This is a genomic window from Halapricum desulfuricans (assembly GCF_017094525.1).
GTDB lineage: Archaea > Halobacteriota > Halobacteria > Halobacteriales > Haloarculaceae > Halapricum > Halapricum desulfuricans.
Window position 1 is genome coordinate 2175985 of sequence record NZ_CP064788.1, and the last position, 448036, is coordinate 2624020.

445 protein-coding genes, 4 tRNA genes and 13 pseudogenes (2 of these 462 running past the window's edge) are annotated in these 448036 nt (G+C 64.8%); 232 read left to right on the forward strand and 230 right to left on the reverse strand.

Annotation, left to right across the window (positions count from 1 at the left end; all coding sequences use genetic code 11):
- The 3 genes from HSR122_RS11160 to HSR122_RS11170 all read right to left on the reverse strand — a co-directional run.
- Positions 1-174: the 5' end (the start) of a thiamine pyrophosphate-dependent enzyme gene (locus HSR122_RS11160; RefSeq protein ID WP_229109889.1), read on the reverse strand. The gene continues 762 nt to the left of window position 1, outside the view; only the first 174 of its 936 coding nucleotides appear in the window; the start codon lies at positions 172-174; the stop codon falls past the left edge of the window.
- 3 nt (positions 175-177) lie between these two features.
- On the reverse strand, positions 178-2085 hold the full coding sequence (locus HSR122_RS11165; protein ID WP_229109890.1) for a 2-oxoacid:acceptor oxidoreductase subunit alpha: 1908 nt from the start codon (positions 2083-2085) through the stop codon (positions 178-180).
- A gap of 217 nt (positions 2086-2302) precedes the next feature.
- Positions 2303-3226, reverse strand: coding sequence for a sulfide-dependent adenosine diphosphate thiazole synthase (locus HSR122_RS11170; RefSeq protein ID WP_229109891.1), 924 nt, complete (start codon positions 3224-3226; stop codon positions 2303-2305).
- Positions 3227-3368: 142 nt separating this feature from the next.
- On the opposite strand from HSR122_RS11170, the gene HSR122_RS11175 reads away from it, so the two are divergent.
- Positions 3369-4193, forward strand: a complete 825-nt coding sequence (locus tag HSR122_RS11175) for a CBS domain-containing ParB/RepB/Spo0J family partition protein (protein ID WP_229109892.1) — start codon at positions 3369-3371, stop codon at positions 4191-4193.
- Between the two features lie 19 nt (positions 4194-4212).
- On the opposite strand, the gene HSR122_RS11180 is transcribed toward HSR122_RS11175, so the two are convergent.
- The 6 genes from HSR122_RS11180 to HSR122_RS11205 all read right to left on the reverse strand — a co-directional run bounded on the left by HSR122_RS11180 (position 4213) and on the right by HSR122_RS11205 (position 11315).
- On the reverse strand, positions 4213-4470 hold the full coding sequence (locus HSR122_RS11180; RefSeq protein ID WP_229109893.1) for a DUF7520 family protein: 258 nt from the start codon (positions 4468-4470) through the stop codon (positions 4213-4215).
- 142 nt (positions 4471-4612) lie between these two features.
- Positions 4613-5632, reverse strand: a complete 1020-nt coding sequence (locus tag HSR122_RS11185; RefSeq protein WP_229109894.1) for a hypothetical protein — start codon at positions 5630-5632, stop codon at positions 4613-4615.
- 51 nt (positions 5633-5683) lie between these two features.
- Positions 5684-7438 (reverse strand): cytochrome c oxidase subunit I, encoded by a 1755-nt coding sequence (ctaD, locus tag HSR122_RS11190; protein ID WP_229109895.1) that lies wholly within the window; start codon positions 7436-7438, stop codon positions 5684-5686.
- Positions 7439-7658: 220 nt separating this feature from the next.
- The gene (locus tag HSR122_RS11195) at positions 7659-8624 is read right to left on the reverse strand and encodes a beta-ribofuranosylaminobenzene 5'-phosphate synthase family protein (protein ID WP_229109896.1); all 966 of its coding nucleotides are present in this window, start codon (positions 8622-8624) and stop codon (positions 7659-7661) included.
- Between the two features lie 45 nt (positions 8625-8669).
- Positions 8670-9524: a phosphatase PAP2 family protein gene (locus HSR122_RS11200; protein WP_229109897.1), complete on the reverse strand. Its 855-nt coding sequence runs from the start codon at positions 9522-9524 to the stop codon at positions 8670-8672.
- A 27-nt stretch (positions 9525-9551) separates the two neighbouring features.
- Positions 9552-11315 (reverse strand): ABC transporter substrate-binding protein, encoded by a 1764-nt coding sequence (locus tag HSR122_RS11205; protein WP_229109898.1) that lies wholly within the window; start codon positions 11313-11315, stop codon positions 9552-9554.
- A gap of 165 nt (positions 11316-11480) precedes the next feature.
- Here HSR122_RS11205 and HSR122_RS11210 point away from each other — a divergent pair, with 165 nt between their 5' ends.
- Positions 11481-12929: an RtcB family protein gene (locus tag HSR122_RS11210; RefSeq protein WP_229109899.1), complete on the forward strand. Its 1449-nt coding sequence runs from the start codon at positions 11481-11483 to the stop codon at positions 12927-12929.
- A gap of 170 nt (positions 12930-13099) precedes the next feature.
- Here HSR122_RS11210 and nikR read toward each other — a convergent pair.
- Both nikR and HSR122_RS11220 read right to left on the reverse strand, forming a co-directional pair.
- Positions 13100-13504 (reverse strand): annotated as a pseudogene (gene nikR / locus HSR122_RS14910) (nickel-responsive transcriptional regulator NikR); the annotation flags it as partial.
- A gap of 52 nt (positions 13505-13556) precedes the next feature.
- Positions 13557-13871 (reverse strand): hypothetical protein, encoded by a 315-nt coding sequence (locus HSR122_RS11220; protein ID WP_229109900.1) that lies wholly within the window; start codon positions 13869-13871, stop codon positions 13557-13559.
- Between the two features lie 786 nt (positions 13872-14657).
- Here HSR122_RS11220 and HSR122_RS11225 point away from each other — a divergent pair.
- The 3 genes from HSR122_RS11225 (at position 14658) to moaC (ending at position 16948) form a co-directional block, all read left to right on the forward strand.
- Positions 14658-14936, forward strand: coding sequence for an acylphosphatase (locus HSR122_RS11225; RefSeq protein ID WP_229109901.1), 279 nt, complete (start codon positions 14658-14660; stop codon positions 14934-14936).
- A 70-nt stretch (positions 14937-15006) separates the two neighbouring features.
- The gene (locus HSR122_RS11230; RefSeq protein ID WP_229109902.1) at positions 15007-16461 is read left to right on the forward strand and encodes an NAD(P)H-hydrate dehydratase; all 1455 of its coding nucleotides are present in this window, start codon (positions 15007-15009) and stop codon (positions 16459-16461) included.
- On the forward strand, positions 16454-16948 hold the full coding sequence (gene moaC, locus HSR122_RS11235) for a cyclic pyranopterin monophosphate synthase MoaC (RefSeq protein WP_229109903.1): 495 nt from the start codon (positions 16454-16456) through the stop codon (positions 16946-16948). The genes HSR122_RS11230 and moaC overlap by 8 nt, the downstream gene beginning before the upstream one ends.
- 148 nt (positions 16949-17096) lie before the next feature.
- Here moaC and HSR122_RS11240 read toward each other — a convergent pair.
- The 11 genes from HSR122_RS11240 to HSR122_RS11290 form a co-directional block, all read right to left on the reverse strand.
- A tRNA-Leu gene (locus tag HSR122_RS11240) sits at positions 17097-17180 on the reverse strand.
- Between the two features lie 224 nt (positions 17181-17404).
- The gene (locus tag HSR122_RS11245; RefSeq protein WP_229109904.1) at positions 17405-18901 is read right to left on the reverse strand and encodes a cobyric acid synthase; all 1497 of its coding nucleotides are present in this window, start codon (positions 18899-18901) and stop codon (positions 17405-17407) included.
- A 21-nt stretch (positions 18902-18922) separates the two neighbouring features.
- Positions 18923-19639 (reverse strand): cob(I)yrinic acid a,c-diamide adenosyltransferase, encoded by a 717-nt coding sequence (locus HSR122_RS11250; protein WP_229109905.1) that lies wholly within the window; start codon positions 19637-19639, stop codon positions 18923-18925.
- Complete coding sequence (locus HSR122_RS11255; RefSeq protein WP_229109906.1) at positions 19636-20352, reverse strand: adenosylcobinamide amidohydrolase; 717 nt, start codon at positions 20350-20352, stop codon at positions 19636-19638. Before HSR122_RS11255 ends, HSR122_RS11250 begins: the two co-directional genes overlap by 4 nt.
- Positions 20345-21355, reverse strand: coding sequence for an aminotransferase class I/II-fold pyridoxal phosphate-dependent enzyme (locus tag HSR122_RS11260; protein WP_229109907.1), 1011 nt, complete (start codon positions 21353-21355; stop codon positions 20345-20347). The genes HSR122_RS11255 and HSR122_RS11260 overlap by 8 nt, the downstream gene beginning before the upstream one ends.
- Entirely contained in the window at positions 21352-22347 is a 996-nt protein-coding gene (cobT, locus tag HSR122_RS11265; RefSeq protein ID WP_229109908.1) for a nicotinate mononucleotide-dependent phosphoribosyltransferase CobT, read from the reverse strand. The genes HSR122_RS11260 and cobT overlap by 4 nt, the downstream gene beginning before the upstream one ends.
- Positions 22348-22396: 49 nt before the next feature.
- Complete coding sequence (locus HSR122_RS11270) at positions 22397-22927, reverse strand: NTP transferase domain-containing protein (protein ID WP_229112207.1); 531 nt, start codon at positions 22925-22927, stop codon at positions 22397-22399.
- Entirely contained in the window at positions 22927-23685 is a 759-nt protein-coding gene (gene cobS, locus HSR122_RS11275; protein ID WP_229109909.1) for an adenosylcobinamide-GDP ribazoletransferase, read from the reverse strand. The genes HSR122_RS11270 and cobS overlap by 1 nt, the downstream gene beginning before the upstream one ends.
- Positions 23676-24602: an adenosylcobinamide-phosphate synthase CbiB gene (cbiB, locus tag HSR122_RS11280; RefSeq protein ID WP_229109910.1), complete on the reverse strand. Its 927-nt coding sequence runs from the start codon at positions 24600-24602 to the stop codon at positions 23676-23678. Before cbiB ends, cobS begins: the two co-directional genes overlap by 10 nt.
- On the reverse strand, positions 24599-25222 hold the full coding sequence (locus tag HSR122_RS11285) for an HAD family hydrolase (protein ID WP_229109911.1): 624 nt from the start codon (positions 25220-25222) through the stop codon (positions 24599-24601). The genes cbiB and HSR122_RS11285 overlap by 4 nt, the downstream gene beginning before the upstream one ends.
- A 5-nt stretch (positions 25223-25227) precedes the next feature.
- Positions 25228-26400 carry a PGF-CTERM-anchored ABC transporter substrate-binding protein gene (locus HSR122_RS11290; protein WP_229109912.1) on the reverse strand — a complete coding sequence of 391 codons (1173 nt, stop codon included), beginning with the start codon at positions 26398-26400 and terminating at the stop codon, positions 25228-25230.
- A gap of 61 nt (positions 26401-26461) precedes the next feature.
- Between HSR122_RS11290 and btuC the strand changes: the two genes are divergently transcribed.
- Together btuC and HSR122_RS11300 are read left to right on the forward strand one after the other, a co-directional pair.
- A complete protein-coding gene (btuC, locus tag HSR122_RS11295; RefSeq protein WP_229109913.1) occupies positions 26462-27562 on the forward strand; it encodes a vitamin B12 ABC transporter permease BtuC in 1101 nt (366 codons plus the stop codon).
- Positions 27559-28815, forward strand: coding sequence for an ATP-binding cassette domain-containing protein (locus HSR122_RS11300; RefSeq protein ID WP_229109914.1), 1257 nt, complete (start codon positions 27559-27561; stop codon positions 28813-28815). Before btuC ends, HSR122_RS11300 begins: the two co-directional genes overlap by 4 nt.
- Before the next feature lie 56 nt (positions 28816-28871).
- Here the strand turns inward: HSR122_RS11300 and HSR122_RS11305 are convergent, their stop codons facing one another.
- Both HSR122_RS11305 and trxA read right to left on the reverse strand, forming a co-directional pair.
- On the reverse strand, positions 28872-29309 hold the full coding sequence (locus tag HSR122_RS11305; RefSeq protein ID WP_229109915.1) for a MaoC family dehydratase: 438 nt from the start codon (positions 29307-29309) through the stop codon (positions 28872-28874).
- An 80-nt stretch (positions 29310-29389) separates the two neighbouring features.
- Positions 29390-29794 (reverse strand): thioredoxin, encoded by a 405-nt coding sequence (gene trxA / locus HSR122_RS11310; RefSeq protein ID WP_229109916.1) that lies wholly within the window; start codon positions 29792-29794, stop codon positions 29390-29392.
- Between the two features lie 403 nt (positions 29795-30197).
- Between trxA and HSR122_RS11315 the strand changes: the two genes are divergently transcribed.
- The gene (locus HSR122_RS11315) at positions 30198-30590 is read left to right on the forward strand and encodes a helix-turn-helix domain-containing protein (protein ID WP_229109917.1); all 393 of its coding nucleotides are present in this window, start codon (positions 30198-30200) and stop codon (positions 30588-30590) included.
- A 36-nt stretch (positions 30591-30626) separates the two neighbouring features.
- Here HSR122_RS11315 and HSR122_RS11320 read toward each other — a convergent pair whose 3' ends face one another.
- Complete coding sequence (locus HSR122_RS11320; RefSeq protein ID WP_229109918.1) at positions 30627-30824, reverse strand: DUF7550 family protein; 198 nt, start codon at positions 30822-30824, stop codon at positions 30627-30629.
- 92 nt (positions 30825-30916) lie between these two features.
- On the opposite strand from HSR122_RS11320, the gene HSR122_RS11325 reads away from it, so the two are divergent.
- Genes HSR122_RS11325 through HSR122_RS11335 form a run of 3 tightly spaced genes read left to right on the forward strand, consistent with a single transcriptional unit; the run spans position 30917 to position 33165 of the window.
- Positions 30917-31486 carry a hypothetical protein gene (locus tag HSR122_RS11325; protein ID WP_229109919.1) on the forward strand — a complete coding sequence of 190 codons (570 nt, stop codon included), beginning with the start codon at positions 30917-30919 and terminating at the stop codon, positions 31484-31486.
- 51 nt (positions 31487-31537) lie between these two features.
- The gene (gene hisF / locus HSR122_RS11330; protein ID WP_229109920.1) at positions 31538-32350 is read left to right on the forward strand and encodes an imidazole glycerol phosphate synthase subunit HisF; all 813 of its coding nucleotides are present in this window, start codon (positions 31538-31540) and stop codon (positions 32348-32350) included.
- A complete protein-coding gene (locus tag HSR122_RS11335) occupies positions 32347-33165 on the forward strand; it encodes a hypothetical protein (protein ID WP_229109921.1) in 819 nt (272 codons plus the stop codon). The genes hisF and HSR122_RS11335 overlap by 4 nt, the downstream gene beginning before the upstream one ends.
- Here the strand turns inward: HSR122_RS11335 and HSR122_RS11340 are convergent.
- Both HSR122_RS11340 and HSR122_RS11345 read right to left on the reverse strand, forming a co-directional pair.
- On the reverse strand, positions 33147-33431 hold the full coding sequence (locus HSR122_RS11340) for a DNA-directed RNA polymerase subunit L (RefSeq protein WP_229109922.1): 285 nt from the start codon (positions 33429-33431) through the stop codon (positions 33147-33149). The two genes, HSR122_RS11335 and HSR122_RS11340, sit on opposite strands and share 19 nt — an antisense overlap.
- A 60-nt stretch (positions 33432-33491) precedes the next feature.
- The gene (locus tag HSR122_RS11345) at positions 33492-34652 is read right to left on the reverse strand and encodes an NAD(P)/FAD-dependent oxidoreductase (RefSeq protein WP_229109923.1); all 1161 of its coding nucleotides are present in this window, start codon (positions 34650-34652) and stop codon (positions 33492-33494) included.
- Between the two features lie 244 nt (positions 34653-34896).
- Here HSR122_RS11345 and HSR122_RS11350 point away from each other — a divergent pair, with 244 nt between their 5' ends.
- Positions 34897-35808 (forward strand): DUF7139 domain-containing protein, encoded by a 912-nt coding sequence (locus tag HSR122_RS11350; RefSeq protein WP_229109924.1) that lies wholly within the window; start codon positions 34897-34899, stop codon positions 35806-35808.
- A gap of 122 nt (positions 35809-35930) precedes the next feature.
- Entirely contained in the window at positions 35931-36959 is a 1029-nt protein-coding gene (locus HSR122_RS11355) for a cell division protein FtsA (protein ID WP_229109925.1), read from the forward strand.
- 53 nt (positions 36960-37012) lie between these two features.
- Here HSR122_RS11355 and HSR122_RS11360 read toward each other — a convergent pair whose 3' ends face one another.
- From HSR122_RS11360 to HSR122_RS11370, 3 genes are all read right to left on the reverse strand, one after another.
- On the reverse strand, positions 37013-37375 hold the full coding sequence (locus HSR122_RS11360) for a hypothetical protein (protein WP_229109926.1): 363 nt from the start codon (positions 37373-37375) through the stop codon (positions 37013-37015).
- Positions 37376-37569: 194 nt separating this feature from the next.
- On the reverse strand, positions 37570-38037 hold the full coding sequence (locus tag HSR122_RS11365; protein ID WP_229109927.1) for a DUF1641 domain-containing protein: 468 nt from the start codon (positions 38035-38037) through the stop codon (positions 37570-37572).
- Between the two features lie 11 nt (positions 38038-38048).
- Entirely contained in the window at positions 38049-39194 is a 1146-nt protein-coding gene (locus HSR122_RS11370) for an NAD(P)/FAD-dependent oxidoreductase (RefSeq protein ID WP_229109928.1), read from the reverse strand.
- A gap of 420 nt (positions 39195-39614) precedes the next feature.
- Here HSR122_RS11370 and ubaA point away from each other — a divergent pair, with 420 nt between their 5' ends.
- Both ubaA and HSR122_RS11380 read left to right on the forward strand, forming a co-directional pair.
- The gene (gene ubaA, locus HSR122_RS11375; RefSeq protein ID WP_229109929.1) at positions 39615-40436 is read left to right on the forward strand and encodes an SAMP-activating enzyme E1; all 822 of its coding nucleotides are present in this window, start codon (positions 39615-39617) and stop codon (positions 40434-40436) included.
- A 108-nt stretch (positions 40437-40544) separates the two neighbouring features.
- Positions 40545-40910, forward strand: a complete 366-nt coding sequence (locus tag HSR122_RS11380) for a DUF5658 family protein (protein ID WP_229109930.1) — start codon at positions 40545-40547, stop codon at positions 40908-40910.
- A gap of 30 nt (positions 40911-40940) precedes the next feature.
- Here HSR122_RS11380 and HSR122_RS11385 read toward each other — a convergent pair whose 3' ends face one another.
- Both HSR122_RS11385 and HSR122_RS11390 read right to left on the reverse strand, forming a co-directional pair.
- A complete protein-coding gene (locus tag HSR122_RS11385; protein ID WP_229112208.1) occupies positions 40941-41840 on the reverse strand; it encodes a cobalamin-binding protein in 900 nt (299 codons plus the stop codon).
- A 5-nt stretch (positions 41841-41845) separates the two neighbouring features.
- Positions 41846-42136 carry a DUF6432 family protein gene (locus HSR122_RS11390; protein ID WP_229109931.1) on the reverse strand — a complete coding sequence of 97 codons (291 nt, stop codon included), beginning with the start codon at positions 42134-42136 and terminating at the stop codon, positions 41846-41848.
- Positions 42137-42233: 97 nt separating this feature from the next.
- Here HSR122_RS11390 and HSR122_RS11395 point away from each other — a divergent pair, with 97 nt between their 5' ends.
- Complete coding sequence (locus tag HSR122_RS11395) at positions 42234-42989, forward strand: DUF7093 family protein (RefSeq protein WP_229109932.1); 756 nt, start codon at positions 42234-42236, stop codon at positions 42987-42989.
- 41 nt (positions 42990-43030) lie between these two features.
- Complete coding sequence (locus tag HSR122_RS11400; protein WP_229109933.1) at positions 43031-43426, forward strand: DUF5611 family protein; 396 nt, start codon at positions 43031-43033, stop codon at positions 43424-43426.
- Positions 43427-43440: 14 nt separating this feature from the next.
- Here HSR122_RS11400 and HSR122_RS11405 read toward each other — a convergent pair whose 3' ends face one another.
- The 4 genes from HSR122_RS11405 to HSR122_RS11420 form a co-directional block, all read right to left on the reverse strand.
- Positions 43441-44316: a CheF family chemotaxis protein gene (locus HSR122_RS11405; protein ID WP_229109934.1), complete on the reverse strand. Its 876-nt coding sequence runs from the start codon at positions 44314-44316 to the stop codon at positions 43441-43443.
- 73 nt (positions 44317-44389) lie between these two features.
- Positions 44390-44815 carry a DUF7112 family protein gene (locus HSR122_RS11410; RefSeq protein ID WP_229109935.1) on the reverse strand — a complete coding sequence of 142 codons (426 nt, stop codon included), beginning with the start codon at positions 44813-44815 and terminating at the stop codon, positions 44390-44392.
- 4 nt (positions 44816-44819) lie between these two features.
- Positions 44820-45209, reverse strand: coding sequence for a 30S ribosomal protein S6e (locus HSR122_RS11415; RefSeq protein ID WP_229109936.1), 390 nt, complete (start codon positions 45207-45209; stop codon positions 44820-44822).
- Between the two features lie 61 nt (positions 45210-45270).
- Positions 45271-45699 carry a dCTP deaminase/dUTPase family protein gene (locus HSR122_RS11420; protein WP_229109937.1) on the reverse strand — a complete coding sequence of 143 codons (429 nt, stop codon included), beginning with the start codon at positions 45697-45699 and terminating at the stop codon, positions 45271-45273.
- Between the two features lie 102 nt (positions 45700-45801).
- On the opposite strand from HSR122_RS11420, the gene HSR122_RS11425 reads away from it, so the two are divergent.
- From HSR122_RS11425 to HSR122_RS11435, 3 genes are read left to right on the forward strand one after another with little or no spacing between them, the layout of a single operon-like run.
- The gene (locus HSR122_RS11425) at positions 45802-46476 is read left to right on the forward strand and encodes a helix-turn-helix domain-containing protein (RefSeq protein ID WP_229109938.1); all 675 of its coding nucleotides are present in this window, start codon (positions 45802-45804) and stop codon (positions 46474-46476) included.
- Between the two features lie 58 nt (positions 46477-46534).
- On the forward strand, positions 46535-47437 hold the full coding sequence (gene cysK / locus HSR122_RS11430; RefSeq protein WP_229109939.1) for a cysteine synthase A: 903 nt from the start codon (positions 46535-46537) through the stop codon (positions 47435-47437).
- Positions 47438-47482: 45 nt separating this feature from the next.
- Positions 47483-48361 (forward strand): inositol monophosphatase family protein, encoded by an 879-nt coding sequence (locus tag HSR122_RS11435; RefSeq protein ID WP_229109940.1) that lies wholly within the window; start codon positions 47483-47485, stop codon positions 48359-48361.
- A gap of 15 nt (positions 48362-48376) precedes the next feature.
- Here HSR122_RS11435 and HSR122_RS11440 read toward each other — a convergent pair whose 3' ends face one another.
- Entirely contained in the window at positions 48377-49672 is a 1296-nt protein-coding gene (locus HSR122_RS11440) for an alpha-amylase domain-containing protein (RefSeq protein WP_229109941.1), read from the reverse strand.
- Between the two features lie 363 nt (positions 49673-50035).
- Here HSR122_RS11440 and HSR122_RS11445 point away from each other — a divergent pair, with 363 nt between their 5' ends.
- A complete protein-coding gene (locus HSR122_RS11445; RefSeq protein ID WP_229109942.1) occupies positions 50036-51928 on the forward strand; it encodes an NAD-binding protein in 1893 nt (630 codons plus the stop codon).
- A gap of 52 nt (positions 51929-51980) precedes the next feature.
- Here HSR122_RS11445 and HSR122_RS11450 read toward each other — a convergent pair whose 3' ends face one another.
- Positions 51981-53327 (reverse strand): RNA-guided endonuclease InsQ/TnpB family protein, encoded by a 1347-nt coding sequence (locus HSR122_RS11450; RefSeq protein WP_229109943.1) that lies wholly within the window; start codon positions 53325-53327, stop codon positions 51981-51983.
- Positions 53328-53366: 39 nt separating this feature from the next.
- Here HSR122_RS11450 and HSR122_RS11455 point away from each other — a divergent pair, with 39 nt between their 5' ends.
- Entirely contained in the window at positions 53367-53510 is a 144-nt protein-coding gene (locus HSR122_RS11455; protein WP_229109944.1) for a hypothetical protein, read from the forward strand.
- A 233-nt stretch (positions 53511-53743) separates the two neighbouring features.
- On the opposite strand, the pseudogene HSR122_RS11460 reads toward HSR122_RS11455, so the two are convergent.
- Positions 53744-54274 (reverse strand): annotated as a pseudogene (locus HSR122_RS11460) (IS110 family RNA-guided transposase); the annotation flags it as partial.
- A gap of 71 nt (positions 54275-54345) precedes the next feature.
- Between HSR122_RS11460 and HSR122_RS14915 the strand changes: the two are divergent.
- Entirely contained in the window at positions 54346-54870 is a 525-nt protein-coding gene (locus HSR122_RS14915) for an IS630 family transposase (protein WP_267491203.1), read from the forward strand.
- Positions 54839-55369, forward strand: a complete 531-nt coding sequence (locus HSR122_RS14920) for an IS630 family transposase (protein WP_267491204.1) — start codon at positions 54839-54841, stop codon at positions 55367-55369. The genes HSR122_RS14915 and HSR122_RS14920 overlap by 32 nt, the downstream gene beginning before the upstream one ends.
- A gap of 6 nt (positions 55370-55375) precedes the next feature.
- Here HSR122_RS14920 and HSR122_RS11470 read toward each other — a convergent pair.
- Positions 55376-55855 (reverse strand): annotated as a pseudogene (locus tag HSR122_RS11470) (IS110 family transposase); the annotation flags it as partial.
- A gap of 656 nt (positions 55856-56511) precedes the next feature.
- Here HSR122_RS11470 and HSR122_RS11475 point away from each other — a divergent pair.
- Genes HSR122_RS11475 through HSR122_RS11485 form a run of 3 tightly spaced genes read left to right on the forward strand, consistent with a single transcriptional unit; the run spans position 56512 to position 58686 of the window.
- The gene (locus tag HSR122_RS11475; RefSeq protein WP_229109945.1) at positions 56512-57849 is read left to right on the forward strand and encodes an ammonium transporter; all 1338 of its coding nucleotides are present in this window, start codon (positions 56512-56514) and stop codon (positions 57847-57849) included.
- Positions 57846-58199: a P-II family nitrogen regulator gene (locus HSR122_RS11480; protein ID WP_324254639.1), complete on the forward strand. Its 354-nt coding sequence runs from the start codon at positions 57846-57848 to the stop codon at positions 58197-58199. Before HSR122_RS11475 ends, HSR122_RS11480 begins: the two co-directional genes overlap by 4 nt.
- A gap of 13 nt (positions 58200-58212) precedes the next feature.
- Entirely contained in the window at positions 58213-58686 is a 474-nt protein-coding gene (locus HSR122_RS11485; protein WP_229109946.1) for an Lrp/AsnC family transcriptional regulator, read from the forward strand.
- Positions 58687-59244: 558 nt separating this feature from the next.
- On the opposite strand, the gene HSR122_RS11490 is transcribed toward HSR122_RS11485, so the two are convergent.
- Both HSR122_RS11490 and HSR122_RS11495 read right to left on the reverse strand, forming a co-directional pair.
- Complete coding sequence (locus HSR122_RS11490) at positions 59245-59379, reverse strand: 30S ribosomal protein S27ae (RefSeq protein ID WP_229109947.1); 135 nt, start codon at positions 59377-59379, stop codon at positions 59245-59247.
- Positions 59380-59691, reverse strand: a complete 312-nt coding sequence (locus HSR122_RS11495; RefSeq protein ID WP_229109948.1) for a 30S ribosomal protein S24e — start codon at positions 59689-59691, stop codon at positions 59380-59382.
- Between the two features lie 107 nt (positions 59692-59798).
- Here HSR122_RS11495 and HSR122_RS11500 point away from each other — a divergent pair, with 107 nt between their 5' ends.
- Positions 59799-60071: a DUF7577 domain-containing protein gene (locus tag HSR122_RS11500; RefSeq protein ID WP_229109949.1), complete on the forward strand. Its 273-nt coding sequence runs from the start codon at positions 59799-59801 to the stop codon at positions 60069-60071.
- 59 nt (positions 60072-60130) lie between these two features.
- Here HSR122_RS11500 and HSR122_RS11505 read toward each other — a convergent pair whose 3' ends face one another.
- Complete coding sequence (locus HSR122_RS11505; protein ID WP_229109950.1) at positions 60131-61318, reverse strand: threonine synthase; 1188 nt, start codon at positions 61316-61318, stop codon at positions 60131-60133.
- A 106-nt stretch (positions 61319-61424) separates the two neighbouring features.
- On the opposite strand from HSR122_RS11505, the gene HSR122_RS11510 reads away from it, so the two are divergent.
- From HSR122_RS11510 to HSR122_RS11525, 4 genes and pseudogenes are all read left to right on the forward strand, one after another.
- Positions 61425-62687, forward strand: coding sequence for an NAD(P)/FAD-dependent oxidoreductase (locus tag HSR122_RS11510; protein ID WP_229109951.1), 1263 nt, complete (start codon positions 61425-61427; stop codon positions 62685-62687).
- A 23-nt stretch (positions 62688-62710) separates the two neighbouring features.
- A pseudogene (locus HSR122_RS14925) lies at positions 62711-63055 on the forward strand (DapH/DapD/GlmU-related protein); the annotation flags it as partial.
- 24 nt (positions 63056-63079) lie between these two features.
- Positions 63080-63439, forward strand: coding sequence for a helix-turn-helix domain-containing protein (locus HSR122_RS11520; RefSeq protein WP_229109952.1), 360 nt, complete (start codon positions 63080-63082; stop codon positions 63437-63439).
- Positions 63423-63770 carry a hypothetical protein gene (locus HSR122_RS11525; protein ID WP_229109953.1) on the forward strand — a complete coding sequence of 116 codons (348 nt, stop codon included), beginning with the start codon at positions 63423-63425 and terminating at the stop codon, positions 63768-63770. Before HSR122_RS11520 ends, HSR122_RS11525 begins: the two co-directional genes overlap by 17 nt.
- 34 nt (positions 63771-63804) lie before the next feature.
- Here the strand turns inward: HSR122_RS11525 and HSR122_RS11530 are convergent, their stop codons facing one another.
- On the reverse strand, positions 63805-64806 hold the full coding sequence (locus tag HSR122_RS11530; protein ID WP_229109954.1) for a DUF5784 family protein: 1002 nt from the start codon (positions 64804-64806) through the stop codon (positions 63805-63807).
- A gap of 155 nt (positions 64807-64961) precedes the next feature.
- Here HSR122_RS11530 and HSR122_RS11535 point away from each other — a divergent pair, with 155 nt between their 5' ends.
- Positions 64962-65675 (forward strand): TMEM165/GDT1 family protein, encoded by a 714-nt coding sequence (locus HSR122_RS11535; protein WP_229109955.1) that lies wholly within the window; start codon positions 64962-64964, stop codon positions 65673-65675.
- 51 nt (positions 65676-65726) lie between these two features.
- Here the strand turns inward: HSR122_RS11535 and HSR122_RS11540 are convergent, their stop codons facing one another.
- Positions 65727-66020 carry a DUF5779 family protein gene (locus tag HSR122_RS11540; protein ID WP_229109956.1) on the reverse strand — a complete coding sequence of 98 codons (294 nt, stop codon included), beginning with the start codon at positions 66018-66020 and terminating at the stop codon, positions 65727-65729.
- 236 nt (positions 66021-66256) lie between these two features.
- On the opposite strand from HSR122_RS11540, the gene HSR122_RS11545 reads away from it, so the two are divergent.
- From HSR122_RS11545 to HSR122_RS11570, 6 genes are all read left to right on the forward strand, one after another.
- Positions 66257-67444: a LeuA family protein gene (locus tag HSR122_RS11545; protein ID WP_229112210.1), complete on the forward strand. Its 1188-nt coding sequence runs from the start codon at positions 66257-66259 to the stop codon at positions 67442-67444.
- A gap of 358 nt (positions 67445-67802) precedes the next feature.
- Entirely contained in the window at positions 67803-69566 is a 1764-nt protein-coding gene (ilvB, locus tag HSR122_RS11550) for a biosynthetic-type acetolactate synthase large subunit (protein WP_229109957.1), read from the forward strand.
- A gap of 13 nt (positions 69567-69579) precedes the next feature.
- Positions 69580-70182, forward strand: coding sequence for an acetolactate synthase small subunit (ilvN, locus tag HSR122_RS11555; RefSeq protein ID WP_229112211.1), 603 nt, complete (start codon positions 69580-69582; stop codon positions 70180-70182).
- Between the two features lie 21 nt (positions 70183-70203).
- Entirely contained in the window at positions 70204-71217 is a 1014-nt protein-coding gene (gene ilvC, locus HSR122_RS11560; protein WP_229109958.1) for a ketol-acid reductoisomerase, read from the forward strand.
- A gap of 43 nt (positions 71218-71260) precedes the next feature.
- Positions 71261-72727, forward strand: coding sequence for a 3-isopropylmalate dehydratase large subunit (leuC, locus tag HSR122_RS11565; protein ID WP_229109959.1), 1467 nt, complete (start codon positions 71261-71263; stop codon positions 72725-72727).
- The gene (locus HSR122_RS11570) at positions 72727-73332 is read left to right on the forward strand and encodes a 3-isopropylmalate dehydratase small subunit (protein WP_229109960.1); all 606 of its coding nucleotides are present in this window, start codon (positions 72727-72729) and stop codon (positions 73330-73332) included. Before leuC ends, HSR122_RS11570 begins: the two co-directional genes overlap by 1 nt.
- 6 nt (positions 73333-73338) lie before the next feature.
- Here the strand turns inward: HSR122_RS11570 and HSR122_RS11575 are convergent, their stop codons facing one another.
- A complete protein-coding gene (locus HSR122_RS11575; protein ID WP_229109961.1) occupies positions 73339-73878 on the reverse strand; it encodes a DUF7504 family protein in 540 nt (179 codons plus the stop codon).
- A 190-nt stretch (positions 73879-74068) separates the two neighbouring features.
- Between HSR122_RS11575 and HSR122_RS15110 the strand changes: the two genes are divergently transcribed.
- Positions 74069-74209 (forward strand): DUF7503 family protein, encoded by a 141-nt coding sequence (locus tag HSR122_RS15110; RefSeq protein WP_449404331.1) that lies wholly within the window; start codon positions 74069-74071, stop codon positions 74207-74209.
- A 2-nt stretch (positions 74210-74211) separates the two neighbouring features.
- Here the strand turns inward: HSR122_RS15110 and HSR122_RS11580 are convergent, their stop codons facing one another.
- The 3 genes from HSR122_RS11580 to HSR122_RS11590 form a co-directional block, all read right to left on the reverse strand.
- Positions 74212-76359, reverse strand: a complete 2148-nt coding sequence (locus HSR122_RS11580) for a hypothetical protein (RefSeq protein WP_229109962.1) — start codon at positions 76357-76359, stop codon at positions 74212-74214.
- Between the two features lie 902 nt (positions 76360-77261).
- The gene (gene tsaA, locus HSR122_RS11585; protein WP_229109963.1) at positions 77262-77720 is read right to left on the reverse strand and encodes a tRNA (N6-threonylcarbamoyladenosine(37)-N6)-methyltransferase TrmO; all 459 of its coding nucleotides are present in this window, start codon (positions 77718-77720) and stop codon (positions 77262-77264) included.
- Positions 77721-77959: 239 nt separating this feature from the next.
- Positions 77960-78265, reverse strand: a complete 306-nt coding sequence (locus HSR122_RS11590) for a hypothetical protein (RefSeq protein ID WP_229109964.1) — start codon at positions 78263-78265, stop codon at positions 77960-77962.
- Positions 78266-78330: 65 nt separating this feature from the next.
- On the opposite strand from HSR122_RS11590, the gene HSR122_RS11595 reads away from it, so the two are divergent.
- Positions 78331-79137, forward strand: coding sequence for a phosphatase PAP2 family protein (locus tag HSR122_RS11595; protein ID WP_229109721.1), 807 nt, complete (start codon positions 78331-78333; stop codon positions 79135-79137).
- 130 nt (positions 79138-79267) lie between these two features.
- A complete protein-coding gene (locus tag HSR122_RS11600; RefSeq protein ID WP_229109965.1) occupies positions 79268-80257 on the forward strand; it encodes a hypothetical protein in 990 nt (329 codons plus the stop codon).
- A 266-nt stretch (positions 80258-80523) separates the two neighbouring features.
- On the opposite strand, the gene HSR122_RS15115 is transcribed toward HSR122_RS11600, so the two are convergent.
- Together HSR122_RS15115 and HSR122_RS11605 are read right to left on the reverse strand one after the other, a co-directional pair.
- Positions 80524-80760 carry a hypothetical protein gene (locus tag HSR122_RS15115; protein WP_455428711.1) on the reverse strand — a complete coding sequence of 79 codons (237 nt, stop codon included), beginning with the start codon at positions 80758-80760 and terminating at the stop codon, positions 80524-80526.
- A 276-nt stretch (positions 80761-81036) separates the two neighbouring features.
- The gene (locus HSR122_RS11605) at positions 81037-82119 is read right to left on the reverse strand and encodes an aminopeptidase (RefSeq protein WP_229109966.1); all 1083 of its coding nucleotides are present in this window, start codon (positions 82117-82119) and stop codon (positions 81037-81039) included.
- A 127-nt stretch (positions 82120-82246) separates the two neighbouring features.
- Between HSR122_RS11605 and HSR122_RS11610 the strand changes: the two genes are divergently transcribed.
- Both HSR122_RS11610 and HSR122_RS11615 read left to right on the forward strand, forming a co-directional pair.
- Entirely contained in the window at positions 82247-82696 is a 450-nt protein-coding gene (locus HSR122_RS11610; RefSeq protein WP_229109967.1) for a GNAT family N-acetyltransferase, read from the forward strand.
- A 31-nt stretch (positions 82697-82727) separates the two neighbouring features.
- Complete coding sequence (locus HSR122_RS11615) at positions 82728-83435, forward strand: hypothetical protein (RefSeq protein WP_229109968.1); 708 nt, start codon at positions 82728-82730, stop codon at positions 83433-83435.
- Between the two features lie 40 nt (positions 83436-83475).
- Here HSR122_RS11615 and lysW read toward each other — a convergent pair whose 3' ends face one another.
- A complete protein-coding gene (gene lysW, locus HSR122_RS11620) occupies positions 83476-83640 on the reverse strand; it encodes a lysine biosynthesis protein LysW (RefSeq protein ID WP_229109969.1) in 165 nt (54 codons plus the stop codon).
- An 89-nt stretch (positions 83641-83729) separates the two neighbouring features.
- Between lysW and HSR122_RS11625 the strand changes: the two genes are divergently transcribed.
- The 3 genes from HSR122_RS11625 (at position 83730) to HSR122_RS11635 (ending at position 85942) form a co-directional block, all read left to right on the forward strand.
- The gene (locus tag HSR122_RS11625) at positions 83730-84332 is read left to right on the forward strand and encodes a hypothetical protein (protein WP_229109970.1); all 603 of its coding nucleotides are present in this window, start codon (positions 83730-83732) and stop codon (positions 84330-84332) included.
- A gap of 40 nt (positions 84333-84372) precedes the next feature.
- Positions 84373-84540, forward strand: a complete 168-nt coding sequence (locus HSR122_RS11630) for a hypothetical protein (RefSeq protein ID WP_229109971.1) — start codon at positions 84373-84375, stop codon at positions 84538-84540.
- 247 nt (positions 84541-84787) lie between these two features.
- Positions 84788-85942, forward strand: a complete 1155-nt coding sequence (locus tag HSR122_RS11635) for an SPFH domain-containing protein (protein ID WP_229109972.1) — start codon at positions 84788-84790, stop codon at positions 85940-85942.
- 71 nt (positions 85943-86013) lie between these two features.
- On the opposite strand, the gene HSR122_RS11640 is transcribed toward HSR122_RS11635, so the two are convergent.
- Positions 86014-86637 carry a ribonuclease H family protein gene (locus tag HSR122_RS11640; protein WP_229109973.1) on the reverse strand — a complete coding sequence of 208 codons (624 nt, stop codon included), beginning with the start codon at positions 86635-86637 and terminating at the stop codon, positions 86014-86016.
- 145 nt (positions 86638-86782) lie between these two features.
- Here HSR122_RS11640 and HSR122_RS11645 point away from each other — a divergent pair, with 145 nt between their 5' ends.
- The 4 genes from HSR122_RS11645 (at position 86783) to HSR122_RS11660 (ending at position 89839) form a co-directional block, all read left to right on the forward strand.
- A complete protein-coding gene (locus tag HSR122_RS11645; protein ID WP_229109974.1) occupies positions 86783-87277 on the forward strand; it encodes a CBS domain-containing protein in 495 nt (164 codons plus the stop codon).
- A 2-nt stretch (positions 87278-87279) separates the two neighbouring features.
- The gene (locus HSR122_RS11650; RefSeq protein ID WP_229109975.1) at positions 87280-88200 is read left to right on the forward strand and encodes a DMT family transporter; all 921 of its coding nucleotides are present in this window, start codon (positions 87280-87282) and stop codon (positions 88198-88200) included.
- Positions 88201-88274: 74 nt separating this feature from the next.
- Positions 88275-89228, forward strand: coding sequence for a M48 family metallopeptidase (locus HSR122_RS11655; RefSeq protein ID WP_229109976.1), 954 nt, complete (start codon positions 88275-88277; stop codon positions 89226-89228).
- A 110-nt stretch (positions 89229-89338) separates the two neighbouring features.
- The gene (locus HSR122_RS11660) at positions 89339-89839 is read left to right on the forward strand and encodes a universal stress protein (protein WP_229109977.1); all 501 of its coding nucleotides are present in this window, start codon (positions 89339-89341) and stop codon (positions 89837-89839) included.
- Positions 89840-89944: 105 nt separating this feature from the next.
- Here the strand turns inward: HSR122_RS11660 and HSR122_RS11665 are convergent, their stop codons facing one another.
- Positions 89945-90496, reverse strand: a complete 552-nt coding sequence (locus HSR122_RS11665) for a thermonuclease family protein (protein ID WP_229109978.1) — start codon at positions 90494-90496, stop codon at positions 89945-89947.
- A gap of 378 nt (positions 90497-90874) precedes the next feature.
- Between HSR122_RS11665 and HSR122_RS11670 the strand changes: the two genes are divergently transcribed.
- Positions 90875-92269, forward strand: coding sequence for an ATP-binding protein (locus HSR122_RS11670; RefSeq protein ID WP_229109979.1), 1395 nt, complete (start codon positions 90875-90877; stop codon positions 92267-92269).
- A gap of 226 nt (positions 92270-92495) precedes the next feature.
- Positions 92496-93227 carry a ZIP family metal transporter gene (locus HSR122_RS11675; RefSeq protein ID WP_229109980.1) on the forward strand — a complete coding sequence of 244 codons (732 nt, stop codon included), beginning with the start codon at positions 92496-92498 and terminating at the stop codon, positions 93225-93227.
- 88 nt (positions 93228-93315) lie between these two features.
- Here the strand turns inward: HSR122_RS11675 and HSR122_RS11680 are convergent, their stop codons facing one another.
- Both HSR122_RS11680 and HSR122_RS11685 read right to left on the reverse strand, forming a co-directional pair.
- A complete protein-coding gene (locus HSR122_RS11680; protein WP_229109981.1) occupies positions 93316-95712 on the reverse strand; it encodes a DUF2309 domain-containing protein in 2397 nt (798 codons plus the stop codon).
- Positions 95702-97183 carry a proton-conducting transporter transmembrane domain-containing protein gene (locus HSR122_RS11685; RefSeq protein WP_229109982.1) on the reverse strand — a complete coding sequence of 494 codons (1482 nt, stop codon included), beginning with the start codon at positions 97181-97183 and terminating at the stop codon, positions 95702-95704. Before HSR122_RS11685 ends, HSR122_RS11680 begins: the two co-directional genes overlap by 11 nt.
- 331 nt (positions 97184-97514) lie before the next feature.
- On the opposite strand from HSR122_RS11685, the gene HSR122_RS11690 reads away from it, so the two are divergent.
- The gene (locus tag HSR122_RS11690; RefSeq protein ID WP_229109983.1) at positions 97515-98531 is read left to right on the forward strand and encodes an amidohydrolase family protein; all 1017 of its coding nucleotides are present in this window, start codon (positions 97515-97517) and stop codon (positions 98529-98531) included.
- A gap of 117 nt (positions 98532-98648) precedes the next feature.
- Here the strand turns inward: HSR122_RS11690 and HSR122_RS11695 are convergent, their stop codons facing one another.
- Both HSR122_RS11695 and proS read right to left on the reverse strand, forming a co-directional pair.
- Positions 98649-99116, reverse strand: a complete 468-nt coding sequence (locus HSR122_RS11695; protein WP_229109984.1) for an Lrp/AsnC family transcriptional regulator — start codon at positions 99114-99116, stop codon at positions 98649-98651.
- Positions 99117-99382: 266 nt separating this feature from the next.
- Positions 99383-100834, reverse strand: a complete 1452-nt coding sequence (proS, locus tag HSR122_RS11700) for a proline--tRNA ligase (protein ID WP_229109985.1) — start codon at positions 100832-100834, stop codon at positions 99383-99385.
- 169 nt (positions 100835-101003) lie between these two features.
- Here proS and HSR122_RS11705 point away from each other — a divergent pair, with 169 nt between their 5' ends.
- The 3 genes from HSR122_RS11705 (at position 101004) to idsA3 (ending at position 104213) form a co-directional block, all read left to right on the forward strand.
- Positions 101004-101567: a hypothetical protein gene (locus HSR122_RS11705; protein WP_229109986.1), complete on the forward strand. Its 564-nt coding sequence runs from the start codon at positions 101004-101006 to the stop codon at positions 101565-101567.
- A 254-nt stretch (positions 101568-101821) separates the two neighbouring features.
- On the forward strand, positions 101822-103162 hold the full coding sequence (locus HSR122_RS11710; protein ID WP_229109987.1) for a ribonuclease J: 1341 nt from the start codon (positions 101822-101824) through the stop codon (positions 103160-103162).
- Between the two features lie 7 nt (positions 103163-103169).
- A complete protein-coding gene (gene idsA3 / locus HSR122_RS11715) occupies positions 103170-104213 on the forward strand; it encodes a geranylfarnesyl diphosphate synthase (protein WP_229109988.1) in 1044 nt (347 codons plus the stop codon).
- Positions 104214-104522: 309 nt separating this feature from the next.
- On the opposite strand, the gene HSR122_RS11720 is transcribed toward idsA3, so the two are convergent.
- The gene (locus tag HSR122_RS11720; RefSeq protein ID WP_229109989.1) at positions 104523-105692 is read right to left on the reverse strand and encodes a M24 family metallopeptidase; all 1170 of its coding nucleotides are present in this window, start codon (positions 105690-105692) and stop codon (positions 104523-104525) included.
- A gap of 100 nt (positions 105693-105792) precedes the next feature.
- Between HSR122_RS11720 and HSR122_RS11725 the strand changes: the two genes are divergently transcribed.
- Entirely contained in the window at positions 105793-106029 is a 237-nt protein-coding gene (locus tag HSR122_RS11725; protein WP_229109990.1) for a hypothetical protein, read from the forward strand.
- A gap of 21 nt (positions 106030-106050) precedes the next feature.
- On the opposite strand, the gene HSR122_RS11730 is transcribed toward HSR122_RS11725, so the two are convergent.
- Together HSR122_RS11730 and HSR122_RS11735 are read right to left on the reverse strand one after the other, a co-directional pair.
- Positions 106051-106656: a TetR/AcrR family transcriptional regulator gene (locus HSR122_RS11730; protein WP_229109991.1), complete on the reverse strand. Its 606-nt coding sequence runs from the start codon at positions 106654-106656 to the stop codon at positions 106051-106053.
- Between the two features lie 12 nt (positions 106657-106668).
- Positions 106669-107046, reverse strand: a complete 378-nt coding sequence (locus tag HSR122_RS11735) for an NAD(P)H-binding protein (protein WP_229109992.1) — start codon at positions 107044-107046, stop codon at positions 106669-106671.
- A gap of 89 nt (positions 107047-107135) precedes the next feature.
- On the opposite strand from HSR122_RS11735, the gene HSR122_RS11740 reads away from it, so the two are divergent.
- Both HSR122_RS11740 and HSR122_RS11745 read left to right on the forward strand, forming a co-directional pair.
- Complete coding sequence (locus HSR122_RS11740; protein WP_229109993.1) at positions 107136-108176, forward strand: ATP-binding cassette domain-containing protein; 1041 nt, start codon at positions 107136-107138, stop codon at positions 108174-108176.
- The gene (locus HSR122_RS11745; protein ID WP_229109994.1) at positions 108173-109030 is read left to right on the forward strand and encodes an ABC transporter permease; all 858 of its coding nucleotides are present in this window, start codon (positions 108173-108175) and stop codon (positions 109028-109030) included. The genes HSR122_RS11740 and HSR122_RS11745 overlap by 4 nt, the downstream gene beginning before the upstream one ends.
- On the opposite strand, the gene HSR122_RS11750 is transcribed toward HSR122_RS11745, so the two are convergent.
- Entirely contained in the window at positions 109031-109465 is a 435-nt protein-coding gene (locus HSR122_RS11750) for a VanZ family protein (RefSeq protein ID WP_229109995.1), read from the reverse strand.
- Between the two features lie 119 nt (positions 109466-109584).
- Between HSR122_RS11750 and glmM the strand changes: the two genes are divergently transcribed.
- Complete coding sequence (gene glmM / locus HSR122_RS11755; protein ID WP_229109996.1) at positions 109585-110919, forward strand: phosphoglucosamine mutase; 1335 nt, start codon at positions 109585-109587, stop codon at positions 110917-110919.
- 11 nt (positions 110920-110930) lie between these two features.
- Here the strand turns inward: glmM and HSR122_RS15120 are convergent, their stop codons facing one another.
- The 4 genes from HSR122_RS15120 to HSR122_RS11770 all read right to left on the reverse strand — a co-directional run bounded on the left by HSR122_RS15120 (position 110931) and on the right by HSR122_RS11770 (position 113389).
- On the reverse strand, positions 110931-111089 hold the full coding sequence (locus HSR122_RS15120) for a DUF7563 family protein (RefSeq protein WP_418886509.1): 159 nt from the start codon (positions 111087-111089) through the stop codon (positions 110931-110933).
- Positions 111090-111186: 97 nt separating this feature from the next.
- Positions 111187-111765 (reverse strand): DUF7090 family protein, encoded by a 579-nt coding sequence (locus tag HSR122_RS11760; RefSeq protein ID WP_229109997.1) that lies wholly within the window; start codon positions 111763-111765, stop codon positions 111187-111189.
- 58 nt (positions 111766-111823) lie between these two features.
- Positions 111824-112786 (reverse strand): transcriptional regulator, encoded by a 963-nt coding sequence (locus HSR122_RS11765; protein ID WP_229109998.1) that lies wholly within the window; start codon positions 112784-112786, stop codon positions 111824-111826.
- A gap of 150 nt (positions 112787-112936) precedes the next feature.
- The gene (locus HSR122_RS11770) at positions 112937-113389 is read right to left on the reverse strand and encodes a phosphate-starvation-inducible PsiE family protein (protein ID WP_229109999.1); all 453 of its coding nucleotides are present in this window, start codon (positions 113387-113389) and stop codon (positions 112937-112939) included.
- 105 nt (positions 113390-113494) lie between these two features.
- Here HSR122_RS11770 and HSR122_RS11775 point away from each other — a divergent pair, with 105 nt between their 5' ends.
- Together HSR122_RS11775 and HSR122_RS11780 are read left to right on the forward strand one after the other, a co-directional pair.
- The gene (locus HSR122_RS11775) at positions 113495-114760 is read left to right on the forward strand and encodes a tRNA(Ile)(2)-agmatinylcytidine synthase (RefSeq protein WP_229110000.1); all 1266 of its coding nucleotides are present in this window, start codon (positions 113495-113497) and stop codon (positions 114758-114760) included.
- 131 nt (positions 114761-114891) lie between these two features.
- Positions 114892-114962: transfer RNA gene (locus HSR122_RS11780), tRNA-Gly, on the forward strand.
- Between the two features lie 79 nt (positions 114963-115041).
- On the opposite strand, the gene HSR122_RS11785 is transcribed toward HSR122_RS11780, so the two are convergent.
- On the reverse strand, positions 115042-115260 hold the full coding sequence (locus HSR122_RS11785; protein WP_229110001.1) for a hypothetical protein: 219 nt from the start codon (positions 115258-115260) through the stop codon (positions 115042-115044).
- A 92-nt stretch (positions 115261-115352) separates the two neighbouring features.
- On the opposite strand from HSR122_RS11785, the gene glmU reads away from it, so the two are divergent.
- A complete protein-coding gene (gene glmU, locus HSR122_RS11790) occupies positions 115353-116543 on the forward strand; it encodes a bifunctional sugar-1-phosphate nucleotidylyltransferase/acetyltransferase (RefSeq protein WP_229110002.1) in 1191 nt (396 codons plus the stop codon).
- A complete protein-coding gene (glmS, locus tag HSR122_RS11795; protein WP_229110003.1) occupies positions 116543-118369 on the forward strand; it encodes a glutamine--fructose-6-phosphate transaminase (isomerizing) in 1827 nt (608 codons plus the stop codon). Before glmU ends, glmS begins: the two co-directional genes overlap by 1 nt.
- A gap of 13 nt (positions 118370-118382) precedes the next feature.
- Here the strand turns inward: glmS and HSR122_RS11800 are convergent.
- A pseudogene (locus tag HSR122_RS11800) lies at positions 118383-118547 on the reverse strand (aminopeptidase); the annotation flags it as partial.
- A gap of 302 nt (positions 118548-118849) precedes the next feature.
- On the opposite strand from HSR122_RS11800, the gene HSR122_RS11805 reads away from it, so the two are divergent.
- Complete coding sequence (locus HSR122_RS11805) at positions 118850-120232, forward strand: hemolysin family protein (protein WP_229110004.1); 1383 nt, start codon at positions 118850-118852, stop codon at positions 120230-120232.
- 37 nt (positions 120233-120269) lie between these two features.
- Here the strand turns inward: HSR122_RS11805 and HSR122_RS11810 are convergent, their stop codons facing one another.
- The 3 genes from HSR122_RS11810 to HSR122_RS11820 all read right to left on the reverse strand — a co-directional run bounded on the left by HSR122_RS11810 (position 120270) and on the right by HSR122_RS11820 (position 121760).
- Positions 120270-120665, reverse strand: a complete 396-nt coding sequence (locus tag HSR122_RS11810) for a TRAM domain-containing protein (RefSeq protein WP_229110005.1) — start codon at positions 120663-120665, stop codon at positions 120270-120272.
- A gap of 63 nt (positions 120666-120728) precedes the next feature.
- Positions 120729-121433 (reverse strand): YkgJ family cysteine cluster protein, encoded by a 705-nt coding sequence (locus HSR122_RS11815; protein ID WP_229110006.1) that lies wholly within the window; start codon positions 121431-121433, stop codon positions 120729-120731.
- A 48-nt stretch (positions 121434-121481) separates the two neighbouring features.
- Positions 121482-121760, reverse strand: a complete 279-nt coding sequence (locus HSR122_RS11820) for a helix-turn-helix domain-containing protein (protein ID WP_229110007.1) — start codon at positions 121758-121760, stop codon at positions 121482-121484.
- 232 nt (positions 121761-121992) lie between these two features.
- On the opposite strand from HSR122_RS11820, the gene HSR122_RS11825 reads away from it, so the two are divergent.
- Complete coding sequence (locus HSR122_RS11825; RefSeq protein WP_229110008.1) at positions 121993-122697, forward strand: class I SAM-dependent methyltransferase; 705 nt, start codon at positions 121993-121995, stop codon at positions 122695-122697.
- A 146-nt stretch (positions 122698-122843) separates the two neighbouring features.
- Here HSR122_RS11825 and HSR122_RS11830 read toward each other — a convergent pair whose 3' ends face one another.
- Positions 122844-124109, reverse strand: coding sequence for a Fic family protein (locus tag HSR122_RS11830; protein WP_229110009.1), 1266 nt, complete (start codon positions 124107-124109; stop codon positions 122844-122846).
- A 342-nt stretch (positions 124110-124451) separates the two neighbouring features.
- Here HSR122_RS11830 and HSR122_RS11835 point away from each other — a divergent pair, with 342 nt between their 5' ends.
- The 3 genes from HSR122_RS11835 (at position 124452) to HSR122_RS11845 (ending at position 126618) form a co-directional block, all read left to right on the forward strand.
- Entirely contained in the window at positions 124452-125630 is a 1179-nt protein-coding gene (locus HSR122_RS11835) for a hypothetical protein (protein ID WP_229110010.1), read from the forward strand.
- A gap of 71 nt (positions 125631-125701) precedes the next feature.
- Positions 125702-126139, forward strand: coding sequence for a TRAM domain-containing protein (locus HSR122_RS11840; RefSeq protein WP_229110011.1), 438 nt, complete (start codon positions 125702-125704; stop codon positions 126137-126139).
- A gap of 8 nt (positions 126140-126147) precedes the next feature.
- Entirely contained in the window at positions 126148-126618 is a 471-nt protein-coding gene (locus HSR122_RS11845; RefSeq protein ID WP_229110012.1) for a Tfx family DNA-binding protein, read from the forward strand.
- A gap of 6 nt (positions 126619-126624) precedes the next feature.
- Here HSR122_RS11845 and HSR122_RS11850 read toward each other — a convergent pair whose 3' ends face one another.
- Both HSR122_RS11850 and HSR122_RS11855 read right to left on the reverse strand, forming a co-directional pair.
- The gene (locus HSR122_RS11850; RefSeq protein ID WP_229110013.1) at positions 126625-127422 is read right to left on the reverse strand and encodes a hypothetical protein; all 798 of its coding nucleotides are present in this window, start codon (positions 127420-127422) and stop codon (positions 126625-126627) included.
- Between the two features lie 6 nt (positions 127423-127428).
- Positions 127429-127854: a hypothetical protein gene (locus tag HSR122_RS11855; RefSeq protein ID WP_229110014.1), complete on the reverse strand. Its 426-nt coding sequence runs from the start codon at positions 127852-127854 to the stop codon at positions 127429-127431.
- Between the two features lie 304 nt (positions 127855-128158).
- Between HSR122_RS11855 and HSR122_RS11860 the strand changes: the two genes are divergently transcribed.
- From HSR122_RS11860 to HSR122_RS11880, 5 genes are all read left to right on the forward strand, one after another.
- Positions 128159-129610 (forward strand): extracellular solute-binding protein, encoded by a 1452-nt coding sequence (locus tag HSR122_RS11860; RefSeq protein ID WP_229110015.1) that lies wholly within the window; start codon positions 128159-128161, stop codon positions 129608-129610.
- A gap of 56 nt (positions 129611-129666) precedes the next feature.
- Positions 129667-130605, forward strand: coding sequence for a carbohydrate ABC transporter permease (locus HSR122_RS11865; RefSeq protein ID WP_394355567.1), 939 nt, complete (start codon positions 129667-129669; stop codon positions 130603-130605).
- Positions 130602-131591, forward strand: a complete 990-nt coding sequence (locus tag HSR122_RS11870; RefSeq protein WP_229110017.1) for a carbohydrate ABC transporter permease — start codon at positions 130602-130604, stop codon at positions 131589-131591. Before HSR122_RS11865 ends, HSR122_RS11870 begins: the two co-directional genes overlap by 4 nt.
- Positions 131592-131597: 6 nt before the next feature.
- Positions 131598-132725: an ABC transporter ATP-binding protein gene (locus tag HSR122_RS11875; RefSeq protein ID WP_229110018.1), complete on the forward strand. Its 1128-nt coding sequence runs from the start codon at positions 131598-131600 to the stop codon at positions 132723-132725.
- Between the two features lie 221 nt (positions 132726-132946).
- The gene (locus HSR122_RS11880) at positions 132947-133993 is read left to right on the forward strand and encodes a TrmB family transcriptional regulator (RefSeq protein ID WP_229110019.1); all 1047 of its coding nucleotides are present in this window, start codon (positions 132947-132949) and stop codon (positions 133991-133993) included.
- Positions 133994-134137: 144 nt separating this feature from the next.
- Here HSR122_RS11880 and HSR122_RS11885 read toward each other — a convergent pair whose 3' ends face one another.
- Entirely contained in the window at positions 134138-134671 is a 534-nt protein-coding gene (locus HSR122_RS11885) for an Rrf2 family transcriptional regulator (protein ID WP_229110020.1), read from the reverse strand.
- Between the two features lie 453 nt (positions 134672-135124).
- On the opposite strand from HSR122_RS11885, the gene HSR122_RS11890 reads away from it, so the two are divergent.
- The 5 genes from HSR122_RS11890 (at position 135125) to hemG (ending at position 139216) form a co-directional block, all read left to right on the forward strand.
- Positions 135125-135670: a CDP-2,3-bis-(O-geranylgeranyl)-sn-glycerol synthase gene (locus tag HSR122_RS11890; protein WP_229110021.1), complete on the forward strand. Its 546-nt coding sequence runs from the start codon at positions 135125-135127 to the stop codon at positions 135668-135670.
- Between the two features lie 122 nt (positions 135671-135792).
- Positions 135793-136896, forward strand: coding sequence for a hydroxymethylbilane synthase (gene hemC, locus HSR122_RS11895; protein ID WP_229110022.1), 1104 nt, complete (start codon positions 135793-135795; stop codon positions 136894-136896).
- Entirely contained in the window at positions 136893-137630 is a 738-nt protein-coding gene (locus tag HSR122_RS11900) for a uroporphyrinogen-III synthase (RefSeq protein ID WP_229110023.1), read from the forward strand. Before hemC ends, HSR122_RS11900 begins: the two co-directional genes overlap by 4 nt.
- Before the next feature lie 42 nt (positions 137631-137672).
- The gene (locus tag HSR122_RS11905) at positions 137673-137873 is read left to right on the forward strand and encodes a hypothetical protein (protein ID WP_229110024.1); all 201 of its coding nucleotides are present in this window, start codon (positions 137673-137675) and stop codon (positions 137871-137873) included.
- Positions 137874-137950: 77 nt separating this feature from the next.
- Entirely contained in the window at positions 137951-139216 is a 1266-nt protein-coding gene (hemG, locus tag HSR122_RS11910) for a protoporphyrinogen oxidase (protein ID WP_229110025.1), read from the forward strand.
- A 39-nt stretch (positions 139217-139255) separates the two neighbouring features.
- Here the strand turns inward: hemG and HSR122_RS11915 are convergent, their stop codons facing one another.
- From HSR122_RS11915 to HSR122_RS11925, 3 genes are all read right to left on the reverse strand, one after another.
- Positions 139256-139729 (reverse strand): type IV pilin, encoded by a 474-nt coding sequence (locus HSR122_RS11915; RefSeq protein ID WP_229110026.1) that lies wholly within the window; start codon positions 139727-139729, stop codon positions 139256-139258.
- 153 nt (positions 139730-139882) lie between these two features.
- Positions 139883-141253 (reverse strand): geranylgeranyl reductase family protein, encoded by a 1371-nt coding sequence (locus tag HSR122_RS11920; protein ID WP_229110027.1) that lies wholly within the window; start codon positions 141251-141253, stop codon positions 139883-139885.
- A gap of 306 nt (positions 141254-141559) precedes the next feature.
- Positions 141560-142564 (reverse strand): phosphate uptake regulator PhoU, encoded by a 1005-nt coding sequence (locus HSR122_RS11925; protein ID WP_229110028.1) that lies wholly within the window; start codon positions 142562-142564, stop codon positions 141560-141562.
- A gap of 367 nt (positions 142565-142931) precedes the next feature.
- On the opposite strand from HSR122_RS11925, the gene HSR122_RS11930 reads away from it, so the two are divergent.
- The 10 genes from HSR122_RS11930 to phoU (HSR122_RS11975) all read left to right on the forward strand — a co-directional run bounded on the left by HSR122_RS11930 (position 142932) and on the right by phoU (HSR122_RS11975) (position 154666).
- On the forward strand, positions 142932-144053 hold the full coding sequence (locus HSR122_RS11930) for a PstS family phosphate ABC transporter substrate-binding protein (protein ID WP_229110029.1): 1122 nt from the start codon (positions 142932-142934) through the stop codon (positions 144051-144053).
- 64 nt (positions 144054-144117) lie between these two features.
- Positions 144118-145236: a phosphate ABC transporter permease subunit PstC gene (gene pstC, locus HSR122_RS11935; RefSeq protein ID WP_229110030.1), complete on the forward strand. Its 1119-nt coding sequence runs from the start codon at positions 144118-144120 to the stop codon at positions 145234-145236.
- Positions 145233-147395, forward strand: coding sequence for a phosphate ABC transporter permease PstA (gene pstA / locus HSR122_RS15125; protein ID WP_229110031.1), 2163 nt, complete (start codon positions 145233-145235; stop codon positions 147393-147395). The genes pstC (HSR122_RS11935) and pstA (HSR122_RS15125) overlap by 4 nt, the downstream gene beginning before the upstream one ends.
- A complete protein-coding gene (gene pstB / locus HSR122_RS11945) occupies positions 147388-148293 on the forward strand; it encodes a phosphate ABC transporter ATP-binding protein PstB (protein ID WP_229110032.1) in 906 nt (301 codons plus the stop codon). The genes pstA (HSR122_RS15125) and pstB (HSR122_RS11945) overlap by 8 nt, the downstream gene beginning before the upstream one ends.
- A 2-nt stretch (positions 148294-148295) precedes the next feature.
- The gene (phoU, locus tag HSR122_RS11950; protein ID WP_229110033.1) at positions 148296-148976 is read left to right on the forward strand and encodes a phosphate signaling complex protein PhoU; all 681 of its coding nucleotides are present in this window, start codon (positions 148296-148298) and stop codon (positions 148974-148976) included.
- Between the two features lie 267 nt (positions 148977-149243).
- Positions 149244-150329: a PstS family phosphate ABC transporter substrate-binding protein gene (locus HSR122_RS11955; protein ID WP_229110034.1), complete on the forward strand. Its 1086-nt coding sequence runs from the start codon at positions 149244-149246 to the stop codon at positions 150327-150329.
- Positions 150326-151369, forward strand: a complete 1044-nt coding sequence (gene pstC, locus HSR122_RS11960) for a phosphate ABC transporter permease subunit PstC (RefSeq protein ID WP_229110035.1) — start codon at positions 150326-150328, stop codon at positions 151367-151369. The genes HSR122_RS11955 and pstC (HSR122_RS11960) overlap by 4 nt, the downstream gene beginning before the upstream one ends.
- On the forward strand, positions 151366-152994 hold the full coding sequence (pstA, locus tag HSR122_RS11965; protein WP_229110036.1) for a phosphate ABC transporter permease PstA: 1629 nt from the start codon (positions 151366-151368) through the stop codon (positions 152992-152994). The genes pstC (HSR122_RS11960) and pstA (HSR122_RS11965) overlap by 4 nt, the downstream gene beginning before the upstream one ends.
- Entirely contained in the window at positions 152991-153911 is a 921-nt protein-coding gene (pstB, locus tag HSR122_RS11970) for a phosphate ABC transporter ATP-binding protein PstB (protein ID WP_229110037.1), read from the forward strand. Before pstA (HSR122_RS11965) ends, pstB (HSR122_RS11970) begins: the two co-directional genes overlap by 4 nt.
- 74 nt (positions 153912-153985) lie before the next feature.
- Positions 153986-154666, forward strand: a complete 681-nt coding sequence (gene phoU, locus HSR122_RS11975) for a phosphate signaling complex protein PhoU (protein WP_229110038.1) — start codon at positions 153986-153988, stop codon at positions 154664-154666.
- 53 nt (positions 154667-154719) lie between these two features.
- On the opposite strand, the gene HSR122_RS11980 is transcribed toward phoU (HSR122_RS11975), so the two are convergent.
- The 7 genes from HSR122_RS11980 to HSR122_RS12010 all read right to left on the reverse strand — a co-directional run bounded on the left by HSR122_RS11980 (position 154720) and on the right by HSR122_RS12010 (position 160399).
- Positions 154720-156546 carry a flippase-like domain-containing protein gene (locus tag HSR122_RS11980; RefSeq protein ID WP_229110039.1) on the reverse strand — a complete coding sequence of 609 codons (1827 nt, stop codon included), beginning with the start codon at positions 156544-156546 and terminating at the stop codon, positions 154720-154722.
- 60 nt (positions 156547-156606) lie between these two features.
- A complete protein-coding gene (locus HSR122_RS11985; RefSeq protein WP_229110040.1) occupies positions 156607-156996 on the reverse strand; it encodes a methylglyoxal synthase in 390 nt (129 codons plus the stop codon).
- 51 nt (positions 156997-157047) lie between these two features.
- Positions 157048-157329 carry a HalOD1 output domain-containing protein gene (locus HSR122_RS11990; RefSeq protein WP_229110041.1) on the reverse strand — a complete coding sequence of 94 codons (282 nt, stop codon included), beginning with the start codon at positions 157327-157329 and terminating at the stop codon, positions 157048-157050.
- A gap of 171 nt (positions 157330-157500) precedes the next feature.
- On the reverse strand, positions 157501-157794 hold the full coding sequence (locus HSR122_RS11995) for a FeoC-like transcriptional regulator (RefSeq protein WP_229110042.1): 294 nt from the start codon (positions 157792-157794) through the stop codon (positions 157501-157503).
- Positions 157791-158285 carry a hypothetical protein gene (locus HSR122_RS12000; RefSeq protein WP_229110043.1) on the reverse strand — a complete coding sequence of 165 codons (495 nt, stop codon included), beginning with the start codon at positions 158283-158285 and terminating at the stop codon, positions 157791-157793. The genes HSR122_RS11995 and HSR122_RS12000 overlap by 4 nt, the downstream gene beginning before the upstream one ends.
- Positions 158286-160100 (reverse strand): ferrous iron transporter B, encoded by a 1815-nt coding sequence (locus HSR122_RS12005; protein ID WP_229110044.1) that lies wholly within the window; start codon positions 160098-160100, stop codon positions 158286-158288.
- The gene (locus tag HSR122_RS12010; RefSeq protein ID WP_229110045.1) at positions 160097-160399 is read right to left on the reverse strand and encodes a FeoA family protein; all 303 of its coding nucleotides are present in this window, start codon (positions 160397-160399) and stop codon (positions 160097-160099) included. The genes HSR122_RS12005 and HSR122_RS12010 overlap by 4 nt, the downstream gene beginning before the upstream one ends.
- 212 nt (positions 160400-160611) lie before the next feature.
- Here HSR122_RS12010 and HSR122_RS12015 point away from each other — a divergent pair, with 212 nt between their 5' ends.
- Together HSR122_RS12015 and HSR122_RS12020 are read left to right on the forward strand one after the other, a co-directional pair.
- Positions 160612-161661, forward strand: a complete 1050-nt coding sequence (locus HSR122_RS12015) for a phosphate signaling complex PhoU family protein (protein ID WP_229110046.1) — start codon at positions 160612-160614, stop codon at positions 161659-161661.
- Between the two features lie 41 nt (positions 161662-161702).
- Positions 161703-162434: a DUF502 domain-containing protein gene (locus HSR122_RS12020; protein WP_229110047.1), complete on the forward strand. Its 732-nt coding sequence runs from the start codon at positions 161703-161705 to the stop codon at positions 162432-162434.
- Positions 162435-162470: 36 nt separating this feature from the next.
- Here HSR122_RS12020 and surE read toward each other — a convergent pair whose 3' ends face one another.
- The 4 genes and pseudogenes from surE to HSR122_RS12040 form a co-directional block, all read right to left on the reverse strand.
- Complete coding sequence (gene surE / locus HSR122_RS12025) at positions 162471-163286, reverse strand: 5'/3'-nucleotidase SurE (protein ID WP_229110048.1); 816 nt, start codon at positions 163284-163286, stop codon at positions 162471-162473.
- Between the two features lie 111 nt (positions 163287-163397).
- Complete coding sequence (locus tag HSR122_RS12030; protein WP_229110049.1) at positions 163398-164168, reverse strand: hypothetical protein; 771 nt, start codon at positions 164166-164168, stop codon at positions 163398-163400.
- Between the two features lie 99 nt (positions 164169-164267).
- Complete coding sequence (locus HSR122_RS12035; protein WP_229110050.1) at positions 164268-165509, reverse strand: RNA-guided endonuclease InsQ/TnpB family protein; 1242 nt, start codon at positions 165507-165509, stop codon at positions 164268-164270.
- A 162-nt stretch (positions 165510-165671) separates the two neighbouring features.
- Positions 165672-166100 (reverse strand): annotated as a pseudogene (locus tag HSR122_RS12040) (hypothetical protein); the annotation flags it as partial.
- A gap of 167 nt (positions 166101-166267) precedes the next feature.
- Here HSR122_RS12040 and HSR122_RS12045 point away from each other — a divergent pair.
- The 5 genes from HSR122_RS12045 to ilvB (HSR122_RS12065) all read left to right on the forward strand — a co-directional run bounded on the left by HSR122_RS12045 (position 166268) and on the right by ilvB (HSR122_RS12065) (position 172802).
- Positions 166268-167320 carry a tyrosine--tRNA ligase gene (locus HSR122_RS12045; protein WP_229110051.1) on the forward strand — a complete coding sequence of 351 codons (1053 nt, stop codon included), beginning with the start codon at positions 166268-166270 and terminating at the stop codon, positions 167318-167320.
- Between the two features lie 302 nt (positions 167321-167622).
- A complete protein-coding gene (gene proC, locus HSR122_RS12050; protein WP_229112212.1) occupies positions 167623-168399 on the forward strand; it encodes a pyrroline-5-carboxylate reductase in 777 nt (258 codons plus the stop codon).
- Positions 168392-169252: a glutamate 5-kinase gene (proB, locus tag HSR122_RS12055; protein ID WP_229110052.1), complete on the forward strand. Its 861-nt coding sequence runs from the start codon at positions 168392-168394 to the stop codon at positions 169250-169252. The genes proC and proB overlap by 8 nt, the downstream gene beginning before the upstream one ends.
- Entirely contained in the window at positions 169245-170588 is a 1344-nt protein-coding gene (locus HSR122_RS12060) for a glutamate-5-semialdehyde dehydrogenase (RefSeq protein WP_229110053.1), read from the forward strand. Before proB ends, HSR122_RS12060 begins: the two co-directional genes overlap by 8 nt.
- Before the next feature lie 471 nt (positions 170589-171059).
- Positions 171060-172802, forward strand: a complete 1743-nt coding sequence (gene ilvB, locus HSR122_RS12065) for a biosynthetic-type acetolactate synthase large subunit (RefSeq protein WP_229110054.1) — start codon at positions 171060-171062, stop codon at positions 172800-172802.
- Between the two features lie 139 nt (positions 172803-172941).
- On the opposite strand, the pseudogene HSR122_RS12070 reads toward ilvB (HSR122_RS12065), so the two are convergent.
- The 4 genes and pseudogenes from HSR122_RS12070 to HSR122_RS12085 all read right to left on the reverse strand — a co-directional run.
- Positions 172942-173087: pseudogene (locus HSR122_RS12070) on the reverse strand (dCTP deaminase domain-containing protein); the annotation flags it as partial.
- 203 nt (positions 173088-173290) lie between these two features.
- Entirely contained in the window at positions 173291-173704 is a 414-nt protein-coding gene (locus HSR122_RS12075) for a type II toxin-antitoxin system VapC family toxin (RefSeq protein WP_229110055.1), read from the reverse strand.
- Position 173705: 1 nt separating this feature from the next.
- A complete protein-coding gene (locus tag HSR122_RS12080; RefSeq protein ID WP_229110056.1) occupies positions 173706-173930 on the reverse strand; it encodes an antitoxin VapB family protein in 225 nt (74 codons plus the stop codon).
- A 126-nt stretch (positions 173931-174056) separates the two neighbouring features.
- Positions 174057-174521 carry a deoxyuridine 5'-triphosphate nucleotidohydrolase gene (locus HSR122_RS12085; RefSeq protein WP_229110057.1) on the reverse strand — a complete coding sequence of 155 codons (465 nt, stop codon included), beginning with the start codon at positions 174519-174521 and terminating at the stop codon, positions 174057-174059.
- A gap of 215 nt (positions 174522-174736) precedes the next feature.
- On the opposite strand from HSR122_RS12085, the gene HSR122_RS12090 reads away from it, so the two are divergent.
- Positions 174737-176710, forward strand: coding sequence for an aconitate hydratase (locus tag HSR122_RS12090; protein WP_229110058.1), 1974 nt, complete (start codon positions 174737-174739; stop codon positions 176708-176710).
- A gap of 196 nt (positions 176711-176906) precedes the next feature.
- The gene (locus HSR122_RS12095) at positions 176907-177503 is read left to right on the forward strand and encodes a DUF7110 family protein (RefSeq protein ID WP_229110059.1); all 597 of its coding nucleotides are present in this window, start codon (positions 176907-176909) and stop codon (positions 177501-177503) included.
- On the opposite strand, the gene HSR122_RS12100 is transcribed toward HSR122_RS12095, so the two are convergent.
- Positions 177500-179395, reverse strand: coding sequence for a bacterio-opsin activator domain-containing protein (locus HSR122_RS12100; protein ID WP_229110060.1), 1896 nt, complete (start codon positions 179393-179395; stop codon positions 177500-177502). The two genes, HSR122_RS12095 and HSR122_RS12100, sit on opposite strands and share 4 nt — an antisense overlap.
- 274 nt (positions 179396-179669) lie before the next feature.
- On the opposite strand from HSR122_RS12100, the gene HSR122_RS12105 reads away from it, so the two are divergent.
- From HSR122_RS12105 to HSR122_RS12120, 4 genes are read left to right on the forward strand one after another with little or no spacing between them, the layout of a single operon-like run.
- Positions 179670-180662: a 4Fe-4S dicluster domain-containing protein gene (locus HSR122_RS12105; RefSeq protein ID WP_394355568.1), complete on the forward strand. Its 993-nt coding sequence runs from the start codon at positions 179670-179672 to the stop codon at positions 180660-180662.
- 2 nt (positions 180663-180664) lie between these two features.
- Complete coding sequence (gene nrfD / locus HSR122_RS12110; RefSeq protein ID WP_229110062.1) at positions 180665-181939, forward strand: NrfD/PsrC family molybdoenzyme membrane anchor subunit; 1275 nt, start codon at positions 180665-180667, stop codon at positions 181937-181939.
- Positions 181936-185325 carry a molybdopterin-dependent oxidoreductase gene (locus HSR122_RS12115; protein WP_229110063.1) on the forward strand — a complete coding sequence of 1130 codons (3390 nt, stop codon included), beginning with the start codon at positions 181936-181938 and terminating at the stop codon, positions 185323-185325. Before nrfD (HSR122_RS12110) ends, HSR122_RS12115 begins: the two co-directional genes overlap by 4 nt.
- 1 nt (position 185326) lies before the next feature.
- Positions 185327-186037 (forward strand): TorD/DmsD family molecular chaperone, encoded by a 711-nt coding sequence (locus HSR122_RS12120; RefSeq protein WP_229110064.1) that lies wholly within the window; start codon positions 185327-185329, stop codon positions 186035-186037.
- A 3-nt stretch (positions 186038-186040) separates the two neighbouring features.
- Here HSR122_RS12120 and HSR122_RS12125 read toward each other — a convergent pair whose 3' ends face one another.
- The 7 genes from HSR122_RS12125 to HSR122_RS12160 all read right to left on the reverse strand — a co-directional run bounded on the left by HSR122_RS12125 (position 186041) and on the right by HSR122_RS12160 (position 191954).
- Positions 186041-186733: a TorD/DmsD family molecular chaperone gene (locus tag HSR122_RS12125; protein WP_229110065.1), complete on the reverse strand. Its 693-nt coding sequence runs from the start codon at positions 186731-186733 to the stop codon at positions 186041-186043.
- 20 nt (positions 186734-186753) lie between these two features.
- Entirely contained in the window at positions 186754-187710 is a 957-nt protein-coding gene (locus tag HSR122_RS12130) for a cytochrome b/b6 domain-containing protein (RefSeq protein ID WP_229110066.1), read from the reverse strand.
- On the reverse strand, positions 187707-188024 hold the full coding sequence (locus HSR122_RS12135; protein WP_229110067.1) for a hypothetical protein: 318 nt from the start codon (positions 188022-188024) through the stop codon (positions 187707-187709). The genes HSR122_RS12130 and HSR122_RS12135 overlap by 4 nt, the downstream gene beginning before the upstream one ends.
- A gap of 5 nt (positions 188025-188029) precedes the next feature.
- Positions 188030-188620, reverse strand: coding sequence for a 4Fe-4S dicluster domain-containing protein (locus HSR122_RS12140; RefSeq protein ID WP_267491205.1), 591 nt, complete (start codon positions 188618-188620; stop codon positions 188030-188032).
- The gene (locus HSR122_RS12150; RefSeq protein WP_229110068.1) at positions 188620-190941 is read right to left on the reverse strand and encodes a molybdopterin-containing oxidoreductase family protein; all 2322 of its coding nucleotides are present in this window, start codon (positions 190939-190941) and stop codon (positions 188620-188622) included. Before HSR122_RS12150 ends, HSR122_RS12140 begins: the two co-directional genes overlap by 1 nt.
- The gene (locus HSR122_RS12155; RefSeq protein ID WP_229110069.1) at positions 190934-191149 is read right to left on the reverse strand and encodes a 4Fe-4S ferredoxin N-terminal domain-containing protein; all 216 of its coding nucleotides are present in this window, start codon (positions 191147-191149) and stop codon (positions 190934-190936) included. The genes HSR122_RS12150 and HSR122_RS12155 overlap by 8 nt, the downstream gene beginning before the upstream one ends.
- 196 nt (positions 191150-191345) lie before the next feature.
- On the reverse strand, positions 191346-191954 hold the full coding sequence (locus HSR122_RS12160; RefSeq protein WP_229110070.1) for a helix-turn-helix domain-containing protein: 609 nt from the start codon (positions 191952-191954) through the stop codon (positions 191346-191348).
- Between the two features lie 305 nt (positions 191955-192259).
- Here HSR122_RS12160 and HSR122_RS12165 point away from each other — a divergent pair, with 305 nt between their 5' ends.
- The gene (locus HSR122_RS12165) at positions 192260-192484 is read left to right on the forward strand and encodes a hypothetical protein (RefSeq protein WP_394355569.1); all 225 of its coding nucleotides are present in this window, start codon (positions 192260-192262) and stop codon (positions 192482-192484) included.
- A gap of 57 nt (positions 192485-192541) precedes the next feature.
- On the opposite strand, the gene HSR122_RS12170 is transcribed toward HSR122_RS12165, so the two are convergent.
- Positions 192542-192787: a hypothetical protein gene (locus tag HSR122_RS12170; RefSeq protein ID WP_229110072.1), complete on the reverse strand. Its 246-nt coding sequence runs from the start codon at positions 192785-192787 to the stop codon at positions 192542-192544.
- A 121-nt stretch (positions 192788-192908) separates the two neighbouring features.
- Between HSR122_RS12170 and HSR122_RS12175 the strand changes: the two genes are divergently transcribed.
- Together HSR122_RS12175 and HSR122_RS12180 are read left to right on the forward strand one after the other, a co-directional pair.
- Positions 192909-193412 (forward strand): hypothetical protein, encoded by a 504-nt coding sequence (locus HSR122_RS12175; RefSeq protein WP_229110073.1) that lies wholly within the window; start codon positions 192909-192911, stop codon positions 193410-193412.
- The gene (locus tag HSR122_RS12180; RefSeq protein ID WP_229110074.1) at positions 193413-194018 is read left to right on the forward strand and encodes a hypothetical protein; all 606 of its coding nucleotides are present in this window, start codon (positions 193413-193415) and stop codon (positions 194016-194018) included.
- Here HSR122_RS12180 and HSR122_RS12185 read toward each other — a convergent pair.
- Positions 194015-195043: a lysylphosphatidylglycerol synthase transmembrane domain-containing protein gene (locus HSR122_RS12185; RefSeq protein WP_229110075.1), complete on the reverse strand. Its 1029-nt coding sequence runs from the start codon at positions 195041-195043 to the stop codon at positions 194015-194017. The genes HSR122_RS12180 and HSR122_RS12185 overlap by 4 nt on opposite strands.
- 91 nt (positions 195044-195134) lie before the next feature.
- Here HSR122_RS12185 and thiL point away from each other — a divergent pair, with 91 nt between their 5' ends.
- Entirely contained in the window at positions 195135-196001 is an 867-nt protein-coding gene (gene thiL, locus HSR122_RS12190; protein ID WP_229110076.1) for a thiamine-phosphate kinase, read from the forward strand.
- 74 nt (positions 196002-196075) lie between these two features.
- On the opposite strand, the gene HSR122_RS12195 is transcribed toward thiL, so the two are convergent.
- The 4 genes from HSR122_RS12195 to heR all read right to left on the reverse strand — a co-directional run bounded on the left by HSR122_RS12195 (position 196076) and on the right by heR (position 199662).
- Positions 196076-197200, reverse strand: a complete 1125-nt coding sequence (locus HSR122_RS12195) for a site-2 protease family protein (protein WP_229110077.1) — start codon at positions 197198-197200, stop codon at positions 196076-196078.
- A 118-nt stretch (positions 197201-197318) separates the two neighbouring features.
- Positions 197319-197585, reverse strand: coding sequence for a DUF7123 family protein (locus tag HSR122_RS12200; protein WP_229110078.1), 267 nt, complete (start codon positions 197583-197585; stop codon positions 197319-197321).
- Between the two features lie 263 nt (positions 197586-197848).
- Complete coding sequence (locus tag HSR122_RS12205) at positions 197849-198673, reverse strand: molybdopterin synthase (RefSeq protein ID WP_229110079.1); 825 nt, start codon at positions 198671-198673, stop codon at positions 197849-197851.
- Between the two features lie 179 nt (positions 198674-198852).
- Positions 198853-199662: a heliorhodopsin HeR gene (heR, locus tag HSR122_RS12210; protein WP_229110080.1), complete on the reverse strand. Its 810-nt coding sequence runs from the start codon at positions 199660-199662 to the stop codon at positions 198853-198855.
- Between the two features lie 317 nt (positions 199663-199979).
- Between heR and pyrH the strand changes: the two genes are divergently transcribed.
- Complete coding sequence (pyrH, locus tag HSR122_RS12215; RefSeq protein WP_229110081.1) at positions 199980-200678, forward strand: UMP kinase; 699 nt, start codon at positions 199980-199982, stop codon at positions 200676-200678.
- Positions 200671-202335, forward strand: coding sequence for a lysine--tRNA ligase (gene lysS, locus HSR122_RS12220; protein ID WP_229110082.1), 1665 nt, complete (start codon positions 200671-200673; stop codon positions 202333-202335). The genes pyrH and lysS overlap by 8 nt, the downstream gene beginning before the upstream one ends.
- Before the next feature lie 7 nt (positions 202336-202342).
- Here lysS and HSR122_RS12225 read toward each other — a convergent pair whose 3' ends face one another.
- Complete coding sequence (locus HSR122_RS12225) at positions 202343-203380, reverse strand: Mrp/NBP35 family ATP-binding protein (protein WP_229110083.1); 1038 nt, start codon at positions 203378-203380, stop codon at positions 202343-202345.
- A 136-nt stretch (positions 203381-203516) separates the two neighbouring features.
- Between HSR122_RS12225 and moaA the strand changes: the two genes are divergently transcribed.
- From moaA to HSR122_RS12260, 7 genes are all read left to right on the forward strand, one after another.
- On the forward strand, positions 203517-204524 hold the full coding sequence (gene moaA, locus HSR122_RS12230; RefSeq protein ID WP_229110084.1) for a GTP 3',8-cyclase MoaA: 1008 nt from the start codon (positions 203517-203519) through the stop codon (positions 204522-204524).
- A gap of 203 nt (positions 204525-204727) precedes the next feature.
- Complete coding sequence (locus HSR122_RS12235) at positions 204728-205375, forward strand: helix-turn-helix domain-containing protein (RefSeq protein WP_229110085.1); 648 nt, start codon at positions 204728-204730, stop codon at positions 205373-205375.
- Between the two features lie 143 nt (positions 205376-205518).
- A complete protein-coding gene (locus HSR122_RS12240) occupies positions 205519-205743 on the forward strand; it encodes a 4Fe-4S ferredoxin N-terminal domain-containing protein (RefSeq protein WP_394355570.1) in 225 nt (74 codons plus the stop codon).
- Positions 205736-208201, forward strand: a complete 2466-nt coding sequence (locus HSR122_RS12245) for a molybdopterin-dependent oxidoreductase (RefSeq protein WP_229110087.1) — start codon at positions 205736-205738, stop codon at positions 208199-208201. Before HSR122_RS12240 ends, HSR122_RS12245 begins: the two co-directional genes overlap by 8 nt.
- Complete coding sequence (gene dsrO, locus HSR122_RS12250) at positions 208201-208929, forward strand: sulfate reduction electron transfer complex DsrMKJOP subunit DsrO (RefSeq protein ID WP_229110088.1); 729 nt, start codon at positions 208201-208203, stop codon at positions 208927-208929. The genes HSR122_RS12245 and dsrO overlap by 1 nt, the downstream gene beginning before the upstream one ends.
- Complete coding sequence (gene nrfD, locus HSR122_RS12255; protein WP_229110089.1) at positions 208926-210254, forward strand: NrfD/PsrC family molybdoenzyme membrane anchor subunit; 1329 nt, start codon at positions 208926-208928, stop codon at positions 210252-210254. The genes dsrO and nrfD (HSR122_RS12255) overlap by 4 nt, the downstream gene beginning before the upstream one ends.
- A complete protein-coding gene (locus tag HSR122_RS12260) occupies positions 210251-210790 on the forward strand; it encodes a TorD/DmsD family molecular chaperone (RefSeq protein ID WP_229110090.1) in 540 nt (179 codons plus the stop codon). Before nrfD (HSR122_RS12255) ends, HSR122_RS12260 begins: the two co-directional genes overlap by 4 nt.
- Positions 210791-210793: 3 nt before the next feature.
- On the opposite strand, the gene HSR122_RS12265 is transcribed toward HSR122_RS12260, so the two are convergent.
- From HSR122_RS12265 to HSR122_RS12275, 3 genes are all read right to left on the reverse strand, one after another.
- The gene (locus tag HSR122_RS12265; protein ID WP_229110091.1) at positions 210794-211435 is read right to left on the reverse strand and encodes a helix-turn-helix domain-containing protein; all 642 of its coding nucleotides are present in this window, start codon (positions 211433-211435) and stop codon (positions 210794-210796) included.
- Between the two features lie 329 nt (positions 211436-211764).
- Positions 211765-213210 (reverse strand): single-stranded-DNA-specific exonuclease RecJ, encoded by a 1446-nt coding sequence (locus HSR122_RS12270; protein WP_229110092.1) that lies wholly within the window; start codon positions 213208-213210, stop codon positions 211765-211767.
- Positions 213211-213285: 75 nt separating this feature from the next.
- A complete protein-coding gene (locus tag HSR122_RS12275) occupies positions 213286-214668 on the reverse strand; it encodes an MFS transporter (protein WP_229110093.1) in 1383 nt (460 codons plus the stop codon).
- A gap of 204 nt (positions 214669-214872) precedes the next feature.
- Between HSR122_RS12275 and HSR122_RS12280 the strand changes: the two genes are divergently transcribed.
- Positions 214873-215859: a Gfo/Idh/MocA family protein gene (locus HSR122_RS12280; RefSeq protein ID WP_229110094.1), complete on the forward strand. Its 987-nt coding sequence runs from the start codon at positions 214873-214875 to the stop codon at positions 215857-215859.
- Between the two features lie 408 nt (positions 215860-216267).
- Here HSR122_RS12280 and HSR122_RS12285 read toward each other — a convergent pair whose 3' ends face one another.
- The 6 genes from HSR122_RS12285 to HSR122_RS12310 all read right to left on the reverse strand — a co-directional run bounded on the left by HSR122_RS12285 (position 216268) and on the right by HSR122_RS12310 (position 223259).
- On the reverse strand, positions 216268-216690 hold the full coding sequence (locus tag HSR122_RS12285; RefSeq protein WP_229110095.1) for a hypothetical protein: 423 nt from the start codon (positions 216688-216690) through the stop codon (positions 216268-216270).
- A gap of 124 nt (positions 216691-216814) precedes the next feature.
- On the reverse strand, positions 216815-217735 hold the full coding sequence (locus HSR122_RS12290; protein WP_229110096.1) for a carbohydrate ABC transporter permease: 921 nt from the start codon (positions 217733-217735) through the stop codon (positions 216815-216817).
- Position 217736: 1 nt separating this feature from the next.
- Positions 217737-218696, reverse strand: coding sequence for a carbohydrate ABC transporter permease (locus HSR122_RS12295; RefSeq protein WP_229110097.1), 960 nt, complete (start codon positions 218694-218696; stop codon positions 217737-217739).
- Positions 218697-218731: 35 nt separating this feature from the next.
- Entirely contained in the window at positions 218732-220027 is a 1296-nt protein-coding gene (locus HSR122_RS12300; protein ID WP_229110098.1) for an ABC transporter substrate-binding protein, read from the reverse strand.
- A 284-nt stretch (positions 220028-220311) separates the two neighbouring features.
- Entirely contained in the window at positions 220312-221472 is a 1161-nt protein-coding gene (locus HSR122_RS12305; protein WP_229110099.1) for an ABC transporter ATP-binding protein, read from the reverse strand.
- A gap of 44 nt (positions 221473-221516) precedes the next feature.
- Positions 221517-223259 carry a HAMP domain-containing protein gene (locus tag HSR122_RS12310; RefSeq protein ID WP_229110100.1) on the reverse strand — a complete coding sequence of 581 codons (1743 nt, stop codon included), beginning with the start codon at positions 223257-223259 and terminating at the stop codon, positions 221517-221519.
- Positions 223260-223857: 598 nt separating this feature from the next.
- Here HSR122_RS12310 and HSR122_RS12315 point away from each other — a divergent pair.
- The gene (locus HSR122_RS12315) at positions 223858-224610 is read left to right on the forward strand and encodes an IclR family transcriptional regulator (protein WP_229110101.1); all 753 of its coding nucleotides are present in this window, start codon (positions 223858-223860) and stop codon (positions 224608-224610) included.
- 122 nt (positions 224611-224732) lie between these two features.
- On the opposite strand, the gene HSR122_RS12320 is transcribed toward HSR122_RS12315, so the two are convergent.
- From HSR122_RS12320 to HSR122_RS12335, 4 genes are all read right to left on the reverse strand, one after another.
- The gene (locus HSR122_RS12320) at positions 224733-226070 is read right to left on the reverse strand and encodes a sulfatase-like hydrolase/transferase (RefSeq protein ID WP_229110102.1); all 1338 of its coding nucleotides are present in this window, start codon (positions 226068-226070) and stop codon (positions 224733-224735) included.
- A gap of 75 nt (positions 226071-226145) precedes the next feature.
- The gene (locus HSR122_RS12325; protein ID WP_229110103.1) at positions 226146-226931 is read right to left on the reverse strand and encodes an IclR family transcriptional regulator; all 786 of its coding nucleotides are present in this window, start codon (positions 226929-226931) and stop codon (positions 226146-226148) included.
- Between the two features lie 282 nt (positions 226932-227213).
- A complete protein-coding gene (gene melA, locus HSR122_RS12330) occupies positions 227214-228563 on the reverse strand; it encodes an alpha-galactosidase (protein ID WP_229110104.1) in 1350 nt (449 codons plus the stop codon).
- Between the two features lie 72 nt (positions 228564-228635).
- Positions 228636-229817, reverse strand: coding sequence for a glycoside hydrolase family 27 protein (locus HSR122_RS12335; RefSeq protein WP_229110105.1), 1182 nt, complete (start codon positions 229815-229817; stop codon positions 228636-228638).
- Positions 229818-229924: 107 nt separating this feature from the next.
- Between HSR122_RS12335 and HSR122_RS12340 the strand changes: the two genes are divergently transcribed.
- From HSR122_RS12340 to HSR122_RS12360, 5 genes are all read left to right on the forward strand, one after another.
- A complete protein-coding gene (locus tag HSR122_RS12340) occupies positions 229925-231106 on the forward strand; it encodes an ABC transporter ATP-binding protein (RefSeq protein WP_229110106.1) in 1182 nt (393 codons plus the stop codon).
- 129 nt (positions 231107-231235) lie between these two features.
- Positions 231236-232543: an ABC transporter substrate-binding protein gene (locus HSR122_RS12345; RefSeq protein ID WP_229110107.1), complete on the forward strand. Its 1308-nt coding sequence runs from the start codon at positions 231236-231238 to the stop codon at positions 232541-232543.
- Between the two features lie 9 nt (positions 232544-232552).
- Entirely contained in the window at positions 232553-233467 is a 915-nt protein-coding gene (locus HSR122_RS12350; RefSeq protein ID WP_229110108.1) for a carbohydrate ABC transporter permease, read from the forward strand.
- Position 233468: 1 nt separating this feature from the next.
- Complete coding sequence (locus HSR122_RS12355) at positions 233469-234365, forward strand: carbohydrate ABC transporter permease (RefSeq protein WP_229110109.1); 897 nt, start codon at positions 233469-233471, stop codon at positions 234363-234365.
- Between the two features lie 68 nt (positions 234366-234433).
- Positions 234434-236440, forward strand: a complete 2007-nt coding sequence (locus HSR122_RS12360; RefSeq protein WP_229110110.1) for a beta-galactosidase — start codon at positions 234434-234436, stop codon at positions 236438-236440.
- A gap of 77 nt (positions 236441-236517) precedes the next feature.
- Here HSR122_RS12360 and HSR122_RS12365 read toward each other — a convergent pair whose 3' ends face one another.
- The gene (locus tag HSR122_RS12365) at positions 236518-237597 is read right to left on the reverse strand and encodes a galactokinase (protein ID WP_229110111.1); all 1080 of its coding nucleotides are present in this window, start codon (positions 237595-237597) and stop codon (positions 236518-236520) included.
- A 122-nt stretch (positions 237598-237719) separates the two neighbouring features.
- Positions 237720-238706: a galactose-1-phosphate uridylyltransferase gene (gene galT, locus HSR122_RS12370; RefSeq protein WP_229110112.1), complete on the reverse strand. Its 987-nt coding sequence runs from the start codon at positions 238704-238706 to the stop codon at positions 237720-237722.
- Between the two features lie 356 nt (positions 238707-239062).
- Between galT and HSR122_RS12375 the strand changes: the two genes are divergently transcribed.
- The 3 genes from HSR122_RS12375 (at position 239063) to HSR122_RS12385 (ending at position 242802) form a co-directional block, all read left to right on the forward strand.
- The gene (locus HSR122_RS12375) at positions 239063-240010 is read left to right on the forward strand and encodes an NAD-dependent epimerase/dehydratase family protein (protein WP_229110113.1); all 948 of its coding nucleotides are present in this window, start codon (positions 239063-239065) and stop codon (positions 240008-240010) included.
- A gap of 188 nt (positions 240011-240198) precedes the next feature.
- Entirely contained in the window at positions 240199-240813 is a 615-nt protein-coding gene (rdfA, locus tag HSR122_RS12380; protein ID WP_229110114.1) for a rod-determining factor RdfA, read from the forward strand.
- Positions 240814-240864: 51 nt separating this feature from the next.
- Positions 240865-242802, forward strand: a complete 1938-nt coding sequence (locus tag HSR122_RS12385) for an archaea-specific SMC-related protein (RefSeq protein ID WP_229110115.1) — start codon at positions 240865-240867, stop codon at positions 242800-242802.
- A 95-nt stretch (positions 242803-242897) separates the two neighbouring features.
- Here HSR122_RS12385 and HSR122_RS12390 read toward each other — a convergent pair whose 3' ends face one another.
- The 3 genes from HSR122_RS12390 to dgoD form a co-directional block, all read right to left on the reverse strand.
- Positions 242898-243971: a 2-hydroxyacid dehydrogenase gene (locus tag HSR122_RS12390; RefSeq protein ID WP_229110116.1), complete on the reverse strand. Its 1074-nt coding sequence runs from the start codon at positions 243969-243971 to the stop codon at positions 242898-242900.
- Between the two features lie 344 nt (positions 243972-244315).
- Entirely contained in the window at positions 244316-245071 is a 756-nt protein-coding gene (locus HSR122_RS12395) for an IclR family transcriptional regulator (RefSeq protein WP_229110117.1), read from the reverse strand.
- A gap of 62 nt (positions 245072-245133) precedes the next feature.
- A complete protein-coding gene (gene dgoD, locus HSR122_RS12400) occupies positions 245134-246285 on the reverse strand; it encodes a galactonate dehydratase (RefSeq protein WP_229112213.1) in 1152 nt (383 codons plus the stop codon).
- 127 nt (positions 246286-246412) lie between these two features.
- Between dgoD and HSR122_RS12405 the strand changes: the two genes are divergently transcribed.
- The 3 genes from HSR122_RS12405 (at position 246413) to glpA (ending at position 250439) form a co-directional block, all read left to right on the forward strand.
- Entirely contained in the window at positions 246413-247960 is a 1548-nt protein-coding gene (locus HSR122_RS12405) for an FGGY-family carbohydrate kinase (RefSeq protein ID WP_229110118.1), read from the forward strand.
- 112 nt (positions 247961-248072) lie between these two features.
- A complete protein-coding gene (locus HSR122_RS12410) occupies positions 248073-248726 on the forward strand; it encodes a class II aldolase/adducin family protein (protein WP_229110119.1) in 654 nt (217 codons plus the stop codon).
- Positions 248727-248762: 36 nt separating this feature from the next.
- Positions 248763-250439, forward strand: a complete 1677-nt coding sequence (gene glpA / locus HSR122_RS12415; RefSeq protein ID WP_267491206.1) for an anaerobic glycerol-3-phosphate dehydrogenase subunit GlpA — start codon at positions 248763-248765, stop codon at positions 250437-250439.
- A 913-nt stretch (positions 250440-251352) separates the two neighbouring features.
- Here glpA and hemB read toward each other — a convergent pair.
- From hemB to HSR122_RS12440, 5 genes are all read right to left on the reverse strand, one after another.
- Complete coding sequence (gene hemB / locus HSR122_RS12420; RefSeq protein WP_229110120.1) at positions 251353-252333, reverse strand: porphobilinogen synthase; 981 nt, start codon at positions 252331-252333, stop codon at positions 251353-251355.
- Positions 252334-252413: 80 nt separating this feature from the next.
- Positions 252414-253862, reverse strand: a complete 1449-nt coding sequence (locus tag HSR122_RS12425) for an NAD(P)(+) transhydrogenase (Re/Si-specific) subunit beta (protein ID WP_229110121.1) — start codon at positions 253860-253862, stop codon at positions 252414-252416.
- A 1-nt stretch (position 253863) separates the two neighbouring features.
- The gene (locus HSR122_RS12430; protein WP_229110122.1) at positions 253864-254145 is read right to left on the reverse strand and encodes an NAD(P) transhydrogenase subunit alpha; all 282 of its coding nucleotides are present in this window, start codon (positions 254143-254145) and stop codon (positions 253864-253866) included.
- Positions 254142-255416 (reverse strand): NAD(P) transhydrogenase subunit alpha, encoded by a 1275-nt coding sequence (locus HSR122_RS12435; protein WP_229110123.1) that lies wholly within the window; start codon positions 255414-255416, stop codon positions 254142-254144. Before HSR122_RS12435 ends, HSR122_RS12430 begins: the two co-directional genes overlap by 4 nt.
- Before the next feature lie 217 nt (positions 255417-255633).
- Positions 255634-256476, reverse strand: a complete 843-nt coding sequence (locus tag HSR122_RS12440; protein WP_229110124.1) for a TrmB family transcriptional regulator — start codon at positions 256474-256476, stop codon at positions 255634-255636.
- A 354-nt stretch (positions 256477-256830) separates the two neighbouring features.
- Between HSR122_RS12440 and serA the strand changes: the two genes are divergently transcribed.
- Positions 256831-258399 (forward strand): phosphoglycerate dehydrogenase, encoded by a 1569-nt coding sequence (gene serA / locus HSR122_RS12445; RefSeq protein ID WP_229110125.1) that lies wholly within the window; start codon positions 256831-256833, stop codon positions 258397-258399.
- A 30-nt stretch (positions 258400-258429) separates the two neighbouring features.
- On the opposite strand, the gene HSR122_RS12450 is transcribed toward serA, so the two are convergent.
- The 12 genes and pseudogenes from HSR122_RS12450 to ahaH all read right to left on the reverse strand — a co-directional run bounded on the left by HSR122_RS12450 (position 258430) and on the right by ahaH (position 271113).
- Positions 258430-259491 (reverse strand): Brp/Blh family beta-carotene 15,15'-dioxygenase, encoded by a 1062-nt coding sequence (locus HSR122_RS12450; protein ID WP_229110126.1) that lies wholly within the window; start codon positions 259489-259491, stop codon positions 258430-258432.
- Positions 259482-260213: a lycopene cyclase domain-containing protein gene (locus HSR122_RS12455; protein ID WP_229110127.1), complete on the reverse strand. Its 732-nt coding sequence runs from the start codon at positions 260211-260213 to the stop codon at positions 259482-259484. Before HSR122_RS12455 ends, HSR122_RS12450 begins: the two co-directional genes overlap by 10 nt.
- A gap of 67 nt (positions 260214-260280) precedes the next feature.
- On the reverse strand, positions 260281-261096 hold the full coding sequence (locus tag HSR122_RS12460; RefSeq protein ID WP_394355526.1) for a bacteriorhodopsin: 816 nt from the start codon (positions 261094-261096) through the stop codon (positions 260281-260283).
- A 338-nt stretch (positions 261097-261434) separates the two neighbouring features.
- Positions 261435-262844: a V-type ATP synthase subunit B gene (locus tag HSR122_RS12465; RefSeq protein WP_229110128.1), complete on the reverse strand. Its 1410-nt coding sequence runs from the start codon at positions 262842-262844 to the stop codon at positions 261435-261437.
- Positions 262845-262846: 2 nt separating this feature from the next.
- Positions 262847-263878: pseudogene (locus tag HSR122_RS15130) on the reverse strand (V-type ATP synthase subunit A); the annotation flags it as partial.
- Positions 263879-266161 (reverse strand): annotated as a pseudogene (locus tag HSR122_RS15135) (LAGLIDADG family homing endonuclease); the annotation flags it as partial.
- Positions 266158-266493: a V-type ATP synthase subunit F gene (locus HSR122_RS12475; RefSeq protein WP_229110130.1), complete on the reverse strand. Its 336-nt coding sequence runs from the start codon at positions 266491-266493 to the stop codon at positions 266158-266160. The gene HSR122_RS12475 and the pseudogene HSR122_RS15135, both read right to left, overlap by 4 nt.
- Positions 266490-267566, reverse strand: a complete 1077-nt coding sequence (locus tag HSR122_RS12480) for a V-type ATP synthase subunit C (RefSeq protein ID WP_229110131.1) — start codon at positions 267564-267566, stop codon at positions 266490-266492. The genes HSR122_RS12475 and HSR122_RS12480 overlap by 4 nt, the downstream gene beginning before the upstream one ends.
- Positions 267563-268147, reverse strand: a complete 585-nt coding sequence (locus tag HSR122_RS12485; RefSeq protein ID WP_229110132.1) for a V-type ATP synthase subunit E — start codon at positions 268145-268147, stop codon at positions 267563-267565. Before HSR122_RS12485 ends, HSR122_RS12480 begins: the two co-directional genes overlap by 4 nt.
- Before the next feature lie 23 nt (positions 268148-268170).
- On the reverse strand, positions 268171-268413 hold the full coding sequence (locus HSR122_RS12490) for a F0F1 ATP synthase subunit C (protein WP_229112216.1): 243 nt from the start codon (positions 268411-268413) through the stop codon (positions 268171-268173).
- 131 nt (positions 268414-268544) lie between these two features.
- Complete coding sequence (locus HSR122_RS12495) at positions 268545-270794, reverse strand: V-type ATP synthase subunit I (RefSeq protein ID WP_229110133.1); 2250 nt, start codon at positions 270792-270794, stop codon at positions 268545-268547.
- Positions 270781-271113: an ATP synthase archaeal subunit H gene (gene ahaH, locus HSR122_RS12500; protein ID WP_229110134.1), complete on the reverse strand. Its 333-nt coding sequence runs from the start codon at positions 271111-271113 to the stop codon at positions 270781-270783. The genes HSR122_RS12495 and ahaH overlap by 14 nt, the downstream gene beginning before the upstream one ends.
- Before the next feature lie 100 nt (positions 271114-271213).
- On the opposite strand from ahaH, the gene HSR122_RS12505 reads away from it, so the two are divergent.
- Positions 271214-271837, forward strand: a complete 624-nt coding sequence (locus HSR122_RS12505; protein ID WP_229110135.1) for a methyltransferase domain-containing protein — start codon at positions 271214-271216, stop codon at positions 271835-271837.
- Positions 271838-272099: 262 nt separating this feature from the next.
- On the opposite strand, the gene HSR122_RS12510 is transcribed toward HSR122_RS12505, so the two are convergent.
- Both HSR122_RS12510 and HSR122_RS12515 read right to left on the reverse strand, forming a co-directional pair.
- Positions 272100-272558 carry a type IV pilin N-terminal domain-containing protein gene (locus HSR122_RS12510; protein ID WP_229110136.1) on the reverse strand — a complete coding sequence of 153 codons (459 nt, stop codon included), beginning with the start codon at positions 272556-272558 and terminating at the stop codon, positions 272100-272102.
- A gap of 45 nt (positions 272559-272603) precedes the next feature.
- Positions 272604-273851 carry a DUF7094 domain-containing protein gene (locus HSR122_RS12515; protein WP_229110137.1) on the reverse strand — a complete coding sequence of 416 codons (1248 nt, stop codon included), beginning with the start codon at positions 273849-273851 and terminating at the stop codon, positions 272604-272606.
- A gap of 191 nt (positions 273852-274042) precedes the next feature.
- Here HSR122_RS12515 and HSR122_RS12520 point away from each other — a divergent pair, with 191 nt between their 5' ends.
- The 3 genes from HSR122_RS12520 (at position 274043) to HSR122_RS12530 (ending at position 277061) form a co-directional block, all read left to right on the forward strand.
- Entirely contained in the window at positions 274043-275257 is a 1215-nt protein-coding gene (locus tag HSR122_RS12520; protein WP_229110138.1) for a helix-turn-helix transcriptional regulator, read from the forward strand.
- Between the two features lie 74 nt (positions 275258-275331).
- On the forward strand, positions 275332-276114 hold the full coding sequence (locus tag HSR122_RS12525) for an electron transfer flavoprotein subunit beta/FixA family protein (protein ID WP_229110139.1): 783 nt from the start codon (positions 275332-275334) through the stop codon (positions 276112-276114).
- On the forward strand, positions 276111-277061 hold the full coding sequence (locus tag HSR122_RS12530; RefSeq protein ID WP_229110140.1) for an electron transfer flavoprotein subunit alpha/FixB family protein: 951 nt from the start codon (positions 276111-276113) through the stop codon (positions 277059-277061). The genes HSR122_RS12525 and HSR122_RS12530 overlap by 4 nt, the downstream gene beginning before the upstream one ends.
- A 5-nt stretch (positions 277062-277066) precedes the next feature.
- Here the strand turns inward: HSR122_RS12530 and HSR122_RS12535 are convergent, their stop codons facing one another.
- Positions 277067-278377: an MFS transporter gene (locus HSR122_RS12535; RefSeq protein ID WP_229110141.1), complete on the reverse strand. Its 1311-nt coding sequence runs from the start codon at positions 278375-278377 to the stop codon at positions 277067-277069.
- A 165-nt stretch (positions 278378-278542) separates the two neighbouring features.
- Between HSR122_RS12535 and HSR122_RS12540 the strand changes: the two genes are divergently transcribed.
- Together HSR122_RS12540 and HSR122_RS12545 are read left to right on the forward strand one after the other, a co-directional pair.
- Positions 278543-279247: a type I 3-dehydroquinate dehydratase gene (locus HSR122_RS12540; RefSeq protein ID WP_229110142.1), complete on the forward strand. Its 705-nt coding sequence runs from the start codon at positions 278543-278545 to the stop codon at positions 279245-279247.
- Positions 279248-279261: 14 nt separating this feature from the next.
- Positions 279262-279801 (forward strand): DUF7575 domain-containing protein, encoded by a 540-nt coding sequence (locus HSR122_RS12545; protein ID WP_229110143.1) that lies wholly within the window; start codon positions 279262-279264, stop codon positions 279799-279801.
- Here the strand turns inward: HSR122_RS12545 and HSR122_RS12550 are convergent, their stop codons facing one another.
- Both HSR122_RS12550 and HSR122_RS12555 read right to left on the reverse strand, forming a co-directional pair.
- Positions 279802-281022 (reverse strand): cation:proton antiporter, encoded by a 1221-nt coding sequence (locus HSR122_RS12550; RefSeq protein WP_394355572.1) that lies wholly within the window; start codon positions 281020-281022, stop codon positions 279802-279804.
- A gap of 89 nt (positions 281023-281111) precedes the next feature.
- Complete coding sequence (locus HSR122_RS12555; RefSeq protein ID WP_229110145.1) at positions 281112-281597, reverse strand: cation:proton antiporter regulatory subunit; 486 nt, start codon at positions 281595-281597, stop codon at positions 281112-281114.
- Between the two features lie 138 nt (positions 281598-281735).
- Here HSR122_RS12555 and HSR122_RS12560 point away from each other — a divergent pair, with 138 nt between their 5' ends.
- Positions 281736-283925 (forward strand): PAS domain-containing protein, encoded by a 2190-nt coding sequence (locus HSR122_RS12560; protein ID WP_229110146.1) that lies wholly within the window; start codon positions 281736-281738, stop codon positions 283923-283925.
- Positions 283926-283959: 34 nt separating this feature from the next.
- On the opposite strand, the gene HSR122_RS12565 is transcribed toward HSR122_RS12560, so the two are convergent.
- A complete protein-coding gene (locus HSR122_RS12565; RefSeq protein WP_229110147.1) occupies positions 283960-285135 on the reverse strand; it encodes a 3-dehydroquinate synthase II in 1176 nt (391 codons plus the stop codon).
- 131 nt (positions 285136-285266) lie between these two features.
- On the opposite strand from HSR122_RS12565, the gene HSR122_RS12570 reads away from it, so the two are divergent.
- On the forward strand, positions 285267-285911 hold the full coding sequence (locus HSR122_RS12570) for a flavin reductase family protein (RefSeq protein WP_229110148.1): 645 nt from the start codon (positions 285267-285269) through the stop codon (positions 285909-285911).
- An 88-nt stretch (positions 285912-285999) separates the two neighbouring features.
- On the forward strand, positions 286000-286278 hold the full coding sequence (locus HSR122_RS12575) for a hypothetical protein (protein ID WP_229110149.1): 279 nt from the start codon (positions 286000-286002) through the stop codon (positions 286276-286278).
- Between the two features lie 73 nt (positions 286279-286351).
- Here the strand turns inward: HSR122_RS12575 and HSR122_RS12580 are convergent, their stop codons facing one another.
- Positions 286352-286549, reverse strand: coding sequence for a heavy-metal-associated domain-containing protein (locus HSR122_RS12580; protein WP_229110150.1), 198 nt, complete (start codon positions 286547-286549; stop codon positions 286352-286354).
- 129 nt (positions 286550-286678) lie between these two features.
- Here HSR122_RS12580 and HSR122_RS12585 point away from each other — a divergent pair, with 129 nt between their 5' ends.
- Positions 286679-287260: an AsnC family transcriptional regulator gene (locus HSR122_RS12585; protein WP_229110151.1), complete on the forward strand. Its 582-nt coding sequence runs from the start codon at positions 286679-286681 to the stop codon at positions 287258-287260.
- A 105-nt stretch (positions 287261-287365) separates the two neighbouring features.
- Positions 287366-289999, forward strand: a complete 2634-nt coding sequence (locus tag HSR122_RS12590; protein WP_229110152.1) for a heavy metal translocating P-type ATPase — start codon at positions 287366-287368, stop codon at positions 289997-289999.
- 26 nt (positions 290000-290025) lie between these two features.
- Here the strand turns inward: HSR122_RS12590 and HSR122_RS12595 are convergent, their stop codons facing one another.
- The gene (locus tag HSR122_RS12595) at positions 290026-290412 is read right to left on the reverse strand and encodes a GNAT family N-acetyltransferase (RefSeq protein WP_229110153.1); all 387 of its coding nucleotides are present in this window, start codon (positions 290410-290412) and stop codon (positions 290026-290028) included.
- A 164-nt stretch (positions 290413-290576) separates the two neighbouring features.
- Here HSR122_RS12595 and HSR122_RS12600 point away from each other — a divergent pair, with 164 nt between their 5' ends.
- From HSR122_RS12600 to HSR122_RS12635, 8 genes are all read left to right on the forward strand, one after another.
- Complete coding sequence (locus HSR122_RS12600; RefSeq protein WP_229110154.1) at positions 290577-291755, forward strand: aspartate kinase; 1179 nt, start codon at positions 290577-290579, stop codon at positions 291753-291755.
- A 77-nt stretch (positions 291756-291832) separates the two neighbouring features.
- Positions 291833-293077, forward strand: coding sequence for a DUF7125 family protein (locus HSR122_RS12605; protein WP_229110155.1), 1245 nt, complete (start codon positions 291833-291835; stop codon positions 293075-293077).
- Positions 293078-293209: 132 nt separating this feature from the next.
- Complete coding sequence (locus tag HSR122_RS12610; protein WP_229110156.1) at positions 293210-294187, forward strand: aldo/keto reductase; 978 nt, start codon at positions 293210-293212, stop codon at positions 294185-294187.
- Between the two features lie 66 nt (positions 294188-294253).
- Positions 294254-294475 carry a hypothetical protein gene (locus HSR122_RS12615; RefSeq protein ID WP_229110157.1) on the forward strand — a complete coding sequence of 74 codons (222 nt, stop codon included), beginning with the start codon at positions 294254-294256 and terminating at the stop codon, positions 294473-294475.
- A gap of 69 nt (positions 294476-294544) precedes the next feature.
- Positions 294545-295261, forward strand: coding sequence for a YqjF family protein (locus HSR122_RS12620; protein ID WP_229110158.1), 717 nt, complete (start codon positions 294545-294547; stop codon positions 295259-295261).
- A gap of 95 nt (positions 295262-295356) precedes the next feature.
- Complete coding sequence (locus tag HSR122_RS12625; protein ID WP_229112217.1) at positions 295357-295818, forward strand: PH domain-containing protein; 462 nt, start codon at positions 295357-295359, stop codon at positions 295816-295818.
- Between the two features lie 2 nt (positions 295819-295820).
- Entirely contained in the window at positions 295821-297341 is a 1521-nt protein-coding gene (locus tag HSR122_RS12630) for a PH domain-containing protein (RefSeq protein ID WP_229110159.1), read from the forward strand.
- Between the two features lie 32 nt (positions 297342-297373).
- Entirely contained in the window at positions 297374-297802 is a 429-nt protein-coding gene (locus HSR122_RS12635; RefSeq protein WP_229110160.1) for a CBS domain-containing protein, read from the forward strand.
- Between the two features lie 10 nt (positions 297803-297812).
- Here the strand turns inward: HSR122_RS12635 and HSR122_RS12640 are convergent, their stop codons facing one another.
- From HSR122_RS12640 to HSR122_RS12655, 4 genes are all read right to left on the reverse strand, one after another.
- Positions 297813-298487, reverse strand: a complete 675-nt coding sequence (locus HSR122_RS12640) for an HAD family hydrolase (protein ID WP_229110161.1) — start codon at positions 298485-298487, stop codon at positions 297813-297815.
- A gap of 73 nt (positions 298488-298560) precedes the next feature.
- Positions 298561-299457, reverse strand: a complete 897-nt coding sequence (gene cruF, locus HSR122_RS12645) for a bisanhydrobacterioruberin hydratase (protein WP_229110162.1) — start codon at positions 299455-299457, stop codon at positions 298561-298563.
- Positions 299450-300334 carry a prenyltransferase gene (locus HSR122_RS12650; RefSeq protein ID WP_229110163.1) on the reverse strand — a complete coding sequence of 295 codons (885 nt, stop codon included), beginning with the start codon at positions 300332-300334 and terminating at the stop codon, positions 299450-299452. The genes cruF and HSR122_RS12650 overlap by 8 nt, the downstream gene beginning before the upstream one ends.
- Before the next feature lie 8 nt (positions 300335-300342).
- Positions 300343-301905, reverse strand: a complete 1563-nt coding sequence (locus HSR122_RS12655; RefSeq protein ID WP_229110164.1) for a phytoene desaturase family protein — start codon at positions 301903-301905, stop codon at positions 300343-300345.
- A gap of 129 nt (positions 301906-302034) precedes the next feature.
- Between HSR122_RS12655 and HSR122_RS12660 the strand changes: the two genes are divergently transcribed.
- The gene (locus HSR122_RS12660) at positions 302035-302895 is read left to right on the forward strand and encodes a ZIP family metal transporter (protein WP_229110165.1); all 861 of its coding nucleotides are present in this window, start codon (positions 302035-302037) and stop codon (positions 302893-302895) included.
- A gap of 8 nt (positions 302896-302903) precedes the next feature.
- Here the strand turns inward: HSR122_RS12660 and HSR122_RS12665 are convergent, their stop codons facing one another.
- A complete protein-coding gene (locus HSR122_RS12665; RefSeq protein WP_229110166.1) occupies positions 302904-303584 on the reverse strand; it encodes a hypothetical protein in 681 nt (226 codons plus the stop codon).
- A gap of 385 nt (positions 303585-303969) precedes the next feature.
- On the opposite strand from HSR122_RS12665, the gene HSR122_RS12670 reads away from it, so the two are divergent.
- Together HSR122_RS12670 and HSR122_RS12675 are read left to right on the forward strand one after the other, a co-directional pair.
- On the forward strand, positions 303970-304185 hold the full coding sequence (locus HSR122_RS12670; protein ID WP_229110167.1) for a ribbon-helix-helix domain-containing protein: 216 nt from the start codon (positions 303970-303972) through the stop codon (positions 304183-304185).
- A 128-nt stretch (positions 304186-304313) separates the two neighbouring features.
- Positions 304314-304592 carry a UPF0058 family protein gene (locus HSR122_RS12675; RefSeq protein WP_229110168.1) on the forward strand — a complete coding sequence of 93 codons (279 nt, stop codon included), beginning with the start codon at positions 304314-304316 and terminating at the stop codon, positions 304590-304592.
- Here the strand turns inward: HSR122_RS12675 and HSR122_RS12680 are convergent.
- Complete coding sequence (locus HSR122_RS12680; RefSeq protein WP_229110169.1) at positions 304589-305359, reverse strand: enoyl-CoA hydratase/isomerase family protein; 771 nt, start codon at positions 305357-305359, stop codon at positions 304589-304591. The genes HSR122_RS12675 and HSR122_RS12680 overlap by 4 nt on opposite strands.
- A gap of 128 nt (positions 305360-305487) precedes the next feature.
- Between HSR122_RS12680 and HSR122_RS12685 the strand changes: the two genes are divergently transcribed.
- A complete protein-coding gene (locus HSR122_RS12685; RefSeq protein ID WP_229110170.1) occupies positions 305488-306888 on the forward strand; it encodes a cryptochrome/photolyase family protein in 1401 nt (466 codons plus the stop codon).
- On the opposite strand, the gene HSR122_RS12690 is transcribed toward HSR122_RS12685, so the two are convergent.
- Together HSR122_RS12690 and HSR122_RS12695 are read right to left on the reverse strand one after the other, a co-directional pair.
- Positions 306885-307340 carry a DUF7313 family protein gene (locus HSR122_RS12690; RefSeq protein WP_229110171.1) on the reverse strand — a complete coding sequence of 152 codons (456 nt, stop codon included), beginning with the start codon at positions 307338-307340 and terminating at the stop codon, positions 306885-306887. The two genes, HSR122_RS12685 and HSR122_RS12690, sit on opposite strands and share 4 nt — an antisense overlap.
- 26 nt (positions 307341-307366) lie before the next feature.
- Complete coding sequence (locus HSR122_RS12695; RefSeq protein WP_229110172.1) at positions 307367-308140, reverse strand: NAD(+)/NADH kinase; 774 nt, start codon at positions 308138-308140, stop codon at positions 307367-307369.
- Positions 308141-308323: 183 nt separating this feature from the next.
- Between HSR122_RS12695 and HSR122_RS12700 the strand changes: the two genes are divergently transcribed.
- Positions 308324-308653 (forward strand): hypothetical protein, encoded by a 330-nt coding sequence (locus HSR122_RS12700; RefSeq protein ID WP_229110173.1) that lies wholly within the window; start codon positions 308324-308326, stop codon positions 308651-308653.
- Between the two features lie 68 nt (positions 308654-308721).
- Here the strand turns inward: HSR122_RS12700 and HSR122_RS12705 are convergent, their stop codons facing one another.
- The 4 genes from HSR122_RS12705 to HSR122_RS12720 all read right to left on the reverse strand — a co-directional run bounded on the left by HSR122_RS12705 (position 308722) and on the right by HSR122_RS12720 (position 313639).
- Entirely contained in the window at positions 308722-309930 is a 1209-nt protein-coding gene (locus HSR122_RS12705) for an inorganic phosphate transporter (RefSeq protein ID WP_229110174.1), read from the reverse strand.
- 222 nt (positions 309931-310152) lie between these two features.
- A complete protein-coding gene (gene menE / locus HSR122_RS12710; protein ID WP_229110175.1) occupies positions 310153-311649 on the reverse strand; it encodes an o-succinylbenzoate--CoA ligase in 1497 nt (498 codons plus the stop codon).
- Positions 311646-312701 (reverse strand): mandelate racemase/muconate lactonizing enzyme family protein, encoded by a 1056-nt coding sequence (locus tag HSR122_RS12715; RefSeq protein ID WP_229110176.1) that lies wholly within the window; start codon positions 312699-312701, stop codon positions 311646-311648. The genes menE and HSR122_RS12715 overlap by 4 nt, the downstream gene beginning before the upstream one ends.
- Positions 312698-313639, reverse strand: coding sequence for a 1,4-dihydroxy-2-naphthoate polyprenyltransferase (locus HSR122_RS12720; RefSeq protein WP_229110177.1), 942 nt, complete (start codon positions 313637-313639; stop codon positions 312698-312700). Before HSR122_RS12720 ends, HSR122_RS12715 begins: the two co-directional genes overlap by 4 nt.
- Positions 313640-313725: 86 nt before the next feature.
- On the opposite strand from HSR122_RS12720, the gene HSR122_RS12725 reads away from it, so the two are divergent.
- The gene (locus HSR122_RS12725) at positions 313726-314244 is read left to right on the forward strand and encodes a hypothetical protein (RefSeq protein WP_229110178.1); all 519 of its coding nucleotides are present in this window, start codon (positions 313726-313728) and stop codon (positions 314242-314244) included.
- A gap of 287 nt (positions 314245-314531) precedes the next feature.
- Here HSR122_RS12725 and HSR122_RS12730 read toward each other — a convergent pair whose 3' ends face one another.
- Positions 314532-315482, reverse strand: a complete 951-nt coding sequence (locus HSR122_RS12730) for a 1,4-dihydroxy-2-naphthoyl-CoA synthase (protein WP_229110179.1) — start codon at positions 315480-315482, stop codon at positions 314532-314534.
- A gap of 94 nt (positions 315483-315576) precedes the next feature.
- Here HSR122_RS12730 and HSR122_RS12735 point away from each other — a divergent pair, with 94 nt between their 5' ends.
- Positions 315577-316557: a J domain-containing protein gene (locus tag HSR122_RS12735; RefSeq protein WP_229110180.1), complete on the forward strand. Its 981-nt coding sequence runs from the start codon at positions 315577-315579 to the stop codon at positions 316555-316557.
- Between the two features lie 20 nt (positions 316558-316577).
- Here the strand turns inward: HSR122_RS12735 and menD are convergent, their stop codons facing one another.
- Together menD and HSR122_RS12745 are read right to left on the reverse strand one after the other, a co-directional pair.
- Entirely contained in the window at positions 316578-318353 is a 1776-nt protein-coding gene (gene menD, locus HSR122_RS12740) for a 2-succinyl-5-enolpyruvyl-6-hydroxy-3-cyclohexene-1-carboxylic-acid synthase (RefSeq protein ID WP_229110181.1), read from the reverse strand.
- A gap of 31 nt (positions 318354-318384) precedes the next feature.
- Positions 318385-319710 (reverse strand): isochorismate synthase, encoded by a 1326-nt coding sequence (locus HSR122_RS12745; RefSeq protein WP_229110182.1) that lies wholly within the window; start codon positions 319708-319710, stop codon positions 318385-318387.
- Positions 319711-319821: 111 nt separating this feature from the next.
- Here HSR122_RS12745 and HSR122_RS12750 point away from each other — a divergent pair, with 111 nt between their 5' ends.
- Positions 319822-321039 (forward strand): potassium channel family protein, encoded by a 1218-nt coding sequence (locus HSR122_RS12750; RefSeq protein ID WP_229110183.1) that lies wholly within the window; start codon positions 319822-319824, stop codon positions 321037-321039.
- Positions 321040-321130: 91 nt separating this feature from the next.
- Here HSR122_RS12750 and HSR122_RS12755 read toward each other — a convergent pair whose 3' ends face one another.
- The 14 genes from HSR122_RS12755 to HSR122_RS12820 form a co-directional block, all read right to left on the reverse strand.
- Positions 321131-321388 (reverse strand): DUF7536 family protein, encoded by a 258-nt coding sequence (locus HSR122_RS12755; protein ID WP_229110184.1) that lies wholly within the window; start codon positions 321386-321388, stop codon positions 321131-321133.
- 71 nt (positions 321389-321459) lie between these two features.
- Positions 321460-322257 carry a 30S ribosomal protein S2 gene (rpsB, locus tag HSR122_RS12760; RefSeq protein ID WP_229110185.1) on the reverse strand — a complete coding sequence of 266 codons (798 nt, stop codon included), beginning with the start codon at positions 322255-322257 and terminating at the stop codon, positions 321460-321462.
- Complete coding sequence (gene eno, locus HSR122_RS12765; protein WP_229110186.1) at positions 322254-323453, reverse strand: phosphopyruvate hydratase; 1200 nt, start codon at positions 323451-323453, stop codon at positions 322254-322256. Before eno ends, rpsB begins: the two co-directional genes overlap by 4 nt.
- A complete protein-coding gene (locus tag HSR122_RS12770; protein ID WP_229110187.1) occupies positions 323450-323632 on the reverse strand; it encodes a DNA-directed RNA polymerase subunit K in 183 nt (60 codons plus the stop codon). Before HSR122_RS12770 ends, eno begins: the two co-directional genes overlap by 4 nt.
- Positions 323632-323826 (reverse strand): DNA-directed RNA polymerase subunit N, encoded by a 195-nt coding sequence (locus tag HSR122_RS12775; RefSeq protein ID WP_229110188.1) that lies wholly within the window; start codon positions 323824-323826, stop codon positions 323632-323634. Before HSR122_RS12775 ends, HSR122_RS12770 begins: the two co-directional genes overlap by 1 nt.
- A gap of 12 nt (positions 323827-323838) precedes the next feature.
- Positions 323839-324237: a 30S ribosomal protein S9 gene (locus tag HSR122_RS12780; RefSeq protein ID WP_229110189.1), complete on the reverse strand. Its 399-nt coding sequence runs from the start codon at positions 324235-324237 to the stop codon at positions 323839-323841.
- Complete coding sequence (locus HSR122_RS12785; protein WP_229110190.1) at positions 324231-324668, reverse strand: 50S ribosomal protein L13; 438 nt, start codon at positions 324666-324668, stop codon at positions 324231-324233. The genes HSR122_RS12780 and HSR122_RS12785 overlap by 7 nt, the downstream gene beginning before the upstream one ends.
- Entirely contained in the window at positions 324665-325015 is a 351-nt protein-coding gene (locus HSR122_RS12790; protein ID WP_229110191.1) for a 50S ribosomal protein L18e, read from the reverse strand. Before HSR122_RS12790 ends, HSR122_RS12785 begins: the two co-directional genes overlap by 4 nt.
- A gap of 18 nt (positions 325016-325033) precedes the next feature.
- Positions 325034-325118: transfer RNA gene (locus HSR122_RS12795), tRNA-Leu, on the reverse strand.
- Between the two features lie 117 nt (positions 325119-325235).
- A complete protein-coding gene (locus HSR122_RS12800; RefSeq protein ID WP_229110192.1) occupies positions 325236-325985 on the reverse strand; it encodes a DNA-directed RNA polymerase subunit D in 750 nt (249 codons plus the stop codon).
- A 5-nt stretch (positions 325986-325990) separates the two neighbouring features.
- Positions 325991-326377 carry a 30S ribosomal protein S11 gene (locus tag HSR122_RS12805; RefSeq protein ID WP_229110193.1) on the reverse strand — a complete coding sequence of 129 codons (387 nt, stop codon included), beginning with the start codon at positions 326375-326377 and terminating at the stop codon, positions 325991-325993.
- A 1-nt stretch (position 326378) separates the two neighbouring features.
- Positions 326379-326891, reverse strand: coding sequence for a 30S ribosomal protein S4 (locus tag HSR122_RS12810; RefSeq protein WP_229110194.1), 513 nt, complete (start codon positions 326889-326891; stop codon positions 326379-326381).
- On the reverse strand, positions 326891-327412 hold the full coding sequence (locus HSR122_RS12815) for a 30S ribosomal protein S13 (RefSeq protein WP_229110195.1): 522 nt from the start codon (positions 327410-327412) through the stop codon (positions 326891-326893). The genes HSR122_RS12810 and HSR122_RS12815 overlap by 1 nt, the downstream gene beginning before the upstream one ends.
- 17 nt (positions 327413-327429) lie before the next feature.
- Positions 327430-327512 (reverse strand) — tRNA-Ser (locus HSR122_RS12820).
- 514 nt (positions 327513-328026) lie between these two features.
- On the opposite strand from HSR122_RS12820, the pseudogene HSR122_RS15055 reads away from it, so the two are divergent.
- The 7 genes and pseudogenes from HSR122_RS15055 to HSR122_RS12845 all read left to right on the forward strand — a co-directional run.
- Positions 328027-329550 (forward strand): annotated as a pseudogene (locus tag HSR122_RS15055) (DNA gyrase subunit B); the annotation flags it as partial.
- Between the two features lie 18 nt (positions 329551-329568).
- Positions 329569-331218: pseudogene (locus HSR122_RS15060) on the forward strand (LAGLIDADG family homing endonuclease); the annotation flags it as partial.
- A 6-nt stretch (positions 331219-331224) separates the two neighbouring features.
- Positions 331225-331644: pseudogene (locus tag HSR122_RS15065) on the forward strand (DNA topoisomerase IV subunit B); the annotation flags it as partial.
- The gene (gene gyrA / locus HSR122_RS12830; protein WP_229110197.1) at positions 331641-334109 is read left to right on the forward strand and encodes a DNA gyrase subunit A; all 2469 of its coding nucleotides are present in this window, start codon (positions 331641-331643) and stop codon (positions 334107-334109) included. The pseudogene HSR122_RS15065 and the gene gyrA, both read left to right, overlap by 4 nt.
- A gap of 523 nt (positions 334110-334632) precedes the next feature.
- Positions 334633-335874 (forward strand): RNA-guided endonuclease InsQ/TnpB family protein, encoded by a 1242-nt coding sequence (locus HSR122_RS12835; protein WP_229110198.1) that lies wholly within the window; start codon positions 334633-334635, stop codon positions 335872-335874.
- Between the two features lie 41 nt (positions 335875-335915).
- Positions 335916-336344 carry a hypothetical protein gene (locus HSR122_RS12840; protein ID WP_229110199.1) on the forward strand — a complete coding sequence of 143 codons (429 nt, stop codon included), beginning with the start codon at positions 335916-335918 and terminating at the stop codon, positions 336342-336344.
- Between the two features lie 59 nt (positions 336345-336403).
- Positions 336404-337399 (forward strand): radical SAM protein, encoded by a 996-nt coding sequence (locus HSR122_RS12845; RefSeq protein ID WP_229110200.1) that lies wholly within the window; start codon positions 336404-336406, stop codon positions 337397-337399.
- 217 nt (positions 337400-337616) lie between these two features.
- Here HSR122_RS12845 and sugE read toward each other — a convergent pair whose 3' ends face one another.
- The 17 genes from sugE to HSR122_RS12930 form a co-directional block, all read right to left on the reverse strand.
- Entirely contained in the window at positions 337617-337940 is a 324-nt protein-coding gene (gene sugE / locus HSR122_RS12850; protein ID WP_229110201.1) for a quaternary ammonium compound efflux SMR transporter SugE, read from the reverse strand.
- Positions 337941-337949: 9 nt separating this feature from the next.
- Positions 337950-338384 carry a DUF5807 family protein gene (locus tag HSR122_RS12855; protein WP_229110202.1) on the reverse strand — a complete coding sequence of 145 codons (435 nt, stop codon included), beginning with the start codon at positions 338382-338384 and terminating at the stop codon, positions 337950-337952.
- Between the two features lie 66 nt (positions 338385-338450).
- Entirely contained in the window at positions 338451-340196 is a 1746-nt protein-coding gene (gene flaJ / locus HSR122_RS12860) for an archaellar assembly protein FlaJ (RefSeq protein WP_229110203.1), read from the reverse strand.
- Complete coding sequence (locus tag HSR122_RS12865; protein ID WP_229110204.1) at positions 340196-341872, reverse strand: type II/IV secretion system ATPase subunit; 1677 nt, start codon at positions 341870-341872, stop codon at positions 340196-340198. The genes flaJ and HSR122_RS12865 overlap by 1 nt, the downstream gene beginning before the upstream one ends.
- 4 nt (positions 341873-341876) lie before the next feature.
- Positions 341877-342638, reverse strand: a complete 762-nt coding sequence (locus HSR122_RS12870) for an ATPase domain-containing protein (protein WP_229110205.1) — start codon at positions 342636-342638, stop codon at positions 341877-341879.
- On the reverse strand, positions 342635-343093 hold the full coding sequence (locus HSR122_RS12875; protein WP_229110206.1) for a flagellar protein G: 459 nt from the start codon (positions 343091-343093) through the stop codon (positions 342635-342637). Before HSR122_RS12875 ends, HSR122_RS12870 begins: the two co-directional genes overlap by 4 nt.
- Entirely contained in the window at positions 343086-343526 is a 441-nt protein-coding gene (locus tag HSR122_RS12880) for a flagellin (protein ID WP_229110207.1), read from the reverse strand. Before HSR122_RS12880 ends, HSR122_RS12875 begins: the two co-directional genes overlap by 8 nt.
- Positions 343510-345264: a FlaD/FlaE family flagellar protein gene (locus HSR122_RS12885; protein WP_229110208.1), complete on the reverse strand. Its 1755-nt coding sequence runs from the start codon at positions 345262-345264 to the stop codon at positions 343510-343512. Before HSR122_RS12885 ends, HSR122_RS12880 begins: the two co-directional genes overlap by 17 nt.
- Before the next feature lie 257 nt (positions 345265-345521).
- Positions 345522-346034, reverse strand: a complete 513-nt coding sequence (locus tag HSR122_RS12890) for a chemotaxis protein CheD (protein ID WP_229110209.1) — start codon at positions 346032-346034, stop codon at positions 345522-345524.
- Positions 346031-347248, reverse strand: a complete 1218-nt coding sequence (locus HSR122_RS12895) for a chemotaxis protein CheC (protein ID WP_229110210.1) — start codon at positions 347246-347248, stop codon at positions 346031-346033. The genes HSR122_RS12890 and HSR122_RS12895 overlap by 4 nt, the downstream gene beginning before the upstream one ends.
- Complete coding sequence (cheY, locus tag HSR122_RS12900) at positions 347249-347608, reverse strand: chemotaxis protein CheY (protein WP_394355527.1); 360 nt, start codon at positions 347606-347608, stop codon at positions 347249-347251. It abuts the gene before it with no gap.
- 87 nt (positions 347609-347695) lie between these two features.
- Positions 347696-348337 carry a DUF7500 family protein gene (locus HSR122_RS12905; protein WP_229110211.1) on the reverse strand — a complete coding sequence of 214 codons (642 nt, stop codon included), beginning with the start codon at positions 348335-348337 and terminating at the stop codon, positions 347696-347698.
- An 84-nt stretch (positions 348338-348421) separates the two neighbouring features.
- Entirely contained in the window at positions 348422-349075 is a 654-nt protein-coding gene (locus tag HSR122_RS12910; RefSeq protein WP_229110212.1) for an archaellin/type IV pilin N-terminal domain-containing protein, read from the reverse strand.
- Positions 349076-349247: 172 nt separating this feature from the next.
- On the reverse strand, positions 349248-349541 hold the full coding sequence (locus HSR122_RS12915) for a DUF7521 family protein (RefSeq protein WP_229110213.1): 294 nt from the start codon (positions 349539-349541) through the stop codon (positions 349248-349250).
- 139 nt (positions 349542-349680) lie between these two features.
- Positions 349681-350016: a winged helix-turn-helix domain-containing protein gene (locus HSR122_RS12920; RefSeq protein ID WP_229110214.1), complete on the reverse strand. Its 336-nt coding sequence runs from the start codon at positions 350014-350016 to the stop codon at positions 349681-349683.
- 121 nt (positions 350017-350137) lie between these two features.
- A complete protein-coding gene (locus tag HSR122_RS12925) occupies positions 350138-350866 on the reverse strand; it encodes an RAD55 family ATPase (RefSeq protein ID WP_229110215.1) in 729 nt (242 codons plus the stop codon).
- A gap of 71 nt (positions 350867-350937) precedes the next feature.
- Positions 350938-351363 (reverse strand): chemotaxis protein CheW, encoded by a 426-nt coding sequence (locus HSR122_RS12930; RefSeq protein ID WP_229110216.1) that lies wholly within the window; start codon positions 351361-351363, stop codon positions 350938-350940.
- A gap of 209 nt (positions 351364-351572) precedes the next feature.
- On the opposite strand from HSR122_RS12930, the gene HSR122_RS12935 reads away from it, so the two are divergent.
- The 7 genes from HSR122_RS12935 (at position 351573) to HSR122_RS12965 (ending at position 360384) form a co-directional block, all read left to right on the forward strand.
- Positions 351573-352628, forward strand: a complete 1056-nt coding sequence (locus HSR122_RS12935; RefSeq protein WP_229110217.1) for a protein-glutamate methylesterase/protein-glutamine glutaminase — start codon at positions 351573-351575, stop codon at positions 352626-352628.
- A 1-nt stretch (position 352629) separates the two neighbouring features.
- Positions 352630-354672, forward strand: coding sequence for a chemotaxis protein CheA (gene cheA / locus HSR122_RS12940; protein WP_229110218.1), 2043 nt, complete (start codon positions 352630-352632; stop codon positions 354670-354672).
- 33 nt (positions 354673-354705) lie between these two features.
- Positions 354706-355521 carry a CheR family methyltransferase gene (locus HSR122_RS12945; RefSeq protein ID WP_229110219.1) on the forward strand — a complete coding sequence of 272 codons (816 nt, stop codon included), beginning with the start codon at positions 354706-354708 and terminating at the stop codon, positions 355519-355521.
- 1 nt (position 355522) lies between these two features.
- A complete protein-coding gene (locus HSR122_RS12950) occupies positions 355523-356758 on the forward strand; it encodes a HEAT repeat domain-containing protein (RefSeq protein WP_229110220.1) in 1236 nt (411 codons plus the stop codon).
- A gap of 153 nt (positions 356759-356911) precedes the next feature.
- Positions 356912-357766 carry a CheF family chemotaxis protein gene (locus HSR122_RS12955; RefSeq protein ID WP_229110221.1) on the forward strand — a complete coding sequence of 285 codons (855 nt, stop codon included), beginning with the start codon at positions 356912-356914 and terminating at the stop codon, positions 357764-357766.
- 101 nt (positions 357767-357867) lie between these two features.
- Positions 357868-359058 (forward strand): MFS transporter, encoded by a 1191-nt coding sequence (locus tag HSR122_RS12960; RefSeq protein ID WP_229110222.1) that lies wholly within the window; start codon positions 357868-357870, stop codon positions 359056-359058.
- 69 nt (positions 359059-359127) lie between these two features.
- Positions 359128-360384, forward strand: a complete 1257-nt coding sequence (locus HSR122_RS12965; RefSeq protein WP_229110223.1) for a DNA double-strand break repair nuclease NurA — start codon at positions 359128-359130, stop codon at positions 360382-360384.
- Between the two features lie 4 nt (positions 360385-360388).
- Here HSR122_RS12965 and HSR122_RS12970 read toward each other — a convergent pair whose 3' ends face one another.
- Positions 360389-361159, reverse strand: coding sequence for an SDR family oxidoreductase (locus tag HSR122_RS12970; RefSeq protein WP_229110224.1), 771 nt, complete (start codon positions 361157-361159; stop codon positions 360389-360391).
- A 161-nt stretch (positions 361160-361320) separates the two neighbouring features.
- Between HSR122_RS12970 and tgtA the strand changes: the two genes are divergently transcribed.
- Both tgtA and HSR122_RS12980 read left to right on the forward strand, forming a co-directional pair.
- Positions 361321-362796 (forward strand): tRNA guanosine(15) transglycosylase TgtA, encoded by a 1476-nt coding sequence (gene tgtA / locus HSR122_RS12975; protein WP_229110225.1) that lies wholly within the window; start codon positions 361321-361323, stop codon positions 362794-362796.
- 80 nt (positions 362797-362876) lie between these two features.
- Positions 362877-364784: a cation:proton antiporter domain-containing protein gene (locus HSR122_RS12980; protein ID WP_229110226.1), complete on the forward strand. Its 1908-nt coding sequence runs from the start codon at positions 362877-362879 to the stop codon at positions 364782-364784.
- 45 nt (positions 364785-364829) lie between these two features.
- Here the strand turns inward: HSR122_RS12980 and alaS are convergent, their stop codons facing one another.
- Both alaS and HSR122_RS12990 read right to left on the reverse strand, forming a co-directional pair.
- Entirely contained in the window at positions 364830-367616 is a 2787-nt protein-coding gene (gene alaS, locus HSR122_RS12985; protein WP_229110227.1) for an alanine--tRNA ligase, read from the reverse strand.
- Positions 367617-367740: 124 nt separating this feature from the next.
- The gene (locus HSR122_RS12990) at positions 367741-368385 is read right to left on the reverse strand and encodes an FAD-dependent oxidoreductase (RefSeq protein ID WP_229110228.1); all 645 of its coding nucleotides are present in this window, start codon (positions 368383-368385) and stop codon (positions 367741-367743) included.
- Positions 368386-368519: 134 nt separating this feature from the next.
- Between HSR122_RS12990 and HSR122_RS12995 the strand changes: the two genes are divergently transcribed.
- A complete protein-coding gene (locus HSR122_RS12995; RefSeq protein ID WP_229110229.1) occupies positions 368520-370274 on the forward strand; it encodes a 2-oxoacid:acceptor oxidoreductase subunit alpha in 1755 nt (584 codons plus the stop codon).
- On the forward strand, positions 370271-371134 hold the full coding sequence (locus HSR122_RS13000; RefSeq protein ID WP_229110230.1) for a 2-oxoacid:ferredoxin oxidoreductase subunit beta: 864 nt from the start codon (positions 370271-370273) through the stop codon (positions 371132-371134). The genes HSR122_RS12995 and HSR122_RS13000 overlap by 4 nt, the downstream gene beginning before the upstream one ends.
- Here HSR122_RS13000 and truA read toward each other — a convergent pair.
- A complete protein-coding gene (gene truA, locus HSR122_RS13005) occupies positions 371128-371946 on the reverse strand; it encodes a tRNA pseudouridine(38-40) synthase TruA (RefSeq protein WP_229110231.1) in 819 nt (272 codons plus the stop codon). The genes HSR122_RS13000 and truA overlap by 7 nt on opposite strands.
- A gap of 113 nt (positions 371947-372059) precedes the next feature.
- Here truA and HSR122_RS13010 point away from each other — a divergent pair, with 113 nt between their 5' ends.
- The 4 genes from HSR122_RS13010 to HSR122_RS13025 all read left to right on the forward strand — a co-directional run bounded on the left by HSR122_RS13010 (position 372060) and on the right by HSR122_RS13025 (position 375200).
- Complete coding sequence (locus tag HSR122_RS13010; RefSeq protein ID WP_229110232.1) at positions 372060-372509, forward strand: hypothetical protein; 450 nt, start codon at positions 372060-372062, stop codon at positions 372507-372509.
- A 73-nt stretch (positions 372510-372582) separates the two neighbouring features.
- On the forward strand, positions 372583-373305 hold the full coding sequence (hisA, locus tag HSR122_RS13015; RefSeq protein WP_229110233.1) for a 1-(5-phosphoribosyl)-5-[(5-phosphoribosylamino)methylideneamino]imidazole-4-carboxamide isomerase: 723 nt from the start codon (positions 372583-372585) through the stop codon (positions 373303-373305).
- A gap of 54 nt (positions 373306-373359) precedes the next feature.
- The gene (locus HSR122_RS13020; RefSeq protein ID WP_229110234.1) at positions 373360-373869 is read left to right on the forward strand and encodes a macro domain-containing protein; all 510 of its coding nucleotides are present in this window, start codon (positions 373360-373362) and stop codon (positions 373867-373869) included.
- Positions 373870-373940: 71 nt separating this feature from the next.
- Positions 373941-375200: an MgtC/SapB family protein gene (locus tag HSR122_RS13025; RefSeq protein ID WP_229110235.1), complete on the forward strand. Its 1260-nt coding sequence runs from the start codon at positions 373941-373943 to the stop codon at positions 375198-375200.
- A gap of 25 nt (positions 375201-375225) precedes the next feature.
- On the opposite strand, the gene HSR122_RS13030 is transcribed toward HSR122_RS13025, so the two are convergent.
- Positions 375226-376296, reverse strand: coding sequence for a TrmB family transcriptional regulator (locus tag HSR122_RS13030; RefSeq protein ID WP_229110236.1), 1071 nt, complete (start codon positions 376294-376296; stop codon positions 375226-375228).
- 61 nt (positions 376297-376357) lie between these two features.
- Here HSR122_RS13030 and HSR122_RS13035 point away from each other — a divergent pair, with 61 nt between their 5' ends.
- The 5 genes from HSR122_RS13035 to rqcH all read left to right on the forward strand — a co-directional run bounded on the left by HSR122_RS13035 (position 376358) and on the right by rqcH (position 382167).
- The gene (locus HSR122_RS13035; protein WP_229110237.1) at positions 376358-377545 is read left to right on the forward strand and encodes an MFS transporter; all 1188 of its coding nucleotides are present in this window, start codon (positions 376358-376360) and stop codon (positions 377543-377545) included.
- 46 nt (positions 377546-377591) lie between these two features.
- The gene (gene hisB / locus HSR122_RS13040) at positions 377592-378179 is read left to right on the forward strand and encodes an imidazoleglycerol-phosphate dehydratase HisB (RefSeq protein ID WP_229110238.1); all 588 of its coding nucleotides are present in this window, start codon (positions 377592-377594) and stop codon (positions 378177-378179) included.
- Positions 378180-378256: 77 nt separating this feature from the next.
- On the forward strand, positions 378257-379189 hold the full coding sequence (mch, locus tag HSR122_RS13045; protein WP_229110239.1) for a methenyltetrahydromethanopterin cyclohydrolase: 933 nt from the start codon (positions 378257-378259) through the stop codon (positions 379187-379189).
- Positions 379190-379297: 108 nt separating this feature from the next.
- Positions 379298-379984, forward strand: a complete 687-nt coding sequence (locus HSR122_RS13050) for an MBL fold metallo-hydrolase (protein WP_229110240.1) — start codon at positions 379298-379300, stop codon at positions 379982-379984.
- Positions 379985-380052: 68 nt separating this feature from the next.
- Complete coding sequence (gene rqcH, locus HSR122_RS13055) at positions 380053-382167, forward strand: ribosome rescue protein RqcH (protein ID WP_229110241.1); 2115 nt, start codon at positions 380053-380055, stop codon at positions 382165-382167.
- Positions 382168-382200: 33 nt separating this feature from the next.
- Here the strand turns inward: rqcH and HSR122_RS13060 are convergent, their stop codons facing one another.
- A complete protein-coding gene (locus HSR122_RS13060) occupies positions 382201-382965 on the reverse strand; it encodes an aldo/keto reductase (RefSeq protein WP_229110242.1) in 765 nt (254 codons plus the stop codon).
- A 101-nt stretch (positions 382966-383066) separates the two neighbouring features.
- On the opposite strand from HSR122_RS13060, the gene HSR122_RS13065 reads away from it, so the two are divergent.
- Both HSR122_RS13065 and HSR122_RS13070 read left to right on the forward strand, forming a co-directional pair.
- Positions 383067-384875 (forward strand): ArnT family glycosyltransferase, encoded by a 1809-nt coding sequence (locus tag HSR122_RS13065; RefSeq protein WP_229110243.1) that lies wholly within the window; start codon positions 383067-383069, stop codon positions 384873-384875.
- Positions 384876-385014: 139 nt separating this feature from the next.
- Positions 385015-385437, forward strand: a complete 423-nt coding sequence (locus HSR122_RS13070; protein WP_229110244.1) for a PaaI family thioesterase — start codon at positions 385015-385017, stop codon at positions 385435-385437.
- A gap of 21 nt (positions 385438-385458) precedes the next feature.
- On the opposite strand, the gene HSR122_RS13075 is transcribed toward HSR122_RS13070, so the two are convergent.
- The 3 genes from HSR122_RS13075 to HSR122_RS13085 form a co-directional block, all read right to left on the reverse strand.
- Entirely contained in the window at positions 385459-385980 is a 522-nt protein-coding gene (locus HSR122_RS13075; protein WP_229110245.1) for a hypothetical protein, read from the reverse strand.
- A 444-nt stretch (positions 385981-386424) separates the two neighbouring features.
- Entirely contained in the window at positions 386425-386844 is a 420-nt protein-coding gene (locus HSR122_RS13080; protein WP_394355573.1) for an HVO_A0114 family putative DNA-binding protein, read from the reverse strand.
- A 19-nt stretch (positions 386845-386863) separates the two neighbouring features.
- Positions 386864-387232 carry a toxin-antitoxin system TumE family protein gene (locus HSR122_RS13085; protein WP_229110247.1) on the reverse strand — a complete coding sequence of 123 codons (369 nt, stop codon included), beginning with the start codon at positions 387230-387232 and terminating at the stop codon, positions 386864-386866.
- Between the two features lie 385 nt (positions 387233-387617).
- Here HSR122_RS13085 and HSR122_RS13090 point away from each other — a divergent pair, with 385 nt between their 5' ends.
- From HSR122_RS13090 to hpt, 3 genes are all read left to right on the forward strand, one after another.
- Positions 387618-388841 carry an HD domain-containing protein gene (locus tag HSR122_RS13090; RefSeq protein ID WP_229110248.1) on the forward strand — a complete coding sequence of 408 codons (1224 nt, stop codon included), beginning with the start codon at positions 387618-387620 and terminating at the stop codon, positions 388839-388841.
- 32 nt (positions 388842-388873) lie between these two features.
- A complete protein-coding gene (locus tag HSR122_RS13095; protein WP_229110249.1) occupies positions 388874-389896 on the forward strand; it encodes an amidohydrolase family protein in 1023 nt (340 codons plus the stop codon).
- A gap of 62 nt (positions 389897-389958) precedes the next feature.
- Complete coding sequence (gene hpt / locus HSR122_RS13100) at positions 389959-390528, forward strand: hypoxanthine/guanine phosphoribosyltransferase (protein ID WP_229110250.1); 570 nt, start codon at positions 389959-389961, stop codon at positions 390526-390528.
- A 46-nt stretch (positions 390529-390574) separates the two neighbouring features.
- Here the strand turns inward: hpt and gatD are convergent, their stop codons facing one another.
- Complete coding sequence (gene gatD, locus HSR122_RS13105) at positions 390575-391819, reverse strand: Glu-tRNA(Gln) amidotransferase subunit GatD (RefSeq protein ID WP_229110251.1); 1245 nt, start codon at positions 391817-391819, stop codon at positions 390575-390577.
- 119 nt (positions 391820-391938) lie between these two features.
- Between gatD and HSR122_RS13110 the strand changes: the two genes are divergently transcribed.
- Entirely contained in the window at positions 391939-392436 is a 498-nt protein-coding gene (locus tag HSR122_RS13110; protein WP_229110252.1) for a hypothetical protein, read from the forward strand.
- 10 nt (positions 392437-392446) lie between these two features.
- On the opposite strand, the gene HSR122_RS13115 is transcribed toward HSR122_RS13110, so the two are convergent.
- On the reverse strand, positions 392447-393100 hold the full coding sequence (locus HSR122_RS13115) for an ArsR family transcriptional regulator (protein ID WP_229110253.1): 654 nt from the start codon (positions 393098-393100) through the stop codon (positions 392447-392449).
- Positions 393101-393457: 357 nt separating this feature from the next.
- Between HSR122_RS13115 and HSR122_RS13120 the strand changes: the two genes are divergently transcribed.
- Complete coding sequence (locus HSR122_RS13120) at positions 393458-393814, forward strand: OB-fold nucleic acid binding domain-containing protein (protein ID WP_229110254.1); 357 nt, start codon at positions 393458-393460, stop codon at positions 393812-393814.
- A 58-nt stretch (positions 393815-393872) separates the two neighbouring features.
- Here HSR122_RS13120 and HSR122_RS13125 read toward each other — a convergent pair whose 3' ends face one another.
- Complete coding sequence (locus tag HSR122_RS13125; RefSeq protein WP_229110255.1) at positions 393873-395582, reverse strand: radical SAM protein; 1710 nt, start codon at positions 395580-395582, stop codon at positions 393873-393875.
- 152 nt (positions 395583-395734) lie between these two features.
- Entirely contained in the window at positions 395735-397057 is a 1323-nt protein-coding gene (locus HSR122_RS13130) for an ATP-binding protein (RefSeq protein ID WP_229110256.1), read from the reverse strand.
- A gap of 92 nt (positions 397058-397149) precedes the next feature.
- Here HSR122_RS13130 and HSR122_RS13135 point away from each other — a divergent pair, with 92 nt between their 5' ends.
- Positions 397150-399231 (forward strand): DEAD/DEAH box helicase, encoded by a 2082-nt coding sequence (locus HSR122_RS13135; RefSeq protein WP_229110257.1) that lies wholly within the window; start codon positions 397150-397152, stop codon positions 399229-399231.
- A 12-nt stretch (positions 399232-399243) separates the two neighbouring features.
- Here HSR122_RS13135 and HSR122_RS13140 read toward each other — a convergent pair whose 3' ends face one another.
- From HSR122_RS13140 to HSR122_RS13150, 3 genes are all read right to left on the reverse strand, one after another.
- Positions 399244-399510, reverse strand: a complete 267-nt coding sequence (locus HSR122_RS13140; RefSeq protein ID WP_229110258.1) for a thioredoxin family protein — start codon at positions 399508-399510, stop codon at positions 399244-399246.
- A gap of 105 nt (positions 399511-399615) precedes the next feature.
- Positions 399616-400335 carry a diphthine--ammonia ligase gene (locus HSR122_RS13145; RefSeq protein WP_229110259.1) on the reverse strand — a complete coding sequence of 240 codons (720 nt, stop codon included), beginning with the start codon at positions 400333-400335 and terminating at the stop codon, positions 399616-399618.
- Positions 400336-400395: 60 nt separating this feature from the next.
- Positions 400396-400839, reverse strand: coding sequence for a redoxin family protein (locus tag HSR122_RS13150; protein WP_229110260.1), 444 nt, complete (start codon positions 400837-400839; stop codon positions 400396-400398).
- A 106-nt stretch (positions 400840-400945) separates the two neighbouring features.
- Here HSR122_RS13150 and HSR122_RS13155 point away from each other — a divergent pair, with 106 nt between their 5' ends.
- The 9 genes from HSR122_RS13155 (at position 400946) to HSR122_RS13195 (ending at position 409740) form a co-directional block, all read left to right on the forward strand.
- Positions 400946-401470, forward strand: a complete 525-nt coding sequence (locus HSR122_RS13155; RefSeq protein ID WP_229110261.1) for a GNAT family N-acetyltransferase — start codon at positions 400946-400948, stop codon at positions 401468-401470.
- Between the two features lie 55 nt (positions 401471-401525).
- On the forward strand, positions 401526-402350 hold the full coding sequence (locus HSR122_RS13160; protein WP_229110262.1) for an RIO1 family regulatory kinase/ATPase domain-containing protein: 825 nt from the start codon (positions 401526-401528) through the stop codon (positions 402348-402350).
- Between the two features lie 198 nt (positions 402351-402548).
- Entirely contained in the window at positions 402549-403061 is a 513-nt protein-coding gene (gene rimI, locus HSR122_RS13165; RefSeq protein WP_229110263.1) for a ribosomal protein S18-alanine N-acetyltransferase, read from the forward strand.
- A gap of 31 nt (positions 403062-403092) precedes the next feature.
- A complete protein-coding gene (gene gatB, locus HSR122_RS13170) occupies positions 403093-404607 on the forward strand; it encodes an Asp-tRNA(Asn)/Glu-tRNA(Gln) amidotransferase subunit GatB (protein WP_229110264.1) in 1515 nt (504 codons plus the stop codon).
- Positions 404608-404735: 128 nt separating this feature from the next.
- The gene (locus tag HSR122_RS13175; RefSeq protein ID WP_267491090.1) at positions 404736-404939 is read left to right on the forward strand and encodes a ferredoxin; all 204 of its coding nucleotides are present in this window, start codon (positions 404736-404738) and stop codon (positions 404937-404939) included.
- A 172-nt stretch (positions 404940-405111) separates the two neighbouring features.
- A complete protein-coding gene (locus HSR122_RS13180) occupies positions 405112-407601 on the forward strand; it encodes a DNA topoisomerase I (protein ID WP_229110266.1) in 2490 nt (829 codons plus the stop codon).
- Positions 407602-407767: 166 nt separating this feature from the next.
- Positions 407768-408256, forward strand: a complete 489-nt coding sequence (locus HSR122_RS13185; protein WP_229110267.1) for an Lrp/AsnC family transcriptional regulator — start codon at positions 407768-407770, stop codon at positions 408254-408256.
- Positions 408253-409398: a pyridoxal phosphate-dependent aminotransferase gene (locus tag HSR122_RS13190; protein WP_229110268.1), complete on the forward strand. Its 1146-nt coding sequence runs from the start codon at positions 408253-408255 to the stop codon at positions 409396-409398. The genes HSR122_RS13185 and HSR122_RS13190 overlap by 4 nt, the downstream gene beginning before the upstream one ends.
- Before the next feature lie 27 nt (positions 409399-409425).
- The gene (locus tag HSR122_RS13195) at positions 409426-409740 is read left to right on the forward strand and encodes an MTH1187 family thiamine-binding protein (protein WP_229110269.1); all 315 of its coding nucleotides are present in this window, start codon (positions 409426-409428) and stop codon (positions 409738-409740) included.
- A 14-nt stretch (positions 409741-409754) separates the two neighbouring features.
- Here the strand turns inward: HSR122_RS13195 and HSR122_RS13200 are convergent, their stop codons facing one another.
- Positions 409755-410216, reverse strand: a complete 462-nt coding sequence (locus HSR122_RS13200) for a DUF3592 domain-containing protein (RefSeq protein ID WP_229110270.1) — start codon at positions 410214-410216, stop codon at positions 409755-409757.
- An 84-nt stretch (positions 410217-410300) separates the two neighbouring features.
- On the opposite strand from HSR122_RS13200, the gene HSR122_RS13205 reads away from it, so the two are divergent.
- The 5 genes from HSR122_RS13205 to HSR122_RS13225 all read left to right on the forward strand — a co-directional run bounded on the left by HSR122_RS13205 (position 410301) and on the right by HSR122_RS13225 (position 414408).
- Positions 410301-410618: a DUF7126 family protein gene (locus HSR122_RS13205; protein WP_229110271.1), complete on the forward strand. Its 318-nt coding sequence runs from the start codon at positions 410301-410303 to the stop codon at positions 410616-410618.
- 87 nt (positions 410619-410705) lie between these two features.
- Positions 410706-411263 (forward strand): class IV adenylate cyclase, encoded by a 558-nt coding sequence (gene cyaB, locus HSR122_RS13210; protein WP_229110272.1) that lies wholly within the window; start codon positions 410706-410708, stop codon positions 411261-411263.
- A 59-nt stretch (positions 411264-411322) separates the two neighbouring features.
- Positions 411323-412525 (forward strand): methionine adenosyltransferase, encoded by a 1203-nt coding sequence (locus HSR122_RS13215; RefSeq protein WP_229110273.1) that lies wholly within the window; start codon positions 411323-411325, stop codon positions 412523-412525.
- 96 nt (positions 412526-412621) lie between these two features.
- Positions 412622-413812 carry a tRNA sulfurtransferase gene (locus HSR122_RS13220; protein ID WP_229110274.1) on the forward strand — a complete coding sequence of 397 codons (1191 nt, stop codon included), beginning with the start codon at positions 412622-412624 and terminating at the stop codon, positions 413810-413812.
- A 62-nt stretch (positions 413813-413874) separates the two neighbouring features.
- A complete protein-coding gene (locus tag HSR122_RS13225; protein ID WP_229110275.1) occupies positions 413875-414408 on the forward strand; it encodes a DUF5804 family protein in 534 nt (177 codons plus the stop codon).
- A 42-nt stretch (positions 414409-414450) separates the two neighbouring features.
- Here the strand turns inward: HSR122_RS13225 and HSR122_RS13230 are convergent, their stop codons facing one another.
- Together HSR122_RS13230 and HSR122_RS13235 are read right to left on the reverse strand one after the other, a co-directional pair.
- Positions 414451-415500: a saccharopine dehydrogenase family protein gene (locus HSR122_RS13230; RefSeq protein WP_229110276.1), complete on the reverse strand. Its 1050-nt coding sequence runs from the start codon at positions 415498-415500 to the stop codon at positions 414451-414453.
- Between the two features lie 84 nt (positions 415501-415584).
- Positions 415585-415875, reverse strand: coding sequence for a transcriptional regulator (locus HSR122_RS13235; protein ID WP_229110277.1), 291 nt, complete (start codon positions 415873-415875; stop codon positions 415585-415587).
- A gap of 61 nt (positions 415876-415936) precedes the next feature.
- Here HSR122_RS13235 and HSR122_RS13240 point away from each other — a divergent pair.
- From HSR122_RS13240 to purQ, 6 genes and pseudogenes are all read left to right on the forward strand, one after another.
- A pseudogene (locus HSR122_RS13240) lies at positions 415937-416107 on the forward strand (sugar phosphate nucleotidyltransferase); the annotation flags it as partial.
- Positions 416108-416292: 185 nt separating this feature from the next.
- A complete protein-coding gene (locus HSR122_RS13245) occupies positions 416293-416439 on the forward strand; it encodes a hypothetical protein (RefSeq protein ID WP_229110278.1) in 147 nt (48 codons plus the stop codon).
- Between the two features lie 62 nt (positions 416440-416501).
- Positions 416502-417383, forward strand: coding sequence for a PspA/IM30 family protein (locus HSR122_RS13250; protein ID WP_229110279.1), 882 nt, complete (start codon positions 416502-416504; stop codon positions 417381-417383).
- A gap of 113 nt (positions 417384-417496) precedes the next feature.
- Complete coding sequence (locus HSR122_RS13255) at positions 417497-417934, forward strand: universal stress protein (protein WP_229110280.1); 438 nt, start codon at positions 417497-417499, stop codon at positions 417932-417934.
- A gap of 46 nt (positions 417935-417980) precedes the next feature.
- Positions 417981-418232, forward strand: coding sequence for a phosphoribosylformylglycinamidine synthase subunit PurS (gene purS, locus HSR122_RS13260; protein ID WP_229110281.1), 252 nt, complete (start codon positions 417981-417983; stop codon positions 418230-418232).
- 34 nt (positions 418233-418266) lie between these two features.
- The gene (gene purQ / locus HSR122_RS13265) at positions 418267-418950 is read left to right on the forward strand and encodes a phosphoribosylformylglycinamidine synthase I (RefSeq protein WP_229110282.1); all 684 of its coding nucleotides are present in this window, start codon (positions 418267-418269) and stop codon (positions 418948-418950) included.
- Positions 418951-419255: 305 nt separating this feature from the next.
- Here the strand turns inward: purQ and HSR122_RS13270 are convergent, their stop codons facing one another.
- A complete protein-coding gene (locus HSR122_RS13270) occupies positions 419256-420161 on the reverse strand; it encodes a DMT family transporter (protein ID WP_229110283.1) in 906 nt (301 codons plus the stop codon).
- 229 nt (positions 420162-420390) lie between these two features.
- Here HSR122_RS13270 and HSR122_RS13275 point away from each other — a divergent pair, with 229 nt between their 5' ends.
- On the forward strand, positions 420391-420876 hold the full coding sequence (locus tag HSR122_RS13275; protein WP_229110284.1) for an Lrp/AsnC family transcriptional regulator: 486 nt from the start codon (positions 420391-420393) through the stop codon (positions 420874-420876).
- A gap of 9 nt (positions 420877-420885) precedes the next feature.
- Here HSR122_RS13275 and HSR122_RS13280 read toward each other — a convergent pair whose 3' ends face one another.
- Complete coding sequence (locus HSR122_RS13280) at positions 420886-421479, reverse strand: hypothetical protein (RefSeq protein ID WP_229110285.1); 594 nt, start codon at positions 421477-421479, stop codon at positions 420886-420888.
- Between the two features lie 70 nt (positions 421480-421549).
- Entirely contained in the window at positions 421550-421792 is a 243-nt protein-coding gene (locus HSR122_RS13285) for a ferredoxin (RefSeq protein ID WP_229110286.1), read from the reverse strand.
- Positions 421793-421872: 80 nt separating this feature from the next.
- Here HSR122_RS13285 and HSR122_RS13290 point away from each other — a divergent pair, with 80 nt between their 5' ends.
- From HSR122_RS13290 to HSR122_RS13315, 6 genes are all read left to right on the forward strand, one after another.
- Positions 421873-424167 carry an ATP-dependent DNA helicase gene (locus HSR122_RS13290; RefSeq protein ID WP_229110287.1) on the forward strand — a complete coding sequence of 765 codons (2295 nt, stop codon included), beginning with the start codon at positions 421873-421875 and terminating at the stop codon, positions 424165-424167.
- Positions 424167-424688, forward strand: a complete 522-nt coding sequence (cgi121, locus tag HSR122_RS13295) for a KEOPS complex subunit Cgi121 (protein ID WP_229110288.1) — start codon at positions 424167-424169, stop codon at positions 424686-424688. The genes HSR122_RS13290 and cgi121 overlap by 1 nt, the downstream gene beginning before the upstream one ends.
- A gap of 277 nt (positions 424689-424965) precedes the next feature.
- Positions 424966-426948, forward strand: a complete 1983-nt coding sequence (gene cooS, locus HSR122_RS13300) for an anaerobic carbon-monoxide dehydrogenase catalytic subunit (protein WP_229110289.1) — start codon at positions 424966-424968, stop codon at positions 426946-426948.
- A 6-nt stretch (positions 426949-426954) separates the two neighbouring features.
- Positions 426955-427686: an ATP-binding protein gene (locus HSR122_RS13305; RefSeq protein WP_229110290.1), complete on the forward strand. Its 732-nt coding sequence runs from the start codon at positions 426955-426957 to the stop codon at positions 427684-427686.
- Between the two features lie 66 nt (positions 427687-427752).
- Positions 427753-428730: a type IV pilin N-terminal domain-containing protein gene (locus tag HSR122_RS13310; protein WP_229110291.1), complete on the forward strand. Its 978-nt coding sequence runs from the start codon at positions 427753-427755 to the stop codon at positions 428728-428730.
- A 104-nt stretch (positions 428731-428834) separates the two neighbouring features.
- Positions 428835-429806 carry an FKBP-type peptidyl-prolyl cis-trans isomerase gene (locus tag HSR122_RS13315; RefSeq protein WP_229110292.1) on the forward strand — a complete coding sequence of 324 codons (972 nt, stop codon included), beginning with the start codon at positions 428835-428837 and terminating at the stop codon, positions 429804-429806.
- 69 nt (positions 429807-429875) lie between these two features.
- On the opposite strand, the gene HSR122_RS13320 is transcribed toward HSR122_RS13315, so the two are convergent.
- Both HSR122_RS13320 and HSR122_RS13325 read right to left on the reverse strand, forming a co-directional pair.
- Positions 429876-430244 (reverse strand): DUF2237 family protein, encoded by a 369-nt coding sequence (locus HSR122_RS13320; RefSeq protein WP_229110293.1) that lies wholly within the window; start codon positions 430242-430244, stop codon positions 429876-429878.
- Between the two features lie 22 nt (positions 430245-430266).
- Positions 430267-430983, reverse strand: coding sequence for a hypothetical protein (locus tag HSR122_RS13325; protein WP_229110294.1), 717 nt, complete (start codon positions 430981-430983; stop codon positions 430267-430269).
- 114 nt (positions 430984-431097) lie between these two features.
- Between HSR122_RS13325 and HSR122_RS13330 the strand changes: the two genes are divergently transcribed.
- The gene (locus HSR122_RS13330) at positions 431098-431280 is read left to right on the forward strand and encodes a hypothetical protein (protein ID WP_229110295.1); all 183 of its coding nucleotides are present in this window, start codon (positions 431098-431100) and stop codon (positions 431278-431280) included.
- Here the strand turns inward: HSR122_RS13330 and HSR122_RS13335 are convergent, their stop codons facing one another.
- Positions 431281-431958, reverse strand: coding sequence for a metal-dependent hydrolase (locus tag HSR122_RS13335; RefSeq protein ID WP_229110296.1), 678 nt, complete (start codon positions 431956-431958; stop codon positions 431281-431283).
- Between the two features lie 145 nt (positions 431959-432103).
- Between HSR122_RS13335 and HSR122_RS13340 the strand changes: the two genes are divergently transcribed.
- On the forward strand, positions 432104-432817 hold the full coding sequence (locus tag HSR122_RS13340; RefSeq protein ID WP_229110297.1) for a helix-turn-helix domain-containing protein: 714 nt from the start codon (positions 432104-432106) through the stop codon (positions 432815-432817).
- 59 nt (positions 432818-432876) lie between these two features.
- Here the strand turns inward: HSR122_RS13340 and HSR122_RS13345 are convergent, their stop codons facing one another.
- On the reverse strand, positions 432877-433905 hold the full coding sequence (locus HSR122_RS13345) for a sulfite exporter TauE/SafE family protein (protein WP_229110298.1): 1029 nt from the start codon (positions 433903-433905) through the stop codon (positions 432877-432879).
- A gap of 2 nt (positions 433906-433907) precedes the next feature.
- Entirely contained in the window at positions 433908-434057 is a 150-nt protein-coding gene (locus HSR122_RS13350; RefSeq protein ID WP_229110299.1) for a DUF7512 family protein, read from the reverse strand.
- A 324-nt stretch (positions 434058-434381) separates the two neighbouring features.
- Here HSR122_RS13350 and HSR122_RS13355 point away from each other — a divergent pair, with 324 nt between their 5' ends.
- Positions 434382-435572 (forward strand): MBL fold metallo-hydrolase, encoded by a 1191-nt coding sequence (locus HSR122_RS13355; RefSeq protein WP_229110300.1) that lies wholly within the window; start codon positions 434382-434384, stop codon positions 435570-435572.
- 34 nt (positions 435573-435606) lie between these two features.
- Positions 435607-436788, forward strand: coding sequence for an inorganic phosphate transporter (locus HSR122_RS13360; RefSeq protein ID WP_229110301.1), 1182 nt, complete (start codon positions 435607-435609; stop codon positions 436786-436788).
- Here HSR122_RS13360 and HSR122_RS13365 read toward each other — a convergent pair.
- Positions 436785-438329, reverse strand: a complete 1545-nt coding sequence (locus tag HSR122_RS13365) for a DUF790 family protein (RefSeq protein WP_229110302.1) — start codon at positions 438327-438329, stop codon at positions 436785-436787. The two genes, HSR122_RS13360 and HSR122_RS13365, sit on opposite strands and share 4 nt — an antisense overlap.
- Positions 438330-438361: 32 nt before the next feature.
- Between HSR122_RS13365 and HSR122_RS13370 the strand changes: the two genes are divergently transcribed.
- The gene (locus HSR122_RS13370) at positions 438362-438640 is read left to right on the forward strand and encodes a hypothetical protein (protein ID WP_229110303.1); all 279 of its coding nucleotides are present in this window, start codon (positions 438362-438364) and stop codon (positions 438638-438640) included.
- Here HSR122_RS13370 and HSR122_RS13375 read toward each other — a convergent pair.
- The gene (locus HSR122_RS13375) at positions 438632-439021 is read right to left on the reverse strand and encodes a hypothetical protein (RefSeq protein ID WP_229110304.1); all 390 of its coding nucleotides are present in this window, start codon (positions 439019-439021) and stop codon (positions 438632-438634) included. The two genes, HSR122_RS13370 and HSR122_RS13375, sit on opposite strands and share 9 nt — an antisense overlap.
- Positions 439021-439461, reverse strand: coding sequence for a DUF2240 family protein (locus tag HSR122_RS13380; protein WP_229110305.1), 441 nt, complete (start codon positions 439459-439461; stop codon positions 439021-439023). Before HSR122_RS13380 ends, HSR122_RS13375 begins: the two co-directional genes overlap by 1 nt.
- An 86-nt stretch (positions 439462-439547) precedes the next feature.
- On the opposite strand from HSR122_RS13380, the gene HSR122_RS13385 reads away from it, so the two are divergent.
- Together HSR122_RS13385 and HSR122_RS13390 are read left to right on the forward strand one after the other, a co-directional pair.
- Positions 439548-439919, forward strand: coding sequence for a 30S ribosomal protein S8e (locus tag HSR122_RS13385; RefSeq protein WP_229110306.1), 372 nt, complete (start codon positions 439548-439550; stop codon positions 439917-439919).
- Between the two features lie 93 nt (positions 439920-440012).
- Positions 440013-440348, forward strand: coding sequence for a 2Fe-2S iron-sulfur cluster-binding protein (locus tag HSR122_RS13390; protein WP_229110307.1), 336 nt, complete (start codon positions 440013-440015; stop codon positions 440346-440348).
- On the opposite strand, the gene HSR122_RS13395 is transcribed toward HSR122_RS13390, so the two are convergent.
- Together HSR122_RS13395 and HSR122_RS13400 are read right to left on the reverse strand one after the other, a co-directional pair.
- Positions 440349-440993, reverse strand: a complete 645-nt coding sequence (locus HSR122_RS13395) for a hypothetical protein (RefSeq protein ID WP_229110308.1) — start codon at positions 440991-440993, stop codon at positions 440349-440351. It abuts the gene before it with no gap.
- 1 nt (position 440994) lies between these two features.
- Positions 440995-441645 (reverse strand): DUF7344 domain-containing protein, encoded by a 651-nt coding sequence (locus HSR122_RS13400; protein ID WP_229110309.1) that lies wholly within the window; start codon positions 441643-441645, stop codon positions 440995-440997.
- 406 nt (positions 441646-442051) lie between these two features.
- Between HSR122_RS13400 and HSR122_RS13405 the strand changes: the two genes are divergently transcribed.
- Together HSR122_RS13405 and HSR122_RS13410 are read left to right on the forward strand one after the other, a co-directional pair.
- Positions 442052-442696, forward strand: coding sequence for a hypothetical protein (locus HSR122_RS13405; protein WP_229110310.1), 645 nt, complete (start codon positions 442052-442054; stop codon positions 442694-442696).
- Positions 442697-442818: 122 nt separating this feature from the next.
- Positions 442819-443982: a hypothetical protein gene (locus tag HSR122_RS13410; RefSeq protein WP_229110311.1), complete on the forward strand. Its 1164-nt coding sequence runs from the start codon at positions 442819-442821 to the stop codon at positions 443980-443982.
- Positions 443983-443998: 16 nt separating this feature from the next.
- Here the strand turns inward: HSR122_RS13410 and HSR122_RS13415 are convergent, their stop codons facing one another.
- Positions 443999-444205: a hypothetical protein gene (locus HSR122_RS13415; protein ID WP_229110312.1), complete on the reverse strand. Its 207-nt coding sequence runs from the start codon at positions 444203-444205 to the stop codon at positions 443999-444001.
- Between the two features lie 180 nt (positions 444206-444385).
- On the opposite strand from HSR122_RS13415, the gene HSR122_RS13420 reads away from it, so the two are divergent.
- The 4 genes in view from HSR122_RS13420 to HSR122_RS13435 are tightly spaced (at most 51 nt apart) and all read left to right on the forward strand, a layout consistent with a single transcriptional unit that may run on beyond the window.
- A complete protein-coding gene (locus HSR122_RS13420) occupies positions 444386-445225 on the forward strand; it encodes a hypothetical protein (RefSeq protein ID WP_229110313.1) in 840 nt (279 codons plus the stop codon).
- Positions 445226-445273: 48 nt separating this feature from the next.
- A complete protein-coding gene (locus tag HSR122_RS13425; RefSeq protein WP_229110314.1) occupies positions 445274-446188 on the forward strand; it encodes a hypothetical protein in 915 nt (304 codons plus the stop codon).
- A 51-nt stretch (positions 446189-446239) separates the two neighbouring features.
- Positions 446240-447385, forward strand: coding sequence for a signal peptidase I (locus HSR122_RS13430; protein WP_229110315.1), 1146 nt, complete (start codon positions 446240-446242; stop codon positions 447383-447385).
- Positions 447386-447432: 47 nt separating this feature from the next.
- On the forward strand, positions 447433-448036 hold the 5' end (the start) of the coding sequence (locus tag HSR122_RS13435; protein ID WP_229110316.1) for a DUF5305 family protein. The gene runs 674 nt beyond the window's last position; only the first 604 of its 1278 coding nucleotides appear in the window; it begins with the start codon at positions 447433-447435; the stop codon falls past the right edge of the window.

Here is a 448036-nt window from a genome sequence, read left to right on the forward strand (position 1 = left end):
AAACACGGCGACCTCATCGGGGTTGCGGCCGACTTCCGGCATCGCCTTTTTCAGTGCGTTGAGCACGCCGAAGTCGCCACAGCCCGGACACCACGTGGGCTGGGGCTCGATACCCGGCGTGAACGCTTCGTCGTCTGTCTCGCTGTCCGCTCCGATTGCGCTGAATGCACTCATTGGTTAGTCACCTGCCGCTGGGACGTAGGTCATTCGCTGATGGGGCAGTTCCCCGTCTCCGTTGCTCGTTTCGAACCCTTCGACGACGTCGCGCGGTTCGAAGGGATTGCCGTTGTACTTCAGAAGGCTGGAGAGCTTGTCGCCGTACTTGCCCAGCTCCTTCTGAATGTGACCGCGGAGCTGGCCGCTGGCGTTCATCTCCACCACGACAGCGTGCTCGACCGACTCGAGGAACTCCGTCATCTCCGTTTCCGGGAACGGCATCAGGTCCGAGACGCCGACAGCCTTCACCGAGTGGCCGGCCTCGTTGAGTTCGTCGACGGCCTCGAAGACCGTGTCCTGCTGGCTGCCCCAGGTGATGATGCCGTACTCGGCGTCTTCCGGACCGTGGTAGGTCTGGTGGGATTGCTCGGTGGCGTCAAGCTCCTCGCGGATGTCATCGAGCTTGCCCATCCGGCGGTTCATCTGGATCACCCGGTTCTCGGGGTCCTCGCTGATGTGGCCGACTTCGTTGTGCTCGTTGCCGGTCGCGAGGAAGCGTCCGCCCTCCTGGCCGGGCACCGAGCGCGGACTGACGTTCGAGCCGTCCTCGGGTTCGTGGAGGAACCGCTTGAACTTGTCCGACGCGTGGTGGGCGGCCTCGGCGATCTCTTCCTCGGTCAGCACCGAACCGGGGTCGGCGTTGGGCTCCTCGTCGAAGAAGCTCTCGGGGACGTTGCGGAGTTCGCCCTGGAGCTTCTGGTCGTAGGCGACGATCGCCGGGATCTGGTACTCGTAGGCCAGCTCGAAGGCCTTGCGGGTCTGAGTGTAACACTCCTCGACGTTGGCCGGCGCGAACACGACGCGCGTCGAGTCGCCCTGGCTCGTATAGAGGATGTGTTCGAGGTCGCCCTGCTCGGGCTTGGTCGGCATCCCGGTCGAGGGACCGGCACGCATCGCCTCGACGAGCACGAGCGGCGTCTCGGTCATCTCCGCGAGTCCGAGCGGCTCGGACATCAGCGCGAAGCCGCCGCCCGACGAGCCGGACATGGCCTTCACGCCGGCGTGGGAAGCACCGATCGCCAGCGCCGCGGCGGCGATCTCGTCCTCGACCTGCTCGGAGATCCCGCCGAACTTCGGCAGGTTCTGGGACATGATCGTGAACACGTCGGTCCACGGGGTCATCGGATAACCCGAGATGAACCGACAGCCCTCGTCGATCGCGCCGTACGAGATCGCGTCACTGCCCGACAGCAGGACCTGCTCCTCGTCGTGGCCCTCGCCTTCCGGCGCGGTCCAGCCGTGGGTGTGCTCGACTTCCTGGCCGAGTTCGTAGGCGTCTTCGAGGACCTTGAGGTTCGCCTCCTTCATCTCCCCGGACATGCCGTTGGAGATGATCTCCTCGAAGTACGCCGGATCGATGTCCATCAGTGCCGCCGTGAACCCGACACCGGCGGTGTTTCGCATCACGTCGCGACCGTGCTCGCGGGCGATGCCCCGAAGGTCGACGGGATAGACGTGCCAGCCGTTCTCCTCGGCACGCTCCTCGAGGTTGATCGCCTCGACGTCTTCCTCGTCGAGCAGCCCCTCGTCGTAGACGATGACGCCGCCCTCGTTGAGTTCGTCGAGGTTCTCCGTCAGCGGCTTGGCCTCCTCGTTGCCGTAATAGGCGTCCTCGCTCGGGTTCCGAGCGAAGCTGTCTCCGAGCGTGAGGAGGAAGTTGTATCCGTCGCCACGCGAGTTGACCGGGCCGTTGCCGGCACGTACCTCGACGTACGTGTGGCCGCCCCGGATCCGCGACGGATAATGTCGATGTGTGAATACGTTAAGTCCCGAACGCATCAAGGCCTTCGCGAAGTTCTGGCTCGTCGAGTCGATCCCGTCGCCGGAACCGCCTGCGATTCGCCACATGAGGTCGTCTGGCTCTGGCATGGGTAAATCATCGGCCCCCTGCGGGCGCCGTGTACGAACCAGGTTTCGCCCGGACAAAAGCGTTGTCACTGACTTATACGATAATAATTGTTATGATTCAGATGTGTCTGGTTAGGAAATTTATCGGAATTTATTGCTGCTACCGGCCTATTATGGTTGTTAATGGCAAGTCAGACCGTGTCGAGGTGGACAGTGGTGGTAACTGTACGAGTGACTTCTAGTCGTCGGCGGGCGCGACGTTCTGGCCGGTCAGATCGACCGGCCGGGCGTCGACCTCGAGTTCCTCGAGCGCGACCTGTGCCGCGCGCTTGCCCGAGACCAGCATCGCGCCGAAGGTCGGACCCATCCGCGGGAGGCCGTAGGTCGTCGCGGTCGCCATCCCGGTGACGATCAGACCGTCATGGGTCAGGCCCGTGTGCTCGACGACCGCGTCCTCGCTCTCGCCGACCCACATCGAGTCGTGCCCCGGCGAGTCGTGCCCCGGCGCGCCGTAACTGTCTTCGTCTGTCTGGTCCATGCCCGCGTTACCGTCTTCGATCCCCGGTGCGTCGAGGACGCCCCGCTCGTCGAGTTTCGTGACCGCCATGGCGTCGTGGCCAGTCGCGTCGATAACGAGGTCGGCCTCGACGGCGATCGGATCGACGCAGGTGATCTCCCGGGGCAGCGAGTGGACCGGCGTCCAGTTCATCACGATCCCCCCGACCCGGTGGTCCTCGCGGACGACGACGTCCGTGAACTCGGTCATGTTCTGTATCTTCGCGCCGGCGTCACAGGTGGCCTTGATCAATCCCGAGGTCGCTTCGGGTCCGCTTGCGACGTACAGCCCCTCGCTGTCGCGAGACTGCTCGTACTCGACGTCCAGTTCCTCGAGGATCTGCTGGGCCGGGTCCCGGACGGTGACCTTGTTCATCAGGAAGCCACCGAGCCAGAACCCCCCACCGAGGTAATTGTTCTTCTCGACGACCATCGTCTGCACACCGCGTTCCGAGAGCTCTTTCGCGGCGATCAACCCCGACGGACCCCCGCCGACGACGATCACGTCCGAATCCGAGAACTGCATAAACTCGTCGGTCCACTCCTGACCGATCGCGCGTGTCACTTCCACTTCGCCGACGTCGCTGAACTGGTCGAACCCGCTCATACAACTCAGTGATATTAGTCGGTAGTTAATAGGCGTTGTGAAACCGGGCATCGAGCGAGCGGTGACGGGCCGACGGCCACCGGGGCGACCGATGCCGGTCCGTCTGACGTGGGGTTTTTCAATCACGGCGCCGTCACTCTCGATGATGGACAGTTCCGATGGGTCGCTGACGGTCGAAGAGTACATGACCCGGGAGGTCTCGACAGTCACGCCGACGTCGACGGTCGGCGAGGTCGCCAGACGGATCGCAGACAGCGACGATCACAGCGGACTTCCGGTCACCGACGACAGCCACGTCGAGGGGTTCGTCAGCGCGAGCGACCTCCTGCTGGCCGACGACGACACGGAGATCAGCGAGGTCATGAGCACGGACCTGCTCGTCGCCCATCCCGAGATGGATCTGGACGACGCCGCACGGGTCATCCTGCGGTCGGGCATCCAGCGGCTGCCGGTCGTCGACGACGACGGCGATCTGGTCGGGATCATCTCCAACACCGACGTCATCCGCAGTCAGATCGAGCGCGCGACTCCGGACAAGGTCGCGGAACTCCAGGAGACGATCGAGGAGGTCCACGGTGTCGAGGCCGACCAGGAGCGCCGCCAGGTCTCGCTCGCCGCGCTCCGGCCGACTCAGACCCGCGTCTATGCCGACGAGCTCGAGGGACGGAGTTACGAACTGGAGCGCGGGCTGGCCGAACCGCTGGTCGTCGTCGACAACGACGGCGAACTCCTGCTCGTCGACGGCCACCACCGGACGACCGCGGCCAGCGAACTCGGCATCGAGGAGATGGAGGCGTACGTCATCCGCGTCGACCGCGCCGTCGAACTCGAGATGGCCAAGACCGCCGAAGAAGAGGACCTGCAGTCGGTCGACGACATCACCATCGTCGATTACGCCCGCCACCCGCTCGTCGAGACGACCGAGCGGATGGGCGAAAACGACGCGGACGAGGCCGACAGCTCGTGATAGTGGCCGTGTGACGCTGTCAAACCGCAGCGTCGTCGTACCGGTCCGCGACGAACGCGACGAGCAACAGCAACACGCCCAGGCCAACGCCGACCGTCGAGACGCCGAAGATCACCATCCCGACCGGCGTCGCCGGCAGATCGACGACGAAAAACAGCGTCGGGTCCATCCCCTCGGGGTTGATCGCCCCGAGGACGAACCCCATGAGCGCGGCGATCGAGACGATAGCGGCGTAGACGGCGTATATCACCTGCCGCCCGGACAGACGTCGTGGCACAACCCTCGATTGGTGCCGGGAGCGATTAGGCTTTTCACTTCCGGCGATAACGTCGGGCAATGTCAGAGAAGGAACTGCTATTGGTCGTGCTGGCGGCGGTCGCGATCATGATGTTCGCCGCCGGGTTCGCGCTCGTGATCGGCTAGGTCCGTTCGGAGATATCCCCGGACCGGTCCGTCTCCCGGAGGATGAACGGCCCGATCGAGAGCGTCCGTTTCGTGACTGTCACGATGCGGAGCACGTACGCCAGCAAAATCGTGAACGGCACCAGCGAGACCGTCGTCGTCGCGGCGACGAGAACGAGCGCGTGGGGGACGCCGGCGGTCGCGCCGTCGATCGCCGACGGATCGAGAAACAGCAACGAGGAGACGGCGACCGCCAGTGCCGGAACAGCGGTGTACAGCAACGTTCGCGAGAGGTTCGACAGCTCCCACTGGAAGTACAGCGTCTTGAAGTGCTCTCGAGCCGAACCGAACAGTTCCAGGAGATCGAGTAACGATTCCAGTTCCGCTACAGCAGCCTCGGGGAGGTCGATGTCGTCCGTCTCGCGGATCGACCGCCCCTCGTAGAGCTTCCAGGAGTAGTTGTAGTTCAGTGCCGCCCGGACGACGTCGAACTCGCCGAAAGTAGCGCCGTCGAGTTGCTCGATTACGCCGTCGGCGTTCTCGATCACGGCGTCAAGATACGACGTCACGCGGTTGCGTGCGTCAGGTTCGAGATCGGTGAGCGCGCCGTCGATCGCCTCGGCACGGTCACGCGTCGCCCCCACGAGCGCACGGAGAAACGCCGACGGCTCGGCCGGACTAACCGCGGTATCGACCGCGTCGGCCACGTCCCGACGAAACGAGAGCGCGCCCCGCATCCGCTCGCGCTGGTCGCCGGCCGACCCGAGTTCCTGTGAGAGCACCAGCTGGCTCAGCGTCAGCACGAGCGTCACGCCAGTCACCGTCGACGTTATCAGCGCCTGATAGAGCGTCTCGATCGGGTCGCCGGCCCGGAACCCCGGTTCGGAAACGAGGAGCCCGACGACGACGATCGAACAGAACAGGATCGCCGAGAGGAGAGCGGTAACGAGCCAGCGGTCGGCGTTCAGTAACAGCCAGAGAACCCGCGAGCTCTCGTCGGCCCGCTCGCGCATCGTGTCCCCCGGTTCACCGGACATGGTCCGTGTTTACAGTCGTCGGCCGGAAAAAACCACGTCCACAGCGGTCCGCTACGTTCGCTCGGAGCTGTCCTCGGATTCGCCGCCGTCCGCGAGCACGAGGTCGTCGTCCATCCGGCGTTCGTTCCAGCGGAACTCCCGGCTGTAGAGGTCGTCGTCCTTGAGATCCCAGGGGTCGCCGTCAGTGACGCGCTGTCCGTACAGCCACGAGGAGACGACGTTCCAGACGAAGATGATCTGGCCGGCGAGCAGGATGAACGCCCCGAGCGTGGCGAGCTGGTGGAGGACCGTGAACAGGTCAATCGGGCCGACCGAGACCAGGTTGTAGGTCGCGTATCGACGGGGCATCCCCAGATACCCGAGAATCAGCATGCCGAAAAACGTCAGGTTCGTGCCGATCATCGTCAGCCAGAAGTGCCACTTCCCGAGGGCCTTCTGGTACATCTTGCCGGTGTAGATGGGGAACCAGTAGTAGATCCCGGCGAAGACCGCGAACGCGATCGCGCCCATGATCACGTAGTGGAAGTGCCCGACGACGTAGTAGGTGTCGTGCAGCAGGTAGTCGACGGGGATCGTCGCCAGGAACACCCCGGTGACGCCGCCGATGATGAAGTTCGCGACGAAGCCGATCGAGAACAGCATCGGCGTCGTCAGCCTGACCTTGCCGTTCCACATCGTCGTGATCCAGTTGAAGGTCTTGACGGCGCTCGGTATCGCGATCGCTAAAGAGACCGCCATGAACGAGACCTGCAGGCGCGGGTCGATCCCCGTCGAGAACATGTGATGTGCCCACACGCCAAACGAGAGGACGCCGATGGCCAGCGTCGAGTAGACGACGAACTTGAACCCGAACAGTTTCCGCCCCGAAAAGCGCGGGATGATGTAGCTGATCAGCCCCATCGGCGGCAACACGAGGATGTACACCTCGGGATGGCCGAAGAACCAGAACAGGTGCTGCCAGAGGATCGCCCCACCGCCTTCAGTCGCAAAGAAAGTCGTCCCGACGTTGCGATCCAGCAGCAACATCACGAGCGCGCTGCCAAGAAGCGGGAACGCGAACAGGATCAGCCCGGACTGGGTGAGCATCGTCCAGGAGAAGATATCGAGGTTCGCCCAGGTGACCTCCTCGTCGCGCTCGGTGAAGATGGTCGCGATGAAGTTGATCGCACCCATCGTTGCGGAGACGCCGGTGAGATGAAGCCCGAGGATCATCAGGTCCGCGCCGATCATCGGCTGTTCCGCCGACAGCGGCGTGTACATCGTCCAGGAGGTCTGTGCGGCCTCGATCCCCGGGATGAAAAAGCCGCCCCAGATCAGCAGCGCCCCGGGCGGCAACAGCCAGAAGGCGATGGCGTTGATCCGCGGAAACGCCATGTCGTCGGCCCCGATCAAAAGCGGGACGAAGTAGTTCCCGAACGCCGCGATAATAGGCGTCCCGAACAGGAACAACATCGTGATACCGTGACTGGTCAGAAGCGAGTTGTACATCGACGTGGACATGATGTCCTCGGCGGGCCACAGCAGCTCGGTGCGCATCAGGACGACCATGATCCCGCCGACCGCGAACGCGACGAGCGCGTACGCGCCGTAGAGGATCCCAATGTCCTTGTGATCGACCGTCGTGAGCCAGCGGACGACCCCGCTCGGCTTCTCGCTGTGGCCGTAACTGGTCTCCTCGCCGGCGAGACTGCTCGCACCCGCCGTCGGCGCGTACGACCGCCAGTTCTCGATGCGGGTGAGCAGCGACGCGACGACGACGAGCAGCACCCCCATCAGCACAGTGATTGCGATCTGTCCGCTTGCCATGTGCGCCAATCGGGCCCGGGGGGTAAAGAAACGTTAGGGTCATTTGGCGATTTGATATGAATGGTAACCCACGATATATGGGGTTATTTAAGATAGTACGGGGTAGAAGGTATCCTCATCCGGAAGTGCCTCATACGGTCGGTTGTAACGATTTGCCGGTACGATTGCATAACGGATGCGATCGATCTGGAACAGACTTACAACCGACCGTATCACACGATCACGGGTCGGCGGACGCGCCGGCCGCCGCGGCCTCGACGAGGCGGACTGTCCCCTCCAGCCCGAGGTCGTCGAGCGCGTCGCGGGCCGCTCGCGTCGCGGTTTCGGCCACCGACGCGTGGGTGACGCCGTAGACGGTCGGTCCCCACGAGGACTGCCCGGCCCCCGAGACGCCGGGAATCGAGTCGAGCGCGTCGATCAGCCGGCCGGCCGGCGGTCGGTAGACGCCGCCCTGTTCGTCGGCGTACCACGCCCCGTTGAGCCGGCTCAGCCGGGCGACGGCGTGCCCGAACGTCTCGTGGTCGCCGGTCGCGACCGCCGGGAGCAACTGCCGAGTGAGAACGAGCGCGATGTCGTCGGCGATCCCGGGATCGGCCCGCTCGACGACCGACCTGATACTCGCGTCTTCGGGGTCGCCGCTCCGGCCGCGTTCGACCTCGGGTGTCACCAGCAGGAAGCGCCAGTCGTCGGGCACGTCGTGGCGGGCGACCACCGGCGGGACGGTCCACTCGCCCTCGTCGGGGGGCGCGCTCGTGAACAGCTCCGTCGGGTGGCCGGCGTCGACCACGAACCCGCCCGCCTCGAAGGTCGCGACGCCGACGCCGCTCCGGCCGCCCCGACCGAGGTCGGGGGCCACCTCCCGGAGGTCGACCGGGCGGCCGTGTGCACGTGCGACGGCCACCAGACTCGCCAGTGCGAGTCGGGTGCCACTGCCGAGACCGACGTGACGCGGGAGCCGCCGTTCGACCGTCACGTTCGCCCCCGGAACACCGATGACCTCGACGGCGCGCTCGACGTACGAGGTCGCGGCCGGCCAGTCGCAGGCGACGTCCTCGGCCGGTTCGGCCGAGAGCACCAGCCGCGGCTCTGACAGCCCGACACCGACGCCGCCGTACAGCCGATCGTGTGCCAGCGAGAGGTTCTGGAACCCGAAGTGGATCCGTCCCCCGACCGTGACTCGTACCATTACCTGCCCTGGGAGATCCGCCACCAAGAACCTGTGGTCACGCGATCACGACCGCAGATCCCGATACGCGTCGCGCGTGCGGGCTCTGGCCCGCTCGATGAACGCGGTGAACCGGTCGTGATACCGTTCGGCGAACGTGACGGCGACGACCGCCAGCGCGATCCCGGCGACGACGTCGGTCGCCCAGTGGATCGCGAGGTACATCGTCGAGAGACAGACCGAGACGGCGAGCGGAACCGCGATCAGCGTCCACAGCGGATAGCGATCGCGGGTCTTGACCGCGAGGATCGCGATCGTCGTCGAGACCGACGAGTGCAGCGAGGGGAAGACGTTCGTGTTGACGTTCACCTCCGAGGTAAGCAGCTGTGACTGTGGCCAGGTGTCATACAGCAGCTGCTCGACGCCGATCGGGTAGTTTCGTGGCCCGTACGCGATGAAGGTGACGTACAACAGAATGCCGACGACGTAATTGAACGCGTACGCCACCGTCAACGTCCGAAACGGCTGGAGATCGTCAGCGAGGAGATACGCGAGAAACGGGAAAATCAGCAGGTACACGTACCCGTAGATGTACACGCCGGAGAAATACGACGTCGCGAGCGGCGACTCGAACGACTGCAGCCAGCGGATGACTGTTCCGCCCTCGAGATCGAGGATGTAGGAACTGATTTCGACGCCGACGATCCACGAGAGATCGGCACCGATATTCCGAAACGTCCCCATGACCCCGAGCACGATTCCCAGAAAGACGAAATACGGGAGTACGTCCGCGATGCGCTTTCTGATCCCGTATCGATAGATCGAGCGGAGGCGGCCGAGTCCGACGGTCGGTGGGAGAGACAGCGCCAGCAGTGTCGCTGTCACCGTCGTCACGCGCAACAGGACATCGAGCAATGGCATGGTTGTCTCATGTAGCGCCCGCAGTTATCAATATACCAGTTGTCCGCCGTCCGCGTAGTAGTAGCCTGCCGATCGGAAGTGTTCGCGGGCACGTTCGATATCGAGTTCGTCTTCGATACCCGCAAACGGCACTTCGGGATCGCCTCCGTCCCACCTGAGGTCGTCCGGGACCCACGACCGGTCGTGTACCGGCACCGTTCGGGGCCGGGCGTAGCCATCGAAGACCGTCTCGACGATGCGTGCCTTGTTGAGCAGGTGGGCAACGGCGCGACGGAAACCCGGTGTGTGGAGCGGCCGACGCCGCGCGTTGAAACCGACGTGGTACAGCGTCCGGGACGAACTGGTAGCCAGCGACAGCGATTCCTTCGACTCGATCCGCGAGACGAGTTCGTTGTCGAGGCGTGGTACCGTGACGTCGGCCTCTCCGCCCTCGAGGAACTCGACCATGTTCAGGTCCGACGGCGTTACCAGCATCTCGAGCTCGGAGAACGCGAGTGGCCCGAACCGATCCGCCAACTCGGAGCCGTCGTCGCGGTTGATGGGGTGGTGATCGAACCGCCGGAGTCGCAGCGTGTGCCCGCCTCGACGACTCTCGAGCGCCATCGGCCCCGATCCGACGGGGTTCGTATTGGCGTGTGTAATCGCTCGCGTCAGTCCGGCGCGCATTTCGACAACGTCTGTCCGCGATTGCCAGACGTGTTCGGGCAACAGCGGGAGCGTGAGAGCCATCGGCGTGACTGGGGGGGACGCATCGATGGACATCCGGACCCGGCGTTGCCCGAGCACCTCGACAGTATCGACGAGACTCGCCTGTCGCCTGAAACGGGGCACGGGATAGTCGGCGTCCGAGGACCCGAGTGACGTGTCCGAGATGAACTCGTAAGTGAACCGAATGTCTTCGGCTGTCAGTGGTTCGCCGTCGTGCCAGCGCAGATCCGACCGCAAGGTGAGCGTCAGTTCGGCCCCGTCGACCGACCACTCGCGGGCCAGCCAGGGCCGGATCGAGCCGTCGTACCGGCGGGCCAGCGGGTCGTACAACAGGGATGTCGTCGGGTCGAACTCGCTGATCCAGGGGACGAGCGGGTTCAACTGTTCGGTCGGCAGATCGTTTTTAGTCGTCACCCGAAACGTCTGCCGAGGTTCGGCCCCCTCAACCGGATCGATCCCGAGCAACCAGATCGGCTCCCTGAGCGGGACCCGTTGCCAGCCGTCGAACGCGTCGGCGACGTCCGATCGAACGGCCGCGATCGCGTTGTCGGTCGCAATCGGGACGAACGGCTGTTCGTTCGCGATCGTCCGCAGGATATCGTGGATCGTCCCGGTCCGCTGGCTACCGGACTGTCTGCGCTGGTCGTCGAACCGTTCGTCGAGCGTCTTGTCCGTGAATCCGAAGGGGTTCTGCCAGCCGAGGTCGTTGGTGTGTGTCGAGTGGAGTAGCGACCGCAGGAAGTCCGGGTCCCGTCCAACGGGCATCGTCCCGACGTACATGTCGAAGTCCCGCCGGTAGAGCACCTGTTCGCGGAACTGCTTCGGCGGGAGTAACGGAAATCGCGCATCGATCCCCACTTGTTCGAGCCGGCTGACGAGCCGGCCCGCGATCGCGTTCGCCCGCCGATCCCAGTCGACCGGCGGTGCGACGACCCGGAGGGACACCTGACTGGCCGACGCGAGACCGAGAACGTTCTGAATCGGCCCCAGACAACCGCCAGAGAGACCGGCCAGGCCGACAGCCCCACCCGCGACTACCTGTCGTCGTGTGAGTGTGTTCTGACTGTCGTTCGTATCGTCCATCTATATCCACCACTGCTTTCCGCTAACCCGGGGACCAACCGGACAGCAGTCTACGTTTGCGTATATAAAACATCCGCTCGATAAGATATGAAAGTGTCGACTCGTTTCACGCAATCGACGCGACCGGTGTCCTCTTAGGGACCGATAGCCAAGCGGCGATTGGCGATGCCAATCGATCTCGACGGTGCACACACGACTGCGACGGTGATGGTCGACGACGAATCGCTGCTCGAGGCGTCCGCACGCGAGCAGATCCAGACGCTGATCGATCACGAGGCGTTCACCGAACCGGTCGTGATCATGCCGGACACCCACTGGGGGGCCGGCGCGCCCGTCGGTTTCACGATGCCGTTGCCCGATCGGATCGTCCCGAACGTCGTCGGCGTCGACGTCGGCTGCGGGATGGCCGCGACGAACCTGGGCGACACGCTGCCGCTCTCGGACCCGGAGCGCGAACGACGAGTCCGCGAGACCGTGCCGATGGGGCGGGATGTCCACGCGTACGACGACGCCCCGCACCTCGTCGAACAGTTCCCCTTCGAGCGCGCCAACGAGGTATTCCGACGGTTCGAGGAAACCTATCGCGAGCGGTTCGGCCGGCCGATCGATCCCGTCTCGTTCGACTTCTCGGGATACGACGAACAGTACTTCACGGACCTGTGTGATCGCGTCCTCTCGCGCAAGCCCCAGGGAATCGGCCACGTCATCAAAAGCGCCGGGACGCTCGGCGGCGGCAACCACTTCGTCGAGTTCGCCCGCGCCCGCGAGTCCGGCGAGCACTGGCTGGTGATCCACAGCGGTTCGCGCTATCTGGGGCTTGCCGTCGCCGAATACTGGCAGGAGCGCGCGACCGACCTCCGCAACGCCGACGCGATCCGCGCGGCGATCCCCGAGACTGACTATCGGTATCTCGAATTCGATCCGGAGACAGTCAGCGACGCCGACCTGTACGCCTGGGTGACCGGCGGGAAGGGTCAGTCTCACATCGACCGCGAGGCCGTCCTCGGGGACAAGGACGGCGAGGCCATCGAGCGGACGTTCGACCGGCTGAACGACGTCGAACCGGAACCGCAAGCCCGCAACACGGACCTGGATTATCTCGACGGCCGTGAGGCGCACGGCTACTACGTGGACATGCTGTTCGCCCAGCAGTACGCCCGCTGGAACCGCGAGCTGATGAGCGACGCTATCTGTGAGGCGCTCGGGGTCGATCCCGTCGACCGGTTCCAGTCGATCCACAACTACGTGGACTTCCGCGATCTGACGATCAGGAAGGGTGCGACTCCGGCCCGCGAAGGGCAGCGACTGGTCGTCCCGTTCAACATGGCCGACGGGTCGATTCTGGCTCGCGGCAAGGGCAACGAGACCTGGAACCGGACGGCGCCCCACGGCGCGGGCCGGACGATGAGTCGCCGCGAGGCCAGCGAACGCGCCTCCGTCGAAGACCTCCGCGAGCGAATGGACGGCGTCTACTCGGAGTCGCTCGTCGACTCGGTGCTGGACGAAGCGCCGATCGCGTACAAGGACGCGGAACGGATCGCCGCGACGATCGAACCGACCGCCGAAATCGTCGACTGGCTGGACCCGGTTCACAACATCAAGGCCCTCGAATAGCGTCAGCGATCGTCAGCAGCCGAGTCGTGATCGTGACCGGGCTGGCTGTGATCGTCGTGGCCGTCGTCGCCGGAGTGGCTGTGGCCGTCGCCGCCGGGATGGCTGTGATCGCCGTGGACCGACCCGTGCTCGTGACCGTGTTCGTGGCCGTGCCCCGGGTCGGCACCGCCGACGACCACGACCTTCACCTGTCGGACGCCGCCGAGCGCACGGATCTGGTTGGCCAGCGCGTCGATCTCGCCGGCCGTCCCGTCGACGACGAGCGTTTCCATGCACCGGTCGTGTGAGAGGTGGATGTGCTGGACGGACGTGACGACGTCGGCGTGGTCGTGCTGGATCGCCTGCAACTGGCCCGGTAGATCGCTGTCGTGTTCGTGTTCGTGGACCACGACGATCGTACCGTGGTGGCGACCCCGATCGCCCGCTTCCCAGTCGTAGGTCGTAAAGAAATCCCGGAGCGCGTCGCGCACGGCTTCCGACCGACTCGAATACTCCCAGTCGCGCACGATCTCGTCGAGGCGGTCGGTCATCTCCGGCGGTAGCGTCAGACTCACCCGGTCCAGCTCGTCGGCCATACCTGACAGTTGCACGCTGGCCTACAAGAGCGTTGATACTGCCAGCCCGCAACTACGGCGGTGGGGGACGCCGTCCGCCTGTCTGATCTGGTTTCGCCGGTTCGGTCTCGGTTTCCATCGACGGACAGTCGCCGGGCCAATCGACCCACGACTTGAGCACGAGCGCGCCCGGAACGTCCGGGAGTTCGCTGACGTCCTCGCTCCCGCAGCGCGGACAGTAGCGATCCGGTCTCGGATGGCGACCGTCGGGAGCGGCCTCTTCGAAGCCGTACCAGATAGCCTGACAGGAACCGCAACCGAACGCTGCCTGTCGTTCGGGTAACGGACCGACGAGTCGTCCGAGTTGCTCGAAGTACTCCTCGTTCATCTACGGGCAGGTACGACACTGCAGGCCCAAAACCGTCCGAGGATTTCCACCTCGTGAGAACTGCGTTCGGCACCTCGGGTGCCGAAAACCGTCACGAACGTGTAGCCGACAATACAAAGGAGAACCGTCGCGATCCGGCTATCGGCTTCCCGCGCTGGTTTCTCGGGCAGTCTCCTTGTCGGTTTTCGACCAGAAGAACAGAACTTTCTCTTCGGACTCGGTACGCGACGTGGCGCTTGACCGGGACGTCGTTTTGGAACTCATCGTACATGCAGCCGCGTCCGTCTACCGTATATACTTTACCCTATCTCTGTCGGGAGGTATAAGTTCTCATAGTAAGTGTTTAAGGCCATTCCGTACACCCTCTATCCGGGTGGAAAAACATTATAGAACGGTGCATCCATGAACTAATTCTGAATTGGGAGGTTCGAATACAAGGAGTTTTTCACGGTGGAAATCGTGGAGACAGATATGCCTGTGACCGATCAGTTACGTGCCCACGAAGACCGAAACGAGGTCCCTGACGGCGTGTCCCCGACAACAGTATCGACAGACAGAGAGCGCGAGGCCAGTGGGCGAGCCCCTCCGTTCGACGCGTTCGCCTTGCCGCATATGCGGGCTGTCGACAGCCCGGAGTGACGGCCGTAGGGGAATCGACGATTCCGACCGCTGATACGGTCGGTTGTAACGATTTACCGGTACGATCGCATAACGGATGCGATCGATCTGGAACAGACTTACAACCGACCGCTGAACGTTTTGTGTCTGGACGTTCGACGTGAAGACATGAGCGAACGCACTCGCGCACACGTGTTCGTCACGGGTCGCGTCCAGGGCGTGTTCTTCCGTGCGACCACCCGCGATACCGCTCGCCAGCGGGACGTCGACGGATGGGTGAAGAACCTCGACGACGGTCGCGTCGAAGCCGTCTTCGAAGGGGCCGAGGCTGACGTCGAGTCGATGATCGAGTTCTGCCACGAGGGGAGTCCGCAGGCCCGCGTCGAAGACGTCGGGGTCGAGTACGAACAGCCGCGGGGACTGGACGGCTTCGAGATCAGATACTGATCGACGAGAGCGGGCAGTCGCCGACGCGGATCCCCGGAGGCTTTTGCGTCGTCCGGGCGAAGGCGAGAGTATGAGTCTCGGAGAAACGATCACGGGATCACAGATGGCTGTGATCGACGCCAACAGCGCCGCACTGGGGGTCCCACCGAAGCAACTGATGGAATCGGCGGGCAACGCCGTCGCCCGTACCGTCCGTTCGATCGTCGAACCCGGCAGTTCGGTCACGGTCGTCGCCGGACGCGGCAACAACGGCGGCGACGCGTTCGCCGCGGCCCGGTTTCTCGACGACTACGACGTTCGCGTCCGGTTGCTCGGTCACGCGGAGACGATCGGGACCGACATCGCTCGCGAGAACTGGGCGGCGCTCGAGCGCGCGGCACTCGACGTCGCGGCGTGGCGCGACTCCTCGGCGATCGCGTTCGACGATCCGGACCTGTTCGTCGACGCGATGCTCGGGACGGGCATCAGCGGTCGGCTCCGCGAACCCGTCGCCACGGCGGCAAAGCGCCTGAACGACAGCGAGACGCCGGTCCTCTCGGTCGACGTCCCCTCGGGACTCGACGGGGAAACGGGCGCGCTCGCCGACAACGCCGTCGAACCCGACCACGTCGTCACGTTCCACAAACCAAAGCCCGGACTGGACGCCCTCGAAGCACCCGTCACGGTCGCGGACATCGGGGTCCCGCAGGCGGCAGAACGGTTCGTCGAACGCGGCGATCTGCTCCGACTCTCCCGGCCGGCCGACAGTCACAAGGGGGACTTCGGCGAGGTGCTGGTGATCGGGGGCGGCCCCTACACCGGCGCGCCGGCGCTTGCCGCACAGGCGGCGCTGCGGGCCGGTGCCGACCTCGTCCGGGTCGCCTGTCCCCGCTCGGTCGCCGACGAGATACAGAGTTACAGCGAGAACCTGATCGTCAGACCGTTCGACGGCGATCGGTTCACTCCCGACTCGGTCGAACGAGTGCTATCACTCGCGGGAGAACACGACAGCGTCGTCCTGGGGCCCGGTCTCGGCGCGGCCGAGAACACGCTCGTTGCCGTCCGGGAGTTCCTAGAGCGGTACGACGGCTTCGCGGTCGTCGACGCCGACGCGCTGGGGGTCGTCCCCGGCGTCGAGACCGACGCGACGCTCGTCTGCACGCCCCATCAGGGGGAACTCGAAGCGATGGGCGGCGAGACGGCCGACGACTGGCGCGAGCGCGCCGAACTGGTCGAGTCGTTCGCGGCCGAGCTCGGACAGACGCTGCTGGTCAAAGGCCCGTACGACGTGCTCTCGGACGGCGAACGGACCCGGGTCAACCGAACCGGCAATCCCGGGATGACCGTCGGCGGGACCGGCGACGTGCTGGCGGGCACGGTAGGCGCGCTCACGGCGACACAGGAGCCGATGGCCGCGGCCGCGATCGGCGCGTACGTCACCGGCGCAGCGGGCGATCGCGTCGTCGAACGACAGGGCTACGGTCTCGTGGCGACCGACCTGCTCGGGTCGATTCCGTCGGTGATATGGAGGGACGAAGATGGGTGACACGGACGAGCAGGGCGGGGAGTTGACACATACCGACGAGTCGGGCGAGGCACAGATGGTCGACGTCGGTGACAAGCCCGACAGCGAGCGCCGGGCGGTCGCCCGCGGGACGATCCACCTGCAGGCGTCGACGGTCGCCGCGATCCGGTCGAACGAACTCGAGAAGGGTGACGTGCTTGCGACCGCTCGGGTGGGCGCGATTCAGGCCGTCAAACACACCTGGGAGACGATCCCGATGTGCCATCAGATCCCGATCACGAACGTCGAGACGGACTTCGAACTCGACGAGACCGAGGTGACGCTGACCGTCACCGTCGAAACGACCGGCAAGACCGGCTGCGAGATGGAAGCGCTGGAGGGCGTCACGACCGGGCTGAACGTCGTCTGGGACATGGTCAAAGCCGCCGAGAAAGACGGGGCCGGCCAGTACCCCGACACCGCGATCGACGACGTGCGCGTCATCGCGAAGGAAAAACAGACTCGGTAGTGTTGAGACTACTCGAAACGTCTCACCGAAGAACGTTTGCGAGGGAAGACCGCTCCGTGCGGACTTCCGCGCACTGTTTTGCGAGGGGCCGTAGTGGCCAACAGTGCGAGCGTGCATCTCGTTCGGCGCGTGTCGCGCCTCACATCGATGCGAGGGAAGGGATTTGAACCCTTGGACCCCTACGGGAGCGGATCTTGAGTCCGCCGCCGTTTCCAGGCTTGGCTACCCTCGCACGTCGCCGGCGCGATTACCGTTCACAGCCAATAACGCGCCCGATTTCCGTTGTCTGATTCGGCAGTTCCCTGTTGGCTCTTGGCTGGTTTAAATCTTACCAGATGGAAGACACCATCTACCCGACGTATCGGCCCTGTCCGGCAAATTCCCCACGGGAAACCTCGTTCTTCCGAGTGTCTCCGGCCGGTGACGTTGCCGAGCATGGGTAGACTGGCCTGGCTGCTAGCAACCCGTTCGATCGATTGCCTGCGTCAGATCGATTTCCCCGGCGAGTTCGGCCGCGCGGTCGAACGGTGACACCGACCGTCCGTCGCCGCCCGGCCGTTCTCGACCGGCGTGCTCGAAAACTGCGTCGACAAACGCCTCCCTGACGGACGCGGTGTGAAACAGGCCGTGGAGATACGTGCCGAGCACCCGGTCGGTCGCGACGCTGTTCGGGCCGATCGGTGCCGGAAGCGATCGCGCGACGCGCGTCTCGCCGGCGTGGATCTCGTAGCCACGCGCGGTCCCGCTCGCACCGTCGATCGGCCCGGCCCCCGCGACTGTCCGGGAGACCTGCCGGATGGTCTTCTCGTCGTCGAACCGCGTCACCACGGGAACCAGCCCGAACCCGTCGAGACTGTCGCGCTCGCCGGTGCTTTCGCGGCTCGCGCCGAGCAGTGTCCGGCCGAGCAGTTGGTATCCGCCGCAGATGCCGACGATCGGGCCGTCGAACGCCCGCAGGCGCTCGCCGAAGCCGGCCTCCCGGAGCGCGAGCAGGTCGTCGGCGGTGTTTTTGGTCCCCGGAAGGACGACCGCGTCGGCGTCGGAAAGCGTCGCGTCCGGGGGCCGGATCGCCACTCGAACGCCCGGAACACGGGAAAGCGGATCGAGGTCGGTCGCGTTCGAGAGCCGCGGCAGTCGCACCGCGGCGATTGTGACCGCCCGCGACTCTGCCACGCCGTCGTTCCCACCGCGCACTGTCGACGCCGTGTTGTCCGGCAACGAGAGGCTGTCCTCCTCGGGCAGTCCCGGGTCCTCGTGGGGGAGCACGCCCAGCACGGGCACGCCCGTTCGCGCTTCGAGTTCGTCGAGCCCGTCGGTCAACAGGGACCGATCGCCGCGGAACTTGTTGATGACCAGCCCGGCGACCCGGTCGCGGACGTCCTCGGGCATCAACTCGAGCGTCCCGTAGAGGCTCGCGAAGACGCCGCCGCGCTCGATGTCGCCCACGAGCAGGATCTCGGCGTCGGCGAAGCGCGCGGTCTCGACGTTCGCCAGGTCCCGGTGCCGGAGGTTGAGCTCCGCGATCGAACCAGCACCCTCCGCGACGATCAGCTCGTTGTCGGCCGCCAGTCGCTCGTAGGCCGCGACGGCCGCCTCGCGGGCGCGCCCCCAGTGGCGCTCGTAGTACTCCCCGGCCGGGACGTGCCCGACCGGGCGGCCGTCGATCAGCACCTGACTCTCGGCGTCGCCCCGGGGTTTGAGCAGGACGGGGTTGTGATCTGTCGTCGGGACGACGCCGGCCGCGCGGGCCTGGACGTACTGGGCGACGCCGATCTCACCGTAAGACGTGTCGCTGCCGACGGACACTGCAGCGTGGGCGTTGTTGCTCATCGTCTGGGCCTTGAAGGGGACGACATCGATACCGCTCTCCGCGAGCCGACGGCAGAGTCCGGCGACGACGGTGCTCTTGCCGACGTGGCTGGCCGTCCCGGCGATCAAAAGCGTCGTCGTCATTCCAGGGTCATCGTCTCCCCATCAGTACTCCGTCCCCTTCCGGGCGCGCTGGCCGTCCGCCTCGAAGGGGTGGCGATCGGCGCTGACGTGGCTCAGCAGATCGACGTACCCTTCCAGGTACGCGGGCCGTTCGTGCCCGCCGGTCAACACGAGTTCGAGGTCGTCTGGCCGGTCCTTGATCAGCGCCTGCAGGTCCCCGGGATCGACGAGACCACGATTGGCCGCGTACAGCACCTCGTCAAGCACGAGCATGTGGACGCCAGCCTCGGGCTCGCCGTCCAGTTCCAGCGGACCGGACAGGTCCGCTTCGCCCGCGGCCTCGACGAGCTGGCGCGTCCGATCGAAGGCCGCCTCGGCCGTCGCGGCGTGTTCGCCGTCGCTGGAGCCGTCGAGCAGCCCGTGCCAGCCGTAGTGGCCGCTGTTCTCGTAGCTCAGGCCCGGCATCTGCGCGATGGCATTGTACTCGCCACGAGTGGCCTCGACGCTGTCGGCCCCGCCTTTCATGAACTGCAGGACGTGGACGCGATAGCCGTGGCCGGCCGCCCTGAGGGCCATCCCGAGCGCGGCCGTGGTCTTGCCCTTGCCGTCGCCGTACCAGGCCTGCACGAGGCCGAACGCCTCCGGCGCGGCCGGTTCGATCGGCTCCGCCGTGGGCCTGACGCCGCGGCCCGGCGTCGCCGCGCGCTTTTCTGTCTGTCGTGGCTGTGCTCCCGATCGTCGATCAGTCTCGTCTGTCATAGCTCGAAAACCTCCGCTGTCGTGGTCGTAGCGATCCCGTGCTCTGCTTCAGCGACGCTCGCCGGCGGCCGCTCGTCGGTATAGCGCGACCGGAGGCTGGCCGTGATGGCGTCGCGAACGCAGGCGCGGACGGCGTCACCGACCGGCGTCGCACTGCCGGAGAAGGCGGCCGGCTCGCCTGCTGGATCGCAGGCCGCGACGACCGCGTCGCTGGTCGTACCGGTGAACCCGACCGAGGACAGCAGCGTCGCCGTCTTCGCCTCGGCCGCGACGGTCAGCAGGTTCGCCAGCGCCCCGGGGTCGAGATCGCGAGTCGTCCCGGCGAAGAGATTGCACGTTCCCGGCGGGCGCTCGTGTGTGGCCGCGTCGTCTTCCCGAGTTCCGCCGACAGACTCGCCCTCGGGGTCGGGCGGCAGCGTCGCCGGGTTCGAGAGGCCGACCGTGGCGATCACGGCGACCGACCCGGTGCGAGCGACCCTGGCATGTTCCTGAGAGACGCCGGTCAACAGCACGGGCGCCTCTGGCTCGAAACCGGCCGCCTCCAGTCGGTCCGTCACGTAGCGGTCGAGGTCCGTCCGCTCCCAGCCGCTGGGGACGGTCACGTTGTACGCCGCATCGCCGCGCGAGTGACCCCCGTCCCAGCCGGTCGAGAGCCAGCGCGTCTCGGGTCGGCCCACCCGCAAGACGCCGTCGCGGACCGTGGTCTCAAACATCCGTTAGCACCTCCAGCAGCCGGTCGTTCGCCTCGGGTTCGCGGACCGCGACCCGGACGTGCGAGTCGAGCCCCCGGAACGTGGTGGCGTCCCTGATCGCGACGGCTCGCTCGCGAACGGCCGCGACGAACCGACCGACCGGCCGATCACCCACCTCGAGCAGCAGGAACGGCCCCTCCGACTCGTGCACGTCGAAGCGTGTCGCAAGCGCCTCGCGCATGCGCTCGCGCTCCCGGGCGACCCGCTCCCGCGTCGCCTCGACGAACGCCCCCTGGCGCATGCAGTGGCTCCCGACGGCGAGCGCCGGCGCGCCGAGGTTCCACGGTCGCCGGGCGTTTCGCATCGCCTCGCCGAACGGGCCGGTCGCGACGGCAAACCCGGCCCGGATCCCCGGCAGCCCGAACAGTTTCGTCAGCGACCGGGCGACGACGACGCCCTCGGTGCCGGCCATCGACGGGCGGTCGGTGTAGCCGAGGAAGGCCTCGTCGATCAGTAGCGTGGTGTCGCTCTCGCGACAGCGGCGGGCGAACGTGCGGAGGTCGTCCTGCGCGATCGCCTCGCCCGTTGGGTTGTTCGGGTTGCAGACGACCGCGAGCGCGTGGTCGGCCGGGTCGGCCTCGACAATCGCCTCCGGTGAGACGAACGACGGCGTTCCGCCCTGCAGCCGTATCTCGCGAGCGTATTCCCCGAAACTCGGTGCCGGGACGAGCGCGCTGTCGCCCGGATCGACCGCGAGTGCGATCGCCAGCCGGATCGCGGCCAGCCCGCCCGGCGTCGGCACGACCGACTCGGGCGTGACATCGACGTACTCGGCCGCAGTCTCGCGGTACTCGTTCGGTGGCTCGGGCGGGTACGACCCCGCCCGATCCAGTGCGTCCTCGTAGACGTCGGCGACGCCGGGTGGTGTCCGCGGGTTGGTGTTCGCGCTGAAATCCAGCAGTTCGGGGTCGTCGCTGGACCCGTGGGCGACCGGTCCGACGCCGCGTGCTCGTTCGTCGTTCATGCGTGTGTCGTTGCTCCATTCAGCCTCTCGTACAGCGTCGTGATCCGATCGCGAACGCTCGACATCGAGACGTTCTCTCGGGTCGCCGCCGCGAGCGCGCCGCCCATCCCGGCCCCTTCCTTGGCTTCGCCCGCGAGATAGCGCTCGAAGACGGGGCCGGACGCTTCCTCGAACCCGGGGTCGGTCACGACGAGGTCGACCCCCAGCCGCTCGGCCGCCTCGCGGACGTCGGCGGACGGGTCGTCGACGACGAAGGGCGTCGTCGCGACCGAGATCGGGCGGTCGATACCGTCTGCCCGGAGCAGGCCGGCGACGGCGAGTTGCTGGGTGCCGCCGGCCAGCAGCAGGGCAGTCCCGCTCTCCAGCGCGCCGGCCGCGACGCCGGCGAGGACGGCCAGCACGGGGTCGCCGACCGCCGCGAGCGCCTCGCGGGGCCGGCCCTCGAGCTCGCCCGGCGAGTAGCCGCTCGTCGCGAGCGCTGCAGTCACGACCCGCCGCTTGCGATCGACCGGGTTCTCCGGCAGCGACGAGGAGACCGACAGGTCGATCCCCAGCGCGTCGCCGACCGCGAGCGCCGTCGTCGTGCCGCCGGGGACGCTCTCGGCGAGGGTGAGTTGCTCGACCGGAAGCCGTCGGCCGTAGCGCCGTCCGCGCTCCCACAGCGAGGCCGCCTCGGGGACCGCCGTGGGTTTGCGGATGTCCCTGCCCGGTTCGCTCCCGAGAGCGACCGTCGGCGCGGCCGTCTCAACGCCGAGGCCGGCGTCGATCGCGACGAGGTCGAACCCGGTCAGTTCGCGGACGGCACGGGTAATCAGCGCCGGCGTCGGGCACCCGCTCGGGCTGACCGGGACGGCCGGCGCTTCCAGCACGTCGCCGTAGGCGAGCAGTTCCGCGTCGGCGGCGGGCGTGTGCCACATCGCCTCCGGATCGGCCCCGGCGGCGCTGAGTCCCTCGATCGTCGCCGTCTCGGTCGTTCCGACGACCAGTCCCATCATCGCGATACCTCCGCGTTCTGTCTCCACGTGTCGTTCGATCGTACGTTCACAGTCGTTCCTCCGCGATTCTCGCGTCGGCGGGTCGATTGACGTTGACCGCCAGCCGTTCGTCCTCCAGAACGAGCCGCCGTTCGGGCCCCTCGCCGACGACGTTGAGTCCCGTCGGCGCGAGGTCCCCGTCCGCGGTCTCGACGGTCGTGTCGACGCTGACGCCGAGGTCCCGCTTCAGGCCCGCCGGGACGGACACCGACAGCGACCCGCGCTCGTGGGCGTCGAGTACGGCCGAGACGACCGAGTCGATCAAAAGCGGCAGGTCGGCGGCGACCGTCAGTACCGGCTGCTCGACGGCCGACAGCGCCGTCTCCAGATCGGCGACGTAGCCCTCACCGGCGGTTTCGATCGTCGGGACGTCCACGTAAGCGGCCGTCTCGGGCGCGTGCGGCGAGACGACGGCGTGGGTCGTCTCCGCCGGTTCGGCGAGCGCCTCGAGGACGCGATCGATCATCGGTCGGCCGCCGATCTCGTAGAGCGGCTTCTCGACGGGCGCGTCGAGGCGGGTCCCGCGACCGCCGCACATCACCAGTGCGTCCACGCGATCACCCCCGAATGGAGCGCGACGAGGCGCGCGAGTTCGTTCGTCGCGCCGAAGACGTCGCCGCTGACGCCTTCGACCGTCGAGCGGGCGAGCCACAGGACCGCCCCGCCCGTCACGAGCGCGCCAACCGTCGCGACCGGGGCCGCGGGCGTCACTACGGCGAGCGCGACGGTCGGGACGACCGCTCCGGCCACCGGGAGCAGCGACGCCGACCCGGCGTGTTCGGTGAGAGCGGAGCCGAGTCCCTCGTGGGTCGCCTCGCCCAGGCAGACCAGGACTGCGACCGCTCCCTTCGCGCCGACCTCGCTCGCGACGACGATCGACGCGACCGCGGCCCGGTCGCTCCCGCGGCCCGCCTCGGCCAGTCCGAACGCCGCGAGCGCCAGTCCGACCGTCACGACCGACAGCGCCAGCGCGCCGCCGACGCCGATCGTCGTGTCCCGCATGACCTCGCGCCGTCTGACGGCGTCGCCGTGGACCGCCAGCGCGTCGCCCAGGTCCGTCAGGCCGTCGGCGTGGGCGACCCCGGTGAGCAGATACACCCACCCCAGGAACGCGGCCGCGGCCGTCGCGGGCGGCGCGAGCGCGACGAGCGGTATCGCCGCGAGCGCCCCGATCACGTACCCGGCGATCGGGAACGACGCAGGCCCCCGACGGAAGGCGTCCCAGGCGTCGTCGTCCTGCCCGACGGGCAGTCGCGTGAGGAAGCCGACCGCCCCGCGAACGGCGTCTACGGCCACGCCATCACCCCGCCAGCGAGCATCGACAGGACGCCCGCGCCGGCGACGGTCCGGACCGCGCGCGCTCCGGTCTCGCGGTCCGGAACCGGCGCGCCCGGATTGAGGTCGTAGACGCCGGGCTTGGTCAGCCGGACCCCGAGCGCGACCGCGAGCGTCGCCATCGGCCACCCCGAGTTCGGCGACGGCGGCTCGCGGGCCCACGACCGCGCGTCCGGGACTGCGCCGGGCCGGCGTGCGGCGATCGCGATCGCCACGGCGGCCACGCGGGCGGGGACAGCCATCACGAGGTCATCCAGGCGCGCGCTCGCCCAGCCGACCGGCTTCGACCGGTAGCCGAGCATCGAATCCAGCGTGTTGACGCCCTTGACCCACGCGGCCGCCGCGGCCCCGAACGCGAGCGCGGGCGTCGCTCCGAACGCCGTCGCGAACCGTGTGGCGACGACGAAGGCCAGCAGCGGCGCGAGCAGCCCGTCGGCGAGGTTCTCGGCGGCGCTCTCGACCGCGCCGCTCCGGAGTTCCCCCGGTGAGAGCGTCTCGGGATCGCGACCGACGAGCGCCGGGATCCGCTCGCGTGCCCGGTCGGGATCGGCGTCCGCGACCTCGACGACCTCGCGCGCGGTCTCGACCAGCGCGCGGAGACTCGTCGTCGAGAAGAGGACGAGCCCGGCCGCGAGCGCACCCGCGAGCCAGCCGGCACGGAGCGCACCCGCGACGACCAGCCAGGCCAGCGACCCCGCGAGTACGGGGATCACGGCGGCTGCGAGCGCCCCGACGAGCCGGGGACGGGACCACGCTCGATCGACTGGGCCGACGAGCCGGCCGAGATACGCGACCGGGTGGAGTCGGTTCGGCGGTTCGCCGACGAGGACGTCGAGTCCGCCCGCGAGCGCGATCGCCAGCACGGCGGCTTCGCTCACTGCTGGTCCCTCCAGCGAGCGGCCAGTTCCGGAAGCGACCGCTCCGAGAGGAGGGTCGCCTCGGGCGCGGCCCCGTCGGTTTCGGGATCGTCGCCGACGTGCAGCAGATCGGTCGGAGTCGTGTCGAGCGCGTCGGCGACGGCCTCGAACGCCCGGCGGTCGGGCTTGCGCCAGCCGCAGTCGACGCTCGTGACGACAGCGTCGAAGTGCTCGTCGTCCAGTGTGGATCGTTCCAGCGACCGTTCGACCAGTCCGGGGACGCTGCAGTTCGAGCAGACGCCGACCGGGCCGACGCTCGCGGCCGCATCGACGGCCGCGACAGCACCATCGCGTGTCCGGACCGGCGACTCGAACGCCGCCAGCACGGCCGCCCGGACGGTCGGCGTCGCCGGGTCGCGTCCGCGACTCCGGAGCGCGGCGACGACGTGTGCGACCAGCGAGCCCTCCCGACCGGGCTCGACCTGCCGGTGCGGCTCCGCGTAGACGCGCGCCCAATCGTCCGGAATGTCGACCCCTCGCCGATCGAGCGCGTCGGAGACGGCAGCGGCCGGATCGTCGGGCCGTTCGACCGACAGCAACGTTCCGAAGCAGTCGAACGAGATTGGCTGGGAGGCGTGCACGTGTCTCAGCGACGCCGCGCGAGCAGTCCCGAGGCGACCAGCGCGAGCAGTGCCGCGACGGGGCCGAAGCCGGGTCCGAACCCGCTTCCGGAGTCGGTTGTCGGCGCTTCCGTTGTGGGTGCGTCGGTCGCCCCGCCGTCGGATTCAGTCGTGACAGCGTCTCGTTCGGTCTCCGTGACCGTCTGTGTCTCGCTCGCACCGTCCGGGTTGAACGCCGCCGAGAGCTCCTGCAACGGCTCGGTCACCCGCGGCCCGGGCTGGCTGATGAAGTTCGCGTTCACCCTGACGATCTGGTCGTTCCGGACGGCAGTCGTGGCGTTGATCGCGGGGCTCTTGGGGAGTTCCCGTCCCTCCGGCACGACGATCCAGTCAGGATTCTCTGCGGCGATCACCTCCTCGCTGATCTCACCGTACGTCCGGATGTCTGCCGCGGCCGCGACGTTGTCGCCGCCCGCCGTCGCGATCACGTCGCCGATGAACGTGTCCGGGCCGGCCGTCCAGCCGCCGCCCATCGCGTAGTAGACGGTCGGGTTCTCGCCGTCGGTCGCGCTCGCACGCACTTCCTCGACTGTCGCGTTCATCGCGTCGGCGACTGTGGCGGCCCCCTCACAGGCGCCGACGAGCTGTCCAGTCAGGCGGGTCTTTTCGGTCACGTCCGAGATCGAACTCGCTCCTTCGAAGTGGACGACGGTAAACCCGTTATCGCGAAGCGTCTCTATGTCGTCCTCGTCGATGATGTTCGCCGCGAGCACCACGTCGGGCTCGAGGTCGACGATGTTCTCGACGATCGCGTTCTGATTCGCACCGAGGACGTTCGTCCGATTCTGGGAGCCGTTCAGGTACGCCGTCGTGTACCCGGTCGGGAGTCCGACGACCGTCTCTTCGGCGTCGATCGCCCACATCGTCTGGGCGACGCTCGCGCCGAGCGCGACCACGCGGTCAGGTTCCTCCTCGATCGTGACCGGCTCCCCGGTCGCGTCTGTCACCTCGACCGGGAACGAACAGTTTTCGCTCTGTAGCGCGGCCGACTGCCCGGGACCGAGTGACGCCGTGTCGTTCTGAAGGCCCTGTCGTTCCGTCGGTGCAACTGTCTGTGCCGGTGCGCTCGCCGCGACCCCGCCGGTCGAGACGACCACCAGCAGCATTACCGCGACGACTGCAAGTCGTAATCGTGCCATCACCTCCCCCGTTGCGGACAGTCCAATAAATATTTACCTAATGCAAATCGACTTGGGGTAGATGCGAGTCAGACGTCGAACCACGCTCTGGTCGAGCGGGCTGCTCGCGGCGCTGGTCGCGGTCGTACTCACGAGTGCGACGATCGGGCCGGTCGAGCTGAGCCTGCCGGTCGTCGCGAAGGCGACGCTGAACGCCGTCGGCGTCCCGGCCGGCGTCTCGCTTTCGACCGAGACGGCGTCGCTCGCCGGCCTGTCGGTACCGTGGCCGGGGATCGACGTCCGGTACGCCTACCCCTTCGCGTTCGGCGTGCCCGAGACGAGCGAACTCATCGTCCGGCAGGTGCGCCTGCCGCGGATCGTCCTCGGGGCGGTCGTGGGCTTCTCGCTCGGCACCGCCGGAGCGGTCATGCAGGGCTTCTTCCGGAACCCGATGGCCGACCCGTCGATCATCGGCGTCTCGACCGGCGCGGCCGTCGGTGCGGTCGCGACCATCGCGCTCCCGGCGCTGCTCCCGTTCGGGCTCCAGACGGCGGCCTTTGTCGGCGCGGTCGTGACGGCCTTCGTCGTCTATCTGCTCGCGACCGAAGACGGTCGGACGCCGGTCGCGACGCTGTTGCTCGCCGGCGTGGCCGTCCAGACGTTTCTCGGCGCCGTCGTCTCGTTTCTGCTGCTCCAGAGCGGCGAGAGCCTCGAGGAGGCCGTCTACTGGCTGATGGGCAACCTCCACGGCGTCGGCTGGGACGAGGTCGCCACGACGCTGCCGGCGACTGTCGTCCTGTTCGGTGCGCTGGTTCCGTTCGCGCGCGACCTCAACGTCCTCATGCTCGGCGAGGCGGACGCGCGGACGCTGGGTATCCCCGTCGAGTGGACCAAGCGCCTGCTGCTGGCGCTGTCAAGTCTACTGACGGCCGCCGCGGTCGCCGTCGCCGGCGTCATCGGCTTCGTCGGGCTGATCGTCCCACACATGATGCGGCTGGTCGTCGGCCCGGACCACCGCGTGCTGTTGCCGACCAGCGCGCTCGCCGGGGCGGTCTTTCTGGTCGTGACCGACACGCTCGCCCGCGCGAACCCCCAGGAGCTGCCAGTCGGGATCGTCACCGCCGCGCTCGGCGCGCCGTTCTTCCTGTTCCTGCTTCGTCGCCGGGAGGTGCACGAGCTGTGAGCGATCTGCTCGAAATCTCGGACGTCTCGGTCGCGTTCGGTGACGCTCGCGTGCTCGACTCGGTCTCGCTCTCGGTCGGGCGCGGGGAGTTCGTCGGCCTCGTCGGCCCGAACGGCGCCGGCAAGACGACGCTGCTGCGGGCGATCAACGGCGTCCGCGCACCCGACGACGGAACCGTCCGCGTCGACGGTGATCGACTGACCGATCGCTCGACGAAAGCCTGGAGTCGGCGGGTCGCAACCGTCCCCCAGGACACCGGCGTCTCCTTCGCCTTCGACGTCGAAGCCGTCGTCGAGATGGGGCGCGCTCCACACCGGCGGCGCACCCAGTTCGGCACCTCCGAGCGCGACCGCCGCCGGGTCGAGGACGCCCTGGAACTGACGAACACCGCCGATCTGCGGGACCGCCCGATCGACGAACTCTCCGGCGGCGAGCGCCAGCGCGTGTTCGTCGCCCGCGCGCTGGCTCAGGACACGCCGCTGCTGGCGCTGGACGAACCGACCGCGAGCCTCGACGTCAACCATCAGGTCGAGATCCTCCGGCTCGTGAGCGACCTCGTCGGCGACGGCCGGGCGGCCCTGGCGGCGATCCACGACCTCGAACTCGCCGCGCGCTTCTGTGACCGGCTCGCGCTGCTGTCGAACGGACGGATACGGGCGGTCGGCCCGCCGGAGTCGGTGCTCCGGTCGGACGCGTTGGATCCCGCTTTCGAGACGACCACGGCGGTCGCGACGAACCCAGTCACCGGAACGCCGGCCGTGACCGCCGGGGCCGACCGGTCCGGCGACGACGGTCGACGCGTGCACGTCGTCGGCGGCGGGCGCGTCGGCTCGCGGGCGATCGCGAGCCTGCAACGGGCGGGCCACGAACCGAGCGCGGGCGTCCTCCGGAGCGGCGATCTGGCGCTCGAGACGGCGGCGTCGCTCGACGTTCCAGTGGCAACGACCCCCGCCGCAGGCCCGGTCGATCCCGACGCCGTCGCGGCCGCACACGAACTGACCGCCGACGCGTCGGTCGTCGTTCTCGCTGACGTCGAGGTCGGCCCCCGCCAGTGGGCGCTCGATCTCGCGGACGGTGCGCCGGCGGTCGTCCTGCTGGAGGAACGGCCCCTCGCGGACCGACTGCACGGGGGCGAGCGCGCGCGAGAGCGATACGAAACCCTCCGACATCGGGCGACGACCGCCGACCCGGAGGCGCTCCCCTCGGCGGTCGAGTCGGCTGTCGGAACGATCGAACGGCCGGCCGACGATTGAGGACTGTCAAGGCGATCGAACGGACGGCCAGCGATCGACCGGGACACCAGCGCTGTCTACGGTTCCCGTCTCGCGAACAGGATCAATCCGACCATCGAGCAAACGACCTCACCGTCGACATGGGTCTCGACGCGGACGTCGACTTTCCCGTAGGCGTCGCTCCAGGGTTCAGTCGCGACGACTTCGGTCCGGGCCGACAGCGTGTCGCCCGGCCGGACGGGGTCGTACCATCGGAGTTCGTCGACGCCGAGCGCGCCGCGCGTGGCGGCCCGTTCGAGGAACCCGTCGACCAGCACCCGCATCGTCATCGCGGCGGTGTGCCAGCCGCTGGCGACCAGCCCGCCGAACGGCGACTCGGCAGCGGCCTCGCCGTCGACGTGAAACGGCTGGGGGTCGTACTGGCGGGCGAACTCGACGATCTCATCCCGGGAGACCGTGTACGAACCGAACGTCTCCGTCTCGCCAACGGAGATGTCTTCGAAATAGATCGGCATACGGCCGCTACGGCTAGTTCGGGCAAAAAACGACCGGTGCCGGAACCAGCACCTCGAAAAGCGGACCGACGCGACCGGCCCTAGTTGAGGTGCTGCTCGATCTGGGAGACGTAGTGGGACTTGTCGCGGACCCCGACCATCTGCTCGGCCGTCTCGCCGTCGACCGCGAGCACGACGGTCGGCACGCCGCGGACGCCGTACTGCGCCGCGAGCTGCTGGTGGGCGTCGACGTCGACCTTGGCGACGGCGGCGTCGGTCTCTTCGGCGATGTCTTCGGTGATCGGCTCGAGCATCTGGCATGGACCACACCAGTCCGCGTAGAAGTCCACGAGCACGACGTCGTAGTCCCCGAGAATCTCCTGATAGTGGTCGGAACTCTCGACGTGGATTGGCTCGTCCGGCGTCTCCGCACCGGCCGAATCGTCGGACTGCAACTCCTGCATCTTCTGTTGCTTGATTTCTTCGAGGTCGTCTGCTTCACTCATTGTATCGTCCCGTAGTCGGTCACCCTTCTTAATAGTTTTGACCTTATCATACAATATTATCTGGGGAGAATAGGCTGGACAGACCTCGGACGCCAGCACGGATGCCTGTAGCGCGGAAACAGGCGGATAGCGGTTCGCTACGCGCACAATATCAGTCTCGCACGATCCGGATTTCGACGCGTGTTCGCGGTTCACTCTCGACGGTCCGCCGGATCGGTCTGTCACGGCGTTTCGATCCGGGGACGTACAGACGCGTCTCCGTTCGCGTTCGTACATCGGAACGGTCCACGGTCCTCGATTTGGATCGCTATTTCCCGCCCGAGCGGACGTATACGTCAGGTTTAGCGGTAGTGTACATTACTCACAAGGCTTTTACGCAGGCTCTGCCAATAGTCTAGCACCAATGTCACAGCCGATGACGGAGTACCTCTCGCAGGACATGCACTGTGAGGGGCTTCTCGAATGCATTCACGGGCTCAAAGAGCTCGACAAGGAGGTGTTTCGGACGCTGTCCGACGCCGACGATCCGATGACGGTCGACGAGATCGCCGAGGAAGTCGAGCGCGAGCGCTCGACGGCCTACCGATCGGTCCAGCGGCTCCTCTCGTCGGGATTCATCCAGAAAGAGCAGGTGAACTACGATCAGGGCGGGTACTACCACGTCTATCACCCGACCGATCCGGACCAGATCGCGGACGATATGCAGCGGGTACTCAACGACTGGTACGCCAAGATGGGGCAACTCATCAGCGAGTTCCGCGAACAGTACCGCGACTCAACGCCCGTCGAGCAGTGAAAACGGACGCCGGTGTCCCGGCGGGCACCCCGTCCGTCACGCCAGCGCTATCGGAAGCCCGAACGTCACGACGAGTCCGACCGCGAGTACGGCCGCACCGATCGCGATCTGTCGGTTTGTGAACTCGCTCTGGGGGGCGGTGCTCCGCAGCGGCGGAGCCCGTGCCGGTAGCGAGACGTTCTCGGGGTCGTACGCTTTCGCTCGTTCGTCGTCGTGGGTCGTCTCCTCGTCCATGTCCCGGCGTTCGACCGCGAGCGTCTTCTAGATGTCGGACGACCACGCGCACACCGATGGGCTCTTCTGGGACGGTCGTCCTCTCTATATGTATGTGGAGAGACCGGCTGGCGGCCACCTCGCACCCGGGTGACTCCCTGCGTCACGGATTTCTGGCCGGGGTCGGAGCCGGCGCGCTCGCGTTCGCCCTCACGGCGCTCGTCCGGCTGTTCGAAATCGCACGTAGCACAGCCGGGTTTCGCCTCTACCTGCGACCGGACGGCCTTGACGGCACGCTCGTAGTACTCGGCGGTACCTTCTACGGGGCGCATCCAGGGGCCTACGATGCGCCGGTATGGCTCCGGGTGGTGCTACAGCGCTACGATACCCTCCCGGAGGTCGTGTACGTCGCGACCGTCGCGAGCGTGCTCGCGGCCACTGGCTGGTGGCTCGCGGCGAGGTTCGAGAGCGAGACGATCGACGGCGCCGTCCGTGGCGCGACCGTCACGGTCGGATACGCGCCCGCGGTCGTGCTCGGCGCGTTCGTCTTCGAGATGCTCGTCGATCTCGGACCGATGACGGTCTTTCTGGACCAACTTCTCCCGATCGCGCTTGCGAGCGCGCTCGTTCCCGCCGTCGCCGGCGCAGTCGGCGGCCTCCTCGCAGCGTGGTTGCACCGCTGATCGGCCGGCCGAGCGAAACCGTCATACCTGTCTCTGCCGAACAGATCGCACATGCTCACGAAACGGATCATCCCCTGCATCGACGTGGATCTCGACGAGGAGGGGAACGCGGCGGTGTACACGGGGGTCAACTTCGAGGACCTGGAGTACACGGGCGATCCGGTCGAGATGGCCAAACGCTACAACGAGGCCGGAGCCGACGAGTTCGTCTTTCTGGACATCACGGCCTCCGCCGAGGGGCGGGCGACGATGCTCGAAACCGTCGAGCGGGTCGCCGACGAGGTGTTCATCCCGCTGACCGTAGGTGGGGGGATCCGCACCCGGGGGGACATCAAAGAGACCCTGCGCGCCGGCGCGGACAAGGTCTCGATCAACTCGGGTGCGATCGCGAACCCCGACCTGATCGAGGAGGGTGCGACGGCCTTCGGCAACCAGTGTATCGTCATCAGCGTCGACGCCCGACGTCGGTTCGACGAACAGGGCGAACACTACGTCGACATCGACGGCGAGTCGGCCTGGTTCGAGTGCACCGTCAAGGGCGGCCGTGAAGGCACCGGCATGGACGTCGTCGAGTGGGTCCAGGAAGCCGAACAGCGCGGTGCGGGCGAGCTGTTCGTCAACTCGATCGACGCCGACGGCACCAAGGAGGGGTACGACATCCCGCTGACGAAAGCCGTCACCGACGTCGTCTCGACGCCCGTGATCGCCTCCTCCGGGTGTGGCGGCCCCGAGGACATGTACGAGGTGTTCACCGAGGCCGACGCCGACGCCGGACTCGCGGCGTCGATCTTCCACTTCGGCGAGTACTCGATCCAGGAAACCAAGGAGTACCTGGACGAGCGCGGCGTGCCCGTCCGGTTATGAAATGGCGCTGTCCACAGTGTGGCAAGCCACACGAGCGCAACGATCCCCCGTGTGACAACTGTGGACATCACCGCTTCGAACGCGCTGTCGTCCCGCAGGCGACCGCCGAAGACGACCGCGAACAGTTCGTCTGGGCGTGTGCGGACTGCGGTCGTCACCACCAGCGCAACAACCCGCCGTGCAGTCGCTGCGGCGGGACGACCTTCGAGAAGAAACCGCTGGCGTACGACGACTTCGAGACCGGCGACACGCCGGGGTACTTCGAACTCGCCGGTCGGGTCGAAGCGGCGGCGGCACTGGTCGTCGTCGCGCTCGTGGCCGTCGGCGCGCTCGGCTTTCTCGGCGTCATCGATATCCCCGGGCTCACCCCACAGGGGCCGCCCAGCGTCGAGGCCGTGCCCGGCAACGAAACTGCAGTCGGGGACCTCTCGATGGCCGAGGTCGAAACGTCGGTCTTCGCCGAGTTGAACGTGGATCGCACGCCGAGACTCGAGCGGTCCGGCGACCTCGATTCGATGGCGACGTACGTCAACCAGCGACTCGTGAAAAACGCCTACACGGACGACGACCGCGAGATCACCCGCAACCAGCTCCGCCGGTTCGACGTCCGGTGCTCGGGTACGATCTCCGTCGAACAGGAGTGGACGATGACAGCCGTCGCCGACGGTACCGATGCGGAGACGACTGCGAGAAGACTTCTGGAACAGCTCGGTCCGACGCCGGATTCGGTCGAACGCGTCGGAATCGACGCCCACGCAGGTCCCGACGACCGCGTGTTCGTCACCGTCGCGTACTGTCAGGCTGCCGATTCGTAGGCCTCGGTCAGCGCGTCGGCCTTCTCGATGACGCGGTCGGTCCCCGTCTCCAGCGCGTCGAGCGCGTCGGTGCCGTCTTCGGTCTTGATCGTCAATACCGGGTCGGTCTGGCCGCCGGACTGTTCGGGATTCATGTCGTAGGTCGCGGCGGCGACGCCGTCGGTCTCCAGCAGTGCCCCCTTGAGTACGTTCATGAACGTGTGATCCTCGCCCGCGATCTCGATAGAGAGCGCGTTGTCCTCTTTCTCGATGACCCGCAGATCCATATCCACACCTACGTGCCGGGCGGAATAAGTCTCACGACCTGTGGCGCACAGCGCCGGCGGTCACATGTCACCCCAGGCGGCGATCGCCCGCGACGGCGACGTGATGTCAGCGATCCACCGAGCGGCGATCGCCTTCTTCAGCAGGCGAGCGGGGAGGCCGCCGAACGTCGAGATCGGGAGGTTCATCACGTCGTGAGCGACGGCGTCCTCGCCGATCGAGACCGCCGTCCCCTTGTCCTCGTAGGTCCAGGTTTCGAGCGGCTGACCCCGGATCGCGCGAGCGACGTTCTCGCCGGCGACTTCGGCGGCGTCCCACGCGGCCTGGGCGTTCGGGGGGACCGGCTCGCCGGACGGCTGATCGACGAGCGCGGCGTCCCCGACGGCGAACACGCGCTCGTCATCGGTCCGGAACGTCGTCTCGGTCTTGATCCGGTTCGAGTCGCGGTCTTTCTCGACACCGACGCCCGCCATCTCCTTTCGGCCGGTGATGCCCCCGGTCCAGACGAGCACGTCGTAGCCGACTCGTTGCTCGCCGACCGTCACCGAGTCCTCGTCGGCCGCACGAATGAACTCGCCAGTCTTGATCCGGATGTCCCGTGCTTCCAGACGGCGACGCAGTGCCTCCTGAAGCTCGCTGTCGCTGTTGGGGAGTACCGAGTCGAGCGCCTCGACGAGCACGATATCCAGCGGAGCGTCGACCTCGTCGCGGAACCGCGCCACTTCGCCAGCGGTCTGAATGCCCGAGAGTCCGGCCCCACCGACGACCACACGTGCCGGGTCGTCGCTGCTTGCCTCCCGTGCCGCGTCCCGGATCGCGTCGTGGATCCCGAGCGCGTCGTCGAGGCTCTTCAGGGTATGGGCGTGTTCTTTCAGCCCGTCCAGCCCGAAAAACGCCGTTTCGCTCCCGACCGCGACGAGCAGGTAGTCGTACTCGATCGCCCGCTCGTCGTCCAGCTGTACCTGCCGGGCGTCGACGTCCACGTTCTCGACGTGTCCCTCCACGAAGCGCGTGCTCGGCGATTTGATCTCCTCGATCGGGATCGTGATCTTCTCCTGGACGGCCGGATCGCTGATACAGCGGTGCACCTCGTGCAAGACGAGGTGATAATCGACATCCGAGATCCACGTGATATCCGCCGCCCCGCGTAACTCGTCTTCGAGGCGCTTGATAGCGCCAGCGCCGGCATAGCCCGAGCCCAGAACGACGACGTGCGCAGTCATACCCGTGGTTCGGACGGGGGCCGATACAAAGCTGTTGGAAACGTCCGAGAACACGCGCCGCAGGTCCGCTTGCGAACGATTTGACGCCTCAATATTTGCCGCAATACGCCCCCGGGCCAGCGGTCCGATACTGTCGTTCCCGTGGCCAGGTATAATCGATATCAAACGCATACGTAATATTTTACTACTGGAACGGCCACATTTGGGGGAACAATAATTACACAGGGGCCGGAAACACAGTTTAATGGCAGACGACGACCCATCTGATGAGGACCTCCCGGACAACGTTCTCTTCGAGTTGTACCGGCACTACATCGGCGAGCCCGACGATCAGATCGACGTGTATCTCGGGTTCGGACTGTTCTTCGGCGGCATCGCGTTCGCGGCCGTCGGACTCGTGTTCTTCGTGGCGGCGTACCTGTTTACCCACGGCAGCGACCCGTTCTGGTTGCTCCGCGAGATCTCGTTCGCGATGGGGATGCTGTCGGTCCCGACGCTGTTGCTCGGGGTACTGGTGCTGCTGCCCGTCGACGTTCGGGCGACCTATACGGGCGTGCTCGGGACCGCGATCACCGTCGTCGCCGTCGCCGGGTTCGCGTACCTCTACCCCTGGGAGTTCAACGTCGAAGGCGCGGAGTACACGATCCACGTCGTCCTCGGGTACGCCATCGGGATGGGGCTCGTGGTCGTCTCGACCGGGACGGCGCTTGTCGCCCACCAGATCGAACGGGCGAAACCGAGCCCGGCCGACATCGAGCCGATGGAAGAGCCCGAACCCGAGGAGTCCTACAGCGACGAGGAGATCCGCCAGGACATCGAAGCGGCGATGGAAGACGTCGACATCACCTGGGGCGGGGTCGAACGTCACGAGGGGCAGTCGCTCACGCTCAACCTCGAGGGTGACTACGATCTCTCGGGCATGGACGTCGAAGCCGAACGGATCACCAGTTCCTCCTCGACCGACGCCCAGGTTCAGGGCCTGAAAGCGCTGAAGGGCGGCGAAACGAAGACTGCGACCTCGGAATCGACGGTGGACGACCAGACCACGAAACTCAACGAACTCAGACAGCGACGCAAGGAGGACCAGCAGGCGAAGGCGGCCACCGCATCCAGCGAAGGACTGCTCGCGAGAATCAGAAGGTTTTTCGGCGGGTAGCTTGAGAGGATCCGCCAGTAGATACCCTCAGGACTGCGATTTCAGACAGGAAAAAATTACACTCATAATCTATTTAGCCCGTTTCACATAGTTTTATTAGACCGCGCCAAGTTGTCCAGAACATGGCGAAAGGACTAGACGTCGGCACGATGAACATCATTTCGGCACAACAGGAAGGTAACGAGACGGTCTTCGTTCAGCAGCGGAACTCGTTCGTCGAGATCGAATACTCCGACATGGCGGAGCAGATGCTCAGTCGGTCGGACGTCCTCCACATCCGCAAGGACGACAAGGTGTACGTCGTCGGGGACGACGCGCTGAACTTCGCGAACATCTTCAACAAGGAGACGCGCCGGCCGATGCAACACGGCATCCTCTCCAGCGACGAGAAGTCCGCGATCCCGATGATGAAACTCATCATCGAGCAGGTCGTCGGCTCGCCGGACCATCCGAACGAGAAAATCTATTTCTCGACACCGGCCGATCCGATCGACTCGGATCTCTCGACGCTGTATCACCAGAAGACCATCGAGAGCTTCCTCGACGAGATGGGCTACGACGCCGAGCCGATCAACGAGGGGATGGCCGTCATCTACTCCGAGTTGGCGGACAACGACTTCACCGGGCTGGGGATCAGCTTCGGTGCCGGGATGACCAACGTCACGCTGGCGTACTACGCGGTTCCGGTCATGAAGTTCTCGGTCGCCCGCGGTGGCGACTGGATCGACGAGCAGGCCGCTCAGGCGACTGGCACGCCCGTCGACAAGGTCACCTCGATCAAAGAGGAGGACTTCGAACTGGACTTCACGACCGACGTCGGCGGCGTCGAGGGCGCGCTGTCGATCTACTACGAGAACCTGCTGGACTACGTCATCGACCTCATCCAGCGTGAGGTCGATGAGGAAGACGTCGAGGAAGGGCTGGACGTGCCGGTCGTCGTCACTGGCGGGACTTCGACGCCCGACGGCTTCACGAAACTCTTCGAGCGCCACCTCGAAGAAGCCAACATCCCGTTCTCGATCAGCGGCGTCTCTCACGTCGACGAGCCGATGTACTCGGTCGCCCGCGGTGGGCTCGTCGCAGCTCGGTCCGACGAGGAACAGCCCGCAGAAGAAGAACCCGAACAGGAACCCGAAGCCGCCGAAGACTGATCGGCCGGTCTTCGGAGCCTCACTCGCTAGTTTTCGATCGACGCCTACCGTGGCTACTCAGCTGCCGGCTCGTCGTCGGTTTCGGCTTCCTCGCCGTCGGTCGGTTCGTCGTCGGGTTCGGTTTTTACGTCGGCAGCCGTCTCGGCTGCTGTACTAGCCTCGACAGCCGAGTCGTCGCTGTCCGGTTCGACCTCAACCAGCGCCGCGGTTTCACCGGATCCGACGATCGCCGCTTCGGTGTCGACGTGTTTCCGGTAGAACCGCTCCAGAGCGCGCTCCCACGGCTCCGGTTCCGGTCGAGTTTTCACCTCGTGTTCGACGGTCGTATCGACGAACCCACAGTCGGCGCACACGTAGGCCTCCTGTTCGCCCAGCGAGTAGACCTCCAGATCGCCCCCGCACCGGGAACAGTCCATACCGGTGGGTACAATTGTGAGGAATATAATTCTCCCGCTGTCGATTCACTCTCTTTGCGAACACGTACTTCAAATCGACGCTCCGTCGACGGCAGTGTCGGACGGATTCTTGATGTCTGTCCCGTATCAGTCACCCGGAGCAGGGCAATCGAAACAGTAAATCGGCACGAGAATTCGCATCAGAAATTATTAATTTAGTCAGTCGATTCCATGCCGAGATCAGCGGTCGTTTCGGCGTCAGGATAGCGGTCAGCCCGCGCTTCCAGTTGGTCGCCGAGTTCACCGAGCAGCGTCAGCGCGAATCCGAGTCCACGCTGGACGCTGGGATCGTTCAGCTTGCGGAGCAAGGTGACGATGCCAGCGCCGTCCGGTGGATCAGTCGGATCGGACCCAGTTTCGCTCAGCGCCGCGGTCAGGACTTCGAGGTTGCGTAGCGCCGCCGGCTCGCCGGCCGCCGTATCGAACAGTTCGCCCGCTCTGACGGTCGCCCTCGTGGTCGATTTGATCATGTCGTCGTCGATCGCCTCCGACGCCAGCGAAATCGTCTGTGCGACCTGCGCGAGGTCGTCGATCGTGCCCGTCTCTTCGAGTTCAGTCAGCGTGTCGACGATGTTTTCGATCGATTCGTCTTCCGTGTGGCTTTGTGGATTCGTTTCACTCATCGAGACACACCTCAGGCAAGCCCCCGTGCAGTCAGCCAGTACATTTCGTTGTACGCCATCTTCGCCCAGTGGATGAACTCCGTCTGGTCACGGACCACCGGATCCGTGTCGTAGTCGAATTTGATGTGCGATCCCTCCTCCATCCCGGCTTCGAGGAAACAGATCGCGTCGCCGTCGAACTCGGTCGTCGGCGCGTACCCGCGAACGTACGCAGCGATGCGATCGACGACCGTGCCCGCCGCGTAGTGGGCGACGCTTCCGGCCTTGCTCGTCGGCAGGTTCGTGACGTCACCGACCCCAAAGACGTTCTCGGCGTGGTCGGATTCGAGGGTCCGTTTGTCGATTTCCATCCAGCTGTCGCCCAGCCCGGACTTCGCGATGAGCGACGACGGACTGAATTCGGGGATGCCGACCAACAGGTCGTACTCGAGGGTTTCCCCGTCCGCTGTTTCGATCACCTCCGCGTCGCTGTCAACCTCTGCTGGCATGAAGTCGACGTGCGTCTCGATATTTCGTTCCTCAAACCGGGGGACCATCCAGTCGTGGACTGCATCGAGGGCGTGCAGCTGTGGCTGTGGATACGTGTAGACGATCTCGACATCGTCTCTGTGGCCGTGCTCGCGGAGTCGAGCGTCGGCCAGCATCGTGAACTCGACCGGAGCGGCCGGACAGACGTGTGGCTGTCCAATGACTGACAGAACCAGCCGTCCAGATTCGAAGTCAGTGAGTGTGTCCCGCAGTTCCGTCGCGGCCCCTCCGTCATAGAAGTGATATCCGTCTTGCTGTGGACCAAGTCCCGGTGTGGCTTCCGGCCTCGGATTCGCACCGGTTGCAACTACCAGATAGTCGTAGTCGATTGCTTCTCCGTCGGCGAGTCCGATTGACATCTCGTCGGTATCGATCGCAGTGGCGCGGTCGTAAACGAGCCTGATACGGCGATCGACCAGATCCGCCAGCGGTCGCGACGCGTCTTCCGGCTCGCTGTCCCCGAACGGTACGTAAAAGAACGTCGGCTTGTACACGTGGTACGGGTTGTCACTGACGATCGTTATTTCGACCGCGTCTGCGGCGATCTCGCGGGAGAGTTTCTTTACAAGCCGGTTTGCTGTGACCGTTCCGCCGACGCCGCCGCCGACGATGACGACGTGTTCAGTCATCTCTGTCTCCTCTCAAAGAGGACGGTGAGTGTCCCTGAATCCTGTTCTGTCGAGTGTCGGTTGGTTTATTTTTCTTTGACATTTTTGATGGAGGTCGGCTGGCGGCGGGTCCGACGGTGGGTTTTCGCGTTTCAGATGCCCGTGACTTTGGCCGGACAGCGAGACCGCCAATTGCGCTGCTTTCTCCCTGTTCACGCTATGTCTCTGCGTACCGTCCCAGCCATACGCCGTGCGTTATGACGCCATATGCATATCGATCTATATTCGTATATATCTTCGGTCATATATCGGCTTAGCCCCTACGGCGGCCACGGTTCAGGTCGTCGCATGATTGCGTTCGTCCGGACGTCAGCGACTGAACGACACACCCCGACCGTTTCCAACCTCGTCGTTTATTTTCATCGGCGGACAACGGAGGGTATGAGACCTGACCTCGATCAGACCCAGCTCGATCGATACTCCCGGCACATCATTCTCGACGGCGTCGGTCCGGAGGGACAGGCCGCACTGCTCGACAGTTCGGTCCTCGTGGTCGGTGCGGGCGGGCTCGGATCGCCGATCGTCCAGTATCTCGCTGCCGCCGGGGTCGGACGGCTCGGGATCGCCGACGACGACCGCGTCGAGCGGAGCAACCTCCAGCGCCAGGTCGTTCACGGCGACGCCGACGTCGGCAGGCCGAAAGTCGAGAGCGCCGCCGAGTTCGTCGCCGGACTGAACCCGGACGTGACCGTCGAGACCCACGACCTGCGAGTCGCTCCGGACAACGTCATGGCGTTGATCGAGAGATACGACGTCGTCGTCGACGCGACCGACAACTTCCCGACGCGATACCTGCTCAACGACGCGTGCGTGCTGACCGGGACGCCGCTGTCACACGGTGCCGTCTACCGCTTCGAGGGACAGGTCACGACCTTCGAGCGCGAGGGTGACTCGCCGTGCTATCGTTGTCTGTTCCCCGAAGCCCCACCCGAGGGCGCCGTCCCGGACTGTGCGACCGCCGGCGTCCTCGGCGTCGTCCCCGGCCTGATCGGCACCGTTCAGGCCACCGAAGTCATCAAGCTCCTGATCGGGTACGGCGAGACGCTCGACGGGCGGCTCTGGAACGTCGACGCCGGCGGCATGGACGTCGAGACGGTCCCGATCCGTCCGAACCCCGACTGCCCGGTCTGTGGCGACGACCCCGCGATTACGTCTCTCGAAGACGTCGAATACGCCGACCGGTGCCGGATCCCCTCCGAGTGACCGGTGCTGACTCGTCTCGATCCCGTCGTTTCCATCCTTGATATCAAGATCAATAATAGAGGGGCGGAATTTATAAGCGATTTACTCGATCTTCTATGCGTATTACCGATGTTAGTCCGGCGCTTATCACGACCGAAACTCAGCGTTCACGTTTCCGAGTACGTCGGACTGGTCGCTGCGCTCGTCGCCGTCTGGGGAGTCGGTGACGCGCTGTCGACGCTGTGGGCGATCGAGGCCACGGGCTCGATCGGCGGCGAGGCGAACCCGTGGATCCGGGCCGTGCTGGCGCACGACCCAGCCCTGTTGCTCGTCGTGAAAACTGCCGTCGTCGCGGTCGTCGGCGGACTCCTGCTCTCCCAGCGGGAGTTCGTTCAGAGCGTGCCGGGCTGGCGGCTCTGGTTCGGGTCGTTGCTCGCGGTCGGGTCGATCATCGTCGCCGGGAACGTCTCCGTCGGCCTCGCCGCCGTGCTGTGATTTGCCGGACGTTCCCGCGTGCTCGTAGCGCTACTGTCCGAGCCGTCTCGCTACGTCTCCCGGCGGTTGCGGGAACGCGTCGGGATGGAGCAGTCCGGCCAGGTGTTCGGCCGTGTCGATCAGTCTCGGTCCCGGTCGGTTGACGAAGTCGTGCCCGTCGAGCGCGTACACTCGCCGCTCTCGGACCGCCGTCAGTTCGTCCCAGCCCGGGCGATCCGCGAGTTCGCGTCGGGCCTGCAGCGTCTGTTCGAGGTGGTAGCCACACGGCGCGGCCACCAGCACGTCCGGGTCCGTCCCGCGGATCTCGCTCCACTCGCGCGGCCGCGAGCGCTCGCCGACGGCCGCCAGCGGATACGTGCCGCCCGCCGCCTCGACGAGGTCCGGGACCCAGTGGCCCGCGACCATGACCGGTTCCATCCAGTCCAGGACGGCGACCGACGGCGTTTCGAGCGCGCTCGTCCGCTCCCGAAGCGTCGCGATTCGATCCCGCCACGCCGAGACGAGGTCGATGGCCGTTCCCTCGCGGTCTGTCGCTCGCCCGATCCGGCGCGTCTCCTCGTACAGATCCGACAGCGAGTGGGGATCGGTCGTCAGGATCTCCGTCTCCAGCCCGAGATCGTCGACGACGGCCGCGACGGCCACCCGATCGACCGCACAGACGTCACAGATCCCCTGCGTGATGACGAGGTCGGGGTCGAGGTCGGCCAGCAGTTCCGCGTCGATCTCGTAGAGGCCGCCGTCTTCCTCGGCGGCCGCGACCTGCTCGTTGATCGCGACGCTGTCCGCCGTCTCGTCGATGCGGGTACGTTCGACAGCCGGGATCGACCGGGCCGCCGGGGGGTAATCACACTCACTGGAGACGCCGACGGGCTCGATGCCGAGGGCGAAACAGATCTCCGTCGCGGCGGGTAGTAGTGACACAACGCGCATAGTCATCAGAACGGGAGCCGATCACGGAGCCAGGAGAGCGTCGAGTTCTCCTCGTGTTGATCGGGCCCGATGACGTTCTCGTCGGGAACGACGACCGTCCGCTCGTCCCCGTCGTCGGCGGAGATCAGGCCGTCGGCTTTCAGCTCGGCCAGCGCGTCCTCCAGATCGTCGATGTCGAGATCGACGTGCGACCGCAACTCGAAGACAGTCATCCCCTCGTCTGCCCTGTCGGCGAGGGCATCGAGCACCGCGACTTCGTCGTCGTCGCGGTCGCGGTACTCCGGCTTGGCTTGCATACCCGCCCCTTCGACCGCGACTCTCTTACGCTTGTTCCCCGGGCGCGCTGCTGTCCAAGCAGTACGCTTATAGTCCGAAGGCAGCCACGTATTGACAATGAGTCTCAAGTGTTCGATCTTCGGGCACGCTTTCGAGGAGTCCACCGTCGAGCGCGAGCGAGAAGAACAGGGCAGCGAGGTGGTCATCACGATCCGCGAGATCCAGACCTGCACGCGCTGTGGCGAGACGCGCGTCGTCTCCGAGAACAAGGAGGTCACGACGCTCGAAACGCCCAACGAGGTCGGGGCGGAGCCCGAGTCCGCTGACGCCGGAACCGACACGGCAGCCGACTCTGATACCGCCGACGTCGACACCGAGCAGACGGCCGACGAGTCCCCGAGCCCTTCGACCGCCGGGGGTTCGACAGACTCGGAGTCAGGCGGCGGGTTCGCAAGCGAGGAGCCGCCGGTCACCGACGACGCGGAGATCCTCGACGACGACTCGGAGACGCCCGAACGCGATCCGGGTCAGTGGCCACAGGAGGCCGGAGACGACTCGTCAACACCCGACGCTGGACCTGATATCGAGGAGGCCGAATCCGAGGGGGTCGACCAGAGCAAGACCGACGCCGAACTCCTCGACGACGATGTGACGGAGTCGTCCCCGCAGACCAACGAATGGCCCTCGGAAGACGAGATCGACGCCGCGAGCGATCCCGACACGGCCGGTCCCGGTGCGGTCACTGTCCCCGAGGGATCGTACGTCTGTCGGGAGTGCGGGTTCTCGACGCCGGCCGAGGAGTCGTCGCTTCGAGAGGGCGACTTCTGTCCGGAGTGTCACCGTGGGACGCTCGTCCATACCCAGGGGACCTAGAACGCGAAAAGAGTATACCATCGCCCGGCTAACGACCGCGCATGCGAGAGTACAAGATGCGGAGGGGCGAATATCTCTCCGACCGCATCCCGGACATGGAAGCGACCGTCGAGGAGTACTTCGGATCGATCTCCGGAACGGAGGAGTACAATGGCAACGACCTCTACGTCGTCGAGGACCCCGAGAACGCTGTCTTCGAGCGCGTCGTCGTCGGGACTGTCGAATACGGCAGCAAGAAGGACAAACTCGCGCTAGATATCATCGAGCGCCCCGCTGAGGAGGTCATCGCCTCGGGCGACGTCGAGGACGCCGAAGAAGCCGTCTCGCTCAAAAACGAGTTCCTGCTCGAAGCGACCGGCCGCGACGCAAAGGCTCGCCGCGAATCGATGAAGCGCGCTGTCGAGGACGAACCCGACAGCGTCGACGACGTCAGCTGATCCTGTCGTCCCCGCTAGTCGTTGACGTCCTCGAGGTGATTGTTGACGACAACGCGACCGGCGGGCGTCAACTGGAGTCCGTCCTCGCTGTCGGTCAGCAGTCCTTTCTGTTCGAGCCGACTGCGCAGCAGTTCGACCTCGCTCGCCTCCGCATCGAGGACGCCCGCCAGCGGAATCCCATCCATGTCACCGGTCGAGTAGACAGTCACCAGCAGTTCTTTCTCCACGTCCGAGATATCGACATCCCGGATTCCCTCCATGACCTCGCGGTACTCGCGCCGGAGGTACCGTCCGAGAATGTTCATTTTCCGGGGAGAGGGTAGTGCGGCGAGGGTAACGACTGCCTGCCCGTTTCGGTTGTGCGTCGTCGACAGGACCGGCCGCGTCGCGCCGGCGATCTCACGGTTGAGGCGTTCGAACCCGGTGACCGTCGCGAGTCGGATCGTGAACTCCCCGTCCTGTCTCTTGAATCGGATATAGCGTGGGTTCACGAACAGTTTCGCCGGCGTGAACGCCGCGTCGGTGACGCGACCGCCGATCCGGGCGGGGTGTTTGACCGTCGCCTCGGTCCCGTTGAGCAGCGCCTTGTACAGCACCGAATTGAACTTCTCGATCGTCTCGTCGTCGGCCTCGATGGCGGCGACGAACTGCCGGTCGTTGCGTTCGAACGCGATTGTCACCGTGGAGTTGAAGAAATCGCCCAGTTCGTCGGGCACCTGACCGACGGCGACGTCGACGATCGACGAGAGCGGGATCTGCGTCTTGCCCTCCTCGGCGACCAGCACCAGCCGCTTGCGGCTGAGGAGGACCCGGCCCTTGACGGGCTCGGACCGCGCGGACTTCTGGGAGTTGAACGACGCGACGAAGTCCGCGATAATCGATTCCGACATCCCTTGCTATCGAGTTCTTGTACCGGACGAATCTTGAGCGTTTCCATCGGTCGAGAAATACCGGTCGGCCGACCTAGCCGAACGAGTCGGCGATGTCCGACAGTGACCCCTGCGGAGGCTCGTGAACCGTGTACACGGCTCGTTGTCCGGGTTCGCGCAGCCCGTAGTGATAGCCCGCCGAAAGCACGTCCAGGAGCAGCGAGCGGCCCGGCTCGACCCCGGTGTCGTCGATCCAGTCGAGGAGGCGGTTCTCGTCGTCGCCCTCGCGAGCGAGGCGGGCGTTCTCGAAGGCACCGCGGAGATGCGCCGTCCCGTCCAGTCCCGCCTCGACGAGCGCATAATAGGCCCGCCCGTCGAGGGTGAGCCGCACGATATCGCCGTCACTGGCGTCGATCGACTCGGGGAGTGCGAGTTCCGGGCGCGAGGTCCGACCGGCGGTCCCCAGCGTGACTCGGTGGGTCTGGACCGTCTCGTGGTCGCTGGCGATCCGGTCGGCCATGTGCCTACTCGTCGGCCTTGCCCAGCAGTTCGGCGACGTCGCCGCTCCCGGCCTCGGCGATCGCCGCGTTGATCTGGCGGACCTCGTCGCTGATCTCGCGTCCGCGGACGGTCACGCGCTTGCGCTCGCCGTCGCGGGACGGTTCGTAGCCCACGCCACCCTTCAGCAGGACGGACTTGAGGTTCGGGCCGCGAACGTCACCGCGGAGCGGCCGGCCAGCCGTATCGGAGCCACCGGTAATCTCCAGGGAGTAGCCATCGAGCCCGACGGCACTGCCTGCGACCTCGTCGCCGATCTCTCGGCCCACGAATCGGTTTGCGTCCTGTCCGTCGACGTCGATCTGGTACGTTTCGCCGCTGTCGGGATCCGCAACGGCGACGGTGAAATCTGCCATGCCTGTATCCTGCCAGTCGTGCTTAAAAAGCCCGTCGAACCGCAACGACACCCCTGTCCAGTCACCGACGGTCGATGCCGACGATCGTCGAGACGCGGGCGTTCTCCTTTATGTTGATCCCGGCACCGCCGATCGACAGCGGCACGCGACCGAGCGACTGGACCGACAGCGTCGGGTGGAAGGCCCCGCGTTCGCGAACCGCCTCGCGGGTCTGGATTTCCGCGACCAGATCCGGCGGCAGGTCGAGCGACTCGTTGTATTCGATGAGGTACTGGCCCGAATCGAGGTGCCACCACTCGTAGTCGTCGTCGGGATTGCGTCGCGTCCGCTCGCAGGCCGTCAGCGCCGGAGCCTCGAGTTCGCCGCCGCCGAAATCGACACGGCCCGGCGCGTCGACCTCGTACGCCGCCGCGACGGTCAGATCGAACCCGCGTCCCTCCGCCTGAGTCGGTCCGTGAACGATGTCTTCGAGGAACTGCGTCGGATCCATGTCCGGGTCGACGACCGCCAGCGTGAAAAATTCCGGTCACGACCCCGGATCCGAACGATAATCCCTGCTAGTTTTCAGTCGATGGGAACGCACGCGAGGGTTATGGCCGGAACGCACCGATTGAAGGATACGATGTCCGGGATGCGCGCCGAACTCGAGATACCGGCGACCGAGGCCTGTCCCGTCGCCCGGTTCACCGAACGCACAGACGGGTCGGTCACCTCGGTTCGCCGCGCCAGAAACGGGGACGGGGAGTACACCGAGGAGTTCACCGCGACCGGGAACGTCGATCCGGACGCGTTCGACCAGGACCTTGAGTCCCTCTTCGAGTACCAGTCCGCGCAGGTCTTTCAGTTCACTCACGACCTGCGGGACTGCGTCTGTGAGTACGTCGAACAGCACGAACACCCCATCGCCGACGTCCGTGCGCAGGACGGCTCGCTCGTGTTGACGCTTCACCTGACGAACATCACCGATCTGCGCGATCTCGTGACCGATCTCCGCGAGCAGTTCGGGTCAGTACGCATCCGCTATCTGCTGCAGGTCGACAGCGACGAGGAAGGGACCGACGACGTCGTCCCGATCAACCGCGCCCGCCTGACCGACCGCCAGCTCGAAGTGCTGGAAACCGCCCACGAGATGGGCTATTTCTCCTACCCGCGCTCGGCTAACGCCACCGACGTCGCCAACGCACTCGGTATCGACGCCTCGACGTTCACCGAACACCTCGCGGCCGCCCAGTCGAAGCTCATGGACGAGATCCTGGCGACGCCATAAAAAGCCCGCTATATTTTAGGGAAACCTAATACAGCGGCTGATCCCGACTGTCTCGACGATGAACGTCGCAGCTGACGTGACGGAACTGATCGGAGAGACGCCGCTGGTTCGGGTCGAGTCGATCGCGCCGAACCTGCTTGTGAAGCTGGAATCGTTCAATCCCTATTCGGTCAAAGACCGGATCGCCCGCGAGATGCTCGATTCGGCCGCCGAGGCGGGCGAGTTGACAGACGAGACAGTTGTCATCGAGCCCACGAGCGGGAACACGGGGATCGGGCTGGCAGCGGTCTGTGCCGCCCGGGACCAGGAGTTGATTCTGACAATGCCCGAATCGATGAGCGAGGAGCGGCGCAAGCTCCTCCGCGCGCTTGGAGCCGAGCTGGAGCTGACCGACTCTGATAGCGGGATGAGCGGCGCGATAGAGCGTGCCGACGAACTCGCCACGGAATACGGGGACACCTTCGTCCCCCAGCAGTTCGACAATCCCGCCAACCCGAAGACCCACCGGCGGACGACGGGGCCGGAACTGGACGAGGCGACCGACGGCGATCTGGACGTGTTCGTCGCCGGCGTCGGGACCGGCGGGACGATCACGGGTGTCGGGACCTATTTCGAGCAAGCCGATACTGACATCGACCTGATCGCCGTCGAACCGGAAGACTCGGCGGTGCTGTCCGGCGGCGAGGCGGGCAGTCACGGCATCCAGGGGATCGGAGCCGGATTCGTGCCCGAGGTTCTGGAGCGCGATCTGCTGGACGAGGTCCGTACGGTCGGCAGGGACGACGCGATCGAGACGGCCCGACGACTCGCCAGCGAGGAGGGGATCGCCGGCGGGATCTCGACGGGCGCGAACGTCCACGTCGCCGCGGAGGTTGCGCGTGAACGACCGGACGAGCTCGTCGCGACAATCGTCTGTGATCCCGGCGAGCGGTATCTCTCGACGGACCTGTACGATGTCTAGTCCGCGTATCGATGGGCTTTCGCCCGCAAGCCGATAACGGGCAGTATGGACTACGAGAGAGAACTCGACGCGGCGATCCGGGCCGCGAGTGCCGGGATGGCAGCGATAGCAGACTGGCGCGGGGACGGGACCGAGGCCGGCGGGACCGACCTCCGCGACGCCGGCGAAACCGAGACCAAGACGAGTGTCAACGACATGGTCACGGCCGCCGATCAGGCCAGTCAGGACGCGATCCTCGAAATACTGACGTCCGCGTTCCCCGACGATAGCGTCGTCGGCGAGGAAGGAACGGGTGAACACTACAGCGGCCACGGCCGGGAGTGGGTCGTCGATCCGATCGACGGGACGGCTAACTTCGCCGTCGGCCTCCCGTATTACTGTGTCTCGATCGCGCTGGTCGTCGATGGCACCCCGCAGGTCGGGGTCGTCGCCTCGCCCCCGCGAGCGCTCGACCGGCTCTGGTACGGCGTCCGCGGAGAGGGTGCGTTCGTCCACCACGGAGTCGACGACGTGACCGACGCAGCCGACCTCGACGGGACTCCCCTCGCGGTCAGCGATCGGGACGAACTCGCCGGTGCAGTCGTGTTCGGCCGACTGAGCGAGCGCGACGCCGACGTCCGGGCGGTCGACGAGATCACGGTCAGGGAGGTCCTCGATCGGGAGGGGCAGTTCCGGCGGCCGGGCAGCGCCGCGATCAACCTCGCGCAGGTCGCGGCGGGCCACGCCGACGGCTATCTGATCCTCTCGATCCAGGAGTGGGACGTCGCGGCCGGTCTCCTGCTGGTCGAGGAGGCCGGCGGCACGGTCCGGCGACGCCCCTCCCGCATCGAAGACAGCTCTATCGAGGTGATCGTCTCGAACGGCTACATCCAGGCTGATCTCGAAGCGATCGCTGCCGAGGCGATCGAACAGGCCGAAACGTAGCAGACGCAGGTGCGATCAGGCCGGCGCGTAACAGACCCAGCCTTTCGCGGGGACGGTCAACTCGACCCAGCCGTCCTCGTCGGCCTCGATCACGTCACCGCTCCCGGTGTAATCCCGAAGCGTCGTCTCCTCCCAGCCGGTGTAAACCCACTCGGTGCGGGGACAGTCGGCCTTGTTGATCCCCGTCAGGAGATTCCGATAGCGCTCGTGGACAAACAGATCGCGATCGGCGTGGCGGACGAACTGCTCACCGTCCGCGAGTGTGCGCTTGATCCAGACGAGGTTCGACAGCCACTCGGCGTCGTAGTCGACGCCCTCGGCCGTGGCGTAGTTGGTGTACACGAACGGGTAGCCCGGGGCCGTGAGGATAAAGGCGTAGGCCAGCCGCGAGAGCTGTGGCGGCCCCTCGTCGTGGTTGGCGACGAAGGTTGCGGCACTGTCAGGGTCGCGCCCGAGCAGCGAGTCCTCGTGCTGGAGAGCCCCCTCCAGCCAGCGGAGGTCCCCGCCCTCGTGGAAGGCGTCGTGCATCGTGAAAAAGAGGGGGTAGTCGAAGGTACGCATCCCCGTGTCGGCGTAGGCCTCCAGGAAGTCGGTATCGCCGTCGAAGACCTCGCCGACCCGGAAGAAGTCGTGTTGGTCGGCCCAGTCGTTGAGGAACTCCTCGAAGTACCACATCGGGACATGCTTTGCGGCGTCCCAGCGGACCCCGGCACAGCCCGTCTGGGCGATCTTCTCGACGTACGCCCGGAGGTGACGGGTGACCTCCGGGTTGGTCTGATCGAGGTCCCACAGGTCGAACAGCTGCATCGTCGTCCGACCGCCCTCGTGGGGGTGGTGGTAGTGGTCCGGGTCGTCGAGGTGCGCGTAGGTTCCGTCGCCCGGATCGTCCGTCGCGGTGTGGTTGACGATCGCGTCGATGTAGACCTCGACCTCGCCAGCCTGTGCGTTGGCGAGGCGATCAACCATCGCCTCGAACTCGGACTCGGTGCCGAGCGGCGAGTCCCACGTGAGGTGGTCGCGAGGATTGTAGCCGTTGCTATCGGGCGTGTTCGGCTCCATCGGCGGCTGGACCCAGACAGCGCTGTACCCCGCCCGGGCGATCCGGTCGGCCTCACGGGCAATCCGCGTCCAGTGGTCCCCTTCAGGCCCCAAGTCGTCGTCGTAGTCGAAATACTGCAGTCCGACTGGCTCGCCCGTGGCCGGCGTCCGCTCGTCGGGGAGCGATACGCCGGTTGAGAACCCCGCGACGTCGCTTGCGTTCCAGTCAGTCGCCTCGTCCGACACTGCCGTGCCCCGTCTGTCCCTGTGCATGAGTATCGATCCCCGATCCCATGGATCGGGGCATGACACCAACCTACGTGCCAGGGGGCATATATGTCTTTCATCAATTATCTATACTGATAGGAGTGGAAAAACCTGCCAACCCACGCTGACGCCGTCGTACTGACATCTGGCAGATACTATGTTCATTTCGCGTGTGTTCCAGAAGCGAGAAAGACGATAGGTCAGGGGAACGAACACGAAGGGGCAGGGGGTGGTCTCATACTGCCGGCTGTAACAAACTGAAGGAATTCGCCACCCCAGGGTGGCGAATATCTTTACGAACGTACAGCAGGCAATATCACTCCGTTTTTTGCCCTGGGGTAGCGAACAAGCAACCATGGAGCGTGCTCGATGAGTGCCGGATCGGCGACGCTGATCGCACTCGTTGCAGGGATCATCGCGCTGGGCGTGCTCGCACAGTTGCTCTCTGCCCGGCTGCAGCTCCCGAGTATCATCTTTTATATTTTCGCCGGGCTCGCGCTCGGACCGGCCGCGGAGCTGGCGCTCGACACCAGAATCGTGTCGCTATCGACGTTCGGCGGGGAGACGACGCTGTCGGCGGTCGTCGGGCTCGCGGTCGCCATCATCGTCTTCGAGGGGGCTTTTCACCTGCAGGTCGACCGGATTCGCGAGGCACCGACGGCGTCGTTTCGACTGGTCACGGTCGGTGCGGCGATCGCGCTGATCGGAACGGCGGTGGCCGTTCACCTCGTGTATCCCGAAGTCGGCTGGGGGATCGCGTTTCTGATCGGCGCGCTGCTCGTCGCGACCGGCCCGACCGTGGTCACGCCCATCCTGCAGGTCGTTCCCGTCCGCGATCGGGTGTCGGCCACGCTCGAAACCGAGGGCATCATCAACGACGTGACCGCGGCGATCCTCGCCGTCGTCGTTTTCAAGGTGATCGTCATTCAGGGCGAGACGCCGGCGGACATCCTCACCGAGTTCATGGCCCGTCTCGGTCAGGGGCTGCTCGTCGGGGTAGCCGTCGCTGGCGTCGTCTACTACCTGCTTCGGTACGTCGATCTCTCGCCCGGCGACGCGCCGCGAAACGCCCGACTGCTCGTGCTCGCCGGTGCGCTCGTCGCGTACGCGGGCGCGAACTTTCTGGCCGGCGAAGCCGGCGTGGCCGCCGCCGCGACCGCCGGCTTCCTGCTCGGCAACGCAGACGTCCCATACGAGGGGGACATCGTCGACTTCAAAGGCGATATCACGCTGCTGGTCCTGTCGTTCGTGTTCATCATTCTCGCTGCGCTGCTGGAACTGGACGCGCTGGCCGACGTCGGGTGGGACGGGTTGCTGGTCGTGGTCGCGATTGCGCTCGTGCTTCGGCCTCTGCTGGTGTTCGTCTCGCTGGCGGGCGACCGGTTCACCGTCAGCGAGAAGCTGTTCGTCGGGTTTGTCGGTCCACGCGGTATCATTCCTGCATCCGTGGCAACGCTCTTTGCCCTCCGGTTGCAGGAACTGGGGGCCGTCCATGAGGCGAACGTGCTGCTCGGCGTCGTGTTTCTCGCTATCTTGCTGACTGCCGTCTTCGAAGGCGGACTGGCGCGGTACATCGCGGAATACCTGGACGTGATACCAATGCGAGTCATCATCGTCGGAGGCGGGAGAGTGGGCCGTGCGCTCGCCGACCGCCTCCAAGAACGCGGAGAGAACGTCGTCTTGATCGAAGACGACGAAACAGTCGTCGAACAGGCACGCAACGAGGGCTACACCGTCGAACACGGTGACGGCACCGACACGGACGTCCTCCGGTCGGCCGGGGCAGACGCTGCGAAGATCGTCGTCGCTGCGACCGGTGACGACGACGCGAACCTGCTGGTCTCCCAGCTCGCGTCCACGAAGTTCGACGTCGAAAACGTCATCGCGCGAGCGAACAACCCCGACAACGTCGAACCGTTCGAGCAACTGGGCGTGCAGACGATCTCCTCGTCGTTGGCGACCGCCTGGGCGATCGACAACCAGATCGAGCGTCCTGCGCTCTCTCACTGGATGACCGATCTCGATCGGGTCGGCGACGTTCAGGAGGTCGAACTCAGGAACCCGGCGCTCTGCGATCGCCCTGTCCGGGAGGTCGGACCGGAACTGCCGGACACCTGCCTGATCGCGCTGGTCTGTCGCGACGGCGAGGCCGTCGTCCCGACGGCAGACTACACGGTCCACGATGGCGATCGACTCACGCTTCTGGGCCGGACCGAGGCGGTCCGCGAGGGAATGGCTCTCTGTCGCGGCGAGGACGAATGACATCCTCCGCGCCGTAAACGGCGCGGTTTCCTCTCCGACGTGGGAGTCTCGGCTATGCCGATTCCCCGGAGGCAATATTCCCGTCAACGTGGACGGTACTCGGGTCTGTGCGCTGTTCTTTGGGATTTGAAGAAGCGTCTGTGGTTGAACGCCATTGATGATTGTCCCACTCGAACCGCACGGGCCGTGCCATCGGCCTGACTGCCTGTTCTGTCTGCCGCTTCAGGAACGTTTCTGAGGCTGTGAGGTCGGCGTGACCCTCGAATCCACACGGACAGGTGAGTGTATCCTGATGCCGTGTCGTTCGGTCTGTACCGCCGCACTGCGGGCACTCTTGGCTGGTCCACGCCTCTGACCGCACTTCGACCGAGATGCCGTATTCTTCGGCGGTACACGCCAGTCGTTCGGTGAATTGCTTGAACGCCCAGAAGTTGTGTGTCTTGGCGTTCACCCTGACCGACCAGTGCGTCTCCAGCACGTCGGTCAAGCCACCGATATACACTGTGTCCACGCCCTCGGCGTACAGCCGTTCCAGTAGGTCACGACACAGTGCTTCTTGGGCGTGGTCGCGGCGACGAGTCCGTTTCCGGTACAACCGCCGGATACGCTTGCTACTGTACCTGCCTTCTTCGAGTTTCGACTGCAACCGGGCAATTTCTCGCGTCGTCTCACGGAAGCGGTCGAACAACTCCCGGCCTTCGTACAGATATTGCTCGCCGGTCGTGGTGGTACAAGCGACGAGATTGTTCGCACCAATATCCAGAGCGGCTGTTTCGGAAGCCAGTGGAGTGTCCCGTGCATCATCAGAAACAGTCACGGGCTGCGAAGCTCGGAAGGTGCTGTCTGTCTCGTCGTACCACAGTTCTAGTCGGCCTTGGTCTTCGTAGTCGGGCCAGTTCGGGTCGCCAACGATTTCCAGCCGGAGACGACTTTTCGGGCTGTTGTGCCTGTCACGGAGTTGTTTGCCGACAACCATCTCCAGCCGGGAACGGTCGCCCCATTCAACGGTGTAGGCGTCCTTTCGGACGACGCCTTTGAGAACACGTCCGTCGTCCTTGTTCCCACGGAAGCCCGGCGGTTCCGGGTGTTCCGTGACCGATGTGTTCGATTCGTCGTGGTACGCCTTCTTGTTCTCGAAGAACGACCGCCACGCTTCGGTGTTTGCTCGCCGGACAGTTTGAGCGGTGGACGCGCCGAGAACGGCTTTGTATTTGCCTTCGAGAGCGCCAGTGTCGGCGTCCCATACGTCGCCCTCGAAGCCGTCCTCGTCGTTGTAGCGCATGAGGCGCTGGTAATTGATCTCGTTCCAGAGAGCGGCAGACGCATCCAACAGGTCGCGTAGGACCTGCTCACCGTCGTCGGTGAGCGGTCGCACGGCGAACGTGTTGGTGCGCTTCATCCAAAGTATAATTAGTCCCAATATCTAATAAGTCCACCGATGAGGCCAAACATCGACATTGACTGGGCAATCCACGGACGAATCAAAGACTACGCAGAAGCGAACGACCTGACCCTCTCGGAAGCCTATGCAAAAGTGTTAGAAGCTGGTCTGGAAGCGTTGGAGACGCAAGACCAGCAGTGACGTGGTGGTTTCTTACCGGAGCTTACGCGATTCACCTATGGAAACGCTGCTATCTACACAAACCACCGTTTTCGGTAAAATGATTACGCCGTCTTGGAATCTGCTACTGCCACAGCCGACAGGCGGTCCATATCGTGATGCGGTGCGGTCGCTGTCTGGGGAGAGCAGTCGCTCACGGAGGGCCCCGGCCGGCCACTGAGGGCCGCCCGCCCGGCGGCCCTCAGCTCCCTCGTCTACGCGCTCACACCAGGTGGATCGTATACTTCGCCTCGGTCAAGCATGTGGTACATCGACACCAGCATCTTTCGAGCTGTCGCCACGATTGCTTTCTGTGAGTTCTTCCGGCTAGCTAACCGCTCGTAGAACCGACTCAGATACTCGTCGTTACAGGTGTGGACAGCAGTATGAGCGGCCTGAACGAGCAGCCACCGAGCTCTTCCTGAACCACGTTTCGAGAGTTCACCTTCGATCCGCGAGTCGCCTGACTCGCGGATCACTGGATTCAACCCGACGTAGCTGACGACTTCTTTGTCACCATCGAACCGCCCAATCTCGCCTAATTCGGCGTAAATCGTCAACGCCGTATAGTAACTCACACCAGGAATCGTCATCAGCAGCTGGGTCTCCTCCAGAGACCCAGCGCGTTCTTCGATTGTCTCTTCGAGATTCTGTATTTCGTCGGTGAGCGTCTCTATCACTTCGAGGTATGACTCCAGCACCGATTCCCACGGCATCGGGAGCGAGAGTTCCCGGAGTGGTCTGCGAAAGAGTTGACTCTTCTGGAAGCGTATAGCTCTCGATGAACACAAGCCAACGCGGAGAGTTAGTGCGGCATTTGTCGGAAGAAGAGCTCGAGCAGGCTATCGAAGATGCACAGTCGGCGGACGAGACCCGTCTCGTCCGGCGGCTGTGTTTCATCAAGAATCTCTATCAGGGCGATACCCGCAAGCAGGCGGGCCGACGCGTCGGAATCTCCCGATCTACGACGCGTCGATGGGCTCGCGCGTGGAATGATGACGGTGTAGAGGGACTCCGCCCGCGCTTCGGCGGCGGCCGGCCGCCGAAGCTCACTCCCACGCAGTTCGATGAACTCTGTGGTATCCTCGAAGAGGATCAACCCTGGACACCGCAAGCCATTCACGCCCTAATCGAAGACCGCTACGATGTCACCTACCACCCGGCGCATCTCAGCCGGAAACTTCGTGCCGCGGGCATGAACTACGCCAAGCCGCGGCCGATGGATCCGCGTAGTCCGGCTGACGCAGATGAGATTCTCGCCGAGCGCCTGACTGAGGCGCTCGGCGAGGACGACCACGATACCGAGGAGGATGATCCCGTCGTGTTGGGGTTTTTTCGATGAAGCGTGGCCTCAACCGTTCGAGAATTCACAGCGACTCTGGTCGTTTGATCGGACGGTCACGATCGCAAAACCGCTAGTGACGTTTCCATGGCGGTCGATCGGTTTCTACGCGCTGACTGGTCAAAGTGTGATTACGTTCAAAAAGCGGTTAGTCAAAGAGACGATCGTTGAGGCGTTAGAGGAGATCCGCGAGCAGAATCCGCGGGGCCGGATTCTGCTCGTGGCCGATAACTACGGCTCTCACCATGCGAAACTCACACAGCAACGGGCCGACGAACTCGGCATCGAGTTCGTCTTCATTCCGCCGTATTCACCGACATTGAACGCAATCGAACCGCTCTGGAAAGACCTCAAACGAGACATCTCTCCTGAAATCTTCGATGACAAAGACAACTTTCGAGAGTTCCTCACCGAGACATTCCACCGGTTGAGTCAGCAGGTCAGCTTCGCTAGTGATTGGATCGAGACGTTCCTCCCAGATGTCCAGAAGTTACGCTGACCACTCCAGGAACTCTCGTCCCTCTTGGGTCAACGGCTTCACATCTTCGCTGATGCCGTGATCAGAGAGGAGGCCGTGGACCTTGTTGGCATACTCCGTCCGGTGTTCGACTAACGACTGTCGCCCGCGCACGAGTGCGCGGGCTTCCCTGATCTCGTCGGTCGGAACATAACTCTCAGGCACCGAGTTCAACCGCACCATCCGCGCGAGTTCTTTGGCGTCGACGCGATCAGTCTTCTTGTCGGTGTCAGCGATCTGGTTCAGTTCCTTCGGGTGGGCAACAGTCACGTCCAAATGTTCCGACAGCGTATCGTGGATGTGGTAGTAATTGCTGGTCGCCTCTATCGCGGCTTGTGCGCCAGCGTACCGCTGGGCGAGATCGTCGAGGTTCGCGTTCTCGACGCGAACCTCTTCGACAATCTCTCCAGCCTCGTCCATCACTGCCACCTGTGCGTACCGTTTGTGGACATCGATTCCGAGGTACATGGTTTGTTCACCCGGGACGCCAGTGCGTGAAGCAGAGATTCACCTATTCGGGCTTTCCCGGGTGCCGCGCCGCGCGGCACCCGGGCTGTAACGCCCATGACTCGGCTTCTTTCGCACACGGACCAGTCACTCCCACGTGCTCTGAGGCACGGAATCGCGTTCGGTCTCTTGCGCCCCATATCTTGTTTCACGCTCTCATGGAGTAGCAGCGTTTCCATCGAGTCACGCCCGCCCTGTTCGCTCCTCGGTTCCGACTAAGCGTCGGAACGCTCGTCACTCACGGGAAGGGCGGGATTCTCTCGCTGAATCAAGATAGCGACCCACGGGCAGTTCCTGCGACACCGTCCCTTTCGAGGCGAGCGCGCGCGCGCCGAATTTTCCCCCGATATCCGCGATCGAGGCCCGACGTCGGTTGACAAACGTCCACATTCCGCTGTGAAGAGGCCAGTGAATATTGATGTCCGATGCCCTTAAACACATATTAGTCTACCCAATATTGAACGATCGTATAGAAATCCGACCCAATTTTATCGATCCTGTAGCCAATCCTTATGTACCAGTCTTTCTTGGCCTCTCCCGTGAGACAAACGACGAACGTAGGCTTGAACGACGAGAAGTTGGATGAAGAACAATCAAAAACCGATATAGATTGAAATATGATCGAAGCAATACCACTGCAGGTCGAACCGAGCGCGATCACCGACGCCGTCAACAACACGTGGATCCTGACGGTGTCGTTCCTGATCTTCTTCATGCACGCCGGCTTCGCGATGCTGGAGGCAGGTCAGGTGCGGGCGAAGAACGTCGCCAACCAGCTGACGAAGAACTTGCTGACCTGGAGCGTCGGCGTCACGGTGTTTTTCTTCATCGGGGCCGGCATCTCCGGGCTCGTCGGCGGCGATCCGTTCACGTCGTCGCTACCGTACCTCGCCGACGACGCCAGCGGATACATCGGCTGGCTGTACGGCGCGGTCTTCGCCATGACGGCAGCGACCATCGTGTCGGGCGCGGTCGCCGGCCGGGCGCGACTCCGCGCGTACATCACCTACACGTTCCTGCTGGCGGCGATCATCTACCCCGTCGTCACGGGAATCACCTGGGCGGGCGCGTACATCCAGATCGGCGAGGCCGGGTTCCACGACTTCGCCGGCGGGATGATCGTCCACGGGGTGGGCGGCATCGCTGGCCTCACTGCGGCGTGGATCCTCGGACCGCGCATGGATCGTTACAACGCTGACGGGTCGGCAAACGTCATCCCCGGCCACTCGCTGACCTTCGCCGTCCTCGGGACGCTGATGCTGGCCTTCGGCTGGTACGGGTTCAACGTCGGGACGGCCGCGGCGATGTACGAGACCGAAGCGGGGCTGATGGCGTACAACGGCGCAGTACTTGGACGAGTCGCGATGGGAACGACGATCGCCATGGCCGCCGGCGCGATGGGTGCCGGACTGGCCGCCTGGTACCGGACCGGCAAAGTCGACACGCTATACGTCGCGAACGGCCTGCTTGCCGGCCTCGTCGGCATCACGGCCATTCCCGACACGACCCACTACCTCGGTGCGCTGGCGATCGGCGGACTGGCGGGCGCACAGCTCCCGATCGTCTTCAGCTTCGTCGAGAAGCGCATGAAGATCGACGACGTCTGTGCGGTCTTCCCCGTCCACGGGAGTGCGGGAGTTCTCGGGACGCTGGCGTTCCCGTTCGTCCACTACGATCTGGGCGTCCCGCTCGCGGAAGCCGCGCTCACCCAGTTCGTCGGTGTCGTCGTGATCGCCGCCTGGACGGTCGGCGCGACGGCGGTCGTCTGGTACGCGCTGAAAGCTCTCGGACAGGCCCGTGTCACGCCCGAGCACGAACGCGAAGGGCTCGACATCTCCGAACACGGCGTCGATACCTACCCCGAGTTCGGTGACGAGGAAGGTGTCGTCGCCGACGGCGGCCGCGTCCGGACCGACGGCGGCGTCTGCTGCACCACGCGAGGTGATGACAAATGAGCGATACCGGGATCAAGATGGTCGTCGCGGTGATCCGCCCCGACAAACTCGGGGACGTGAAACAGGCGCTGGTCGAGGCCGACGCGCCCTCGCTAACGGTCACGAACGTGTCGGGCCGCGGCTCCCAGCCGGCAAAGAAGGGGCAGTGGCGCGGCGAGGAATACGTCGTCGACCTCCATCAGAAGGTCAAAATCGAGTGTGTCGTCGCCGACACGCCCGTCGACGACGTCGTCGAGGCGATCAAAGACGGCGCACACACCGGCGAGAAAGGCGACGGCAAAATCTTCGTCCTGCCGGTCGAGGACGCCGTCCAGATCCGAACCGGCGAGGAAGGTCCCAAAGCCGTCTGACCGATCGCGTGAGATGACACTGACTGACACTGACGAGCCGTTGAGCGATGACGACCGGGCAGTGCTCGACGCACGGATCCGGGACGCCCAGGCGGACGCCGAGGCCATCGCCGTCGAGACGGGCATCGCGGCCGACCGCGTCGAGGCGAAACTCGACCGCTTCGAAGACGCCGGCGTGATCGACGGCTACACGGCCCGTCTCGATTACGGCGCGCTGGGGTACGACGTGACGGCCCTGTTCCGGGTATCGGTCGCCGACGAGTCGGCGCTTGATCGGCTCCGCGACCAGTCCCGAGTCGTCGCACTCTATGCGGTGACCGGCGGTGACGACGCCGTCGCGATCGGGAAGTTCGAGGACACCGACGCGCTCAACGCGGTCGCCACCGAACTGCTGACCGACGACGCCGTCCGCTCGCTGACCGTCACCGTCGTGCGGGACGTCCTCCGGGAGTTCGAACCGACGATCCCCGACGACGGACCGTCCTGACACTGCCGGCGATACCATTTGATTCGGCACGACTCTGTGCCGAATGCCTTTCCCGGCGTGCAGCCGACAGTATGACTTCACGAGTCGGCTGTTGTCACCGCATGACCCTGGGCTGGACTGTTCGCGGATAACACCGCTCACGAGTCCACTGTTGTCACCGCATGACTCCTGGCTGGACTGTTCGCGCATGAACGCGCTCGTGAGTCGGCCGTCGTCACCGCATGACTCCCGGCTGGACTGTTCGCGGATAAAACCGCTCGCGAGTCGGCCGTCGTCACCACATGACTCCCGGCTGGACTGTTCGCGGATAAAACCGCTCGCGAGTCGGCCGTCGTCACCACATGACTCCCGGCTGGACTGTTCGCGGATAAAACCGCTCGCGAGTCGGCCGTCGTCACCACATGACTCCTGGCTGGACGACTCGCGCATGAACGCGCTCGTGAGTCGGCCGTCGTCACCACATGACTCCTGGCTGGACTGTTCGCGGATAAAACCGCTCACGAGTCGGCCGTCGTCACGGATGCCGAAAAAACACTCCCGCCTATCGGCGGAACGGCGTCACTGCCATTCAGTATACCCGCACTTCCCACAGTGGAGCCGGTCGCCGTGATCGGCCAGGAACGCGTCGCCACACCGGGGACACTGTTCGCGGTCGGTCGTCCCGTCCTCGCCGTACAGTTCGTAGTGCGCCATCTATGCCTCCTCCGCGGCGGTTTCCTCGCCATCGGTGGCGATTTTGTTCCGTTCGAGCATGTGCTCCTGTTCGACATCGAGGGCGGCCTCGGGGTCGTCGTAGACCTTGGCGTAGCCGACGGTCTTTCGCATCCCGAACTTCGTGTCGAGCTTGTGGACGACGACCTCTTCGGCATCCTTGTTCAGCTTGGCCGCGAGCGAGTCCCGGACCGACAGCCGCGAGGGCGTCGCGTCCTCGTGGGTCATCTCGAACCGGATGTCCGTCCTGTGCAACATGGGGTTTTCCGTCTCTTCGATAATGTCGACGTCCATAGTTCGTTGCCCGTAACTTCCCTCCGAAATACCTAAAAGGATTTCGAAGCGGCAGACGACCGACGCGCGCCCAAACACCCAAGTGTCGTGGCAACGAATAACAATATATGCCGGGAGCCTGGGTCTGGATCCTGGTGTACGTGCTGGCGTTCGCCCTGTTCCAGCTGTTGCTGTATCGCTATCTGCAGGGCCAAGAGCGGCCGCCGTTCGAGCAGGCGACGCCGGACTACGGTGACACCGAACGAGCGCGCCCCCGGACTGCCGTCGCCGGCGTTGAGACCGACGACGGGGAGATGATTCGCTGTCCCCGGTGTGGGACCTACAACGAGCGCGATCCGGCCTACACCTACTGCAAGGAGTGCGTCCAGCGACTGCAGTGACGGGGCCTCGCCTCGGGCTGTCCGGGGCCAGTATGGAGCGCGTGCTGGGTCGACTCCCCTCAGATTCCCTTGCTCATCAGGTGGCTCCGGAGCACGTCCGACTCCCGGTTTCCCGCCGCGGGGTTGACGAGCACGACCGTCTCGTCCTCGTCGAAGACGCCCCGCTCGGCCAGTTCGATCGCGCCGCTCGCGGCCGCTCCGCCGGCCGTTCCGACCTCGACGCCCGCCGTCTGTGCGACCTCGACGGCCGCTTCCAGGATCGACGAATCCGGTCTCGCGAGAGCCGAGCCGCCGCTCTCGCGGACGGCCTCGAGCACGAGTCGACTCGCGGGCGGGTCCGCGATTTCGAGCCCCCCGCAGATCGTATCGGGGTGTTCGACCGGTTCGTGCTCGGTACGGTCGTTCTCGAACGCCTCGGCGATCGGCCCACAGCCGTCCGGCTGGACGGCGTGGAGTGCCGGTACGGCGTCGATCCAGCCCAGGTCGTCGAGTTCGCTGGCGGCCCGGGCCAGTCCGACGAGGCCGACGCCGCTCCCGGTCGGATGGACGACGTGATCGGGACCGCCCCAGTCCAGCCGTTCGGCGATTTCGTAGAGAGTCGTCTTCGCGCCTTCCTGTCGGTAGGGCGTCTCGAACGCCGCGAGCGAGTACCACGACGTTCCGGATCTGGCGTCCTCGAACGCGGTGACGGCGTCGTCGAACCGCCCGCCGACGACGGACAGCTCGCCGCCGTGGACGTTGGTCATCGCCTTGGCGTCGAAGCCCGCTCGCGACGGGACGAACACCTCGGCGTCGAGGCCGGCGCGGGCGGCGTAAGCGCTGGTGGCCTGTGCGGCGTTGCCGGTGGAGGGCAGCGCGACCGTCGTCGCGCCGTGCTGTTTCGCGGCGGTCACCGCGAGTGCCGCACCGCGGTCGGCGATCGACCCCGTCGGGTTCGCGCCCTCGTCTTTGATCAGGACGCGCTCGACGCCCAGTCGCCGTGCCCAGCCGGGCGCGTCCACAAGCGGCGTCGTTCCCTCTCCCAACGTGACGAGCGTCTCCCGGGGGAACGGCAAGACGCCGGCGTAGCGGGCAAGTCCGTCGAGGGGTTGTGCCGGCAGTGCCTCGCGGTCGAGGTCGACCGTCGAGTGGTCGTAGGTGACCTCGAGCACGCCGCCACAGTCGGGACAGCGACGTGTGGTCTCGAGGTCGTGTCTCGCCCCGCAGTCCGTACAGCGCAGGCCGCGGCAGGCCGCCGTCGTCTCCATGCCCGGCTCTCGGGGTGCTACCGACAAAGCCCTGTCCGTCCCCGATCGGGTGCCGCAGGGACAGTCCGTCGCAGTCGTTTTGTGCCCGCCGCCCGCAGATAATGGCATGACTGACGTCGCCGTGGCTGGCGGTGGACTGGCCGGGCTGGTCGCCGCGCGCCGCCTCGCAGACGACGGCCACGACGTGGTGCTGTTCGAGCGCGAAGAGACCGTCGGCGGTCGCGTGCGGACGACCCGCACCGAGGGGCTGACCCTCGACCGGGGGTTTCAGGTGCTCTTTACCGCCTACCCCGCGGTCAAGCGGGAGCTGAACCTGGACGCGCTCGACCTCCGGTCGTTCACGCCCGGCGCGACGATCGCGCGATCGGGCCACCGGTCAGTGCTGTCCGACCCGTTGCGCAACCCCCGCGACGGGCTGGAGACGCTGTTCAACCGCGAGGTCCGGACGGCCGACAAGCTCCGGACTTTCAGACTCCAGCGCGAACTCGCCCGGACCGAGCCGGGGGAGCTCCTCGATCCGAACCGCCCGGCGACGACGATCCGCGAGTTCCTCGCCGACCGCGGGTTCTCGAAGGCATACGTCGAACGGTTCGCCGCGCCCTTCTACGGCGGGATCACGCTGGATCGGTCGCTCGCGACCGATTCGCGGGTGTTCGAGTACACGTTCAAGATGCTCTCGGAGGGGTCGATCGCGATCCCGGCCGGCGGCATGGGCGAGATATCCCGACAGCTGGCCCGGCGCGCCGAGGCGGCCGGCGCACGGATCGAGACCGGTCGGGAGATCACGGCTGTCGACGGCGACGGCACGGTCGAACTCCCCGGGGAAGCGATCGAGGCGGACACCGTCGTCGTCGCGACCGACCCGCACACTGCCCGGGAGTTGACCGGCGTCGACTCGATTCCGACGGGTGCGAAAGGCTGTGTCACGCAGTACTACACGCTCGACAGCTACGCGGAACTGGACACCGGGAAGAAGCTGCTGCTCAACGCCGCGGACGGGCGACCGAACCAGATCGCGCCGCTGTCTGCCGTCGCGCCCGAGTACGCGCCGGAGGGGACGCAACTGCTGAGCGCCACCTTCCTCGGCGAGCAGGACGCCAGCGACGAGCGACTGGCCGAGGAGACGCGCGAGGCGCTCGCCGCGTGGTACCCCGAGCGCGACCTCGGTGGAGTGGAACTGCGCCACACCGCCCGCATCGAGTTCGCGCAGTTCCCCCAGCCACCGGGCTTTCTGTCGTCGCTTCCCGATCCGGATGCCCCCGACGGACCGGTCGTCCTCGCCGGCGACTACACGCGCTGGTGTTCGATCCAGGGCGCGCTCGAGAGCGGTCGGCGTGCGGCCGACCGCGCCCGAGGGAAGCTGCGATGACCAGCGAGAAAGCGAAGATGCTCGTCGGCGAGGACTTCTTCGCGAACTTCGGCTGTGTCTTTCTGGACGTCTGTGAGATCCGATTCGGCGACCAGTGCATGCTCGGTCCCGGCGTGCACGTCTACACGGCAACCCATCCACTCGACGCGGCCGCTCGCACCAGCGGCACGGAGCTCGGCGACCCCGTAGAGATCGGTGATCGCGCCTGGATCGGCGGGCAGGCCGTGATCAATCCGGGCGTGACGATCGGCGACGACGCCGTCGTGGCGGCAGGGGCGGTCGTCGTCGATGACGTGCCGGACGGCGTGGTCGTGGGCGGGAATCCGGCCCGCGTGATCCGGGAGATCGACGAGCAGCGAAGAAATTAATACATCCAGTACGCATCAGTACATATGCCGATCAGTGCCGACCGGTTCGACGAGATCGACGACGACAGTACCCCGACTCCGGGGACGAACGCTCACGAGATTCTCTCGTTTCTCGAAGCCAATGCCGATCAAGCGTTCACCCGAAGCGAGATCGCAGAATCAACCGGGGTCGCTGATGGGTCCGTGGGACCGACGCTCGTTCGCCTCCGCGAGGCCGGGCGGGTCGACCACCGGGGTCACTACTGGCGCGTCAGCGACCACGTTCGAAGCGTCACCGCTGCTACGGGCCATGCAGACGCGGTCGCAACAAGCCACGAAGACGAACCGATAGCATACGACGAATGGCAGGACTACGCGGTCGATCCGCGTGAAGATCGTGACTAGTCGCTATCGACAAGGCGATGTCTTCTGGGCGCCGGATCCCTTTCGAGAGGGGACGAACCCGCGACTCTGGTTGGTCCTTGCCACAGACAGCCTCCCGTTCCCGGACGAAAAATACCTCTGTGCTGCGCTCACGACGAGCGACCTCCCGGCAAATCACGAAGTCGGAGACGACTGGATCGCAGGCCGCCATCCCGACAAAACGTCGTACTGTTCACCGTGGGTTGTCGGGACGGTCAAACACCGCGCGATCGCAAATCCGCAGGGGAAGATAACGACCGAGTTCACTGAGCACATGATCGATCGTTGTGAAGACTTCTTGCGCGGGACGTAGCCCCGACCAGCAACAGCTCGTCGGATCGAGAGCCCTATGCGATCCCGTCGGGCAGGTCGATCGGGACGGAGCCGTGGGTGTAGCCGTCGAGTCGGCCGTCGGGACGGGCGCGGAAGACGACGGCCGGGCGATGGCCGACGTCCGGCCGGTTTCGGGCGATCTCGGCCCACTCCTCGTCGGTGAACGACGAACAGTCGACGAACAGCGTCACGCCGCCGCCGTGTTCCTGCAACTGTCCGGTGGTCTTGTTGGCGGCGGTCTGGCGGATCGCCGCGACGGCCGAATCGGCCGTCCGGTGGTCGGGCGGGACCGGACGGGTCACCTCGACCAGCGTGGTCTGGGCGCCTTCCCGATCGATCCGGAAGTCGATCGAGTGGCCCGTCGAGATCTCGATCTCCGGCGTGACCTCGTAGCCCTGCTCGAACAGGAGCTTCGCGACGGTAAACTCGCTCATCGCCGCGGCCATCCGCGAGTGGTGAACGGATTCGGAAGTCCCCAGTTTCGAGGCCATCACGTACCGGGACTCGTCGAGTGCCCCCGTCTCGAGGAACTCCTCGTAGAAGGCAAGCGCGGTTTCGCGGTCGGCATCGGGAAAGCCCGCCGCGTGTTCGCGGAAGAACACCCGCGTGCTCTCGCGGCCGTCCTTCGAGAGGAAGACCGGCAGGAAAAACCACGCCAGTTTCGGGGTCGATTCGAGCCACGGGTCCTCCTCGTAGAGCTGGGCGAGCAACTCGCGCTGTGCCCACTCCGAGACCGGGTCCGGGGCCTCGTCGAAGGTCTCCTTGTCCGTTCCCCACAGCGTCTTCGGCGTCTCCGTGTTGCCGAGCCAGTAGCCGCCGTCGTCGTTCCAGCAGAACAGCGCCACGTCGCCGTTGTCCATCTCGAACCGCCGGGCGTCGTACCCGTCAGGGGGTTTGTACCACGGCGTCGACATTTCGGCCCCCAGATTCTGATCGAGCGCCCGATAGATCTCCGCGCGGACGCGCCCCTCCGTCCAGTGGGCTTTCGACCGGCGGAACCGAAGCGGTGTCGCCACGATAGCCGGTAGGCCACGGCCCCGTATATGTGTTCCGCGAGACGGCCGAGGGGAGGAGTCCGGACGCTCAATGGCGGATTTTGCTCCAAAACACTTACGTATTAGACGCATCTAAATCTCTCCAATGAGTTGCAGTCGGACGGGAGGGAACTGACGTGTCCGAGTTCCTGACAGTCGTGTTCGTCGCTGCGGCGGCGCAACTGGCGGTCCTGCCCGGTGAGAAGGTGCAGTTCATCATCGCGGGGCTCTCGACGCGGTATCACCCGCTGATCGTCGTGTCGGCCGCCGGGGCGGCCTTTGCCGGCTGGACGGCGCTGGAGATCCTCTTCGGTAACGCCCTGAAGGGAGCGCTTCCGGGGGTCTATCTGGACCTGTTCACCGCGATCCTGTTCGCGGTGTTTGCGGTCTTACTCCTGCGGTCGGCCCCGGCGAAGCAGGCGCAGCCGACCGCGACCGACGGCGGCGCGTTCGGCACCGACGGGAAGCTGGACGTCGAGATATTCGGTCGCGAGGTCCCGAACGCGCTCGGGGGCTGGCTGCCGATCTTCGCGATGATGACCGCCGGCGAGTTCGGCGACAAGACCCAGCTGGTGACGATCTCGCTTGCGGCCCAGTACGGCGCACATCCCGGCATCTGGGTCGGCGAGATGCTCGCGATCATCCCCGTGAGCCTCGCGAACGCGTACTTCTTCCACACGTTCTCGCACAGCTTCGACGTCCGGAAGGCCCACTTCGTCGGCGGGGCGATCTTCGCGTTCTTCGCGGCCGACACCGTGCTGGCGATTACGACCGGGTTCTCCGTCTGGGAGACGGTCGTGAACGCCGTCGGATCGACGCTGGCTGACGTGGGTCCCGCACTCGGACTGTGACCGAACGGCCAGCGAAACTAGTTCAACCGAACGGTCCCGACGCCAGCGACGCTAGTTCAGCCGATCCGTCTCGACGGACACGCCGGGCGGCGCGACGATCAGAAACCCACGGAAGTGGACGAGTTCGCCGCCCATGTCCCGCACCTCGCGTGCGAACCCGGCCGCGCGCTCGTTGACGTCACCCTCGACAGAGAGCACGAGGACCGCGTCGTCCTCGACCAACTCGATCCACTCCGAGTCGGCCGTCGAACCGTCGAGAATGTCCAGTACGATCCGGGTGTCGGTCTCCTCGCCCCCTTCGAGCTTGTCCTCGACGGCCTGCAGATCGAGATCGAACTCGGCCATACCTCGACTCTCGACGGCCACCACCAAAAATTGTGCCTGTCGCGGCGAACCTGACGCCCGTCCAGCGCTGCGGCGACAGAGAACAGCAGGGCTGACAAACGTCCACTGATACTTGATCACAATGACAGACCTAGAGGCATACCGATCCCGGGAGAACAACCTTTTTATATCGCGAGCGACCTTGATTCGGATGCAAATGACCCAACACACCGAGGGCACGTCGGAGTCTCCGGCGGATCGAGTTCTTCCAGGGCACACTCGATAGCACCTCTGAAATCGACGAGGCACGAATTTTCGACACGACGCTCCGCGACGGGGAGCAGTCGCCCGGTACGTCGTTCAGTTACGAAGACAAACGCGAGATAGCCGCGCTGCTCGACGAGATGGGAACCCACGTCATCGAGGCCGGGTTCCCCGTCAACTCGGACGCGGAGTTCGAGGCGGTCCGTGACATCGCCGCCTCGACGTCCACGACCGTCTGTGGGCTGGCCCGCGTCGTCGAGGCCGACGTCGAGGCGGCGCTCGAGTCGGGCGTCGAACTGGTCCACGTGTTCGTCTCGACCAGCGACGTCCAGTTACAGGACAGCATGCACGCCACCCGCGAGGACGCGCTGGAGCGGGCCGTCACGTCGGTCGAGCGCGTCAAAGAGGCGGGCGTCGAGGTCATGTTCTCGCCGATGGACGCGACCCGAACGGACGAGTCGTTCCTGATCGAGGTCGTCGAGGCCGTCTCCGAGGCGGGCACCGACTGGATCAACATCCCGGACACGACCGGCGTCGCGACGCCCGGCCGCTTCCAGCAGCTGGTCGGGACGGTCGTCGAGCACACGGACGCCCGCGTGGACGTCCACACCCACGACGACTTCGGGCTGGCGACGGCAAACGCCCTGTCGGGCTACGAGGCCGGGGCCGCCCAGTCGCAGGTGTCAGTCAACGGTATCGGCGAACGGGCCGGTAACGCCGCCTACGAGGAAGTCGCGATGGCGCTTGAGAGCCTCTACGACGTCGATACCGGCATCGACACGACGAGAATCACCGAGCTGTCGCGGCTCATCGAGGAGAAGAGTTCGATCGCCATTCCCGGTAACAAGCCGGTCGTCGGCGGGAACGCCTTCGCCCACGAGAGCGGCATCCACGCCGCCGGTGTCATCGAGAACGCCGACACCTTCGAGCCGGGCGTGATGACTCCCGAGATGGTGGGAGCCGAACGCGAGCTGGTGCTGGGCAAACACACCGGCACCCACTCCGTTCGCGAGCGGCTGGCCGAGGCCGGATACGACCCGACCGACGAGGAGGTCCGGCAGGTGACCCGACGCGTCAAGGACTACGGCGCCGAGAAGCGACAGGTCACGCTGGACGTCCTCGAGCGGTTCGCCGACGAGGTCGGCGTCGATCGCACGCGACTCGAGGAGGTCAGCGCGTGACCATGTCGGCGACCGCGTTCGCAGCCACCGGTCAGCAGCGGCTGGCACAGCCGGGTTCCGAAATGGGGACGGGCCTGTCGCCCCAGAACGTCGGGACGGGAACGCGACGATCAGTCCCTCGCCAGCCACTCCCACGGAACCTTTATTACCCAGGACGGACAGAATCACGTACTGATGGCACAGCCCGCTGGCACCCGGGGCCGCCCCGCCACCAGCGGCGCGCTCGTCCTTCTCGGCGGTATTGTAGGGGCCCGTTAGGCCCCACCACACCACATTTTCGTCCCGGTCGGTACCGCTCTCGAACACCAACCCAGCAACCAGCAATGCAGACACGACACCCAACACACAGTGATCGATCATGAGTGAACGCGCATCGATTCCCAAACGCGACCCGGAAGAAGTTCCCGAACGAGAGAACGGCATCGAGGAGGTCACGACCGGTTCCCAGTCGGTGATCGCCGCGCTCGAACAGGCCGGCGTCGAGCACGCCTTCGGCGTCCAGGGCGGCGCGATCATGCCCGTCTACGACGCCCTGTACGACTCCTCGATTAACCACATCACAATGGCTCACGAGCAGGGTGCGGCTCACGCGGCCGACGCCTACGGGATCGTCACCGGCGAGCCCGGTCTGGCGATGGCCACCTCCGGTCCCGGCGCGACGAACCTGGTGACGGGCATCGCCGACGCGGCGATGGACTCCGATCCGCTGATCGCGCTGACCGGGCAGGTCGCGACCGATTTCGTCGGTAACGACGCGTTCCAGGAGACCGACACGACCGGCATCACGATGCCGATCACCAAGCAGAACTACTTCGCCGATCACTCGGATACAGTCGGCGACGACGTCAGCGAGGCGTTCGCGCTGGCCGAAAAGGGGCGGCAGGGGCCGACGCTGGTCGACCTCCCGAAAGACATCACAAAAGGCGAGACCGACCAGTGGCCGAACCCACCGAAGACGCCCGAAACCCACGACGAACCGGTCGAGGCCGACGAGTCGGCGGTCGAGGCCGCCGTGACAGCCCTCGAAGACGCCGAGCGTCCGCTGATCCTCTCCGGTGGCGGCGTCGTGAAAAGCGAGGCCAGCGAAGAGTTGCGGTCGTTCGCTCACGAGCAAGAGATACCAGTTATCACGACGATGCCCGGACTGGGGACGTTCCCGGAGACCGACGATCTGTCGCTGGGGATGGCCGGGATGCACGGAACCGGCGCGGCGAACATGGCCGTCACGAACTGTGACGTGCTGCTGGGCGTCGGCACCCGATTCGACGACCGACTGACCGGCGGCGTCGACACGTTCGCGCCTGACGCCGACATCATCCACGTCGAGATCGATCCCGCCGAGATTTCCAAGAACATCGAAGCGGACTACCCGCTGGTCGGCGACGCCAAGCGCGTACTCGAACAGATCGACGACGCGATGACGGACGCTCCCGAGGCGGACCAGTGGCGCGAGCAGTGTCAGATCTGGACCGAGGAGTATCCGCTGACCTACGAGACCCCCGACGACGAGCCGCTCAAACCCCAGTACGTCGTCGAGACGTTCGACGAACTGGCCGACGACGACGCGATCGTCACGACCGGCGTCGGGCAACACCAGATGTGGGCGGCCCAGTTCTGGACCTACGAGTACCCGCGGACGTGGGTCTCTAGCAACGGGCTGGGGACGATGGGGTATGGCGTCCCCTCGGCCATCGGCGCGAAGATCGGCGCGCCGGACACGGAGGTCGTCGCCTTCGACGGGGACGGCTCCTTCCTGATGACGATACAGGAGCTGTCGGTCGCGGTCCGGGAGAACCTCGATATCACCTACGTCGTCCTCAACAACGAGGCGATCGGGATGGTCCGCCAGTGGCAGGACGGCTTCTACGAGGGTCGCCGGATGGCCTCCGAGTACCCCTGGGTGCCGGAGTTCGACAAACTCGCGGAAGCGTTCGGCGCACGCGGGTTCCGGCTAGAAGAGCCCGAAGACGTCGAGGAGACGATCCAGGCCGCCCGCGAGTACGACGGGCCGGCCGTGATCGACGCGATCATCGATCCCGCGGAGAACGTCTTCCCGATGGTCCCCAGCGGCGGCGACAACGGACTGTTCGCTCTGAACGAGCAGCACCTGGAGATGATCTGAGATGCCTGGAGAAATGCCCGGTCCGGCCCCGGACCAGCGGATGCGGCCCGAGGGCCGGCGCAACACGCAAGGTATTCGTATCGATCCGGAAGCAGAGGCGACTCACGAGCCGCGGATGGCCGTGCTGTCGGCGCTGGTCAAACACGAGCCCGGCGTCCTGTCGGAGGTTTCGAGCCTGTTCAGCCGCCGGCAGTTCAACATCGAGAGTCTCACTGTCGGGCCGACGCAGGACGGTGACACCGCCCGGATGACGATCGTCATCGAGGAGCCCGAGCCGGGTGTCCAGCAGGCCAAAAAGCAACTCCGCAAGCTCATCCCCGTCATCGACGTCGAGGAGCTGGAGTCGGCCGCCATGCGCCGTGAGCTGGCGCTGATAAAGGTCGCCGGCGACAGGCCCGGCGACGTGCAGGCGGTCGCAGAGATGTACGGCGGTGACGCCGTCGACGCCTCGAAAGACGCCGTGACCGTCGAGATAACCGGTAGCAAGCAGAAGATCGACGCCGCGATCGAGGCGTTCGAACAGTTCGACGTGCTCGAGATCGTCCGCACCGGCGCGGCCGCCCTCGAGCGCGGTTCGAAGACGATGGACTCGACGACAATGGAAAGCGATAACTGAGCGATCCCCGACCAGTTAGTTATGGTAGACGAATTTAGTACGGACGTATACTACGACGCCGACGCCGACGAATCGATACTTGACGACCAGACCGTCGCGGTGCTGGGCTACGGAAGCCAGGGCCATGCTCACGCGCAGAACCTCGCCGACAGCGGGGTCGACGTGGTCGTCGGCCTTCGCGAGGGGTCGTCCTCGCGCGAGGAGGCCGAGACCGACGGGATGGCGATCGCGACCCAGTCCGAAGCAGCCGCCCAGGGTGACATCGTAGTCATGCTGGTCCCCGATACGGTCCAGCCTGACGTCTACGAGAACGCGGTTGAGCCGAACCTGGAAGAAGGCGACACGCTGCAGTTCGCTCACGGGTTCAACATCCACTACGGACAGATCGAGCCTCCCGAGGACGTCGACGTGACGATGGTCGCGCCCAAGTCGCCGGGCCACCTCGTCCGGCGGACGTACAAGCGCGGCGAGGGGACGCCCGGGCTGGTCGCGGTCTATCAGGACGCTACCGGAGCGGCCAAAGACGAGGCGCTGGCCTACGCGAAGGCCATCGGCTGCACGCGAGCGGGCGTCATCGAGACGACGTTCCGCGAGGAAACCGAGACCGACCTGTTCGGCGAGCAGGCCGTCCTCTGTGGCGGCGTGACCGAGATGATGAAAGTCGGTTACGAGACGCTCGTCGATGCTGGCTACAGCCCGGAGATGGCCTACTTCGAGGTCATGAACGAGATGAAACTCATCGTCGATCTCATCTACGAAGGCGGGCTGATGGAGATGTGGGACTCGGTCTCCGATACGGCCGAGTACGGTGGCCTGACCCGCGGCGAGTACGTCATCGACGAGTCGGCCCGCGAGGGAATGGAACAGATTCTGCAGGAGGTTCAGGACGGCGAATTCGCGAAGGAGTGGATCTCCGAGAACCAGACGAACCGACCCAGCTACAAGCAGCTGCGAGAGGCCGAGCAGAACCACGACATCGAAGACGTAGGTGGTCGCCTGCGCGAGCTGTTCGACTGGGACGAGAGTGCGGAATGAGGGCGCAGACGATGAACACGAAGACGAGACACGGAGACGGACAATGAGTGACGGAACGCTGTACGACAAGGTATGGGACAGACACAAGGTAACCGAACTGCCGAACGGACAGGACCAGCTGTTCATCGGGCTCCACCTCGTCCACGAGGTCACCAGCCCGCAGGCGTTCGGCATGCTCCGGGAGCGCGATCTGGACGTCGCCTATCCCGAGCGGACCTTCGCGACGACCGATCACATCGCGCCCACGACCGAGGAGAAGCGCAAGCGACCGCTCGAGGACGATCAGGCCGAGAAGATGCTGGACGCGCTGGACACGAACACGGCCGAGAACGGGATCACGTTCTTCGACTTCGAGTCCGGCAAGCAGGGAATCACCCACGTCGTCGCGCCGGAACTGGGCCTGACCCAGCCGGGGATGACCGTCGCCTGCGGCGACAGTCACACGGCGACTCACGGTGCCTTCGGCTCGATCGGCGTCGGCGTCGGCACCTCCCAGATCCGGGACATCCTCTCGACGGGCTGTATCGCGGCCGAGAAACAGGACGTCCGCCGGATCGAAGTCGAGGGGAGCCTCGGCGAGGGCGTCTACGCGAAGGACATCATCCTGAAGATCATCCAGCAGCTGGGCGTCGACGGCGGTGTGGGTCACGTCTACGAGTACGGCGGTCCCGCGATCGAAAATCTGGGCATGGAAGGCCGGCTGGCGGTCTGTAACATGTCCATCGAGGGCGGCGCTCGCGCCGGGTACGTCAACCCCGACGAGACCACCTACGAGTATCTGGAAGGCCGAGAGTACGTCCCCGAGGGCGAGGCGTTCGAGGAACTGAAAGAGTACTGGGGGTCGATCGCGAGCGACGCGGACGCCGAGTACGACGACGTGGTCACGATCGACGTCGACGACATGGACCCGATGGTCACGTGGGGCATCAACCCCGGACAGGTCGTCGAAGTCTCCGAACCGGTTCCCGCGCCCGCGGACTTCGAGACCGAGACCGACCGGGAGGCCGCCCAGAAGGCGCTGGATCACATGGACCTCGAACCCGGCCAGTCGATGCTGGGCTACGACATCGACGTCGCGTTCCTCGGCACCTGTACGAACGGGCGGGTGAGCGACTTCCGGCGCGCCGCCGAGATCCTCGAGGGCCACACGGTCGACGAGGACGTTCGCGCGCTGGCGGTTCCCGGTTCCGAGACCGTCCGCCGGCAGTGCGAGGCCGAGGGCATCGACGAGACGTTCATCGAGGCCGGCTTCCAGTGGCGACGCGCCGGCTGTTCGATGTGTCTGGCGATGAACGAGGACTCCCTGGAGGGCGACGAGGCGGCCGCCTCGTCGTCGAACCGGAACTTCATCGGCCGACAGGGAAGCAAGGACGGGCGGACCGTCCTGATGAGCCCCGTGATGGTCGCCGCCGCGGCCATCGAGGGTGAAGTGACCGACGTTCGCCGATTCTACGATGACGATCAGGCCGATGCACTGACCGCTGACGATGTCTCGGAGGTGGCTGACTGATGGTCGACAAACCTCAGCACATCACAGACGTATCGGGTTCGGGCGTACCGATCTACGGCGACGACATCGACACCGACCAGATTCTACCGGCGCGGTTCATGAAAGAGGTCACCTTCGAGAACATGGCCGATTACCTCTTCTACGACGCGCGCCGCGACGAGGACGGCGAGTTCAACGATCACTCGCTCAACCGGTTCGAGGGGGCGAACGTCGCCGTCGTCAACAAGAACTTCGGGATGGGATCCTCGCGCGAACACGCCCCGCAAGCGATGATGCGGTGGGGCATTGACGGGATCGTCGGCGAGTCCTACGCCGAGATCTTCCGCGACAACTGCAAGTCACTGGGGATCCCCGCGGCGACTGCGGACCACGAAACGGTCACCGAACTCCAGGAGTGGATCGAGGACAACCCCGACGGCGACATCGAGATCGACGTCGAGACGGAGACGGTCACCTACGGCGACACGACCGTCGACGTCGAGATCGACGACGCGATGCAGGAGGCGCTCGTCGAGGGCATCTGGGACACGACCTCACTGATGTACTCCAACATGAGCAAAGTCGAGGAGACCGTCGCGGACCTGCCCTACGTCGAGGCCGAGTAGCGATCGTCAATCAGCGCTGGCACTCGCTGTGGCGTATTTTCCGGCCGAGAGGTCGAACGCCTCGCCGTCGAAGGTGGCGACGGATTCACAGAGATTCGAGAAGAGTACCCGCAGTTCGGTCCCGGAGGTGGCACTGTCGAGGTGGTACGCACCCAGTGCGTCCGCACGACGGACCCGCTCGCTCAGCAGGTGCAGGAACTTGAACAGCGGTTCTCGTTCGACGAACTGTAACAGCGCCGAGATCGAGTGCAGACAGACGCCGACCCGTTCGTCGTCTCCCTGCAGCAGGGCGTCCATCGCCGTCCCCAGCGCCGTCAGATCTTCCGGATCGGCGACTGTCGTAACAGACGACGATCGGTCGCCGGCGGGACTGGCGCTCGTCGACCGGGCGAACGTCTCGACGTCGACGTACTCGACGGACGGTACCTGTCGGGACAACTGACGCAGCTGTCGGTCCCACTCCGCTGGCGTGTGTTCGACAGTAACGACCCCGATCCGATCGAGATCCGCTTCGAGAGTCCGCTCATCGTGGGCACCTCTGTCCACCCGGGCTCATGTTACAGGAACAAATACCCTGCAATATCAAGAATGTTATGCCGGCACACGCGAATCGCCAGCAGTGCGTGCGACCAGAAGCCGCATCCAGAACCCGATCCGGGACCATTATATCAGCAATTTACTATAATAATTATTTAGAAAAATTCAATCCAACGCGCGTCGAAGCCGTTCACGCACCATGAGTCAAAGTGCGTCGTCGGTACGAAACTTCGTGGAAGAACACCCCAAATGGATCGGTGTCCTGTTCTGGATGGCCGTGCTGCTTACGCAGGCCGGGACGGCTGTGGGCGGTCACGCTAGCTCGACAGTTGGTCCATAACCTCAGTCAAACGGATAATTTTCGCTCCAATGTATTGATCCGCCAATTTCTACAGGGAATCCATGTTTATTGAAGAAAGCGTTGACATCCCCCGTGAGCAGCCAGTCTTTCGTTTCACTTCCTGCAAGATATTGTTTTGTCATCTTATCTAATTTTGGAGATATGAGTGTTCCCATCGCATAGTTTTTTGATGGATAGAATTGGAGTTTTATATATAATTCTCCATCTTTATTCGAGGCTTTTGCTAAGTACGGGGATCCAGTCTGGCTCTCTACAATTTGTGTATTCCCATCACCGACAATCAAATAATGGTTTCCGACTATGCTCTTCCGCTCCAACAGTTCTAGCGCTGAAAAGAGAGAAAAGCCACCATCAAGCAGGTGGGCCAACGTCTTCCCGAGATCCGTCGCTGTCTTGTTCAACAGGTCCGCGACAGTTACAATCCCGCCGATCGATCCTTTCTTGACGAGCGCCCGGCCCTGTTCGTAGGACTTGCACGCGTTCAAAAGGAACGCACTGACGTTGACTTCCTCCAGCGTCCGGGTATCGAGCCAGCCGTCGGTACACCGGATCCCTTCCTCGTCGACGTGGCCGATGTAGTGGAAGAAATCGGCGTCGGTCGCCAGCACGTCCTCCATTTCGTCGGTCGTGAGCTCGTGGCGGATCGTGATGTCGAAATCGAGCCATTCCCGGGTTCCATAGATATCGGAAACGACGTTCTCATCGGCCATCTCTTCTTCGTTGGAGACGACGATAACGCTCGTTCGCGCGTCCTCCGAAGGCTGATATCGAAGCCGACGCATAAACGCCTCGGTGGTGAGCTTGCTGGCCCGGATCGGGATCCCGTCGCCGACGTACGCCTGTTCGATGCTGTCGGACTCCGGGGGCCGAAACACGTGCTCTTCGAACGGTCCGCTAGAGTCGGACCGTGACGCCCGCGTCGAACGGGTCGGCGTCGAGCGCGAGCGCTTCGAACTCGGGCCGAAGAAGTCCTCGACTGTCGCCACTCCGTCATGAACTGAACGCGATTGGATCTCCGACTCGGCCAGAGTTCGGATCTTCGCCAGGTCGTTCGCCAGGAAAGGCAGCGCTTCAGCGTGTTCCGGTTTCGGGACGATATCGGCGGTTAGTTTCCACCGCGGCATGGCGTCCGCGATGTCCTCGAAGGGGATCGACAGGTAGGTCCGGACCTGCGCTGCAGTCGACTGGTCGTACAGCGCCTCGAAGTCGAGATCGACGGCATCCTCGACGACCTTTCGCTCGTGCAGGTCGACCGTGTAGTAGCCCTCGGTTCGTGTGACACAGTCCATGAGAAAGGCCTGTTCGAGCACCCGTGCGACGGTCGACTCGAAGTCCCCGTCGGCCGTCAACGAAAACGTCTCGCCGTCTGCACGTAGTCGCGGTCGCTCGCCCGGGACGACCGTCGCTCCCAGGTAGTAAGCCAGCGACGCGACCGGATAGACGTAGTCTCGCTCCCGCGGGACTTCGATTCGGATTCCAGTTTCGGGCACGTCAAGTACGTCCGGCACGTCGAGTTCCTCTCCGCGTTCGAGCAAGGGCGGATGCCCTCGCAGCGTCGGGAACGATCGCTCACAGGAGGTGGTCTTCAGTGCCGATCCGAACGCTGATATCGCGGCCATCAGGTCCTCGGGGTCGTCCGTCGTCGTGATCGTCGCCGCCGGCTGTTCGTGCAGCGATCGAGCGCCGATAGACACGCACTCTGACTCCGCGAAGTCGAGTCGCACGCGGTCTTCGCCCGTCGTAACGCGTACGCTTCCCTCGACTGCGATGTAGAGTTTCATCTGGGCGGACGATACTTCCAGATTGTACCGTCCCGGTGGGACCGCTATCGATCCCTCGTCGGTGCTCTCCGCGACCAACTCCCCCTCCCCGTCCCGGATCCAGATGTCGACGAGGTACGGCGTCTCGAGTGCTGGCGTACAGATAGACGCTGCAGTGTCGACAGGGAAATAGAACTCATCAGGATTGCCCGACGTCGGCTCGACGGAAGCAGGTGTCAACAGCGAGAACTGCGACCCTTCGATCGGATCGACGATTCTGACGCCGTCGAACAGCGGGTGGGGCTGCACTCGCGGGTGCGTGCTGTCCGTACGCGTCTGCCCGCCGTGTTCCGACCGGTTCGTAGTCACGTTGGTCGTTCCCCTGTCATCCGCTCACCGGTGACGCCGTCCGTCCGTCGGTCCCAGCGATCCGCTCCCGACAGTGCCTATGGCCGGGTTCCGTCGAAAGTACACGACTCATCGTCTCGTGGAGGGTTCCATCGTACATCTTGTATGTACATACGCGAGTCAAAAACGCTGCCGGTAGCCGTTCCGATTTTCAGTAATACACCGGTTGGCTTCCTCACCGCGCTGAAGCGCGAGGAGTCCTCCGTGGGTAATCCAGTCGGGCGATCACCCCGGCTGTGAACTTCCGGGTTTGCTGAGGCTGGGTTGGTCGAACGACCGCGGCTGTTCCCACAATCGACGGGTGTCCAATTGTGGTCGTTCCACTGCCAGTACGCCCCATCCGTGGGTGCGTCGCTGCCGCGTTCAGCAGACAGGGCAGCAGCCGACCAGTACGCCGGTCAAATCACCGACGTACACCGCGACGTTACGTTCGAGGAGCCACTCAGCAGCGTGTTTCACCGCGGCATCGCGGCTATGATCACGCCGCCGTGACCGCTCGTCGTACAGGCGTCGAATCTGGTCTGCCGCTGTTCACGGAGATCGTCTGACTGATAGTGACCGTTGGTCGTCCCTTCCGGATCGACCGCACGAAGCCGTGCGGTCGCACCGGTAAATCGTTACAACGGTTACTATGGATGCGGACAGGGTACTGGGCGCGAAGCCTCTCGTTGCGGAGGAGGTCGTGCAACTCGTAGCTCTCGTCACAGTTGCCCCAGTAGCCGGGCGGTGACCTCGTTATCGCGGGTGTGGTCGTGCTGGGACTGCCCCCGTCTCCTGTTCGCCCGTCTCGGCGGGTGGCTGACGGACAGCGTCACCACGTGACAACCATCCGATTCCCGCTCCGGGTGCCCCCAGAAATACGGTCAGTATTCCTGATCGAGGTGCTCCCCGATCCAGCCCGTTTCCAACTCCTCCAGCAGCGACGGCTTCGGCGCGAACGGCTTGAGATCGAGCACGGGCGTTCCGTCAAGCAGATCCAGTCCGTCGACGTGCAGCGTCGATCCCTCGATCGCCTCGAGTCGGACGACAGTCTGGGCGATCGGGTTCGGGCGGTTCGGGCTAGCGGTGGCGAACACCCCCACCTCGAGTCCCTCGGCAAAGGGCGGGTGCGCCCGCAGCGCATCGGCCGGGCTCCGGTGAAGGTGAGCGAGGATCGTGACGTGTGAAAAGCCGTCCAGCCCGTCGAGCCCGGGTTCGTACTCGGGCTCGAGTTCGACGCGTCCGGCCGCGCCCGACGGCTCGTCCGGATCGACTGGCACCTCTGAGGGGTCCTCGAACGGCGAACGGATCTCGCCGATCGGTTCGTAGGTGATCGGTTCCATACCGTCGCTTGCACAAGCGGCGCCATAGAGGCGACGATAGAGACGCCGCGACCTCACTCCGCTCGCGGGACTCCTCCTCGATATCGTCTTTGCGGCTCCTGCCTGAGCTAGTGAAACAACTATTCGGTGTGTGACATGGGCCAATACTGACTGCTGAATATAGAGGTTGGATGCACCACGACGGACTCGTTTATTCCGAGTAGGTTGTCTGCATTGTCTGGTAAGATTGTATAGCAAATCTATGGTATCAGCTGTTTTTCCATCTCGACAAGCGTGAGTTCGATACCGTCCTGATACTCGTGATTATGCTCCATCACACGTTCGTGCCCCTGGGCCTCGTAGAATGACACCGCGTTACGTGAGGCCCACAATCCCAACGAATTGGAGCCATCCACTCCGGAGCCGCCGCCAGCGCCGCTATCGTCCGTCTTCATATCTTCAAGTTTGTCGGTGTCCACGCCGAGTTGTTCCACGAGTTGCTGTAATTCGGTGGTGTTCGTGGTCTTATAGGACCGTTCTGGACTAGAGAGTTCAACATCCTCCATTTCGTGCCGACCGAGTGGGACATCGACGGATACGTGTAAGCCCAATGTGAACAGCCAGACTGGCAATGCCATTTCTGACTGTCACAGCCACTGTTGGAGCCGCCGTTGCTGTTGCCCTTACGCTTACTGGTATCGTGTGTCTTGATCGCGAGGGCGTCCGGCGGACAACCCACTCAATATGGGGGCAGATCATCGAACTAGGACCGTATCTCGGCCTGGCCGGGGCGATATTCTTGCTAAAACAGCTTACTGGCGACGCCAGCCTCCGATTATCGAAGGCGATCGGCCTGAACATCACGGCCGCGATATACAGCATCGAGGGAGAAGCAGTCGCACACATTCAGCAGTTGACGCCATCAGTCTTGATTCCCGTTTTCTCCGGCGTTTACCTCTTAGGATTCGCATATCTGGTTGCAACGCCGGTCGTGCTGTACTTTTTCTCCTCGTCAATGGAGACACTGAAACAGCTGATCGTGGCGTATATTATCAACTACATCGGTGGAATCGTATTTTACACACTGTTTATCGCCTACGGACCCCGGAAATACGTGAGCGAACACGTCGACGGTCTGCTGTTCGATCTGTTCCCGCAGACGCGACACTTGACCGGCGCTGTCTCGGTCAGTTCAAACGTCTTTCCGTCACTGCATACGTCACTTTCGGTGACCGTTCTGCTGTTTGCCTTGCGGACTCAGCGGACGTACCCTGCCTGGGCTGTGATCGCAACTGTCGTCGCTGGGGCAGTTGTGCTCTCAACGATGGTCCTGGGAATCCACTGGCTTACCGACGTCGTTGCCGGCGTCGCTCTGGCATTTGTCGCCGTCTGGAGTGCAGAACGAGCGCTGTCCGCTCCAAAAGAGACTGCCTCGTGATGGAATGCCATTCGACACGATGCTGTGCTGACACCGGTGGCTATTGAACCCCGTGCTCATCCTGAAATACGCCGAGATATCAGTGTGACAAAGACCCATTATTTTGGTGTGCGCACAGCTAGTCTCTCGTATGCCGTTCACGACAACTTGGCACAACCTCCTCGAAAATCTCGACGAACTCCCGCCTGATGCCACACTCGTGACACCGCTGTCGAACAAGGCGTTCCAGATTACCGAGACCCAGCAACATCGCATCCTGATACAGTACCGTGATGACGACCAGACGATCCCGCTCCAGCAAGACCAGTTCGAGACGCTCTACCATCGGATTCAGGACACGCATGGCACATTCAATCTCGATCGACTCCCGCCAGACGCCGAACCCTATGCCACCGTCCTCTCGTTGCATCCACGCTACGAGATTGACGACCGTGAAGGCACGATTACCGAAAGCGAGCAGTCTACAGGCTCGCCACTCGTGAAAGCCCAAGAGACGACTGACGAGACCGACCAGCAACGCGAAGAACCTGATGTCGATGTCTACGCTGACGCGCTCCTCCTCATTGACGCCCTCGAACGCCACGATCTCACGACGCTCGAAGACACTGAGACGCCCGCGTTGGTCAATCTCTATACGCTCCTGTCGGACGTCCAGCGCAACGCCAACGAGTTGCGCAAAGAGATTCGGAGTCTCCTTCTTGATCGGCTCCACCACGATCAGCCCGTTAGCGGGCAGTTTGGCTCCGTCCAGCGCGCCACTCGCCGGAATCGGTCGCTCAAAGACGACGAACTCGTGTTGAATGCTTTCGAATCGGCTGGGATTGAGCGCGAACAACTCACCACCGTCGATTCGAGCAAGGTGGACGACGCGCTCGATGTGACCGAACTTGCCGAATCGGATATCTATGACATCGAAGAAAGCGAGTATATCCGCAAGGCGGAGGTAGACGAAGCAGAGAAGGAGACGCGTCTGCAGGGGCTTAAGGATCAACTCGCGGCCACAGAGGGTGAGGAAGCTGACGAACTCCGCTCCGAAATCGCCGAACTCGAAGACCGCATCGAAGAACTCACCGAGTTCCGTTCTGGGCGCTCCTTCCATAAGCCAACAACCGGCGAGTGATGGGAGTGCTGTTTGACACCGTGTCATAAAACCCGTCTCACAGCTGTGAGGGGTGGCCTGAACAGGCTGGAAGATAATCGGGGGTATTTGCTAGTGCCGGTGAAATCTGTCACAAGCGGCGTGCAAGACTTATACTGCCGGCTGTAAGTTCGTAAAGATATTCGCCACCCCGGGGTGGCGAATTCCTTCAGTTTGTTACAGCCGGCAGTATTAGAGGTTGAAGTCAGCACAGGTGAGTCGATTTGCCTGGGCTAGATAACGTTAGATTACCAGTCGTACAGGATTGATAAGATGTGACCGTTGACACATGATGTCTGGTGTTCCCGAGGCCGTTCAATTGCCGTTCTGTCGATATCGTGCTCTTTAGTCTGAGGCTGGACGATAATAGATACAATATTCGCAGACCATGGTAGAGTGACGTCAACATTGTCCGAACACTCTGGACATTCAACGCTCGTTATACCCCCATCTTCTGTTGTCATTTTCGTCAATACAGTTGCCATATGTATATACCTGGTGTACCAGGTGATAGAATCGAATAATTGGGCGTTTCTTGAATGTCTCGATGACCCACCAGAAGTTGCTGCATACGCGCCCTGTATTCATCACAGGCGGTCTTGACAAGTCCCAGTCAAATACCTCTGTTTCACTGTATTCGGCAAGAGCCTCTTCAAACCAGAACGTGCCAGTTCGAACGTTTTCCGCTCGGGTCGCACCGGCGACCGCTCGCGCAAAAACGTCGATGAAAAAGCGCAACCTCGCTCCGCTCGCTCGCGGGATTACTCTTCAAACCAAAACGTACCGTTTCGCTGGACGACCTCACCGTCCAGTTCGATGTAGCTGTCCTCGCTCATGTCCAGGATCATGTCGACGTGGACGGCTGACTCGTTCTGGACGTTGTTCTCGCCGACAGTCTCGGGGTAGGCACGGCCGACAGCCATGTGGACGGTGTCGCCCATCTTCTCGTCGAAGAGGATGTTGCGGGTGAACCGGTCGATGTCGCGGTTCATCCCGATTCCGAGTTCGCCCAGGTATCGTGCGCCCTCGTCGGTCTCCAGGACGTCCGTCAGCAGTTCCTCGTTCTTCTCGGCGCTGTGCTCGATGACTTTCCCGTCCTCGAAGACCAGACGCGCGCCGTCGATCTCCCGTCCCTGGTGGTAGATCGGGATGTCGAAGTAGGCCTCGCCGTCCACACTGTCCTTGACGGGCGCGGTGAAGACCTCGCCGCCGGGAAGGTTGTTCTCGCCGTAGTCGTTCAGCGTCTCGTTGCCCGCGACGGACATCGTGAGGTCCGTGGTCTCCCCCGAGACGATCCGAACCTCATCGGCGTCGGTCAGTCGGTCCGCCATCTCCTGCTGGTGGTCCCGGACGGCGTCCCAGTCCTTGACGATGGCGTCGTAGACGAAGTTTTCGTACTCCTCGGTGGCCATCTCGGCCTGCTGGGCGTTGGCAGCCGCCGGATACAGCGTCAGGTTCCAGGTCTTGTTCAGGCGGGTCTCCCGGACCGGTTCGTAGGCCTTCTCGTAGGCTGACTGGGTCTCCGTGTCGACGTCGCCCAGTTCGGTCTCGTTGTCGCCGCCCTTGATCGCGATGTAGGCGTCCATCGCCTCGTAGAGCGCGTGGGTGTGCTCTGGCGCTTCGAACTCCCCGTCGTAGTGTTTGAGATACGCCCGCCGGAAGCGCTTGCCGAGTCGCTCCTGGATCACGAGCGGATGACCGCCGACTTCGGCGACGGCCTCGACGATGGCCGTGACGAGGCCCTCCGCGACCGGATGCGCGTCGATGACGACGTTGTCGCCCTCGCTGCAGTCGATCGAGTGATTGACGATGATCTCTGCGTGTTCGCGAATGCGCGGGTCCATACACGTCGCCTCGGAACGGCAGCGGCTAACCGCTTTCGACCGAGCGGCGCAGCCACCTCCGCGCACGACGGAAGTGGTCGCAAAGGGATAGTCAGCCTCTTGGGTCGATCGGGGCCTAACGACACCCATGGATATCGAGATACGGACCGTCGACGCGCCCGCGGAAGACGATCCGATCTACCGGGACGCGCTCTCGGTGCGAACGGACGTGTTCGTCGAGGAGCAAGGCGTCCCGGCGGAGATTGAAGTCGACGAGCACGAGTCGACGGCGACCCACTTCGTGGCTTACGACGACGGCGCGGCGATCGGAACGGCGCGACTCCGCGAACCCGAGGAATCGACGGGGAAGGTCGAGCGCCTCGCGGTGCGGGCGGAGTACCGGGACGACGGGGTCGGGACGACCCTGATGGAGCGAGTCGAAGCGGCCGCTCGCGAGCGCGAGTTCGAGCGGTTGCGCCTGCACTCGCAGGTCGGAGCCGCCCCCTTCTACGCCAGCCTGGGCTACGAGCGCGTCGGCGACCAGTTCGAGGAAGCCGGCATCCCCCACGTCGAGATGCGAAAGTCGCTCGGCGGATGACTTTTCACCGTCGCCGCTCCACTAGTAGGCGATGGAGTCAGCCGAACCGCCGAGCGAGGAGATCGACTCCGAGTTCGAACCCCTCGAAACCGGCGGAACGACGGGACGACCGCTATTCCGGGGGACACACCACTACGACCGCGCGACCGTCGAGCGCACCTACTACGTCGAAGACGGAGTACTCAACGTCGAGACGGCCTACCTCGACGGTGGGACGGAAGTGACGACCGTCACCGAAAGCTGGCTGCTCGACGGCGACCGGCTCCGGCACACGGGCGAACCGGTTGCGCAGTTCTGTCGCAACCATCACTTCGAAGCGCCGGCGACGGACGTTCGGTTCTGTCTGGACGGTGCGGCCGAGGAGAGCGATCCGCTCCCCGAGACCGACGTGCGATCGACATTCCAGCCAGCGACGGCGGTCACGGTCGAAGAAGGGGCTGCCCTCCGCTACGAGGGGGTACACCGTGCGGGCGGGGCGCGCGTCAAACGGTCGTTTTTCGTCAACGACACCGACTCGTGCTTGCGCGTGCGGACGACGTATTTCTGGGGCGAGGAACGACTCGGCAGTCTCGAACAGCGACGGGAGTTACTCGAGGACGGGTTCGTCGCCGCGACCGGCGAACCGGTCGAGGCGTTCTGTCGGCGGACCCACCTCGTCGATCCCGAAAGCGACGTCCGCTACTGTGCGCGTCTCGGAACTGCCGGGGCAGACACCGGGGACGAGCGAGCCGGTCGGTGAGAGCGTCGTCGGACAACCGCCGACAGAACAGGAATCGTCGTTACTCGCCCCAGTCCTCTTCGAGTTCCGGGGCGAGTTCCAGTTCGACGGGATCGACCGCGACGACCTCCAGTTCCGCGCCGCAGGTCGAGCAGTCGACGATCTCTCCGATCTCGATGTCATCGTGCAGCGCCACGTCGGCACCGCATTCGGGGCAAGTTGCCATAGCACTCGAACAGTCGGGTCGGTCCCCTATCAAACGGTCGAAACACGATCGGCGAACAGGTTTTTGTGACTGGTCGCCCCTGTGAGCATATGACACTCGCGTTCGACGCGATCCTGATCGCGGTGGGACTCGTACTGGCGACGACGGGGATCTTCGTCTACCGGAAGGCGCTGTACGGGTTCGGCGGACTGCTCGGGGCGGCCGGCGGCCTCCTGATCGGGACGAACCTCACCGGAGGGTGGTTACTCGTCCTCGGCTCGGCGGTCGTCGGCGCAATCGTCGGGATCTGGCTCGTGCTCTCGGCCTACCGGATGGCGATCCTCGCGGCCGGTGCCGTCAGCGGACTGGCGATCGGACTGTACGCGTCCGGCGGATCGCTCGCTCGGCCGGCGACGCTCGCCGACCCGCTGGTACTCGTGGGACTGCTCGCCGGGGCAGTCGCCGGGTGGCTGCTCAGGAGAGTCATCGTGCTCGTCGTCTCCGCGGCGTGGGGCGCAGCGCTGGTTTCGCTGGCGTTCGCACCGCCGATCGGCGACGTGGCCGACGCCGCCGAACTCGTCGATGCGTTCGTTTCGCCGTGGCTGTACGGCGTCTTCGTCGCCGGGATCGCGGTCCAGATCGGCCTGTACGCGTATCTTCAGTATTCCGACGGCGACGACCCCGAACCCGGACTCCTCGGTCGATTCCGGTGACTCACAAAACTATTTTTCCACCGACAGCGTAGTATTGGGTATGTCGAACACTATCGCACGAGAGAGCGGCGCGAAACAGGTACTTCAGATGGGGATCATAGGGTGCGTCATCGCGCTCGGCGTCGCACTGTTGCTGTTACCGTTGCTTCCGCTACTTGCCGCGCTCAAACTCGTGGACATGCTGCGGCGCTCGCCGGGACAGACCTGACCAGACAGTGGGACGCGAGGAAGAGAGGACTTCTCGGGTCAAGATAGGATTGTGTTCGGATTAAAACCCAATGTGCGCTCTGATCTCCGTGGCGTCTCCGTACATATTACGGGGTGGCCCAATTCGACCGATTGCGTCGCTGAAGCGTGCGTTTTTGTCGTGTTGTCGTCCATCATTGTCCGCTCTGAGCCACACGCCGTGACTCTCACCGAACACTTTTTATCGGGTCGACCCAAGCCCTGAACGCATGTTCGAACTGGTCCCGCTACAGTTGATTGGCCCTTTGCCACTGATCGGTCTGGTTGTCCTATCCATCGCCGTTGCCGTCGTCTGGCAGATGGTCGTCATTGTACAGGCATACGAGAAGAAAGCCCTCACCGTGCTGGGGGAGTATCGAAAGCTGCTGGAGCCGGGGATCAACTTCGTCCCGCCGTTCGTCTCCAAGACCTACGCCTTCGACATGCGTACCCAGACGCTGGATGTCCCGCGCCAGGAGGCGATCACCCGTGACAACTCGCCGGTGACCGCCGACGCCGTCGTCTACATCAAGGTCATGGACGCCAAGAAGGCATTTCTGCAGGTCGACGATTACAAGCGCGCGGTGTCGAATCTGGCCCAGACGACGCTGCGAGCGGTGCTGGGTGACATGGAACTGGACGATACGCTCAACAAGCGCCAGCAGATCAACTCGAAGATCCGCGAGGAACTGGACGAGCCGACAGACGAGTGGGGGATCCGCGTCGAGAGCGTCGAGGTCCGGGAGGTCAACCCGAGCAAGGACGTCCAGCAGGCGATGGAACAGCAGACCTCCGCCGAGCGTCGCCGCCGCGCGATGATCCTCGAAGCCCAGGGTGAACGGCGTTCGGCCGTCGAGGAAGCCCAGGGTGAGAAACAGTCGAACATCATCCGCGCGCAGGGTGAAAAGCAGAGCCAGATCCTCGAAGCACAGGGTGACGCCATCTCGACGGTCCTGCGGGCCAAATCCGCCGAGGCGATGGGCGAACGCGCTGTCATCGAACGCGGCATGGAGACCCTCGAGGAGATCGGCAAGGGCGAGTCGACGAAATTCGTCCTGCCGCAGGAACTGACCTCGCTGGTCGGCCGCTACGGCAAACACCTCACCGGATCCGACGCCCGGACCGACGGCGAGATACTCGAAGGACTCGAGTTCGACGCCGAGACCCGCGAGATGCTCGGCCTGGACGACATCGAAGAGATCCTCGGACAGATCGATCAGGAGGCCGAAGTCGACGTCGAACAGATGGAGGACCAGGCCGAGGCCGTCAAGCACGGCGCCGACGACGCCGATATCAAAGACCCTGACGAGGTAATCGACGAGATGGACGCCGAGATGCCGGAAGCCGAAGAGTTCAACGAGACCACCGACGGCTCGGACAACTGATCGACGGCTCGACGCGACGTTTTTCCGTTATTTCCGTTGAGAGCGCCTGCTCCGCCCTCGGCGAACGCCGATCAGTCGCTCGCGCCGCGGTCCGAACGCGAGGGTGGCGGCACGGACCGATCACCGGACGAAAGCGGTTCGGGCCGGACGCATCGGGCGGGGCTATCGTTGACGTGTGCGTACTCGTCAGGTGTGTTCGCGAGGGGATGAGCGGGGTTGTCGCCGCTTGCGATCCGTGCCGCCCTGATCTCGCCGAACCCGTTGATGCGGGCCCGAATGCCACGCCAGTGGTGAGTCGTCGCCGGCGGAACGACGAGCCGGTGCGGGGACGTGGCGGTCGGTCGGCAGGCGTCGAGGACAGCGGCGTTGACGTTGCTGGCCAGCTGGTCGTGATCGATCAGGACGCCGACGCGGGCGTCGGGTGGCGTCCGTTCCGCGAGCACGTCCAGCCCGAGATGCAGCGCCCGGTACTCGGCGACGTTGTTGTCGGGGACGGACTGGTCGAGCGCGAGGCGGGCGACACCCTCCCCGTCGCGCGTCTCGATGACAACGCCGAGGCCGCCGCTGTCCCCACGGAAGGAGCCGTCGGTCGCGACGTAGAAGTCTCGGTGGTGAGTGCGAGGCGGGTGGGCGATGTGCGGCGTCGGCGACTCGTCGAACAGGTCTCGAAGTGACGGCCGGCCGTATGCGGCCATATCGGTCGTTCGTCACCCAGTTACCTAAATCTGTGGCTCGACGCAGCCCCTGCACGCACCTGATCGATCCGGACGCGTTTGCGTGCGGCCGGCTGGTCCGACACCCACCGGAACGCATACGGGCCGGCCGGTCGTTGGCCGACGTATGGTTACCGCCCGAGAGATCATGACCCGCCCGGTCGAGACGGTCGCTCCCGACGACGACGTCAGCGACGTGCTGACACGACTCGCGAAAGCCGACTTCAGCGGCTTCCCGGTCGTCGAAGACGGGACAGTCGTCGGAATCGTCACCGAGACGGACCTGGTCGATCTCTTCCAGCCGTCGGATCGGCGGCTGTGGATCCCGGTCGGGTTCCCGCCGTTCATCGAGACGATGACCTACGGCGTCGATCTCTCCTGGAGCGACCTCGACGTCGGCGTCGACCTCGTGAAAAGCGCCGGCAAGCCGATCCGCGAGGTGATGGTCACCGACGTCGTGACGGTCTCGCCCGATGACACCGTCGAGACGGTCATCGACCACCTGGCGGACCCGGGCCGGGACATCAATCGCCTCCCGGTCATCGAGGACGGCGAACTCGTCGGGATCATCTCCCGCGAGGACGTGCTCCGGACGCTCAGCGAACACGACGTCGCCGTCTAGCTGTGCGATACCGAAACGCCCTGCTGTTCGTCGTGCTGTCGGTCGTCTGGGGGAGCGCCTTCGTCGCGATCAAGGCCGGACTGGCGGACATCCCGCCGGTGCTGTTCGCGGCGATTCGCTACGACGTTGCGGGCGCGCTCGTGCTTGGGTACGCAGTCCTGACCGTCGAGCGATGGCGACCACGGACGCGCCACGAGTGGGCCGCCGTCGCGGTCGGATCCGTGTTTCTCATCGCGGGCTATCACGCGCTGTTATTCGTCGGCGAACAGGGAACGACCAGCGCTGCCGCCGCCGTCGTGGTGAGTCTCTCGCCCGTGCTCACCACCGGGTTCGCCCGGCTACTGCTCCCCGAGGAGCGCCTGACCGGAGTCGGAATCGCCGGTCTCTTGCTCGGGCTGGTCGGCGTGGCCGTCCTCGTGCGTCCCGATCCGGCGAACCTCTTCGGCCGGGATGTCGTCTCGGTCGGCCTCGTCTTCGGTGCCGCGCTCTCGTTCGCGTTCGGGAGCGTCCTCCTCCGGTGGCTCGACGCCGGTCTGCCGATCGAGACGCTGGAAGCGTGGTCAATGGTCGGCGGCGCGATCCTCATGCACGTACTGTCGGTTGCCCTGCTCGGGGAGTCGCCCGCAGCGATCGACTGGACGCCGCGGGCGATCGTCGCGCTGGGGTATCTCTCGCTGATCGCCAGTGCGGTCGGGTTTCTGGTGTATTTCGACCTGCTGGATCGGCTCGGCCCCGTCGAGATCAACCTCGTCTCCTATCTCGCGCCGGTCGTGGCAGCGGTAGTCGGATTTGCCTTCCTCGGGGAGGTCATCGACGCCGCGACCGGCGTCGGCTTCCTGTTTATCTTCGCCGGGTTCGTCCTGCTGAAACGGCGGGCACTGGCCCGGGAGCTCGATCGCTGGCGCGAGGCCGCACCGCTGTAACCGGAGCGTCGCTTCCGGGATCCGTCCGCGAACCTGCCGCGGAATATAAGCGCTTGCCGAACCGAGATATCGGCATGAACCGGTCGGCGTTGCGGACGGCGATGATCGCGATCGGCGTGTCGCTGCTGATCGTCTACGTCGCGGCGGCGCTCCTCGTCTACGAGCTGGTGGTCTTTCTGGTCCGTTCCCCGCCGAACCTCGCGACGGCACTGGTGACGGTCGGCGCGATGACCGTGCTCGGGGCCTACTTCAGTTACCGGTTCGGGACGCGACAGTTGCTCGCCGGACTCGACGCAGTCGAGATCGATCGCCGCCACGCACCGGAACTGTTCCGTCGGCTCGAACGGCTCCAGTCGTCGATGGACGTCGACCGGCCACGGGTCGTCGTCGCCCGACTGGGCGTGCCGAACGCCTTCGCACTCAGCGGGATCGGCTCGGGGGTGATCGTGTTCGACCTGTCGCTGTTTCGCATGCTCACGTCCGACGAGCAGGAGGCAATCCTCGCACACGAACTCGCCCATCTCGAGCGCTACGACGCCCTCGTGCAGACGGTCGCATACAGCGCACTCCGGACGCTCGTCGGGCTGGTGATGATTCCGCTGTTGCCGCTGTTGCTCGCGGTGACCGGGATAGCGCGTGGGTGGGCGTGGATCCGCGGCCGGCCTGACGTCTGGAACCGGAACCCGCTCATGCTCGTTTACCAGTGGGTGAGTCTGGGCGTGACAGTGCTGGTGGTGGGACTGACGATGCTGGTCCGTGCTCACTCTCGTCGGCGGGAACTCGCTGCCGACGACCGGGCCATTGAAGTGACCGGCAGGCCGCTGGCGCTCGCACGCGCGCTCCGGAAGATCCAGCGCGCCGGCGAACGCGAACGGGGGCTGCTGGCGACGCTGTACGTCCGGGGCGACGAGGACGGCCCCCTGACGCGGCTGCTCTCGACGCATCCGCCGATGGACGACCGGATCGACCGACTGCTCGACCGCGCCGGAACCGACCCGCTTTCCGGACATCGGATCCCGGTCGAGTGATCGCACTCGGCGACGGACGACATATGAAATATAATATATGATAGTTATAATAAGATAATGATAACTTCATCGGGGTTGTACTTTCAGCCCCGGAAACCCGGGGAGATACAATGTACGACGATATCCTCTATCCGACGGACGGAAGTCCCGGAGCGATGGCGGCGCTCGAGCACGTCCGCGATCTGGCCGAGCAGTACGACGCGACGGTACACGTGCTGTCAGTGCTCGACACGACCCAGCCTGCGCTGGGGCTCGGCGACGACCCGGACAAGGGACAGACACCAGGGATGGTCGGTCATCAGGAAGGCGGCGGGGAAGGGATGATCGGTCATCGAGAAACGGCCGAGGACATGCACGAACACGAGCGGGAACGCGCAGAAGCCATCGTCGAGGAAGTCACCAGCCAACTCGGGTCGGTAGACACTCGGGCTGTCGTACAGGAAGGTGCACCTCACGAGGTCATCCTCGACCACGCTGAGGACGCGGACATGATCGTGATGGGGACGCACGGCTACTCCGGGATCGAACGGTATCTGCTGGGCAGTATCGCCGAGAAAGTCGTCCGGATGGCCGACGTGCCTGTTGTGACAGTCCGTGCCGACGAAGCGTAGCCGCGAGGACACATCGCAGCCGTCGGCTGGACGTGTCCGCCCCGGTGAGCGATCGGGTACTTCCCGGCCGGGCGCTACAACGAATTCGATATATCAGCATATGATTTACGCCCTGACACGGCACGTCCAGAGCCCGCGGTTCTCGTCTCTCGCAGCGTCTTCCGCGGCGGCGTAGCGATCACGGGCCGAAAAGTCGGTGTCGTACAGTCGTGCGTGCCCCTCGCGCACGAGCTGGTGGTTGATCGACTGGTTCTCGTGGACGACGATTGCCAGCAATCGCCCGTACCCACCCCGGGTATCCGCTTCGGAGTCCAGCCGGAGTGTTACGTGTTCGCCCCAGAGCCGATCTTCGACGGCGCGACTCGCGTTTTCCCCGGCGGTCCGGAGACACGCTCGCCCGGCCACTGTGTCCGGTATCCCCTCGTACTCGTCCGGCTGGGTCGCGACGTGGACCTCCGGCGTGTCGATCCCGAGCAGTCGGACCCGTTCGACGGTACCGTTCGACAGTCGCACGTCGATCGTATCGCCGTCGACGACCTCGACGACAGTTCCGTCGAGAGTATCTCCCTCGAGCCGATTGCTGTCGGTGAACGAACAGCCGCCGAGGACCGCGAGAGCGACCAGGCCGGCGACCAGGAGCCACGTCCGTTCGTCCATGTCGATGCTTCTACCTGCGGACCCCTGACGCTGTCGACTCTATCTCCTGGTAAACTAATATGGACTATATCAAACTCCCCAGGTTCAGTTGCGAATGCCCCGCTAAGCGTTCACGGATTCACCCAGTTTAGACGGCCTACCTCGGAATCTTATCCTAATCTATCCGCCGAAACCTATCAGAAAGATCGACTACCGGCGAAGAACTGAGAAATCACCCGAAAAATAGCTGCGCTGCCTACTGATGGGTCTCCTGAAACGCAATACTCAGGATCGAGATGATAGCTCAAATTATGCAAATCGTGTTCAGACATATTGTGTTCAGACATATTGTGTTCAGCCGTCGGAATATTTATGAAATAGGAGAGTGGATACCCGTGCATGCCACCCTCGTTCGTCAACCGTTCGGAAGAGCTGTCGCGGATTCAGCGGGCTTACGGGAGCGAGTCCGCTGAGTTCATCGTCGTCCTGGGACGCCGGCGAATTGGAAAGTCGGCGCTTGTCCGCGAATCAATCCCCGACGAGAATACCGTCTACTACCAGGCCACACGGGATACTGCCGCGGTTCAGATCTCTGACTTCATTCAGGAAGCTCAAGGGGCGTATCCAGGAATTGAGCGGATTCGGGAAGACTGGGAATCACTGCTCGGGTATCTCGGCGATCAGAACGCCACGGTCATCATCGATGAGTGGCCGTTCCTCGTTGAGGCGGATAGTAGCGTTCCCACGAACTTCCAGCGCGTGTGGGACACGGAACTCGAAGAGACGGAGATGACGCTTGTCTTAGTCGGGTCGGCAATCAGCATCATGACGAACAAAATCACGGAGCAAGATGCCCCGCTGTACAACCGGGACACGGTTCGATTGGATCTCGCACCGCTCTCGCTCGGTGATGCAGCCCCGTACTACCCTGCCACGACGGACGACCCGATTGGGGTTCTCGAAAGCTGGAGTATCTTTGGCGGGACACCATTCTATCTCCAGCTCATCTCGCCGGACGAGTCGCTTGCGACGAACGTAAACCAGCATATTATCAGCCAGCACGGCCGCCTGCACGGTGAGCCAGAAACCATTCTTCAGACTGAAAGTGTGCGGAAACCGGAGCGATACATGAGTATTCTCCGGGCGCTCGCTGATGGAAACCGCGAAACGGGCGAGATCGCCGACTACGCTGGGTTCGATGACTCGCGTGGGGTGTGGCGGTACGCTGAACGACTGAAACAACTCCGGGTGATCGAAGAAGACCAACCGGTTACAGAGGAGACATCGAGCCCGAAGCGATATCGGATTCAGGAACCGCTGTTCCGGTTCTGGTTCCGTTTCCTCTACGGGAAGAACCCGCAGCACATCACTGCTGACGATCCGTTCACGGAGCAGATTCGCCCGGACTTTCCGGCCTACGTTGGCCGCGTCTTCGAGGGAGTGTGCCGTGACGCGCTCCCGGTGCTGTTCCCGGAGGCGTCGTTCAGTCGGATCGGTGGGTGGTGGGACTCGGAGGGGGAACTGGATGTCGTTGGGCTCGATCACACTGGGCGCATCATCGGTGGCGAGTCAAAGTTCACCGCGAGTCCGATGCATCCGGGACACCTGGACGATGTCGAAACCAGAATGGAACGTATTGAGTGGACAGCACCGAACGAGTCGGAAGCAGCCCGACAGTACTGTCTGTTTAGTCGGTCTGGATTCACCGATGCACTGGAAGAAACCGCGCAAACCCGAGACGACGTGCATCTGTTTTCGGTAGCGGACGTTGTGACTGCTCTCACAGACTCATAGCAGGTTATTTCTCCGAGAGCTACTGCGAACGTATCCCGTGAACGTTTGGTGTCGTTCGCAACTCGACCTCCAAGCTCCCCCACCGCAGATGACGAATGGTGGGCGCTGGTTTTACCGCCTTAAAAGTAGTAGTCTCAGACATGAGACGGCCAACGCAATCCGAAGCAGCCGGTCATCCGTCCCCGCTCGAAGGTCACCTGTCGAGGCCACTCACGGAATGTTCACTATGGTAGCGTTCTCGGAGGCGTTCTACTGGATCGCGGCGTTCGCCGTCGTCGCGGCGCTGGTCAACAGCGCGGGTATCGTCGCGATAGTTCGACACCGAGAACGGGCCGAACGCTCGCTCCCGTATCTGATGTGCTTTGCCGCGGGCATTCTCATCACGACGCCGCTGGTTCACGCCCTGCCGAACGCGGTCGCGAACAACGCCGATGCAGGCATCACCGCTCTGGGCGGGTTCCTCTTCATGTTTCTCTCAAATCGGGTCATCAAGCACTACACCAGCGAGGAAACGCTCGCGTTCGGCGTAACGGCGGCTGAGGGCATCGGAATCCACTCACTGGTCGACGGCGTCGTCTACACCGTCACGTTCAACGTGTCGCTGCTGACTGGTGTGCTTGCCGGCACCGGACTGGTCGTCCACGAGTTCGCGGAGGGAGCGATTACCTATCTCGTCTTGCTGAAAGGCGAGGTGAGCGACCGGACCGCGGCAACGTACGCGTTCTTCATCGCGGCGCTTACGACGCCGATCGGCGCGTTCGTCGCCTATCCGCTGGTGAGTGGACTGGGGTCGGACGAGCTGGGCCTGCTCCTCGGATTCGTCTCCGGCGTGTTGATCTACGTCTCGGCGGCACATCTCCTCCCCGAGGCCCAGACATACGAGACGGAGCACTCGATGGTCGCGCTCCTCGCCGGCGTGGGTCTAGCGCTGTTCGTCGTCTTCGCCCGGGCGGCGTGAACGTCTCGTAGCGATCACTGTACCGATGTACCGCTGCGGTCGCCTGCAATCGGGCGATCGATCCGGAAGGGACGGACAGCAGTCACGATCAGTCGTCCGCGACCGCGGGCGCGTTCGGTACGTCCGCAGTCTGTTCGGTCGCCGGCGACCACGCCAGTTCCGCCTCGTAGTGGAACGCGCGGTGGTCCTGAGTGGGATCGACGACAGTCAGCGAGAGCCAGTCGTTGTCCAGCAGTTCGATCACGTCCTCGTGGTCGGCCAGCGCGTCAGTGACGCGCTCGACCGGCGCGTGGACGACCGTCGAGAGGCGCAGCGGCTGGTGGTGTGGCCGATCGGCAGCGGCCAGCAACGACTGCAGCGGGAGGCCGGTCATCAGGTCGCCGCCGTTGCCCTGATAGACGCCGACGTTGCCGACGGGGTTGTGGGTCACTTTCGACCCGCTGCCGTAGACGGCGTTGTCGACCGTCGAGAAGTAATACTGAGCGTTGATCCACTGAGTGACGACCATCGGACCCGTGAGGATTTCCTCAAGCGCCTCGCCATCGGGATCGATCGAGTAGTCATAGGAGTGGAGGAACACGCGACCGTCGAGATCGAGATCGCTCGTCAACTCGCGGGGGCCGACGACGAAGCCGGCGTTGCCGGCCAGCCCCCATTCGGGGCGCGTCTCCGCCCAGTCGGCGGTGCGGCGTTCCGTCTCGCTAACGGCCCTTGAGGCGTCGGCGTCCATCGATTCGGCTCGCTCGGCGGCCGCGCGCTCGCGGGCGGTCGCGAGGTCCGCACGCAGTCGGTCGAGGTCGTCCGCGTGACTCTCCGGGGCGTCCCCGTCGTAGAGTTCGATCTCGTCGGTGGTCGTGTTGTGTTGGGCAGCGAGGAAGACGGTGTCCTCGGGGATATCGAAGCCGCGCTCGCGGAGCGCCGTCCTGACGTCCGGGTCCGAACAGATCGACGCGAGCACGCGGGCGTTCGGGCCGCCGGGGTTGCCGGCACAGGCTCCGCAATCCAGACTCGAATCGTAGGGGTTGTTGGCCGTCTCGCCGGCGTGGCCGGTGAACACGACGAGGCGAGCGAACGTCTCCCAGCCCATCAGCTCGAAGGCCGTCTCGGCGTATTCGACCTTCCGCTCGTGGGTCATCCCGACCGGCAGGTCGCCGGCGTAGGTGTGCTGGTGATCGACCAGCGGCTCGCAGAACTCGTGGTCGTCGGGCACCGCATCGTCGACCGTATCGAACAGTTCGGCGACCCGACCGGGGACGAGCGTGCGGGCGGCGAGCGCCAGCCCGTACCCGCTGGCGGCGTTCTCGACGAAGCCGAACGCCGTCGCGGGGTTCGCCTTCAGCGTCTCGACGACCTCGCCCGCGGCCTCGCGGAGACGCGACCACCGGTCGTAGCTCGTTCGCGTGTCCGTCTCGGCCGGCATCTCGGTGATGCGGTGCTCGGCCTCGACGATCGGTGGGCTGGCGGCGACCGAGACGTCGCTGTCGTATCCCTGATACTCCATGGGGACGCCGAAAAAGCCCGCGTAGCCGTGTGTCTCGTAGTCGCCCTCGGCCTCGACGTGACGGCGGATGATCTCCGAACGGGTGTCGATGCAGAAGACCAGTTGCGCGTCCGGGCGTCCCGACGGCCCGCCGTGAGCTAGCGACTCGCTCTCGGCAGCGACCTGATCGACGAGTTCGGCACGGTAGCTCGCCTCCCACGCGCTCAGGAACGCCTCGGCGAGTTCGTCGGTCGCGTCGGGTTCGGTGGTGTCGAGTCCCGTCGACGGCTCGATGTCGACGCCGAAGGCAGCCGAAAGTGACAGGCGGGCCGCGAGATAACCCGCGAGAGTGATCGGGTGCGTCGCCTGCCAGGCGCTCCCGTCGCCGACGCGCTGCTTGATGAAGCCCGTCCAGCCGGGCAGGGCCGCCAGCTGTTCCTCGAAGATCGGCACCCACTGACTTTCGGGGTACGGCTCCAGCACGGCCGCGATAGCGTCGGTCGGCGTCTCGGGCAGGTCGCCGACGACGCCCTCGTCGGGAACGTCGCCATCGTGTTCGACGACCGTGCGGAACGCCGCGTAGAAGCCCGCCTCGCGGTTCGGCATCGGCCACTTCGCACGGCCCTGATCGAGGAACGCCGACAGCCACTTCGTCAGGACGTGATCAACCCGCTCGGCGTCGGTATCCGGGGGCTCCGAATCGACGGCGGTGTCCATGCGATCGAGCAGCCGCTCCGGGTCGGCCTCGCGACCCCGGTCCGCGAGTTCCGATTCGAGGACATCACGGTCGATCCGACCGTCCGCAAGCGCGGCCCGGAACGTCTCGGGGCTCGGATAGCCCCGGCCGCCGAGCAGATCGGCCGCCTGGGCTACCGCTTCCTCGAAGGGGAGATCCTCGAACCCCGAGAGCGGGTTGGCCGTCACGAACGAGTGGATCGGCCAGACCGGGGCGACGGTGGTCGCTGCCTTGTCGATGCGTTCTCCGATCGCGCGTTCAGTACTCATTGTATTCCTCCGTGGCGGTCAGCACCGTGCTTTCGGGGGGTTGACTGGCGTTTACCAGCGCCACGTACAGGCGATGGCTGCGTTCGTGGACGCCGGCCTCGATTGCGACGTAGACCGCGAGGAACGCGGCCGCGACGGCGACGTGGAGCGCGCTCAGCTCGACCGGGGCCGTGACGACGGGAAGGCCGGCGAGCAGTCCAGAAATCGCCGTGTAGACGAGGGCGTAGACGCCGATGGCCGGCAGGAAGAGCAGCGGGGCTGCCCCGTAGCGAACCGTCGAGGGGAGCGACGTGGACTGGACGGCACTGCGTGTCGCCCCCAGCGTCGTCAGCGTCACGAACAGCGCGAGCAGGAGACCGCTGTCGAGGCTCGTTCCCTTCCCGGTCAGGGCCGCGAACAGCGCGCCACCGGCCAGTCCCGTCAGGAGTGTCATGGCCGTTCCGAGCGCACTCGTCGCGTGCTCGGTCGCCGCTTTCGGGCCAGTGTGTTCGATCCGGCCGGTGGAGCCGAGAAACTGGTAGGCCTTGTAGAAGCCGTGCAGAATCAGGTGAGTGATCGCGGCCCCGAAAAAGCCCAGTCCGGCCTGCATGATCATAAAGCCCATCTGCCCGACCGTCGAGCCGGCCAGCTTGCTCTTGACGTCAGGCTGGACGGACTTGAGCAGCTTTCCGAGCAACGCGCTGGCCGCACCGATCGCGACGACCGCGAGCATGAGCGCCGGTTCGACCGTGACGACGGGGGCGAACCGCAGGAGCAGGATCCCGCCCGCGTTGACGAAGCCAGCGTGCATCAGCGCCGACGCCGGCGTCGGTGCGGTCATCGACGCGAAGAGCCAGCCGTGGAACGGCACCAGCGCGGACTGTACCATCGCCGCGAGGACGAGCGCCGACGCGGCGACGATCCACGCCGGCCCGCCGAGCGTTCCGGACGCCGCGGCGATCCCCGAGACTGTCGTCGCGCCGGTCGCCCACCACAGCGTCGTCAGCGCGACGCCGAGCAGCGCGCTGCTAGCGAGGAAGTACCTCCGAGCGACCGCCTCGGCCGCCCGCGCCTGTCGCCATCCGTCGACGATCCCGATCAGCTTCGCCATCACCAGCCCCATCGCCAGCCACAGCAGGCCGAACAGCGCGAGGTGGTCAGCCGCGACCAGCGCCATCACGAGAGCTGTGAAACCGAACACGGCGACAAAAAAGCGCGTCTCGTGGGCGTTCCCCGCCATGTACCGACGCGAGTAGCTGTGGACGATCCCGCTGAAGAACGTAGCGACCACCCATAGCAGGACGGTCAGTCCATCGACGGCCACCACGCCGGCGAACTCCCGGCCGCCGAACCGGACCAGGCCGACGAGGGCCACGACGCTCATGGCGAACAGCGACCACACGAGCCACGTCAATGCAGCGGGCACGAACGGCGACTCAGCCGCCGTGTCCGGGAGCGATCCGACCGTCGTCTGTGAACTATGTCCTGACATCCTTCGGTCCAGTTGCGACCACCAGCCCCGGAGACCGACGACACCGGGCGACCAGTTCTGGTCGCTCTCAACTCGTTTGAGAACGGTATGGTTATTAAATTCTTCTATAGTCACAATCTGTTCGAAAAAGGAGTATTATAGAACGTTATGGTTCCATCAGTGTCCGAACCGGAATGCACTGAAACGAGCGTGCAGACCGCGACCGGACGGGTTTGCCTGTGACAACCAGGACGAGATGGAACAGACTCCGCTACTACACGCCCTTTCACTACCGGAACGTTCGATATGCTGGATTGGGAAACTATATCGGTATCCACGGTCGAGTGCGGGCATGGAAACACTCAGGGGCACCGTCCTCGCCGGGCGGTCGTTCGATCCGGTTCAGGGGCGAGTGCACGTCGAAGACGGTCGGATCGAGGCGATCGAGGAGACGGCGACGGACTCGACCGACATCATCCTGCCGGCGTTCGTCAACGCGCACACGCATCTCGGTGATTCAGTCGCCAAGGAGGCGGCCGTCGGGCTGGGGCTCGATGAAGCAGTGGCGCCGCCTGACAGCCTGAAACATCGACGGCTGGCCGCCGTCGACCACGCCGAGCTCGTCTCGGCGATGAGCCGGACGCTCCGGTTCATGCGCCGCACGGGCACGGTCTCGACGCTGGATTTCCGGGAATCGGGCATCCCCGGCGCACGCGCGCTCTACGAGGCGGCCGAACCACTCGATTTCGAGCCGTTCGTCTTCGGGAGCGACACGTCCGACGTCCTCGAGATCGCCGACGGGTACGGCGCGTCGGGCGCGAACGACGCCGACTTCGACGAACAGCGGGCCGCCTGTGAGGAACGCGGCGTTCCGTTCGCCATCCACGCCGGCGAACCCGACGCGACCGACATCCATCCGGCGCTCGATCTCGAGCCCGATCTCCTCGTCCACATGGTCCACGCCCGCGAGGAGCATCTCGAGCGGGTCACAGACCAGTCCGTCCCGATCGCAGTGTGTCCACGCGCGAACGCCGTCCTCGACGTCGGGAAAGCCCCGCTACGGGAACTGCTGGATCACACGACGGTCGCACTCGGGACGGACAACGTCATGCTGAACCCACCGTCGATGTTCCGCGAGATGGCCTACACCGCCAAGCACTTCGACGTGACCAGCCGGGACGTCTTGCGGATGGCCACGACCGCCGGCGCGGAGGTCGCTGGGCTCGACGCTGGTGTCGTCGCCCCCGGCCAGCGGGCGGCCCTGCTCGTCCTCGACGGCAACTCGGACAACCTCGCTGGAACTGACGATCCGGTACGCGCTGTCGTCCGGCGAGCGACCGCACTCGACGTCAAACGCGTCGTCTGCTAGTGACCGTTGTACGTCTGTTCCGGGTCGACCGCACGACTGCGTGTGGTCGCACTGGTAAATCGGTACGACGGTCACTATGACCGTTTGCGAACTCACCATCAAACGCCTCGATGTCACCTACTCGTTTTCGACCTCGAACTTGCCGAACGGCGTCGTCTCGTGCGTGCGAACGAGTACCTCATCGGCGACGGTAAGTCCCATGTCGAGCAGTTCCTGTGCGACGGGCGTGATGTCGCTGTCGTCCTCGCCGACGGCGGTCACGAGGAGGTTCTGTTCGCCCGTGACCAGTTCCTGGACGGAGACGACGCCGTCGATCGCCAGGATCTCTGGGACGAGTTCGCCGCGTTCGGGTATCGACGCCGTACAGTAGAGCAACATCCGGAGGGGATACCCCGACTGCTGGTAGTCGACGCTGGCGCTATACCCCTTGATGATCCCTTCGGACTCGAGGCGCCGGATGCGCTTGCGGACCGTGCTGTCCGAGGTCCCGGTTCGCTCCGCGATGTCACCGGACGACATGTTTCGGGCGTCCTCCTGCAGTGCGTGCAAGATCGCCCTGTCGACATCGTCGATCTCCCTGGCCATACCCCCGTGTCCGCGACAGAGACACTTTACTGTTGTATGTCGTCCAGATGGTCGTCGAGGGCGAAGCAGACAGCCCAAACCCAGCGAACGCAAGCAGAACCGCCCGTCGGAAACCGTCGATGAAAAGGCCCGCGACCCGCAGCCTCGTCGCGGCGAAACTGCGCTCCTGTCAGTCGCGCAGTACGTCATACTGGTGGCTGTACGTTCGGAGAGATATCTGGCACGACGACGTGCCAGATCATTTCGAAATGGTATAGCCACCAGTATCAGTACGTCTTGGCGAAGTAAGCCGTCTCCTCGGCGTCGTCACCGCAGATCGCGCATTCGTCGTGGATCGGCTCTTCGTCTTCCGCAAGCGGGACCATCACAATCTCGGCGGCGATGGCGTCCTTGATCGGCACCTCGCAGGCCTCGTCGCCACACCAGCCACACTTGACGTAGCCGCCGTGCTGGCCGATCGTCCCGAGGATCTCCTCGCGGCTCTCGGCCTCGCGGATCTCCCCCTCGAGGGTCTGCTCGGCCTCGGCGTAGAGTTTGGCGTAGATCGTATCGAGGTGGTCCTCGACGGTCTCGACGGCCCCCTCCCGATCGACGGTCGCCTCCTCGCCGTCGGGGCGATGTACCAGCGTCAGTTCGTCGTCCTCGACCTCGTAGGGCCCAATCTCGATCCGGAGGGGGACGCCGTTGAGCTCGTGTTCGTTGTACTTGAACCCCGGATTGCGGTTGTCGCGGTCGTCGAGTTCCACCCGAACGCCTGCCTCGTCGAGTTCGGCCGCGACGTCGGCGGCGTACTCGAGCACCGCGTCTTTGCTGTCCTCGTTCCAGATAGGGACGATCACGACCTGCGTGGGCGCGAGCGTGGGCGGGAGAACCAGCCCCTGATCGTCGCTGTGGGTCATGAACAGCGCCCCGAGCGCCCGCCAGGACAGTCCCCAGGACGTCGTGTGTGCGAGCTGCTCTTCCTCGTCTTCGTCGACGTAGGTCACGTCGTAGGCCTCCGCGAAGGAAGTCCCGAGGTAGTGGGAGGTGGCGGCCTGGACGGACTTGCCGTCGGGCATCAGCGTCTCGACGGTCGTGGTCGTGTCGGCCCCGGGGAACTTGTCGTGGTCGGGCTTGCGACCGGTCAGGGCGGGCATCGCGAGCACGTCCTCGTAGAGGCGCTCGTACTGCTCGAGCCGGGTCATCGTCTCCTCGGAGGCGTCTTCGGCGTCGCGGTGGGCGGTGTGGCCCTCCTGCCAGAGGAACTCCTTGGTGCGGAAGAACGGTTTCGTCTCGGTCGCCTCCCAGCGGACGACCGAACACCACTGGTTGACCCGCATCGGCAGGTCCCGGTGGCTGCGGATCCACTGGGCGAGAAACGGTGTGATGATGCTCTCGCTGGTCGGACGGACGGCCAGTCGCTCTTCGAGTTCCTCGTAGCCGCCGTGAGTCACCCAGGCGACCTCCGGATCGAACCCCTCGACGACGTCTTTCTCCTTTTCGAGGTAGCTCTCGGGGATGAACATCGGGAAGTAGGCGTTCCGGACGCCCGTGTCCTTGAACCACGTGTCGAGGTGGTTCTGCAGGCGCTCCCAGATGGCGTACCCCCGTGGCCGGGTGACGATGAACCCGCCCATCGGCGCGTAGTCGGCCAGGCCGGCCTTCTGGACCAGTTCAGCGTACCACTCGCCCGTTTCGTGCTCTTTGCTCGTCGTGATGCCGAGTTCTTGCTCTGACATGGTTTCGGATAGTCGCGTCGATGCGACCGGGCCGCGCACGGAGACGCGAGATCGCTCGCCGTTGTTCGAGGTGTGGCCGAGCGCACTCCTAAACGTATCGAAAGGCTGGGAACGCCTGTCACCGTATGACGACCACAAGACACTTTTCGCTCACTTTCGAGGGGAACGTATGGTCTCCCGTTCCGCGAGAGACGTGTTCGCATACGGCGTTCGGCTGTTCGGCTACCTCCTCGTGGCAGTCGTGCTCGGCGGGGCGCTGATCACCGGCGGCATCGGAGTCGTGGCGTCGCTGGAACCAGGCGTCGTCTTCGGCGACGCCTCGCCGGACAGGTACGCGCCGGTAGTCGCCGGCGGAGCGCTGGTAGTGCTCGGCGCACTCGTGCTGGCTGCGGGCGCGTTCGCGACGGCGTTCGCGGTACTCGCGGACGCGGTCGCCGTCGGGTTCGAAACCGCTTCCACGCCAGCGGGAGGTGACGAGGGACCCACGGAGCGGGACGCGGTGTCGACAGACGCCGGCGGCGAGCGAACGGGAGACGCGACAGGCACGTCTGTCGACGGTTCGCCGGCCGAACGCGGTGACGACCCGTTGAGCGGGCCAGCGGGGACCGGCGACGCACTGACCGGCGGATCGGACGGAGGAGATCCGCTCGCGGGTTCGAGCGAGTCGGACGAGGAAGCCTGGCGGCGCGAGATCGAGTCGAAACTGGACGACGACGAATCGCCCGGCGAGTAGCCGAACGCTCGGCCGCAACCCGCACTGTTTTTAACGGCTCGCATACAATAGAGAGACAACCGAGCAGACGGCCGCGCGAGCGCGGCCGAGGGACGCGCCGACGTGTCGTATGGAGACGAGCCGGTTCGACGGCGACGGCCCACCCGGGCCCGCCTATCCGGACCACGCCGGTCATCGGTGCGAGCGAGCCTTGTGCTCCAGTGGCCGTGTCGGTCCCCTGGCCCCCTCTGGCGGCCGTTCTCGGAGGGTAAACTATGGAAATCGAAATCGCAACTATCGGCGGCTACGAGGAAGTCGGCCGCCAGATGACCGCCGTTCGCGCCGGAGACGACGTCGTCGTGTTCGACATGGGGCTGAACCTCTCGAAGGTCCTCATCCACGACAACGTCGAAACCGAGCGGATGCACAGTCTCGACCTGATCGACATGGGCGCGATCCCGGACGACCGGGTGATGTCCGAACTCGAGGGCGACGTGAAGGCCATCGTGCCGACCCACGGTCACCTCGATCACATCGGTGCCATCTCGAAACTCGCGCATCGATACGACGCGCCGATCGTCGCCACCCCCTTTACGATCGAACTGGTCAAACAGCAGATCAAGGGCGAGGAGAAGTTCGGCGTCCAGAACGACCTCGTGAAGATGGAAGCAGGTGGCCGGATGGCCATCGGCGACGAGAACGAACTCGAGTTCGTCAACGTCACCCACTCGATCATCGACGCGATCAACCCGGTCCTGCACACGCCGGAGGGGGCGATCGTCTACGGGCTGGACAAGCGCATGGACCACGACCCGGTACTGGGCGACCCGATCGACATGGAGCGGTTTCGCGAGATCGGTCGCGAAGGCGTGCTCTGCTACATCGAGGACTGTACCAACGCCGGCAAGAAGGGGCGCACGCCCTCCGAGTCGGTCGCGCGGCGTCACCTCAAGGACGTCATGTACAGTCTGGAGGACTACGACGGCGGGATCGTCGCGACGACGTTTAGCTCTCACATCGCGCGCGTCAAGTCGCTCGTGGAGTTCGCCGACGACATCGGCCGCCAGCCGGTGCTGCTGGGACGCTCGATGGAGAAGTACTCCGGCACGGCCGAACGCCTGGACTTCGTGGACTTCCCGGACGATCTGGGGATGTACGGACACCGCAAGTCCGTCGATCGGACGTTCAAGCGGATCATGAACGAGGGCAAGGAGAACTTCCTGCCGATCGTCACGGGCCATCAGGGCGAACCGCGGGCGATGCTGACGCGCATGGGCCGCGGCGAGACGCCCTACGACATCGAGGATGGCGACAAGGTCATCTTCTCGGCGCGGGTGATCCCCGAGCCGACCAACGAGGGCCAGCGCTACCAGTCCGAGAAATTGCTCCGGATGCAGGGGGCCCGGATCTACGACGAGATCCACGTCTCGGGCCACCTCCGGGAGGAGGGCCACTACGAGATGCTCGACGCGCTCCAGCCGGAGAACGTCATCCCGGCCCACCAGGACATGCAGGGGTTCGCCCCGTACGTCGATCTGGCCGAGCAGTTCGGACTCGAGGTCGGCGAGACGCTGCACGTCACGCGCAACGGGAACATGATCCAGCTGGTCGAGTGAGATGAGCATGAGCGAGGGATCCGACACCGCGGCGGCGGTCACGCAGGCGATCGCGGCTCGGCGGGAACTCGTCAACGAAGCGATCCCCCACCAGCTTCCGGTCCAGGAGCCCGAACGACTCTACGAGGCGTCGCGGTACCTGCTGGACGCCGGCGGGAAGCGACTGCGGCCGACGGTACTGTTGCTCGCGGCGGAAGCGATCGCGGACGTGGAACCCCTGCAGGCGGATTACCGGGAGTTTCCCGCACCCGAAGGCACAGTCGATATGATGGCCGCCGCGATCAGCATCGAGACGATCCAGTCGTTCACGCTGATCCACGACGACATCATGGACGACGACGACATGCGTCGGGGCGTCCCGGCCGTCCACCGGGAGTACGACCTCTCGACGGCGATCCTCGCGGGCGACACCCTCTACGCGAAGGCCTTCGAGCACATGCTCGAGACGGGGGCCGACCCCGAGCGGTCGGTCCGGGCGCTGTCGGAGCTGGCGACGACGTGTACGAAGATCTGCGAGGGCCAGTCCTGCGATATCCAGTTCGAGGCGCGGACCGACGTGACGACCGACGAGTACCTCGGTATGGTCGAGCTGAAGACCGCGGTCCTGTACGCGGCCGCGGCGTCGATCCCGGCGATCTTGCTGGGTGCGGACGACGCCGTGGACCCGCTCTATCAGTACGGGCTCAACGTCGGCCGGGCGTTCCAGATCCAGGACGACCTGCTGGATCTGACCACCCCCTCCGAGAAACTGGGCAAACAGCGCGGGTCGGATCTCGTCGAGAACAAGCAGACGATCATCACGCTGCACGCCCGCCAGCAGGGCGTCGACGTGGACGACCTCGTGCCCGAAGACGAGGTGGAGGCGGTCGACGAGGCGACGATCGAACAGGCTGTCGAACGCCTCGAAGAAGCTGGCAGTATCGACTTCGCCCGCGAGCTGGCACACGACCTCATCGAAGACGGAAAGGACAGCCTTCGGGTCTTGCCCGCCAACGAGGCGCGCGGCCGACTGGACGACATCGCTGACTACCTGGTCGAACGCGAGTACTGATCAGCGATCCCCGTTGTCGGTCTCGATCTCGAACATCGGCGGGAGGTCGCTGGTGTTCGTCGGCTCGAACGTCCTGGGTGCCCCTTTCCAGGCGGGACGCTGTCGAGTTGGCAGCTCCGCGCTAGATGCCGTGGGTGTGGTGCGATACTGGGTCGATTGCGGGTTCGTACTCATTGTGACGTGGTGGAACGCGACGGTTCGAAGGCGATGCTGGCCGGTCAAACAGGGCGTGCACCACGTACGAGAAGCGACTGCATCGTAGAACCGACAACGAGAGATGGGGTCATAAATATAACGGTTTTTAATTAACTATTCGACGACCAGCGACACCGGATAGTCGGTCAGGTTCTCGTAGCCGTCGTCGGTGACGACGATCAGGTCCTCGATGCGGACGCCGCCGACCGCCGGGTCGTAGAGGCCGGGTTCGATCGTGATGACGTGGCCGGGTTCGAGTTCGCCGCCGTCGGGGCCGACGGAGGGTAGTTCGTGGACGTCGAGTCCGACCCCGTGGCCCGTGCTGTGGATGAATCCGGTTTCCGTGCCGGGGTCGTCTCGGAGCGTCGGCAGACCGGCGTCCTCGTAGACGTCACAGGCGGCGTCGTGGACGTCCGCGCCCGTCGCGCCCGGCTCGACCGCCGCCAGCGCTTCGCGGTAGGCCCGCTCGGTCAGGTCGTACCACTCCCGGACCTGTTCGTCGGGTTCGCCGACACAGAACGTCCGGGTCATGTCGCCGTGGTACTTCGTGGTCTTGTCCTGGGGAAAGATGTCAATGATGATCGGCTCGTGCGGTCGGAGCGGTCCACTCCCACGGTCGTGCGGATCGGCCGCGTCGGCCCCGCAGGCGACGATCGTCTCGTCGAGCGCACAGCCGCGGCGCAGCAGCGTCACCTCGATCTCCTCTTTGAGTCGCTCGCTGGTCAGGACCTCGCCGTCGACGAGCAGTCGATCGCCATCGATCTCTGCCTGCCCGAGGAGGTCCTCGGCGGCCGCCATCGCGGCCTCGTTGGCGCGCTGTGCCGCCCGGACGTGGTCGATTTCCTCGTCGGTCTTGCTGGCGCGGACGGCGGTGACCGTCTGCTCGGCGTCGGCGACGACCTCGATTCCCTGCTTGCGGAGGCCGTCGGCCGTCTGGAGGGGAAAGCGCGGCGGGACGGCGACGGCCTCGACGTCGTAGGCGTCGAGAAACGCTGCGCGCGTCCGGTGAGCCGCCTCCCGGCGGCCGTCGGCCTCGAGGCGGTCGTCGTAACCGTAGTCGGTGAAGCGCTCGACGCTTGCGGCGCGGCTCTCGCGTTTCGCGCGGCCGAACTCCAGACTCCGGACGAAAAGCAGGTGCGTCGAACCGTCGTACAACGTGAGAAACGGGTCGGGCGCGTCGAACCCCGAGAGGTAGTACTGGTCGGCGTCGGTCGAGTCCGCGTCGATGAGGTAGCCGTCGGCGTCGAGCGCGTCGAGTCGCGCGTCCAGTTTCGAGAGGTCCATGCGGTCGAATGCGGCCGGCGCGAGTAAAGGAGTACCGACAACCGCCGGTCCCAAACGGTAACCGTCTCCCGTTCGTCCTTACTCTTGAGGGACAGTTCTCATGGCAATCCTCGACTCGTTCGGCGCGTTAGTCAGTAGTATCGTCGCGGCACTGGTCATGCTGGTGTTCGCCATCCTCAGTTTCTTCGTGACGGTGTTCATCGTCGATGTCGGCGCGAGTCTCGCTGGCTACTCACCCAGTGGGGACTTCGTCGTACTGTCGGCGGCGCTTCTGTCGACGGGTGCGATCGTCGCCGGCGCGACGCCGATGTCGAGTCTTGGCGACGCTCAAGCGTAGCTCCGGTCCGTTCGCTCGCGGTCAATCCACGAGCAGTCGCGCCTCGACGTAGGCGTCGAGTTCGGCACGGACGGCCGCGACCTGCGGGTCGTCGCTGGTCGCCCGCTCGGTCATGATACCGCCGGCGATCGTGTGGATCGTCGCGGCCACCTGCTCGGGATCGACTCCCCGGAAGACCCCTTCCTCGATGCCGTCGGCGATGATATCGGCGAGCACTCCCCGGAAGAAGCGATCGCTTCTCGTGAAGTGTTCGCGGTAGCGCTCGTCGTGGGCGGCCTGCGCGCGGAGTTCGACCAGCGCGCCGACGAAGCCCCGGTCCTGCTCGGCGAGGTCGGGCGCGGCGATCGCGTCGAGCCACCGGTCGAGCCGCTCGCGGGCGTCGCCGGACGCCTCGCGGTCCATCTCGGTCTCGTGGTCGTCGATCATCCGGGAGAGGAAGTCCACGAGCAGATCGTCTTTCCCGTCGTAGTGGTGATACAGCAGCGACTTGCTCTTGGGGAAGAACTCGTCGATTCGGTCGATCGTCAGCCCGGCGTAGCCGTACTCGACGAGCGCGTCGAACGTCGCCCGCATGATCGCAGTTCGGGTGTCCTCGGCGTCTTCGGGGAACGGGTTTCCGGCCGACATGGTTGTCTGTTCTTACTCGCCCCCGTGAAGGTTGGTATCTTTCGGATCAGGCGTGGCACGTTCGAACGCGTCCGCGTTTCGCGCGGTCCATTCGTCCAGAGACAGCGGCGATCGATCGAGTACCCGCCCGGCGTCTATCGCCGGCAGTATCGAGTCGCCGACTCTGGCGATCGCGAGCGGTCTGACGAGAAACATCGAATCGACGCCCTCGAAGGCCACCCCCCACGTCTCTGGTTTCTCGAAGTCGAACGCGACTGCCTCGACGCCGTCCCGGAACGGCCTATCAGGATCGCGCGTGGCCGCCCTGACAGCCGCGTCGCGATCGGCGAGCCGCTCGACGACTCGCGAGCCGACCGTGCCCGTCGCTCCCGTGACCAGAACCGTCTCCATAGCCGGACCAAGGGGTGCCGAGCACATAAGGGTATTGAATGAATGTTCAATCAATGACTTTATCCGAATGGCAGTCATGTCTTCGGGACATGAGCCACGAGACGGATCGCGCGATCGAGATGGACGGAGTCGAAGTCGTCTACGGCGACGGGACGAGAGCGGTCGACGGCGTCTCGCTGTCGGTTCCTCGCGGGGAGTTTTTCGGGTTTCTGGGACCCAACGGGGCCGGGAAGACGACAACGATCAAGACGCTGGCGACGCTGTTGCGGCCGACGTCGGGATCGATCCGGGTCAACGGGTTCGACGTCGAGGCCGACCCACAGCAGGTCCGGGAGACGATCGGGTACATGGCCCAGGAGACGAGCGTCATCACCGAGATGACGGCCCGCGAGAACCTGCGGTTCGCCTGCGACGCCTACGGCGTGCCCAGCGGCGAGCGCGACGACCGGATCGCGGAGTTGCTCGAGCTGGTCGATCTGGCCGACGTCGCGGACAAGCGAGCCGAGGGGTTCTCGGGCGGGATGAAGAAACGGCTCGACGCCGCGATGTCGCTGGTCCACCGCCCGTCGCTGGTCTTCCTGGACGAGCCGACCACCGGGCTGGACCCCAAAGCGCGCAACCGGCTGTGGGAGTACTTCGAGGCGATCAACGATCGGGGGACGACGATCTTCCTGACCACGCAGTACCTCGAAGAGGCCGATCAGCTCTGTGGCCGACTCTCGGTCATTCTGGACGGCGAGATCGTCGCGGAGGGGTCGCCCGCGGATCTCAAGCGCGAGGTCGGCGGCGAGATCCTCGACGTCGAGCTCGACGACGGCCCGGGCGCGAGAGAACGCGCCGCCGACCTCGTCCGCGAAGACGGGCTGTTCCCGGACGAGCCGGCCGTCGAGCGCACCGGTGACGGAATCTCGGTCACCTCGCGGGCGGCCCGCCAGCACGGTCCAGATCTGCTGGTCGCGCTCAGGGACGCGGGGATCACCGTCACCGGGTTCAACGTCCGCTCGCCCACGCTCGACGACGTGTTCCTCGCGATCACCGGCCAGCACGTCGAGGACGAGTCGTCGGACGCTCAGGCCAGCGAGGAGACACCACCGGAAGCGACCGCAGCGACGGACGGGGGGAGCCGATGAGTACCGAGACGACCGACGCCGAGGTCGCTCGAACCTCGAACACGTTTCTCAGTGACGTCTGGACGAACTTCATGCGGTGGAACATCAACGCCGTTCGCAACCCCTTCGTCGTGGTCTCCTCGCTGTTGCAGCCGATCATCTTCCTGTTTCTGTTCACGCAGGTGTTCGGCAACGTCGCCGGCGAGGCCCTGTCGGGTCCGATCAGCTACGAGACCTACCTCGTGCCGGCGATCGTCGTCCAGATCGCGCTGATCGTCGCCTCGTCGTCCGGGATCGGGCTGGTCGACGACATCGAGAGCGGCGTCTTCCAGAAGACGCTGGTCACGCCGATGAGCCGGACCGCGGTCTTCGTGGGCAAGACCCTCTCGGAGCTGATCCGGATCGTCGTCCAGGTCGTGATCGTGCTCGGGTTGGGCGTGCTCCTCGGCGCGGAGATCTCGTCCGGACTGGGCGGCGCGCTGGCGATCGTCGGCGTCGCGGTCCTGTTCTCGCTGTGGTTTCTGGCGTTTTCGAACGTCGTCGCGCTGCTCACCCGCGATCAGGAGTCGACGATCATCGCCGCGAACATGATCCAGTTGCCGCTGCTTTTCGTCTCCAGTGCCTTCCTGCCGGTGGACTCGATGCCCGAGTGGGTGCAGGTCGTCGCGACCTACAACCCGATCACCTACGGCGTCGACGCAGCGCGCGCCATCATGCTCGACGCCGACGTCATGACCGTCTGGAACGTCACGGCCTTCAGCGGGATCTGGAACACGCTCGTTCCCGCTCTCGGCGTGCTGCTCGTGCTCGATCTGGTCTTCGGCGCCGCCGCCGTGTACACGATCACTCGCGCGACGAGCGCGGACGTGAAGTAGCTACTCCGTCTCGCGGCTCGTGTATTGCCGGAGCGGAACGAACTCGAGCCGACGACTCAACAGATACCACGGCAACACGAGCGCCGCGCCGAACACGTTGGCGTAGGCGTCGAGCACCGAAAAGTGCCGATCCGGCGTCAGCGACTGGCCGAACTCGATGCCGATGCCGTACAGCACCGTCGCGGCGACGACCGGAGCGGCCAGCCGGCCGGCGCGTCGCTCCCAGTCGGCGGTCGCGTATGCCAGCGCATACGCGAGCGCGCCGTACGCCAGGAAGTGGCGCCACTTGTCCAGCGGGACGATCGCGAGTCGTGCCCGGTCGAGCGCCGTCTCGGGCGGGATCGCAAGAACCGACCCGTAAAAGATGACTCCGGCCACGACGAGGACGGCCGCCCACCGGATCGGTGTCGGCAACAGCGGAACGCGAACTGACATGTCCGTTCGAGGACGGCCCGACGACAAATGTCGTCCGGTTTCCGGAGACGAGGTGGGTCCCGTCCCGGGCTCGAACCGTTAAGAGTAGCTTTTTCTCGCTGGCTCGCCGCGCCTCTGGCATGTTCGGAACGAGCGGCGTCCGCGGCCCTGTCGGCGAGACGATCACTGCGGAGCTGGCGCTGTCGGTCGGTCGGGCCCTGGCGCTGGACAGCGAGCGAGTCGTCGTCGGGCGCGACCCGCGCGGGAGCGGGGAACTGCTGGCCGATGCGCTCGCTGCGGGGCTTCGAGAGTCGGGGACGGACGTGATCGACCTCGGCGTGGCCGCGACGCCGACCATCGCCCGTGCGGTCGCGTGGCTGGATGCCGATGCCGGCGTCGCAATTACCGCCAGTCACAACCCCGCCACCGACAACGGGATCAAACTCTGGCAACCCACGGGCCAGGCGTTCGACGACGCCATGCAGGCGACGATCGCCGACCGCGTCGAGGCCGGCGAGACGGACCTTCGCCCGTGGGACGACCTCGGGACGATCGAGACGGCCGACCTGCGACGGCGACACGTCGACGCGATCGCCGACGCCGTCGAGATCGACGATCCGCCGTCGGTCGTGGTGGACCTGGGCAACGGGGCCGGCGCAGTCAGCGTCGAGGCGCTACAGGCGCTTGGCTGTGACGTCCAGACGCTCAACGCCCAGCCCGACGGCTCGTTCCCGGGCCGTCCGAGCGAGCCGACCGCCGAGAACTGCGACGCCCTGACTCGACTCCTCGAGGCGAGTGACGCCGACCTCGGGATCGCACACGACGGCGACGCCGACCGAATGCGGGCGGTGACCGGCGACGGCGAGTTTATCCCTGGCGACGTACTCCTGGCGCTGCTCGCCCGCGAGGCGGCCGAACCAGGCCAGCGCGTCGCCGTCCCCGTCGACACGAGCATCGCCGTCGACGACCATCTGGCCGAGATCGACGTCTCGGTCACCCGAACGCGAGTGGGTGACGTCTACGTCGCCGAGCGAGTCACCGAGTCCGAGGTAGCCTTCGGCGGCGAACCGTCGGGCGCATGGATCTGGCCGGAAGCGACGCTGTGTCCCGACGGGCCGCTGGCGGCCGCGAAACTCGCCGCGCTGGCCGCCGAGCGTCCGCTCGAGGCGCGCGTCGCTGACGTCGATACCTACCCGATCAGACGCGAGAGCATCGAGGTCGCACAGAAGCGGGCAGTGATGGATCGCGTCGAAGCGACCGTCACGGAATCGTACGACGACGTGACGACGCTCGACGGCGTCCGGGTCTCGTTCGACGACGGGTGGTTTCTGATCAGGGCCAGCGGCACGCAGCCGCTCGTCCGGGTGACCGCGGAGGCCCGCGACGCCGAGCAGACCCGGGCGTATCTCTCGAGTGCGACCTCGCTGGTCGGGGATGCCAGAGACGAGACGACAGGCGAAAAGAGCCGCAGGTGATCGGCGAGCGGTTATCCGCGACGCGTCGAGCGGGCTTCGCGAACGTCCGCACCGTCACGGATCTTGTCCTCACATTGCGGGCACACTCTCGGATTTTCGATCCCGTTCGGCGTGAAAACACGCGCGTAGGCTGCCGTTACAAATGAGCCACAGTTCTGGCATTCCGGCATACACCCTCTTGTTGGACTCGTCCACCTTAATTATTGGTGATGTGCCACCGCAAGGCACGGATTGCCGGTTTGTTCTCGATTTCCGCTGCTATTCGGATCAGAATGACGTATAAACAGTACCGTCCTGTGTAAGGTCAATCGTACCGTCGAACAGGTCGCGGTAGCCTTTGAGTACCTCCTCGTCGTGGACTCCCTCGGCGAGGTGGAACAGCCCCACGGCGTCGTATTCGACGAGCAGAGCGAGCAGGTCCTCGACGGCCTCGCGGGCGCTGTCCTCGTCGGCGTAGTAGGCCATCTCGGTGACCGAATCGACCGAGATCCGGCGCTTGCCCTCGGTCTCTTCGAGGAACTGTCGGGTCTTTTCGACGACCTCCTCGAGGTTGTCCGGCGCAGTGACGTACCTGATGTGGTCGGCCTGGCGACGGGTGTAGCCTCGCTCGACCGACAGCGTGTCGAGGATCGTCGCCTTCGATTCGTCGACGGCGTAGTGTTCGAGTTTCTGCTCGACTTCCCGGGCGCTCGTCCGCGTCGAGACGATCAGCATGTGGTCGGTGTCGGTGCCGAGAAACTCCGTGTCGATCCGATCGGTCTCGCCGGTGCTCGGGTGGACGAGCAAAATCCCGGTCCCGCCCGGGATCGTCTCCGGCGCGTTCTCGATCGCCAGCGTGTACTCCATGTGGCTGTGAAAGTGGTGCAAGCAGTCTTAATGCTGTCGGGAACGATCGAACGCGGAACTAGTCGGCCGGCTCTTCCCCGCGTTCGCGGATGAGATCGCGGAGCTCGTCGGCGTCCTCGATCTCCTCCAGCTCCGATTCCTCGATCAGGGCCGTCCCGTCGACTGACGCGCGGGTCGCGCGCTCGACGACGTAGACCGGAGTCGTCCGGGTCACTTTCCCGACCGAGGACATGATCCGGGCGCGCTTCTCGGCGGTCTCGGTAAACTCCGAGTGGCCGGTCAGCATCTGCCGGCGACGGCGTTCGTCCTCGCTGATCGTCTTGAACGGCGCGCGCTCGGTGGGGTGGACGTCGAACCCGACGCGCGTGAGCACGGTGACGATCGGTTCGTCTTCGGGATCGACGTCCGGGTCTTCCGGCGTCGGTTCGTCGTCGCGGACCTCGTCGGCCCCGTCGAGCACCTCGACCGGCGCGGTCAGCGGCGCGTCGAACAGCTCTTCGAGTTTGGCCGCGACATCGACGCTGGCGTCCATGCCGTCCTCGTATTTCGAGACGGTCCGCCGCGAGACCCCGAGTTCCTTGGCGAGTTTGCCGAGGCTCCACTCGCGGTCCTGACGGGCGTCTTCGAGGATCTCGCTGTCGATATTGACGTACAGTCCGCCCGGGGCGGCGTAGATCAGCGGCGGCACGTCTTCGAGGAACAGGTCCATCGCGGTGTCCGGCGAGAGAACGGGGACGCCGTGACGGAAGTAGACCACGCCGGGCTTGAGGTCCTCGTCGCGGGTGCGCAACCCGATGACGAGCGGCGTCGCCTCGAGGTACTCCCCGAGCCGACGCATCTCCGCGCCGGTCCGGCCGTCGAAGGCGTCGATGTTCCCCAGGATCTTCACCAGTACGGTATCCCGCCCGCGCCGGCCGGCGATGTCGAAACTCTTCGGACGGATCGCACACCGGTCGCTGACGAGGAATCCCGCGTCCTCTAACATCGCAATAACGTTCTCGACCAGTGCGGATCTGGACATCTCTTGCTCGACCTAGACGTAAGTAGTTCACCGCATATATGGTTTGCGGCGGGCGTACAAGCGACGTATTGCGGTTTTGGCTATGCGTGCCCCCATGATTGATATAGAAGTGCACCTCGATCGAAACACGGCCGAACGGGCAGGCCGTGATCACTGGCGATCGATGACGAGCAGCACGCCAAGACCGAGCAGGAGCACGGTGTAGGCGACCGCGGCGGCGAGTGCGTCGCCGGTCGTCGGGTACTCGCTGGCCCGGAAGACGATCGCTTTCCGGACCATCGCGATCACGCCGGTGTAGATGACAAGCCGGACGATTTCGGCCGTGTCGCTCTTTCTCGTGTACGCGATCACCGTCTGGTAGACTTCGACGATAATGAGCAACAGCAGTCCCGTGTCGATGAAGCTGATGACGACGCGCGGATCGGTGATCGATCCCGACAGGACGGCCTCGCCGATCTGGAGGATGAGATCGCCGACCCCGATGGCGAACAGGCCGGCGAACACGGCCGCGGCGACCAGTTCGACGTACGTGACGAACTGTTCGGTGACGCGGGCGACGGGGTTGTCGGAACGGATTTCCTCGGGGTCGTCCGCGTCTACCATGTACACGCACCGATTAGGAATGGATCTGTAAATAACTAGGGACGACACGAAATCGGTTGGTGGCACAGCGATCAGTATTAGTGCCACAGTCGAGTACGACCGACCGTGACTGTCGTCGGTCTGGACGATACCGACTCCCGAACGCGGGGAATGTGTACGACGTACGTCGCCGCCCGGCTCGCCGAGCGACTGCGATCGGGCGGCGACGCCGTCGAGCGGACGGTACTCGTTCGGCTGAACCCCGCGATCGAGCACAAGACGCGGGGTAACGCCGCGCTGGCGGTCCATACCGACGCTGACCCGGATCGCGCACTCGAAGCTGTCAATGCGGAGATCGGACTGGCCGAAACCGACGATCCGCGGACCAATCCGGGCGCCGTCGTCGCCGGGACCAATCCGGACGCCGTGCCCGGGGCTGTAGCCGAGTTTGCCCGCGCAGCGATCCGGACGCGTCACGACATCGCGGACGCCCGCGAACTGATCGAGCGCCACGACTTCGCCACGCTGTCGCGCGGGAACGGTCGCGGGCTGATCGGCGCGCTGGCGGTGGTCGGGGCCTGGCGCGCGTTCGGAGAGTGGACCTACGAGTCGATCAGCTACCGCGAGCGCGACCGGTGGGGGACCGAACGCGAGGTCGACCGTGAGTCGGTGTTCGCGGCCGCCGACGACGCCTACCCCGACGCCTGGGACACCGTCGATCGAGTCGAGGGACAGGCTGTCTGTGTCCCGCATACGCCGTGTCCGATCCTCTACGGAATCCGGGGCGACGACCCGAAGGTCGTCGAGTCGGTGGCCGACCGTATCGAGAGCGAACCGGTCGCACGCCGTCGGCTGTTCGTGACCAACCAGGGGACCGATGCCCATCTCGCGCCGGCGACGATCGAAGAAGCGACAGACGGACGCGCCTACTGTGTCGACGGGACGGTCGTCGACGGGCCGGAGACCCGTCCCGGCGGGCACGTGTTCCTGACGATCGGTGACGGCGAACAGCGACTGGAGTGTGCCGCCTTCGAGCCGACCAAGCGTTTCCGCGACCGGGTGCGCGCGCTCAGAACCGGCGACGAACTGACGGTCTGTGGTGAAGTCAGCGACGGGACGCTCAAACTCGAGAAGTTCGCTGTGCGCGATCTCCGCAAGACCGAACTGACGACGCCGGACTGTCCGGAGTGTGGTCGATCGATGGAGAGCGCCGGTCGGGGACAGGGCTATCGGTGTCGAGAATGCGGGACGAGCGCCGACGGGAAAGTCCGGCGGCCGATCGACCGCGATCTTGAGGTCGGGTGGTACGAGGTCCCGCCGGTTGCGAGACGACACATTGCGAAGCCGCTGGTCCGAGGCGGATTCGACGGGCCCGTCCATCCTGAGCGGTGAGCATACGTGCCGACGGCGCGTTTCAGTATCGGGACCGCCAGCCTGCGACCGATTCGGAAGCCTTTTATTCCTCTCGGCGGTTTCTCCAAACGCGAACTGACGAACGCCCGACCGACGGGCAACCGATATGCGCGCTGGTGGTGTAGTGGTATCACAGGACCCTGCCACGGTCCTAACCCGAGTTCAAATCTCGGCCAGCGCACTTCTGTCGCTCGCAAACTCGCGAGCGACGCATGCGGCATCGAGATTTGAGCAGACGAGTCACAGCCGAGACTTCCTAGTCACTCCCCGGGGCGGCTGGGGTCGTTCGGGCCGACGATGTCCAGTGGACGGAGCCACAGCGCCCAGACGAGCAGGACGCCAGCGCCGTAGCCCCCGTACCAGATCACCGTGCCGAGCGTCCCGTAGCCGATCTGGGTCAGCGCGTACTTGGCGAGCCCGGGGACGAGGACGATCGCGACCAGGAGCAACCCACCTGTCACGAGCTGTGATCGGTCCATCGACTTCCGTTCGGACCCGGACGAACTTGTATCTTCGTCACGGTCACCCGACAGTCCGGAATGTTAAGGGGACGCGTCTCTGTTGGACCAGTATGGTCGATACCGCCGTCGTGCTGGCCGCCGGCGAAGGGACGCGGTTGCGGCCGCTCACGCGCAACCGCCCCAAGCCGATGCTGCCCGCTGCGAACCGTCCGATCCTCGAGCACGTACTCGACGCGCTCGTCGATGCGGGAGCGAGACAGATCGTCATCGTCGTCGGGTACAAGCGCGACCGCGTGCAGGATCACTTCGGGCCGACGTATCGTGACGTTCCGATCACCTACGCCCGCCAGGACAAGCAACTCGGGACGGGTCACGCGCTGTTGCAGGCACGCGAACACGTCGAGGGATCGATGCTCGTCGTCAACGGGGACGGTCTCATCGACGCGACGCTCGTTGAGGACGTCTGTGCCGCCTTCGATCGCGGGGACGGCGAGCCGACGCTGGCGGTACTGGAGGGGCCGGACGCCCGCCAGTACGGGGCAGTCACTCTCCAGGGGGAGTTCATTCAGGAGATCATCGAGAAACCGCAGACCGACGAGTACCGGTTGATCAACGCCGGTATCTACGCCTTCGACGACGACATCTTCGAGGCAGTCGACGAGACGCCCCGAACGGACGGCGAACTCGCACTGACGGACACGCTGGCGCGCGAACTCGAACGGCGACGAGTCCGGGGCGTCGAGACCGACGGCCTGTGGGTCGACGCCTCCTATCCGTGGGACCTGCTCGTCGTCGCGTCGGAGACTCTCAGGCACGGACTGGCTGACGAACCCGAACGCGACGATCGCGTCTGGGTCGACGAGACGGCGATCGTCCACGAGGACGCGACGCTCCAGCCGCCGGTCGTGATCGGCCCGGACTGTGAGATCGGTCCCGGTGCCGTCGTCGGCCCCCACAGCGCGCTCGGGCGCAACGTCACGATCGGTGCGAACGCGACAGTCTCGAACACCGTGCTGGACGTGGACACGCGCGTCGAAGTCGGCTCGACGCTGCTGGATACGGTCACCGGCCAGAACGTCCGACTCGGTCCGGGGTCCGTCGTCTCCGGCGGCCCGGCCGACGTCCGGGTCGGCAACGAAATCTTCGAGGACGAGACACTGGGGGCCGTGATCGCGGACCGGGTCAGAGCCGAGGGTAACGTCGGGTTCGCGCCCGGATCACTCGTCGGACCGAACGCCCATCTCGACACCGGCGTGACGGTCGACGGACAGGTTCGCGAGAGCGTGGAGGTGCGTCGCTGATGTGCGGGATCATCGGTGCCGTCGGTCGCGACGACGACACGCTTGACGTGCTCGTCCACGGGCTCTCGAAACTCGAATACCGCGGGTACGACTCCGCAGGCGTGGCGCTGGCCGACGAGTCGGTCGACATCTGCAAGCAGGCCGGCGAGATCGACGAGCTTCGGGCTGCACTGGAGGGGCGATCGATCGGCGGCAGCGTCGGGATCGGGCACACGCGCTGGAGTACGCACGGCCCGCCGACCGACGAGAACGCCCATCCCCATCAGGACTGCTCGGGCGACGTCGCAGTCGTCCACAACGGGATCATCGAGAACTACCAGCAACTCCGCGACGAACTGGTCTCGGCGGGCCACACGTTCCGGTCAGATACGGACACCGAAGTGGTTCCACACCTCGTCGAGGAACAGCTTCGGGGCGGTGCCGACCCCGAGGCCGCGGTCAGAGCGGCCCTCGACCGACTCGAGGGGAGCTACGCCGTCGCGGTCGTGATCGCCGGCGTCGAGCGGATCTTCGCGGCGCGCAACGACTCGCCGCTGGTACTCGGTCTCGACGACGAGGCGGCCGCCTCGGACGGTGGCGAGCAGCGAGGCAGTGCCTACTACCTGGCGAGCGACGTGCCCGCGTTCCGCGACCACACGGACCGGGTCGTCTACCTCGACGACGGCGAGTTCGCGGTGCTCGGGGCCGACGGCTGGCGCGTCACGACGCTCGCGGGCGAACCCGTCGAGAAGCGGGTCGACACCGTCGACTGGGATCCCGAGGAGACGGGCAAGAGCGGCTACGACCACTACATGCTCAAGGAGATTCACGAACAGCCTCGGTCGCTCCGGCAGAGCCTCTCCGAACGGGTCGACGAACTCGGCGGCTCGGTCGACGTCGGCGAGCTTGCGGACCTCAACCCGCGGGGCGTCCAGTTTGTCGCCTGTGGAACCTCCTACCACGCGGCACTGTACGGTGCAGAGCTGTTCCGACAGGCCGGGATCCCCGCACAGGCGTTCAGGGCCAGCGAATTCGCCACCTCGCCGCCGCCGATCGGCGACGCGCTCGTGATCGGCGTCACCCAGAGCGGGGAGACCGCCGACACGCTCTCGGCGCTCCGGGAGGCACAGCGTCGTGGCGCGCGCACGCTGGGCGTGACCAACGTCGTCGGCTCGACCGTGGCCCGGGAGTCCGACCACGTCTTCTACATCCGTGCCGGCCCGGAGATCGGAGTCGCCGCGACCAAGACGTTCGCCTCGCAGCTGGCCTCGCTGAACCTGCTCGCGCTGGGCATGACCAGCACCGACGGCGCTCGCGAGATTATCAGCGCGCTGCGGGACCTCCCGGGTCAGGTACAGGAAGTGCTCGACGCATCGGCCGCCCGCGAAGTCGCCGAGACCTACGTGGAATCGGACGCGTACTTCTTCATCGGGCGCGAGCTGAACTACCCGGTCGCGCTGGAAGGCGCGCTGAAGCTGAAAGAGATCACGTACAAACACGCCGAGGGCTTCGCCGCGGGCGAACTCAAACACGGCCCGCTCGCGCTGGTGACCGACCAGACGCCCGTGTTCGCGATGGTCACCGGTGACGGCGAACTGGCCCAAAAGACCATCGGCAACGTCAAAGAGATCGAAGCCCGCAACGCGCCGGTGGTCGCGGTCACTGACGGCCAGAGCGACGTCGAACGATACGCCGACCACGTCCTGCGAATTCCCGAGACTCATCCGCGGACAGCGGCGGTCCTTTCGAACGTCCAGTTGCAACTCGTCGCCTACCACACGGCGGCACTGCTGAACCGATCGATCGACAAGCCGCGCAACCTGGCAAAGAGCGTCACTGTCGAGTAGGCAGTTCGCCGCGTCACACCTCAAAGACGAACGTCCCGTTTCGCTGGACGGGTTCGCCGTCGACTTCGATCCGGGACGCCTCGCTCATGTCGACGATCATGTCCATGTGAATGGCCGAGTCGTTGCGCTCGCTGTCCTCGCCGACGGTCTCCTCGTAGGCCCGTCCGAGCGCGAGATGGGCCGCGCGGGTCGATGAACACCGGCACGTCGTCGGGGATGGTCATGAAAGGGCGGGCGGGGACGATCCGTGCGAGACCGCCGCGTTTCTTGTGTCTAGGAGACCAACGACGCCGGCGATGACCGAGCCAGTGATGTGTCCCGAGTGTGGATGGACAGGCACCGAGGCCGAGCTCGAACACGCCGACGGCGTCGAACAGTGTCCGGTCTGCGATACGAATATCGAGTTCGTCGAGTGAAATATTCTGGTGAAATCGCTCCGTTATCACGACATACTTTCTTCTTCACGCAATAGGCATGGGTATGTGGTCACCCCTGCTCACAGCGGCATCGGAAGCTACCTTCCTGCAGTACACCGTACCAGTCGTCGGCGTCGAACTGGGACAGACGACAGTCACCGTGATCGGTATCGGTCTGATCCTGCTGCTCCTGATGGGGTCGGGGTTCTTCTCGTCGTCGGAGATCGCGCTGTTCTCCCTGCCGTCCCATCAGATCGACGCGATGGTCGAACAGGGGCTGCTCGGGGCGAATGCGGTCAAAACCCTCAAAGAAGACCCGCACCGCTTGCTCGTGACGATCCTCGTGGGGAACAACATGGTCAACATCACGATGTCCTCGGTCTCGACGACCATCGTCGGCTTCTACTTCGACGCTGGAACCGCGGTCATCGTCTCGTCGCTCGGGATTACGTCGATGGTCCTCGTCTTCGGCGAGACCGCGCCGAAGTCCTACGCCGTCGAGAACACCGAATTGCACGCACGGCGCGTCGCCCGGGGACTGAAGGTCGTCGAGAAAGTACTGTGGCCGCTCATCACCCTGTTCTACCATCTGACGTCGGTCGTGAACAGGATCGTCGGTGGCAGTAGTCCATCCATCGAATCGACGTACGTCAGCCGTGAGGAGATCCGTAATATGATCAAGACGGGCGAACGCGATGGAGTCCTCGACGAGGAGGAACGTCAGATACTCCAGCGGACGCTGCGATTCACCGACGCCACCGCCAAAGAAGTGATGACGCCCCGCCTCGACATGGCCACGGTCGCCAAAGACGCGAGCGTCGAGGAGGCGATCAAAAGCTGTATCCAGTCCGGTCACGCCCGGCTGCCGGTCTACGCGGACTCGCTGGACAACGTGGTCGGCATCTTCGACATTCGCGACCTCGATGCGTCCGACTACGACGACTTCGCGGACCTCGAGGTGGCGGACGTCCTCAACCCGACGCTCCACGTCCCCGAATCCAAGAACGTCGACGACCTCCTCACGGAGATGCGCGAAAACCGGATGCACATGGTCGTCGTCATCGACGAGTTCGGCGCCACCGAGGGCCTCGTCACGCTGGAGGACGTGCTCGAAGAGATCGTCGGCGAGATACTGACCGGTGACGAGGAGCACCCGATCGAGTTCGTCGACGACGATGCCGTCCTGGTGGACGGTTCGGTCAACATCCACGAGGTCAACGAGGCCCTCGACATCGTCCTCCCGGAAGGCGAGGAGTTCGAGACCATCGCGGGCTTCATGTTCAACCGGGTGGGCCGCCTCGTCGAGCAAGGCGAGGAGTTCGACTACGAGAACGTGACGCTGCGGGCCGAAGAGGTGGAGGACACGCGCATCCGGAAAGTCCGGATACTCGTCGACCGCGACACCGTCGAGCCGGAATCACCGACCGACGAAGGCGAACTCGAGTGATCGACCAGGCTACACCAACGGGTGCGAAACCGATCGTTCAGATGTCTTCTTCGATAATCTCGCCGACAGCGAAGTTGGACTTGACTTCCGAGATCTCGACCTTGACGCGGTCGCCGACCTCGGCACCGGGTACGATGATGACGTAGCCGCGCTCGACGCGGGCGATCCCGTCGCCCTGTTTGCCGAGGTCCTCGATCTCGACGTACCGGATCTCTCCGTTCTCGACCGGCGGCTGGGGCTCCGAGGGAGTGCTACCGCTCGCCGACTCGGTTTCCTCGTCGTCTTCGCCGGCGATCAACGCGACGCGGTAGGTCCCGTCCGGGTCGACCGAACCGGTCTCGATCTCGCGACGCGGTACTTCGATCACGTATCGGTCGTCCTCGGCTGATACGTCCGCACTGAACAGACACAGGAGTTTATCTGAGATCTCCAAGGGTAAACCACCGTTCGGGTGATTGGCCCCCTTGATTAAGAAACTGCCGGCAGATACGAACCGTCACTGTCGCGTGTCAGTCGCTCGGTCGCCGGGTTCGTAGGCCGTCCCGTCGATCCGCTTCGGCCCTTCCGAGTCGTAGACGACGACGTCGTCGCTGTCGACCGGGACGTACCGGTCTCTGACGGCGATGGCCTCCTCGAGCTCCCGGATCGCTCGTTCCTTGAGCGTCTCCGCGAGCGCCTCGGCGTCCGCCCGGGGGATGTCGCGTCCGAGCCCCTCACACTCGTGTGCCTGAACCGGTCCGCGACTGTCGACGACGTCGCCCATCGGCTGGTTCGTGCCGCCGAGTGCAACGCTGAACGGGTAGGTCTGACAGATCAGTGGTCGGTCCTCGTGGACGGTGCACGTCCCGGTCCCGTTTTCCTCCCGGTAGAAGGTGCAGTCGCCGCAGTCGTCGGTCTGTAGGGCCCACTCGAACGTTTCGCCCTCGAGGCCGTCCTCGCCGTCGGTCAGGCCGTACGGCATCGGTCGGGCGACGTCCCGGAAGTCGTACGCGCCTGCCTGCAGCCGGCGGATCTCGTCGGGAAACACCGTCGCCGTATGTGGCTCGACCGATTCGGGGTCTGTCCGTTCGCCATCGGGCACTTCCGCCGTACAGCAGCCGCCACAGCGCGTACACTCGAAGCCGATCGACTCGATCGCGTCGGCCAGCACGTCCACGTCGAGCTCCCGCGCGCGGGCCAGTTCGGCCTCGAGACTCTCCATGTCGAAAGCGAGCGCATCGGCGCACAAAAGCATCGCGCTGGACGCCGCCTACCGCTGATCGGAGAGGAAGTACACCTGCTTGCGGGCGTCCCGGAAGCTGTACCGCGAGCCGACGAGGTCGGCCTCGTCGAGGCGGTTCAGCGCGTATCGAACCGTGCGGTCTGGCAACAGCGACTGCTCGGCGAGTTCGCCCTGCGAGAGCGGGCGGCTCCCCTCCAGTACCTTCGCGACGAGCTTCGCGCTCGGCGGGAGCTCCTTGAGTCGGTCGCGGACGGCGCTGTCGGCAAAACTCAGTTCGGGCTGGACCCCTTCGGTAGTCGTACTCATACCCGCCACTCGGCGACCACCGGTGGTAAAACTTGTCTATATGTGTGTGGAAAGAATACTATCTATATAAGGTATATTAGTGTCATGGCCCGGAACGGACGCAGGCTGCTGCGAGGTGGGTCGTCCGGGTGGCCATGGCAGTCGCGGGATCGGCCGCGGCAGAGGGGAGCCGTCGACACGGCAGTCCGTATCAGTATCGTTTTATTCCTACGCCGAGGACAATCCGGATACCGTGAAAGGACAGGAGTGGTACCAGGCCGACGACATCGCCGAGGAGTACGAGGAGAAGCGCTTCTCGCGCGGTGGCCGCCTGATCGACCGGCGGGAGAAACAGGCCGTGCTGGACGCGATCGGACCGGTCGAGGACAGCGAGATCCTGGAGATCGCCTGCGGGACCGGCCGGTTCACCGTCATGCTGGCCGAGCGCGGGGCGGACATCGTCGGACTGGACATCTCGGGGCCGATGTTGAAGCAGGGCCGCAAGAAGGCCCGGGCCGCCGGCGTCGCCGATCACCTGGAGTTCATGCGCGGCGACGCGGGTCGCCTGCCGTTCCCCGACGATCACTTCGACGCCGTCATCGCGATGCGGTTTTTCCACCTCGCCGACACGCCTGCGGCGTTTCTGCGAGAGATGCGCCGTGTCTCGCGTGATGTGGTCTTTTTCGATACGTTCAACCGGTTCTCGACGCGGTCGATCTACAACTGGGCGCTCCCGATGGGATCGCGACTGTACTCGCGGTGGGAAGTCGATCGACTGCTCGAGGAGGTCGGACTGGAACTGGTCGGCGACGAACACGATTTCGTCCTGCCATACGGCTTCTACCGGCAGATCCCCAACAGTACCGCGTCGGCGTTCCGCAAGATCGACACCACGCTGGGCTCGCTGCCGTTCGGCGATCGGCTTGCCTCCGTCTCTTACTGGACGTGTGACGTCTAGGCGCGATCGTCGCCCCGCGTCGGAACGGATCCCTTTTGAGCCGCGGCGCGAAGGACGTCATGTCGTGCTTGTGGCGATAACGAACGGTTTCGCCCACTGAGAGTGAGTACTGTAACGATTTCTGGTGAAAAACTGCGTTTGAGTACCTATCGTTCGGGAAGCTTCCACGCTTGCTCAAGATCGACGAGTTCGTCGGGATCCGGAAGCGTATTCGCGGGTTGCTCGACGATATCCATGATTTCTGCCGCTCGGAACACGCGGTTTTGTTCGTTACCGGTAATCTCTTCGACGACGCCATCGGCTTCGAGTTCGCCTACGGCATTGTTGGCAGTCTGGTAAACGACGCCGATCCGCTCACTCGCCTCTCGGACCGTGAAGTAAGGGTCTTCGAACAGTGCGAGCGACAACCGACGGACTGACTTCGCTGTGTCGGTGTAGCGCCGCTCGTACTCCTGACGCGTGTCTACGAGCAGTCTCGCCCGGACAAATGCCTCTTCGGCCTGCTCACGGATGCCCCGTAAAAAGAACTGTAGCCACTCGTCCCACGCGCCCTCTTCACTGACGGCCAGCAGTCGGTCGGCGTACTCCGTCCGATAGCGTTCGATGTACGAACTCAGATAGAGCATCGGATAGTGAAGCAGTCCACTCGAGACGAGCATGAGGACGACGAGCAGTCGACCGACTCGTCCGTTGCCGTCCTTGAAAGGGTGTATCGTCTCGAATTGGTAGTGTGCGACCGCGATATCGATCAGGGTTGGCCAGTGGGAACCCCGCTGGATGAATCGTTCGAGATCGTCCATCAACCGCGGTACTGAATCCGGCTTCGGCGGGACGAATCGGATCTGTTTCCCGAGAGTCTGGGAGGCTTGCTCCTCGATGACAGCGTACCCCGGACGGAACTCACCTGGGAGTGGGTCTTCGCCTTTCGAACGACCTCTGATCAGTAGTTGTTCGTGGAGGGACGTGACGAGTTCCGTCGTGATACTTTCCCGTTCGACACCTGCGGTCTGGAGGAACGAAATCGCATCGTCGAGCGCTCTGATGTAGTTCCGCGCCTCCCTGACATCGGCCTCGTGATCGCTTTCGACCGTCTGTCGGATCTCCAGTTCGTCCACATCGTAGCGATAGAGATCGGAGACGGTGACGGCAGTGCCCTCGACTTGCGAGGACTGTTCGGCCTCCTTGTACACGAACGAACTGAACACGGCACCGGGGTTGTCGACTTCACTTCCGAGCCCTTCGAGCCGTCCGAGCGCCCACATCGCTCTCGATACCTCATCGATGACGGCATCTGTAAGTTCCAACGACGGCGGAAGCTTGTCCGGGAAATATGCCTTCGGGAGCGGTTCGTCAGCCCGGAGTGGCATGTACTGGCCGGGCGCGTCTGCGGGAAGGTCCGATCCGTCTCTCATTACCAGTCAGTAGTCGACCCTCGATTAAAAAACTCAGCAAAAATATTGAATTGGATGGGAGAGAAACTGCTACAATAGGAGAATTCAATCGAGTAGTATAATTGAATAGCGATCAGCCAATCGCACTGCTTTTGGCTTCGACACGGCAGAAGACTGTGCACTCCAACAAACGAGTTTTTACACGACGACCGTCTTACTCGAAGACGGTGGCGATGACGAGCAGTTACCCCCACCGAGCCCCGTGTGACGACCCCTTCTCACCGAGCCACCTTCGATCTGTCACCGATTCGACGCCGAACGGCGGACAGAGTTATTACCGACTCACCGAAATAGCCGTGGCACATGCCGCGACCGGATCGGAGGACTGTCGCGACGGTCGTCGTGGCCGTGCTCGTGATGACACTCTCGGGAACGCCCTTTCGGCTCCTCGGCGCGGCCGGCGAGTTCGTCGGGGCACAGTGGCACGGGGTGCGCCTCGAAGCGCCCGAGTGGCTGCTTCTCGGGGCGGCCCTCGCGGTCTTTGCCCTCGTATCGCTGTTGCTTCTGGCCGGACTCGTTCGCCTGCTCACCTCGGTCGGTGTCGTCGGCTCCCGGGTCGCGAGCGCGGTCAAGCGGCTCCGACCCGATTCGCCTTCGACGGCGGGGCTGGCGTTCATGATCGCGTCCGTCGCGGTGCTGTTCGTCGGACTCGCGGTCGTGCTGCCGTGGTTCGGCGCGGCACTGACCGAGGACACGGGCATGGCGGGCATCGTCGAGGACATCCGAGAAGGCGAGGTCAACACCGAGATCGAAGACCGCTTCGTGGGAGACACGGTCGAGCGTGGCAACGGGACCGAGAGTCCTCGCGGTCAGTCGCTGGCAGACACAGACGGTGACGGACTCGCGGACGAGTGGGAGCGGGCCGGACGGACGCCGGACGGGGCCCCGCTCCAGGACGCCGACCCCGAACGGCTGGACCTGTACGTCCAACTCGAGTACGGCGACGGGGTCTCGCGACTCAGCGACGCCGAACGGGAGCAACTACGGTCTGTCTGGGCATCCATGCCGATCGAGAACCCCGACGGATCGAGCGGGATCTCGCTTCACATCGTCGATAGCGGCGACCACGGCGGGGACCTCGATCGGTCTGTGTCGATCACCGACGACACCGACGTCGGGCAGTTCTACACGAGAGAGCGGCTGGGCGATCGCTCCTGCACGTACCGGCAGGTCACGCTGGGCACCGCCGGCGAGGAAGGACCGATCGGCTACGCCGAGACGCCCGGCTACGCGTCAGTCGTCGACGGGACCCGATTCGCGGACTACGAGGGGAACGTCTCGCTGCGCGTCGCGACGATCACGCACGTCCTCTTGCACAACGTCGTCGGCGAGATAGAGGGGCGAGCCCACAGCGACGGTGGCTGGCTTGATTACCCCGCGCCGGAGCACGAACGACTTACCGACCCCGTCGCTGAGCGGCTCGAGACCGACGGTTTCGTCGTCTTGTCCGCGGACGCCAAGCGGTGCGGCGAAAAGCCGTAGTCGAAACCGGCACGTAACGGGCGGCGTGAAGCCGCAAGCGTTTACTTCTGTCCCGCGTAACCGCAGATACGATGCCGGACTGTCCACTCGCGGACGACTGCCCCGAATTCACCGAGCGTATCTCCGGGATGGGGTGTCAACACTACGGTGACCGCGGCGGCGCCGAGTGGTGCAACCACTACAACCAGCCGATCGAAGACCTGCAGTCCAAGCCAGTCACCGTCGGCGAAGAGGTCGTCGTCGACGTCGAAGACATCCACGAGAGCGGTGCCGGCGTCGGCCGGACCGACGACGGGTTCATCGTCCTCGTCGACGGTATCCTGCCCGACGCCCGCGCTCGCGTGAAGATCACGAACGTCCATTCGAACCACGCGAAGGCCAGAGAACTCGAGCGGCTGCCGATGGACGACCAGCCCGACTCGGACACAGACGCGGAGAGCGACAGTCCGGAATCCGAACAGGACGAGGGACCGCGACTGGGCAGTCGAGACAACTTCTGGGGGAGCTAGGCCCAACCGTGACCGAGCCCGACGCAGACGCGATCCTCGACCGTGCGGGATTCGACCCCGAAGAGTCGATTCTGACCCGCCGGCAGGCCGAGGTACTGGCGCTGCGCGAGCGGGGGCTCACCCAGTCGGAGATCGCCGACCGGTTCGGGACCTCGCGAGCGAACGTCGCGAGCATCGAATCGAGCGCACGCGAGAACGTCCGCAAGGCCCGGGACACGGTTGCCGTTGCGGAAGCGCTCACCTCGCCCGTTCAGGTTGAGGTCGGAGCCGGAGCCGACCTCTACGACGTCCCCACAGACGTGTTCGACGCCTGTGACGACGCCGATGTCAAGGTCCCGCACACGGCTCCCGAACTGCTCAACACGATCGCGGAGGAGGCCGGCGACGCCGTGGTCGGTCGACAGGTCCGGACAGACTTGCTCGTCTGTGTCGGGGCCGACGGATCGGTTCGGGTCCGGCGTCAGACGACAGACGAGTGAAAACAGCTACAACTCAGCGACGGCCGCCCCGCAGTCTTCACAGGCCAGGACGGGTTGGTCCGGGCTTTCGTGGACGGACCCCGACCCGCCACAGCAGTCCCGGCACGTCGTCTCGCTCACGGGGCCGCCACAGACTGGACAGGTCCGCAGGAAGGTTCGAAGGGGCTGGGTGGCGAGCGGCCGCGTTTCTGCGGGCAAGTCCCACTCCGCGAGCGTCTCGACCGCGGCGGTTTCGGCGATCGCGACGCTGGGACGCAGCCAGACGTCCCGACCGCCGGCCAGGAGCACGTGGTCGTTGTGGAGTTGCGCTTCGATATCCGCCGGAGACGCGGCTTCGATCCGGTCGAGAAACGCCGACTCGTCGGCGCTCCGCAACGTCGCCATGCGATCGGTCCAGGCCTCACGGAAGGCGTCGTTCAGGAACAGCTGTTCGCCGTCGTCCTCGACGACGCCCGCGACGACGAGCGATTCGAGGACCGCCTGCGGATCCGCCTCCGCAGCGTCGTCGCCCGCGTCGGAAAGCGTGTCGGTTTCGCGCAGCGGATCAGTGTGTCCGAAATCGAACGGGAGCGGTTCGACGAGACGCGGAGCGAACCGCGGCGTTCCGGGTACGACATAGCCACGGAGCGCGAGCGCGACGAGCCCGACGGCGACGACGACGGCGGCCGCGAGTGCGCTCCAGACCGCGACCGCAACTCCGGCCACGGCGATGATGCCGAGATTAACGACGGTACACGGTCGACAGCGGTTCTCGCCGGTGTACTCGGGCTGCCGTAGTCTATCGAGAAGCGTGAATTCACTCATATGTAATCACAGCCGTTGTGCGGGTTTATTTACTGGTTCGCCGTGCACGGCGTGGTAGACGGTGGGAAACGCCGCCAGACCGACGACCTGAACGACGCCGCCAAGGGGCGTGAGCAGGAGCATGTCGGTAGCGTTGGCCACGTAACCGACGCCCATCGACGCGAGGAAGAACACCACGCTGAAATACGCCACGCGCAGCGGTGCTGAGAACAACTCCGAGCGCCGCGGCCACTCGCCGACCGACGGTGAGCCCTCTCTGAACGCCCCGAGAGCGACGCTCCCCGCGGCGATCGCGGTCAACCCGGCCAGCGGGACCGCGTCGGGATACAGCGCCTGGGCGAAGACGACGACGGCGAAGCTCGGCGTCGAGAGGACTGAAAGCTCCGCGCCGCCGAAAAAAGTTCGTTCGAGCCACTCGCGAGTACCTGCCATGCTACCACGCGCTCCACGGAGCGCGTACGACTGCTGTCTCTGTCACGGTTGCCAGCCCCTTGACGAGCCAGTGGTTTAACTCTTGCAGGGTCGGCCCAGACAGCGCGTGCCCGTCCCGCGCGACGCGTCACGCCACACGAAATTATATGGTATTGGATGAAAAATAGTTAAATTGGAGCGTCGTCACGGCGATCGGCCGTTCGTTCGTGGGCCGCACCAGCTGTTGCTGGGCCGGTATCGACCCCACGTATAACTATGATTAACAAAACAACTATATAGGAGGTACTCAATAACAACACCTGTAATGAACGGTAGTTCAGACAGCGGTGAGCGATCCGGAGTATCGCGACGGCGGTTCATCGAAGCGACCGGCGCGGCAGGCGTCGCAATGACGCTCGCGGGCTGTGGCGGTGGCGGCGGCGGCGAGAACGAGGTCGTGATCACTGCCGATCAGGAGTACAAAGACGCGGAAGACTCGGTCGTTGACGCGCTGTACGACGCCGGACTCAGCGAGGATATCGACGTCACGATCCGGGCGGGTGACTTCGAGTCGGGCGAGCGCCAGACCCAGTTCGTCTCGGCGCTGGACGCCGGTCGGGGCGATCCGGACGTGTTCATGATGGACTCGGGGTGGACGATCCCGTTCATCGTCCGCGACCAGCTGGTCAACCTGAGCGACGAGATGTCTCAGGACACGCTTGATTACGTCCAGAACGACTACCTGAGCTCGGCGGTCCAGACGGCGAGCGACCCCGAGACGGGGGACCTCTACGGCCTCCCGCTGTTCCCCGACTACCCGGTGATGCACTACCGGAAGGACCTCGTCGAGGATGCGGGCTACGATCCCGAGGGTGAGAACTGGGCGACCGAGCCGATGACCTGGCAGCGCTTCTCGGAGATCGCCGCCGACGTCTGGGACCAGAACGAGGACGAACTCGAGTACGGCTTCACCACACAGGCCGACGAGTACGTCGGGCTGGCCTGCTGTACGTTCAGCGAGACCATGACCTCGTGGGGCGGCGCGTACTTCGGTGACCACGACAACCTCTTCGGCCCGATCGGCGACCGACCGATCACGGTCAACGAGGAACCGGTCCACAACACGATCCGGATGATGCGGTCGTTCGCCGAGGGCCCGGACGCCACGAACGCCCACCCGGATTACCAGAAGATCACGAACACGGACATCTTCGGGATGACCGAAGAGGACGCACGTAGTCCGTTCACGGGCGGCGATGCCGCCTTCATGCGCAACTGGCCGTACGCGATCGCGTCAACGTTCGGTGACGACGAATCCCCGGTCGACGAGAGCATGTACGGGACGATGCCGCTGCCCTACGCCGTCGAAGAGGGCGAGGGCAACTACGAGGGCACCGGCGGATCGAGCCACGCGCTCGGCGGCTGGCACCTCACGATCAACCCCAACACCGAGCAGCAGGATCAGGCCGTTCAGGTACTGGAGGCCTTTGCCAACGAGGACGTGATGCTGACCATTCTGGAGGACGTCGGCAACCTGCCGCCGGACCCGGCCGTCACCGAGAGTGCGAACCCCGACAACGTCGGTCCGATCGGGAACTTCCTCGATACGATGGCCGTCGCAGCCGAGAACACGGTCGCGCGCCCGGTGACGGCAGTGTACCCCGACCAGGAACCGCTCATCGCCGAAGAGGTCCACGCCGGGTACCGCAACGAGAAGTCCCCCGAGAAGGCCATGTCAGATCTTGAGGGACGTCTCGAAGGCACCGAAGAGTACTAAACCAGGGTGTCTGAACTGTGAGTTCAGAGACTGAAGAGGCGAGCACACCGCTGCTCATGCGGCCGCTCAACTGGCTCGAGACCAGGGGCGACGCGGTGTTCGCGTACGTGCTGTTAGCCCCTGCGTTCCTCCTGCTGGCGGTCGTCGCGTTCTTCCCGCTGGTACGGACGTTCCAGTTCTCGCTGCGGGCGGACGCGATTCGCTCCGCCGAACCGTTCGGGGAGTTCATCGGGTTCGGCCACTACCAGGATCTGCTGACCGGCAATGCGTCGTTACCACAGCAGTTCCTGGACCTCTCGATGGAGACGCCGATCCTCCAGCAGGCGCTGTTCGTCACGCTCGCGTTTGCGATCATCAGCGTGCTGTTCGAGACGCTGATCGGGTTCGGGCAGGCGCTGATCCTCGATCAGGAGTTCCGCGGTCGACGCTGGGTTCGCGTCGCGATCATCATCCCCTACGCGATCCCGATCGTCATCCAGGCGATGATCTTCTACCTGATATTCAGCCCGCAGATCGGGTTCGGGACGGAGTTCTTGAATTCGATCGGCGTGTTTGAATCGAATCCGCTGCAGAACACGAGCAATTCGTTCATCATTGTGCTCGTCGCAGACATCTGGAAGACCTCGGCGTTCATGGCCCTGCTCATCCTGGCAGGGCTGCAGAGTATCGACCGCCAGCTGTACGACGTCGCGAAAGTCACGGGCGCGTCGCCGTGGCAGCGGTTCAAGTACATCACGATGCCGCTGATCGCGTCGCCGCTGCTGGTCGCAATGTTGTTCCGTACGATGGACGCGATGCGCATTTACGGGCTGATCGACGCGACAGCCGGCTGTCAGACCGTTCCATCGATGAGTTGTCTGGTCATCACGGCACTCAATCAAACCCGACGGTGGGGCTCTGCCTCGGCCGTCGCGTTCCTGACGGCGATCACGATCGGGCTGGTCGTGATCGTCTATCTGATCGGCTTGCGTGACTCGGAGGCTGGTGTGACATGAGCGAGGAAGAACCCGAACATCCGGACATCGCAGCACAGGAGCAGTCCGAAGAGCCCGACCTCGACCGCGGCGTCGTCGAGGCCTGGGCCGCCAAGATGATCTCCAACCCGGACCGCGCCTACAAGGCAGCGTTCTACATCGCGACGATTTTCTTCCTCGTGACGACGCTGTACCCGTTCTTCTGGCTGCTCATGGTGGCGATCACCCCGGCCGGAAGTCTCGGCGACGTCGGCGCGTTCACGCCGGGCGGATTCGATCCGAGCTCGTTCATCGAAATATTCGGGCCACTGTCCGACCAGTACAACATCAACTTCCACCGGTACGTCTTCAACAGCTTCCTGATCGCGTCGGTCGCGACAGTGCTCACGCTGTTCGTCGCGAGCCTGGCCGGGTACGTGTTCGGTCGGCTCCGGTTCCGCGGGAAGACGCCGCTGCTGTTGATTGTGCTGATCGTGTCGTTCTTCCCGCCGGCGGCCTTCTTCGTGCCGCTGAACCGGCTGTTCAACACGAACTTCGACGTGCTGCGCCCGCTGCTCGCGGACGGGTCGCTGTTCAACACACCCTTCGCGATCATCATCCCGGTGTCAGCGCTGTATCTGCCGCTGTCGATTTTCATCCTGATGACGTTCTACTCCCAGATCCCGGACGGGCTCGAGGACGCAGCCAGAGTCGAGGGGACGACCCGCCTCGGCGCGCTCTTCCGGGTCATCGTGCCCCTGTCGGCTCCAGGTGTCGCGACCGCTGGCGTGTTGACGTTCATCACCGTCTACAACGAGTATTTCTTCTCGTCGCTGATGACGGACGGCAGGCCGGAGATGTGGGCCCCGATGCTCGAAGGTGTCCTCGCATTCCGGGGACAGTACGAGATCCTGTACAACCTCATGGCGGCAGCGAGCATCGTGGCCGTGTTGCCAGTGGCGATACTGGTCATCGTCGCACAGGAAAAGATCGTCAGCGGACTCACCCAAGGAGCACTCAAGGAGTGATATCGAATGGCATCAGTCACACTAGATAGCATCACGAAGGCGTACGGAGACGAGATCGCAGTCGAAGACATGAATCTCGAAGTACGGGACGGCGAGTTTCTGACGCTCGTCGGCCCGTCGGGTTGCGGGAAGTCGACAACGATGGAGACGATTGCCGGACTGACCCAGCCGACGGAAGGAACAGTCTACATCGGCGACCGTGACGTCACTAATCTGCCGCCGAAGAACCGCGGGGTCGCGATGGTCTTCCAGAACATCGCGCTGTTCCCGCACATGGACGTCTACGACAACATCTCCTTCGGGCTCCGGCTGCGCAAGTACGATCAGGACGAGATCGAGAAGCGCGTCGATCGCGCCGCGGAAATCGTCCAGCTGGAGGGAATGCTGGACCGAATGCCCGAAGAGATGTCCGGCGGACAGCGACAGCGTGTCGCGATCGCCCGTGCAATCGTTCGACAGCCGGACGTGTTCCTGATGGACGAGCCGCTGGCGAATCTGGACGCCGAACTGCGCATCCACATGCGCACCCAACTCCAGCGGCTGCATCGCGAACTGGACACGACGGTGATCTACGTCACCCACGACCAGGCCCAGGCGATGACGATGTCCGACCGCATTGCGGTCATCGACAACGGCCACTTACAGCAGGTCGATCCACCGCTGACCTGTTACAACGCGCCGGACAACCTGTTCGTCGCCAGCTTCATCGGGTCACCCTCGATGAATTTCTTCCACGGCTCGGTGACCGACGACGGGTTCGATTCAGAGTTCATCGACCTCGGGTTCGACCCGGAAGAGGTCGGAGCGACACCCGGGAAAGATGCGACGCTCGGGATCCGGCCCGAAGACGTGTATCTGAAGCGTGATAGCGAAGAGGCGACCGTCCCTTCGGACACGATCAAGGCACACATAGACGTTCTCGAGCCGATGGGTGACGAAGTGTTCACCTATCTGCTGCTGGAGGAGGACGTCGAAACTAGCGCCGAAGGCCGCGGTGAAGGCCAGTTGCTACTCAGCCTCGATCCGCAGACCGACGTCGAAGAAGGTCAGGACGTTGAGGTCGTCTTCGATCGTCACGAGGCCCACCTCTTCGACTCGGCGTCCGAAGAGGCGATCGCCCACAGTCTCGCCTGATCGCCGGACCGATTTTCCGGTGCGGTCGGCCAACGTGGCCGATTCGGAGCGGGCTACAGCAGCTGTCTCCGCTCCCGCCTTCCGCACGAACGCCCGAGCGGAGCGAGCGATCGGTATCTGCCTGCTGTCACTGCAGTCTCGGGAGAGGTGCGCCCCGCCTGTCGTCGCTTGCGGGCCGTCGGACCGCCACATTCCGATATCAAACCGAGCGTGATCGACACGTGAACGAATCAGAACTCGAAGCCAGCCTCGAGACCGCGGGATTCGCCCCATATCAGGCCAGCGCGTACGTCGCGCTGCTGGAACTGGGAGCAGCGACAGTGCCGGAAATCGCGGAAAAAAGCGGTGTCCCCGACTCCCGGATATACGACGTGTTGCGCTCGCTCGAGTCAGAGGGATACGTCGAGGTATACGAACAGGAGTCGCTGCAGGCACGGGTGTACGACCACGAGCGGCTGCAAGAACAACTCCGGGAGCGAGCCGAACTGTTCTCCGACGCACGCGAAGAGATCGAGCGACGCTGGGAAGAGCCACCGATGGAGGAGACCGTCGTCAACGCCGTGACGCGTTTCGAGACGGTAGTCGAGAGCGCGGCCGACGCCATCGCAACGGCCGACACGCAGGTACAGCTCTCAGTGGGTCTCGAGCAGTATCGCGAACTCCGACCGGCACTGCGGACTGCCCGGGAGAACGGAGCAAGCGTCTATCTCGTAATCTCGACGCCGGACAGCGAGGCGCTTCCGGACCCGGAATCGGTCGCGGCCGTCTGTACGGAGGCGCGGCATCGAGAACTGCCGTCGCCGTTCGTGGCGATCGTCGACCGATCAAAGGTGTACTTCGCCCCGCATACCGATTCGGCGAACGAGTATGGACTGATCGTCGACGACCGAACGCACGCCTACGTCCTGCACTGGTTTTTCCTGACGAACCAGTGGACCGTCTGGGATTCGATCGCCTCGAGCGGGCAGGCGAACGGAGAGTACATCGACGTTCGATATCTCGTCGATGACCTCGAACCGCTGCTCGAGAACGGCAAAAGGGTCCGCGTACACGTCGACGGGGCCGATACCGACTCCGGCCAGCGACGATCTGTCGAAGGGGTCGTCCGCGACGTCGTCTACGAGAACGACGGTGCCGGCCCGACCGCGCGCGGCGGCCGCGTCACGCTCGAACTGGACACGGACGCCGGGACGGTCGAGGTCGGCGGATGGGGGGCGCTGGTCGAAGACATCGAGGCGCACCGGCTCCGAGTGGAGTCGGTCACGTGAGCACGACGCCGGCTACGGTTCGCCGACCGGCACGCGCTCGCCGCGTTTGTCGCGGACCCAGACGTAGTCACACGACTCGAGGCGGAACGTGGTCTCGCCGTCGAAAGACGCCCTCCGGTATCGAGCACTGCCGGAGTCGCGCCGCTAGTGTTCCGGCTCTTCGGCAGGGGCGAGCATGTCGTCGATCGTCAGAATGAGGCTGTTGCCCGTGTCGTCCTTTCCGTCGATCGTCCCGACGATCTGGAGTTTCGACAGTGGCGTCGGCCCGACGGTGACCGTGTCCCCTTCATTGAACTCGCTGATCGAGCCCCGGAGCTTGATCTCCGCGCGACACTTTTCGGGGTGGTGGACGCTGGTCAGGTTGATCGCCTCGACGTTCGAGTGTTCGACTCGTTCGCCCATGTGGAACAGGGGTACCTCGGCCGGTTGGTCCATCTCCTGGATCTGCAACGCGTCGTAGGCGTTGGCCGTCGGCTTGTACCCCCCTTTCGGCCCCGGTACCCCCTCGACCAGCTGGAGCGCTTTGAGACTCTGCATCTGGTTTCGGATCGTCCCCGGGTTCCGGTCGACCTTCTCCGCGATCTCCTCCCCTTTGACCGCGCTCTCGCGCTCGCGGTAGAGATTGACGAGCTCCTGAAGGATGTTCTTTTGACTCGGTGTCAGTTCAATTGATGACATTACCGGTTTTTCGTTATAATACGACTTAAATTCCCCGGTGGAGCGGCCGTCTCCCGGCTTTGAATGGTCCCCTGACTCTCCAGTTCGGCCGTTTGCTGATCGCTGGACTCGCCGCTGTCGCTGCCCTGCTGGGCTTCGGATCCGACACCCGCCGACGATGAGACACAGGCCGGTCAGTATCGGGAACCTCCTCGGGGAGCTCATACTGGTGGCGATACGTTCGTAACGATATCCGGCACACCGGCGTACCAGATCAGTTCGAAATGGTATCGCCACCAGTATCACGACCGAAATGAAACTATCCGGCGACGCCGTCCCGCGTGCGAACGTATCGCCGTCCGCGACGGCAGTCAGGGTGACAGGTCCCGCCGCTGGCAGAACAGGTACGGCCGGCGACGTGCCATCGACGACAATCCACACCCGTTAAGTTCGGTCGCCACGACGCCGCCGCTAATGGACGTCATCGAGACAGTCGTCGTCGCGTTCTGGGCGATGCTACCCGCGTACGTGCCGAACAACGCGGCCGTCCTGTTCGGCGGCGGTCGACCGATCGACGGCGGGCGGACGTGGGGTGACAGTCGCCTGCTCGGGGACGGCAAGACCTGGCGCGGGACCGCCGGCGGGACCGCGACCGGCGTCGCGCTGGCGCTCGGATTGAACGCCGTCCGACCGACGGCGACGGACGCGCTCGCCGTCTCCGTTCCCGAGTTCCCGATCGTCGCGGCCGTCACGCTCGCGGCCGGGGCAATGGTCGGCGACGTCACCGCCTCGTTCGTCAAGCGCCGCAGCGGCCGCGAACGCGGTGCGGCCTTCCCGGGGCTCGACCAGCTGGACTTCGTCGTCGGCGCGCTTGTCCCGACCGCAATCCTCGCACCCAGTTGGTTCGGAAAGACGTTCACTGTGCCCGTGCTCGCGGTCGTGCTCGTGATCACGCCGCTGTTGCACGTCGGGACGAACGTCGTCGCCTACTATCTGGGGCTGAAAGACGAGCCGTGGTGATACTGGTGGCGATACGTTCGTGAAGATATTCGGCACGTCGTCGTGCCAACTGGTTTTGAAATGGTATCGCCACCGGTATGAGACTGGAGGGCTTTTCACCCCCGACCGCCGAGAGACAGACAATGAGCTCTCGCGACAGTACGCTCCGGCTTGCGACACGTGGTTCTGATCTCGCGCTTCGACAGGCGGCCACGGTGGCAGAGACGCTGGAAGGGCGGCGACAGTCAGTCGAACTGATCGAGGTCGAGACGACCGGCGACCAGATCCGCGACGAATTGATCCACCGGCTGGGCAAGACGGGCGCGTTCGTCCGCGCGCTCGACGAGCGGGTGCTCGACGGCGAGGCCGACGCCGCCGTCCACTCGCTGAAGGACGTCCCGACCGAGGGCGGCGAGGAGACGGTCGTCGCGGGCGTCCCCGAGCGCGGTCCGGCGGGCGACGTGCTGGTGACGCCCGGCGGGAAGGCCCTCGAGGAACTCCCCGAGAGCGCGACTGTCGGCACGTCCAGCCTCCGGCGCGAAGCGCAGTTGCACGCCGAGCGACCGGACCTGAACGTGGAACCGCTCCGCGGGAACGTCGACACGCGGATCGAGAAGTTGCTGGCCCCGACGCTCCAGCGCGAACACGCCGACCGGAGCGACGCCGAAAGCGAGCGCAAGGAGCGAGCGGACGACGAGGACTACGAACACCCCTACGATCGGACGGTCGAGGAGTGGTTCGACGACCTGGCCGAGATCGAGCGTCGCGCGCTCGAACGCGACGTGGAAGTCGAGTACGACGCGATCGTGCTGGCGGCCGCGGGGCTGGAGCGACTCGGTCTGGATCACCACGTCTCGACGGTCGAACTCGATACCGACCGGTTCGTTCCCGCGCCCGGACAGGGAGCCATCGCGGTCACCGCGCCGGACGGCGAGACCGCCGAGCGGATCAACGGGGCGATCGACCATCCGCCGACGCGAGTCGCGACGACCGTCGAGCGGACCGTGCTGGCGACGCTGGGTGGCGGCTGTATCGCGCCGATCGGCGTCCACGCGAGGGTCCAGGGCAGTACCGTCCGGACCACGGCGCGGGTACTGGCACGGGACGGAAACGAGGAAGTCGCGGCCACGCGCGACCTGCCGATCCACCGCCATCCCGACGCCGCCCGGGAGTTCGCCGAGGACCTCCGCGAGCAGGGAGCGGCCGAACTGATAGAGCGGGCCGTCGCGGAGGCAACGGACGAATGACGGCGAGCCCGCGCGTGGCCGTCTTCCGCCCCGACGATCAGCGCCTCGAGACGGCTGTCGAGTTGCTGGAATCGCTCGGCGCGACGCCGGTCGCGGATCCGATGCTCGCGGTCGAGCCCGCCGGGTCGACGCCGCGCTTGGACGCCGACGCCGTCGTCTTCACGAGCACGACCGGCGTCGATCTCGTCGCCGACGCCGGCTGGACGCCCGGCGACGCGACCGTCTGTGCGATCGGCGAGACGACGGCCGACGCGCTCCGGGACGCGGGGTTCGACGTCGATGTCGTCCCCGAGACCTACACGTCGGCGGGTCTCGTCGAGGCACTCGCCGGCGAGGTCGAGGGCGCGCGCGTCGAACTCGCGCGCAGCGACCACGGGAGTGCCGTGCTCGTCGACGGGCTGTTCGATGCCGGCGCGTACGTCCACGAGACCGTCCTCTACCGGCTGGTCCGGCCGGACGACGCCGGTGACTCGATCGAGTTGGCGGCCGCGGGAGACCTCGACGCCGCGCTGTTTACCTCGTCGCTGACGGTCGAACACTTCCTGGAGGCAGCGACCGAGCGGGGCGTCCGTGAGGCGGCGATCGACGGGCTGAACGAGGCCGTCATCGGGGCGATCGGCCCGCCGACCGAGCGGACCGCCGAGTCGAACGGGATCGGCGTCGATGTCGTGCCCGAGACGGCGGACTTCGACCGACTGAGTCGCGCGACCCTTGCGCGGCTCCGGTCGAAATAGCTGGGGACGGTATTTTTGTTCCGGAGGGGACTCAAGGACGGTATGGGACGTTTGCGAACGGTACGCGATCGGCTCGCCGGTTCGCCGGTCGCGCTGGCCGCGACAGTGATCGTCGTGCTGGGGGCGCTTGCGGCGCTGCTCGTCAGCCAGATCGGCCTGCCGCCGCGAGAGGCGCTCTTCCCGACGGGAGTCGCCGTGGCTGTGCTTGCACTGGCTGTATACGACTGGTACGCGCGCCGGTAGGATCTCGACAGACCGATATGTGTCGCCCACGCAATGTCGATACGAACACGGCGACCGACCACGGTCGCACCTGAACTATGCATGTCGGTGTAATCGGCGCAGGGATCTCCGGTCTGGCAACGGCACACGAACTCCGCGAGCGCGGCGTGACCGTCGATGTCTTCGAGGCGGACGACGAGCCGGGCGGAATCGTCCGGTCGCGCCGGGTTGACGGACACGTCCTCGATCTCGGCCCGCAGCGGTTGCGCGGCTCGAAACTGATCGAGGAGTGGATCGACGAGTTCGGCCTCCGCGAGCAGCGCTTCGAGGGCCACGATGACCAGCCGCTGTTCGTCCTCCGGGACGGGAAATTGCGGGTCGCACCGCTGTCGATCCACGAGGCGATCACAACCGATCTCATCTCCTGGCCCGGAAAGGCCCGGATCCTGGCCGAACCGCTGACCGGCCCGCCGCGACCGGACGAAACTGTCGCGGACTTCTTCGCCCGGAAGTTCGGCAACGAGGCCGAGCGGACGCTGTTTTCACCGCTGTATACGGGACTATACGGCGCGCACGCCGACGAGATGCTCGTCCGGCACTCGGTCGGCAAGGCGCTGCGAAAGCGCGGGATCGACCGCTCGATCCTGCTCGCGGTCGCCCGGAAACTCCTCGAGGGCGTCGACATCCCGCCGATCGTCTCGCTGGAAGACGGGCTCCAGACGCTCCCGAAAGCGATCGCCGACCGCTACGCCGAGTCGATCCACCTCGAGACGCCCGTCGAAGCCGTCTATGAGGACGGCAACGACTTCGATATCGTGACCGCCGACGGGTCGACGGCCGTCGACCGGGTTGTCGTCACGACGCCCGCGCCGATCACGGCCGACCTGCTCGAACCGCTGGACGGGGACCTCGCGGACGTCCTCAGCGGGCTGACGTACAACCCGCTTGCTATCGTCCACCTCGAATCGAACTACGGCCGGGAGGGACACGGCTGTCAGATCCTCGACGGCGAGGGCTACGAGACGCTCGGGCTGACCTGGAACGCGAGCATGCTCGACCGGGACGGCGTGTTCACGGTGTATCTCGGCGGGTCGCGCTCGCCCGAACTCCTCGAGGAAAGCGACGACCGGCTCGGCGAGCTGGCCGCCGAGGAGTTCGAGTCGATAACCGGCTTCTCGGCGCGGCCGTCGCACGTCGCGCGCTGGCGGCCGGGAATGCCCGCCTACGACGCGAGCTGGAACGATCTCGATCACGTTTCGTTCCCGGACGGCGTCCACGTCTGTGCGACCTACACTGAACGGGCCGGGATTCCGGGACGGCTCCGGGACGCGAAACGGACGGCAGAAGCGATCGCCGGCGAGTGACCGACGAAAGAGCTGACTCGACGACGCGACTCGCGCCGATCAGGCGTCCGGGCCGGTCCACTCCGCCAGCGTCGTGCTGCTGGTCGCCGCGGACCCTTCCCAGGTGAGTTTGATCGTCGCTTCGCTGAAGTCGACGTTGACGCTTGAGCCAACTGGTAGCGTACTATTCGACACCTCGATGACGCTACCGGCGCTCAGCTCCGATTGGGTCACGATGGTCGATACCTTGTGGCGTTCGTTGGCGTCTGATACATTCGCGCCGTTGACGACGATCGTCAGCTTCGAGGTATCGAGGCTGTCGCCCGACTCGTGGGTGAACGTGACCGTATCCGAACTGCCGTCCGAGTAATCCGTCTCGAAGGCGGCCGTCGGCGGCGTAGATGTTCCCGTCTCGTCTCCGAACTGGAGGAAAAAGACAGCCGCCGTCGACGCGAGTAAGACCGTGATTGCGACCATCAGGATGACCCCGATGACTGGCGATACTGCCGTGTCGTCCGTCCGAAATTCGTGCATGGTTGCTCCCCCTGTGGTTGCACGAACCCGGTGTCGCACGGTGCCGACGGATCGCCACACCGGTCCATCGTCGTGCGAACCCCACCTGGTGCGTGCGTACCTATATCTTTCAGATGGTTATACTTAAATCCATCTAAAAACTGTTACGCCGAGCTAGTACTTCGGCTCCGCCCCGGTCGTCTCGTAGACCCGATCGAGGAGCGCGTCCCGGTCCTGTTGCCAGGTCTCGAACCCGTCCGGATTCGAGGGATAGGACTCGTAGTGGTCGAGCACGTCGTCGGCGAGGCGTTTCGTCCGGTAGAGGTCGTAAATCGTGCCCCAGTGGCCCGCGCTTTTGAGCAGGGTCTTGATCTTCAGCCAGAGGCCGAGGTCGGCCGATCCGGAGTACAGCGCCTCGGAGAGTTTCTCCATCGGAATAGACGCGAGCAGGGCCGTGAGGTCATCGACGTCGTACGCCGTGACGAAGATGTTGTAGACGTCCAGCGCGGCGTAGCGCCCGCCGAAGTGATCCATCACGCGCTCGTTGTACTCCCACAGCGCCGACTCGGAGACGTCGTCTCTCCCGATCGCTTCGATCGCCTGATCGGCGGCGTACTTGCCGGCGTAGGCCGCTCCGGCGATGCCGCCGCCGGTCGTCGGGTTGACGTGCCCGGCGGCGTCGCCGACGGCGATATATCCCGGTGCGACCGCCGAATCGTACGGTCGCCGGGTCGGCAGCGCCGCGCCGAGTTTGTCCTCGACGGTCGCGTTCTCGAACTCGGGCCGGGTGCGAATGTCCTCACGGAGTGACTCGACCAGTTGCATCGGCTCCTCGTTCATCTGGAACCCCAGCCCGACGTTGATCTCCGTCGGCGTGCGCGGGAAGTACCACAGGTAGCCGGCGGCCCGCTCGGTCGGCTTGAACACCAGCGCGTCGTCGTACTCGACGGGTTCGTCGACGTGGATGATCTCCCGATAGGCCGAACAGAACTGCGAGTACCGGACGTTCGTGTCGAAGGTCGCATCGCCGAAGTCGGCCTTGTCCTGCAACAGCGAGAGCGCGCCCGCGGCGTCGACGACGACCTCGCTCTCGTAGGTGACCTCCCTGCCGTTGCGTTTCGCCTCGAGGCCGGTTATCCGACCCGTCTCGTCCTGGCGAACGTCGTTGATGACCGTCTCGTAGTGGAACTCCGCCCCGGCGTGCTCGGCTCCCTCGATGATCCGCTTGCCGTACTCAAGGCGATCGATGACGGCCAGTTCGCCGGGCACGGGGATGTCGACGGCCGTGTTCTGGGTCGGCAACTCGAAGCGGCCGTGATCGACGGCTGTGTTCGTGAACGCGGGTTCGATCCGGGACTTCGGGATCGGCTCCGGGAACGCGCTGGCCCCCTTCAGTGCGTCACCGCAGGCGATATGACCCGCTTCTTCCTCGTCCTTTCGCTCGACGACGACGACGTCGAGCCCCTCGTTGGCCACCGTCGCGGCCGCGTAACAGCCGGCCGTCCCGGCACCCGCGACGACGACGTCGTACTCGTGGGTGGGCATGGGTGTCCTCACGGCCGGACGAACAAAACACTTTACTCACTGGACGACTCCCGTCATCCCGGATCTCGGGCACCTCGATACTGTCGGCTGTGCGTTTGTGGAGATTTTCGGCGAGCCGAGAGTTCGCCGAACTGATGGGGATTAGCGTAGAAACCCATAGATTTCGCCCGGGAACGATGATCCGGTCACCCGATCGGAGTGAGAGTCGCTCCGATCGGCGCCACTGATCCCTATGAGTCAGCCGATGGTACGACACCGGGTCATGTACTGCCACGGGGTAGACCCCGGTCGATTCGTGACCTCGCCCTAGCTCGGCCGCGGAGCCGCTTTCTGCAGCGCGCTCTCGGCGATATTGGACCCGTAGTCGGCCGTCCGGGACAGCGAGTCGACGACCAGCCCGAGCAGCTGGGCGCTCTGTGGGTCGTCCTGCTCGCGAATGAGGTTGTCCACCTCGCGGCTCCGGTCGTCGACCTCCCGGACCATCGCCCTGGCCTCGTTGGCCATGCGCGTCGCCTCGTCAGGGTCGTCCTCGAACACGGCGTCCATCGCCAGTTTCGGGACTTCGATGGCCCCCTCTTTGAGACCGAGCAGTGCGTCCGCTTCCTCGTCGGTGACATCGCCGACTTCGCCGGCGATCCGGGCGATCTTCGTCGCGTGGTCCGCGATCCGCTCGAGCTGGCGGGCCGCCGACTGGTAATCAAAGACCGTCTCGCGAGGGAAGCCGATGTCGTTCGCCGCAGTCGGGTTCCGGAGTACCGTCCGGAACACCCGAGAAACCATGTACCACAATCGGTCGACGTCGTCGTCGCGTTCCATCACGTCGTCGGCGAGTTCGTCGTCGTTCTCGACCAGCGCCTCGACGGCGTCGGACAGCATCGTCAGCGAGACGAGTCGCATGCGCGTGATCGCGTTGTGCACCGACAGTTCCGAGGAGTCGAGCAGGTCCTGCAGGACGACCCGTTCGCCGGTCTCCTCGATGACTTCCAGCCCCACCAGTCCCTGCGTGGCGTCGCGGATGACCCGACGCTGTGCGGCGGTGATGCGCTGGGCCTCCAGCGTGATAATATCGAACCCGCTGACGTACATCGTCATCACCGCCCGCGTGAGGTCGTGATCTTCCTCCAGACCGGTGATGTCGAGGGTCCCCTCTGTCCGATCGACGTCGTCTTTCGGCGAGAGCAACAGCAGGTCCTTCTCGGAGTGAAACTCCACGATGGATCCCGCGCTGACGTCGTTGTCGGTCGCCCACTCCTTGGGGAGCGAGACGGTGTAGGTCGAACCGCCCGTCACCTGGACTTTTCGGGTCTCCATATCCTGACTGGGAATCCGTCGAACTAATAGATTGTGGAATATCTATGTAGTATTTCCGTCTACTATGTATATAGTGATTAGTTCGGATAGTTTCACATCCCTCGACTGCTATAGTGTAACATAGCACTACGTTTATATACGTAGAACGCGGTGGCCCGGCTATCAGGAACAGCACGGTCCGGGCTTTCGCTTTCCGTTCGCAAGCCACCGGCTGTCGCAGATCTCCGCGCGGAGAAACCCGACTGATCATACCGGTATTGCCAGATATGTACGTTACTGTATCCCATACGGGCCCTACTATATAGAATTGAACTATCTATATTACTCATAGCAGGGTATTTGCCTATTTCAGGATTTGACTCACGTGATGTCACGCAAAGACGCGGGCGACGTGACGCGGCGCAAGTTCCTGATCGGTTCCGGCGCGGCCGGCGCGATCGCGCTCGCCGGGTGTTCGTCGGGTTCCAGTGACGGCAATGGCAACGGTAACGGAAACGGCAATGGCAACGGAAACGGCAACGGCAACGGCAATGGCGGCGGAAGCGATATGGACACCTCGACGCTGAAGGCCGACGGGTCCTCGACGGTGTACCCAATCGCGAACGACGCGAGCCGGCTGTGGAACGGCAATCCGCCGGCCGACGACGAGGAGTACTGGGGTCCCGGTCAGTACGACATCGACACGGACATGCACCTCGCCGATTACTGGGCGAGCAAGTTCGGGTACGAACCGACCGGCGAGCGCAGCGTCCCGCCGTTCGGAACCCAGATCGCGCTCAGTCACTCCGGGACCGGCGTCGAAGCGGTCATCAACGAGCGCGTCGACATCGGCGATGCCAGCTCGACCGCCGAATCGATTCTGGGCAGCGACGCCGAGGAACTCGATTCCATCGTCGATCACGTGGTCGGCGTCGACGGCCAGCCGATCGTCGTCAGCCGGGAGATCGCCGACGCGGGCGTCGAGCAGATCACCGGCGACGAACTCCGCGCGATCTACAAACAGGAGATCACCAACTGGAGCGAGGTCGGTGGCCCGGACAAGGAGATCTACGCCATCGGTCGCTCCGAGGACTCCGGTACCGACACCGCGTTCCGCGCGAACCTCTACGGCGACCCCGACGCGCCGATCGATCCCGATACCCGGAAAGGGCAGAACCAGCAGGTCAGGACGCTCGTCGAGCAGAACGACAACGCGATCGCGTACATCGCACTCGCCTTCGTCGAACCCGACGGCGCGACACCGCCGATCGACCTCGAACTCGACGGCACCGTCTACAGTTACGGCGAGAACCTCGGTGCCAAGGGCTACCCGCTCAGCCGTGACCTACACATGTACACCTGGGAGGGGACCTCGGAGAAGGAAGCCGCGTTCCTCAATATGATCCTCTCGGAGTTCGGCCAGACCCGGTTCGTCGAGCCGAACAACTACTTCAAGATCCCGCCCGCGCGCCGCGAAGAGGAACGCGCGAAGCTCCCTGATCAGGTCTAAGAGGGTATTCTTCGGGATTTATGCAGGATTCGAAATCTGAGCGCGTTGCTTCGGGCACACAACGATGACAGCCGACTATCGATCGCCGAATGCAGTGGTCGCCGTCCTCCGGTGGATCGACGAGCGTGGCCGCTCGCTTCACCGGTCGTGGGAGGGGCTGGACTGGTTCAGTCGCCTGCTGGCCGTCGGACAGCTGGTGCTGGTCGTCGCTTCTTTCGTCGGGTTTCTCCTCCAGTCGGTCTGGACGCCGCTTTTCGTGGTGGCGTTTCTGCTCGCGTTCGGCCTCGGATGGGCCGTCCGACAGGCACTGACCGCCAAGGTCGTGACGTTCCTGATGACGGTCTCGGCGCTGGTCACGCTTGGACTGATAGCGGTGTTTCTCGTGCTGGAGTCGATCCCGGCCTTCCGGACGGCCGGGCTGGACCTCGTCAATCCCTTCGGTGAGAACGCGTGGGCCGCGAGCCAGAGCCAGTACTCGCTCGTTCCGATGATCTGGGGGACCGTCCTCACGACGATCGTCGCGGTCGCGGTCGCCGGACCGCTCGGGATCGCGGGCGCACTGTTCATCAGCGAGATCGCCCCCGGATGGCTCCGCGACGTCGTCAAGCCGGCCGTCGAGATCCTCGCCGGCATCCCGTCGATCGTCTACGGGTTCATCGGGTTCACGATCATCAACCCCTACATCACGGATCGCCTCTCGGTCAATCCCGGCGCGCTGTTCGCGATCGGCGTCGTCATCGGGTTCATGGCGCTGCCGACGGTCATCTCGGTCGCGGAGGACGCGCTGGACGCAGTGCCGTCATCGATGAAAGACGGGGCGCTCGCCGTCGGTGCGACCGACTGGCAGACGATGCAGAGCGTGACCGTTCCGGCGGCGTTCTCCGGCGTGTCAGCGGCGGTCTTGCTTGGCATCGGTCGGGCGATGGGCGAGACGATGGCCGCGACGGTGATGATCTCACACAGCCGTCGGCTCCCCGAACCGACCGGCTACAACGTCTTCGACAGCACGGAGACACTGACGACGTTCATCGCCAGCAGCTACGGCCACGTCACGCCCGGTGAGACGTTCTGGAGCGCGCTGTTCGCCGCCGGTGTCGTCCTGCTGGTCATCGTCACCGGACTCGGTATCGCCTCACAACTGGTCGAGATGCGAATGCAACGGAAACTACAGGGCAACCAATGAGCGACGCATATCGGAGACGACTCGTCGATACGGGTTCGACGGGGTACGACCGCATCGCCGCCGGAACTGTCGGAGCCGCGTTTCTCCTCTTCGCCGCGGCCGTGGGCACGTTCTTCGGCTGGGTTCCGACCGGCGAAGCGGGGCTGACGTCGTTCGGCATCGCCCTGCTCGGTCTCGGACTGGTCACCGCCGCGCTCGGGGTCGCGTCGTACCGGCTTGACGTTGCGACGACGCCCAGCGAGTCGCCAGGGCTCGTCGCCGGGGCCGTTCTCGCGCTGCTCTGGCTGTCGACGGCGGGCGCTGTCGCCGGCGGGACGCTCGGGACGGTCGGCTGGGTGCCGGCGATAGTCGTCGGTGTCGGGATCGGATACGCGACGCTCGCGTCGCCAGAGGACCTCGGCTCGACGCTTCCCGTCGGGGCCTTCCTCGTGTTGGTCGGGGCACTCGTCGCTGCCGGCGTGCTCGGTCCCGAATGGGCGTGGGAATCGTCGGCGTTCGCAGCGACGTTCCCAGCCGACGTCGTCGTCCCGCTGTTGGCGCTTCTGGGCAGTCTGCTCGCGGGCTGGACCGCCGGGAAGGCGTACGGCGGCTTCGGCGCGCGCGGCCGGCAGCACGGCGCGTTTCTGCTCGTCTCGCTGGTCGTCTTCCTCGTCATGGGCGTGCTCGCGTTCCTGCTGCTCTACGTGGCCGAACGCGGTATCGGTACGGCCGTCGAGAACCTCACAGTCAGCGCCGGAACGTTGCTTCTCTTGGTCGCGCTCCCGCTGTTCGTCTCGGTCCGGCGGGGGCGTCGTGGCCTCGGATCCGCGTCCGGAGTCACGCTCGTCGCGGTGTACCTGTGGCTCGCACTCGCGGGAACGTTCACGCTCGTGGCCGGGGCCCTCGGGTACGCCGTCGTAACCGGGGACGCGGTCACGACGGGGACGACGACGATCCAGCCGACGGCGGCCGTCGGCGCGCTACCGGCCGCCCTGGTTAGCGGACTCGCGCTGCTGGCCGTCAGGCAGGTGAAGCCGTGGCGTCCGTCCGACCGGCGGGCGCGGACGCTCAAGCGCGCCGGCGTTGTTCTCACAGTCGCGCTTGCGGCGGGCGTCCTCGTCGAGCTCTTCGTTGCGCCCATTGCCGTAGCAGGGGTCTCAGTGTTTGGGACGTTCGCCGTCGCCGTCTGCGCTCTGAGCGGCGCGGCCATCGCCGCGAGACTAGGCACGCGGCTTCGGGACAGTCCCTCGCCGGCCTCGCTCCCGCCGCTCGAAGCGAGCACGAAGCTGTTCCTCTGGGGAGTGCTGGCCGTGTCTCTGCACGTGCTCGTCACTGGCACCTCGATCGGAACCCAGACCGCGGGACTGGTCGCCAGCGGGACCATCGACTGGCCGTTCGTCATGAACCCGACCCAGGGGCTCGGGATCCAGCGCGGGGTCATGCCGGCGCTGATCGGGACCGTCTGGATCGTCATCGGCGCGGTCGTCTTCGCCGTCCCGATCGCGGTCGGCGCCGCCGTGTTCCTGACCGAGTACGCCGAGGACAGCCTCTTCACCAAGGGGGTCGACGTGGCCACGAACGGCCTCTGGAGCACGCCGAGCATCGTCTTCGGGCTGTTCGGGCTGGCGTTTATCGTCCCCCGCTTTGGCAACAGCGGGTCGATCTTCGCCTCGCAGCTCGTTCTCGGGTTCATGCTGCTCCCGCTCGTGCTGGTCACGAGCCGGGAAGCGATGCAGAGCGTGCCCGACGAGTACCGCGACGCCAGCGCCGCGCTGGGCGTCAGCAAGTGGGACACGATCAGAGAGGTCGTCATCCCCGCCTCGATGCCGGGGATCATCACCGGCGTCATCCTGGGGGTCGGCCGAATCGCCGGCGAAACGGCACCGCTGTTGCTCGTGTTGAACGGTCCGGTCGCCCCGACGGACACGCCGGCCGTCCTCTCGAGTTTCGAGGTCGGCCTGACGGCCCAGCCACCGTTCGTGCACGTGACCAATCCCGCGCTGCTCGAGTCGGCGAGCGCGCTCCCTTATCAGCTGTACGCGATCATCACGGCCGGCGTGCTCGACGACATGGCGTTCGGCTGGGCGACGGCGTTCGTGTTGCTCGGCGTCGTCCTGTCGTTTTTTGCCGTAGCCGTCGCGTCGCGGCGCTACTTCCGGAGGAAACTACACCATGACTGAGACGACGATCGCATCCGAACGCGGCACAGACACCGAAATCGAGACGACGAAAGGCGAGAGCACCGAACGCACGCGCGAGGAGTGGACCGACTACGAGTCCGCCGGCGAGACCGTCCTGTCGGTCTCCGACCTGAACGTCTACTACGGGGACGAACACGCACTGAAAGACGTCTCGATGGATATCCCCGAGCAGAGTGTCACGGCGCTGATCGGCCCCTCAGGCTGTGGGAAATCGACGTTCCTGCGGTCGCTCAATCGGATGAACGACCGCATCAAGAGCGCTCGTGTCGAAGGAACCGTCGAGTTCGATGGGCAGGACATCTATCAGGACGGCGCCGACCTCGTCGAGCTTCGCAAGCGGATCGGGATGGTGTTTCAGTCACCGAACCCGTTCCCCAAGTCGATTCGCGAGAACGTCGCGTACGGTCCTCGAAAACACGGGGACATCAACCGCGGACTGACGGCCCGCCTGCTCGGCCGCGACGAAAAGGACGCGGAAGACCGGCTCGTCGAGCGCACGCTGAAACAGGCGGCCCTGTGGGATGAGGTCAGCGATCGGCTGAAAGACAACGCGCTCGGGCTCTCGGGCGGCCAGCAACAACGGCTCTGTATCGCCCGGTGTCTGGCCGTCGATCCCGAAGTGATCCTGATGGACGAACCGGCGAGCGCACTCGACCCGATCGCAACCTCGAAGATCGAGGACCTCATCGAGGAGCTCGCTGAGGAGTACACCGTCGTCGTCGTCACGCACAACATGCAACAGGCTGCCCGAATCTCCGATCAGACTGCCGTGTTCCTCACCGGCGGCGAACTCGTCGAGTACGACGACACCGAGAAGATCTTCGAGAGCCCCGAGAGCCAGCGCGTCGAGGACTACATCACCGGCAAGTTCGGGTAGGGATGTCCGAGCCGTCGCTTTCCGAGCGACCGGCGTCGCTCAGAGACGACGTCGTCGCGTTCGGGGACTCCGTCCACAACCAGCTCCGGCGAGCGCTGTCGGCGCTGGACACGCTCGATCCGGAACTCGCCCGGACGGTCGTCGACGGCGACAGGCTCGTCAACGAGCGATACCTCGACCTCGAACGCGACTGCATCGAGGTGCTCGCGCTGCACCAGCCCGTCGCCAGCGACCTCCGGACGGTCGTCGCCGCGTTCAAGATCCTCACCGATCTCGAGCGGATCGCCGATCTGGCGGCGAACCTCGCGTCGCTGGTCGAGCCGCTGATGGCCGAGATCCGGGACGACGCGTTCGCCGCCGTCCGACTGGTCAAGATCGGTGAACTGGCCTCCGAGATGGTCATCGACGCGCTGTACGCCTTTGAGACCGGAGACGCCGAGCTCTGTCGGACTGTCGTCGACCGCGATGGATCGCTCAACGATCGCTGTCAGGACGCGATGGACACGGTCGTTCGACAGCTGCTGGATCCGACCGAGACGGCCCCGTTCGCTAGCGTCGCGCCCGACGTCCTCCAGCGGGTGCTCGTCCTCGTGCGCGATCTCGAACGGATCGGCGACCATGCCGCCAACGTCGCGGCCAGGTCCTACTACGCCTTCGAGGCCGACGACGCGCTGCTGCGGTGACTGCGGGGAGACGACGTCGCACTGTCGGCTGCAATTTCGTGGAGATCGTTCGGCACTTCGGGCACCGAGATGGGAGAGTTGACTACGTACTATTGGGTAGTATGCAGCCCTCCGGAGACGGGTTCTCCCGGAAGCGAGCGTTCATCGGGCGTCTCGGCGTCGCCAGCCTGAACGCCGTGATACTGCCGCTGTGGCAGGGGGTATATATCCCTATATAGACAACATAGTAATCATAGTAGGATATTTAGCCGGTGTCGGGGTTAGCAGATGGTAATGTGGGATTCCTCTGTAAGCCGGCGTGCCGTACTGGCAGGGTCTGCCGGAGTCGCAGCATCGTTTGTGAGCGGTTGTATCACGACGAGTGCAACGCCCCCGGGGCAGGACCGTCAGCAGGGAGCCGGACAATCGGATACGCTCCTGAAAACCGGCGGGTCGTCGACAGTGTATCCCATCGTGAAGCTGGCGGCGTCACACTGGAACGGCAATTATCCGGCGTCGGATCTCGAATACTGGGGTCCGAGCCAGTACGATATTACGACGAGCAAGCGCCTCGCAAACTACTGGGCGAGCTATTACGGGCTCGACAAAGAGGATCAAAGGACGCCGCCGTTCAACGTTTCCGTCAGTCTGAGCCACTCCGGAACAGGGCTGGAGAACCTGAAGGCGGGCCGGATTTCGATCGGTAACGCAAGCGCCTCCGTCTCGGCGGAGTTCCCGGAGATGTCCCAGGAGGAGCTCGACAAGTTCGAGAACCACGTGGTCGGCGTCGACGCCCAGCCGATCGTCGTCAGCAAGGAGATCTACGAGTCCGGTGTCACCCGGCTGAGTGCCGAACAGCTGAGGCAGATCTACACCGGCGAGATCGACGACTGGAGACAGATCGACGGGTACAGCGGCGAGAGCAAATCCATTCAGGCGATCGGCCGGACGCCCGGATCCGGGACGGACACGTCGTTCCGGAAGAACCTCTTCGGGGATCCGGATACGCCGATTCCGGGAGCCGACCAGCGGAAGGGACAGAACCAGCAGGTGAAAAACATCATCTCGAACTCCGACAACGCGATCGGCTACATGGCGCTCGGGTTCGTCGATGACTCCATCGAGACGCTTTCGCTCGCGTTCGACGGGAAAGAGTTCGTCCCGGGTGAGAACCTGTCAGACCCGGACTACCCGCTGTCGCGCGACCTCCACTGTTACACCTACGACGGAACCTCGAAAACGGAAGCCGCGTTCCTCAGGATGATCATCAGCGACTTCGGTCAGGAGAAGTTCGTCAGGGCCTCGAACTACTCGGCGCTGACCGACGAACGACAGCAAAACCAGATGGACGTGTTACCCGATCCAGAACAATGACATCGCTGCAGAGGTTTGCCTCGGTCGACCCGGGGGAGCAAGCGATCAGCGCGGTCGCTGGGAGCCTCGTCTTTCTGGCGTTCGTATCAGTGTTTGCGCTTCCGCAGGCGACGATTTACCTTCTCGGCGGCTTCGTCGCCGTGACCGCGTACGGGTGGGTCACTGACCGCGAACAGACGGCGAAGTTCCTGTTTCTGTTGATGACAGTCTCGACGGTTCTCATCCTGGGACTGATCACGATCTATCTGCTCGTCGAGTCGGTCCCCGCGTTCAGTACGGTCGGGCTCGACCTCTTCGTTCAGACCCAGTGGTCGTCCGGCGAACAGGTGTACACGCTCGTGCCGATGATCTGGGGGACGTTCGTCACGACGATCATCGCGATGTTCGTGGCCGGGCCGCTGGGCCTCGCTGGCGCGATATTCCTCAGCGAAATCGCGCCGGGCTGGGCGCGTGAGATAACCAAGCCGGCGATCGAGGTCATGGCGGGGATCCCGTCGATCGTCTACGGCTTTCTCGGCTACATCGTCTTCAGCAAGTTTCTCACGCGTGAGGCGACCCTCCAGTTACCGCAACTGGGAAGCCTCTTCGCCGTCGGAATCGTCATCGGACTGATGGCGCTGCCGACGGTCGTCTCGGTCGCTGAAGACGCGTTGACGGCCGTTCCCGATTCGATGCGGGACGGCTCGCACGCGCTGGGCGTGACCGACTGGCAGACGACGAACTCGGTCACGCTCCCCGCGGCGTTCTCCGGCGTCTCGGCGGCTGTCATCCTCGGCGTCGGGCGGGTCGTCGGGGAGACGATGGCCGCCACGGTGATCCTTGCGAACGTGACGCGGCTCCCGGATCCGCTGACTGACGTCTTCGGAAACACGATCACGCTCACCAGCCTCATCGCGAACCAGCACGGGACCGCCAGCGGACTCCAGCTGTCGGTGCTGTTCGCGGCCGGTGTCGTCCTGTTCATCACCGTCATCTCGCTGAGTATCGGCTCGCAGTATATCGAGGCGCGCATGCAGCGCAAGCTCGGAGGGAAACAATGAGCACGGACGTCAGAACGACCTCGCTCGTCGAAGTCGGATCGTCCTCGCGAGAACTGATCGGTGGTGCAGTCGTCGGAGCGGCAGTGCTGACCGTCGTCGTCGGGTTTCTCAGCGCTGCGATGGTCGTCCCGGCCACGTCGTCGCTGCTCGGGCTCGAAGTCAGCACGTTGATCGGGGCGCTGCTGGTCGCGTCCGGCCTCGGACTCCTCGCGGCCGGCATCGGATCGGTTCAGGGGACCATCGAGGCCGACCCGACGTACACGCCCGGTATCCCGACGGCTGTCACCTACGGATTCGTGTGGGCGATCGCGGCCGGAATCGTCTCGCTCGTCGTGTTCGATTTCGGCGCGCTCTGGCCGCTGGCCGCACTCTCTGTCGCCGTCGCAGTCGGGATCGGGACGGTGCTCACCCGCGAGGATCTCGGGGTCACGGTCCCGGCGAGCGCGTTCCTCCTCGCGTCCGGCGGAAGCGTTCTCCTCGGGGTGCTCACCCCCGGCGTCCAGTGGCAGCCCCCGGGCCTGTCGGCGACAGTCACCGGAACCGTGTCGATCCCGGTCGTCGCGATCGTCGGCGGACTGCTCGCAGTCTGGTCCGGTGCCAGAGCGTACGGCGGCTTCGGCGCTCGCGGCAGGCAAAACGGCGCGCACGCACTGATCGGGGCCAACGCCATCGCGATGATCTCGTTGCTCGTGGTGATCGTGGCGTTCATCGCGGTCAAGGGGTTCGGACCGCTGACAGAGGGAATCAAGTACGGGTTCTACCCCGGGTTCTATCACTGGTTCCATTTCCACGTCCCGATCGTCGATACGTACGTCATCGTCCGCGGGCCCGAGATCTGGTTCTACTGGCCGTTCGTCATGGAGCCGTTCCATCAGCTGGGCTCGCTGCAGAGCGGCGTGCTGCCGGCGATCGTCGGGACCTTCTGGCTCGTGCTCGGGGCAGTGGTGTTCGCGGTCCCGCTCGGCATCGGTGCCGCCGTGTTCCTCACGGAGTACGCCGAGCAAGGCCGGTTCACGCAGCTCGTCGAGGTCTCTACGAACGGCCTGTGGAGCACGCCGAGTATCGTCTACGGGCTGTTCGGGCTCGCGTTCCTGGTACCGCGTATCGGCAACGGCCGCTCGATCGTCGCCGGCCAGCTGGTTCTCGGGTTCATGCTCCTGCCGCTGGTCGTTATCACGAGTCGGGAAGCGCTACAGAGCGTCCCTGACGAGTACCGCGATGCCAGCGCCGCGCTCGGTGTCAGCAAGTGGCAGACGATCAGAAGCGTCGTCGTTCCCGCCGCGATGCCCGGCGTCATCACCGGGGTCATCCTCGGCGTCGGCCGGATCGCCGGCGAAACGGCACCGATCCTGCTCGTCACCTCGAGCGACCCGTTCGAAGACACCGTACCGGACGTCCTCGGCTCGTTCGAACTCACTATGGCGCCGCCCTTCGTGACGAACGAGGCGCTAATGGAAGCATCGAGCGCGCTCCCCTACCAGCTGTACGGGCTTATTTCGGCCGGCCTCGGCGACAACCTCGACTTCGCGTGGGGGACCGCACTGGTCCTGCTGATCGTCGTTCTTGGGTTCTACGCGATCGGTATCGCATCGCGAGTGTACTTCCGACGGAAACTCAACCAATGAGCGATTCACAAGCCACACACGAAACAGAGAGCACAGGCATCGAGACGAGCACATCCAGTACGACGACGGCTGGCGAAACCGACGAACGGATCGACGACAGCTGGCTCGAGTACGAGTTCGAGGGAGAGCCGAAGCTCTCGGTGCAGAACCTCGATGTTTACTACGGCGACGAACACGCGCTGAAGGACGTCTCGATGGACATCCCCGAGCAGAGCGTGACGGCGCTCATTGGCCCTTCGGGCTGTGGGAAATCGACATTCCTGCGGTCGCTCAACCGGATGAACGACCGGATCAAGAGCGCTCGCGTCGAGGGGACCGTCGAACTCGACGGCCGGGATATCTACCAGGACGGGACGAACCTCGTCGAATTGCGCAAGCGCGTCGGAATGGTGTTTCAGTCGCCGAATCCCTTCCCGAAGTCGATCAAGGACAACGTCTCTTACGGTCCACGCAAACACGGGGACATCAACACCGGGTTGCTCGCCAGTCTGCTGGGCAAAGACGAATCGGACAAGGAAGCGGAACTCGTCGAACGCTCGCTCACGCAGGCAGCGCTGTGGGACGAAGTCAGCGATCGGCTAGACGACAACGCGCTCGGACTCTCGGGCGGTCAGCAACAGCGGCTCTGCATCGCCCGGGCGCTGGCGACCGATCCGGAGGTGCTGCTGATGGACGAACCGGCGAGCGCGCTCGACCCCATCGCCACCTCGAAGATCGAGGACCTCATCGAGGAACTCGCCGAGGAGTACACCGTCGTCGTCGTCACCCACAACATGCAGCAGGCCGCTCGCATCTCCGATCAGACCGCCGTCTTCCTCACCGGCGGCGAACTCGTCGAGTACGACGACACCGAGAAGATCTTCGAGAGCCCCGAGAGCCAGCGCGTCGAGGACTACATCACCGGCAAGTTCGGCTAGTCGTTTCCGCGCGGGCCACGCAGGTTCGACAGTAAGACTAACGTAGCCCAATCTACCACACAGCATACGAACAAATGCCACGAGAATCCTATCAAGAGAAACTCGACGCCCTCCGCGAGGACGTCCTCTACATGAGCGAGGTCGTCCTCGATCGCGTCCGGATGGGCCAGGAAGCGCTCCAGCAGAAAGACGAACAGCTCGCACAGGACGTCATCGACAACGACTACGAGATCAACCAGCTGTATCTCGATCTCGAACAGGACTGCGTGAACCTCCTCGCGCTCCAGCAGCCGGTCGCCGGCGACCTGCGCTTCATCGCCGCCTCGTTCAAGATCATCACCGACCTCGAACGGATCGCCGACCTCGCGACGAACCTCGGCGAGTACACGCTCGAAGCCGACCGTGACGTCTTCCCTGAGGTCGACGCCCAGGAGATCGGCGATGCGGTCGTCGAGATGGTTGAAGACGCGATGGACGCCTACGCCGAAGAGGACGTCGACGCCTGTTTCGAGATCGCCGAGCGCGACGACGAGGTCGACGCGATGTGTGCCGACGCCTCCGATACCGTCATGCGCGATCTGATCGAGCGCGAGGCGACCACGGCGGCCGACGACGAGGACATCGAGCAACTGATGACCGACGTTTCGCGACTGCTGTTGACGATCCGCGACCTCGAACGGATCGGCGATCACGCGGTCAACATCGCCGCCCGGACGCTGTACATGGTCGAGAACGACGACGAACTCATCTACTGACGCCGTCCGGTCCTCCACTCGCCCGATAACGGCACCCGCAAGTCACGTGTCTGTTACTCGCGAGTCGCGCGTGTGCGTTCGTCGTCGGCGATGGCCTCGGTCTCCTCGACGGCGGTCGTCAGCGAGACGTTGAGCCAGGCCATCGAGACCAGGCCGCCGGCGAGCGTCACCAGGTTCTTGACGGCGTGATCGACGACAGCGATGCTGATCGCGAGCGGTCCCGAGAGCGGCGTCAGGCCGACGACGATGATCGCGAAGGCCCCCTCGTAGAGGCCAAGACCGGCCGGCGTCAGCGGCAACACCTTCGCGAGGTTACCGACGCTGACCGCGAAAAAGGCGACGCCGACCAGAAACGGCGTGAGTTCGACGCCGAAGGCCGCCAGCACGACCACCGCTGTGAGCACGTCGATCGTCCAGACGAGCAGGCTGGTCGTGCCGACCAGCGCGAACGCGCGCCGGTCGCTGGCGACCGTCTGGACGTCCCCCGCGAACCGCTCGATCACGCCGGCGACGTAGTCGGCGTAGCTGTCGTTGCTGAGCCGCGAGACGGCCCCACGGACGTAGTTGCGGTCGCTTCGGGCGCTGAGAACGATCCCGAGCGTCACGGCGATCGCGGCCGCGCCGACGCCCGCGGCGACGACCATCGCCGTCCGACCGGCCTGCTCCTGACCGCCGGCCAGTTCCGTCCCGGCGATGGCCGTCTGGAGTTCCGCCGGCGACATCGTGACGACCATCCCCAGCACGACGACACCGGCCAGGAAGGCGATCGTCAGCAGGTCGAAGACGCGCTCGATCGCCAGCGAGGCGAACCCCGACGGGTACGGCACCGACCGGCGGGCCTTCATCACGTAGGCGCGGACGGCGTCGCCCAGTCTGGCGGGAAAGACCAGATTGCCGGTCTGACTGATGAAGATCGCCCCCGTCAGAAACGCCGGGTCCGACCGATAGCCCAGCCGTTCGAGGATGTCACGATAGCGCGTCCCCCGAAGCGGCCAAGAGCAGAGGTACACGAGCACCGATGCGCCGACCACAAGCAGGTCGGCCTGTCGCATGTTGGCCCACACCTCGCCGGGGTCGAGATACGTCGTCATTAACACCAGCGCGAGCGCGACCAGTCCCGTCCCGACGGCGACGTTCACCCGGCGGTCGAGGCGCGGACTGACCGACACCTGCCAGAAGGTGCGGACGATCTGGCTACCCATTCCGAAGACGTCCCGGACGAGGTCGACCTTTGAATCGCCTTTCGGCGTCCACTCGACGGGGAACTCCCTGACCTCGTAGCCGGCGCGCTGGGCGTGGACCAGCACCTCGGTGTCCCAGAACCAGTGGCTGTCCTCGACGTCTTCCAGCACGTCGAACAGCACCTCCCGGTCGAAGGCCTTGAAGCCACACTGGTGGTCTTGCAGTTCCGAGCGCAACAGCAGTTGCACGAGCACGTTGAACCCCCGGCTCGGGATCCCGCGCTTGGCGGGCCGATCCGCCGTGTTGCCGGGGATCCACCGCGATCCGGTCGCGAACTCGTAGCCCTCGCTGCGGACGCTCTCGATCAACTCCTCAAGATGGGACATGTCCGTCGCGAGATCCGTATCGAAGTACGCCAGCGTCTCGCCGCGGGCCTGCCGGAAGGCGTACTCCAGCGCGCCGCCCCGGCCGAGGCGCTGGTCGCTGTGGACGTGGCGCACGCGCTCGTCTTCGTCGGCCAGCCGGGACGCGATCTCGGGCGTGCGGTCCGCACAGCCGTCCTCGGCGACGATCACCTCGAACGCGCCGGCAGGCAGAAACTCCTCCAGCGTCGCGAGCGTGACCTCGACGGTCCGCTCGATCGTGTCCGCCTCGTTGTAGGCGGGCAGGACGACGCTCACTTCGACCGCACGATTCATTATGCGTCTCTATCGGTCACGGCCGACAAGAACCTTCTGGTGGCCGCCGAGATGGCCGCGCTAGCCGAGTTCGTGGCCGTCCTCGCGTGCCAGCCCTTCGAGGACGTACTCCGCGGCGGTCCGGGTGGTCGCGAGCGGCGTGTCGTGGACGTCACAGATCCGCAGCAGCGCCGAGATATCGGGTTCGTGGGGCTGGGCGGTCAGCGGGTCCCGCAGGAAAACGATGCCGTCGATCCGGTCGTTGGCGGCCTCGGCCCCGATCTCCATATCGCCGCCGAGCGGGCCGGACTGCTTGCGCTCGACCTCCAGTCCCGTCGCCTCGGCGATCCGCTGGCCCGTCGTACCGGTACAGACGATGTCCACGGTCGAAAGATACGACTGATAGCTCTCGGCGAAGTCGATCATTTCGGGCTTCTCGTCGTCGTGTGCGATCAGCGCGATGCGCGTCATAGTTCTCCCTCTCGGCGCATCGTGAAACAACTTTCGCGGATCGCCGGTGCGCTATTCGTCAGTGATCTCGACCGCCCCGTCCCGGTCGACGGTGACGCTCCAGCCGCCGATCGAGAACGTCACCGGAGACTGTCGGTCGCCGGTCAGCACGGCCCGCAGCGTCTCGAAGTCGACGTGTTCTTCGAGCGGTTCGACCTCGTCGACCTCGAGGTCGCTCTCGGCGACAATCGCGTCGGTGATCACGTCCGAAGCCGGTTCCGGAGCGACCCACGCCGCTGCGTCGTCCGCGTCGCCGTCTTCCTCGCGAACGATGTACGGCTCGTCTGCGCTCATACCTGTCCCTACCCCGTGCTCGATATATAGTGTCCCCGAGCGGTTTCAGTCTCAGAAAGAGCCTACTCAGAGGGATTATCGTAGCCGGTCGGAGGCATTCTCACTCCGACCGGGTGGCAGAGTTCGATTCCACGGGAGAACTCTACGGGTTTCTACGATAATCCCTCTCAATCATTCGTCGCCGGTCGCTTCGGACGGCGTCTCGCCGTCGGCCGCGAGCAGCGACTGCCCGTCTCTCGAGACGACGTACTGGGCCGGCACGTCGCCGGCCATCGAACACGATCCGCCGACCGGACAGCGATCACAGGCGGTCCCCGAGCAGTCGATCCGCGTCAGGTGACCGCGCCGGCGCATCTCCTCGATCATCGCCTCGATCGCGTCGGGCCGGCGGTCGACGGCGTCGGCGATCCGCTCGGGCGTCTCGCCGCTCTCGAGGCGAGCGAGGACGTCCTCGTAGAGGCTCATGGCTGATCCCGGTCGCCGCCGGCGTGCGGTTCGTCGTCCTGTCCGTTGGCCGTCCGACGGTCGGCGCTCTCGCCGTCGAGATACCGCAGCGCGATCGCGGTGAACGGCACCGCGAGCAGCGACGGTCGGTAGGGGGGTTCGAACGCCGCCGCGACGTCGCCGGGAGGGGCGATCCAGACCCCCGATCCGCCCGCGATCGCGCCGAGGAGCGTCCCCAGCAGGTCCGTCCCGGCGACGATCCACAGCATCGCGCTCGCCATGACGACGAGCGCCTGATTGGGCCGGGCCGCGAGCCCGCCGCGCGCGGCGGCGAGGTAGAACCCGCCGGCCGAGAGCAACACGATCGACCGCCAGAGGACGTATGTTCCCGTCAGCGTCACGAACGGTATCGACTCGCCGATCTCGAGCCCGAACGCGCCGCCGAGTGCGCCGACGCCGGCCAGTCCGACTGCGATACCGAGGATCGCGACGTAGAGTTCGTCCCGGCGCATTCAGGCCACCCCCAGTACGGTCCCGATCACGCGCAACAGTCCGCCCCAGACGAACAGGACGGTCACCAGCGTCGCCAGCGCGCCGCCGAGCACGCGCACGACGCCGCCGCCGGTCCGTCCCTCCTTGATCAGCATCGCGAAGGTCGCCACGCAGGGGAAGTAGATGCTCACCATCACGACCGACGTGACGAGCTGGAAGGAACTCATCGAGACGGCGCTCAGCTGTGCGACCGCCAGGTCCTTGCGCATGAACCCCGCGATCAGCGCCGGGACGGTGTCGGCTGGCACGCCGAACCACCCGACGAGCAACGGTTCCAGCATCCCCGAGAGCCAGCCGATCGCACCGCCCAGATACAGCACGTTGACGACCGCGACGCCCAGCAACACGAACGGGATCGCGGTCGTCATGAACCCGCGCAGACGAAGCGAGAGCTTGGTCGCGACGTTGTCCAGACGCGGCCGTCGCATCGGCGGGATGTCGATAGCGATATCGGGCGTCTCGCCCGGGACGATACGGTTCAGCACGGCCCCGAACACGAAGAAGCCGGCCAGCAGATACAGCAGGATGTAGCCGGTGTACTGGGGGAGCAACGACAGCATCACGCCCAGTTGCGCCCCGCAGGGGATGAACACCGAGAGCAGCGTCATGGCGATGAACCGCTGTTTCTCCGTCTGAAGGGTTCGGGTCGCGGCGACGCCGGGGACGTTACAGCCGAAGGACAGCACCATCGGGACGATGGCGAACCCGCTGAGGCCGATCCGGTCGAACAGCGCGTCGACCAGCACCGCGAGCCGGGCCATGTAGCCTGAATCCTCAAGTATCGCGAGCAGGAAGTACAGCGCGAGGATCGCCGGGAGGACGACCCCGATCGCGACGAACAGTCCGCTCGTGAGCATCCCCCACGAGGAGACCGCGCGCTGAGCGCCGGGATCGCCGACCAGCAGGAAGTACACCCACGACCCCTCCATCGGGAACGCCTCCTGAATCCACGGGAGCCAGTAGTTGTCGAACAGCGGGACGAAATACCCGTCAGTGAAGAAACCGGCCACGGCAGTGAAAAACGACCACATGCCGTACAGCACCGCGACCGCGAACGGCAGTCCGGTCAGCGGCGAGACCGCCAGCCGCCCGATGTGCTCCGAGAGCGACGGCTCGCTGTCCCGATAGGTGACCGCGCGCTCGACGATCGCGTCGACGAGGTCCCACCGGCGTGCGGACGCGTCGGTCTGCGGTCCCGTCTCCGATCGGACGAGGTCGGCCGACGAGTCGGCCTGACGGATATCGGTCCGCGCTCGGCCGGAGACCGATTCCAGCGAGGTCTCGCGCGGTTCGGTGAGCGCGCTCCGAAGCGAGTCGAGGCCGACGCCTTCGGTCGCGACCGTCGGTACGACCGGGACGCCGAGCAGCGATTCGAGCGTCTCGACGTCGATGTCGACGCCCTGGCTCGCGGCCTCGTCCCACATGTTCAGCGCGACGACGGCCGGATGGCCCCGATCGAGCACCGAAAGCAGCAGGTTCAGTCCGCGCTCGATCCGCGTCGAATCGAGCACACAGACGACCGGCGCGTCCGGGTACTCCTCGAGCAACTCCACGGCGACGGCCTCGGCCTCGTCGGTCGGGCTCAGCGAAAAGGTCCCCGGCACGTCGAGCACGTCGACGGTCCGGTCCCCCAGATTGAGTTCGCTTTCGGTGTACTCGACGGTCGTTCCGGGGTAGTTCGACTCGCTGATGTTCGTTCCGGCGAGCCGATTGAACAGTGCGCTCTTGCCGACGTTCGGGTGACCGACCAGCAGGACTGGCGACCGCTTGGTCATTCTTCAGTGGCGACTTCGAGGTCCCGGGCCTGGGACCGACTCAGCGAGACAGTCGACCGACCGACCGAGACGACGACGGGACCACCGAAGGGGTGTTTCGTGTGGACTTCAATGGTCTTGCCCGGTCGAACGCCCATCGACCGGAGGCACTCCCTGTCGACGTCCTCGATCATGGCACACTCGCCGCATTCGAGATCGTCCAGCCGACAGCGCTTGCACCGTCGCTTGCGGCGACGCTTGCGCCGTCGCTTTCCCTGCCGGTTCGATCGACCGCCGCCAGCGTCCGATTGTCCCGTCATCAGTTAGGCACACCTAATTTCGGCGTGCCAAAACCTCCGTCGCAGATACAGGTAAATGTTGCGGATTCGTCCCACGCTCATCACGGAAATCTTCTATTTCCGTACGACCCCGAGGCACTCGGCCTGCTCCGCCTGTAGACATGGATTGACGAATGCCCAAATATGGTGATGTATGCACAAGGTTAAGGTACGCTGCAAATCATAAAGGGGATATGGAAACCCGAAAAGTGCAGCGACTGGGGCCATCGACGCTGGCGATGACCCTGCCGGCGGAGTGGACCACCAATCAGGGCGTCGAGAAGGGCGACGAGGTCTCGTTGCGGATCGGTGACAAGGGGACACTGACGGTGCTGCCGGAGTCGGTCCAGTCGGAGGAATCGGAGGCCGTCATCCACGCGGCCGATCTGGACGCCGACAGTCTGGAACGTGCGATCGTCGCTCAGTACGTGCTGGGGAGGCGGATCATCCACGTCGACGCCGGGGAGGGAGAGACGCTGGCCAGCGAGCACATCAACGCCGTCTACAACGCCGAGACGCAACTGATGGGGCTGGGCGTCATCGAAGAGACCCCGGATCGGATCGCGATCCGGTGTTCGGTCGACGCGGAGGACTTCACGCTCGACAACCTCATCGAGCGCCTCGAATCGACCGGATCGACGATGCGAAACGAGGGGATCAAAGCGCTGGCACACAGCAATCCCGACCTCGCACAGCGTGCGCTGAACCGGGAGCGGCAGGCGAACAAGATCTTCGTGCTCATGCTTCGGCTGATCTTCACCGCCTACCAGAACCCGAATCTCGCGCGAGCCGTCGGACTGGAGGACGGATTCCCGCTGATCGGGTACCGGTCGATCGCGAAGAACCTCGAGTTGACGGCCGACAACGCCGAGGACATCGCCGAGATCGCGATGGAAGCCGAAGACCACACGCTGCAGGTCGACTCCTCGACCATGAAGCGGATCCGGGATTTCACCGACCAGGTCAACGAGATGACCGAACAGGCCGCCCACGCGGCGGTCGAACGCGACTACAACGCCGCCATCGAGGTCCGAAAGCAGTACGCCGAAGTCGAGGACTGCGTGCAGGACATCCTCGCCGACCTGCCGGAGATGAGCAATACGGATCTCCTCGAAATACGAGAAGTGCTCGTCAGCCTCCAGCAGACAGCCGAATACGCCGTACGGAACGCCGAGATCGCGACGAACCTCGCGCTCAACGAGGAGAGCGAACACACGACGATCAGGACGCCAACCGATGAGTAGTCGGGAGGAGCTTTTTTGATGTTGCCACAGGACACTCGGACGTGAACTGGAAGTACTGGATCCGAAATAGCTTCGTCACCGGCCTGATACTGGTCGCGCCGCTGGTCGTTACGATCGTCGCGTTGCGGTTCTCGTTCGGGTGGCTGACCGGCTTCGTGGAACCGTTCGTCACCACGATGGACCTCACGCGGTTCACCGGCGAGAGCGAGTTCCTGGCGAAATTACTTGCGGTAATGCTGATGCTCGTGTTAATCTGGCTCGCCGGGTTTCTGGCCCAGTGGGGTATCACCGGTAGTTTCTTCGGCGGTCTCGACCGGGCGATCGGCCTCATTCCGATGGTACGGGTCATCTACACCGGCGTTCAGGGGGTGGCAAACTCGCTGGTCGAGCCGACCGATCGCTACAAGAGCGTCGTGCTCGTCGAATACCCCCGCGACGGCGTCTACGCGCTCGGGTTCATCACGTCCGAGAGCCCGGATCCGGTACAGACCGCGATCGGGACCGCCTATAACGTCTATCTCCCGAACAGTCCGAACCCGACGAACGGCCATCTCGCGCTCGTCCCGGCGTCGGAAGTCCACGAACTCGACATCTCGGTCCGGCGCGGCATCCGCCTGATGGTCACGACCGGCATCGCGGAGACGAGAGACGAACTGGAAGAACTCGATGTGGACATCAGCGACGCCGTCGAGACAGCGACCGCGCCGAGTCACGTGCCCGGCGAGGACGACGCGTCCGGCGAAAACAACACACCCGACCGAAACGACGCGTAGCGCGAACCAGCAGTCACAGACGGGACGTCACGGCGGTCACACTGGATACGTCTCCGCCAGTGCGTCCAGCGCCTCGTGGTGCTCGCTCGTGTGGGGGGCAGTCAGCGGCGAGACACTGACCTTGCCGTCGACGACGGCTTGTCGATCGGTCCCGTTCTCGTGAGGCAGATCCCCGTCGGCCATCCGCTCCCAGATCCGGTCGTACAGCTGGATCTCGGCCCCGTCGCGAACGGCGTCCATCTGATAGACGCGTGACGGCTCCGTGATCGCGAGCGGCGCGTGCTCGCCGTCGTCGAGCGGCCCGTACTCCCCGCTGGCCATCGGCGCGTTGACGTTCAGGTAATCGGCAGATTCGAAGACACCGGCCCCGAGCGCGTGGTCCGCGAGGTATGCGGCTGCTCTCGTCGCCTCACCGTAGGCGTCGTACTCCGATCTCACCGCCTCGGAGGAGACGTCCTCTCGGACGGGGACATACATTGAGACGGCGATCGCCGGCACGTCGAAGAAGGCTGCCTCGACGGCCGCGCTGACCGTCCCGGATCGGCCGAGGACGTACGCGCCGAGGTTCGCGCCGTCGTTACAGCCGGATACCACGAGATCGACATCCGGCACCAGCGATTCCACACCGGCGACGACGCAATCCGCTGGCGTGCCCGTGACTGCGTACCCGAGTTCGTGGTCGGTGACCGTGACCGAGTTCGATAGCGCACGCCCGACGGCGCTCTGGTCGCTGTCAGGTGCGACCGCGATTACCTCCCCGACATCCGTCAGCGCGTCGTAGAGAGCCCGGAACCCGGTAGTTTCGATCCCGTCGTCGTTCGTCAGCAAGATCGTCGGCTCGCCGTCGTCCATGGCTACACTCCGGGCGGATTCAGCAAAAGCCCACCGCTCGACGAAGTCGATGCCCCGCCGTTATTGTCGTGCCGAGTGCGATCACACGACACGCGGATCAGACCCGCTCCATCACCGGCCGAGCGACGCTCGGAGGGACATCTCTCTGTCGCGCCAGAACCCGATCAGGTACCCACCGACGAGCCCACACAGGAGACTGTACGCCAGCGCAAACACGACCGTCTGGACGAGACTCGGGGCGACCATAATTGCGCCGTCCGCCAGTTCGCGACCGACGAGGACGGTTCCGGCCATTGCGGCCGCGGTGTAGCCGGCCGAGAGCCCGATCGCCGGCAGTACGGCCTCGTGTATCGAAGCGGTCTCACCGAGCGTGAGAGCGGCAAGCACTGCGCCGGCGGCGACGAGCGCGACAACCGGAAGGAGATAGTACAGCAGTTCCGGTTTCTCCTGGGCGTGCTGGATCGGCTGCTGGATCCGACCGAGATCGATCTGGTAGATCAGGTCGGGGTTGACTTCGCCGGGGATCGACAGGACCTGCGGGCGCTCCGTGTCGATGATCACCGTCTCGTTTTCCCGCATATTCGAAAAGTCGATCGTCCCGTTGACCTCGGACAGGTAGTCCCCATCGATGATCGAGACGCTGTTCGTGAGCGTGCGGACGTCCAGCGCCACGTTGTGGGCGGCGTAGAAGACCCGACCGATCTCCGAGAGGACGTCCTGAACCGCCGCGCCTTCCGGGGGACCGTCGGGAACCAGTACGACGACGACCATCGCGAGATAGCCCGCGACGAACGTCAGCGCGCCGCCCAGAACACCGGCCAGCCAGTTGTAGCTCGTGATCCGGGGGTCGAACAACGGCTCGTCTTCCGACGGGTCGTCCATGGGTGTCTCAACACACCTCGAACGGGACAAAAAACGTTCCGGTGGGGCGGATACTGCGCCGTTGACGACACGTCCGAGAATCAGTAAGCTAACCCACGGCTAAAGCCGTGGGCTTTCAGCGTGGACTCCCGCTCTGGCCGACTCGTCGGCAGGAGAATAACCTCCATTCGCGTTCAGCGTCCCGCTGTTCAAGCGCACGCCTACGGGTGCGCCTCCACCAGAGCCAGTTTGGTTCCGGCGGAGATACCGCAAACCGATGTTCTTCGCCGCGTTGTAATCCGCGTGGTTCTCATAGCCGCATTTCAAGCACTCGAAGGCCTCACCATCGCGGTTATCTGGATGCGTGAACCCACAGTGTGAGCACCGACGCGACGTGTTCTCTGGGTCAACCTGTTCCACGTCGATACCGTACTCGGCGGCCTTGTACTCGACGTACTCGACAAGCCGACGAAACGCCCACTTGTGGCCCCACGATGCACCAGTGCGTTCCCGAATGTCGGTCAGGTCTTCAAACGCTATCACCGAACACTCGTTCTCGCGGGCTTCAGCCACCAACTCGTTCGAGAGACGGTGAAGCGTTATCTTGAACCGACCGTCTTCTTTGCGACCGACAGCCTGCATATTTTCGTGTGCCCACCGCGTGCCGTGTTCCTGCAAGTCCCCACGGCGTTTCTCGTACTCACGTCGCCAGTGGTCAAATTCGTCGCCTGTCCAGAACGTGCCCGTCGAGGCAACTGCAAGATTGTTCACGCCGAGGTCTACCCCGAGAACTGTGCTGTTCTCGGTGGCATCCTGTGCCGACGTGTCAGGCTCCACGTCCGTCTTTGTGTGGATGTGAAGCATCCAGTTGCCGTTGCTGTAGTGTAGTTCCGCCCCCGTGGTTTCGTACTCGTCCGAGAAAAGGTATTCTGCATGGGGCGTGTTTCGCTTTTCGTCAGGGAGCACGTAGTCGGCTTCGATGCGACCATCAACTGTTGCCAGCGACACGTACTCGTCGCGGAAGGTGGCGGTGCGGTGGTCGTAGACGAGGTGGGGGCTGGTGAAGTGGGGCATCGACGCTTTCTTGCCCTGTTTCCACTTTTTGACCACGCTTTTGCAGGCGTCGGCGGCCTTGTTTCGGGCGGCTTGGACGTGGTTGCTGTGTAGACGAGTTTCCGCACGCACGTCGTCGTAGGTGTCGTCGTTGAGCGTGGTCTTGCTTGTGGTGACGTATTCGCCGTCGAACGCGTGGCGCGTCACATAGTTAGCGGCCCACAGAAACTCGTCTATGGTCTCTTCGAGGAGGGCGGCGTCGTCACTGTCCACGTCGAGTTTCACGGGGACAGTCCGCCGCTTCTCCATACATCATATGTATACTTGATGGTTCAAAAACGTTAGGGAGTCGGCCTTGTCGTCGTCGGTGGGTTGTCGCACAGACCGTACGCGCTTCCTCCCACCCGTGCACGGGTGGGTTTCCGCGCTGTATCCGCTATGATCGCGGTCGCTCGCTCCGGTCCGGTCGGCGTCGAGGTCGTCGAGCGCCCACCGGACGATCCGGGCCTGGACGAGTCGCTGTGGGCCGACAGCCTCACCGCGCTGGACGGCGTCGATCGCGGCGGCGGCGTCGGCACGCATCTCCGTCTCAAGGGGCCGGTGGTCGGGTTCGTCCCGAACGTCGTTCAGCAGGGCTTCGAAGTCCTCCCGGAGGTCGAAACTCGCCCGCGCAGCGTTGCACCGCGAGAGCGGGAGCACGCCGACCTCCAAGACGAGTTCTTCGACGAGTTCCCAGTCGTTCTCACAGAGATACAGCGAGACTTCACCGACGATATCCTGCCAGGCGATGGGGTCGCTGTGCTTGCACAGCTGGAGCGCCCGCGGCGGGATGTCGATCCGGGCGGTCGTCTCCGGCTCCCCGCACAGACAGCAGGGCTTCTCCCTCTTGCCGGTGTACATTCGTCGGTTTTCGGGACTGGAACGGCTTGTATTGTTCGCCCGGGATCTCGAGACGGTTGACGGCCGAAACAAGGGTATCGTCGCCGACGGGACGAGGGCCGTCGCCGAACCGTGATCGCTCGGACCGAGTAACAACGGTTTTGTCGCCCCCGGCGGCTACCACCTGTATGAACGTCGACGAGCGACTCGAGTTGGCGACCCGCCACACCCAGGAGGTCGTCACCGAAGAGGAGTTGCGGACGCTGCTGGACGAACGCGACGAACCGCGGGCCTACATCGGCTACGCCCCGACCGGCGAGATGCACATCGGACACTTCACGACGATGCGCAAACTCGCCGACTTCCTCGATGCGGGGCTGGACGTGACGGTCCTGATCGCCGATCTGCACGCCCACCTCGACGACGAGAAGAGCCCGTTCGATCTGCTCGAGGCGCGCGCGGCGTACTACGAGGAGACGATCCGAGCGATGATCGACGCCGCCGGAGCCGATCCCGAGGGCGTTGCGTTCGTCCGCGGCCGCGAGTTCGAACTCGACGAGGAGTACTCGCTGGAGCTGCTTCGGATGGCCGCCGAGACGACGATCTCGCGCGCCCAGCGCGCCGCAAGCGAGGTCGTCCGCGAGTCCGACTCGCCGAAACTCGGCGGGCTGCTGTACCCGCTGATGCAGACGCTCGACGTGGACGCGCTGGACGCCGACATCGCCTACGGCGGGGTCGACCAGCGCGGCATCTACATGCTCTCCCGCGAGATCCTGCCCGACCACGGCGGCGACGCGCCGATCTGTCTGTTCGCCCCGCTGCTGTCGGGGCTCTCGGGCGGGAAGATGAGCGCCTCCGAGGAGGCCTCGAAGGTCAACCTCAACGACTCGCCCGAGGCGGTCGCCGAGAAACTGAACGACGCCTACTGCCCGATGGGCGAACGCGAGGACAACGGCGTCCTGGAGTACGTCCAGCACCTCGTGTTCCCGATTCTCGACGAACACGACGAGTCGTTCGTCGTCGAGCGTCCCGAGAAGTACGGCGGCGATCTGGTCTACGACAGCTACGAGCAACTGGAATCGGATTTCCTCGAGGAGGAACTGCACCCACAGGATCTGAAAAACGCTGCAGGCGAATACATCTCGGACGTGATCGACCCGATCCGAACCCGGCTGAACGACAACCCGCAGTTGCTGGCGGACGCATATCCCGAGAAATACGGCGACGAAACGAGCGCGTAGCGGTCGCCTGACAGAGCCGACCCGACCGTCTGGCCCAAGCGCCCAGATCGAAGAGACAGCGTGGTATCAGAAAGACGGCCCTATCGGCAATACGAGATTTGGTGGCCAATATGAGATGTTTGATATATCGAGGGCTCCCGCACTGATAGTGACCGTTGTAACGATGTACCGGTGCGACCGCACGACGGCGTGTGATCGAGCCGGACCAGACGTACAACGGTCACTATGACAGACGACAGCGGGCGATTGTCTCAGGAGAAATCGCAGTTGGTATGTCGCCCAATACACTCTACTCGGGCAAGATGGTAGACGTCAGCGTCATCGGCTGTGGAAACATGGGCGGCGCTTTAGTGAAAGGGTTCGCCCGGAGCGGCCAACACCGGGTGACGGCGATCGACGCCGACCCCGACGCGCTCGAAGCGGTCGAAGCGTACAGCACGACAACGACGACGGACCTTGCGGCCGCGGGAGAGAGCGACGTGGTTGTCCTCGCGGTCAAGCCGGACGTGGTTGCGACAGTACTCGACGAGCTGGAGCTGTCGACCGACCAGACGCTCGTCACGGTCGCGGCGGGCGTCTCGCGGTCGTTCGTCGCCGACCGCACGGACGCGACGGTTGTCCGGGTCATGCCGAACCTCGCCGCCGAGACCGGCGACATGGCGGCCGCTGTCACCCGCGATGGACTCTCCGAGGACGTCCGCGAACTGCTGGAGACTGTCGGGGAGTACGCCGTGATCGACGAAGCGTTGATGGACGTCTCGACGGCCGTCAACGGGAGCGGGCCGGCCTTCGTCTTCTACCTCATCGGCGCGATGAAAGAAGCCGGTATCGAGGGGGGTCTCGAACCCGAGCAGGCCGAGACGCTGGCCGCACAGACGTTCAAAGGCGCGGCCGAGACCGTCCTCCGGGACGAGCGCAGCGTCGACGAACTGATCGATGCCGTCTGTTCGCCCAACGGGACGACGATCGAGGGCATGGAAGTCCTGTGGGACAGCGACGTCGAAGACCGGATCGTCGAGGCCGTCGGGGCGGCCGAGCGACGCTCCGCCGAGATCGCGGAGGCGTTCGACGATGAGTGAGGAAATCGACCGACCCGGGGAGATCGAACAGGTCGACGCCGAGGAAGTCAAGCATGCCCGCCAGCTGGCCGCGGACGCACAGCGCGTCGTCGTCAAGGCCGGGACGAACTCCCTGACCGACGAAGATTCGCGGCTCGATCGCGTAAAACTCGACAAGCTCGTCAGCGACATCATGGACCTGCGCCGGCGGGGGAAGGACGTCCTGCTGGTTTCCTCCGGTGCGATCGGCGCGGGGACGGGCCTACTGAGCAAGGACGGCGACACGGTCGAGGAGGGACAGGCGCTGTCGACGGTCGGCCAGAGCCATCTGATGCACCACTACACCCAGAGCTTCGATCGATACGACCAGCAGGTCGCGCAACTGCTGTTGACCGAGCACGACCTGAAAAACCCCGAGCGGTTCACCAACTTCCGCAACACCGTCGAGACGCTGTTCGAGTGGGGCGTCGTCCCGATCGTCAACGAGAACGACGCGGTCGCGACCGAGGAGATCCAGATCGGCGACAACGATATGATTTCGTCGTCGATCGCAGTCGGGATCGGCGTCGACCTGCTGGTCACGCTGACCGACGTCGGCGGCGTCTACACCGGCAACCCGAAGGACGATCCCGACGCCGAGCTGATCGAAGCGGTCGGGGACAACTACGACGCCGTCCAGGAGATCGTCGACGAGTCGACGACGGCGGAGTTCGGCGGCATCCAGACCAAGGTCCAGGGCGCCCGCGACGCCAGCGAGTACGGCATTCCGGCGATCATCGCCAAATCGACTGAACGGGACGTCCTGAAAAAAATCGCCACAGCCAAACCAGTCGGGACGCTATTCGTCCCCATAAACGGTGTCCACGATGAGTGAATACGACACAGACGCCCAAGTGACCGAGGCACAGCAGGCGGCGCTCCGGCTGGCGAACGTCGACGAGGCGACGCGCAACGCCGCGCTCAACTCGATCGCCGACGCGATCCGAGACAACGAAGACGACATCCTCGAAGCCAACGCCGCGGATGTCGAGGAGGCCGAGGCGATGCTCGAACGCGGCGAGTACACGCAGGCGCTGGTCGACCGGCTGAAGCTCGATTCGGGCAAACTCGAGTCCATCGCGGAGATGGTCGAGAGCGTCGCCGAGCAGGACGACCCGCTCGGTGAGACGCTGCAAGCCCGGGTACTCGACGACGACCTCGAGCTGTACAAGGTCGCGGTCCCGATCGGCGTCGTCGGGACGATCTTCGAGTCCCGGCCCGACGCGTTAGTCCAGATCGCCGCGCTCTCGCTGAAGTCCGGCAACAGCGTTATCCTCAAGGGCGGCAGCGAGGCTGCCGAGTCCAACCGAGTCCTCTATGAGACGATCGTCGAGGCCACGGCCGAGGCCATCGACGCGATCCCGGAGGGGTGGGCCCAGCTCATCGAGGCCCACGAGGAGGTCGACCGACTGCTGGAGATGGACGACAAGGTCGACCTGCTCATGCCGCGTGGCTCCTCGGAATTCGTCTCCTACATCCAGGACAACACCCAGATCCCCGTTCTCGGTCACACCGAGGGGATCTGTCACGTCTACGTCGACGAGGCGGCCGACCTGGAGATGGCCGAGGAGATCGCCTTCGACGCGAAAGTCCAGTACCCCGCGGTCTGCAACGCCGTCGAGACGCTGCTGGTCAGCGAGGCCGTCGCCGACCAGTTCCTGCCCGACATGGTCGAGCGCTACGAGGGGGCGGGCGTCGAGTTGCGCGGCGACGAGCACACCCGCGATATCGTCGATATCGACCCCGCGACCGAGGCCGACTGGGACACCGAGTACGGCGACCTCGAACTGTCGATCAAGGTCGTCGAGGACGTCTACGAGGCCGTCGAACACGTCAACACGCACGGCTCGAAACACACCGAGTCGATCGTCACCGAGGACAGCGAGGCGGCCGAGGCGTTCATGACCGGGATCGACGCCGCCAGCGTCTTCCACAACGCCTCGACCCGCTTCGCGGACGGCTACCGCTACGGGCTGGGCGCGGAAGTCGGCATCTCGACGGGCAAGATCCACGCCCGCGGTCCGGTCGGGCTTGCTGGATTGACGACCTACAAGTACTACCTGGAGGGCGACGGACAGCTCGTGGCCACCTACGCCGGCGACGACGCCGCGCCGTTCACGCACGTCGATTTCGACGGCGAATGGACGCCCGGTCATCGCAGCGACGAGTGACGGTGACTGCTGTGACGAACTACCGGGCCAACCGCACGGAATCGTGCAGTTGATACTGCCGGCTGTAACAAACTGAAGGAATTCGCCACCCCGGGGTGGCAAATATCTTTACGAACTTACAGCCGGCAGTATGAGCCGGAACAGACCGACAGCGATAGCACTGCGGTACGTGGCATCGACGTCACGGCCGAACGGCCGGTTTCCACTGCAGGTGTCCGGTATACTTATTAAGGGCGAGCGAAATGCTAACAGACGAATGCGGCCGATTCCAGTGTCTGGATCGCAGTTCGATGGCGTCGCGCCCAGCCCTGTTTTCGTAGGGGCCGCGTAGGCCCCGTATTCTCCCTTTGTCGAAGTTCGTCCGGTTTCGATGGCACAGGAGTCGAACAGTCGATCCGCGACGCGAGGACCGACGACACTCACGTGGGACGCCCCCATCCACGAACGGGACCCATACAGCGGGGGAGAAAAATGAGTGAGCGAACGAAAGTGAGAGACAGCGAGCAAGCACAGCGCGAACGACAGCGACAGATAACGACAGGTGCGGAAGCCGTGGTGGCCGCGCTCGAACAGGCCGGCGTCGAGGATATGTTCGGCGTCGCCGGTGGCGCGATCATGCCCTTCTACGACGCCCTGTACGATTCCGAGATCAGCCACTTCACGATGGTTCACGAACAGGGCGCGGCTCACGCGGCGGACGCCTACGGAATCGTCTCGGGCGAGCCCGGCGTGGCCTCCGCGACGTCCGGTCCCGGCGCGACCAACCTCATAACGGGCATCGCCGACGCCTCGATGGACTCGGACCCGATCATCGCGCTGACCGGCCAGGTCGAGACGGACTTCGTCGGCAACGACGCCTTTCAGGAGACGGATACGACCGGGATCACCCGACCGATCACCAAGGAGAACTACTTCGCCGGCGACAGCGACAGCGTCGGCGATACCGTCAGCGAGGCGTTCGCGCTCTCGAGGGCGGGCCGCCAGGGCCCGACGCTGGTCGACCTCCCGAAAGACACCACGGTCGGTGAGACCGATTCTCAGCCGGCCAAGCCCGAGACACCAACGACGTACGATCCGCCCGAGACTGCCGACGACGGGACCGTGACGGCCGCCGCTGACGCGCTTGAACGTGCGGATCGGCCCGTGATTCTCGCCGGCGGCGGCGTGGTCAAGGGAGAGGCGACCGACGAGCTGCGCGGGTTCGCCCGCAAGTACGAGATTCCCGTCATCACGACGATGCCCGGACTGGGGACGTTCCCGGAGACCGACGACCTCTCGCTGGGGATGGCCGGGATGCACGGAACCGGCGCGGCGAACATGGCCGTCACGAACTGTGACGTGCTGCTGGGCGTCGGCACCCGTTTCGACGACCGACTGACCGGCGGCGTCGACACGTTCGCGCCCGACGCCGAGGTCATCCACGTCGAGATCGATCCCGCCGAGATTTCCAAGAACATCGAGGCGGACTATCCCCTGCTGGGTGATGCAAAGCGTGTCCTCGACCAATTAAACGACGCGATGACGGACGCTCCCGAGGTGGACCAGTGGCGCGAGCAGTGCCAGGCCTGGACCGAGGAGTATCCGCTGACCTACGAGACGCCCGACGACGAGCCGCTCAAACCCCAGTGCGTCGTCGAGACGTTCGACGAACTGGCCGACGACGATGCGATCGTCACGACCGGCGTCGGGCAACACCAGATGTGGGCGGCCCAGTTCTGGACCTACGAGTACCCGCGGACGTGGGTCTCTAGCAACGGGCTGGGGACGATGGGGTATGGCGTCCCCTCGGCCATCGGCGCGAAGACGGCTGCCCCGGACACGGAGGTCGTCGCCTTCGACGGGGACGGCTCCTTCCTGATGACGATACAGGAGCTGTCGGTCGCGGTCCGGGAGAACCTCGATATCACCTACGTCGTCCTCAACAACGAGGCGATCGGGATGGTCCGCCAGTGGCAGGACGGCTTCTACGAGGGTCGCCGGATGGCCTCCGAGTACCCCTGGGTGCCGGAGTTCGACAAACTCGCGGAAGCGTTCGGCGCACGCGGGTTCCGGATGGAATCCTATGAGGACGTCGAAGACGTGATCCAGCGAGCGCGGGCCTACGACGGGCCGGCCGTGATCGACGCGCTCATCGACCCCACCGAGAACGTCTTCCCGATGGTCCCCAGCGGCGGCGACAACGGACTGTTCGCCCTGAACGAAACGCAACTGTGAACTACCGCGCGCGGTGGCGCGGGGCATCCGTGTTTACTCTGGCACTGCTGAGGCAACGGACTTGAATTCACCTCGCGCTTGACTCTGCGAGTCTCGCGCCGACGGTCCGTGTCGGTCAACACCCGAACCCAAAGTGGGTCCCCTCGTAGCCGGCATCCCAGACCGCCGTGTCCAGCATGCAGGAGTTGCGCAGCAGCGACGACCGGAGGTACAGGAAGCCGATGTGGTCCTCGGGAATGCGATCCGGTCGGCGTATCGTATGACGTACCCGCCGGGTGAGAGCCGTAGACGCCGGCGTCGGCGTCGATCACCTCACACTCGTCGATCTCCTTGCCGTCGGTTCCGATCGTTCTAGCAGTGTGAGCTGTGTGATCCGCTGCGCTGTTGTTCCATGGACCGTGAGCGAAAGAGAGTCCTCGAATCGAGACATCTCGGTCGAAGATGGCGTCGTGTCTCGAACTGCTTCATCGCTGCACCGCCACTATTTTTCACGTGTTGGTGACTCCGATAACGTCCACGTCGACGAGTTGGTGAATCTCCGGCTTATCGAAGTCAGCCGCATCGGCAGTGACAAAGGTCCCGCTGTTGGCTCGTGCGATTGCCGCGTGCAGGAGATCGGCAGCGTCCAGCGAGACCCCTTGCTTGGCGAGCAGTCGCGACAACTCCGCGGCCTCCTCGGCGACGTCAAGCGTGAGCGGAGCGACTTCCTGGAACGCCCATTCGAGATACTGCCGCTCGCGCCGCCGTCGGCTCCGGGAATCGAAGAAATCGAGATACTCCCACGCGACCGTCGCCGGGATAGCCCAGCTATCGCCGCTGTTCGCTCTGAGATACGCCGCGACGGCCGGATCCGGCGGGTCGTCGGTAGCTTTCCGAAGAACGCTGTTGTCGAGGTACAACATCTCAGTCTCGGTTCGGGTCATTTGCGAGCGATTCCGACAGCTCCTCGTTCTTTCGTTTCATGTGCTCGTCGATGCCCGCTCCTGCTCGTCCCAGGAGATGCTCTACGTCCGCCTCCGTCCGGTCGACGACGATCCGATCGAGTAACTCGTCGAACGTCTCGTCGTCGCGCTTCACCGCCTCGAGTTTTCGTTTCGTCTTCTCAGAGATCCGAATAGACGTGCTCATGCGAATACATTGTATGCAGACACACAAAATCCTTGTCCTGATACTGGTGGCTATAAGTTCGTAAAGATATCTGGCACGACGACGTGCCAGATCATTTCGAAATGTTATAGCCACCAGTATGAGTCCCTATTCGATATTTTCACCGTGATAGGACCCCTCGTAGGTCCCCTCGTGGTCAGCCTCAGCGAGAACCAGTTGGGCGATGCGCGCGCCGGCTTCGAGTTCGATATCATGATAGACCTCCAGCAGCCCCTCACCGCGGCCCACGTAGCCCGCATCCCAGACCGCCGTGTCCAGCATGCAGGAGTTGCGCAACAGCGACGACCGCGGGTACAGAAAGCCGATGTGATCCTCGGGAATCCGAATCAGATCTGCGTAGCGCACGACGTACCCGCCGGGCGGGAGGTGGTAGACGCCGTCGTCAGCGTCGATCTCCTCGCGGTCGCCGATCTCCTTGCCGTCGGTCCCGATCCGGCCGGGCGAGACCTGCTCGAAGACCGCATCGAGCGTCAGATCGACGCCGTTGGGCTGGACCTGCTCGGGCGCGACGCTGTCGAGGTGCTCGGCCACGAAACGGCCACTCCTGAACATACCCGGACGGGCGGCCACCGGCGACTAAACGACTCCGGTTTCCCGGTCGTCTCTGTCGATCCGCTCGCCGGTCTGTGGCCGCGCCGTCGCGGCCGTTCCTTCCCCGACCTTCATCGTCGATTCGTATCAATTATCGAAACCGCAAGACGGCAAGCAGGCAGTTTTCGCGTTAACACGCGGGATTTATGTCGATCCGCGGCGGACTCTGTGACGCTATGGGACAGACGCTCACGGAGAAGATCCTCTCCGATCACCTCGTCGAGGGCGAACTCGAGCCCGGCGAGGAGATCGGGATCGAGATCGATCAGGTCCTCACACAGGACACGACGGGCACGCTGGTGTGGCTGCAGTTCGAGGCGCTGGACCTTGACGAAGTCCAGACGGAACTGGCCGCACAGTACTGCGACCACCAGACGTATCAGTTTGACTTCAAAAACACGGACGACCACCGCTTCCTGCGGTCGGCGGCCGGCAAGTTCGGCGCGCACTTCTCGCGGCCGGGCAACGGGATCTGTCACAACGTCCACAAGGAGAACTTCGCCGCGCCGGGCAAGACGATGCTCGGCAGCGATTCGCACACGCCGACGCCCGGCGGACTGGGCGAGCTGGCGATCGGCGCCGGCGGGCTGGACGTCTCCGTCGCGATGGGCGGCGGGGCCTACTACATCGACATGCCCGAAATCGTCAACGTCCGCCTGGAGGGCGAGTTGCCCGAGTGGGCGACCGCAAAGGACGTCATCCTCGAGCTGTTGCGCCGCCTGTCGGTCAAGGGCGGCGTCGGCAAGGTACTTGAGTACACCGGCCCCGGCGTCGAGACGCTGTCGGTCCCCGAGCGGACGACGATCACCAACATGGGGACAGAACTCGGGGCGACGACCTCGATCTTCCCGACCGACGAGAAGACCAGAGACTACCTCGAACGACTCGGTCGCGGCGAGGACTACGAGGAGATCGGGCCCGATGAAGACGCCGAGTACGACGACGAAATCGTCGTCGACCTCTCGGAGCTGGAGCCGCTCATCGCCGAGCCTTCGATGCCGGACAACGTCGTTCCCGTCCGGGAAGCCGCCGGACAGGACGTCGAACAGGTCATCATCGGCTCGTGTACCAACGGCGGCTACGAGGACATCCTCCCGGCCGCAAAGATGCTCGAGGACCGCGAGGTCAACAAGACCACGGAGATGATCGTCGCGCCCGGTTCGAAGCAGGCAAGCGAGATGCTCGCCCGCGACGGGTGGGCCTCCGAGCTGATGGCCGCCGGCGTCAACTTCTCGGAGTCGACCTGCGGTGCCTGCATCGGGATCGGCCACGTTCCGGCCTCCGATTCGGTGAGCCTGCGGACGTTCAACCGCAACTTCGAGGGCCGTTCGGGCCTGGAGGACGACAACGTCTACCTCTGCTCGCCGGAGGTCGCCGCCGCGGCCGCGATCAAAGGCGAGATCGTCGACCCCCGGGATCTGGCCGACGAACTCGGCGATCTGGAAGCGCCGGGCTTCGAGATGCCGGACGTCTACGACGGCTCGAAGGCCGACCTGATCGCGCCCGACGAGGCGGTCGACGACGAACTCGTGAAGGGGCCGAACATCGGCGGCGTGCCGCTGAAAGACCCCCTCGACGCACACCTCGAGGGGCCGGCGCTGCTGAAGATGGACGACAACATCACGACCGACCATATCATCCCGGCCACCCAGGACATCCTGATGTACCGGTCGAACATCCCCAAGCTCTCGGAGTTCACCCTCTCGCGGGTCGACGAGAGCTTCGCCGACCGCGCCCTGGAGAGCGACGGCGGCTTCCTCGTCGCCGGCGAGAACTACGGGCAGGGCTCCTCGCGCGAACACGCGGCGCTATGCCCGATGTACCTCGGTGTCGAGGGCGTGCTCGCACAGAGTTTCGCCCGCATCCACAAGGCGAACCTGTTCAACTTCGGGCTGCTCCCACTGGAGATCGACGAGGACACCTACCAGAAGATCGAGCAAGGCGACGATATCGAGATCGTCGATAACGTCGACGAGGCCGTCCGATCCGGACAGGAGGCGTTCACGATCCGGGTCAACGACGAGTGGGAAGCGACCGGCTACCTCGACGCCTCCGAACGCGAGCGTGAGATCCTCGCCGACGGTGGTAAGCTCCCCCACACGAAAAAGCAGTACGAGCAGGACAGCTCCGGCGCGCCCGCCGACGACTAGGGCGGCGTCGATGTCGGCGATACGGATTTTTGTACGTCGTTGCGTTCCAGACGTGAGAACACGGTACTGGATCGGTACCACGTGACATGATACTGTGTTCTTCCCGGAAGGGTAGGCCATATAAGCGACCGTGACCTATATGGAGGTGACTACCAGCGCGGGCGACCGACCGCGACCGCCGACTCCCCCCACAACTATGACCAGTCGCGTATACCGACTCCATTCGACACTCGAACTGCCACTCGAAGACGTCTATTCGTACTTCGAGGAGCCGGATCTCCCCGAGGAGATCGAAGACGTAGAGATCACCAGACGAAACAACACGCTCATTTTGAGCGCCGTCGCCACCGACAGCAGCATCAGCAAGTACACCCCGACGGCACAGCTGAAAGCAAGCGTCACCGAAAACCGGGTCTACGAGGAGGACCCTGAAGAGATGGACGGCGGCCCGCCGTCGCGGAGCAACAGCGGCCCGCAGTGGGGTGCCTTCGAAGAGGAAGAAGAGGAGATCGAATCCGAGCTGGTCGAGTACGCCTGCTTCAAGGGGGATCGAGAGACCGTGCTACAGAACACGGCTGTCCAGTACCCGATGTTCACCGTGCTCCGCGACATCGCGGAGATCGCGGAAAAGGGCGCACTGACGGCCATCGTCGTCAACGAAGACGACGAACTCGAAGCCGTGCGGGTCGTCGACGGCGAACCCCAACCGGCGACGATCACGGTCACGGACGATCCGTCCGAGGAGCAGGACGGCAACGGCGTCGACTGGCGCAGCAACGAATTTATCAGCTAGTTGGCCGCTGTCGATTGTGCCGTTTCCTCGTCCAGCAACAGTCCGAACGTCTTTCGCTGTGCCGTCCGGAGGTGCTGGAGGAACGTCGTCTGCGAGACGCCCATGAGTTCCGCGATGTCCTCCCCGGTGTTCTCGCGCGGCCACTCGAAGAAACCACCGATGTAAGCCGTTCTGAGCGCCTCGAGTTGCCGGTCGGTCAGGTCGGTCTCGAGCTGGGAGCGGATCTCCTGGTCGGTTCTGGCCGACCGCTCGTGCTCGCGGCGGGCGAGCAGACTGATCCCGTCGTGAGCCGACGTCACCGACTCGACGAGCGATCGCACGTCCGTCCGCTGTGGGAACTCGACGGTCAGCCGTCCCGATCCGTCCTCGACGGTCTGACCGGTCACGACGCCGCCGTGATCGAGGAACGTCGATTCGACGCTGTCGTCGGTCAGATCCAGCCGGAAGAGACTGCCGCCGTCGTGATCGCAGACGAACGCGGCGTCCGCGACCGTGGGCACGTCCTCGACGGCGGCCTCGACGTCGGACCGGGGACACCCTGTCAGCGCGGCGTACGCGACGAGGTGGCCGTCCGGCGACCGAGTCAGTCGCTTCAGCGTCGCGTCGGCCGCAAGCGCCCGCGCGAGCGTCTCGAGTCCACCGGACTCCGAAAGCTGGAACTCCAGTTCGACGACGCTGTCGGCAAGCAGTGCCTGCTTGCTCTCGGTCGCGTTGATCGCGTAGGCGATCGTTCGCCCCAGATCGACCAGCACGCTCGTGTCGATCGCCTCGAACGCCCGCGGCTCGGTCGAAGCGACCTCCAGCCCTCCGTAGACGGTCCCGTCGTAGACCAGCGGCACGGCGGCGACCGACCGGTAGCCTCGATTTGCGAGCGCCGACAGCCACTCGGCGCTCGACGCGTCGTCGATCTCCTGGACGACCTGCGGGGTTTCAGTCCGGATCGCCTCCCGGAGGACGTCCTCGGCGTCGCTGTCGTTGTGTGCGCCGACGATCGCGCCGATCACGTCGTCGTCCACGCCGGCGTGTCGGCTGGCGCGCAGCGAGTCGTTGACCATGTTCCGCGTGCCGACCCAGGCGAGGCTGTACGGTCCGGCGTCGGCGAACTCCGCACAGACCGCGCGTTCGATCTCGCCGCGGCTCTCGGCCTGGACCAGGGCCTGATTGACGTCCCTGAGGATCCTGTTGGTGGTGTTCAGGCGCTGGAGCAGCTCGTTCTGGTGTTCGATCCGTTGCTCGCGCTCCTTTCGCTCCGTGACGTCGGTATCGACCGCGACGAACCGCTCAATCGCACCGCCCTCGTCGGTGATCGGCGCGATGGTCATGTCCACCCAGCACTGCTCGCCGTCCTTGCGCTCGTTGACGATTTCGCCCTCCCAGACCTCGCCGTCCCGTATCGTCTCCCACATCGACTCGTAGAACGCTTCGTCGTGTTCGTCGGACTTCCAGATCCGGGGGTTGCGGCCGACCACCTCGTCGCGGTCGTACCCGGTGAGCGTCTCGACCGCCGGATTGGCGTACTCGATCGTCCCGTCGGTGTCGGTGATGAAGATGCCGTGTCCGGCGTGACGAATCGCCTTCCGGAACCCCCGTAGCTGGTCGTTTTTCGCGGTGAGCCGATCCTTCGTCCGCTGTTCCTGGTGGACGTACTGGGAGAGATAGTAGACTGTCAGTACCGCGAGTCCGCTGACGATCAGACCGGGCAACTCCTCGATTCCGGGGCTCGCGACGGTCAGCGTCAGCGCCTGCCGGACGGCCATCAGCGTCAACATCAGCGTCAGGAAGCCGAATCGAAGGTCCCGAACCCGGTAGAGCAACAGCGCCGAGTAGCCGACGCCGGCGACCCGAAGCGAGACCGACAGCAGCGCGATCGCCACCGGGAACCAGTCGGTCACGACCGACCACCCCGTCCGTCCCCTCGTGCGTGCCAGTCCATACGTTACTGTTCCGGGCCGCGCCGATAAATGTCGCTCACTCGTTTTCAGTCGGTGGGACCGATCTGTATTGGCCCGTCTGTAATAAAAGGCCGAGCCCACCCAAGCGATATTGGTGGTACGCTCTCCCCGGTGTGCGTGCTATCTCTACGTGTATGTCACAGCATCGACCGGGCTGGTCGGGTGTCGACCCGTGAGCCAGTCTAACACGCCGGGCGTACCGGACGTAGACGCGATGGACGTAGATCGGATGGTCGAGACCGAACGCGAGGACCCCGAGTCGGTCCTCGCCGAAACCGACCACAGCACCGACCTCGGGCTGGCGATGGCCGAGGACGCCAAACGCGTCGGCCGGGGCGAACTCTCGAGCGAGCGGTTCTGGGCGAAATACGACGAGGCCGCCCGCGCGGAGTTCGGTGAGGCATACGAGGCCACGCCCAACCCCGCGGTCGACAGCGACGATCAGACCATCGACGAAGCGGCCGCCGAGGCGCTGTCGTGTTCGGTCGGCTCGATGGACTCGGTCGCCGCGGACCTCGACGGGTCGGAAGCCGCCGCGGCATCGGCGGCGGAACCCGAAACGGACGCCGGTTCGGACGACCCGACCTACGGGATGGTGATCGACCTCCAGAAGTGCGTCGGCTGTGACTCCTGTACGGTCGCCTGCAAGGCCGAGAACCGCACGCCACCGGGAGTCAGCTACAACGTCGTCATGGAGGAGGAACACGGGGAGTACCCCAACGTCTCCCGGACGAACGTCCCCAGACCGTGCATGCAGTGTACCAATCCCCCGTGCGTGCAGGTCTGTCCGGTCAGCGCGACCTACAAGATGGACAACGGCGTGGTCAACATCGACTACGAGCGCTGTATCGGCTGTCGGTACTGCATGATCGCCTGCCCGTACGGCGCGCGGTACTTCGACTTCGGGGAATCGTACGACGACGAGGTGATGGAGGCCGACGAGATCGACAGCCCCGAGTACGGGATCGACCGCGACGAGGACGGACGGGTCGAACCGGTCGGCAACGTCCGGAAGTGTTCCTTCTGTCACCACCGGCTGAACCGCGGCGAGGAACCGGCCTGCGTCGAGACCTGCATCGGCGACGCACGCAACGCCGGTAATCTCGACGATCCCGAGAGCGAGGTCGCACAGCTGGCCGACTCCGATCGGGCCTTCCAACTGAAAGAAGAGGGCGGCACCGACCCCAACGTCTACTACCTCAAGTAACCATGGCAGCAGAAACAGACACCGGTCGCCTGGAGTTCGACACCGACTTCGGCTTCGAGAGCGACCGGATACGGTACGGCTGGTACGGACTGCTCGCGATCCTGTTACTCGTGGGCGCGTACGCCGTCTATCTCCGGATCACGCAGGGGATGGCGAGCACGAACCTGACGAGTACGACCCCGTGGGGCGCGTGGGTCGCCTTCTACATCTACTTCGTCGGCCTCTCGGCCGGCGCGTTCCTGGTGAGCACGCTCTCGAACGTTTTCGGGATGGCGGGCATGGAAAAGGTCGACCGCGACGCGCTGTTCGCGGCGGCGATCAGTATGGCCGTCGCCCTACTCTTCGTCTGGATCGACCTCGGGCGGATGGACCGGATGTACTACCCGTTCATCTGGCGACAGGTCACGTCGCCGCTGGCGTGGGAGGTCCACGCCTACGTGGCCTACATCGCGGTGCTGGTGACCGAGCTGTACTTCGCGATGCGAGTCGATCTGGCCCGGCTGGCAACGAGGGTCAGCGGCTGGCGCGGGACGCTGTATCGCGTCCTGACGCTGGGACGGACCGACACCGGCGAGCACGCACGCGAGCGCGACGAGACGTGGCTCAAACGCGTCGGTATCCTCGGGATCCCGCTGGCGATCTTCCTGGTCCACGGCGGGACGGGCGTGCTGTTCGCGGTCGCGAAGGCCCGCCCCTACTGGAACAGTGGCCTGTTCCCGATCATCTTCGTCGTCTCCGCGATCGTCAGCGGGGCGGCGCTGGTGATGGCGCTGTACGTGCTCCGAGGCAAGGTTCTCGGCGGGGACCTCGATCGGTCGCTGCTGGATCGGCTCGCGAAGCTGACGGCCGCGTTCGTGCTCGTCGATCTGGCCTTCTTTTTGATCGACATGCTGATCGCGCTCAACAGCCTCCACCCCCACGACGTCGAGACCTGGCTGCTGGTGTTGACCGGCGAGATGGCCTGGTCGTTCTGGCTCGTGATGGCCGGACTCGGCTGGGTCGTCCCGCTCGCGCTCCTCTCGAAGCGATCCTGGCGTCGAACGCCCGCACTGATGGCGCTGGCGGCGCTCAGCGTCGTCGTCGGCATCGTCGGCGTCCGGTTCAACATCGTCGTCCCGCCGCTGATCGTCCCCGTGATGGGGGGGCTGCCGGCGGGCGAGTACTTCCCGACGCTCGTCGAGTGGACGAGCAGTCTCGGAATCGTCGCGGTCGGGCTTGCGCTGTACACGCTCGGCGTCGAACTGCTTCCCCTCGAACCCCTCGGTGATGACCAATGAGCACTGACGACACCACTGACGACGCATCGAACACGACAGACGACCGATCGGTCTCCAGACGCGAGTTCGTCGCCGCCGTCGGCGGAATAGGCGCGGTCTCGCTGTCGACGAGCGCCACGATGAGCGGGCTCGATCTGGCCTCGCTGTGGGAAGACGACCCCCAGCACTACGTCGGCACCGACTACGGCGACTACGAGGCCAGCGACGTCCTCTATACGACCTGCGGGCAGTGCAACACGTTCTGCCCGATCAAGGTCCGGCTGGCCGACGATAGCGGGAACGGGGGATACACCTCACTGATCCGCAAACTGGCGGGCAACCCCTACTCGTTTCTCAACACGCAGCCGTTCTCGCAGGTTCCCTACAGCAGCGACCCCGAAGACGTTGCGACGGGCGACCTCGAGGGGACCGGCGACGTGGACGGCGACCGCTGGTCGCTGTCGGGCGGCCGGATGTGCCTGAAAGGCCAGGCCGGCATCCAGACCGCCTTCGACGCCTACCGCGTGCGCAAGCCGATGAAACGCGTCGGCGAACGCGGCAGCGAGGAGTGGCAGACCATCTCCTGGGAGCAGGCCATCGAGGAGATCGTCGAGGGCGTCGACGGCGAGCACGTCAGCCACGACGGCCTCCGGGAGATGTACGGATACGCCCCGGAAGACGAGGTCATGGACGACTGGGAGGCCGTCCGGAACGGCGAGATGGACAAGGCGACCTTCGACGAGAGATACGAGGACGCCCTGATCGACACGGACCATCCCGACCTCGGCCCGAAGGCCAACCAGATCGTCGACGTGGGCGGGTTCCGCCGGAACTTCATCCGGACCCGGCTCTGGAAGCAGGGGCTGGGCTCGGTCAACAGCCACCACCACGCCGGGACCTGCGGGTTCTCCAGCGTCCTGGGCAACGTCCGATCGTACGGCGCGGGCAAGAAACGCCAGTACCCCGACATCGAGAACACGGAGTACCTCATCGTCTGGGGGACCAACCCGATGGTCGCCAACAAGGGGCCGACCTGGCTCGCGCCCAAACTCACCAACGCCATCCAGGACGGCATGCGGATGGACGTGATCGACCCGCGGATGTCAAAGACCGCCGAGAAGGCCGAGCAGTGGGTGCCCGTCGATCCGGGCTCGGACGCGGCGCTGGCGCTGGGCATGGCCCGCTGGATCATCGAACACGACCGCCACGATCTGGCGTACCTCCGCAATCCCGACAGCGGGGCTGCCGAGGCCGACGACGAACCCACCTGGAGCGACGCGACGCATCTCGTGGCCGTCGAGGAAGACGCCCAGCCGAAGGCCCGGGCGGGCGATCTCGGCCTCGACGGCGAGGGCTACGTCGTCGTCGACGCCGAGACCGCCGAGGTCCGGCCCGCGAGCGAGGTCGACCGCGGCGCACTCGACGTCGACATCAGGATCGACGGCGATCGCTACCGCAGCGCCTGGTCGCTGTACCGCGAGCGCGTCTTCGAGCATACCCTCGAGAAATATGCCGAGATGGCCGGCGTCAGCGAAGACACGATCGCCGAACTGGCCGACGAGTTCACCAGCCACGGCAAGCGCGCGGCGATCATGGCCTACCGGGGCCCGGCCAAACACAGCAACGGCTTCCAGAACACCCGCGCGATCGCCACCCTGCAGCACCTGATCGGCAACTACGACTGGCAGGGCGGCCAGATCACGCCGTACGCCGGCTACGACACCATGAGCGGCCGTTACCAGCTGGGCACCGTTCCCGAAGGGAAATCCCCCTGGGGGCTGCCGATCCTGCGGGCCGGGACCAACTACGAGGACACGTCGCTGTTCGAGCGCGACGACGGCTACCCGGCCGAGCGGCCGTGGTTCCCGGTCGCGCCGCCACACCAGGTCCAGGAGCTGTACGCCAGCGCCGCCCACGAGTACGAGGCCGACGGCGAGCGCCGGAAAGGCTATCCCTACGACATCGAGGCGCTCTTTATCCGGCCGTACTCGGAGAACCACGTCATGGCGGCCTCCGGGGGCGACAAGATCCCGGGGGCGATGACCGACACCGACGCGATCTCGCTTTTGGTCGCGTTCGACACGGTGATCGGTGAGACCAGCAAGTACGCCGACTACGTCCTGCCGGAGCCGACCTATCTCGGCCGCTGGGAGAACTTCGGCACCTACCCCAACAAGCGCCTGGCCGACGAGAAGCTCAGCCAGCCGACGATCAGCGTCGTCCCGGACGCCCGCCCCGCCGAGGACGTGCTGATCGACGTCTGGAAGGAGATGGACTTCCCGGGCGTCGGAGCGGGCGCAATTCCCGATGCCGAGGGGAACACCGACGGCGAGACCGCCCGACTGGACAGAGCCGAGGACTTCTACGTGAAACTGGCCGCGAACCTCGCGTACGCGAGCAAGGACCACCCCGCGGCCGACGCGGACGTCGAGGGCGCCTCGCTGCCGGGCGACGCGACGCTCGACGATCTCGGCGAGGGGCCGGTCCCTGACGCCGACGAGGCGGAACTGTCGATCTTCGAAGAGTCTCACCGCAAGGGGCTGGGCGAGCGGTTCGACCTCGAGCAGTGGCAGCGGGCGGTCACCGACGAGGAGTGGCGCAAGGTCGTCACCGTCCTCAACCGGGGCGGCCGCTTCGAGGAGCCGGTTGTCAACTACGAGCAGGCCTTCGCCGAGCACGGCCACGACTACGACTACGTCGACCGCTATGAGCCGTCGAACGGCTACGTCGACGGGAAGATGCGGTACAAGCTCGGCACGCGGGTCAACTTCTACAGCGAGGTCCCGCCCAAGGGCAAAGACGCCTACACCGGCGAGCGATTCGACGGGCTACCGGGCGTCGAGGACGTTACGCACTTCGACGGGAGCGTGCAGGTGCCGGTCGTCAGCGACGACGAACCCGAGCGCCCGCTGCATCTCATCAACTGGAAGCCCCGAACGCAGGGGATGCATCGGACGACAAACTCCCCGTGGCTCAGAGAGACCCGCCCGGAGAACCCGCTGTGGATCAATCCCGACGACGCCGAGGAGCAAAACATCGAGAACGGCGACGCGATCGAGATCGACGCCGGCCGTCGAACCGTCGAGGGGACCGCGATGGTCACCGAGGGGATCCGGCCCGGCGTCGTCGGCGCGATGTGGGGCTGGGGTCGCGACGCAAACGGTGCGACCGAGACGAAGGTAGACGGCGATATCCGCGAACCAGCAGGCGACGACGGCCACACGCCCTACGAGTTCGACCAGCCGATGACCGACGACGCCGGGATCGCGGGGCCGCGTGACGCCGGCTTCGCGATCAACCACCTCCAGCCGCTCGACAACGAACTCGGCGACATCGGGATGAGCGACCCCGTCGGCGGGAGCAACGCCCAGTACGACGCCTTCGTCGAAGTCCGCCGGAGGGACTGAGATGGCCGCGACTGCATCGGACGCCGAGTTCCTCCGGGCGCGGGCCGCCGTCTACGACCTGCTGGCGGCGGCGTTTGACGGAGACGTCGAGAGGCTGACGGCGGCGATGGCCGACGGCTCCTTTCGCGAGTTGGCGTCGGCCCTGCCGGTCGAACCGGACGTCGGCCCGCTGGTCGTCGAGGACCCCGACCCTGAGGCGCTGTCGATCGGCTACGACAACCTCTTTGTCGTGCCCGGCCCCCACTACGTGCCGCCCTTTGCCTCCGCGCACGCCGACGAGCCGAGCCACGAGTTCGAGTCCGACTCGGCCTTTCACGAGGCCGGCAGCGCGGGCGAACTGTACGGCGATCCCGCTGCCCGGATGGCTCGCCGCTACGAGCGACTCGGCTTCACGCCCGAGCGGGGCGACGGCATCCCGGATCACCTCGCCGTCCAGCTGTCGTTCCTGTCGTCGCTCGCGGCGGCGCGAGCGGACGCCGACGACCTGACGACGCGGGACGAACTCCGGGAACTCGAAGGTGAGACGCTCGCGGCGATGGGCTGGCTTGACGCCTTCGACGAGAGCGTCGCCGATCAGGACCGGGCCGAGGGCGTCTTCGCGGCGCTCACACGGCTCACGCGAACGATCGTCGCATGGGACGCAAAGCGAGCGCGTAGCGAAGCCGAGGCTGATTGTGACGAAGACGAGAGTCGGCCGACAAGCTCCGGCTGACAGTCACTCTCTGAACGATTTTTCCTCGTCGATGCCTGCGGTTCCTTGCTCGACGCGGTTGAGCATCGTCGCGATAGTCGCCGAGTCGGGTTCGGGCACGCCCAGGCGATCCCGCTCGGCAGCGACGGCCTCACAGACCAGTGCGACGGTACGACGGTAGAACGGCGCGTCGGCGCCAGCGCCGTCGACGCAGCGCCGCAGCGCCGGTAGCCAGTCCAGATGCTCGTCGACAAACGTCGCGTAGGCGTCTCGATCACCGCTCTCGACCAGCAGCGAGGCGTACTCCAGCAGCAGCGCGAGGTGGTCGGGCTGGTACGCGGCCGGGGGCGAGACGTTGAGCGTTGCGTACTTCCGGCGCATGTCGTCGGCGGGCGGTCCGCCGAGCAGTCCGTCACTGCCAGCACCCTCGTGCCACTCCTTGTATGGCGATTCGACCGGCGGCGCGTAGGGCGTCTCGAGGGCTTCGAACAGCGCGATGTACTGGTTGTCGAACGCTGCTTGACTGTCCGGCAACTGCTCGGCTGAGGGAGCCGCCTCCGTGTCGAGGCCGAGCGCCGAGAGCAACTGCTCGCGTTCGGCGTCGAAACGACCTGCCGAGATGTCCTCGTAGAACGCCTCGTCCGGGTGCTTCAGACACTCCGAGAGCAGCGAATACAGCCGTGCCAGCGCCGTCGTTTCGATCGTGTTGTCGGTCATGAGTGTCAGCGAGTGCGCTATCAAGCCGCCGTCCGCTCGGCGAATCGTACGTACAGCCCGTACCCGATGGCGAAGACACTGACGATACAGACCAGCGCGGCGAGGTTCAGACCGACAAGGTACACGAGCCCGAGCGTGCCGCCCGGGAGCGTGTTCGGCGCGATGGTCTGGGTCAGACTCGGTCCGGTCGGCAGCGGCGAGAAGACGTACTGGAGGATGACGCCGGTCCAGATGACAAAGAACAGCAACATCGTGAAGACCATGCCGGAAGTCAGAATCGTCGAGTGTGTCCGTTCGTCGCAGGGAAGCGTCGAGCTGCCGATACTGTCTTTGGCCCACTGCTGCCACTCGTTGCAGGCGCGCCCGACGTCGACCTGTCCGTGGAACATCGATCCGTCCATCGGGAACTCCTTGACGTGGGTCATGAACAGATGGAACGAGACGCCCATCAACATCGTCACGGCGACGATCGCGTGGACGTCGCGCATGATCAACATTGGCAGGTTCGGTGACGTTGACTGTAACATACCCAGCATCCACAGCAGCAGCCCGGTGACGATCATCACGCCGACCTCGAAGGCGATGATCCAGATCTCCGCCTTCTGGAGGAACGTATACTTCCCGGACTCGGGTTCCGGTCCCAGTCCGGCCAGCCACTTGAGTTGCGCGACGACCTCGTAGATGTCGTCGACGCCGAACATGAAGTGTTTCCACGTCGAGGCACCGGTCACGAGGCCCAGCGCAAGGTACACGCCGTAGTACAGCATCGTGGCGATCAGGACGACGCCCGCGGCGATGTGGATGTCGATGACGTTCGCGTACCCGAACACCTCGATGAGCCAGCCGAGCGGCTCGTTGAACGTCAGCGGCAGGCCCGTCAGCCACAGCACGAAGATGCTGATCGCCAGTAGCGCGTGGACGTACACTTGCACGCTGTTGAACCGCTCGATCGTCGCCCGGGTTCTCGCCGCACTCATAGGTTCTCACCCGCCTCGACGACGTAGCGACGCCAGTGGCCGAGCAACTGACCCGCGATGATGAGCAACACGAACGAGATGTACAGCCCCATCATCGCCCGTACTGCCAGCCAGATCGTGTTGAACTGGTCGTAGGAGTACTCCCGCGTCAGGTGTCCGCCGACGAGCGGCTCCCAGCTGTTGACAACTGGCGGGATCCGACTGACGATCACCAGCAGCACCGCCGTGCCGACGATACCGAGGGTGATCGACACGGCGTTGCGCCACCACGGGTTTCGAGCGAACCACGACTGGTCTTGGGTACCCGTCGCCATATGTGTCAGTCACCTCCCGAGTCGGGCTCGACCGGCTCGATGAGGGCCCGACGGTTCCCGTTCACGAATCGTTCGACGGCCGCCTCGGACGCCAGTTCCATCATTTCCGAGACCGGCCCGGCGTGGAGCGCGTCGGTCACGCAGTTGTCGACGCAGTTGGGCGTGTTGTCGCCGTCTTGTTCCTCACGCGGCGGTTTGCCGTGGCCGTCGCCTTCGCCCTCGCCCAGACAGAGGTGACACTTCGACATCTTGCCGTCGTTGTCGGGGTTGTACGTCGGCGCACCGTACGGACAGGCCCACCCGCAGTAGTGACAGCCGATGCACTTGTCCTGATCGACTGTCACGATCCCGTCGGATTCGCGTTTGGTGATCGCGCCGGTCGGACAGACTTTCTCACATGGGGCGTCACCGCAGTGGAAACACGCCGACGACACGGCCGTCTCTTCGTAGTCCGGGAACGAGCCCGTGGGTTCGTGTCTGAGATTGCGCCAGTTGTCGTCGTCGACGCGGTCGTTCTGGACGTCACACGCGACCGAACAGGCGTGACAACCGATGCACTTGTCGGGTTCGAAGTAGAACGTCCACTGTTCGCTCATCAGTTCCCACCTCCGATCTTCTCGACCTCGACAGGGTGGTTGCGCGCGGTCATTCCCGTCACCGGTTCGACGTGTCGTTCGCGGTTGAGTATCATCGTGTTAGCACCTGCACCGTCCGGGTGGGCCGACGTGTCGCCGAACCCTGACAGAGACACGACCCGGCCGGGTCGTATGCCCTCGTAGACGTGTGCCATCAGTTCGATTTCGTCATCTGTCGATTCGATCCGCACCATGTCGCCGCTCTGGATGCCGCGCTTGGCGGCGTCCTCCGGATTGATGTGGAGCAGGTTCCCGTCGTATCCCTGGTCTTCCATATCGTACCGTGCCTGGTAGGCTTTGACCGACCGTCCGATCGCCTGATCGTGACCCCTGTTGATCTGCTCGACGAACACGTCGTTGTACAACAGGGGGTAGTCGTCGTCATCGGTCGTCTCGCCGTAGTGTTCGTCGTCCGGCGGGTGCCACTCGGGTGCTGTGCTCGCACCCATCTCCTCGGCGAGTTCGGCGTACTTCTCGACCACGTCGAGGTCGAAGTTGAACTTCCCGTTGACCGTATCGAAGTCGCTCTCGCCGTCCTCGCCCTTCCACTGTTCGTACTCCAGGTCCGAGACGATCGCGAAGCTCTGGGTGTCGAGCTCGTCGAAGGACATGTCGATGGCGTCGAGCTGGTCGTCCCAGTACGCCTCGCCACTCTCCCAGCGGAAGTACTTGTCCCAGTCCGTGTCCATCTCCTCCGCCAGCGCTTCGGCCAGCAGCTTGTAGATCTGGTAGTCCGGCTTGCAGTCGCCGATCGGATCGATCGCCGCCTTCGATCCGGTCACCCACGTCTTCGTACTGTATGAACTGTCGCCGCCGGTCTTGAGGAACGGCTGTTCGATCTGGGAGGCGCCCGGGAAGACGACGTCGGCGCGTTTGCTGTCGCTGTCCCAGAACGCGTCGACGATGATGACCAGTTCCATCTCCTCGATCGCCTCGAGCCACTCCTGGGTGTTGCCGCTTTTGGGCGGCGACGACCAGTTCGAGACCATTCCCTTGATGTGGCCGTCTCTGACTGCCCTCGGGACGAGATTGTGTGAGACGTTGCGAATCCCGTGTTTCTGGAACGGATAGTCGTCGTAATCGGCCGGATTGGGCGCGTTCTCGTGGTTCGACGGGACATCGAGGTCGTATTTCTCGTGCGGATCCGCGAGCGACGCCGACTGCCACTGTCGCGTGCCGCCCTCTCGATCGATATTCCCGACGAGTCCGTTCAGCGCGTGGAGGTTCTGACAGTTCTTGAAGCCGTTCGACTGGAAGGCCAGCCCCGTCCACGGCAGCGCCACTGAACTGGGCGCGGCCCTGGCGAACCCGCGTGCGATCTCGCGGATTTCGTCGGCGTCGACACCGGTGATATCAGCGGCCCACTCCGGGGTCTTGTCTTCGACGGCCTCCCGGTAAGCATCGAAGCCGTGCGTGTGGTTCTCGACGAACGCCTCGTCGTAGCGGTCCTCCTCGATGATGACGTTGGCCATCGCCAGTGCCAGCGCGCCGTCGGTCCGGGGCTTGATCGGGATCCACTTATCGGCCTTCTGAGCAGTCTTCGTATATCGCGGGTCGATGCAGACGAGCGTCGCGTCGTTGTTCTCCTTTGCGTCCAAGATGGCCTTGGGCTCGTACTGGCCGCGGAAACACTCCATCACGTTGCGGCCCCAGGCGATCATATATTCGGAGTTCTGCCAGTCAGGCCACTCCCGGCCGTAGCCTGACATCCACTCCCAGGACGTCGAGAACGGACCGTGACAGGTCGTCTTCCGGCCGACTTTCAGCGGTGCCCCGTAGAGGTTCTTGAACAGCAGGTTGTGCCAGGGGTGTTTCGCGATCGGATAGCCCTGATAGCGAAGCAGCCGCTCCGGGCCGTGCTCCTGATGGAAGGCTGCGAGTTTCTCGGCGGCGTATTCGATCGCCTCGTCCCAGGACACCGCGGTCAGCTCTCCGTCTTTACGGACGTGTGGCCGGGTGATCCTGTTGGGGTTGTAGGTCTTCTCCAGCTGTGCCATCCCCTTCGAACAGAGCGTCCCCTCCCTGTCCTGACCGGCACTGGCTTTCGGATGGCCGTCGACGCCCGTGAGGTTGATCGCACGGCCGTCCTCGACGGTGATCTCCTGGCCGCATTCGGCGCGACAGATCCAGCAGTTCCCGTGAACGACCTCGCGATCGCCACTCGGAGTCGGCTCCGACGACCGGTCCGCCTTTCCGGTACAGCCTGCTGTGGCAGCGACCGCTGCCGCCGCGCTCCCCGCGAGGAACGTTCGCCGGGAAACAGTCGGGTTCTCGCTACTCATCGGCGTCGCCCTCCAGTCCCGGATCGCGTTTGTCCTCGCCGAACTCCTCGAGGACCCGCTCGTGGTACTTTTCGTAGAACTCGGCCTGACTCATCTCGCCGTCAGCGACTCGCCGGGCGTCGCTGCCCATCTGCTTCCCGAGCTCCTGATCGTATTCGGAAGCGCCGTCCCGATGTTCGCCACGCGATTTCTTTACTGGGAAGTCCATTATAGAAGTAAAAAACGGACGGAGACGTTTCCGGATTGTTCTTGACTGAGAAAGGATTTATACCAGGTTGAGAGTTCGACACCGCTCAGACCGGAACTGCCGGCGGAGAGACAGCTGTAGCCCGAAGTAAATCGAGAACTCCGACAGAGTTGTATGACCACCGGTAAAGAAGTGCTGGACCGGAGACAGGACCGGGCTAATCCGGAAACAGCTGGGTGAAAACCCGTCGCTCGGCGGTAGCAAGGCGCTGGGAGAGCGCCTGTTTGGAGATGTCCAGTTCCGAGGCAATCTCCGACAGCGAGACCTCGCTGGGCTGGTCGTAGTAGCCGTGTTCGACGGCGAGTTCGAGCGCCTGTCGCTGTTTGTCTGTCATCGACTCCATATCGATCGTACGCGCCCGCTCGGCGCTGGTGCCCTGCTCCTCGATGATCTTCCGGAGGACGACCCGCTCGGAGATCTCTTTGAGGGCAGAAACGAGGTCCCAGATGACGTCGTGACCGGGTAGATAGACGCTGACCACGATGCCGTCCGGTTCGACACCGACGATCGTGGGCACGCAGTCGAATTCCGCAAACACGTGACAGCTGCAGGGGTCGTCGTGAGCCTGACTGGAGTGTTCGATGGTGATATCGCCGTCGGCACCGGTCGTATCGACCATGAACTCGCAGTGGCAGACGTCGTTGGCGAGTAGCATCTGCGCGTCGATCACGTCCTCGCCGGTCGTCGTGAGTGGACACCACTCGCTCGGACGGATCTCGAGAACCGCTTTGATCGTGCGCGCCTCGGAGTGGTTCTGGATAGTCATGGTTGATGGTGAGACAGCCCGAGCGTCTCTGAACGGATCTGCCACCACAGTAGATACCAGTGGCGATAAAATAGCCCTTTCTTGCGCTCCCAGTTGTTCAGAACGCGCCCACATCCCCAACAGGACGAACCCCGTACACGGCCGAGACGAATGCCGCCCCTCCCGCGAGTATGCTTGATATACGATACGGATACGGGATTCTCGGGTCCGCGTTCACCAACTCTATTTTAGCCTAACCAAAATACTATTTTCGTAGAAGAAAAAGATTTTAGTGTGTTCCGTTCAACGGTACAGATGCAATGGGAATCGAAGCAGACGATCTGCGCGAGAAGCTCGAACAGAACGGCGAACTGATGATCGCGGTCTCGGAGTTCGAGGAGCCGCTCGAACTGCATCTCCACGACACGGAGATCGAAGACGAGACCGTCCGGATCCAGCTGACCGACGGTGTGCTGACCTTCGAGACTGACGCCATCGTCGGCACGTGGCACCACACCCACTCCCTCGAGGACCTCGGTCTCGAAGACTAGACGGACCGCTGATCGAGTCGGTCGTTCGCTGTTTTCGACGAACGCGCTTCCGCCCACCTAGCGGACGCGACAGGTGACAACGGTGTTCATCCCGTCCTGTCCTTCGATCGATTCGGTGGTCACGTTCACGCCGAGAAGGTCGTCGTCTGCGAAGGCGTCGGCTGCGATCGCGCGCACCTGTTCCGCGTCGGCCCGGTCCTCCTCAAGAACGGTCCGGACCTGGTCGCGGTTTCGTGTGACCTCCAGTACCGCGTAGCCGCCGTCTTCGAACGCCGTTTCGAGCGCCGAAAGCTGGTCGTCCATACTCGGTGGCTCGGTCCCCGAGACCGTAAAACCCACCGACGAAGCGTTCCTAGATTGGGTTAATCCGGGTTGACTACCACGTCCGTACTTGTCCGCGGGGCCCGATCACCCGGGCACACGCATGATTCCCACGTTCGAGAGCGATCGATTCGAACCGAGTCGCGAAACCACACGCTCGATCGGCAAGCTGCTGTTCGGTGCCACCGGGACTGCGTTCGTGCTGGGGCTCGTGACGCTGCTCCCGGGCGTCGACCGGCTCTTGCCGGGCACCGACGTCTCGATCGGGGCGCTCGTCCGCGCGGTCGCCGCGCTGGTCGTCGCGGGCACGCTCGTCTATACGGCCTCGGGACTGGCGACGCTGGTCGCGCCGACAGGTCGGGGCGAGCTGTCACGGAACGCGGCGTCGATCGGCTACTGGCTGTCCGTCCTCGCCGCCGTGCTGATCGCCCACTGGGGACTCGCCCCGCTGGTCGCCGGCCTGTTCGGCGGCCTCCTGTGGGTCTACGACACGGCGTTCCTGCTGGCGGCGCTGGGGCCGCTGCTGGTGATCGCCGTCCGGCTGTACGCGTCGCTCGATCCGGCCGCGGACGTGTTCGCCGAGAAGGTCTCCAAGGGAGGGACGTAGATGACGGCTCGATCGTCGGTTTCGACGGCCCAGCCGTCCCGCCGTTCGATCCTGCTGGGGTCCGTCACGGGCGTCCTCGCCTGGATCGCCGGCTATCTCGTCACGTACCTGGTCGTCGCTCCGGACGTCAGTGGGTCGGATCTCAACCGCCTGATCGAGGTGCTCGACGGTGAACCGGCGACCGCAGAGCTGGTCGGCTGGGTGTTCTTCAACGCTCACTTCGTCGAGACCGTCTTCGAGGGGCTACCGGTCCTGGGCAGCCGGACGGCGTCGTACGTCGGCGGCGAGGGCGGGTTCTCCGTCCTGCTGTATCTGGTCCCCGTCGTGACGCTGTCGGTCACGGGCCTGCTGCTCGCGAGAGCGGACGGGGCGACCGACGTCTCCAGCGGTGCGCTGTCCGGCCTGACGGCGCTTCCCGGCTACGCGCTCGCGTCGGCCGTCGCTGCGGTCGCGATCGAAGTCACAGCCGCGGGTGCGAGCGCCGGGCCGGACTTTCTCGCCGCCCTGATTCTTGCGGGTATCGCCTATCCGATGGTCTTCAGCGGCCTCGGCGGCGCGCTCGCGGCCGTGGCCAACCGGCTGCAGCGCTCGCCATCGACGGTCTAGCGACTTCGAACGGTTCGGGCCCCGAGTCCGGTCGCGACGAGACCGCCGACGACCGTCGGGAGCCAGTAGGTCGCGAGCCGATAGACGAGGACGGCAGCGACGGCACCGCCGTTCGACACCGGCGTGAGCGACACGAGGATCGCGGCGATCGCCGTCTCGATCGCACCGGATCCGCCGGGAAGCGGTGTCGCTCCGGCGATCAGGCCGATCGGGACGGCGACCAGCGCGGCAGCCAGCGGAATCGAGGCCTCGACGGCGATCACCGCGGTCCAGAGCGTCACGCCGAGCGTGAACCAGCCGATCGTCGAGAACCCGCCCGCGAGAGCGAGCGCCCGTCGGTCGGCCCCGACCCGGTCGATCGACTCGAAGAAGCTCCCGATCCGGTTCTCGACGGCTCGCATTCCAGGGGGTGTGCGGCCGGGAACCACCCGCGAGAGGGCGCGAGCGATCGGCGTGACCACAGTCGCGAGCGCCTGCTCGATCCGGTGGTGGTAGTGATAGATCAGGACGGCGGTACCGACGACGAGGACGAACAGCCCGACCAGGATCGCGATAGAGATCGCCAGGTCCCGGGAGGCCGTTACCGCGTCCATCCCGAACAGCGCCACTCCGAGAAGCGCCATCCCGATCGACGGCACGAAATGTAGCGTGTCGACGCTGGCGATCGCCGCGAGCCCAGTCTCGTACTCGCTGTCGGCCGCCTCGGAGATGAGCAGCGCGCTGACCGGCTCCCCGCCGGCCTGTCCGAACGGCGTGATGTTGTTCGAGAACATCGCCGCCGTGAACACGAGCACGGCCTTCGGTGCCGACACCGGCGCGCCGAGCGCGCCCAGCACGACGTACAACGACAGTCCCCAGGAGACGAGCCACACGACCGTGAGCGCGACGACGACCGCGACGAGCGGCAAGCGCGCGCGTCCGAGCGCGGTCAGCGTCTCCTCGACGCCGGCGACCCAGACGAGCGCTCCGAGGACCGCCAGCGCGACGAGAAACAGCAACACCGTCACCGTCCGGTCGCCGTTCATGCTACCGGATGCATGCCCGACGACGGCTTTAACCCTCCGAATCGAGAACCCGATCGCCGGTGCTTTTGTTGTCAGGGCTCCATCCGGTCATATGGACGAGCGGACGATGCTGGGACTGCTCGCCGATCGTCTTCCCCGGGCGGGCGACGACGCGGCCGTGATCGACGGGCTCGTCGTGACGATCGACATGCTCCACGAGGCGACCGACTTCCCCGACGGGACGACCCGATACGCGGCCGGCTGGCGGGCCGTCGGCGCGTCGCTGTCAGACGTGGCCGCGATGGGTGCCGATCCGGCCGCCGCGGTCGCGGTCTACGGCGCGCCCGAATTCGACGACAGGGTTCTGGCGTTCGTCGACGGCGCTCGCGACGTCTGCGAGGCGGTCGGAACCGAGTACGTCGGCGGCGACCTCGACCACCACGAGGAGTTCACCGTCGCGACGACCGCTGTCGGCCGGACCGACGACCCGGTCCTGCGGTCCGGAGCCCGGCCAGGCGACGCGATCTGTGTCACGGGGACGCTCGGCCGCAGCGGGGCGGCGCTCGAACTGTTCGAACGCGGCGAGACCGAGCGGGCGAACGGCCTCTTCCGGTTCGAGCCGCGGATCGAGGCGGGACGCGCGCTCGCGTCCCACGCCAGCGCGATGATGGACTCCAGCGACGGACTGGCCCGCTCGCTTCACCAGCTCGCCGAGGCCAGCGACTGCGGGATGGCCGTCGAGACGCCACTGCCGATCGACGACGCCGTCGACTCGGTCGCCGGTCCGGACGAGCGACTCGAACTCGGCGCGTTCTTCGGCGAGGACTTCGAGCTCGTCTGTACGATCCCCGAGAAGCGCTATCCGGCGGCGAAAGCGGCCTCGCCGACGCCGCTGACCCGGATCGGGACGGTCGTCGAAGACGGCGTCACGCTCGACGGTGAGCCGATGCCGGACCGCGGATACACGCACGAAGGGTGAGCCGAGGCGAGACCCATCGGGGACGGTGCAGCGGCCGAAACTGTCGGTCAGAACGGCGCTCGACGGCCCCACGTCTAGACGATGATCCGGAACGGGACCGGCATGAAACAGAGCGCGCCGACCAGAAACGTGAGCAGACCGATAGCCTGACGCTTGCGGTCGAGAGGCGTCTCCCGCATCGGCGTCGCCGGGCCGAAAAACGCCAGCGCAGTGGTGAACACGCCCCAGACGAACCAGATGCCGACCTCGACGGAGACGTCACCGAACAACAGCAGAACGCCGGCGAACCCGAACAGCACCGCCGGGATCGCGGCGGCGACGGTCTCCTGACGCGGCCCGGCCAGCGCTCGCAGGACGTGCCCGCCGTCGAGCTGTCCGACCGGCAGGAGATTGAGGAAAGTCACCAGCATCCCGAGCCAGCCGGCGAACACCAGCGGATGGAGCTGTTTCGTCGGATCGGCGTACGACAGCGGCTGGCCGGTCAGCCACGCGAGCCCGCGCAACAGCAGCGGTTCGGCGAACTCGATGCGGGCGGCGTCACTGGTCGCGACCGACCGGGGGACAGCGATCGGATCGAGCGAGAGCCCGATCACCGTCACGACGACAGTCGCAACGATCCCCGCGAGCGGTCCGGACGCGCCGATGTCGAGCAGTGCCTTCCGGCTGGGAATCCGCCCGCGCATCCGGATGATCGCTCCGGCGGTCCCGAACGGCGGCGGGATCGGGATGAAATACGGCAGACTGGCGTCGACCCGGTGGATCCGGCTGGTAACGTAATGGCCGAACTCGTGGACGCCGAGAATAGTGAGAATCGCGAGCGAGAACGGCCACGCTCGCAGCAGGTTCAGCGGATCGGCAGTCACGTCGATGTGATACCAGACCGTCCCCGCGTACAGCGTCGTCAGCACCGTCGCGAACGCGAGCGCGATGTTCTTCCAGGGGATCCCGTCGATCCCGATCGAGCGTCTGGTCGCGACCAGGACGTGTCTCGGAGCCCGGTTCCCGGAGCGAGCGGCCAGTTGCAGATCGAACCCCCGCTCGTAGAACAGCGGCGCAAGCTCCGATTCGACGGTCGACGGCGACGCGCGCGGGCGGCCCACGTACACCACCCGATCGCCCTCGCGGCGAACCTCGGACACCTCGAACACGGGAGCGAGATCCTCCACCGACGGGGCATCGGCTGGCGACACCGTCGACATGCCTGTCTATCTGCAAGGCCCTGTCTCATAAAATATCGACGGTTCGAAACGGTCAACACCCGAACAAGAGTGAACGGGGACGGTTTTGAGAACGCCACTCGTCAGGCTTCCGTTGCAGTCACACGGGTTCGATCCGCCAGGTTGTCGCGCTCGTGTAGGACCACTTCTCGACCTCGAGGTCGCTCGCCGACTCCGTGAGCTTGACCATCAGCGCACCGATCTCCTTCGGGGAGAGGCCGACCTCGTCGGCGATGAACTTGCTTTTGAAGTAGAGCTCGCCGTTCTCGGCGACCTTCTCGCGGAGATACGAGCGGAGACGCTCCTCTTTGGACGCTGTCGACTCCGGCTCGGCACTGTCAGGGGAGGGCTGTGTCGTCGCACTCATGTGAATCGCCTCACTCACCCCTATTGCCCGAGGGTCAATATAAACGCAGGAAGCTTTGGGGGAGTTCGATCGATTTTAGACTGATCCGCGAATCGAAGAACGTTTTAAAACCGCCACAGAACCGTCAAGACATTTTAAAACAGCCATTCAGAGAACCTCTCCCATATCATAACTTCGAATATATCTATGCAGTATTCGGGTCAGAAACGTCGGTATCACGAATCGTGGGACAGGTGCGTCCCGTGACGACGCGTCCGACGGGGTCACCGCTCGTGCACCCAGAAGGAGTCCTCGACGGTGATCTCTTTTTTGAATATCGGGACGTCTTCCTTGAGCCGGTCGATCCCGTCCGAGACGGCCTCGAACGCCTCCGTGCGGTGGCCCGCGAGCACGACGACGAAGACGATGTCCTCGCCCGCTTCGATCGTTCCGGTCCGGTGGTGGAGTTCGACCGACAGCACGCCGTCCCGTGATTCGAGCGCACGCTCGATATCCGCGAGTCGCTGCTCGGCGACGCCCTCGTACTTCTCGAAGGTCAGGTGTTCGGTTCGATCGTCGCCGGGTGCGTCTTTCGCTCGGACCTGACCGGTGAACGTCGCGATCGCTCCGGCGCGTTCGGCCGCGGGGTCGTCTTTGACGCGCCGGACGAGCGATCCGAGCGTCTCGAACGGCTCCGTCGCGTCCAGCGCCTCGATGACCTCGTCGACATCGATCGCGTCGGCGTCCGGTGCAGTCGCCAGCGCCTCGCCGGCGTGATCTCGGTCACCGACGACGACCTGCGGGATCGGGACCCGACTGAACCCCTCGACGAGCGCGTAGTCGAATTCCGGCGCGAGGTCTTCGAGCGTCCCCTGAAGCGTCCGATCCGATCCCGTGGCGAACCACTCGCCGTCATCGATGATCCCGTACGTCCGGTCGGCCCCGGCCGCGCGGTGGCGGGCCGTATCCTTGCCCTCGACATCGATATCGAACTCGTGGAGGTGTTTGACCGTCGCCACGCGCCCGCGCTCGGCCAGACGCTCTGCCAGTTCCTCGAGCAGCGTCGTCTTCCCGGTATCGGAGTAGCCGACGACACCCAGTACGTGCATGTCCTACCAGAGGGGAGCCGGGGGTTTGACAGTAGCGGTCGTCCCGAAAGGGCGTATACCACAGGTCAAACGTGGGAGTCGCCACACCGGGCTGGCGAATCATACTGCCGGCTGTAAGTTCGTAAAGATATTCGCCACCCCGGATGGCGAATTACGTTAGTTTGTTACAGCCGGCAGTATCAGATCGGGGAGTTCAGCGTGCCGAAATAGACCTGCCACGCGAGCACGGACTTGGCGACGAGGCTCAACAGCACGTACGTCTTCTCGCCGAAGAGGTAGTTCTTCCACCGGGAGACCTCGAGGTACTGCAGGGCCATATTCAGCGCGAAGAGGTTGAAGAAGACGAAAATCGAGACGTAGATGTAGATGACGAACTCGGGGAACTCGCCTCCGCTGGCCGTCACTGTCCCGATAAAGGTGATCCCGATGACGATCCAGGGCACGATGCCGGCGAGGACGCCGACCCAGTACGGCGTCCAGTCGGTCTCGGCGGTCGACTCGTTGCGCTGTTCCATCAGGAGTCCGGCGAGGTTCATCACCGCGACGAGTCCGAACAGCGCGACGAGCGTTCCGAGGTCCCAGACGCCGGCCAGCATGCCGATGACGACGATCATCAGCGAGGCGCTGACGGCGTATTCGTACCAGCGGTAAGGGTTCATCCCCCGATCGAGGTACGCGATATATCGCTCGTACAGCACCGTGGCAATCGCGGTGTGTGCCAGCGCGGAGATGAACAGAAAGCCCGCCACGAGCAGGGGCAGGTTCGCGTCGATAAACGACACCGTCGTCGGAAAGATCGTCTCGGTCTCGGCGTTGAAGCCGTATCTCGTTCGCGTGATCGGCCACAGCACCTCGTCGGCCAGAACGACCATCGCCACCCCCTGCAGAAAGTGCAGCACTGCCATGACGCTGTTCCACAGGCGGAGTCGAGTGTCTCGTGCGGAGGTCGCGTCGGCGGTTCCGGTAGCTGTTGTGCTCGCTGTAGACATGGGTAACCTATCACGTCACGTGGCAATACCTCTTTGGGGACCGCGACAGTCATACTGGTGGCTATACCATTTCGAACTGATCTGGCACGCCGTCGTGCCAGATATCGTTACGAACGTATAGCCACCAGTATCATACTGCCGGCTGTAAGTTCGTAAAGATATTCGCCCCCGGGGGGTGGCGAATTCCTTCAGTTTGTTACAGCCGGCAGTATCAGGTCGTCGCCCGGAACTCCCGTGCTATCGCATCGCGCGGGAAGCGGACACGTCCGAAGACTTCTTGACAATGCTTAAGAGCGCATCGCGGTTACGCCGATTCGATGAAAACAGTCGTCTCTATCGGCGGGAGCGTGCTCGTACCGGATCTGGACGCCGGGCGAGTCGAGGCGTACGCCGACGTCATCGGATCGCTGGCGGCAGCGGGCCACGACCTCGGCGTCGTCGTCGGCGGCGGCCCGACCGCACGGGAGTACATCGGCGCGGCCCGGTCACTGGGTGCCAACGAGGGTGAGCTCGACCAGCTCGGGATCGACACGACGCGGCTGAACGCCCGTCTCCTGCTGGCGGCGCTGGACGAGGACCTGGCATCGCCGACAGTGCCGACCGACTACGAGGAGGCGGCCGAGTCGCTCCATCGGGACCGCGTTGTCGTGATGGGCGGGGTCGTCCCGGCGCAGACGACCGACGCCGTCTCGGCGGCGCTGGCCGAATACGTCGACGCCGACCGGCTCGTGTTCGCGACGTCGGTCCCCGGCGTCTTCGACGCCGACCCCAACGAGGATCCCGACGCCGAGCGCTACGAGGAGATGACGGCGAGCGAACTCGTCAAACTGGTCGCCCGCGGCGAGTCGCTCGGCTCGGCCGGGTCGAACGCCCCGATCGACCTGCTGGCCGCGAAAGTTCTGGATCGATCGGGGATCGAAGCGATCGTCCTGGACGGGACCGACCCCCGGGCCGTCGAACGGGCCGTGCTCGAAGACGACTACGAGGGGACTCGCATCGGGCCGAACCATGACTGAACTCGACCCCTACGAGGTCGGCCGGTCCAGCGACCGTGCCTTCTGGGCCGACGCCGTCGCCGACGCCATCGAGGCGCGCGACCCCGACGAGCCGATCGTCATCAAGGGCGGGGTCTCCCCCTCGGGCGTGCCGCATCTGGGTCACGTCAACGAGATCATGCGCGGGTACTTCGTCGCGGCAGTCCTGCGCGAGCGCGGTCACGAGGTCCGGCAGGTGTTCACCAGCGACGACCGGGACCGGTTGCGCAAACTCCCGCGACGACTCGCGGATCTGGACGGCAACGTCGTCGGCCTGGGCGAGGTCGACGCCGGCGCGCTCGGGCGGAACCTCGGCAAGCCCTACACCGACATCCCCGATCCGTTCGGCTGCTGTGACTCGTACGGCGCGCACTTCACGGAGATCCTCCGGCAGGACGCCGAACGGCTGGACGTCCCGATCGAGTTCGTCTCGAACACGGACCGCTACGAGTCGGGCGAGTTCGACGACGCAATCGAACACGTGCTCGCGAACCAGGACCGCGCGCGCGAGGTCCTCGGCCAGTATCAGGCGAAGGTCGACGAGGACTACGTCCCCTTCCAGGCCCAGTGTTCGGAATGTGGCCACCTCACGGAAGAGATCACGGACGTCGACCTCGAGGCCGGCGAGATCGAGTACGTCTGTGCGGACGTCGAGGCCGGCGAGGAGACGATCGAGGGCTGTGGCCACGAGGGGACGGCCTCGCTTCGGGAGGGCAAACTCCCCTGGCGCTTCGAATGGCCCGCCCAGTGGGACGTCCTCGGCGTCGACTTCGAGCCGTTCGGCAAGGACCACGCCGAAGGGTCCTGGCCGTCGGGCGTCGACATCGCTCGAAACGTCTTCGATATCGAGCCACCGGTGCCGATGGTCTACGAGTGGTTCACCCTCGACGGCGAGGCGCTCTCCTCGTCGTCGGGCAACATCGTCACCGTCGAGGAGGTCCTGGAGTTGCTCGAACCGGAGGTGCTCCGGTATTTCTTCCTCAAAGACCCGACGACGGCGCGGGACTTCTCGATCGAGGACCTCGATCAGCTGGTCGACGAGTTCGACCGCTTCGAACGGCTCTACTTCGGGGAGATCGAGACGGGGGACGACCGCGCCGGCGAGCTTGCGACACAGGAGGGTGAACTCGCAGCGCGCGCGTATCCGATGCTCGTCGGAGAAGTCCAGCCCGAACGGATACGGATCCCGTATACGTTCGCCGCCGTGCTCGGGATGACAGACGACGCCGACCTCCGCGAGGAGATCGCCCGCCGGGAGGGACATATTCCCGAGGACGCCCCCGAGTGGGCGGTCGAGAACGCGCTCGCGCGCGTCGAACGCGCCCGAGAGTGGGCCCGCCGGACGGACAACGAGTTCAACTACGAGCTCAAACGCGAGTCGATCCCGTCCGTCGAGTTCGACGCGGCGACGACGTCCGCTCTCGAGGACGTGGCCGACGTCGTCGAGGAAGGCGGGAACGGCGAGGAGGTTCAGGCCGAGATCTACGAGGCCGCCGACCGCCACGGCGTCGCGGTCGCGGACCTGTTCGCCGCCGGCTACCGGCTGTTTTTCGACCTCGAGGAAGGCCCCAAACTCGGGCCGTTCCTGGCGAAACTCGATCGCGCCTTCGTCGTCGATCGGCTGCGGCAGGAACGCTAGGAGACGGTCACTGCTCGGTTGCGCGTCGCCGGTTGAGAAAGCCCTGGTTGTTCGCGGTCTTCTCGACGAACGAACGGAACGCGTCGGCGGTCTCGCCGTCTTCGAAGACGATCGGTTCGCCGCCGTCGCCCTGTTCGCGGATCGCCGGATCGAGCGGGATCTGCCCGAGGAACGGCATCGACATCTCCTCTGCGAACGCCTCGCCGCCGCCCTCGCCGAAGATTGCGTGCTCGGAGCCACAGTCAGGGCACTTGAACGTACTCATGTTCTCGACGATGCCCAGCACGGGCGTCTCGTGTTTGCCGAACATCTCGAGGCCCTTGCGAGCGTCGTCGAGCGCGACTTCCTGTGGCGTGGTGACGATGACAGCACCGGCGACGGGGACGGTCTGGAGCAGCGTCAGCTGGGTGTCGCCGGTCCCCGGGGGAAGGTCGACAACCATGTAATCCAGCTCGCCCCACTGGACGTCCTCCCACAGTTGCTGGAGTACCTTGTCGACCATCGGACCGCGCCAGATGACGGGCGCGTCCTCGCCCATCAGCAGGTCGATGCTCATCAGCTTCAGCCCGTGTTTTTCGGGCGGGATGATCTGCTCGTCCGGTGTCGCCTCGGGCCGTTCGTCCGATCCGAGCATCCGGGGAACGTTCGGACCGTAGACGTCGGCGTCGAACAGCCCGACGTCGGCCCCGAGTTCGGCGAGGCCGGCCGCGAGGTTGACCGCGATCGTGCTCTTGCCGACGCCGCCCTTTCCGGAGGCGACCGCGATGATGTTCGTGACGTTCGGCAGGACCTGCTCGTGGGGTTCGAGTCCGCGATCGATCGACGCCGAGAGGTCGACGTCGGCGTCGAGGTCGGCGAGCGCCTCCCGAACGCTCTCGGCGATCGCCGTCTCCGTCGGGGAGTAGGGGGCCCCGAGGGCGAGATCGATCGAGACAGTGTCGTCGTCGATCGTGATGTCGTTGACGAGTCCAAGCGAGACGAGGTCGTCGCCCAGATCCGGGTCTTCGACGGTCGTGAGCCGGTCGCGGATCTCCTGTTCGTCCATACGATCGAATTGGCGCTCGACCGTCGATAAGCGTTGTGACAGCGGTCTCTCGAGACCGCGTAATCGGTCGAGGTTACGTCGGATCCCCGATCGGCGGCGGAGTTAAATCCGTCCCCGGAAAAGGTCCACAGGAGTAATGCTCGTCGACGGGTTCGGCCGCGAACTGACGGAGATCCGGGTGTCGCTGACAGACCGGTGTAACTTCGATTGCGTGTACTGCCACAACGAGGGGCTGGGCGACACTCGCGGCCCCATGGCCCCGCGTGACGAGGAGATGACCACCGACGAGGTCGTCCGGGTGCTGTCGGTCGCCGCCGATCTGGACGTTCAGGCCGTCAAGCTCACCGGCGGGGAACCGATGCTGCGAGAGGACCTCGAGGAGATCGTCCGGCGCGCGCCCGAGGGCATGGAAGTCTCGCTGACGACGAACGGCTCGTTTCTCCCCGACCGCGCGGAGGGACTCGTCGAGGCGGGGCTCGAACGGGTCAACGTCTCACAGGACGCGGTCGATCCCGAGGCCTTCGCCGAGATCACCCAGAGCGGTGCCTACGATCGAGTGATCGAGGGCGTCGACGCCGCGCTGGAGGCGGGTCTCGACCCGGTCAAGCTGAACATGGTCGTCTTCGAGGGGACCGCCGAGTACATCCCCGAGATGGTCGATCGGGTCGCCGAACGGGAGGGGCTGCGGCTGCAACTCATCGAGTACATGCCCGAGATCGCCGGCCACCCCGAGTGGGCGATCGACATCGAGCGCGTCCACGAGTGGCTCGCCGAACGGGCGGACCGGGTCGAGACCCGTGACATGCACGACCGCAAGCGGTACTTCGTCGCCGGCGACGAGGGGGAAGGGATGGTCGAGGTCGTCGACCCGGTCGAGAACGAGATGTTCTGTGATAACTGCCATCGCGTGCGCGTGACCCACGACGGCTCGCTGAAGGGGTGCCTCAATCGCCCGCGCGTCCACCCGATGGGCGAGTTGACCGAAGCCGAGATCAGGGCGGCGTTTCACGAGGTCGTCGCCGACCGCGTCCCCTACTACGGGGAGTTCATGATCGAGGAAGACGGCGAGTGGGTGCGAAACGACGAGTACGTCGGCGAACAGCTGGTCGTCGAAGGGCCCTCGCTCACGGCGGACGACGACTGATACTAGTGGCTATCCCATTTCGAACTGATCTGGCACGCCGTCGTGCCGCGCGACCGGTCCCGCCCCCATATAAAGACCTTAGATATAAGCGGTAAGTTGAGCGTTGCTCCGCCCGTCTGTCACTGTATGATGACCGTGTTGAGAGACGAGACCAGGGAAGACGCGCGGAACACGAACCGCACGACAGACAGCGAGGGTCTCGTATGAGTGGTAGCCGGACGTCCACGGAGGGTCGCCGCGACGCGGCCGTCAGCGAGTCGCGGCGAGCACTGACCGTCGAGCTGGCAGTCGAGTTCGACGCCGACGCCAGCGGCTGTCCGATCGCCGTCGACTGCGACGCGTCAGCACCCGTCGAGCACCACGTGATCGACGACACGTGTCACGTCTCCTGTCCGAGTTCCGAAGACGGAACCGCCGTCCGGCACAGACAGGTTCACGTCGACGGCGAATGTGTCTGCCGGATCGTCGCCAGTCACGGCTGTTGCCCGTCGCTACAGGCGGCCGCTGACGGCGGACTGATCGTCCGGACGAACCCCGCCGACCGGGCGACGCTCCGGGCGATGATCGAAGAACTCCGCGGAGTCGCCGACGTCGTCCGGATCCGGAGTCTGGTGGTCGACGACGGCGAGACGGCCACCCGATCGGAGGTCGTGAGCCTGCAGGCCCTGACCGAGATCGAGCGCGAGACGGTCGAACGAGCGATCCTTGAGGGATATTACGATCGGCCCCGAACCGCCAGTTTCGACGATCTGGCGACCGATCTGGGTATCACTTCATCCGCCCTCTCGAAGCGCCTCGCCTCGGCGGAATCAAAGATTATGCGTAGTTTATTCGAAGATAATGATGAATAGTCCGCTATATTTGTCGTTTCGTCTGACTATCCCGCGTACTACTTAAACAAGGCCACTATTGAGGGTCAGCGGGAGGGGACAGACAGCCCTACAGAACGCCGTGGTGAATCTACGTGAACGACACTGCGGACACTCGCGAGGAGATGGCGAGTGTGCTAGACGACGAGGACTGGCAACGGACAGTCGAGAACATCCTCGAGGACGGCCCGCACAGCACGGAACTGGGGAAGATGATGGGCCGGGACGCCGTTCGAGTCAGCATCGGAGAGATGTCCGAACAGGCGTTCCACGAGAAGTATCACGACGCCGTCCTCGAGGAGTTCGGCGTCGACGAACGACCCACTGGGTCGGAGGGGTCCGATGAGTGAGCAAGACGGCGTCAGCCGGCGGTCGGTCCTTCTAGGGGCCGGTGCTGCCGCGGGTGCGCTGGGACTGGGCGGCAGTCGTCTCACCTCGCTGTCAGTCGATCCGGCCGCAGCGAGCGTCGAACAGTTCCTCGATCGCAACGACGTGTTGCACGGCTACTGTTCGCCGAACTGCCGGGGCAAGTGCCAGATGGACGTGTACGTCCGCGACGGCCAGATCCGAAAGGTCGAGCCCAAAGTCCCGGACAACCCGGACTACAAGCGCTCGTGCACGCTCGGGCTCAGTCACATGCAGCGAGCATACAACCCGACGCGATTGAAGTACCCGATGAAGCGGACAGACTGGTCGCCCGGCGATCCCAACCCGACCGGTCGAGGCCCGGACGCGGAGTTCGAGCGCATCGAGTGGGACGAGGCGCTGGATTACGTCGCCGACGAGATGCTTCGCGTGCGTGAAGAGTACTCACCCGAAAGCGTCTACTTCGAACTCGGGTCGGGGACCGACGGCATCGGCGCGACGGTCTACAACCGTCTGGCCGGAGCGTTCGGCGGAACGATGAAGGCGTGGTCGATCGACATCAACGTCGGACTGGGTTTCCGCCGGGTCACCGGCGCGGGGTATTTCAACACGCCGACGAACCAGGCGACCGACATCGAGAACGCCAACACCATCGTCATCTGGGGCGGCAACATCTTCGAGAGTCGCTTCCAGATGGACGCGTCGAAAGTGCTCGACGCCAAGCAGAACGGCGCGAAGATCGTCGTCGTCGATCCGGTCTACAACACGACGACCGCCAAGGCCGACGTGTGGCTCCCGATCGAACCCGGCAAAGACGGGCACCTCGCGATGGCGATGATCTACACGGTCTTCGAGGAGGACTACCTCGACGAGCAGTTCCTCCGGGAACGGACGCTCGGACCGGCACTGGTCCGGGAAGACGGATCGCTACTGAAGACGGCAGACGTCTTCGACGACGGTGACGACGAGACGCCGGTCGCCCTCGACGAGGCATCGGGCGAACCGGTCGCCCTCGAACCCGAGACGTACGGCGAGTACGCCCTCTTCGGCGAGTACGAGGTCGACGGCGAGACGGTGACGACGGGGCTGACGGAGATCCGGGAGGCCGCCGCCGACTACGCCCCCGAGGAGATGGCCGAGTACGTCGGCGTCGACGCCGAGAACATCCGCCAGACCGTTCGCTGGCTCGGCACGCGCGGTCCGGGCGGCATCCTGACCGGGCTGGGTGTCGACCGCTACGTCTACGGACACATCTTCGGTCAGGCGTACGCTATCCTGCTCGCCCTGCTCGGCCAGTACGGGATGAGCGGCTGCGTGACCGGCGGACTCACCCAGGGCGGGGGGTTCACGAGCGATTACGGTGCCGTCGAGGGCGCACCGGGCTCCCGGAGCCTGCAGCAGAAGGGGATCCTCTCGGCGATGGCGGGCGACGACGAGAAGCCGATCAAGGCGATGTACGCGATGGCGTCGAACTTCACCGCCAACCAGATGCCCGACCGCCAGGCGTGGCTCGACGCCCTCGAGAACGTCGACATGGTCGCCGTGGCGGACATGCAACACACGCCCAACGTCCAGCACGCCGACGTCGTCCTGCCGGCCTCTCACTGGTTCGAGCGCGAGGACGTCACCGGCTCGTGGACCCAGCCACACGTCCGCTACAGAGAGCCGGCCCACGAGCCGCTGTGGGAGTCCAAAAGTGACCACTGGATGCTCGTCCGACTGGCCGAACGGCTGGGCTACGGCGAACACTTCGACCGTGACCGAGAGACGACCCTGCAGAAAGTGCTGGACGCCGAGGACCGCTTCACGCTGGAGGATCTCCGCGAGAAGGGGACCTTCTTCGACGACAGCGCGCCCGAGATCATCTGGCAGGGCGAGTTCAACACCCCGAGCGGCCGCCTCGAGCTCTACGACGAGGACGCGCCCAGCGAGGACGGGACGTCTCTCGAGGTTCCGGTCCCCATGGAGAGCCGAACGAGTCCCGACTACGAACTCGCCGACGAGTACCCGCTCACTTTCCTGCAGAAACACAGCCGGTGGCGGATCCACTCGCAGTTCGGTCGGATGCCGTACCTGCGACAGATCGAGACCGAGCCGGTCGTCGACATCCACCCCAGCGACGCCGAAGAACGGGACATCGAGGACGGCGAGTACGTCCGGATCTACAACGATCGCGGTGAACTCGTCGTCAAGGCCCGATACAACGAGGGCTACCGGCCCGGGATGGTCAACGTCAACCAGGGCTGGTGGGGCGAGGACTACATCCGGGGCCACCACAACGACCTCACGCACACGGACGTCAGCGACGCGATCGAGAACTTCGCGTTCTACGACACCCGCGTCGAGGTCGAACCGGCACCGGACGACATCGACACCAGCCAGTACACGGACCCGGATCGGGCCCCCTGGCTCGGCGGATCGAACGGCGGAGGTGATAACTGATGACACAGTACGGAATGGTAATCGACCAGGAGCGGTGTATCGGCTGTCAGGCGTGTTCGACAGCCTGTATCGAGGAGAACAACGTCGGACTCGGTCAGGTCTGGAACCGGGTCCTGACCGAGGGAGGCGACAGCATCGAGACGCCCTCGGGAAGCTACCCGATCGACGGGAGCGACGGCACCGCGAGCCTGTCGATGGACTTCCAGCCGACCGCGTGCCAGCACTGTGAGAACGCTCCCTGCGTGAAGGTCTGTCCGGTGAACGCGACCTACACGCGGGAGGACGGCATCGTGGAGATCGACTACGAGAAGTGTATCGGATGTCGCTACTGCATGGCGGCCTGCCCCTACAACGCCCGCGTGTTCAACTACGACGAGCCCGAGCACGTTCCCGCGGAGGGGACGGGGAACGTCCCGAAGCGATCGCAGGGCGTCGTCGAGAAGTGCACGTTCTGCAGCCACCGCGTGGAGGAAGATCTCGATCCCGCCTGCGTCAACGCCTGTCCGGCCGACGCGCGGATCTTCGGCGACCTCGACGATCCGGACAGTACAGTCTCGAAGTACGTCGACAAATACGAGACCCACCAGCTACTCGAAGATCTCGAGACGTCTCCGAGCACGTACTACGTCCGCGGTGAGATGACGCCCGGCCGCCAGCGAGTCGGGACGGAACTGGAGGGGACAGCGCGCAAGGACGTGTCGCTGCCTGACGGCGGTGAGCGACAATGAGTGATGTCGCTACAGACGGCAGGTTCGGCACGCCGGGCACGGTCTGGATCGCCGCGCTGGCCGTCCTCATCGTCGCTGGGCTGGGCGCGTGGATCTACCAGCTCAGCGAAGGGCTGACCATGACAGGGATGGACAACGTCTTCTCCTGGGGGCTGTACATCATGCTGTTCGTCTACTTCGTCGGCCTCTCTGCGGGCGCACTGGTCGTCTCGAGCGTCCCGAGGTTCTTCCACTCGGACCGATACGACTCGATCGCCGTCCTCGGCGGGTTGCTCAGCTTCGCGTGTATCGTGGTGGCGGGCCTGATGATCGTTCCTGACCTCGGCCGGCCGAGCCGGATCACGGGATTTCTCACGTCACCGGACTTCCGATCGCCGATGGTCTGGGAGTTCCTCGTCGTCATCGCGTACGGGCTGTTCAGTGCCGGTTACGTCTGGCTACTGACTCGCCGGGATCTGGCCGCTCGTGGGTCTCGGCTGGCGTTCGGGACTACGGACACCGAAGCCGGTCGGGAACGCGACAGGCGACTGTCGCTCTGGGCGGCGGCAGTAGCGATCCCGCTCGCGCTCGGGCTTGCGGCCATCGACGGCTGGATCTTCGCGTTACAGATCGGTCGGGGTAGCTGGTTCAATCCCCTCGTCGCGCCCATGTTCGTGATGAAAGGGCTGGTCTCGGGACTGGCGCTGCTTATCGTGACAGGTGTCCTGGCCGACAGATACACTCGGTTCGAGCTCTCGGATCGACAGGTGCCCGAACTCGGGAAGGCGCTGGGCGTGTTTATCGCCATTCACATCGTCTTCCTGCTGGGTGCCGAACGGCTTCCCCACGCATGGGCAGCGAACTTCGAGTTCTGGACGATTACGAGTTCGTTCCTCGTTGGCGACTCGCTGTACTTCTGGCTGTGGACCGTCGTCGGCGGGGTACTCCCGCTCGCTCTGCTCGTTGCTCCGTCCTTGCACGAGCGGACGTGGGCCGTCGTGGCCGCGAGCGTCCTCGCGATCGTCGGTACCGTCTTCGAGGGCGTGAACCTCATCTTCACTGGCTACACCGATTTGAACATCGACGCTGCTCCGGGCGTGGCTGTCGGGCGTGACTACACCGGATTCGGATCGGACATCTGGGCGACCGCCGGAACGTACACGCCGACAGTGGTCGAACTGGTCGTCTCGGTCGGAATCGTCGCGCTGGGTATACTGATCGTGACGCTGGGGCTCAGATACCTCCCTGTTGGCCCTGGCAGAACTGCCGGGTTCGGATCGTCGGGCGGGAAACCCGACACGGCAGTCGCCGACGGTGGCGACGAACCGATGGGGCGTGACAAATGAGCGACGCCGCGAATCGGAGTCGCCGGCACGTGCGTGCGCAGGGATACGCCGTGCTGGCGCGGTGCTGGCGACAGCCGGACAACGACCTGATCGAAGCTGTCAACGATGGAGAACTCGACCGCGTCGTCCCCGACATCGAGCCAGTCTCGCTTTCGGACCTGCGGACCGAGCACACCCGCCTGTTCGTCGGCCCGAAGGGGCCGCCCTGCCCGCCCTACGAGAGCGTCTACCGGGACGGCGATGGCGAGGGTTCGAGTAACGTGCTCGGACCCTCGACCGGCGCGGTCGTCGAGTGGTACCGGGCGTACGATCTGGGACTCGATCCGGACTGGCCGGACCTGCCCGATCACGTCGCGACGGAACTGGAGTTCGCCGCGCATCTGCTCGCTACCGAGGGGGGTGTGACGCTCGAACAGTTCCTCGAGGCGCATCCCCGACAGTGGTTCGATAGGTTCCTCGGAGCGGTTCGAGCGGAGACGCGCGAGCCGTTCTACGCGGAACTGGCCGACGCGACCGAGCGAGTGGTACTCGAGTAGGTGTCACTCGCAGCCGTCGGCGAACGCGTCGAACACCTGTCGCATGACCTTCGACTCGGCGGCACCGAGCCGCTGTGAGACGGCAGCCGCCGAGATGTCGAGCTCGTCGGCGATGTCACCGACCGAGACGCGCCGCGGCTGTCGGTAGTACCCCCTTGTGATAGCCAGCGTCACCGTTTCGCGCTGTTTGTCGGTCAGATCGGTGAGATCCATCGCCGTCTCGACCGAACTGTCGGATCCGATCTGCACCAGCTTTCGGAGCGTCACCTGCTCGGCGACCGATCGGAGGCGCTCGACGATGTCTTCTACCTCGGTCCGTTCCCCGAGGTGGACCCCGAGACGGACGTGGTCCGGATAGATCTCTAGCAGTCGCGGGAGATACCCCGCGTCAGTCAGCACCTTCGAGGGACATCGGCAGCCACACTCCTGTGTGATCCTGACTGTCCGGGGCTCACCGTCGTGGGTCCGCACGTCGAGCAGACACGTCTCGTCTCGGAACTGCTGGTGTTGCACCTCGACCGGCGGATCCAGTTCGACGAGCGGGCACCACTCGATCGGCTCCACTCTGACATCGAACTCCGCATACAGAGAACACTCGACGAGATCGAACGTGGATGCCGCTGTCTGACTGGGAGTGCTGTCCATGTTTTGAAAGAGAAGAGGGCCACGAAGAGGGTTTAGACGTGGAACCACGTGCTGAGAGGAGCCGAAACTGCCATACGCTCCAGATGCCAAGACAGGGGGCTTCGTGTCACAGCCTCGTGACCGCGTCGGGGGGCGAACGGGCGCTGTCTCGGCCCTCCGTTTCTCGTTTCGAATGTGTCGGCTCTGGTACATCGCCAAACAGCGTCGGCTTCGACCGTCAGAACTAGTGAGCCCGACGACGTCGATGTCGAAGACGTCGAGGGAAGCGACAAAGAGTAACGTAGCGGCAGCCGAGTTGCAGTTTTTTCGCGGTCGGATGCAGCGTTTCGCTACGCGAGTTGCTCGCCGACGATCCTGTCGACGGCGTCCAGAAACGCGTCCTCGCGTCCGTCCGGAATCGTCGCCCCGGCCGCGACGTCGTGACCACCGCCGTCACCGTCGACGGCGCGTGACGCCTCGCGCATGACGGCCGACAGATCCAGCCCGTGGCCGACGAGCACGCCCGTCCCGCGCGCCGAGACTTTCAGTTCGTCGTCGTTCTTGCGGGCGAAGGCGACGATCGGTTTCGATCGCGAGACGCCGTCGTTGCCCAGCGCCATCCCGGCGACGATGCCGACGATCGTCTCCCGAATGCGGTCGCCAGCGTGGAAATACTGGACGTGCTCGCGCTGCTTGACGCCCTCTCTGGTGACCCAGTCGATGCCTTCCGAGAGGTTTCGACGGTGGTTCTCGAGGAGTCGGCGGGCGCGTTCCAGCGGCTCACCGCGCTCGCCCAAACAGACCGCGAGTCCGACATCCGCTCGCTCGTAGCGCGCTGTGGCGTTCAAAAGCGTCGAGAACTCGCTGGCGTCCCGGAGTTCGGTCCCTTCGGGTTCGTTCGGGAACGTGTAGGTCGTGGCCACCAGTCGATCGATCTTCTCCGCGGGGACGCCGCGGGTGACGGCCCGCTGGACGAGCGCGCTCGCGAGCGTCTGTCGCTCCTCGTCGGTGAGGTCGATCCAGCGTCGCCACTCGCCGTCCGCCCGCAGGTCGAGATCGAGGTCCTCCAGAAACGCGATCGCCCCCGCCTCGTCGTTGGAGATTCCGGGCAGGTGGACATCGCTGGCGTACTCGAGCAGTTTCGGCAGAGGCCGGGTCTGCTTGCCGTACAGCGAGAGGTCCCGCGTTTCGGTGACGACGCCGGCCTCGATCCCGTCCGTCACGATCGCCTCGTTCGCGCCGACCAGTTCGCCGCCGGTCGCCTGCATATCCCCCACCGCGCCGACGACGGCCAGCGCCGCGAGATCGCGGTTCCGGTCGCCGCCCAGCGCACGCGCGAGGACGTAACTCGCGCCCGCACCCGACAGCTCCGACGCGCCGTCGATCCCCACCAGGAGGGGATTGAGATGCCACGCGAAGTCGCCGTAGCCGTCGGTCGCCTCGAACCCGGGCGCACAGTCGTCCGCGTCGGCAGGCTGGTGGTGATCGGCGATCACGGCCTCGAAGTCGCCGTCAGCGACGTGCCGGCTGATCACGTCCAGTTGCCCGCTCCCGAAGTCCGTGAACAGCACCGTCTCGTAGCCCGTCGCCGCGATCGCGGCGATCCGCTCGGCGTCGAGTTGCTTCTCGAAGACGACCTCGTGGTCCAGTCCGGCCCGATCGAGCGCCCTCGAGGCGATGGCGGCGCTCGTCAGCCCGTCGGCGTCGATATGTGACGCCAGCAAGACCCGCTCTGCGTCCAGCAATCGGTCGGCACAGGCCGTCGCGCGCTCGTCGAGTTCCGGAACCGGTCCCATCGACCGATGGTTGGATCCGGATCGGATAAAAACGTCCGGACGTCGATCGGTGGACGCACACGCTCGTATCGGTGGCTACGCGTACGCCTCGAACTCCTCGCCGTACAGCAGGAAGTACACAGTGCCGACGATCCCGACGACCGAGGCGACGCCGAAGGCGAGGACAGGACTCCCCTCGTAGAGAGTGCTCGCCGGGAGCCACTCGGGGATGCCGGCCCACAGCAGTCCCCCGAGCGCGGCGCTGGGGATGACGATCGTGTTCCGGAGCAGGTAGTACGTCCCGGTCACCCGACCGCCGGCGTCGCGATCGGCCGGACCGACGATCAGCGCCTTGTGAGAGGGGAGTCCGGCGAACCGGAGCCCCGAGAACGCAAAGAGGACGACCATTGCCAGCGGGGTCCCGGGTGCGTTGATCAGCGCGACCGGGAAGACCGCGTACACGGCGAACCCGAGCGCGACGATCGGCTTGAGTCCGACCCGCTCTGCGAGTTTCGCCGCCGGCATCATCACAAGCAGCGCCACGGCCATCTCGACGCCGAGCAGATAGCCGAAGAAGGCCTGCGGCGAGAGGTCGATCGCGACCGTCCCGATCGCGGGAATCGACAGCGACGTCTCCAGTCCGACCTCGAAAAACCGCGTGACGACGATGATAAAGTAGACGTAGACCATCCCGTTGGCGAACCGGACCAGCGTATCGCCGATCAGCAGCGGTCGCAGGGGATCGGGCATCTCCCGGAGATCGCGCCGGATCCGTGCGATCCCCTCGAAGGAATCGCCGATCGTGTCGTCGCTGGCGTCGTACAGGGCGTGCTGGACGATCGTCCCGGCGATTCCGGCCGCCACGCCGACCGCGAGGACGTACTGGAAGCCGACAGTGAACTCGGGGTGGAGGCTGATGAGCACGCCGGCGAGAACGGGGCCGACGAAGAACGCCGATCGGCGGAATATCTCCGTCGAGGCGAACCCGGCCGCCAGTCGCGAAGGATCTATAGCTTGTTTTACAACAGCGAAGGTCGCACCGAGCCCGAAGGACTTCCAGGCCTGCGCGAGCACCAGTCCGACGAAGATCCATACCCACGGCCGGACCGTCACGCCGGCGATCGTGATCGCGCCGACGCCGGGCGCGAGCAACCACACCAGAAATCCCCCCGTCGAGAGCGCGCCGAACAGCGTCAGCGCGTACCGCGAACCGATCCGGTCGGACAGCGCGCCGCCCGGGTAGGGATAGATCGCCGCGATGATATTGCCGAACGTCCCGAACACGCCGACGAGAAACTCCGAGCCGCCAAGTGCGACGATGTACTCGGGCAGGAATCGATTGGTCATCTGGAAGGACAGGCTGAACGCGAACATCGCCAGCGACAGCACCAGCACGTCCCGCTGGAGGGCGAAAAACTGCCTGACGGTCCGGAGCGTGCTCGACCCCTCGGTTTCGACAGTCACTCGTTGCTTGCTCATGGCTGGAGCGTTGAATGGCCGGGAACTCTCACGGCCCGGCCAGCGTGCCGTTCGCTTCTCTCCGAACGGGAAAGTCGATTTCGGTGCCGGAACCGAACTGTCCGGAGGACAACTCCGCCTAGCGGTGCTCGCCCGTCCCGACGGACAGACGGCGGCGACGTGAGCGGATCAAAGGTTTATCAGGCGGCCGGTCGAACTCCACCCATGCGTTTCGGTGTTCTCAGCACGGCCAAGATCGCACGCGAAGATGTCGTTCCCGCAATCAAGAAGAGCAACCACGAGGTGGTCGCGATCGCCTCCCGAAACAGCGACAGGGCTGCGGATGTCGCCGCCGAGCTCGATATCCCCCGGAGCTACGGGAGCTACGAACAGCTGCTGGCCGACGACGACCTCGACGCCGTCTACAATCCCCTGCCGAACGCCCTCCACGCGGAGTGGACGCGAAAGGCGGCCGACGCGGGATTACATGTCCTCTGTGAGAAACCGCTCGCCGAAAACGCAGAGGAGGCGGCTGCACTGCACGAATACTGTGACGAACGCGGGGTGACGCTGATGGAGGCGTTCATGTACCGGTTTCATCCCCGGACCGAGCGGGCCGCTGACATCGTGCGCGAGCAACTGGACGGCGTTCACGCCGTCGACGCCTCGTTCAAGTTCGCACTCAGGGGGCGGCCGGACGACATTCGCCTCGACCCGGATCTGGCGGGTGGCAGCGTCATGGACGTCGGCTGCTACGCGATCAGCGCCGCGCGCCTGTTCCTCGGGGAACCCAACCGCGTGTACGCGCGGACGCGAGACAGCCGAGACAGCGGCGTCGATACCGACATGGCGGCGCTTCTGGAGTACGACGACGGACCGACGGCCCGGGTTGCCTCCGGGTTCGACACGCCGGCGACCCAGACCTACCGCGTCGAGGGCGAGAACGGCTGGCTCGAGGTCGAGACCGCCTTCGACATCGCGCCCGGCGAGCAAGGGGAGATCGAGTACGAAATCGACGGCAGGCACGTGACCGAGCAGTTCGATCCGGTCGACCAGTATACGCTGGAGGTCGAGCACTTCGCCGAGAGCATCGCCTCCGGGACTGTACCCCGCATCGACGCGGCCGAGACGGTAGCCAACATGGCCGTCATCGACGCCGTCTTCGAGAGCGCGGCGAACGGCTCTCGCGTGGACGTCAAGCGACCATACTAATACCGATATATCATACTACCTAACTGTAAATTGTCATTTCTTCAGTCCCGTCAACCGCGATCATTTCCCAGCTATCAGATCACCCGGCGACGTCAGAGAGATCACCGCCGTACCGACAACGTGGGGCCTGTTCGACAGGGACGGAGAGCCATACTGGTGGCTATACGTTCGTGACGATATTCGGCACGCCGTCGTGACGAATCAGGTCGAAATGGTATAGCCACCAGTCTCAGTACGATCGCTCCGATCGGATCAACTCGAAGCAGACGGATCTACGGCGTGCAGGGTTAGTGATCCGAAGGCGCTTCGACCTCGCATGTAGTGTCTGCCGTTAATATAAGATATCACTCATACATGCACAGATTATATATAATGCATTACAATCCTCTGCTGCAGGTGAGCTGCCCCTCACAACGAGAGGTCGAACCGGTCGACGGCGTACGCAGTCACGCGGTCAGCGCCACCGTAAAATGCGAGGTACACCGAGAGAACGAAGACAGCAGCGACCGCGGCCGCATCCAGAAGCGTCGTAACGATTCCGTGCCACCCGATCAGCAGACCGAGAAGCGTGTTGAAGACGACTGTGCCGACGAAAAACGGCATGAAATAGACGAGTATCACGGCTAGCGGCTGGCGATCCGCCCATCGGTCGTACGTTCTCCTGACGATACCGTACAGTGCCAGCGCGAACACGGCGAGTAACACGGCCGTCAGTCGTACTTCCTGTTCGATCGATGCGACCGTGATCGTCGCACCGGCTGTAAACGACGTCAGAATGGCGAGACTGACCGCCCAGAGTGCTGCCCGACCACGATCGTACCACTCACTCATGCGTCGCGAATAGACAGGGCGGCGTCAAAACGTTGCCGCTCGATTGTAGTCTCCAGTCCACCGATGACTATGGAGCGTCGAAAGCGAAAAGACCAGCGAGAGAACCGAGCGGTTCGCGAACGGATCAGTCGGCTGCGAGCCCTTCAGCGAACTGCTCGGCAAATAGCACGTAGATAACGATCGTCGGCAGCGCAGCCAGGAAGGCCGCAGCCATCCGCAGCGGGAAGTTAGTGCCGCTGAGGTCCGCGCCGATCCCCGAGAGGATCAGCGTGATCGTCGCTGCCTGATCGGCCGCGCTGCCGATCAGCGTCAGGGAGAACAGGAACTCGTTCCAGATCTGGGTGAACTGGTAGATGAGTACGACACCGATCATCGGCGTCGAGAGCGGCAGCACGATCCGGGTGTAGATCCGGGTCACGCTGGCGCCGTCGACTTTCGCAGCCTCGATGAGTTCCTCCGAGATGGACTTGTAGTAGCTGCGGAACAGCAGGAAGCAGATCGGGATACCGTAGGCGACGTGGGTAATCGCCAGTTCGGCCAGCGTTCCCCAGCGGTCGTTTGCGGGAATGATAGTGACGTTTCCGATGGCCAGTCCTTTGGCAAGCGGGAAGATGTTCGTCCAGAAGTTGTCCAGCGGCACCAGGATGGCCTGGTAGGGGATGAAGATCCCGAAGACGAACAGCAACACGACAAGCATCTGCCGTCGCCAGTCGACGAGCGTCAGCCCGTAGGCCGCCGTGCTGGCGAGGAGAACGTTGACCAGCGTCGCCGGGATCGCCATCGCGAAGCTGTTGATGAACCCGCGGGAGAGCTGGTCCAGTGCCCTGGTCCAGCTCTCGAGAGTGAACGTCTCCGGACCCGGCGGCAAGAGCGGCTGTGTCGCTGCTTCGGGGGGTTTCAGCGACGTGACCAGTCCCGTCCAGATGGGCGAGACGAAGAAGGCTATAAAGAGCATGATCACGGCGTACAACCCGAACCGGCGGTAGTCGAACTCCGGTAGTAAGCTGGCGATGCCGTCTCGATCAGACGTGGTTGCTTGGCTCATCTTATAGTGCCCCCTCTCTGTACTGGTAGTAGAGGTACGGTGCGATCACCAGCAGCGACATCCCGAGCAGGATCGTCGCGATCGACGCGGCATACGCCCAGTTCGAGAGCATGAACGCCTCCCGTACCATCAGCGTCGCGAGAACGTCGGTCCCTTTCGGGGGCCGATACGTGCCGAACATGGCATAGAGGAACGTGAAGATCTTCAGCGCGAAGATCATCAGTACGACGGCGGCACTGACCGACGCGGACTTCAGCTGCGGGATGATCACCCGCCAGTACGTCTTGAAGATGCTGGCGCCGTCGACCCTGGCCGCCTCGAACTGGTCGTCCGATATCGATTGTAAGCCTGCCAGGAAGACGACCATCGTGTAGCCGCTGAACTGCCAGATCAGCGCGAATATGATCGAACCGAGGACCAGTTTCGGATTGCCGATCCAGTTGTACGGCCCCAGTCCGAACAGGCCTATGACTGTGTTGACTAGCCCGTTGTTGTAGTTGTACATCCACAGCCAGAACTGGGCCGTGACGACGAACGACAGCGCCATCGGCAGGAGGTAGATCGTCTGGACTTTGCTCTTCTGGCGGATGTCACGATCCAGAAGGATCGAGAGAAACAGTCCGAGTACCAGCGAAATCGACGTGAACGCGACCAGGAGCACGAACGTGTTTCGTGCGGTCAGATGAACTGCTGAATCCGACAGCGCCCGACTGTACATGTCGAGGTCGAGGCTTCCGTAGTCCGGACGCTGGAGAAAGCCCTCGTAGTCCGTCAGCGAGATCAAGACGTTCCAGATGATACCGCCGTAGACGGCGGCACCCATCAGGAGCAGCGGAATACCCCAGTACGGGGCAGAACGAACGAAGTCACTCTTCCAGAAGCGACGCAGGCGAGCGTACCGGTCTTCGGCTACACGCTCGTCAGTGCCGGCACCAGCTACCGCATCTTGTTGACTTTCCATGGGTGAAATTAATGCTGTTCTACTGTCGGGCTAGCCTACGATTCCTGCATCGCCGCCGCGTCGAGGAGGTCCGACGCAGCCGCTTCGACGTCGTACGGGCCCATGAAGTTGTTGCCGATAGCCGACATGGCAGCGTCCATCGGCTCGGGCGGCAGAGCGAGCCCGTGCGCGATCGTCGGCGGGAACTTATCGACGCTGGTGAAGTCGTCGGCCGTCATCTCGAGGAACGGCGTCAGCCGGCTCGTGTCGACGTCGGTCCGAAGCGGGATCGCCCCCTTTCGGTTGCCGAACTCGACCTGCGCGTCCTTTGTCCCGAGGAACTCTGCCCATATCTTCTGTTTGACCGGCGTTTCGGTGTCGCGTGCGAAGGTGAACCCGTCGATGTGGAGCATGTACATGTCCTCCGTGCCGGGATAGGCCATCCAGTCCCAGTCCTCCTGGTACTCGACGCCGCTGTCCTCGGCGCGGTACATGCCGTACGCCCAGTTGCCCTGCTGGATACAGCCGGCGTTGCCCTTCATCATCTCACTGTTACCTTCGGTGAAGCTGATGGTCGAGGCGTCGTCGTTGATGTAGTTCCCCAGCATCTCCTGGGTGAGCTCCAGCGCCTCGGTCAGGTGCTCCTCGTCGCCGTTGCCCTCGATGAAATCCATGTACGCGTCGTAGCCGCCCTCCATCCCGAGGAAGTTCTGGAAGACGAGCTGCAGCGTCGGCCACGTCGACGACATCGCGTGTGTCATCGGGTCCGCGTCGGTCTCGGTCTGGATCGTGTCGAACGCATCGATCAGCGCGCTCGGGCTGTCGACCGAATCCGGATCGACGCCTGCCTCTTCGAAGACGTGAACGTTGTAGAACAGGTTGTTCATCCGGTGGGAGACCAGCGGCATGGCCCGATACTCCTCGTTGAGCCGGCTGAGTTCCGCGGCCATCTCGTTCATCGTGTCGGTATAGCCGTTCTCTTCCCACACGTCAGAGATGTTGCGCAGGAGGCCGCCGTACTGTGTCAGGTTCGCACCCGGCCACGCCTGCCAGGCCGCGGGCGGATCCCGGTTGGCGAGTCGGCGGGCGACCACCGAGTCGAGGTTGACGTTCCCCGTGCCACCGATCGGACGGAAGTCCGTCTGGAAGTCGGGATACTCCTCTTCGAACATCGACGTCAACTTGTCGATGGCATCGGCCCCGTCTCCGCCCGTCCAGGCGTGGAGGACCTCGAGTGGCGTATCGTTGGGCGTCCCGTCCCCATTTCCATTGCCGTTGCCGTTGCCGTTGCCGTCGTCAGCGGTGCTACAGCCAGCGAGTCCACCCACGACGAGCCCGGCGGACGTTCCCAAGACTTTACGACGCGTGATCGGTCCGTGATTTGCACTGCTGTCTTGTGGCATACACCTTGTTGTTCTACGTTCTCCTATATAGTAATTGTGGTGATCATTCATAAACGATGGATGGCAAACCAGCAGCTGTCACGAAGCGAGAACAGTGGAGCGCTCACGATCGTCGAAAGCTGCCTGGAACCCGGCGCGCCAAAGGTGTCACAGCTGGCAGTCCCGTACGTCAGGTCCGAGTCGACTGCTCTCTATCGGGCGGTCGATGCGGGAAATCGTTACAACGGCCACTATCAGGCCGGCTCAGCGCCGCGGAGCGGTTGATCGCTTTCGACGTCCTGGAGACTGCGGTTGTGCAGCGCGTTTCCGGTCTCGGCATCGAACACGTGGATAGCGTTCTCGGGGAGTTCGATACCCACGGACGCGCCTTCCTCGGCCGAACGCATGCCGCCGATCGTCGCAGTCAGTTCTGATTCGGTCCGGTCCTGGCCCTCGAACGCGAGGTGGACGGTGTTCTCGTCGCCCTGCGGTTCGACGACGCCGACGGTCGCCGGGAACTCGTGTGCTCCGGTCGGACTGTCGACGATGTCTATGTCTTCCGGTCTGATACCGAAAATCAACTCCGAGTGACCATCTAGATCGGCACGCACGTCCTCGCTGAGCGAGTATTCGAAGTGCTCGCCGACGAGCGTTCCGTCTTCCAGCGTGACCGGGAGGAAGTTCATCGACGGTTCGCCGATGAAGCCGGCGACGAACTGGTTGTTCGGTCGGTGATAACACTCCAGCGGCGTCCCGACCTGCTGGAGTTCCCCGTCGTTGAGGACCGCAATTCGGTCGGACATCGTCATCGCCTCGGTCTGATCGTGGGTCACATAGATCGTCGTCGTCCCGAGGTTCTCCTGGAGCTGCTGGAGTTCGGTCCGCATCTCCGCCCGAAGCTTGGCGTCGAGATTGGCCAGGGGTTCGTCGAGCAGGAACGCCTCGGGTTCGCGAACGATCGCCCGTCCCAGCGCGACGCGCTGTTGCTGACCGCCCGACAGCTCGCCCGGCTGCCGGTCGAGCAGGTTGTCGATGTCGAGCAACTCGGCGGCATCTTCAACTTGTTCGCGTATCTCGGCGTCGGAGAGATCGGTCGACTCTTCAAGACCGAACGACATGTTCCCGCGCACCGTCATGTGAGGGTAGAGCGCGTACGACTGGAACACCATCGCGATGTCGCGCTCCTGTGGCGTGAGATTCGTGATCGGTCGGTTCCCTAGGTGGATCGTCCCCTCCGTCGGCGTTTCGAGTCCCGCGACCATCCGGAGTGTCGTCGACTTTCCACAGCCGGACGGGCCGACGAGTACCAGGAACTCGCCGTCTCTGATCTCGAGATTCAGGTCGTCGACCGCGACGATATCACCACTCTCGTCCTGAAACACCTTGGTCACTCCGTCGAGCGTGACACTTGCCATGATCGATTGTGCGTTATTCTGGTACAAATAATTTGCCCAAATAGTCAGTCGTCTGCATACAGATCGGTGTCAGTCTCCGTCTCAAACTCGTCAAGCGCGTCTCGGAGGGGGCGAGCGTACTGGGTCAGATCACGAGCGCGATCGGATATTTCCGTGAGTTCGGCGGCCTGCTCCTCGGCGGCACCGGCGACGATCCCGGATTCGGCGAGCGTCTCCTCGCTGAGCGTCGCGATTTCGCTGATACGAGCTGCGATTTCGTCCAGACGCTCGCCGTGTTCCTGGACGTCATCGTCGCCGTGTTCAGCGAGCGTCTCGTAGGCCGCGGCGAGGTCGTCGATCTCGCGGGAGATCTCCTGCAGTTGCTCTTTCTGTTCGTCGGCGTCGTCGGCGATCCGCTGGACAGAATCGGCAACGTGACCGCTTGCGACCCGGACGCTATCCGAACTCGTCTGGAGGAGCTCCCCAGTGTTTTCCACTTCGATCGCGAATCGCTTGAGTTGGCCGGTCGCGCGCTCTAGTTCCGCAAGCATTTCGTTGAACGAGGTCGCGATCCGATCCATCGAATCGCTCTCACCGTCGGGCTCCAGGCGCTGAGTCAGGTCGCCGTCCGCACAGCGACGCATGGTTCGTGAGTACTCTTCGGCCTTCTGCTGGAGATACTCGTTCATCCGCATCGCTTCGGCGCGGGAAACCTCGGCCTCCTTGCGCGCGCGCTCGACTTCCCTGATTTGCTGCCGGAGCGAGCGACGCATGTCCTCGAACCCATCGTACAGCTCACCGATTGCATCGATCCGGGTTGTCCTCTTCGTGGTCTCGAGGTCGCCCTCGCGCATCCTGTGTGCCCAGTGACGGAGCCGGTTGATATCGCGAGTCGTATTGTATCCGATGGCCGTTCCAAACAGACCGACCAACAAAATCCCGCCAACCGTCGCGATTTTTCCCCAGCGCGAAATAGCTAGCATAAAACCGAAGACGTTCGAGCGCGGTTCGTGAACGAGCACAGTCCAGTTCAGATTCACGTTCGAGACCTTGGCGGGTGCATAGCCCACGGTGTACTCCTCGTTCAGGATCGTCTCGTCCGGCGCCATATTGGGGATCACGCCGGCTTTCTGGTCAGTCCCGTCCAGTTCGGATGCGAGACGGACGGGACGCATCGCAGTTCCGTTCCCATATTGATCGCGACCGGGTATCCGATCGCCATCGTTAGTCGCCTGAATTGTCCCCTCATCGTTGACGACCATCGTGACTCGATCTTCGGTATCGGTGTCCAACGACATCGTGAGATCTGTGATAGAGTACTCCATCACGAGATACCGGTCCGGATGCCCGGTCACGGGACTCACAAACGCGACGACGGGCATGTCGCCGATCCGGTGAACGGTCGTGACGTGGACGTCCATCACGTCGATGGCGTCGAACGGCGCCTCCCCGACCCAGGCCCGTCGCGTCTGGTTGAGTTGCCTGTCGGCAATGAGCTGCGGGCTCGCGACGACCCGAGTGCCCGAATCTGACACGTTCAACAGATAGATCGCGTTCACGCCGTACACGTTCCCGTCTGTCGTCGCCAGCTCGCTCCGGATGTCGAATCGAGCGCCCGGCTCGGTATTGCTGAGCGCGTCGTTCTTCGAGGCGAGCGTGACCGAAATCGAGTTGCGCTCGATCCAGGTTTCTAAGGTGTTTGCCTGTTGCGACGCCAGATTCCGGTACTCCTCCTCGACGTTCTGTTCGACCTGCTGTGAGACCACACCGGTTGCTGTTGCTCCCAGGACCCCAATAGTGACGCCCATTATCGCCACGACGAGGGCGAATTTCAGGGTGTACCGTCGACGAACCACGTCGGGAACGATCCGACTCAGTATCGACGTGCTCCCGGACTCCGCCTGATTTTTCCCGGTGCCTGGACCGCTCATTGTTTTATTCGTACATTGTTCATGGTCGTACGGGGTGGTATATGTTCTGGCTGAGAACGAGAGTGCGTCACGCGGGACAACACTGGGAACCGGCCGTTCACTATTAGAGAACGGCAGGCAAGACGACCCAATCGGTCAGTCGTAGTATCACGCCTCAAACCGTCGATCACCTGCCCTTGTTGCAGTCGGCAGTAGCTACCCCTCGTTCCGCCGCACAATCGTTCGCTAACAGTAAACGAGCGTGCGTCGATACCGTATAGTCCGTGGCGACTCTCCACGGCCTCATAGTGACCGTTGTATTACCGATACGACCGCACGCATTGTGCTCCGTGCTGTCGGCGGCCATATGACAACCCCGCGAAACGGCAAGAGAGACACTGACGAGCGGTGCCTGATCGACAGGTGCGACCGGGGAGAGGACATCTGTTCACACAGAGCGAACGATATTTGTGCCAGCGGAGCGTTCACTCAGTCCATGGCCCGGTCAAACGGTAAGCAGATCAAGGCAACCCAAACGAGTGTTGCGGTTCTCGAAGCGATCGCCGAACTGGACGGGGCCGGCATCAGCGAACTAGCACGGTACCTCGATCGTTCGAAGGGCGGGATCTACAAGCACGTGCATACGCTTGCGGACCTCGGTTACCTGGTCGAACGCGACGGAACGTACCGACTCAGTCTCGGTCTGTGGTCGCTCGGTGCGACCGTGCCGGAGCGAGTGGTGCCGGACAGCGTCGAATCGGTCGTCAACGATCTGGCCGCGTCGGTCGGCCACGTTACAACACTCGTCCTGTACGAGAGCAAGCGGGCGATCGCCACGTACGTGCGACGCCCGACGCCCGCAGCGACACAGCCGTTCCGGGAAGGCGAGTCACTGCCTCTCTACGCGACGGCTAGCGGGAAGGCGATCCTCGCGTTCCTGCCGGACGAGGAGCGAAACGCTGTCCTCGAAGGTGAACTCGACACGTATACCGATGCGACACTCACGGACCCGAGGGTGATCGAAAGCGCGCTCGAAACCGTTCGAGAGCAACAGCTCGCTCGCGACGATGGAGAGTACCGGGCAGACGTCGAGTGTCTCGCAGCACCGATTCTCGATAAGTCCGGGCATCCACAAGGCGCTGTGGGAGTCAGCTACAGTGGTCAGGAATCGGGAAACGACGAGCTCGATGCCGACGCCAGCTTGCTCGTCAGCGCATCGAAGTCGATCGAAAACGCGTTGACCACGTAGGTCTCGAGAGTCACGGGACCCACTCTGTCATGAGTCTGGTTCGTCGCCAGCGCCTCGAACAGTTCGCGTCACGACCTTGGTTTACGCACATACAACTGTAATTCATTCGCGCCAATCCCCTGTCAGGGAAAGCCACGATCGAGCTGCTTGATCGTCGGCTGTTCACCTTCGATATCGGAAATATACGTGAGGAGTCGTTCGCGGAGGTCGTTTGCGACGCCTCGGAACTCCGGTCGACCGGCGAGGTTGACTGTCTCGCCTGGATCCTTCCAGAGATCGTAGAGGTAGCGTTCGACGTAGACGTCACTCGACTGTTCGGCGCTCCCGCCGCGCCAGCCGGTCATCGCGGGCGCGGCAACGGCGTACTTCCAGCGATCGGTTCGAAGCGCCCGACCGACCTGCGATTCGCTGACCTGAATGAACGCCTCGCCGTCGGCATCGGGGGCGTCGCCGTGCACGATCGGGAGGAGACTGTCGCCCCGCATCGCGTCTGGAACGTCGATGCCGGCAACGTCGAGTAGCGTCGACGGGAGATCTACGAGGCTGCGGACGCTCTGGACGTTGCGACCGTTGTCGAATCCCGGTCCGGAGAGGACGAGCGGAACCCGGACCGCGGATTCGTGTGGCGTTCGCTTGTGTTCGCCGGGTCGCGTCCGGAAGTGACAGCCGTGATCCGACGTGTAGGCGAGTAGCGTCCGGTCGCGCACACCCTTTGCGGAGAGGGCGTCGAGCAGGTCCGCGATCCGTTCGTCGATCCGTTCGACGATGCCGTAGTAGTCCGGCAGTTCCTGGTGCCACTCGCCGGGGCGATCGACGAGATCGTCGGGAACGTACGGGTTTTTGGCGTGACGATCGGCGTACCCATCGGGGGCCACGAACGTCCACATGTCGTTCTGGTCGTGTGGTTCAACGTATCCGACCACGAGGAAGAACGGCTCCGACAGCGATTCGATACCGTCGATCGCGAACTCGGTAAACGCGTCGACCCGGTAGTCGTCGAACGACACCGGACGACCGTCCGCGTCGAACAGTTCTCCCTCGTGAGGCTGCGTGGTGAACTCGGGGACGTCGGCTGCGATCCAGAAGTCGTCATAGCCGCCGCGCTGTGCCGGCGGCACGGCGTCGTCGAACGTACTCGCGAGGTGCCAGTTCCCGACGTAACCGACGTCGTAGCCCGCAGACGAGAACAGGTGTGCGAGCGTCTGTTCGTCCTCCGCGAGTGGGATCGCACTCTGCCAGACGCCCGTCTCGGTCGCATATTTACCCGTCTGGAAGGCTGCCCGGAAGGGGCCACACAGCGGTTGCGGAGAGATCGCTTGCTCGATGACCGTTCCCTCGCGCGCGAGGCGATCGAGCGTCGGGGTCAGCCCCATCGGATTCTCGTACGCCCCGAGCGTGTCCCACCGTTGCTGGTCGGTCAACACTACGACGACGTTCGGTGGGGTTCCGGCTGCGTTCATACCTACACCTGTGTGTGGACGGACTTGTATGTAGTCCCGGACGGTCGCCACCCGTGGCTCGACCGCTATCCTCGGCTACCGGCCGAGTCGGGTCTGTATCGAGTCGGCCGTGCTGCCGACGAGGCTCGGAAAGTCGGCGTCGACGAGTTTCTCGCTCATCCGGTCCGACGGACCCGAAACGATGACCGCACCCAGGGGGTTACCCTCGAAGTCAGTGATCGGAGCGGCCACACATCGCTGGTCGGCCCGGTATTCGCCCCGATCGATCGCCTGACGCTTGTTTCGCACCCGCCGGAGTTCGTCGCTGAGTTCCTCGGGATCAGTGATCGTGTTTTGGGTCAACTCGGGCAGCCCGTGGCGCTCGATGATCCGACCGCGCTCTTCGTCGGACATGTAGGAGAGTATCGCTTTGCCTCCGGCAGTCGCTGTCAGTGGCACGCTTTCCCCTTCCCTGATATCGATGTCCGGACGGCCTTCCGCGCTCACTCTGAGGACGTACACGCCGTACCCGTTCTCGGGGATCATGATGCTCGCGACTTCTCCCGTCGCCTCCGCGAGCTTCTCGACCGAGCGATACGCCACCTGGTAGATCTCCAGATTCGATCGGACAGTCGTTCCGAGCCCCATGAAACGGAGACTCAGTCGGTACTGCTCGTCTTCCTGAACGACATAGTTGACTTTCCGGAGTGTCGACAGGTGCTTGTGAACGGTCCCTTTCGCCAGGTCGAGTTCGTCGGCGAGCTCGCTCACGCGGGCCCGCGACTGTCGCTTGAGCGCCTCGACGATCCGAAACGTCGTCACGGTCGTCTTTGCCGTCTGTCGGTCGAACGTCGACGCCTCCGGGATGCTCGAGGTGTCCATATCTCGTCTGTGTGGCCCCGGGAACATAATTGTTCATACCATATGAACTTCCGTGACGGCTGTTCGCACGTCGTGGTCGACAAACGGGATTTCTGCCGGGGCCTGGACCCTCAACAGCGACCATTACTCGAATTCCGTTCATGCAATACGAACGTCGGTAGAGACGTACCGGATAGTGGCATCCCTCATACGGTCGGTTGTAAGTCTGTTCCAGATCGATCGCATCCGTTATGCGATCGTACCGGTAAATCGTTACAACCGACCGTATCAGTCGGTCCTCGATCAGTCGTCCGCCGCCGGAATCGCAACCTGCTCGTCTTCCGGGAACGTCAGCTCGGGGAGATACGCCTCGTTGGCTTCGATCAACTCCTCGGTCATCTCGTGGAGTTCCTCGAGCGTGCAGGCCGCCGCCGAGAGCGGATCGAGCTTGACCGCCCTGTGGACCTTCGATCGGTCACCCTCTAGGGCACCCTCGACGGCGAGCTCGTAGACGGCCGTGTGCTGCTGATCGAGCGTCGCGATTTCGGGTGGCAGCTCGCCGACTGAGCACGGGTGGATCCCTGCTCCATCGGCGAATACCGGCACCTCGACGCACGCGTCGTTCGGCAGGTTCGCGATCGAGTTCTCGTGGTTGGGCACGTTGAGGTTGAACCGCCGCGGCGTGTCGGTCTCCAGCGAATGGATCAGTCGCGCCGCGTACTCCTCGGAGCGTTCGACGCCAACCTCCTCGAGATCCACGTCGAGTTCTGGACTGTCGCGTTCCTCGGACCGCTCCGTCCAGCCCTCGAGGTACGTCGCCGTCGGCATCCGCTCGGCGTAGTCGGTGCCGGTCAACTCCTCGATGGCGTCCTCGTCGGTGCGAAAGTACGGGACGTACTCGCTCATGTGGTGGCTGGACTCGGTCGGGAACAGCCCGAAGTGACGCAGCATCTCGAAGCGGACCGTGTCCTTGCGGTAGGTCTCCTCGTCGTGATAGGCTTCCCGGAGGTCCGGATAGATGGACTCGCCGTCGTGTTTCGCTTCGAGGAAAAACGCCATGTGGTTGATACCCGCGACCCAGTAGTCGAGTTCGTCCTCGGGCACGTCGACGTACTCGGCGATCGCTTCGGCCGTGTGTGGAACCGAATGGCACAGCCCGACGACTTCGATGTCGGTCGCCTCGTCGACGGCCTTGCAGACGATCGCCATCGGGTTCGTGTAGTTCAAAAGCAAGGCGTCGGGGCAGACGTCCTCCATGTCGCGAGCGATGTCGAGCATCGTCGGGATCGTCCGCAATCCGCGGAATACGCCGCCCGGACCCGTCGTGTCGCCGATGGCCTGCTCGATCCCGTATTTTTCGGGGATGCGGATCTCGTTCTCGAACGGCTCCGTCCCGCCGACGTTGATCATGTTAAGGACGTAATCCGCTCCGTCAAGCGCCGCCCGGCGGTCGGTCGTCGCCTCGACGGTAGCGTCGAGACCCTCGTTGTCGACCATTGCGTCCGCGACCGCGTGAGTCTGTTCGAGCCGGTGCTCGTCGACGTCCATCAGCCTGATCTCGCTGTCGGACAGTTCCTCGTAGGAGAGAATGTCCCCGATCAGGTTCGTGGCGAACACCATACTGCCGGCTCCGATAAACGTGATCGTCGGCATGCGAAGCACTCGCGATTGAAGGATAATAAATCTTGTCTAATTTTCACCGATCTCGGAGTGCAAAGGGTGCAGTTATTCGGGAATGACTCGGAACATCGCGACGTCGTGCGGGTCGACCGTCGCGTGCAACTGCCCGTCAGTCTCCCGGACCTCGTCGTTCCAGACGTCTCGCACGGTGTAGGTCGCCGCGTCGACCGGCATGTCGACCGTCTCGACAGTCGTCTCGATGTCCGTGGTCGACTCGCCGCGGTTGAACAGGATCACTGCACACTCCTCGCCGGCCAGTCGCTTGCTCCAGACCTCCGTCTCCTCGAGTACGCCGTCGCGAGTCCCCTGGACCCCCAGCGGGTCCTGGTCGATCGCGATGGCGTCCTCGTTGGTCAGCAGTTCGCGGGTCCAGTCGTCCATCGCCGCGAGGTCGTTGCCGGCCATCAGCGGCGCGCCGAACAGACACCAGAAGCTGAAGTGCGTTCGCTCCTCGGCGGGCGTCAGCGCACGGTCGACGTCCACGTCTTCGAGCTTCGACTGGCCCGAGTCCGGGCCGTTCCCGATCTGGAGCATGTCGGGATCGTTCCATCCGCCGGGACCCTGATGCGGGTCCATTCCGCGCTCGTGCATCTGATCGATGATGTCGACGATCCCGAGGCCGAACTCCTGCTCGTCGGTCGTCCACTTCGCGACGATGTCGTGGGTCGCCCGCCAGAGGTGGCCGCCGGCGTTGCGGCCCCAGCGCCACGGTTCGTTCCGCCCCCACTCGCAGATGCTGTAGACGATGTCGCGATCGACTTCTGCGAGCGCGTTCCCCATCGCGCTGTAGCGCGCGATCGCGTCGTTGCTCCCGTGGTCGCCGCAGTTGTCGTACTTCAGGTAGTCGACCCCCCAGTCGGCGAACTGCCTGGCGTGCAGGCGCTCGCGTCCGAGGCTCGCCGGGAGCCCCTGACAGGTCCGCGTCCCCGCCGAGGAGTAGATGCCGAACTTGAGCCCCTTCCCGTGGACGTATTCGGCCAGCGACTCGATACCGCTCGGGAAGTCGTCCGGGTGGGGCTGGAGTCGACCCTCGTCGTCTACCCCGTCGGCCATCCAGCAGTCGTCGACCACGAGATACTCGTAGCCGGCGTCCCGGAGTCCGGTCTCGACGAGCTGGTCCGCCGCAGTTCGGATGTCCCCCTCGGTCACGTCACAGCTGAACGCGTTCCAGGAATTCCAGCCCATCGGCGGCGTCGCGGCTAGTTCAGTGTCGCCTGTCGCGAACATGCGATCATCTGTACGGTCAAAACATAAATATCTATCTACCGCACACACCGATTAGTGTAAACAGAAAATAATAAAGACATAAGTGGGCGTATCAAGAGTACCCATGCATGGGAGAACTCGAGATCAGAGACCTCACGAAGGTATTCCACGACGACGGCGGTGATATCGTGGCCGTCGACGACCTCGGCATCGAGGTCGAGGACGGGGAGTTGATCGTTCTCGTCGGCCCCTCGGGCTGCGGGAAGTCGACGACGCTGCGCTGCGTCGCGGGACTGGAGTCGCCGACGGACGGCGACATCGTCCTCGACGGGACGGCCGTGACCGATCAAAAGCCGAAAGAGCGGGACATGGCGATGGTGTTCCAGAGCTACGCGCTGTACCCTCACATGTCCTCCCGGGAGAACATGGAGTTCGGACTGAAGATGGCGACCGATCTCCCGGAAGACGAGATCAGGTCACGGGTCGAAGAGACGGCAGCGATGCTGGGGATCTCGGAACTGCTCGACAAGAAGCCGGACGAGCTTTCCGGCGGCCAACAGCAGCGAGTCGCGCTTGGACGGGCGATCGTTCGCGAACCCGAGGTGTTCCTGATGGACGAGCCGCTCTCGAACCTCGACGCGAAGCTGCGCACCCAGATGCGGACCGAGCTGCAGGAGCTCCAGCAGGACCTCGGAGTGACGACGCTGTACGTGACTCACGACCAGACCGAGGCGATGACGATGAGCGATCGGATCGCCGTGCTCAACGACGGGGAACTCCAGCAGATCGGGACGCCGCTGGAATGCTACCACGAGCCCGAAAACGAGTTCGTCGCCGGCTTCATCGGCTCGCCGAGCATGAACTTCTTCGACGTCGAACTGGACACGACAGGTGACCGTCCCGCGCTCGTCCACGAGGGCTTCAGGTACGACCTCGACGAGGACGTCTACGCGGACATCGAGGGCCACGGCGAGCGGTTCACGCTCGGCATCCGACCGGAAGACCTCGAACTGGCGACCGCCGACGAACCAAACGCCGTGACGACGACGGTCGAAGTCACCGAACCGCTCGGGGAGGTGACCTACGTCTACCTCGAGATCGGCGACCGGCAGTACACCGCGACGCTCGAGGGCGACCTCGTGATCGAGACAGGACGGACGCTGACAATCCGGTTCCCGCAGGACCGCATCCACGTTTTCGACGGGCAGACGGGCGAGGCGCTCCGGAACCGCTCCCGGCCGGACGACGAGGCCGTCGAATCGTTACCCGGCTTCCAGAGCCCCGATAGCGTGGAAGCCGGTATGGAGTGAGATGTGTCAATGTTTCTCTCTACAGCCCCGGGAACGTCTGGGAAAGATATAAATACTACCCATCATAATGGGCGTAATGGGTATTAAATCATGAACGAGTCAGGTACGAGTGGCTTGAGTCGACGGTCGATGCTGAAGGGACTCGGCGTCGGAGCGGCAGCCGGTCTCGCAGGCTGTAATGCACTCGGCGGTAACGGCAACGGCAATGGTGGGCAGGCCCTCATGTGGGAGTACGGGTTCCCGAACACCGAAGGCGCAGAACCGGTCTGGCGGAACAAGTTCGAGTCGAAGTACGAGGAACTGGCCGGCGAGGAAATCAAGATCAGCCGGTATTCGTACGAGGACCTCCGGCAAAAGTTCCTCACAGGTGCGAGTACTGGTGACCCCGACGCGATCGAGGGGTCGCTGAGCCACCTCTCGGAGTACATCGCCGCGGGACACGTCGAACCGCTCGACGACCTCGCCGAATCACTCGATCACTTCGACGGGTACGTCGACAGCACCATCGAGGCGATGACATACCAGGACACGCTGTACGCACTCCCCTACGAGGGCAACGCGAGAGCGTTTTTCGTCCGGCAGGACATCCTCGACGAACTCGGTCAAGACGTCCCGGAGTCGGCCGAGGCGTTCCACGAAATAGGCCGGATGATCAACGACGAGTACGACGACTTGATCGGCTTTCACAACTGCACGAAAGACGGGAGCGTCCGGGCCTTCCAGGAGTGGATGACCCACATCTACCAGCATACCGACCAACTGTACGTCCCGGATGGAGACAGCTGGCAGCTCAACATCGAGGCCGACGCGCTGGGGCAGGTCTTCGACAACTGGTACTACCAGATCTACGCGGCCGACAACCCGGTCGGCGATCCGGACGATCTCGGTACGGGCTGGCAGACCAACGACCCCGGCTACATCAACGGGAACTACGCGTTCATCGAAAGCGGGACCTGGATGCGTAACTGGACGACAGGAGAAAACATCCAAAGTAGCGACACTGCCGAGGATATCCTCAACAACAAGACCCAGATCGCCCACCCGCCGCGCGCCGATGGGGCCTCGAAGGGGACGTTCCTCGAGGTCAAGCCGGTCATGGTCAACACCCACTCCGATCAGATCGAGAAGGGGAAGACAGCCGTCGAGGCCTATACGCACCCGGAGACGCTCAGCGAAGGCATGGCGCAGGATCCCGAAGGGTCGGGGAAGGCGATGACACCAGTTCACGACAACGTCGAGTCGACGATCGAAAACGAGAACTGGCAGCCGCTCACCGACATCTTCACGACTGGCCGCGCCCTCGCGAAGGCGACCTGGGGGCCGGTCCGCGAGGAGTTCTACACCTACATGCAGGAGGTCTCCTACGGCGAGACCGACCCGTACGACGCCGGCGAACAGTTCCACGAAGCGCTGCAGGACCTCGAAAGCGAGATATAACCACCTCACATGGCAACGCAGACAGAATCGCAATTCAGCCGATACAAAGAGGAGTTCTCGTCGTTTCTCACGGACACGTGGATCGGCTACGCGTTCGTGATCCCGGCGACACTCCTCCTCGCTGTTGTCATCGGCTATCCCACGCTCCGTGGGCTCTATCTGGCGTTTTTCGAGGTGTCGCTGTTGAATCCAGAGCAGATGGAGTTCGTCGGCCTGCAGCACTTCCGTGCGCTCGCGGCCGATCCGATATTCAAGGCCGCCCTGTGGCATACGGTCCTGCTGACCGCGCTGGCCGTCTCGTTTCAGTACCTCCTGGGGCTCGGACTGGCACTGGCGCTGAAAGAGAAGGTTCCCGGTGCCGGAATATTCCGGAGCCTGTCGATGGTGACGTGGGTAATGCCGATCATCGTGATGGTCATCATCTTCCGGTTCATGGTCCAGAACGGGTTCGGCCCGGTCAACATCATCCTCGACAGCCTCGGGATGCGCACGACCTACTGGTTCGGCGAACCGGGCGTGGCGTTCCCGCTGATCGTGGTCATGCACGTCTGGCGGAACGTCCCGTTCTACGCGATCTCGCTGCTGGCCGCGATGAACTCCATCCCGAAAGAGCAGTACGAGGCGGCACGGCTGGACGGGGCCGGTCCGCTCGAGCGGTTCCGGCACGTCACGCTGCCCCAGATCTCCTACGTGTCGATGATCATGATCGTGCTGCACGTCACATTCACGTTCAAGAACTTCGACATCGTCTACCTCTCGACGGGCGGCGGACCACTGGGGAACACCGAGGTGCTTGCAACCTACGTCTACAAGCAGGCCTTCGAGCAGTACGCGCTCGGGTACGGCGCCAGCATCGGCGTCGTGATGTTGATCCTCATGCTCACGTTCACCGTCGTCTACGTCAAACTGGAGGAGGTCGACTGACATGGCAACCAACACAGATTCCGAAGATCGCAATCTCTCCCAGCGGATCGACGCGTGGTTAGACGAAGACATGTCCCCTCGCCGTGCGATCGGCGTGTACCTCGTGTTGGGGCTGTACTTCGCGTTCCTGCTGTTGCCGGTCGTCTACATGGTGTTGGCGTCGTTCACCCGTCAGAGCTTCCTGTTCTCTCCGGAACTGGTCCCAGCGCTGGGCGATCTCACGCTCGCAAACTACGAGACTGTCCTCTCGCGGGGCGACTTCCGGACGTACTTCTACAACTCGCTGATCGTCGCCACGTCGACGACGCTGCTGGTGTTGACCGTGGGAATTCTGGCGGGATACTCGATGAGCCGGTTCGACTACCCGGGACGTGGCGGCCTGCTGTACGCGTTCCTCTCGACACAGATGCTCCCCATCGTGCTCATCCTGATACCGTTTTATATCCTGATGTTCTCGCTGAACCTCGTCGACTCGCTTATCGGGATCGTCATCGCCCACTCCGTGATCGGCATCCCGCTGGGCACGTGGCTGCTGAAGGGATATATCGACGACATCCCCGAGTCGCTGGACGAGGCGGCGAAGATGGACGGCTGTTCTCATCTGAGCGTCCTGCGACGGGTCATCATCCCGCTCGCGATGCCGGGCATCGCCGTCGCCGGCTTCTACACGTTCATCCTCTCCTGGAACGACTACCTGCTGGTGTCCGTCCTCTCGCAGACGGCGGGGACCCGGACGCTGCCGTTCGGCCTGCAGCTGTTCCAGTCACAGAACGCTGTCGCGTGGAACCTGTTGATCACCGCCGCGGTGATCACGATGGCGCCGGTCATCCTGCTGTTCGCGGTCGCCCAGCGGTGGGTCGTCGAAGGACTCGCCAGCGGCGGCATGAAGGGGAACTGACTGCACCCCTTTCGTCTTTCTTTCGCGCCGACAAAACGCTTTAGCGGTTGGCCTATGTCAACTGTGACATGACAGTCGGAGTCTGCTATTTCCCCGAGCACTGGCCGCGCCAGCGCTGGGAGCGAGACATCGAACAGATGGCCGAGGCGGGGCTGGAGTACGTCCGCATGGCCGAATTCTCCTGGGGACGGATCGAACCCGAGCGCGGACAGTTCGACTTCGAGTGGCTCGACGAGGCGATCGAGTTGATCGGCGACCACGGGATGGAAGTCATCCTCTGTACCCCGACCGCGACGCCGCCGAAGTGGCTCGTCGACGAGCGCCCCGAAATTCTGCAGGAGGACCCCGACGGAACCGTCCGGGAGTTCGGCAGCCGTCGCCACTACTGCTTCAACTCCCCGGCCTACCGCGAGGAGACCGAGCGGATCGTCACGCGGATGGCCGAACGCTACGCCGACAACCCGCACGTCGCGGGCTGGCAGACCGACAACGAGTACGGCTGTCACGAGACCGTCCGGTGTTACTGTGCGGACTGCTCGAACGCGTTCAGCGAGTGGCTCGCAGACCGCCACGGCGACGTCGACGCGCTCAACGAGGCCTGGGGGACGACCTTCTGGAGCCAGCAGTACCCCGACTTCGAGGCGGTCGAGCCGCCGGGCCCGACGCCGGCCGAACACCACCCCTCGAGGCTGCTCGCGTACTACCGGTTCGCCAGCGACAGCGTCGTCGAGTACAACCGCCTCCAGACTGAGATCCTCCGGGAGATCAACGACGACTGGCTGGTGACGCACAACTTCATGGGACACTTCTCGACGCTCGACGCCTACGACGTGGCCGGGGACCTGGATCTCGTCTCGTGGGACTCCTATCCGACGGGGTTCGTCCAGGACCGCCGCGAAGCCGAGGCGACCGTCGAGGAGCTGCGGGCGGGCGACCCGGATCAGGTCGGACTCAACCACGACATCTACCGCGGCGCGCTGGAACAGCCGTTCTGGGTGATGGAACAGCAACCGGGCGACGTCAACTGGCCGCCACACGCACCCCAGCCCGCCGACGGCGCGATGCGGCTGTGGGCGCATCACGCGGTCGCCCACGGCGGCGACGCCGTGCTCTACTTCCGGTGGCGACGCTGTCGGCAGGGCCAGGAGCAGTATCACGCGGGCCTGCGCAAGCAGGACGGCTCGCCCGACCGCGGCTACGCGGATGCGAGCACGGCTGCCGAGGAGCTGTTCGATCTCGGTCCCGTCGACGCGCCGGTCGCGTTGCTCCACAGCTACGAGAACCTCTGGGCCACGAACATACAGCCGCACGCGCCGGAGTTCGACTACTGGACGCACGCGGGCACCTACTACCGGGCGCTTCGCCGCCGCGGCGTGCAGGTGGACGTCGTGCCGCCGGAGCGCGACCTCGATGGGTACGCGGCCGTCGTCGCGCCGACGCTGTATCTCCTCGACGACGCGCTGGCGACCCGGCTGGAAGCGTACGTCGAAGACGGTGGACAGCTCCTGATCGGTGCCCGGAGCGGCGAGAAGGACCCGTACAACAAGCTGCCGGACGCCCTTCAACCAGGGCCGCTCGCCGGCCTCGTCGGTGCGACCGTCGCCCAGCACGAGAGCCTCCCGGAGCAGGTGCCGACGCGGGTCGGCTACGGCGGCGACGAGTACGAGTACCGCACCTGGGCCGAGTGGCTCGACGCCGACGACGCGACAGTCCAGGGGCGACATCGCAGCGGCCCGGCTGACGGGCAAGCGGCCGTCGTCGACGCCGAGCGCGGACGGGGACGGGTCACGTACTGCGGCGTCTGGCCCGGCCGGGAACTGGCCGACGCGCTCGTCGGCGACCTCCTCGAGCGGGCCGGCGTCACGACTCACGCACCGCTCCCCGACGGCGTGCGAATCGCCGAGCGGGACGGCCACGTCTGGGTGACGAACTTCACGGACGCCCCGGTGTCGGTCGACGTCCCGGGCGGCGCTGCCTGGATTGTCGGCCACGAGCGGGTCGGGGCCTACGACGTCGGCGTCCTCGAAGGCACGCTCGGAGACGTGACCGTGACACGGGAGAACAGCGAACCGTGACACGGGAGAACAGCGGACCGTGACACGGGAGAACAGCGGACCGCGATACGAGAGAACAGCGAAGACGATGGGGAGCGTCACGTTCTGGAGACAGAGACGCCCTCGGAGGGCGCGATCAGGTGGACGGCCGGGTCGTGCTCGGGGAAGCGCTGCTCGTACGCCTCTCGCAGCGACTGTGCGAACGGCTCTGCTTCGGAGGTGTCGACGAGGGCGATCGCCGCGCCGCCCCAGCCGGCGCCGGTCAGCCGTGCGCCGTAGGCACCTCGCTTGACAGCGGTCTCGACGACGTAATCCAGTTCCGGACAGCTGGCCTCGTAGTTCTCGGCGATGTCGTGATGGGCTTTCACGAGTACGTCCCCGAAGGCCTCGACATCCCCACGCTTGAGGGTCGTGACGGCCCGCTCGACACGGTCGTTCTCTCGGACGACGTAGCCCAGTCGCTGGCGTTGACTCGGGGTGAGCCCGTCGAGATCGTTGGCCTCGAGTTCGACCGAGGAGTCGACGCCCAGCGTCTCCATCGCCGCTTCGACGGTCTCGCGGCGCTGGTTATATGCCGAGTCGACCAGCTCGCGCTCGACGCCGGTGTGAAAGACGACGACCTGGATGTCTTCCGGGAACGGGACCGTCTCGTACGCCAGAGTGCCGGTGTCGAGATACAGGGCGTGATTTGCCTCGCCCAGCGCGACGGCGAACTGATCCATGATACCACAGGAGACGCCCACGAAGTCGTTCTCGACGCGCTGACTCAGTTCGGCCAGTCGCTCGCGGGACAGTCCGAGGTCGTACGCCTCGTTCAGAAAGGCCATGACCGCGAGTTCGAGACTCGCCGAGGAACTCAGACCGGATCCCAGCGGCAAATCTCCGGACAACTCGCCCCGGAAGCCGCCGGGTCGATGCCCTTCCGCTTCGAGGACTGCGTAGCAGCCCTTGACGTAGTCGGTCCAGTCGCCCTCACGCTCGCGATCAGTCGTCGAAAACGTCCGTTGCTCCTCGAACGCCGCCGAGTATACGGTCACGTCGTCGTCCGGCGCTGCCTCCAGTTGCGTGTGAAGGTCTGTCGCCATCGGGAGGACGTAGCCGCCCGTGTAATCGGTGTGTTCCCCGATCAGATTCACGCGACCCGGCGAACGCACGCGATAGCTGTATTCGTCGCTCATTGTACGATCGTCCACCCGGACAATCGAAGTCCACCGTTGTAAAACAATCGGGTGCCGACGGGGAGCGAAGACGGCTGGCCGCAGTGGTGACGCGCCGGACGGATAGCTGGCCGCCGGTGCCGTCACTCTCGCGCGGCGTCGAGACTCTCGCGGAGTTCGGCGGCCGACTCCTCGGCGAGTTTGTTGTTGATATAGGTGCCGGCACCGAGTTCGCTCCCGGCGAGGTGCTTGAGCTTGTCCTCGGTGCGCTTGGGCGGATAGAACTCCATGTGGAAGTGGGCGTAGTCCTCGCCGGTCCCGGTCGTGGGTTGCTGGTGCATGGCCATCACGTAGGGCATCTCGACGTCGAATAGCCCGTCGTAGGCGAGCTGGACATCCTTGAGCAGCTGACCAAGCTGTTGTTCGTGGTCGGAGTCGAACGCCGCGAGCGACGGAAGGTGGTCGTTCGCGTAGACGTGGACTTCGTACGCCCACCGGGCGAAGTACGGCACGACTGCAGTAAAGGCGTCGTTGTCGGCGACGATCCGCCGGCCGTCCTCGCGCTCGGCGTCGACCAAGTCACAGAACAGACAACGTCCGTGTTCCTCGAGGTGGTCCTGACTCGATTGGAGCTCCGTCTGGATCTTCGGCGGAACGAACGGATAGGCGTAGATCTGACCGTGGGGGTGGTGCAGCGTGACGCCGACGTCTTCGCCGCGGTTCTCGAAAACGTAGACGTATTCATGATCGTCCTTTTGGCCGAGGGTCTCGTAGCGATCGCGCCAGAGTTTGACGAGCTTGACGAACCGTGAGACCGGCTCCTGGGACATCGTGCCGTCGTGCTCGGGGGTGAACAGGACGACCTCACACTGGCCGTTAGCAGGCTCGGCAGGGAGGAGATCGGACCCTTCGACAGCGGGTTCGGGCGGGTCAGGCTGTAGCGACGGGAAGCCGTTCTCGACGACGGCCATGTCGTAGTCCGGCTCGGGAATCGCCGTCGGGTACTCCGCGTCCTCCTCGGTTGGACAGAACGGACAGTAGTCCGCCGGCGGCTTGAACGTCCGCTCCTGGCGATGAGTCGCCGTGATGACCCACTCCTGGAGCGTCGGATCCCACCTGCGCTCAGTCATCGTCGCCCTCCGCTTTCCCGTCGTCGACTGGCGTCAACGCGTCCGATTCGTCGAACTCGAAGAATACGACGTACTTGTCGTTGTGATTGACGTGCTTGCGCTTACGCATGGTCTATCATCCCGAACCCTTCGATTCCATGGGTGAAAAATCCAGGGGATACGGGACTGATTCCGACTGCCGTCCGTTCGAGAACGCGTATCGTTACACGACAGAGAACACGGCGCAAATATTCATAAAATACGAACGTCTGCGTGACCACGACAGACGGCAGATGCCGGCCGAAGACCGGTATTGTCGGCCGTCACGTGAGCCTCATCGGCAGCTATTTAACGTTCATTTACGACGTAGTACGCGTATGCAACTCACCGATAGCCGTATTCTGATCACAGGCGGTGCTGGATTGATCGGTGCGCCGCTGGCCGAGCGTCTGGTCGCGGACAACGAGGTGATCGTCGTCGACGACCTCTCGAACGGGATCCGCGAGTCCGTCCCCGAGGAGGCCGAGTTCGTCGAGGGCGACCTGACCGATCCCGAGGTCGTTGCGGAGGTCGTGACGGGTGATCTGGACGCGGTGTTTCACCTGGCCGCGGACAAGTACGTCAACGCCGAGCGCCCGCGCGAACAGTTCGAGTCCAACGAGGCGATGACCTACAACTTGCTGGAGCGCATGGCGGAGGTCGGCGTCAAGAACGTCCTGTTCACCTCTTCGTCGACGGTCTACGGGGAGGCCCCGCGGCCGACGCCCGAGGATTACGCGCCCCTGGAGCCGATCAGCGAGTACGGCGCGGCGAAACTCGCTGAAGAGGGCTTGCTCTCAGTGTACGCGCACACGCGCGGGTTCACGGTCTGGAACTTCCGGTTCGCCAACATCGTCGGGCCCCGCTACGGCGCGGGCGTCGTGCCGGATTTCGTCTACAAACTCCAGGAGGATCCCGACTCGCTGACGATCCTGGGCGACGGCCGCCAGGAGAAATCCTACATGTACATCGACGACTGTATCGACGCGATGTGCCACGTCGTCGAACACGCCGACGAGGCGATGAACACCTACAACCTGGGGACGCGCACGACGACGTCGGTCACCCGGATCGCCGACATCGTCAGCGACGAACTGGGCGTCGATCCCGACTACGAGTACACGGGCGGCGACCGCGGCTGGGAGGGCGACGTACCAAAGATGCGCCTCTCGATCGAGAAACTGGCCGCGCTGGGCTGGCAACCCACCCGCTCCAGCGACGAAACTATCCGCCAGGGCGTGCGCGACCTGCTCGAAACCCCCGAGAACGAACCGCACTTGAGTTGACACCGTCGCACACGCAAGGTGTTTATAGCATATGAACTGATCGTCGGCGGATACGTTCAGCCCGTCGTTCATACTTTGATGCGTGGATCGAAAGCGAATCACCATGCACGGCTGTACAGCCGTTTGTCAGTTGGTAACTAGATGTCCGACGGCAACTGGTATATTTCTCGGACGAGTGATGGTCACGTATGGTCGGCCACGAACCCAGAGCGGACGGCGGCAGATCGCGGAGCAAAGTCGCACGGGTAATCGAAGCGTACGACCTCGACGGTGTCGGAAACGAACTGGAACAACGGTGGCTGGCGACGGGCGAGGACGGCATGAGTCTGCGCGAACTGGCTGATTACTTCAATCGATCGGTCCTCGAAGCGGCCATCGAACGGAGTGACATGAGTGTTCTCGACGTCGACGTCGACCGGCTCTACGAACAGTTGACTGACGATGACGTGAGCGGCGGCGTCCGGACGCGAACCCAGCGCCGACTCGAGCGGAACGGGATCGACGTCGAGTCGGTGACCGGGGATTTCGTCTCTCACCAGACGATCTATACGTATCTCCGTGAGTACCGCGATGTCGAACAACCAGAACCGACACCCCAACAACGTCGTGAATCGGCACTCGAACGCATTCAGAAACTTCAGGATCGATCGGCGGCGGTCACCCAGGACGCCATCGAAGGGCTTCAGCGGGCAGAGCTGGCCCCGGAGGGAGACGTGGACGTTGTCGTGGATATTCAGGTCATCTACACCGACACCGGCGAACAGTTCGACGTCTTCGATCTTATCGAGCGCGGCAATGAGTGATCCGTTCTTCTGGGCAAAAAATATATATCTTCCCAGTTCTGTACACTTATTATGACTAAGACAACGCAAATTACAGATGAAGCGACAGTGTCGGTCAGAAATATCGGGGGGATCGACGAGACGACAGTCGATTTGCATCCGAGGGTGAACGTCCTCGCTGGGCGGAACGCGACCAATCGGACGTCTTTCCTGCAGGCGATTATGGCCGTGACAGGCAGTCAGGATGTCTCGATGAAAGGTGATGCCGAGCAAGCGGAAGTGACGCTGACGATCGGTGATTCGACGTATCGCCGTCGATTGGCCCGCCGGAACGAGACAGTTACGTTCGACGGCGAGCCCTATCTCGATGATCCTGAGCTGGCCGACCTATTTGCCTTTCTGCTTGAATCGAACGAGGCGCGACGTGCGGTCACGACCGGGCAGAATCTGCGGGACCTCATCATGCGGCCAGTCGATCTCGAGGAGATCAGATCCGAGATATCGCGACTCGAATCCGAAAAAGATGAGATCGACGAAGAGATCGAAGCGATCGAACAGCGCAAGCAGTCCCTCCCCGAGTTGGAGTCCGAACGGGAACAGCTCAGAGCGGAGATAGAAGCGACGCGGACGGCACTGGCCGACAAGGAGGCAGAGATCGACGCTGCCGATGCTGACGTCCAAGCCCAGCGCCAGGAACAGCAACAGCTCGAAGCGAAACTCGACGAGTTGCGCCAGACGCGAGCCGATCTCGAAGACGTCCGCTACGATCTTGAGACCGAGCGCGAGAGCATCGAAACGCTCAAGCAGGACCGTGAAACGCTCCGGACAGAGCTAGACGCGCTTCCGGAAGCGCCCAAAGAAGACATCGAACGGCTCGAATCCGAGATCGACCGGCTTCGCGAGCGACGGCGACGGCTTGACAGCGAGATCAACTCCCTGCAGAGTACGGTCCGATTCAACGAAGAGATGCTCGAAGGCGAGCGAACTGACGTGTACGAGGCAATGACAGACGACAGCGGCCATACGACTGACGAACTGCTGGGCGACGATGTCGTCTGCTGGACCTGTGGTTCGGATGTCCCCCGCGAACAGATCGAGGGGACACTCGATGATCTCAGAGATCTCCGGCAGGCAAAACTCGACGCGAAACAGGAGATCAGTGACGAACTCGACGATCTGAAAGCCGATAGGGACGCGCTCGAGGAGCAACGAGCACGCCGTGAGGAGTACCAGCAGCGACTCACGGAAACTGAAGACGAACTCGCGCAGCGAGAGGAACGCGTCGAACAGCTCAAAGACCGTCGTTCGGAACTCGAATCGGCGGTCAAAGCGCTGGAGAACGAGGTCGAGTCGTCTGACTCTGACCAGTTCGGGGACGTGCTCGAACTCCACCAGGAAGCAAACGAACTCGAATACAAACTCGGCCGTCTGGAAACTGATCTCGAGGATGTCGAGAGTGAGATCGATACCATCGAATCACGACTGGACGAGCAGTCACAGTTGGAAGAAGAACGTGATCGCATCTCGGAGGAACTGACTGATCTTCGGACGCGAGTCGAAACGATAGAGGAGGAGGCAATCGAGGCGTTCAACAGTCACATGGGCGCAATTCTCGACACCCTCGATTACGACAACCTCGAGCGGATCTGGCTCGAGCGCGTCCAGCGAGAGGTCCGAGAGGGACGGCGCAAAGCGATCAAGACGTTCTTCGAACTGCACGTCGTCCGATCGACCTCCTCCGGCGTGACCTACGAAGATACGGTCGACCACCTTAGCGAATCCGAGCGAGAAGTCACGGGACTGGTGTTCGCGTTGGCCGGCTACCTCGTCCACGATGTCTACGAGGAGGTGCCGTTCATGCTACTGGACTCGCTGGAAGCCATAGATTCAGAACGGATCGCTGATCTCGTCGATCACTTCAGTGACTTCCCCGATTATCTGCTCGTTGCGCTGTTGCCCGAGGACGCGCAGGCGCTCGATGACAAGTATGCCCGTATCACGTCGATTTGATCCGGACTGGTTCGACCGGGGATAATCATATCGCTCCGACGGCGACGCTGCCGGGGGTGTCCACGCCTCGTAGGCAACGCTATGCAGCTGGACCGCTATATCGTCGATAGATCCACGTCGTCAAGCGTCTCTGGGTTCTTGACGTGCATCGGATCCTCGCCGGATAGGAGCGCCTCGATGTCCTGGACGATGAGTTCGGAGTGACGGTCGATCACGTCCTGGGACGCAGAAGCGATATGCGGCGTCGTGACGACGTTGTCCATCCCGAGTAGCGGGTCGTCTTCGGCGATCGGTTCCTGATGATAGACATCCATCGCTGCCCCCCGGATCTCATCGTTCTGGAGCGCTTCGACGAGCGTGCCTTCCTGGATGATCGCCGCGCGAGCTGTATTGATAAAGAAGGCGTGGTCCGGCATCGCCTCGAATTCCTCTGAGCCAACGAGATCGCGTGATGTCGGGTTCACGTCTGCGTGCAGGCTGACGACGTCACTCTGCCGACACAGATCCTGCAGATCAGTCACCTTCTCAACGCCGAACGGCTCCATTTCGACGTGATCGACAAAGGGATCGTAGGCGATAACGTTCATGTTGAACCCGTCTTTTGCACGCTTTGCGACGCGACGGCCGATCCGACCGAATCCGACGATGCCGAGCGTCCGCGTCCCCAGTTCAGGGCCACGTAGCGTGACGTACGGTGAATCCCTGCCGATTCCCCAGGTCACGTCTTCTCGTTCGCCCCCTTCGGCCGCGTCTGCCGAGGGACTCCCGGTGTAAGTCCCCTCGCGAAGTCGGTGATGAGCGAGGGAGATATTCCGGGTGACACTAAGTAACAGCCCCAGCGTGTGGTCAGCGACCGTCTCCGCGTTCCGTCCGGGGGCGTACAGCACCGGAATCCCCCGTTCAGTCGCAGCCCCGATGTCGACGCTCGCTTCCGGGCCGCCGCGCGGGCAGGCGATCACCTCGAGATCGGGAGCCGCGTCCATGACTTCTGCCGGGACTCCCTCGAAACCGGAGACGAAAATCTCGACGTCCGCTAGCCGCTCCTTCAGCGTCTCGGTGGGCATTCGACCATCGCGTTCTTCGATCGGATCGTACTCGACATTGAGGCCGAGTGATTCGAGCCGCTCGATGCCATCCTCCGAAAGGTTTGCTGCTACGAATACGTTCATTGTTATCAACCACTGTGGGTTCCAGATCTACCGAGTGTTTGCACCCGTTGATCCTGATTTTGACTACACAGTTCAGCGGACAAATTGTGCCGCATCAATATAATTCTTTGGACCAGAAGAATCCAACGGTTCTGCGCGTTTTCTACCCGACGACAGCTCTGTTCACTATTACCGAACCAACGAGACCGCAACCTGCCAGTGGTAGTTACAATAGTATGTGTGTAAAGACAATCGTGTCTATCGTGCTACCGACGAAGTGAGGCGGAGGGGCTTCGAGGTAGCTACCGGGGCGACGAGTGTGCTATAGAGTCACCAGCTGTTCGGAAATAGTGGACAGGGTTCGATCAGGATAGCTTTGATCGGATTTCCTGGGCTGAACTGATGAGCAGCCCGGGAACGTCCTGCTCAAATCGCTTACCGGACAGTGAGTCAGTCGGGCCAGTGACACAGAGTGCCCCATGGAGATTGCCGTCAGTATCGGAGACGGCTGTCGCAATACATCGAATCCCTGTCTGCCACTCCTCACGATCGACTGCCCACCCCTGGGTGCGAATGTCCTCCAGTGATTCTCGCAACGCTTCAGTCGACTGCGTGTTCTCCGTACACGGTGTTCGCTCGGATTCCGAGAGAAGCACCGCTGCTTCTTCAGCGGAATGTGCCGCCAGGATGGCTTTTCCGGGGGCCGTACAATGAAGCGGAAGCACGTCACCGGTCGTGATGGGGGAGCCGTTGACGTCCATCGCGGATGCTGTGTACAGGCAGGTGAGTTGTTCGCGTTCGAACGTGAGTAGACTCGCGCTCAGGCCGGTCGCGTCGGATAGGTTCTCGGCGTGGGGGCGACCGACGTTGTAGAGATCAAAGTGCGTGCGCGCCGTTGCCCCGATCTCCAGAAACCGGAGACTGGTTCTGTACGTTTGCCCGTCCTTGATCACGTATCCCAACTGAGTGAGCGCGGAGAGATGATTGTGGATCGAACTTCGGGAGTGATCCAGCTGGTCGTCAAGATCTGCGAGTGTTACGCCGCCGGACTCGACAATCGCTTCCAGAACTCGGTGGCTAGTCTGGACCGCCTTGACCGGGGGATTGTCGCTGTCTGTCATACGATAGTAAACGATAGTTATGCGTAAATATGTTGTCCACTATTAGTGGACTAGCGTGGATCTCACCACTCACCAATACTTCCGTCGTCGTGATACCAGATCGGGTTCTGCCAGTTGACGTCCAGCTCGGCCTGTCGGCGAATGTATTTTTCGTTGACACCGATGCCGAGCCCGGGGGCATTCGGAGCCCGGACATGGCCATCCTCGAAACCGAACGCGGTCGGATCGTCCAGGTATGCCAGCAGATCGTTGTTCTCCGGTTCATGAATTTCGAGGTCCTGGCCCTGTGCGAGGGCGTTCGGGCAGACCATGTCGAGTTGGAGGCAGGCTGCGAAAGCAATTGGACCGAACGGCGAGTGGAGAGAGACGCTAATATCGACTGCTTCGGCGGCGTTGGCGATCTTTTTGACTTCCGAGATACCGCCAGCACTCGATGGATCCGGCTGTACGACATCAACCAGCCGGTCTCCGATGAGATCCTGGAATGCCCATCGTGAGTAGAGTCGTTCGCCGGTTCCGAGCGGAGTCGTCGTGTGAGCTTCGACTTTCGGAAGCGCTTCCAGATGAGCGGGTCTGACCGGCTCTTCGTAGAACAGCGGTTCATACTCGTCGAGCTCCGCCGCGAGCCGCTTTGCTGTCCCCGTCGCAACCCGCCCACTGAAGTCGACGACGAGATCGATCTGCTCGCCGATTTCTTCACGCACGGCGGCGACACGATCACGCGCCTGGTCGATCGTGTCAGGAGAGCTGAGCCGTTCGGTCTGTGCGACTGCTTCCATTTTGAGTATATTGTACCCGTTCGCGACGGCAGTGGCTGCGGCGTCCCTGACGACGGAAGCGGACTCGCCGCCGATCCACTGGTACACGTCGATATAATCGCGTGCTCGGCCGCCGAGAAGCTCGTAGATGGGGGCGCCGAAGTGCTTGCCCTTGAGATCCCACAGTGCCATATCGATTCCGCCGATCGCGCTCGTGAGAATCGGACCGTCCCGGAAGTACTGCCCGCGATACATGGCCTGCCAGTGGCGCTCGATCTCCAGCGGATCTTTGCCCAGCAGGTAGTGTTCCATGACCGTTTCAACGGCTGCGATCGTCGTTTTCGAATGACCAGCCAGCGTCGCTTCGCCCCATCCAATCAGTCCAGTGTCCGTTTCGAGTCGGAGAAAGACCCATCGAGGCGGCACGGAGAACACCTCGTAGTCCGTGATTTCCATACTGGAGTAACGACGGGGTCCACCTTGTAGATTGTGCGCACTGATTCGATGTGTGCGGAAGAATGTCACCACACCTAAACACAAACATTTATATACCCAATTATCGACCATTATAGTGGGTCTTCCAATGACAGACGTACTCATCGGTGTCGACGCTGGCACGTCGATGATCAAGGCGGTGGCATACACAACAGAGGGGCAACCCCTGTACAAGAGCAGTCGAAAGAACGAGGTTTTGCGTCCCGAGTCCGGGTGGCGCGAGCAGGATATGGATGATACGTGGGACGCGACGGCTGCGACACTCCGGGAAGTCGCCGAGCAGCTAAATCCGCAAGACGAGATCCTCGGGCTGGGAGTTACAGGACAAGGCGACGGCTGTTGGCTGATCGACGACGAAGGGCAGCCGGTCCGGGACGCGATCCTCTGGCACGACGAACGGGCGAGCGATATCATCGGCGAATGGCAGGAGACCGACGTCAACGAACAGCTGTACGACGTTTGTGGCAGTGTCCAGTTCCCGGGATCGAGTCTGGCGATACTGTTGTGGTTGCAGGAACACGAGACGGAGACGATCATGCAGGCCGATACGGTCTTTTTCAGTAAAGACTGGCTCAAGTACAGGCTCACCGGAGAAGTTACGTCGGACCCTAGTGATATGTCGCTGCCGTACGTCGACGTTGAGACCGGCGAATACTCCTCGGAAGTGTTCGAAATCGTTGACGCTCCGCAACTCGAATCGCTGCTACCGCCATTGCACGACCCGCTTGACGTCATCGGCGAGGTGACGACCGAGGCGGCCAAGCAAACTGATATTCCAGCAGGGACCCCTGTCGTCTCTGGCCTATTCGACGTTCCCTGTTCGATGTTCGGTAGTGGCGTCTCTCACGCCGGGGAAGGTGCCTCGGTCGTCGGAACGACCTCGCTCAATCAGGTGCTGATGGACGAACCCGATCCCAGTCCCGACGGTGTCGGGATGACGCTGTCGCTGGGGCTGGACGGTGAGAACGGGTTCGGCGAGCAGCGATGGACCAGGGTCATGGCTTCGATGATCGGCACGCCGAACCTGGACTGGTGGCTGGACATGCTCCGGTACAGGGAGGACCCTGACTATGCGGCCATCGAGAAACGTGCCTCCGAGATCCCGATCGGCAGCGAAGGTGTACTCTACCATCCGTATCTCAGTGGCTCCGGCGAGCGCGCGCCGTTTCTCAACACGAAGGCACGTGCCCAGATGATCGGTCTGGAACCCGATCATACCGAAGAACACATCGTCCGGGCTGTTTACGAGGGTGTCGGAATGGCGATGAAAGACTGCTACGAGCATATCCCGGACACACCCGAGGAAGTCTATGTGGCCGGAGGTGGGGCCAACTCTGACTTCTGGTGTCAGATGTTCGCCGACGCCATCGACGCCGAGTTCGCCGTCCCCGAAGGAGAGGAGTTCGGTGCCAAGGGCGCTGCATTGCTCGCTGGGGCGGCAGTCGGTGTCTTCGACGACTTCCAGGCCGCCGTTCGAGAATCGAGGACTGTCGAACAGACGTACCAGACTGATCCGGCCGCGTCAGAGAAATACGATAAACTTTATCAATATTACAAGCACACGTACGAGACGATGTTCGACATCTGGGACAAGCGCGTCGAGACGATGGAGGCGATCGAGAGGATAGACGAGTAAACGGACGCGTTCGTCGTGGTAGCGCGAACGAGGCTACCACGGCACCGGTTACAGACGGCATCATCGATCGAACAGAAAACGACAACGTGCGGTAAGCGACACGAAACAAATCATGACAGATGACCTCATGCTTCAGACGGAGCGCGCGAAAGTAAGCGAACTCGGACGCGAGATGCTTGACCAGGGACTCACGAAGGGGACTGGCGGAAACATCAGCGTCAGGAGCGGCGATCGGGTAGCGATTAGCCCGTCGGGCGTTCCGTACAGAGAAATCGAACCCGAAGACGTTCCTGTCGTCGACCTCGATGGCAACCGGCTTGACGGCGAGCGTGAACCGTCAAGCGAGATCGCGATGCACACCGGGATACTCCGCGAACGCGACGACGTCGGTGGCGTCGTGCATAACCACTCGCCGTATGCGACCACCTTCGCGAGTCTGGGCGAGCCGGTCCCGGCCAGCCACTACCTCATCGCCTACGTCGGCGACCAGATCCCCGTTGCGCCGTACGAGACCTTCGGGACGCCCGAACTGGCTGAAGCGGCACTCGACACCCTCGGCGACGAGTACAACGCCTGCCTGCTGGAGAACCACGGCGTCGTGACCGTCGGCGAGACCGTCGACGCCGCTTTCGAGGTCGCAATGATGGTCGAGTACTGTGCGCGCATCCACTATCAGGCAGTCAGTATCGGCGAACCGAACGTCCTGCCCGGCGAGGAGATCGACACGCTCCTCGAGGCCTTCGAGGGCTACGGTGAGGCGCACTGATCAATGGACTCCCCGACACGCAGGAAGTGAACCAGTTTGCCACCCAGAGTCGTCGTGATCGGCGGCGGTGCGACCGGCACGGGCACTGCTCGTGACCTCGCGATGCGCGGGTTCGACGTCACACTGCTCGAGCGAGGGAATCTCACCCACGGGACGACCGGTCGGACGCACGGACATCTCCACAGCGGGGGCCGATACGCCGTCTCCGATCAGGAGAGTGCCATCGACTGCATCGAGGAGAACAGGATTCTCAGAGATATTGCGTCACACTGCATCGAGGACACCGGTGGTCTGTTCGTCCAGCTTGAGGGCGACTCGGACGAATACTTCCAGCAGAAACTCGACGGGTGCGAGGAGTGTGGTATCCCGACAGAAGTCATCTCCGGTGAGGAAGCACGCAGACAGGAACCGCATCTCACTGAGAAGACCGAACGGGCGATCCGAGTCCCGGACGGTGCGCTCGATCCGTTCCGGCTGGCCGTCGCTAACGCCGCTGACGCCGTCGAACACGGTGCGACGATCGAGACACACGCCGAGGTCGTCGATCTGCTCGTCGAGGACGACGCTGTCGCTGGTGTCAGATTCGAGCGCCAGCAGTCGAACCACCTCGGCGAAGGAACTGAGGGTGACATCGCGACGATCGACGCGGATCACGTCGTCAACGCGGCCGGCGCGTGGGCCGGCCAGATCGCTGCCATGGCCGATATCGACGTGGCAATGGCAATCTCGAAGGGGGCGATGGTCGTCACGAACGTCCGCCAGGTCGATACCGTGATCAATCGCTGCCTCCCCAAAGGTGAGGGCGATACGATCATCCCCCACGAGACGACGGTCCTGCTGGGTGCCAACGACGAACCCGTCGACGATCCGGACGACTATCCCGAAAAGCAGTGGGAAGTAGAGATGATGATCGACGTCGCGTCGGAGATGGTACCGATCGTCGAGAACGCGCGGATGCTCCGCGCGTACTGGGGAGTCAGGCCGCTTTACGATCCGAATTCGGGCGAGACTGAAGATACTGGAGATGTGACGCGTAACTACTTTGTCCTCGATCACGCACAGAGAGACGGCGTCGCTGGATTTACCACCGTTGTCGGGGGCAAACTCACGACCTACCGCGAGATGGCCGAATCCGTCACCGACCACGTCTGCGAGCAGTTCGGCATCGAGCGCGAATGTCGGACCGCCGATGAACCGCTACCGGGCAGCGAGGACTTCTCGGTCCTGCGCGATTACATGGCGGAGTTCGGGCTTCGATCGCCGGTCGGGCGGCGCAGCGTCGAGCGACTCGGCTCGCGCGCGGACGAGGTGCTCACGACCGACGACCCGAACCCGGTGATCTGTGAGTGTGAGGGCGTCACGCGCGCGGAGGTGCAGGACGCGATCGAGCAGTCCGGCTCGGATCTCAACGCCGTCCGCATCAGGACCCGCGCCTCGATGGGCAACTGTCAGGGCGGCATGTGCGTCCACCGGCTGGCGAGTGAACTCCACGAGGCCAACGTCGACGGCGAAACCTTCGACGAAACCGTCGCCCGCGAGGCCTGGGACGAACTGCTTCAGGAACGCTGGAAGGGCCAGCGCCACGCCCTCTGGGGCCAGCAACTCTCCCAGGCGATGCTGAACTACGCGCTCCACGCGACCACCCAAAACCGCGACAACGACCCCGCAGACGGCGAGCCGATCGACTTCGCCGCGTTCGATTCAGACCCGTAACCCGACACTGCGGCAGACGACGGGTCGAACTGTGGTGATTGAGATCCGCTCCTTTCGGACGAACGCAACGGTCGTCGTCGACCGTCAGTCGCATCTGTGCTGGCGTCACCAAAATAGTTTGTATACTGGTAGAAATACTATTTTAACAAATAACATATATTTCGCTTCGCTGGTGTTGCCGTGTTGTTATACTGGGGACTATACGTTTGTCAAGACACTCGGTACGCCACCGTGCCGAATCAGCCCGAAATACTCTGGCCGCCAGTATCCGTGTCTATATTCGTGTCGTTGGCAGGCGTTTTTCGACGAGAGCCGTCCATCGGTGAGAATCTTGGCGTTGTCGACGTGTATCCCTTCCCAGTCCGAAAAATCAGCAAGAATTTCAATTTTCTACCAACAATTTGCATTTGTATAGTAAATTTTCCAATTTTGTGGTTAGCTGTGGGAACAGCCAGTATTGCCTGTTTTCGAGTCGATCTCCGCCCCATCGACCGTAACGTGGTCCGGGCTGGATCCGCTTCCGAGATGCGGTGTGGCTCTGCGAATCCAATTATTGTCGGTGGACCTCGCTTGTTCGATAACTAGTATAAAGAATATTTTATACATGTGAATATGATTTCTTTCTACGATACAACGGCATATCCGGTACTCTCCGGTCGACTTGACCACCACCACACGACTGAAGTCGTGTGGGCTTTTTCCTGTATTTCTGTAATCCGCAGTATCGACCACGAGAGAGTGTCTATGTGTGAATGTGTCCGATTTCCAGGTCCAGGACAAAAGGCGTAGTAGAAGACGTCATTCTCCTACTTCCCTTCCCGGGCAGCGGAGGGGGCTGCCGGCATTACAGCCGGGCAGCTGAGGGGGCTGCCGGCATTACAGCCGGGCAGCTGAGGGGGAGCTGACCGGTACGCTACAACCGATCAGCGATGTCTTCGGCGAAGTACGTCAGGATGAGATCCGCTCCGGCACGCTTGATCGAGAGCAGCGCCTCGTAGGCCGTCTCCTCCAGATCGAGCCAGCCCTTCTCGGCGGCGGCGTGGAGCATGGCGTACTCCCCGGAGACGTTGTAGGCCGCGACGGGGCGGTCGAAGTGCTCGCGCACGTCGCTCACGACGTCGAGGTACGGCAACGCGGGCTTGACCATCAGCACGTCCGCGCCCTGCCGGACGTCGAGTTCGACCTCGCGGATCGCTTCCCGGCGGTTTGCCGGGTCCATTTGGTAGTGGCGTCGGTCGCCGAACGCGGGCGCGCCGTCGGCCGCGTCGCGGAACGGCCCGTAGAAGGCCGACTCGTATTTCGCGGCGTAGCTCATGATCGGTACGTCCGCGTACTCCGCTTCGTCCAGCGCCTCCCGGATCGCGCCGACCATCCCGTCGGTCATCGAGGAGGGAGCGACCATGTCCGCGCCGGCCTCGGCGTGGGAGACGGCCGTCTTCGCGAGCAACTCGAGGGTCGGGTCGTTCTCGACGGTGAGCGTCGGATCGGCCCGGGCGTCCGGTTCGATCACGCCACAGTGGCCGTGCTCGGTGTACTCACACAGGCAGACGTCGGTGATGACGTAGGCGTCGGTCGCCGTGCTGATCCGCCGGACGGCCTCCTGGACGACGCCCTCAGTGGCCCAGGCGCGCGATCCCGTCTCGTCTTTCGACTCGGGGATCCCGAAGACGATGACCGCCTCGACGCCGGTTTCACGGATCTCCTCGACACGGTCGACGGCCTCGTCGATCGGGACGCGCTCGTGGCCGGGCATCGACTCGATCGGGCGGCGTTCGTCGGTCGTCGCGTCGACGAACACCGGCGCGATCAGGTCGCTGGCCGAGAGGTCGGTTTCGCTGACCAGTCCCCGGATCCCGTCGCGTCGGAGGCGACGCGGGCGCTCTGTGAGGTCCATACCGTCCCTTCGGCCCGCACGTAGAAAACGTTGGCATCGTCGTGCGACCGCGAGTCCGCGGGCCGAGAGCGATTGCCGTCCTACGAGGTCGCTTCCTTGTACTCGTTGACCAGCGCCTGCATCGACTCCTTGGCGTCGCCAAATAGCATCGAGGCGTTGTCGCGGGCGAACAGCGGGTTGGCGATCCCGGAGAAGCCGGGGCTGAGACTGCGCTTGTTGACGACGACGTGGCGGGCCTGATCGACGTTGAGGATCGGCATCCCCGAGATCGGGCTCCCGTCGTCCTCGTTGGCCCGCGGGTTGACGACGTCGTTGGCACCGGTGACGATCACCAGATCCGTCTGTGAGAAGGTCGGATTGACCTCCTCGAGTTCGCGCATCTTGTCGTAGGGCACGTCCGCCTCGGCCAACAGGGCGTTCATGTGTCCGGGCATTCGACCCGCGACCGGGTGGATCCCGAACTCGACGTCGACGCCGTTGTCCTCGAGCAGTTCGACGAGTTCCGCGACGGCGTGCTGGGCCTGGGCGACGGCCATCCCGTAGCCGGGGACAATGACGACCCGGTCGGCCGTCTCCATGAGCATGACGACCTCTTCGGGCGAGGTCTCGGTGATGTTGCCCTCGTAGATGTCCTCCATCTCCTCGCTGTCGTCGTCGCCGCCGAGACCGCCGAAGAAGACGTTCGCCAGCGAGCGGTTCATCGATTCGCACATGATGATCGTCAGGATCATCCCGGCTGCGCCGACGAGCGTCCCGGCGACGATCAGCACGGTGTTGTTCAGGACGAACCCGGTCGTTGCGGCCGCCAGCCCCGAGTAGGAGTTCAGAAGCGAGATGACGACCGGCATGTCCGCGCCGCCGATCGGCACGACGAGGAACACGCCCAGAAGGAGTGCCGCCGCGACGACGAGCCAGTAGACGGGGATCCACTCCGCGGTCGGCACGCCGCCGAACAGCGACGGCTGGACGACGAGGACGGTGCCGGCGACAAGCGCGACCGAGAGGAACGCGACCTTGAGCGCGTGGCCGGTGTTGGTACCGACCGGCGAGTCGCCGACAACCCCGTGGAGCTTCCCTGCGGCGACGAAGCTCCCGGAGAACGTCACTGAGCCGATGATCGCGGCGACGGCCGCCGACGCCGTCAGTTCGACACTAAGGGGGCCACCGCCGGCGAACACGTCGACCAGTTCCGCGCCGGCGACGACCGCCGACGCGCCGCCGCCGAACCCGTTGAACAACCCGACCAGCTGTGGCATCTCCGTGGTCTCGACCGCGACCGCGAGATACGCCCCGATCGCGCCGCCGACCAGCAGCCCCGCCGCGAGGACCGCCGGCGAGAGGATCTCGAACCACAGGACGGTGATCGTGACCGCCAGGAACATCCCGCCGGACGAGATCAGGTTCCCGCGCGTTGCCGTCCGCGGATGGGTCATGTCGCGCAGGCCCTGGATGAACATGATCGCGGCGACGAGATACACGAGCTGGAGTACCTGTTCGTCAAACTGCTGGGCGAGGATTCCGTCGGCCATCCTATCGGCCCCCCTGGCTGAACTCGCTCAGCATGAAGTGACTCACCAGGTAGCCACCGACGACGTTGATCGTCGCCATGACGACCGCGACGAATCCCAGCGCGGTCGCCAGCGTCGTCGACCCGGAGCCGGCGACGACGACTGACCCCAGCAGGGTGATCCCGGAAATGGCGTTCGCGCCGGACATCAGCGGCGTGTGCAGGTTCGTCGGAATCTTCGTGATGATCTCGTAGCCGACGAACGCCGAGAGGACGAACAGCGTCAGGTTCTCGACGAACGTCACGCCTCGCTCACCCCCTCCGTGTCGGCCGCGTCGTCGCCTGTCTTCTCAGTGCCGTCTCCGTTGGCCGCCTCACCGCTGGCTTGGTCACCAGTGGCGACGTCCTCGTCGGCGTCGCCGCTTTCGTCGGTATCATCATCCCCGCCGGCGCCGTCCCTGTGAGGGTTGCGCACGGCCCCGTCGTGGACAAGCAGCGTCGACTCGATGATCTCGTCCTCGAAGTCGAACGCGAGTTCGCCGTCCTCCAGCAGGTTCTCGAGGAAGTTGGCGACGTTGTTGGCGTACTGCTCGCTGGCGGTGTGGCTGATCCGGGACGGCATGTTCGTCGGGCCGTGGATCGTGACGCCGTCGTGTTCGATCGTCTCGCCCGGGACGGTCGGCTCGCAGTTGCCGCCCGTCGGGGCCGAGAGGTCGACGACGACCGACCCGTCGTCCATCGCCTCGATCAGCTCCGTCGAGACGATCTCGGGGGCCGGCGCACCGGGAATCGCGGCCGTCGTGATGAGGACGTCCGACTCGGGGACGACCGCCCGCATCTGTTCGCGCTGGGCCGCGTAGAACTCCTCGTCCATCTCGCGGGCGTATCCCTCCTCGTCGCCCGACCCCTCCGTCTCGAGGTCGAGTTCGACGAAGTCCGCGCCGAGGCTCTCGACGTCCTGTTTGGCCTCAAGGCGGATGTCGTAGGCCTCGACGGACGCGCCGAGGCGCTCGGCCGTCGCGATCGCTTTCAGCCCGGCGACGCCGGCCCCGATGACGAACACGTCCGCGGGGCGAATCGTCCCCGCCGCAGTCATCTCCATCGGGAACATCTTCGGCAGTTCCTCGGCGGCGACCAGACAGGCCTTGTACCCCGAGAGACTGGCCTGCGAGGACAGCGCGTCCATGCTCTGGGCGCGGCTGATCCGCGGGATCAACTCTAAGGCGAACGCGCTGACGCCGCGGTCCGCGAGCGCCTCGAGCGTGTCGTCTTCGATCTCGTAGGGGCCGAGCATCCCGATAACGACCTGTCCCTCGCGGTACTGCGCGACGTCCGGGTCTTCGGCGGCACCCAGCGCCTGCACCTGCAGTACGACCTCGGCCGTTTCGAAGACCGTTTCGCGGTCGACGACCGTGCAGCCGACCGATTCGTACTCGCTGTCGGCCCGGCCGGCACCCTCGCCGGCCCCGCGCTCGACGTACACCTCGTGTCCGCCCTCGATCAACTCGGCCGCGACGGACGGCACGAGCGCCACGCGGGCCTCGTCGCCGGCCTCGTTCGGCACGCCGACGATCACGACGACACCTCCTCGAACTGACCCGCCGGAATCGCGATCGGCTGTTCGTGACTGACGCCCAATGCACCGTGTACCATTGTCTGCTTTTACTCCGGGGGTGGGGGTTACTTTTCTTACGGTCTCGGAAAGCGGGCGGCGAAATTTGAGATATGTAATTTCCACCCGGTACGTGCAGATACAAGCGTAGATGCCGGTACTGCCGTCACGAGGGCCGAGATCAAGCGTACGCCTGACCGCTATCGTACTCCCAGATCAGATCGAACAGTCGCTCGATGCCGGCGACGAAACTCCCGTTGTCGGTGACTGCGGCCTGGCGCATCGACAGCGGGATGTCCTTCTCTTCAACCAACAAGATCGCCCTCCCGGATTCGTAGTCCATGCTCGGATCGGCGACCGTCCCGCGCAGGGGCAGTTTCTCGTTGCTGAACCTGACCGCGATCTCGGGATAGTTGTCGGTCAGGACCTCGTAGATTTCGGCCTGCGCTTCGCGGTTGTCCGCCGAGAGATGCGACGGTTCGAGCAGCAACACCCTGATCTCGACGTTCCGATCCAGCGCGTCTTCCAGCGCCGGCCGGACCGACTCCAGATACGCGAAGCTCTTGGTCATGACGTCGACCTGCTCGCGAGCGTCGTGATAGAGCTTTCTCGTCTCGGTCTCGCTGGGTTCGCCGACGTCGACGACGTGAAACAGGTCCTCGGTCGGGGTGACGTCCTCGCTCGCGCGCTGGAAAAGCGGACCAAAGGTCGAGACGAACTCCTCGCGGACGTCGTCGATCTCCGCGCGGAACGACTCGAAGTCCTGACGCTCGTTCTCGACGGCGCGGTCGAGGATCTCCTCGGGGTGTTTGGCCTGGTACTCCTTGGGTCGGCCGGGGATCACCTCGATGAACCCGCGATCGGCGAGTTCGTCGAGCACCTCGTAGATCCGCGCTCGCGGGATCCCCGTCGCCTCCGCCAGGTTCGGTGCCGTCGAGCGGCCGAGCGTCAGCAGTTCTCGCAGAGCCGTCGTCTCGTACTCCCGCAACTCCAGATGCGCGAGTAGATCTTCGGCGTCGCTCATCATCCCAGGGTGGAACTGCAAGCGAGTTAAGCGTGTGCTTCGCTCCCGAGCGGAGCAAGCCCACAACGCTTATACCAGTAGACGCAAATGGTGTTACTAAGATCGTGAGTAACATGGACGAACCGGAGCCACACCCCGACGACCATCTGGACGAACTGGAAGACGGTGCCGGCTGTACGGAGATCTGGGAGAAGTTGAGCGAGCAGCGCGAGTCGGCAGCCGATTGAGATCACTGGCTTTCCCGACGTCTCGAGGCGCAATCGTCGGTGGCTGTCGCTATCCATCACGGTTGAACACGGTCGCTGTCTCGCGCGTTTCGGTACAGATAAACCGTAGGATGGGTACCTACAGAGTATGAAGGTACTGGTCACGGATCCGATCTCCGACGCCGGCCTCGCCCGATTGCGCGACGCCGGGTACGAGGTCGTGACCGACTACGAGGTCGATACCGAGGGCGTCATCGAGCAGATAGCGGACGTCGACGGCCTGCTGATTCGCGGGACCGAGATTACCCGCGAGGTGTTCGAGGCCGCGCCCGACCTGCAGATCGTCTCGCGGGCCGGCATCGGCGTCGACAACATCGACATTCCGGCGGCGACCGATCACGGTGTCATCGTTGCCAACGCCCCGCGCGGGAACGTCCGCGCGGCCGCGGAGCTGACGATCGGCCTGGCGTTCAACGTCGCCAGTCAGGTCCCGCAGGCCCACCAGCGGCTCATCGAGGGCGAGTGGGCCAAAGACGACATCACTCGAAGCGAACTCGGCGGGATGACCGTCGGAATCGTCGGCCTCGGCCGGCTCGGTCAGGAGGTCGCCTGGCGGTTCGACAATCTCGGGCTCGACGTCGCCGTCTACGACCCCTATCTGGGCGCGGACCGGGCCGAGCAGATGGACGCCGAATTGCTCGAACTGGACGAACTACTCGAGACGGTCGATATCCTCTCGGTGCAGGCCCGTCTGACCGAGGAAACGCGGGGTCTCATCGGTCCTGAAGAGATCGATCAGTTCGAGGGCGACTTCGTCATCCTCACCTCGCGCGGCGGGATCATCGACGAACCCGCGCTCGCGGAGGCCGTCGAGTCAGGCCGGATCAAGGGTGCGGGCGTCGACGTCTACAGCGAAGAGCCGCCGGGCGAAGACCATCCGTTCATGGACGTCGAGAACATCGTCACGACCCCCCACCTCGGCGCGAAGACCCGAAACGCCCAGGTCAACGTCGCCGTGACCGCCGCCGACCAGATCGTCGACGCGCTGAACGGGGAACTGGTCAAAAACGCGATCAACGTCCCCTCTGTCGAGGCGACTGCCTACCCGCGCATCCGCAACTACGTCGAGGTCGCGGAGACGGCGAGTCTGGTCGCGATGCGGCTGTTCGACGGTCGCGTCGAGGAGATCGAGATCACCTACGCCGGAGACATCGCCGACGAGGACCTGGATCTGGTGACCGCAGCCGTGTTCAAACCCTACGGCTGGCAGGACCAGGTGGTCAACGCTCCCGCACGCATCGCAGAACGGCGCGGGATCGACGTTACCGAGAGCCGCCGCCGCGAGACCAAGGACTTCCGGAACCTGCTTTCGGTCACTGTCAGCGACGGCGACGACTCGCTGACCGTCTCCGGAACGCTCTACGCCGGCGAGGACCCCCGCATCGTCGAGATCGACGGCTATCGGGTCGACGCCGAACTGTACGGCTACATCCTGCTGTCGCGCAACCGCGACGAGCCGGGCGTCATCGGGACGATCGGCCGGATCCTCGGCGAGCACGACGTCAACATCGCGAGCATGTCGAACGCCCGCGAGAGCATCGACGGCGAAGCACTGACCGTCTACAACCTCGACGACCCCGTCGACGACGACGTCGTCGCCGAACTGCTCGAAGACGACCGGATCGTCGACGTGACGCTGATCGACCTCGAACAGTAACCGTCCGGTTCGAGCGTTCCCGCCGACTTTTCACCGGACGCCCTGTATCCTGTCGAGGGTCGTGACGACACCCGCGTGTGGCAGCGTCAGCACGGCGAGCACCACCAGATAGACGCCGCCGAGGCTCGCGAGCGATCCCGGTTCGTTCGGCACGGCCACGGCGATCACGCCGAACAGCACGAGCGCGCCCGCGGTCATCGGGAACGCGTCTCGACCGACCCGCCTCAGAAGCCGGCCGGTCTCGCCCCGGTCGATCGCCGTCGTCGCGCCGTCGTCGATGGCGACAAGCCGTGCCAGATGGCGAAGCGAGTGCCAGACGACGAAGTAGATCCCGATCGCCAGGATCGGCGGGACCGTCAGGAAGAACGCCCACAGCAGAGCCGTCTCGATAGCGTCGACCCGCCAGCCGCGCCGATCGTCGGCGACGCGATAGCCCAGCGCAAGCGTCACGAGCGTCACGGACCCGAATCCGAGACCCACCGCCAGTCGCGTCGTCGGCTCGAAAACCGGCGCGAGCCACGCCGCGCTCCCGGCGGGGTCGAACAGTGCTACGACTGTCGTCGCGACTGATTCGTAGGCCCCGGGAAAGCCGAGCAACGGGACCACCATCGGGAGTCCGCCGCGGACGAGTAGCGTCAGCCGATTGGTCAGCGGGTCCTCGAGATGCGAGGCGTCGGCGATCACTGCGAGGTGTGCGCGGTCGCCCTGCCCCCAGTGAAACCACGTCAGCAGGACGAACCCGACGAATGACACCGTCGGCGCGAGAAGCCACGCCAGCCCGTACACGCCGGCAACTGCGAGGTACGCCACCGAGAAGCCGGCGACCCCGCGCAGCGTCACTGGCTGGCCCCGCGCACGGGGCAGCGTGAGGTGATCGAGCGCGCCGTGGGGCAACCCCAGGACGAGCACCGTCGACAGGAGCACGGCGTACTGGGTCGTCCGCGGGACGCGGACACCCAGCACGTGAACGACGGCGACGACCGCGAGCGCGATCCAGACGGGTCGAAACGTCGCCGCGGTCAGTCGTCGCCGGGCGTCGCCGGACAGCACTGCATTCCGACTCCCCTGCCGTGTGTCGTCAGTCAGCGCCACCGCTCGATCACCCACGGGTAGAGCACGAGCCCCTGGACGACGAACAGCGTCGTCACGAGGAAGAACGTCCCCTCCTCGATCGGGAGCCCGCCGATCGTCAGCCCGGTCGTGTACCGGTCGGCGAGCGTCCAGATCCCGTACTCGATAGCGATCCGATCGGCGGCGGAGAAATACACCGCCGGCCCGAGCGTCCCGATCGCCGTGAGCCGCCAGCGGGCCAGCAAATAGCGCCAGCCGACCGCCCACTGCAGCGCCAGCACCGGCGAGGCCCACGAGAGGATCGCACCCATGTAAAACGTCGCCGGTCGGGTCAACATTGCGAGCCCGACGACGCCGACGACCGCGGCGGCTGCGACGCCCAGCAGTCGGTCCCGCAGGCGCATCTCGACGCGCTCGCTCGGCCACTCGAAGGCCGTCGCAATCGTCCCCAGCCACAGCGTCGCGACGATCGGCTGCAGCAGGACGAACAGGTACTCCTCGATCGGAGCGAGCCAGAGTCGCCCGGCGACGACGCCATCGCCGTACCACCACACGCCGCGGTGGATCAGGTAGTTGTCCCAGGGCGTAGTGTACGCGAGTGCCATCACGAGGATGGCAACGATCGGAATCGCTCGGACGACCGGCCGTGCCGGTCGGGTCCGGTTGACGGCTACCGACGCTAATACGAACAGTGGCGGAGCGACAAACACGGCGTGAAATCCGACGTACGTGAGTTCTACCATTTCGGAGTGACCGCGTTAGTACGGACGGAACGATAAAACGCCCGTCGAAGCGATGCGACGACTCGGCTTACGCAGTCGACGCCGTCGACGTACCGGCGTCGTCGAGGACGCTGTGACTGCGCAGGAGCACGATCCCGAACCCGACCTTCGCGGTCAGGTCGAGCACCATGAATCCGGCCGTCTCGATCGGAAGGCCGACGACGGCGAGCCCTTCAGTCCCGATCAGCCACCAGACCGGGTAGACGAACCACAGGCCGACGATCATGTACCGGAGCGTGTTGAACGTGCTCTTGGTATCTCCCGTTAGCTGGGCCGCCTTCTCCGAGAGGCCCTGGAACAGGTAGAAGATCAGCACCAGGAAGAAACCGGTGCTGACGCCCCACCAGACCAGCCGGTGGGCATCGACGCTCAGGCCGAGCGAGTCGATCGGGGCGATCGTCAGCGTCGCGACCAGCCCGGTCAGGATCATCATGACGTCAAGCCCGACCAGCGTCGCGATGGTGTTGCGGTCTGCCCCCGCGAGCAGCGCCAGGTCATACAGCAACAGCGGCGTCGTCAGCACCCAGTCGGTGTACCGGGGCCAGTAAATCTTCAGCTCCTCTGTCCCTTCGATGAGCGGCGCGAGGTCTATCACGCCGAACCCGGTCGCCATCGCGAGATAGTTCGTGAACGCGATCGCGGCGATGAACGTCGTCACGATGTAGAACTTCTGGCGACGCGAGTCGGTAACGCCCCAGCCACGGGCGATGAAGTACAGCATCCCGAGGAACATGCCCGCTGTGCCGAGCCACAGCCAGATCACCTCGTCTCCCGGGGTTGCGCTAAGATTTGGTAGTTGCAGTACGGCTGTACCGATCGATGCGAGTTGGCTACCTAGTGCCATGGTACATCACATGCTATAATCCGATTCGAATTATGAATGGAGCACAATATTTTTGGTTCGTGACGGGCCCGCGTGCGCGTCGGACCCCGTCAGTGTTCGCCGTCAGCAGCTATATTGTGAGTTTCACTGATAGGTGGATAGGTCTCCTACGGCCAAAACCACAATACGTTGGGCACTATTTTCCTACCGCAGATAGTACAGGTGATCCATATGTAGGATAATGGCTGGCCCGTCGATGGTTCGTCGCAAGCGCTGCACGGGGCAACCTCACAGAGTCAAGGAGTTGCACAGAGAAATTACGGTCGATCCGATCGAAAACCGTCACAAACAGACAACAGTTAGTCCGCAGTGACCTGTTCTTCGGTCTCTTCGCGGTAGTGCTCTTCGATGAGATCCTCGTCGACGCGGTTGAGTTCCTCTTTGGGGAGCATGCTGAGCAGGTCCCAGCCGATCTCGAGCGTTTCCTCGATGTCCCGATCCGTCGTGAAGCCCTGCTGGACGAACTCCGCCTCGAAGCGGTCGGCGAAGTCCAGGTACTTGTTGTCGCGTTCGGACAGCGCCTCGCGACCGACGATGTTCACCAGATCGCGCAGGTCCTCACCTTCCGCGTAGGCGGCGTACAGCTGGTCGGAGACATCGGCGTGGTCGGCACGGGTCAGTCCCTCGCCGATCCCGTCGTCCATCAGCCGCGAGAGGCTCGGCAGGACGTTGATCGGCGGCTGGATACCCTGACTGTTGAGGTCGGGATCGATGATGATCTGGCCCTCGGTAATGTAGCCGGTCAGGTCCGGGATCGGATGGGTGATGTCGTCGGAAGGCATCGTCAGGATCGGGATCTGGGTGATCGATCCGTCCACACCCTTGATCCGCCCGGCCCGCTCGTACAGCTGGGCGAGGTCGGTGTACATGTACCCGGGATAGCCACGCCGACCGGGGACCTCCTCGCGGGCGGCTCCGATCTCACGCAACGCCTCACAGTAGTTGGTCATGTCCGTCAGGATCGTCAGGACGTGATACCCCTTCTCGAAGGCCAGATACTCCGCGGTCGTCAGTGCCAGCCGCGGGGTGAGCGTCCGCTCGGTCGCGGGGTCGTCCGCGAGGTTCATGAAGACGACGCTGCGTTCGAGCGCGCCCGTGCGCTCGAAGTCGTCCATGAACTCGTTTGCCTCTTCGGCGGTGATCCCCATCGCGCCGAAGATCACTGCGAACTCCGACTCTCCGCCTTCTTTCTCCTCTTCGGGGACGGTCGCTTGACGGGCGATCTGCAGGGCCAGATCGTTGTGCGGCTGACCCGAACTGGAGAAGATCGGCAGCTTCTGGCCGCGCACGAGCGTGTTCATCCCGTCGATGGCCGAAACCCCCGTCTGGATGAACTCCGCGGGGTACTCCCGGGAATAGGGGTTGATCGCCGCGCCGACGATGTCCTCGCGCTTGTCCGGCTCGATCTCCGGCCCGCCGTCGATCGGCTGACCCGAGCCGTCCAGGACGCGACCGAGCAGGTCCTCGGTCAGCTTCATCTTCATCGTTTCACCGAGGAATCGCACGGACGACTCCCGGTCGATACCGCCAGTCCCTTCGAAGACCTGGATAGCGACGTGGTCGCTGGTCGTTTCCAGCACTTGCCCGCGGCGGGTCTGGCCGTCCGGCGTCTCGATCTCGACGATCTCGTTGTACCCGACCGGCTCGTCGACCTCGGCAAACACCAGCGGTCCGCTGATCTCCGTGATCGTCTTGTATTCTTTCTGCATGGTTAGTACATCTCCCGGAGTTCGCTCGCGATGTCGTCCTCGAGTTCGTCGACGAACTCGTTGTAGTCCTCCTGAACGCCGATGCGGTTCAGCCGCGGCAGCGACTCGATGTCGGTAATCTCTTCGACCGGTACGCCCGCATCGAGCGCGTCGAAGGCCTCGTCGTTGAACGTCTTGATCGATTCGAGAATCCGGTAGGTCTTCTCCGGTTCACAGTAGGTGTCGACGTCGTGGAAGGCGTTCTGCTGGAGCCACGCCTCGCGCAGGTACCGGGCGACCTCCAGCGTGAGTTGCTGGTCGTCCGGCAGCGCGTCCTTGCCGACCAGCTGGACGATCTCCTGCAACTCGGATTCCTCGTCGAGGGTGTCGATCGCCCACTGGCGCTGTTCGGACCAGTCCGACTCGACGTTCTCCTCGAACCACGGGTCGAGCTGGTCGCGATACAGCGAGTAGGACTCGTCCCAGTTGATCGCCGGGAAGTGTCGCCGTTCAGCGAGGTCGGCGTCCAGCGCCCAGAACGTCTTGACGATCCGTAGCGTGTTCTGAGTGACCGGCTCCGAGAAGTCCCCGCCCGGGGGCGAAACTGCGCCGATGACCGAGATCGATCCCTCGGTGCCGTTGATGTTCTCGAAGTAGCCGGCCCGCTCGTAGAACTCCGCCAGTCGCGCGGCTAGATAGGCCGGATAGCCTTCCTCGCCGGGCATCTCCTCGAGCCGCGAGGAGATCTCGCGCATGGCCTCGGCCCACCGCGAGGTGGAGTCGGCCATCAGCGCGACGTTGTAGCCCATGTCACGGAAGTATTCGGCGATGGTGATGCCCGTGTACACCGACGACTCCCGGGCCGCGACGGGCATGTTCGAGGTGTTGGCGATCAGCGTCGTCCGGTCCATCAGCGGGTTACCCGTCGTCGGGTCCTCCAGTTCGGGGAAGTCCTCGATGACTTCGGTCATCTCGTTGCCCCGCTCGCCACAGCCGACGTAGACGACGATGTCCGCGTCGGCCCACTTGGCGAGCTGGTGCTGGGTGACGGTATTGTGCAGGACACTTGGGACGTGGCCGCCCACGAAGTTCTGTGTGCCGGGCACGGTCACGTCGTAGACCGTCTGCTCGCCCTCGATCACCTCGATATCGACGATCGGATCGAAGAACACGTCATCGAGCGCGTCAGCGATCGACGACGCGCGATCGGCCAGTGCGGCTCCGCCGTCGGCGAGGACGCTCGCGATGTCGTCCCAGGCGTCTCGGCTCGGCGCCTGACCGAGGTTCGTGTAATTGGTCGGTTCGACGCCGGCTTCTGCGAAGTCAGCGTACCGTGCCGCCTCGGCGATCTGTGCCATCGTCGTCGGATCGACGGGCACGGTGTCGAGGTTGGTATTGGCGGTCGTCGTCCGGGCATACTCCCCGACAGCATCGATCTTCGGGTGCTCGAATCCCGCGATCGCACCGTGGAACGTCGCGAGTTCGTCCGCCCCGGTCACGACGATCCGATGTGATCGGTCGCGTTCGCGGGCACGATAGCGGACGCCGAGTCGCGTCAGCAGTCGGGCGAGGCCCGCTACCATGCTGTCACTCGACGTGCCGATCTCCATCGTACTCCCGCTGAACGAACCGTCTCCGAGGTAATACCCCCGGAGGAACGCCGCCGCGATCGCGTCGGTGCCCCGTTCGACGGCGTCCGGGACCGTCGCCGTGATCGACTTGTCGGTCTCGGGGACGCCCAGCGACACGAGCAGCCTGGAAACGACGGCACTCCGGACCTCGGCTGTCTCGACGGTATTGTGGACGGTCTCTGCGACATCGACGCCGAAGAGCCTGTCGGCCAGTTCCGCGAACCTGTCACGCAGTCGCTCGTCGGAGTTGTGGAACCGGACTGTCTTCTCAGTCAGACTACCGTCGCTCAACACGAGCCCGAGCAGTTCCGCGAACCGCTCGTCGACGACCGTCGGCAACGACACCGGCTTGCCGTTGCTCCCAGGCTTGACGTGCTCGACGGTCGGTCGCTCGGCCCCGACGGCCGAACAGACCGCATCGATCACCGACAGCGTGGGACGAGTTCGACCGAGCGTGTAGTTGATGAACGCGTCGTCGCTCACTCCGGCCGCGTCCGCGAGGTCGGTTTTCGGTGTGTCTGTCTTCTCGACGAGCTCCCGGAACCGCTCAAGCACGTGCTCGTCAACAGCACGAGCGTCAGGGAGCAGTTCGTACGGATCGAGACTGACTTCCTCGCCGTCGATCGGGAGCTGTCGAGGCATGACCAGCGAGTCGCCGACCGACAGCTCCGCCGCCGGCGTCTCCTCGATCTCCAGCCCGGCACCCATCCGGAACAGCTTGTGGGCAGGGGTTACCTCGAGTTCACGGCCGCTTGCGGTCTCGACCCGGACGATCCGGTCGGTCGAGCCACGATAGACGTGCGAGATCTCGCCGGGACGGACGGCGCCCGCTTGCTCGTCGAAGGTGAGGATCTCGGCGTCGGCTTCCCGGACCACCTCGCCGGTCTCGGGCACGTCCCCAGTCAGCCGATCGAACAGCTCCTCGATCGGCAGCGTCTCGCCGTCGGCCAGCGTCACCGGCGTCTCCGGCGTGACACACTTCCCGGAACCGAACGGTCCCGGGATCGCGGCCGTTCCACCCTTGGCAATGGGGAACAGCCCGTCGAGGATCCGCTGGCCGGAGACCAGCGGTTCGGTCGGCGTCTGTTTCTCGTCGGCCGGGCGCTTCTGGCGGACCGGCCACTCCTGGTGCATCGTGATCTCTTCGCCGTTGGCCAGTTCGACGACCGGCTCCTCGACGGTGAAGTTACCCGACTTCGCCTTGACGACCTCCCCGCCCTCGTAGTCGGGCGGGACCATCACCTTGTGGTCGATCGTCCGCGTCTCCGGGACGATCCCGACGATATCACCGGGTTCGACCTCGTCACCTTCCTCGACCTCGGGAGTGAACTCCCAGACGGTCTCCATGTCGATCCCGGGGGCGTCGACTCCGCGATCGAGGAACGCACTGTTCATCTTCTCTTCGAGCACCCGCAGTGGACGCTGGACACCGTCGTAGATGGAGTCCAGCATCCCCGGTCCGAGATCGACCGTCAGCGGCTGCCCGGTCGTTTCGACGGGTTCGCCCGACGAGACGCCGGACGTTTCCTCGTACACCTGGATCGTCGTCACGTCACCTTCGATCTCGATCACTTCGCCCATCAGCCCTTCGTGACCGACGTACACCACGTCGTTCATCCGGGCGTCGAGGTCCGCCGTGACGACGGGGCCCGATACGCTCTCGATGACGCCGTCTTCACGGACGTCGGATTCTTGTGCTTGACTCATAGTTGCTGTTCGTCTTCTTCCATCAGGTCGATACCGATCGCTCGCTTGATCTGTTCGCGCAGATTCCCGCTCTCGGTGCCGCCGCCGAGCGTCACCAGCACGGGATCGACGCTCTGCTGTACCGTCTCGCGGACGCCCCGTGAGAGATACTCCAGGTCGTCGTCGTGCATCACGAGGATGCCCACCTCGTCGCTGTTGAGCAACTCCACGACGGTATCATCGAGTTCCGACGCCATCTCGTCTTCCCGGACGTTGATCGCTTGCCGAACGCCCGCGAGCCGGAACCCGGTCGTGAAATCGGGCGTGCCGACGACGGCGATTTCCTTGCTCATAGCGTGATCAGCTCCGTTTCGATCTCCTCCAGCGAGAGGTCTGCCTCTCGACCACGGGCGATCGCTCGGATGTTGTCGACCTCTCGCTCTTTGGCGAGGACGTAGGCTACGACCGGACAGACCGATAGCGGATAGCGATTGCTCAGTCGATCGCCGTATTCGAGCAACGCCGCGTCGAGGGCGTTCTCGAACTCGGTCAGGTCGCCGGCCTCCTCAAGCATGTCCAGCGCTTCTTCTATGTCGTCGCTGTAGACACTCTGGCGGATATGTTCGACGAGCTGTTCGGTGTTCGACGCCAGTTGCCGCAACTCGTCGGCATCGAAGAGCCGCCCACCGTCGATGAAGTACGCCGACGGATCCATGTCCGCTCCGCTGCGAGCGATCCGTAGCGCGTTGCGCACGTTACGGAAATCGATCTCGGCCGTGATGAACTCGATGTACAGTCTGTCCGGCGTGTCAGCGTCGGACGCCGACGGCAGCCCTTCGTCGATGTCTTCGTAGAACGTTCGGTCGACAGCGTTTTCGAGGGGGACGAGCAGATCCGTCCGCTCGTAGTCCCCGTAGGCATCCTCCAGCGCATCCCCGAATATCGACGGTTCCAGCATGTCGATGATCGACTTGATCGACTCGGCGTTGGCCATCCGTTCGAGCTGTTCACCGTCGAGTTCACCCGCACGAATGTAGTCGGTCTCGATCGCGTCGGCGCTGGCGTCGGAGTAGACTCCCCGGATCGCTGTCTTGATGTTCCAGGCGTCGAATTTCCGGAGGTACCGTGCGATGTAATCGTAGAGTTGCCCGTCGGCCCATCGAAGCAAATCCTCGAAGTGCTTTGCGAGGTTGCGGTTCAGCGCGTACTCGATGAGGTCGACGCCGGACTCCCGGGAGCCGAGCGCGTTCATCTCCGCCTCGTACTCGGTCTCTTCCATGAACCGGGCGATTTCGCCCGTCCCCATACGAATCAGCTTCCGATAGTCGTCCTCGTCGAACAGCACGGACCGGCGCGACCGGACCCGCGCAGTGACGTACTCGTAGTTGCCGGGCTCGCCACCCTGTCCTGCTTTGCGTGCGCTCATTGTTCTGCGAATAACCGATCGCTTATGCCTTGCAGGTTGTCCTGCCAGACGTCCTCGAGCACCGAGTCAAACGTGTTGTTGATCCGGATGCGCGAGTCCGCGCTCTCGACGACGACGCCGCCGAGACACTCGTACTCCCCGGCGAAGCTGTACCCCTCGTAGTCCTCGAGGATCGATTTCAGCAGCTCTTCGTCGTCAGCACGGCCGTACACAGCGACGTCGGCGTCGTCGTCGAACTCGCCGACCGTCGCATCGAGCAGGGCCCGGGTCAGTTCCTCCCGGGTCTCCTCATCGAGGTCGGCCAGCATCGCTTCGACTCTCTCTCGTGCCCGTTCGAGGACCTCGCGCCGGCTTGCGAGGCGCATCTGCTTGGCCTCCAGATGGGCACTGGAGAGGCGTTGTTCACGCTCCTGTTCGATCCTGTTTTCGACTTCGCGTTCGCGCTCTTCCCGGATCTGCTCGGCGTCCGAGCGCGCGTCCGCGATTATCTCTTCGGCTTCTGCCTCGGCCTCGGACCTTATTTCGTCTGCACGCGTGCGAGCTTCGTCACGGATGTCCTCTATTACGCCATCGAGACTCATGGTGAATGAAGAACGGTCGGTGTTTACACGATGAACACGACGACCAGCGCGAGAATGACTAGCGTCTCAGGGATGACCGTGAGGATCAGCCCGCGACCGAACATATCGTCGTCTTCTGCGATCGCGCCGACGGCCGCGGCACCGATACCACGCTCGGCAATACCCGCACCTAGAGCGGCCAGTCCGACCGCTAACGCGGCGCCAGTCGGCGCAGGAACAGCTTGCAGTACAACGAACAGTTGCGTGAATGTGAATTGCTCGATCATATTTTGTATCCCTATTTTCTCCGGACGGTCGATACTGGTTGCACCATACTCATAAATCTTCCCAAAGCCGTTCACACCCTCTTTTCTCGCGGTTTCAAGATCTGTTCGCCGTGATGGATGCTGTCAGCGGCCTAGTCCTTGACAGTGTACGTCCGCTCGTGACCGAACGGGTTGTACGCCGCCCCGCCACCTTCATAGAACTTGCCGAAGAACTCGACGTACTCGAGACGAACGGCCTGAAGGCCGGCACTGGTGATCCCGAGTGCCAACACGAGCAAGTGACCGAGCACCAGGATGACGATCCCGCCGACAACTGCGGGGATACTACCGTGGACAAGGCCACCGAACATGATCTCGGTTACTTCATGTCCATGATACATCACAGTCTCCGAGCCTTCGGGTATTGTCGGCATACCGCTGATGCCGAAGTGCCACTTCTGGTCGCCGGTGACGTACACGCCGAAGAAAAGCAGGTTGACCACGAAAGCCATACCCGCTTTCGCCAGCAGTACCGCTGCCAGCCGCGTATACGACAGGACGTGGCCGAACACCTGCGTGACGCTCTCGATGACGACGATTGCGCCTTCCGCGTAGAATCCGAGGACGAGTCCGACGACCAGCATGCCGAGGCCGGCGATTCCGACAGTCTCCGGGAGGCCACTGAACCCGAGTTCGAAGACGGCCGGATCGCCTGCGTCGAGGACCTCGAACATGAACTGGGGCTTTGGGCCGCTGACGTGCGTGCTGAACACCCACAGCCACATGCCAATCGTCATCAGCATCCACGATCCACTCTCGACGAACGCGTCTTTGACGCCGTGTTTGAGGTTGTTGACGAAGTCGAACACGCGTCCCGACACGAGGTGGAGGACGCCGACGATCACACTCACCAGCAGCCACGCCCGAGCGTAGCCGATGTAATGGGGTTGCAGCCCCTTGTGGATCGGCGGATTGCCGCCCCAGACGATTTCGCCGAGTTGGTGCAGACCGAAGAACTCGCCGTACAGGACCCCGAACAGCGCGGTAAATCCACCCGCCCACAGTGCGATCCCGCCGAGGCTCGCCAGCACGTCGCTGTCGACGTTGCGCATGAGCCAGTACCCCAGTCCCATGTACAGGATCCCGTACCCGAGATCCCCGATCATGAACCCGAAGAAGGCCGGGAACGTCAGAAACAGGACGATCGTCGGGTCGAGCTCCGTGTACTTCGGACGGTTGATCACTTCGACAAGCGCCTCGAACGGCCTGATGCCCTTCGGGTTGTCTTGGACCGTGGGCGGCTTGTCGTCCGCCAGCGGAACGTACCCGCCGTCGGCGGCCGTCCGCTCGTCGTCGGCCTGGTCTCTGGCGACCGGGCCGTCGGTCCGGTCCGGTTCGCGACTGCTTGCTGGCCCGGACTGTGAGCCGCCACCCGATCCACCCTCGATGTCTTCGGTATGTTCGGGGTGGCCGTTCTCGTCGTATTCGGCCTGCTCAAGCTCCTCGATCTCGACTGTCCCGTCGGCGGCCGTCTCGACAGCGTCTCTGAGGGTGTCGATCTCGTCGGTCGGGATCCACCCTTCAGCGACGAAGGCGTTATCGGTCGTCGCAAACGACAGCGGCGCTTCCCGTTTCTGGACGGCGATCGTCAGCTTCTCCTCGGCGGCCAGCAGGAACCCGCTTACTTCCAGCCGGAGGTCCTCGAGTTCGTCCTCGACGGTACTGAGCTTCGATTCGAGCTGTTGCTTGCGGTGGCGGCGATCCTTCAGGTACTCCGCGGGATCGCCGCTCCCCTCGGGGATCGTTACCTGGCTGAACGTCGCGCCCACGAGGGCGTCCTCGAGGACACCGGAATCGTCGACCTGGGCGAACACTGCGACCGCGTCGTCTTCCGCGGCGACCTCGAAGGTCTCGATCTCGCTGTCCTCCAGTTCCGCCCGTACTTCCTTGGCGTCGCCCTCGCCGACTGCGACCGCGAGCGTGTCGTACCCGCGAAGCAGGTCGAGGTCGATCCCGAGCCGGACGAAAAACTCGAGTTGCTCGATGTCGTCCTCGACCGACCGGAGTTCGCTCCGGAGCTCATCGCGGCGGTCGTCAAGCGCGTTTACCTCCTGGCGGACGTCCTCGAGTTCGTCTTCGAGGCCCTCGTCAGTGACAACGTGGGTCGGACCCTCGTAGTCTTCCTCGATTCCGAGGGTGCTCTGCAGCGCCCGGACGGTCACGAGCTTCTCGGAGTACTTGTCCGCGCCTTCGAGCGGATCGCCGGGTTCGAACCCCTCGATCTCGTTGGTGTAGTCGCTGAGGTGCAACAGATCGAGGTCGTGGACTGCCTCGATCACGTCGTCCATCACCCGCCTGGAGCCGGTCACCGAGACCCGGCTCATCCGCTCAGGCCTGAGCATGTACCTCCTCCTCGAACAGCGACACGACGCGTTCGACGGTCTCGTCGAGCCGCTGTTCGGCGCGCTCTTCGAGGCGCTCGCTCTCTTTCTCGCCCTCCTCGATGATCTGATCGCGCTCGGCCTCGATCTCCTCGCGAGCCTCGTCGAGGCGTTCGTCGGCCATTTCTTCGGCCTCCTGCTTGGCATCCTCGCGGATCTGTTCGGCGCGCTCGCGCGCCGCCTCGATCCGCTCTTCGCGCTCGGCCTCGGCGTTCGAAACGATCTCCTCCGCCTCTTTCTCGGCTTCCTTGATGTCCCTGAGAACCTGTTCCCGTGGCATTGTCCAGTCGTATTCCAGTTGTAAGACCGCCTATTTGGTAGTTGCGAAGTCCGCAGTCGAATCCGGGAGATTATGATGGCCGGGTTCTAACGTGCCCCCAATGGGCGTTCTCGAACACAAGGGCCGAGCACGGGTCTTCTACAAGTATCTCTCGCAGGTCTACGACCGGATCAACCCCTTCATCTGGAACGAGGAGATGCGCGACGAGGCCATCGGCTGGCTGGAACTGGACGGCGACGAGCGCGTGCTCGACGTCGGCTGTGGCACCGGTTTCGCCACGGAGGGGCTGCTCCAGCACGTCGAGACCGTCTACGGGCTCGATCAGAGTCCCCACCAGCTGGAGAAAGCCTACGCGAAGTTCGGCCGCAGCGGTCCCGTCCGGTTCACCCGTGGCGATGCCGAACGCCTGCCCTATCAGGACGACACCTTCGACGTCGTCTGGTCGTCGGGGTCGATCGAGTACTGGCCCAACCCGGTCGACGCCCTCGAAGAGATCCGTCGGGTCGCCGCCCCCGGAGGAAAAGTCCTGATCGTCGGTCCCGATTACCCCTCCAACACCGTCTTCCAGAAGCTCGCCGACGCGATCATGCTGTTCTACGACGAGGACGAAGCCGACCGGATGTTCCGGGAAGCCGGCTTCGAGTCCTTCGAGCACCACATTCAGCAGGCCCGACCGGGGAGTCCACGGGCGATTACGACTGTTGCAACCGTGCCCGAACAGTAGGCTGGACAAGCATACGCCGAGCGGAGCGAGGCGTTTCACCGCGACGACTGCAAGGAGTCGCGGTCTTTTTCGTCCAGCTTTTTGCCGTGAGTGGTCGCCAGCGGCGACCCGAGCGGGAAAAAGGTGGTCTGGCAGGCCCGACCGGGGAGTCCACGGGCGATTACGACTGTTGCAACCGTGCCCGAACAGTAGGCTGGACAAGCATACGCCGAGCGGAGCGAGGCGTTTCACCGCGACGCGGTGAGGGCGATCGGGCGACTGTCTACGCCACCGCTTCCAGTCGCGCGATCGTCCCGCGATCGGTCGCGACCGTCACGGCGACGGTCTCGCCGGGATCGATCGTCGGCGCGTTGGTCGTGGCGAGTTCGAGCGCCGCAGTTTCGCCGGCCGTCCACGTCGTGTCCCCGCCGGAGTTGAACGGGCCGGTCGGGCCGCTGACGAACCCGCGTGCGGCGAAAAACGGCACCGGCGGCTGATAGGCGAGCGCCCGCCCGTCGACCTCGACCCGAACGGTCAACGCTTCCGTCGAGAGGGTATCGCCGCTCTCGTGCGTGACGGCGATCCGGTCGGCCCCGGCGTCGACATCGAGAGTGAGCCGCGCGCGTGGCGGCGACTCGGCGGGATCAGAGCCGAGGACGATCGCCCCGGTCAGTCCGGCCAGAGCGACGGTCACGACGACGAGAAGCACGGCACCAACGGCTGGCGTGAGCGCACGTGTCACGCGCCGGGGTGGGTCGGGATCGTATTTGAACGTGCGGTCGTCCAGTCACCCGGACAGGTCCTCGGGGTCCACTTCGACGGTGAACGTGGCACCATCGGCAGCCGTGACTCGAACCGTGGTCGGGCCACGGGTGTCGACTGTCCACAGGTGTCCGTCGGAACCAGTCGAGCCGACGGTCGTTCCGTCAATCATGATCGAGGCGGTCGCACTCTCTCCTGTCGTCCGCCGGACAAGTGAGACTTCAAGCGGGCCGGTATCGTGAGTCGTGTTGACTGTCAGAACATACTTTTCGGTCCGATTTGTGTACGTCTGAGCGACAGGGAGGTCAGAGAGATGTTTTATTTGATATTCTTTGAATACCTCACCAGTTGAAGCGTCAACGTATGTATGTAGCTCCCCCTGAGTGTGAGGGACCCGAGCGGAGAATACGTTCCCAGCCCAGAGGGTGTTGAATGTAGCTGCCTGATCTCTGTTTGACGTATTTAATGTCCACGGATAGTACCTCGTGATATGGTCAATCGCGTCGGTCATCTGGAGTTGCGGTTGGGTATCGACATCAACACCAGTACTGTCAAACGCACTTCGAATGTACCGGTCGTCGTCGATCATGGCGAAGACGGCGATCTCGTTACTCGTCTCAAGATATATCGAAGACGACGGGTCGAAACCGACGATCGCCGCGCGAAACTGATCACGTCTTATCGGCCCACTGATGGGGGAAGCTTCCGCGTCTAGACGGTCGATCCGTTCCGCTAGGTCCGGTTGGATTTCGTACTCGAAGGTCGAATCGCCCACGTCTTCGATATTTGTCGCGGCCGAATCAATTGCCCGCACAGCCGCGTCGCCCCGGGCCAGAACGGCGACATACTGTCGGGGCGTTATGTCTCCTCGATTGTACTTCTTGAGGGCCGCCACCTGACGCTCGTTTACTTGTTCCGAGCGTTTTTCAAGTCTCTGTATTGCAGTACGTACGGCGGCAGTCCGTTCCGAAGCCGTATGTGAATCTTCATACTCACTGTTGAACGATGCAGTAACCAACCGAGCACCGATACGGTTGTTATCAATTTGCGTGGCTGCTGTCACGTCGACACCGCTCTGTAATAGGACCGCGCGCTCTAGATTCTCGTCAGATACGTGCCCGTAGTTGCTCGTCCCGTTGGCTTCTGCAAGAGAAGACTCAAGCGACTGGGTGTGCTGATCGGCCGTTTGAGCGAATCCGACTGCTGCACCGCTTACAGTGAGTATCGAAATGACAAGCAACAGAGCTGGACAACCAGTGCCGGGAACGTCCATGCTGTTCTTATCTATACAAACGGGAACGCAAAAACCTATCTACCGAGCAAGCAAGCTGAGTGTCTCAGGATCGTTCGGTGACGAGTCGCTTGAATCGGAATCGTTCTCGGCCGTACACAAATATCGTTAATCCTATCGGAGGACGGTGATAGAAAGGGTTTTCAGCCAGCGGGAAGCATCCCACAGTAACAATGCCCGCGTGGTCCCGCGCTATCGTCGCCATCGCGCTGGCTGGCGTCCTCCTTGTTGCCGGCGTCGCGCCCCTGTATGCCCTCGCACCCGGCGGGCCATCTACTGGCGGGTCTCACTCGCCCGCCGATGCCCGGGTACAGGCTCTCCCGGAGTCGTCGTTCGACGTCGCGACCACGTATCGGATCGACATCCGGTCGGACGGCGACGCCCGGTGGACGATCAACCGGACGTTCGCACTCGAGAACGACTCGCATCGCGAGGGGTTCGAAGCGATCGCGGAGGAGTTCATCGATGGAGAATACTCCGGACAGACGGTCGACGCGTTCGAGGGAGCGAGTGGCCTCGCAGCCGAGGCGACTGGACGGGAGATGACCATTGTGGACGTGAGTCATAACGTGCGAACCAGCAATGACAGCGGTTCGCTCTTGCTGTCGTTTATCTGGACAAACTTCAGCTACGAGAACGGGGACCGTCTCCACGTCGATGACGTCTTTGAGACGGACCCGAGCTGGTTTCCCGGTCTCTCGGAACACGAGAGGTTGATCATCGCTCGACCGGCCGGCTATCAGTACTACAGCGCCAGCACGAACGTCGAAAACCAGCTACTCCGCTGGGAGGGGCCACACACGTTCGGATCAGAACGCCCGTATATCGTCTTCAGTCCGATTTCACCGTCCGGTCCAACGGGGCAGACGGGTCCGGGTGCATTCGTCCTCGGTGGCGTCGCGTTGCTCAGCGTACTCGTCATACTCGGATACGCGGCTCGCATCGGGAAACTCCCCGGACGGAGACCGACAGCCGAAGCCGGATCGAGTGCGTCGACGACCGCCGGGGACTCGCGAGCCGACGACGAGCCGGGTGGTGCAACCGACGAGCGAGCGACCGGTGTCGACGAATACGACGAGGGAGCCGATAGCGAAGGCGTGGGCGACAGTGAACACACGGCCGCGACAACCCCGGAGGAAGGAGCCGAGGAGGCCGAAGAAGACGAGGTCGACAAAGACCTGTTGAGCGACGAGGAGCGCGTCGAGCGGTTGCTCGACGAAAACGGCGGACGGATGAAACAGGCCCACATCGTCGAGGAGACAGGCTGGTCGAACGCCAAGGTCTCGCAGCTGCTCTCCGCGATGGCCGATGATGGCCGCATCGAGAAGCTCCGGATCGGCCGCGAGAACCTCATCTCGTTCCCCGACGAGGAACCCGACCAGCGGTAGTGACGCAGCCGGGTGCGTCCAGCGGGCGGACCCGTCGGAAACGTTTACCGGCTCGCAGCCGTCAGCCACGTCCGATGAAGATCCTTGTCACGATCACGGAAGCCAGGTCCGTCGATACGATCTTCGAGATCGACGGGCTCGAAATCGACGACCGATACCTCTCGAGCGACCTCAACGAGTGGGATGCCTACGCGCTCGAGGAGGCCGTCCAGCGCACCGAAGACGAGGACGGCGAGGTCGTCGCAGTTACAATCGGTCCCGAAGAGGTCGAGGGGACGATCAGACAGGCACTGGCGAAAGGTGCCGACCGGGCGATCCGGGTCTGGGACGAGCAGCTGGCGGCGCTCGATCTCCTCGACCCGCTGACGAAAGCCGCGGTGCTCGGGTCGGTCGTCGACGCCGAGCAGCCCGATCTCGTGTTCACCGGCGTCCAGTCCGGCGACGACGCGTTCGGCGCGACGCCCATCGCGCTCGCGTCGACGCTCGGATGGGCGTGGGGCACCGTCGTCAACGACCTCCGACTCGAGGCGTCGGTCGCACACGTCCATCGAGAACTGGAGGGAAACCTCGAAGAACTGACTGACGTCGAGCGACCGGCCGTGCTGTCGATCCAGACCGGGATCAACGAGCCGAGACACGCCAGTCTACGCGACATCACGGAGGCCCAGCAGGCCGACATCGCCGTCCGCGACCTCGCTGATCTGAGCCTCGATGGAGGCGCGCTCACGTCCTCGATCGACCAGATCACCCTCTACGAACCGGAGCGCGAAAGCGAGGCGACGATCTACGAGGGGAGTCCCGAGGAGACGGCGGCCGAACTCGCGACCGTCATCGAGGAGACGGGGGTGCTGCAATGACGGTACTGGTCGTCGCGGAGCATCGCCGCGGCGAACTGCGCGACCCGAGTTTCGAAGCGCTCACAGCGGGTCGAGAACTGGCCGACGCCACCGACGGCGAACTGCACGTTGGCGTCGTCGGCGGCGACGTCGAACGCTACGCCGAGCGACTGAACCGCGAGGGCGTCGACGCCGTCCACACGGTCGCTCGCGGCGAGGAGTTCAACCACGACGTCACCACGCAGGCGATTACCCAGCTCGTCGAGGCGGTCGAGCCGACGGTGCTGCTCGCACCGGACACAGTCAACGGCCTGGACTTCCTGCCGGCGGTCGCCGAACGTCTCGATCTTCCGCTCGTGACGGATGTGATCGATATCGAGTACGACGAGGGGCTGACGGTCACGCGAGAACTGTACGAGGGGAAAGTCGAGACGACGCTGTCGATCGACGCGCCCCGGGCCGCGATAACGGTACGTCCCGGATCGTGGCCGCAGGCAGCGGGAACCGGCGACGCCGAAATCAAGGCTTTCGACGCGACAGTCGACGAGTCGGCCGTCCGATCGACCGTCACCGGGTTTCAGGAGATCGGCGGCGAGGTCGACGTCGCCGAGGCCGACGTCCTGGTCGCTGTCGGTCGCGGCATAGAGTCCGAGGACAACCTCGATATCGTCCGCGAGCTGGCCGACGTGCTGGGCGCGACGCTGGCGGCCTCGCGGCCGGTCATCGACAACGGCTGGCTGCCCGCGGACCGACAGGTCGGTCAGAGCGGCAAGACCGTCTCGCCGGAACTGTATATCGCGGTGGGAATCTCCGGGACGGCCCAGCACGTCTCGGGCGTCCGCGCGGAGACGTTCGTCGCGATCAACGACGACCCGAACGCGCCGATCTTCGACGTCGCCGACTACGGCGTCGTCGACGACCTCTTTGAGGTCGTCCCGGCGCTGACAGAACGGCTCAAGCGATCGTAGCCGGGCTATCGGGACCGGCTCCCGTCGACAGACGGCCCGCCAGACACGCGCTCCAGCGACAGCACGAGCGCCGCGCCGGACAGCACGAGCCCGGCGGCGATCACGAACGCAGCGACATAGCCGACGGTCGCGACCCAGCCGCCGAGGAGGCCGCCGACGCCGCCCGCGACCGCCCCGAGAGCCGCGTGGACGCCGAGGATCTCGCCCCGGACCTCCGGGGGTGCGAGGTGCGTCACGATCGCCGTCCCGACGACGGCCATGACGCCCCAGGTGCCACCGATGATCGCAAGCCAGAGGCCGACGAAGCCGAACCGGAACGAGACGATCCCGATCCCGGCCGCCAGCGCGACGACTGGAAGCGAGACCGCCCGGACGGCGAGCGCGCCCGCCTGGAGCCGACGGAGATCGTATCGCGACGCGAGCCGGCCGGCAGGTTCGTACAGCACCGCCGAACCGAGACTCGCCAGCAAGTAGAGCCCGAAGACCGGACCCGATCCGATCCCGGCGTCCGTGAGCGCGAGCGGCAGCGGTGCCCAGAAGGCAGCCGAACCCGACAGGAACAGCGCGGCCGCCAGCAGATACGTGACCAGCGCGGGGCTGAACCGCTCGCGCAGTCGCTCCGGACGGAGCGCGCGCGTCGACCAGTAGAGTCGGTTCGGCGAGAAGGCGACAGTCGTGCCCCGGATACTGCCACGAGACGTGGCGAGGAGCCGGCCGATCCGCCGGAGCTGACGCGGGCTCGTGACGTGATCGTCCGGACGCGGAAGCGTCCACGCCGTCCCCGCGGCACTGACGGCTCCGCAGGCGGCGAACATCCAGAACAGCGTCCGCGTCGCCGTCTCGACGCCGACGGACCGGCCGACGGCCAGCGGCCAGACCGTCCCGACGAGTAGCCCGACGGCCCACCCGTACCCCTGGAACTTGTTGAGCCGGCCGATCCGTCCGGCCCAGGCCGACTCCGGAGTCGCGTCGACGACGACCATCGTCACCACGGGCGCGACGGCGGCGATGACCAGCCAGAGCGCGGCGTTGGCGACGACGACGGCTGTAACGGTCGAGACGAACGGAATCGCGGCGAGACACGCGGCCACGACCGCCAGCGTCCCGACGACGAGCGGTCGGCGAACGGAAACGCGATCGGCGAGCCTGCCGAAGACGACCGCACCGGGTGCGCCGGCGAGCGCGGCGGCCGACGCCAGCAGCCCGAGCTGGAACGCGGACGCCCCGAGCTGGACGGCATACAGCGGGACCAGAAGCGACGCGCCGCCGAACGCGACGGAACCGAGCCCCCACGGATACAGCCAGCGATCGGTCATCGATCGGTGACGGTTCGTCGGCCGTCGGTATAGTTCCCCCGACGGTGCCCGCCGGTCGGTCCCGTGTGCGACCGGTGATCGACGGTACCGTCCGCGACCGGCGAGCGGCGGGGTCGATCCGCGCTCGGACGCGAGGCTTTTGCCGACGGTACTCCAAGCGACGCCATGGACTTCGACTCGTTCGTGCTGGCGGCCTCGACGGCGGATCTCGCCGACGAACCCGACGCGAGAGAACACGCCGACTGCATCGAGTTCCGCATGGATCTGGCCGAATCGCCGCTGGAGGCACTCGAGAGCTACGACGGGGAACTCCCAGTCCTCGCGACCAACCGGGCCGACTGGGAGGGCGGCGAGGCGACCGACGACGGGCGGCGGCTCGACGAACTCGAGCGGGCGGCCGAACGCGACGCCGTCGGGGCGATCGACCTCGAACTCGAGACGATGCGCTCGGGCGACGGCGAGCGCGTGGCCGATCACGCCCGCGAGCACGGCGCGGACGTAGTGGTCTCGAGTCACGACTTCGAAGGGACGCCCGGCATGACCGAACTCCAGGAGACGCTCCGGGCGGCCTGCACGTACGGCGACGTCGGCAAGCTCGCCGTGACCGCACAGGCCCGTGCCGACGTGCTCGACCTGCTGGTCGCGACGCGGGCCGCGACCGCCGAGGGCGATCGCGTCGCGACGATGGCGATGGGCGAGCCGGGTCGCCACTCCCGCGCGGTCGCGCCGCTGTACGGCTCGCGGATCGGCTACGCGCCGGTCGATCCGGCCGAGGCGACCGCACCCGGGCAGTACGATCTGGCGACGCTCCGGGAGTTGATCGAGACGCTCGCCGGCGAAGGAGACAGTGTTAACACGCCCGAACGTTGAGTTACGATCGGACTGTGACACGCTCACGAAAGCGGCCATGGCTCGCGGCTGTGCTCTCGCTTCTGTACCCGGGGATCGGGCACCTGTACCTCCGGGAGTGGTTTCGGGCCCTGCTGTGGCTCGTGCTCGTCTTCGCGGCGTCGTACGTGTTCGTGCCGGCCGAAGCGACACCCGAGACGCTGAGCGTCTCGACGATCATAGAGGCGAGTCAGGCGGTCCCGACCTACGGGATGGTCGCGATGCTGGCGCTGACGCTGCTCAGTATGGGCGACGCGTACGTGCTGGCGCGACGACTGAACGCGAGCCAGTCGCGCGGACCGCAGGCGAGGCTCTCGATCGGGCGCGCGGGCGAGGACCGTACCGCGGGCTTCGACCTGCCGAAGGAATTGCAGACGGTCGGCGGGTCGGACGACGACCGTACGACGGCCCAGCAGGACGTCGAACAGACACCGGAACAGACGGCCGCACCCGGTCGCTGTCCGTCCTGCGGGCACGAGATCGACGACCCGGAACTGGACTTCTGTCCGTGGTGCGCCGAGCCGTTCGACGAGTGATTACTGTTCCGTGCTCGGCTCGCCGAATCTGGCCTGGACAGCCGTCTCGAAGGGGCCGGAGTACTGCATAAGTGTTGTCCCGATCACGGCCATGACCAGCACGTACCCCACCGCGAATGCGCTGATCCGCTCTCCGACCGGCCCCGGAATCGTTCCGGCTGCGACCCCCGAGACGGCGAGCGTCGCGATGATGAGCGAGAACTCGCCGCGAGTGGTCATCGCGAGCGCGGTCCGCGCGGAGCGGCGTGCGTCGAGATCGAACGCTCGGCCCCCGAGATAGCCGCTGAGGACCTTCGTGGGCGTCGTCGCCAAGACGGCGACCGCGATCAGTCCCGCGGCCCCGGCGACCGCGAGCGGGTCGGTCACCAGCCCGATCCAGAAGAAGAACACCGCCGCGAACAGGTCACGCAGCGGTTCGAGCAGCTCCTCGATCTGCTGGACGTGCCCGGTCGAAGCGAGCGCCATCCCGACGAAAAACGCCGCGACGGCCTCGCTAACGCCAAGCGCCAGTGCCATTCCGGCGACCAGCACGGCGAGCCCGACGGCACGGAGCACGATGAACTCGTGGGAGTCGGTCGCGAACAGCCGCTCGAAGGCCGGCGTCCCGAACTGGACGGCGACCACCAGCACGACGAGAAACGCGAGCGCGACCCCGACCGATCGTGCGGCCTGGGTCGGGTCGCCGCCGCCAAGCACGAGCGCGCCGGCCACGGCCAGATAGACGGCGATGAGCAGGTCCTCGTAGACGAGCGTCCCCAGGATCGGCTCGGCCTCGTCGTTGGCGATCCAGCCCAGGTCGATCAGCGACTTCGTGATGATCGCCGACGAGGAGATGTAGACGATCCCGGCGACGAGAAACGCCGGCAGGGCCGACCCGAAAAAGAGCCACCCCAGCGCGAGCCCCGCGGGGAAGTTGATCAGGAAATCGATCGTCCCGGCGGAGCCGATCTGTGTGCGCCGAGCCAGCAGCCGATCGAGGTTGAACTCCAGCCCGAGGAAAAACAGCAGGAAGACGATCCCCAGCTCCGCGCCGAGTTCGATAAATTCAGTCTCCGTGACGTAGATCTCGGCCGGCAACGCGACCCCCCAGAGTTCGGCCGGCAGGTCGAGGCGACCGACGACGAACTCGCTGGCGACCATGCCGATCACGATGTAAAAGGGGATGACCGACTGGCCGAGCCGGTCGGCCAGCCAGCCGACGGCCGCGATCGAGGCGAACATCAGCCCGACCTCGAGCAGACTAGCCACGCGAGATCACCCCCCTCTGGATAGCGACCTCGCTGGGGCATCGGGCGGAAGCCCGCTCGGGCTCATTCTTCACCGGCCAGCAACCGCTCGAAGGCATCACAGTCCTCGCTCGTACCAGTGACGACGAGCGTGTCGCCCTCCTGTATTTCGGTGTCCGGGCCGGGACTCTCGACGGTCGCGCCGCCGCGCTCGATTGCGACGATGCTCGCGCCCGTCTTCCGGCCGACGTGTGCGTCTCCGATCGTCGTCCCCGCCAGCGGCGAGCCGGGCTGGACCTCGTACCACTCCAGCAAGATTCCGCCGGGGAGGGTCGTCTCGCGCTTTTCGGCCTCGACCGGCTGGAAGTACGCCCCCTCGAGGATCGTCCCGACGGTCCGCGCGAGGTCGTCGGACAGTTCAAACAGTTTCTCCGAGTCGGTGTCCGAATCCGGACGCCTGAACACCTCACGCTTGCCGGTGTTGTGCGTGACGATCACGAGTTGCTCCCCGTTGAGTTCGACGACGTGTTTCTTGCCCACACCGGGGAGTTCGCTCTCTTCGACGGTCATGGCTAGAGGCGTGGGGAAGTCAGCATAAAAAGACCCGGTCAGAACAGGACCGTCACCACCAGTGCGACTGGCGTGACCGAGCTCACACGCAGTCGAGCAGACAAAGATATATCAGCAGTATACGCGAACATGCATACAATGGCTTCAGAAGCCGGCGAGAGGCATATCTCTACGCTCGTCGTCACGGCTGACCAGGAGTTCGCCACCGCATGTCGCACTCGGCTCCCCCCACATGCCGATATCGACGTCACGGTCGTCGAAACGGTCGGCAAAGCGATCGATGTCTTCGTCTCCCGTGACCGTCTCGACTGTATCATCAGCGACCACGATCTCCCGGACACCGACGGGATCGCGTTTCTCGAAATCGTCAGAGCCCAGGCACCGACACTCCCGTTCGTTCTCTTCACCAGCCACGGGAGCGAGCAGGTCGCCAGTCGGGCGATTTCGGCCGACGTCACGGAGTATCTGATCAAGGAATCACACGCCGATCAATGGGAACGTCTCGCCTCGCTGATCGAAGACGCCGTCACCTACTACCGGAACCACAGTGACCTCATCGATCCAGGAACTCGAGCTCAGACGCTTCTCGATGCGGTACACGACGGGATCGTCGTGCTCAGGGACGGGCACGTCGAATACATAAACAACCCGGGGACGGAGCTCATCGCAGCGAAGTCCCGGTCGTCGCTGATCGGGCGGGCCATCGGGGACGTACTCGATGTCGAGGAACGTCGTTCGCTATCCGATATCCTTGCTGCCATCCAGCGGCGCGACCGATCGTTCGATCGTTTCAAGGCCCGGCTACAGCGACAGAACGGTGCGGTATTGCCGGTCGAAATCACGATCACAGCGGCTGAATGGACCGGGTCAGCCGCGACGATCCTCGTCGTTCGCGACGTCAGTGAACACGAGGAGCGCGAACAGGACCTGTGGTTGAAGAACCGAGCGATGGACAACGCCCCTATCGGTATTACCATCGCTGACGCGGACAATCCGGACAGGTCGCTCATCTACGTCAACGATCAATTCGAACAGCTGACAGGCTATTCGAAGGACGAAGCGCTGGGAGCCAATTGTCGCTTCCTGCAAGGCGCGGACACCGATCCAGCGGCTGTCCGGGAAATGCGCGACGCGATCGACGCTCAAGAGTCGGTCCGCGTCCAGATACGCAACTACCGCGAAGACGGAACCGAGTTCTGGAACCAGGTGACGCTCGCGCCGGTTCGAAATGCCGACGGTGACGTAACCCACTACATCGGCTTTCAAGAGGATGTCACCGAACAGGTGGTTCGTGAACGACGACTGCGGCAGTACGAGTACGCGATCGAGAGCACGAGCGACCTGATCGCGGCTGTCGACGAGGACTACCAGTTCCTGTTCGCCAATCAGGCCTATCGTGACTTCTACGACCTCGATGCGGACGAGGTGACGGACAGGGCGCTACCAGACGTCGTCGGCACCGAGACGTGGGAGACGATCCAGCCGTACGTCGATCGGAGTTTCACCGGCGAGTCGATCCAGTTCGAGATGACACGCTCGCGACCCGATCAACCGACCCGGTCGTTCGACGTCAGATATCACCCGCTCAAGGGAGTTGACGACGAGACCGGCGGAACGATGGCAACGATGCGGGACATCACCGACCAGCGAGAGCGCGAACGCCAGCTCGCGTCGCTCGACAGGATGCTCCGGCACACTCTGCACAACGAACTGAACGTCATCACGGGACGCGCGGAGATGATCGCCGAACGAACGTCCGGCGAAGTCACGCAGTGGGCCGGAGTGATCGACCGAGTCGCAGACCGAATCCTCGAACAGGCGGACAAGGAACGCGACATCGTCGACTTCCTCTCACAGCCGTCGACACCGACGGAGATCGACGTCAGCGAGATGGTCGTCGACGTGGCCGATCGGATGGAGACACGCCATCCAGACGCCGACATCTCCGTCGACGTGGCCGACGATCTGCATCTTCTGACACTGCCGGAGCTCGAGCGGGCGCTCGAAGAGCTGGTCGAAAACGCCGTCGTTCACAACGACGGGACGCCGGTCACGGTTGCAGTGTCTGCCGACACCGACGAAACCACAGTGACGCTCACCGTCGAGGACAACGGCCCCGGCATCCCGGACGAGGAGCGGCGCGTGATCGTCGACAATGCGGACATCGAACCGCTGTTGCACAGCAGTGGAATGGGGCTGTGGCTCGTCAAGCGAATCATCACTCGCGCCGGTGGCACGCTCCAGTTCGATGCCGGCGACACCGGCGGGAGCCGCGTGACGCTCGTCGTCCCCCGGAGAGGGGCGAGCGGTCGCGCTCGACGAGAGTGAGGAGGCCGCTCACAGCGGGTGTCGACGGAGGCGCTTACTTCTCGATGATCGACTCCTCGACGGCCTCGCCGAAGTGTCGGGCCGTGTCCTCGTAGTAGAGCGCGATCTCGTCGCCGACCTCGAGATCGGTCACGGCTTTCCGGCCCTCGCGGGTGCGGACCTTGATCGTCTCGGCGTTCTGCAGCAGCGTCTCGACGCGGTCGGTCTCGCCGTCCTCGCGCTGGAGTTCGGCCTGGATCCGGAACATCGGCCGTTTCTCGATTTTCGCCCGGCCGACGATCGCCTCGCGGGTATGGCCCTCGCTGTCGACGACCTGCACCTCGTCGCCGCTCTGCAGTTCCGAGAGGTACTTCGTACCGCCGTCGGGCGTCCGGACGTAGGCGTGGACCGCGCCGGCGTTGACTCTAAAGGGTCGGGAGGCGACGTACGGCGACTCGGCGGTCTCGGCGTGGACGAAGAACAGGCCGCGGGACATCGAGCCGACGAGCATTCCCTCGTCGTGGTCCATCAGGTTCGCCGTGTCGATACAGACCCGGTCCGCGGAGCCGGTCTGCTCGACGGCCGTGACCTCGGCGTACTGCAGCGCCAGGGTCTCGCGGCCGGCCTCGTCGCGGACCTCGACAGTCCTGCGGATCTCGTCGGGATCGTCGGTGTCCAGCAGGACGCCGTCCGCGCCGATCTCGAGAGTCTCGTAGGCGGTTCGGGCGTCTTCGGCGGTCTGGACGCCCGCGATGAGGTGCGTCTCCTCGCCGACGCGGGCGATGAGGTTCTCGAGGGGAATGATCTGCCAGTCCTCGCCGACGACGATCGTGTAATCGGCCTCCGCGGCGACCGCCTCGGCGAAGGCCTCGTAGTTCTCGTCGAAGATGCGGACATATCCCCCGTCACCGCCGCCGTTCGCCCGGAGTGCCGACAGGTCGGCCGAGCCCGAGAAGTCCGCGGGCAGGTCGACGGTGCCGTCGCCCTCGCCGTCCTTGCCGACGATCGTCGCGTCGGGCGCGGGTTCCTCGCCCTCGGCTTCCATCACCTGGACATCGCCGTGAGCGAACGCCGCGACCTCGACCGCGCCGAGTTCGCGGACCCGCTCGACGTCGTGTTCGTCCACCAGCACCCAGTCGACGCCGGCCTCGAGTCCGGCGGTGATCCGTCGCTTGCGCGCCTCCCAGTCGCCGACCTCGCTGTCGGCCTTGAGCCAGACTGTCCGTGTCATGTTCCAACGCTTGTAGGCGGGGCGCTTGAGACTGGCGGTTGGGGCGCGTTTTCGCAGAGACAACGTCGCAGTCCAGAATTTTCGCCCGAGACAGTCACCAGTCTCAAGTCGACCGATCCCTACTTCGGAGTATGGCCGCCGATCCGTTCGAGGAGATCTCAGCACACGATTCGAAGTCGCTGTTCAAGCCGAAAGTCGTCGCGCTGGTCGTCACCGACAGCCCGGAGACGGGGCCGAACGTCATGACGGCCTCGTGGTGGATGCTGGCCGGCTACGACCCGTTGCGCTACCAGCTGGCCGTCAGCCACAAGACCCACACTCACGAGATCATCGAGGAACGCGGCGAGTTCGTGCTGGCGGCCCCTTCGACCGGGATGATCGACGCGCTGGCGGTCGCCGGACAGGTCAGCGGCCGCGACATCGACAAGATCGAGTATCTGGATCTCGATACCGTCCCCGGCAAGCACGTCGACGTCCCGCTTTTGGCCGACGCAGTCGGCAACATCGAGTGTTCGGTCATCGACTCGTTCACCTTCGAGAACTGCACCTACTACTTCGCGGACGTCGAGACGGCACACGTGACTCGCGGTGGCCTCGACGGGCGCGTGCTGTCGCTCGACGACGCGGACGTGCTGGCGTACATGGGCAGCGACTGGGACGAGGGCGACGAGGGGACGAAATCCCGCTACTACCTCGATCTGAGCGACGACGACGTGCGCCGGTACCCCGGCGACGCCGTTCACGAGGCGCTCCCCGATACGGAAAGCTCCGAGTGACCGTCTCGAAAGGCGCTACGGCCGGGCAATCGCCGGTAGATTTGTTCTGGCCGAATTATAATTATAGAATAGTAGTGAGTCACACGCGATGATCGTTTCGGGGCCGCCACTGTCAGTCGTCGTCGGCGTCCTCACGCGGACGGTCGTAGCGGGCAGTGGTATCGTCGGCACAGCAGCGCTGTTGCTTTTCGTTCCGGTGTATGCGCTGCGCCTGCTGACGGCGGTGTTGATCGTCGGTGCCGCCGTACTCGCGCTGATGATTCTTCAGTCGGTGCTGATCACGCTGTTCGCGCTCGCGGGCCTGCTCGCGCTCGCGTCGCTACCGGTGTCGGTCGAGCGGACTACATCGAAGGCGCTCGAACAGTGAGCGTTCAGCTATCCGCACCGGCGGCGAAGCGTCAAGCGGCTCTCGGCGACGACAGGACGACGGCGTGAAGCCGTTACGCGGACGCCTCGTAGCCGGCGTCGGCGACTGCCGCGACCAGTTCGGCGGTGTCGGCCGAGCCGTCGACCTCGGCGACGTCGGCTTCGTGGTCGGCCGACGCACCGGTCACGCCGTCGACGGCTTCCAGCGCCTCGACGACGGCCTGTTCGCAGTGTTCACAGCTCATCCCTTCGACGGTGAGTGTCAGGCTCATTGCGAGTGAACGTACGTGCTGGCGGTCTTTTGCGATTGCTCCTTCTAGACGAAAGCTGACGGTCCGACACAGTTTCGAGTCGAAAGTAGCGTCCGGCAGATACTCCCGTCCGAGGGACGTAGCAGTCGTATGCGCCAGCTGGACGAGACGGACCTGGAGATCCTGTCGCTGCTCGCGGCGGACGCCCGCCGGCCCTACAGCGAGATCGGCGAGGAGATCGGCCTGTCCGGGCCGGCGGTCTCCGATCGGGTCACGCGGCTGCAGGAAGCGGGGATCATCCGCAACTTCACGATCGACGTCGACCGCTCGGAACTGCGGGCCGGGGTGCCGGTGTTGATCCGACTCGAGACGACGGCGATCGACCGGCTCCGGGACCGACTGCGCGAGGCCGACCCGGTCGAGCACGTGTTCGTCACCGCCGAGGGCGAGGTCTGGTTTTACGCCCGCGCCGAGGCCCGGAACGTCCGCACGTGGGTCGAATCGCTGCTGGGTGAGGCCGAAGCCACATACACTGTCACGCTGGTCGAGGAAGCCGAGTGGACGCCGTCGATCGACGGCCTGGAGTTCGCGCTCACCTGTGCGGAGTGTGGCAACACGGTCGACGCCGAGGGTGAGACGGCCCGGATCGACGAGGAGGTCTATCACTTCTGCTGTCCGTCCTGTCTCGATCGCTTCCGAAGCCGGTATCAGCGGCTCGAAGAGAGCGCGTAGGGCCACATCGCCGCTCACTTTAGAATCGAAAGCATGGGCGGGCAGCGAGCCCCGGTCTCGAAGCAACAAACCGCCTAAGCGAGGGGACCGTAGGAACAGGTAACGATGAGTACGCGAACGACACAGCTCGACATCACGGGGATGTCCTGTGCCAACTGTTCGGGGACGGTACAGGACGCCCTGGAGTCGCTTTCGGGCGTCGAGTCGGCGACGGTCAACTACGCGACCGACGAGGGATCGGTCACGTACGACCCCGATCGGGTTTCGCTCGCCGAGATCTACGACGCGATCGAGGAGGCCGGCTATGGCGTGGTCTCGGAGACAGTGACAGTCGGGATCTCGGATATGTCCTGCGCCAACTGCGCGCAGGCCAACGCGACCGCCCTTGAGGCGACGCCGGGCGTCCTCAGCGCGGAGGTCAACTACGCGACCGACGAGGCGCAGGTGACCTACAACCCGGCCGAGGCGAGCCGGGAGGACTTCTACGACGCGATCGAGGAGGCCGGCTACGAGCCCGTTCGCGAGCAGACCGGCGAGGACGACTCGACGGACGCTCGCGACGCCGCCCGCGACGCCGAGATCCGCCGCCAGCGCAACCTCACGCTGTTCGGGGCGGCGCTGACGACGCCGTTCCTGCTGTTCATGCTCGATCGCTTCCTGCTCGGCGGGAGCGTCTTCCCCGAGGCGATTCTGGGCGTCGAGATCGGGTGGGTCGAGTTCCTGCTGGCGACGCCCGTGCAGGTCGTGCTCGGTCGGCAGTTCTACAGGAACTCCTACAAGGCGATCGTGACCAACGGCCAGGCCAACATGGACGTGCTGATCGCGCTGGGTTCCTCGACGGCCTATCTCTACTCCATCGCGTCGCTGACGGGCCTGATCGCGGGCGGGCTCTACTTCGACACGGCGGCGTTCATCCTGGTGTTCATCACGCTGGGCAACTACCTCGAGGCTCGCTCGAAGGGGCAGGCCAGCGACGCGCTCCGGAAGTTGCTGGAGATGGAAGCCGAGACGGCGACGATCATCGCCGGCGACGGGACCGAACGGGAAGTCCCCCTGGAGGACGTCGCAGTCGGCGACCTGATGAAGGTCCGGCCGGGCGAGCGGATCCCGACCGACGGCACCGTCGTGGACGGACAGAGCGCGGTCGACGAGTCGATGGTCACCGGCGAGAGCGTCCCCGTCGAGAAGAGCGAGGGCGACGAGGTCGTCGGCTCGACGATCAACGAGAACGGCGTCCTCACCGTCAAGGCCACCAAGGTCGGGGCCGACACGGCGCTCCAGCAGATCGTCCAGACGGTCAAGGAGGCCCAGTCGCGCCAGCCCGAGATCCAGAACCTGGCCGACCGCATCTCGGCGTACTTCGTGCCCGCGGTGATCGCGAACGCCCTGCTGTGGGGGACGGTCTGGTTCCTGTTCCCCGGGGCGCTGGCGGGCTTCGTCGACTCGCTGCCGCTGTGGGGGCTGGTCGCCGGCGGGCCGGGCGTCGCCGGCGGCGGCGTCTCGATCTTCGAGTTCGCCGTCATCGTGTTCGCATCGTCCGTGCTGATCGCCTGTCCCTGCGCGCTGGGGCTTGCAACGCCCGCGGCGACAATGGTCGGGACCGCGATCGGCGCGCGAAACGGCGTCCTGTTCAAGGGCGGTGACGTCCTCGAGCGCGCCAAGGACGTCGACACGGTTGTCTTCGACAAGACCGGAACGCTCACCGAGGGCGAGATGGAGTTGACCGACGTGATCGCGCTCGATTCGGTCGGCGACGCTGTCGCTGACGGCGGCGAACCGCCGGTCGCGGACGGCGAGGGCGAACCGGCGGCCGACGGCGGGGCGCTCGCGACCCGCGAACGGATCGGCGAGACGGAACTGCTCCGGCTGGCGGCGACCGCCGAGCGCGGGAGCGAACACCCCCTCGCACAGGCGATCGTCGAGGGCGCACGCGAGCGCGGTATCGAGATCGGCGACGCCGAGGCGTTCGAGAACGTCCCCGGGCAGGGGATCCGGGCGACCGTCGACGGTCGCGAAGTGCTGGTCGGCAACCGGAAGCTGCTTCGCGAGCACGGGATCGATCCCTCGCCGGCGGCCGACACGATGGAGCGACTCGAAAGCGAGGGCAAGACGGCGATGCTAGTCGCCTACGAAGGTGACCTCGCTGGCGTCGTCGCCGACGCCGACACGGTCAAACCGAGCGCGAAAGAGGCCGTGAGCGCCCTTCGAAAGCGGGGCATCGACGTGATGATGATCACCGGCGACAACGAGCGGACCGCCCGGGCGGTCGCCGAGCGGGTCGGGATCGACCCCGACAACGTCCGGGCGGAGGTCCTGCCCGAGGACAAGTCCGACGCCGTCGAGGCGATCCAGGACGAGGGACGACAGGCGATGATGGTCGGCGACGGCGTCAACGACGCGCCGGCGCTGGCGGTCGCCTACGTCGGGACGGCCATCGGTTCGGGCACGGATGTCGCCATCGAGGCGGCGGACGTGACGCTGATGCGAGACGACCCGATGGACGTGCTCAAGGCCATCCGGGTCTCGGACGCCACGCTCCAGAAGATCAAGCAGAACCTGCTGTGGGCGCTGGGGTACAACACGCTGATGATCCCGCTGGCGTCGCTGGGGCTGCTCCAGCCGGTGCTGGCGGCCGCGGCGATGGCCTTCTCCAGCGTCTCGGTGCTGACCAACAGCCTGCTGTTCCGGGCGTACACCCCCGACCGGGACTACAGGCTACTGGGTCGGCTGCGGCGGTAGGACTGAGCCGGCCGTCGATCTCTCGCTTACGACGGATCGTGGCGAAACCGGACCGTCGGCGTCCCGTCGAAGGTCGGGCCGGTCCCGTCGCGCTCGAACCCCGCTTCTTCGACCGCTTGCCGGACCGTGTCGTTCGATTCGGGGACCAGCAACTCGACGGCCATGCCCTCGCCCGCGGCGAAGCTCATCGGTTCTTCGAGCAGCCGCGTGCACGCGTCGGACGTGCCCTCAAGCTGCGTGACGTGGACGGTCCGCTCGCGGGCGTCGAAGCTCACGAATCCGGAGATCTCCTCGTCGGACTCGGCGACGCGGACCGTCCGGTCGTGGATCAGGTTGCGCATGACGTCCCGCGGTGCGTCGGTCAACTCTGCCAGCCGTCCGGCGTCGGCCTCGACGGCGTCGCGAACCTGCATATCCGGTTCGTCGGTCGCCTCGTACTTATACTGTCTGTTGTCAGCATATCTCACGATACCCGTGTACCGGGAGCGCAGACTGCGAGACGCGAATGAACACAGTTATTCCCGGCGACGGGATATGGCGGGGTAATGAGTCACGCACACACGACGCAGGTGATGGCATGCGCGTAGTCACGAAGTTCGGCGGGACGAGCCTCGGGAACGGCGAGCGGATCAACCGGGCTGCGGACTCGATCGCCAAGGCGGTCGAGCAGGGCCACGAGATCGCTGTCGTCGCTTCGGCGATGGGGAACACGACCGACGAACTCCTCGATGAGATCGAGTTCGACGCCGACGAGGCCGACAAGGCACAGATCGTCTCGATGGGTGAGCGGACGTCCGTCCGGATGCTCAAGGCGGCGCTTGCGGCCCGCGGCATCGAAGCGATCTTCCTGGAGCCGGGCAGCGACCAGTGGCCGATCATCACCGACGAGCACGGCGAGGTCGACATCGAAGAGACGACCCGGCGGGCGCACGCGCTGGCCGGACAGCTGGGCGACATCGTCCCGGTCATCACGGGCTTTCTCGCGGAGGACCACCAGGGCAACGTGACGACGCTCGGCCGCGGCGGCAGCGACACGACGGCCGTGATGCTCGGCAAGTACATGGACGCCGACGAGGTCGTCATCGTCACCGACGTCGAGGGCGTCATGACCGGCGACCCCCGCGTCGTCGAGGGCGCACGCAACGTCGGCGAGATCACCGTCGACGAACTCCAGAGCCTCTCGTTTCGAGGAGCCGAAGTGGTCGCTCCGTCGTCGCTGTCCTACAAGGACGCCGACCTCTCGGTCCGGGTCGTCCACTACCAGCACGACGATCTGCTGGCCGGCGGCACCTCGATCGAAGGCCAGTTCGAGAGCCTGATCGACCTCGAGGAGACGAAACTGGCCTGTGTCACGATCGCCGGCCGTGCGATCCGCAACAGCCCGGGCATCCTTGGCGAGCTCGCTTCCTGTCTGGGTGACGCCGACATCAATATCGACGCCAACTCCTCGGGGATGGATTCGATCACGTTCTACGTCGCCGACGCCGACGCCGACGACGCCGAAGCGCTGCTGCACGACGAGGTCGTCGAGGACGAGACCCTCTCGTCGGTGACTGTCGAGGAAGACGTCGCCGTCGTTCGGGTCACCGGCGGGGAGTTCCCCAACGAAACCGACTCCGTCAAGCGCATTATCGATCCCATCGCGAACGCCCACATCGACATCTACGACGTCATCACCTCCGCGACGTCGGTGTCGGTGTTCGTCCCCTGGGAGGACCGCGAGCAGGCCCTCCAGCTGGTCCAGAAGGAGTTTTGAAACCGCCGGATCGACCGCAGTCGACGGCGATCCATCCGGTGCGTACATTCAAGTCGGATGACGGGGCAATCGCGGGTATGCTCGCGATCGCCGGATCGAAAGGCGGCTGTGGAAAGACGACGACCACGCTCGGGGTAGCCGGCGCGTTCGCCCGCGCGGAGACGCCGACGCTCGCGATCGACGCCGACCGACAGATGCCCGACCTCCACGTGACGGCGGGCGTCGATCGCGAACCGACACTGGCGTCGCTCGAGGACGCGGACGCCGGGGCGATCGCCCAGTCGGTGTCCGGACTACCCGGGGTGAGCGTCCTCCCCGGACCGAAGCCGGCCGAGTCGATCGACGTACAGCGCGCGCTCGAACACCTCGACAGCGGGGACTCGCAGGTGCTGGTCGACTGTCCGTCCGGGACGGGGCCGGACCTCACCGATCCGCTGGCCGCCGCCGACGCGGTCGTGGTCGTCACGACCGACAGCGGACAGAGCATCGCGGACGCCGAGACGACTATCGAGGTCGCCGATCGACTGGGCGTGCCCGTCGCGGGTGCGGTCGTGACGATGACCGACGACCCGGACGCGGTCGAAACGCGACTCGACGTGCCGGTGCTGGCGACGGTACCGGAATCGGAGTCCCCACTGGCGGACGAGGAGGCCCACGCCGCCTACGACAGTGCAGTCGAGCGGCTGCGCACGGTCGAGACAGACGACCCCGATCCGATCGATCCCACCGGGACCCGGATGGCGATCGGCGTCGGGTCGATCGACCGGCAGCTCGGGGGCGGACTGCCGCCCGGATCGATCGCCGCCGTCGTCGGCGAGCCGGACGGCCACGCCGAATCGTTGCTCCATCGACTGACGACCGCGCGCGGGACGCTGTATCTCTCGGCCGACCGGCCCGCGCGGCTCGTCCGGACGGCGATGTCCGCAGACGGCTGGCCGACCGAAAGTCCGGCGGTACGAACTGCCGGTGCGGACCCGCTCGAGGACGCGACCGGGCTGCTCGCGGACCTGCCCGCGGGTGCGAACTTCGTCGTCGATCCCGCGGACGTGCTGGAAGCACACGACCGGGACGCCTATCTCGAGTTCCTGCGGACGCTCAAGGATCGCATGCTCGAAACGGACGGGATCGCCGTACTGCACTGTCTCGACGGCGAGCGGCGACCGGCGAACCGCGACGTGACCGAACGCGTCGCGGACGCCGTCCTCGCGGTGAGCGCAGTCCGGGACGGCACGGCGCTCGAAGCGCGTGCGACCGTCCGGAAGTTCCGGCCGGACCCGTCCGCTCGCGGGACGGTGGCCGTCGACGCCGGCGAGCGTTCGTGACGGCCACGGCGTCCACGCGGGACTGGATCGACTCTGATCGGCCACTGCGTGCACGCGGAGCTGTACCCGATCAGTCGCGGGGACGAGTGACCGGCCCGGGAGTTTTTTCGCGTGTCCGCCCGGACATCGGCCATGGAGTACACGACGCTGGGTTCGACCGGGATCGAGGTCAGCCGCATCGCGCTGGGCTGTATGAGCTTCGGGACGCCCGAGTGGCGCGAGTGGGTGCTCGACGAGTCCGAGAGCCGCGAAATCATCGAGCGGGCGATCGAGCTGGGGATCAACTTCTTCGACACCGCCAACATGTACTCGCTCGGGGAAAGCGAGCGCATCCTCGGGAACGTGCTGGCGGAGTACGACCGCGACGAACAGGTCGTCGCCACGAAGGTCTACTTCCAGATGGACGAAGACGACCCCAACTCCCAGGGCCTCTCCCGGAAGGCGATCGAACAGGAGCTGTCGAACTCGCTCGATCGGCTCGGAATGGACACCGTCGACCTCTACCAGATCCATCGCTGGGACGAGGACACGCCCATCGAGACGACCCTGCGAGCGCTGGACGACGCCGTCCGCCGCGGGCAGGTCCGCCACGTCGGAGCCTCCTCGATGTGGGCCTACCAGTTCGCCGAATCACTGCACGCAAGCGACCGTCTCGGGCTGGAGCGCTTCCGGACGATGCAGAACCACTACAACCTCCTCTATCGGGAGGAAGAACGGGAGATGCTGCCGCTCTGTGACCGGGAGGGGGTCGGTGTCTTGCCCTGGAGCCCGCTGGCGCGCGGCTATCTCGCCCGCCCGCACGACGAGTTCGACGTGACGACCCGCGGGCGGACCGACGATTACGCCCGCGACCACCCCTACTTCGAGGGTGGCGGCCGCGAGATCAACGAACGCGTCGCCGAACTCGCCGCCGAGAAGGGCGTGACGATGGCCCAGATCGCGCTGGCCTGGCTGCTCCATCAGGACGCCGTCGACGCGCCGATCGTCGGGACGACCAGCGTCGAACACCTCGAGGACGCCGTCGAGGCGCTTGAGATCGACCTGACCGCAAGCGAGCAGGCCTACCTCGAAGAACCCTACGAACCAGTGCCGGTGTCCGGTCACGAGTGACGGGCGGGTGGGACAGCCGTTCCTGCGGCGAGCGACTCATATATCATCGTTACAATAGTCTCGGATATGTCGGACGCGGGACCGACCTTCGAGTGTGCTCGCTGCGGAGCGACGTTCGACACCGGAACCAGCCACACGGAACTCGTTCGCCGGGACTTCGTCGACCGGCCGCGCCCCTCGAAGATCGAGCGGCTCTGCCCGGACTGCTGGCGGGCGTACGTCGATGACTTCCTCGATCGGGATTTCGAGGCCGAACTCGCCGCCTACGAGGCCGAACCCGAAGCGTAGGCCCGCAACGGGATCAGCCCTACCCGCTTCGATCCGGCTGTACAAGCCGATCCAGTCTTTAGGGGAGACATGTCGAACGCTGACCGAGACTCGCGCCACCTCCTGTCGATGCGGTGGCGAGACGCCGTCTTCGCCCACTGGCCGGTCGAGTGCGACGTGATCGAGCCGACACTCCCCGAGGGGCTGGCGGTCGATACCGGCCCGGACGGGCGGGCGTGGCTGAGCGTCGTCGGGTTCGTCATGGCGGACATCCGACCGCGGTTCTCGCCGATCGGGCGGTCGTTTCCGGAGCTCAACCTCCGGACCTACGTCCGCCACGGCGACGCGACCGGGGTGTACTTCTACAATCTCGACGCCGACGATCGGCTGAGCGTCGCGCTCGCCCGGCGGCTGTTCAAACTGCCCTACTACCGTGCGGAGATGCGCGTCACCGAACGCGACGGCGAGATCCGGTTCCGGAGCTACCGGACCCACGAGGGCGTCGAGACCGCGGCCTTCGACGCGACGATCGAACCGCAAGGCGCGCCAGAGCCGGTCGAGCCGCGGTCGCTCGCGGCGTTTCTGGTCGAGAACTACCGGTTTTTCGTCGCCGGCGACGGGGCGCTCTACGAGGGGGCGGTCTCTCACGAGCCGTGGGCGATCGCGCCGGCAGAGCTGACGGTCCGGGAGAACACGCTGTTCTCGGCGTCGGGGTTCGACCGACCGGCGGGTGAGCCGCTCGTGCAGTACGCACCCGGCGAAGCGGTCACGGCCGGTCGCATCAGGCGCGCCGAACACAGGTTATAAGCCCCGGACGGACGCAGGGACCGACGATGGACGACGAGCTAGCCGACGCGGACAGCGAAGCAGGTGAGGCCGATCCGAGCGCGTACACGACCGACGTGCGGACGCTCGACCCGCGCGTTCGCTGGCTGTGGGTCGGACGGGCACTCGTCGTCGCGCTGATCCTCGGTGCCATCGCGACCGCCGGCGCGCTCGCGGCCCTGCCACAATGGCCGTGGATCGGCCCCGCCGTGTTCGTGCTCGTCGCCACGCTCGGGGTCGGACACGCGCTGCTCCTCTATCGCTCCTGGTCCTACGAGGTCCGCGAGGACTCGATGCTTCTCGACAGAGGAGTTATAACGCGCGTCCGGACGGTCGTCCCGTACGTCCGCGTCCAGCACATCGACACGAGCCGGGGGCCGATCGAGCGGGCCGTCGGGCTCTCGTCGCTGGTCGTCTACACCGCCGGTTCGCGGGGTGCCGACGTGACGATTCCCGGATTGCGGCCGCGGGAGGCGACCGACCTGCAGACGCGACTGAAGGCACTGGCGATCGAATCCGAGGGCGAGGACGCCGTCTGACCATGCAACTGGATCCACTCTCGATCCCCTACCGGGCGGTCGAAAGCGGCCTGCAGGCCATCGTCGGGATCGCGATTGCGGGCATCGCCGGTGCCGGCTCGGTGGGCGGCGCGGAGGGGATCGCAGTCTTCGGCGTCGTACTGGTCGTCGGGATCGCACTCTCGATCGGCTGGCAGGTCGCCTACTACCGCCGGTTCGAGTACCGGCTGACCGGGGACACCTTCGACATCGACTCGGGCGTGCTCTCGCGCCGGGAACGGGAGATCCCCTACGGTCGGATTCAGAACGTCGACATCCGACAGAACGTGCTCCAGCGGGCGCTCGGGATCGCCGAAGTCCGACTCGAGACCGCGGGCGGCGGCCAGACCGAAGCCCGGCTGCGATACGTCGACCTCGGGAGTGCCCGCCACGTCCAGGAGGAAGTCAGTCGCCGCAAGCGCGGCGAGCGCGACGGCTACGGCGACGAGGAGACGGCAGCGACCGATCAGGGGGCGACGCTGTTCGAACTCGACGACAGGGAGCTGGTGATCCTCGGAATCGTCTCGATGGACCTGCGCCTGCTGTCGATCATCGCCGTGCCGCTGTCGTTCGTCGGCCCGTCGGTGCTCGCCGACGTCGCGCCGACGGCAACCGCGTCTATCGTCGTCGTCGTGCTCGGAATCGTCGCGCTCGTCGTCGCCTCGGCGCTGTTCAGCGCCGCGCTGTCGATGGCCCGGTACTACGGGTTCGTCCTCACCGACCGCGGCGAGGAGTACCGCTACGAGCGCGGACTGCTCCAGCGGTTCAGCGGCTCGATCCCCAAGGACAAGGTCCAGACGATCACGCTCACCGAGAACGTCATCGCGCGCCGGCTCGGCTACGCCAGCCTCTCGATCGAGACGGCGGGCTACGGCGGGGCCAGCCAGGAGTCGACGGGATCGCAGTCGGCGATTCCGATCGCCGAACGCGACCACGCGGTCGCACTCGCCGGGCGGATCGAGGACTTCGAGTCGCTGTCGTTCGAGCGAGCGCCGAAACGCGCCCGGGAGCGCTACGCCGTCCGCTACGGGCTCGTGCTGGCGGCGCTGATCGCGATCGCGTACGGGGTCGTCCGGCTGACGGCGCTGTCGTTCCCGTGGTACGCGCTGTTCGGTGGCGTCGCGCTCGTCCCCGTCGCGGCCCACCTCAAGTGGTGCCACCGCGGGTATCGCCTCGAGGACGACTACGTCATCACGCGCAACGGCTTCTGGTCGCGCCGGATCACGATCGTCCCGATCTACCGGATCCAGACGCTGGTCACCGCCGAGACGGTCTTCCAGCGCCGTCGCGACCTGGCGACGCTGGTCGTCGATACCGCCGGCACGTACAGCCTCGTCGGCGAGGACTCCAAGGCCGTCGACATCGACGTCGAGACGGCCGACCGGCTCAGTCGCGAGCTGGCCGACGATCTGCAGGAGGCCGTCGTCGAATATCGTCGCCGGCGCGACCGCGCTAGCGCGGTCAGTTCGGGCGAGGATGTTCCGGACGACGCGAACGCCGGCTAGCGCTTTTGTCTCCGGGCCGCGACAGTACCGCCATGCTCGTGCGTGAACTGATGACGACTGACGTAGTTACCTGTGACGAGCATGCGACGCTGAGAGTCGCAGTCGGGACGTTGCTCGAACGGGGGGTCGGATCGGTCGTCCTCACCAGCGACGAAGGCAACCCCACAGGGATCGTCACCGAAAGCGACGCCCTGCGAGCGGCCTATCGGACGGACAGACCGCTCTCGGGGATCGAAGTGGCGGACCTCTCGCACGGATCGGTCATCACCGCTTCGCCGGACGAAACCGTCCAGCGTGTCGCCCGCCGGATGGCGACCGAGGGCGTCAAGAAGGTCCCCGTCATGGACGGCGTCGACCTGCGGGGGATCGTCACGCTGACCGACATCGTCTGGCACCTCTCGGACATCCGATCGGAAGCTGCCGAAGTCGCCGAGATGGGCTCCGAATGGGGACCGAAGTGACCTGCCCGTCTCAGAAAACGGTCGTCAGTTCCGTCGGGGACGCAAAGCGGTAGTCGGGCACGTGCGTCGGATCGGCCGGTGGATCGAGGTCGTGTTCGTCCGGGATCCAGCAAGCAGTCAGTCCGGCGCGTTTCGCGCCGATCACGTCCGCCCGGTAGTCGTTGCCGACGTACAGAGCGCCGTCGGCCGGCGCGTCGAGTTCGGCCAGCGCCGTCTCGAACGGCGCGGGACTGGGCTTGGGTTCGGTCCGATCGGCCGCGTAGACGATCGTCTCGAAGGCGTCGGCGATCCCCAGCGCGTCGAGTTTCGCCCGCTGGGTGTCCCGGGTCCCGTTCGTGACGAGCCCGACCTGCGCGTGCTGGCGGGCGCGCTGTAGCGCTTGTCTTGCGCCCGGTCGCCACTCGACGGCGGTGGGATCGCGCAGCTCGACGGTCGCCGCCGCGAGCGCATCGGCGTCGATCGGCCCCTCGTCGGCGCGCGCCCCGACGCGTTCGAAGACATGCCGGAAGAACTCCCGGTCGGTGTCGGCGTCGGTGACCGTCGTCGCGGCCGCCCGGACCTCCTCGGGCGTACAGAACGGCTCGACGCCGGCCCGAGCGAAGGCCTCGGCGTGGAGTTTCCGGTCGTCCTGCGTCGAGCGACAGAGCGTGCTGTCGAGATCGAACAGGACGGTATCGGGGGTCATCGATCGGGTGTAGGCGATCCACGGTACAAGAACGTCCGGATCGAGACGGACACGTGATGACCGTTGTAACGATTCACTCGCCTTTCCGCGGCCTCGCCCATCCTGCCCCGGGGATCGTGTCCCGGATGTCGAAGTCGAAGCGGTCGGTCACGAGCAGACCCGACCCCAGCAGCCCCGCCAGCCCGACGGGGACCCAGTTGCCGAACGCGGCGTTGATCGCCCCCCAGAGGATGACGAAACTCACCAGGTCGTCGAGCATGAACGGACAGGTCCGCAGTCGCTGGATCAGCGCCTCGCCGTCGAACGCGAGATCGAACAGGACGACAGAGATCGTCGCCGAGATGACCCAGCCCGCGTAGTTCGACCACGGGACGCCGTAGTAGACACCGCCCGCGTCGTACGTCCAGAACCCGAGCCCGACGGCCGCCGGGTCCAGCACGAGGTCCATCACCAGCACCGTCGCGATCACCGCGAGCAGGCGGACCGGCGTCGAACGGGCCCGCTCACCGAGCAACAGCAGACAGAGCAGGTAGCTGTTGAGCACCAGCGGGAAGAAGAAGACGGGCAGCCCCGCCGGCACGAGACCGAACAGCATCGGTCCGAGGTCGATCCCGTACTCGAAGGCCCCGTAGGGCCAGCCCGTCGCGACGCCGAGCAGTTCGATCCCGAACGCGTAGGTCGTGACGGCCGCCAGCGCGACGGCAGCGCGCCGATCCACCAGCGGCGCGAGCCCGGCGACAAGCGGCAACCGCATGACGATCACGCCCAGCAGGATGAACCACGGGTTGAACGACATGAACGAGACCGGGTCGGGATACCAGCCCCGCGCCGAGGCGTACAGCGAGACCGCCCCGACGACGGGGAAGACCACCGCGATCGTAAAGCGGTTCTCGGCGACCAGTCGGTCGAGCCAGGCCTCGATCCCGGCCCGGTCGCGGCGTTCCAGCGGCGGGAACGGCGACTCAGGCATACAGCATCACCCACAGCGCCGCCATCGTCAACACCGCGCCGACGACCGTGTTGATCACCGGGAACCACCAGTAAGCCCGGTCGACCGCCACCTCCGAGCGGGCGATCGCGATCGCGAGCAGCGGATACACCCCGAGTACGCCGCCCAGAAACGGGTGGACGAGTCCGAACGCGATCGCTCCGGCCAGCCAGACGAGCGCGCAGTAGGCGTAGGTCCGCTCTTTCCCAAGTAGCGTCGCCGTCGTCCGGATCCCGGCCTCCCGGTCGGGCTCGATATCTGGAATCGCGCTGAAGGTGTGCATCGCCATCGTCCACAGCCAGCCGCCGGCCATCGCCGCGGCGGGCGGGTACGTGCCGGCGACCGCAGCGTAGGCCGCGATGCCCGGCAGGGCGTACAGCCCGTTCGAGACGGAATCGAGGACCGGCGTCGTCTTGAACCGAAACGGCGGCGCGCTGTACTCGGTCGCAAACAGGTAGAACAGCCCGAACGGAACCAGCGCTGCCGGCCCGAGAAACGGGATCAACACGAGCCCGATAGCACCGGCGGCGAACACCGACAGGATCACCAGCGGCCCGCCCTCGTATCGGACCTCCTTGTCGTCTTTCTTGGGGTTGAGTTCGTCGATATCGGCGTCGAAGACATCGTTGATCCCGTAGAGGTAGACGTTCGCCGGGATGAGGAAGTACGCGAACAGCGCGACGGCGAGCGGCGAGAACAGCTCGGCGGGTGAGTCGGCTGCGTAGGCGACCCCGACGATCACCGGACCGGCCAGATACAGCCAGAACCGGGGCCGGGAGAGCCAGAACAGATAGCCCAGCGAGGACTCCTCGGAGGGGAGCGCGCTGCCGAGCCGCTTCTCCAGGCCGAGATCCGTCATGCGTTCGATCAGTCGTCCTCTGCAAGCGCCTGCGCGGCGTGTTGGCCGCTGATCAGCGTCATGGGGACGCCGATCCCGGGCGTGGTGAACGCGCCGGTGAAGTACAGTCCGTCGACCGCCGACGACCGGTTGTTCGGCCGCAGGAGCGCGGTCTGTCGCAGCGTGTGTGCCAGCCCCAGTGCGGTCCCGTCGGTGGCGTTGTACCGATCGACGAAATCGTCGACGGCGAAGGTCTCCTCGACGACGATCCGATCGCGCAGGTCGACCCCGGTGTTGGTCGCGACGTCCTCGAGGATCTTCTCGCGGTAGCGTTCGCGCAGCGCTTCGGTGTCGCGCAGTCCCGGCGCGATCGGGACGAGCACGAACAGGTTACTGTGGCCCTCCGGTGCGACGGCGTCGTCGGTCTTCGAGGGGACACAGAGGTAGTAGGCAGGGTCGTCCGGCCAGGCCGGGCGGTCGAAGATCTGCTCGAAGTGTGGGTTCCAGTCCTCCGGCAGGACGAGCGTGTGATGGGCCAGTTCGTCGACGTCGCCCTCGACGCCCAGATACATCAGGTACGCCGACGGCGCGTAGGTGCGGTCCGCCCAGTAGGACTCGTCGTACTGGCGTTCGTGTTCGGGCATCAGCTCCTGTTCGGCGTGGCGGTAGTCTGCGTTGACGACCACGCGGTCCGGGCGGTAGACCTCGCCGTCGACCGTTTCGACGTGGAAGGCGTCCTTCCGGCGGGTGATCTCTCCGACCTCGCTGTCGGTCTCGAAGGTGACGCCCAGCTGTTCGGCCAACTCGACGATCCCGTCGACGACGACGCCGACTCCGCCGGGGCCGTCGCCGTCCTTCGGTACGGGGTAGTAGACGCCGAGGTTGAAATCGACGTGGCTCATCATGTTGTACAGCGCCGGCGTGTTCGCCGGGGAGCCGCCGAGGAAGACCAGCGTGTACTGCACGATCTGCTGGAGCTTCGGGTCGTCGAAGTAGTCCTCGACGTGGCCCTGCATCGACCCGATCAGCTGCAGTCCGATCGGGGCCGCCCGCATCACGTCCGGATCGATCCAGTCCCGGAGCCGCGAGCGGTCCTCGTAGACGAACTTCTCCATCGCGGTCCGATAGTGGGTCTCGCTGGTCGCAAGGTACTCCTCGAAGGCCTCGCCCGCACCCGGCTCGATCGACTCGAACAGCTCGCGGTTCTCCGCTCGATCGGGGCTGATGTCGATGACCTGGTGGTCGGCCGACCCGCTTGCACCCCGGCTCGGCGTATCGGGGACACCGTCCGACTCGCCGTCCTTGAAGAAGATCCGATAGTGGGGGTCGAGCCGTTCGAGGTCGTAGAACTCCTCAGGTTCGCGGCCGAAGTGCTCGAAGAAGCGCTCGAAGACGTCCGGCATGAGATACCACGACGGCCCCATGTCGAAGACGAACCCGTCGCGTTCCATGCGGCTCGCTCGCCCGCCCAGCTGTTCGTTCTTTTCCAGCACGGTGACGTCGGCCCCGGCGTCAGCGAGATAACACGCCGCGGAGAGTCCACCGATCCCGCCACCAACGACCACGACCTGCCGGTCCGAAAGCGATTGCATCACTCGATATACCGCTCCCGACTGGCATAAATCACGTGCCAAACTGCTGGGGGCGGCGCTACGCGTCGAAGCCCTTATCCGCGCGACTGGCGGATACGGACAGTAACGATCACTCGACCAGGGTTACCGATGGAACGGACACCGACAGTTCGCGGCGTTGATCTGACGGACGGTGAGACGATCCTGGGGCTCGGCTCGCTCGCGGCGTTTCTCGCGGTGTCGACGCTGGCGGCCGTCGCCGAGCAGTGGAAGTTGCTCGCGATCGCCTGGGTCGCCTTCGTCGCGATGGCCGGTGGCGCACTGATCGGCGCGCGCGTCAGCGACCGCCAGCCGAACAGGCTGGTGTGGGGCTACGGCCTGGCCAGCGGCGCGATGATCACCAGCGCTGCTGTCTTTCTGGTCCCGCAGGCTATCAGCCAGCACGCCAAGATCGGCGGGTTCGGCATCGCCGCCGGCGTGCTCGTCGGCTATAACGCACACACGATCGGCCACCGACTCACCCATCTGGAACTGCCGATGGACACCACGGCGACGGAGCTTGCCGCCCACGCGCTCTCTGCCGGACTCATCATCGGCGTCATCTACGGTGCGATGCCCGAACTCGGGCTGTTGCTCGGGCTGGCGATCGTCTCCCACAAGGGCCCAGCGGGGTACGCGGCTGCCCGTCGGTCGACGCTGGCCGGGGAGTCCGCGATGCCGATCCTGCTTCCGGCGGCCGGCGTCGGTCTGACCGCGATCCCCGTCGGAACGGTGGCGTTTCCCGACTCCGCAGTCTTCAACGCCGCAGTCTTCGGGTTCGCCTCGGGCGTGTTCCTGCACGTCGCGATGGACTTTCTCCCCACCTGCGAGGTCGGCGGCGAGATCGACCGCCTGTCCGAGCACGACGAACACGAACACGCGGTCCTCGACCGGATGCGAACGCACGCGCTCGCGAGCACGACGCTGGGGGGGCTGGCCGTGCTCGTCGCGTGGCTCGCGGTCGCCCCGTAGTTGCCGTTCTACCGAACCGTCGAACAGGCCGTCTCGAGGACGTAAGTCTCGCCGTCGACGGGACAGACCGTCTGGACGTACTCAGCTCGAGCGGCCTGCTCGGGATCGCAGTCGACGCCCGTCCGGTGCTCGGACACGTCCACACAGTCCTCGATCGTCCCGTCGGGCAAAACGAGCCGAGTGCCACGGACCGCGTAGGAGCGATCCCACGCCGGGATCGCATGGATCGTCACGGGTTCGCTCTCGACGGTCGTCCGGACGACGATTCGCCCGACCACACCGTCGTCGTGGACGGTCGGCACGAGCGTGATCGCCTCCTCGAGATCGGCTTCGGTGAACGTCTTCAGACAGACCGCCGGATCGAGCGTGAGAGCGTCTATCGCGAGATCGACGCCGTTCGCAGCCAGCACGTCGAACAGGGACAGATCAACTGTCTGCCTAAAAGCCTCGCGCACGTCCGCGAGGTCGTCGTATCCCTCCCGTAGCGTCGCCCGAACGTCCGCGGCGTCGACCTCAGCGAGCACGTCCGAGACGGAGCCGGCGAGCGCGTCGCTTCCCAGGAGGTCCCGTCGCGAGGTCTCGCCCCGGCGCAGTCCCTCGGCAGCGGTCATCGTCTCCACGCATCCCCCACCGTCGACGATCTCGTCGAGGGTGTTCCGGTACTCCTCGTAGTCTGACTCGTCAGTCATATCTGTTTCTGTGGGAGTCGAACAGTATCAACGCTCCCGTTGGAAAGCTGGGCCTGTGTCAACTGCCTCGGGGTCAAGTGGTTCGAGACGACGGCGGCGTCTCATCATCACGGGAGAGCGAAGCTCTCTCGAACGACCCCGAGGCTTGTCAGTGGACTCCCATTCTAGCCGAAGATAAATGGTGGGACGGTGAACGGCAACGGCTATCGGCCAACCGCCGAAAGTTGATTGCTGGGAGTCCACATCAAAGCCCCACCCGCAACGAGCGAACCGCATATGCGGTGAGCAAAGTAGGGTGGGTAGTTTACCTGACAGCGGTGGGTTGCCGCCCGGGTTCGACCCCGTCAGGCTTAAATGCCCCTCTGTCGAAGCGGGGAACAGTCCGATGGCGCAAGTAGAGATCAACGTACCGGAACATCTGGAGATGCAGATCGCCCAGCTCGTCGAGCAAGGCGAGTTCCTCAACCGCGAGGAGGCGATCGAGGATCTGCTCTCGACGGGACTGAAAGCGTACAAGACCAGCGGACCGATGGACGAGGAAGAGGAACCGGGCCTGGAAGACGACGGGATGATGGGTCACGACGACGAGTACGTGTTCTGATCGCCACGTCAGCAGGGACGTGACGGATCGCCAGCCAGCTTCGAACGTGGGGATGGTCGTGAAACGCCCCTCTGGTAGTCGCTACCGGGCAATCCTTAAGCCGTCGTCTGTCCAATGAGTACACACGAATGCACAAAGACGAGCTCTTAGAACTCCACGAGCACATGGTCACGATCATGGAGTACTTCAGCGAGCAGGAGCACGTCGAGCAGGGACTGTTCGATCCCTACGAGGAACTCGACGTCACGCCGGCGGACGTTCACAAGTCCAAAAGCGAGCACAAACACGCCGTGTTCGTCCTCGGAAACGCCCTGGCAAAAGCCATGAGCGACGACGAGTTCTCCGACGCCGGCCGCATCGGCAAGCGCATGAAAGAACTGGCCGAAGACGCCGAATCGAAGATCTAGAACTGCGGCTCTCGTTCGGTCGCGAACGCGGTGACTCCCTCCTCGAAATCGCCGCCCTTCGACAGCCGCTCGGCCACCGCCAGTTCCGCTCTCAACCCCTCGCGTAGTTCCCCGTGATCGGTTCTGAGCAGTGTCTTCGCCGCGATCAGCGCCTCGCGGGGGCCGGTCGAGAGCGTCGCCAGCAGCGAGGCGAGTTCGTCCTCGAAGCCGTCGGCGGGATACAGCGCGGTGAACAGCCCCAGTTCGGCCGCCCGCCCGGCCCCGACGAGTTCGCCGGTGTACAGCAACCGTAACGCGGTGTCGGGGGCGACGACCCGCGGGAGTAGATGTGAGACGCCGGCGATAGCCGCCAGCCCGAACCGCCGGAAGCCGAAGCCGATTGACCCGTCGGTGCTCGCGACCCGGAGATCACAGGCCAGCGCGAGCGCCGCCCCGGCACCGAAGGCCGGCCCGTCGATGGCCGCGACCGTCGGAAGCGGACACTCGTAGACGGCGGCGACAGCGTCGCCGACTGCTTCGAGGCGTTCGCGCCACTCGGCGGCGTCGATATCGCCCCGGACGCGGCCGACGTGTGCCCCGACATCGCCGCTGGCACAGAAGGTGTCGCCCTCGCCGCGGACGAGCACACAGCGGGCGTCGGTGTCCTCGATCCCTGCGATCGCGTCGGAGAGTCGTCGCGCGGTCTCGGCCGTGAGCGCGTTGCGCCCGGCCGGGTCCTCGAGCGAGCAAACGACGACCCGGTCCGATCGCTCGATGGAGACAGTCACGGATCGGGAGTCGCGCCAGTCGGTCAAAAACGTTGGCAGTCTGCCGAAACGGTGGCCGGTCCTGACCGGAGGAGATGGCCCCACCAGTTTGGCGGTGCCTTCAGAAGGGAGCAGGCCGATAGGAGCGTATGCGCATTCACTGGCATCGACGCGATCTGCGGGTGGCCGACAACCGGCCGCTGGTCGAGGCCGACGCGGACGGCCCGGTCGTCCCGGTCTTCGTCTTCGATCGGGACGTGCTCGAGCATGCCGGCCCGCCCCGCGTCGCGTTCATGCTCGACGCGCTGGAATCGCTCCGGGAGGGCTATCGGTCACGCGGGAGCGACCTGCTGATCCGCGAGGGCGACCCCCGCGAGGTGCTGCCCGAACTCGCCGAGCGCTTCGACGCCGACGCCGTCACGTGGGGCCGGGACTACTCCGGGCTCGCCCGCGAACGGGACGCCGAGGTGCGGCGGGCGCTAGACGAGGCGGGCGTCGCCCGCGAGGCCGTCCACGACGCTGTGTGTCACGAACCCGGCGCGATCCGCACGAACGACGGCGACCCCTACTCGGTGTTCACCTACTTCGGCCGCAAGTGGCACGACCGCGAGAAACACCCGTCGGTCGATCCGCCCGACAGCGAGCAACTGGCCGAGGTCAGCGACGACGAACCGATCCCGACACTGGGTGAACTCGGCTTCGAGGAGCCGGAGGCGAAGATTCCACCGGCGAGCACCGCCGAAGCGCGCGAGCGCCTGGAGTCGTTCTGCGGGGACGATATCTATCGCTACGAGGAGCACCGGGACTACCCCGCCGAGGCGTGTACCTCACGGCTCTCGGCACACCTGAAGTTCGGGACGATCGGGATCCGCGAGGTCTACGAGGCGACCGAGGCGGCGAAACAGGGCGTCGAGGGCGATCGCCGCGAATCGGTCGAGGAGTTCCAGGATCAGCTGGCCTGGCGGGAGTTCTACGCGCAGGTGCTGTATTTCGATCCCGAGGTCGTCACCGAGAACTACAAAGAGTACGAGCAGGAGATCGACTGGCAGGAAGACGAGGACGCCATCCAGGCCTGGAAGGACGGCCGGACGGGCTATCCGATCGTCGACGCGGGGATGCGCCAGTTGCGCGAGGAGGCGTACATGCACAACCGCGTGCGGATGATCGTCGCCTCGTTTCTGACCAAGGATCTGCTGGTCGACTGGCGGGTAGGCTACGAGTGGTTCCGGGAGAAACTCGTCGATCACGACACCGCGAACGACAACGGCGGCTGGCAGTGGGCGGCCTCGACGGGGACCGACGCCCAGCCGTACTTCCGGATCTTCAACCCGATGACCCAGGGCGAGCGATACGACCCCGACGCCAAGTACATCAAACGCTACGTACCAGAGTTACGCGAGGCAGACCCGGAGATCATTCATTCGTGGCACGAGGCGTCGCTCACCCAACGTCGGAGCGCGGCCCCCGAATACCCGGATCCGATCGTCGATCACAGCGAGCGCCGGGAAGCGGCGATCGAGATGTTCGAGACGGCTCGGGGTGAAAGCTAGACGATCGCCGACCAGAACGGCGCGACGAACTGGAAGAGACTGAGATAGCCGACATACAGCAGCGCGAGCACGGAGGCCCCGATCGCGCCCTTCGGGGCGTCAAGATCGACGCCGCGGCGGAGTTCGGCGTTGCGGGCCTCGAACTCGAAGAGGTCGGTGACGAACAGCCCGAGGATCAGCGTCGAGGCGACGATGCCGGCGTGCTGGTCGAGCGTCGTGTAGTAAAAGGCAGTGAGTATCATTGCGACGTTCGAGGCGACGTGCAGGGGATGACGGGAGAGGCGCTCGGCGTCGTCACCGGCCTCGCTGACGTGGCTGCGGTGTGCGAGCAGCCGTGTGACGACGTTGACGAGCAGCAGGCCGAGCAGGAGGTACTCGACGGTCCCCGCTCCGCCGAGAACGGAGTCGACAGCCCCGAGTGGGCCGGGGAGTTGGTAGGCTGGCGCTGACATACCCGGACGTGCGAGCCAGAGGCATATCAAGATGATTTTCCCGGCGAACCTTCCCGGGGAGAGCCCTCGACTCCGCCGAAACAGGACTGACTCTCCGGAACACGGTAGAGCCGGAGCGCATCGACGACGTCGATCGAAACCGACGTCAGCGGCGGGACCCGCCCCGCGTCACGGTCGTCGAGAAGCAGGGTGACGCCGGCCTCTTCGCGGGCGACCCGCCCCTGAAGTACCGGACCGCGATCAGGGACCGGCACGATCCACTGATCAAGCGAGGTCGCGAACGCGGCGACCGGGACGACCGCGGCGGCTCGCGTCTCCGGCCCGAACACAGGGGCATCGAGCCGCCGGGCGTAGCCGCTGGTCCCCGCGGCAGTGGCGAGTACGAACCCGTCGGCGCGGAACTGTGCGATCCGGTCGGTAGGGGTTTCGAGTTCGAACTCCGAGATGTGGGCCGCCTCCTCGGTGACGAGCATCACGTCCAGCAGCGCTCGACCACGTGACTGGCCGTCGATAGTGACGCCGAGGACGGGGAGCTCGAGTTCGGTTGCGCGGCCCTCCCGGACGCTTTCGAGTGCGGCCTCGACTCGTTCGCGCGGCACCGACCGGACGCCGGTGCCCGCATCGACCGGCAGGATCGGCGTCGAACACCCCGTACGGGCGAGTTCCAGCAGTGCGGATTCGCCGACCGCCACGACGACGTCCGCGCTCTCGCTGTCGGAGACCGTCGCCGCGTCCGCGAGCGTCTCGAGGGACTCGCCGGTCACGTGGACGCGGGCCGCGCCTGCCAGGTCGTCGCTCATGTCTCGGGGGTAGGTGAGGGTGGCAAAAAAGCCACCGCACCGCGACAGGATGAGACGGTATCAGGACTGTCCAGTCACCGGCCGTCAATACATTTTCGTGGGAGTTTCGCCACCGGAGGTGCCGGAATTCTCCACGAACGTATAGCCGGCAGAATTACGTCGTTTGAGACACGGGTATGAGATATGGTCCTTGGCTCAGGGGTCAAGACCCGCGATTCGCTGCATACCGATCTCATAACAGCAATCGAACGGGCACTCTCACTGGAGGCGTGGGTTTCCAGTGCTCACGAACGGATCCTTTCACCGGCGTTCGTGCGTCGCCATACTCAGTTCGACTCGGTGGACAGATTCTGTGAAGCCAGCCCGAGTGGCGATGCGACGATCGGGAGCGTCCAGCAGCTCTCGGCCGACGAACGTGACGCGTTCGTGGCTCGGACGACCGACTTCGAGACGTGGGGAGAGATGAAGGAACGAGCGGCAGTCGAGAACCTCATGACGCTCCAGAACGTCTGATACCGGGGACGATGCCGTTCTGCACGGCAGTCCGGCGAATGTCTGTACGGACGTGTGGCCACCGGATACTACCCCAGCCCGGGGAGTGCAGCCAGCGCGTGGTAGAGCGCGAAGCTGATCGCGCCGCCGCCGACCATCGAGGCGATCCACGCCCCGACCGTGTATCCCGTCTTCGCGGCGGACACCCCGTCTGAACTCGACGAGCCGCCGACGAGCCCGGCCCCGACGATGCTGGATATCATCACCTTGTTGAACGAGATGGGATAGCCGAGGGCGATCGCGGCCTGGGCGATGAGAAACGCGGGAATGAACGCGGCGATCGATCGCTTCGGCCCGAGCGACGCGTACTCGCGGGCCACGGCCTGAATGAGGCGCGGCGACCGGAACCAGCCACCGAGGAGAATGCCGAGTCCCCCGAGTGCGAGCAGATACAGTGACGGGAGACCGAGCGACGATTCGAAGACGGACTCCAGCGGTCCGGTGGCGAGTCCGACCTGTGACCCGCCGCTGGTGAACACGACGACGAGAGCGAGCGCCACCAGCATCCGGTTGATCCCGGTCGTCACGTCACGCCGAAGCTGCCAGTAGACCGCGACAATCGTGAGCAGGCCGATCACGCCCCCGACGAGTGCAGTGCTGGCCTCGCCGATCCCTGTCGCCGCGAGGTCGAGTTGACGGGTGAGGACGCCCGCGATCGAGCCCTGTTCGCTGTGTGGGGCCGGGAGGAACGATAGCTGGACGTTGGCAAGTGCGTAACCGACGCCGCCGGCGAGCAGCGGGATACTCAGCGTGTCCGGGACCGTCTCGTCCAGCAACAGCCACGCGAGACCGTACGCGAGGACGCCCTCGACGACCGGAATCGCGAACCAGAACCCCAGAATCTCGGCGTACGTCCCGACCGCAAAGCCGCCGCCGAGCGCGACGCCCGCCCCGATCGCCGCACCGGTCACCGTGAACGCGGAGGGGATCGGGTACCCGCGGGAGTTTCCGATCGTGATGAGCGTCGCCGCCGTGAGAAGCGTCGCAGTAGCGGCCAGCGGGGTGATCGTCACGCCAGTCACCAACCCGTGGCCGATGGTTTCCGAGATGCTGCCACCCTGTGCGACGGCCCCGAGGGCGGCGACGAGCCCGACCAGCAGCGCCCCTCGCAAGGTGGACAGCGCGTTCGCCCCGACTGCCGGCGCGATCGGAGCGGAGTTGCTGTTCGCCCCGACGGTGAATGACATGAAGAGCGATGCAACGAGCGCGACAGTGACGATCCCGACGAGTGAAGACATGATTGTACGTATTCCGTATCGACTGCGCCCGGTCGGTACGATACTCCGTCGAAGTACTCGGAGTCGACCTCGATACGCCACACTCCCGAACAGGCATAGTTGATTCTGTCGATAGCGCTCGTTTGCCTCGGCGGCCACACCTGCCGTGCCCGCCGGTCACGGCAGAACGAACACCGTCCGCCGGAAACCGAACTCGCGTGGGCTGTTGTAGGCCCCCTCGAATCACTGTTCGTCGGAGAGAAGCGCTTCGACCGCCTCGCGGTCGACCGTCCCGGAGGCGGTCCGGGGCAGTTCGTCGGCGACGGCGATCGTCTTCGGCACCTCGAAGGCGGCCAGTCGGTCCCGGCAGTGGGTCTCGACCGCCCCGGGATCAATGCCACCGACGACCAGCGCGGCGACGCGCTGGCCCCACTCCGGATCGTCGAGCCCGACGACCGCGGCGTCCTCAACGGCCGGGTGTTCGCGGATTGCCGCCGCCACCCTCTCGGGATCGACGTTCTCGCCGCCGGAGACGATCCGGTCGTCGCGTCGACCCGCGATCCAGAGTCGTCCGTCGACGTCTCTGTATCCGAGATCGCCGGTGTGCAGACCGGCCTCGTCGAACGCCTCGGCGGTCCGCTCCTCCGCAAGGTAGCCCGGCGTCACCGTCGGCCCCGAGACGACGAGTTCGCCGGTCTCGCCCGGATCGGCCGGTTCGCCGTCCGAGTGGATCCGGACGGTCGTGTTGACCAGCGGCTGGCCGACCGACCCCGGGTTCTCGGCCGCCTGCTCGGGGCGCGCGGTGGCGATCTGAGAGGCCGTCTCGGTGGTCCCGTAGGTCGGGGAGACGGGAACGTCTCGGCCGATGGCGCGCTCGATCAGCGATTCGTCGGCCGGTGCGCCCCCGAGCAGTACCGCATTGAGGGCGGCCGGCGGCTCCCACCCCGAATCGAGCAACCGCTGGAGCATCGTCGGCACGAGCGAGACGCCCGAGACGTCGAACCGTTCGAGGACGGCGGCCGTCTCGGTCGCGTCGAACGCCCGCTGGACGACCAGCGTCGTCCCGTACAGCGCGGTCCGGACGATCGGCGCGAGCCCGCCCATGTGGTACATCGGGAGACAGCACAGCCACCGGTCTCCGGGCGCGACGCCGAGTCGGTAGGCCGAGGCCTCGGCGCTGGCCAGCAGGTTCCGGCGGGTCAGCCTGACGCCTTTCGGCTCGCCCGTCGTCCCCGACGTGAACATAATCACCGCGAGGGAGTCGGGATCGCGGCCGATGGGGACGAATCCCTCGGGATCGGCGTCGGGAAGTTCTCGGACCTCGCCGGTCCCGGCTGTGTCGTCAGGTCGGTCGACCGAGACCGGCGTCCCAACGTCGAGTTCGCGGGCTGTTCCGGCGGTTTCGGTCCCGCAGATAAGTACGTCCAGATCGGCTCGTTCGGCCTGGGCGGCCAGCGCGTCGGTCGGTTTCTCGACGTTCAGCGGGACGAGCACGCCGCCGAGCCGGGAGACGGCGTGGGCGACCCGGACGAACGCGGGACGGGTCGAGAGCAACAGTCCGACGCGCGTCCCCAGCGAGACGCCGACCGACTCGAGCGCGGCCGCGAGTTCGTCGACCGCGTCGTCGAGTTCGCGAGCGGTCCACTCTCGGCCGGTGTCGGCGTCGATCAGCGCGGTCCGGTCGGGCGTCGTCTTCACCCGGTGGGTTAGCAGATCGTAGCGGGGCCAGCGGTCGGTCATAGCGTCACCTCCCTGCCGAGACCCGGCGATTGCGGGACAGCGATCGTCCCGTCTGCGACCGGACACGGGTCGGGAGCGAGATCCTCGGCCAGCCGGTCGGCCGTCGCCAGCCCGCAGGCCCGCACGTCGGGGATCGCGGCGGCGACGTGGACGGCGGCGGTCCGGGCGATGAGGCCGTCGATAGTGGTGGTCACGACCGGTTCGATCCCGCGCTCGCGGGCGCGAGTCGCCAGCGCGTGGGCGCTGTCCGGCCCGCCGAGGACCATCGGCTTGAGGATCAGCACGTCTGCGGCGTCTGCGTCCAGAATCGCCTGCGGATCGTGCTCGACGAGGCTCTCGTCCAGCGCGATATCGACGCCCATCTCTCGCAACTCGCGGTGACCTGCGAGGTCGTCGGCGGCCAGCGGCTGTTCGACGTAGGAGACGCCCGCGCTCGCGAACGCTTCGAGGGCCTCGCGGGCCGTCTCGCGGTCGTAGGCGGCGTTGGCATCCGCCCGCAGTTCGACGCCCTCGCCGACGGCCTCGCGGACGGCCCGGAGTCGCCGAGCGTCCTCGGCGACCGATCGCGCGCCGACCTTGCATTTCAGTGCCTCGAAACCGTCCGCGACCGCCGCCTCGGCGGCTTCGACGGTCTTTTCGACCGGCGCGTCGCCGATCGTGGCGTTGACCGGCACCGACGAGACCGTCCCCACGTCGGCGTCGAACCACCGATAGAGGGGGACGCCGTCGGCGCGGGCGTCGGCGTCGAGCAGTGCCGTCGCGAAGCCGTGGCGCGCGGCGGGCGTCTCGGCGGCGTCCAGTTCGAGGAGTGCTGGCCCGTGGCCCGAACCGTCGCTGTCACTGGCGTTCTCGTCGGCGGCCGCGGCCGCGCGGTGGAGTGCCTCGCGACACGCCTCGAGCGACTCTGTCCAGCCGGGTAACGGCGTCGCCTCGCCGACGCCCCGCTGACCGCGGTGGCGGTAAGCGACGGTGAATCCCTCGCGGGCGTCGATCGTCCCTGCGGCCGTCACGAGCGGGTCGGCCAGCTCGAGCGTGAACGGGTCGATCCTCATACTGCCAGCCCCACGGCGAACAGCAGTGCGTGTGCGATCATCGTCTGGCCGGTGCGTTCAAGCGCCGGATTGAGCGCCTCGCCGCTCGTCTCTGTCAGGACCGTCCTCGTCACGCGGGCCGCGAGCGGCAGCGACAGCAACGGTGCCAGCGCGGGCAGACCGTATTCGGGCTCGAGTGCGAAGATCACCGGGACGGTGTAGGCCATCCCCATCAGCAGGACGTACTCGGCGCGCGCGCCGCGATAGCCCAGGATGACCGCCAGCGTCCGCTTGCCGGTCTCGCGGTCGGTCTCGATGTCGCGGATGTTGTTGACGACGAGCACGCACGTCGAGAGTGCGGCCGCCGCGAGGCTCGCGACGACGGCGTCGACGGGGACGCTCCCGGCGGGCAGCCCCAGCGGGAACAGCCCCACACCGGCCATGTTCGCGACAGCCTGGACGTAGTAGGTACCCGTGACGGCGATGACGCCGAAGTAGACGAACACGAACAGATCGCCCAGCCCGCGGTAGCCGTAGGGGTAGGGGCCGCCGGTGTACAGCACTCCGGCGACGATCGAAGAAAGGCCGACGACGAGGATCGGCACGCCGCCGATCGCGACCAGGTAGACGCCGACGAGGACGGCCAACCCGTAGGTGGCGATCATCGCCTGCTTGACGCGCTCGGGTTCGATCAGCCCGCCGGCGGTGACGCGGGTGAACCCCTCGCGGTCCTCGGTGTCTGCCCCTTTGACGGCGTCGTAGTAGTCGTTGGCGAAGTTGGTCCCGATCTGGATCAGTAGCGCGCCGACAAGCGCAGCCAGCGCGGGCAGAAGTGCGAGGACGCCGGCGTGGACCGCCAGCCCGACGCCCACGACGATCGGCGCGGTGCCGGCGGGCAGCGTCTGTGGCCGGGCGGCCATCAGCCAAGCCTTCCGCCGGGAGACGTCTGCGGTACTCATTGGCGGCGTGTTAGGGCGGTGCCGTCAAAGCCGCTGTGGATCGGTGGGCCAAACCTTGATACTATTCCGATATGAAATATCGTCACATGATCGGCGGTGGACTCGGAAACGAAGTCTTGCAGTACGTCGAAGAGTGGATTCCGGATCGGAGTTACAGATCCGAAACCAAGTTTCAGAACGACCTGCAGGAGTACTTGGACCAGAGACTGAACGAATCTGGAGGAATGGGGCTTGACATCGGCCTAGGTGGGGGATCAGGGGATCAGATTCCAGTAAAACGTGAGCACGGGAGCGTCAACGCAGATGTCGCTGTCGGGGACGATATTGGGATCGAAATGAAACGGGACTTCACGAACAGCAAAAAGCACCGTTTGAGCGGGCAAATTACGGATTATCAGAAGGAATTCCCGTATGTGATCGTCGTTGCCTGTGGGATTTCCGACATGGACGGATGGAGGGAACTCCAGAACGAGTACGGTGGCCCGGGGGGTATCGGTATGAACCAAGGCGAAGTCCACTTCGTCCACAAGAAGAAGGAGAATTTCGGAAAAGATCCGTCCGAAGTGAATCGAGATGGAGATGGGCCTCTAGGAGGGGTACTCTGATGTCCAACTCCGGACAAGGGGGCCTTCCGGATTGGATTGTCTTTCTGTTGATTCTCGTCTTTCTCGTCGGGGCTGCGATCGTCCTGTTCCTGTAACTCGTCGTGGGAGATGTCGTTTCAGAAGCGCCAGAAGAAACGCCAAGCATACGCCGAGCGAAGCGAGGCGTTTCCCCGGAATCGCCCTCACAAGGCGATTCCGGCCTTTTTCCCCAAGTTTTTCTCGCGCAGTGGTTCTCGCGCGAGCGCTTGCGGGCGCTCGCAGCGAGAACCCGAGCGAGAAAAAGTGGCTCAGTAGTGCCAGGGAAAGTCCTCGAAGTCGGGTTCCCGCCCCTCGTTGAAGGCGTCCCGGCCTTCCCTGGCCTCGTCGGTCATGTACGCGAGCCGTGTCGCCTCGCCGGCGAAGACCTGCTGGCCGACCAGCCCGTCGTCGGTGAGGTTGAACCCGTATTTGAGCATCCGCATCGCCGTCGGGGACTTGCCCGTCATCGTCTCGGCCCACTCGAGGGCCGTCTCCTCCAGTTGCTCGTGGGGTACCACCTCATTGACCATGCCCATCTCTTCGGCCTCCTCGGCGGAGTAGGTCTTCCCGAGGAAGAACACCTCGCGGGCCTTCTTCTGGCCGATCTGCTTGGCGAGATACGCCGACCCGAAGCCGGAGTCGAACGACGCCACGTCGGGGTCGGTCTGGAGGAACTTGGCGTGCTCGGCGCTCGCAAGCGTCATGTCACAGACGACGTGCAGCGAGTGGCCGCCGCCGACCGCCCAGCCGGGGACGACCGCCACTACGGGCTTGGGGATGTGACGGATCTGCCGTTGCACCTCCAGGATGTGTAGGCGACCGACGTTCTCGGGCGCGTTGGGGTTGTCCGGCCCGTCGCCCACTTGCGGGCCGGTTTCCTCCTCGTCCGCGGCCGAGTCCCGCGGCGACTTGCTGTATTCGTACCCGGAATCGCCGCGGATCGACTGGTCGCCGCCGGCACAGAACGCCCAGCCGCCGTCCTTCGGGGAGGGGCCGTTGCCGGTCAGCAAAACGGTGCCGACGTCGGTCTGGCGCTTGGCGTGATCGAGGGCGGTCGAGAGCTCGTCGACCGTCTCCGGGCGGAAGGCGTTGCGCACCTCGGGGCGGTCGAAGGCGATCCGGACCGCGCCGACCTCGTGGGCGCGGTGGTACGTGATGTCCGAGAAGTCGAACCGATCGATCGACTCCCAGCGGTCGGGATCGAAGATCTCAGAGACCATAGCCACTCTGGGGGACGGAGGAGCAAAAAAGGTGCTCGCTCCGTCGGGAGATTTTTGCGCCGGGCGGGGATAGAGTAGAGACGATAGGTCCCCAATGGCAGAGACGTTCTACGACGTGCTCGGGGTGGATCCGGAGGCCGACGAGTCGGCCATCGACGACGCCTTCCGCGAACGGATCAAGGACGTCCATCCGGACGTCAGCGACGATCCCGAGGCCGGACAGCGCTCTCGGCGGTTGATCGAGGCCAGAGCGGTGCTCACCGACGAGTCGGAACGCGCTCGCTACGACCGGCTCGGCCACGACCAGTACGTCCGCCAGACCGACACCGACGCGGGCTGGACGACCGACACCGCGTCGCGGTCGCCGTCGGACACGGCGACGACGTGGGCCGACGACAGCGAGACGACGGGGGACAGCGGCTCCACCTGGGCCGGACGTGGGAGATGGCGACACAGGCGGCGAGGGCAGGGTCGCCGGAATCGACGCGCACGCGAGGCGCGCGGCGGTCCCGGAGCGGGAGCCGCGGAGTCCGGTAGCGAGACCGCGACTAGAGGCAAAGCCACTGGAGACGGGACGGGCGACGCGGCAACCGGCGACGACCGAGTCGGAACGCGGACGGGCGGTCCGGGCACTGCCGAAGGTGGCGGAGGTGTCGGCACGTCGGGAAACGTCGGCGGGCCGGTCGGGTGGGCCACGGGCGGCGGCTACGCCGTTCGCGAGGAGTCGACACGGGACGGCTTCGACCGGAGCCGGCTGTTCCCGCCGACCCAGTCGGTCGTGTTGCTCGTCGCCGCCTTCTTCTCGTATCCGGGACTGGTCTTCAGCAGCGTCTTCCCCGCGTTCTCACCGATAGTCAACGTCATCGTCGCGGCGTGTACGCTGGCGCTGATCGTCTATCTCGCGTCGATGCCCGAGGTCGGTATCTACGTCTTCGGCGGCTGGACGGTGCTGGGAACGTTCGTCCTCCTCGCGAGCACGGTCGATCCGCTCTCGATCGTCGGACTGGTCGTCCTCGGGGCGACGTGGCTGCCGCTCGGCCTGACGGTGCTGACCTACTGGGCGCTGCGCTGGTAGGGGAGCGAAAACAGCCCCGATCAGGAGCCGCTATTCACCGCCGAGCACACCTGCTCGTGCAGGCGTTCGCGCGTGCGGTGGCTCTCGTCGGCGTCGAACCGGACCTCGATGACCTGCGTGCCGTCGGTGGCCAGCGACTCGGCGTAAGCCGCCTCGAAACCGTCGAGGTCGTCGACGACGGCGTACTCGAGCCCGTAGAGATCGCCGACGGGTTCGAAGTCGATCCCGTGGGGCGTCCGGAAGTACTCGGTGAACGGCGGGTCGAATTCCTCGATGGGGAGCATGTGAAAGATCCCGCCACCGTCGTTGTTCAGCAGGACGATCGTCGCGTCGACGCCACAGCGCTCGACCGCGAGCAGTCCGTTCATGTCGTGATAGAACGCCAGGTCACCGATCACGAGCACGAGCGGGTCCGCGGTCGCGCCGCCGGCCCCGAGCGCGGTGCTGGTGATCCCGTCGATCCCGCTCGCGCCGCGGTTGCCCAGCACCGTCAGGTCGGCCGATCGAGGCCGGCCGAACCGATCGAGGTCTCTGACGGGCATGCTGTTGGAAACGACCAGCGTCGCCGGGTCGGGGGCCCGACTCGCGACCGTCGAGAGGACAGCACCCTCGAACGGTTCGGAACCGACGGCGTCGCCGACGCGCTCCCAGTGGCGCTGTTCGGCACGGCGGAACCGTTCGCGCCAGCCAGTATCGGACTCGCCGTCCGCGTCGCCCCGTTCCAGTCGATCCGCGAGTCGGTCGGCCAGCCACGACGGGTCCGCCGTCACGAGGTCCGTCGCGGTGAACTCGGCCTCGCGCCAGCCGCCAGCGGGATCGACAACGAGCTGACGCTGGGCGTGGTCCCGAAGGTAGTGTCGCAGGACTTTCGAGGTCGGCGACGCCCCGAAGCGGACGACGAGTTCGGGGTCGGGCCACTCCCCCGCTGCATCGAGATAGGAGTCGTAGCCACCGTAGACGGGAGTTTCCGAATCGTGGCCGAACCGATGTCCAGAGAGCGGGTCGGCGAGCACCGGGAAGCCGGTCGCCTCGGCCAGTGCAGAGAGCGCCTCGCGGGCCGGCGTCGCCGCGTTGGCAGGCCCTGTCACGAGCAGCCCGCGATCGACCCCGGAGAGAGCGTCCGCCAGCGACTCGACCGCGTCCGACTCGAGGGTCGGTCGCCCGCGCGTCGTCCGGACGAAGGGGCCGTCTCGTCCCTCGACGCCGAGCGGAGCCCGTTCGGCCAGCTCTTCGGGTACGTCGTCGGGAACCTCGGTCGGTTCCAGCGGCTTTGCGACCGGGACGTTGAGATGGACGGGACCGGGCGGCGTCCCGATCGCCCGTTCGACGGCCCGGTCGGCGGCGACCCGAAGCGAGCGCAACGCCCGCGGCTGCGGTTTCGGTTCCGGGAGCGTCCGGTAGTGCCGGACGGCATCACCGTAGAGTTGCTCCTGGTCGATCGTCTGATTCGCGCCGCTGTCCTGCAGTTCCGCTGGCCGGTCGGCCGTCAGCACGACCAGCGGGACCCGGGACTGGTGGGCCTCGATCACGGCGGGATGGAAGTTCGCCGCGGCCGTCCCGGAAGTGCAGACCAGCGCCGTCGGCTCGCCCAGCCGGCGGGACCGCCCCAGCGCGAAGAACGCCCCGGACCGTTCGTCCAGCTGGGAGAACGTCTCGACGTCGTTTCGTCGGGCGAACGCGGTCGTCAGCGGCGTCGATCGGCTTCCGGGTGCGAGGACGACGCCGCTGACGCCGGCGGCGATCAGTTCGTCGACGAGCGTCTCGCCCCATAACGTCGCGCGATTTGGTGCAGTCATAGCTATCAGGACAGGGAGTCCGCCAACCCGTTCACTCCAGTTCGTCGAGCATCGGGCGGTATTTCAGCTGGACCTCGTCCCACTCACGGTCCGGGTCGCTGTCGGCGACGATTCCCGCGCCGGCAAACAGCGTCGCCGTCCGATCGCGAGCCAGCGCCGAGCGGATCGCGACCGCGAACGTGCCGTCGCCGTCGGCGTCGATCCAGCCGACCGGCGCGGCGTACCACCCGCGGTCGAACGCCTCCGTGGACTTGATCGTCTCGAGGGCAGCGTCCGGCGGGAGTCCACCGACAGCGGGCGTCGGATGCAGCGCCTCGACGAGTTCGAGGACGTGTCGGTCCCCGTCGAGCGCGGCCCGGATCGGCGTCTCGAGATGCTGGACGGTCGCGAGCTTGCGGATCGATCGCTTGCCGGTCGTGACGCGTTCGGCGACCGGGTCGAGCTGTTCGCGAATCGCCTCGACGACCAGATCGTGTTCGTGGTTGTCCTTATCGCTGTCGAGCAGTTCCTCGGCCAGCCACTCGTCCTCGTTCCGGGTATCGCCGCGACCGGTCGAGCCCGCGAGCGCGCCCGTCCGGACGGTCCGGTCAGTCAGCGAAACGAGCGTCTCCGGGGTTGCCCCGAAGAAGGTTCCCGCCTCGTCGCCGGGCGTGAACGCGAACCGGTAGCAGTCGGGATAGGTCCCGTCGAGACGGGCCAGCGCGTCCGGGATCGAAACCGGTCCGGCGAGATCGACCGACAGCGACTGCGCGAGGACGACCTTCCGGAGTCGGGCGGCACGGATATCCGAGAGCGCGGCCTCGATCTGTTCGCGCCAGTCCTCGCGCGACGGCGTGCGGCGTTCGTCGACGATTCCTGGCGGGCCCGAGCGCTCGCGGTCGGTCGCGCCGGCCAGCCGCTCCTGCCAGTCATCGAGACGTTCGGTCGCGATATCGGGCGTTTCAGCAGTCACTGTCAGCCAGCGTGCCCCGTTGTGGGCCGTCACCTGCACGCGAGGCAACACGAACCAGGCGTCGGGAAACCCGTCCCATGTCGTGTCCGAGCGTGCCCCGTCGTGGAAGGCGAAGCCGCCGAACAGCCGCGGCCGCGCCGGACGGGGGACGTCACCCGTCAGGCTCTCGAATAGCGCCGTCGCGGTCTCGCGAACCGTCTCGAACCGGTCCGGCCCGTCGGCGCTGACCGAGGCCGTCGCTCCCGCGGCCGCAATCGACTCCCGGGGACCGCGCCAGACGACCGTCGGCGCGTCAGCGATGCGCTGGAGCACATCCGGGGAGAAGTCCTCAAGTCGCCGACTGCATGCCGAGACAGGCAGTTCCGACGCCGCCCCGACGGCCTCGTCCCCGTGCAGCGTTTCCATTGCCACGTCGTTAGGACTACGACGTTTTAAGCGCTGGCAAACAGGGTGTGGGAGGGAGCAGGGCACGGTCGAGGCCAACGCTTTTTCTTCGGGGCCGCGAACCGTCCGATTATGGACGACGACAGGGTCGCATACGAACCGGTCAGCGTCAAGGACGTGCTGGCCGAGATGAAAGACACCGCCGAGTTGCTGATCGACCTCTCGTACTCGGCGGTCCTTTTCGGTAGCGACGCCATCGCGGAGGAGGTGCTCGACCTCGAATCCCAGATGGAGGTGTTGCACCTCAAAGCGCGGATGAGCCTCCTGCTGGCCGCGCGCAATCCCAGTGACGCCGAATCACTCGCGCCCGTGCTCGCGGTGGTCGGGGCCGCCGAGAAAATCAGCGACGCCGCCGGCGACATCGCGAAGGTCGTTCTCGAAGACATCGGGCTGCCGGAGGCAATGCGGGCCGCGCTCCCGGAGGCCATCGAGGCCATCGAGCGTGCGTCGGTGGTTTCGGGGTCGAAATACGCTGACCGAACGCTGGGCGAGGTCACGCTCGAAACCGAGACCGGCGTCCGCGTGATCGCCGTCCGTCGCGACGGCGAGTGGCTGCTCAACCCCGGGCCCGAGACGGCACTGCGGGCGGCAGACGTTGTGATCCTTCGCGGCCCGCGTGAGGGGCTCTCCGAGGTCTACGAGACGATGACCGACGAAACGTACGTCCCACCGGATCCCCCGGAGGCACCCTCTCAGGACCTGGAGCGCGCTGTCGATTCGATCGTCCTGATGAAAAACATGAGCGAACTCGCCGTCGATCTGGCCTACGGCTCGGTCCTGTTCGACAGCAAACCCGTCGCCGAAGAGGTGCTGGAACTGGAAGCCGAGGTCGACGCGCTCCAGTCACGCTTCGAGGCCTGGGTCCTCCGGGCAGCGAGCCGAACTGACGACCCGGTGAACCTCCGGGGACTCGTTCAACTCGGTCGCGCGACGGAGGTCATCTCCGACGCCGCCCTGGAGATCAGCGAGGGAGTTCTCCGCGGAATCGGTACTCACCCCGTCGTCGCCGCAGCCGTCGAGGAGAGCGACGAGGTGATCGTCCGATTCACCGTCGATCCCGACAGCCGCCTCGCGGGGCGAACGCTGGGCGACGCCGCAGTCAAGACCGAGACGGGGATGCGCATCATCGCGGTCCGTCACACCGGACGGGAGAGCCGTCGCACCGGACGTGAGGGGAGCGACTGGGTCGTCTCGCCGGGAGCGACGACCGAGATCGAAGCCGGCGACGTGCTACTCGCGAAAGGTACCCGGACCGGGGCCGATCGGCTGGCCGACCTCGTGGGCGAGTAGCCGGCGGTATCATACGGTCGGTTGTAAGTCTATTCCGGGTCGATCGCATCCGTTATGCGATCGTACCGGTAAATCGTTACAACCGACCGTATCACAGTTCTCGCGTGAGCCGGCGTGCCTGCAACGCAACGAGAACCGCCGTGAGCAACCCGCCCAGCGACAGCGCGAGCGACGCGCCGAGCCCGAGATACCACAGTCCAGCACCGCCGGTGCCCGGCAGGACGACAAAGAAAAGATACACCAGCACCGTCACTGCGATCCCGACGCCGAACCCGCGAAGCGCGTGCTTGCGGACCTGCAGCGCCTCGACGAAACGCGCGCGACCGGATTCGGGACGGTCGTCTGACACACGTCGCTGTTGTCGGTCCCGGTACAAAACCACACTGATCACCGATCGGACGAAACGCTTCGAAAAACCGATCAGATCTCGCTCTCGAAGTCCTCGAGCGCGTAGGCGGGTTCGGCACCGCGGCGATCCAGCGTCTCGTTGGCCAGCAGCCAGTAGACGACACTCAGGGCCTTGCGACCCTTGTTGTTCGTCGGGACGACCAGATCGACGTTGCTGGTCGTGTTGTTCGAGTCGCACATCGCGATGACCGGGATGCCGACCGTGATGGCCTCTTTGACGGCCTGTGCGTCACCGATCGGGTCCGTGACGACCACGACGTCCGGCTCGATGTAGCCCTCGTAGTCGGGATTAGTGAGCGTTCCGGGGATGAACCGACCCGTTCGGGCGCGAGCGCCCACGGCATCGGCGAACTTCTCGGCCGGGAACCGGCCGTACTGTCGGGAGGAGGCCACGAGGATCTGCTCGGGGTCGTAGTTCGCGAGGAAGTCCGCGGCGGTGCGGATCCGCGAGTCGGTCATCGAGACGTCCAGCACGTACAGCCCGTCCGTGCGGACGCGGTGGATGAACCGCTCCATGTCGGCGGTCTTCTGCTGGGTCCCGATGTGAACCCCGGCTCCGAGGTAGTCCTCGACCGGAATGAGGAGGTCGGCCTCCTCGCCCTCGGGCATGACGTCCTCGTCCAGTGCCGGCCCTTCCTCGGCGTCGGGTTCGTCGGCGTCCGCTTCCGGTTCGTCGGTCGCGGGTTCGGTCTCAGCGTCCGTCGGCGCGTCGGCCTCGGACGCCGGCGATTCCTCCGTCTCGGCGACAGCGCCGGCGTCGCCGGCGGCCTCCGAAGTCTCGTCGATGTCGTCTTCTTCGTCCTGACTCATGCTTGTTCTTCGATGCGGATGAGTTCGTTCAGTTTGGCGGTGCGTTCGCCGGCGACGGTGCCGGTCTTGATGTAGGGGGCGGCCGCGCCCACGGCGAGGTGGGCGATGGTCGTGTCCTCGGTCTCACCGCTGCGGTGAGAGACCACCGACTGGATGCCATGTCTGGCCCCGAGTTCGATGGCGTCGACGGCGTCCGAGAGCGTCCCGATCTGGTTGGGCTTGATGAGAATGGAGTTCGAGGAGCCCTTGTCGATACCTTCCTGGAGGCGCTCGACGTTAGTGACGTAGAGGTCGTCGCCACAGATGAGCGTCCGGTCGCCGACGCGGTCGGTCAGCTCGGCGAAGGCCTCGAAGTCGTTCTCGTCCAGGGGGTCCTCGACGTAGGCCATGTCGTACTCGTCGACCATCTCGGCGACGTAGTCGATCTGTTCGGCCGTCGAGCGGTTGTCCTCGCCCTCGTAGACGTACTCGCCGTCTTCGTACATCTCGGCGGCGGCCATGTCCAGGCCGAACGAGATCTCGAAGCCGAGTTCGTCGCCGACCTCGGTGGTGGCCTGATCGACGATTTCGAAGGCCTCGTCGTCGCCGATCGGCGGCGCCCACGCGCCCTCGTCGCCCTTGTTCGCGGGGACGCCCTTCTCTTCGAGAATCTCGCCGATGCGAGCGTGAACCTGCGCGTTGGCGAAGACCGCCTCGGTGACGCTCGGTGCGCCCACCGGCGCCGAGAGGAACTCCTGGATGTTGGTGGCTTCCTCGGCGTGCTCGCCGCCGCCGACGACGTTCCCCAGCGGCGTCGGGAACTGATCGCCCCGGAAGGTCCCGCCCAGGTGCTGATACAGCGGTGCACCGAGCACGTCGGCGCCGGCCTTGGCGGCGGCCATGCTGATCGCGACCGCGCTGTTCGCGCCGATCTCCGAGAAGTTCTCGGTGCCGTCGGCGGCGTGCAGCGCGGCGTCGACCTCGCGCTGGTTGCCGGCGTAGACCTCGCCGACCAGCCGCGGGACGGCGTGTTCGCGGGCGCTGGCGATCGCCTCGTTGGCCGGTAGTTCGATCGCTTCGTGTTCGCCCGTGCTCGCGCCGCTCGGAGCGGCCGCACGGCCGAACCCACCGCTCTCGGTGGTGACGTCGGCCTCGACGGTCGCGTTGCCTCGCGAGTCCAGTACGCGTCGCAGTCGCACGTCCGTGATAAGTGTCATGTGTGCTGCCCTCGGTTGACGGTGAAAGGGAGGACGCCGGCGTCGTACTCTTCGGCCGCGATGAGGATCGGCTGGGTCTGCTCGGTGTCGATCAACACCGGCGCGCCGTGGGCGATCTGCAGCGCTCGCGCACCGATGATGCGAGCCTTCTCGTAGCGGTTGTACTGCTGGGCCCCCATCATTGATACGGTGCGACGACGTCGACGAGGTCCTCGTGCGAGACGAGCATCCGCCGACAGCAGTGTCGTTCGACGCCCAACTCGTCGAGTACCTTCTCGGGGTCTTCGTCGCCCTCGCGGGCCCGCTCTTTGAACTCCTCCCATTCGCCGGCGATAACGTTTCCACAGGTGAAACACCTGACCGGTACCATCATATCTTGATCACCTTAGCGGTAGGACTTCTGATAGCGCGCACGGGCACCGGGTCCGCCCCACTTCTTGGGCTCGGACTGACGCACGTCGTTGACCAGCAGCGAGCGGTCGAACTCCATGTACGCGTCGCGCAGTTCCGCGTCGTTCATGTGCTGGACCAGCCCGCGTGCGATCGCCGTCCGGGTGGCGTCCGCCTGCCCGGTCGTGCCGCCACCCTCGACCGTCACGTCGACGTCGACCGATTCGCGCAGGTCGTCGTCGGCGATCCGGAAGGGCTCGAGCATCTTCAGCCGTGCCAGCTCCGGTTCCACCAGTTCGACGGGGCGGGAGTTGATCCGAACCCGGCCCTCGCCGTCGCTCACTGTCGCGCGAGCGATGGCGGTCTTCTTCTTGCCTGATGTGTTCGTTACCATGTTACCTTGGCTCCGAGGCTTGCCGCGAGTTCGTCCAGTTCGACGAACCTGATGTTCGATAGCCGATCCAGCGACGTGTCCTCGAGAACTTCGCCCTCGTCGTCGTAGGGATTGCCCACGTACACGCGGACGTTCTCGAAGGCTTCACGACCCTGTTGCTCCTTGTAGGGAAGCATGCCACGGATCGCGCGCTTGAAGATCCCGTCGGGTCGCTTGGGATAGGCCGGCCCCCGATCGGAGCCGATGTCCCGACGCTTCTGGTATTTCTCCACGACGTCGTCCTCGCGGCCGGTGATGACCGCGCGTTCGGCGTTGACGACCGCGATCGTCTCGCCGTCCATCGCGCGTTCGGCGACCTGACTCGCCACGCGACCCATGATGCAATCACGGGCGTCGACGATCACGTCGACATCGATCGTGTCTGTGTTCATCGGATCACCCGTACGTTCGAGCCGTCGGGGTTGTTCTGTACTGCCTGTTCGAGCGAGACGGTCTCGCCGACCTGTTCGATCTTTGTCTCGGCCGAGCTGGAGAAGTCGACGGCCGCGACAGTGACGTCCTTCTGCAGGACACCGCTGCCGAGAACCTTGCCCGGAACGACCACGGTCTCGTCTTCCCGGGCGTACCGTTCGATACGGCCCAGGTTGACTTCTGCGTGGGTGCGCCGCGGCTTTTCGAGCCGGTCGGCGACGTCGCCCCAGACATTTCCGCCCGACTGACGGGCGGCCGACTTCAGATCGGCGATGAGACTACTGAGTCTCGGGTTACTCTTACTCATAACGTCCCTCCTGAAAAGTGCAGGGAGCAGGATTTGAACCTGCGGACCCCTACGGGACAGCGCCCTGAACGCTGCGCCGTTGGCCAGACTTGGCTATCCCTGCTCGCAATAGTCTGTTTTTCGTGGCCCTTCAAACCCCTTTCGGTCCGGCGGTCCCGACCGCTCGCACCGCTGGGGGCAGCGGACGGACGCCGTGGGTGTCGAAGGGCAGTTTTCATTGTTATAGCTGTACCGCGTCTTTCAGTTCCTCGGCGCGACCGCGGATCGAATCGATCCCGGCCTGCACGAGCGTGTCCACGTCGAACGACCCGTCCGTCTCGACGTCGAAGACGAACGCGTTCTCGACGTCCGTGACCTCAACCTCGCTGTCAGGGTAGCGCTCGGTGAGGTCGTTGTCGAACTCCTCGGCCGGGACCAGCTCGCCGTCTTCGGTCTCGATGACCCCGCGAACGATTTCGGGTTCGTCGTCGTGGAACTCGTCGCGATCGCCGACGACCTCGACGCGCTGGAGGTGTCGATACCCGACCGCAACGCCACCCTGGTGTTTGGCGTGGTCTTTCCCGTAGCCGAGTTCGGCCTCGGCCTCGAGTTCCAGCCGCTGGCCGTCCTTGAGTTCGATGATCGGCACGTCCGTTTCGGCCGGCTGCACCATCTCGTCGCTTGAGACGAGATCGCCGGAGTAGGCCGTCTCCGGGCCCTCGACGTCGAGTGCGAGCGTGACAGTGTCCTCGGCGTCGAACTCGCCGCCGAGCGGCGTCGTCAGCGGGACCAGCCCGAGCCGGAGCGCGAGCTGCTCGTCGAACATCACCGAGGAGTTCTCGATGAACCGGACGGTATCGATACTGAACGTGGGCACGTCGGCGATCATCGCCCGGCGGATGCCGTTGGCGAACGCCGGCGTGACACCACGGACGAGGAACTTCGCCTCGGTGTCGTCGCGCTCGATGAACGTTACGTCGTAGTCTGCCATTGTGGTTACCCGCTGGATTTCGGACTGCGCGTCCCGTCGTGTGGGATCGGCGTGACGTCCTCGATGCGACCGATCTCCAGGCCCGCACGGGCCAGCGCGCGGATCGTCGCCTGCGCACCCGGACCGGGGTTGGTCTGGAGGTTTCCGCCGGGACCGCGCACGCGAACGTGAACGCCCTCGACGCCCTGGGACTGGACGTCCTCGGCGACGGTTTCGGCCATCTGCATCGCCGCGTACGGCGAGGCCTCGTCGCGGTTCTGCTTGACGACCGTCCCGCCGGAGGACTTCGCGAGCGTCTCCGCGCCGGTCAGGTCGGTGATCGTGATGATCGTGTTGTTGAACGATGCGTGCACGTGAGCGATGGCCCACTTGCTGTCCTCGTTTTCTGCCATGTTATTGATCCTCCGCGCGTTCGGGGTGGAGTTCGTCCGCGAGCGGGCTCGCCTCGTCGAAGGCGATCGTGCCCTCCTCCTCGACAGCGACCTTCTTCGAGGGGGTCTGGACCCGAGCACCGTCGACGGTGACGTGCCCGTGGACGATGAACTGCCGGGACTGTTCGGGCGTGTTGCCCAGCCCCTTCCGGTAGGCGACCGTCTGGAGTCGCCGTTCGAGCACGTCGGTCACGTCCAGCCGCAGGACGTCGTCGAGCGCGTCCTGCTCGCCGAGAATGCCGAGGCGCTTGAGCCGGGCGAGGAACTCGCTCGCCTCCTCGTCGCCGGTGTCGGCGCGGCCGAGCAGTTCCCGGGCCTCACGGCGGTAGCCGCGCAGTTCTGACTGGGCCCGCCAGAGCTCTTCCTTGTTCTTGAGACCGTACTGGGTGAGCAGTCCGGACTCCTCGCCGATCCGTTCACCCTGGTAGGGGTGGTTCGGCGTCTCGTAGAACTTGGTGTTTGATCCGAGTGCCATTATTCTTCCTCAGCTGCGGCTTCCTCAGCCTGTTCTTCCTTGATCGCCTCAACGTTGACACCGATCGTCCCCTCGGTACGGCCTGTGGACTTGGTGCGCTGGCCACGGACCTTCTGTCCGCGCTTGTGGCGGACGCCCTTGTAGGAGTCGATCATCTTCATGCGGTTGATGTCCTGACGACGCGTGAGATCGAGATCGTTGCCAATCTCGTGAGTCGTCTCGCCGCTGAAGAAGTCGTTGCGATGGTTCGCGAGCCACTCGGGGACCTCGTCGGCGAAGCCCTCGACCAGTTCGACGATCTCGTCGATCTGCTCCTGGTCGAGGCGACCGAACGTGTCCCGTCGATCGACGCCCGCTTTCTGGGCGATGATCCGAGCGGCGCGGTGACCGATACCGTTCATGTCCGTCAGCGAACGCTCGACCGACTTGGTGCCGTCGAGGTCCGTCTGTCCGATGCGGACGAAGTACTGGAGGTCCTCGTCGTCCTCCGGCGCGTCCGCGTCTGGGTCTTCTGCACTCATGTGTGGGTTGGGTGAAGCGTCGTGGCGGGGATTCGAACCCCGGAGGCTTGACGCCACATGGTTAGCAACCATGCGCCTTGGGCCGCTTGGCTACCACGACTCGCTTGCAGTGTACTCGCGCCCTCTCGGACTCGGGGGCCGTCCCCCTGCACGATTCGTACGTGACTGCTCGGTCGTGCCGGCATATAAGCCCAACGGATCACCGTTCGGATGCGGACGCGTGTCACTGGCTCGCCCGTCACCGGTCGCGGCGAGACGTCTGCCTGCCAATCACGCTACGCTCTATCTGTTCGCTGCGATGATGGCTGACACTGGTGGCTATCCCATTTCGAACTGATCTGGCACGACGGCGTGCCAGATATCGTTCCGAACGGATAGCCACCAGTATGAACCCGCGGTCAGCCGCTCCGGCCCGGCGGTCATCCGGAGGTGTCTTCCCACAGCTCGACGGGCCGACAACAGTGGTGGTTTGCGCCCGTGTGCCCTGACCGATTCCGCATGATCGCGAATAACGCTCACAATAGATAGATAAGTGAAAACATAATTCCTCATTGATCTATTTCGCGCGCGCACGTGAGACTTAAGGAACTACCCGGCATACGTCGGAGTACTTCATGAGTCAGGACAGCGATTACGGGGCGGATTCGATCCAGGCCCTCGAGGGGCTGGAGGCAGTCCGCAAGCGCCCGGCGATGTACATCGGCTCGACCGGGTCACGCGGGTTGCACCACCTCGTCTACGAGGTCGTCGACAACTCGATCGACGAGGCACTGGCAGGCCACTGCGAGTCGATCGACGTCACGATCCACGAGGACGGGTCGGTATCGGTTCGCGACGACGGGCGCGGGATCCCGGTCGACACTCACCAGGAGTACGACCGGCCGGCGCTTGAGGTCGTGATGACAGTGCTTCACGCCGGCGGCAAGTTCGACAACAAGTCCTACCAGGTCTCCGGTGGGCTGCACGGCGTCGGCGTCTCGGTCGTGAACGCCCTTTCGTCGGAACTCGTCGTCGAGGTCACGCGAAACGGCGGCGTCTATCGGGAGCGCTTCGAGCGCGGCGTCCCGCAGGGGATCGAGCGCGTTCGTGACTCCGGGCCGGACGAGGGGACCGGAACGGAGATCCGGTTTTGGCCCGACGACGAGATCTTCGAGACGACCGACTTCGAGTTCTCGACGCTATCGAGTCGCCTTCGGGAGCTGGCCTTCCTGAACTCCGGTGTCGAGATCGCGCTGGCCGACGAGCGTGACGACACGAGCGAGCGCTTCTACTACGAGGGCGGCATCCGGGAGTTCGTCGAGTACCTCAACGAGACCAAAGCGCCGCTGCACGCGGACGTCATCTACTTCGAAGACGTCGAATCGAGCGTTCACGTCGAAGTCGCACTGCAGGCGACCGACGAACTGCAGGGCTCGATCCACGCCTTCGCGAACAATATCAACACCCGGGAAGGCGGGACACACCTCACAGGTTTCAAGACCGCGCTGACGCGCGTCGTCAACGATTACGCGACCAGCAACGACCTCCTGAAAGACCTCGACGACACGCTCAAGGGCGAGGACATCCGCGAGGGGCTGACTGCGGTCATCTCGGTCAAGCACCCCGACCCCCAGTTCGAAGGCCAGACGAAGACGAAACTGGGCAACAGCGAGGTGCGAGGGATCGTCGAATCGGCCGTCCACGAACACCTCGGAACGTACTTCGAGGAGAACCCCGACACGGCCGAGGCGATCATCGGCAAGGCAGTCGAGGCCGCGAAGGCCCGCAAGGCCGCCAAGAAGGCCGAAGAACTCACGCGGCGAAAGAGCGCGCTCGATTCGACGGCACTCCCGGGAAAGCTGGCCGACTGCCAGACGAAAGATCCCGAGGAAGCCGAACTGTTCATCGCCGAGGGGGACAGCGCCGGCGGCAGCGCGAAACAGGCGCGCGACCCCGAGTTCCAGGCCGTGCTTCCGATCCGCGGGAAGATCCTCAACGTCGAGAAACACCGTCTCGATCGGATCCTCGAGAACGAACAGGTCAGAAACATCATCACGGCGCTGGGGACCAGCATCGGCGACGAGTTCGACATCGACGAGTTGCGATACGGAAAAGTAATCGTGATGAGTGTTGACGGTGAAGAGCACGCGTTCGTTCGTGATACCGACGGACGGACAAGATTCATCGAAATCGGTCCGTTCATTGATGACGTTATCGAAGACGGTGGAGATGCCTACCAAGACTACGAAGTTTTGTGTTTCGGACGCAACGACAATGTGACGAAATTTCGGCCGATCGATCAGGTCATTCGGCATGAAATAGACGAGCCACTGTACGAAATCGAGACGGCTTATGGTCGAAACCTGAAGGTGACCGCATCACACAGCGTGTTCGTCTATCGTGACGGGGAAATCCAGCTGGCTGAGGGTGATGATATCGTCCCCGGTGATGAGGTGGTCGCGCCGAAAAAGACCCCCATCAACGGCAATATGGACGGAGAAGAAATAGATCTCCTCCGCGAGCTCGTCAAGCACTCGGATGAATACGATCACGAAGTGGTTGCCCGTGGCAAAGGCATCGAAGAGATGTTCAAAGCAAAAATACGTCAAGAACTACAGGACGATGCTGCGGACACTGTCAATCGGACGGAGGCGCGGGTTGAGACGCCGGAACGTATTAGATCGGCACTAAAGCGAAAGCGAAAGCAAGCAGATCTGACACAACAGGAGATCTGTACTGAAGTTGGCATCGCTCAACCAATCACAGTCTCACAGTGGGAGCGAGGCCAGTCACGACCGACTATATCGAACTTCCAACAGTACTGTGAAGCGGTCGGTGCATCTGTCAGCACAGTCATGGAGGATGTTTCAATCACGGACTCGCTGCTCGACCAGCGGTGGAACGAGCAGTATACCGCTGCACCGGCCAATCGTGTTCGGGATTACATTCGAGTGGGAGATCTCGAGATGTCTGATCTCGAATTGATCCCGGACGATGCCACAGTCGAACTCACACCTCAGCACTACGCAGACAGCAGTATCAACCGATATGTCACGGTTGACGAGACGCTGCTCGAACTGTTTGGTTTCTACGCTGCGGAAGGTTCCTGTTCACCTCGGAACGGCGTCCGCCTCGCAATGGGAGCGAACAACCAGTCGTTAGTGGAAAAATGCCGCAATGCGTTCGAGCATGTCTTCGGTATTCGCGGGAAACTGAGTGAATACGAAAACCGGGTTGACGAAGTAAAACTTGTCAACAGAGTTGCTGCACTCGTCTGGGAACACGTCTTTGGATTCGATGGCGAGGACGCAACGGAAAAGTCAATGCCTGATCTCGTGTTCGATGTTTCCTCTCGTAGCCAGCGCGCGTTCCTTCGAGGGTATCTCCGCGGCGATGGGACAGTCAACGAGGACAAAATTGCCTGGACAACGACTTCGCGTGAACTCGCCAGCGGAGTGATGTATCTCCTTTCAGCCCATGGCGTCATTGCCTCACATACAAAGTTGGCCGCTGATGACCTTGACAATTCATCCGATGGCAGGATCAAGTCGAAATCGACACGTCATGTGATCTCCGTCAGTGCTCGCTCGGATCTCGAAACGCTCCAAGACGTCTGGGAACCACAGCCAACTGGCGCACAACTCCTCGATAAAGTCGAACAGGGATATGATAACGAACAAAACCGTCGTTATCGTGACTTACCCGGAGACCTCATTGCATTGCCGGTTCGGCGTGTTGAGGAGGTCGACCCTACAAATGAGTACGTCTATGACTTTTCGGTCGAAAGCGACGAGAACTTCATCGCCGGTACAGGTGGTCTCTGTGCTCACAATACCGACGCCGACGTCGACGGAGCCCACATCAGGACCCTGCTCTTGACGCTCTTCTATCGACACATGCGGCCGCTGCTGGAGGGAGGACACATCTACGCTGCGCGGCCGCCGCTGTACCGGATCAGGTATCGCGGCGAGACGTACGACGCGATGACCGACGCCGAGCGCGACGAGATCATCGAAGCGAAGTGCAACGGCAGCCCCGATCAGGTCCAGCGGTTCAAGGGCCTGGGCGAGATGAACCCCCAGCAGCTCTGGGAGACGACGATGAATCCCGAGAACAGGTTCCTCAAGCAGATCACCATCGAGGACGCCGCCGCGGCGGACAAGATGTTCTCGGTGCTGATGGGTGACGCCGTCGAACCGCGCAAGCAGTTCATCAAGGAACACTCGCCGGAAGCCGAGTGGGTGGACATATGAGTTCCGACATGCCGGACAGTCCGGACGTAGACGCCGCACGGATCGAACACGTCCGGATCGAGGACGAGATGGAGCAAAGCTACATCGACTACGCGATGAGCGTCATCGCCGGTCGCGCCCTGCCGGACGTTCGGGACGGCCTCAAGCCCGTCCATCGTCGCATCCTCTATGCGATGCACGAGATGGGCGTCTCGTCGGGGTCGTCCCACCGCAAGTCCTCGTCGATCGTCGGCGAGACGATGGGGGACTATCACCCCCACGGCGACAGCGCGATCTACGACACGCTCGTGCGGATGGCCCAGGACTTCTCGATGCGCTACCCGCTGGTCGACGGGCAGGGGAACTTCGGGTCGATGGACGGCGATCCGCCCGCCGCGATGCGCTACACGGAGGCGCGAATGGCCCCGATGGCCGAGGAGTTGCTGGCCGACCTCGAGAGGGACACCGTCGATTTCACGTCGAACTACGACGATCGACTCGAGGAACCCGAGGTGCTGCCCGCGGCCTTCCCGAACCTGCTCGTCAACGGGTCGTCGGGGATCGCCGTCGGGATGAGCACGAACATCCCGCCGCACAACCTGGGCGAGATAATCGACGCGACCGTCCATCTCATCGACAATCCCGACGCCGACATCGCTGATCTGATGGAGTACGTCAAGGGGCCCGACTTCCCGACGGGGGCGAACATCGTCGGCAAGGACGCCATCTACTCGGCGTACGCGACCGGCCGCGGACGGCTGACCGTCCGCGCGGAGTTCGAGGTCGAAGAGACCGAATCGGGTCGGGACCGGATCGTCGTCACCGAACTCCCCTATCAGGCGAACAAGGCCCGCATCGTCGAGCGGATCGCCGACGACGTCAACGAGGGGAAGATCGAGGGCGTCGCCGACCTCCGCGACGAGTCCGACCGGGACGGGGTCCGGGTCGTCGTCGAGTGCAAGCGCGGCGCGAACGTCGAGGTCGTCAAGAACCAGCTGCTCGAACACCACCTGGAGTCGACCTTCGGCGTGATCAACCTCGCGCTGGTCGACGGCCAGCCCGAGGTGCTGACGCTGAAGGAGTCCCTCCAGCAGTACATCCAGCACCGTCGGGACGTCGTCCGCCGTCGCTCGGAGTTCGATCTACAGGAGGCCGAGGACCGGGCACACATCCTCGAAGGGCGGCTGACGGCCGTCCAGAACGCCGAAGACATCGTCGAACTCGTTCAGGAGGCCGAGGACCGAGACGCCGCCAAGGCCGCGCTGGGAGAGCGCTACGACTTCTCGGAGGCGCAAGCGGAACACGTCGTCCGGATGCAGATCGGGTCGCTCACGTCCGCCGAGGTCGGCGAGATCGAAAGCGAGTACGAGGAGGTCCAGGCCGAGATCGAGCGCCTGACGGCGATCCTCGAAAGCGACGAGAAGCTCGACGAGGTGATCAAAGACGAACTGCGGGCGATCGAGGACGAATACGACGACGAGCGTCGGACGTCGATCGTCGAGGATACGGGGACGGTCACCCGCGAGGACCTCGTGCCCGAAGAGGACGTGCTCGTCGTCATGACCGCCGACGATTACATCAAGCGGATGCCCGCGGACACCTTCGATCCGCAGCGGCGCGGCGGCAAGGGGATCATCGGCGGCGATCCCAAAGAGGGCGATCGCGTGACGACGATCTTCCGGGCCCACAGCCACGACTACCTGCTGTGTTTCACCAATCACGGGCAGGTCTACCGGCTGAAAGCCTACGAGATCCCGGAGATGTCCCGGACCGCACGGGGCAAGTCGGCGGTCAACCTGCTGGATCTGGACGACGACGAGCAGATCACGGCGGTCGTCCCGACGGACGACCTCGATCCCGAGGAGTCCATCACGATGGCGACCCGACAGGGGTACGTCAAGCGCACGCCCTGTTCGGCGTTCGAGAACATCCTCTCGACGGGGATCCGCGCCGCAAAGCTCGAGGACGGCGACGAGCTCGTCGACGTCGAGGTGACGGACGGGAGCACTGACCTCGTGATCGCGACCGAGGGCGGGATGACGATCCGGTTCGACGAGAGCGAGGTCAGAGAGATGGGGCGGTCCGCCCGCGGCGTCCGCGGGATCGACCTGCAGGACGACGATGCGGTGGCCGGGCTCGTGGCGACCGAGGAGGGCGACGATCGCGCGCTGCTGACCGTCACGGAAAACGGATACGGCAAGCGAACCTCGCTCGCCGAGTATCGCTGTCAGTCTCGATACGGGAAGGGGCTGATCGACATCAAGACCGGCGATCGTAACGGTTCGGTAGTCGACGTGAAGGCCGTCGTGGAGGGCGACGACGTCGTCGTCGCGAGCGAAACCGGCCAGATCATGCGCTGTCCCGTCGGCGATATTTCGAAGGTCGGTCGGAACACGATGGGAGTCGTTATTATGGACGTCGAGGACGACGACAGCGTCGCGTGTCTGGATGTCCTGCCGGCAGAGACACCCACAGACCAAGAGTAGCGGCGACGTCCGGGCCGTTTTTTCATCAACGGTTTTCGGGAGCGCGCTCGTCGCGCGACCCAAAAAGGTTGAAGGGAGTCGTTATTATGGACGTCGAGGACGACGACAGCGTCGCGTGTCTGGACGTCCTGCCGGCAGAGACACCCACAGACCAAGAGTAGCGGCGACGTCCGGGCCGTTTTTTCATCAACGGTTTTCGGGAGCGCGCTCGTCGCGCGACCCAAAAAGGTTGAAGGGAGTCGTTATTATGGACGTCGAGGACGACGACAGCGTCGCGTGTCTTGACGTCCTGCCGGCAGAGACACCCACAGACCAAGAGTAGCGAGTAGATAGGTGAAATCGACGTTTCACCGATCGTATTCGATTTCCGGTTCGAGCCACAGACTGCGATCATAGCGGATACAGCGCGGAAACCCACCCGTGCACGGGTGGGAGGAAGCGCGTACGGTCTGTGCGACAACCCACCGACGACGACAAGGCCGACTCCCTAACGTTTTTGAACCATCAAGTATACATATGATGTATGGAGAAGCGGCGGACTGTCCCCGTGAAACTCGACGTGGACAGTGACGACGCCGCACTCCTCGAAGAGACCATAGACGAGTTTCTGTGGGCGGCTAACTATGTGACGCGCCACGCGTTCGACGGCGAATACGTCACCACAAGCAAGACCACGCTCAACGACGACACCTACGACGACGTGCGTGCGGAAACTCGTCTACACAGCAACCACGTCCAAGCCGCCCGAAACAAGGCCGCCGACGCCTGCAAAAGCGTGGTCAAAAAGTGGAAACAGGGCAAGAAAGCGTCGATGCCCCACTTCACCAGCCCCCACCTCGTCTACGACCACCGCACCGCCACCTTCCACGACGAGTACGTGTCGCTGGCAACAGTTGATGGTCGCATCGAAGCCGACTACGTGCTCCCTGACGAAAAGCGAAACACGCCCCATGCGGAATACCTTTTCTCGGACGAATACGAAACCACGGGGGCGGAACTACACTACAGCAACGGCAACTGGATGCTTCACATCCACACAAAGACGGACGTGGAGCCTGACACGTCGGCACAGGATGCCACCGAGAACAGCACAGTTCTCGGGGTAGACCTCGGCGTGAACAATCTCGCAGTTGCCTCAACCGGCACGTTTTGGACTGGTGACGAATTTGACCACTGGCGACGTGAGTACGAGAAACGCCGTGGGGACTTGCAGGAACACGGCACGCGGTGGGCACACGAGAATATGCAGGCTGTCGGTCGCAAAGAAGACGGTCGGTTCAAGATAACGCTTCACCGTCTCTCGAACGAGTTGGTGGCTGAAGCCCGCGAGAACGAGTGTTCGGTGATAGCGTTTGAAGACCTGACAGACATTCGGGAACGCACTGGTGCGTCGTGGGGTCACAAGTGGGCGTTTCGTCGGCTTGTCGAGTACGTCGAGTACAAAGCCGCCGAGTACGGTATCGACGTGGAACAGGTTGACCCAGAGAACACGTCGCGTCGGTGCTCACACTGTGGGTTCACGCATCCAGATAACCGCGATGGTGAGGCCTTCGAGTGCTTGAAATGCGGCTATGAGAACCACGCGGATTACAACGCGGCGAAGAACATCGGTTTGCGGTATCTCCGCCGGAACCAAACTGGCTCTGGTGGAGGCGCACCCGTAGGCGTGCGCTTGAACAGCGGGACGCTGAACGCGAATGGAGGTTATTCTCCTGCCGACGAGTCGGCCAGAGCGGGAGTCCACGCTGAAAGCCCACGGCTTTAGCCGTGGGTTAGCTTACGGATCGATCGACCGCCGTTTTGGTCGTGCTCGCGCTCGTCGGGTTCGCACTGATCGCGGCACCGGTCGCGTCGCCGCCGGACGTCCCCGAGGACCGAATCGAGTACTACGTCGAGGACGGCTGGATGGACAACGAGGATCAGGTGAATCTCGCGTACGCGAACCTCACCGAAGCCGAACGCGCGGTCTTCGACGAGGCACGACAGACGAACGAGAACACAAGTAGCGGGACGACGGTCAACGCCTCAGCCGGTGACACCCCCGAGTCGCTAACGCCGCCACCGGACAGTATCAGGCTCTACAACGTCCGATACGACGGGGAGTGGTACCTCTTGCAGGTCAGACATCTCACCTACGAGGTGGACTTCGTGACACAACAGCTCCCGCGAGTCGGATCGATGGCCGTCGGCGTCGTGTGTCTCGTCGGGGCCGCGTATCGGCGGTTCGCTGTCTGATCGGCGCGCGCTTTCGCACGACTTTTGGGTATGCCCCAATTATAGGGGGTTACGACACGATGATCTCCAAGGGTTGCGAGCAGTGTGCGAAAGGCGGCAAGATGGTGATTTTCGTCTACGGGTACTGCGATCAGCGCGACTGTTTCTACTGCCCCCTTGGGGAGAACCGCAAGAACGTCACCGACGTCTACGCCAACGAGCGGAAAGTCGAGGAGGACGAGGACATCATCCGCGAGGCCGAGCGCATGAGCGCGATGGGGTCCTCGATCACCGGCGGCGAACCCCAGGAAGTGATGGACCGGACGACCCGCTACATCTCGCTGCTGAAAGACGAGTTCGGCGATGACCACCACATCCACCTCTATACGGGGATCACCGGCGGTCGGGAGAACATGCGCCGGCTGGCCGAGGCCGGACTGGACGAGATCCGCTTTCACCCGCCGCTCGAACAGTGGGGGGAGCTGCACGGCACCGAGTGGGAGGAGATCCTCTACATCGCCCGCGAGGAAGGAATCACGCCAGCCTTCGAGATTCCGGGCATCCGGCCTGAGACGGAGTTCCTCGAGTTCATCGACGAGGGTGCCGCGGAGTTCTGCAACGTCAACGAGTTCGAGATGTCCCACGGCAACTTCCGGCGGATGCAAGAGGAGGGCTACGAACTCCGGGAGGGCCACATGAGCGCCGTCGAGAGCGGCCGCGAGGAGATCCTGGACGTGATGGGCGACCACGAGAAGGTCTACTTCTGTACGTCCGTGTTCAAAGACGCCGCACAACACCGCCGTCGGCTCAAACGGATGGCCCGCAACGTTCGTCGTCCCTTCGACGAGATCACCGACGACGGAACGCTCGTCTACGGCAAGGCGACGGTCGACCCGGGACGCTTCGAGGAACTGGGCGTCCCGGAGGAGTACTATACCGTCAAGTCCGAGCACGTCGAGGTCGCGTGGTGGCTGTTAGAGGAGATGGTCGGGGAGGGTGACATCGAACGCGGCGAGATCGTCGAGCAGTACCCGACGGTCGATGGCACGGTCGTCGAGCGGACACCGGTGGCGTAGCATACGCCGAACTGCGTGAGGCGTTTCACCGGAACCGAGTGCAACGAGGTTCCGGCCTTTTTCCCCACGTTTTTGCGAGGAGTGGTAGCCGAGAGACGCGAGGCTACCCGACGAGGAAAAAGTGGGACTGGCACGGTCGTCGAGCGGACACCGGTGGCGTAGCATACGCCGAACTGCGTGAGGCGTTTCACCGGAATCGAGTGCAACGAGGTTCCGATCAGTGTCCACCGGACGTGAGGTTGAGCCCGACGATCCCGACGACGATCACGCCGATGAAGGCGACGCGAGCGAGCGTCGCGGGCTCATCGAGGAGCACGATCCCGAGCGATGCGGTTCCGACGGCCCCGATGCCGGTCCACACGGCATACGCCGTCCCGACGGGCAACTCCTGGACGGCATGTGCGAGCAGGACCATACTGACGAGCAGTGCGGCGACAGTTCCGAGCGTCGGGAGCGGCTTCGAGAGCCCGTCGGAGTACGCGAGCCCGATCGCCCACGCGATCTCGAACAGTCCCGCGACGAACAGTACGATCCAGGCCATCTTGACTCCCTATCGCTCGCCGACGACCCACTTCTGACTGTATCGCTGGCCGCAATCACAGACCGCGTAGGCGTGAACGACGTCGCCTTGTGCGTAGATCCCGCCGACGTCTTCGTTCTGTTCCTCGGCAAACGCGAAGATGAACCGGACAGCGTGTTCAGCGTTCGAGTCGTCGTCGCTCGCGGGACAGACGCCACCAGTCAGATCGGATTCGATCGTGCCGTCGGTGTCCATCGCCGCCTGGGCCAGTTCCATCGGGTCCGTGCCGGTCGCCTTCCGGAAAGCGCTTCGGCCGTTCTCGCCCGGCAGGACGAGGACGACGCCGTTCTCGACGGGTTCGGCGTACGGTTCCAGCGCGTCGAGATCGTCGACGGTGTCTTCCCGGAGAAAGAACGCCACGTCGTCGGGTCGGTCGCCGGCCAGGAACTCGGATCGCTTGCTCATGGCTGTCAGGAGTCGATCCGCGTGGAAAAGTGGTCCGATGCGGGCGAAGGGAACGCAGAAAGTGGGCTAGATAGTGAGGAACTGCGAGACCATCCACTTGGTGAAAATCGCCGTCAGCGCTCCGAGCCAGGCGAGCATCACGAAGTGCATGTAGGAGTTCATCTTGTGGCCGCCGTCGAGCGTGCGGACCATCAGTGCCGACAGCATGGCGTTGAACACGACGACGACGATCAGCAGGAACTCGATCAGCGGGATGTCGTAGACGCCGGTGTTGATCAACGCACCGGCGTCGAACTGGCTCGTCTCGGCGAGATTCAGCGAGAGGCCGGTGAGGATATTGACGACCTGAAGTCCGATGAAGAAGGCGAACGTCGAGGCCGCAGTGATACCGTACAGCAACCCGATCAGCGTGGTCGTCTCCTGGCGGCGCTGCTGGCGCAACTGGAGCACTTCGTTCATGTTTTCCGCGATGAGTTCACCCAGCATCTTGGGATCGCCACCCATCTCGCGGCCGACGAGGTACATCTCCGAGAACGTCTGGATGAGATACGACCGCGACTCGGCAGTGAAGTGACGCCAGGCGCTGGCGGGTTCGATGCGCATGTTCAACCGCTTGTAGAGGTTGTCGATCTGTGGCGTCAGCGCGCCGAAGTCCTTCTTTCGGAGCGACTTCAGCACCGTCGAGGTGGTCGACTGCTTGGCACCCTCAGTGGCCCCGAGCCCGCGAATGAAACTGGGGAACTCCTCGTCACGGCCCTGAATCCGCCGCTCTTCGGCACGGGCCGCGAGCCCCGGGATCAAAAGCGGCGTCACGGGGACGGCGGCGTACAGCGTCAGCGGTGGCGGCGACCAGAACGGAACGAGCGTATCGAGCGTGATCGGACTGATCCCGAGTCGGCCGCCGAAGGTGATAAACACCAGCACAGCCGTGAGGCCGATCCCGACCGCGAACGCCCGATTGAGACGGTCCTCGATCGGTGAGGGGTACTCCTCGGGGTGGTACCAGACCGGGTCGTAGGGCGCGATCGACCGGATGGCGAGGTAGAACCCGGCCTGGACGAACACGAACAGGAGGATGACCGACGCGACCGTCGCCGTCGGGTTAGTTCCGGTCAACACCGGCAGGACGACCGCGAACACGAGCGCGAACGTCATCGAGAGGATCATCGACAGGTAGAGGTCTTTCATCACGTTGAGGTTGCCCAGCGTCCCCTCGTAGACCGTCGTGTAGTTCTCGATGATCATGTCCTGTTCGCTGATCAGGTAATCGTCGAGCGGCTGTCCGGCACCGAGATTGTACGCCAGCCGTTCGAAGAAATCCGAGAGCGTCTCGCTCGGGACCTGTTTGGCCCGTCGCCGACAGGCGTCGTCGAGGCTCTGATTCCAGGTGTCGACCAGCTCGACGACTCGCCCGAGTTCGGTCGCGAGTTCGCCGTACTCGTCTTCCTCCGCGAGCGCGCGGAACACTTCCATGCGATCGATCTTCGTCGTCGAGAGGACGGTCATGTGCGTGACCAGCAGGTGAAACCGGTTGTTGAGCTGGCGTTTGCGCTGGGAGAGCTGGACCTTGGGGAAGAACACGGCCGTCGCGAAGATCAGGAGCCCGAGCATCGGGATCGGTGCCCGAATGAACAGTGGGATGTCGAAAACGACCGTGGCGACAATCGTCACGAGGAAAAACACGGTCGCCGGCAACAGGATCGTCAGGAGGTATCGCTGGAGCGGGATGTCGAGTTTCCGATAGGAATCCATCAGTCCCGCGAGCGTGCTCGAGATCGACAGATCAATCGTAGCGGAGTCTTTCGTCGCCATCAGTCGGGTCGGTGGATGTCAAAGGGGACGCCCTCCAGTCCGTCCCGCTGGAAGTCCTCGATGAACTCGTTGACCTCGTGATAGCCGAGGATGTTTTCCTGGATCGCGCGCTGGATCAGGTCGGCACGGAACTGCAAGTCGTCGTAGATGTCACGGGTGTCCTCGTAGCCCAGCAGCGTCGCGATCTGCTCTTCGAGGACGTAGGAGTTGTTCATCCCCTGGAAGACAATCTCGTCTTCGACGGGATCCCAGTAGAACACCTGTCGAGTGATGACACCTTCCATCTCCTTGGAGTAACCCTCGATCTCCTGGACGCTGGTCACGCGCCGAAGGACGTCGTCGCCCTGTTTGACGCGGTTCTGGAAGAGCGCGATGTCGGCGTTGTCCATGAATGTCTCGGGGACGTTGATCGGATCGCCGGTGAACCGCTGGATCATCGAGACGATGTCGCTGGCGTGGAAGGTCAGCATGACAGGGTGGCCGGTCTGAGCGGCCTGAAACGCCATCCGACCTTCCTCGCCGCGGACCTCGCCCACGATGATGTAGTCGGGGCGAGAGCGCAGCGCGGCAGCCACGAGGTCGAACATGTCCACACCGGTGCCGCTCGACTCGTCGCCCTCGCGGGTGAGCAACTGTTGCCAGGTGTCATGTGGCGGGAGCACTTCGGCGGTGTCCTCGGCGGTGTAGATCTTGCTGTCCCGCGGGATGAACGACATGACCGCGTTCAGCGTCGTGGTCTTCCCGGACGCCGTCTCTCCGACGACGAAGACGGTCTGTTCGTTCTCCAGCGCGAGCCAGAGATACGCGGCCAGTTGCGGGCTAAGCGTCCCCCACTTGGTAATCTGGAAGATCGACAGCGGCGTCTCGTCGCCCTGGCGGATCGTGAGGCTGGGGCCTTTGACCGAGACGTCGTCGGAGTAGATGAGGTTCAGACGCGAGCCGTCCGGCAGCGTCGAGTCGACGATCGGGTCGCTGTCGGAGACGGGATCGCCGATGCGCTCGCCCATGTTACGCAGCCACTGGTCGAACTCCTCGTTGCTGTTCCACTCGACAGTCGTCTCAAGCATCCCGAAGACGCCATGATCGACGTAGCACTCGGTCGGCCCGATGACGTGGATGTCCTCGTTCGCAGGGTCGCGCATGACCGGTTCGAGCGGGCCGAGGCCGACGATGTCTCGGTTGAGTCGGTAGCGGATGTTCTCGTAGGTTTCCGGCTTGACGTCGATCTTGCCGATCGAGCTGAGGTTCCGGAGTCGCGAGAGGACCCCCGAGCCGCTCTCGCGGGTCTTGACGTGTGTCGTCTCCTGGAGGAGTTCCTCGATTCGGTCGTCGTACTCCGATTCGTCGGTCGGAGCGGGCTTGTTGACACTGCGCTGGAGCAGGCGATTGCGTACCTTGTCGAACACGACCTGCTCCTCGTCGGACAGATCCGGTTCGATCGCGTAATATTTCATGTCCTGCCCGATGTCGCCGTAGATGTGGGTGAAGATCGGGCCACCGACCGGATAGAGGATGTTCGGGCGGTCGGTCTCGAGTTCGCCGGCGGCCTCCTCGACGAACATGGGGAACTCGCCGGTAATCTGCTTGAACTTCTTGAGGTGATCGCGCAGATGTGGCCGGTTGGCCGCGTACTGTCTGAGTTCGTCCGACGGTTTCGGTCGTCCCTGTTCGGTCATCGTTTTATGCCACGCTCCGTGATTCGATGACGATGCCGGTACCCGAGCGGACCGAGTAGCCGATCGTATCGCCGACCTGCTCGCCCATGCCGGCGAACCGTTTGACTGAGATCTGTCGACGCACGTCGTTGCCGACCTCGATCATCTCCAGTTCGAGGAACACGTCCGCGATCGACCGGAACGGCCCGATCGCGTCCTCGTCCAGCGTCGAGGGGTCGACAGTGAGCACGATGACTTTCCCCTCCGCGATGATGTCCCGGAAGAAGGAGATGATCTCCAGTGCCGCCTGTCGCTCCTCGTTTTTCCGGACGAGGGCCTCGAACTTCGGATCGTTGCGCAAGATCGCGTCGAACGTATCGATGATGATCACGTCCGACTCCCACATGACCTCGGCGTCCATCAGTCGCTTGAGTAGATCCATGCGCTCGCCGCCGTCGTCTTCGTCGGAGAAGGTATTCGAATCGCCGATGTCGGCGTGCAGGAACAGGACGTGCTCGTCGAGTATGTGCTCGACCATGTCGTAATCGAGGCTGTGCATCTGGTCGAGAAAGCTTCCGACAGTGAGTTCGGTCGAGAGCATCGTTACCTGATGTCCCTCTTCACAGAGGCCGTAGGTGAACCGCTGACTCATCGCCGATTTGCCGGCCCCGTAGTCGCCCTCGATGAGGACGATACTCCCGGGCGGGATACCGCCGCCGAGTTCCTTGTTCAGTCGGTCGCGCTCGTCCAGTCCAAGCGAGAAGAGATCGGTCGTTGCGATACTCATACGTTAAATCTGAACACCTCCTCGTCACCGTTGATCGACACCTTGACCCGGTGGTCCCCCGAAGCGAGATCCGGTGTGGCGAACTCGACCCGGACGACGTCGCCCGGCCGCCAGCTGTCAGGGTTCTCGCCATCGACGACCGTCACCTCGATGTCCGACTGGAAAGCACCGTCCAGCAGTACCGTCAGCTGGTCGCCGTTCGCCGGCAGTATACGCGAGCCGGTGTTCTTCACCAGTAGCGTGACGTTTTCGTCCCCGGTACGGTTGTAGATCTGCGCGCCGCTGTCGCTGATGACCTCGACGTCCGTACGGACGTCCTGGCTCAGCGCGTCGCCCTGTTCGGAGACGCCCTCGCTGAGACGGCCGACAGTGTTCGTGATCGTGCCGGCGACGCTCGCCGCGACGAGCACGCTGGCGATAAACAGGATCAGATGCGACGCGGAGACGCTAGCCACGCGTCACCACCTCCGTTGCCGCCACGCCGTTTTCAGTCACTACTTTGACCCGGTCCGGCTGGCTCGTCGCGCTCACGCTGAACGTGAGTCGCTGACCCGACGCCCAGATGTCGGTCTCGGAGTCGTCGTCGACATCGCGGTCCTGCATCGCCGTCCGGTACTCGTTGTCGACGAGTAGATCCGTCGCCTCGACGGAGAGGGTCGTCGCTCCGGTGTTGTTGACCTCGACGACGAGGCTGTCGGTCTCGTTGTCGTAGACCGCGCTGACGATATCGATCTGCGTGTTGTGCTGGGCGAGGCGCCTGTCCTGCCAGTCGGAGTTGGCGTCAGTTACCTGACCCATCGTGTTGGTACTGGCGCTGTAGAAGGTCCCGAACGCGATGAACAACCCGACAAACACGATCGCCGCCGAGCCGCTAAGGCTGAAGCCCATCGGATCCACCTCCGGAAAGCCCCATACGCTCGACCTGTGGGACACCGTTGAGCTGGCCGATGTACTTGAGCGATCGCGTGTGGTGGTCGATCGTCAGGTTGCCGCCCGTACTGTCGTCGTCGAATCCGCGTAGATAGTCCTGCAGGCTGTCGGCGACCGGCTCGCTCAGCCAGTCGATGCGCTCGTAGTAGTCGATCGCCTCCGCGGTCGAGCGGACGCCGACCTCGCCGACGAGATATTCGAGCCACTCGAAGACGATGAGTTCCGAACCGTAGCCGTCCGGCATCGTCGCGAGATAGGGCTTGCCGTCGCGTTCCGCGGCGGCTGTGCGCCGGTCGTCGCTTTCGGCGGTCTGTGTACTGTTCGGCTGTCCACTCGCCGCTGCGGATTCGTCGGTCGTCGGTTCGGCATGTGCCTGCTCGGAGCCGCCGGACGAATCGCGAGACTCCTCGACACTTTCGGGCGTCTCCGACCCGTTCGCTTCGTCTGCCGTCTGTTCCGTCTCCGGTTCGACCTCGGCACCTCCCTCGTCTTCGATCACGGTATCGAACAGCTCGTCGTCGGCCAGCTCGTCGTCGAGGGCGTCCTCCGTCTCGTCACCAGTGTCGTCAAGCGCGTCGCCAGCGTCCGTTTCACCGTCGAACTCGTCGCCGGCGTCCGTTTCACCGTCGAACTCGTCGTCGAACGCCTCCGCGGCGTCGTCGCCGTCAGACTCGTCAGTCTCTTCTTCGAGGGGTTCGTCGCCGCTGTCTTCCTCGGCCCAGTCGGCTTCGCCGGACTCGTACTCGTCTTTGAGCTCCTGGAACGATTTCCCGCCGCCACCGTCGTCGCTGTCGCCTTTGCTTTCGTCGGACCCTCCATCGCCGAAGTCGTCCGCAAGCCCACCTTCGTCGAGGTCACCGTCGTCGAAGTCGTCTTCACCGAACGCCTCGTCGTCGAAGTCGTCTTCACCGAACGCCTCGTCGTCGAAGTCGTCTTCGAACGGGTCGCTGCCCCCGTCGAGGTCCTCTTCGCCCATCACGTCCTCGACGGACTCGCCGAACTCACCGTCGTCATCGTCGACGAGGTCGTCGTCGAAAAAGCCCTCCGCGTCCGCGTTTGCGATGTCTTCGTCCAGTTCCTCGTCGCCGTCGTCGTCCTGCTGGTCGGTATCGAACAGACCGAACGAATCGCCGTCGCCACCGCTCAGACCGCCGCCCTCGATGTCGTCGGCGAAGGGATTGACCCCCCGCGTAACCATCTCGTAGATATCGAGCAGTTTTCGGACGTTCTCCTCGACGTCATCGACCGTCTCGCTGATCTGTTCGTTCTCGTTGCGGACCGTGTTGACCGTCGAAGAGAGACTGCCGACCTCCGTTTCGAGTTCGTCGAGCCGGTGTTCGAGTTCGTCCGTGTCGGGACCGCCGTCCATGTCGCCGAACTCGTCGTCGCCGAAGTCGCCGAACTCGTCGTCGCCCTCGTCCTCGAAGCCGCCGAGTCCGCCCAGGTCGTCGCCGCCCTCTTCGTCCATCAGGCCGGCTCCGTCGCTCATCTGCTCGCTCTCTCCGTCGTCCTCATCCGACAGGATCGAATCGAAGACGTTCTTGATGCTCATCCCGGCAACACCTGCAGAAAACAGTGTCAACACGACTGGATCGCCCGGGAGTGCCACCTGACCGACTCCGGATACATCGCTGGTGGACGCCATCACTGCCTCAACCAGACTCGACAGTGCGGCGACGGTGGCGAAATCACTCATCACTATGAAAATTCGCTCTGAGACCCTTCAATGTACCGTTTAGAGTATCGTATTTGATAATTGATGGGTGGATACACGGCGTTTTACGTAGAAACGATCGTCAGACGCCGAAGTGAATCCCGTTATCGGGTTATCGAGCGCGCGCTCCAGCCGGTCGTTTGCGGGCCGTTTTCGGACGTATCGCCCTCTATTATCAATATCTGAATACGATATCGGGGTCGAGCCGACAATTATATTTCCACAATATATAGTTATTATCACAACTCGGTACTCCCCTTGTTTGCGCTTTTGACGACGAGTTGCCCGGTCGAACCCTTGAGCTTGATCGACCGGCCGTGATCGCCGCCGATGTCCGCACCGACGACCGGGATACCGTGTTCCTCGAGCGTTTCCTGTACCTGTTCGGCGTTGCGCTGACCGATGCCGGATCCGCTCTCGGAGAAATCGAGCATGTCGCTACCGCCGGCGATCTTTGCGACCATGTTCGACCTGTCGCCGCCGGCGTCTTCGAGTTCTTCGATGAGCGTTTCCACGCCCGTGTCCGCGAACTTCGCCGGGTTGCCGTTTTCCGCCTCGTCGGCCGACGGCAACATCACGTGAACGAGTCCGGACACGGGAACCGTCTCGTCGTGGAGCGCGACGCCGATACAGGACCCGAGACCGCTCGTCGTCAACACGGCCCCGTTTCTCGTCACGTCGTATTCCGCGATCCCGATCTTGATCTGCTCAGGCTTGGATTCCGACTCAGCCTGTCCGTCGTAGACCTTCATCCTTGGAATATTTCCTCGGGATCAGCGTCGGTTTGCTCGGCTCGTTCGGCCTGCAGTTCGTCGAGCGCCTCGCGCAGTTCCTGCTCGTTTGGCAGGGCGTGGATCTCGGCCTCGAACTCGATGTCATCGGTTCGCATCGTCGACTCGACAATGAACGCGTGTTCTTGCTGGCGACCGACCTGCGCCACGAGTGGGTCGATGATGGCCTGTCCCATGTCGTGGACCAGCCGCGGGGGCGTGTGATCGACGGCGGCCTGTAACACGTTCGCCCAGCCGTCGACGAACCCGCTCGTCATGATGTTCCCCAGTTCCTTGATCGCCGACTCGTGTTGGTCGGTCAACGCCTCGCTTTCCACCTCGATCGGCATCATCGCCTCGGCGACGTTTCTGGCCGACAGTTCATCGAACAGCACCATCAGATACCCGCTCGGGATCCCCGTGAACTCGACGACGGTCCCGACGTACGTCTCGTTGCTGATCTGCTTTGGCACGTCCGTGATCGGGGCGAAACTGATCTGTGAGACCTCGGCTTCGGTCTCGATGCCGGTCATCATCGTGACGTTCTCGGCGGCCGTCTCGGTCCCCTGGCGGGTCATTTCGTTGAACACCTCGAGCTTGTCGACCGGGATCGCGTCGTCTTCGGTGTCGACGTGCTCGGCCATCAGCACCGTCAGCGGCTCGTACTCCGGGAGCATGTATATGTAGAACTCGACCGACTCGTCGGTCCATTCGATCCGGCTTTTGAAGACGAACACGTGGTCCGTGTTATCGCCCACCGGGACGTCCGGAAGTACTGCCCTCCCGTCGCCTTCGATGTACGTGGGGGGAGAGTGGTCGATCGTCGCACCCAGATAGTTGGCCCAGCCGTCGATAAAGCCACTCATCATGATGTTGCCGATCTCTTTGACACCGCTGCGGGCCATCGACTCGCTGTCCGCGCTCCCGACGAGTGCCTCGACCAGGGACGTGCTACAGTCCCGGTCGAACACGAGCACCGTGTCGCCGGCGAGTTCGCCCTCGTAGTCGAACTGGACGCCGACGAATTCGTGCTCGCCCAGCTCCTCGCCGATATCCTGGCGATCGACGAGCGACAGTTTCGTCACCTCGACGTCGGCCTCGATTCCGGTCATCTGGGTCATCGACGCCGTCGCCTGCTCGGCACCCTCGCGAGCCAGCTGGTTGAACGTCTCGAGCGACTGGATGTCGACGTTCATCTATGACGGGACGACGTCCTCGATGGCCTCCATCACGCTCGGCTTCTGGAAGGGTTTGGTGATGTATCCGTCCGCTCCGGCCTTGACCGCTTCCTTCATTTTCTCCTCCTGGCCGACGCTCGTACACATAATGACGTTGGCATCCGGGTCGGCGCTTTTGATCTCGTCCGTGGCCTCGATGCCGTCCCTGATCGGCATCACGATGTCCATCATGACCAGATCCGGGTGCTCCTCCTTGTAGGTCTCGACGGCCTCGACGCCGTTTTCGACTTCACCGACGATCTGGTGGTCTTCCTCGAGGATCTCCCGAAGGAGGTTGCGCATGAACTCGGAGTCGTCAGCGATCAGCACGTCTGGCATGATCAGTCACTCTAAACGTACTGGAATCAACTAAATAAATGCTTCCGCGGGATTATCGCCATTGATACCGATTCGAGAAAGCGACACCTACAACCTGAACCCGTCCTCGCCGATCGCCTCAAGCAGGTCGGCGATGGTATCATCGGGGTCGAGCCCCTCGCGTTTGATCGCCTGCGAGAGACTCTCTGTGGGATAGGTAATCGGGACGTTCGATTCGGTCAACAGAATCCCGAGGATCTCCTCGACGGGCGTTTCGCTGTCGATATGTTGGGCGTACCACAGGATGAGACTCTCGAAGATCGTCACCACGTCGTTTGACATCATGCGGCGCTGGAACACCCGTCCGTCAAACGTCGCAGTCACGTGGAACCCGTATCGGGAATCGGCCTCCTGAAAGTTCGCCTCCAGCCACCGGGAGACGTCCCGTTCGGTCAGCTCGGAGACGTCGGTCGGCTGGCTGTCCGTCGACGGGGGTCGGTCGGGTCCGGCGGTCGGTTGTTCCGTGCCGGGCGCGTCCCCGGTGTCGGCCTCGTCCGTCTGCGTGTCGGTGTCGACTCGTTCTCGGGCGGGCTGGCTCGAGGCGACGTTCGGCGCGTCCTCGATCGGGTCGTTCGGGGAGACGACGTAGCGGCCGTCGTCGATCTCGGCGACGTGCTCGTCGTCGGAGATATCCAGCTCCTCGGGGGCGAGTACGCGGCCGTCCTCGTCAGAGTCGTCCCCGGATCCCATACGTGTGTCTCTATGGCGGGCCAGTATAATTCCGTCGGTGATGCCACTCACCGACGTGATGAAAACGGAAAAGCGGCGACGGCGTTACAGCTGGACGCTATCTTTCCCGGAGAGCGAATCGGGAACGACCAGCGTCACGGTCGTTTCTCCGCCGGAACGGGTCACGATCTGTGCCTCAGCAGTCTGGCCGGAATCCAGCTCCATTGGTTGAGAACTGTTATCGGACGCAGTTTCATTCACGAGATTGATGTTCATGATGGCTCGGTCGACAGGATCATTGAGGGTACTATCCTCACTGATCGATTTATCATCATCTGGCCCGTCTCGGAGCGCTTGCCAAGTAAAGTTCCCATAGGTCGTTCCAGTCTCCGATTGATTGAGCTCGCCAGAAACCAACTGACTACTGCCGGAACTCGTAACCCACTGGATAGTCGTATCATTGAGATTGACGTCACTGGAGCCAGGAGCCAGCTTGAGCGTCATCTCAATTTCTGAAATCGTAGCATTATCCGTCACTGTCCCGGTCGTCGACGTTTCGACCAGCCGGTTGGTGACCTGCTCGGAGGCTTGTTCACCGCTCTGTTCGGCACTACTCTGGAGGAATCCAGCCGTGTTGATCAGCACGCCCGCGGCGATGGCGGCGACCAGGACCATCGCGATGAACACGATGAGCGTCCCGATCCCGACCTGCCCGCGGTCGCGGTCTCGATCTCGTCTGTCGTCAGTTCCGTCGAACATTGATGGGTCACGCCTGGGGAGCCAGGCTCTATGCACAACTCATTCAGAATTACACTTAACCCTACCCCCCGAATTATCGTCTCTGAAAACGCGGTTTCGCGGCCGGTCCAGGCGTTGTCAGCGATGAAAACAGCGGATAGGCCGCTACAGAAGGCCAGATTGCGTTCGCCGGTTACGTCTGGTAGCTCACTAGACTGTAGATCACGAAGAGGTACCCGAAGGTCGTCAGGGCACTGTTGACCAGCAGGAGCGACTCGGGGTTCGCCGTCGAGGACGCACCGAAGTCAGTCAGGAAGGCACTGATCATCGTCGCGGCCGCGCCGGCGACCGCGAGCGCGAACCCCAGCGAGAGGTGCAACATCGCCCGTCTCGACGTCTGTACGTACGCCCGCATCGCCATCCCGACCATCGTCAGGCCCGCGACGACGAAGACCAGTGTCAGGACGGCATAGAGGAACTCGATCATCTTACCCGACGTTCGTTCACGTCGACTATTAAATCCACCTTCAAAAATATCGGCACTGATAACTGATCGAGGACTCGCGCCTTGCTGGAACGACTGTCGATAGCGAACACGACCAGATTGCTGGCCCCACCCCGTCAGTTCACCCTTCCGAGAGCGTCCGCCAGGCGTCGTCGAGTTTGTTCGTCACTTCCGAGCGCTCTTCGACGGAGATCGCCATCGACTGGTCGAAATCGACGGTGACCGACTCGACGTTCCGTCGATAGACCTTGATCCGCCGGCGGTCCTCGGACAAGATGCTGTCGTGCAGTTCGAGCAGTCCGTGCTCGGTCAACTCGTCGATCCGCCGATAACAGGTCGCGATCGGGATGTCGAGTTCGTCGCTGAGGTCCTGTGCCGACTGTGGCTCGTCCGCCGCGTCGAGGATCTCCGCACTGTATTTGTTCCCCAGTGTCCGGAGAAGATCGACCGAAGCCATCGTTATCAACTTTTGAATTCTGTGAACAATAAAGGTACCGTCTCTTTTTTTCGAGATGAGTATCGAAGACGGGGGCTTTCAAGTATGATACCGAGCCCTCTACCGGCCGATATCGGAGGTTTCACTCGAGCGGCGAGTCGCCGTGGTTCATCATCGAGAACTCGCTGGCGTTGTCGTGAACGGTGATCCCGCCCCAGGAGATCTCCATCGGGAAGATGTCCGTCTCGATGTCCTGCTTTCGCATCTTCGCGACCCAGACGTATCGCTTGACGCCGGAGTCGGTCGGGGTCTGGAGCAGGTAGATGTTCCCGTCGGTCAGGTAGTTCTCGAGCCCGATCTCGCTTTTCGGGAAGACAGCCCCCTGCTCGTTGGTCATCAGCGTCGTCAACCCGTTCTCTTTCAGAATGTCAGAGAACTTCAGGAGGTACGTGCGACGTTCGCGCTCGTCGTCGAAAAAGAGGTTGAACATCGCAAGCGAATCCAGCACGAGCCGTTCGTATTCGCTGTCTTTGAAATCTTCGAGCAACATATCAAGTGAAGACGAAAAGTCGTGTTCCCCGAGGAGTTCCCGCTTGTCGTAGACGAGGATGTCGCCGCGTTCGACGTATTCCGGCCATTTGTCGAGTCCGATCGATTCAGCGGCTTCACGGAGGTCCTCCTGGTTTTCCTCGAAGGAGAGATAGATTCCCTTCTCGTCGAACATGTCGACGCCGTTGTAGATGTACTGCAATCCGAGAATGCTCTTTCCCGCCCCGGGGTTCCCGCTGACGAGCGTCGTCGAGTCCTTCACGATGCCGCCGTTCAGTATCTCGTCCAGACCATCGATGCCGGTTTTCGTGAGTTCGATCATTGTAGTTTCGTCGCGTCACGCGACACGCTGTTGGATGTACCTCAGTTGTGAGGGTAAAAAAGCTTGTTCCATCAGGCGGTCCGGATCGCGTCCGGATTCACCCAGATGACGAATCCGCCGTCGCGCTTGACGACGCCGCGGACCGAGTCGACGTCGTCGCTGGTCGGCGATCGATCGACGTTTTCGGGATCGACCTGGCTCACCTGATGGACCTCGTCGACGAGCCAGCCGACTGCTCCCTGTTCGTCGTCGGCGATTTCCGGATCGAAGACGATGATGCGGGACGGATCACCGCCGTCGATATCGAAGACCACCTTCGGATTGACGATCGAGGTCGTATGCCCCCGAAGATCCATGACTCCCTCGACGTGCGGTGGGGCGTTCGGAACCGATGTCAACTCCCCGACGTCGACGATTTCCGTCACGTAATCGATGCTCACGCAGTAGGTCTCGTCCCCGAGCTGGAATTCGAGGACCTGATTCGTTGCGTCTGACATGGTCTTGCTGGTTGAAACGCGACTGCGATGACTGCCGATAGTGTCGTCGGCCGGTATCTATACGCTCCCAACAGGATCCCTTAAGCGTGTCTCCTGTGCTATCAAGACTGATTACCGGGGCGGTGTCTTTATTTTGTCGCTCCGGATAGATGAGCCCAACGTGGGTCGGCGGCCCTTTCGGTCGCGTCCACACCACAGGTAAGGGACTCATGCCACGATCATCGCCGCGGGCTGTCGTCGCCGACGACTCGCATTTCATGCGGAGCGTCATCTCCGACATTCTCTCGGAGGGCGGGATCGAGGTGGTCGCGCAGGCGAAGAACGGTCGCGAGGCCGTCGAAGCCGTCCGCGAGCACGACCCCGATGTCGTCACGATGGACGTCGAGATGCCGGAGATGGATGGGATCGAAGCCGCCGAACGGATCATGGCCCGGCAGCCGACGCCGATCCTGATGTTGAGCGCGCACACAGACGAAGACGCCGACGTCACCTTCGAGGCCCTCCAGAAAGGAGCAGTCGACTTCTTCACCAAACCCGGCGGCGAGGTCTCGATGGAGATGTCCCGGCTGAAAGACCAACTCGTCGACATCGTTCGATCGGTCGCACAGGCAGAGCCGCGAGCGGGCGACACCGCGGAAGCCGAGACCGACGATTCGTCCCAGTCGCACACCCGATACGGCGGCCGGCCGACGCTCGTCGTCGGCTCCTCGACCGGCGGTCCGACGGTCGTCGAGCAGGTCATGTCGTCGTTGCCGGTCGAGGCGTCGCTGCGCGTGCTGATCGTCCAGCACATGCCCGGCGGCTTCACCGGCCGGTTCGCGGAGCGGCTGGACGCCCGAAGCGAGTACGACGTCTCCGAAGCGCGCGACGGAGCTCGCATCTCCGCCGGCGAGGCGCTCGTGGCCGCCGGCGACCGACACATGGAAGTCGCAAACTACAGTCACGGTCGGCTTCGGGTGGCGCTCACTGACGATCCGCCGGTCAACAGCGTCCGACCGTCCGTCGACGTGACGATGCAGTCCGCCGCCCGGACGGTCGACGACCAGTTGATCGGCGTCATCCTCACCGGCATGGGCCAAGACGGTGCCGACGGCATCCGTGCGCTCAAAGAACACGGCGGACGAACGATCGCACAGGACGAGGCCAGTTCGGCGGTGTTCGGGATGCCAAAGCGGGCGATCGAAACAGGCTGTATCGATACGGTCACCTCGATCGAATCGATTCCGACGGCCGTTCTCGACGCGATACCACAGGAGGTTCACTAACATGGACGATCAGTATCTCGATGCGTTCATCCGCGAGAGCGAGGAAGCGATCACCGAGCTGAACAACTCGCTGCTCGAACTCGAATCGGACCCCGAAAACACCGAGGCGATGGACTCCATCTTTCGGACGGCACACACGCTGAAGGGTAACTTCGGCGCGATGGGTTTCGACGACGCCTCCGAGCTCGCGCACGCGATCGAGGACCTCCTCGACGAGATGCGCGACGACCAACTAGAGGTCACCCCGGAGATCATGGACCTGATCTTCGCCGGCGTCGACCGGATCGAGGCGATCGTCCACGAGATCGACGAGACCGGCCAGTCGACGGCCGATACCGATGCCATCGTCGCCGACATCCGTGGGGTCATGAACGAAGACGCTGTCGGGAGCGAGACGGACGACGAACGAACCGCCGGGTCGAGTCACGACCCGTCGGAGCTGATCGCCGGGGCCGAACTCCCGGACGTCGACGGTCCGGTCTATCACGCAGCAGTGTCGGTCGGTGACTCACAGATGCCGGGCGTCGACGCGATGCTGGCGCTGGAGTCGATCGAGGAAGAACTGGACGTTCTCGGGACCGACCCGTCCCGTGAGGCGGTCGAAGACGGTGATTTCGAAGACACCTTCGGGGTGTTCCTCGCGGGCGCACAGCAGTCCGCGGTCGAAGCGGCCCTGAGTGCCACGGGCAAGATCGAAGATGCGACCGTGACCGACGTAACCGACGCCGTCGAGGCGCAGGGTTCCAACGGGAAGGGGTCGTCCGTGGCAGATGGTACCTCCGGCGGTAAGGCGTCGTCCGGCGACGGGGCGAAACGGGCGACTGCGGACAGCCCGGACGCCGATACCGCGACCGCCGGTTCGACACAGTCGGCGGGTGCCGACGACGGCCAGGAGACCGGTTCGGTTGAGGAGATCAAGTCCGTCCGGGTCGACGTCGACCAGCTCGACGAACTGCACGGACTGGTCGAACAGCTCGTGACGAGCCGGATCAAGCTCCGGCGGGCAGTCGAACACGACCATCTCGACTCGGCCTCGGAGAACCTCAACGAACTCGACAAGATCACGGCGAACCTCCAGAACACGGTCATGGACATGCGGCTGATCCCGCTGAGGAAGGTCGTCGGGAAGTTCCCGCGACTGGTCCGGGACCTCTCACGTGACCTCGGCAAGGAGGTCGACTTCACGATCGAGGGTGAGGACATCGAACTCGATCGGACGATCCTCACAGAGATTTCCGATCCCCTGATGCATATCCTGCGCAACTCGGTCGACCACGGGATCGAACCCCCCGAAGAACGGGAGCGACTCGGCAAGCCCCGGACGGGGGAAGTGACGCTATCGGCCTCCCGGGAGCGCGATCACGTCATCATCGAGGTCGCGGACGACGGGGGCGGACTCGACGTCGACGCGATCAGAGAGCAGGCCCTCGACCGGGGCGTCCGGTCGCCCGACGAGATCGAAGCGATGACCGACTCGGACCTCTATGACCTGATCTTCCATCCCGGCTTTTCGACGGCGGAAGAAGTCACTGATACGAGCGGCCGCGGGGTCGGGATGGACGTCGTCCACGACACCGTCACGAAGCTCGACGGCAGCGTCAACGTCGAGTCCACGCCGGGCGAGGGGACGACAGTCTCGTTGCGCCTGCCGGTGACAATGGCGATCGTGAAGGTGCTGTTCGTCGAGGTCGGCGACGAGCAGTACGGCATTCCGATCAAGAACGTCGACGAGATCACCCAGGCGACGGAAGCCCAGACGATAAACGGAACCGAAGTCATCAAGCACAACGACGATATCTACCCGGTCGTCGACCTCGCGGAGACGTTCGACGTGCCCGGCGAGACGAAAAACGGCGACGGGATGCTCGTCAGGATCCGCGAGTCCGAGCGACGGGTCGCGCTGCACTGTGACTCAGTCGAGAGTCAGGAGGAGGTCGTCGTCAAGCCGCTTGAGGGGCTCCTTTCGGGGACGCCCGGCCTCTCCGGGACGGCGGTGCTGGGCGACGGGAACATCGTCCACATCCTCGACGTGGTGACGCTGTAGCATGGCCCGAACGCAGACTCGGAGGTGGCGACGATGACGCGGCGATCGGGTTCGGAACAGGGCTTCGACCAGTTGCTCGAATACATCGGCGACGAACTGGACTTCGAGTCCGGGTTCTACAACGACGCCTACATGGATCGCCGGATCACCGCCCGAATGCGCCGGACGGACACGGACAGCTACCGGGCGTACCATCGGTTGCTCGAACGCGACGACGGCGAACGCGAGGCGTTGCTGGACTCGCTGTCGATCAACGTCACCGGGTTCTTCCGGAATCCCGAGGCCTGGGACGGCTTGCGGACGGTCCTTCGGAAACTGACCGACGACCGCCGGCAGGTGAACGTCTGGAGCGCCCCCAGCGCCGACGGGCGCGAGCCGTACTCAGTCGCGATGCTGGCGCTCGACGACCCGGGGATCGACGCCGACCGGATCGACGTCCTCGGGACCGACATCAATCACGAGATACTCCGAACGGCCCGATCGGGCGTCTACGAAACCTCGAAGACGACCGACATCGCCGAGGAACTCGAACCCCTCTCGCAGCTTGACCCGTACATCCAGCGGGACGGGAACACGTTCGAAGTCCGCGATCGCGTCAGCGAACTCGTCAGCTTCGAGCAACACGACCTGATCCGCGGCGAATCGAAGGGCCCGTTCGATCTCGTGCTGTGTCGGAACCTGCTGATCTACATCGACTCCTCCTACAAGGTGCCGATCTTCGAGACGATCGAAGGGTCGCTGCGCGACGGCGGCTACCTGATGATCGGGATGACCGAGACGATCCCCGCAGAGATGCGAGAGACCTTCGAAGCGGCGGACAAGCAACACCGGATCTACCGAAAGTGTTGAGATGTCACTTTACCAGCTCGAACGCGACGGCGACGCCCAGGAACTCATTCGCTTGCTCCGGGAAAGCGACAACCCGGAGATACGCACGCGCGCGGCCGATCTACTCGGCAACCTCGATGATCACGACGAGCGCAGAGACATCGTGAACGCGCTGGTCGAGGCCGCCGAGACCGACGACACCGACGACGTGACGGCCGCCGCCGTCGACTCTCTCGAGGCGCTCGGCGGCGACGCGATCGAGCAGTTGATTGCCAGCATGGCCGGCGTCGACTTCGAGGAGGGGGCCGACTGGGTGAAAGCGAAGGCGTTCACCCGAGCGCTTGACAGCGACGTCCCGGAACTGCGCATGGCAGCCGCCAACGGACTCGGACAGTTCGGCGAGAGCGATACGCTGCCGCAGTTGATCGAGGCCTTCGACGACGACGACCGCCGAGTCCGCGCACGCGCCGCCCGGGCGGCGGGATCGATCGGCGACCCGCGCGCGACCGACGCACTCGAGGGGTTGCTCGACGACCGGAGTCCGGCCGTCCGGCGCGAGGCGGCCGACGCGCTCGGCAACGTCGCCAACCGGCAGGCGCTGCAGGCGTTGCTTTCGATGTACGACGACCCCGACGAGCGCGTCCGCCGGATCGCCGTCGGCGCGTTCGGCAACTTCGACAACGGTCGCCCGGTCGAACATCTCGTGGAAGCGCTTTCCGACGAGTCGACGGTCGTCCGCCGGACGGCGGTCTACTCGCTGATCGAGTTGCTCTCGAACGTCCCCCGCCAGCGCAGCCACGAGATCAGGGAGTCGATCGTCGACGAACTCAGCGCCACCGAGGACGCGACCGTCGTGGTCCCGCTCGTGGAGATCCTCGAGGAGAGCACCCAGACCGCCCAGCGACGCAACACGGCGTGGCTGCTCGGGCGGGTCACCGACGGCGAACACGAGCGGGTCGTCGAGGCGCTGATCGACTGTCTCGACGACGACGATCAGATGACCTCACAGTTCGCGGCCACCAGCCTCGCGCAGTTCGACGGCGACGCCGTCGAGGACCGGTTGCTGGACGTCGTCGAGGACGACGCCCGCAGCAGCGACGTGCGCGCACAGGCGATCTTCACGCTGGGGAAGGTCGGGGGCCAGCGCACTCGCGAAACGCTGGAGTCGATCATCGACGAGACCGAGGACGAACAGATCCGCAAGCGGGCGTTCTCGGCGTTCTCCAAGCTCGGCGGCCAGGCCGGCGACGTGCTGTGACGGCTCCGGATGGACGCCTGCGACGATCCCGAACGGTCCATTGTAACGCTCTCGGACGGGGACCGTCGTGGGACCATCGGACGGGCATGGTCGTCGCGTGCGGAGACCAACGATTAATAGCGCGGCCGGCAAACCTAGCGGTATCGAGAGACGATGGCCGAGGGCGAACAGAAACTCGCGGACGTGCAAGGCCGGTTCATGCAGGTCGTCTCGGACGGCCGCAAGGCCAGCGACGTCGATTGGCAGTCGTGTCGCCTGCTGTTATCGAACAAGCGGCTGCTCATCCTGACCAACGAGGGCAAACAGACCATCCCGCTCGGGAAGGTCACCAGCATCAAGAGCCGCGGGGACGTCAACGAGGCCATCGCACAGGTGTCGAGTTACCTCTCGGTCCAGATCGGCTCGGACGTCTATCTTGTCGCCCCGCAGGACCAGGAGCCGTTCGAGGAGAAGCTGTACGGCGCAATCCTGGACCAGCGCGTCGTCTACGTCAAGCATCCCGCAGTCGAGGGCGGCGTCGTCCAGGACACCGGCTGGGAGAAAGCCCGGCTCAAACTCGGCGACGGAACGGTCGATCTGGCGATTGCCTCGGGCCAGTTCGTCGAGGTCGATCGCGGCGACGTCGGGACAGTCGAGGTGTCTGAACAGACCGTCAACGACAGTCAGCGCCGCGTCGCCGAGATCGAACACCTCGTCGAGGACACCGTCGTCCAGACGCACGTCACCGGGCCGGGTCGGGTCGTGGCGATCCTCGCCGGCCTGCTCGGCCAGGAGAACGGCCCCGACGCGGACATCAGCAAGGCGGAACACGAGGTGCTGATGGCGCTGTATTCCGGCGTTTCACCGTTCAAGATCCCCGATTTCGTCGGAATGGATGTCGACGAAATCGAAGAGATCTACGACGAACTCCTCGAAGAGGGACTCCTTCAGGAAGTGCGAACGCGACGCGAGGTGTCGTTGAAGCCACGCGGGCGCAACATCGCCAGCGAGGTCATCGAGAACCAGTGAGTGTCGTGAGCCCGTCTTGAGTCAGCGATCGTTGTCATCTGCGGTCTGGTGTGGACACTCGGATCGGTACATAATTATCGCCGACAGCGTGACTCCCCTACGTGATCGGTGACAGTCGGTTCGTCTCCGGGCTCGGGTCGCTTTTCGACGCGGACAGCTACCGGTATCACGCCGTCTATCTCACGTACTTCGCCGCCTCGAACGGGCTCGTCTCGTTCCGGAACGCCTTCTTCGAAGACGTCGGGCTCACGGGGTCGCAGATGGGGCTGCTCGGCGCGTTGCTCGTCGCCGGCGGGCTGGTCGCCCAGCCGGTGTGGGGCGTGCTCGCTGACCGGTTCAGCGCCACCCGGGCCGTGTTGCTGGTCGGCGTCGCCGTCTCGGGGCTCGGCGTCCTGCTGTTCCCGCTCGCCGCCCACGTCGCGTGGACGTTCGGCGTGCTCGCCGTCGCGACGCTCGTGGTCTCGGTGTTCCGGGCCCCGATCGTGCCGGTCGCCAACTCGATGGTCCTCTCGCAGGGCGTCGAATACGGGCACGTCCGGGCGGTCGGAAGCGTCGCGTTCGGGGTCGGGAGCCTCCTGCTGGGCTGGATCGTCGCCGGCTTCGGGCTCGACTGGGTGTTCTACGTCTACGCGCTCGGGATGGGCTTTGTCTTCGCCGCGGTCTGGTCGCTCTCGAATCCCCGGGCGGATCTCTCCCCGGACCTCCGGCGGGACGCGATCCGGCTGGTGACCGACCGCGGGTTCCTGCTGTTGCTGCTGGTCGCGTCGCTGGTCGCCGGTTCCTATTCGGCCGGCGACGCCTTCCTCTCTGTGTACCTCCGCGATCTCACGGGCGGCGACGCCACGACGGGGCTGGCGTGGCTCGTCAAGACCGTCGCCGAGGCAGTCGTCTTCCTCGCGCTCGCCGGGGCCGATCTGGACAACCGGGCGGTGCTGGCCGGCGGTGCCGGGGCCACGGCCGCCGGATATCTCGTTCTCGGCGTGACGACGGCCGTCCCACTCGCGGTCGGTATTCAGGTCCTGTCCGGTGCCGGCGTGGCGCTGTTCCTGTTCGCCGCGGTGCACATGACTCACCGGTACGCGCCGACGGCACTGGCCGCGACCGGCCAGGCGCTTTTGACCTCCGTGGGGATGGGGCTGGGCCGGATCGTCGGCCAGCTCGGGTCGGGCTGGGCTGTCAGCGCGGCGGGCGTCCGGGCGCTGTATCTCGTCCTGGCCGGGACCGCGGCGATCGCGACGCTCGCGAGTCTGGGCTTTCAGCCGCGACTGGCCGCACTCCTCAACCTGCGGTAGATCGAGCCGCTTTCGACTCCCGGACCGGCGACCGCCGCTGTTTTTGTCCCGTCACTCGAAACGGGGCGCATGACGCTCGACCCGGTGCACATCGAGGGGATCGCGCGCCTCGCCGGCCAGCTCGGACGGGGCGTGGGCGACACCGACCACCAGGGGCTGGCAGAGACAGTCTGGGCGGAGTTCCTCGATCCGCTGTACGCCGACGGCGATCCCGTGCTCGAACCGCTGGGCGAGCAGCGCCGCCGGGTGATCGGACTCGAAGACGCCGCGCTCGCCGAATCACCGTTCGACACCCAGCACGGGCTGGACTCGGGAACGATCAACCCCACGACGTTCAAGAACGGGCTGGTGCTTGACGTCGCCCAGGCCGCGATGAGCGCCGTCCCCTCGGATCTGGACCTCCACCGCGCCCGCACCGTGGTCGTCAGTGCCCACACCAACGACACGACGATCGATCTCGGCGGTGAATGGGTGGCCTACGACGAGGGCTACACCCGCCAGCGAGTCGTGCAGGTGCCACGAGTCGACCGGTACGCCCAGACGGTCGTCCACGCGCTGGCGCTGTATCTCGCCGAAAGCCACCACGCGCAATTACAGGCCGACGTCGTCGAGGACCTGCTGATCCTCGACGGGCCGATCTATCCCACAGGACTGCTGAAGTGGGCCGATCGCCACCCCGAACTGGCGACGCTGTTGCGCGATCACGAGCGCCCGCGGAGCGTGATCCAGAACTACGTCGAACTGGTCGAGACGTTCGTCGACCGGGACGTGCCGCTGATCGGGTTCGTCAAAAACAGCGCGAGCAACGCCATCACGCGAGCCGTCCGATCGGAGACCAACGCCCCCTGGGCCAACGACGCCGCGCTGTTCGCGCAGGTGCTCGCTCGTCGAGACGACGACGGCGACCGCCGGACGGACGCGCTGACCTGCACGAACTGGTTCCAGTCGCGGCTCGGCACCGACCGGCCGCTCTCGACGCAAGGTGGCGGTCTGGGCCTCGAAACGGAACTCGATCGCGAGGCCTACGAGGTGACGTTCTTCGTCGTCTACGACCCCCGTCTCGACGTGACCTACCGGATCGAAGCCCCCTATGCGGTCACGCGAGACGAGGAGATCCGCGAGGCGTTGACCCGCCACATACTCGGCGAGATCGCCGCCGAGCGCGGTCCGCCACTGGCCGTGGCCAAGGCCGACGAACTCGCGCGTATCGACCGCGAGGGCAAGGAAACACTCCGGCAGACGATCGAGCGCCAGTTCGACAGCGAGCGCCAGCGCCAGTACAACGACCAGCGCTGGGGCGTCGACCTCGACGTCGGCGGCCTGTAGTCGCTCAGGTGTTCGTCTGTCCGCCGTCGACGACAAGCGACTCGCCGTTGACGTAGTCGCTCATGTCGCTAGCGAGATAGACGGCGGCGTCGGCGATGTCCTCGGGCTGGCCGAACCGCCGCTTGGGCACCTGCTGAAGGAACTCCTCTTCGGTCTCGGAGCCGATGATCGGTACGTCCTCGCTGACCATCTTCGTGTCGATGATCCCGGGGTGGATGGCGTTGGTATTGATCCCCTCGGGGCCGTACTTATCAGCCAGCGAGTAGGTCATCAGCCGCGCCGCGCCCTTCGAGGTGCAGTAGGTGACGAAGTCGGCCGATCCCTCCAGTCCGGCGACGCTTGAGAGGTTGATGAGGTCACCCTCGACGCCGGCCTCAAGCATGCGCTCGATGGCGACCTGCGCGCCGAAGAACACGCCCTTGACGTTGATGTCCATCAGCCAGTCGTACTCGTCTTCGGTGACCTCGGTGAACTCCTCGCCACGGAAGACGCCGGCGTTGTTCACCCAGACGTCGAGTCCGCCGAACTCCTCCGCGGCGTCGGCCGCGGCCTCGTGATCTTCCTTGTTCGTGACGTCACACTCGACGTAGGCCGCTTCGACGTCGTATTCGTCTTCGAGCAATTCGTGTGTCGGCGTCCCGCCCTCGCGAGGTTCGGCCTGGAGGTCAGCGACGACGACGTCGGCCCCCTCCGCCGCGAAGTGCTTGCAGATGCTACGCCCGAGTCCGCTTGCGCCGCCGGTGACGACGGCCACGCGATCGTCTAACAGTCCCATGGTTGCGCCTGCCGATTCCCCTGCTGGCTGCATTAAGCCTCTCTGGGGCTCCCAGAATGTGACGATCAGGTAGCTGCTTAAGATGTTACCGGTCCTCAAACGGGAAGCCAAACGCCGACCGAACGCAAGCCTTAGTGACGTACTCTCCCGAGAGACGGACAATGCGCGACGCGTTCGAAGTCCGGACCTACGACGGGGCGGCCCGAATCGGCGAGTTACGGGTACCGCGGGCCGACGTGACCGTCGAGACGCCTGCGCTCATGCCGGTGGTCAACCCGCACGTCCAGACGATCGAGCCCGCCCGGCTCGAATCGGCGTTCGGCGCGGAGATCATGATCACCAACAGCTACATCCTCCACGGGAGCGACGACCTCCGCGAGGACGCCCTTGAGCAGGGACTGCACGAGTTGCTGGGTTTCTCGGGGGCGATCGTGACCGACTCCGGGTCCTTCCAGCTGGCCGAGTACGGCGAGATCGACGTGACGACGACGGAGATCCTCGAGTTCCAGCGCGAGATCGGCAGCGACATTGGGACACCGGTCGACATCCCGACGCCGCCGGACGTCGGGCGGGAGCAGGCCGAGCGGGAACTGGACACGACCCAAGAACGGTTAGAGACCGCCGAGAGCGTCGAGACCGGCGAGATGCTGGTCAACGCACCCATCCAGGGCTCGACGTATCGCGATCTCCGGACCGAGGCCGCCGAGCACGCCTACGGGACGGGACTAGACGTCTTCCCGATCGGCGCGGTCGTGCCCCTGCTGAACAGCTACCGGTACGCCGACATCAGCGAGATCGTCGACGCGGTCAAGCGCGGTCTCGGCGGTGACGCGCCGGTCCACCTGTTCGGGGCGGGCCACCCGATGATGTTCGCGCTGGCGGTCGCGATGGGCTGTGACCTGTTCGATTCGGCCGCCTACGCGCTGTACGCCCGCGACGAGCGCTACCTGACGGTTCGCGGCACCGAACACCTCGAGGAACTGGAGTATTTCCCGTGTGAGTGTCCGGTCTGTAGCGAACACACGCCCGAAGAATTACGCGAGATGGACGACGACCGGGCCGAGCGACTGCTCGCTGAACACAACCTGCACGTCTCCTTCGGCGAGATGCGGCGAGTGAAGCAGGCGATTCGACGGGGGGACCTCTTCGAACTCGTCGAGACGCGAGCGCGCAACCACCCGACGATGCTCGACGGCTACCGGGCGCTTCTCGACGACGCCGACCGACTGGAGGCGAGCGATCCGGCCACGAAAGACGCCTTTTTCCACGTCTCGACCGAGAGCGCGCGCCGACCCGAGGTGCGTCGCCACCACCGGCGTCTCGAGCGGTTCGACCTCGACGGCGAGATCCTGCTGGCGAGCGACCGGGACGCCCTCGACCGATCGTTCGACGAGCGATGGAGCGTCACCCCGCCGTTCGGGCCGTATCCGCCGGCGCTCGCGGAGGCGTATCCGCTGACCGCCGAGGTGCCCGAACGGTTCGAGCGGCAGGCCTACGCGGCCGCCGGCGAGGGGATCCGACGGCTCGTCGAGGCCAATCCCGGGGCGACGTTCACCGTGGCGCTGTGGGACTGGCCCGAAGACGTACTGGCTGCCCTTCCCGACGGTGTCGAGCGAGCCGACGGATTCCGGGCGTAGTCGTTCGCCGCTGTCGAAACCATCCGCCGTCTCGCGCGGGAGTCGTCACGTTGATGGCGATCACTATCGATACGTAGCGTGTGAGCAGCACGGCAGAGATCATCACCGTAGTCGCGACGATCGCCGGACTGGGCGTCGTTTCGACGATCCTCTCCGACAGACTGGAGATCCCGAGCGTCCTCTTTTTGATTCTCACGGGTGTCCTCGTCGGCCCGGAGGGACTCGGGCTCATCACACCTGCCGTGTTCGGCGGTGCGGACGGCGCGTTACCGGCTATCGTCGGCCTCAGCGTCGCAATTATCGTCTTCGAGGGGGCGTTCTCGCTGGATGCCGAACGGCTACAAGAAGCACCCCGGGTGACGCTCCGACTCGTTACGGTCGGGGCGGTCGTCACGCTTGTCGGAACGACAGTCGTCGTCCATTATTTCCTTGGAACGGCGTGGGACGTCTCGCTGCTGGTCGGATCGTTGCTGGTCGCGACTGGCCCGACGGTCATTACGCCGATTATGGACGTCGTGATGGTCCGCAAGCGAGTCGCCTCGACGCTGGAGACGGAGGGCGTCGTCAACGACGTGACGGCGGCGATCCTCGCGGTCGTCACCTTTGAGTTCGTCGTTCTCAGCCGCCGGGGCATCGAGCGAGTGGTCAGCGGGTTCCTCTTGCAGTTCGGGACTGGCATCGCCGTCGGAGTCGTCGTCGCGCTGCTCGCATGGGTCACCCTCACGCGACTCGGGCGCTCGGACAACGGCCCACAGAACGCCCGGTTGATCGTGCTCGTCACCGCGTTGATCACCTACGGCGCCGCTGAGTCAACCTACTCGTTGCTCTTCGCTGGAGTCGTCGGAACTGGACACTCCGAGGCCGGAATCGCCGCGGTTGCGGCCGGCGGGTTCGTCCTCGGGAACCTCGACATTCCGTACCGGGAGACGATCGAGCAATTCAAAGGCGACGTGACGCTGCTGGTCAACTCGTTCGTGTTTATTACACTTGCCTCGCTGCTGTCGGTGAGCGACCTCCGGACGCTCGGACTGGCGGGGCTCGCGGCTGCGGTCCTCATCGCGGCGGTCGTCCGCCCGCTTGCGGTCATACTCTGTACGGCCGGGGATACGTTCTCGTTGCGCGAGCGCGCGTTCATGAGCGCGATGGGGCCGCGCGGGATCATCCCCGCGTCGGTCGCGACGCTGTTCGCACTGGAGTTGAACGCACAGAACCCGGCAGCGCAGAGCCCCGAAGCGACGACGCTCGTCGGGATGGTATTTCTCGTCATCGTCCTGACCGTCGTGTTTGAAGGCGGTGGCGCACGACATATCGCACAGGCACTGAACGTGATCCCGAAACGCGTCATCATCGTCGGCGGCGGTCGGATCGGACGGGAACTGGCGTCTCGACTCGACGACCGCAACGAGGAGGTCGTGATCGTCGAGCAGGACCCGGACGTCGTCGAGCGACTCCGCTGTGACGGCTGTACCGTTCAGGAAGGCGACGGAACGGACAGGCAGACGCTCGAGAAGGCGGGCATCGAGAACGCGAAGGTCGTCGCCGCCGCGACGGCGGACGACGACGTCAACATGCTGGTCAGCCAACTTGCGAGAAACGAGTTCGACGTCGGAACGGTCATCTCGCGGGTGACCGAGCCGTCCAACACGGCGGCGTTCGAGGATCTCGACGTACAGACCGTCCCGGGCTGGCGGTCGGTCGCATGGTCGATGGACAACTTCATCGAACGGCCCGCCATCGCCCGCTGGATGAACGAGTTCGACCAGAGCGGCGACGTCCAGGAAGTCGAAGTCACCAACGGCGATCGCGCCGGCAAGACGGTCGCACGACTCTCCGAAGACCTCCCGGAAGGTGTCCATCTCGCGCTCATCAGTCGAAACGGCGACAGTCAGATTCCCCACCCCGACCAGGAAATCGAGATGGGCGATCACCTCACGTTTATCGGTCGGCCCGAACCCGTCCGAAAGGCCGTCGGGTTCTGCGAGCGTTAGACCACCTCGGCAAGCGACCACGCAGCCACCGGAAACGGCGGGTCGTCAGTCTTCCGAGGCGGTCACTGCTCGCAAGATGTCGGGAGCCGCCGCGAGCGCGTCGTCCAGTTTCTCGGCGTCGGGGCCGCCGCCCTGTGCGAAGTCCGGCGGGCCGCCACCGCCGCCGCCGACGCGCCTCGCGAGTTCGCCGACGACTTCGCCGGCGTCGACCTCGCCGCCGTCGGGGACGCCCACGACGAACGTCGCGCCGTCGGCCCCCGAACCCAGAACGGCGATCTGTCCCTGCTCGACGATGGCGTTGGCCTGCGCCCGGAGTTCGTCCATGTCGGCGTCGATGCGCTGGACCACTGCGGTCGTCCCGGCGACCTCGATCTCGTCGGCGTCGGCGCCGCCGCCGGCTCGCGCCTCCGCGAGTTGCTCTTTGAGATCCTCGATCTCCTTGCCGCGGGCCTTCCATTCCTCGAAGAACCGTTCCGCAGTCTCGGGGACATCCTCGGGACTGACGTCCAGCACGTCGGCGGCGTCGTAGAGCGCGTCCTCGGTCCGCTGGGTGGCGTCGATGGCGGCGTCGCCCGCGGCGAACGTGATCCGGATGACGCCGTCCTGAATTCGCTCGGTGTTCAGGACCTTGATCGCGCCGATGTCGCCGCTTCGCGCGACGTGAGTCCCGCCGCAGGCCTGAACGTCATCGCCGACCTGGATGATCCGGATCTGCTCGCCCGGCGGGATCCCGCCCTGATAGAGGTCGAAGCCGTGTTCGTCCTCGGCCTCGTGGCGGTCGGGCCAGTTCTGGGTGACCGGGACGTTCTCCATGACGAGCTCGTTGGCCCGGTGTTCGATCTCCTTAACCTGCTCGCGGGTGATCGACTCGTAGTGGCGGACGTCGATCCGCGCGGAGTCGGTCCCCTTCTGGGCTCCGGCCTGGCGGACGTGCTCGCCCAGCACCTGCCGGGCGCTGTGGATGACGACGTGCGTCGCCGTGTGGTGGCGCATGAGCCGGCGGCGACGCGTCGCGTCGATCTGTCCGCGGACGAACTCGCCCTTGCCGGGGTCGTCGGTCGCCGTGTGGACGATCACGCCGTCGTACATCTGCGTGTCGAGGACCTCCGCAGTGGTGTCGTCGGTCGAGAGCGTGCCGTGGTCCGGCGGCTGGCCACCGCCCTCGGGGTAGAACATCGTCTGATCGAGCACCACGTCGTAGTCGCCGTCCTCGCGGTCGAACACCTCCAGCACCATCGCCTCGAAGTCGGTTCGCTGCTGGTCCTCGTAGTAGAGGCGATCCGTCTCGGGGAGTTCGGCCAGTCGGTCGGCGTACGGTACGGCTTCCTCGCCGTCGGCCGCCTCGTCGCCCTCCTCGTGGCGGTCGGCCACCAGCGCGTAGAAGTCGTCGGGCGTCTCGACCGCGACGCCGCGTTCGTCGGCGATCTCCTCGACCATGTCCGGCTGGATCCCGTGGGAGTCGTACAGCTCGATCAGCTCGTCCTCGGGGATCGGCTCGCCGGAGTCGGCGTACTCCTCGGCCAGCTGGCGGACGCGCCGGCCCCCGCGATCGAGCGTCTCGCGGTACTTCTCGACCTCCGTGCGGACGATGTCGCGGATCGTGTCCCGGTTGGTGTAGCCCAGTCGCTCGGCCTGCATGTCGACGAGTTCGTCAAGCGGCGCGTCGACGCCGACCGTATCGACCAGTCGCTTCGTGCGGCGCAGGACCATCCGGGCGAGATAACCCGTCCCGACGTTGCTCGGGACGATCCCGTCGCCAAGCATGTACGCCAGCGTCCGGGAGTGATCGGCGATGGCGTAGATCGTCTCCAGCGGCTCGACCAGCTCGCGCAGGCGCTCGACCTCGACGCCCAGCCGATCCGCGATCTCCCCGCGGGCGGCCTCGACGTCGTCGACGTCGTCGATATCCAGGTTCCCCGACAGCCGAGCGGCGTCGTGAACGATCGCCCGCGCTTCGTCGGTGTACTCGAGCCCGGCATTGTCGGTGAGGAACTCGATCATCTCCGGGTAGATCGCCTCGTAGACGGTCGCCGTCCCCTGGGAGACCCAGGTCCACCGCTCGAGGCCGTACCCGGTGTCGACGATGTAGGTGTCCATCTCCGAGTAGGTGTTCCCGTCTTTCATCTCGTAGTCGCCGTCGGGGTCCTGCTCGAACTGCATGAACACCAGCGTCGCCAGCTCCGCGCCCTTGTAGATGACCTCGAAGGCGGGCCCGGCGTTGCCGCCGCCGACCCACGGGTCCTCGATGAGCGTAATCTCCTCCAGATCGGCACCCAGCTGCTCGAACAGGCCCATGCAGTACTCGACGGTCTCCTCTTTCCAGTAGACTTCGCCCTCGTAGGCGTACTCCTCGACGTCCTCCTTGGCGTTGAACGCGTGGTGGGCCATCATCTCGAAGGCCATGGTGTGCCGTCCCGTCTTGCCGACGTTGTCGATGTCCTGCATGCGGATGCAGGGCTGACTGACGGCGAGGGGGTTCGCCGGCGGCGGCGTCTCGCCCGAGGTCACCAGCGGCTGGAAATCGTAGATCGAGGCCTGGGTCAGCAGGACGTCGTCGCGCCAGCGATTGGCGGCGACCGGATACGGCTCGATCCGGGTGTGGCCGCGCTCCTCGAAATACGAGAGGAACGCCTCGCGCATCTCGCCCAGCTCGAGTGTCTCCTCGAACCCGGGATCGTCGATGAAGCTGTACTCGTCACACGGCGGCTCCCCGCAGGTCTCCCGATCGGCGTCGAGCGTCCAGAAGTGGTCCCCACACTCCGAACACTCCTTGCGATGGAACCCGTGCTCGTCGAAATAGTCGAGCCGGTATTCCTCGGTGAGGTCGCTCATTAGCGTACTCTTGCCCGGTCCGCGCCTAAATCAGTTCCGTTGCCGACTGACCGCCCTCGAAAACAGCACGCAGACCCGCGCCGTCGGGCAGTCACGCGAGCGGGATCCGGGACTTGCGAAGGGGCTATCCGAAGTTCTCGACCTTCGCGGCCTCGGCGTCCCCGCCGGCCGATTCGAGCGCGTCCATCGCGACGTCGAGGAAGTCCGCGAACCCGTAGACGAACGCCTGTGCGTCCCCGCCGACGGCCTCGAGCGCGGCCGCCGTGGGGTCGGTCAGGTCCCGCTCCTCGTCGACGATCCGGACGAACGCGCCCGACTCGGACAGGCGCTCTAGCCGGTCGCGATGGATCGGATCGTCGTCCCGGTAGACGATCGCCGCGGCGTGATCGGCGGCCACGGCGCGCTCGCCGATGCCGACCGCGGGGCCGACGCCGGGCCCGCCGGCCAGCACGACGACGTCCGTCTCGCCCTCGTAGTAGGCGTCGCCGAACGGGCCGGCGACCGGAACCGAATCCCCGGGTTCCAGGTCGGCAAGCAGCGGCGCGACTGCACCGTCGGGGTCGATCCCGACCGTGACCTCGAAGGTGTCCGCGACGTCGGGCGAGGAGATCGTGTAGAACCGGGACTGTTCGCCGTCTTCGGTGTCGAGCGTGAGCTTGACGAACTGTCCGGGCCGGGCCGAAAAGGAGGACGGCGTCTCGAAGGCGACGGCGATCGAGTCCGGGCCGACCGACTCGACCGACGCGACGGTGAGTGGCGTTCGATCCATACCGTACTCTCCGCGCGGCCGGTGAATGGTCCTTTCGGAAGGTGCAATCCCGGGGCACAAAAACGCCCGGTCCGCCGGCATCGGTTCGTGGTTCCCGAAGGCTTTTCCTCGGCCGGTTTGAATTCTTCCTTATCATGCATGAGGATCTCAACTGGGCCATCGGTGGCGAAGCCGGCGACGGGATCGACTCGACGGGCAAGATCTTCGCTCGCGCGCTCTCCCGGGCCGGCCGCCACGTCTACACCTCCAAGGATTTCGCCTCGCGCATCCGCGGAGGCTACACGGCCTACAAGGTCCGCACGGCGGTCGAGCAGGTCGGCAGCGTCGTCGACCGGCTCGACGTGCTGATCGCGCTGACCGAGCGGACCATCGACGAGAACCTCGACGAACTCCACGAGGGCAGCGTCATCATCTACGACGGCGAGCAGGCGACGATGGGGGACGTGGAAGTCCCCGAAGGCATGATCGGGCTGGACGTCCCGCTGCAGCGCCTCGCCGAGGACGCCGGCGGGTCGATCATGCGCAACGTCGTCGCGCTCGGGGCGGCCTGCGAGGTGACGGCGTTCCCGATCGAGAACCTCGACGAAGCGCTGGAGAAACGCTTCGGCGACAAGGGCAGGGCCATCGTCGAGAACAACAGGGAAGCCGCCCGGCTCGGTCGGGAGTACGTCCGCGAGAACTACGATCACGAGTTCCCCTACGATCTGGAGACGACCGACGAGGATTACGTCCTGCTGAACGGCGATGAGGCCATCGGCATGGGTGCGATCGCCGCCGGCTGTCGGTTCTACGCCGGCTACCCGATCACGCCGGCGACGGACATCATGGAGTATCTCACCGGCCGGATCGAACAGTTCGGCGGGACGGTCGTCCAGGCCGAGGACGAGCTCGCGGCGATCAACCTGGCACTGGGGGCCGCTCGCGCCGGTGCGCGGGCGATGACGGGCACGTCGGGTCCAGGGATCGACCTGATGAGCGAGACGTTCGGGCTCGTGGCGACCACGGAGACGCCGCTGGTGATCGCCAACGTGATGCGGTCCGGTCCCTCGACCGGGATGCCGACCAAGCAGGGCCAGGAAGACCTGAACGCGATGCTCTACGGCGGCCACGGCGAGATCCCGCGGTTCGTCCTCGCGCCGACCTCGATTTCGGAGTGTTTCCACAGGACGATCGAGGCGTTCAACCTCGCCGAGAAGTACCAGCTGCCGGTGTATCTCACGGCGGACCTGTCGCTCGCGGTCACCGAGCGGACCTACGATCCGGCGGAGTTCGACATGGACGCCGTCGAGATCGAGCGCGGGAAGGTCGTCGACGAATCGGACGTCGAGGAGTGGCTCGACGAGGAGGGGCGGTTCCGGGCGCACGCGGCGACCGAGGACGGGGTCAGTCCGCGGGCGTTCCCGGGGACGGCCGACGGCGCACACATGACGACCGGGCTCGAACACGACGAACTCGGACGCCGCACCGAGGACGAAGACGTCCGCGTCGAACAGGTCCAGAAGCGCCAGCGGAAAGTCGAGACCGCACGCGAACGCGAGGACTTCGAGCCCAGAGAGTTCGGCGACCCGGACGCCGACACACTCGTGCTCACGTGGGGTTCCAACGAGGGGGCGATACGGGAAGCGATGGCACAGCTGGAGAGCGTGTCGGTCAGGTTGCTCTCGGTGCCGTATCTGTTCCCGCGTCCCGATCTCACGGAGGCGGTCGAGGCCGCCGAGGACGTGCTCGTCGTCGAAGCGAACGCGACCGGACAGTTCGCGGACCTGATCGAACAGGACACGCTACAGCGCGTCCAGTCCATTACCAAGTACACCGGCGTCCGGTTCAGGGCCGACGAGCTGGCCGAGGCGATCCGCGACGCCGTCGCGAAGACGGAGGTTCCACAATGAGTTCCGACGCCCACTTCACGGACTTCAAATCCGACAAGCAACCCACCTGGTGTCCCGGCTGCGGCGACTTCGGGACGATGAACGGCATGATGAAAGCGCTGGCCGAGACCGGCAACCACCCCGACGAGACGTTCCTCGTCGCGGGGATCGGCTGCTCGGGCAAGATCGGGACTTACATGCACAGCTACGCGCTGCACGGCGTCCACGGTCGCGCGCTACCGGTCGGGACCGGCGTGAAGTTGGCCAACCCCGACCTCGAAGTGATGGTCGCCGGCGGCGACGGCGACGGCTACTCGATCGGCGTCGGTCACTTCATCCACGCCGTCCGGCGGAACGTCGACATGACCTACGTCGTCATGGACAACCGCATCTACGGACTGACCAAGGGCCAGGCCTCGCCGACCTCCCAGGAGGGCTTCGAGACCTCGACCTCGCCCGAAGGGACGAACGTTCCGCCCGTCAACCCGAAAGCGCTGGCGCTGTCGGCGGGCGGTACCTTCATCGCACAGTCCTTTTCGTCGGACTCGCAGCGACACACCGAACTCGTCAAGCGGGCCATTGAACACGACGGGTTCGGGTTCGTCAACGTCTACAGCCCCTGCGTGACGTTCAACGACGTCGACACCTACGACTACTTCCGGGACTCGATCGTGGACGTAGAAGACATCGACCACGATCCGGGGAGCTTCGACCAGGCGAAAGACCGGATCCTCGACAGCGAGAAAGAACACATCGGCATCCTCTATCAGGACGAGGACAGCGTTCCGTACGTGGAACGCGAGGGAATCGAGGGCAGCATGGCCGAGATTCCCGATGGTGCACCCGACGGCGCGACCGACCTGGTCCGGGAATTTTACTGATCGGCAATGTCAGCGGCCACGCCGTCCCGGATCGACCGGGCGACCCGCGCGCGCGAGCGCGACTGTTCGTGGCGTTGCCCGAACACCGTTCGTGCACTTGCTGCCGCCTCGTCGTCGACCCGGAACGTTACGTCGGGGTAGACGACCTCGGTCAGCACGAGCGGTTCCGGTGGGGACGGAGCGATTCCCTCCGGGCCGTCCAGCGGTTCGGGACCGAGCACGCGTTCGATCCGGTCGCGGTCGGCCTCGCCGCGGGCGAACGCCTCGAGCAGCGTCACGAGCCGCCGGACCAGTTGCCGGGCGAACCCGTCCGCCCGGAACGCGATTTCGAGGAACGGTCCGTCGCGTTCGACCCCGACGGCGAGGTCGCGGACGGTGCCGGTCTCGTCCGGCGTGAGATTGTGGAAGTCGCGCTCGCCAGCGAGCAGTCGCGCTCCGTCGCGGGCCCGTGAGCGATCGACCTCGGGCGCATAGAGGGCGTACGTGTAGCCACGCTCGACGGCGTCGTGGGTCGCGTGAAACCCGTCGGGAACGTCGGCGCACGCCCAGGCGCGAACGTGTGCGGGAAGCGCGCTGTTGAACGCCGCCGGCGAGAGCCACTCCGGGGCCTCGAAGGCGACCGTCTGTGCGAGCGCCGAGACGCTGGCGTCAGTCCGGCCCGCGGCGGCGTAGCCCGGCGGCGTGTCGCCCTCGAGCGGGACGTCCAGCTCGCGAAGCGCGGACAGCAGCGCGTCGGCCACCGTCGCCACGTCGGGCTGGCGCTGGAACCCGTGGAACGGACGGCCGTCGTAGGCGATCCGGAACGCGCGCATGCCTGCGCTTCGCCGGGGATCGAAAAGACACGTTCGGTTCCGGTCGATCCGGGAGAGATATCTGTTGACACACATCAATACGTCTTCATATCGGGTGCGTGCGTCTCTCCTGCATGGAAACGACGACACCGTCCGCCGGCGCGCAGGTCCGATCCCCGTGGCGTCGGCTCCTCGGACCGACACTGACCGTCTGGGTCGGGCTAGCTGTGCTCGCGATCACTAACGGGATCCTCCACGAGGCGCTGCTGGCACCAGCGCTTGGCGACGGCGTGGCGCACGTTCTCAGCACGCTCCTGCTCGCCGCCGCGGTCGCGACGGTCGCGGCACTGTTCGTCCGTCGCTTCGCCCACGAGGCCGACCGACGGACGCTCCTCTCGATCGGTGGCCTCTGGACGGTCCTGACGCTCGCGTTCGAGTTCGGCTTCGGGCGCTACGTCGTGGGCAAATCCTGGGCCGTCCTGCTGGCCGACTACGACGTGCTGGCCGGCCGGATCTGGGTGCTCGTGCCTCTGACGCTGCTCGTCGCTCCGCTGGTCGCCGCGCGATACGTCGAGCGGAGATAGCGACGGGCCTGTCGTAGCGCCGCCGTCAGACGGAACCGAACTCGTTTTGCCCCGGGTACTCCCAGGGAGAGGCATGTTCGAACAGTTCGAGGTCGTCCCTGCGGTGGACATGCAGGACGGACAGGTCGTCCAGCTGGTCGGTGGGGAACGCGGGACCGGAACGACCTACGGCGATCCGGTCGAGGCCGCCCGGCGGTGGGTCGAGGCGGGCGCGCGGACGCTCCATCTCGTCGATCTCGACGGCGCGTTCGAGGGCGAGCGCGAGAACGCCGAGGCGATCGAGGCGATCCGCGAGGCCGTCGACGTCGAGGTCCAGCTCGGCGGCGGGATCCGGACCGTCGAGGACGCCGTCGGGCTCCTCGATGCGGGCGTCGACCGGGTGATCCTCGGGACGGCCGCCGTCGAGAACCCCGAGATCGTCGCCGCGATCAGCGACGAACACCCCGAAAGCGTGCTCGTGAGTCTGGACGCGAAAGACGGCGAGGTCGTCGTCTCGGGCTGGACCGAAGGGACCGGCCTGGACCCGGCCGAAGCCGCCGAACGATACGAGAATCTGGGGGCCGGCGGGATCCTCTTCACCGACGTCGATGTCGAGGGACAGCTCGAGGGCGTCCGGACGGAACCGGTCCGTCGCGTCGTCGAGGCCGTCGACATCCCGGTGATCGCCAGCGGCGGCGTCGCGACGATCGGGGACGTACAGGCGCTGCAGGAGGCGGGCGCGGCCGCGGTCGTCGTCGGCAGCGCGCTCTACGAGGGGACGTTCACGCTCGAAGCGGCGATGGACGCCCTCGAGTAGCGGCTGTCGGGAAACGAAGTGGGATTTTACTGTCGGGCGTTGCTATCCCCAGGTATGGAGTTCGCCACCGTTCAGGGAGACATCGCCGAACAGAGCGCGGACGCGCTGGTCAACGCCGCCGGGACGAGCCTGCAGATGGGAAGCGGCGTCGCCGGCGCGCTCCGGCGCGGCGCGAACGGCCCGATTAACGAGGAAGCTACCTCGAAGGGACCGATCGACCTCGGCGAGGTAGCCGTCACCGACGCCTACGACCTCGACGCCGAGCACGTCATTCACGCGGCCGCGATGCCACATTACGACGACGGCCGAGCGACCAAGCAGAGCATCCGCGATGCGACCAGCCACAGCCTCGAAACGGCCGACGAACTCGGCTGCGAGTCGCTGGTCGTGCCGATCCTCGGAACGGGAGCAGCCGCCTTCGAGTTCGAGGACGGGGCGCGACTGGTGTGCGAAACGATCGCGGCCTACGAGTCCGACACCCTGGAAGACGTGCGCGTGATCGCCTACTCGCCAGCGAAGTACCGACTGCTCGAAGACATCGCCGGGGAAGTACGCGGCGACTGATCTTTCACTCGCGTGCCGGACGTCGCCGGTGGCCGGTCGTTTGACAATACCTGAGCCGAAACGTCTAGACGATGGTCGATCCAGTCGCGGACCCGCTGGCGGAAGTCGTTCTCCACTTGCTGGTCGCGTTCGGACTGGGCGCGCTGATCGGGATCGAGCGCGAGCAAAGCGAGTCCGCGGGCGCGATTGCCGGCAGTCGCACCTTCCCGCTCTTCGCGCTGTACGGCGCGCTCGTCTGGGGTTTCTTTCCCGATGCCTTCCCGTTCGCGCTCGCCATGCTCGCGGTCCCACTGACGGTCGCGTACGTCGCCCGGGTCGTCTACGAGGGCGATATCGGGCTCACGACGGTCGCGGCCGCGCTGCTGACCGTATTGCTCGGCGCGATGACGATGCACTCCCAGCAGGCGGCCACGCTCGCAGTCGTCGTCGGCGGCGCAGTCACCGTCTTGCTCACGGTCAAAGATCCGATCCACGAGTTCGCCGACCGGATCGAGCGACGCGAACGGCTCGCTTCGGCGAAGTTCGTGCTCGTGGTACTCGTGGTCCTGCCCGCGCTTCCGGATCGAGAGGTCGAGGCGCTGTACGGTCTCAACCCCCGGTTCGTCTGGCTGATGGTCGTGTTCGTCACCGGGCTCGGGTTCGTCGCGTACGTGCTCGGGCGCGTGCTGGGGACGGAACGCGGGATCGCGATCACGGGCGTCGTCGGCGGGTTCGTCTCCTCGACGGCGACGACCGTCTCGATGGCCGAAAAGACCGTCGAGAACGCGACGCTGTATCACGTCTGTGGCTTCGCTGTCGTCACCGCCTCGATCGTCATGTTCCCGCGGGCGCTGATCGAAGTCGCGGTCGTCAACCCCGAGCTACTGCCACACGTGGTTCTCCCGCTGGGCGCGATGACGCTCGTCGGCGCGGTCGCCGCAGTCGTGCTGTACTGGCGGACGACCGCCGAGGAGACCGTCGAGGCCGAGGAACTCGAGAACCCGTTCCGACTCAGGCCGGCGCTTCTGTTCGGCGCGATCTTCGCCGTCGTCCTGCTGGTCTCGGAGTACGCGAACGAGTGGTTCGGCGCGTCGGGAATCTACGCGACGGCGTTCTTCTCGGGACTGGCCGACGTCGACGCCATGACGCTCACGCTGAGCCGACTCGCCGCTGACGGAACCGTCGAGCCGGCGGTCGCAACGACCGGCATCGTCATCGCGGCCGTCGCCAACACGTTCGTCAAGGCCGCGCTGGCGTGGGCGCTCGGGACGCGAAAGCTCGGCCAGCTCGTGACGCTCGTGCTGGGAATCGTCGTCGTCAGCGGCGTGGCGTTGCTGGCTGTCGTCGTGTAGGGGTCTCGACTCGATGGGGCGACAGCTATCGCTCTCGCAACCGCACCTCGCGGGCGGCGTACGGTTCCAGAAACGGATCGATCCCGCCGCCGCCGTTTCCGACCGCGTACCGCTGTCCGTCTACCTCGAAGACGAGACTGTTCTCCATGGGGAACTCCGCGGTCGGGTCGCCGACGAGGCTCTGACGGACGTCGACGATCGACACGTCCTCGAAGCGCTCTCGCCCGCCGGAGTCGGTCCGTTCGACGAGGAGATCGGCCGCCAGTTCGCGGCCGGCCTCGCGGTGGAGGGCGGCGTTCGTCACGGCCGTCCGGAGGTGGTCGTATCTCGACGGGAGCGGGTCCGGCTCCGAACGGAAGACCGTCTCGCCCATCGGCCAGACGTTGCTGATCAGGTTGCCATAGAAGCCGCTGGCGACCTCAGGCTGGGCGAACGCGAGCGCGTACTCCTCGCCGTGGCGGCCGCTGAGCACGTCGTAACTCCCCATCACCCCCGTCCGCTCGTCCGCGATGACGAACACCGGCGGGGTCGCTTCCCAGACCCGAAGGACGTTCGCGTATCTGTCCGCCTCGGCGAGCCCGTCGGCGGTCTCGGCGGCGTCGGGGCCGAGCAACAGACAGTAAACGAACACCCCTCGATCGACGGCGTCGGCCAGCGCTCCGGCGAGGTGTTCGAACTCCGAGGCGGGCACGACGACGAACGCCTCGTGGTCCGCCGTCTCGATGGCGCTGCGGGCGCGCCGGCGGACGGTCGCCCGCGAGTGGACGACCTCGAACTCCGCCCGCCCCGCGCCGCCGGCGTACTCGGCTTCGATCGCGGACTCCAGGTCGTCGATCCGGCCGGTCAGTCCGTCGATCGCTGCCTCGGGTTCGCGAGCCCGGATGGTCGTCGGCGAGGTGCTCTCGTCGACCGCCACGAAACCCCGGTCGGCCAGCGTCTCGACGACCTCGTAGACGTACCCCTGTGAGACGCCCGCGGCGTCGGCGATCTCGCCCGTCGTCGCCGAGCCGGCTCGGAGAATCGCCCGATACACGTCGATCTCGGTCGGGGAAAGCCCGAACGCAATCAGGTGCTTCCGGAGTGGGTCCCCACTCATTGGAAACATATTCATCGACTATTCCAAAATACTTTTCTCACTTTCGCCGGGAGACTGAGACATGGCACAGGCAAACGACGGGAGCGACCGGGGCGTGCTCACGTCCCGGCGGCTGTGGACGGCCGCGATCGTACTGTTCGTCGCGCTCGAGGGGCTCGGACTGCAGATGCGCGGTCCGCTGTTGCCGATCTTTGGGGATCAGTGGGGGATCAGCGAGGGGGCGCAGGGGCTGGTCAGTCCGGCCGGGACGCTCGGGTTCGCGGTGACGATCCTTATCGCCGGGGCGATCGCGGGCCGGATCGACACCCGCCGGTACTTCCTGGGCGGGATCCTCGTCACGATCGTCGGCGTGGTCGGGATGGCGCTGGCCCCGTTTTTCGTCGCGTATCTCGGCTTCCTGCTGCTGCGCGGACTCGGGACCGGTGTCTCACGCGGGCTGGATCGGCCGCTTTTGAGCCACCTCTATCCGAACGCCCGAGGTCGGGTGTTCAATCTCTACGACATGGCGTGGGCGATCGGCGCGGCGGCGGGCCCGGTCGTGTTGAGTATCGCCGTCGCAATCGGCGACTGGCGATATGCCTACGGTGCGCTCGCGGTCGCGTTCGGTCTCGTCGCCGCGCTCGTCTGGCACCTCGAAACGCCCGCCGACGACGCCGAGGAGGAACTCGATCTCTCCGCCGCGGGTGGTCTCGTGCGGACGCCCGCAGTGGCGGCCACGATCGTCGGGCTGGTCTTTCACACCGGGCTCGAAGGGGGGATGTTCCTCTGGTTACCGACCTTCGGCCGCGACATCGCCGGGCTCAGTTCGACGCGCGCGAACCTCCTGTTGAGCGCGTTCACCGTCGCGTACATCCCCGGCCGGTTCGTCTACACGCTCATCGCCGAGCGCGTTCCCTACGGTCCGCTGGTCGTCGCCCTCGAAATCCTGATCGTCCCCGTCTTCCTCTGGACGTTCTTCGTCGCGGAGGGCCCGATCGTCTTCGCCGGGGTCGCGCTCCTCGGCGTGCTCGTCTCGGGGATCTTCCCGACGCTGCTGGCGTTCGGAACCCAGGCCGCACCCGAATACAGCGCCCCGATCAACGCGATCTCGACCTCGACGGCGTCGGTCAGCATGGCGATCGTCCCGGTCGCGATGGGCGCGCTGGCCGGTGTCTACAGTATTCGCACCGCGATGTGGGTCCCGCTCGCGCTGACCGTCCTCGTCGCGCCGACCGTCCTGATCGCCAGACGGATCGATCCGAACATCTAGGGGCGACCAGACACACTCTTTGGGCCGGCCCGCCTTGGGTCACAATATGACCGACCGGACCGCAGCCGTCACACGCGAGACGGCCGAGACCGAGATCGAAGTGACGCTCGACGTCGACGGCGACGGCGACGCGACGATCGACACGGGAATCGGCTTTCTCGATCACATGCTCGAATCGTTCGCGACCCACGGGCTGTTCGACCTGACCGTCACCTGTGATGGCGATCTGGAGATCGACGATCACCACACCGTCGAGGACGTCGCGATCACGATCGGCGAGGCGCTCGAACAGGCGCTGGGCGACAAGCGCGGGATCGTCCGGTTCGCCGACCGGCGGGTGCCGCTCGACGAGGCCGTCGCGGGGATCGTGCTGGACATCTCCGGGCGACCCCACTTCGAGTTCGACGGCGAGTTTTCCCAGGCGTCGGTCGGCGAGTTGACCAGCCACATGGCTCAGCACTTCCTGCGCTCGCTCGCGATGAACGCCGGGCTGACGCTGCACGCAGAGGTCACCGGCGAGAACGCCCACCACGAGATCGAGGCGCTGTTCAAGTGCCTCGCTCGCGCGCTCGACGACGCCACCCGGATCGACGAGCGACGGGCCGACGTCGCCAGCACGAAGGGCACGCTCTAGGCTGTTAAACTCCGGTGGAGCCATCCCGGGGATCCGAGAGGGCAAGTCGTATGTCCGTCCCGGGCGACCGCCCGAGCATGGAACCGCTCAATCGGATGGCGACCGAGCTGGTCGACGAGGCGATAGACTTCGCCGACGAGCTCGCGATCGCTGTCAAGCAGCTCGATTCGGAAGCGACGGTGCTCGACTTCGGCGTGGGCGTCCCCGGCGGGATCGAGGCCGGACTGATGCTCGCGGAGATCCAGACGGCCGGGCTGGCGACGCTCGATTCGACGCTCGGCGAGATCGACGACACGCCGCGGACGCACGTCGAGCTCTCGACGGACTACCCCGGGCTCGCGCTGCTGGGCGCACAGAAGGCGGGCTGGGAGGTCAGCGTCGAGGGCTTCGAGGGGCTGGGCAGCGGCCCGGCCCGGGCGCTGGTCGCCGAGGAGGAGGAGTACGCGCGACTGGGCTATCAGGACGACTTCGAGTTCGCGGTGCTGGCGCTGGAAGCCGACACGCTGCCGGACGACCCGGTCGTCTCGGAGGTCGCCGATCGGGCCGGCGTCCCCGAGAGCGGCGTGTTCCTGCCGACCTACGCCACCGCGAGCCTGACCGGCAGCGTCGCCGCGGCGGCCAGGGCGGCGGAGCTGGCCCTGTTCCGCCTGCTGGAACTGGGCTACGACCCGCTGGACGTGCTCTCGGCGTCGGCGTCGGCCCCGGTCGCGCCCGTCGCCAGCGAGGAGTCCACTGCGATGGCCCGCACGACCGACGCGCTCGCGTACGGCGGGCAGGTCCATCTGGTCGTCTCCGAACCGTTCGACCGCTTCGACGAGGTCGTCTCGACCGCGGGCGAGGCATACGACGAACCGTTCGAGGCGATCTTCGAATCTGTCGAGTGGGCCCACGAGGAGTTGGCGACGGCGCTGTTCGGTCCCGCGCAGGTGACCGTCGACGTCGTCGGGGGCGACACCCATATCTACGGACAGCGGCGCGAGGACCTGCTCGCGGAAAGCTTCGGTCTGTAGCCCGACCCGCTGTCGTATCCGACTGTCGACACCGAAATTCGACTGTCGAGACTCTGATTCGACCGCCAGTGGCGGGAAGTATTTTGCCGGCCGGGTCGAACGGCGCGTATGGCCGAGCAACTCCGACCGGGCGTGTGGCTGCTGGACGTCGGGCTCGTTCGGCCGGTGAACACCAACAGCTACCTCGTCGACGACGGGACGGTGACGCTGATCGACACGGGGCTGTGGGTCAACTGCCCGTCGTTACACTCGGAACTCGCCGCGGCCGGATACGACCCGTCCGACGTCGACCGCGTCCTGCTCACCCATTACGACCTCGATCACACGACGGGGCTCGGACGTCTCGAACCCCGGTTCGACGGCCCGGTCTACATCGGCCACCGGGACTACGACCTCGCCACCGGGGGGTTCGATCCGCCGCTCGTCCACCACAAGGGACTGTTCCATCGGCTCGTCCGGCCGTTCTTTCCGATTCCCGCCGGCGACGTCCGCCCGGTCGCGGACGGCGATCGGATCGGCGAGTTCACAGCGTTCGACACCCCCGGACACAACCCCGGGCACGTGGCGTACGTCCACGACAGCGGCGCGGCGTTCGTCGGCGACTTGCTGTGGGGGAGCAACGGCGGGCTCGCGATGCCGGTCTGGCTGGACAGCTACGACATGGACGAACTCCGGGAGAGCGTCGTCGACTTCTACGCCCGTGCCCCGCCGTTCGAGGTGCTCGCGATGGGGCACGGAACGCCGATCACGACCGACGCACGAGCGGTCTACCGCGACCTGATCGACCGTCTGTGATCGGTCGGGAACCAGCTGTTCCCGGAGCCGAACGTCACGTCTTTCCGCTCGCCCCGACAGATACGGGTATGGACGAAAAGCGGGAACTGACGAGCGTCGACATCGCGGCGCTGGCCGGCGAGCTCGGCCAGTATCGCGGCGCGCACGTCGACAAGGTCTATCTCTATCCCGACGAGGACCTGCTGCGGTTTCGCATGAGCGACTACGACCGCGGACGGACCGAGCTGCTGATCGAGGTCGGCGAGAACAAGCGCGCGCACGTCGCCGACCCCGAGCACGTGCCGGACGCGCCCGAGCGACCGCCGAACTTCGCGATGATGCTTCGCAATCGCCTCTCGGGGGCGACGCTGGAGGCCGTCGAGCAGTTCGAGTTCGACCGCATCCTCACGCTGCGATTCGAGCGCGAGGCCGACTCAACGACGGTCGTCGCCGAGCTGTTCGGTGACGGCAACGTGGCCGTTCTCGACGAGAACGACGACGTCGTCGACTGTCTGGAGACGGTCCGACTGAAGTCCAGAACGGTCGTGCCCGGCTCGCACTACGAGTTTCCCTCGGCGCGGTTCAACCCGCTCACCGTCGACTACGAGCGGTTCCGCGAGCGGATGGCACAGTCCGACAGCGACGTCGTCCGGACGCTGGCGACCCAGCTCAACTTCGGTGGGCTGTACGGCGAAGAGCTGTGCTCGCGAGCCGGGGTCCCATACAATCAGGACATCGAAGCGACCGGCGACGAGGAATTCGAGGCGCTCTACCGAGAGATCGAGTCGCTGTCGCGGCGACTCGGCGAGGGGGATCTGGACGCCCGCGTCTACTACGAGAGCGACGGCGACGACCGGGTCCGCGTGGACGTGACGCCGTTCCCTCTCGCGGAGTACGCCGACCGCGAGAGCGAGCCCTTCGAGTCGTTCAACGAGGCGCTTGACGACTACTTCACGAACGTCGACGCCGACCACAGCGACCGCGACGGCGGCGAAGAGCGCGGCCGCCCGGACTTCGAGGCCGAGATCGAGAAACAGAAACGCATCATCGACCAGCAACAGCAGGCCATCGAGGACTTCGAGCGACAGGCCGAGGCCGAACGCGAGAGGGCCGAACTCCTGTACGCCAACTACGACCTGGTCGACGAGGTGCTCTCGACGGTCCGGGCCGCCCGCGAGGAGGGGCGATCGTGGGAGGCCATCGAGGAGACGCTCGCTGACGGTGCCGAGCGGGGCATCGAGGCCGCGACGGCCGTGGTCGGCGTCGACGCCAGCGAGGGGACGGTGACCGTCGACGTGGACGACACCCGGATCGAACTCGAGGTCGCGGACGGCGTCGAGAAGAACGCCGACCGGCTCTACACCGAGGCAAAGCGCATCGAGGGGAAGAAAGAGGGGGCCAAGGCGGCGATCGAGGACACCCGGGAACGCCTCGAAGAGATCGAGGCCGAACGCGACGCCTGGGAGGCGACGGATGAGGAGGAAGAAACCGACGCCGAGGAGGCCGAGGACGTCGACTGGCTCGCGCGCTCGTCGATCCCGATCCGCCAGACCGAACAGTGGTACGAGCGGTTCCGGTGGTTCCACACGAGCGACGACTTCCTGGTGATCGGAGGCCGAAGCGCCGACCAGAACGAGGAACTCGTCAAGAAGTACCTTGATCGCGGGGACCTGTTCTTCCACACGCAGGCCCACGGCGCGCCGGCGACGATCCTGAAGGCGACCGGGCCCAGCGAGAGCCCGGACGACGACATCGAGATCCCCGAGACCAGCCGCGAGGAGGCCGCCCAGTTCGCGGTCTCGTACTCGACGGTCTGGAAGGAGGGCAAGTACGCCGCCGACGTCTACGAGGTCGATCACGATCAGGTGACCAAGACCCCCGAGAGCGGCGAGTACCTCGAGAAGGGGAGTTTCGCGATCCGGGGCGACCGAACCTACTACGAGGACACGCCGGTCGGCGTCGCGGTCGGGATCGCCTGCGAACCGGAGACGCGCGTGATCGGGGGGCCGCCCAGCGCCATCACCGACCGCGCCGAGACGACCATCGAGGTCGAACCGGGTCAGTACGCTCAAAATGACATCGCCAAGCGACTCTACCGCGATTTCAAGCAGCGGTTCGTCGACGAGACCTTCGTCCGGAAGGTCGCCAGCCCGGACCTGATCCAGGAGTTCCTGCCGCCGGGCGGCAGTCGGATGGTCGAGTGATAGCGGCGAACGGCGTCCGCGCCCTGCCGTCGATCACTCCGGGAACAGCTCGACCTCGCGTTCGATCCCGTCGATCCGTTCGACATCCGCGGGATCGAGCGACAGGTCGCGCGCGGCGCGGTTCGCCTCGAGGTGCTCGCGGCCGGACGCCTTGGGGATCGTGACGACGTCGTCGTGCGCCAGCACCCAGGCGATCGAGACGGCCGCGGGCGAGGTGCCGTGTTTCTCCGCGACGGCCCGAATCTCGGGCACGTCGAACACTTCCCCGCCGGCCAGCGGCGAGTACGCGACGACGGTGTACCCCCGATCGCGAGCCTGTTCGAGCACGCCGGGCTCCTGAAAGAGCGGGTGAAACTCCACCTGATTGGCGACCAGCGGGACCGAACAGGCCTCGGCGGCGCGGTCGTACTGCTCGGGCGTGAAGTTGCTCACCGCGAGACGGTCGGCCAGTCCCGCATCGTGGACGGCTTCGAGTGCCGCCATCGTCCCCTCCGGGTCGTAGCCGCCGCGCGGACGGTGGACGTACAGCAACTCGACCCGGTCGACGCCGAGCCGGTCGAGGCTGGCGCGGGTCCCCGCCTCGACTGCGTCTGGCGCGAGCGAGTCGACCCACAGCTTCGTCGCCAGCGTGACGTCCTCGCGGGGGACGGGACTGTCGGCCAGCCCCTCGCCGACGACGCGCTCGTTCTCGTAGATCTGTGCGGTGTCGAGGTGTCGATAGCCGACCTCGAGGGCCGTCTCGATCACGGCCGGGTCGTCGATGCTCATCGTCCCGAGTCCGACCTGCGGGAAGTCCATACCGACGACACGGCAGCGTGCCAGTAAGGCGTGTCGGCGTCGCGTCCCGGGACCGTCACGAAAAGCAACCCTTTTGCGCTCGCTGGGCGGACTGTCGGCCAATGCTGGGGTTGCGCTCGGCCGCCGGCCGCGCGAAGCGACGGCTCGTCGCCGACCTGCGTTCCGATCCGTATCTCGTGGCGATACTGGCCGTCACGATCTTTCTGGCGGGGCTGTACGTCTGGCACGAGATCCCGAACTTCGCCACCTGGGACGAGCGCGACCGGGTCCTCGACCCGCTGGTCGCCTACGGCCGGATCATCGACGAGCCGAGCCTCGGCGCGCTCCGGGAGGGAGTCATCTGGGGGCGCGAACCGTTCGGGGCGACGTTCTACCTCTACGGGCTGGCGCTGTTGCCGGTCGTGATCGCGGCCGCCCTCCTCGGCGATCTCGACGCGCTCGCGTCGCTCGGCTTGCCCGGGAAGGGGTCGGAGCTGTTCGGCTTCTGGGAGGTCTGGCACACCACCCCCGAGTGGATCTGGACGGCGAGCCTGCTTACCGTTCGCCTGCTGAACGTCGCTTTCGCCGCCGGTGTCGTGTATCTCACCTACCGGATCGGGACGTACCTGCGCGATCGGACGACCGGCCGACTCGCCGGGGCCTTCCTCGCGGTCACCTGGGGGCTGATCACCCTCGCCCACGAGGGCGGGGAGGACATCCCGTCGGTGTTCGCCCTGCTGCTGGCGCTGTACCTGCTGATCCGGTACGTCGAGACGGGCGAGCGCCGGCGGTTTTTCGAGGCCAGCGCCGTCGGCGCGGCCGCGATGACGCTGAAGCTGACCGTCGCGCCGATCGTGTTCACCATCGCCATCGCGCATCTCCTGCGGATCTACCGCGAGGGCGACTCCTGGCGGCGGCTGTTCGCGGACCGGGACCTGCTGATCGACGGGGCCGCCGTCGGGGCGGTCGTCATCCTGCTGGGGTTCCCGACGCTGCTGGTCGGCGGGTTCGTCGAGTTCTTTTCGCGTATCATCGGCCACCCGGCGTATCGAGTCGCCGTCGAGAAGGGGCCGAGCGCGCCGATCTGGTGGTGGTTCCTCCGCGGGTATGTCAACGCCTTCGGGCTCCCGCTGTTCCTCGCGAGCGTGTTCGGGCTCGGCGCGGCGCTCGTCCGCCTCCGGAATCGCTGGACCGACGGCTCGACGATCCTGCTCGCGTATCTCGGGTTGCACGTGTTCCTGCTGGCCGGCTTTCACGACTTCCGCCCGCATCACCTCCTGGCGACGCTGCCGCTGCTGGTCGTCTTCCTCGCCGCGGAACTCTCGCGGCTGGACGCGTCCCGGCCCGGGGTCGCCCGGTCGGTCGTCGCCGTCCTCCTGATCACGTCCGGCGCGTACGCCGCCGTCGGTTCGGCGGGATACGGCTCGATGGCGCGGGCAGAGGCGGTCGAGTGGATGGACGACAACGTCGAGCGTGACGCGACAATGGAGTTCTACACGCGCGGGTTCGAGGAGTCCGCGACGCCCCACTGGATCGACGCCCAGTACCCCTACGCCGGAGACGACCGCGCGTCACTCGAGCCCTGCCCGGAGTACGTGCAACTGTCCTACCGGGATCTGTTGTATCTCCGATCGGTTCCCGACGACCACCGGAGTTCCTACGTCCGGCACAACACAGCGGCGCGGGCCGCGCACGTCCGGGCGCTGCTCAACGGCAGTTACGGCTACGAGATCGTCGCCGAGTTCGGGGACCGACCGCCGGCGTTCGTGCCCAAGCGACCGACGCCCGGGTCGATCACCGAGATCCTCCCGCTGGGGATCTACCCCCAGTCCGATCAGTACGCCGACGAGCAGGAACTGCGGGCAAACCAGTACGTCGCGATTCTCGCGTACAACGGCAGCTGTGAGGAGCCGCTCCCGCGACCGGAATGATCGTGACCGTTGTACGTCTGCTCCGGGTCGACCGCATGACTGCGTGTGGTCACGAACGGACAGCAGGTCGCGGGCAGCATGCCAGCAATATCCGCCGCCCTGCACAGGGTTTTGTCCGTCCCGACGGTGGGGACGACCGATGGATCCGGTCGAGCTGTTCAACGAGATGCCGTTCGCGCGACTGCTGGGGATCGAGCTGACGGCGGCCGCGGACGGGCACGCCGAGGGGCGACTGCACGTCACGGACGACCACACCACGAACCCGGAGACGGGGGTCGTCCACGGCGGGGCGACGTTCGCGCTGGCAGACAGCGTCGCCGACGCCGCGGTCGTCTCGCTGGCCGGCGAGCTCGTGCCGACGGTCGACATGCGGATCGATTACCTCGCGCCGGTGACGACCGACGTGTACGCGGTGGCGGACGTCCTCCGGGACGGCGGATCGCTTGCAGTCGCGGAGGTCGAACTGTTCGACGAATCGGAGACGCACGTCGCGACTGCACACGGGGCCTACAAGACCGGCGGATCGGAGGCGGACAACGTCTGGCGCGGCTCACAACAGTAGTCCGGAAGCCACGCCCTCAGCTCACTTGGAGGGATCGGACAGCAGGTAACTGACGGCCAACACGAGATAGAGACGGCCGTGTGTGGCGAGATACGAGTCGAGCGCGTCCGGCGTCTCGAAGGCCTCGCCGTATCGGTCGTACAGCAGGGTCTGCTCGCCGTCCCAGTCGATCGCGTTTCGGAACTGCCCGAGGAGTTCGCTCCCGAGCGGGGACTCGACTGTCACCGTGTTCGGCAGGTTCGCCCAGTCGGTGACCTCGCTGAGGTCGAACGCGTCGAAGTCCCGAACGAGATCGAACGTGTCTTTCGGCGTCGTGTGCTCCGGAAGCGAGGGTCGGCCGTCGCGGTGCTGGAGCGCACCGGTCGCCAGCGCCTGGGCGACGGCCGGGTGCTCGGCCGGAACGACCACCGCGACGACGTCCTCGAGATACGCCGTGACGCCGGCAGGCGCAGACGGAGACGCACCGTTGACCTGCGGTGTCGGCCGGTCGTCCGACGAAGAGGTCACGTCAGAGGCGGAATCGCCACGGCGATCTCGGTCCATATACGTGGCTGACGACTCGCAGACAGTTAACGTTTGCAGTGAACTGCCTCGGGGTCGAGCCCGCGAGGCACTCGGCCTGTCTTTCTGTGAAGTACCTCGGGGTCGATCGGCGGCTCTCGTCCGAATAGGCGGACCACCTTTGTTCGATGCCGCCCAACCCCCGGTCGATGAGGACGATCAAGGACAGCGTCCACGACTACATCGAGGTCGAGGGCGTCGCCCGAAATCTGCTGGATGCTGCGGCGCTCTAGAAACTACCGCCAGTTCGCGACGGTGGATTGCTCGCGGCGTTCAGTGGCTCGTAGGACTCTGCACGGGGGCGACGCGCCAGAGCGTGAGCACGGCACGAGTGACCAGCGTTTCGAGAGGTTTTCGATGCAGTACGCCTCGATGTCGGCTGGGTCAGAGCTAGCCTCCGGAGGCGGATGAAAGTGTTCGAGACCTTCACGACGGAGCCGCAGCGGCGTCACTACCGTCACGTTCGAAGGGCAGATCGATCCGGAGTTCGTCGAACCACACGACTGGTCGCTTTCGTTGTGCCTCATCGACGAAGTAGACGATACCGAGTCGCGCGAGTCGCGTGAGTTCCTCGTGGACGTTCTTGACGTCTCGATCGACGACGCGGGCCGCCTCGTTGATGCTCGCCGGTCGGTCGCGCCGAACCGCCTCGATCAGATCGAGCGTCCGCGGCGTGAACGTCGACAGCAAGTCGTCGTAACTCTCGAAGGAGATCGTCGGCGGGGAGTCGACGTCTTCGTCCGCCTGCAGTCCTCGAATCGCCGCCTGGACGCCGTCATGAAACGCCGACGAGGGGCCGACGGTAACGACGAGCGTCGATTCGTGCTGGAGCTGTTCGCGTTCCATCGGATGCAACGGTGGCGTGTCAGTCATGGGGGTCACCTCGCTGGGGGTCGGCGGCGATCTCGAACGCTGATTTGGGGATCTCGCGCCAGAACCGATCCCAGAGATCGACCATTCCGGGAAACTCGATCTGGACCGGTTCGGGATCTGGGGCTGCATGGAGTTCGTGGCCTTTCGTGTCCTCGTGTGCGTTGTCGTACCGCCGGATCGTCCCGTCTTCGAGCGTCGCCGGCGGGTTCGGTTCGGTCGCCCCGTAGTGGAGGTTGTACGCCCACCCGGAGGAGTATACATCGCGGTCCGTCCGCATCACGAAGACGCGGACGAGCGTCCCGTCCTCGTACTTCATGGTCCGACTGATCCCGTCCAGCTCGTCCTCCGGCAGGGGACTCATCCTCGTCTATTGGTTGTGCGGCCAATAGCATAGTTCTATTGGTCAGGAGACCAATTGTCGGGATCCGGGTAGCGTGTCCAGCGTGGGAAACCAGTGGTTCCACAGCACGAAAACCGTCCAGTAGAACTATACGATTGCTCGACAACTCTCGGGTAATGCGAACGCGCCGGGAACTACTTTGCGCTGAATCCGTCGCTCGTATTCGAGAAGCCGGACTGCGATTTCGTTCCTGCCACTGGCGACACTCATACTGCCGGCTGTAACAAACTGAAGGAATTCGCCACCCCGGGGTGGCGAATATCTTTACGAACTTACAGCCGGCAGTATCAGCCAGAAACTCGAGCAGGCCGACCCTTCATGTCACAGGCCGCCCAATCCCCGTCCAATGAAGACGATCAAGGACAGCGTCCACGACTACATCGAGGTCGAGGGCGTCGCCCGCGATCTGCTTGACAGCGCGGCCGTCCAGCGACTCCGCCACGTCAAGCAACTCGGGACCGTGACGCTGGTCTATCCCTCCGCGAACCACACCCGATTCGAGCACTCGCTGGGGGTCTACCACCTCGCAAATCGCGCGCTCGATCACCTCGGTATCGAGGGCCAGCAGGCCGAACGCGTCCGGGCGGCCGCGCTGTTGCACGACGTCGGCCACGGCCCCTACAGCCACAACATCGAGGAGTTGATCCACCGTCACACCGGCAAGTACCACGACGAGGTCCACGACCTGCTCGGGTCGGGCCGAGTCGCCCGGATTCTCACCGAGCACGGTCTCAATCCCGACCGGGTCGCGGACATGGTCGCCGGCGATGGGGAACTCGGGCAACTGGTCTCGGGGGAACTCGACGTCGACCGGATGGACTACCTCGCGCGGGACGCCCACCACACCGGCGTCCCCTACGGGACGATCGACCACGGGCGGCTCGTCCGGGAACTGCGGTTCGTCGACGGCGACCTCGTGCTCGCGGAAGGCAACGTCCAGACCGCCGAGAGCCTGCTGCTCGCCCGGGCGCTGATGAACCCCGTCGTCTACGCTCATCACGTCGCCCGGATCGCCAAAGGGATGCTCCGGCGCGGGACCGAGCGCCTGCTCGCGGCGACGGACGTCACGCCCGATCGGCTCCGACGGATGGACGACAAGGACCTGCTGGTCGCGCTGCGCTCGAACGACGCGACCGCGACCTACGGCGAGCGGCTGAGCTACCGCGACCTCTACAAGCGCGCAGTCTGGGCCGAGATGGACGCCGTCCCCGACGAACTGCTGGACGCGCCCCACGGGACGGTCCGGGACCTGGAAGACGAGATCGCCGCGGACGCGGCCGTCGATCCCGAACACGTCATTCTGGACGTACCTGATCGACCCGAGATGACCGAAACCTCGAGTCGAGTGATCGTCGGCGGGCAGGTGCGACGGCTCGAAGACCAGTCGACGCTGGTGCAGGCGTTGCAGGCCGCCCAGCGCGACCAGTGGCGGCTCGGCGTGTACGCACCGGCCGACGTTCGGGAACGCGTCGGCGACGCCGCCGTGCGGGTGCTCGGACTCGATCTCGAAGAGCCGCTGGTCAGCGACGTTCGGCCGGGGATCCACGCGACCCTCGACGAATTTCAGTAGGGTTCAAACGTCACGACCGTCAACGACCGGGCATGGAAATCGAAGGGACGATGCTCACGGGCCGGGCGTTCGAGCCGATCGAGGGCCGGGTGGTGATCGAGGACGGGGAGATCACGACGGTCGAGGAGGCCGCCACCGACAGCGACGCGATCGTGCTGCCGGCCTTTGTCAACGCCCACACGCACATCGGCGATTCGATCGCCAAGGAGGCCGGTGCGGGGCTGTCGCTGGACGAACTCGTCGCGCCGCCGGACGGGCTGAAACACCGGCTGCTGCGACAGGCCTCCCGGGATGAGAAAGTCGACGCGATGGCCCGCTCGCTGCAGTTCATGGAACAGTCGGGAACGGGCGCGTTCATCGAGTTCCGCGAGGGCGGCGTCGAGGGCGTCGAGACGCTCGAGGACGCGCTCGAGGGGCTGGCCATCGAGAGTGTCGTCCTCGGCCGGGAGACGGTCGACGCGATGCACGCGAGCGACGGGTTCGGCGCGAGCGGGGCCCGGGACGGCGACTTCGACGCCGAACGGAACGCCGCCCGTCGAGCGGACAAACTCTTCGGGATCCACGCCGGCGAACGCGACAGCGCAGACATCAACCCCGCGATGGACCTCGATCCGGACTTCCTCGTGCACATGGTCCACCCCGAGCCGCTGCACTACCAGCGCCTGGACGACGAGGCGACCCCGGTTGTCGTCTGTCCGCGCTCGAATCTCGTGACCGGCGTCGGCGTCCCGCCGATCCGCGAGTTGCTCGATCGGACGACCGTCGCGCTGGGGACCGACAACGTCTTTCTCAACAGCCCCTCGATGTTCCGCGAGATGGAGTTCGCAAGCAAGCTCGCGGACGTCTCCGCCCGCGAGGTGCTCGGGATGGCGACCTGGGCCGGTGCCGACATCGCCGGGCTGAACACCGGCGAAATCGCCGAGGGCAAGGACGCCCGTCTGCTCGTGCTCGACGGCGACTCGGACAACCTCGCCGGCGCACAGGACGTCGTTCGGGCCGTCGTCCGGCGAGCGGGTGTCGACGACGTGCGCGAGGTCGTCCTCGCTTCGGAATGAGAGTCACACGCACGCTCGGCGCGTGACGGGCAGTTTTTAATCTCCGGGGGAGTAGCGCCGGCATGGACCGCCTCAGGCAGTCGATGCTCGACGCCCCGATCATCGAAAAGGACGGCTACCAGTACTTCGTCCACCCGATCAGCGACGGCGTCCCGATGCTCGAACCGGAACTGCTTCGCGAGATCGTCATCAAGATCATCCGTAAGGCGGAACTGGAAGACGTCGACAAGATCGTCACGCCTGCAGCGATGGGGATCCACATCTCGACTGCGGTCTCGCTGATGACCGACATCCCCCTGGTCGTGATCCGCAAGCGCCAGTACGGGCTGGAGGGCGAGGTCTCGCTTCAGCAGGCCACCGGCTACTCCGAGAACGAGATGTACGTCAACGACGTCTACGAGGGCGACAAGGTGCTCGTGCTGGACGACGTGCTCTCGACCGGCGGGACGCTCGTCGGCATCACCGGTGCCCTCGAGGAGATCGGGGCCGAGATCGTCGACATCGTCGCCGTCATCAAGAAGGTCGGCGGCGAGAACAAGGTCGAGGACACCGACTACGACGTCAAGACGCTGATCAACGTCGACGTCGTCGGCGGCGAAGTCGTCATCGAGGACCCGCAGGGCGACGGCTAGAAAGTACGGGAACGCCGGTTTTCGCGGACGTTTCGTCGCGGAACCTCTACGTCCAGGGGACGGACCGGTCCTGGATCTCGCCGGCGAGCTCGGTCCCCATCGTCTCCTCAACATCGGCGGCGTTCACGAGCGCCCACATGAGTTTGACCTTCGCCGTGCCGGGCAGCATGTCTTCGCCCTCGATCACGCCGGCGTCGAGCAGATCGCGGCCCGTGTCGTAGACCCGATCGCAGACCCGACCTTCCAGACACTGACTTGTCATGACGACGTGTGTCCCGTCGTCGGTGAGGTCGTCGACGTGCTCGATCCAGTCCGTGTTGACGTGGCCGAGGCCGGTCCCCTCGAGAACGATTCCGGCCTTGTCGTCGTAGGCCTCGAGCACGGCCGGGTCGGTCCCGGGCGTGAACTTCACGAGTTCGACCTCGGTTTCGAGATCGGCGCGCAACTCGAGGTCGGCCTCGCCGCGCTCGCGGTACTCGCGGCGCAACGACACTTCCCGATCCTCGTAGCCGACCTCGCCGAGCGGTTCCGCGCCGACGGTCTCGAAGGCGTCCCTGCGAGAGGTGTGGTTCTTGCGGGCACGCGTCCCGCGATGGAGCGCACAGACCTCGTCGGAGCTGTCGGCGTGCATACAGATCATGACCTCCGCGGCGTCGCTTTTGGCGGCCTCGACCGAGCAGACGGCGTTCATCACGTTGTCCGAAGACGGGCGGTCGGCCGAGCGCTGGCTACCGGTGAAGACGATCGGGACTGGCGTCTCCAGCATGAACGCCATCGCGCTCGCGGAGAACTGCATCGTGTCGGTGCCGTGCATGACGACGACGCCGTCCGCGCCGGCCTCGATCTCCTCGTAGATCGCCTCCGCGAGGTCCTGCCAGACGTCGGGAGTCATGTTCTCTGAGAGGATGTTCGCCACGACGCGCCCGCGGTAGTTGGCCAGTCCGGCGAGTTCGGGGACCGCCCGCAGCACGTCCTCGGCGTCGAACTGTGCGGTCACCGCACCCGTCCGGTAATCGACCGTCGAGGCGATCGTCCCGCCGGTCGAGATCAGCGCTACCGTCGGCAGGTCCTCCTCGAAGGTGATCTCCGATTCGCCCTCGTCGGCCTGTGCGTCCTCGATGTCGTAGACGTCCGCCTCGTGAACGTCGACGTCGGCGGCGTCGCGGTCGACGCCGACGTTGTAGCCGCTGTCGAGTTTGATCGCGAGATGCTCGTCAGTCGAGGACGGCAACAACACCCCGTCGAAGGACTGCTCGCCGCGGTCGACGTGAACCCGGTCGCCTGGTTGCATGGATCGGGATACCGCTCGCGCCGACTTGAAACCATCTCTTGGCGACGGACGCGCCGACCGATGGGTGACGACGCTGCGGAGAGCGAATCCATATCAACCTGGCACACCTATCGAGCGGTATGGCCGAGCGTACCGACCAGTTGAGCCGCGACGACGAGGTCGGTGACGTCGATCTCGACGCGATCATGAACGAACAGGCGGACACCACGGACGAATCAGACACCAGTGGCGGGATTCGAGGGCGCATCGGACGTCGCGTCGGGAGTGTCTTCTCGATCAGGACGTTCGGGCTCGCGCTCGTGTTGACGATCGGGCTGGCGTTCGTCGTCAGTGCGGTCGTCCCGTTCGTTCCCGACAACCTCACCGGGCTGGTCGGGGTTTTCCTCGGCGGTGGTGCGATCGGGCTCGCGTCCGATGCCCGCCGGTATCTCGAAGTCGGTGCGGCGGCACTGATGGCCGGCGCACTGACCGTCCTGCTCAGCAACTTCACGATCGCGGTGTTCGGGCCGGGCGTCCCGCTCGTGGCGCTCGGTGCCGGATCGAGCGGCGTCGCCGGCCTCCTCGGCCACTACGTCGGTCGCGATCTCAGAGCGGGCCTGACCCGCGAGATCGAATAGCGGTCGACGCCTACCGCTCGACGAGTCGCCACCGATCGCCGTCGCGTTCGACGACGGTCTGTGTCTCAAGGACTCTCAGTATCTCGACGACAAGTCCCGGCGGTGCATCGACCTGACGGCTCAACCGTCGTGGCGTCGCCGCCCCGTCGGTCAGCGCGAGCAATATTTCGACGACCAGCCTGTCGTCGCCGCCGTCGATCCGCTCGCCGAGTTCCTCCATGACGTCCGTCAGGCGACCCTGAACCCACCGCTGGGCGAGTGACAGCTCGTTTCGCAACCGTTCGAGTTCGCGCAGATCGGTCACGAGTTCGTCCAGGTCTCCCCCGTCGTTGGGCTCGATATCGACCGACAGGTGCTGACAGGAATCCAGATCGAGCCCCGAGCTCGCCGGGTACGCGCTCTTGGCCCCGTACTCGTACGGCGAGACGGACACTTCGAGCCGAAATCCCTGTGGGATATAGAAGTACTTGCGGCGCTGCTCGTCGACGCGACTTTCGATGAGTCCGGCCGATTCGAGCTTTCGGAGGTGATCGATGACTGCTTTCGGACTGACCCCGATGTATTCGCTGATCTCCGTCACGTAGCACGGTTTGCGCGCGAGCAGTCTGAGGATGCGCCGCCGGTTCGCGTTCCCGAGGAGATCGAGCAGTTCGGCGGAGTCCATTCACCTGATGTAACTAGTTCTTCTATAAAAGCCTTTCTCCAAAGTCCGCCGGCTGGATTCTCTCGCTGTGCAGAGAGAGACCGGCTAGCGGTCGTCGGGTCGGTACCGCTGGACGTGCCGGAGCCGTACTTCGGATGGGCGATTTCGCTGTACTGCACGGCACTCGGAGTCGCGTTGACAATCATCGTCTCCCTGCGGATGGCTGATACTGCCGGCTGTAACAAACTGAAGGAATTCGCCACCCCAGGGTGGCGAATATCTTTACGAACGTACAGCCGGCAGTATGACGTGGATTGGTCCCAAGCATCTGTCGAGGCGAATATTCATATATCAAACCGGGAAAAGCGCCGGGTGGAGATGCGACTCCAGACGAAACGAACGATTGGAATCGTCGCAGCACTGGTCGTCCTCTCCGCGTTTGCGGGCTGCTCTGCGCTCGGTGGGGGCAGTTCGGACACGTGTGGTCCGGGGGACACGAAAATCGAAGACGTCGAAACCGGCGACGGAGAAGTGTCGCTCACGGGCGAAGTCACGAACGCGTCGGAAGACGGGGCGTTCAACATCGACGATGGGACCGGCACAGCGTTCGTGATGGCCGCTGCAGAGGACATCGAGGAAGGGGACTGTGTCACCGTCGAAGGCTCCGTCGTGCAGAGTCCGCTGGACGAAGGCGCGGACGTCTTCATCCAGGGCAAAAACATCACTGCAGCGTAGGCCTGGCGCGTCACGGCGTTTCCGATGGCTCGATACAGGCCGATCAGATCCGTTGCGATCACTCGGCTCGCCGTGCGACCGCGAACTTCGAGAGGTCGCCGGCCGTGATCTCTTCGACGCTGTCATAGGGGCGATCGACGACAATGTTGCCGGCGCGCTGACGACCTAACCCCGGCAGCGCCTGGAGTTCGTCCATCGACGCCGAGTTCACGTCCAGCGGGTGCGGCACGCCAGTCACCGAGCGGTAGCCGTGGTCGGTCACCGCGACGTCGATTGTCGCGCCGAGCTGGCGCTCGCCGGGAACCGCGACCAGCAGGGGATAGGTGCCCAGTTGCCGACCGAAGGTCTTGCCGTCCTGGTGGTATTCGAGGTGCACGTCCTCGAGGACCGTCCCCGGCGGCGCGAGACGCTGTAACATCGGGTTGTCGATCTCCTCGCGGACCTCCCGCTTGTACTGTTTGAACAGCTGCTTGTGATCGGCGGCGATCTCGGCGCCGGTGTCGGCCATCTCCGTCCCCTCGAAGGCCATGACCTGTCGGATGTTGACCCGCCGGAGCAACAGCCCCTCGTCGTAGACGCGCCGGAGGAACCGCTTGTTGTGCTCGAAGGTCTCCTCGCGTTCGCCCTTGAGCCCGTGGACGAGGTTGATGCCCGGCAACAGCTTCGGCAGGCGCGGCGCGGCCTCCGCACCGAAGGTAGGCGCGTCGTCGGCGTCTTCACCAGGTCGCCACCCCGCTTCCTCGTTGACGATCCGGACGGCCTCCAGACACTCCTCGGCGGTGACGTTGAGGTTGTTGTCGCTCTGGACCTGCGGGTCCGCGGACTCGAGTCCGAACGCCGCCGTGTCCCCGGGCGTGTTGTGCTCGGCGATGATCCGGATCCCCTCGCGGGCCTTTTCCGGCCACTTGACGATCGTAATCGGGTTCATGTTGTCCAGATGCAGCGTCTCCAGATCCGGGGCGACTTCGCGAATGCCCCGATAGAGCGACCGGAGCGCGTCGGGATTCGGTTTCTCGCCGTCGCCGCCGTAGGCCAGGATGTCGGCCTGCCGGCCGAGCCGGAAGTGTCCGACGCCGTGCTCGGAGAGGGCATCGACCTCATCGACGACGCTCTCGGGCGGCCGGAAGTCGGGGTCGCCGTACAGCGGCTCGGTACAGAACGAACACCGGTATGGACAGCCACGAGAGGTCTCCAGTTCGGCGAGCAGATAATCGGGGTGGTTGGGATGCTGTTCGACGATGAAAGCCCCCTGTTGCGCCCATCTGGTCTCCTCGGGGACGCTGCGATAGCGGGGTTCGAACCCCTCCAGTCCGTTCTCGACGAGATCGAAGACCGCGGCCTCGACGTCCGCGCCGGCGACGAAATCGAAATCGAGATCCTCGCGGCTGGTCTCGCTCGCGCCGACGTTCTCCTCGCCGACGCCGAACCTGATCGGACCGCCCATGATCGACGTGCCCTCGGCCGTCCAGGCGATCTTCCGGACCTCGTCCGGCTCGGCGGGCGTCCCGCCGACGTAGTTGCCGGGGACGGTCATCCCGCCGACGTAGACGGTCAGGTCGGCGTCGGCGACCGCCCCCCAGCGGCTGTTCTCCTCGCGTAACGCGTCGATGGTGTGGTAGGTGATTCGCTCGCGAGGGACGCCGGCGTCGACCAGCGCGCCGGCGACGTACCGCGGGTAGGTAGAGATGTATGGCGGCACGCCGAAATGGGCGGGCTCGTCGACGTAGCCGTCGACGATGGTCACCTCGAGCGCAGCGGGATCAGTCATTACCTGCGGTTCGGGCTCGACGATGAAAACGGTGTCTCATAGTGCCCGTTACAGGTCTGTTCGGGATCGACTGCACGATGTAGTACGGTCGTGCCGGTGAATCGTCACAACGGTCACTATCGCTCGATCTCTCGCGGATTCACGCTCGTCGATCAGTGCTCGTGATCGTGGCCCTCGCCGCCGGGCGTGCCGCCCGCGACGAGCGCGTCGTGGTCGCCCTCGATCATATCGAGGTTCTTCAGGTTGTCCCGCTCCTCGAAGTTGGCGATCGCGTCCTCCAGATCCTGCTGGGTGAGCGTCGTCCGTTCCTCGGTCAGGGCGTCGAGAACGGCCTCGCGCAACACGAGCCGGAGGTCGCTGCCAGTCAGTCCCTCGGTCATCTCAGCGAGCGTCTCGGGATCGAAATCGACGATCTCCATCTCGCGGGTGACGACCCGGAGGATGTCCGCGCGCATGCCCCGGTCGGGCTTGGGGAAGTTGACGATCTCGTCGAAGCGTCGCCACGCCGCGGCGTCTAACTGGTCGGGGTGGTTCGTCGCGCCGATCAGCAGGACGTCGTCGTCGATCAGGCTGACCTCGTCGATCGACTTCAGCAGGGTGTTGACGGCGCGTTTGATCGCGGCGTGTTCGTCGCTGGCACGGGTCTTGGCGACGAAGTCGAACTCGTCCATGAAGAGGATACACGGCGACAGGCGCTTGGCGACCTCGAAGACCTTCTCGACGTTTTTGGCTGTCTCGCCCAGGTACTGGCTGGTAATCATCGAGAGTTTCACTTCGACGAAGGGGAGATCCAGGTCGTGTGCGAGCGCCCGCGCGACGCTGGTCTTGCCGGTTCCCGGCGGGCCGACAAAGAGGAGTTTCCCGATCTCCCGGAGCCCGATCTGTGCCAGGTAATCGCGGTGCTCGATCGCCTTGACGAGCTTGCTGATCTCGTCTTCCTGATCGGACGTGAGCACCAGATCGTCCAGTCGCATCTCGACCTCCTCGGGGGCTCGCACGTCGACGAGATCGAGCATCTCCTCCTCGTCTTCCTCGTCGAAGTACTCCTCGAGCATCGAGTCGATCCAGACGCGATCGGCCCTGACCGGACGGTTGTGTTCCCGGGCACGCTCGTGGGAGACGTCGAACTCGCCGCCGTACTCGGCGGCGAGGACAGGATTGCCCAGAACCGCCTCGGCCTCGATCCGGTCGAGGAACCACTCCTCGGCCATCTCCCGCTCGGTGACGGTCAGCGACCCGTCGAAGTCGTCGTGGTCGGTGAACATCAACCCCGAGATCGCGTCCCAGGGGCGCTCGACGCCCGTCGCCTCGCGCGCGGTCTCGACGGTCGCAACGAGCGGGCGCTCGATGGTCCCGTCGCTCCAGAAGACTGCCCGGTAGGCCGGCGGCAGATCGTCCGGCTCCAGATCGCGGTTGTCGGTGTAGATCGTCGCTGTCAGTATAAACTCGATGACGTCACGTGCCGCGTTGCTCATTCCTCGATACGTTGCTTCGGGAGAATAATAAGCCGTCCGAAGTGCGATCGGACTCCGAACCGCTGAAATAGCCCACGCTCCTATCGACTGTCGTGTCACAGCAGGTCGCCCAGGTGGACACGCTGTTCCTCCACGAGCAGGGTGAGAACGTCCGAGTCGCTGTCCAGCGCGACGGTCAGCGCGTGCTCGATGGGATTCTCGAACTCAAAGAGACCAGCGCCGGTCCGCGTCCGGCACGGCTACGGGTCAAAAAGGGGTCGAGCGAGGAGCCGACCAGTCCCGACCAGTTCGTCGAACTCGCCCGCCAGGCGACCCGCATCCGGATCTCCGAGCAGACCTCCGAACGCGGCCGCGCCCGTCTCACGGAGATGCTCGACGCCTACCAACTGGAGGCGAAAGTCGTCCGCACCTGCCGGTACTGCGCCTCCGCCGGCGAGTATTCGCCGATCACGAGCGAGACGGCCATCGAGGCCGACGACGAGTACATCTGCCCGGACTGCGCGATCGAGGAACTAGAGCGCGAACTGGCCTATCACGGCGACGTGACCGGCAGCGCTCGCGACCGGCTCGAAGAACTGCTGCTGGACGTGCAGGACCTCGATCGGATCACGAACCTGCTGGCGGGCGATCTCGATCCCGAGCTCACGAAGTTCGACGAGATCTCCGCGACAGTCGACGAGGTCGACCCCGTTCCGACCGACTCGCTTTCTCTCCACCCGGGGATCCAGAACAAGCTCGAAGACCGATTCGATACCTTGCTGCCGGTCCAGAGTCTCGCTGTGGAAAACGGCGCGACGCAAGGGCAGGATCAACTCGTCGTCTCGGCGACTGCGACTGGGAAGACGCTGATCGGCGAGATGGCCGGGATCGACCGCGTCCTCAATGGCAAGGGAAAGATGCTGTTTCTCGTCCCGCTGGTGGCGCTGGCCAATCAGAAGTACAACGACTTTCAGGAGGAGTACGGCGACATCGTCGACGTGACGTTGCGGGTCGGCTCGAGCCGGATCGGCGGCGACGACAACCGGTTCGATCCGGGCGCGGACGTGATCGTCGGCACCTACGAGGGGATCGACCACGCGCTGCGGACCGGCAAGGACCTGGGGACGATCGGAACGGTCGTCATCGACGAGGTCCACACCCTCGGGGAAGGCGAGCGCGGCCACCGGTTGGACGGGCTCATCTCGCGACTGAAGTATTACTGTGAGGTCGACCGGACCGTCGCCCAGCGCCACGACGGCCGTCCGGGTGCCCACGACGCCGGGGACACCCAGTGGATCTACCTGTCGGCGACGGTCGGCAACACCTCCGAACTGGCCGAGAACCTGGGTGCCCAGCTCATCGAGTTCGAGGAACGCCCGGTTCCGATCGAGCGCCACGTCACCTTCGCCGACGCCTACGAGAAGGTCGACCTGGAGGACAAACTCGTCAGGCGCGCGTTCGACACCAAGTCCTCGAAGGGGTACCGGGGACAGACGATCGTCTTCACGAACTCCCGGCGGCGGTGTCACGAGATTTCCCGGAAACTACAGTACTCCTCGGCACCGTATCACGCCGGGCTGGACAACAAGCGGCGCAAGCGCGTCGAACGGCAGTTCGCCGACCAGGAGCTGGCGGCGGTCGTGACCACGGCCGCGCTCGCAGCCGGGGTCGATTTCCCGGCCTCGCAGGTCATCTTCGATTCGCTGGCGATGGGCATCGAGTGGCTGACCGTCCAGGAGTTCCACCAGATGCTCGGCCGCGCCGGCCGGCCGGATTACCACGACAAGGGGACGGTTTACGTGCTCGTCGAACCAGACGGCAGTTACCACAACAGCCAGGAGATGACCGAGGACGAGGTGGCGTTCAAACTGCTGAAAGGCGAGATGGAATCGGTGATGACGCGCTACGACGAGAACGCGGCCGTCGAGGAGACGCTCGCGAACCTCGTCGTGGCGGGGCCGGAGGCAAAGCGACTCAACGCCCGGATGCTCGGCGAGATCCCGACCAAGCACGCGATCGGCAAACTGCTGGAGTACGAGTTTATCGACGGACTCGAACCCACGGACCTGGGTCGAGCGGTCTGTCGGCACTTCCTCTCGCCGACGGAAGCGTTCCTGATCCTCGATCAGATCCGCAAGGGGGCTGACCCCTACGGGATCGTCGCGGAATTACAGTTGCGCGAAGAGGAACTGTGAATTCAAGGGCGTCTACGCGCCTGCTTTTTCGAGCGCGTCTTCGATGTCCTCGGCTTGCGTGACACCGATGAAGCGTTCGACGACGCCGTCGTCGTTTTCGACGATGAGCGTCGGCAGGGATCGAACCTGGTATTCGTTGGCGACGTCCTGTCGTTCGTCGACGTCGATCCGCTCGAACTCGACATCGGGATAGTCCTCCTCTATATCCTCGAGAATCGGCTCCTGAGTCTTGCAGGGCCCACACCAGTCAGCCATGAAATCCATGAGCGTGATCGTCATATGCCTGCCAGTAGTTGCCGAGGTATTCGGATAAGCGTTTTCATACTCGGGGTGTCTCGCCTGGATTTCGCGTCGACGAGTTCTCCGTGGTCGAACACTCGCGGATCAAGCCAGCCGGGCGTCCTCGACTCGGATCGACCCGCGCGTTCCGTCCCACTCGGTCTCGTAGTCGAGTTCGATCCGCCGATCCATGTGCGGGCCGTCGGTCACGAGCGTCTCGAACTCCCCGCCCTCGCCGAGGACGTGGACGCCGTACTCGTCGTTGAGCGCGCGCAGCTGGGCCAGCGCGTCGGCGTCGAGCCGGCGACCGAGCCACGACTCGTCGAGGCCGTAGGCAGCGACCTGAACGATCCGAATCTCGAACCCCGCATCCAGCATGGATTCCGCCAGTTCGACCGGATCTTCCTGCCAGAGCGGCGCGAACAGCTCGGCCCCAAGCCGGTCGCACATCGCCCGGATCCGGCTGGTCTGGTACTCGCTCTCGACGGCACCAGCGGTGACGCCGGCGATGCCACCGTCGAGGCGTTCGTCCAGCGCTTCGAGCGCCGCTTCCAGCGGCCGGAGTTCGGCGTCGCCCTGCTGGCCGGCATCGACGGCCCCTTCGGCTGCGAAGTCGTCGGGCTCGACGGCCAGCAACTCGATACCGATACTCTCGGCGGCCAGTTCGGCCAGTTCCGTGGCCGGAACGTGGTACATGTACGAATCCCCCGCCGGATGGACGGTCACCAGCCGCTCGACGGGGTGGCCCGCCTGCAGGGCACGATACAGCGCCCACGCGGAGTCTTTCCCGCCCGAGAAGAGACTCACCCACGCGCCGTCGGACATACCCCCTGTAGCGAGCCGTCGCGTATATCTCCCCCGGTCCGGCGACGCGGGCGGATCGAACTATTCAGTCGCCTCGGCGACCGCCGACTGGACCGCCTCGAGCGGCAGCTCGGCGGCGTCGGCTCCGTCCCACGCGAAACGGATCACACATCGCGAATCCGCGACGACGACCGCCTGGTCGGATCGACTGGTTTGATCGACTCCGTACAGATCGGTGACGTAGCCGCCGCGGTCGTAGAGCACCGGGAACGGCACTCCCTCGGCGAGTCGAGCGAGCGCGTCCTCGTCGGTTCCGATCCCGAAGACGCTGAGCCGATCGACGACCTGCGCCCACTCGACGCCCGCGAGACGCTTCAGGAGCGGCCGAGCCGTCGACTCCACGTCGGAGACGAACGCCACCACGACCGGCCCGGCGTCGGCGGCGGCCGAGAGCATGTACTCCGCGCCGGGGTCGTCGGCCGCCGGAAGGTAGAAATCCGGGGCCGGATCGCCTGCTTCGAGCATACCGTCCCCTCGGGAGGAAGCCGAAAAAGCGTGTGGGATATCGGTGTCCGGTACCACGGGACAGGGTCGGGAAATCCTGAAGACAGCCCCGTCCGACTGTCGAGACATGCCCGGTCCCGTGTTCCTCCGCGGCGAGAGCGTGACGCTGCACCCGCAGGGCGAAGACGACGTCCAGTTCCTCCAGCGACTCATCAACCACCCCGATGTCTGGCCGTCGCTGACGAGCGTCGAGCCGCTGACCGAGGCCGACGAGCGCGAGTGGATCGAAGACACCGACGGCGACAGCGTGGACCTGCTCGTCTGTGCTGACGGCGAGCGCGTCGGAACGATGGGCCTCAACCGGTTCAACGAGACGTGGGGCGTGGCAGAACTGGGCTACATGATCGACCCCGAGGCCCAGGGCAACGGCTACGCCACCGACGCGGCCCGCCGGCTGGTCCGATACGGGTTCGAGGACCGCCGTCTGCACAAGGTCGCGGCGAGAGTCTTCGAGACCAACCCCGCCTCCCAGCGCGTCCTCGAAAAGATCGGGTTCCGGCGGGAGGGCGTCATGCGCGAGCAGGCGTACGTGCGCGGTGAGCGCCTCGACGTGCTCCGGTACGGGCTGCTGGCCGAGGAATTCGAGGCGTGATCGCGGCGCGCCGCGCTGACGCAACTGCTAATGGGCTCGAACGCCCAGACCACGTATGGCCTTTCGCCGGCTGTTGCGTGGACAGATCGACCGCGAGCGACTGGAATCGGTCGCGCGGGCGGTCGCAGAGCGCCACGGACAGTCGGTCGACCGTATCGAAGTGCTGGACGCGGACAACTGGCTGTCGATGCCGTTCGTGCTCGACGACCAGTACTTCGTGAAGGTCGTCTCCCGCCAGCACTCGCTGGTGCACGCGCTGTTGACCACTGGCCGGAACCTCGGGGCGTTCTCGAGCGGCTCCGAGGGGTTTTTCGAGCACTTCTCGACGCCGGCGGAGATGGCCGATCACGAACTGGTCGCGGCACGGAAGATGCACGACCTCGGGATCAACGTCCCCCGGCCGGTCGAGGCGTTCGAACACGACGGACTGGGCGTGGTCGTCATGGAGTATCTCCCCGACTTTACGACGCTGGACGCCGCTCCCGTCGAGGACGTTCGCACCCACGCGGCGTCGCTGTTCGAGTGGCTGACGGCGATGCACGAGGCCGGGTTCGCCCACGGCGATCTCCGGGCGGAGAACGTCCTCCTCTCGCGAGACGAACTGTATTTCATCGACGCGGCGGCCGTCGACGAGCGCCGAATCCACGACGCCCGTGCCTACGACATCGCGTGTGCGCTGGCGGTGCTGGAACCGCTCATCGGGGCGAGCGACGCCGTCGCCGCGGCGGCGACCGTCTGTGACGAGGAGACGCTGCTGGCCGCCGGTGACTTTCTCGATTTCGTCAGCATCCGACCCGACCATCGCTTCGACGCTCGCGCCGTGCACGGCGAACTCGAGAAGGCCGTGGCTCAGGACAGCACACGCAGTCGATCGGAGTAACACGCGAACGCAGTTCTCGTGTCCACGAGAAGCGGAAAGAGGGGGAATAGGGTGGGGGTGGGGGTGGGGGTGTTGGGGTGGCACCCAAAACTGGGTGCACGCGACGGTTGGGGGGCGATGTTGAAGAACTTTGTGGCTGAAATTCTCCAGTTTTCACGGTCGTTAGACATAAACACGCGGGAATAGTAATTCCAAATCGTGACGACGACGGCTCCGACCGACGCGGCGAGCCCGACCGTCCGGCGGGCCGTGCGTGCGGACTTGCTCGCGGTCTTCCGGATCGAGCAGGCGTCGTTTCCACAGCCGTGGCCCTACTCGGCGTTCGAGCAGTTCCTCTCCTCGCCGGCGTTTCTCGTCGCGGAGGTCGGCGGGCCGGACGAACCCGGCCAGTCGGGGATCGTCGGCTATATCGTCGCCGATACGGTCCCGAATCACGGTCAGCCGCTCGGCCACGTCAAGGATCTGGCGGTCCACCCCGACAGACGCGGAGAGGGGGTCGGCACGCTGTTGCTCGGACGGGCGCTCGCCGTCCTCGACGGTCTCGACGTCAGTTCGGTAAAGCTCGAGGTCCGGGTCAACAACAAACGCGCCCGGTCGCTGTACGAGCGCTTTGGATTCCGACACCTGCGGACGGTCCCCAACTACTACGATGACGGCGAGAACGCGCTCGTGCTCGTCCGGAAGGGGCCACCGGAGCACACCGTTCGTTAGTCTTTAGCCTGCCGACGCCGAATCAGAGGTAATGACTGCGCAAGCCGCCGAGTCGCGTGACCTCGCCGTCGTCATCGGGCTGGAGGTCCACGTGCAACTCGAGACGGACACGAAGATCTTCTGTGGCTGTTCGACCGATCCCGCCGAGGAACCAAACACCAACACCTGCCCGGTCTGTCTCGGACTGCCCGGCGCGCTCCCGGTGCTCAACGAGGGGGCGGTCGAGGCCGCCGTCAAGGTCGGCAAGGCCATCGACGCCTCGATCCCCGAGGAGACGGCCTTCCACCGGAAGAACTACTACTACCCCGACCTGCCGAAGAACTTCCAGATCACCCAGTACGACGCCCCGATCTGTCAGGACGGCGTTCTGGAGTTCGGCCACGAGGGCCAGCGCCGGTCGGTGGGGATCCGCCGCGCCCACCTCGAAGAGGACCCCGGCTCGATCAAGCACGTCCGCGAGGGGACCGAGAGCCTGGAGGCCCGGACCTGTTCGATCGACCGGGCCGACTACACGCTGATCGACTACAACCGCGCGGGGACGCCGCTGATGGAGATCGTCACCGAGCCCGACTTCCGCGAGCCCGCGGAGGTGCGGGCGTTCCTCGAGAAACTCGAGGAGGTCCTCGAGTATCTGGGCGTGTTCGATCCGGCTCGTGACGGCAGTCTGCGGATCGACGCGAACCTCTCGGTCGTCGACGCCGACGACGTGGACGAAGACGGCGCGATCGACGAGGACGTGCTGGAGGCGGCAAACCGAACCGAGGTCAAGAACATCTCCAGTCATAAGGGGGCCGAGCAGGCGCTGTCGTTCGAGGCCTCGCGCCAGAGGAAACTGATCGAGTCCGGCCGATCGGTCGAACAGGAGACCCGCCACTTCAACGAGACCCACGGCAACACCGTGGCGATGCGCTCGAAGGAAGAGGAGAAAGACTACCGATATTTCCGGGAGGCCGATCTGCCGCCGCTACAGGTCAGCGGCTGGAAAGACGAAATCGAGATCCCCGAACTGCCCGACGCCCGCCGCGAGCGCTTCCGGGGGGAGTACGATCTCAGCGCGGAGGCGGCCTCGAAGCTCACCTCGACGAAGCAGGTCGCGGACTTCTACGAACGGCTCGCGAGCGAGTACGAGGCCGATCTGGTGGCGACGTGGGTCGCGGACAACCTGCTGGGCGAGCTCAACTACCGCGACATGGACGTGACCGACATCGAGGACCGCCTCGAGGAGGTCGCGACGCTGGTCGGACTGGTGGCCGACGGGGAGATCACCGCCAAGAACGCCCGCGAGACGGTCCTCAGGGGAATGCTCGACGACGGCGACGACCCCGAGACGATCGTCGATCGCGAGGGGCTGGGCAAGACCTCCGGAGACGCAGTCCAGGACGCGGTCGAGGAGGCGATCGAGGAGAACCCCGACGCCGTCGAAGACTACCACAGCGGCGAGGACGGCGCGATCAACTTCCTCGTCGGACAGGTCATGCAAAAGACGGGCGGAAGCGCCGATCCCGGCGAGGTCAACGGGCTGTTGCGCGAGCAACTCGAGGGGTAGTCCGCGCGGGCTGACCGCTCATCTCTCGTTGGAGAATCGTCCAGACGTGTGGTCCCCGCCCCGTCTCCGCTCTCACGGAAATGGCTACTTTTATGGGCCGAATCGACAACTTCCGAATGGTGTCTCCAATGGCAACTGTTGAAGTCGATCAAGACCTTTGCGTTGGCGATCAGATCTGTGCATCGATGGAGCCGGAAATCTTCGAGATGCGCGACGACGGCCTCGCGTACGTCGTCGACGGGATGGGAGAACTCGAGGACGAAGCGATGATCGAGGCGGCGAAGGAGGCGGCCGACGCCTGTCCCGTCGACGCGATCACCGTCAGCGAGTGACGTTCACTCGGCGTTCACGCGACCTGAACGCCGTTCACAGTGGGACCTCGCACGCGTATCGCACGCGCGCCTTGTCCCGCTCGAGTCCGGCGATTTTTCGGCGAAAGACTGATTAGCGGATCGTTGCGTAGGGACGCACAATGAGTGTTCGCGTCCGAGACGGTGATCGACGATGGAGTTGATCATCACCGAGAAAGACAACGCCGCACGGCGAATCGCCGACATCCTCAGCGACGGCGGGGCCGACGCCGAGCGGCGCAACGGCGTCAACGTCTACGGGTGGGGCGGCAAGCGCTGCGTCGGGCTGTCGGGACACGTCGTCGGCGTCGACTTCCCCGGGGAGTACAGCGACTGGCGGGACGTCCAGCCCGTCGAGTTGATCGACGCCGAGGTCGTCAAATCGCCCACCCGGGAGAACATCGTCGCGGCGTTGCGGAGCCTGGCCCGCGAGGCCGACGAGGCCGTCATCGCGACCGACTACGACCGCGAGGGCGAGCTGATCGGCAAGGAAGCGTACGAGCTCATCCGCGCGGAGACCGACGTCCCCATCAAGCGGGTCCGGTTCTCCTCGATCACCGAAACCGAGGTCAAGCAGGCGTTCGCCGAGCCCGACGATCTCGATTTCGATCTGGCCGCCGCGGGCGAGGCACGCCAGATCATCGACCTCATCTGGGGAGCGGCGCTGACGCGCTTTCTCTCGCTGTCCGCCCGGCAGCTGGGCGACGATTTCATCTCCGTCGGTCGCGTGCAGTCCCCGACGCTCAAACTGATCGTCGACCGCGAGCGCGAGATCGAGGCGTTCGATCCCGACGACTACTGGGAGATCGCCGCCGAACTGGCGAAAAACGGCACGAGTTTCGAGGCCCAGTACTTCTACGACGACGACGGCAGTGAAGCAGAGCGCATCTGGGAGGAGAGCGAGGCCGAGTCGGCCTTCGAGCGCCTGCACGAACAGGCGACAGCGACAGTCGAGAGCGTCCGTCGCCGTACCCGGACGGACGCCCCGCCCGCGCCGTTCAACACCACCGCGTTCATTCAGGCCGCCGGCTCGCTGGGCTATTCCGCCCAGCGAGCGATGTCGATCGCCGAGGAGCTGTACACCGCCGGGTACGTCACCTACCCGCGGACGGACAACACGGTCTATCCCGACGACCTCGATCCCGAGGACCTGCTCGAATCGTTCACCGAGACCAGCCCCTTCGGCGAGGACGCGGCGGCGTTGCTGGGCAGCGACGACATCGAGCCGACTCGCGGCGACACCGAGTCGACAGACCACCCGCCGATCCACCCGACGGGGGAGTTCCCCGACCGAAACACCCTCTCCGAGGACGAGTGGGAGGTCTACGAACTGATCGTCCGGCGGTTCTTCGCGACGGTCGCCGAGCCAGCCACCTGGGAACACCTGCGCGTGGTCGCCGACGCCGATGGCCTGCGGCTGAAGGCCAACGGCAAGCGTCTGATCGAAGCCGGCTATCACGAGGTCTATCCCTACTCCAGCGCCAGCGAGACCCACGTCCCCGACGTCCAGGAAGGCGAGCAACTGGCGATCGAGGACGTCGATCTGCAGGCCAAACAGACCCAGCCGCCACGACGGTACGGCCAGTCGCGGCTCGTCTCGAAGATGGAGGAGATGGGCATCGGGACCAAGGCGACTCGCCACGGGACGATCGAGAAGCTATACGATCGCGGCTACATCGACGGCGACCCGCCGCGTCCGACGGCGCTGGCGAAGGCGGTCGTCGACGCCGCGGAGGCGTTCGCAGAGCTGATCGTCAGCGAGGAGATGACCGCCCAGCTGGAAGAAGACATGACCGCCATCGCCAACGGCGAGGCCACCCTCGAAGACGTGACCGACGAGTCCCGGGAGATGCTCGAGCGCGTCTTCGAGGAACTGCACGACTCCCGCGAGGCGGTCGGCGAGCACCTTCAGGAATCGTTAAAGGAAGACCGGACGATCGGCTCCTGCCCGGAGTGTGGATCGGACCTGGTGATTCGGAAGTCCCGCCACGGGTCGTACTTCGTCGGCTGTGACGGCTACCCCGAGTGTGAGTACACGCTCCCGCTGCCCTCGAAGGGCGAGCCGCTGGTCATGGACGAGACCTGCGAGGAACACGACACCCATCACGTCAAGATGCTGGCCGGTAGCGACACGTTCGTCCACGGGTGTCCGCGCTGTCAGGCCGAGGCCGCCGACGAGAACGAAGACCGGATCATCGGGGACTGTCCCGAGTGTGGTGACGAGCACGGCGGCGAACTGGCGATCAAGCACCTCCGCTCCGGATCACGGCTCGTCGGCTGTACCCGCTATCCGGAGTGTGAATACTCGCTGCCGTTGCCCCGCCGCGGCGAGATTGAGGTGCTAGACGAGCGCTGTGAGGAACACGACCTCCCGCATCTGCGTATCCTCGATGGCGATGACGACGATGATCCCTGGGAGTTGGGCTGTCCGGTCTGCAACTACGAGGCGTATCAGGCCCGCAATGCTGTCGAGGACCTCGAGGATCTCGACGGTGTCGGCTCGAAGACTGCGGAGAAACTGTCGGCAGCCGGCGTCGAGTCACCCGCTGATCTGGCCGGAGTCGAACCTGACGCAGTCGCTGAACAGGTCCGAGGCGTGAGCGCCGAGCAGGTTCGCGACTGGCAGGCTGATCTCGAAGCCTGATACTGGTGGCGGTACCGTTTCGAACTGAGCTGGCACGCCGTCGTGCCGGATATCGTTCCGAACGTATCGCCACCAGTATGATAGTGGCTGCTCCCGGTGCCCCTCGACTGGCATGGCGTCTCAGGGATGGGAAATCCTTTTGCTCTCGGTGGCCTCTGAAGCCGATATGGACCTCAGCGAGGAACTGCTGGAGTTGCTCCAGGAGAACGCCCGGTACAGCACCGATGATCTCGCCCGCATGACCGACGCCGATCCCGAAACGGTCGAGGCGGAGATCGAGCGCCTCGAATCGGAAGGGATCATCCGGGGCTATCAGGCCGTCGTCGACTTCGAGGAGACGGAACGCGAGCGCGTCCGGGCGATCGTCGAACTCAACGTCACGCTCGACCGGGAGACGAGCTACGGCGACATCGCCGAACGGATCGTCCAGTTCCCCGAAGTGCAGGAACTGCGGCTGGTCAGCGGCGACTACGACTTCGACATGGAGGTCGAGGGCGACTCGATGCGGGAAGTGAGCCACTTCATCAGCGACAAGATCGCCCCGATCCCCGAGATCACCCAGACGGTGACTCACTATCACATGGACACCTACAAGACACGGGGCATCGTCCTCGGTGACCACGACGAGGACGATCGACTGTCGGTCTCACCATGACGATCGAACCGTCCCAGCGCGTCGAGACCGTCCCGCCGTCGGGGATCCGTCGGTTCTTCGAACTCGCCGAGGAGATGGACGACATCATCTCGCTCGGGGTCGGCGAGCCCGACTTCTCCGCGCCGTGGGCCGCCCGAGAAGCGGCGATCACCTCCCTTGAGCTGGGCAAAACCTCCTACACGGCCAACCGCGGCCGGCGCGAGCTCCGGGAGCTGATCGCCGGGGACGTCGATCGCCGGTACGACCTCGAGTACGACCCCGACGAGGAGGTCCTGGTCACGACTGGCGCGAGCGAGGGCGTCGATCTGGCGCTGCGTGCGGTGATCGACCCCGGAGACACCGTCGCGGTCGTCCAGCCGAGTTACGTCTCCTACGTCCCGGGGGTGATCTTCGCCGGCGGCGAGCCGCTGCCCGTGCCGACGACCCAGGAGACCGATTTCAAGCTCACCACCGACGCGCTGTACGACGCCGGTGTTGAGGGGGCCGACGCGCTGGTGCTCTGCTATCCGAACAACCCGACCGGCGCGACGATGACCGGTTCGGAGCTGGAGCCGATCGCCGAGTTCGCCCGCGAACACGATCTGGTGGTCCTCTCGGACGAGATCTACTCGGAGCTGTCCTACGAGCACGACCACACCTCGATCGCGACGCTGCCGGGCATGCGTGAGCGAACGATCGTGTTCAACGGCTTCTCGAAGGCCTACGCGATGACTGGCCTCCGACTGGGGTACGCACTCGGCCCGCCCGAGGCCATCGGCGCGATGAACCGCATCCACCAGTACACGATGCTGTCGGCCCCGACGACCGCCCAGTATGCCGCGATCGAGGCCTTAGAGAGCTGTGACGACGCCGTCGCCGAGATGCGACGGCAGTACGATCGCCGCCGTCGGCTGGTGCTTTCGCGGTTCGAGGAGATGGGGATCGAGTGTTTCCCCGCGTCCGGGGCCTTTTACGCGTTCCCGGAATCGCCGTGGGACGACGGCGAGGCGTTCGCCGAGGCGCTGCTCGAACAAGAGCACGTCGCGGTCGTCCCCGGAACGGCCTTCGGAGAGGGCGGCGAGGGGCACCTCCGGGTCTCGTACGCGACGGGAATGGACGATCTGAAGGAAGCGCTGGACCGCATCGAGCGCTTTATTTCCTGACACCCGTTGCCATTCAGTGGGGCAATCATGACACTGATCGCGTTTCTGAGCGTCGCACCGGTGATCGAGGGGAGCATGTCCGGCGAGGTCGCGAAGGCCGTCGCCGCGCTGGAGGACTTTTCGGTCAGCTACGAGACGACGCCGATGGGGACGATCATCGAGACCGACGACCCGGACGAGCTGTTCGCAGCCGCACAGGCCGCCCATCAGGCCGTCGACGCCGACCGCGTCGAGACGTTCCTGAAGATCGACGACAAGCGAACCGTCGAACAAGCGGCGGGCGAGAAAGTCGACGCCGTCGAAGAACACCTGGGCCACGAGGCGCGAAGCGACCGGGAGTGACCGATTCGAGGCAGTCAGACGATACCGGCGACGACGATGCCGCCGCCCAGCGCGGTAAACGCCACGCCCAACAGCGTCGCAACGACCGCGACGACGTGCGGCCACCGATCCGTCGAGCGCTCGAGGACGGCCCGGTCGGGCATACTGGACAGCAGCGTCGCGGTGACGGTCTCGCCCTCCTCGAACTCGGCGAGATACGAGTCGACGAGGTCGCGGCTTCCCGACGGCGGCTCGCTTCCCTCGCGGACGATCGTCGAATCGTACGACTCCCCGTCGAAACGGTACCGAAAGCGGACTGTCGGTTCGAAGACGCCCTCATCAGTCTCGGTCGCGCTGACCTCCCGGATCTCGGCCTCGACGGTTCGGGTCTGGCGGCGGCGTCGATAGAGACCGAGCGAGAGGCGGCCGCCGTACTGCAGGACGAGCGCGCCGACGAACAGGAAGGGCAGCCCCGCGAGCGCGAGCAGTTCGACCATATCGCGTTGCACGTGGTCGACCGGAAAGACGTTTATCATGACGGAGGACGTAACACATTAGCCCGCGCCGGCCAACGGAACCGTATGAACGTCATCGTCGCCGGAGCGGACACCGACGAGATCGCCGCCGCGATCGAATCCCAGGGCCACGAGGTCACGGTTCTCGACATCGCGAACCAGTCGGCGCTGGAAGACGCCGGACTCGAGACGGCCGGCGCGCTCGTGTTGACCGAGGTCGCACAGGCGACCGCGATCCCGGTCGCGAAGGAGCTCAACCCCGACCTGCGGACGCTCGTCTACGCGAGCGAGTCGCTGCCGGAGTTCGTCCGCGGACAGGTCGATCTCGCGATCGATCCCGCACTGCTCGACGCCGATACTGTCGCCGAGGAACTCGACGCGTAGCGCAGCGGAATCCGTCCCTGGTCGACCGCACGGCTCGCCCGGACCGAGTTGCGCACTGTTATCCCTGCGCCGGTCGTGACCCCAGATATGTACGAGGTCGAACTGAAGGTCCGAGCGGATCACGGCCGGGTGCGCGAGCGACTCGACGCGCTCGGTGCCGAACGCGTCGGCGGCGTCACACAGGCCGATACCTACTACGACGCCCCGCACAGGGACTTCGCGGCGACCGACGAGGCCTTCCGGCTCCGCGAGGAGACCCGCGACGGTACCGCCGAAACTCGAATCACGTACAAAGGCCCGAAAATCGACGCCGAGTCGAAGACCCGCGAGGAGCTGGAGACGACGGTCGGCGACGCCGAAGTGGCCCGCGAACTCGTCGAGTCGCTCGGGTTCGAACCGGTCGCGACCGTCCGCAAGAACCGCGAGTACTTTTCGCTCTCCGGGTTCACCGTCACGCTCGACGCGGTCGAGGGCGTCGGGGAGTTCGTCGAGGTCGAAACCGACGTCGAGACCGAGCCCGAGATCGAATCGGCCCGCGAGTCGGCCGCCGAACTGCTCGACGACCTCGGGCTCGACATCGACGACCAGTTGCGGATCTCGTATCTCGAGCTCCTGCTCGCCGACGCGACGGATACCCACGAGTAATCACTCCTGCGCGAAAAGTTTCCGTAAGTTATAGAGCCACGGGTTGCCAAGACCGGACAATGAGCCAGCGGAACATCCGCGTGCAGCCGACGGAAGACAGAGCGGTCGAAGACCAGGACGTGGAGATCGTCGAGCGGAAGGGGATCGGTCATCCCGACTCGATCTGTGACGGCGTCGCCGAGAGTGTCTCGCGGGCGCTCGCACAGGCGTATCTCGACCGATACGGCACGGTATTGCACTACAACACCGACGAGACACAGCTGGTCGCCGGGACGGCCGCGCCCGCCTTCGGCGGCGGTGAAGTTCTCGATCCGATCTATCTGCTCGTGGTCGGCCGCGCGACCAAGACCTACGACGGCCGGCGCTTCCCCGCCGAGTCGATCGCGCTGGAGGCCGCCCGGACGTATCTCGACGAGACGTTCCCGAGTCTGGACGTCGGGACGGACGTGATCGTCGACGTCAAACTCGGTGAAGGGAGCGGCGACCTGCAGGAGGTCTTCGGCGAGGACGGCGCGGTCCCGATGGCCAACGACACCTCCTACGGGGTCGGTCACGCGCCGCTGACCGAGACCGAGCGGATCGTGTTGAACACCGAGCGAAAACTCAACGGACCCTACAGCGACGACAACCCGGCGGTCGGTCAGGACATCAAGGTCATGGGCAAACGCGAGGGCGATCACATCGACGTCACGGTCGCCGTCGCGGTCATCGACGACTACGTCGAGAGCATGAGCGAGTACCGCGAGACGATCGAGGGCGTCCGCGAGTACGTCAGTGACCTCGCGAGCGAGTACACCGACCGGTCGGTCGACGTCTACGTCAACACCGCCGACAACTACGACGAGGGCGCGATCTACCTCACGACGACCGGAACCAGCGCCGAACAGGGCGACGACGGGTCGGTCGGCAGGGGCAACCGCGCCAACGGCCTCATCACCCCGAACCGCCCGATGAGCATGGAGGCCACCTCCGGGAAGAACCCCGTCAACCACATCGGGAAGATCTACAACCTCCTCTCGACCGAGATCGCCCAGTCGGTATCCGATCGGGTCGACGGTATCCGGGAAGTACAGATCCGCCTGCTCAGTCAGATCGGCCAGCCGATCGACAAGCCACACGTCGCCGACGCGCAACTGGTCACCGAAGACGGCGTCTCGGTCGCCGACGTCGAATCCGAGGTCGAGGCGACCATCGACGACGAACTCTCGGACATCACCGACGTCACCGAGGCCGTTATCGAGGGCGACATATCGACATTCTGACGAGCGGGTCGCCTGACGCACGTCGTATTCCGTTCTGTGAGCTGTAGTCGAGGCGATGTCGAAGGCTGTTTATCCGCCAGTGGAATAGCCGCGGGTATGCACCCGCCGGATGCCGGGACCGTCCTCGTCCGCCACGGGGAACTCGGCGTCAAGAGCGATCAGGTCCGCATCAAGATGGAGCGCCAGCTTCAGGGCCATATCGATGCCCTGCTCGAGGACCGCTCGATTCCCGGGCGGGTCAGGACAGAGCGAAACCGCCTCTACGTCGAGACCGAGCCCGAACACGTCGAAGACGCGACCGCGGCGGCGACCGACGCCTTCGGCGTCGTCTCGGCGAGCCCGGCGGTCCGGGTCGAGCCCGAACTGGATACGATCCTCGCGGCAATGAAACGGGGGGCCGAGCGAGAGTACGACGGCGGCGCGTTCGCAGTGCGCGCCCGTCGAGCGGGCCCCGCCGACGCCCACCCGTTTTCCAGTACCGACCTCGAACGCGAGGGCGGCGCGGCCGTCGGCGAGGCTATCGAAGCACTGGGCGGGGACGTGGTCGTCGACCTCGACGATCCGGACTTCACCGTCTTCGTCGAGTGTCGCCCCGAGAAGGCGTTCGTCTTCCTCGAGAAACGTGACGGGCCGGGCGGGCTCCCGCTGGGGAGTCAACGCCCGCTGGTCGCGCTGGTCAGCGGCGGTCACGACTCGCCGGTGGCGGCCTGGGAGGCGATGCGCCGCGGCAGCCCGATCGTCCCCCTGTACGTCGATCTCGGGGCGTTCGGCGGTGCGGACCATCGGGCACGGGCCGTCGCGACCGCCGACCGGCTGGCCGAACTGGCTCCACAGTACGACATGCGGCTCCGGGTAGCTTCGGCGGCGGATCTGGTCGCCGATCTGATGGCGACCGTCGAGGCGACGCGGATGCTCTCGCTCCGCCGGGCAATGCTCGCGGTCGCCGAGCAGGTGGCCGACGACCGCGACGCCGTCGGGATCGTCACCGGTGAGTCGATCGGCCAGAAGTCCAGCCAGACGACCGCGAACCTCGCCGCCACCGACGCCGCGACCGACCTGCCGGTCCACCGGCCGCTGGTGACGACCGACAAGACCGACATCTTAGAGCAGGCGCGGGAACTGGGCACCTACGAGGACACCTCGATCCCGGCCGGCTGCAACCGAGTTGCGCCCGAGCATCCCGAGACGAACGCGACTGTCGAGGCCGTCGAGGCGGCCGAACCCGACGATCTCTTCGAGCGGGCGCGAGCGATCGCCGACGAGCGGACGATCGTCGATCGGGGATAACACGCGCGTCGGCTCCCTGACGAGCGAAATCGCTTTCCCGCAGGCCGGCCTGGATCGAGACGATGACGCGGGTCTGCCTGCTCGGCGCGGAGGACGTCAATCTCGAGTACGAACTGCTCAGCCACGAGACCTCCCGCAACGCGCTGGCGACCTACGACCTCCGGGAACCGTACGACAACTCCGTCGCGCTCGAAACCGTCAGCCTCGGTGCGGCGGTCGCGCTGTTGAACGACCTCAACTGGTATCTCGTCCGCTTCGTCGAGGACGTCCTCGTGTTCGAGCCCAGCGTCTCCGGGTCGGAGTGGCTCTCCCGTGACGCGGCGACCGCCGTCCGCGACGACGAACTCGCGCCCGAGGAGACCGACCGCTACCTGAAGATCTACGGCGTCGTCGAGCCCGAGACGGACGCGCTCGACGACCAGTCAGAGTCCGCCGAGGAACCCGACACGGACGGGAACGCCGGTCAGGACCGTTCGCCACGGCTGGTCGAGCCGATGTTCGTCACGCGAACGGGACCCAACCTGCCCGAGTACGACCTCCGGGACGTCGATAAGACGCTCGTCGTCCGCGTCACCGAGTCCGAGTTCGGGGCGTGACCAGGTTACAGAAATCCCACGACGTCAGTCGCGTGGAGGACGTCAACGGTGCCACTCGTCGATCCGCTCGACGCCCTCGATCGAGAGGATCAGATCCGATCCGAATGCGCTCGCCGGCGTCTGATATCCGTCCGGCGCGTCGCCCGCGAGGGTGCGCTCGACGGCCTCGAGCGCGGCGAGTGTCGTCGTCCGGTAGACGTTCGGCGTGCGCAGCCGCGACACGCGCGTCGCGTCGCCGTCACTGACTTCGCCCCACAGCGTCGCCGTCGTCTCGGCACGCGTCTCGGCATCGGGGCCGTCGACGAGCCGATCGACGACGCTCTCGAGCAGCCCCTGGACCGGGTCCAGCGCGAGGAGGGGAGCGAGATACCGCTGATAGCGGAGCAAGCGCGCCGCGACCGGCGGGACCGCGAGGTAACAGTCGACGTCCGGGATCCCCGTCGTGTGATAGGCCGTCGAGACGTCGCCGAGCGGGACTGTCGTCGCCGGGACCGACCCCTCCCCGAAGTCGATCTCGCGGGTCTCGTGGCCGACCGGAACGGCTTCGAGACGACCGTCCCGGCGGACGAGCCCGGGCTCACCGAGGCCGGCGATCGCCGTCTTCAGCGTCCCCCGGGAGAACCCGCCCGCGGGCTGATAGCCGATCGACAGCGACTCGGCTCCGGGGAGTCGCTCCGCGAGGTGAGCAGCCAGACAGTCCGAGGGAACGACGTCGAACCCGACGCCCGGGAGAAGCGTGAGCCCCGCCCGCCGAGCGCGGTCGTCGAACCCCCGGATCGACTCGAAGACCTCGATCTCGCCCGTGATGTCGAGATAGTGGGTGTCGCTGTCGAGACAGGCCGCCACCAGCGGTTCATGGGTGTCGACGAACGGGCCGGCGCAGTTGAGCACGAGATCCACGTCGTCAAGTTGCTGTGCCAGTGCCGGTCCCGACAGCGCGAACGCGCGCGCCTCGCAGTCGAGTTCCGCGGCGAGTGCGTCGACGCTCTCCCGGGACCGGCCGGCGAGGATCGGGTCGAGACCGCGGTCGACGGCCTCGCGAGCGATCAGCTCCCCGGTGTAGCCGTACGCGCCGTAGATGAGCCACGTCATGGGCTTCGTTCGGTCCAACACCCCCTGAATGTTGTGTCGCGTTCACTCGGCACACCGGACGAGTGCCCCGGCGTTCGATCCGGCTCACTCGATCGTGAACGCCGGCTCGCTGATGGACTCGCTTTTACATTCGGGGCAGCGACTCGGGCGGTTGATCAGGTCGTCGAACGCCTCGAACCCACACTCCCGGCAGGTCGGCGGCGCGACCAGCAGTTGCTCGTCGCTCTCCTCGAGCGATTTAGCGACGTGCTCGACGTGATCCAGTGCGACGCTCGTCTGCACGTCGAACTCGGTGGCGATCTCGCCGGCCGCCAGCGCCTCCTCGCGTAGCCTGTCGGCGATCCGCTGTCGCGTCGTCCGACTCGCCTCGCGCATATCTGCTCTTGGTCGCAGACGAACATAAATGACGTACATCTTCCCGGTGGACAGAGCGAGCATACACGCTGTCGTCCTCGCGGGCGGGTACGCGACGCGACTGTGGCCGATCACCAAGAACCGGCCGAAGATGTTCCTCCCGGTCGGTGAGACGACCGAGGAAGACGAGAAGTTCGGCGTCGTCGGCGCGCTCGCACAGCTGGCCGAACGCGAGGGGATCGACGGCGAACTCCGCGATTCGATCATCGACCGGGACACCCACCCCGAGAATCTCGACCGCAGTGGTGCGCTCATCGGCGCGCACACCAAGATCGCAAACGGCGAGTGAGAGACGGGCGCTTGTGCCGTCCTCCCGCACTTTCACTTTCACCCCGGGGATGGCTCGCCTTCACTACCTCTCGGCGCGTAGCCAGGGATATGTTGAACGAGCTCACGAGCACGTGCGAACACTGTGACCGGGAACTCGACGACGAGCACTGCATGCTGGTCTACGAGACCGATGCCGGCCAGCGCCGGGCCTACGAGTGTGACTGCGGCGCAGTGACGATCACTGTCCATCGGTAGCTGTTCGGCTCGTTTTCGCGGTAGTTCACAGATTTAAGGCAGTTGATACCCAAACGACGGGCATGGGAATCATTTCACGCGCCTCGTACATCATCAGATCGAAGGTCAACAGCCTTCTCAACCGGGCTGAGGACCCCAGCGAGACGCTCGATTACTCTTACGAACAGCTCCGAGACCAGTTGCAGGACGTCAAACAGGGGATCGCCGATCTCACGACCCAGAAGAAACGCCTCGAGATCCAGAAGCGTCGCCTCGAGGAGAACGTCGGGAAGCACAACGAGCAGGCCCGCGAAGCGGTCAGACAGGACCGAGAGGATCTGGCCCGGAAGGCCCTCGAGAAGAAAAAGCAGAAGATGAGTCAGATCGAGCAACTGGAGACACAGATCAGCGACCTCCAGCAACAGCAGGACCGGCTCGTCGAACAGAAAAACACGCTACAGAGCCGCATCGAGGAGTTCCGGACGAAAAAGGAAACGATGAAGGCCCGGTACGAGGCGGCCGAGGCCTCTTCGAAAGTCAGCGAGGCGATGACAGGGGCCGGCGACGAGTTCGAGGACGTCGGCCGGGCGATCGAACGGGCCGAGGAGCGAACCGAGGACATGGAGGCGCGGGCCCAGGCGATGGACGAACTCCAGGAGACCGGCGCGTTCGAGGACGTCCTCTCCGACAAGGACCAGGTCGATCGGGAGCTGGAGCAGCTGGGCACCGACAGCGAGGTCGACGCCGAACTGGAGACGCTGAAATCCGAGATGGGCGACGCCGAGGCCGAGACTGAGTCGGCCGAAGCGACGTCCGGATCACCGGAGGAGACCGGCGACAGGGACACAGCCGACCTCGAAGACGTCGATACGGCCGACCTCGACGATGTCCAGTCGGAAATCGACAAGTCGGAAGTCGAATCCGAACTCGAAGATATCAAGCAGGAAGAGACCGAGTCGAGTTGATGACCCGCCGGGACGAGCTACAGACGTGACCGGCTGAGAGACGCGAGCGCCCAGGGGGATTCGCGCGGAACGTTCACATACAACTATGACGTGGGAGATCCAAGGACCGGATGATGTACGACCACATCCTCGTGCCGACCGACGGAAGCAAGGGGACCACGAAGTCGATCGATCACGCGAGCACGATCGCCCGGAACAACGACGCGACCGTCCACGTCCTGTACGTGATCGACGAGCGCCTCTACCGGGCCGCCTCGAAAGACGCCAAAGAGGAAGTCATCGCGTCGCTCAAGGAGGAAGGCGAGCACGCGATCGACGACGCCGTCGCCCGACTCGAAGACGACGGCGTGGAGATCGTCACCGAGCAGTTGCGCGGGATCCCCTACAAGTCGATCCTGGGATACGCCGGCGAGGAACCGATCGACATGATCGTGATGGGGACACACGGCCGGACCGGACGCGATCGGATCGCGACGCTGGGGAGCGTCACCGAACGGGTCGTCAAGAACGCCGACGCTCCGGTGCTCGTGGTCAACATCGACAGTGAGTAGCGGTGATCCACAAGCGTTTTCTCCCGGCGACACGGCCGCTTCAGTAATGACCGGCTACACTGCGACGGTGACAGTGCGGCTCAAGAGCGGGGTACTCGATCCCGAGGCCGAGACGACCCAGCAGGCCCTGGAACGGCTCGGGTTCGAACTCGAGGAGCTGCGGTCGGCCGACCGCTTCGAACTCGATCTCGACGCCGCGTCGGCGGCTGACGCCCGCGAGCGCGCGACGGAGATGGCCGAGCGACTGCTCGCCAACCCGACGATCCACGACTACGAGGTCGGCGTGGCGGAACGATGATGCGAACACCGACCGGAACGAACGGGGGGTCTCGATGACGGTCGCCGTGGTCCAGTTCGGCGGGAGCAACTGCGATCGGGACACCGTGCAGGCGCTGGAGGCGCTTGAGATCGATGCCGAGCGCGTCTGGCACGAGGACTCGCTCCCGGAAGACACCGATGGGATCGTCCTGCCGGGTGGCTTCTCGTACGGTGACTACCTCCGTGCCGGGGCGATGGCCGCCCACTCGCCGATCATGGACGAGGTCAAGGAGGCGGCCGAGGGGGGGACGCCCGTGCTCGGGATCTGCAACGGGGCACAGGTCGGCTGTGAGGCCTCGCTGACGCCCGGCGCGTTCACCACAAACGAGAGCGCGCGCTTCCAGTGTGAACACGTCCACGTCAGCGTCGAGAACGCCGACACGCCCTGGACCCGACAGTTCGAGGAGGGAGAAGTGATCGAACTCCCGATAGCGCACGGCGAGGGGCGGTTCGAGATCGAGGACGATCGACTGGCGGCGCTGGAAGACGACGGCCGCGTGCTCTTTCGGTATTGCGAGGCCGACGGGACCGTCACGCCCGAGGCCAACCCCAACGGGTCGAAACACAGCGTCGCGGGCGTCACAGGCGAGGCCGGCGATAACGTGGCCGTGTTGATGCCCCACCCCGAGCGGGCGACGCTTCCCGACATCGGTGTCACGGACGGTCAGGGCGTCCTCGAAGGCTTCCGGACGGACTAGCGGCGCTTCGCCTTCGGAGTGTCCCGCGAAAACGGCCCGTGAGGACCGAGTGTACCATGGCGAGCCGATCGCAACGACCGACCGCCACGCGCACCGAGTAGCCGAGCGATTTTGAGTGCTACGGATCGTGCGATATTGGCCTGATGTCGACTCGCCGCTGTACAAAGGGGAGCGGGGCCATGGAGCGTGTGACAGTGGTCCGAGGCCCCGTATTCTCTTCTAGTGCCTCCGGACATATGAACGTCAGCCACCCGGAGTGAAAGTGAAACTGCGGGACTGCGTCCCTGTGGCCGGCACGACCCCGATCAGCGTCGATCTGCCGGGCGAACGGTTTCGAGGAGCGCCCGGCGCTTGATGAGGAAGAAGCCGGTGAAGATCGCGACGAACCCGCCGAGCGTCGAGAGCGCGATCGCCTGCCCCAGCACGAGCCAGGAGAGGCCGTTCGCGACGACCGGTTCGGCGTAGCCGACGAGGTTGATCTCGGTCGGACCGAGCCGATCCAGCAGACGGAAGTACAGCGCGTAGGCGAACGCGCCCGAGACGACGCCGAGATAGACGAGCGCGGCGACAGTTGAGGGCGTCACCGACGCGGCCGAGAGCGCTTCGCCGCGAAGCGGGCTCGCGAGATGCAGGAAGGCGGCCCCGACGAGCATCGCCCAGGCCTGGACGGTCGACAGCGGGAGGTCGACGTCGATCGGCCGGGACGCGACGGCCCCGAAGGCGAAGCTCACCGATCCGAGCAGGACGATCCCGACCCCGATGGTGTTCGTGTCCAGCAGGGCATTCGGGTCGGGGTCGGCGACGAGGACGACCCCGACGAGCGCCGCCAGAAAGCCAAGCGCCCCGATTCGGCTGGGCGGCTCCTCGATACCGAGCGTCGTCGCGAACCCCGCCGTCAGGACGGGGCCGAAGCTGATGACGATCGACGCGACGGCCCCGGAGACATGGTCGATCCCGATGTAGATCAACGCGTTGTACGCGCCGAACATGAAAAACCCGAGGAACGCGACCAGCGTCCACTCCCAGCGTGATCGCGGTCGCCAGCGGTCGGTCCTGCTTGCCGCATACCCGAGAACGAGCAGGCCCGCGACGTCGTAACGCATCGCCGCGAACAACACCGGCGGGAGATCCCGAAGCCCGATGTCGATCGCGACGAACGAGCCACCCCAGAGTAGCGAAAGCAATACGAACAACAACCCGGTCGTTGGCATCGAACGCCAACGTCTCGCCGAATACATGGATATGTTTCCAACTACTGCCGGCCACTACTTAACTATTTCTTTGATTTTACCCCACTTATCAGAACTCGTACCCACATACAGAAGTTAATTTGTATTTTTATTTAATAATATTCTCTATTTTGGATTCTATACGACTTGGGTGATCGGGGCGGTCGGATACCCGAGATTGATAGGGTCGAGCGCCGAACGGGGAGACGAGATGGACGAGCGCGACATCCGCATCCTGAAAGCGATCGCGGATCTGGGGACGGGGAGCCCGGACAGACTGCACGAGGAGACGGACATCCCGGTTTCGACGATCCACTACCGGCTGCAGAACCTCCGCGAAGAGGGGATCATCGAGAACGACCTCTACGACTTCGACCTCTCGGAACTGGGACTTGACGTCACCGTCATCGTCGAGGTGCTGTCGGATTACAGCGACGATCACGACGTCGTCCTCGAGAAACTGGGCGATATCGAGGGCGTGACGCAGGTGTTCTCGACGATGGGCGAGACGGACTTCATCGTCATCGCCCGGTTGCCCGGGAGCGACGCCGTCGAGCGACTCATCCGGGACTTCGAGATGATCGATGAGGTCGACCGGACGAACTCGACGTACGTGATCTCGACCGATCGGGAGTTCACCCGCGGTATCGAGAGCTACAGTCTGGAGACGCTGGTCGAGACACTCGCCGAAGAGTGATGCTGGTGGCTATTCGAGTTGCACGTTGTCCAGGACACCGGCAGCGCCGGTCTCCCAGATGATGCTGAACCCGACCGCGACCAGTCCGGTCCCGTCGTGGTCGACGTCGTACTCGTAGGTCTTCCAGCCTTCGTGGTCCCACAGCGAGTGGTCTCGGTTGAAGTCCGTCTCCACGAGTCCGTCTTCGGGGACCGGCCCGGTGTAGGTCGCGACCTGCAGGACGGTGGTGAACGAGTTCTGTTCGCTGTAACCGTCGACTTTCAGCGTCGAGACCTCCGAGAGGTCGACTTCCTGCTGGACCCAGACCGTCCCGTCGTCGGCGCTCCCGTCGATGAAGATCTCGATGCCCTGCTGGCCGTCCGAGGCGCGGTCGGCCGTCGTGACGCTCGCGTCGACCTTCTGACCGGGGTTGCCCGGCTCGTCAGGCAGATCGGTATCGACGTACCACCTCTCGAGCCCGTACTCGAAACTGCCGTCGACGAGTTCATCCGACGGCGTCGACGTGTCGGTCGGGTCGTCGTCGGACGGTTCGTCGTCACCGGAGCAGCCGGCCAGCAACGCGGCGACCGAGGCTGTTCCGGCGAGGAAGTATCGTCGTTTCACACCCGTACCGACGACCGAGACGGTAAAAGTCGTCAGGAGCGCTCAAATGGCCGTTTGACCGGCGACGCGATCACGGGACGAGCTGCTCGCCGTCGTCGTCGTAGACGGTGATGGCGTCGACCGGACAGGTCCGGGCGGCGAACTTCGCGTCGAGTTCGGCGTCCTCGGGCACCGCACGGACGAACACGCCCCCGTCTTCCTCGCTGTCGGTCAGCACGGCCTTGCCGGCGTCCTCGTCGCGCTCGAAGGCGTCCCACTCCTCGACGCACTGGAACATCCCGATACAGGTGTCGTAATCGTACTCGATGCGCATACGTCTCCTTCGCCCCCGGGGATCAAAGCACTGGCGACAGTACGACAGTTTAAACCCGGCGACGACCCAACCACGTCCCAATGGACGTTGCGGAGATCCCTGCGGTCCCGGAGTGGCTCCCCGAGCACCTGCAGGCAGCGGGTATCGAATCCCTCTATCCCCCGCAGGCAGAAGCCGTCGAGGCCGGCGTCACCGAGGGCGAGAATCTGGTCGCGTCGATCCCGACGGCCAGCGGCAAGACCCTGATCGCGGAACTGGCGATGCTCGCGAGCGTCGCCCGCGGCGGGAAGGCCCTCTACATCGTCCCGCTGCGGGCGCTGGCCAGCGAGAAACACGCCGAGTTCGAGCAGTTCGAACAGTACGGCCTCGACGTGGGCGTCTCGACGGGCAACTACGAGTCCGAGGGCGGGTGGCTCGCGGGCAAAGACGTCATCGTCGCGACCAGCGAGAAGGTCGACTCGCTGGTGCGAAACGGCGCGCCGTGGCTCGAGGAGTTGACCTGCGTCGTCGCCGACGAGGTGCATCTGGTCGACGACGGCGAGCGCGGCCCGACGCTTGAGGTGACGCTGGCGAAGCTCCGTCGGATCACCGCCGACCTCCAGACGGTCGCGCTGTCGGCGACCATCGGCAACGCCGGGCAGCTGGCCGACTGGCTCGACGCCGAACTGCTCGACTCCGACTGGCGGCCGATCGACCTCAAGAAGGGCGTCCACTACGGGCAGGCGCTCCACCTGGAGGACGGCAGCCAGCGCGAGTTGCGCGTCCGCGACGGCGAGAAGCAGACGGCCGCGATCGTCCGGGATACGCTCGAACCCGACCGCGACGAGGACGGGACGATACGCGAGGACGGCGGGTCGTCGCTGGTGTTCGTCAACTCCCGGCGCAACGCCGAGGCGGCGGCCGGTCGGCTCGCCGGCGTCGTCGAGGAGTTCCTCGACGCCGAGGAGCGCGAGGCGCTTGCCGACGTGGCGGCGGAGATCCGGGACGTCAGCGACACCGAGACCAGCGACGACCTGGCCGACGCGGTCGAGGGGGGCGCGGCCTTCCACCACGCGGGCCTCTCGCGGGGTCACCGCGAACTCGTCGAGGACGCGTTCCGCGATCGGCTGATCAAGGTCGTCAGCGCGACGCCGACGCTGGCGGCGGGCGTCAACACGCCCTCTCGTCGGGTGATCGTCCGGGACTGGCGGCGCTACGACGGGACCGCCGGCGGGATGACCCCGCTGTCGGTGCTGGAGGTCCACCAGATGATGGGGCGTGCCGGCCGTCCCGGGCGGGACCCCTACGGCGAGGCGGTGTTGACCGCAAGCAGTCACGACGAACTCGACGAGCTGTTCGAACGGTACGTCTGGGCCGAACCCGAACCCGTCCGGTCGAAACTGGCCGCCGAGCCGGCCCTTCGCACCCACGTCCTCGCGACCGTCGCCTCGGGATTCGCGAGCACGCGCGAGGGGCTGCTGGAGTTTCTGGAGGCGACGCTGTACGCGACCCAGACCGACGGGCGGGACCGCCTGGAGGAGGTGACCGATGAGGTGATCGCGTATCTCGAACGGAACGGCTTTCTCACGCGCGATGAGGGGCTCACCGCGACGAACCTCGGACACACGGTCTCGCGGCTGTATCTCGACCCGATGAGCGCGGCGGAGATTATCGACGGGCTGGAAGCTGCCGACGACCGGCCCACGGTGCTGGGCCTCTATCAGCTGGTCGCCCGGACGCCGGACATGTACGAACTGTATCTCCGTTCCGGCGAGGACGAGGAGTACACCATGCTGGCCTACGAGCGCGAGGAGGAGTTCCTCGGACCGATGCCCAGCGAGTTCGAGGACGAGCGCTTCGACGACTGGCTCTCGGCGCTGAAGACCGCTCGACTGCTCGAGGACTGGGCGAGCGAACTCGACGAGGACGAGATCACCGACCGGTACGGGATCGGGCCGGGAGACATCCGCGGGAAGGTCGAGGCCGCCTCGTGGCTGCTCGGGGCCGCCGAGTCGCTGGGGGGCGAACTCGGTCTGGAGTGGACGCCAGCGATCCGACAGGCCCGGACCCGGGTCGAGGACGGCGTCAGGGAGGAGTTGCTCGATCTGGTCAGCGTCCGTGGCGTGGGGCGCAAGCGCGCCCGGCGACTCTACGACGCCGGGATCGATGACCGCGCGGCGCTGCGCGAGGCCGACAAGTCGGCCGTGCTGGCCGCACTGCGGGGACGGCGTTCGACCGCCGAGACGATCCTGGAGAACGTCGGGCATCGCGATCCCTCGATGGACGGCGTCGAACCCGACCCGGAGGCCGCACCGACCGACGGCGGCTCGACCGACAGCGACGCCTCGTCGGCCGGGACGAAGACGGACGATCAGGCGAGTCTGGGTGATTTCTGATGGAGGTACTGGAGGCGACGGTCACCGTCGACGACCTCGATGCGTTCGTCGCGCGACTCGGCGAGATCGGCGACGAGCACGGCGTGGCCGTCCAGGCACTTGACGCTCGCTACGTGATCGATAGGGAACATCTCCAGCGGGCGGTCGAACTGGCCGACCGGGCCTTCGAACGCGGAGAGAACATCGCCGACGAACGGTCCGTGGAGGTCCTGCTGTATGCGGCCGCCACGCGACAGATCAGCCGCGCGCTTGAGCTGGGTGTCGAGACCGGCGGGTGTCCGGCGGTGATCGTCGTCCACGATTCGGGTGCGTCGGACGGTGTGGACTCACAGGGCGACGAAACAGCCGCCATCGAGGCCGTGCGAGCCCTTTCGGCAGTCCAGACGGAGGCGACGCTCGGTAATTACGATGAGCGACGGGTCAGAGAGTGGTTCGAGATCACCGACCCCGAACTCGCGACGGGCGCGGACCTGTCGGCGCTGGTCCGCGAGCGGGTCGCGTTGCTCGTCGTGGAGAAGTGAAGAAGCGCGGACGACCGTGCCACAGCCGCGCCCCGACTGGCACCTGACCGGAAACTGATTTTTTGTTGAGTGTAGTTTATGCAATTCTACTCTATCCACTCTACCGGCGGAGATGTCAATAGAAGCGGAAAATACAGGATTTAGCCGTTGATGTTCGGAAACCCGTCTTACCGCTGACGACCCGGTTATGACTCAATACGTATAAATGTTGCACTGAAATCCCACAGATGCAGAATCTAGAATGGTTGATTATACGGGACCGTCCTCACCGGAACGTATGAGCGGGGACGAACCAGCGGATCCGGTGATCGATTTCGGTCCGGCAGGCAGCGAGGACCGGACGATGGAGGTACAGCGCGAGATTGACTATGAGATGCCCGCCGATCGCCTCGAGGAGAGCCAGCCCCAGTGTCCGTTCGGGGTCGCGGGCAGTTGCTGTGACATCTGTTACATGGGGCCGTGTCGAGTAAGCGACGATGACCAGTACGGTCAAGATCGGGGCGTCTGTGGAGCGACCCCCGGAACTGTCGTCTCGCGCAATCTCTACCGGGAGATCGCCGGCGGCGTCTCCGCCCATTCCCACCACGCCAGGGAAGCCGTCGAGTTGCTCGAAGACATCGCCGAGGAGAACGCCGCCGATTACGAGATCAAAGACGAACGGAAGTTACGGGACATCGCTGAGGACCTCGGCCTTGACGCCGACGGGGACGTGAACGAGGTCGCGAAACGCGTCGCCGAGACGGCGAAGGAGGACTTCGCTCCCGGCGGCGGGGAGACGCTCAACTGGGTCGAGCGCATGCCGGCCGAGCAGCGCGAACACCTCGACGAACAGGATCTGCTCCCGCTGAGCAGCGTCGATCAGCAGGCCTCGCGGGCGCTGGCACAGACTCACCAGGGCAACGACTCCGACACCGGTCACATTCTCAAAAGTGCGCTCTCGGCGGGCGTCGCCGACGGATACGCCGGGCTAACGATGGCGACCGACCTGCAGGACGTGATCTTCGGGACGCCGACACCGACGAACGCGACGGCTCACCTCGGCGTCCTCGAAGAGGACCAGGTCAATCTCGCCGTTCACGGTCACTCCCCGGAGTTGAGCGAGATGGTGGTCAAGGCCGCCCAGGAACTCGAGGAGGAAGCCTACGAGGTCGGTGCCGAGGGCATCAATCTGGTTGGGATCTGCTGTACCGGCAACGAACTCGCCGAGCGTCACGGGATCCCGCTGGCGGCCCACAGTCTGCAGTCGGAGCTCGCCATCACGACCGGCGCGGTCGACGCGATGGTCGTCGACATCCAGTGCATCTGGCCGGGCATCTCAGATCTGATGGAATGTCACCACACCCGGCTCATCACGACGATGGACTACGTGCGGATGCGAGAGGCGACCCACATCCCCTTCGAGGAGGAGACCGCGATGGAGGACGCGAAGGAGATCGTCCGGCAGGCGATCGAGGGCTACGAGGACCGCCAGCGCCGCCAGAAGTACGACGTGAACATCCCGGATCGCTCCCAGGAGGCCGTCGTCGGCTTCTCGGATACGGCGCTGCTCGACGTACTCGAAACGATCGACCCGGACAACCCCGCACAGCCGATCGTCGACGCGATCCAGTCGGGCCAGTTGCGTGGTATCGTCGGCATTGTCGGCTGTCCGAACCCCAAGATGCGGGAAGCCCAGATGTCCGAGAACCTCATCGAGAACCTGCTCGCCGCCGACGTGTTGCCCGTCGTGACCGGCTGCATCGGTCACATTATGGCCCAGGGCGGCTATCTCGATCCCGGAACGGTCGACGAGCTGGCGGGCGACGGCATCCGGGATCTGCTTTACACGCTGGGGGACGCGGCCGGACTCGACGGGCCGCTGCCGCCAGTGCTCCACATGGGGTCCTGTGTCGACAACTCCCGGATCGGAAACGTCATCCGGGCGATCTCGGAGGGAAGCGGTATCCCGACTCGCGACCTGCCGGTCGCCGCGAGCGCGCCCGAGCTGATCGCCGAGAAGGCGGTCAGCATCGGGACATGGGCGCTCTCGCTCGGGCTACCACTCCATACGGCACCGGGGCTGCGCATCGAGGCGAGCGACGCCGTCACGCAGACGCTCACTGAAGACCTGAAAGACATCACAGGCGGCCACCTCATCCAGGACGAGACGCCGGACGGTGCCGCCGAGAAGCTGATCGACGCGCTGGACGAACGCCGCGAACCGCTGCTGAACGCGTCAGCGGCGGGCGCGAGCGAAGGAACAGCGGCCGACGACGACTGATCACTCATGAAACTGGCAATCACTGGCAAGGGCGGCGTCGGGAAATCGACGCTGTCGGCAGCGATCGCACAGCACATCGCAGACCAGCGTGAGGTCATCGCCATCGACGGCGACCCGGACATGAACCTCGCGGGCACGCTCGATATCGAGCGGCCGGCACCGATCACCCGGGAAACGAGCCTCATCGAGGACCGGGCGGGCTCTTCGGGCGGCCTCCTGCAGATGCAACCCGAGGTCGAAGACGTTCTCAAGGACTACTCGGTACCGTTCGGGGCGGCCGGGCGACTCGTCACGATCGGCCCGCCGGAGGGCGGCGGAACCGGCTGCATGTGTCCGGAGAACAACTTCATTCGCGCGCTGGTTAACCAGGCGCTGGACGCCGACGACGTGATCATGGACATGGAGGCCGGGATCGAACACCTCGGCCGCGGCACTGCCGACGATATGGACGCGATGATCGTCGTGATCGAACCGTCACGCGCCTCGATCGAGACGGCCCACCAGATCCAGTCGCTGGCAAACGACATCGGCATCGACGAGATCTACGGCTTCCTCAACAAGGTCCGCGACGAGGCCGAAGCCGAACTCGTCCGCGAACAGGCCGATATCCCGATTATCGAGACGTTCGGTTACGATGAGGACGTCGCGGCCGCCGGGCTGCAGGGAACCTCGCCCGTCGAAGAGAGCGAGGCGCTCCGGGCAGTCGCGGTCGACGTGCTGGATGCGGTTTCGGAGTAACGGTCTTTTCATCGCCGGAAACCGCTGGAAGGGGGTTTTACCGATCGAGGCCTGAATCGTCGAACGATGACTTCCGGGGCTCGTGGCATCTCACCCGTCGTCGGGGTCGCGCTCCTGATCATCATCGTGACACTGCTCGGGGCGGTGTCCGCGACGATGGTGTTCGACCTCAGTGAGGAGCGCGAGCCGGCACCCGAGGTCGCACTGGAGATGGAGGTCGAGAACGCATCCGCGGGGGAGTACGTCCTGCGACACGACAGCGGCGAGACGCTCGACGGTGACAAAGTCGAGATTCTCGGCCTCGAAGATCCCGACACCATCGACGAGATGCGCTTCGTGGCTGGCGACGAACGCACCGTCGTTCCGACCGACGAAACGGTGACCGTGATCTATCACGGCGAACACGGGACGATCTACACGCTCAGAGAGTTCTCGGTCGATCCGTCGCTCGGATCGTCAGACGACGGACTCTCGTTGCCCTCGGCCGACGAAGGATGTTCGTGGGTCGACACCGAGTCGGATGGCGGGACGGAAGACGTGAAAGTCGAAGACGGGCTGGTCGTCGACTGCGACGTCACGACTGAGAAGATCGTGGAAGTATTTGACGGCGGCGCGGTCACCGGCGACACCGAGAGCGAGGGCAACGCCATCGACGTGGACGACGGCACGCTTTACGGTGACGCAACAGCCGAGAAAGTCGTCAACGTCCAGGACGGTGCGGTCCACGGGACTGTGGTCTCGACCACCGCGGACGTGAAAATCGACGACAGCTACGTCAACGAGTCTATCCAGGGTGCGAAAGTGGTCGAAGTGATCAACGGCGGGACGGTCGAGGGTGACGCGGTGAGTACGAACAAGGAGGTGAAAGTCAACTCGGGAAGTACTGTCGAGGGTGACGTCACCAGCGGCGACAGCGTCAAACTGACCGATGCGACTGTCGAGGGAGACGTCTACATCGACGAAGGCGATTTCGACTGTACGGACTCGACGATCGACGGAGAGTCCTGTAGCGAGTACGACCCGAAGGACCCGGACGATTACTGACCGTCGAGTGTGGTGGTCTCGACGACGACTGCCCTCGAGCGCGGTCGTCCCGACGCTGACCGGGAAACGTTGTCCTTAAGAGTGCAACGACTGACAGAGGAACTATGAGTGACGATTCCGAGGCCGAGGAGGCCGACATCGAAGACGTCGAAGAAGAGACGGACGCAGAGGGGCTCCAGCGCGGGGACTTCATCGAACTCGAGTACACGGCATACACCGCCGAGGGCGACCAGCTCGTCGACACGACCGACGCTGAGATCGCCGAAGAGGAAGGCGTCGGCGAGGATCAGGAGTTCGGCCCGCGAACGATCGTCCTCGGACAGGGACACATCTTCGAGGCCGTCGAGGACGACATCGTCGACAAGGAAGTCGGCGACAGCGGCACCGTCGTCGTCCCCGCCACGGAGGCGTTCGGCGAGTACGACGAGGACGAGGTCCGGACCGTCAGCGCCAACAAGATCCCCGAGGACGACCGCTATCCCGGCGCACACGTCGACATCGACGGCGAGCACGGTCACGTCGAGACGATCATCGGCGGCCGCGCGCGCGTCGACTTCAACCACCCGCTCGCCGGCGAGGACATCGAATACGAGTACGAGATCCTGCGGGAGATCGACGACCGCGAGGAGAAGGCCGCGGGGCTCATCGAGATGTTCCTCGGGATGGAACTGGACGTCTGGTTCGAGACCGAGACCGTCGAGGAAGAACAGCTCGTCGAGCCCGACGAGGACGAACTCGATGAGGACGAAGAGCCCGAGCCCGAAACCGAGACCGTCGAGGTCGAGGAGGAGACGCTGTACATCGAAGCCACGCCCCAGCTGACGATGAACCAGCAGTGGATGATGGGCAAACAGCAGATCGCCCAGGAGCTCACCCAGCAGCTCGGCGTCGACCGGATCATCGTCCAGGAGGAGATCGGTGGCGGCGGCATGATGGGCGGGATGGGCGGCATGATGGGCGGTGCCGGCGGCGACGTCGACGTCGACCTCGAACAGGCGGTCGAGGACATGGATCTGGAAGACGCCGACGTCGACGCCGACGAGATCGTCGAGGAACTCGACGACGTCGAAGAGTAAGACGACGTTCTGCGGTGGAACGAAGTGGTCGTGCCGTGTCGAGCGCTGGTTCGCCGCGAGAACCGCAACTCACGCCGAGTCGTCGGCGTACGATTGCAGCGTCTCGATGTCCAGCGTGTCCAGCACGGCTTCGTTGGTCGCTTCGAGCACGACCGGCGGCGCGACGCCGGCCTCGCGGGCTTCCTCCCACCGCGGGAGACAGAGACACCAGCGATCTCCGGGTTCCAGCCCCGGGAAATCGAGGTCCGGACGCGGCGTGATCAGGTCGTTGCCCTGGCGCTTGCTGTACTGGAGGAACTCCTCGGTGACCACGGCACAGACCTCGTGGCGACCGGGATCGCGCTGGAGCGCCGTACAGTCGCCGTCGCGGAGGTAGCCGGTCGTGGGATCGGTACTGCAGGTCTGCAGGGCCGTTCCGAGCACGTTCTGCTGTGTCACAGCCGCTTTATGGGCTGGACCGTCAAGGCCCTTCGGACGCCTCGAACCGCCGATCGATCTCGTCGATCGCGTCGGCGACGACCTCGCGTTCGGCCCGTCGGAGCGCCCGGATCGCCTCCTCGGTGTAGGTCACCTCGATAGACGGGAGTCGCCCGCCGAGCACGCGCCCGAGTCCGCCGAGCACCTCACCCGGATCGATCGTCGTCGAGATCGCGAGATCGTCAGTGTACTCGCGTACCGGCCGCGTGAGGACGAACTGCTCCTCGACGAGTCGCTTCGCCTCCGGTCGGTCGAGCGTCGCCTCTGCAGCCGCCCAAAAGTCGTCGTCGGGCGCGTCGAGCAGCGGGGCAGCCGCGTCGCCGAGCGCCCGGTGTCGTTCGAGCAACCGATCGCGGATCTCCTGGCGACGCGCGCGTGGTACATCGGACCGGATCGACTGTGCGAAGATGTCGTGTTCGAGGATCTCGTCCCGAAAGGCGTCGATGCCCTCGTCGCTCTCGGCGTACTCGAGGATGACGTCGAACTGCGCGAGTACCTGTCGTCGATACCGCTGTAGCCGGGGCTCGACGACACGACGGCGTACGGCCCGTGTGTCTCCAAGCAGGCGATCGACGACTGAAGCGCCCGGTCCGTCGACGCCCCGTCTCAGTGCACGCGCCACGTTGAAGTGCTCGAGGGCCGCGTCCATAGCGTCCTCGACGAACCGCTCGAACCCGGCCTCTACGGCTGCTCTGGTCACGGTGGCTCTCAGTACGAGTGCCAATTGAATGTGTCGGCCCTCTCGATCAGATGCCGCGTGGAGACCTCGCACTCTGGCCAAGTGCTTATCGGCGCGTCCCCGGACAGCGAGAGTATGGTCCCCGAAACCGTCGAGACGGATCGGCTCCGGCTCAAGCGTCTCAGTCTGGATACGGTCGATACGCTGGCGCTGTACGAGCACGTCAATTCGAGCGCCCCGCATATCGACGGGATCACTCGCTACCTGTCCTGGGACGAGCGCGAGTCGGCCGAAGACCGGGACGCCGTCAGTGGGTGATCAGTCCCGCCGTTCCTCGAGCAGCCGCGATCCGACGACGAACGCGCTCGTGAGCACGAGCAAGAGCTGTTCGCCCGAGCCGACGATCGGGAAGACGCGCTCGACGCCGCCCGACTCGGTCCCGCTCTCGGACGGCTGTGGATCGACGCCGGTCCAGTAGCGGTCGCCGACCTCCCCGGTCGAGCCGACGGCGACCTGTCCGGAGCCGCCGGACGATCCAGCGGGCGACTCGGACGGGGAGAGATCCACGAACGTCTGGACCAGTCCCTCCTCCGTCGAGAGCCTGACGTGGCCGGTGAGCTGGTAGAACTGATCGTGCAGCGGGTACAGGAGGTTGACGCCGTTAGTGAACAGATCGGGGCCGATGCCGGCGAAGACCACGGCGACGATGGCAACCCAGCCGGTCCGGACGCCGCGAGTACCGAACCGGTCGCGGAGCCACGAGCGATCACGAAGGCGCGTCTCGTAACCCAACAGCCCGGCCAGCAGGAAGGGGAACAGCAGCGTGTGAAACGCCGCGCGGTGTGCGCCGACGACCCACAGACCGATGAACACGTCCAGGTCGACGACGATCACTGCACTGACGACGACGGCGAGCGATCGAACGCCGAAGGCCCCCCGTAGCAACGCGGCGGCGATCAACCCCGCGAGTGCCGCGTGGACGACCGTCGAAACCATATGTTAGCTAGCCACACGCGGAAGTAAATCTGTTTCCACACCTTCTGACGAAAGTGAAATGTCCGTTCCGGTATCGGTCGATGGTTCGACGATCGACGATCGCTGATTCGACAATCCTTATCCAGCCGTGGCCCGAACTCGAGACATGGACATCGACGCGAACGCTCGCCAGCGGTTGGCCGAACGGCTCGCCGGCGAGATCACGCTCAGCGAGGACACCGGTGCGACCCTGCGGAAGTGGCGCACCGACTTCGAGATCAGTCAGACGGAGCTGGCCGACCGGCTCGACGTCTCGTCGTCGGTGATCTCCGATTACGAGAGCGGCCGGCGGACGAACCCGGGGAGCGACATCATCCGCCGGTTCGTCGAGGGGATGCTCGCGATCGACGAGCGCCGCGGCGGGAGTCGGATCCGCCAGCACGCCCGAGTGCTCAGTTCTGGGTTCGACCGAGAGGTCGTCCACGAACTCAAAGAATACCCGGCGACGATCGACCTCGACAGGTACTACGAGACGATCGGGGCGAAAGAGCTCGTTCGCGGCCGCGAGGACACGATCGCCGGCCACACGATCATCGACAGCATCGCCGCGATCACCCGGCTCTCAAGCGAGGAGTTCTACCGGCTGTACGGGCAGAGCGCCAACCGTGCGCTCGTGTTCTCGGGCGTCACGCGCGGGGAGTCGCCGCTCGTGGCGATGCGCGTTGTCAACCCGACGCCCAACGTCGTGGTCCTGCAGGGGATCGACCGAGCGGACGTCTGGGAGCACGCGACAGACCTTGCACGCGTCGACGGCTTCTCGCTCGCGGTGCTCGAAACCGATCTGGAGACGACGCTCCGACGTCACCGGGAGTTGCCCTGAGTCTGACGAAACCGACCGACTGCGGCGGGGCGAATGCAAGAGAGCGACAGCGGCCGCGATCAGTCGGCCGGCTGGGGTGTCGCCTGTCCCTCGCTGCGGAGCTCTCGGATCGAGCTGACCACGACGGCCCCGCTGACCAGCGTCGCGGCGCCGAGAATGATGATGAGGCTCACCGTGTCGAGGATCGGCATCTCGATCGCGCCGCCGATCTCCCGGACGGCGACGGCGACGGCACCGAGCAGCAGCATCACGCCGAAGTAGACCTTGATCTCGTCCTCGTCGACGATGCTGGTCGCCGCGGCGCCGAGGCGCGCGCCGAAGGCGCTCCCGGCCAGAAGCGGCGCGACGATCGTCAGATCAACCGCCCCGTCCATCGCGTACAGGAAACTCCCGATGCCGCCGGAGAAGACGATCTCGAAGAGGTCGGTCCCGACCGCGACGGGAACGGGGACGCCGACGAGATAGAACAGCGCGGGCATGCGGATGAAGCCACCACCGACGCCGAGCAGCCCCGACAGCAGGCCGGTGGCAAAGGCCACGAGCAGGATCATCCACAGCGATACCGTCACGCCCCCGCGAAGGGACATCATCGGCGGGATCTCGTAGGACTGGATCGTCTTCGCGATCTCGGGAAGTTCGTCCTCGTCGGGTTCGTCGCCGTCGGCATCGTGGCTGAGTCCGCCGCCGCTGTTCGTGAGGGCGTTCCGGGTGACGAAGGCCCCGATAGCACCGAGCAACACGACGTACGTGACGCTGACGAACGTGTTCGCGACGCCCAGGTTCTGCATGAAATGCAGTCCGATCCGTCCGACCTCGATCCCGGCGGTCGTCCCCGCGATCATGAGGACACCGAGCTTGTAGTCGACCTGGCCCAGATCGCGGTGTTTCAGCGTCGCGATCACCGACGTCCCGAAGACGAACGCCAGCCCGGACGCGACCGCCACGTCGGTCGGGTAGCCCATCACCAGCAGCGCGGGCGTGACCAGGAAGGATCCGCCCATGCCGAAAAAGCCGAACAGCAGCCCGATGAGTACGCCGAACCCGACGAACATCCCGAGCAGGCTGGCGGCGACGCCGAACAGTTCCATCGTCATTCACCCCGTAACATGCGCGCGAGACGCGGGCCGAACAGCTTTTCGAGCGCCCCGTAGCCCACGTACAGGACGATCGCCTCGAACAGGACGATCCCGATGAGCGCGGCCGCGCCCACCGGACCGTCCAGCGTCTCAATACCGAGCATTGTCTGTCACCTCTGGGTTCCGTGTGTCTGTCATGGTTCGTCGTTCGCCTGAGCATATCCGTCGACACCTCTTAACAGTTTTGGGTTTAGTGCACAATACAATATCCGGCTACCCTACGCATGGTTTCGCATAAGTTATCGCTATCCTACCGCTCGTCCCCGATAACAGGAAAAAGATTACCCCGACATATTGGGCTATTTTTATATAGTCGAAATTCGGGACGGCGACTTCACGTCGAGGCGGTCGTCATCAGTATCGACTAGAATTGTGATTACTATACAAAACTCTTATATCCGTCCCGCCAGTACTCGGCGATGAGTACGATGGACGCAGACGACTTCCCTACACCGGAGGAATCGGTCGACACGATCGCCCCCGAAGAGCTCCGCCGTCGGATCGGGGACGACGAGAGCGTGACGATCCTCGACGCCCGCGCGAGCGGGGACTTCGAGGAGTGGCACATCGAAGGCGAAGCCGTCGAGATCGAGAACGTGCCGTACTTCGAGTTCCTTGACGGTATCGACGAGGAATTGCTGGAGACGGTCCCGACCGGCGACCCGCTGGTCGTGCTGTGCGCGAAAGGCGGTGCCAGCGAGTACGTCGCCGGGACGCTCGCCGAAGAAGGCCGCGATGTCGTCCACCTCGAAGACGGGATGAACGGCTGGGCGAGCATCTACGAGTCCGTCGAGGTCGAGGGCTACGACGGTCCCGGAACGGTCCTCCAGTACCAGCGCCCCTCCAGCGGCTGTCTCGGCTACATGGTCTACGACGACGACGAAGCCGCCGTGATCGACCCGCTGCAGGCGTTCACTGACCGCTATCTCGACGACGCCGCCGAACTCGGAGTCGAACTGACCTACGCGTTCGACACCCACATCCACGCGGACCACGTCAGCGGCGTTCGCGCGCTCGACGACGAGGGCGTCACCGGCGTCATCCCCGAGGAGGCCGCCGATCGCGGTGTCACCTACGCCGACGATCTCGAGACGGCCGCGGACGGCGACACCTTCGCAGTCGGCGACGTGACGATCGAGACGCTGTACACGCCCGGCCACACCACCGGGATGACCTCCTATCTGGTCGACGAGAGCTTCCTGGCGACCGGCGACGGCCTGTTCGTCGAGAGCGTCGCCCGCCCTGATCTCGAAGAAGGTGACGACGGCGCGCCCGACGCGGCCCGCCAGCTCTACGAGACGCTTCAGGAACGGATCCTCGAACTGCCCGACGACGTGATCGTCGGCGGCGGGCACACCAGCGACGCGGCCGAACCGGCCGCCGACGGCTCCTACACCGCGCCACTGGGCGACCTGCGCGAGGAAATGGACGCGCTCACCTACGACGAGCAAGCGTTCGTCGAGACCGTCCTCGAGGACATGCCGCCCCGTCCCGCCAACTACGAGGAGATCATCGCCACGAACCTCGGCCAGCGTGACACCGACGAGGACGAGGCGTTTACCCTGGAACTCGGCCCGAACAACTGCGCCGCGAGCCAGGGCTCGATGACCGGCGACTGAACACCCTTTTTTCTCCCTATCTCACTCTCTCTTCATGAACTTCTCGACACTCGGACTCTTCTTGCTCGCCGGCGGCGCGAGCCTGTTCATGGCGTGGGTCATCGGCGCGGGTTCAAGCGGCGCGACCCCGTTCGCTCCCGCGGTCGGTGCCAACGCGATCTCGACGATGCAGGCCGCGTTCTTCGTCGGCGTCCTCGGGTTTCTCGGCGCGGTCCTGCAGGGCGGCAACGTCACCGAGGCGGTCGGCTCCGGGCTGATCCGCGGGGTGTCGCTCACGCCGCCGGCGGTCATCCTCGCGCTCGTCACGGCGGCGGGACTGATGGCGGTCGGCATCGCGACGGGCTATCCGATCGCGACGGCCTTTACCGTCACTGGCGCGATCGTCGGTGCCGGACTGGCGCTGGGCGGACTGCCGGCGTGGTCGAAATACGCCGAGATCGGCCTGATGTGGACGGTCGCCCCGCTGGTCAACGCCGGCCTCGCCTACGGCCTCGCGAGCCTGCTCCCGCGAGAAGACGTGCCCGAACGGCGGTCCGTCCCGACGCTGGCCGGGTTGACGGGCGCGACGGTGTCGCTGATCGGGTTCGCTCTGCTCGGCCCGGGCGGGACGAGTCGCTCGATCGCCGCGACGGCGGCGGCCCTCGGACCGGTCGAGAGCCCGACCGGCGCTCTCGCGGTCGAACTGTCCGTCATCGTGCTGTTCGCGCTCGTGTCCGCGCTGGTCGTCCGCTTCTGGATCGTGGCCGATCAGGAGCGCGGTCTCCGGCGGTTCCTGCTCGTGCTGGGCTCGCTGGTCGCCTTCTCGGCGGGTGGCAGTCAGGTCGGGCTGGCCGTCGGGCCGCTCGTCCCGTTGCTCGATACCGTCGAGGTCTCGCTGTTCGCGGTGCTCGTCGGCGGTGCAGTGGGCATCCTCGTCGGCTCGTGGACCGGCGCGCCGCGGATGATCAAGTCGCTCGCCCAGGACTACGCCTCGCTGGGGCCGCGCCGGTCGATCTCCGCGCTCCTGCCGACGTTCCTGTTCGCGCAGGCCGCGGTCGCGCTGGGCGTCCCGATCTCGTTCAATCAGGCTATCGTGGCTGCGATCATCGGCAGCGGCGCGGCCGTCGCCGGCGGCGACGGGGTCAGTCGCTCGAAGATGGGGCGCACGCTCGGCGCCTGGGCCGGGTCGTTCCTGCTGGCGTTCGCGATCGGGTTCGGGACGCTCTCGTTGCTCTAACGCTCTCGAACCGTTCCGCCGCTGAGTCCGTCCCACTCGACGCGATAGCCGAGGCGCGAGAGGATCGCACTCGCGTCGTCGATCCCGTGCGTCTCGAGGACGGACTCCACGTCGCCGAGGTCCATCCCCGCCTCGATCTCCCCGGCGAGCGAGTCGAGCACGCCGGGACGGACGAGCGTCCGACCGAGCCGTTCGTGCTCGGGGAGAGATCTGGCCTCGATCGCGTCCTCGCTGACGCCGTGCTCCTCGGCGACGGCGGCGAGCGTCGTCACGTCCTCCTCGGGGACCAGCTTCTCGGGGAGTTCGGCCACGCTCTCGGCGACCAGTTCGTCCTCGTAGCGCCGCAGCGCGTCCCGGACGTTCTTCAGTCGGACCGTCCCCGAGTAGGTGATTGCGCGGTGGTCGCGGGCCTCGATCTCCGCGCTCGCGTCGCCGCTTTCGGTCAGCTGGTCGATGTCCTCGATCTCGCCGACGCCCAGCGACCGATCGACCGCGACCAGCAACTCGACGTCTTCGAGATCGGCGAGCCGATCGAGCTTCTTCGCGACGTACTCGGGCGTCCAGAAGCCCATGATCTCGAAGTACACCCGGAAGTCGGCGTACCGGTAGTCGAACGCGAAATCGGGGATCACGACGTGTGCGCCCGCGGCCAGCGGCTCGGGCTCGCGCACGAGGTCCCAGTCGAGATCAAGCGCCTCGAACCGGGTCGCGAAGTCGGCCTCGACGCCGCTGTCGAAAGTCACCGCCGTGACGGGTTCGTGGTCGGGGACGGTCACGTCCGCCCCGGTGAGCACGAGTCGGCGGTCGGTCCCGTCGTCGTCGATCGTCGCGACGAGACGCCACTCGGCGGTCTTCGCGACGCTGCGAAGCAGGCGGGCGAAGCGCGTACCGTAACGGCGCGTCCGCCGGAAGAGCGCCGTCGGCCCGGTCACGACGACCGCTCGCCCGTCGCCGGTGCGCTCGATCTCGTACATGAGCCGAAGGCGCTTGACCGCCGAGATCACGGCCTTCGGATCGTCGCTCTCGATGCGGACCTCGGTTGCGTCGAACAGCGCGGTCTGGGCCAGCGAGAGGTCGTACTGGCGACACAGCGACTCGGGGTCGTACCGCGCGGAAACGTCGGTCAGAACCTGTCTGTCCTCGAGATCGGCGTACAGCGACTCGTCGAGATCATCCGGCTCGACGGCCAGTCGATCGGCCGCGACCGCGAGCGCACGCTCGCGATCGGACTCGGTGACGACGCCGACGCGTTCGGCCGCCTCGAAGGCGACACGGCGGGCCCGCTCCGGCGGCAGCGGTGCCCGCGTCTCGAAGGTCGCCTCCCGCTCCAGCAGTTTGGCGAACCCGCGGACGAGTTTGAAGTCGGGCGCGTCGCGCTCGAGGTCGGTCAGCGCGCTCTCGAGCTGTTCGCGCCGCTGACCGACGTGGCCCTGGTAGATCCCGATAACGCGGGCCGCGAGCTCGCGGTGGTCGTCACCGACGAACTGCGGGTGGTAGCCGCCGCCCGCCCGGGAGACGCGAAGCAGCTCCTTCGTCAGCACGATCACTACTGGGACCGCCACGCTGATAAGCGATGCCAAGACACTTGGAGGTCGCTCTCGATCGATCGACCATGCAAGCGACCAGGCGCGCGGTACTCGCTGGTCTCGCCGGGACAGTCGCCGCGAGCGGGTGTCTGCGACGCGATCCCGATCGGCCGTCGCGGACGACTGTCACCGAACAGACGCCACGCGACTCCGAGGAGACGAACGGAAGCGACCAGCGGACGCCCCTCTTCCCGACTGTCGTCGACCGCGAACCGGACCGTGAGGATCGCACCGAACAGGCCGGGCGTCAGGCGTCATCACGGTGAGGACGAGGCGTTGTGCGTCCCTTCGACGGCAGCGGCGATCACGTCGACTGCCGGCTTGACGGCCGCCCCGCTTTCGACCCGCAGTACCGCCGTCTCGCCCTCGCGTCGAGCCGGAACACCGGCGCTCGCGGCCGTTTCCACGACCGCATCGACGCCGAGGGAGACGGTCACCCGGACGTAGTCCGGGAACAGCGAGGCGGTCCCCACGTCGACGCCGTCGATCGCGATCCCGTAGGCCGGCGTCCCGTCTGCGCTCGGCGTCGCGTCGCGGTCGGCGTCGATCACCTCGACGCGCTCCAGCGGCCCCGTTTCGCGGGCCGACAGCTCCGAGGCGAGCAGTTCCGCGATGCGCTTGCCGTCCGTGATGCGTTCCTCGACCATCACAGGCCCTCCCGGACGCGGTCGATCTGGTCGTCGACGGACACCCCTCGCCGGCGGGCGTAGACGACCGCGGCCGTCTCGATCGTCACGCCGAGGTCACTCTGCAAGCCGTTGATCGCCGCGACCGCCTCGCGCTTGTCGGTACCGGCCTCCACGACCGCGTCGAGGAGCCGCTCGAAGGTCGTCCGCTGCTGGAGGACCGACTCGTCGGGCGTGAACCCCTCGGGAACGGTCACTTCGCCGAGGTCGAAGGTCGCGACCAGTTCGTCGTCGTCGGGTTCGAGGAGTCCTTCGCTGGCTGCGACATCGATCAGTCGCTTGGCCTGGTCGGGCGAGAACCAGTCCCGGTCCAGCGACAGCGCGACGACGAAGTCGCTGCGACCGAGCCGGTCGGTGCCCGCCTGGACGAACGGCGCTCCGACGGCTGTCCGAAGACTCATTGACAGTTCGTGAGGTCCCCGTGGTGTAAATACTACCGTTTCCGCGAGTCGAGAGGTTCAAGTATCCGCTGGTGTTTCTCTCGGGTATGAAATTCCAGGGCCGTTCGACACGCAAGCGAACCGGCGGTCGTCGCCGCCACTCCCGGAACAAACGCAAGTACGAACTCGGCGACGAGCCGACCGAGACCGAACTCGACGAGCCGTCACTGAAGACGGTCGACGCCCGCGGCAACACGACGAAGGTGCGGGCGCTCAGCACGGACGTCGCCAGCGTCGCCGACGGCGGCGAGGTCGTCGAGGCGGATATCGAGAACGTCGTCGAGAACCCCGCCAACCCCAACTACATCCGTCGAAACATCATCACGAAAGGCGCAGTGATCGAAACCGACGCGGGCGAGGCGCGCGTCACCTCTCGCCCCGGCCAGGACGGACAGGTCAACGCCGTCCTGCTCGAGTGACCGATTGCGGGGTCGTTCCCGGGCGAGAGTACCCGAGGGGAGCGCGCTGGTGATGTCCAAAGCATTTTGTAGGGCTTGAGCCAACGTACGTCCATGAGCGAGCACACCGTGGAGTTCGTGGGCACCGGCGAGACGGTCACCGTCTCCGAGAAGGAGACGATCCTCGACCGGTGTGTCGAGGAGGGGATCGCTCAGGAGTACTCCTGTCGCGTCGGGATGTGTCTGGCCTGCTCGGCGAAGATCGTCGAGGGCGAGGTGACCCAGCCCGCCGCGCGCGGTCTCAGCGAGGACGAACGCGAAGAATACGCCCTGACGTGCATGGCCCGCCCTCAGTCCGATCTGAAACTCCGTCGCGGGGAGTACCCGCCCAGTATCGAAGACGAGGCGATCGACGGCGGAGCGGATGAGCCTGCGGCCGCGGACGATTGATTACGAACACTCGATCTCGCCAGGATTGACGCTTCCGATTGCTGTCGCGGGTCCGTCCCCGTTATCGCACTTTTTATATGTCATATTAGTCGAGTCGACGTACACGGCAGTAATCGATCCATCTTGGTCTTTGAGCTGATTGCCGTTCAAAGAGTCGCCTGTGAATTCCTGAGGGACGTTTTCCGTCCAGTAGGTCCCGCTTGCATCGGCAACAGTGATGAGTGCGTTGCCACTTTTTCCGGGGAATGCCACGACCCGATTATTCGGAATCTGACACTCCGTCGGCACGGACCGATCGAGTTCGGCGGAGATTCCGTCCCCTTCGACAGTAACGGTAACGGGGTCTTCAGACTCGACGCTGATGAAGCTGGTCGTCACGTCTTCCCCGGATCCGAGAGGGTCTAATTCTCTCTCGGTATCGTCGACAGTCACTGTTACCGTAACGTCGCTATCGAACCGATTCGTGATCGTTATCTCGAACCCTTCTCCATCACATTCGTCCGCATAACCGACGTACGCCTCCTCGTCACCGGCCACGGAGACGGAGACCCCCCGGTCGGCCGACATCGCGCTGAACCCGCCAGTCCCGAGTATCAGCAGGACGGCGAGCGCGAGCAGCGCGGCGTAGGCCCAGCGACGGACCATGTCACTCCCTCACTTCTGGCGGACTCTCGGAGTCACCCAGTCGCATCTCGGTACGACTGTAGTACGTGTGGACGAGCGCGGACACGAGAAACGTCGTCGCGACGAACAGTCCCCACCCGGCGTCCGGGACGAGCCGGAGGGGGTAGGTCCCTGCCGTGGCGGCGACGAGCAGCCCGAGGTTTACGGCCGCGAGCCCGAGGTAATACTGGCTCCAGGGGACGTCGTTGCCCTCGACGACCTCGAGATAGACGTCCATCTGTTCGGCGGCGGGCGTGAGCTCAACAACGCCCTCACGGTCGTCGAACTCGACGACGCCCTTGTCGTCCATCTTCGGCAGGTGGAACTGCTGGAGGGAGGTGTAGACGCGCTTGCGCTCGCTGGCGGAGATCTCCTGGACGCCGCTGTCGTTCTCCCAGGCGGCGACGTGCTCGGAGAGCTCGCCCAGCTCCGCGCGCTCGCCGTTGTGCTGGAGGTGGTGCAGCGCGAACCGACGCCGACGGTTGCTGAGTATCTCGAACGCGTCGTCCCGGGAGAGCTCCGGCTCCGGCGACGCACTGCGTTCGTCCTTTCCCTGCGCGCCGTCGTCCGGTCCCACTCCGGCGACGGATTGCCCGTCTGTCGAGGCCGTAACGGCCTCGGTCTTGCTTGCCATAAGGGCCCACCTACGTGTCAGACATTTATCTCCAACCAAACAAAAAGGTATTGGTCAGTACAATATTCCCCCTCGGTGAACGGTTCTAAACGGTTGTATTCGGAGATTTTCTATAATCTCGGGTTAGTGTTTGGTAATTCACCATAGAATAATATTGTCCTAATATATTCGACTGTGATATCTCGTGATTTCAGGCACCGTTTGGGCCGGGCGACAGCGGTTCAAAGACTGTAATCCGGAATTTCTGGGGGAGCCAGCAGGTCAGTCAAGCGGGTCAATACAAGGTGGGAAGGGCCACTGTTGTCGAGCAAGCGCGCCCCGGGACCACGATCAGGCCGGTGACGCCGAACGGTCGGTGTCGAAGTAGGTGGGGTTCGGGGGCGTGCGGACAAGAGGTAGACCAACCATGACAAAACGACGCAAGTTCCTGCTCGGAATGGGATCGCTCGCTGCCGGTGGGGCAGCTGCAATGGGAAGTGGCGCGTTCACGAGTGTGCAGGCGGAACGGGGTATCACAGTGGAGACCGCAAATGATGCTAATGGGCTCCTCGGTATCGAACCGTACCCGAGTGGTGACCTTGGTGAAAATCCCAGCTATACTGATGACGACGGCAACGGCAACGGAGAGTACGCAGAGGCTGTCGACGGTGAGATTGTGTTAGATTTCACCGAGACCACTGGTTCCGACGACGAGGACACTGGGCTGAACGAGAACGCGAAAACTAATATCGAAAACGTCCTCAAAATTACCAACAACGGTACGCAGGATGTCTACGTGACCGTCAAAGTCACGGACACCGACGATAATACCGGGACGGCAGCTGTCGGTCTGTCGGAGTTCGGCGTCTCCGGGGACCCCGATGTCGACTTCGCTCGACTCGCCGGCAGTTACGATGGCGATAAGCTTCCAGCTGGAGACTCCGCTGGCATGGGATTCTACTTCTTCCTCGACGAAGACAAGAGCTACGAGGACATTATCAATGATATCGACACGATTACTATCGTTGCCGCGGAGAGTAAAAGCGCATTAGATCGGTACAGGCCTGATTAATCCAACGAGTGCCCGCAGAGAGTCGGACACACCAACGCATCGGTTCAACGATTGGAGAACGCCCACGCTGGCGCACGGCGGTTCGATTCCGTCGGTGGGTTTCCCCGTAGGTGGGGTCACATATGAAACGACGCAACGTACTGGCTGCGCTCGGTTCGCTCAGTGCCGGCGGAGCCCTCACAGTCGGATCGGGCGCGTTCACCAGCGTTAGCGCAGACCGAGCAGTGACTGTCGATGTCGTCGGTGACGCCGATGCCTTCCTTCGACTCGCACCCTGTGATGGATCGTCGAACGGCGACTACGTCGCGAACGCCTCGGAGGGAGCGATGGCTATCGACCTCGCGGATGGTGACAGTAACGTTGCCGGCAGTGGCGTCAATCCCGAAGCACATTCGGTGTTCCACAACGTCTTCGAGATCTGCAACCAGGGGACTCAGCCAGTGTGTGTCGACTTCGCGGTCGACGTGCCGTCGATTCCCGGTCCAGTTCCGGATCGGTACGGGTTTGAAGAGGGGGACCCAGCAGTCGTCTTCTATCGGGCGGACAATCCGGACGACACGGTCAACGTCGACGACCTCGATACGGACCGAAGCGGGGCGTTCCCTCTGGATGTCGGCGATTGCCAGTGTGTCGGATTCGAAGTCCGGGCATTCGGCTTTGAATCAGGCGCGGATCTCTTCGGGGATACCGACCTCGAGATTCGCGCGCAGGCCAGTGCTAACTGTGGAAGCGAAGATGCGCCTCCAGGGTTGATCCCCCCGGAGCAGCTTCGTTTAGACACTGGCGGCGAACTAAACTGGCAGGAAACCTACTGGCAAGTCGTGAGTGGACCCGGGACAGATGGACCCGGGACAGAGGATACATCCTACCGCGCAAAGGTGGTGGATGACCCACCGAACGATTGGGACACGTCCTCCCCAGAGGCCTCGTGGGTCGATCCGTTCGGAACGGGCGGACTGGACAGCGATCCAGCCGATGCAGAAGATCCGTATGTATATGAACTGGCCTTTTCTGTCCCTGCTACTTTTGACCTCGTCATGGAGGAATACGGCTCCGATAACCCAGTCACGTTCCTCCTTGATGGTACAGAGATCGGGAGCAGCCCGGACGGAGAAGACGCGTACAACCCACTCAAGGACAATATCTCCAGCCAACAGATCGAAGCAGGAAACCACACTTTGCGAGCTGAGGTCATCAATGAGCCCCAATCGGGTACGTCTGTGACGGGGAATCCGACAGGATTGTTGGTCGCCGCGAGGCTTGAGCCTCCCCAAGAGCCTAACTAGCCACTGATAATCGGCGTCACTCCGCGTTTTCCAGGAAGATGATTTTCTGATACGCCTCTCTGATGTGATACTTCGCGGTGTCGTCCTCCGCGTTTTCCAGTGCCTTTGCCAGGTGGCTCTGGAGCGACGAAAGATCAGCGTCGTTAGTCCGTTTTTTGATTGACATCCTGGTAGGAGCTTGGAACCAGATCCCCTTTGTAATGTCGTGCGTGTCTATCCTCAAGCAGCCTCTACTCGCAGTACAAACTGTGATAACAAATGCCACGAAACTGGCGTCGCCGATCCCCGGCCAGCGGCCGGACAGTCGCGTTCAGACACTGTTTGAACCCCTTCTCGCGGATCAATACAAGGGACGTCCGGCCGGTACGTCTCTCGTACCGACAGTACCGTCGGCGGTCTGACCGTGACTCGAACGTCGCTCCTCGTCGCCGTGCTCGTCGCCTCGACAGCCCTGCTCGTCTCGACCGGGGCGGTCCCGTTCTCGGACGGCACCGACGAGATCTCCGGAGTCAACATCGAGATGTCGCCGGCCGACGGCCCGAACGGCCAGTACGCCGTCATCGACGAGACGGGCGAACTCGCACTGGTGTTGTCCGGTGAGAACCCCGACCTCGAGGTCGGCGGCGTTCCCGGCGACGCGGTCACGCCGCTCGATCGCGTGTTCACGATCACCTACACCGGCGACCTGTTCGCGCGCGTCTGGATCACCGACGACGCCGAGGACGTCCGATTCTATCGCGGGGGCGATCCTGACGAGACACTCGAAGGGTCTGACAACGCCGTCACGCTCGGCCCGAACGAGACGCTCAAGGTCGGGTTGCGCGTCGACACGCGCGGCGATCACGACGTCGAGAGCGCTTCGACGTTCGGCGTGAGCGTCGAGCAGGCCACGCCTACCTCTGCGGAGATATCGGGAGATTCGTCGGCAGAGACACCGACGACCCAGACCGCAGTCGAGGCGCCGACGGAGTCGACGATGCCCCTCACGACAGAGACGACACAGCCGAGTAACAGCCCGACTGACGGCGAAGTCGGCAACGAGACGACAACCGAAGCCGGGCCGGTACCGCCCGTCGGTGCTGACACGACCACAGGAACGGCAACTGGCGGCGACGACTCACCCGCCGGCGGACTCCCGGCCGAGGTCGGTGGCTTCGACCTGGCCGTGGCTGTTCCCGCCCTCTCGTTGCTGGCGCTTGCGCTGCTCGCTCTGGCGTGGTACCGACGGCGGAGCGACCGGTAGAGACCGTCAGGAATAGGTCAGTCGCCCGTCACTCCCGAAACGAAACAGATGGACGACGACTCTCGGTCGAGGAGCGCGGACCCCCTGGGGCGGACGATCCGCGAGCGTGCGGCCCCGGCCGACCTGCTGTTGCTCTCGATCGCTCCCGCCGTCCTGCTGGCGGTCTACGCCCTGCCGACCGCGACCCGGGAGGCGCTCGTTTTCGAGTACGCGGCTCCGACCGTCCGGACCGCGGTCGCGTCCCCGTTCGTCCACTTCAGGTGGTCACACCTGCTGTTCAACCTCGGTGGCTACGTGCTGGTCGCGGGGACGGCCTACGTCCTGAGCGTCGCGGCCGATCGTCGCCGCGAGTTCGTGATCGTCTTCGCGTCGCTGCTGCTCGCCAGCCCGCCACTGCTGTCGGCGCTCAATCTCACGATCGTCAGACGCGGCGTCGCGTACGGGTTCTCCGGCGTGGTGATGGTCTACTACGGGACGCTCGCGATCGCGATCGCCGTGCACGCCCAACAGCGCCTGGACGTGAGCGACGCCCGGAGCGTCGCCCCGCTGCTGTTCTTTCTCGGACTGCTTGTCGTGACTACACAGACGCTCCGGGCGGTGCTCGGCCGCCCCGTCACGGTCGCCGTCGAGGGGGTTCCCACGTCGGTCACGTGGGTGCTCGTGGCGACGCTCGCGGAGTTGCTGGTGCTTCTGGCGCTGGTCGTGACGCTGTACGCGCTGTCGATTGCCGACGGCGACCCGATCGGGCGACAACTGCGGGCGGCCGTCGAACGGAGCGGCGACGCCGAACTCGCCGTCAGCGCTCTGCTCCTGTTTCTGGCGGTCCCGTTCGCGACGTTCCCGCCCGATCCCGTCTCCGGAACCCGGGTGTTCAACCTCTACGTTCACGCGGTCGGGTACGCGCTAGGCTTTATCGCCGCCTACCTCTATCACGTACTCGGGCGCAGCGGGGATCGCAGCTGATCCAGGCCACACCCATCAGGTATTTATCACGACGGCCGCAACGAGACGGTAATGGACTGGCGGGGGACAGCCACGAAAGCCGTGGGTGCGGTGCTCGCACTCGCGCTCGTCGCGCTCGTCGTCGGCCAGTTGCTCGGCCAGCCGGTCCTGTTGAGTTACGTCACCACCGGGAGCATGGAGCCGACGATCGGTACCGGTGACGGTTTCGTCGCGGTTCCGTCGGCGGTCGCGGGCCCGATTGAGGAGGGCGACGTCGTCGTGTTCGAGGCAGAGGAGATCCAGGGCGGTGGGCTCACGACACACCGCGTCGTCGGGGAGACCGACCGCGGGTTCGTCACGCGAGGGGACGCCAACCCGTTCACCGATCAGGACGGTGGCGAGCCACCGGTCAAGCGCGAACAGATCGTCGCCGTCGCCTGGCAGGTCGGCGACGAGCCGGTCGTGATCCCGCATCTTGGGACGGTCGCCGAGGGAGTTCAGGGGGGTGTCGAGACGCTCCAGTTCCGTCTGGCCGGCCTGCTGGGGACGCGCTCGCTGCTCGGCACGCAGGGGTTCGGCTATCTCATCTTCGGTCTGACGGTCCTCCTGTACGCGATCGACGTCTTCCTCAGCAGCGACCGGCGACGGGATCGGGCTCGCGAGCGCGATAGCGGGCTCAGCGCCCGCGTCGTGGTCGGCGCGATGGCGGCGTCGCTAATGCTGGCAGCGACGGCTGCCATGGTCGCTCCGGCCGGGCCGCAGTCGTTCGAGATCGTCAGCTCCGAGTTCGAGTCCGAGCGGTCGGACGTCATCGAGGCCGGAACGAACGAATCGCTACAGTTCACGGTCGGCAACGGCGGGCAGGTGCCCGTCTACGTCTACTTCGAGGAAGGCAGCGAAAACATCGATATCGAGCCCGACCGGTTCGAGGTCGGCGGCAACGAGCTGGTCAACGGCACGCTCACGCTCACCGCACCACCCGAGACCGGGTCGTATCGGCTGTTCCTGACCGAACACAGATATCTCGCGCTGCTACCCGAATCACAGGTTCGAGCCCTCTATTCGGTTCATCCGTGGCTGCCGATCGTCGTCATCGACGCGCTGATCGGGGTCCCCTTCTACCTCGCTGGGATCGCGCTCGTCGGCACGGAACGGGTGCGCCGACGCGACAGAGAGGGGCCATCGACGAGCGATCGGATCCTCGCACGGTTGCGATAACGGGACCGACGACAGCCTTAATATCAACGCGTTGAATGCTAAACGTGATGGAAGAACGGGGTCTCCGCGTCCGGGCTGTCCTCGACCGATATTTCAGTATCGCTGTGCTGGCGCTCGCGGTCCTGATCGTCGTCGGCGGAGGGGTCGCATACGCCGCACACACCGGGCCGGACGAACGGACCGAGACGACGACCGAGACGGTGATCCTCTGGAACTCGACCGGACAGTTCAGCCACGAGGCGACGGTCGTCGAGGACACCAGAGTCTTCGAGGCGGGCGAGACGCTGACGAACCGCTCTCAGTACTTCCAGCGGATCGCACCCACTCTCGAAGGGGCGTTCGTCTACGACTACGAGGCCGAGAGCGGTTCGGTCGCGGCGAACGCGTCGATGGCGCTGGTCATCCGTTCGGTCACCGAGGACGGAACCGAGCAATGGCGGGTCACGGAGTCGCTCGAGCGGGCAGACCGAACGCTCGGACCCGGCGATCCCCTCCGCTTGACGTTCGAGCAGAACGTCACCGTGGTGGAAGCCGAGCTAACGGAGATCCGGTCCGAACTCGGGGCGACCGCCGGCACCGCGGAGACGTTCTTCGAGGTGACGGTGCGTCTCGACGGAAGCCGGAGCGGTGAGCCGGTCGAGACGACCCGGT

What these genes read in the sequence shown, in the direction of transcription:
- HSR122_RS11165 (WP_229109890.1), bottom strand. Translation starts at nt 2,085, where the DNA reads ATGCCAGAGCCAGACGACCTCATGTGGCGAATCGCAGGCGGTTCCGGC.
- HSR122_RS11170 (WP_229109891.1), bottom strand. Translation starts at nt 3,226, where the DNA reads ATGAGCGGGTTCGACCAGTTCAGCGACGTCGGCGAAGTGGAAGTGACA.
- HSR122_RS11175 (WP_229109892.1), top strand. Translation starts at nt 3,369, where the DNA reads ATGATGGACAGTTCCGATGGGTCGCTGACGGTCGAAGAGTACATGACC.
- HSR122_RS11185 (WP_229109894.1), bottom strand. Translation starts at nt 5,632, where the DNA reads ATGTCCGGTGAACCGGGGGACACGATGCGCGAGCGGGCCGACGAGAGC.
- ctaD (WP_229109895.1), bottom strand. Translation starts at nt 7,438, where the DNA reads ATGGCAAGCGGACAGATCGCAATCACTGTGCTGATGGGGGTGCTGCTC.
- HSR122_RS11195 (WP_229109896.1), bottom strand. Translation starts at nt 8,624, where the DNA reads ATGGTACGAGTCACGGTCGGGGGACGGATCCACTTCGGGTTCCAGAAC.
- HSR122_RS11200 (WP_229109897.1), bottom strand. Translation starts at nt 9,524, where the DNA reads ATGCCATTGCTCGATGTCCTGTTGCGCGTGACGACGGTGACAGCGACA.
- HSR122_RS11205 (WP_229109898.1), bottom strand. Translation starts at nt 11,315, where the DNA reads ATGGACGATACGAACGACAGTCAGAACACACTCACACGACGACAGGTA.
- HSR122_RS11210 (WP_229109899.1), top strand. Translation starts at nt 11,481, where the DNA reads ATGCCAATCGATCTCGACGGTGCACACACGACTGCGACGGTGATGGTC.
- HSR122_RS11220 (WP_229109900.1), bottom strand. Translation starts at nt 13,871, where the DNA reads ATGAACGAGGAGTACTTCGAGCAACTCGGACGACTCGTCGGTCCGTTA.
- HSR122_RS11225 (WP_229109901.1), top strand. Translation starts at nt 14,658, where the DNA reads ATGAGCGAACGCACTCGCGCACACGTGTTCGTCACGGGTCGCGTCCAG.
- HSR122_RS11230 (WP_229109902.1), top strand. Translation starts at nt 15,007, where the DNA reads ATGAGTCTCGGAGAAACGATCACGGGATCACAGATGGCTGTGATCGAC.
- moaC (WP_229109903.1), top strand. Translation starts at nt 16,454, where the DNA reads ATGGGTGACACGGACGAGCAGGGCGGGGAGTTGACACATACCGACGAG.
- HSR122_RS11245 (WP_229109904.1), bottom strand. Translation starts at nt 18,901, where the DNA reads ATGACGACGACGCTTTTGATCGCCGGGACGGCCAGCCACGTCGGCAAG.
- HSR122_RS11250 (WP_229109905.1), bottom strand. Translation starts at nt 19,639, where the DNA reads ATGACAGACGAGACTGATCGACGATCGGGAGCACAGCCACGACAGACA.
- HSR122_RS11255 (WP_229109906.1), bottom strand. Translation starts at nt 20,352, where the DNA reads ATGTTTGAGACCACGGTCCGCGACGGCGTCTTGCGGGTGGGCCGACCC.
- HSR122_RS11260 (WP_229109907.1), bottom strand. Translation starts at nt 21,355, where the DNA reads ATGAACGACGAACGAGCACGCGGCGTCGGACCGGTCGCCCACGGGTCC.
- cobT (WP_229109908.1), bottom strand. Translation starts at nt 22,347, where the DNA reads ATGGGACTGGTCGTCGGAACGACCGAGACGGCGACGATCGAGGGACTC.
- HSR122_RS11270 (WP_229112207.1), bottom strand. Translation starts at nt 22,927, where the DNA reads ATGTGCGGCGGTCGCGGGACCCGCCTCGACGCGCCCGTCGAGAAGCCG.
- HSR122_RS11290 (WP_229109912.1), bottom strand. Translation starts at nt 26,400, where the DNA reads ATGGCACGATTACGACTTGCAGTCGTCGCGGTAATGCTGCTGGTGGTC.
- btuC (WP_229109913.1), top strand. Translation starts at nt 26,462, where the DNA reads ATGCGAGTCAGACGTCGAACCACGCTCTGGTCGAGCGGGCTGCTCGCG.
- HSR122_RS11305 (WP_229109915.1), bottom strand. Translation starts at nt 29,309, where the DNA reads ATGCCGATCTATTTCGAAGACATCTCCGTTGGCGAGACGGAGACGTTC.
- trxA (WP_229109916.1), bottom strand. Translation starts at nt 29,794, where the DNA reads ATGAGTGAAGCAGACGACCTCGAAGAAATCAAGCAACAGAAGATGCAG.
- HSR122_RS11315 (WP_229109917.1), top strand. Translation starts at nt 30,198, where the DNA reads ATGTCACAGCCGATGACGGAGTACCTCTCGCAGGACATGCACTGTGAG.
- HSR122_RS11320 (WP_229109918.1), bottom strand. Translation starts at nt 30,824, where the DNA reads ATGGACGAGGAGACGACCCACGACGACGAACGAGCGAAAGCGTACGAC.
- HSR122_RS11325 (WP_229109919.1), top strand. Translation starts at nt 30,917, where the DNA reads ATGTGGAGAGACCGGCTGGCGGCCACCTCGCACCCGGGTGACTCCCTG.
- hisF (WP_229109920.1), top strand. Translation starts at nt 31,538, where the DNA reads ATGCTCACGAAACGGATCATCCCCTGCATCGACGTGGATCTCGACGAG.
- HSR122_RS11335 (WP_229109921.1), top strand. Translation starts at nt 32,347, where the DNA reads ATGAAATGGCGCTGTCCACAGTGTGGCAAGCCACACGAGCGCAACGAT.
- HSR122_RS11340 (WP_229109922.1), bottom strand. Translation starts at nt 33,431, where the DNA reads ATGGATCTGCGGGTCATCGAGAAAGAGGACAACGCGCTCTCTATCGAG.
- HSR122_RS11345 (WP_229109923.1), bottom strand. Translation starts at nt 34,652, where the DNA reads ATGACTGCGCACGTCGTCGTTCTGGGCTCGGGCTATGCCGGCGCTGGC.
- HSR122_RS11350 (WP_229109924.1), top strand. Translation starts at nt 34,897, where the DNA reads ATGGCAGACGACGACCCATCTGATGAGGACCTCCCGGACAACGTTCTC.
- HSR122_RS11355 (WP_229109925.1), top strand. Translation starts at nt 35,931, where the DNA reads ATGGCGAAAGGACTAGACGTCGGCACGATGAACATCATTTCGGCACAA.
- HSR122_RS11360 (WP_229109926.1), bottom strand. Translation starts at nt 37,375, where the DNA reads ATGGACTGTTCCCGGTGCGGGGGCGATCTGGAGGTCTACTCGCTGGGC.
- HSR122_RS11365 (WP_229109927.1), bottom strand. Translation starts at nt 38,037, where the DNA reads ATGAGTGAAACGAATCCACAAAGCCACACGGAAGACGAATCGATCGAA.
- HSR122_RS11370 (WP_229109928.1), bottom strand. Translation starts at nt 39,194, where the DNA reads ATGACTGAACACGTCGTCATCGTCGGCGGCGGCGTCGGCGGAACGGTC.
- ubaA (WP_229109929.1), top strand. Translation starts at nt 39,615, where the DNA reads ATGAGACCTGACCTCGATCAGACCCAGCTCGATCGATACTCCCGGCAC.
- HSR122_RS11380 (WP_229109930.1), top strand. Translation starts at nt 40,545, where the DNA reads ATGTTAGTCCGGCGCTTATCACGACCGAAACTCAGCGTTCACGTTTCC.
- HSR122_RS11385 (WP_229112208.1), bottom strand. Translation starts at nt 41,840, where the DNA reads ATGCGCGTTGTGTCACTACTACCCGCCGCGACGGAGATCTGTTTCGCC.
- HSR122_RS11390 (WP_229109931.1), bottom strand. Translation starts at nt 42,136, where the DNA reads ATGCAAGCCAAGCCGGAGTACCGCGACCGCGACGACGACGAAGTCGCG.
- HSR122_RS11395 (WP_229109932.1), top strand. Translation starts at nt 42,234, where the DNA reads ATGAGTCTCAAGTGTTCGATCTTCGGGCACGCTTTCGAGGAGTCCACC.
- HSR122_RS11400 (WP_229109933.1), top strand. Translation starts at nt 43,031, where the DNA reads ATGCGAGAGTACAAGATGCGGAGGGGCGAATATCTCTCCGACCGCATC.
- HSR122_RS11405 (WP_229109934.1), bottom strand. Translation starts at nt 44,316, where the DNA reads ATGTCGGAATCGATTATCGCGGACTTCGTCGCGTCGTTCAACTCCCAG.
- HSR122_RS11410 (WP_229109935.1), bottom strand. Translation starts at nt 44,815, where the DNA reads ATGGCCGACCGGATCGCCAGCGACCACGAGACGGTCCAGACCCACCGA.
- HSR122_RS11415 (WP_229109936.1), bottom strand. Translation starts at nt 45,209, where the DNA reads ATGGCAGATTTCACCGTCGCCGTTGCGGATCCCGACAGCGGCGAAACG.
- HSR122_RS11420 (WP_229109937.1), bottom strand. Translation starts at nt 45,699, where the DNA reads ATGGATCCGACGCAGTTCCTCGAAGACATCGTTCACGGACCGACTCAG.
- HSR122_RS11425 (WP_229109938.1), top strand. Translation starts at nt 45,802, where the DNA reads ATGGCCGGAACGCACCGATTGAAGGATACGATGTCCGGGATGCGCGCC.
- cysK (WP_229109939.1), top strand. Translation starts at nt 46,535, where the DNA reads ATGAACGTCGCAGCTGACGTGACGGAACTGATCGGAGAGACGCCGCTG.
- HSR122_RS11435 (WP_229109940.1), top strand. Translation starts at nt 47,483, where the DNA reads ATGGACTACGAGAGAGAACTCGACGCGGCGATCCGGGCCGCGAGTGCC.
- HSR122_RS11440 (WP_229109941.1), bottom strand. Translation starts at nt 49,672, where the DNA reads ATGCACAGGGACAGACGGGGCACGGCAGTGTCGGACGAGGCGACTGAC.
- HSR122_RS11445 (WP_229109942.1), top strand. Translation starts at nt 50,036, where the DNA reads ATGAGTGCCGGATCGGCGACGCTGATCGCACTCGTTGCAGGGATCATC.
- HSR122_RS11450 (WP_229109943.1), bottom strand. Translation starts at nt 53,327, where the DNA reads ATGAAGCGCACCAACACGTTCGCCGTGCGACCGCTCACCGACGACGGT.
- HSR122_RS11455 (WP_229109944.1), top strand. Translation starts at nt 53,367, where the DNA reads ATGAGGCCAAACATCGACATTGACTGGGCAATCCACGGACGAATCAAA.
- HSR122_RS14920 (WP_267491204.1), top strand. Translation starts at nt 54,839, where the DNA reads ATGATCCCGTCGTGTTGGGGTTTTTTCGATGAAGCGTGGCCTCAACCG.
- HSR122_RS11475 (WP_229109945.1), top strand. Translation starts at nt 56,512, where the DNA reads ATGATCGAAGCAATACCACTGCAGGTCGAACCGAGCGCGATCACCGAC.
- HSR122_RS11480 (WP_324254639.1), top strand. Translation starts at nt 57,846, where the DNA reads ATGAGCGATACCGGGATCAAGATGGTCGTCGCGGTGATCCGCCCCGAC.
- HSR122_RS11485 (WP_229109946.1), top strand. Translation starts at nt 58,213, where the DNA reads ATGACACTGACTGACACTGACGAGCCGTTGAGCGATGACGACCGGGCA.
- HSR122_RS11490 (WP_229109947.1), bottom strand. Translation starts at nt 59,379, where the DNA reads ATGGCGCACTACGAACTGTACGGCGAGGACGGGACGACCGACCGCGAA.
- HSR122_RS11495 (WP_229109948.1), bottom strand. Translation starts at nt 59,691, where the DNA reads ATGGACGTCGACATTATCGAAGAGACGGAAAACCCCATGTTGCACAGG.
- HSR122_RS11500 (WP_229109949.1), top strand. Translation starts at nt 59,799, where the DNA reads ATGCCGGGAGCCTGGGTCTGGATCCTGGTGTACGTGCTGGCGTTCGCC.
- HSR122_RS11505 (WP_229109950.1), bottom strand. Translation starts at nt 61,318, where the DNA reads ATGGAGACGACGGCGGCCTGCCGCGGCCTGCGCTGTACGGACTGCGGG.
- HSR122_RS11510 (WP_229109951.1), top strand. Translation starts at nt 61,425, where the DNA reads ATGACTGACGTCGCCGTGGCTGGCGGTGGACTGGCCGGGCTGGTCGCC.
- HSR122_RS11520 (WP_229109952.1), top strand. Translation starts at nt 63,080, where the DNA reads ATGCCGATCAGTGCCGACCGGTTCGACGAGATCGACGACGACAGTACC.
- HSR122_RS11540 (WP_229109956.1), bottom strand. Translation starts at nt 66,020, where the DNA reads ATGGCCGAGTTCGATCTCGATCTGCAGGCCGTCGAGGACAAGCTCGAA.
- ilvB (WP_229109957.1), top strand. Translation starts at nt 67,803, where the DNA reads ATGAGTGAACGCGCATCGATTCCCAAACGCGACCCGGAAGAAGTTCCC.
- ilvN (WP_229112211.1), top strand. Translation starts at nt 69,580, where the DNA reads ATGCCCGGTCCGGCCCCGGACCAGCGGATGCGGCCCGAGGGCCGGCGC.
- ilvC (WP_229109958.1), top strand. Translation starts at nt 70,204, where the DNA reads ATGGTAGACGAATTTAGTACGGACGTATACTACGACGCCGACGCCGAC.
- leuC (WP_229109959.1), top strand. Translation starts at nt 71,261, where the DNA reads ATGAGTGACGGAACGCTGTACGACAAGGTATGGGACAGACACAAGGTA.
- HSR122_RS11570 (WP_229109960.1), top strand. Translation starts at nt 72,727, where the DNA reads ATGGTCGACAAACCTCAGCACATCACAGACGTATCGGGTTCGGGCGTA.
- HSR122_RS15110 (WP_449404331.1), top strand. Translation starts at nt 74,069, where the DNA reads ATGAGTCAAAGTGCGTCGTCGGTACGAAACTTCGTGGAAGAACACCCC.
- tsaA (WP_229109963.1), bottom strand. Translation starts at nt 77,720, where the DNA reads ATGGAACCGATCACCTACGAACCGATCGGCGAGATCCGTTCGCCGTTC.
- HSR122_RS11590 (WP_229109964.1), bottom strand. Translation starts at nt 78,265, where the DNA reads ATGGAGGATGTTGAACTCTCTAGTCCAGAACGGTCCTATAAGACCACG.
- HSR122_RS11595 (WP_229109721.1), top strand. Translation starts at nt 78,331, where the DNA reads ATGCCATTTCTGACTGTCACAGCCACTGTTGGAGCCGCCGTTGCTGTT.
- HSR122_RS11600 (WP_229109965.1), top strand. Translation starts at nt 79,268, where the DNA reads ATGCCGTTCACGACAACTTGGCACAACCTCCTCGAAAATCTCGACGAA.
- HSR122_RS15115 (WP_455428711.1), bottom strand. Translation starts at nt 80,760, where the DNA reads ATGGCAACTGTATTGACGAAAATGACAACAGAAGATGGGGGTATAACG.
- HSR122_RS11605 (WP_229109966.1), bottom strand. Translation starts at nt 82,119, where the DNA reads ATGGACCCGCGCATTCGCGAACACGCAGAGATCATCGTCAATCACTCG.
- HSR122_RS11610 (WP_229109967.1), top strand. Translation starts at nt 82,247, where the DNA reads ATGGATATCGAGATACGGACCGTCGACGCGCCCGCGGAAGACGATCCG.
- HSR122_RS11615 (WP_229109968.1), top strand. Translation starts at nt 82,728, where the DNA reads ATGGAGTCAGCCGAACCGCCGAGCGAGGAGATCGACTCCGAGTTCGAA.
- lysW (WP_229109969.1), bottom strand. Translation starts at nt 83,640, where the DNA reads ATGGCAACTTGCCCCGAATGCGGTGCCGACGTGGCGCTGCACGATGAC.
- HSR122_RS11625 (WP_229109970.1), top strand. Translation starts at nt 83,730, where the DNA reads ATGACACTCGCGTTCGACGCGATCCTGATCGCGGTGGGACTCGTACTG.
- HSR122_RS11630 (WP_229109971.1), top strand. Translation starts at nt 84,373, where the DNA reads ATGTCGAACACTATCGCACGAGAGAGCGGCGCGAAACAGGTACTTCAG.
- HSR122_RS11635 (WP_229109972.1), top strand. Translation starts at nt 84,788, where the DNA reads ATGTTCGAACTGGTCCCGCTACAGTTGATTGGCCCTTTGCCACTGATC.
- HSR122_RS11640 (WP_229109973.1), bottom strand. Translation starts at nt 86,637, where the DNA reads ATGGCCGCATACGGCCGGCCGTCACTTCGAGACCTGTTCGACGAGTCG.
- HSR122_RS11645 (WP_229109974.1), top strand. Translation starts at nt 86,783, where the DNA reads ATGGTTACCGCCCGAGAGATCATGACCCGCCCGGTCGAGACGGTCGCT.
- HSR122_RS11655 (WP_229109976.1), top strand. Translation starts at nt 88,275, where the DNA reads ATGAACCGGTCGGCGTTGCGGACGGCGATGATCGCGATCGGCGTGTCG.
- HSR122_RS11660 (WP_229109977.1), top strand. Translation starts at nt 89,339, where the DNA reads ATGTACGACGATATCCTCTATCCGACGGACGGAAGTCCCGGAGCGATG.
- HSR122_RS11665 (WP_229109978.1), bottom strand. Translation starts at nt 90,496, where the DNA reads ATGGACGAACGGACGTGGCTCCTGGTCGCCGGCCTGGTCGCTCTCGCG.
- HSR122_RS11670 (WP_229109979.1), top strand. Translation starts at nt 90,875, where the DNA reads ATGCCACCCTCGTTCGTCAACCGTTCGGAAGAGCTGTCGCGGATTCAG.
- HSR122_RS11675 (WP_229109980.1), top strand. Translation starts at nt 92,496, where the DNA reads ATGGTAGCGTTCTCGGAGGCGTTCTACTGGATCGCGGCGTTCGCCGTC.
- HSR122_RS11680 (WP_229109981.1), bottom strand. Translation starts at nt 95,712, where the DNA reads ATGAGTACTGAACGCGCGATCGGAGAACGCATCGACAAGGCAGCGACC.
- HSR122_RS11685 (WP_229109982.1), bottom strand. Translation starts at nt 97,183, where the DNA reads ATGTCAGGACATAGTTCACAGACGACGGTCGGATCGCTCCCGGACACG.
- HSR122_RS11690 (WP_229109983.1), top strand. Translation starts at nt 97,515, where the DNA reads ATGGAAACACTCAGGGGCACCGTCCTCGCCGGGCGGTCGTTCGATCCG.
- HSR122_RS11695 (WP_229109984.1), bottom strand. Translation starts at nt 99,116, where the DNA reads ATGGCCAGGGAGATCGACGATGTCGACAGGGCGATCTTGCACGCACTG.
- proS (WP_229109985.1), bottom strand. Translation starts at nt 100,834, where the DNA reads ATGTCAGAGCAAGAACTCGGCATCACGACGAGCAAAGAGCACGAAACG.
- HSR122_RS11705 (WP_229109986.1), top strand. Translation starts at nt 101,004, where the DNA reads ATGGTCTCCCGTTCCGCGAGAGACGTGTTCGCATACGGCGTTCGGCTG.
- HSR122_RS11710 (WP_229109987.1), top strand. Translation starts at nt 101,822, where the DNA reads ATGGAAATCGAAATCGCAACTATCGGCGGCTACGAGGAAGTCGGCCGC.
- idsA3 (WP_229109988.1), top strand. Translation starts at nt 103,170, where the DNA reads ATGAGCGAGGGATCCGACACCGCGGCGGCGGTCACGCAGGCGATCGCG.
- HSR122_RS11720 (WP_229109989.1), bottom strand. Translation starts at nt 105,692, where the DNA reads ATGGACCTCTCGAAACTGGACGCGCGACTCGACGCGCTCGACGCCGAC.
- HSR122_RS11725 (WP_229109990.1), top strand. Translation starts at nt 105,793, where the DNA reads ATGGCAATCCTCGACTCGTTCGGCGCGTTAGTCAGTAGTATCGTCGCG.
- HSR122_RS11730 (WP_229109991.1), bottom strand. Translation starts at nt 106,656, where the DNA reads ATGTCGGCCGGAAACCCGTTCCCCGAAGACGCCGAGGACACCCGAACT.
- HSR122_RS11735 (WP_229109992.1), bottom strand. Translation starts at nt 107,046, where the DNA reads ATGGAGACGGTTCTGGTCACGGGAGCGACGGGCACGGTCGGCTCGCGA.
- HSR122_RS11740 (WP_229109993.1), top strand. Translation starts at nt 107,136, where the DNA reads ATGAGCCACGAGACGGATCGCGCGATCGAGATGGACGGAGTCGAAGTC.
- HSR122_RS11745 (WP_229109994.1), top strand. Translation starts at nt 108,173, where the DNA reads ATGAGTACCGAGACGACCGACGCCGAGGTCGCTCGAACCTCGAACACG.
- HSR122_RS11750 (WP_229109995.1), bottom strand. Translation starts at nt 109,465, where the DNA reads ATGTCAGTTCGCGTTCCGCTGTTGCCGACACCGATCCGGTGGGCGGCC.
- glmM (WP_229109996.1), top strand. Translation starts at nt 109,585, where the DNA reads ATGTTCGGAACGAGCGGCGTCCGCGGCCCTGTCGGCGAGACGATCACT.
- HSR122_RS15120 (WP_418886509.1), bottom strand. Translation starts at nt 111,089, where the DNA reads ATGCCGGAATGCCAGAACTGTGGCTCATTTGTAACGGCAGCCTACGCG.
- HSR122_RS11760 (WP_229109997.1), bottom strand. Translation starts at nt 111,765, where the DNA reads ATGGAGTACACGCTGGCGATCGAGAACGCGCCGGAGACGATCCCGGGC.
- HSR122_RS11765 (WP_229109998.1), bottom strand. Translation starts at nt 112,786, where the DNA reads ATGTCCAGATCCGCACTGGTCGAGAACGTTATTGCGATGTTAGAGGAC.
- HSR122_RS11770 (WP_229109999.1), bottom strand. Translation starts at nt 113,389, where the DNA reads ATGGTAGACGCGGACGACCCCGAGGAAATCCGTTCCGACAACCCCGTC.
- HSR122_RS11785 (WP_229110001.1), bottom strand. Translation starts at nt 115,260, where the DNA reads ATGGACCGATCACAGCTCGTGACAGGTGGGTTGCTCCTGGTCGCGATC.
- glmU (WP_229110002.1), top strand. Translation starts at nt 115,353, where the DNA reads ATGGTCGATACCGCCGTCGTGCTGGCCGCCGGCGAAGGGACGCGGTTG.
- glmS (WP_229110003.1), top strand. Translation starts at nt 116,543, where the DNA reads ATGTGCGGGATCATCGGTGCCGTCGGTCGCGACGACGACACGCTTGAC.
- HSR122_RS11805 (WP_229110004.1), top strand. Translation starts at nt 118,850, where the DNA reads ATGTGGTCACCCCTGCTCACAGCGGCATCGGAAGCTACCTTCCTGCAG.
- HSR122_RS11815 (WP_229110006.1), bottom strand. Translation starts at nt 121,433, where the DNA reads ATGGAGAGTCTCGAGGCCGAACTGGCCCGCGCGCGGGAGCTCGACGTG.
- HSR122_RS11820 (WP_229110007.1), bottom strand. Translation starts at nt 121,760, where the DNA reads ATGAGTACGACTACCGAAGGGGTCCAGCCCGAACTGAGTTTTGCCGAC.
- HSR122_RS11830 (WP_229110009.1), bottom strand. Translation starts at nt 124,109, where the DNA reads ATGAGAGACGGATCGGACCTTCCCGCAGACGCGCCCGGCCAGTACATG.
- HSR122_RS11835 (WP_229110010.1), top strand. Translation starts at nt 124,452, where the DNA reads ATGCCGCGACCGGATCGGAGGACTGTCGCGACGGTCGTCGTGGCCGTG.
- HSR122_RS11840 (WP_229110011.1), top strand. Translation starts at nt 125,702, where the DNA reads ATGCCGGACTGTCCACTCGCGGACGACTGCCCCGAATTCACCGAGCGT.
- HSR122_RS11850 (WP_229110013.1), bottom strand. Translation starts at nt 127,422, where the DNA reads ATGAGTGAATTCACGCTTCTCGATAGACTACGGCAGCCCGAGTACACC.
- HSR122_RS11855 (WP_229110014.1), bottom strand. Translation starts at nt 127,854, where the DNA reads ATGGCAGGTACTCGCGAGTGGCTCGAACGAACTTTTTTCGGCGGCGCG.
- HSR122_RS11860 (WP_229110015.1), top strand. Translation starts at nt 128,159, where the DNA reads ATGAACGGTAGTTCAGACAGCGGTGAGCGATCCGGAGTATCGCGACGG.
- HSR122_RS11865 (WP_394355567.1), top strand. Translation starts at nt 129,667, where the DNA reads ATGCGGCCGCTCAACTGGCTCGAGACCAGGGGCGACGCGGTGTTCGCG.
- HSR122_RS11870 (WP_229110017.1), top strand. Translation starts at nt 130,602, where the DNA reads ATGAGCGAGGAAGAACCCGAACATCCGGACATCGCAGCACAGGAGCAG.
- HSR122_RS11875 (WP_229110018.1), top strand. Translation starts at nt 131,598, where the DNA reads ATGGCATCAGTCACACTAGATAGCATCACGAAGGCGTACGGAGACGAG.
- HSR122_RS11885 (WP_229110020.1), bottom strand. Translation starts at nt 134,671, where the DNA reads ATGTCATCAATTGAACTGACACCGAGTCAAAAGAACATCCTTCAGGAG.
- HSR122_RS11890 (WP_229110021.1), top strand. Translation starts at nt 135,125, where the DNA reads ATGGACGTCATCGAGACAGTCGTCGTCGCGTTCTGGGCGATGCTACCC.
- hemC (WP_229110022.1), top strand. Translation starts at nt 135,793, where the DNA reads ATGAGCTCTCGCGACAGTACGCTCCGGCTTGCGACACGTGGTTCTGAT.
- HSR122_RS11900 (WP_229110023.1), top strand. Translation starts at nt 136,893, where the DNA reads ATGACGGCGAGCCCGCGCGTGGCCGTCTTCCGCCCCGACGATCAGCGC.
- HSR122_RS11905 (WP_229110024.1), top strand. Translation starts at nt 137,673, where the DNA reads ATGGGACGTTTGCGAACGGTACGCGATCGGCTCGCCGGTTCGCCGGTC.
- hemG (WP_229110025.1), top strand. Translation starts at nt 137,951, where the DNA reads ATGCATGTCGGTGTAATCGGCGCAGGGATCTCCGGTCTGGCAACGGCA.
- HSR122_RS11915 (WP_229110026.1), bottom strand. Translation starts at nt 139,729, where the DNA reads ATGCACGAATTTCGGACGGACGACACGGCAGTATCGCCAGTCATCGGG.
- HSR122_RS11920 (WP_229110027.1), bottom strand. Translation starts at nt 141,253, where the DNA reads ATGCCCACCCACGAGTACGACGTCGTCGTCGCGGGTGCCGGGACGGCC.
- HSR122_RS11925 (WP_229110028.1), bottom strand. Translation starts at nt 142,564, where the DNA reads ATGGAGACCCGAAAAGTCCAGGTGACGGGCGGTTCGACCTACACCGTC.
- HSR122_RS11930 (WP_229110029.1), top strand. Translation starts at nt 142,932, where the DNA reads ATGTCACGCAAAGACGCGGGCGACGTGACGCGGCGCAAGTTCCTGATC.
- pstC (WP_229110030.1), top strand. Translation starts at nt 144,118, where the DNA reads ATGACAGCCGACTATCGATCGCCGAATGCAGTGGTCGCCGTCCTCCGG.
- pstA (WP_229110031.1), top strand. Translation starts at nt 145,233, where the DNA reads ATGAGCGACGCATATCGGAGACGACTCGTCGATACGGGTTCGACGGGG.
- pstB (WP_229110032.1), top strand. Translation starts at nt 147,388, where the DNA reads ATGACTGAGACGACGATCGCATCCGAACGCGGCACAGACACCGAAATC.
- phoU (WP_229110033.1), top strand. Translation starts at nt 148,296, where the DNA reads ATGTCCGAGCCGTCGCTTTCCGAGCGACCGGCGTCGCTCAGAGACGAC.
- HSR122_RS11955 (WP_229110034.1), top strand. Translation starts at nt 149,244, where the DNA reads ATGGTAATGTGGGATTCCTCTGTAAGCCGGCGTGCCGTACTGGCAGGG.
- pstC (WP_229110035.1), top strand. Translation starts at nt 150,326, where the DNA reads ATGACATCGCTGCAGAGGTTTGCCTCGGTCGACCCGGGGGAGCAAGCG.
- pstA (WP_229110036.1), top strand. Translation starts at nt 151,366, where the DNA reads ATGAGCACGGACGTCAGAACGACCTCGCTCGTCGAAGTCGGATCGTCC.
- pstB (WP_229110037.1), top strand. Translation starts at nt 152,991, where the DNA reads ATGAGCGATTCACAAGCCACACACGAAACAGAGAGCACAGGCATCGAG.
- phoU (WP_229110038.1), top strand. Translation starts at nt 153,986, where the DNA reads ATGCCACGAGAATCCTATCAAGAGAAACTCGACGCCCTCCGCGAGGAC.
- HSR122_RS11980 (WP_229110039.1), bottom strand. Translation starts at nt 156,546, where the DNA reads ATGAATCGTGCGGTCGAAGTGAGCGTCGTCCTGCCCGCCTACAACGAG.
- HSR122_RS11985 (WP_229110040.1), bottom strand. Translation starts at nt 156,996, where the DNA reads ATGACGCGCATCGCGCTGATCGCACACGACGACGAGAAGCCCGAAATG.
- HSR122_RS11990 (WP_229110041.1), bottom strand. Translation starts at nt 157,329, where the DNA reads ATGAGCGCAGACGAGCCGTACATCGTTCGCGAGGAAGACGGCGACGCG.
- HSR122_RS11995 (WP_229110042.1), bottom strand. Translation starts at nt 157,794, where the DNA reads ATGAGCCTCTACGAGGACGTCCTCGCTCGCCTCGAGAGCGGCGAGACG.
- HSR122_RS12000 (WP_229110043.1), bottom strand. Translation starts at nt 158,285, where the DNA reads ATGCGCCGGGACGAACTCTACGTCGCGATCCTCGGTATCGCAGTCGGA.
- HSR122_RS12005 (WP_229110044.1), bottom strand. Translation starts at nt 160,100, where the DNA reads ATGACCAAGCGGTCGCCAGTCCTGCTGGTCGGTCACCCGAACGTCGGC.
- HSR122_RS12010 (WP_229110045.1), bottom strand. Translation starts at nt 160,399, where the DNA reads ATGACGGGACAATCGGACGCTGGCGGCGGTCGATCGAACCGGCAGGGA.
- HSR122_RS12015 (WP_229110046.1), top strand. Translation starts at nt 160,612, where the DNA reads ATGGAAACCCGAAAAGTGCAGCGACTGGGGCCATCGACGCTGGCGATG.
- surE (WP_229110048.1), bottom strand. Translation starts at nt 163,286, where the DNA reads ATGGACGACGGCGAGCCGACGATCTTGCTGACGAACGACGACGGGATC.
- HSR122_RS12030 (WP_229110049.1), bottom strand. Translation starts at nt 164,168, where the DNA reads ATGGACGACCCGTCGGAAGACGAGCCGTTGTTCGACCCCCGGATCACG.
- HSR122_RS12035 (WP_229110050.1), bottom strand. Translation starts at nt 165,509, where the DNA reads ATGGAGAAGCGGCGGACTGTCCCCGTGAAACTCGACGTGGACAGTGAC.
- HSR122_RS12045 (WP_229110051.1), top strand. Translation starts at nt 166,268, where the DNA reads ATGAACGTCGACGAGCGACTCGAGTTGGCGACCCGCCACACCCAGGAG.
- proC (WP_229112212.1), top strand. Translation starts at nt 167,623, where the DNA reads ATGGTAGACGTCAGCGTCATCGGCTGTGGAAACATGGGCGGCGCTTTA.
- proB (WP_229110052.1), top strand. Translation starts at nt 168,392, where the DNA reads ATGAGTGAGGAAATCGACCGACCCGGGGAGATCGAACAGGTCGACGCC.
- HSR122_RS12060 (WP_229110053.1), top strand. Translation starts at nt 169,245, where the DNA reads ATGAGTGAATACGACACAGACGCCCAAGTGACCGAGGCACAGCAGGCG.
- ilvB (WP_229110054.1), top strand. Translation starts at nt 171,060, where the DNA reads ATGAGTGAGCGAACGAAAGTGAGAGACAGCGAGCAAGCACAGCGCGAA.
- HSR122_RS12075 (WP_229110055.1), bottom strand. Translation starts at nt 173,704, where the DNA reads ATGTTGTACCTCGACAACAGCGTTCTTCGGAAAGCTACCGACGACCCG.
- HSR122_RS12080 (WP_229110056.1), bottom strand. Translation starts at nt 173,930, where the DNA reads ATGAGCACGTCTATTCGGATCTCTGAGAAGACGAAACGAAAACTCGAG.
- HSR122_RS12085 (WP_229110057.1), bottom strand. Translation starts at nt 174,521, where the DNA reads ATGTTCAGGAGTGGCCGTTTCGTGGCCGAGCACCTCGACAGCGTCGCG.
- HSR122_RS12090 (WP_229110058.1), top strand. Translation starts at nt 174,737, where the DNA reads ATGGGACAGACGCTCACGGAGAAGATCCTCTCCGATCACCTCGTCGAG.
- HSR122_RS12095 (WP_229110059.1), top strand. Translation starts at nt 176,907, where the DNA reads ATGACCAGTCGCGTATACCGACTCCATTCGACACTCGAACTGCCACTC.
- HSR122_RS12105 (WP_394355568.1), top strand. Translation starts at nt 179,670, where the DNA reads ATGGACGTAGATCGGATGGTCGAGACCGAACGCGAGGACCCCGAGTCG.
- nrfD (WP_229110062.1), top strand. Translation starts at nt 180,665, where the DNA reads ATGGCAGCAGAAACAGACACCGGTCGCCTGGAGTTCGACACCGACTTC.
- HSR122_RS12115 (WP_229110063.1), top strand. Translation starts at nt 181,936, where the DNA reads ATGAGCACTGACGACACCACTGACGACGCATCGAACACGACAGACGAC.
- HSR122_RS12120 (WP_229110064.1), top strand. Translation starts at nt 185,327, where the DNA reads ATGGCCGCGACTGCATCGGACGCCGAGTTCCTCCGGGCGCGGGCCGCC.
- HSR122_RS12125 (WP_229110065.1), bottom strand. Translation starts at nt 186,733, where the DNA reads ATGACCGACAACACGATCGAAACGACGGCGCTGGCACGGCTGTATTCG.
- HSR122_RS12130 (WP_229110066.1), bottom strand. Translation starts at nt 187,710, where the DNA reads ATGAGTGCGGCGAGAACCCGGGCGACGATCGAGCGGTTCAACAGCGTG.
- HSR122_RS12135 (WP_229110067.1), bottom strand. Translation starts at nt 188,024, where the DNA reads ATGGCGACGGGTACCCAAGACCAGTCGTGGTTCGCTCGAAACCCGTGG.
- HSR122_RS12140 (WP_267491205.1), bottom strand. Translation starts at nt 188,620, where the DNA reads ATGAGCGAACAGTGGACGTTCTACTTCGAACCCGACAAGTGCATCGGT.
- HSR122_RS12150 (WP_229110068.1), bottom strand. Translation starts at nt 190,941, where the DNA reads ATGAGTAGCGAGAACCCGACTGTTTCCCGGCGAACGTTCCTCGCGGGG.
- HSR122_RS12155 (WP_229110069.1), bottom strand. Translation starts at nt 191,149, where the DNA reads ATGGACTTCCCAGTAAAGAAATCGCGTGGCGAACATCGGGACGGCGCT.
- HSR122_RS12160 (WP_229110070.1), bottom strand. Translation starts at nt 191,954, where the DNA reads ATGACTATCCAGAACCACTCCGAGGCGCGCACGATCAAAGCGGTTCTC.
- HSR122_RS12170 (WP_229110072.1), bottom strand. Translation starts at nt 192,787, where the DNA reads ATGGACGACCAGCTTTCGGCGCTCGAAACGGCGTTCGAAGACGGCGGC.
- HSR122_RS12175 (WP_229110073.1), top strand. Translation starts at nt 192,909, where the DNA reads ATGATTCCCACGTTCGAGAGCGATCGATTCGAACCGAGTCGCGAAACC.
- HSR122_RS12180 (WP_229110074.1), top strand. Translation starts at nt 193,413, where the DNA reads ATGACGGCTCGATCGTCGGTTTCGACGGCCCAGCCGTCCCGCCGTTCG.
- HSR122_RS12185 (WP_229110075.1), bottom strand. Translation starts at nt 195,043, where the DNA reads ATGAACGGCGACCGGACGGTGACGGTGTTGCTGTTTCTCGTCGCGCTG.
- thiL (WP_229110076.1), top strand. Translation starts at nt 195,135, where the DNA reads ATGGACGAGCGGACGATGCTGGGACTGCTCGCCGATCGTCTTCCCCGG.
- HSR122_RS12195 (WP_229110077.1), bottom strand. Translation starts at nt 197,200, where the DNA reads ATGTCGACGGTGTCGCCAGCCGATGCCCCGTCGGTGGAGGATCTCGCT.
- HSR122_RS12200 (WP_229110078.1), bottom strand. Translation starts at nt 197,585, where the DNA reads ATGAGTGCGACGACACAGCCCTCCCCTGACAGTGCCGAGCCGGAGTCG.
- HSR122_RS12205 (WP_229110079.1), bottom strand. Translation starts at nt 198,673, where the DNA reads ATGCACGTACTGGGTGTCGTCGGCTACTCCGATACCGGGAAGACGACG.
- heR (WP_229110080.1), bottom strand. Translation starts at nt 199,662, where the DNA reads ATGTCTACAGCGAGCACAACAGCTACCGGAACCGCCGACGCGACCTCC.
- pyrH (WP_229110081.1), top strand. Translation starts at nt 199,980, where the DNA reads ATGAAAACAGTCGTCTCTATCGGCGGGAGCGTGCTCGTACCGGATCTG.
- lysS (WP_229110082.1), top strand. Translation starts at nt 200,671, where the DNA reads ATGACTGAACTCGACCCCTACGAGGTCGGCCGGTCCAGCGACCGTGCC.
- HSR122_RS12225 (WP_229110083.1), bottom strand. Translation starts at nt 203,380, where the DNA reads ATGGACGAACAGGAGATCCGCGACCGGCTCACGACCGTCGAAGACCCG.
- moaA (WP_229110084.1), top strand. Translation starts at nt 203,517, where the DNA reads ATGCTCGTCGACGGGTTCGGCCGCGAACTGACGGAGATCCGGGTGTCG.
- HSR122_RS12235 (WP_229110085.1), top strand. Translation starts at nt 204,728, where the DNA reads ATGAGTGGTAGCCGGACGTCCACGGAGGGTCGCCGCGACGCGGCCGTC.
- HSR122_RS12240 (WP_394355570.1), top strand. Translation starts at nt 205,519, where the DNA reads ATGGCGAGTGTGCTAGACGACGAGGACTGGCAACGGACAGTCGAGAAC.
- HSR122_RS12245 (WP_229110087.1), top strand. Translation starts at nt 205,736, where the DNA reads ATGAGTGAGCAAGACGGCGTCAGCCGGCGGTCGGTCCTTCTAGGGGCC.
- dsrO (WP_229110088.1), top strand. Translation starts at nt 208,201, where the DNA reads ATGACACAGTACGGAATGGTAATCGACCAGGAGCGGTGTATCGGCTGT.
- nrfD (WP_229110089.1), top strand. Translation starts at nt 208,926, where the DNA reads ATGAGTGATGTCGCTACAGACGGCAGGTTCGGCACGCCGGGCACGGTC.
- HSR122_RS12260 (WP_229110090.1), top strand. Translation starts at nt 210,251, where the DNA reads ATGAGCGACGCCGCGAATCGGAGTCGCCGGCACGTGCGTGCGCAGGGA.
- HSR122_RS12265 (WP_229110091.1), bottom strand. Translation starts at nt 211,435, where the DNA reads ATGGACAGCACTCCCAGTCAGACAGCGGCATCCACGTTCGATCTCGTC.
- HSR122_RS12270 (WP_229110092.1), bottom strand. Translation starts at nt 213,210, where the DNA reads ATGGGACCGGTTCCGGAACTCGACGAGCGCGCGACGGCCTGTGCCGAC.
- HSR122_RS12275 (WP_229110093.1), bottom strand. Translation starts at nt 214,668, where the DNA reads ATGAGCAAGCAACGAGTGACTGTCGAAACCGAGGGGTCGAGCACGCTC.
- HSR122_RS12280 (WP_229110094.1), top strand. Translation starts at nt 214,873, where the DNA reads ATGCGTTTCGGTGTTCTCAGCACGGCCAAGATCGCACGCGAAGATGTC.
- HSR122_RS12285 (WP_229110095.1), bottom strand. Translation starts at nt 216,690, where the DNA reads ATGAGTGAGTGGTACGATCGTGGTCGGGCAGCACTCTGGGCGGTCAGT.
- HSR122_RS12290 (WP_229110096.1), bottom strand. Translation starts at nt 217,735, where the DNA reads ATGAGCCAAGCAACCACGTCTGATCGAGACGGCATCGCCAGCTTACTA.
- HSR122_RS12295 (WP_229110097.1), bottom strand. Translation starts at nt 218,696, where the DNA reads ATGGAAAGTCAACAAGATGCGGTAGCTGGTGCCGGCACTGACGAGCGT.
- HSR122_RS12305 (WP_229110099.1), bottom strand. Translation starts at nt 221,472, where the DNA reads ATGGCAAGTGTCACGCTCGACGGAGTGACCAAGGTGTTTCAGGACGAG.
- HSR122_RS12310 (WP_229110100.1), bottom strand. Translation starts at nt 223,259, where the DNA reads ATGGGCGTCACTATTGGGGTCCTGGGAGCAACAGCAACCGGTGTGGTC.
- HSR122_RS12315 (WP_229110101.1), top strand. Translation starts at nt 223,858, where the DNA reads ATGGCCCGGTCAAACGGTAAGCAGATCAAGGCAACCCAAACGAGTGTT.
- HSR122_RS12320 (WP_229110102.1), bottom strand. Translation starts at nt 226,070, where the DNA reads ATGAACGCAGCCGGAACCCCACCGAACGTCGTCGTAGTGTTGACCGAC.
- HSR122_RS12325 (WP_229110103.1), bottom strand. Translation starts at nt 226,931, where the DNA reads ATGGACACCTCGAGCATCCCGGAGGCGTCGACGTTCGACCGACAGACG.
- melA (WP_229110104.1), bottom strand. Translation starts at nt 228,563, where the DNA reads ATGCCGACGATCACGTTTATCGGAGCCGGCAGTATGGTGTTCGCCACG.
- HSR122_RS12335 (WP_229110105.1), bottom strand. Translation starts at nt 229,817, where the DNA reads ATGTTCGCGACAGGCGACACTGAACTAGCCGCGACGCCGCCGATGGGC.
- HSR122_RS12340 (WP_229110106.1), top strand. Translation starts at nt 229,925, where the DNA reads ATGGGAGAACTCGAGATCAGAGACCTCACGAAGGTATTCCACGACGAC.
- HSR122_RS12345 (WP_229110107.1), top strand. Translation starts at nt 231,236, where the DNA reads ATGCTGAAGGGACTCGGCGTCGGAGCGGCAGCCGGTCTCGCAGGCTGT.
- HSR122_RS12350 (WP_229110108.1), top strand. Translation starts at nt 232,553, where the DNA reads ATGGCAACGCAGACAGAATCGCAATTCAGCCGATACAAAGAGGAGTTC.
- HSR122_RS12355 (WP_229110109.1), top strand. Translation starts at nt 233,469, where the DNA reads ATGGCAACCAACACAGATTCCGAAGATCGCAATCTCTCCCAGCGGATC.
- HSR122_RS12360 (WP_229110110.1), top strand. Translation starts at nt 234,434, where the DNA reads ATGACAGTCGGAGTCTGCTATTTCCCCGAGCACTGGCCGCGCCAGCGC.
- HSR122_RS12365 (WP_229110111.1), bottom strand. Translation starts at nt 237,597, where the DNA reads ATGAGCGACGAATACAGCTATCGCGTGCGTTCGCCGGGTCGCGTGAAT.
- galT (WP_229110112.1), bottom strand. Translation starts at nt 238,706, where the DNA reads ATGACTGAGCGCAGGTGGGATCCGACGCTCCAGGAGTGGGTCATCACG.
- HSR122_RS12375 (WP_229110113.1), top strand. Translation starts at nt 239,063, where the DNA reads ATGCAACTCACCGATAGCCGTATTCTGATCACAGGCGGTGCTGGATTG.
- rdfA (WP_229110114.1), top strand. Translation starts at nt 240,199, where the DNA reads ATGGTCGGCCACGAACCCAGAGCGGACGGCGGCAGATCGCGGAGCAAA.
- HSR122_RS12385 (WP_229110115.1), top strand. Translation starts at nt 240,865, where the DNA reads ATGACTAAGACAACGCAAATTACAGATGAAGCGACAGTGTCGGTCAGA.
- HSR122_RS12390 (WP_229110116.1), bottom strand. Translation starts at nt 243,971, where the DNA reads ATGAACGTATTCGTAGCAGCAAACCTTTCGGAGGATGGCATCGAGCGG.
- HSR122_RS12395 (WP_229110117.1), bottom strand. Translation starts at nt 245,071, where the DNA reads ATGACAGACAGCGACAATCCCCCGGTCAAGGCGGTCCAGACTAGCCAC.
- dgoD (WP_229112213.1), bottom strand. Translation starts at nt 246,285, where the DNA reads ATGGAAATCACGGACTACGAGGTGTTCTCCGTGCCGCCTCGATGGGTC.
- HSR122_RS12405 (WP_229110118.1), top strand. Translation starts at nt 246,413, where the DNA reads ATGACAGACGTACTCATCGGTGTCGACGCTGGCACGTCGATGATCAAG.
- HSR122_RS12410 (WP_229110119.1), top strand. Translation starts at nt 248,073, where the DNA reads ATGACAGATGACCTCATGCTTCAGACGGAGCGCGCGAAAGTAAGCGAA.
- hemB (WP_229110120.1), bottom strand. Translation starts at nt 252,333, where the DNA reads ATGGACCTCACAGAGCGCCCGCGTCGCCTCCGACGCGACGGGATCCGG.
- HSR122_RS12425 (WP_229110121.1), bottom strand. Translation starts at nt 253,862, where the DNA reads ATGGCCGACGGAATCCTCGCCCAGCAGTTTGACGAACAGGTACTCCAG.
- HSR122_RS12440 (WP_229110124.1), bottom strand. Translation starts at nt 256,476, where the DNA reads ATGAGCGACGCCGAAGATCTACTCGCGCATCTGGAGTTGCGGGAGTAC.
- serA (WP_229110125.1), top strand. Translation starts at nt 256,831, where the DNA reads ATGAAGGTACTGGTCACGGATCCGATCTCCGACGCCGGCCTCGCCCGA.
- HSR122_RS12455 (WP_229110127.1), bottom strand. Translation starts at nt 260,213, where the DNA reads ATGGTAGAACTCACGTACGTCGGATTTCACGCCGTGTTTGTCGCTCCG.
- HSR122_RS12460 (WP_394355526.1), bottom strand. Translation starts at nt 261,096, where the DNA reads ATGGCACTAGGTAGCCAACTCGCATCGATCGGTACAGCCGTACTGCAA.
- HSR122_RS12465 (WP_229110128.1), bottom strand. Translation starts at nt 262,844, where the DNA reads ATGCAGAAAGAATACAAGACGATCACGGAGATCAGCGGACCGCTGGTG.
- HSR122_RS12475 (WP_229110130.1), bottom strand. Translation starts at nt 266,493, where the DNA reads ATGAGCAAGGAAATCGCCGTCGTCGGCACGCCCGATTTCACGACCGGG.
- HSR122_RS12480 (WP_229110131.1), bottom strand. Translation starts at nt 267,566, where the DNA reads ATGAGCGCACGCAAAGCAGGACAGGGTGGCGAGCCCGGCAACTACGAG.
- HSR122_RS12485 (WP_229110132.1), bottom strand. Translation starts at nt 268,147, where the DNA reads ATGAGTCTCGATGGCGTAATAGAGGACATCCGTGACGAAGCTCGCACG.
- HSR122_RS12490 (WP_229112216.1), bottom strand. Translation starts at nt 268,413, where the DNA reads ATGATCGAGCAATTCACATTCACGCAACTGTTCGTTGTACTGCAAGCT.
- HSR122_RS12495 (WP_229110133.1), bottom strand. Translation starts at nt 270,794, where the DNA reads ATGCTCAGGCCTGAGCGGATGAGCCGGGTCTCGGTGACCGGCTCCAGG.
- ahaH (WP_229110134.1), bottom strand. Translation starts at nt 271,113, where the DNA reads ATGCCACGGGAACAGGTTCTCAGGGACATCAAGGAAGCCGAGAAAGAG.
- HSR122_RS12505 (WP_229110135.1), top strand. Translation starts at nt 271,214, where the DNA reads ATGGGCGTTCTCGAACACAAGGGCCGAGCACGGGTCTTCTACAAGTAT.
- HSR122_RS12515 (WP_229110137.1), bottom strand. Translation starts at nt 273,851, where the DNA reads ATGGACGTTCCCGGCACTGGTTGTCCAGCTCTGTTGCTTGTCATTTCG.
- HSR122_RS12520 (WP_229110138.1), top strand. Translation starts at nt 274,043, where the DNA reads ATGCCCGCGTGGTCCCGCGCTATCGTCGCCATCGCGCTGGCTGGCGTC.
- HSR122_RS12525 (WP_229110139.1), top strand. Translation starts at nt 275,332, where the DNA reads ATGAAGATCCTTGTCACGATCACGGAAGCCAGGTCCGTCGATACGATC.
- HSR122_RS12530 (WP_229110140.1), top strand. Translation starts at nt 276,111, where the DNA reads ATGACGGTACTGGTCGTCGCGGAGCATCGCCGCGGCGAACTGCGCGAC.
- HSR122_RS12535 (WP_229110141.1), bottom strand. Translation starts at nt 278,377, where the DNA reads ATGACCGATCGCTGGCTGTATCCGTGGGGGCTCGGTTCCGTCGCGTTC.
- HSR122_RS12540 (WP_229110142.1), top strand. Translation starts at nt 278,543, where the DNA reads ATGGACTTCGACTCGTTCGTGCTGGCGGCCTCGACGGCGGATCTCGCC.
- HSR122_RS12550 (WP_394355572.1), bottom strand. Translation starts at nt 281,022, where the DNA reads ATGTTCGCCTCGATCGCGGCCGTCGGCTGGCTGGCCGACCGGCTCGGC.
- HSR122_RS12555 (WP_229110145.1), bottom strand. Translation starts at nt 281,597, where the DNA reads ATGACCGTCGAAGAGAGCGAACTCCCCGGTGTGGGCAAGAAACACGTC.
- HSR122_RS12560 (WP_229110146.1), top strand. Translation starts at nt 281,736, where the DNA reads ATGGCTTCAGAAGCCGGCGAGAGGCATATCTCTACGCTCGTCGTCACG.
- HSR122_RS12565 (WP_229110147.1), bottom strand. Translation starts at nt 285,135, where the DNA reads ATGACACGGACAGTCTGGCTCAAGGCCGACAGCGAGGTCGGCGACTGG.
- HSR122_RS12570 (WP_229110148.1), top strand. Translation starts at nt 285,267, where the DNA reads ATGGCCGCCGATCCGTTCGAGGAGATCTCAGCACACGATTCGAAGTCG.
- HSR122_RS12575 (WP_229110149.1), top strand. Translation starts at nt 286,000, where the DNA reads ATGATCGTTTCGGGGCCGCCACTGTCAGTCGTCGTCGGCGTCCTCACG.
- HSR122_RS12580 (WP_229110150.1), bottom strand. Translation starts at nt 286,549, where the DNA reads ATGAGCCTGACACTCACCGTCGAAGGGATGAGCTGTGAACACTGCGAA.
- HSR122_RS12585 (WP_229110151.1), top strand. Translation starts at nt 286,679, where the DNA reads ATGCGCCAGCTGGACGAGACGGACCTGGAGATCCTGTCGCTGCTCGCG.
- HSR122_RS12590 (WP_229110152.1), top strand. Translation starts at nt 287,366, where the DNA reads ATGAGTACGCGAACGACACAGCTCGACATCACGGGGATGTCCTGTGCC.
- HSR122_RS12595 (WP_229110153.1), bottom strand. Translation starts at nt 290,412, where the DNA reads ATGCAGGTTCGCGACGCCGTCGAGGCCGACGCCGGACGGCTGGCAGAG.
- HSR122_RS12600 (WP_229110154.1), top strand. Translation starts at nt 290,577, where the DNA reads ATGCGCGTAGTCACGAAGTTCGGCGGGACGAGCCTCGGGAACGGCGAG.
- HSR122_RS12605 (WP_229110155.1), top strand. Translation starts at nt 291,833, where the DNA reads ATGCTCGCGATCGCCGGATCGAAAGGCGGCTGTGGAAAGACGACGACC.
- HSR122_RS12610 (WP_229110156.1), top strand. Translation starts at nt 293,210, where the DNA reads ATGGAGTACACGACGCTGGGTTCGACCGGGATCGAGGTCAGCCGCATC.
- HSR122_RS12615 (WP_229110157.1), top strand. Translation starts at nt 294,254, where the DNA reads ATGTCGGACGCGGGACCGACCTTCGAGTGTGCTCGCTGCGGAGCGACG.
- HSR122_RS12620 (WP_229110158.1), top strand. Translation starts at nt 294,545, where the DNA reads ATGTCGAACGCTGACCGAGACTCGCGCCACCTCCTGTCGATGCGGTGG.
- HSR122_RS12630 (WP_229110159.1), top strand. Translation starts at nt 295,821, where the DNA reads ATGCAACTGGATCCACTCTCGATCCCCTACCGGGCGGTCGAAAGCGGC.
- HSR122_RS12635 (WP_229110160.1), top strand. Translation starts at nt 297,374, where the DNA reads ATGCTCGTGCGTGAACTGATGACGACTGACGTAGTTACCTGTGACGAG.
- HSR122_RS12640 (WP_229110161.1), bottom strand. Translation starts at nt 298,487, where the DNA reads ATGACCCCCGATACCGTCCTGTTCGATCTCGACAGCACGCTCTGTCGC.
- cruF (WP_229110162.1), bottom strand. Translation starts at nt 299,457, where the DNA reads ATGCCTGAGTCGCCGTTCCCGCCGCTGGAACGCCGCGACCGGGCCGGG.
- HSR122_RS12650 (WP_229110163.1), bottom strand. Translation starts at nt 300,334, where the DNA reads ATGACGGATCTCGGCCTGGAGAAGCGGCTCGGCAGCGCGCTCCCCTCC.
- HSR122_RS12655 (WP_229110164.1), bottom strand. Translation starts at nt 301,905, where the DNA reads ATGCAATCGCTTTCGGACCGGCAGGTCGTGGTCGTTGGTGGCGGGATC.
- HSR122_RS12660 (WP_229110165.1), top strand. Translation starts at nt 302,035, where the DNA reads ATGGAACGGACACCGACAGTTCGCGGCGTTGATCTGACGGACGGTGAG.
- HSR122_RS12665 (WP_229110166.1), bottom strand. Translation starts at nt 303,584, where the DNA reads ATGACTGACGAGTCAGACTACGAGGAGTACCGGAACACCCTCGACGAG.
- HSR122_RS12670 (WP_229110167.1), top strand. Translation starts at nt 303,970, where the DNA reads ATGGCGCAAGTAGAGATCAACGTACCGGAACATCTGGAGATGCAGATC.
- HSR122_RS12675 (WP_229110168.1), top strand. Translation starts at nt 304,314, where the DNA reads ATGCACAAAGACGAGCTCTTAGAACTCCACGAGCACATGGTCACGATC.
- HSR122_RS12685 (WP_229110170.1), top strand. Translation starts at nt 305,488, where the DNA reads ATGCGCATTCACTGGCATCGACGCGATCTGCGGGTGGCCGACAACCGG.
- HSR122_RS12690 (WP_229110171.1), bottom strand. Translation starts at nt 307,340, where the DNA reads ATGTCAGCGCCAGCCTACCAACTCCCCGGCCCACTCGGGGCTGTCGAC.
- HSR122_RS12695 (WP_229110172.1), bottom strand. Translation starts at nt 308,140, where the DNA reads ATGAGCGACGACCTGGCAGGCGCGGCCCGCGTCCACGTGACCGGCGAG.
- HSR122_RS12700 (WP_229110173.1), top strand. Translation starts at nt 308,324, where the DNA reads ATGGTCCTTGGCTCAGGGGTCAAGACCCGCGATTCGCTGCATACCGAT.
- HSR122_RS12705 (WP_229110174.1), bottom strand. Translation starts at nt 309,930, where the DNA reads ATGTCTTCACTCGTCGGGATCGTCACTGTCGCGCTCGTTGCATCGCTC.
- menE (WP_229110175.1), bottom strand. Translation starts at nt 311,649, where the DNA reads ATGACCGACCGCTGGCCCCGCTACGATCTGCTAACCCACCGGGTGAAG.
- HSR122_RS12715 (WP_229110176.1), bottom strand. Translation starts at nt 312,701, where the DNA reads ATGAGGATCGACCCGTTCACGCTCGAGCTGGCCGACCCGCTCGTGACG.
- HSR122_RS12720 (WP_229110177.1), bottom strand. Translation starts at nt 313,639, where the DNA reads ATGAGTACCGCAGACGTCTCCCGGCGGAAGGCTTGGCTGATGGCCGCC.
- HSR122_RS12725 (WP_229110178.1), top strand. Translation starts at nt 313,726, where the DNA reads ATGATCGGCGGTGGACTCGGAAACGAAGTCTTGCAGTACGTCGAAGAG.
- HSR122_RS12730 (WP_229110179.1), bottom strand. Translation starts at nt 315,482, where the DNA reads ATGGTCTCTGAGATCTTCGATCCCGACCGCTGGGAGTCGATCGATCGG.
- HSR122_RS12735 (WP_229110180.1), top strand. Translation starts at nt 315,577, where the DNA reads ATGGCAGAGACGTTCTACGACGTGCTCGGGGTGGATCCGGAGGCCGAC.
- menD (WP_229110181.1), bottom strand. Translation starts at nt 318,353, where the DNA reads ATGACTGCACCAAATCGCGCGACGTTATGGGGCGAGACGCTCGTCGAC.
- HSR122_RS12745 (WP_229110182.1), bottom strand. Translation starts at nt 319,710, where the DNA reads ATGGAAACGCTGCACGGGGACGAGGCCGTCGGGGCGGCGTCGGAACTG.
- HSR122_RS12750 (WP_229110183.1), top strand. Translation starts at nt 319,822, where the DNA reads ATGGACGACGACAGGGTCGCATACGAACCGGTCAGCGTCAAGGACGTG.
- rpsB (WP_229110185.1), bottom strand. Translation starts at nt 322,257, where the DNA reads ATGAGTCAGGACGAAGAAGACGACATCGACGAGACTTCGGAGGCCGCC.
- eno (WP_229110186.1), bottom strand. Translation starts at nt 323,453, where the DNA reads ATGACACTTATCACGGACGTGCGACTGCGACGCGTACTGGACTCGCGA.
- HSR122_RS12770 (WP_229110187.1), bottom strand. Translation starts at nt 323,632, where the DNA reads ATGGGGGCCCAGCAGTACAACCGCTACGAGAAGGCTCGCATCATCGGT.
- HSR122_RS12775 (WP_229110188.1), bottom strand. Translation starts at nt 323,826, where the DNA reads ATGATGGTACCGGTCAGGTGTTTCACCTGTGGAAACGTTATCGCCGGC.
- HSR122_RS12780 (WP_229110189.1), bottom strand. Translation starts at nt 324,237, where the DNA reads ATGGTAACGAACACATCAGGCAAGAAGAAGACCGCCATCGCTCGCGCG.
- HSR122_RS12785 (WP_229110190.1), bottom strand. Translation starts at nt 324,668, where the DNA reads ATGAACACAGACACGATCGATGTCGACGTGATCGTCGACGCCCGTGAT.
- HSR122_RS12790 (WP_229110191.1), bottom strand. Translation starts at nt 325,015, where the DNA reads ATGAGTAAGAGTAACCCGAGACTCAGTAGTCTCATCGCCGATCTGAAG.
- HSR122_RS12800 (WP_229110192.1), bottom strand. Translation starts at nt 325,985, where the DNA reads ATGGCAGACTACGACGTAACGTTCATCGAGCGCGACGACACCGAGGCG.
- HSR122_RS12805 (WP_229110193.1), bottom strand. Translation starts at nt 326,377, where the DNA reads ATGGCAGAAAACGAGGACAGCAAGTGGGCCATCGCTCACGTGCACGCA.
- HSR122_RS12810 (WP_229110194.1), bottom strand. Translation starts at nt 326,891, where the DNA reads ATGGCACTCGGATCAAACACCAAGTTCTACGAGACGCCGAACCACCCC.
- HSR122_RS12815 (WP_229110195.1), bottom strand. Translation starts at nt 327,412, where the DNA reads ATGAGTGCAGAAGACCCAGACGCGGACGCGCCGGAGGACGACGAGGAC.
- gyrA (WP_229110197.1), top strand. Translation starts at nt 331,641, where the DNA reads ATGAGTTCCGACATGCCGGACAGTCCGGACGTAGACGCCGCACGGATC.
- HSR122_RS12835 (WP_229110198.1), top strand. Translation starts at nt 334,633, where the DNA reads ATGGAGAAGCGGCGGACTGTCCCCGTGAAACTCGACGTGGACAGTGAC.
- HSR122_RS12845 (WP_229110200.1), top strand. Translation starts at nt 336,404, where the DNA reads ATGATCTCCAAGGGTTGCGAGCAGTGTGCGAAAGGCGGCAAGATGGTG.
- sugE (WP_229110201.1), bottom strand. Translation starts at nt 337,940, where the DNA reads ATGGCCTGGATCGTACTGTTCGTCGCGGGACTGTTCGAGATCGCGTGG.
- HSR122_RS12855 (WP_229110202.1), bottom strand. Translation starts at nt 338,384, where the DNA reads ATGAGCAAGCGATCCGAGTTCCTGGCCGGCGACCGACCCGACGACGTG.
- flaJ (WP_229110203.1), bottom strand. Translation starts at nt 340,196, where the DNA reads ATGGCGACGAAAGACTCCGCTACGATTGATCTGTCGATCTCGAGCACG.
- HSR122_RS12865 (WP_229110204.1), bottom strand. Translation starts at nt 341,872, where the DNA reads ATGACCGAACAGGGACGACCGAAACCGTCGGACGAACTCAGACAGTAC.
- HSR122_RS12870 (WP_229110205.1), bottom strand. Translation starts at nt 342,638, where the DNA reads ATGAGTATCGCAACGACCGATCTCTTCTCGCTTGGACTGGACGAGCGC.
- HSR122_RS12880 (WP_229110207.1), bottom strand. Translation starts at nt 343,526, where the DNA reads ATGGGCTTCAGCCTTAGCGGCTCGGCGGCGATCGTGTTTGTCGGGTTG.
- HSR122_RS12885 (WP_229110208.1), bottom strand. Translation starts at nt 345,264, where the DNA reads ATGAGTGATTTCGCCACCGTCGCCGCACTGTCGAGTCTGGTTGAGGCA.
- HSR122_RS12890 (WP_229110209.1), bottom strand. Translation starts at nt 346,034, where the DNA reads ATGAAGGTCTACGACGGACAGGCTGAGTCGGAATCCAAGCCTGAGCAG.
- HSR122_RS12895 (WP_229110210.1), bottom strand. Translation starts at nt 347,248, where the DNA reads ATGAACGTCGACATCCAGTCGCTCGAGACGTTCAACCAGCTGGCTCGC.
- cheY (WP_394355527.1), bottom strand. Translation starts at nt 347,608, where the DNA reads ATGCCAGACGTGCTGATCGCTGACGACTCCGAGTTCATGCGCAACCTC.
- HSR122_RS12905 (WP_229110211.1), bottom strand. Translation starts at nt 348,337, where the DNA reads ATGGGATCCGGGGACGACTCTGACGAGGACGGCCGCGTACTCGCCCCC.
- HSR122_RS12910 (WP_229110212.1), bottom strand. Translation starts at nt 349,075, where the DNA reads ATGTTCGACGGAACTGACGACAGACGAGATCGAGACCGCGACCGCGGG.
- HSR122_RS12915 (WP_229110213.1), bottom strand. Translation starts at nt 349,541, where the DNA reads ATGATCGAGTTCCTCTATGCCGTCCTGACACTGGTCTTCGTCGTCGCG.
- HSR122_RS12920 (WP_229110214.1), bottom strand. Translation starts at nt 350,016, where the DNA reads ATGGCTTCGGTCGATCTTCTCCGGACACTGGGGAACAAATACAGTGCG.
- HSR122_RS12925 (WP_229110215.1), bottom strand. Translation starts at nt 350,866, where the DNA reads ATGATCGAACTCACGAAAACCGGCATCGATGGTCTGGACGAGATACTG.
- HSR122_RS12930 (WP_229110216.1), bottom strand. Translation starts at nt 351,363, where the DNA reads ATGTCAGACGCAACGAATCAGGTCCTCGAATTCCAGCTCGGGGACGAG.
- HSR122_RS12935 (WP_229110217.1), top strand. Translation starts at nt 351,573, where the DNA reads ATGCCACGATCATCGCCGCGGGCTGTCGTCGCCGACGACTCGCATTTC.
- cheA (WP_229110218.1), top strand. Translation starts at nt 352,630, where the DNA reads ATGGACGATCAGTATCTCGATGCGTTCATCCGCGAGAGCGAGGAAGCG.
- HSR122_RS12945 (WP_229110219.1), top strand. Translation starts at nt 354,706, where the DNA reads ATGACGCGGCGATCGGGTTCGGAACAGGGCTTCGACCAGTTGCTCGAA.
- HSR122_RS12950 (WP_229110220.1), top strand. Translation starts at nt 355,523, where the DNA reads ATGTCACTTTACCAGCTCGAACGCGACGGCGACGCCCAGGAACTCATT.
- HSR122_RS12955 (WP_229110221.1), top strand. Translation starts at nt 356,912, where the DNA reads ATGGCCGAGGGCGAACAGAAACTCGCGGACGTGCAAGGCCGGTTCATG.
- HSR122_RS12965 (WP_229110223.1), top strand. Translation starts at nt 359,128, where the DNA reads ATGACGCTCGACCCGGTGCACATCGAGGGGATCGCGCGCCTCGCCGGC.
- HSR122_RS12970 (WP_229110224.1), bottom strand. Translation starts at nt 361,159, where the DNA reads ATGGGACTGTTAGACGATCGCGTGGCCGTCGTCACCGGCGGCGCAAGC.
- tgtA (WP_229110225.1), top strand. Translation starts at nt 361,321, where the DNA reads ATGCGCGACGCGTTCGAAGTCCGGACCTACGACGGGGCGGCCCGAATC.
- alaS (WP_229110227.1), bottom strand. Translation starts at nt 367,616, where the DNA reads ATGAGCGACCTCACCGAGGAATACCGGCTCGACTATTTCGACGAGCAC.
- HSR122_RS12990 (WP_229110228.1), bottom strand. Translation starts at nt 368,385, where the DNA reads ATGGATCGAACGCCACTCACCGTCGCGTCGGTCGAGTCGGTCGGCCCG.
- HSR122_RS12995 (WP_229110229.1), top strand. Translation starts at nt 368,520, where the DNA reads ATGCATGAGGATCTCAACTGGGCCATCGGTGGCGAAGCCGGCGACGGG.
- HSR122_RS13000 (WP_229110230.1), top strand. Translation starts at nt 370,271, where the DNA reads ATGAGTTCCGACGCCCACTTCACGGACTTCAAATCCGACAAGCAACCC.
- truA (WP_229110231.1), bottom strand. Translation starts at nt 371,946, where the DNA reads ATGCGCGCGTTCCGGATCGCCTACGACGGCCGTCCGTTCCACGGGTTC.
- HSR122_RS13010 (WP_229110232.1), top strand. Translation starts at nt 372,060, where the DNA reads ATGGAAACGACGACACCGTCCGCCGGCGCGCAGGTCCGATCCCCGTGG.
- hisA (WP_229110233.1), top strand. Translation starts at nt 372,583, where the DNA reads ATGTTCGAACAGTTCGAGGTCGTCCCTGCGGTGGACATGCAGGACGGA.
- HSR122_RS13020 (WP_229110234.1), top strand. Translation starts at nt 373,360, where the DNA reads ATGGAGTTCGCCACCGTTCAGGGAGACATCGCCGAACAGAGCGCGGAC.
- HSR122_RS13025 (WP_229110235.1), top strand. Translation starts at nt 373,941, where the DNA reads ATGGTCGATCCAGTCGCGGACCCGCTGGCGGAAGTCGTTCTCCACTTG.
- HSR122_RS13030 (WP_229110236.1), bottom strand. Translation starts at nt 376,296, where the DNA reads ATGAGTGGGGACCCACTCCGGAAGCACCTGATTGCGTTCGGGCTTTCC.
- HSR122_RS13035 (WP_229110237.1), top strand. Translation starts at nt 376,358, where the DNA reads ATGGCACAGGCAAACGACGGGAGCGACCGGGGCGTGCTCACGTCCCGG.
- hisB (WP_229110238.1), top strand. Translation starts at nt 377,592, where the DNA reads ATGACCGACCGGACCGCAGCCGTCACACGCGAGACGGCCGAGACCGAG.
- mch (WP_229110239.1), top strand. Translation starts at nt 378,257, where the DNA reads ATGGAACCGCTCAATCGGATGGCGACCGAGCTGGTCGACGAGGCGATA.
- HSR122_RS13050 (WP_229110240.1), top strand. Translation starts at nt 379,298, where the DNA reads ATGGCCGAGCAACTCCGACCGGGCGTGTGGCTGCTGGACGTCGGGCTC.
- rqcH (WP_229110241.1), top strand. Translation starts at nt 380,053, where the DNA reads ATGGACGAAAAGCGGGAACTGACGAGCGTCGACATCGCGGCGCTGGCC.
- HSR122_RS13060 (WP_229110242.1), bottom strand. Translation starts at nt 382,965, where the DNA reads ATGGACTTCCCGCAGGTCGGACTCGGGACGATGAGCATCGACGACCCG.
- HSR122_RS13065 (WP_229110243.1), top strand. Translation starts at nt 383,067, where the DNA reads ATGCTGGGGTTGCGCTCGGCCGCCGGCCGCGCGAAGCGACGGCTCGTC.
- HSR122_RS13070 (WP_229110244.1), top strand. Translation starts at nt 385,015, where the DNA reads ATGGATCCGGTCGAGCTGTTCAACGAGATGCCGTTCGCGCGACTGCTG.
- HSR122_RS13075 (WP_229110245.1), bottom strand. Translation starts at nt 385,980, where the DNA reads ATGGACCGAGATCGCCGTGGCGATTCCGCCTCTGACGTGACCTCTTCG.
- HSR122_RS13080 (WP_394355573.1), bottom strand. Translation starts at nt 386,844, where the DNA reads ATGGAACGCGAACAGCTCCAGCACGAATCGACGCTCGTCGTTACCGTC.
- HSR122_RS13085 (WP_229110247.1), bottom strand. Translation starts at nt 387,232, where the DNA reads ATGAGTCCCCTGCCGGAGGACGAGCTGGACGGGATCAGTCGGACCATG.
- HSR122_RS13090 (WP_229110248.1), top strand. Translation starts at nt 387,618, where the DNA reads ATGAAGACGATCAAGGACAGCGTCCACGACTACATCGAGGTCGAGGGC.
- HSR122_RS13095 (WP_229110249.1), top strand. Translation starts at nt 388,874, where the DNA reads ATGGAAATCGAAGGGACGATGCTCACGGGCCGGGCGTTCGAGCCGATC.
- hpt (WP_229110250.1), top strand. Translation starts at nt 389,959, where the DNA reads ATGGACCGCCTCAGGCAGTCGATGCTCGACGCCCCGATCATCGAAAAG.
- gatD (WP_229110251.1), bottom strand. Translation starts at nt 391,819, where the DNA reads ATGCAACCAGGCGACCGGGTTCACGTCGACCGCGGCGAGCAGTCCTTC.
- HSR122_RS13110 (WP_229110252.1), top strand. Translation starts at nt 391,939, where the DNA reads ATGGCCGAGCGTACCGACCAGTTGAGCCGCGACGACGAGGTCGGTGAC.
- HSR122_RS13115 (WP_229110253.1), bottom strand. Translation starts at nt 393,100, where the DNA reads ATGGACTCCGCCGAACTGCTCGATCTCCTCGGGAACGCGAACCGGCGG.
- HSR122_RS13120 (WP_229110254.1), top strand. Translation starts at nt 393,458, where the DNA reads ATGCGACTCCAGACGAAACGAACGATTGGAATCGTCGCAGCACTGGTC.
- HSR122_RS13125 (WP_229110255.1), bottom strand. Translation starts at nt 395,582, where the DNA reads ATGACTGATCCCGCTGCGCTCGAGGTGACCATCGTCGACGGCTACGTC.
- HSR122_RS13130 (WP_229110256.1), bottom strand. Translation starts at nt 397,057, where the DNA reads ATGAGCAACGCGGCACGTGACGTCATCGAGTTTATACTGACAGCGACG.
- HSR122_RS13140 (WP_229110258.1), bottom strand. Translation starts at nt 399,510, where the DNA reads ATGACGATCACGCTCATGGATTTCATGGCTGACTGGTGTGGGCCCTGC.
- HSR122_RS13145 (WP_229110259.1), bottom strand. Translation starts at nt 400,335, where the DNA reads ATGTCCGACGGCGCGTGGGTGAGTCTCTTCTCGGGCGGGAAAGACTCC.
- HSR122_RS13150 (WP_229110260.1), bottom strand. Translation starts at nt 400,839, where the DNA reads ATGCTCGAAGCAGGCGATCCGGCCCCGGATTTCTACCTTCCGGCGGCC.
- HSR122_RS13155 (WP_229110261.1), top strand. Translation starts at nt 400,946, where the DNA reads ATGCCCGGTCCCGTGTTCCTCCGCGGCGAGAGCGTGACGCTGCACCCG.
- HSR122_RS13160 (WP_229110262.1), top strand. Translation starts at nt 401,526, where the DNA reads ATGGCCTTTCGCCGGCTGTTGCGTGGACAGATCGACCGCGAGCGACTG.
- gatB (WP_229110264.1), top strand. Translation starts at nt 403,093, where the DNA reads ATGACTGCGCAAGCCGCCGAGTCGCGTGACCTCGCCGTCGTCATCGGG.
- HSR122_RS13175 (WP_267491090.1), top strand. Translation starts at nt 404,736, where the DNA reads ATGGCAACTGTTGAAGTCGATCAAGACCTTTGCGTTGGCGATCAGATC.
- HSR122_RS13180 (WP_229110266.1), top strand. Translation starts at nt 405,112, where the DNA reads ATGGAGTTGATCATCACCGAGAAAGACAACGCCGCACGGCGAATCGCC.
- HSR122_RS13185 (WP_229110267.1), top strand. Translation starts at nt 407,768, where the DNA reads ATGGACCTCAGCGAGGAACTGCTGGAGTTGCTCCAGGAGAACGCCCGG.
- HSR122_RS13190 (WP_229110268.1), top strand. Translation starts at nt 408,253, where the DNA reads ATGACGATCGAACCGTCCCAGCGCGTCGAGACCGTCCCGCCGTCGGGG.
- HSR122_RS13195 (WP_229110269.1), top strand. Translation starts at nt 409,426, where the DNA reads ATGACACTGATCGCGTTTCTGAGCGTCGCACCGGTGATCGAGGGGAGC.
- HSR122_RS13200 (WP_229110270.1), bottom strand. Translation starts at nt 410,216, where the DNA reads ATGGTCGAACTGCTCGCGCTCGCGGGGCTGCCCTTCCTGTTCGTCGGC.
- HSR122_RS13205 (WP_229110271.1), top strand. Translation starts at nt 410,301, where the DNA reads ATGAACGTCATCGTCGCCGGAGCGGACACCGACGAGATCGCCGCCGCG.
- cyaB (WP_229110272.1), top strand. Translation starts at nt 410,706, where the DNA reads ATGTACGAGGTCGAACTGAAGGTCCGAGCGGATCACGGCCGGGTGCGC.
- HSR122_RS13215 (WP_229110273.1), top strand. Translation starts at nt 411,323, where the DNA reads ATGAGCCAGCGGAACATCCGCGTGCAGCCGACGGAAGACAGAGCGGTC.
- HSR122_RS13220 (WP_229110274.1), top strand. Translation starts at nt 412,622, where the DNA reads ATGCACCCGCCGGATGCCGGGACCGTCCTCGTCCGCCACGGGGAACTC.
- HSR122_RS13225 (WP_229110275.1), top strand. Translation starts at nt 413,875, where the DNA reads ATGACGCGGGTCTGCCTGCTCGGCGCGGAGGACGTCAATCTCGAGTAC.
- HSR122_RS13230 (WP_229110276.1), bottom strand. Translation starts at nt 415,500, where the DNA reads ATGACGTGGCTCATCTACGGCGCGTACGGCTACACCGGGGAGCTGATC.
- HSR122_RS13235 (WP_229110277.1), bottom strand. Translation starts at nt 415,875, where the DNA reads ATGCGCGAGGCGAGTCGGACGACGCGACAGCGGATCGCCGACAGGCTA.
- HSR122_RS13245 (WP_229110278.1), top strand. Translation starts at nt 416,293, where the DNA reads ATGTTGAACGAGCTCACGAGCACGTGCGAACACTGTGACCGGGAACTC.
- HSR122_RS13250 (WP_229110279.1), top strand. Translation starts at nt 416,502, where the DNA reads ATGGGAATCATTTCACGCGCCTCGTACATCATCAGATCGAAGGTCAAC.
- HSR122_RS13255 (WP_229110280.1), top strand. Translation starts at nt 417,497, where the DNA reads ATGTACGACCACATCCTCGTGCCGACCGACGGAAGCAAGGGGACCACG.
- purS (WP_229110281.1), top strand. Translation starts at nt 417,981, where the DNA reads ATGACCGGCTACACTGCGACGGTGACAGTGCGGCTCAAGAGCGGGGTA.
- purQ (WP_229110282.1), top strand. Translation starts at nt 418,267, where the DNA reads ATGACGGTCGCCGTGGTCCAGTTCGGCGGGAGCAACTGCGATCGGGAC.
- HSR122_RS13270 (WP_229110283.1), bottom strand. Translation starts at nt 420,161, where the DNA reads ATGCCAACGACCGGGTTGTTGTTCGTATTGCTTTCGCTACTCTGGGGT.
- HSR122_RS13275 (WP_229110284.1), top strand. Translation starts at nt 420,391, where the DNA reads ATGGACGAGCGCGACATCCGCATCCTGAAAGCGATCGCGGATCTGGGG.
- HSR122_RS13285 (WP_229110286.1), bottom strand. Translation starts at nt 421,792, where the DNA reads ATGCGCATCGAGTACGATTACGACACCTGTATCGGGATGTTCCAGTGC.
- HSR122_RS13290 (WP_229110287.1), top strand. Translation starts at nt 421,873, where the DNA reads ATGGACGTTGCGGAGATCCCTGCGGTCCCGGAGTGGCTCCCCGAGCAC.
- cgi121 (WP_229110288.1), top strand. Translation starts at nt 424,167, where the DNA reads ATGGAGGTACTGGAGGCGACGGTCACCGTCGACGACCTCGATGCGTTC.
- cooS (WP_229110289.1), top strand. Translation starts at nt 424,966, where the DNA reads ATGAGCGGGGACGAACCAGCGGATCCGGTGATCGATTTCGGTCCGGCA.
- HSR122_RS13305 (WP_229110290.1), top strand. Translation starts at nt 426,955, where the DNA reads ATGAAACTGGCAATCACTGGCAAGGGCGGCGTCGGGAAATCGACGCTG.
- HSR122_RS13310 (WP_229110291.1), top strand. Translation starts at nt 427,753, where the DNA reads ATGACTTCCGGGGCTCGTGGCATCTCACCCGTCGTCGGGGTCGCGCTC.
- HSR122_RS13315 (WP_229110292.1), top strand. Translation starts at nt 428,835, where the DNA reads ATGAGTGACGATTCCGAGGCCGAGGAGGCCGACATCGAAGACGTCGAA.
- HSR122_RS13330 (WP_229110295.1), top strand. Translation starts at nt 431,098, where the DNA reads ATGGTCCCCGAAACCGTCGAGACGGATCGGCTCCGGCTCAAGCGTCTC.
- HSR122_RS13335 (WP_229110296.1), bottom strand. Translation starts at nt 431,958, where the DNA reads ATGGTTTCGACGGTCGTCCACGCGGCACTCGCGGGGTTGATCGCCGCC.
- HSR122_RS13340 (WP_229110297.1), top strand. Translation starts at nt 432,104, where the DNA reads ATGGACATCGACGCGAACGCTCGCCAGCGGTTGGCCGAACGGCTCGCC.
- HSR122_RS13345 (WP_229110298.1), bottom strand. Translation starts at nt 433,905, where the DNA reads ATGGAACTGTTCGGCGTCGCCGCCAGCCTGCTCGGGATGTTCGTCGGG.
- HSR122_RS13350 (WP_229110299.1), bottom strand. Translation starts at nt 434,057, where the DNA reads ATGCTCGGTATTGAGACGCTGGACGGTCCGGTGGGCGCGGCCGCGCTC.
- HSR122_RS13355 (WP_229110300.1), top strand. Translation starts at nt 434,382, where the DNA reads ATGGACGCAGACGACTTCCCTACACCGGAGGAATCGGTCGACACGATC.
- HSR122_RS13360 (WP_229110301.1), top strand. Translation starts at nt 435,607, where the DNA reads ATGAACTTCTCGACACTCGGACTCTTCTTGCTCGCCGGCGGCGCGAGC.
- HSR122_RS13370 (WP_229110303.1), top strand. Translation starts at nt 438,362, where the DNA reads ATGCCAAGACACTTGGAGGTCGCTCTCGATCGATCGACCATGCAAGCG.
- HSR122_RS13375 (WP_229110304.1), bottom strand. Translation starts at nt 439,021, where the DNA reads ATGGTCGAGGAACGCATCACGGACGGCAAGCGCATCGCGGAACTGCTC.
- HSR122_RS13380 (WP_229110305.1), bottom strand. Translation starts at nt 439,461, where the DNA reads ATGAGTCTTCGGACAGCCGTCGGAGCGCCGTTCGTCCAGGCGGGCACC.
- HSR122_RS13385 (WP_229110306.1), top strand. Translation starts at nt 439,548, where the DNA reads ATGAAATTCCAGGGCCGTTCGACACGCAAGCGAACCGGCGGTCGTCGC.
- HSR122_RS13390 (WP_229110307.1), top strand. Translation starts at nt 440,013, where the DNA reads ATGAGCGAGCACACCGTGGAGTTCGTGGGCACCGGCGAGACGGTCACC.
- HSR122_RS13395 (WP_229110308.1), bottom strand. Translation starts at nt 440,993, where the DNA reads ATGGTCCGTCGCTGGGCCTACGCCGCGCTGCTCGCGCTCGCCGTCCTG.
- HSR122_RS13400 (WP_229110309.1), bottom strand. Translation starts at nt 441,645, where the DNA reads ATGGCAAGCAAGACCGAGGCCGTTACGGCCTCGACAGACGGGCAATCC.
- HSR122_RS13405 (WP_229110310.1), top strand. Translation starts at nt 442,052, where the DNA reads ATGACAAAACGACGCAAGTTCCTGCTCGGAATGGGATCGCTCGCTGCC.
- HSR122_RS13410 (WP_229110311.1), top strand. Translation starts at nt 442,819, where the DNA reads ATGAAACGACGCAACGTACTGGCTGCGCTCGGTTCGCTCAGTGCCGGC.
- HSR122_RS13425 (WP_229110314.1), top strand. Translation starts at nt 445,274, where the DNA reads ATGGACGACGACTCTCGGTCGAGGAGCGCGGACCCCCTGGGGCGGACG.
- HSR122_RS13430 (WP_229110315.1), top strand. Translation starts at nt 446,240, where the DNA reads ATGGACTGGCGGGGGACAGCCACGAAAGCCGTGGGTGCGGTGCTCGCA.